The 438226-nt window shown below is 68.9% G+C and carries 438 protein-coding genes, 1 tRNA gene, 4 pseudogenes and 1 riboswitch (2 of these 444 cut by a window edge); of the genes and pseudogenes, 163 read left to right on the plus strand and 280 right to left on the minus strand.

The features are described from left to right. The 3 genes from fghA to G9Q37_RS15185 all read right to left on the minus strand — a co-directional run. Window positions 1–600, minus strand: partial view of an S-formylglutathione hydrolase gene (fghA, locus tag G9Q37_RS15175; RefSeq protein ID WP_166228432.1) — the 5' portion only. The gene continues 246 nt to the left of window position 1, outside the view; the window shows 600 of its 846 coding nt (coding positions 1–600); the start codon lies at window positions 598–600; its stop codon lies beyond the left edge, outside the window. 1 nt (window position 601) lies between these two features. Continuing rightward, entirely contained in the window at window positions 602–1708 is a 1107-nt protein-coding gene (locus G9Q37_RS15180) for an S-(hydroxymethyl)glutathione dehydrogenase/class III alcohol dehydrogenase (protein WP_166228434.1), read from the minus strand. Window positions 1709–1825: 117 nt separating this feature from the next. After that, the gene (locus G9Q37_RS15185) at window positions 1826–2818 is read right to left on the minus strand and encodes a Bug family tripartite tricarboxylate transporter substrate binding protein (RefSeq protein WP_166228436.1); all 993 of its coding nucleotides are present in this window, start codon (window positions 2816–2818) and stop codon (window positions 1826–1828) included. Window positions 2819–3039: 221 nt separating this feature from the next. Here G9Q37_RS15185 and G9Q37_RS15190 point away from each other — a divergent pair, with 221 nt between their 5' ends. From G9Q37_RS15190 to G9Q37_RS15210, 5 genes are read left to right on the plus strand one after another with little or no spacing between them, the layout of a single operon-like run. Then, a complete protein-coding gene (locus G9Q37_RS15190) occupies window positions 3040–3861 on the plus strand; it encodes an alpha/beta fold hydrolase (RefSeq protein WP_166228438.1) in 822 nt (273 codons plus the stop codon). Then, a complete protein-coding gene (locus tag G9Q37_RS15195; RefSeq protein WP_166228440.1) occupies window positions 3858–4727 on the plus strand; it encodes an FAD binding domain-containing protein in 870 nt (289 codons plus the stop codon). Before G9Q37_RS15190 ends, G9Q37_RS15195 begins: the two co-directional genes overlap by 4 nt. Next, window positions 4724–7012, plus strand: a complete 2289-nt coding sequence (locus G9Q37_RS15200) for a xanthine dehydrogenase family protein molybdopterin-binding subunit (protein ID WP_166228442.1) — start codon at window positions 4724–4726, stop codon at window positions 7010–7012. The genes G9Q37_RS15195 and G9Q37_RS15200 overlap by 4 nt, the downstream gene beginning before the upstream one ends. 11 nt (window positions 7013–7023) lie before the next feature. Beyond that, window positions 7024–7518 carry a (2Fe-2S)-binding protein gene (locus G9Q37_RS15205; protein WP_166228444.1) on the plus strand — a complete coding sequence of 165 codons (495 nt, stop codon included), beginning with the start codon at window positions 7024–7026 and terminating at the stop codon, window positions 7516–7518. A 20-nt stretch (window positions 7519–7538) separates the two neighbouring features. Beyond that, window positions 7539–8195, plus strand: coding sequence for an SRPBCC family protein (locus G9Q37_RS15210; RefSeq protein ID WP_166228446.1), 657 nt, complete (start codon window positions 7539–7541; stop codon window positions 8193–8195). A gap of 75 nt (window positions 8196–8270) precedes the next feature. Here the strand turns inward: G9Q37_RS15210 and G9Q37_RS15215 are convergent, their stop codons facing one another. The 4 genes from G9Q37_RS15215 to G9Q37_RS15230 all read right to left on the minus strand — a co-directional run bounded on the left by G9Q37_RS15215 (window position 8271) and on the right by G9Q37_RS15230 (window position 13153). After that, the gene (locus G9Q37_RS15215) at window positions 8271–9878 is read right to left on the minus strand and encodes a GMC family oxidoreductase (protein WP_166228448.1); all 1608 of its coding nucleotides are present in this window, start codon (window positions 9876–9878) and stop codon (window positions 8271–8273) included. 13 nt (window positions 9879–9891) lie between these two features. Continuing rightward, window positions 9892–11388, minus strand: a complete 1497-nt coding sequence (locus tag G9Q37_RS15220) for an aldehyde dehydrogenase (protein WP_166228450.1) — start codon at window positions 11386–11388, stop codon at window positions 9892–9894. Window positions 11389–11489: 101 nt separating this feature from the next. Then, the gene (locus G9Q37_RS15225) at window positions 11490–11855 is read right to left on the minus strand and encodes a RidA family protein (RefSeq protein ID WP_166228452.1); all 366 of its coding nucleotides are present in this window, start codon (window positions 11853–11855) and stop codon (window positions 11490–11492) included. An 80-nt stretch (window positions 11856–11935) separates the two neighbouring features. After that, window positions 11936–13153, minus strand: a complete 1218-nt coding sequence (locus G9Q37_RS15230; RefSeq protein WP_166228454.1) for an ABC transporter substrate-binding protein — start codon at window positions 13151–13153, stop codon at window positions 11936–11938. A 224-nt stretch (window positions 13154–13377) separates the two neighbouring features. On the opposite strand from G9Q37_RS15230, the gene G9Q37_RS15235 reads away from it, so the two are divergent. From G9Q37_RS15235 to G9Q37_RS15245, 3 genes are all read left to right on the plus strand, one after another. Then, entirely contained in the window at window positions 13378–13821 is a 444-nt protein-coding gene (locus G9Q37_RS15235) for a PaaI family thioesterase (RefSeq protein ID WP_166228456.1), read from the plus strand. A gap of 154 nt (window positions 13822–13975) precedes the next feature. Further along, on the plus strand, window positions 13976–14899 hold the full coding sequence (locus G9Q37_RS15240) for a LysR substrate-binding domain-containing protein (RefSeq protein WP_166228458.1): 924 nt from the start codon (window positions 13976–13978) through the stop codon (window positions 14897–14899). Window positions 14900–14910: 11 nt separating this feature from the next. Next, entirely contained in the window at window positions 14911–16488 is a 1578-nt protein-coding gene (locus tag G9Q37_RS15245) for a class I adenylate-forming enzyme family protein (protein ID WP_166228460.1), read from the plus strand. 5 nt (window positions 16489–16493) lie between these two features. Here G9Q37_RS15245 and G9Q37_RS15250 read toward each other — a convergent pair whose 3' ends face one another. The 5 genes from G9Q37_RS15250 to G9Q37_RS15270 are packed head-to-tail and all read right to left on the minus strand — an operon-like array spanning window position 16494 to window position 20675. After that, window positions 16494–17315, minus strand: a complete 822-nt coding sequence (locus G9Q37_RS15250; protein WP_166228462.1) for an alpha/beta fold hydrolase — start codon at window positions 17313–17315, stop codon at window positions 16494–16496. Further along, on the minus strand, window positions 17312–18301 hold the full coding sequence (locus tag G9Q37_RS15255) for a branched-chain amino acid ABC transporter permease (protein ID WP_166228464.1): 990 nt from the start codon (window positions 18299–18301) through the stop codon (window positions 17312–17314). Before G9Q37_RS15255 ends, G9Q37_RS15250 begins: the two co-directional genes overlap by 4 nt. 1 nt (window position 18302) lies before the next feature. Beyond that, complete coding sequence (locus tag G9Q37_RS15260; protein ID WP_166228466.1) at window positions 18303–19187, minus strand: branched-chain amino acid ABC transporter permease; 885 nt, start codon at window positions 19185–19187, stop codon at window positions 18303–18305. Between the two features lie 8 nt (window positions 19188–19195). After that, the gene (locus G9Q37_RS15265; protein ID WP_166228468.1) at window positions 19196–19903 is read right to left on the minus strand and encodes an ABC transporter ATP-binding protein; all 708 of its coding nucleotides are present in this window, start codon (window positions 19901–19903) and stop codon (window positions 19196–19198) included. 1 nt (window position 19904) lies between these two features. Beyond that, a complete protein-coding gene (locus G9Q37_RS15270; RefSeq protein ID WP_166228470.1) occupies window positions 19905–20675 on the minus strand; it encodes an ABC transporter ATP-binding protein in 771 nt (256 codons plus the stop codon). A gap of 245 nt (window positions 20676–20920) precedes the next feature. Here G9Q37_RS15270 and G9Q37_RS15275 point away from each other — a divergent pair, with 245 nt between their 5' ends. Continuing rightward, the gene (locus G9Q37_RS15275; RefSeq protein WP_166228472.1) at window positions 20921–22039 is read left to right on the plus strand and encodes an aromatic ring-hydroxylating dioxygenase subunit alpha; all 1119 of its coding nucleotides are present in this window, start codon (window positions 20921–20923) and stop codon (window positions 22037–22039) included. Then, window positions 22036–23001: a PDR/VanB family oxidoreductase gene (locus G9Q37_RS15280; protein WP_240936405.1), complete on the plus strand. Its 966-nt coding sequence runs from the start codon at window positions 22036–22038 to the stop codon at window positions 22999–23001. Before G9Q37_RS15275 ends, G9Q37_RS15280 begins: the two co-directional genes overlap by 4 nt. Before the next feature lie 16 nt (window positions 23002–23017). On the opposite strand, the gene G9Q37_RS15285 is transcribed toward G9Q37_RS15280, so the two are convergent. Then, entirely contained in the window at window positions 23018–23614 is a 597-nt protein-coding gene (locus G9Q37_RS15285; RefSeq protein ID WP_166228474.1) for a MarR family winged helix-turn-helix transcriptional regulator, read from the minus strand. A gap of 68 nt (window positions 23615–23682) precedes the next feature. Further along, a complete protein-coding gene (locus G9Q37_RS15290; protein ID WP_166228476.1) occupies window positions 23683–24825 on the minus strand; it encodes an epoxide hydrolase family protein in 1143 nt (380 codons plus the stop codon). A gap of 134 nt (window positions 24826–24959) precedes the next feature. Here G9Q37_RS15290 and gloA point away from each other — a divergent pair, with 134 nt between their 5' ends. After that, window positions 24960–25397, plus strand: a complete 438-nt coding sequence (gene gloA, locus G9Q37_RS15295; RefSeq protein WP_166228478.1) for a lactoylglutathione lyase — start codon at window positions 24960–24962, stop codon at window positions 25395–25397. Window positions 25398–25406: 9 nt separating this feature from the next. Continuing rightward, the gene (locus G9Q37_RS15300; RefSeq protein WP_166228480.1) at window positions 25407–26018 is read left to right on the plus strand and encodes a glutathione S-transferase family protein; all 612 of its coding nucleotides are present in this window, start codon (window positions 25407–25409) and stop codon (window positions 26016–26018) included. 32 nt (window positions 26019–26050) lie between these two features. Here G9Q37_RS15300 and G9Q37_RS15305 read toward each other — a convergent pair whose 3' ends face one another. From G9Q37_RS15305 to G9Q37_RS15325, 5 genes are all read right to left on the minus strand, one after another. Further along, window positions 26051–26776 carry a dienelactone hydrolase family protein gene (locus tag G9Q37_RS15305; RefSeq protein WP_166228482.1) on the minus strand — a complete coding sequence of 242 codons (726 nt, stop codon included), beginning with the start codon at window positions 26774–26776 and terminating at the stop codon, window positions 26051–26053. A gap of 11 nt (window positions 26777–26787) precedes the next feature. Beyond that, window positions 26788–27747: a PDR/VanB family oxidoreductase gene (locus G9Q37_RS15310; protein ID WP_166228484.1), complete on the minus strand. Its 960-nt coding sequence runs from the start codon at window positions 27745–27747 to the stop codon at window positions 26788–26790. Between the two features lie 13 nt (window positions 27748–27760). After that, window positions 27761–28870, minus strand: coding sequence for an aromatic ring-hydroxylating dioxygenase subunit alpha (locus G9Q37_RS15315; RefSeq protein WP_166228486.1), 1110 nt, complete (start codon window positions 28868–28870; stop codon window positions 27761–27763). Window positions 28871–28890: 20 nt separating this feature from the next. Continuing rightward, a complete protein-coding gene (dctP, locus tag G9Q37_RS15320) occupies window positions 28891–29931 on the minus strand; it encodes a TRAP transporter substrate-binding protein DctP (RefSeq protein ID WP_166228488.1) in 1041 nt (346 codons plus the stop codon). Window positions 29932–30052: 121 nt separating this feature from the next. Beyond that, window positions 30053–31273, minus strand: a complete 1221-nt coding sequence (locus tag G9Q37_RS15325) for an FAD-dependent monooxygenase (protein WP_205710659.1) — start codon at window positions 31271–31273, stop codon at window positions 30053–30055. An 86-nt stretch (window positions 31274–31359) separates the two neighbouring features. Here G9Q37_RS15325 and G9Q37_RS15330 point away from each other — a divergent pair, with 86 nt between their 5' ends. Next, window positions 31360–32262, plus strand: a complete 903-nt coding sequence (locus G9Q37_RS15330; protein ID WP_166228490.1) for a LysR family transcriptional regulator — start codon at window positions 31360–31362, stop codon at window positions 32260–32262. Between the two features lie 12 nt (window positions 32263–32274). On the opposite strand, the gene G9Q37_RS15335 is transcribed toward G9Q37_RS15330, so the two are convergent. The 4 genes from G9Q37_RS15335 to dctP (G9Q37_RS15350) all read right to left on the minus strand — a co-directional run bounded on the left by G9Q37_RS15335 (window position 32275) and on the right by dctP (G9Q37_RS15350) (window position 36525). Next, the gene (locus G9Q37_RS15335) at window positions 32275–33552 is read right to left on the minus strand and encodes a hydroxymethylglutaryl-CoA reductase, degradative (protein ID WP_166228491.1); all 1278 of its coding nucleotides are present in this window, start codon (window positions 33550–33552) and stop codon (window positions 32275–32277) included. A 35-nt stretch (window positions 33553–33587) separates the two neighbouring features. Further along, window positions 33588–34904 (minus strand): TRAP transporter large permease, encoded by a 1317-nt coding sequence (locus G9Q37_RS15340; RefSeq protein WP_166228493.1) that lies wholly within the window; start codon window positions 34902–34904, stop codon window positions 33588–33590. Beyond that, on the minus strand, window positions 34901–35413 hold the full coding sequence (locus tag G9Q37_RS15345) for a TRAP transporter small permease subunit (RefSeq protein WP_166228495.1): 513 nt from the start codon (window positions 35411–35413) through the stop codon (window positions 34901–34903). Before G9Q37_RS15345 ends, G9Q37_RS15340 begins: the two co-directional genes overlap by 4 nt. Before the next feature lie 74 nt (window positions 35414–35487). After that, entirely contained in the window at window positions 35488–36525 is a 1038-nt protein-coding gene (gene dctP, locus G9Q37_RS15350; RefSeq protein ID WP_166228497.1) for a TRAP transporter substrate-binding protein DctP, read from the minus strand. A 171-nt stretch (window positions 36526–36696) separates the two neighbouring features. Here dctP (G9Q37_RS15350) and G9Q37_RS15355 point away from each other — a divergent pair, with 171 nt between their 5' ends. Further along, on the plus strand, window positions 36697–38091 hold the full coding sequence (locus tag G9Q37_RS15355) for an aminotransferase-like domain-containing protein (protein WP_166228499.1): 1395 nt from the start codon (window positions 36697–36699) through the stop codon (window positions 38089–38091). A 22-nt stretch (window positions 38092–38113) separates the two neighbouring features. Here the strand turns inward: G9Q37_RS15355 and G9Q37_RS15360 are convergent, their stop codons facing one another. After that, on the minus strand, window positions 38114–38728 hold the full coding sequence (locus G9Q37_RS15360) for an FMN-dependent NADH-azoreductase (protein ID WP_166228501.1): 615 nt from the start codon (window positions 38726–38728) through the stop codon (window positions 38114–38116). Between the two features lie 121 nt (window positions 38729–38849). On the opposite strand from G9Q37_RS15360, the gene G9Q37_RS15365 reads away from it, so the two are divergent. Continuing rightward, window positions 38850–39800 carry a LysR family transcriptional regulator gene (locus tag G9Q37_RS15365; RefSeq protein WP_166228503.1) on the plus strand — a complete coding sequence of 317 codons (951 nt, stop codon included), beginning with the start codon at window positions 38850–38852 and terminating at the stop codon, window positions 39798–39800. Here G9Q37_RS15365 and G9Q37_RS15370 read toward each other — a convergent pair. Then, window positions 39775–40668, minus strand: a complete 894-nt coding sequence (locus tag G9Q37_RS15370; protein WP_166228505.1) for an RNA polymerase sigma-70 factor — start codon at window positions 40666–40668, stop codon at window positions 39775–39777. The two genes, G9Q37_RS15365 and G9Q37_RS15370, sit on opposite strands and share 26 nt — an antisense overlap. 176 nt (window positions 40669–40844) lie before the next feature. Here G9Q37_RS15370 and G9Q37_RS15375 point away from each other — a divergent pair, with 176 nt between their 5' ends. Continuing rightward, window positions 40845–41771 (plus strand): AraC family transcriptional regulator, encoded by a 927-nt coding sequence (locus G9Q37_RS15375; RefSeq protein WP_166228507.1) that lies wholly within the window; start codon window positions 40845–40847, stop codon window positions 41769–41771. Window positions 41772–41862: 91 nt separating this feature from the next. Here G9Q37_RS15375 and G9Q37_RS15380 read toward each other — a convergent pair whose 3' ends face one another. The 3 genes from G9Q37_RS15380 to G9Q37_RS15390 all read right to left on the minus strand — a co-directional run bounded on the left by G9Q37_RS15380 (window position 41863) and on the right by G9Q37_RS15390 (window position 45271). Beyond that, the gene (locus tag G9Q37_RS15380; RefSeq protein WP_166228509.1) at window positions 41863–44109 is read right to left on the minus strand and encodes a xanthine dehydrogenase family protein molybdopterin-binding subunit; all 2247 of its coding nucleotides are present in this window, start codon (window positions 44107–44109) and stop codon (window positions 41863–41865) included. A 14-nt stretch (window positions 44110–44123) separates the two neighbouring features. Further along, on the minus strand, window positions 44124–44597 hold the full coding sequence (locus G9Q37_RS15385; protein ID WP_166228511.1) for a (2Fe-2S)-binding protein: 474 nt from the start codon (window positions 44595–44597) through the stop codon (window positions 44124–44126). Between the two features lie 146 nt (window positions 44598–44743). Next, on the minus strand, window positions 44744–45271 hold the full coding sequence (locus G9Q37_RS15390) for a hypothetical protein (protein WP_166228513.1): 528 nt from the start codon (window positions 45269–45271) through the stop codon (window positions 44744–44746). 167 nt (window positions 45272–45438) lie between these two features. Between G9Q37_RS15390 and G9Q37_RS15395 the strand changes: the two genes are divergently transcribed. Both G9Q37_RS15395 and G9Q37_RS15400 read left to right on the plus strand, forming a co-directional pair. Then, window positions 45439–47298, plus strand: coding sequence for a hypothetical protein (locus tag G9Q37_RS15395; protein WP_166228515.1), 1860 nt, complete (start codon window positions 45439–45441; stop codon window positions 47296–47298). 158 nt (window positions 47299–47456) lie between these two features. Continuing rightward, window positions 47457–48539: a TRAP transporter substrate-binding protein gene (locus tag G9Q37_RS15400; RefSeq protein WP_166228517.1), complete on the plus strand. Its 1083-nt coding sequence runs from the start codon at window positions 47457–47459 to the stop codon at window positions 48537–48539. 45 nt (window positions 48540–48584) lie between these two features. Here G9Q37_RS15400 and G9Q37_RS15405 read toward each other — a convergent pair whose 3' ends face one another. The 17 genes from G9Q37_RS15405 to G9Q37_RS15485 form a co-directional block, all read right to left on the minus strand. After that, a complete protein-coding gene (locus G9Q37_RS15405) occupies window positions 48585–49703 on the minus strand; it encodes an FAD-binding domain-containing protein (RefSeq protein ID WP_166228519.1) in 1119 nt (372 codons plus the stop codon). Further along, on the minus strand, window positions 49700–51226 hold the full coding sequence (locus G9Q37_RS15410) for a cryptochrome/photolyase family protein (protein ID WP_166228521.1): 1527 nt from the start codon (window positions 51224–51226) through the stop codon (window positions 49700–49702). The genes G9Q37_RS15405 and G9Q37_RS15410 overlap by 4 nt, the downstream gene beginning before the upstream one ends. Window positions 51227–51242: 16 nt before the next feature. Continuing rightward, window positions 51243–51413 carry a DUF2256 domain-containing protein gene (locus tag G9Q37_RS15415; RefSeq protein ID WP_166228523.1) on the minus strand — a complete coding sequence of 57 codons (171 nt, stop codon included), beginning with the start codon at window positions 51411–51413 and terminating at the stop codon, window positions 51243–51245. After that, the gene (locus tag G9Q37_RS15420; RefSeq protein WP_166228525.1) at window positions 51410–52870 is read right to left on the minus strand and encodes an FAD-binding domain-containing protein; all 1461 of its coding nucleotides are present in this window, start codon (window positions 52868–52870) and stop codon (window positions 51410–51412) included. Before G9Q37_RS15420 ends, G9Q37_RS15415 begins: the two co-directional genes overlap by 4 nt. A gap of 12 nt (window positions 52871–52882) precedes the next feature. Continuing rightward, on the minus strand, window positions 52883–53374 hold the full coding sequence (locus G9Q37_RS15425) for a TspO/MBR family protein (protein ID WP_166228527.1): 492 nt from the start codon (window positions 53372–53374) through the stop codon (window positions 52883–52885). Window positions 53375–53890: 516 nt separating this feature from the next. Next, window positions 53891–55150 (minus strand): type II toxin-antitoxin system HipA family toxin, encoded by a 1260-nt coding sequence (locus G9Q37_RS15430; protein WP_166228529.1) that lies wholly within the window; start codon window positions 55148–55150, stop codon window positions 53891–53893. A gap of 7 nt (window positions 55151–55157) precedes the next feature. Further along, window positions 55158–55445, minus strand: a complete 288-nt coding sequence (locus G9Q37_RS15435; RefSeq protein ID WP_166228531.1) for a helix-turn-helix domain-containing protein — start codon at window positions 55443–55445, stop codon at window positions 55158–55160. Window positions 55446–55953: 508 nt separating this feature from the next. Continuing rightward, the gene (locus G9Q37_RS15440) at window positions 55954–56913 is read right to left on the minus strand and encodes a PdxA family dehydrogenase (protein WP_166228532.1); all 960 of its coding nucleotides are present in this window, start codon (window positions 56911–56913) and stop codon (window positions 55954–55956) included. Then, complete coding sequence (locus tag G9Q37_RS15445; RefSeq protein ID WP_166228534.1) at window positions 56910–57953, minus strand: TRAP transporter substrate-binding protein; 1044 nt, start codon at window positions 57951–57953, stop codon at window positions 56910–56912. The genes G9Q37_RS15440 and G9Q37_RS15445 overlap by 4 nt, the downstream gene beginning before the upstream one ends. 113 nt (window positions 57954–58066) lie before the next feature. Then, entirely contained in the window at window positions 58067–59515 is a 1449-nt protein-coding gene (locus G9Q37_RS15450; protein ID WP_166228535.1) for an NAD-dependent succinate-semialdehyde dehydrogenase, read from the minus strand. A 20-nt stretch (window positions 59516–59535) separates the two neighbouring features. After that, a complete protein-coding gene (locus G9Q37_RS15455; protein WP_166228537.1) occupies window positions 59536–60291 on the minus strand; it encodes an SDR family NAD(P)-dependent oxidoreductase in 756 nt (251 codons plus the stop codon). 42 nt (window positions 60292–60333) lie between these two features. Continuing rightward, a complete protein-coding gene (locus G9Q37_RS15460) occupies window positions 60334–61524 on the minus strand; it encodes an NAD(P)/FAD-dependent oxidoreductase (protein ID WP_166228539.1) in 1191 nt (396 codons plus the stop codon). Then, window positions 61524–61847 (minus strand): 2Fe-2S iron-sulfur cluster-binding protein, encoded by a 324-nt coding sequence (locus G9Q37_RS15465; protein ID WP_166228541.1) that lies wholly within the window; start codon window positions 61845–61847, stop codon window positions 61524–61526. The genes G9Q37_RS15460 and G9Q37_RS15465 overlap by 1 nt, the downstream gene beginning before the upstream one ends. A 32-nt stretch (window positions 61848–61879) precedes the next feature. Further along, on the minus strand, window positions 61880–63097 hold the full coding sequence (locus G9Q37_RS15470) for a cytochrome P450 (RefSeq protein ID WP_166228543.1): 1218 nt from the start codon (window positions 63095–63097) through the stop codon (window positions 61880–61882). An 18-nt stretch (window positions 63098–63115) separates the two neighbouring features. After that, a complete protein-coding gene (locus tag G9Q37_RS15475; RefSeq protein WP_166228545.1) occupies window positions 63116–64150 on the minus strand; it encodes a 2Fe-2S iron-sulfur cluster-binding protein in 1035 nt (344 codons plus the stop codon). A 2-nt stretch (window positions 64151–64152) separates the two neighbouring features. Beyond that, window positions 64153–64629: an aromatic-ring-hydroxylating dioxygenase subunit beta gene (locus tag G9Q37_RS15480; RefSeq protein WP_166228547.1), complete on the minus strand. Its 477-nt coding sequence runs from the start codon at window positions 64627–64629 to the stop codon at window positions 64153–64155. Between the two features lie 8 nt (window positions 64630–64637). Next, window positions 64638–65909 carry an aromatic ring-hydroxylating dioxygenase subunit alpha gene (locus tag G9Q37_RS15485; RefSeq protein WP_166228549.1) on the minus strand — a complete coding sequence of 424 codons (1272 nt, stop codon included), beginning with the start codon at window positions 65907–65909 and terminating at the stop codon, window positions 64638–64640. A 133-nt stretch (window positions 65910–66042) separates the two neighbouring features. Here G9Q37_RS15485 and G9Q37_RS15490 point away from each other — a divergent pair, with 133 nt between their 5' ends. Further along, a complete protein-coding gene (locus G9Q37_RS15490) occupies window positions 66043–66819 on the plus strand; it encodes an IclR family transcriptional regulator domain-containing protein (protein ID WP_240936406.1) in 777 nt (258 codons plus the stop codon). 531 nt (window positions 66820–67350) lie between these two features. On the opposite strand, the gene G9Q37_RS15495 is transcribed toward G9Q37_RS15490, so the two are convergent. Both G9Q37_RS15495 and G9Q37_RS15500 read right to left on the minus strand, forming a co-directional pair. Next, entirely contained in the window at window positions 67351–68301 is a 951-nt protein-coding gene (locus tag G9Q37_RS15495; protein WP_166228551.1) for a hydroxymethylglutaryl-CoA lyase, read from the minus strand. Beyond that, window positions 68298–68597: pseudogene (locus G9Q37_RS15500) on the minus strand (CoA transferase); the annotation flags it as partial. The gene G9Q37_RS15495 and the pseudogene G9Q37_RS15500, both read right to left, overlap by 4 nt. A gap of 59 nt (window positions 68598–68656) precedes the next feature. Between G9Q37_RS15500 and tnpA the strand changes: the two are divergent. The 3 genes from tnpA (at window position 68657) to tnpC (G9Q37_RS15515) (ending at window position 71008) form a co-directional block, all read left to right on the plus strand. Next, window positions 68657–69052: an IS66-like element accessory protein TnpA gene (gene tnpA / locus G9Q37_RS15505; protein ID WP_006217728.1), complete on the plus strand. Its 396-nt coding sequence runs from the start codon at window positions 68657–68659 to the stop codon at window positions 69050–69052. Beyond that, window positions 69049–69381, plus strand: coding sequence for an IS66 family insertion sequence element accessory protein TnpB (gene tnpB, locus G9Q37_RS15510; RefSeq protein WP_003121550.1), 333 nt, complete (start codon window positions 69049–69051; stop codon window positions 69379–69381). Before tnpA ends, tnpB (G9Q37_RS15510) begins: the two co-directional genes overlap by 4 nt. 76 nt (window positions 69382–69457) lie before the next feature. Next, window positions 69458–71008: an IS66 family transposase gene (gene tnpC / locus G9Q37_RS15515; protein WP_166228553.1), complete on the plus strand. Its 1551-nt coding sequence runs from the start codon at window positions 69458–69460 to the stop codon at window positions 71006–71008. Between the two features lie 22 nt (window positions 71009–71030). On the opposite strand, the gene cadR (G9Q37_RS15520) is transcribed toward tnpC (G9Q37_RS15515), so the two are convergent. Continuing rightward, window positions 71031–71450, minus strand: a complete 420-nt coding sequence (cadR, locus tag G9Q37_RS15520) for a Cd(II)/Pb(II)-responsive transcriptional regulator (RefSeq protein ID WP_010791743.1) — start codon at window positions 71448–71450, stop codon at window positions 71031–71033. A 46-nt stretch (window positions 71451–71496) separates the two neighbouring features. Between cadR (G9Q37_RS15520) and G9Q37_RS15525 the strand changes: the two genes are divergently transcribed. After that, entirely contained in the window at window positions 71497–72606 is a 1110-nt protein-coding gene (locus G9Q37_RS15525) for a cation efflux transmembrane domain-containing protein (RefSeq protein WP_072632770.1), read from the plus strand. A gap of 208 nt (window positions 72607–72814) precedes the next feature. Here G9Q37_RS15525 and arsH read toward each other — a convergent pair whose 3' ends face one another. The 10 genes from arsH to G9Q37_RS15575 all read right to left on the minus strand — a co-directional run bounded on the left by arsH (window position 72815) and on the right by G9Q37_RS15575 (window position 81419). Beyond that, the gene (gene arsH, locus G9Q37_RS15530; RefSeq protein ID WP_166228555.1) at window positions 72815–73552 is read right to left on the minus strand and encodes an arsenical resistance protein ArsH; all 738 of its coding nucleotides are present in this window, start codon (window positions 73550–73552) and stop codon (window positions 72815–72817) included. A 19-nt stretch (window positions 73553–73571) separates the two neighbouring features. Continuing rightward, window positions 73572–74708, minus strand: a complete 1137-nt coding sequence (locus G9Q37_RS15535; RefSeq protein ID WP_240936407.1) for an MFS transporter — start codon at window positions 74706–74708, stop codon at window positions 73572–73574. 73 nt (window positions 74709–74781) lie between these two features. Further along, complete coding sequence (locus G9Q37_RS15540; protein ID WP_166228557.1) at window positions 74782–76248, minus strand: NAD(P)-binding domain-containing protein; 1467 nt, start codon at window positions 76246–76248, stop codon at window positions 74782–74784. A 76-nt stretch (window positions 76249–76324) separates the two neighbouring features. Beyond that, window positions 76325–76714, minus strand: coding sequence for an ArsR/SmtB family transcription factor (locus tag G9Q37_RS15545; protein ID WP_240936408.1), 390 nt, complete (start codon window positions 76712–76714; stop codon window positions 76325–76327). A 33-nt stretch (window positions 76715–76747) separates the two neighbouring features. Continuing rightward, window positions 76748–77173: an arsenate reductase (glutaredoxin) gene (arsC, locus tag G9Q37_RS15550; protein ID WP_166228559.1), complete on the minus strand. Its 426-nt coding sequence runs from the start codon at window positions 77171–77173 to the stop codon at window positions 76748–76750. Next, window positions 77170–78207 (minus strand): ACR3 family arsenite efflux transporter, encoded by a 1038-nt coding sequence (gene arsB / locus G9Q37_RS15555; protein ID WP_166231377.1) that lies wholly within the window; start codon window positions 78205–78207, stop codon window positions 77170–77172. Before arsB ends, arsC begins: the two co-directional genes overlap by 4 nt. Then, entirely contained in the window at window positions 78207–78725 is a 519-nt protein-coding gene (locus G9Q37_RS15560; RefSeq protein WP_166228561.1) for an arsenate reductase ArsC, read from the minus strand. The genes arsB and G9Q37_RS15560 overlap by 1 nt, the downstream gene beginning before the upstream one ends. Window positions 78726–78735: 10 nt before the next feature. Then, on the minus strand, window positions 78736–79068 hold the full coding sequence (locus tag G9Q37_RS15565) for an ArsR/SmtB family transcription factor (protein WP_166228563.1): 333 nt from the start codon (window positions 79066–79068) through the stop codon (window positions 78736–78738). Between the two features lie 10 nt (window positions 79069–79078). Next, window positions 79079–80347: an organoarsenical effux MFS transporter ArsJ gene (gene arsJ / locus G9Q37_RS15570; RefSeq protein ID WP_166228565.1), complete on the minus strand. Its 1269-nt coding sequence runs from the start codon at window positions 80345–80347 to the stop codon at window positions 79079–79081. A gap of 13 nt (window positions 80348–80360) precedes the next feature. Beyond that, window positions 80361–81419, minus strand: coding sequence for an ArsJ-associated glyceraldehyde-3-phosphate dehydrogenase (locus G9Q37_RS15575; RefSeq protein WP_166228567.1), 1059 nt, complete (start codon window positions 81417–81419; stop codon window positions 80361–80363). 441 nt (window positions 81420–81860) lie between these two features. On the opposite strand from G9Q37_RS15575, the gene G9Q37_RS15580 reads away from it, so the two are divergent. Together G9Q37_RS15580 and G9Q37_RS15585 are read left to right on the plus strand one after the other, a co-directional pair. After that, window positions 81861–82394, plus strand: coding sequence for a c-type cytochrome (locus tag G9Q37_RS15580; RefSeq protein WP_240936409.1), 534 nt, complete (start codon window positions 81861–81863; stop codon window positions 82392–82394). An 8-nt stretch (window positions 82395–82402) separates the two neighbouring features. Further along, on the plus strand, window positions 82403–83029 hold the full coding sequence (locus tag G9Q37_RS15585; protein WP_166228569.1) for a DAPG hydrolase family protein: 627 nt from the start codon (window positions 82403–82405) through the stop codon (window positions 83027–83029). Here G9Q37_RS15585 and G9Q37_RS15590 read toward each other — a convergent pair. The 5 genes from G9Q37_RS15590 to G9Q37_RS15610 all read right to left on the minus strand — a co-directional run bounded on the left by G9Q37_RS15590 (window position 83017) and on the right by G9Q37_RS15610 (window position 91620). Next, window positions 83017–84087, minus strand: coding sequence for an ArsO family NAD(P)H-dependent flavin-containing monooxygenase (locus tag G9Q37_RS15590; protein WP_205710661.1), 1071 nt, complete (start codon window positions 84085–84087; stop codon window positions 83017–83019). The two genes, G9Q37_RS15585 and G9Q37_RS15590, sit on opposite strands and share 13 nt — an antisense overlap. Window positions 84088–85028: 941 nt before the next feature. After that, a complete protein-coding gene (locus G9Q37_RS15595; protein WP_166228571.1) occupies window positions 85029–88145 on the minus strand; it encodes an efflux RND transporter permease subunit in 3117 nt (1038 codons plus the stop codon). After that, complete coding sequence (locus G9Q37_RS15600) at window positions 88142–89803, minus strand: efflux RND transporter periplasmic adaptor subunit (RefSeq protein WP_070400930.1); 1662 nt, start codon at window positions 89801–89803, stop codon at window positions 88142–88144. The genes G9Q37_RS15595 and G9Q37_RS15600 overlap by 4 nt, the downstream gene beginning before the upstream one ends. Window positions 89804–89807: 4 nt before the next feature. Next, a complete protein-coding gene (locus G9Q37_RS15605) occupies window positions 89808–91136 on the minus strand; it encodes a TolC family protein (protein ID WP_166228573.1) in 1329 nt (442 codons plus the stop codon). A gap of 88 nt (window positions 91137–91224) precedes the next feature. Next, window positions 91225–91620, minus strand: coding sequence for a hypothetical protein (locus G9Q37_RS15610; protein WP_166228575.1), 396 nt, complete (start codon window positions 91618–91620; stop codon window positions 91225–91227). Window positions 91621–92161: 541 nt separating this feature from the next. Between G9Q37_RS15610 and G9Q37_RS15615 the strand changes: the two genes are divergently transcribed. Beyond that, entirely contained in the window at window positions 92162–92446 is a 285-nt protein-coding gene (locus G9Q37_RS15615) for a CopK family periplasmic copper-binding protein (RefSeq protein WP_070400929.1), read from the plus strand. 20 nt (window positions 92447–92466) lie between these two features. On the opposite strand, the gene G9Q37_RS15620 is transcribed toward G9Q37_RS15615, so the two are convergent. Beyond that, window positions 92467–93825, minus strand: coding sequence for a heavy metal sensor histidine kinase (locus G9Q37_RS15620; RefSeq protein WP_166228577.1), 1359 nt, complete (start codon window positions 93823–93825; stop codon window positions 92467–92469). 12 nt (window positions 93826–93837) lie between these two features. After that, the gene (locus tag G9Q37_RS15625) at window positions 93838–94518 is read right to left on the minus strand and encodes a heavy metal response regulator transcription factor (RefSeq protein WP_070400928.1); all 681 of its coding nucleotides are present in this window, start codon (window positions 94516–94518) and stop codon (window positions 93838–93840) included. Between the two features lie 166 nt (window positions 94519–94684). On the opposite strand from G9Q37_RS15625, the gene G9Q37_RS15630 reads away from it, so the two are divergent. From G9Q37_RS15630 to G9Q37_RS15645, 4 genes are read left to right on the plus strand one after another with little or no spacing between them, the layout of a single operon-like run. Continuing rightward, the gene (locus G9Q37_RS15630) at window positions 94685–95758 is read left to right on the plus strand and encodes a TolC family protein (protein ID WP_070400927.1); all 1074 of its coding nucleotides are present in this window, start codon (window positions 94685–94687) and stop codon (window positions 95756–95758) included. A 21-nt stretch (window positions 95759–95779) separates the two neighbouring features. Further along, window positions 95780–97159 (plus strand): multicopper oxidase family protein, encoded by a 1380-nt coding sequence (locus G9Q37_RS15635; protein ID WP_070400926.1) that lies wholly within the window; start codon window positions 95780–95782, stop codon window positions 97157–97159. 52 nt (window positions 97160–97211) lie between these two features. Continuing rightward, window positions 97212–97700 (plus strand): cupredoxin domain-containing protein, encoded by a 489-nt coding sequence (locus G9Q37_RS15640; protein ID WP_070400925.1) that lies wholly within the window; start codon window positions 97212–97214, stop codon window positions 97698–97700. A 36-nt stretch (window positions 97701–97736) separates the two neighbouring features. After that, window positions 97737–98072 carry a copper-binding protein gene (locus G9Q37_RS15645; protein ID WP_070400924.1) on the plus strand — a complete coding sequence of 112 codons (336 nt, stop codon included), beginning with the start codon at window positions 97737–97739 and terminating at the stop codon, window positions 98070–98072. Between the two features lie 707 nt (window positions 98073–98779). On the opposite strand, the gene G9Q37_RS15650 is transcribed toward G9Q37_RS15645, so the two are convergent. The 10 genes from G9Q37_RS15650 to G9Q37_RS15695 form a co-directional block, all read right to left on the minus strand. After that, window positions 98780–101128 (minus strand): copper-transporting P-type ATPase, encoded by a 2349-nt coding sequence (locus G9Q37_RS15650; RefSeq protein ID WP_205710784.1) that lies wholly within the window; start codon window positions 101126–101128, stop codon window positions 98780–98782. A gap of 94 nt (window positions 101129–101222) precedes the next feature. Next, window positions 101223–101462 carry a DUF2933 domain-containing protein gene (locus tag G9Q37_RS15655; RefSeq protein WP_070400922.1) on the minus strand — a complete coding sequence of 80 codons (240 nt, stop codon included), beginning with the start codon at window positions 101460–101462 and terminating at the stop codon, window positions 101223–101225. Between the two features lie 137 nt (window positions 101463–101599). Next, window positions 101600–101857: an SHOCT domain-containing protein gene (locus G9Q37_RS15660; protein ID WP_070400921.1), complete on the minus strand. Its 258-nt coding sequence runs from the start codon at window positions 101855–101857 to the stop codon at window positions 101600–101602. Window positions 101858–101868: 11 nt separating this feature from the next. Then, window positions 101869–102276 (minus strand): DUF302 domain-containing protein, encoded by a 408-nt coding sequence (locus G9Q37_RS15665; protein ID WP_070400920.1) that lies wholly within the window; start codon window positions 102274–102276, stop codon window positions 101869–101871. Window positions 102277–102286: 10 nt separating this feature from the next. Further along, window positions 102287–102805, minus strand: coding sequence for a hypothetical protein (locus G9Q37_RS15670; RefSeq protein ID WP_166228579.1), 519 nt, complete (start codon window positions 102803–102805; stop codon window positions 102287–102289). 187 nt (window positions 102806–102992) lie between these two features. After that, window positions 102993–103433 (minus strand): hypothetical protein, encoded by a 441-nt coding sequence (locus tag G9Q37_RS15675; RefSeq protein ID WP_166228581.1) that lies wholly within the window; start codon window positions 103431–103433, stop codon window positions 102993–102995. Between the two features lie 149 nt (window positions 103434–103582). Next, window positions 103583–105214, minus strand: coding sequence for an AAA family ATPase (locus G9Q37_RS15680; RefSeq protein WP_166228584.1), 1632 nt, complete (start codon window positions 105212–105214; stop codon window positions 103583–103585). 17 nt (window positions 105215–105231) lie between these two features. Then, complete coding sequence (locus G9Q37_RS15685; protein ID WP_166228586.1) at window positions 105232–107310, minus strand: hypothetical protein; 2079 nt, start codon at window positions 107308–107310, stop codon at window positions 105232–105234. 215 nt (window positions 107311–107525) lie between these two features. Further along, window positions 107526–109025, minus strand: a complete 1500-nt coding sequence (locus G9Q37_RS15690; protein ID WP_240936411.1) for a site-specific integrase — start codon at window positions 109023–109025, stop codon at window positions 107526–107528. Window positions 109026–109059: 34 nt separating this feature from the next. Beyond that, entirely contained in the window at window positions 109060–109320 is a 261-nt protein-coding gene (locus tag G9Q37_RS15695; RefSeq protein WP_166228590.1) for a hypothetical protein, read from the minus strand. A 151-nt stretch (window positions 109321–109471) separates the two neighbouring features. Here G9Q37_RS15695 and G9Q37_RS15700 point away from each other — a divergent pair, with 151 nt between their 5' ends. Then, a complete protein-coding gene (locus tag G9Q37_RS15700; RefSeq protein ID WP_166228592.1) occupies window positions 109472–109690 on the plus strand; it encodes a helix-turn-helix domain-containing protein in 219 nt (72 codons plus the stop codon). Window positions 109691–110019: 329 nt separating this feature from the next. Here G9Q37_RS15700 and cadR (G9Q37_RS15705) read toward each other — a convergent pair whose 3' ends face one another. Further along, window positions 110020–110442 carry a Cd(II)/Pb(II)-responsive transcriptional regulator gene (cadR, locus tag G9Q37_RS15705; RefSeq protein ID WP_166228594.1) on the minus strand — a complete coding sequence of 141 codons (423 nt, stop codon included), beginning with the start codon at window positions 110440–110442 and terminating at the stop codon, window positions 110020–110022. An 80-nt stretch (window positions 110443–110522) separates the two neighbouring features. Between cadR (G9Q37_RS15705) and G9Q37_RS15710 the strand changes: the two genes are divergently transcribed. The 10 genes and pseudogenes from G9Q37_RS15710 to G9Q37_RS15755 all read left to right on the plus strand — a co-directional run bounded on the left by G9Q37_RS15710 (window position 110523) and on the right by G9Q37_RS15755 (window position 117339). After that, on the plus strand, window positions 110523–111179 hold the full coding sequence (locus G9Q37_RS15710; protein ID WP_166228596.1) for a cation efflux transmembrane domain-containing protein: 657 nt from the start codon (window positions 110523–110525) through the stop codon (window positions 111177–111179). Further along, window positions 111163–111534, plus strand: coding sequence for a DUF3703 domain-containing protein (locus tag G9Q37_RS15715; RefSeq protein WP_166228598.1), 372 nt, complete (start codon window positions 111163–111165; stop codon window positions 111532–111534). Before G9Q37_RS15710 ends, G9Q37_RS15715 begins: the two co-directional genes overlap by 17 nt. A gap of 26 nt (window positions 111535–111560) precedes the next feature. Continuing rightward, the gene (locus tag G9Q37_RS15720) at window positions 111561–111935 is read left to right on the plus strand and encodes a hypothetical protein (RefSeq protein WP_166228600.1); all 375 of its coding nucleotides are present in this window, start codon (window positions 111561–111563) and stop codon (window positions 111933–111935) included. 95 nt (window positions 111936–112030) lie between these two features. Further along, window positions 112031–112555, plus strand: a pseudogene (lspA, locus tag G9Q37_RS15725) (signal peptidase II). Next, window positions 112552–112968 carry a disulfide bond formation protein B gene (locus tag G9Q37_RS15730; protein WP_166228602.1) on the plus strand — a complete coding sequence of 139 codons (417 nt, stop codon included), beginning with the start codon at window positions 112552–112554 and terminating at the stop codon, window positions 112966–112968. Before lspA ends, G9Q37_RS15730 begins: the two are co-directional and overlap by 4 nt. Next, window positions 112965–113621, plus strand: coding sequence for a DsbA family protein (locus G9Q37_RS15735; protein WP_166228604.1), 657 nt, complete (start codon window positions 112965–112967; stop codon window positions 113619–113621). The genes G9Q37_RS15730 and G9Q37_RS15735 overlap by 4 nt, the downstream gene beginning before the upstream one ends. Further along, the gene (locus G9Q37_RS15740) at window positions 113618–114250 is read left to right on the plus strand and encodes an SCO family protein (RefSeq protein WP_166228606.1); all 633 of its coding nucleotides are present in this window, start codon (window positions 113618–113620) and stop codon (window positions 114248–114250) included. The genes G9Q37_RS15735 and G9Q37_RS15740 overlap by 4 nt, the downstream gene beginning before the upstream one ends. A gap of 15 nt (window positions 114251–114265) precedes the next feature. Beyond that, window positions 114266–114588: pseudogene (locus G9Q37_RS15745) on the plus strand (YnfA family protein). A 230-nt stretch (window positions 114589–114818) separates the two neighbouring features. Next, the gene (locus G9Q37_RS15750; protein ID WP_166228607.1) at window positions 114819–115442 is read left to right on the plus strand and encodes a tyrosine-type recombinase/integrase; all 624 of its coding nucleotides are present in this window, start codon (window positions 114819–114821) and stop codon (window positions 115440–115442) included. Between the two features lie 379 nt (window positions 115443–115821). Beyond that, window positions 115822–117339 (plus strand): recombinase family protein, encoded by a 1518-nt coding sequence (locus G9Q37_RS15755; protein ID WP_166228609.1) that lies wholly within the window; start codon window positions 115822–115824, stop codon window positions 117337–117339. Between the two features lie 56 nt (window positions 117340–117395). On the opposite strand, the gene G9Q37_RS15760 is transcribed toward G9Q37_RS15755, so the two are convergent. After that, on the minus strand, window positions 117396–117683 hold the full coding sequence (locus G9Q37_RS15760) for a hypothetical protein (RefSeq protein ID WP_240936412.1): 288 nt from the start codon (window positions 117681–117683) through the stop codon (window positions 117396–117398). 231 nt (window positions 117684–117914) lie between these two features. Here G9Q37_RS15760 and G9Q37_RS22045 point away from each other — a divergent pair, with 231 nt between their 5' ends. After that, window positions 117915–118358, plus strand: a complete 444-nt coding sequence (locus G9Q37_RS22045; RefSeq protein ID WP_166228611.1) for a helix-turn-helix domain-containing protein — start codon at window positions 117915–117917, stop codon at window positions 118356–118358. Between the two features lie 288 nt (window positions 118359–118646). On the opposite strand, the gene G9Q37_RS15770 is transcribed toward G9Q37_RS22045, so the two are convergent. Then, the gene (locus G9Q37_RS15770; RefSeq protein WP_166228613.1) at window positions 118647–119636 is read right to left on the minus strand and encodes an SIR2 family protein; all 990 of its coding nucleotides are present in this window, start codon (window positions 119634–119636) and stop codon (window positions 118647–118649) included. Window positions 119637–119898: 262 nt separating this feature from the next. Here G9Q37_RS15770 and G9Q37_RS15775 point away from each other — a divergent pair, with 262 nt between their 5' ends. The 3 genes from G9Q37_RS15775 (at window position 119899) to tnpC (G9Q37_RS15785) (ending at window position 122269) form a co-directional block, all read left to right on the plus strand. Beyond that, the gene (locus G9Q37_RS15775) at window positions 119899–120315 is read left to right on the plus strand and encodes a transposase (RefSeq protein ID WP_143434174.1); all 417 of its coding nucleotides are present in this window, start codon (window positions 119899–119901) and stop codon (window positions 120313–120315) included. Further along, complete coding sequence (tnpB, locus tag G9Q37_RS15780; protein WP_166228615.1) at window positions 120312–120644, plus strand: IS66 family insertion sequence element accessory protein TnpB; 333 nt, start codon at window positions 120312–120314, stop codon at window positions 120642–120644. Before G9Q37_RS15775 ends, tnpB (G9Q37_RS15780) begins: the two co-directional genes overlap by 4 nt. Before the next feature lie 80 nt (window positions 120645–120724). Beyond that, complete coding sequence (tnpC, locus tag G9Q37_RS15785; protein ID WP_166228617.1) at window positions 120725–122269, plus strand: IS66 family transposase; 1545 nt, start codon at window positions 120725–120727, stop codon at window positions 122267–122269. Between the two features lie 6 nt (window positions 122270–122275). Here the strand turns inward: tnpC (G9Q37_RS15785) and G9Q37_RS15790 are convergent, their stop codons facing one another. Beyond that, window positions 122276–122695: a MerR family DNA-binding protein gene (locus G9Q37_RS15790; RefSeq protein ID WP_070401207.1), complete on the minus strand. Its 420-nt coding sequence runs from the start codon at window positions 122693–122695 to the stop codon at window positions 122276–122278. Window positions 122696–122737: 42 nt separating this feature from the next. Here G9Q37_RS15790 and merT point away from each other — a divergent pair, with 42 nt between their 5' ends. From merT to G9Q37_RS21875, 3 genes are read left to right on the plus strand one after another with little or no spacing between them, the layout of a single operon-like run. Continuing rightward, complete coding sequence (gene merT / locus G9Q37_RS15795; RefSeq protein WP_070401208.1) at window positions 122738–123112, plus strand: mercuric ion transporter MerT; 375 nt, start codon at window positions 122738–122740, stop codon at window positions 123110–123112. Between the two features lie 15 nt (window positions 123113–123127). Next, window positions 123128–123412 carry a mercury resistance system periplasmic binding protein MerP gene (gene merP / locus G9Q37_RS15800; protein ID WP_079364967.1) on the plus strand — a complete coding sequence of 95 codons (285 nt, stop codon included), beginning with the start codon at window positions 123128–123130 and terminating at the stop codon, window positions 123410–123412. Then, window positions 123409–123636, plus strand: a complete 228-nt coding sequence (locus G9Q37_RS21875) for a GDCCVxC domain-containing (seleno)protein (RefSeq protein ID WP_079364968.1) — start codon at window positions 123409–123411, stop codon at window positions 123634–123636. The genes merP and G9Q37_RS21875 overlap by 4 nt, the downstream gene beginning before the upstream one ends. 751 nt (window positions 123637–124387) lie before the next feature. Here the strand turns inward: G9Q37_RS21875 and G9Q37_RS15810 are convergent. From G9Q37_RS15810 to G9Q37_RS15830, 5 genes are all read right to left on the minus strand, one after another. Then, window positions 124388–125833, minus strand: a complete 1446-nt coding sequence (locus G9Q37_RS15810; RefSeq protein WP_166228619.1) for an IS1182 family transposase — start codon at window positions 125831–125833, stop codon at window positions 124388–124390. 384 nt (window positions 125834–126217) lie between these two features. Further along, on the minus strand, window positions 126218–126694 hold the full coding sequence (locus tag G9Q37_RS15815) for a CopD family protein (protein WP_011829311.1): 477 nt from the start codon (window positions 126692–126694) through the stop codon (window positions 126218–126220). A 19-nt stretch (window positions 126695–126713) separates the two neighbouring features. Beyond that, window positions 126714–127313: an exopolysaccharide biosynthesis protein gene (locus tag G9Q37_RS15820; protein ID WP_041929606.1), complete on the minus strand. Its 600-nt coding sequence runs from the start codon at window positions 127311–127313 to the stop codon at window positions 126714–126716. A gap of 70 nt (window positions 127314–127383) precedes the next feature. After that, window positions 127384–128469 (minus strand): calcium/sodium antiporter, encoded by a 1086-nt coding sequence (locus G9Q37_RS15825; protein ID WP_011829313.1) that lies wholly within the window; start codon window positions 128467–128469, stop codon window positions 127384–127386. A 217-nt stretch (window positions 128470–128686) separates the two neighbouring features. Next, window positions 128687–129100 carry a hypothetical protein gene (locus tag G9Q37_RS15830; RefSeq protein ID WP_011829314.1) on the minus strand — a complete coding sequence of 138 codons (414 nt, stop codon included), beginning with the start codon at window positions 129098–129100 and terminating at the stop codon, window positions 128687–128689. A 110-nt stretch (window positions 129101–129210) separates the two neighbouring features. On the opposite strand from G9Q37_RS15830, the gene G9Q37_RS15835 reads away from it, so the two are divergent. Continuing rightward, the gene (locus G9Q37_RS15835; protein ID WP_011829315.1) at window positions 129211–130092 is read left to right on the plus strand and encodes a LysR family transcriptional regulator; all 882 of its coding nucleotides are present in this window, start codon (window positions 129211–129213) and stop codon (window positions 130090–130092) included. A gap of 21 nt (window positions 130093–130113) precedes the next feature. Here G9Q37_RS15835 and G9Q37_RS15840 read toward each other — a convergent pair whose 3' ends face one another. From G9Q37_RS15840 to G9Q37_RS15865, 6 genes are all read right to left on the minus strand, one after another. Next, a complete protein-coding gene (locus G9Q37_RS15840) occupies window positions 130114–130548 on the minus strand; it encodes a TerB family tellurite resistance protein (RefSeq protein ID WP_166228621.1) in 435 nt (144 codons plus the stop codon). Between the two features lie 53 nt (window positions 130549–130601). After that, the gene (locus G9Q37_RS15845) at window positions 130602–130784 is read right to left on the minus strand and encodes a hypothetical protein (RefSeq protein ID WP_041929607.1); all 183 of its coding nucleotides are present in this window, start codon (window positions 130782–130784) and stop codon (window positions 130602–130604) included. A gap of 135 nt (window positions 130785–130919) precedes the next feature. Beyond that, window positions 130920–131717, minus strand: coding sequence for a metallophosphoesterase family protein (locus tag G9Q37_RS15850; protein WP_011829318.1), 798 nt, complete (start codon window positions 131715–131717; stop codon window positions 130920–130922). After that, window positions 131714–132712, minus strand: a complete 999-nt coding sequence (locus tag G9Q37_RS15855; protein WP_166228623.1) for a diacylglycerol/lipid kinase family protein — start codon at window positions 132710–132712, stop codon at window positions 131714–131716. Before G9Q37_RS15855 ends, G9Q37_RS15850 begins: the two co-directional genes overlap by 4 nt. Before the next feature lie 14 nt (window positions 132713–132726). Continuing rightward, the gene (locus tag G9Q37_RS15860) at window positions 132727–133365 is read right to left on the minus strand and encodes a YqhA family protein (RefSeq protein ID WP_237706384.1); all 639 of its coding nucleotides are present in this window, start codon (window positions 133363–133365) and stop codon (window positions 132727–132729) included. Further along, the gene (locus G9Q37_RS15865) at window positions 133362–134465 is read right to left on the minus strand and encodes a DUF3616 domain-containing protein (RefSeq protein ID WP_205710662.1); all 1104 of its coding nucleotides are present in this window, start codon (window positions 134463–134465) and stop codon (window positions 133362–133364) included. Before G9Q37_RS15865 ends, G9Q37_RS15860 begins: the two co-directional genes overlap by 4 nt. A gap of 188 nt (window positions 134466–134653) precedes the next feature. Here G9Q37_RS15865 and G9Q37_RS15870 point away from each other — a divergent pair, with 188 nt between their 5' ends. The 4 genes from G9Q37_RS15870 to G9Q37_RS15885 are packed head-to-tail and all read left to right on the plus strand — an operon-like array spanning window position 134654 to window position 136479. Further along, a complete protein-coding gene (locus G9Q37_RS15870; protein ID WP_041929608.1) occupies window positions 134654–134995 on the plus strand; it encodes a hypothetical protein in 342 nt (113 codons plus the stop codon). Between the two features lie 27 nt (window positions 134996–135022). Further along, a complete protein-coding gene (locus G9Q37_RS15875) occupies window positions 135023–135739 on the plus strand; it encodes a Bax inhibitor-1/YccA family protein (protein ID WP_011829323.1) in 717 nt (238 codons plus the stop codon). Between the two features lie 20 nt (window positions 135740–135759). Further along, the gene (locus tag G9Q37_RS15880) at window positions 135760–136029 is read left to right on the plus strand and encodes a TFIIB-type zinc ribbon-containing protein (protein WP_011829324.1); all 270 of its coding nucleotides are present in this window, start codon (window positions 135760–135762) and stop codon (window positions 136027–136029) included. Window positions 136030–136077: 48 nt separating this feature from the next. Beyond that, window positions 136078–136479 carry a tellurite resistance TerB family protein gene (locus G9Q37_RS15885; protein ID WP_166228625.1) on the plus strand — a complete coding sequence of 134 codons (402 nt, stop codon included), beginning with the start codon at window positions 136078–136080 and terminating at the stop codon, window positions 136477–136479. 548 nt (window positions 136480–137027) lie between these two features. On the opposite strand, the gene G9Q37_RS15890 is transcribed toward G9Q37_RS15885, so the two are convergent. Then, window positions 137028–137103, minus strand: a tRNA-Arg gene (locus tag G9Q37_RS15890). Window positions 137104–137340: 237 nt separating this feature from the next. On the opposite strand from G9Q37_RS15890, the gene G9Q37_RS15895 reads away from it, so the two are divergent. After that, window positions 137341–138189 carry a c-type cytochrome gene (locus tag G9Q37_RS15895; RefSeq protein WP_166228627.1) on the plus strand — a complete coding sequence of 283 codons (849 nt, stop codon included), beginning with the start codon at window positions 137341–137343 and terminating at the stop codon, window positions 138187–138189. A 27-nt stretch (window positions 138190–138216) separates the two neighbouring features. Here the strand turns inward: G9Q37_RS15895 and G9Q37_RS15900 are convergent, their stop codons facing one another. From G9Q37_RS15900 to G9Q37_RS15910, 3 genes are read right to left on the minus strand one after another with little or no spacing between them, the layout of a single operon-like run. Beyond that, window positions 138217–138750: a DUF2946 family protein gene (locus tag G9Q37_RS15900; RefSeq protein WP_166228629.1), complete on the minus strand. Its 534-nt coding sequence runs from the start codon at window positions 138748–138750 to the stop codon at window positions 138217–138219. Window positions 138751–138758: 8 nt separating this feature from the next. Beyond that, window positions 138759–139769 (minus strand): YheT family hydrolase, encoded by a 1011-nt coding sequence (locus G9Q37_RS15905; protein ID WP_166228631.1) that lies wholly within the window; start codon window positions 139767–139769, stop codon window positions 138759–138761. A gap of 6 nt (window positions 139770–139775) precedes the next feature. Further along, a complete protein-coding gene (locus tag G9Q37_RS15910; RefSeq protein ID WP_166228633.1) occupies window positions 139776–140213 on the minus strand; it encodes a YybH family protein in 438 nt (145 codons plus the stop codon). Window positions 140214–140288: 75 nt separating this feature from the next. Here G9Q37_RS15910 and G9Q37_RS15915 point away from each other — a divergent pair, with 75 nt between their 5' ends. The 3 genes from G9Q37_RS15915 to G9Q37_RS15925 are packed head-to-tail and all read left to right on the plus strand — an operon-like array spanning window position 140289 to window position 142337. Further along, a complete protein-coding gene (locus tag G9Q37_RS15915) occupies window positions 140289–140906 on the plus strand; it encodes a LemA family protein (protein WP_166228635.1) in 618 nt (205 codons plus the stop codon). Then, a complete protein-coding gene (locus G9Q37_RS15920) occupies window positions 140903–141799 on the plus strand; it encodes a TPM domain-containing protein (RefSeq protein WP_166228637.1) in 897 nt (298 codons plus the stop codon). The genes G9Q37_RS15915 and G9Q37_RS15920 overlap by 4 nt, the downstream gene beginning before the upstream one ends. A 10-nt stretch (window positions 141800–141809) precedes the next feature. Beyond that, window positions 141810–142337: a TPM domain-containing protein gene (locus G9Q37_RS15925; RefSeq protein ID WP_166228639.1), complete on the plus strand. Its 528-nt coding sequence runs from the start codon at window positions 141810–141812 to the stop codon at window positions 142335–142337. 10 nt (window positions 142338–142347) lie between these two features. Here the strand turns inward: G9Q37_RS15925 and G9Q37_RS15930 are convergent, their stop codons facing one another. The 10 genes from G9Q37_RS15930 to G9Q37_RS15975 form a co-directional block, all read right to left on the minus strand. Continuing rightward, window positions 142348–142917: a cyclic nucleotide-binding domain-containing protein gene (locus G9Q37_RS15930; RefSeq protein ID WP_166228641.1), complete on the minus strand. Its 570-nt coding sequence runs from the start codon at window positions 142915–142917 to the stop codon at window positions 142348–142350. A gap of 113 nt (window positions 142918–143030) precedes the next feature. Continuing rightward, a complete protein-coding gene (locus G9Q37_RS15935) occupies window positions 143031–143447 on the minus strand; it encodes a F0F1 ATP synthase subunit epsilon (RefSeq protein WP_166228643.1) in 417 nt (138 codons plus the stop codon). Window positions 143448–143471: 24 nt separating this feature from the next. Further along, window positions 143472–144881, minus strand: coding sequence for a F0F1 ATP synthase subunit beta (gene atpD, locus G9Q37_RS15940; RefSeq protein WP_166228644.1), 1410 nt, complete (start codon window positions 144879–144881; stop codon window positions 143472–143474). Window positions 144882–144925: 44 nt separating this feature from the next. Continuing rightward, complete coding sequence (gene atpG / locus G9Q37_RS15945; protein ID WP_166228646.1) at window positions 144926–145792, minus strand: F0F1 ATP synthase subunit gamma; 867 nt, start codon at window positions 145790–145792, stop codon at window positions 144926–144928. Window positions 145793–145820: 28 nt separating this feature from the next. Then, on the minus strand, window positions 145821–147377 hold the full coding sequence (gene atpA, locus G9Q37_RS15950; RefSeq protein WP_166228648.1) for a F0F1 ATP synthase subunit alpha: 1557 nt from the start codon (window positions 147375–147377) through the stop codon (window positions 145821–145823). Between the two features lie 53 nt (window positions 147378–147430). Next, window positions 147431–147961, minus strand: a complete 531-nt coding sequence (locus G9Q37_RS15955; RefSeq protein WP_166228650.1) for a F0F1 ATP synthase subunit delta — start codon at window positions 147959–147961, stop codon at window positions 147431–147433. Window positions 147962–147987: 26 nt separating this feature from the next. Then, a complete protein-coding gene (locus G9Q37_RS15960) occupies window positions 147988–148458 on the minus strand; it encodes a F0F1 ATP synthase subunit B (RefSeq protein ID WP_166228652.1) in 471 nt (156 codons plus the stop codon). 124 nt (window positions 148459–148582) lie between these two features. Further along, window positions 148583–148828, minus strand: coding sequence for a F0F1 ATP synthase subunit C (gene atpE, locus G9Q37_RS15965; RefSeq protein ID WP_009519254.1), 246 nt, complete (start codon window positions 148826–148828; stop codon window positions 148583–148585). Between the two features lie 82 nt (window positions 148829–148910). Beyond that, window positions 148911–149777 carry a F0F1 ATP synthase subunit A gene (gene atpB / locus G9Q37_RS15970; RefSeq protein ID WP_166228654.1) on the minus strand — a complete coding sequence of 289 codons (867 nt, stop codon included), beginning with the start codon at window positions 149775–149777 and terminating at the stop codon, window positions 148911–148913. Between the two features lie 24 nt (window positions 149778–149801). Beyond that, window positions 149802–150308 (minus strand): ATP synthase subunit I, encoded by a 507-nt coding sequence (locus G9Q37_RS15975; RefSeq protein ID WP_166228656.1) that lies wholly within the window; start codon window positions 150306–150308, stop codon window positions 149802–149804. A 140-nt stretch (window positions 150309–150448) separates the two neighbouring features. Here G9Q37_RS15975 and G9Q37_RS15980 point away from each other — a divergent pair, with 140 nt between their 5' ends. From G9Q37_RS15980 to G9Q37_RS16005, 6 genes are all read left to right on the plus strand, one after another. Beyond that, window positions 150449–151327, plus strand: coding sequence for a D-amino acid aminotransferase (locus tag G9Q37_RS15980; RefSeq protein ID WP_166228658.1), 879 nt, complete (start codon window positions 150449–150451; stop codon window positions 151325–151327). A gap of 8 nt (window positions 151328–151335) precedes the next feature. Beyond that, window positions 151336–151620, plus strand: coding sequence for an HP0495 family protein (locus G9Q37_RS15985; RefSeq protein WP_166228660.1), 285 nt, complete (start codon window positions 151336–151338; stop codon window positions 151618–151620). Window positions 151621–151627: 7 nt separating this feature from the next. Next, a complete protein-coding gene (gene lipB, locus G9Q37_RS15990; protein ID WP_166228662.1) occupies window positions 151628–152320 on the plus strand; it encodes a lipoyl(octanoyl) transferase LipB in 693 nt (230 codons plus the stop codon). 15 nt (window positions 152321–152335) lie between these two features. Beyond that, complete coding sequence (gene lipA, locus G9Q37_RS15995; protein WP_166228664.1) at window positions 152336–153295, plus strand: lipoyl synthase; 960 nt, start codon at window positions 152336–152338, stop codon at window positions 153293–153295. Further along, a complete protein-coding gene (locus tag G9Q37_RS16000; RefSeq protein ID WP_240936414.1) occupies window positions 153267–153998 on the plus strand; it encodes an AraC family transcriptional regulator in 732 nt (243 codons plus the stop codon). The genes lipA and G9Q37_RS16000 overlap by 29 nt, the downstream gene beginning before the upstream one ends. A 103-nt stretch (window positions 153999–154101) precedes the next feature. Continuing rightward, window positions 154102–155046, plus strand: a complete 945-nt coding sequence (locus tag G9Q37_RS16005) for a DMT family transporter (protein WP_166228666.1) — start codon at window positions 154102–154104, stop codon at window positions 155044–155046. A gap of 25 nt (window positions 155047–155071) precedes the next feature. Here the strand turns inward: G9Q37_RS16005 and ptsP are convergent, their stop codons facing one another. The 5 genes from ptsP to G9Q37_RS16030 form a co-directional block, all read right to left on the minus strand. Next, window positions 155072–156820, minus strand: a complete 1749-nt coding sequence (gene ptsP, locus G9Q37_RS16010; protein WP_166228668.1) for a phosphoenolpyruvate--protein phosphotransferase — start codon at window positions 156818–156820, stop codon at window positions 155072–155074. 82 nt (window positions 156821–156902) lie between these two features. After that, entirely contained in the window at window positions 156903–157172 is a 270-nt protein-coding gene (locus tag G9Q37_RS16015) for an HPr family phosphocarrier protein (RefSeq protein ID WP_166228670.1), read from the minus strand. Then, window positions 157141–157587, minus strand: a complete 447-nt coding sequence (locus tag G9Q37_RS16020) for a PTS sugar transporter subunit IIA (protein ID WP_166228672.1) — start codon at window positions 157585–157587, stop codon at window positions 157141–157143. Before G9Q37_RS16020 ends, G9Q37_RS16015 begins: the two co-directional genes overlap by 32 nt. Beyond that, window positions 157584–158861 (minus strand): MFS transporter, encoded by a 1278-nt coding sequence (locus tag G9Q37_RS16025; RefSeq protein ID WP_240936415.1) that lies wholly within the window; start codon window positions 158859–158861, stop codon window positions 157584–157586. The genes G9Q37_RS16020 and G9Q37_RS16025 overlap by 4 nt, the downstream gene beginning before the upstream one ends. Further along, window positions 158858–159397, minus strand: a complete 540-nt coding sequence (locus tag G9Q37_RS16030) for a hypothetical protein (protein WP_166228674.1) — start codon at window positions 159395–159397, stop codon at window positions 158858–158860. The genes G9Q37_RS16025 and G9Q37_RS16030 overlap by 4 nt, the downstream gene beginning before the upstream one ends. A gap of 70 nt (window positions 159398–159467) precedes the next feature. Here G9Q37_RS16030 and G9Q37_RS16035 point away from each other — a divergent pair, with 70 nt between their 5' ends. Together G9Q37_RS16035 and G9Q37_RS16040 are read left to right on the plus strand one after the other, a co-directional pair. Next, window positions 159468–160751, plus strand: coding sequence for a CaiB/BaiF CoA transferase family protein (locus G9Q37_RS16035; RefSeq protein WP_166228676.1), 1284 nt, complete (start codon window positions 159468–159470; stop codon window positions 160749–160751). Between the two features lie 5 nt (window positions 160752–160756). Next, window positions 160757–161161, plus strand: a complete 405-nt coding sequence (locus tag G9Q37_RS16040) for a thioredoxin fold domain-containing protein (RefSeq protein WP_166228678.1) — start codon at window positions 160757–160759, stop codon at window positions 161159–161161. Between the two features lie 7 nt (window positions 161162–161168). Here the strand turns inward: G9Q37_RS16040 and G9Q37_RS16045 are convergent, their stop codons facing one another. Then, window positions 161169–161873, minus strand: coding sequence for a DUF4197 domain-containing protein (locus G9Q37_RS16045; protein WP_166228680.1), 705 nt, complete (start codon window positions 161871–161873; stop codon window positions 161169–161171). Window positions 161874–161936: 63 nt separating this feature from the next. Between G9Q37_RS16045 and G9Q37_RS16050 the strand changes: the two genes are divergently transcribed. After that, entirely contained in the window at window positions 161937–162440 is a 504-nt protein-coding gene (locus G9Q37_RS16050; protein WP_240936416.1) for a TlpA family protein disulfide reductase, read from the plus strand. Between the two features lie 76 nt (window positions 162441–162516). On the opposite strand, the gene G9Q37_RS16055 is transcribed toward G9Q37_RS16050, so the two are convergent. Further along, the gene (locus G9Q37_RS16055) at window positions 162517–162969 is read right to left on the minus strand and encodes a c-type cytochrome (protein WP_166228682.1); all 453 of its coding nucleotides are present in this window, start codon (window positions 162967–162969) and stop codon (window positions 162517–162519) included. 135 nt (window positions 162970–163104) lie between these two features. Between G9Q37_RS16055 and G9Q37_RS16060 the strand changes: the two genes are divergently transcribed. Next, complete coding sequence (locus tag G9Q37_RS16060) at window positions 163105–163776, plus strand: cytochrome b/b6 domain-containing protein (RefSeq protein WP_166228683.1); 672 nt, start codon at window positions 163105–163107, stop codon at window positions 163774–163776. A 58-nt stretch (window positions 163777–163834) separates the two neighbouring features. Further along, window positions 163835–164335: a GNAT family N-acetyltransferase gene (locus G9Q37_RS16065; RefSeq protein WP_166228685.1), complete on the plus strand. Its 501-nt coding sequence runs from the start codon at window positions 163835–163837 to the stop codon at window positions 164333–164335. 9 nt (window positions 164336–164344) lie between these two features. Here the strand turns inward: G9Q37_RS16065 and G9Q37_RS16070 are convergent, their stop codons facing one another. The 24 genes from G9Q37_RS16070 to G9Q37_RS16185 all read right to left on the minus strand — a co-directional run bounded on the left by G9Q37_RS16070 (window position 164345) and on the right by G9Q37_RS16185 (window position 181628). Continuing rightward, window positions 164345–164854 (minus strand): peroxiredoxin, encoded by a 510-nt coding sequence (locus G9Q37_RS16070; protein ID WP_166228687.1) that lies wholly within the window; start codon window positions 164852–164854, stop codon window positions 164345–164347. Window positions 164855–164946: 92 nt separating this feature from the next. Further along, window positions 164947–165216 carry a 30S ribosomal protein S17 gene (gene rpsQ / locus G9Q37_RS16075; RefSeq protein WP_166228689.1) on the minus strand — a complete coding sequence of 90 codons (270 nt, stop codon included), beginning with the start codon at window positions 165214–165216 and terminating at the stop codon, window positions 164947–164949. 11 nt (window positions 165217–165227) lie between these two features. Next, a complete protein-coding gene (rpmC, locus tag G9Q37_RS16080) occupies window positions 165228–165428 on the minus strand; it encodes a 50S ribosomal protein L29 (protein WP_166228691.1) in 201 nt (66 codons plus the stop codon). A 16-nt stretch (window positions 165429–165444) separates the two neighbouring features. Further along, window positions 165445–165861: a 50S ribosomal protein L16 gene (gene rplP / locus G9Q37_RS16085; protein ID WP_166228693.1), complete on the minus strand. Its 417-nt coding sequence runs from the start codon at window positions 165859–165861 to the stop codon at window positions 165445–165447. A 2-nt stretch (window positions 165862–165863) separates the two neighbouring features. Then, window positions 165864–166739, minus strand: a complete 876-nt coding sequence (gene rpsC / locus G9Q37_RS16090) for a 30S ribosomal protein S3 (protein ID WP_166228695.1) — start codon at window positions 166737–166739, stop codon at window positions 165864–165866. Between the two features lie 13 nt (window positions 166740–166752). After that, window positions 166753–167088 carry a 50S ribosomal protein L22 gene (gene rplV / locus G9Q37_RS16095; protein ID WP_166228697.1) on the minus strand — a complete coding sequence of 112 codons (336 nt, stop codon included), beginning with the start codon at window positions 167086–167088 and terminating at the stop codon, window positions 166753–166755. Between the two features lie 9 nt (window positions 167089–167097). Continuing rightward, a complete protein-coding gene (gene rpsS / locus G9Q37_RS16100) occupies window positions 167098–167373 on the minus strand; it encodes a 30S ribosomal protein S19 (protein ID WP_166228699.1) in 276 nt (91 codons plus the stop codon). A gap of 12 nt (window positions 167374–167385) precedes the next feature. Continuing rightward, window positions 167386–168210 (minus strand): 50S ribosomal protein L2, encoded by an 825-nt coding sequence (rplB, locus tag G9Q37_RS16105; protein ID WP_166228701.1) that lies wholly within the window; start codon window positions 168208–168210, stop codon window positions 167386–167388. A gap of 2 nt (window positions 168211–168212) precedes the next feature. Then, a complete protein-coding gene (rplW, locus tag G9Q37_RS16110; RefSeq protein WP_166228703.1) occupies window positions 168213–168527 on the minus strand; it encodes a 50S ribosomal protein L23 in 315 nt (104 codons plus the stop codon). Next, a complete protein-coding gene (gene rplD / locus G9Q37_RS16115; protein WP_166228705.1) occupies window positions 168524–169147 on the minus strand; it encodes a 50S ribosomal protein L4 in 624 nt (207 codons plus the stop codon). Before rplD ends, rplW begins: the two co-directional genes overlap by 4 nt. After that, window positions 169147–169821 carry a 50S ribosomal protein L3 gene (rplC, locus tag G9Q37_RS16120; RefSeq protein WP_166228707.1) on the minus strand — a complete coding sequence of 225 codons (675 nt, stop codon included), beginning with the start codon at window positions 169819–169821 and terminating at the stop codon, window positions 169147–169149. The genes rplD and rplC overlap by 1 nt, the downstream gene beginning before the upstream one ends. 198 nt (window positions 169822–170019) lie before the next feature. Then, window positions 170020–170334 carry a 30S ribosomal protein S10 gene (gene rpsJ / locus G9Q37_RS16125; protein ID WP_166228709.1) on the minus strand — a complete coding sequence of 105 codons (315 nt, stop codon included), beginning with the start codon at window positions 170332–170334 and terminating at the stop codon, window positions 170020–170022. 11 nt (window positions 170335–170345) lie between these two features. Beyond that, window positions 170346–171536, minus strand: a complete 1191-nt coding sequence (gene tuf / locus G9Q37_RS16130; protein ID WP_166228711.1) for an elongation factor Tu — start codon at window positions 171534–171536, stop codon at window positions 170346–170348. Between the two features lie 148 nt (window positions 171537–171684). Next, a complete protein-coding gene (gene fusA / locus G9Q37_RS16135; protein ID WP_166228713.1) occupies window positions 171685–173787 on the minus strand; it encodes an elongation factor G in 2103 nt (700 codons plus the stop codon). A 94-nt stretch (window positions 173788–173881) separates the two neighbouring features. Next, a complete protein-coding gene (gene rpsG / locus G9Q37_RS16140; protein ID WP_166228715.1) occupies window positions 173882–174352 on the minus strand; it encodes a 30S ribosomal protein S7 in 471 nt (156 codons plus the stop codon). 152 nt (window positions 174353–174504) lie between these two features. Continuing rightward, window positions 174505–174882: a 30S ribosomal protein S12 gene (gene rpsL / locus G9Q37_RS16145; RefSeq protein WP_166228717.1), complete on the minus strand. Its 378-nt coding sequence runs from the start codon at window positions 174880–174882 to the stop codon at window positions 174505–174507. Window positions 174883–174997: 115 nt separating this feature from the next. Then, window positions 174998–176122, minus strand: a complete 1125-nt coding sequence (locus G9Q37_RS16150; RefSeq protein ID WP_240936673.1) for a D-alanyl-D-alanine carboxypeptidase family protein — start codon at window positions 176120–176122, stop codon at window positions 174998–175000. Between the two features lie 101 nt (window positions 176123–176223). Next, window positions 176224–176850, minus strand: coding sequence for an alpha/beta hydrolase (locus G9Q37_RS16155; protein WP_166228719.1), 627 nt, complete (start codon window positions 176848–176850; stop codon window positions 176224–176226). Window position 176851: 1 nt separating this feature from the next. Continuing rightward, window positions 176852–177202, minus strand: coding sequence for a (2Fe-2S) ferredoxin domain-containing protein (locus tag G9Q37_RS16160; protein ID WP_166228721.1), 351 nt, complete (start codon window positions 177200–177202; stop codon window positions 176852–176854). A gap of 9 nt (window positions 177203–177211) precedes the next feature. Next, complete coding sequence (locus tag G9Q37_RS16165) at window positions 177212–178345, minus strand: VanZ family protein (RefSeq protein WP_338074437.1); 1134 nt, start codon at window positions 178343–178345, stop codon at window positions 177212–177214. After that, on the minus strand, window positions 178342–178770 hold the full coding sequence (locus tag G9Q37_RS16170) for a CopD family protein (protein ID WP_166228723.1): 429 nt from the start codon (window positions 178768–178770) through the stop codon (window positions 178342–178344). Before G9Q37_RS16170 ends, G9Q37_RS16165 begins: the two co-directional genes overlap by 4 nt. 378 nt (window positions 178771–179148) lie before the next feature. Beyond that, entirely contained in the window at window positions 179149–179514 is a 366-nt protein-coding gene (locus G9Q37_RS16175) for an ATP synthase (protein WP_166228725.1), read from the minus strand. Between the two features lie 87 nt (window positions 179515–179601). Continuing rightward, on the minus strand, window positions 179602–180879 hold the full coding sequence (locus G9Q37_RS16180; protein WP_166228727.1) for a c-type cytochrome: 1278 nt from the start codon (window positions 180877–180879) through the stop codon (window positions 179602–179604). Then, a complete protein-coding gene (locus G9Q37_RS16185) occupies window positions 180876–181628 on the minus strand; it encodes a c-type cytochrome (RefSeq protein WP_240936417.1) in 753 nt (250 codons plus the stop codon). The genes G9Q37_RS16180 and G9Q37_RS16185 overlap by 4 nt, the downstream gene beginning before the upstream one ends. Before the next feature lie 70 nt (window positions 181629–181698). Between G9Q37_RS16185 and G9Q37_RS16190 the strand changes: the two genes are divergently transcribed. From G9Q37_RS16190 to G9Q37_RS16215, 6 genes are all read left to right on the plus strand, one after another. Beyond that, window positions 181699–181857, plus strand: coding sequence for a cysteine-rich CWC family protein (locus tag G9Q37_RS16190; RefSeq protein ID WP_420810292.1), 159 nt, complete (start codon window positions 181699–181701; stop codon window positions 181855–181857). After that, window positions 181854–183359, plus strand: a complete 1506-nt coding sequence (locus G9Q37_RS16195) for an MFS transporter (protein WP_166228731.1) — start codon at window positions 181854–181856, stop codon at window positions 183357–183359. The genes G9Q37_RS16190 and G9Q37_RS16195 overlap by 4 nt, the downstream gene beginning before the upstream one ends. A 23-nt stretch (window positions 183360–183382) precedes the next feature. Continuing rightward, complete coding sequence (locus tag G9Q37_RS16200) at window positions 183383–184147, plus strand: class II glutamine amidotransferase (RefSeq protein WP_166228733.1); 765 nt, start codon at window positions 183383–183385, stop codon at window positions 184145–184147. Between the two features lie 120 nt (window positions 184148–184267). Continuing rightward, the gene (locus G9Q37_RS16205; protein WP_166228735.1) at window positions 184268–185293 is read left to right on the plus strand and encodes an ABC transporter substrate-binding protein; all 1026 of its coding nucleotides are present in this window, start codon (window positions 184268–184270) and stop codon (window positions 185291–185293) included. Between the two features lies 1 nt (window position 185294). Then, on the plus strand, window positions 185295–186107 hold the full coding sequence (locus tag G9Q37_RS16210) for an ABC transporter ATP-binding protein (protein WP_166228737.1): 813 nt from the start codon (window positions 185295–185297) through the stop codon (window positions 186105–186107). Between the two features lie 15 nt (window positions 186108–186122). Next, a complete protein-coding gene (locus tag G9Q37_RS16215; protein WP_166228739.1) occupies window positions 186123–186950 on the plus strand; it encodes an ABC transporter permease in 828 nt (275 codons plus the stop codon). Between the two features lie 10 nt (window positions 186951–186960). Here the strand turns inward: G9Q37_RS16215 and G9Q37_RS16220 are convergent, their stop codons facing one another. Continuing rightward, a complete protein-coding gene (locus G9Q37_RS16220; RefSeq protein WP_166228741.1) occupies window positions 186961–187386 on the minus strand; it encodes a VOC family protein in 426 nt (141 codons plus the stop codon). 43 nt (window positions 187387–187429) lie between these two features. Between G9Q37_RS16220 and G9Q37_RS16225 the strand changes: the two genes are divergently transcribed. Continuing rightward, complete coding sequence (locus tag G9Q37_RS16225) at window positions 187430–189529, plus strand: TonB family protein (RefSeq protein WP_166228743.1); 2100 nt, start codon at window positions 187430–187432, stop codon at window positions 189527–189529. Window positions 189530–189802: 273 nt separating this feature from the next. Beyond that, window positions 189803–190462 carry a peroxiredoxin gene (locus G9Q37_RS16230; RefSeq protein ID WP_166228745.1) on the plus strand — a complete coding sequence of 220 codons (660 nt, stop codon included), beginning with the start codon at window positions 189803–189805 and terminating at the stop codon, window positions 190460–190462. Here the strand turns inward: G9Q37_RS16230 and G9Q37_RS16235 are convergent, their stop codons facing one another. From G9Q37_RS16235 to G9Q37_RS16290, 12 genes are all read right to left on the minus strand, one after another. Further along, complete coding sequence (locus G9Q37_RS16235; RefSeq protein ID WP_166228747.1) at window positions 190463–190918, minus strand: hypothetical protein; 456 nt, start codon at window positions 190916–190918, stop codon at window positions 190463–190465. A gap of 82 nt (window positions 190919–191000) precedes the next feature. After that, window positions 191001–191783: a trypsin-like peptidase domain-containing protein gene (locus G9Q37_RS16240; protein ID WP_166228749.1), complete on the minus strand. Its 783-nt coding sequence runs from the start codon at window positions 191781–191783 to the stop codon at window positions 191001–191003. Beyond that, window positions 191780–192730, minus strand: coding sequence for a glutathione synthase (gene gshB / locus G9Q37_RS16245; protein ID WP_166228751.1), 951 nt, complete (start codon window positions 192728–192730; stop codon window positions 191780–191782). The genes G9Q37_RS16240 and gshB overlap by 4 nt, the downstream gene beginning before the upstream one ends. Continuing rightward, complete coding sequence (locus G9Q37_RS16250; RefSeq protein ID WP_166228753.1) at window positions 192727–193917, minus strand: benzoate/H(+) symporter BenE family transporter; 1191 nt, start codon at window positions 193915–193917, stop codon at window positions 192727–192729. The genes gshB and G9Q37_RS16250 overlap by 4 nt, the downstream gene beginning before the upstream one ends. 31 nt (window positions 193918–193948) lie before the next feature. Continuing rightward, window positions 193949–195820, minus strand: coding sequence for a potassium transporter Kup (locus tag G9Q37_RS16255; protein WP_166228755.1), 1872 nt, complete (start codon window positions 195818–195820; stop codon window positions 193949–193951). A gap of 138 nt (window positions 195821–195958) precedes the next feature. Continuing rightward, window positions 195959–197251 (minus strand): glutamate--cysteine ligase, encoded by a 1293-nt coding sequence (gene gshA, locus G9Q37_RS16260; RefSeq protein WP_166228757.1) that lies wholly within the window; start codon window positions 197249–197251, stop codon window positions 195959–195961. Window positions 197252–197309: 58 nt separating this feature from the next. Then, window positions 197310–198464: an acyltransferase family protein gene (locus tag G9Q37_RS16265; protein ID WP_166228759.1), complete on the minus strand. Its 1155-nt coding sequence runs from the start codon at window positions 198462–198464 to the stop codon at window positions 197310–197312. A gap of 2 nt (window positions 198465–198466) precedes the next feature. Further along, window positions 198467–198856: a RidA family protein gene (locus tag G9Q37_RS16270; RefSeq protein ID WP_166228761.1), complete on the minus strand. Its 390-nt coding sequence runs from the start codon at window positions 198854–198856 to the stop codon at window positions 198467–198469. 2 nt (window positions 198857–198858) lie between these two features. After that, window positions 198859–199218 (minus strand): DUF1304 domain-containing protein, encoded by a 360-nt coding sequence (locus G9Q37_RS16275; RefSeq protein WP_205710665.1) that lies wholly within the window; start codon window positions 199216–199218, stop codon window positions 198859–198861. Window positions 199219–199287: 69 nt separating this feature from the next. Further along, a complete protein-coding gene (locus G9Q37_RS16280) occupies window positions 199288–199779 on the minus strand; it encodes a GNAT family N-acetyltransferase (protein WP_166228763.1) in 492 nt (163 codons plus the stop codon). Window positions 199780–199790: 11 nt separating this feature from the next. Then, entirely contained in the window at window positions 199791–200405 is a 615-nt protein-coding gene (locus G9Q37_RS16285; RefSeq protein ID WP_166228765.1) for a DUF6151 family protein, read from the minus strand. A 7-nt stretch (window positions 200406–200412) separates the two neighbouring features. Beyond that, complete coding sequence (locus G9Q37_RS16290) at window positions 200413–201693, minus strand: glutamate-5-semialdehyde dehydrogenase (RefSeq protein WP_166228767.1); 1281 nt, start codon at window positions 201691–201693, stop codon at window positions 200413–200415. Window positions 201694–201873: 180 nt separating this feature from the next. On the opposite strand from G9Q37_RS16290, the gene G9Q37_RS16295 reads away from it, so the two are divergent. The 5 genes from G9Q37_RS16295 to G9Q37_RS16315 all read left to right on the plus strand — a co-directional run bounded on the left by G9Q37_RS16295 (window position 201874) and on the right by G9Q37_RS16315 (window position 210461). Continuing rightward, entirely contained in the window at window positions 201874–205548 is a 3675-nt protein-coding gene (locus G9Q37_RS16295; protein WP_166228769.1) for an Ig-like domain-containing protein, read from the plus strand. A gap of 133 nt (window positions 205549–205681) precedes the next feature. After that, entirely contained in the window at window positions 205682–206167 is a 486-nt protein-coding gene (locus G9Q37_RS16300; RefSeq protein ID WP_166228771.1) for a MarR family winged helix-turn-helix transcriptional regulator, read from the plus strand. Beyond that, window positions 206164–207606: an efflux transporter outer membrane subunit gene (locus tag G9Q37_RS16305; protein WP_166228773.1), complete on the plus strand. Its 1443-nt coding sequence runs from the start codon at window positions 206164–206166 to the stop codon at window positions 207604–207606. Before G9Q37_RS16300 ends, G9Q37_RS16305 begins: the two co-directional genes overlap by 4 nt. 42 nt (window positions 207607–207648) lie before the next feature. After that, window positions 207649–208878 (plus strand): HlyD/EmrA/EmrK family protein, encoded by a 1230-nt coding sequence (locus G9Q37_RS16310; protein WP_166228775.1) that lies wholly within the window; start codon window positions 207649–207651, stop codon window positions 208876–208878. A gap of 2 nt (window positions 208879–208880) precedes the next feature. After that, window positions 208881–210461 (plus strand): DHA2 family efflux MFS transporter permease subunit, encoded by a 1581-nt coding sequence (locus tag G9Q37_RS16315; protein WP_166228777.1) that lies wholly within the window; start codon window positions 208881–208883, stop codon window positions 210459–210461. A 21-nt stretch (window positions 210462–210482) separates the two neighbouring features. Here G9Q37_RS16315 and G9Q37_RS16320 read toward each other — a convergent pair whose 3' ends face one another. The 7 genes from G9Q37_RS16320 to G9Q37_RS16350 all read right to left on the minus strand — a co-directional run bounded on the left by G9Q37_RS16320 (window position 210483) and on the right by G9Q37_RS16350 (window position 216637). Continuing rightward, a complete protein-coding gene (locus tag G9Q37_RS16320) occupies window positions 210483–210947 on the minus strand; it encodes a CreA family protein (RefSeq protein WP_166228779.1) in 465 nt (154 codons plus the stop codon). 59 nt (window positions 210948–211006) lie between these two features. Next, the gene (locus G9Q37_RS16325; RefSeq protein WP_166228781.1) at window positions 211007–212608 is read right to left on the minus strand and encodes a gamma-glutamyltransferase family protein; all 1602 of its coding nucleotides are present in this window, start codon (window positions 212606–212608) and stop codon (window positions 211007–211009) included. A 28-nt stretch (window positions 212609–212636) separates the two neighbouring features. After that, window positions 212637–213953, minus strand: a complete 1317-nt coding sequence (locus tag G9Q37_RS16330) for a TRAP transporter large permease (RefSeq protein ID WP_166231415.1) — start codon at window positions 213951–213953, stop codon at window positions 212637–212639. Between the two features lies 1 nt (window position 213954). Next, window positions 213955–214476, minus strand: a complete 522-nt coding sequence (locus G9Q37_RS16335; protein ID WP_205710667.1) for a TRAP transporter small permease subunit — start codon at window positions 214474–214476, stop codon at window positions 213955–213957. A 19-nt stretch (window positions 214477–214495) separates the two neighbouring features. Beyond that, a complete protein-coding gene (locus G9Q37_RS16340) occupies window positions 214496–215581 on the minus strand; it encodes a TRAP transporter substrate-binding protein (protein WP_166228783.1) in 1086 nt (361 codons plus the stop codon). A gap of 339 nt (window positions 215582–215920) precedes the next feature. Next, window positions 215921–216403 (minus strand): Lrp/AsnC family transcriptional regulator, encoded by a 483-nt coding sequence (locus G9Q37_RS16345; protein WP_166228785.1) that lies wholly within the window; start codon window positions 216401–216403, stop codon window positions 215921–215923. A gap of 45 nt (window positions 216404–216448) precedes the next feature. Further along, window positions 216449–216637 carry a DUF6496 domain-containing protein gene (locus tag G9Q37_RS16350; protein ID WP_166228787.1) on the minus strand — a complete coding sequence of 63 codons (189 nt, stop codon included), beginning with the start codon at window positions 216635–216637 and terminating at the stop codon, window positions 216449–216451. 159 nt (window positions 216638–216796) lie between these two features. Here G9Q37_RS16350 and G9Q37_RS16355 point away from each other — a divergent pair, with 159 nt between their 5' ends. Together G9Q37_RS16355 and G9Q37_RS16360 are read left to right on the plus strand one after the other, a co-directional pair. Next, window positions 216797–217276 (plus strand): type III secretion system chaperone, encoded by a 480-nt coding sequence (locus tag G9Q37_RS16355; protein WP_166228789.1) that lies wholly within the window; start codon window positions 216797–216799, stop codon window positions 217274–217276. A 170-nt stretch (window positions 217277–217446) separates the two neighbouring features. After that, the gene (locus G9Q37_RS16360; RefSeq protein ID WP_166228791.1) at window positions 217447–218952 is read left to right on the plus strand and encodes a hypothetical protein; all 1506 of its coding nucleotides are present in this window, start codon (window positions 217447–217449) and stop codon (window positions 218950–218952) included. A gap of 14 nt (window positions 218953–218966) precedes the next feature. Here G9Q37_RS16360 and G9Q37_RS16365 read toward each other — a convergent pair whose 3' ends face one another. The 6 genes from G9Q37_RS16365 to G9Q37_RS16390 are packed head-to-tail and all read right to left on the minus strand — an operon-like array spanning window position 218967 to window position 225185. Continuing rightward, the gene (locus tag G9Q37_RS16365; RefSeq protein WP_166228793.1) at window positions 218967–220421 is read right to left on the minus strand and encodes an aldehyde dehydrogenase; all 1455 of its coding nucleotides are present in this window, start codon (window positions 220419–220421) and stop codon (window positions 218967–218969) included. Window positions 220422–220446: 25 nt separating this feature from the next. Further along, complete coding sequence (locus tag G9Q37_RS16370; protein WP_166228795.1) at window positions 220447–221265, minus strand: ABC transporter ATP-binding protein; 819 nt, start codon at window positions 221263–221265, stop codon at window positions 220447–220449. Next, a complete protein-coding gene (locus tag G9Q37_RS16375) occupies window positions 221262–222062 on the minus strand; it encodes an ABC transporter ATP-binding protein (RefSeq protein WP_166228797.1) in 801 nt (266 codons plus the stop codon). Before G9Q37_RS16375 ends, G9Q37_RS16370 begins: the two co-directional genes overlap by 4 nt. After that, entirely contained in the window at window positions 222052–223080 is a 1029-nt protein-coding gene (locus G9Q37_RS16380) for a branched-chain amino acid ABC transporter permease (RefSeq protein ID WP_166228799.1), read from the minus strand. The genes G9Q37_RS16375 and G9Q37_RS16380 overlap by 11 nt, the downstream gene beginning before the upstream one ends. Window positions 223081–223086: 6 nt before the next feature. Further along, window positions 223087–223989: a branched-chain amino acid ABC transporter permease gene (locus tag G9Q37_RS16385; protein ID WP_166228801.1), complete on the minus strand. Its 903-nt coding sequence runs from the start codon at window positions 223987–223989 to the stop codon at window positions 223087–223089. Beyond that, on the minus strand, window positions 223989–225185 hold the full coding sequence (locus tag G9Q37_RS16390) for an amino acid ABC transporter substrate-binding protein (protein ID WP_166228803.1): 1197 nt from the start codon (window positions 225183–225185) through the stop codon (window positions 223989–223991). Before G9Q37_RS16390 ends, G9Q37_RS16385 begins: the two co-directional genes overlap by 1 nt. A gap of 205 nt (window positions 225186–225390) precedes the next feature. On the opposite strand from G9Q37_RS16390, the gene G9Q37_RS16395 reads away from it, so the two are divergent. Continuing rightward, window positions 225391–226359, plus strand: coding sequence for an AraC-like ligand-binding domain-containing protein (locus G9Q37_RS16395; RefSeq protein ID WP_166228805.1), 969 nt, complete (start codon window positions 225391–225393; stop codon window positions 226357–226359). Here G9Q37_RS16395 and G9Q37_RS16400 read toward each other — a convergent pair. Further along, the gene (locus G9Q37_RS16400) at window positions 226350–226895 is read right to left on the minus strand and encodes a glycine zipper 2TM domain-containing protein (RefSeq protein ID WP_166228807.1); all 546 of its coding nucleotides are present in this window, start codon (window positions 226893–226895) and stop codon (window positions 226350–226352) included. The genes G9Q37_RS16395 and G9Q37_RS16400 overlap by 10 nt on opposite strands. Before the next feature lie 208 nt (window positions 226896–227103). Between G9Q37_RS16400 and G9Q37_RS16405 the strand changes: the two genes are divergently transcribed. Further along, window positions 227104–228018, plus strand: coding sequence for a sensor histidine kinase (locus G9Q37_RS16405; RefSeq protein ID WP_166228809.1), 915 nt, complete (start codon window positions 227104–227106; stop codon window positions 228016–228018). Here G9Q37_RS16405 and holA read toward each other — a convergent pair. The 5 genes from holA to G9Q37_RS16430 are packed head-to-tail and all read right to left on the minus strand — an operon-like array spanning window position 228010 to window position 233604. Next, window positions 228010–229068 (minus strand): DNA polymerase III subunit delta, encoded by a 1059-nt coding sequence (gene holA, locus G9Q37_RS16410; RefSeq protein WP_166228811.1) that lies wholly within the window; start codon window positions 229066–229068, stop codon window positions 228010–228012. The genes G9Q37_RS16405 and holA overlap by 9 nt on opposite strands. Before the next feature lie 7 nt (window positions 229069–229075). After that, window positions 229076–229570, minus strand: a complete 495-nt coding sequence (locus G9Q37_RS16415) for an LPS-assembly lipoprotein LptE (protein ID WP_166228813.1) — start codon at window positions 229568–229570, stop codon at window positions 229076–229078. Between the two features lie 2 nt (window positions 229571–229572). Continuing rightward, complete coding sequence (gene leuS / locus G9Q37_RS16420; protein ID WP_166228815.1) at window positions 229573–232248, minus strand: leucine--tRNA ligase; 2676 nt, start codon at window positions 232246–232248, stop codon at window positions 229573–229575. Window positions 232249–232261: 13 nt separating this feature from the next. Beyond that, window positions 232262–233077 carry a 4-hydroxy-tetrahydrodipicolinate reductase gene (gene dapB, locus G9Q37_RS16425; protein ID WP_166228817.1) on the minus strand — a complete coding sequence of 272 codons (816 nt, stop codon included), beginning with the start codon at window positions 233075–233077 and terminating at the stop codon, window positions 232262–232264. Then, a complete protein-coding gene (locus tag G9Q37_RS16430; protein WP_166228819.1) occupies window positions 233074–233604 on the minus strand; it encodes an outer membrane protein assembly factor BamE in 531 nt (176 codons plus the stop codon). Before G9Q37_RS16430 ends, dapB begins: the two co-directional genes overlap by 4 nt. A gap of 100 nt (window positions 233605–233704) precedes the next feature. On the opposite strand from G9Q37_RS16430, the gene fur reads away from it, so the two are divergent. After that, entirely contained in the window at window positions 233705–234142 is a 438-nt protein-coding gene (fur, locus tag G9Q37_RS16435; protein WP_166228821.1) for a ferric iron uptake transcriptional regulator, read from the plus strand. A gap of 49 nt (window positions 234143–234191) precedes the next feature. On the opposite strand, the gene hprK is transcribed toward fur, so the two are convergent. The 3 genes from hprK to hpf form a co-directional block, all read right to left on the minus strand. After that, complete coding sequence (gene hprK, locus G9Q37_RS16440) at window positions 234192–235142, minus strand: HPr(Ser) kinase/phosphatase (protein WP_166228823.1); 951 nt, start codon at window positions 235140–235142, stop codon at window positions 234192–234194. Between the two features lie 13 nt (window positions 235143–235155). Beyond that, window positions 235156–235626, minus strand: coding sequence for a PTS sugar transporter subunit IIA (locus G9Q37_RS16445; protein WP_166228825.1), 471 nt, complete (start codon window positions 235624–235626; stop codon window positions 235156–235158). Between the two features lie 144 nt (window positions 235627–235770). After that, complete coding sequence (gene hpf, locus G9Q37_RS16450) at window positions 235771–236100, minus strand: ribosome hibernation-promoting factor, HPF/YfiA family (RefSeq protein WP_166228827.1); 330 nt, start codon at window positions 236098–236100, stop codon at window positions 235771–235773. A 264-nt stretch (window positions 236101–236364) separates the two neighbouring features. On the opposite strand from hpf, the gene G9Q37_RS16455 reads away from it, so the two are divergent. The 3 genes from G9Q37_RS16455 (at window position 236365) to corA (ending at window position 240560) form a co-directional block, all read left to right on the plus strand. Next, a complete protein-coding gene (locus tag G9Q37_RS16455; protein WP_166228829.1) occupies window positions 236365–238128 on the plus strand; it encodes a hybrid sensor histidine kinase/response regulator in 1764 nt (587 codons plus the stop codon). Window positions 238129–238132: 4 nt separating this feature from the next. Beyond that, complete coding sequence (locus G9Q37_RS16460) at window positions 238133–239380, plus strand: patatin-like phospholipase family protein (protein WP_166228831.1); 1248 nt, start codon at window positions 238133–238135, stop codon at window positions 239378–239380. Between the two features lie 193 nt (window positions 239381–239573). Then, the gene (gene corA / locus G9Q37_RS16465) at window positions 239574–240560 is read left to right on the plus strand and encodes a magnesium/cobalt transporter CorA (RefSeq protein WP_166228833.1); all 987 of its coding nucleotides are present in this window, start codon (window positions 239574–239576) and stop codon (window positions 240558–240560) included. A 29-nt stretch (window positions 240561–240589) separates the two neighbouring features. On the opposite strand, the gene G9Q37_RS16470 is transcribed toward corA, so the two are convergent. Genes G9Q37_RS16470 through G9Q37_RS16495 form a run of 6 tightly spaced genes read right to left on the minus strand, consistent with a single transcriptional unit; the run spans window position 240590 to window position 246816 of the window. Further along, window positions 240590–241408 carry a 5'-methylthioadenosine/adenosylhomocysteine nucleosidase gene (locus tag G9Q37_RS16470; RefSeq protein WP_166228835.1) on the minus strand — a complete coding sequence of 273 codons (819 nt, stop codon included), beginning with the start codon at window positions 241406–241408 and terminating at the stop codon, window positions 240590–240592. Window positions 241409–241424: 16 nt separating this feature from the next. Further along, a complete protein-coding gene (locus G9Q37_RS16475; protein WP_166228837.1) occupies window positions 241425–243110 on the minus strand; it encodes a long-chain-fatty-acid--CoA ligase in 1686 nt (561 codons plus the stop codon). Further along, on the minus strand, window positions 243104–243937 hold the full coding sequence (locus tag G9Q37_RS16480; RefSeq protein ID WP_166228839.1) for an FkbM family methyltransferase: 834 nt from the start codon (window positions 243935–243937) through the stop codon (window positions 243104–243106). Before G9Q37_RS16480 ends, G9Q37_RS16475 begins: the two co-directional genes overlap by 7 nt. Continuing rightward, a complete protein-coding gene (locus tag G9Q37_RS16485; RefSeq protein ID WP_166228841.1) occupies window positions 243934–245358 on the minus strand; it encodes an NAD(P)(+) transhydrogenase (Re/Si-specific) subunit beta in 1425 nt (474 codons plus the stop codon). The genes G9Q37_RS16480 and G9Q37_RS16485 overlap by 4 nt, the downstream gene beginning before the upstream one ends. After that, window positions 245355–245681: an NAD(P) transhydrogenase subunit alpha part 2 gene (locus G9Q37_RS16490; RefSeq protein WP_166228843.1), complete on the minus strand. Its 327-nt coding sequence runs from the start codon at window positions 245679–245681 to the stop codon at window positions 245355–245357. The genes G9Q37_RS16485 and G9Q37_RS16490 overlap by 4 nt, the downstream gene beginning before the upstream one ends. 1 nt (window position 245682) lies before the next feature. Next, on the minus strand, window positions 245683–246816 hold the full coding sequence (locus G9Q37_RS16495; RefSeq protein WP_166228845.1) for a Re/Si-specific NAD(P)(+) transhydrogenase subunit alpha: 1134 nt from the start codon (window positions 246814–246816) through the stop codon (window positions 245683–245685). Window positions 246817–246914: 98 nt separating this feature from the next. Here G9Q37_RS16495 and G9Q37_RS16500 point away from each other — a divergent pair, with 98 nt between their 5' ends. After that, complete coding sequence (locus G9Q37_RS16500; RefSeq protein WP_166228847.1) at window positions 246915–247394, plus strand: NUDIX hydrolase; 480 nt, start codon at window positions 246915–246917, stop codon at window positions 247392–247394. Here the strand turns inward: G9Q37_RS16500 and G9Q37_RS16505 are convergent. After that, window positions 247384–248301 carry a sensor histidine kinase gene (locus tag G9Q37_RS16505; protein WP_166228849.1) on the minus strand — a complete coding sequence of 306 codons (918 nt, stop codon included), beginning with the start codon at window positions 248299–248301 and terminating at the stop codon, window positions 247384–247386. The genes G9Q37_RS16500 and G9Q37_RS16505 overlap by 11 nt on opposite strands. A 167-nt stretch (window positions 248302–248468) precedes the next feature. Here G9Q37_RS16505 and G9Q37_RS16510 point away from each other — a divergent pair, with 167 nt between their 5' ends. Beyond that, the gene (locus tag G9Q37_RS16510; RefSeq protein ID WP_166228851.1) at window positions 248469–249845 is read left to right on the plus strand and encodes a DUF3422 family protein; all 1377 of its coding nucleotides are present in this window, start codon (window positions 248469–248471) and stop codon (window positions 249843–249845) included. Here the strand turns inward: G9Q37_RS16510 and mnmA are convergent. After that, window positions 249817–250968, minus strand: a complete 1152-nt coding sequence (gene mnmA, locus G9Q37_RS16515) for a tRNA 2-thiouridine(34) synthase MnmA (RefSeq protein WP_166228853.1) — start codon at window positions 250966–250968, stop codon at window positions 249817–249819. The genes G9Q37_RS16510 and mnmA overlap by 29 nt on opposite strands. A 126-nt stretch (window positions 250969–251094) precedes the next feature. Between mnmA and G9Q37_RS16520 the strand changes: the two genes are divergently transcribed. The 4 genes from G9Q37_RS16520 (at window position 251095) to G9Q37_RS16535 (ending at window position 253212) form a co-directional block, all read left to right on the plus strand. Further along, window positions 251095–251352 carry a PepSY domain-containing protein gene (locus tag G9Q37_RS16520; protein ID WP_166228855.1) on the plus strand — a complete coding sequence of 86 codons (258 nt, stop codon included), beginning with the start codon at window positions 251095–251097 and terminating at the stop codon, window positions 251350–251352. Next, window positions 251349–251879 carry a cytochrome b/b6 domain-containing protein gene (locus tag G9Q37_RS16525; protein WP_166228857.1) on the plus strand — a complete coding sequence of 177 codons (531 nt, stop codon included), beginning with the start codon at window positions 251349–251351 and terminating at the stop codon, window positions 251877–251879. Before G9Q37_RS16520 ends, G9Q37_RS16525 begins: the two co-directional genes overlap by 4 nt. A gap of 9 nt (window positions 251880–251888) precedes the next feature. Beyond that, window positions 251889–252299, plus strand: a complete 411-nt coding sequence (gene arfB, locus G9Q37_RS16530) for an alternative ribosome rescue aminoacyl-tRNA hydrolase ArfB (protein ID WP_166228859.1) — start codon at window positions 251889–251891, stop codon at window positions 252297–252299. Window positions 252300–252471: 172 nt separating this feature from the next. After that, window positions 252472–253212, plus strand: a complete 741-nt coding sequence (locus G9Q37_RS16535) for a hemerythrin domain-containing protein (protein ID WP_166228861.1) — start codon at window positions 252472–252474, stop codon at window positions 253210–253212. A gap of 3 nt (window positions 253213–253215) precedes the next feature. On the opposite strand, the gene G9Q37_RS16540 is transcribed toward G9Q37_RS16535, so the two are convergent. Then, window positions 253216–254583, minus strand: coding sequence for a GAF domain-containing protein (locus tag G9Q37_RS16540; protein WP_166228863.1), 1368 nt, complete (start codon window positions 254581–254583; stop codon window positions 253216–253218). A gap of 19 nt (window positions 254584–254602) precedes the next feature. Next, window positions 254603–255094, minus strand: coding sequence for a hypothetical protein (locus G9Q37_RS16545; RefSeq protein ID WP_240936418.1), 492 nt, complete (start codon window positions 255092–255094; stop codon window positions 254603–254605). A 102-nt stretch (window positions 255095–255196) separates the two neighbouring features. Between G9Q37_RS16545 and G9Q37_RS16550 the strand changes: the two genes are divergently transcribed. Both G9Q37_RS16550 and G9Q37_RS16555 read left to right on the plus strand, forming a co-directional pair. Continuing rightward, window positions 255197–255799 carry a TetR/AcrR family transcriptional regulator gene (locus tag G9Q37_RS16550; RefSeq protein WP_166228865.1) on the plus strand — a complete coding sequence of 201 codons (603 nt, stop codon included), beginning with the start codon at window positions 255197–255199 and terminating at the stop codon, window positions 255797–255799. A 61-nt stretch (window positions 255800–255860) separates the two neighbouring features. Beyond that, window positions 255861–256748, plus strand: a complete 888-nt coding sequence (locus G9Q37_RS16555; protein WP_166228867.1) for an alpha/beta hydrolase — start codon at window positions 255861–255863, stop codon at window positions 256746–256748. Between the two features lie 12 nt (window positions 256749–256760). On the opposite strand, the gene G9Q37_RS16560 is transcribed toward G9Q37_RS16555, so the two are convergent. Further along, on the minus strand, window positions 256761–257237 hold the full coding sequence (locus G9Q37_RS16560; protein ID WP_166228869.1) for a MarR family winged helix-turn-helix transcriptional regulator: 477 nt from the start codon (window positions 257235–257237) through the stop codon (window positions 256761–256763). A 94-nt stretch (window positions 257238–257331) separates the two neighbouring features. Between G9Q37_RS16560 and G9Q37_RS16565 the strand changes: the two genes are divergently transcribed. Genes G9Q37_RS16565 through G9Q37_RS16580 form a run of 4 tightly spaced genes read left to right on the plus strand, consistent with a single transcriptional unit; the run spans window position 257332 to window position 260761 of the window. Next, window positions 257332–258537, plus strand: coding sequence for a 3-hydroxybenzoate 6-monooxygenase (locus G9Q37_RS16565; RefSeq protein WP_166228871.1), 1206 nt, complete (start codon window positions 257332–257334; stop codon window positions 258535–258537). Between the two features lie 14 nt (window positions 258538–258551). Next, window positions 258552–259610 (plus strand): cupin domain-containing protein, encoded by a 1059-nt coding sequence (locus G9Q37_RS16570; protein WP_166228873.1) that lies wholly within the window; start codon window positions 258552–258554, stop codon window positions 259608–259610. A gap of 14 nt (window positions 259611–259624) precedes the next feature. Beyond that, window positions 259625–260326, plus strand: coding sequence for a fumarylacetoacetate hydrolase family protein (locus G9Q37_RS16575; RefSeq protein WP_166228875.1), 702 nt, complete (start codon window positions 259625–259627; stop codon window positions 260324–260326). 39 nt (window positions 260327–260365) lie between these two features. Further along, window positions 260366–260761 carry a YbaN family protein gene (locus tag G9Q37_RS16580; RefSeq protein WP_166228877.1) on the plus strand — a complete coding sequence of 132 codons (396 nt, stop codon included), beginning with the start codon at window positions 260366–260368 and terminating at the stop codon, window positions 260759–260761. On the opposite strand, the gene G9Q37_RS16585 is transcribed toward G9Q37_RS16580, so the two are convergent. The 4 genes from G9Q37_RS16585 to G9Q37_RS16600 form a co-directional block, all read right to left on the minus strand. Next, the gene (locus G9Q37_RS16585; RefSeq protein WP_166228879.1) at window positions 260758–261957 is read right to left on the minus strand and encodes a phosphoglycerate kinase; all 1200 of its coding nucleotides are present in this window, start codon (window positions 261955–261957) and stop codon (window positions 260758–260760) included. The two genes, G9Q37_RS16580 and G9Q37_RS16585, sit on opposite strands and share 4 nt — an antisense overlap. Window positions 261958–262027: 70 nt before the next feature. Next, complete coding sequence (locus tag G9Q37_RS16590) at window positions 262028–263737, minus strand: phosphoethanolamine transferase (RefSeq protein WP_166228881.1); 1710 nt, start codon at window positions 263735–263737, stop codon at window positions 262028–262030. A 51-nt stretch (window positions 263738–263788) separates the two neighbouring features. Next, the gene (locus G9Q37_RS16595) at window positions 263789–265144 is read right to left on the minus strand and encodes a histidine kinase dimerization/phospho-acceptor domain-containing protein (protein WP_166228883.1); all 1356 of its coding nucleotides are present in this window, start codon (window positions 265142–265144) and stop codon (window positions 263789–263791) included. After that, a complete protein-coding gene (locus G9Q37_RS16600; protein WP_166228885.1) occupies window positions 265141–265866 on the minus strand; it encodes a response regulator in 726 nt (241 codons plus the stop codon). The genes G9Q37_RS16595 and G9Q37_RS16600 overlap by 4 nt, the downstream gene beginning before the upstream one ends. Window positions 265867–265975: 109 nt before the next feature. Here G9Q37_RS16600 and G9Q37_RS16610 point away from each other — a divergent pair, with 109 nt between their 5' ends. After that, window positions 265976–268630: a sulfatase-like hydrolase/transferase gene (locus G9Q37_RS16610; RefSeq protein WP_240936419.1), complete on the plus strand. Its 2655-nt coding sequence runs from the start codon at window positions 265976–265978 to the stop codon at window positions 268628–268630. A 16-nt stretch (window positions 268631–268646) separates the two neighbouring features. On the opposite strand, the gene G9Q37_RS16615 is transcribed toward G9Q37_RS16610, so the two are convergent. The 5 genes from G9Q37_RS16615 to def are packed head-to-tail and all read right to left on the minus strand — an operon-like array spanning window position 268647 to window position 271736. Continuing rightward, window positions 268647–268982 (minus strand): AzlD domain-containing protein, encoded by a 336-nt coding sequence (locus G9Q37_RS16615; RefSeq protein WP_166228887.1) that lies wholly within the window; start codon window positions 268980–268982, stop codon window positions 268647–268649. Next, complete coding sequence (locus G9Q37_RS16620; protein WP_166228889.1) at window positions 268975–269718, minus strand: AzlC family ABC transporter permease; 744 nt, start codon at window positions 269716–269718, stop codon at window positions 268975–268977. Before G9Q37_RS16620 ends, G9Q37_RS16615 begins: the two co-directional genes overlap by 8 nt. After that, window positions 269715–270671, minus strand: coding sequence for a methionyl-tRNA formyltransferase (gene fmt, locus G9Q37_RS16625; protein ID WP_166228891.1), 957 nt, complete (start codon window positions 270669–270671; stop codon window positions 269715–269717). Before fmt ends, G9Q37_RS16620 begins: the two co-directional genes overlap by 4 nt. A 40-nt stretch (window positions 270672–270711) precedes the next feature. Continuing rightward, window positions 270712–271218: a hypothetical protein gene (locus tag G9Q37_RS16630; protein ID WP_166228893.1), complete on the minus strand. Its 507-nt coding sequence runs from the start codon at window positions 271216–271218 to the stop codon at window positions 270712–270714. Next, entirely contained in the window at window positions 271215–271736 is a 522-nt protein-coding gene (gene def, locus G9Q37_RS16635) for a peptide deformylase (RefSeq protein WP_166228895.1), read from the minus strand. Before def ends, G9Q37_RS16630 begins: the two co-directional genes overlap by 4 nt. A 258-nt stretch (window positions 271737–271994) precedes the next feature. On the opposite strand from def, the gene G9Q37_RS16640 reads away from it, so the two are divergent. Beyond that, window positions 271995–273230 carry a LysM peptidoglycan-binding domain-containing protein gene (locus G9Q37_RS16640; protein ID WP_166228897.1) on the plus strand — a complete coding sequence of 412 codons (1236 nt, stop codon included), beginning with the start codon at window positions 271995–271997 and terminating at the stop codon, window positions 273228–273230. A gap of 12 nt (window positions 273231–273242) precedes the next feature. Next, the gene (gene dprA / locus G9Q37_RS16645) at window positions 273243–274343 is read left to right on the plus strand and encodes a DNA-processing protein DprA (protein WP_166228898.1); all 1101 of its coding nucleotides are present in this window, start codon (window positions 273243–273245) and stop codon (window positions 274341–274343) included. Window positions 274344–274361: 18 nt separating this feature from the next. Here the strand turns inward: dprA and G9Q37_RS16650 are convergent, their stop codons facing one another. The 5 genes from G9Q37_RS16650 to G9Q37_RS16670 form a co-directional block, all read right to left on the minus strand. Next, on the minus strand, window positions 274362–276815 hold the full coding sequence (locus G9Q37_RS16650; RefSeq protein WP_166228899.1) for a DUF1631 family protein: 2454 nt from the start codon (window positions 276813–276815) through the stop codon (window positions 274362–274364). 82 nt (window positions 276816–276897) lie between these two features. Then, the gene (gene secF / locus G9Q37_RS16655) at window positions 276898–277848 is read right to left on the minus strand and encodes a protein translocase subunit SecF (protein WP_166228900.1); all 951 of its coding nucleotides are present in this window, start codon (window positions 277846–277848) and stop codon (window positions 276898–276900) included. Window positions 277849–277872: 24 nt separating this feature from the next. Continuing rightward, window positions 277873–279756 carry a protein translocase subunit SecD gene (gene secD, locus G9Q37_RS16660; protein WP_166228901.1) on the minus strand — a complete coding sequence of 628 codons (1884 nt, stop codon included), beginning with the start codon at window positions 279754–279756 and terminating at the stop codon, window positions 277873–277875. Window positions 279757–279871: 115 nt separating this feature from the next. Continuing rightward, window positions 279872–280189 carry a preprotein translocase subunit YajC gene (yajC, locus tag G9Q37_RS16665; RefSeq protein ID WP_166228902.1) on the minus strand — a complete coding sequence of 106 codons (318 nt, stop codon included), beginning with the start codon at window positions 280187–280189 and terminating at the stop codon, window positions 279872–279874. Window positions 280190–280253: 64 nt separating this feature from the next. Further along, window positions 280254–283847 carry an indolepyruvate ferredoxin oxidoreductase family protein gene (locus tag G9Q37_RS16670; protein WP_166228903.1) on the minus strand — a complete coding sequence of 1198 codons (3594 nt, stop codon included), beginning with the start codon at window positions 283845–283847 and terminating at the stop codon, window positions 280254–280256. A 173-nt stretch (window positions 283848–284020) separates the two neighbouring features. Between G9Q37_RS16670 and G9Q37_RS16675 the strand changes: the two genes are divergently transcribed. The 8 genes from G9Q37_RS16675 to G9Q37_RS16710 all read left to right on the plus strand — a co-directional run bounded on the left by G9Q37_RS16675 (window position 284021) and on the right by G9Q37_RS16710 (window position 290874). Beyond that, window positions 284021–284530, plus strand: coding sequence for an Lrp/AsnC family transcriptional regulator (locus tag G9Q37_RS16675; protein WP_166228904.1), 510 nt, complete (start codon window positions 284021–284023; stop codon window positions 284528–284530). A 263-nt stretch (window positions 284531–284793) separates the two neighbouring features. Next, window positions 284794–286914: an SdrD B-like domain-containing protein gene (locus tag G9Q37_RS16680; RefSeq protein WP_166228906.1), complete on the plus strand. Its 2121-nt coding sequence runs from the start codon at window positions 284794–284796 to the stop codon at window positions 286912–286914. Between the two features lie 121 nt (window positions 286915–287035). After that, on the plus strand, window positions 287036–287638 hold the full coding sequence (locus G9Q37_RS16685; RefSeq protein ID WP_166228908.1) for a hypothetical protein: 603 nt from the start codon (window positions 287036–287038) through the stop codon (window positions 287636–287638). Between the two features lie 48 nt (window positions 287639–287686). Next, window positions 287687–288340 (plus strand): hypothetical protein, encoded by a 654-nt coding sequence (locus G9Q37_RS16690; protein ID WP_166228910.1) that lies wholly within the window; start codon window positions 287687–287689, stop codon window positions 288338–288340. Between the two features lies 1 nt (window position 288341). Then, window positions 288342–288857, plus strand: coding sequence for a hypothetical protein (locus G9Q37_RS16695; RefSeq protein WP_166228912.1), 516 nt, complete (start codon window positions 288342–288344; stop codon window positions 288855–288857). Then, window positions 288854–289516 carry a hypothetical protein gene (locus G9Q37_RS16700; protein ID WP_166228914.1) on the plus strand — a complete coding sequence of 221 codons (663 nt, stop codon included), beginning with the start codon at window positions 288854–288856 and terminating at the stop codon, window positions 289514–289516. Before G9Q37_RS16695 ends, G9Q37_RS16700 begins: the two co-directional genes overlap by 4 nt. 11 nt (window positions 289517–289527) lie before the next feature. Beyond that, a complete protein-coding gene (locus tag G9Q37_RS16705; protein ID WP_166228916.1) occupies window positions 289528–290364 on the plus strand; it encodes a COG1470 family protein in 837 nt (278 codons plus the stop codon). 48 nt (window positions 290365–290412) lie between these two features. Beyond that, the gene (locus G9Q37_RS16710) at window positions 290413–290874 is read left to right on the plus strand and encodes a hypothetical protein (protein ID WP_166228918.1); all 462 of its coding nucleotides are present in this window, start codon (window positions 290413–290415) and stop codon (window positions 290872–290874) included. Here the strand turns inward: G9Q37_RS16710 and mltA are convergent, their stop codons facing one another. Further along, entirely contained in the window at window positions 290875–292113 is a 1239-nt protein-coding gene (mltA, locus tag G9Q37_RS16715) for a murein transglycosylase A (RefSeq protein ID WP_166228920.1), read from the minus strand. It abuts the gene before it with no gap. Between mltA and G9Q37_RS16720 the strand changes: the two genes are divergently transcribed. Continuing rightward, window positions 292046–292210 carry a hypothetical protein gene (locus G9Q37_RS16720; protein ID WP_166228922.1) on the plus strand — a complete coding sequence of 55 codons (165 nt, stop codon included), beginning with the start codon at window positions 292046–292048 and terminating at the stop codon, window positions 292208–292210. The two genes, mltA and G9Q37_RS16720, sit on opposite strands and share 68 nt — an antisense overlap. An 18-nt stretch (window positions 292211–292228) precedes the next feature. Here the strand turns inward: G9Q37_RS16720 and G9Q37_RS16725 are convergent, their stop codons facing one another. The 4 genes from G9Q37_RS16725 to G9Q37_RS16740 all read right to left on the minus strand — a co-directional run bounded on the left by G9Q37_RS16725 (window position 292229) and on the right by G9Q37_RS16740 (window position 299989). Next, window positions 292229–292861 (minus strand): response regulator transcription factor, encoded by a 633-nt coding sequence (locus tag G9Q37_RS16725; RefSeq protein WP_166228924.1) that lies wholly within the window; start codon window positions 292859–292861, stop codon window positions 292229–292231. 7 nt (window positions 292862–292868) lie between these two features. Next, complete coding sequence (locus G9Q37_RS16730) at window positions 292869–294869, minus strand: two-component system sensor histidine kinase NtrB (RefSeq protein WP_166228926.1); 2001 nt, start codon at window positions 294867–294869, stop codon at window positions 292869–292871. A gap of 109 nt (window positions 294870–294978) precedes the next feature. Further along, entirely contained in the window at window positions 294979–295788 is an 810-nt protein-coding gene (locus tag G9Q37_RS16735) for a carbon-nitrogen hydrolase family protein (protein WP_166228928.1), read from the minus strand. Between the two features lie 46 nt (window positions 295789–295834). After that, a complete protein-coding gene (locus G9Q37_RS16740; protein WP_166228930.1) occupies window positions 295835–299989 on the minus strand; it encodes a YhdP family protein in 4155 nt (1384 codons plus the stop codon). A 14-nt stretch (window positions 299990–300003) separates the two neighbouring features. On the opposite strand from G9Q37_RS16740, the gene glnE reads away from it, so the two are divergent. Continuing rightward, window positions 300004–302802 carry a bifunctional [glutamate--ammonia ligase]-adenylyl-L-tyrosine phosphorylase/[glutamate--ammonia-ligase] adenylyltransferase gene (gene glnE, locus G9Q37_RS16745; protein ID WP_166228932.1) on the plus strand — a complete coding sequence of 933 codons (2799 nt, stop codon included), beginning with the start codon at window positions 300004–300006 and terminating at the stop codon, window positions 302800–302802. 16 nt (window positions 302803–302818) lie between these two features. On the opposite strand, the gene G9Q37_RS16750 is transcribed toward glnE, so the two are convergent. Both G9Q37_RS16750 and G9Q37_RS16755 read right to left on the minus strand, forming a co-directional pair. Further along, window positions 302819–303670 (minus strand): ferritin family protein, encoded by an 852-nt coding sequence (locus G9Q37_RS16750; RefSeq protein WP_166228934.1) that lies wholly within the window; start codon window positions 303668–303670, stop codon window positions 302819–302821. Between the two features lie 112 nt (window positions 303671–303782). Then, the gene (locus G9Q37_RS16755) at window positions 303783–304754 is read right to left on the minus strand and encodes a MerR family transcriptional regulator (RefSeq protein ID WP_166228935.1); all 972 of its coding nucleotides are present in this window, start codon (window positions 304752–304754) and stop codon (window positions 303783–303785) included. A gap of 412 nt (window positions 304755–305166) precedes the next feature. On the opposite strand from G9Q37_RS16755, the gene G9Q37_RS16760 reads away from it, so the two are divergent. From G9Q37_RS16760 to G9Q37_RS16795, 8 genes are all read left to right on the plus strand, one after another. Beyond that, on the plus strand, window positions 305167–306570 hold the full coding sequence (locus G9Q37_RS16760; protein WP_166228937.1) for an NAD(P)/FAD-dependent oxidoreductase: 1404 nt from the start codon (window positions 305167–305169) through the stop codon (window positions 306568–306570). Next, a complete protein-coding gene (locus G9Q37_RS16765) occupies window positions 306567–307379 on the plus strand; it encodes a DUF1365 domain-containing protein (RefSeq protein WP_166228939.1) in 813 nt (270 codons plus the stop codon). Before G9Q37_RS16760 ends, G9Q37_RS16765 begins: the two co-directional genes overlap by 4 nt. Beyond that, a complete protein-coding gene (locus tag G9Q37_RS16770; RefSeq protein ID WP_166228941.1) occupies window positions 307376–308605 on the plus strand; it encodes an SAM-dependent methyltransferase in 1230 nt (409 codons plus the stop codon). Before G9Q37_RS16765 ends, G9Q37_RS16770 begins: the two co-directional genes overlap by 4 nt. A 16-nt stretch (window positions 308606–308621) precedes the next feature. Continuing rightward, window positions 308622–309167, plus strand: coding sequence for a chalcone isomerase family protein (locus G9Q37_RS16775; protein WP_166228943.1), 546 nt, complete (start codon window positions 308622–308624; stop codon window positions 309165–309167). Further along, window positions 309164–310489, plus strand: a complete 1326-nt coding sequence (locus G9Q37_RS16780; protein ID WP_166228945.1) for an MFS transporter — start codon at window positions 309164–309166, stop codon at window positions 310487–310489. The genes G9Q37_RS16775 and G9Q37_RS16780 overlap by 4 nt, the downstream gene beginning before the upstream one ends. Window positions 310490–310498: 9 nt before the next feature. Then, complete coding sequence (locus tag G9Q37_RS16785; protein WP_166228947.1) at window positions 310499–311041, plus strand: DUF3833 domain-containing protein; 543 nt, start codon at window positions 310499–310501, stop codon at window positions 311039–311041. Window positions 311042–311115: 74 nt separating this feature from the next. Beyond that, window positions 311116–311880, plus strand: a complete 765-nt coding sequence (locus G9Q37_RS16790) for an SDR family NAD(P)-dependent oxidoreductase (RefSeq protein ID WP_240936674.1) — start codon at window positions 311116–311118, stop codon at window positions 311878–311880. Continuing rightward, window positions 311877–312323 (plus strand): nuclear transport factor 2 family protein, encoded by a 447-nt coding sequence (locus G9Q37_RS16795; RefSeq protein ID WP_166228951.1) that lies wholly within the window; start codon window positions 311877–311879, stop codon window positions 312321–312323. Before G9Q37_RS16790 ends, G9Q37_RS16795 begins: the two co-directional genes overlap by 4 nt. A gap of 21 nt (window positions 312324–312344) precedes the next feature. Here the strand turns inward: G9Q37_RS16795 and G9Q37_RS16800 are convergent, their stop codons facing one another. Next, window positions 312345–312959, minus strand: coding sequence for a glutathione S-transferase N-terminal domain-containing protein (locus G9Q37_RS16800; protein WP_166228953.1), 615 nt, complete (start codon window positions 312957–312959; stop codon window positions 312345–312347). 111 nt (window positions 312960–313070) lie between these two features. On the opposite strand from G9Q37_RS16800, the gene purB reads away from it, so the two are divergent. Beyond that, window positions 313071–314486 (plus strand): adenylosuccinate lyase, encoded by a 1416-nt coding sequence (gene purB, locus G9Q37_RS16805; RefSeq protein WP_166228955.1) that lies wholly within the window; start codon window positions 313071–313073, stop codon window positions 314484–314486. 18 nt (window positions 314487–314504) lie between these two features. Here purB and G9Q37_RS16810 read toward each other — a convergent pair whose 3' ends face one another. Both G9Q37_RS16810 and G9Q37_RS16815 read right to left on the minus strand, forming a co-directional pair. Continuing rightward, window positions 314505–314906: a DUF3717 domain-containing protein gene (locus tag G9Q37_RS16810; protein ID WP_166228957.1), complete on the minus strand. Its 402-nt coding sequence runs from the start codon at window positions 314904–314906 to the stop codon at window positions 314505–314507. A gap of 77 nt (window positions 314907–314983) precedes the next feature. Beyond that, complete coding sequence (locus G9Q37_RS16815) at window positions 314984–315673, minus strand: TerC family protein (RefSeq protein ID WP_166228959.1); 690 nt, start codon at window positions 315671–315673, stop codon at window positions 314984–314986. 351 nt (window positions 315674–316024) lie between these two features. Here G9Q37_RS16815 and G9Q37_RS16820 point away from each other — a divergent pair, with 351 nt between their 5' ends. Then, complete coding sequence (locus G9Q37_RS16820) at window positions 316025–316735, plus strand: TerC family protein (RefSeq protein WP_166228961.1); 711 nt, start codon at window positions 316025–316027, stop codon at window positions 316733–316735. A 10-nt stretch (window positions 316736–316745) separates the two neighbouring features. Next, complete coding sequence (locus G9Q37_RS16825; protein WP_166228963.1) at window positions 316746–317090, plus strand: phage holin family protein; 345 nt, start codon at window positions 316746–316748, stop codon at window positions 317088–317090. A gap of 13 nt (window positions 317091–317103) precedes the next feature. On the opposite strand, the gene G9Q37_RS16830 is transcribed toward G9Q37_RS16825, so the two are convergent. Then, on the minus strand, window positions 317104–318696 hold the full coding sequence (locus G9Q37_RS16830; RefSeq protein ID WP_166228965.1) for a M48 family metalloprotease: 1593 nt from the start codon (window positions 318694–318696) through the stop codon (window positions 317104–317106). A 74-nt stretch (window positions 318697–318770) separates the two neighbouring features. On the opposite strand from G9Q37_RS16830, the gene moaC reads away from it, so the two are divergent. After that, window positions 318771–319277, plus strand: a complete 507-nt coding sequence (moaC, locus tag G9Q37_RS16835) for a cyclic pyranopterin monophosphate synthase MoaC (protein WP_166228967.1) — start codon at window positions 318771–318773, stop codon at window positions 319275–319277. Window positions 319278–319294: 17 nt separating this feature from the next. On the opposite strand, the gene G9Q37_RS16840 is transcribed toward moaC, so the two are convergent. The 8 genes from G9Q37_RS16840 to sucC form a co-directional block, all read right to left on the minus strand. Next, window positions 319295–321013 (minus strand): PglL family O-oligosaccharyltransferase, encoded by a 1719-nt coding sequence (locus G9Q37_RS16840; RefSeq protein ID WP_166228969.1) that lies wholly within the window; start codon window positions 321011–321013, stop codon window positions 319295–319297. 30 nt (window positions 321014–321043) lie between these two features. Next, window positions 321044–321484, minus strand: a complete 441-nt coding sequence (locus tag G9Q37_RS21950; protein ID WP_420810293.1) for a pilin — start codon at window positions 321482–321484, stop codon at window positions 321044–321046. A gap of 182 nt (window positions 321485–321666) precedes the next feature. Continuing rightward, complete coding sequence (locus G9Q37_RS16850; protein WP_166231425.1) at window positions 321667–322458, minus strand: 3',5'-cyclic-nucleotide phosphodiesterase; 792 nt, start codon at window positions 322456–322458, stop codon at window positions 321667–321669. Between the two features lie 118 nt (window positions 322459–322576). Continuing rightward, window positions 322577–323215 (minus strand): FHA domain-containing protein, encoded by a 639-nt coding sequence (locus G9Q37_RS16855; RefSeq protein WP_166228971.1) that lies wholly within the window; start codon window positions 323213–323215, stop codon window positions 322577–322579. Between the two features lie 56 nt (window positions 323216–323271). Then, window positions 323272–324057 carry a Stp1/IreP family PP2C-type Ser/Thr phosphatase gene (locus tag G9Q37_RS16860; RefSeq protein ID WP_166228973.1) on the minus strand — a complete coding sequence of 262 codons (786 nt, stop codon included), beginning with the start codon at window positions 324055–324057 and terminating at the stop codon, window positions 323272–323274. Window positions 324058–324067: 10 nt separating this feature from the next. Continuing rightward, the gene (locus tag G9Q37_RS16865) at window positions 324068–326689 is read right to left on the minus strand and encodes a CHASE2 domain-containing serine/threonine-protein kinase (RefSeq protein WP_205710668.1); all 2622 of its coding nucleotides are present in this window, start codon (window positions 326687–326689) and stop codon (window positions 324068–324070) included. Between the two features lie 230 nt (window positions 326690–326919). Further along, window positions 326920–327813 (minus strand): succinate--CoA ligase subunit alpha, encoded by an 894-nt coding sequence (sucD, locus tag G9Q37_RS16870; protein ID WP_166228977.1) that lies wholly within the window; start codon window positions 327811–327813, stop codon window positions 326920–326922. Window positions 327814–327829: 16 nt separating this feature from the next. Further along, entirely contained in the window at window positions 327830–328993 is a 1164-nt protein-coding gene (gene sucC, locus G9Q37_RS16875) for an ADP-forming succinate--CoA ligase subunit beta (RefSeq protein ID WP_166228980.1), read from the minus strand. Between the two features lie 174 nt (window positions 328994–329167). On the opposite strand from sucC, the gene argC reads away from it, so the two are divergent. Then, entirely contained in the window at window positions 329168–330094 is a 927-nt protein-coding gene (gene argC / locus G9Q37_RS16880) for an N-acetyl-gamma-glutamyl-phosphate reductase (protein ID WP_166228983.1), read from the plus strand. Here the strand turns inward: argC and recX are convergent. Together recX and recA are read right to left on the minus strand one after the other, a co-directional pair. After that, complete coding sequence (gene recX, locus G9Q37_RS16885) at window positions 330091–330552, minus strand: recombination regulator RecX (protein ID WP_166228986.1); 462 nt, start codon at window positions 330550–330552, stop codon at window positions 330091–330093. The genes argC and recX overlap by 4 nt on opposite strands. Before the next feature lie 5 nt (window positions 330553–330557). Continuing rightward, the gene (gene recA, locus G9Q37_RS16890) at window positions 330558–331679 is read right to left on the minus strand and encodes a recombinase RecA (RefSeq protein ID WP_166228988.1); all 1122 of its coding nucleotides are present in this window, start codon (window positions 331677–331679) and stop codon (window positions 330558–330560) included. 153 nt (window positions 331680–331832) lie between these two features. Between recA and G9Q37_RS16895 the strand changes: the two genes are divergently transcribed. The 3 genes from G9Q37_RS16895 to G9Q37_RS16905 all read left to right on the plus strand — a co-directional run bounded on the left by G9Q37_RS16895 (window position 331833) and on the right by G9Q37_RS16905 (window position 334566). After that, window positions 331833–332306, plus strand: coding sequence for a MarR family winged helix-turn-helix transcriptional regulator (locus G9Q37_RS16895; protein WP_166228990.1), 474 nt, complete (start codon window positions 331833–331835; stop codon window positions 332304–332306). Between the two features lie 74 nt (window positions 332307–332380). Beyond that, window positions 332381–333049, plus strand: coding sequence for a response regulator (locus G9Q37_RS16900; protein WP_166228992.1), 669 nt, complete (start codon window positions 332381–332383; stop codon window positions 333047–333049). A 152-nt stretch (window positions 333050–333201) separates the two neighbouring features. Beyond that, complete coding sequence (locus tag G9Q37_RS16905; RefSeq protein ID WP_166231427.1) at window positions 333202–334566, plus strand: sensor histidine kinase; 1365 nt, start codon at window positions 333202–333204, stop codon at window positions 334564–334566. 101 nt (window positions 334567–334667) lie between these two features. On the opposite strand, the gene G9Q37_RS16910 is transcribed toward G9Q37_RS16905, so the two are convergent. Together G9Q37_RS16910 and G9Q37_RS16915 are read right to left on the minus strand one after the other, a co-directional pair. Beyond that, on the minus strand, window positions 334668–335312 hold the full coding sequence (locus G9Q37_RS16910) for a glutathione S-transferase family protein (protein ID WP_166228994.1): 645 nt from the start codon (window positions 335310–335312) through the stop codon (window positions 334668–334670). Window positions 335313–335345: 33 nt separating this feature from the next. Continuing rightward, a complete protein-coding gene (locus tag G9Q37_RS16915; protein WP_166228996.1) occupies window positions 335346–338303 on the minus strand; it encodes a DNA topoisomerase III in 2958 nt (985 codons plus the stop codon). Between the two features lie 156 nt (window positions 338304–338459). Between G9Q37_RS16915 and G9Q37_RS16920 the strand changes: the two genes are divergently transcribed. From G9Q37_RS16920 to G9Q37_RS16930, 3 genes are read left to right on the plus strand one after another with little or no spacing between them, the layout of a single operon-like run. Next, window positions 338460–338951 (plus strand): SET domain-containing protein, encoded by a 492-nt coding sequence (locus tag G9Q37_RS16920; RefSeq protein ID WP_240936420.1) that lies wholly within the window; start codon window positions 338460–338462, stop codon window positions 338949–338951. Window positions 338952–338953: 2 nt separating this feature from the next. Beyond that, window positions 338954–339784 (plus strand): biotin--[acetyl-CoA-carboxylase] ligase, encoded by an 831-nt coding sequence (locus tag G9Q37_RS16925; RefSeq protein ID WP_166229000.1) that lies wholly within the window; start codon window positions 338954–338956, stop codon window positions 339782–339784. Continuing rightward, window positions 339778–340542 carry an SPOR domain-containing protein gene (locus tag G9Q37_RS16930; protein WP_166229002.1) on the plus strand — a complete coding sequence of 255 codons (765 nt, stop codon included), beginning with the start codon at window positions 339778–339780 and terminating at the stop codon, window positions 340540–340542. Before G9Q37_RS16925 ends, G9Q37_RS16930 begins: the two co-directional genes overlap by 7 nt. 12 nt (window positions 340543–340554) lie before the next feature. Here G9Q37_RS16930 and G9Q37_RS16935 read toward each other — a convergent pair whose 3' ends face one another. From G9Q37_RS16935 to G9Q37_RS16945, 3 genes are all read right to left on the minus strand, one after another. Then, entirely contained in the window at window positions 340555–342474 is a 1920-nt protein-coding gene (locus tag G9Q37_RS16935; RefSeq protein ID WP_166229004.1) for a S8 family peptidase, read from the minus strand. Window positions 342475–342571: 97 nt separating this feature from the next. After that, window positions 342572–343462: an alpha/beta hydrolase family protein gene (locus G9Q37_RS16940; protein ID WP_166229005.1), complete on the minus strand. Its 891-nt coding sequence runs from the start codon at window positions 343460–343462 to the stop codon at window positions 342572–342574. Beyond that, window positions 343459–344073 carry a TetR/AcrR family transcriptional regulator gene (locus G9Q37_RS16945; RefSeq protein WP_240936421.1) on the minus strand — a complete coding sequence of 205 codons (615 nt, stop codon included), beginning with the start codon at window positions 344071–344073 and terminating at the stop codon, window positions 343459–343461. The genes G9Q37_RS16940 and G9Q37_RS16945 overlap by 4 nt, the downstream gene beginning before the upstream one ends. Window positions 344074–344207: 134 nt before the next feature. Between G9Q37_RS16945 and G9Q37_RS16950 the strand changes: the two genes are divergently transcribed. Further along, window positions 344208–344546, plus strand: a complete 339-nt coding sequence (locus G9Q37_RS16950; protein WP_166229009.1) for an SMR family transporter — start codon at window positions 344208–344210, stop codon at window positions 344544–344546. A 57-nt stretch (window positions 344547–344603) separates the two neighbouring features. Here G9Q37_RS16950 and gap read toward each other — a convergent pair whose 3' ends face one another. Continuing rightward, entirely contained in the window at window positions 344604–345602 is a 999-nt protein-coding gene (gene gap, locus G9Q37_RS16955; RefSeq protein ID WP_166229011.1) for a type I glyceraldehyde-3-phosphate dehydrogenase, read from the minus strand. 33 nt (window positions 345603–345635) lie between these two features. Continuing rightward, on the minus strand, window positions 345636–347693 hold the full coding sequence (gene tkt / locus G9Q37_RS16960) for a transketolase (protein WP_166229013.1): 2058 nt from the start codon (window positions 347691–347693) through the stop codon (window positions 345636–345638). A gap of 176 nt (window positions 347694–347869) precedes the next feature. Between tkt and G9Q37_RS16965 the strand changes: the two genes are divergently transcribed. Both G9Q37_RS16965 and G9Q37_RS16970 read left to right on the plus strand, forming a co-directional pair. Next, window positions 347870–348595: a nucleotidyltransferase family protein gene (locus tag G9Q37_RS16965; protein WP_166229015.1), complete on the plus strand. Its 726-nt coding sequence runs from the start codon at window positions 347870–347872 to the stop codon at window positions 348593–348595. A gap of 16 nt (window positions 348596–348611) precedes the next feature. Next, a complete protein-coding gene (locus tag G9Q37_RS16970; protein WP_166229017.1) occupies window positions 348612–350009 on the plus strand; it encodes an aminopeptidase P N-terminal domain-containing protein in 1398 nt (465 codons plus the stop codon). Window positions 350010–350012: 3 nt separating this feature from the next. On the opposite strand, the gene G9Q37_RS16975 is transcribed toward G9Q37_RS16970, so the two are convergent. Then, window positions 350013–350318 carry a hypothetical protein gene (locus G9Q37_RS16975; RefSeq protein ID WP_166229019.1) on the minus strand — a complete coding sequence of 102 codons (306 nt, stop codon included), beginning with the start codon at window positions 350316–350318 and terminating at the stop codon, window positions 350013–350015. Between the two features lie 125 nt (window positions 350319–350443). Here G9Q37_RS16975 and bfr point away from each other — a divergent pair, with 125 nt between their 5' ends. The 5 genes and pseudogenes from bfr to G9Q37_RS17000 form a co-directional block, all read left to right on the plus strand. Beyond that, window positions 350444–350920 carry a bacterioferritin gene (bfr, locus tag G9Q37_RS16980; protein WP_166229020.1) on the plus strand — a complete coding sequence of 159 codons (477 nt, stop codon included), beginning with the start codon at window positions 350444–350446 and terminating at the stop codon, window positions 350918–350920. A gap of 102 nt (window positions 350921–351022) precedes the next feature. Then, window positions 351023–351247 (plus strand): (2Fe-2S)-binding protein, encoded by a 225-nt coding sequence (locus tag G9Q37_RS16985; RefSeq protein ID WP_166229022.1) that lies wholly within the window; start codon window positions 351023–351025, stop codon window positions 351245–351247. Window positions 351248–351404: 157 nt separating this feature from the next. Then, window positions 351405–353732, plus strand: a complete 2328-nt coding sequence (locus tag G9Q37_RS16990) for an NADP-dependent malic enzyme (RefSeq protein ID WP_166229024.1) — start codon at window positions 351405–351407, stop codon at window positions 353730–353732. 180 nt (window positions 353733–353912) lie between these two features. Next, window positions 353913–354344 (plus strand): guanyl-specific ribonuclease, encoded by a 432-nt coding sequence (locus G9Q37_RS16995; protein WP_166229026.1) that lies wholly within the window; start codon window positions 353913–353915, stop codon window positions 354342–354344. Window positions 354345–354397: 53 nt separating this feature from the next. Next, window positions 354398–354793, plus strand: a pseudogene (locus G9Q37_RS17000) (barstar family protein); the annotation flags it as partial. Between the two features lie 198 nt (window positions 354794–354991). Here G9Q37_RS17000 and rsmA read toward each other — a convergent pair. From rsmA to G9Q37_RS17015, 3 genes are read right to left on the minus strand one after another with little or no spacing between them, the layout of a single operon-like run. Beyond that, window positions 354992–355753: a 16S rRNA (adenine(1518)-N(6)/adenine(1519)-N(6))-dimethyltransferase RsmA gene (rsmA, locus tag G9Q37_RS17005; RefSeq protein WP_166229030.1), complete on the minus strand. Its 762-nt coding sequence runs from the start codon at window positions 355751–355753 to the stop codon at window positions 354992–354994. Continuing rightward, window positions 355750–357126: a peptidylprolyl isomerase gene (locus tag G9Q37_RS17010; protein ID WP_166229032.1), complete on the minus strand. Its 1377-nt coding sequence runs from the start codon at window positions 357124–357126 to the stop codon at window positions 355750–355752. Before G9Q37_RS17010 ends, rsmA begins: the two co-directional genes overlap by 4 nt. After that, window positions 357119–359521, minus strand: coding sequence for an LPS-assembly protein LptD (locus G9Q37_RS17015; RefSeq protein ID WP_166229034.1), 2403 nt, complete (start codon window positions 359519–359521; stop codon window positions 357119–357121). The genes G9Q37_RS17010 and G9Q37_RS17015 overlap by 8 nt, the downstream gene beginning before the upstream one ends. A gap of 131 nt (window positions 359522–359652) precedes the next feature. Here G9Q37_RS17015 and G9Q37_RS17020 point away from each other — a divergent pair, with 131 nt between their 5' ends. Further along, entirely contained in the window at window positions 359653–360744 is a 1092-nt protein-coding gene (locus G9Q37_RS17020) for an aminoglycoside phosphotransferase family protein (protein WP_166231429.1), read from the plus strand. Further along, window positions 360744–361448 carry a 16S rRNA (uracil(1498)-N(3))-methyltransferase gene (locus G9Q37_RS17025; RefSeq protein ID WP_166229036.1) on the plus strand — a complete coding sequence of 235 codons (705 nt, stop codon included), beginning with the start codon at window positions 360744–360746 and terminating at the stop codon, window positions 361446–361448. Before G9Q37_RS17020 ends, G9Q37_RS17025 begins: the two co-directional genes overlap by 1 nt. Before the next feature lie 10 nt (window positions 361449–361458). On the opposite strand, the gene G9Q37_RS21955 is transcribed toward G9Q37_RS17025, so the two are convergent. Beyond that, the gene (locus G9Q37_RS21955; RefSeq protein ID WP_166229038.1) at window positions 361459–363024 is read right to left on the minus strand and encodes a methyl-accepting chemotaxis protein; all 1566 of its coding nucleotides are present in this window, start codon (window positions 363022–363024) and stop codon (window positions 361459–361461) included. Between the two features lie 101 nt (window positions 363025–363125). Between G9Q37_RS21955 and G9Q37_RS17035 the strand changes: the two genes are divergently transcribed. After that, a complete protein-coding gene (locus G9Q37_RS17035; protein ID WP_166229040.1) occupies window positions 363126–364298 on the plus strand; it encodes an MFS transporter in 1173 nt (390 codons plus the stop codon). Here G9Q37_RS17035 and G9Q37_RS17040 read toward each other — a convergent pair. The 6 genes from G9Q37_RS17040 to G9Q37_RS17065 form a co-directional block, all read right to left on the minus strand. Further along, on the minus strand, window positions 364210–365109 hold the full coding sequence (locus G9Q37_RS17040; protein WP_166229042.1) for an alpha/beta hydrolase: 900 nt from the start codon (window positions 365107–365109) through the stop codon (window positions 364210–364212). The genes G9Q37_RS17035 and G9Q37_RS17040 overlap by 89 nt on opposite strands. A gap of 12 nt (window positions 365110–365121) precedes the next feature. Next, window positions 365122–366621, minus strand: a complete 1500-nt coding sequence (locus G9Q37_RS17045; protein WP_166229044.1) for a M20 family metallopeptidase — start codon at window positions 366619–366621, stop codon at window positions 365122–365124. Between the two features lie 127 nt (window positions 366622–366748). After that, window positions 366749–368305, minus strand: a complete 1557-nt coding sequence (locus G9Q37_RS17050) for a methyl-accepting chemotaxis protein (RefSeq protein ID WP_166229046.1) — start codon at window positions 368303–368305, stop codon at window positions 366749–366751. Between the two features lie 39 nt (window positions 368306–368344). After that, a complete protein-coding gene (locus G9Q37_RS17055) occupies window positions 368345–370126 on the minus strand; it encodes a methyl-accepting chemotaxis protein (protein WP_166229048.1) in 1782 nt (593 codons plus the stop codon). Between the two features lie 48 nt (window positions 370127–370174). Continuing rightward, window positions 370175–372325 (minus strand): methyl-accepting chemotaxis protein, encoded by a 2151-nt coding sequence (locus G9Q37_RS17060; RefSeq protein WP_166229049.1) that lies wholly within the window; start codon window positions 372323–372325, stop codon window positions 370175–370177. A gap of 37 nt (window positions 372326–372362) precedes the next feature. Next, a complete protein-coding gene (locus G9Q37_RS17065) occupies window positions 372363–372890 on the minus strand; it encodes a chemotaxis protein CheW (protein ID WP_166229050.1) in 528 nt (175 codons plus the stop codon). Between the two features lie 183 nt (window positions 372891–373073). On the opposite strand from G9Q37_RS17065, the gene G9Q37_RS17070 reads away from it, so the two are divergent. Continuing rightward, the gene (locus tag G9Q37_RS17070; protein WP_166229052.1) at window positions 373074–373736 is read left to right on the plus strand and encodes a transglutaminase domain-containing protein; all 663 of its coding nucleotides are present in this window, start codon (window positions 373074–373076) and stop codon (window positions 373734–373736) included. A gap of 23 nt (window positions 373737–373759) precedes the next feature. Here G9Q37_RS17070 and metW read toward each other — a convergent pair whose 3' ends face one another. Continuing rightward, the gene (gene metW, locus G9Q37_RS17075; RefSeq protein WP_166229054.1) at window positions 373760–374341 is read right to left on the minus strand and encodes a methionine biosynthesis protein MetW; all 582 of its coding nucleotides are present in this window, start codon (window positions 374339–374341) and stop codon (window positions 373760–373762) included. Then, window positions 374341–375507, minus strand: coding sequence for a homoserine O-succinyltransferase MetX (gene metX, locus G9Q37_RS17080; RefSeq protein WP_166229056.1), 1167 nt, complete (start codon window positions 375505–375507; stop codon window positions 374341–374343). The genes metW and metX overlap by 1 nt, the downstream gene beginning before the upstream one ends. A gap of 61 nt (window positions 375508–375568) precedes the next feature. Continuing rightward, a riboswitch (SAM riboswitch) is annotated at window positions 375569–375645 on the minus strand. 218 nt (window positions 375646–375863) lie between these two features. Between metX and G9Q37_RS17085 the strand changes: the two genes are divergently transcribed. Further along, window positions 375864–376265, plus strand: a complete 402-nt coding sequence (locus tag G9Q37_RS17085) for an RNA recognition motif domain-containing protein (RefSeq protein ID WP_166229058.1) — start codon at window positions 375864–375866, stop codon at window positions 376263–376265. Window positions 376266–376361: 96 nt separating this feature from the next. Here G9Q37_RS17085 and G9Q37_RS17090 read toward each other — a convergent pair whose 3' ends face one another. The 4 genes from G9Q37_RS17090 to G9Q37_RS17105 are packed head-to-tail and all read right to left on the minus strand — an operon-like array spanning window position 376362 to window position 379404. After that, complete coding sequence (locus G9Q37_RS17090) at window positions 376362–377165, minus strand: SDR family oxidoreductase (protein ID WP_166229060.1); 804 nt, start codon at window positions 377163–377165, stop codon at window positions 376362–376364. Continuing rightward, entirely contained in the window at window positions 377162–377842 is a 681-nt protein-coding gene (gene lptC / locus G9Q37_RS17095) for an LPS export ABC transporter periplasmic protein LptC (protein WP_166229062.1), read from the minus strand. Before lptC ends, G9Q37_RS17090 begins: the two co-directional genes overlap by 4 nt. A gap of 9 nt (window positions 377843–377851) precedes the next feature. Next, window positions 377852–378406: a KdsC family phosphatase gene (locus tag G9Q37_RS17100; RefSeq protein ID WP_166229064.1), complete on the minus strand. Its 555-nt coding sequence runs from the start codon at window positions 378404–378406 to the stop codon at window positions 377852–377854. A gap of 2 nt (window positions 378407–378408) precedes the next feature. Next, window positions 378409–379404 (minus strand): KpsF/GutQ family sugar-phosphate isomerase, encoded by a 996-nt coding sequence (locus tag G9Q37_RS17105; RefSeq protein ID WP_166229066.1) that lies wholly within the window; start codon window positions 379402–379404, stop codon window positions 378409–378411. A gap of 69 nt (window positions 379405–379473) precedes the next feature. Here G9Q37_RS17105 and G9Q37_RS17110 point away from each other — a divergent pair, with 69 nt between their 5' ends. The 3 genes from G9Q37_RS17110 (at window position 379474) to G9Q37_RS17120 (ending at window position 383115) form a co-directional block, all read left to right on the plus strand. Continuing rightward, window positions 379474–381459: a monovalent cation:proton antiporter family protein gene (locus tag G9Q37_RS17110; protein WP_166229068.1), complete on the plus strand. Its 1986-nt coding sequence runs from the start codon at window positions 379474–379476 to the stop codon at window positions 381457–381459. A 117-nt stretch (window positions 381460–381576) separates the two neighbouring features. Then, window positions 381577–382533 carry an MBL fold metallo-hydrolase gene (locus tag G9Q37_RS17115; RefSeq protein WP_166229070.1) on the plus strand — a complete coding sequence of 319 codons (957 nt, stop codon included), beginning with the start codon at window positions 381577–381579 and terminating at the stop codon, window positions 382531–382533. 36 nt (window positions 382534–382569) lie between these two features. Beyond that, window positions 382570–383115 (plus strand): adenine phosphoribosyltransferase, encoded by a 546-nt coding sequence (locus tag G9Q37_RS17120; RefSeq protein WP_166229072.1) that lies wholly within the window; start codon window positions 382570–382572, stop codon window positions 383113–383115. Between the two features lie 15 nt (window positions 383116–383130). Here the strand turns inward: G9Q37_RS17120 and G9Q37_RS17125 are convergent, their stop codons facing one another. The 7 genes from G9Q37_RS17125 to rpmH all read right to left on the minus strand — a co-directional run bounded on the left by G9Q37_RS17125 (window position 383131) and on the right by rpmH (window position 388388). Further along, window positions 383131–383802, minus strand: coding sequence for a hypothetical protein (locus G9Q37_RS17125; protein WP_166229074.1), 672 nt, complete (start codon window positions 383800–383802; stop codon window positions 383131–383133). 45 nt (window positions 383803–383847) lie between these two features. Then, window positions 383848–384336, minus strand: a complete 489-nt coding sequence (locus G9Q37_RS17130; protein ID WP_166229076.1) for a Crp/Fnr family transcriptional regulator — start codon at window positions 384334–384336, stop codon at window positions 383848–383850. A gap of 106 nt (window positions 384337–384442) precedes the next feature. Next, window positions 384443–385825, minus strand: a complete 1383-nt coding sequence (gene mnmE, locus G9Q37_RS17135) for a tRNA uridine-5-carboxymethylaminomethyl(34) synthesis GTPase MnmE (protein WP_166229078.1) — start codon at window positions 385823–385825, stop codon at window positions 384443–384445. A gap of 12 nt (window positions 385826–385837) precedes the next feature. Beyond that, complete coding sequence (gene yidC, locus G9Q37_RS17140; RefSeq protein ID WP_166229080.1) at window positions 385838–387544, minus strand: membrane protein insertase YidC; 1707 nt, start codon at window positions 387542–387544, stop codon at window positions 385838–385840. After that, the gene (gene yidD / locus G9Q37_RS17145) at window positions 387541–387831 is read right to left on the minus strand and encodes a membrane protein insertion efficiency factor YidD (protein ID WP_166229082.1); all 291 of its coding nucleotides are present in this window, start codon (window positions 387829–387831) and stop codon (window positions 387541–387543) included. The genes yidC and yidD overlap by 4 nt, the downstream gene beginning before the upstream one ends. Next, on the minus strand, window positions 387821–388228 hold the full coding sequence (locus G9Q37_RS17150; RefSeq protein WP_166231431.1) for a ribonuclease P protein component: 408 nt from the start codon (window positions 388226–388228) through the stop codon (window positions 387821–387823). The genes yidD and G9Q37_RS17150 overlap by 11 nt, the downstream gene beginning before the upstream one ends. Before the next feature lie 25 nt (window positions 388229–388253). After that, on the minus strand, window positions 388254–388388 hold the full coding sequence (gene rpmH, locus G9Q37_RS17155; RefSeq protein WP_006299042.1) for a 50S ribosomal protein L34: 135 nt from the start codon (window positions 388386–388388) through the stop codon (window positions 388254–388256). 227 nt (window positions 388389–388615) lie between these two features. Here rpmH and dnaA point away from each other — a divergent pair, with 227 nt between their 5' ends. From dnaA to gyrB, 3 genes are all read left to right on the plus strand, one after another. Further along, window positions 388616–390043 carry a chromosomal replication initiator protein DnaA gene (gene dnaA, locus G9Q37_RS17160; protein WP_240936422.1) on the plus strand — a complete coding sequence of 476 codons (1428 nt, stop codon included), beginning with the start codon at window positions 388616–388618 and terminating at the stop codon, window positions 390041–390043. A gap of 109 nt (window positions 390044–390152) precedes the next feature. Continuing rightward, window positions 390153–391259 carry a DNA polymerase III subunit beta gene (gene dnaN / locus G9Q37_RS17165; RefSeq protein WP_166229084.1) on the plus strand — a complete coding sequence of 369 codons (1107 nt, stop codon included), beginning with the start codon at window positions 390153–390155 and terminating at the stop codon, window positions 391257–391259. A gap of 77 nt (window positions 391260–391336) precedes the next feature. Continuing rightward, on the plus strand, window positions 391337–393925 hold the full coding sequence (gyrB, locus tag G9Q37_RS17170) for a DNA topoisomerase (ATP-hydrolyzing) subunit B (RefSeq protein ID WP_166229086.1): 2589 nt from the start codon (window positions 391337–391339) through the stop codon (window positions 393923–393925). 39 nt (window positions 393926–393964) lie between these two features. On the opposite strand, the gene G9Q37_RS17175 is transcribed toward gyrB, so the two are convergent. The 10 genes from G9Q37_RS17175 to G9Q37_RS17220 all read right to left on the minus strand — a co-directional run bounded on the left by G9Q37_RS17175 (window position 393965) and on the right by G9Q37_RS17220 (window position 403057). Further along, a complete protein-coding gene (locus tag G9Q37_RS17175) occupies window positions 393965–394747 on the minus strand; it encodes a CPBP family glutamic-type intramembrane protease (RefSeq protein WP_166229088.1) in 783 nt (260 codons plus the stop codon). Next, window positions 394744–394920, minus strand: coding sequence for a hypothetical protein (locus tag G9Q37_RS17180; RefSeq protein WP_166229090.1), 177 nt, complete (start codon window positions 394918–394920; stop codon window positions 394744–394746). Before G9Q37_RS17180 ends, G9Q37_RS17175 begins: the two co-directional genes overlap by 4 nt. After that, window positions 394917–395375: a GNAT family N-acetyltransferase gene (locus G9Q37_RS17185; protein WP_205710669.1), complete on the minus strand. Its 459-nt coding sequence runs from the start codon at window positions 395373–395375 to the stop codon at window positions 394917–394919. The genes G9Q37_RS17180 and G9Q37_RS17185 overlap by 4 nt, the downstream gene beginning before the upstream one ends. Before the next feature lie 162 nt (window positions 395376–395537). Then, window positions 395538–395903 carry a hypothetical protein gene (locus G9Q37_RS17190; protein WP_166229092.1) on the minus strand — a complete coding sequence of 122 codons (366 nt, stop codon included), beginning with the start codon at window positions 395901–395903 and terminating at the stop codon, window positions 395538–395540. Between the two features lie 58 nt (window positions 395904–395961). Then, on the minus strand, window positions 395962–396960 hold the full coding sequence (locus G9Q37_RS17195; RefSeq protein ID WP_166229094.1) for an alpha/beta hydrolase family protein: 999 nt from the start codon (window positions 396958–396960) through the stop codon (window positions 395962–395964). Between the two features lie 204 nt (window positions 396961–397164). Then, entirely contained in the window at window positions 397165–398580 is a 1416-nt protein-coding gene (gene pdxR, locus G9Q37_RS17200) for a MocR-like pyridoxine biosynthesis transcription factor PdxR (protein ID WP_166229096.1), read from the minus strand. A gap of 284 nt (window positions 398581–398864) precedes the next feature. Further along, complete coding sequence (locus G9Q37_RS17205) at window positions 398865–400157, minus strand: TRAP transporter large permease (RefSeq protein ID WP_166229098.1); 1293 nt, start codon at window positions 400155–400157, stop codon at window positions 398865–398867. Beyond that, on the minus strand, window positions 400154–400663 hold the full coding sequence (locus G9Q37_RS17210; protein ID WP_166229100.1) for a TRAP transporter small permease: 510 nt from the start codon (window positions 400661–400663) through the stop codon (window positions 400154–400156). Before G9Q37_RS17210 ends, G9Q37_RS17205 begins: the two co-directional genes overlap by 4 nt. Window positions 400664–400750: 87 nt before the next feature. After that, a complete protein-coding gene (locus G9Q37_RS17215; RefSeq protein WP_166229102.1) occupies window positions 400751–401755 on the minus strand; it encodes a TRAP transporter substrate-binding protein in 1005 nt (334 codons plus the stop codon). Between the two features lie 120 nt (window positions 401756–401875). Beyond that, window positions 401876–403057: a CaiB/BaiF CoA transferase family protein gene (locus G9Q37_RS17220; RefSeq protein ID WP_166229104.1), complete on the minus strand. Its 1182-nt coding sequence runs from the start codon at window positions 403055–403057 to the stop codon at window positions 401876–401878. 167 nt (window positions 403058–403224) lie between these two features. Between G9Q37_RS17220 and G9Q37_RS17225 the strand changes: the two genes are divergently transcribed. After that, window positions 403225–403827, plus strand: a complete 603-nt coding sequence (locus G9Q37_RS17225; RefSeq protein WP_166229106.1) for a TetR/AcrR family transcriptional regulator — start codon at window positions 403225–403227, stop codon at window positions 403825–403827. A 37-nt stretch (window positions 403828–403864) separates the two neighbouring features. Here the strand turns inward: G9Q37_RS17225 and G9Q37_RS17230 are convergent, their stop codons facing one another. The 9 genes from G9Q37_RS17230 to G9Q37_RS17270 form a co-directional block, all read right to left on the minus strand. After that, entirely contained in the window at window positions 403865–404350 is a 486-nt protein-coding gene (locus G9Q37_RS17230; protein WP_166229108.1) for an aromatic-ring-hydroxylating dioxygenase subunit beta, read from the minus strand. Then, window positions 404347–405609: an aromatic ring-hydroxylating oxygenase subunit alpha gene (locus G9Q37_RS17235; RefSeq protein ID WP_166229110.1), complete on the minus strand. Its 1263-nt coding sequence runs from the start codon at window positions 405607–405609 to the stop codon at window positions 404347–404349. The genes G9Q37_RS17230 and G9Q37_RS17235 overlap by 4 nt, the downstream gene beginning before the upstream one ends. A gap of 104 nt (window positions 405610–405713) precedes the next feature. Next, complete coding sequence (locus tag G9Q37_RS17240; RefSeq protein WP_205710670.1) at window positions 405714–407306, minus strand: class I adenylate-forming enzyme family protein; 1593 nt, start codon at window positions 407304–407306, stop codon at window positions 405714–405716. Window positions 407307–407447: 141 nt separating this feature from the next. Next, window positions 407448–408701, minus strand: a complete 1254-nt coding sequence (locus G9Q37_RS17245; protein WP_166229112.1) for an NAD(P)/FAD-dependent oxidoreductase — start codon at window positions 408699–408701, stop codon at window positions 407448–407450. A 30-nt stretch (window positions 408702–408731) separates the two neighbouring features. Continuing rightward, window positions 408732–409934, minus strand: coding sequence for an acetyl-CoA acetyltransferase (locus G9Q37_RS17250; protein WP_166229114.1), 1203 nt, complete (start codon window positions 409932–409934; stop codon window positions 408732–408734). An 11-nt stretch (window positions 409935–409945) separates the two neighbouring features. Then, the gene (locus tag G9Q37_RS17255) at window positions 409946–411409 is read right to left on the minus strand and encodes a hydroxymethylglutaryl-CoA synthase family protein (RefSeq protein ID WP_166229116.1); all 1464 of its coding nucleotides are present in this window, start codon (window positions 411407–411409) and stop codon (window positions 409946–409948) included. Beyond that, window positions 411406–412377, minus strand: coding sequence for an alpha/beta hydrolase (locus tag G9Q37_RS17260; RefSeq protein ID WP_166229118.1), 972 nt, complete (start codon window positions 412375–412377; stop codon window positions 411406–411408). The genes G9Q37_RS17255 and G9Q37_RS17260 overlap by 4 nt, the downstream gene beginning before the upstream one ends. Then, on the minus strand, window positions 412374–413123 hold the full coding sequence (locus G9Q37_RS17265) for an SDR family NAD(P)-dependent oxidoreductase (RefSeq protein WP_166229120.1): 750 nt from the start codon (window positions 413121–413123) through the stop codon (window positions 412374–412376). Before G9Q37_RS17265 ends, G9Q37_RS17260 begins: the two co-directional genes overlap by 4 nt. Beyond that, window positions 413124–413954: an enoyl-CoA hydratase/isomerase family protein gene (locus G9Q37_RS17270; RefSeq protein WP_205710671.1), complete on the minus strand. Its 831-nt coding sequence runs from the start codon at window positions 413952–413954 to the stop codon at window positions 413124–413126. A 149-nt stretch (window positions 413955–414103) separates the two neighbouring features. On the opposite strand from G9Q37_RS17270, the gene G9Q37_RS17275 reads away from it, so the two are divergent. Continuing rightward, on the plus strand, window positions 414104–414424 hold the full coding sequence (locus G9Q37_RS17275; RefSeq protein WP_166229122.1) for a 2Fe-2S iron-sulfur cluster-binding protein: 321 nt from the start codon (window positions 414104–414106) through the stop codon (window positions 414422–414424). Window positions 414425–414445: 21 nt separating this feature from the next. Here G9Q37_RS17275 and G9Q37_RS17280 read toward each other — a convergent pair whose 3' ends face one another. Further along, entirely contained in the window at window positions 414446–415228 is a 783-nt protein-coding gene (locus tag G9Q37_RS17280; protein WP_166229124.1) for an enoyl-CoA hydratase/isomerase family protein, read from the minus strand. Window positions 415229–415531: 303 nt separating this feature from the next. On the opposite strand from G9Q37_RS17280, the gene G9Q37_RS21960 reads away from it, so the two are divergent. Beyond that, window positions 415532–417124, plus strand: coding sequence for a methyl-accepting chemotaxis protein (locus G9Q37_RS21960; RefSeq protein WP_277345022.1), 1593 nt, complete (start codon window positions 415532–415534; stop codon window positions 417122–417124). Here the strand turns inward: G9Q37_RS21960 and G9Q37_RS17290 are convergent. Then, entirely contained in the window at window positions 417096–417494 is a 399-nt protein-coding gene (locus G9Q37_RS17290; protein WP_166229126.1) for a DoxX family protein, read from the minus strand. The two genes, G9Q37_RS21960 and G9Q37_RS17290, sit on opposite strands and share 29 nt — an antisense overlap. 11 nt (window positions 417495–417505) lie before the next feature. Then, window positions 417506–418003 (minus strand): hemerythrin domain-containing protein, encoded by a 498-nt coding sequence (locus G9Q37_RS17295; RefSeq protein WP_166229128.1) that lies wholly within the window; start codon window positions 418001–418003, stop codon window positions 417506–417508. Between the two features lie 175 nt (window positions 418004–418178). Between G9Q37_RS17295 and G9Q37_RS17300 the strand changes: the two genes are divergently transcribed. Beyond that, window positions 418179–418544: an ATPase with chaperone activity gene (locus tag G9Q37_RS17300; protein ID WP_166229130.1), complete on the plus strand. Its 366-nt coding sequence runs from the start codon at window positions 418179–418181 to the stop codon at window positions 418542–418544. Between the two features lie 17 nt (window positions 418545–418561). On the opposite strand, the gene G9Q37_RS17305 is transcribed toward G9Q37_RS17300, so the two are convergent. Then, complete coding sequence (locus tag G9Q37_RS17305) at window positions 418562–418864, minus strand: DUF3892 domain-containing protein (protein WP_166229132.1); 303 nt, start codon at window positions 418862–418864, stop codon at window positions 418562–418564. A gap of 116 nt (window positions 418865–418980) precedes the next feature. Here G9Q37_RS17305 and G9Q37_RS17310 point away from each other — a divergent pair, with 116 nt between their 5' ends. From G9Q37_RS17310 to G9Q37_RS17325, 4 genes are read left to right on the plus strand one after another with little or no spacing between them, the layout of a single operon-like run. After that, the gene (locus tag G9Q37_RS17310) at window positions 418981–419580 is read left to right on the plus strand and encodes a restriction endonuclease subunit S (protein WP_166229134.1); all 600 of its coding nucleotides are present in this window, start codon (window positions 418981–418983) and stop codon (window positions 419578–419580) included. After that, on the plus strand, window positions 419577–421088 hold the full coding sequence (locus G9Q37_RS17315) for a type I restriction-modification system subunit M (protein ID WP_166229136.1): 1512 nt from the start codon (window positions 419577–419579) through the stop codon (window positions 421086–421088). The genes G9Q37_RS17310 and G9Q37_RS17315 overlap by 4 nt, the downstream gene beginning before the upstream one ends. An 8-nt stretch (window positions 421089–421096) precedes the next feature. After that, window positions 421097–422347, plus strand: coding sequence for a restriction endonuclease subunit S (locus tag G9Q37_RS17320; protein ID WP_166229138.1), 1251 nt, complete (start codon window positions 421097–421099; stop codon window positions 422345–422347). Window positions 422348–422354: 7 nt separating this feature from the next. Next, window positions 422355–424847 carry a type I restriction endonuclease subunit R gene (locus G9Q37_RS17325; RefSeq protein WP_240936423.1) on the plus strand — a complete coding sequence of 831 codons (2493 nt, stop codon included), beginning with the start codon at window positions 422355–422357 and terminating at the stop codon, window positions 424845–424847. A gap of 6 nt (window positions 424848–424853) precedes the next feature. On the opposite strand, the gene G9Q37_RS17330 is transcribed toward G9Q37_RS17325, so the two are convergent. Next, window positions 424854–425429, minus strand: coding sequence for a flavin reductase family protein (locus G9Q37_RS17330; RefSeq protein WP_166229140.1), 576 nt, complete (start codon window positions 425427–425429; stop codon window positions 424854–424856). Further along, complete coding sequence (locus tag G9Q37_RS17335; RefSeq protein WP_420810294.1) at window positions 425426–425899, minus strand: VOC family protein; 474 nt, start codon at window positions 425897–425899, stop codon at window positions 425426–425428. Before G9Q37_RS17335 ends, G9Q37_RS17330 begins: the two co-directional genes overlap by 4 nt. Before the next feature lie 100 nt (window positions 425900–425999). Between G9Q37_RS17335 and G9Q37_RS17340 the strand changes: the two genes are divergently transcribed. After that, window positions 426000–426863 carry a LysR family transcriptional regulator gene (locus tag G9Q37_RS17340; protein ID WP_166229142.1) on the plus strand — a complete coding sequence of 288 codons (864 nt, stop codon included), beginning with the start codon at window positions 426000–426002 and terminating at the stop codon, window positions 426861–426863. Here G9Q37_RS17340 and pncB read toward each other — a convergent pair whose 3' ends face one another. Beyond that, entirely contained in the window at window positions 426864–428057 is a 1194-nt protein-coding gene (gene pncB, locus G9Q37_RS17345) for a nicotinate phosphoribosyltransferase (protein ID WP_166229144.1), read from the minus strand. 104 nt (window positions 428058–428161) lie between these two features. On the opposite strand from pncB, the gene G9Q37_RS17350 reads away from it, so the two are divergent. Together G9Q37_RS17350 and G9Q37_RS17355 are read left to right on the plus strand one after the other, a co-directional pair. After that, window positions 428162–428722 (plus strand): hypothetical protein, encoded by a 561-nt coding sequence (locus G9Q37_RS17350; protein ID WP_166229146.1) that lies wholly within the window; start codon window positions 428162–428164, stop codon window positions 428720–428722. Window positions 428723–428750: 28 nt separating this feature from the next. Continuing rightward, window positions 428751–430061, plus strand: a complete 1311-nt coding sequence (locus G9Q37_RS17355; protein WP_166229148.1) for an NAD(P)/FAD-dependent oxidoreductase — start codon at window positions 428751–428753, stop codon at window positions 430059–430061. Window positions 430062–430094: 33 nt separating this feature from the next. Here the strand turns inward: G9Q37_RS17355 and G9Q37_RS17360 are convergent, their stop codons facing one another. From G9Q37_RS17360 to G9Q37_RS17390, 7 genes are all read right to left on the minus strand, one after another. After that, the gene (locus G9Q37_RS17360; RefSeq protein WP_166229150.1) at window positions 430095–431729 is read right to left on the minus strand and encodes an acyl-CoA dehydrogenase family protein; all 1635 of its coding nucleotides are present in this window, start codon (window positions 431727–431729) and stop codon (window positions 430095–430097) included. Further along, entirely contained in the window at window positions 431726–432454 is a 729-nt protein-coding gene (locus tag G9Q37_RS17365) for an ABC transporter ATP-binding protein (protein ID WP_166229152.1), read from the minus strand. The genes G9Q37_RS17360 and G9Q37_RS17365 overlap by 4 nt, the downstream gene beginning before the upstream one ends. 1 nt (window position 432455) lies before the next feature. Continuing rightward, window positions 432456–434231, minus strand: a complete 1776-nt coding sequence (locus tag G9Q37_RS17370; RefSeq protein ID WP_166229154.1) for a branched-chain amino acid ABC transporter ATP-binding protein/permease — start codon at window positions 434229–434231, stop codon at window positions 432456–432458. 1 nt (window position 434232) lies between these two features. Next, on the minus strand, window positions 434233–435270 hold the full coding sequence (locus G9Q37_RS17375; RefSeq protein WP_166229156.1) for a branched-chain amino acid ABC transporter permease: 1038 nt from the start codon (window positions 435268–435270) through the stop codon (window positions 434233–434235). 35 nt (window positions 435271–435305) lie between these two features. Beyond that, window positions 435306–436445, minus strand: a complete 1140-nt coding sequence (locus G9Q37_RS17380) for an ABC transporter substrate-binding protein (protein ID WP_166229158.1) — start codon at window positions 436443–436445, stop codon at window positions 435306–435308. 62 nt (window positions 436446–436507) lie between these two features. Further along, entirely contained in the window at window positions 436508–437755 is a 1248-nt protein-coding gene (locus G9Q37_RS17385; RefSeq protein WP_166229160.1) for a thiolase family protein, read from the minus strand. After that, a protein-coding gene (locus G9Q37_RS17390) for a feruloyl-CoA synthase (protein ID WP_166229162.1) crosses the window boundary here: on the minus strand, window positions 437752–438226 show its final stretch. Its footprint extends 1364 nt past the window's final position; 475 of the gene's 1839 nt are visible here — the last part of the coding sequence; the start codon falls outside the window, past its right edge — the gene reads right to left on this strand; it ends in the stop codon at window positions 437752–437754. Before G9Q37_RS17390 ends, G9Q37_RS17385 begins: the two co-directional genes overlap by 4 nt.

The raw sequence follows: 438226 nt of genomic DNA on the forward strand, positions 1-438226 counted from the left end.
CCAGGTGGCGCGGTCGTCGCCCAGGTAGCCGCCGAAGGCCTTGTGGCCCCAGGGCACTTCGGTGGGCGCACAGATCGGCGCGAAAGCCGACACGCTCTGAAAGCGCCCCGGGTGGCGCAGCGCCAGCGTGAGCGCCCCGTGGCCGCCCATGGAATGTCCGAGCACACCGACACGGTCGTTGCGCACCGGAAAGTGTTCGGCGAGCACGCCGGGCAGCTCGCCCATGAGCCAGCTCTCCATGCGCCAGTGCTTCGCGTAGGGCGGCTGCGTGGCGTCGAGGTAGAAGCCCGCGCCGTGGCCGAAGTCCCAGTGCGCGTCGGCCTCGGCCACACCGGTGGCGCGCGGGCTCGTGTCGGGCGTGACCAGGATCAGGCCGTGCGCGGCCGCGTGCTGCTGCGCGCCGGCCTTGATGGCGAAGGTCTGCTCGTTGCAGGTGAGCCCGGCCAGGCAGAAGAGCACGGGCCGCGGGCCCTGTTCGGCCTGCGGCGGCACGAACACGCCGAAGCGCATGGGCAGGCCGATCTGCGCCGAGTCGTGTTCGTGGAAGCCCTGCACGCCGCCGAAGCAGCGGTGCGTCTCCAGCGTCTTGATCCCGGCCATCTCAGAACACGACCACCGAACGGATGGACTCGCCGGCCTTCATCAGGTCAAAGCCCTTGTTGATGTCTTCGAGCTTGAGCGTGTGCGTGATCAGGTCGTCGATGTTGAGCTTGCCTTCCATGTACCAGTCGACGATCTTGGGCACGTCGGTGCGGCCGCGCGCGCCGCCGAAGGCGGAACCTTCCCACTTGCGGCCGGTGACGAGCTGGAACGGGCGCGTGCTGATCTCGGCGCCCGCCTCGGCCACGCCGATGATGATGCTGCGGCCCCAGCCCTTGTGCGTGCACTCGAGCGCCTGGCGCATCACCTGCGTGTTGCCGATGCACTCGAACGAGTAGTCGGCGCCGCCGTCGGTGAGCTGCACGATGGCATCGACCACGTTCGGCACCTCCTTGGGGTTGATGAAGTGCGTCATGCCGAACTTGCGCGCCATGGCCTCGCGCGCGGGGTTCAGGTCGATGCCGATGATCTTGTCGGCGCCCACCATCTTCGCGCCCTGGATCACGTTCAGGCCGATGCCGCCGAGGCCGAACACCACCACGTTGGCGCCCGCCTCCACCTTGGCGGTGTAGATCACCGCGCCCACGCCGGTGGTGACGCCGCAGCCGATGTAGCAGACCTTGTCGAAGGGTGCGTCGGGCCGGATCTTGGCCAGCGCGATCTCGGGCGCGACGATGTGGTTGCTGAAGGTGCTCGTGCCCATGTAGTGCAGGATGGGCTTGCCGTTGAGCGAGAAGCGCGAGGTGCCGTCGGGCATCAGGCCCTTGCCCTGCGTGCCGCGGATGAGCTGGCACAGGTTGGTCTTGCGGCTCAGGCAGAACTTGCACTGGCGGCACTCGGGCGTGTAGAGCGGGATCACGTGATCGCCGGGCTTGAGCGAGGTCACGCCCGCGCCCACCTCGAGCACCACGCCCGCGCCCTCGTGGCCCAGCACCGCGGGGAACAGGCCCTCGGGGTCGGCGCCCGAGAGCGTGTAGTAGTCGGTGTGGCAGATGCCCGTGGCCTTGATCTCCACCAGCACCTCGCCCGCGCGCGGGCCTTCGAGGTCGAGTTCTTCAATGGTGAGGGGAGCGCCTGCTTTCCAGGCGACGGCGGCACGCGTTTTCATGGGAATGTTCCTCGGGCAATGGATCGAAAAGAGCCGCCGATCCTAAGGGAACCCCCTGGCGCATTCAGGGCGCGGGACATTCGCCGCCTTGGGCGCCGCGCCCACCGCCTGCCCCAATCACTCGGGCCGGATGCCGGCCTTCTGGACGATGTCCTTGTAGCGCGCCGCGTCGCTGCGGATGCGCTGCGCGAAGTCGGCCGATGACATGCCTCCCAGTTCGGCGCCGGCTTCGGCAAAGCGCTTCTTCACGTCGGGCTGCTCCAGCGTCTTCACCACCTCGGCGTGCAGCCGCGCCAGGACGTCGGCCGGCACGCCCTTGGGCGCGAACAGGCCCACCCAGTTGGAGGCGTCCACGTTCTTCACGCCCGCTTCGGCCGCGGGCACCCAGTCCTTGTTGAAGCCTGAGCGGCGCGCGGTCGTCAGGCCCAGCACCTTCACGCGGCCGGCCTGCAGGTGTGGCAGCACCGCGGGGATCGCGACCACACCGAGCGCCACCTCGCCCGAGGCCACGGCCGCCATGGCAGGCGCGCCGCCGCGATAGGGCACATGCAGCAGCTTGGCGCCCGCTTCCACCGCGAACCATTCACCCGCCAGGTGGTTGATGCTGCCGTTGCCCGGCGAAGAAAAGGTGATGCTGCCCGGCGCCTTGCGCGCCGCGGCCACCAGTTCCGCCACCGTGTTGAACGGCTGCTGCGCGTTGGCCACCAGCAGCATCGGGGTGTCGCTGATCATGGTGATGGGCGCGAAGTCGCGGTCGAGTTCGTAGGGCACGTTGGGGAAGAGGCCCGGGTTCACCGCGAACTCGCCGGTGTGCGCGGCCAGCAGGGTGTAGCCATCCGGTGCGGCCTTGGCCGCGGCCGAAACGGCGATGAAGCCGTTGCCGCCCGGCCGGTTGTCGACCACGAAGTTCCAGCCCAGGCGTTCGGTCAGCTTCTGGGTGAGCAGGCGTGCCGTGATGTCGACCACTCCACCCGGTGCGAAGGGCACGATCACACGGATCGGTCGGCTCGGGTAGTCCTGCGCCAGCAGAGTGCCGGGCATGAAGGCGGGCGCAGCCAGCAGCGTTGCCATCCGCAGGGCGCGGCGTCGGTCGGGTTGGAAGGGGTGCATCCTTGTCTCCTCGTTGTTGGTTTCAGGGGCGCGATGCTTTGGGAGACGCGCGCGACGCGCAAACGATTTATCTCGGGCATCACCATGAAGAAGATTCATGCGCCCTCGGACCGGGGCCGCAGGCCTGTGACGCTCGCGGCTCAGGCATGAAAGACTTTCATTCGCTCCACCGATATTTCTCGTTTGTCAGCCCAGGGGGCGCTGGCCAGAATCCGCGCCCTATGAAGAACGAAGTTCCCGGCGCACTGCTGAACGCCAGCGATGGTGTCCCCATCGCCTACCAAGCCCGCATGGCTCCGGCCGGTGCGCCCGTGATGGCACTGGTGCACTCGCTGGGCATGGACCACAGCTTCTGGAACGCGGTGGCGCAGCGCCTGGGCGATCGCGCCTCGCTGGTGGCGATCGACGCCCGCGGCCACGGCCGATCGGGCACGGCCCGCACACCGGCGAGCACCGCGCGCATGTCGCAAGACCTGCGCGAGGTGCTCGCGCAACTCGGCCTGAACCGCGTGGTGGTCGGCGGCGCGTCCATGGGCGGCTGCGTGGCGCTGCAGTTCGCCATCGACCACCCGCAACACACCGCCGGCCTGGCCCTGATCGACACCACCGCATGGTACGGCCCCACGGCACCGGCCGATTGGGAGGCCCGTGCGCAAAAGGCGCTCGCGCAGGGCCTGGCGTCGCTCACCGACTTCCAGGTCACGCGCTGGTTCAGCGACGGTTTTCGCGAACGCGAACCGGCCCAGGTGCAGCACTGGGTCGACGTGTTCCTGCGCAACGATCTCGAAGGCTACGTGCAGGCCTGCCGCATGCTCGGCGGCTTCGATGCCAGGGCCTCGCTCGCGGGGATCCGCGTGCCCACGCTGATCCAGGTCGGCGAAGAAGACTACGCCGCGCCGGTCGCCATGTCGCGCGCGATGCACGAGGCGATCCCCGGGGCGACGCTCGACGTGATCGAAGGCGCGCGCCACCTCACACCGCTTGAGGTGCCCGACCGGGTCGCCCAGGCACTCCTCGACCTCTGCGCCCAGGTGTCGCCATGACCCCGTTCGAATTCCTGCTCCCGTACTCGCTCGACGAAGCGCTGTCCCTGCTCGACCCCGAAGACCCCAACGTGCGCCCGGTGGGCGGCGGCACGGCGGTGATGCTGATGATGAAAGCGGGCGTGCTGCGGCCCACGCGGCTGGTCAGCCTGCAGCGCATCGGCGACCAGCACGCCCGCATCGCGCGCCAGGCCGATGGCAGCCTGCGCATCGGCGGCATGGCGCGACTGGCGGACATCGAAGCCCACCCCGCCGTGCGCGAGGGCTGGCCGATGCTGGCGCACGCCTTGCGTGGCGTGGCCAATCCCCGGGTGCGCGCCGTGGCCACCATCGGCGGCAATCTCAGCCACGCCGATCCGCACATGGACATGCCGCCCGTGATGGCGGCGCTCGACGCCACGGTCGTCATCAGCGGGCCGCAAGGGGTGCGCGAGGTTCCTGCCGCGACCCTGTGCACCGGCTACTACGAGACCGTGGTGCGGCGCGACGAACTGATCACCGAATTGCGCGTGCCGCCGCAGGCCGGACCCGGGGCCTACCTCAAGCTCACGACGCGCGCGGCCCACGACTGGCCTGCGCTGGGTCTGGCCGTGGTGCTGGGCCTGCAAGGCGAGCGCGTCACGCACGCACGCATCTTCACCGGGGCCGCCACCGACTGCCCGACGCCGCTGCGCAACGCACAGACCATCCTGGAGCAGCGCGGCCTGAGCGCGCCGGTGCTGCGCGAGGCGGCCGAGGCCGCGGTGGCCGAGGCGCCGCTGGTGGCCGACTCGCACGGCAGCGCGGCCTACAAGCGCCAGCTGTTGCGCGTGGCCTTGCCCCGCGCCGTGCAGATCGCCCTGAACCGCAACCGGAGCCACGCATGAGCGACATTCGCACGCCAGACCCCCAGGTGGGCCGGCGCATGGACCGCCTCGAATCGGTGGCCAAAGTCACCGGCACCGCCGACTACACGCACAACGTCGAGCTGCCACGCATGCTGCACGCCAAGGTGGTGCGCAGTCCGCACGCGCACGCGCGCATCCTCGGTATCGACACCCGGGCCGCCCAGGACATGCCTGGCGTAACGCATGTGATCACGGCGCAGGACGTGATCCGACGGATCCCCGATCCGCACTACGGCCCGGCGTTCCATGACCAACCCATCCTCGCCATCGAGAAGGTGCGTCACGTGGGTGAACCCGTCGCCGTGGTGCTGGCGGGTGATCCGCACGCCGCCGAAGCCGCGGCCGGGCTGGTGGTGGTGGACTACGAGGTGCTGCCCGCGGTATTCGACGAGGTCGAGGCGGCCACGTCGACGGTGCTGGTGCACGACGCGCTCAAGCCCGCCGGCACCTTTCCCGATCTCAAGCACCTGGCCGGCCGCAAGGGCACCAACGTCGCCCTCGACTACCGGCTGCGTCACGGCGACGTGGCCAAGGCCTTTGCCGAAGCGGCGCAGGTGTTCGACCACACCTTCAAGACCCAGCAGGTCATGCACGTGCCCATGGAGCCCATGGTGACGGTGGCTGAGCCCCAGGGCGAAGGCATCGTGATCCACACCGCTTCGCAGAGCCCGTCGTTCGTTCGCATCGAGATCGCGCGCCTGCTGGGCTGGCGCGAGAACCAGGTGCAGGTGAAGACGCGCCTGCTCGGCGGCGGCTTCGGCGCCAAGCTCTACATCAAGCTCGAGGCGCTGACCGTGGCGCTGGCGCTCATCGCGCGGCGCCCGGTGCGTCTGGCGCTGACGATGGAAGAGCAGTTCTACACCATCACCAAGCACGCCACCACCTTCCGCATCCGCAGCGCGGTGGATGCCGAGGGCCGCATCACAGGTCGCCACTGCGAGGTGTACTGGAACGGTGGGGCCTACGCCGACATCGGCCCGCGCGTGACGCAGAAGTCGGGCTTCACCGCCGGCGGTCCGTACGACATTGCCAACCTCGACATCGACTCCTACCAGGTCTATACGCACCTGCCGCCCGCCGGTGCGTTCCGCGGCTTCGGCATCACGCAGGTGGTGTGGGGCTACGAATGCCAGGCCGACCTGATCGCGCGGGCGCTGGGCATGGACCCCCTGGCATTCCGGCGCTTGAACCTGTTGGAAAACGGACGACCGCACGCCACGGGCACGGTCATGAAAGACGCCGCACTGCGCCAGGTGCTCGACGCGGTGGCGCGCCGCATGCAATGGGAGCAGCCGATCGACCGGGGCACGGGCACCGTGCGGCGCGGCCGCGGCATCGGCCTGGGCTTCAAGGCCCTGGTGGCCCCCACCACATCGGTGGCCACCATCACCCTGGGGGGCGACGGCAGCTGTGTGCTCCTGATCAGCACCGTGGACATGGGACAGGGCTCGGACACCGCCATGGCGCTGGTGGCCGCCGACGCCCTGGGCCTCAAGGCCGAGCAGATCCGTGTGGTGCACCCGGACACCGACGTGACGCCTTACGACATGGCCACCCTGGGCTCGCGCTCGACCTTCCACATGGGTCACGCCGTGCGCCTGGCCGCGCAGGACCTGCTGGACCAGCTGGCGGCGCTCGCGCAGCAGCTCGGCCTTCCGTTCCAGGGCATCGCCGATGCGGGCCTGCTGCTGCGCAAGAAGTACGGCATGCCCGCGGGCACGCTGGTGGGCACGGGCACCTTCATGCCGCCATACCAGTCGCCCGATGCGCAAGGCCGATCGCCCGACATCACGCCCAACTGGATGATCGGAGGCACGGGCGTCGAGGTCGAGGTGGACACCGAGACGGGCCACTTCCGCCTGCTGCGCATCGAGAACGTGGTCGATTGCGGCACGCCACTCAATCCCAAGGTGGTCGAGTCGCAGATCTCCGGCGCGGCGATCATGCAGCTCGGCATGACCCACCTGGAGAAGATGGAGTTCGATGCCGAGGGCCGGCTGCGCAACGCCTCGTTCTCCGAGTACAAGATCCCGGGCATCCACGACATCCCCGAGGCCTTCGGCTGCGAGGCGGTGGACGCACAACAGGCATCGGGCCCCTATGGCGCCAAAGGCCTGGGCGAAAGCGGCTGCTTCGGCGTCGCTTCGGCCGTGGCGGAGGCCATCCACGACGCCGTGGGCGTTCGCATCTTTTCGCTGCCCATCACGCCCGAATCGGTGATGCGCGCGCTGGCCGCGCAGCGCGGCGAAACCCTGGCCGATTGAGGCACGACCCCATGAGCACCACCAGCACCCTGATCCAGTTCCATCTCAACGGTGAGCCTGTGGCACGCCAGGTCGAGGCTTACCACTCGCTGGTCGAGGTGGTGCGCGACTGCGGCCTGCACGGCGCGCGCGAAAGCTGCGGCCAGGGCCTTTGCGGCTGCTGCACCGTGGTCGTCAACGGCCAGGCCGTCACCGGCTGCATCTACCCCGCCATGCACGCCGACGGCGCCGAGGTGGCTACCATCGAAGGCCTGGCGCGCGACGGTCAGCTCGACCCGGTGCAGCAGGCCTTCATCGACGCTGGCGCGTTCCAGTGCGGCTTCTGCACGCCCGGCTTCATCCTGATGGCGAAGCAATTGCTCGCGCACAACCCCGAACCCCAGGACCACGAGATCCGCAACCACCTGGCCGGCAACCTCTGTCGCTGTGGCGCGTATCCCGAGATCGTGAAAGCCGTGAAGCTCGCGGCCGAGCGCTTGCGCGCGCCCACCCACGCGGCGCCGTGACCCGCACAACGAAGAACACCATGGACATCCAAGGCGAAAAAATCCTCCAGGCCGACCGCGACACCGTGTGGCGGGCCCTCAACGACCCGCGCGTGTTGCAACGCTGTCTGGCGGGTTGCGACACCTTCGAAGCCGACGGCGACAACCGCTACCGCGTGGCCATGGCGGCCACGGTGGGGCCGGTGCGCGCGCGCTTCGCGGGCAAGCTCGAGCTGCGCGACGTGCAGCCCCCCACCTCCTACGCCCTGAACTTCGAGGGCTCGGGCGGCGTCGCGGGCTTCGGCAAGGGGAGTGCCTCGGTGGCGCTGGATGACGTGGCCGAGGGCACCCGCCTGCGCTATCGCGCCAACGCCCAGGTGGGCGGACGGCTGGCCCAGGTCGGCGCGCGCCTGATCGACGGCGTGACCCGGCGCATGGCGGACGATTTCTTCACCCGCTTCGTGCGCGAGCTGTCGGCGCCTGCGGACGGCGCCGGCGACACCGCGGCGCAGCCGATGCGCCCGGCGGCAGCGCCCGCCACCGCACCCCAGGCGGCACCGGCCCTGGTCCCGACGGCCCAGGTACCGGCCACCGCCGGCACCAGCGCAAACACCATCGCGGTGATCGCGGCCGCCGTTTCGGCCACGGCCGCCTCGGTGGCCGTGCTGGCCGCGGTGCTCGCCCTGCGGGCGGGCTGAGCACCCCCAAAGACAACCGGCCCTCGAGGGGCCGGTGTCAGGAAGTGGGCCGGGGCCACGCCCCGGCGGCGCCCCTCAGCGGCGCGCGTCCTCGCGAATCATGTCCGCCCCCTTCTCCCCGATCATGATCGCCGTGGCATTGGTGTTGCCCGAAATGATGCGCGGCATGATGGACGCGTCGACGACGCGAAGCCCCTGCACCCCGTGCACCCGCAGCCGCTCGTCCACCACGGCCTGATCGTCCTGCCCCATGCGGCAGGTGCCCACAGGATGAAAGATGGTACCCGCCATCTTGCGGATGCCATCGAGCAGTTCGTCGTCGCCCTGCACCTGGTGGCCGGGCAGAAACTCCTCGGGGGCGAAGCGTTGCATGGCCGGCGCCTGGCACACCTCGCGCAGCATCCGCAGCCCCTTCACCACCGTTCGGCAATCGCGCTCGGTGTCGAGGAAGTTCAGCTGGATGGCCGGCGCGGCCAGCGGGTCCGGGCTCTTGAGGCGCACGCTGCCCCGGCTCTCCGGGTGCAGCATGCAGACACCCGCGGTGAACCCCGGGAACGCGTGCGGCGGGTCGCCGAGCTTGTCGTAGGTGATGGGGTAACAGACGAACTGCAGGTCGGGCGTGGGCTGCGACGGATCACTGCGCACGAAGGCATTCACCAGGGCGGGCGGGATCGTCAACGGGCCACGGCGGCGCAGCGCATAGTCCAGGCCCATCAGCGCCTTGCCCCACAGGCTCGAGGCCTGCTGGTTGAGGGTGACGGTGTCCTTCACGCGCAGCATGGTGCGCGCGGCGATGTGGTCCTGCAGGTTGGCGCCGACGCCGGGCAGGTGTTGCACGCTCGGGATGCCCAGGCGCTGCAGGGCCTGGGCATCGCCCACGCCCGACAACTGCAGCACCTGGGCCGAGCCGATGGTGCCGCCCGAGAGGATGACCTCGCGCGCCGCCTCGATCCGCAGGTCCTGCCCGCCGCGCCGCACCACCAGACCGGTGGCACGGCGGCCCTCGAACGCCACGCGCAGCACCTGGGTGCGGGTGAACACCGTGAGGTTCGGACGCTGGCGCGCGGGCTTGAGGAAGGCGCGCGCGGTGCTCATGCGAACCCCGCGCTTTTGCGTCACCTCGAAGTAGCCCACGCCCTCGTTGTCGCCGGTGTTGAAGTCGTCGCTGCGGGGAATGCCGCACTGCACGGCCGCGTCGCAGAAGGCGTCGAGCACCTCCCACCCGGCGCGCAACCCCTCCACGCGCAGCTCGCCCCCGCTGCCGTGCGCGGCGCTGGCGCCGCGGTGGTGGTCCTCGGAGCGCTTGAAGTAGGGCAGCACCTCGGACCACGACCACCCGCGGTTGCCCATCGCGGCCCAGCCGTCGAAATCGGCGGCCTGGCCGCGGATGTAGACCATGGCGTTGATGGACGATGAGCCCCCCAGCACGCGGCCGCGGGGGTACTTGATGCCGCGGCCCGCGAGGTTGGCGTCGGGCTCGGCCGTGTAGCACCAGTCGGTGCGCGGGTTGTTGATGGTGTAGAAGTAGCCGATCGGGATGTGGATCCACGGGTACCAATCGGTCTCGCCCGCTTCGATCAGCGCCACGCGCACAGCGGGATCGGCGGACAGCCGGTTGGCCAGCACGCAGCCGGCCGAACCGGCGCCCACGATCACATGGTCGAAACGACCCAGCGATTCCATGCTCATCGCGGCGTCAACCCAGCTTGAACGGATCGCGCAGGTTGCCGCTCAGCTCCACCCACACGGTCTTGGTTTCGAGGAAGGCGTCGAGCCCGTCCTGCCCGTTCTCGCGGCCGATGCCGCTGTGCTTGAAGCCGCCAAAGGGCGCGAACGGTGCGGTGACGCGGTAGGCATTGACCCAGACGCTGCCGGCGCGCAGCTGCGTGGCCACGCGGTGCGCGCGCTGCACGTTCTGCGTCCATATGCCGGCGGCCAGGCCGTAGCGCGTGTCGTTGGCGATGCGGATCGCTTCCTCTTCGGTGTCGAAGGTGATCACCGACAGCACCGGCCCGAACACCTCCTCGCGCGCGATGTCCATGCCGTTGTGCACCTGGGTGAGGATCGTGGGCTGCACGAAGTAGCCGCCCAGCGCATCCTGGCGGCCGCCGTAGGCCAGGCAGGCCCCTTCGGCCTCGGCCGCCTTCACCATCGACAGGATCTTGTTGAACTGCTGGCCGGTGGCGGCCGGTCCCATTTCGCTGGCCAGGTCCAGCGGGTCGCCGAGCTTGATGCTGCGCGCGCGGGCCACCAGCCGCTCGACCACCTGGTCGTGGATGGATCGGTGCACCACGAGACGCGAGCCCGCCATGCAGGTCTGGCCAGTGGCCGCGTACACGCCGGAGATGACGCCGTTGACCGCCGCCTCGATGTCACAGTCCTCGAACACCACCTGCGGCGACTTGCCGCCGAGCTCGAGCGACACGCGCGTGAGGTTCTCGGCGCCGGCCCGTGCGATGGCCTTGCCCACGCCGTCCGAGCCAGTGAAGCTGATCTTGTCGATGTCGGGGCTGGACACCAGCCAGCGCCCCGCGTCGGCCCCACCCGTGACGACGTTGAAGACGCCTGGCGGAAACCCCGCCTCCTCCACCAGCTCGGCGAAGCGCAGCGTGGACACCGGGGTGTGCTCCGAGGGCTTCACCACGAAGGTGCAGCCGGCAGCGAGCGCCGGTGCGAGCTTGAACATCATGAGCAGGCAGGGCGAGTTCCACGGCGTGATGGCCGCGACGACCCCGATGGGTTCCTTGCGCGTGAAGGCGATGAAGTTGGGTCGGTCGCTGGGCAACACGTCGCCCTGGCTCTGCGTGGCCATGCCGGCGTAGTGGTACATCCACTGGGGCAGGTAATTCCACTGGCCGAGCATCTCGCGCAGCAACTTGCCGTTGTCCATCGACTCGATGCGCGCCATGCGCTCGGCGTCGCGCGCGATCAGGTCACCGAGCTTGCGCATCAGCGCGGCCCGCTGTTGCGGCGTGGTGCGGCGCCACGGCCCGTTGTCGAAGGCGTCACGGGCAGCCGCGATGGCGGCTTTCACGTCGGCTTCGCCGGCATCGGGAACGGTGGCCCAGACCTGCTGGGTGTAGGGGTTGAGGCTGTCGAGCGTGCGGCCGCTGCTGCCATCGACCCATTGCCCACCGATGTACATCTGCAGGCGTTCGGTGCGGGCGTCGGAAGGGGAGGTTCGGGTGTCCATCGTGGTTCGCAAATTGAATGGCCAGGAAGTGGCTGCGTGCAGTCTAGGAGGGCGGCCTCGACGCGGCGAGCGATTGTTTTTCATCGCCGCATGAGGGGGTCTCATTCGGCGGTGGTCACGGCAACCAGCTGCAGCTCGATCAGGCAGCCATGGTGCAGCTCGGGCACCGGCACCACGGCCCGCGCCGGGCGATGCGGGCCCAGCACCTGCGCATAGACCGCATTGAATGCTGGCCAGTGGCCAACGCCCGCGAGGTAGGCGGTGCACTGCACCACCTGGGGCCAGTCGCATCCCGCGGCCTGCAACACCTGATGGCAGCGCTGCAACACGTCGCGCACCTGCGAATCGAAGTCCGGCAGGGCGGGGTCGGGCAGCATGCCCGACACGAACACGAAACCGTTGGCCCGCACGGCCTGCGCGTAGTGGCCTGCGGGCGCGGGCAGGCCGGGCGCCTGGATGAATTGCATGGGATGCTCCTGAACGAAAACGCCGACCCCACCCGCGGCGGAGGTCGGCGTGCAAGGGACCGGGGATCAGTGCGCCGCGATCACTTCCACAGCGCGCACTTCGATTCGGCCTTGGTGTTGAAGGCGTCTTCGCCCTTCACCGTGGCCACCAGGTTGTAGTAATCCCAGGGGTACTTGGATTCGGATGGCTTCTTCACCTGCATCAGGTAGTAGTCGTGCACCATGCGGCCGTCGGGGCGGATGTAGCCGTTCTTGGCGAAGAAGTCGTTGATCTTCGCGGTCTTGAGCTGCGCCATGACCTTGTCGGCGTTGTCGGTGCCCACCGCCTTCACCGCGTTGAGGTAGGTGGTGGTGGCCGAGTAGGCCCCGGCCTGCAGCACCGAGGGCATGCGCTTGGTCTTCTCGAAGAAGCGGCGCGACCAGGCGCGGGTTTCCTCGTTCAGGTCCCAGTACCAGGCCTCGGACAGGTACATGCCCTGGGTGGCCTGCAGGCCCATGGTGTGGGTGTCCGAGATGAACTGCATCATGGCGGTCATGCGCATGTTGCGGTTGACGCCGAACTCGGCGGCGGCCTTGACCGAGTTGTGCAGATCGCTGCCCGCATTGGCCAGGCCCAGCACCTGCGCCCGCGACGCCTGCGCCTGCATCAGGAACGAGGAAAAGTCCGACGCCGACACCGGGTGGCGCACCGAGCCCTGCACCTGCCCCCCGGCGGACTTCACCACCTCGGAGGTGTCCTTCTCCAGCGAATGGCCGAAGGCGTAGTCGGCCACCAGGAAGTACCAGGACTTGCCGCCCGCATCCGTCACCGCCCGGCCGGCCACACGCGCCTGCGCGATGGTGTCGAGCGCGTAGTTCACGGTGTAGGGCGTGCACTCCTCGTTGGTGAGGCGGGCGGTACCGGCGCCCACCGAGATGTAGACCGTCTTCTTCTCGGCCGACACCTTGGACATGGCCAGGCCGACGGCGGAGTTCACCCCGCCCAGCAACAGATCGACCTGGTTCACGTCGATCCACTCCCGCGCTTTGGTGGACGCGATGTCGGGCTTGTTCTGGTGGTCCACGAACATCAGCTCGATCTTCTTGCCATTCACCTGACCGCCGAAGTCGGCAATCGCCATGCGCACGGCCTCCACGCCACCCGCGCCGTCGATGTCGGAGAACAGGCCGGACATGTCGGTGGCGAAACCGATCTTGACCACGTCTTGCGTGTACTGCGCATGCACCGGTGCGGCCAGGCACAGGGCGGCGCCCAGGAAGAGCGCGGACTTGGCGCCGGGGAAGGATTTCATGTTCATCTCCTGCTGCGTGTTCGTGAATGGAGCCCGGGGGGCGCACGCAGGCCTGCGTGGGCTTGGTCGGGTGCGGCGGAGAGTACTGGTGGGGTCCGGGGCGTGCGAGCGATAGTTTTTCATCCGGCCATGAGAGCCCCTCATTCGCGCACACGGCGGGTGAGAACGCCTCATGACGCCATGAATGGGTTTCAGTGGTGAAGCGCCGGCGCTGTGCCTAAGCTTTTCTCATGCAAGCACCGCGATCCCCCCACGCCGGCTCAGCCCACCACGACGCGCCCGAGTCGGTGGTCGACAACCCGTTCCTCGAACTGATCGGCGTGCGGCAGACGCAATGGTGCGAAGGCTATGCCGAGTTCGAGTTGCCGGTTCAGCCCTGCCTGCTCAACCGGCAGGGCGTGCTGCAGGGCGGCGTGCTGTCCACCCTGCTGGATGTGGCCTGCGGCTACGCGGGTCTCTACAGCCCGCCGGGGCACGAACCCCTGCACGGCCACACCGTCTCGCTCACGGTGAACTTCATCAACAAGGGCGCCAGCGGCGTGGTGGTGGCCAAGGGCTTTCTGGTGCAGCGCGCGCGCACGCTGTTCTTTGCGCGCGGCGAGGCCTGGCTCGACGGCACCCTGCTGCTGGCGAGCGCACAAGGCAGCTTCAAACTCACGGGACGCGCGCGATGACCGCTCACCGCGCCGCGCCGGGCCCAGCCTGCCGCTACCATTGCGCCGCTGGGTCAATAGGGAATGCAGGGTTGGAAGAGCGCAGGGATCATCCCGCGCCGACACATCGACGCCGGACGGAAGAAGCCGGGCCGCAGCACTTGAGAGCCCCCGCATGAGACCCTTCATTCCTTCCTTGCAGAGCCTGCTGGCATTCGAGTCCGCAGCGCGTCACCTGAGCTTCACGCGCGCCGCGCAAGAGCTGTCGGTCACGCAGACCGCCATCAGCCACCAGATCAAGGCTCTCGAGGACCGGCTGGAGATCAAGCTGTTCACCCGCAAGCGCAACACCCTGGCGCTCACCCCCGCGGCCACGGAGTACCTGCGCTCGGTGAGTGAAGCCATCAGCATGCTGGCCATCGCCAGCGACAACACGCGCAAGAAGGTGGTGAACACGGTGCTGGTCATCGCCTGCCTGCCGGCCTATGCGGTGCACTGCCTGATCCCGCGCCTGCCCGATTTCCAGCGCCGCCACCCGGACATCACGGTGCACCTGTCCACCAGCGCCAACTTCGACGAGTTCGACAACAACACGCACGACGTGTCGATCCGCTACGGCTCGGGCCGCTGGAGCGGCATGCGTGCGGACCTGCTGCACGGCGAGACCTTCTTCCCGGTCTGCTCCCCGCAGTTGCTGGAAAGCCTGGGCAGCGAGGGCAGCGAGGCGGAGCGGCTGGCCCGCTTCGTGCGGATCCGCACCTACTTCTACTCGCTTTACCAGGACGACTGGCCCGCCTGGCTCGATGCCGCGGGGCACAGCCACGTGCGTTTCGCGGGCGAGTCCGTGTTCCAGTTGCAGCTCACCTCGCAAGCTGCGGCCGTGGAAGGTATGGGCCTGGCCATCGGACGCACGCCGCTGATCGACCGCGACCTGGCCCGGGGCACCCTGGTGGCCCCCTTCGGCACACGCGTGGCGTCCAGTTCCAGCTACTTCCTCGCCTCGACCGCGGCCAAGTCCAAGCTGCGGCGCGTGGAGCTGTTCCGTGAGTGGGCCCTGGCCAATCTGAGCCTGCCGAAGGCAGACGGCGCCAGCGCCTGATGCCGCCGTCCATGGAGCGCTGCGACGCCCTGGTCGACTGGCAGCCGGTGGAGTGCCTGCTGGCCGCCCACGCGGCCAGCAGCCCACGGCGCCCGGCCCTGGTCGACGTGGATCGGGACCAGTCGCTGGACTTCGGCGAGCTGGCGCGCCTGGTGGACGGCGTGGCGCTGCAGCTGCGGGACCTCGGCGTGCACCGCGGCACGCGCGTGGTCCTGATCGCCGACGGCCCGATCGAGACGCTGGTTGTCTGGCTCGCGCTGTGGCGCCTGGCCGCCGTGGTCTGCCCGTTCGACATTTCGCAGATCGGCGCGGCCAGCACGCAAGCCGCATTCAACACGCTGCAGCCGGCGCTGGTGCTGCACGGCCAGCGCATCGGGGTGGTCGACATCCCGTCCAGCGCCGTGCCCTGCGCGCGCTTCAGCCAATGGCCACCGGTGCCGGGCCAGGCCACGGCGATCACGCTCACCGCGGCCGACACTGGAGCCGCCGCCCGGCTGCGGGGTCTGGGCCCGGCACCCGGGGATGTCGCCGCAGCCTGCTGCACCTCGGGCAGCAGCGGTCGTATGAAGATCGTGATGCATGACCACGCCTCGTACTGGCTCAACGGCCTGGTCAGCAGCGCACTGCTCGACCTGCGTGGCGACGACCGTCTGCTGGACTACCGCTCGCTGAGCTGGTATTCGCCGCAGATCCTCACGCTCATGCCGTTTCTCCAGACCGGGCTCTCGTTGTGCCTGGCGCGGCAGTTCTCGGCGTCGCGCTTCGCCGACTGGATTGCGCAGCACCGCATCACCGTGGCGGCCGGGGTACCCACCGTGCTGAATATCCTGCTGAGCCAGCCGCTCGAGCGCCTGCGGGCCAGCGCGCAAGGCCTGCGCGTGATGTCGTCGAGTTCGGCGCCGCTGGCCCAACGCACCTGGGAACGCTTCGAGCGCGAGACCGGCATCACCGTGCTCAACCTGTACGGTTCGTCCGAAGGCGGCTGGATCTGCGGCAATCGGCTGGGTGACCGGCGGGTGGGCACTGCCGGCAAACCGGTGCCCGGCATCGCCTTGCGCGTCGTGGACGCGACCGGTCGCACGTGTGCGGCGGGCGAGCCGGGCGAGGTGGTGATCGAAGGTGCCAAGCTGGCCCTGGGCACGCTGCAGGCCGATGGTGCGCTGCAGCCGATTCGCGGTGGTCGCTTCGCCACCCGCGATCTGGCGCTGCGCGACCGCGATGGCTTCGTGCGCCTGCTGGGTCGCATGGACGATCTCGTGATCCGCGGCGGCGTCAAGCTCTCGCCCGGCGAGATCGAGGACGCCTTGCTGCAACACCCGGCGGTGGCCGAGGCCGCGGCCGTGGGCGTGAGCGATCCTATCTACGGCCAAGAGGCGGTGTGCTTCGTGGTGCTGCGAGAGGGCAGCCACACCGACACCGCCGCACTGCTCGCGCACGCGGCGGCGCTGCTGCCGCGCGAGAAGCGGCCCAAGGCGGTTTGCGCGATCGACACCCTGCCGCGCAACGCGCGCGGCAAGTTGCGGCGCGACGCGCTGCGCGCGCGCTGGCACGACATGGAAGGCGGCGCGCCCGAGGCGCCGGGCGCCTGATCGGCTCAGGCGGTCTCGACCAGCGTCAGCAGGCGCATCACCATGTTCGCTACGGCGTCGGGGCGCTCGATCTGCACCAGGTGACGGGCCGAGGGGACCACGGTGAGCCGTGCGTCGAGGATGCCGCGCTGCAGCGCCTGCGACATTGCCACCGGCGTGGCGTAGTCCTCCTCACCCACGAGGATGGCCGTGGGCACGCCGATGCGCGGCAGCAGGTTGCGTCCGTCGAAGCGGCCCAGCATTTCCGACATCGCTGCGAAAGCGGGCACATCGTTGCCCAGAAAAGTGTGCACGCAGCGCTCCACCGCATCGGGTCGCGCGACGCGGAAGGCGTCGGTGAACCACCGCGTTTCCTGGAACGGGATCATGGCCGCCAGCCCCTCTTCCCGGGCCCGGCGCGCGCGCGCGTTCCACGTCATCGGAGCATCCGGGCCGTACCAGGCCGTGGTGTCCACCAGGCCCAGCGCACACAGCCGGTCGGCGTGGTCGGCGGCGAACTGCAGCGACACACAGCCCCCGAGCGACGCCCCGACGAGCACGGTGCGCTCCCACCCCAGGTGATCCAGCACGCCACGCAGGTCGCGGGCCAGGCGCTCGGTGCCATACGGCGGCGGCGGCTTGTCGGAGCGGCCGTGCCCACGCAGGTCCAGGCAGAGCAGGCTGGCGCTGTCGCCCAGGCGTTCGGCCACCGGTGTCCACAGCGCGTGGTCCATGCCCAGCGAATGCAGGAAGGCCACGCGGGGCCGCGCGGCCGAGACCTCGCGCAGCCGGAAGGCGATGCGCGTGCCGTCGTCGGCACGGGCAAACTGCAGGGCAGCTTCGCTCATGCGCCGTCCTGTCCGGCCGCCGGCCGGCGCTTGCCGGCACGCAGGCCCATGATGCCGCGGCGGAAGGCCAGCACGCAGAAAATGAACATCACGCCCATGGCCGTGGTGACCGACTGGCCCAGGGCCGTGAACCCCTCCCACCCGCTGAGCTGGGTGAGCAGGCTGCCGAACTGCCCGAGCTTGCCTTCGAGCAGCAGCACCAGCGTGGAGCCGACCACAGGACCGAACAGCGTGCCCACGCCGCCGATCATGGTCATGAGGATCACCTGCCCCGAGGTGAGCCAGTGCACATCGGTCAGCGTGGCAAAACCGAGCACCAGCGTCTTCAAAGAACCGGCCAGCCCCGACAAGGCCGCCGACAGCACGAACGCGGTGAGCTTGACGCGGTTGGCGTCGTAGCCGAGCGAGGTGGCGCGCGCCTCGTTCTCGCGCACCCCCTTGAGCACCTGGCCGAAGGGCGAGGTCGTGGTGCGCATGATCAGCAGGTAGGCAGCCACCACGATCGCCACGGTCACGTAGTACATGTTGAGGTCGTTGCGCAGGTCGATGAGTCCGAACAGCGTGCCGCGCGGCACGCCCTGCAGGCCGTCCTCACCACCGGTGGCGGGTGTCTGTACCGCGATGAAGTACACCAACTGGGCCAGCGCGAGCGTGATCATCGAGAAGTAGATGCCCTGACGCCGGATGGCGATGGCACCGAACACCCATCCCAGCAGCGCGCCGGCTGCGGTGCCGGCGATCAGGCCGACCTCGGGCGGCCAGCCCCAGGCCTTCATGGCGTGGCCGGCGAGGTAGGCCGATCCCCCCAGGAAGGCCGCGTGTCCGAACGACAGCAGCCCCGCGTACCCGAGCAGCAGGTTGAAGGCCGAGGCAAACAGCGCGAAGCACAGCACCTTCATGACGAAGACCGGGTACGCGCCGAGCAGCGGGGCCACCAGCAGCCCGACGAGGACGAGGCCGTAGCCCCAGCGATGCAGGCGCTTCATCTCAGCGCTCCTTTCCGAACAGGCCGGCAGGCCGCAGCAGCAGCACCACCACCATGACCACGAAGACCACGGTGGCGGACGCTTCGGGATAAACCACCTTGGTCAGACCTTCGAGCACACCCAGCCCCAGGCCGGTGAGGATGGAGCCCATGATCGAGCCCATGCCGCCGATCACCACCACCGCGAAGACCACGATGATCAGGTTCTGCCCCATGAGCGGCGACACCTGCATCACCGGTGCGGCGAGCACCCCCGCAAAGCCCGCCAGGGCCACGCCGAAGGCGTAGGTGAGCATCACCATCAGCGGCACGTTGACGCCGAAGGCCTCGACCAGGCGCGGGTTCTCGGTGCCGGCGCGCAGGTAGGCGCCGAGGCGCGTCCGCTCGATGAGGAACCAGGTGCCGAAGCACACGGCCAGCGAAGCGACCACCACCCAGATGCGGTAGTTGGGCAGGAACATGAAGCCCAGTTGCGTGGCCCCCTGCAAGGCGGGCGGCGGGCTGTAGGGCAAGCCCGAAGCGCCGTAGATGGCGCGCAGTACACCTTCGAGCACGAGCGTGACGCCCAGGGTGAGCAGCATGCCGTAGAGGTGGTCGAGCTTGTAGATCCAGCGCAGCAGCAGCCGCTCGATCGCGACACCAAACACGCCCACGAGCAAGGGTGCGATCACCAGCATGGCCCAGTAATTGATGCCGAACTGGTTGAGGCCGACCCAGGTGAGCACCGCGCCGAGCATGAACAAGGCGCCGTGCGCGAAGTTGATGACGTGCAGCAGGCCGAAGATGACGGCGAGGCCCAGGCTGAGGATGGCGTAGAACGAGCCATTGACCAGGCCAAGCAACAGTTGGCTGAGCAGAACGGAGGCGGGGATATCGAACAATTGCATGGCTTTGCTCACACGCCCAGCAGCTCTTGCAGCTGAGGCATCCTGGCATTCAGTTCTGGCGCGGCAAAGGCTTCCACCACGCGGCCGTGCTCCATCACGTAGAAGCGATCGGCCAGCGGCGCGGCAAAGCGGAAGTTCTGCTCCACCATGAGCACGGTGTAGCCCTTGGCACGCAGCGTGCGGATCATGGCGGCCAGTGCCTGCACGATCACCGGCGCCAACCCTTCGGAGATTTCGTCGAGCAGCAGCAAGCGCGCACCGGTGCGCAGGATGCGACCGACAGCCAGCATCTGCTGCTCACCGCCCGACAGGCGTGTGCCCGGGCTCTGGCGCCGCTCGGCGAGGTTGGGGAACAGCTCGTGGATTTCCTCCACGCTCATGCCCCCGGCGGCATTGCGCAGCCGCGGCGGCAGCAGCAGGTTCTCCTCCACCGACAGGCTGGCGAAAATGCCGCGCTCCTCGGGGCAGTAGCCGATGCCCAGCGGGGCGATCCGGTGGGTCGGCAGGCCAATGGTCTCGCGGCCAAACACCTCGATGCTCCCGCGGCGCGAACCCGTGAGTCCGAGAATGGCGCGCAAGGTGCTGGTGCGCCCCGCGCCGTTGCGCCCCAGCAGGGTGACCACCTCGCCCTCGCGAACCTCAAGGTCCACGCCGTGCAGCACATGGGATTCGCCGTACCAGGCGTGCAGCCCGGTGATGCGCAATGCGGTGCCCATCTCAGTGCACCCCCTGCAGGCTGGTGGCTTCGGACCCCATGTAGGCCTCGAGCACGGCCGGATTGGTCGACACGTCGGCGTAATTGCCTTCGGCCAGCACGGCGCCGCGCTGCAACACCGTGATGGTGTCGGCGATCGTCGAGACGACGTTCATGTTGTGCTCCACCATGAGCACCGTCCGGCCCACGGCCACGCGCCGGATCAGTTCGGTGACGCGGTGCACGTCCTCGTGGCCCATGCCCTGGGTGGGCTCGTCCAGCAGCATGAGCACCGGGTCCATCGCCAACGTGGTGGCGATCTCGAGCGCCCGCTTGCGGCCGTAGGACAGGTTGACACAGGTTTCATTCGCGAACGGCGCCAGCCCCACCTCGTCCAGCAGCTCGAGGGCCCGCGCGTGCAGCGGACGCAGCGACGCCTCGCTGCGCCAGAAGTGGTACGTGGTTCCGAGCTGGCGCTGAAGGCCCAGGCGCACGTTTTCGAGCACTGTGAGGTGCGGAAACACCGCCGAGATCTGGAACGAGCGGATCACGCCGCGGCGGGCGATGTCGGCGGGTGCTTCTCGGGTGATGTCATGGCCATCGAACAGGATGCGGCCATCGCTGGGCTCGAGGAACTTGGTCAGCAGGTTGAAGCAGGTGGTCTTGCCCGCGCCGTTGGGTCCGATCAGGGCATGGATCGTCCCCCGGCGCACGGTGAGGTTCACGCCGTTCACGGCGGTGAAGCCCTTGAACGCTTTCGTGAGGTGTTGGGTTTGCAGCAGGATCGGGCTCATCGGCGGTGTCTCGAATGGGCGCGGATACTAGCCACGGGGTTCGGGAGGCGCCAACGAGAGTTCTTCATGCGTGCATGAGCGAACCTGTGGCGCTGCCGCCGAGCCAACAGTCCACCTCATGACCGCATGAAGAACTCTCGCTTGCGACGCGTTCGGGCGCTGGGCTAGCCTATCGGCATCCCGGTTTTCCGCCGGGCGGGCCCGCCCCCGCTCCGCCCTCCCCCCAGAAGAGACAAGGACCTTCCATGAACCAGGCCACCACCGCTCCCGCCACCGAACAACCCCTGGTCCGTGCCGCCATGCCGGCCAAGGCCGCCGACCGCTTCATCCGCAACACGTGGTACGTGGCCATGTGGTCGGCCGACCTCGAGCCCGGCAAGATGGTGGCGCGCACCCTGCTCAACGAGCCCATCGTGTTCTTCCGCAAGGAGGACGGCGGCATCGCGGCCATGACCGACCGCTGTTCGCACCGATTCGCGCCGCTGTCCATGGGCAAGCTGATGGCGGGCGACCGGGTGCAATGCATCTACCACGGCCTGGAGTTCGGCGCCGATGGCAAGTGCGTGAAGAATCCGCACGGCAACTGCACCATCCCGGCCGCGGCCCACCTCAAGGCCTACACGGTGGTGGAACGCCACACGCTGTTGTGGATCTGGATGGGCGACAAGACACCCGACCCGTCGAAGATTCCGGACTACAGCTGCCTGGACGACCGGCCGGACCTGCACATTACCCGCCCCGGCTACCTGTCGGTGAAAGCCAACTACGAGCTGGTGGTGGACAACCTGCTCGACCTCAGCCACACGTCGTACGTGCACGCGGGCATCCTGGGCAATGCCGATACCGTCGAAGCCGACATCAAGGTGGAGCAAACGGGCGATGTGGTGGCGGTGAGCCGCCCCTCGAAGAACGCCGACACCCCGGGCATTCTCAAGATGATGAGCCCGCCCGGCTTCGAGCGCGGCGACCAGTGGAGCACGATCAGCTGGTATGCGCCCTGCTACATGATCCTGGAGTTCGGCGTGAGCAAGCCGGGCGAGCCCAAGGAAAAAGGCACGGGCTACTTCGCCCTGCACCTGCTCACGCCGGAGACCGAGCGCACCACGCACTACCACTACTCCGCCGCGCGCTGGAACGTGCTCACCGAGGGCGACGAAAAGAACAGCGCGATCCGCGACAAGATCTTCGAGATGCGCACCTTCGCCTTTGCCGAACAGGACGTGCCCGTGATCGAGGCCCAGCAGCGCCTGATGGACCAGTCGCGCACGCCGCTCTCGCCCGTGCTGCTCGCCATCGACGCAGGCCCGACGCGCTACCGCCGCGTGCTCGACCGCCTGCTCAGCGAAGACGCACGGCCGCAATGAGCGCCCCCCGTGACGGCGAACGCATGAGCGTTCGCATCGCGCGGCGCGAAGCCGCCGCCACCGACATCGTCGCGCTCGAGCTGGTGCCTGCCGACGGTGGCGAGCTGCCGCCTTTTGATGCGGGCGCACACCTGGACGTGGAGGTGGCCCCGGGACTGGTGCGCCAGTACTCGCTTTGCAACCCGCCGGGCGAGCGCCACCGCTACCGGCTCGGGGTATTGCGCGATCCGGCCTCGCGGGGCGGCTCGCTCGCGGTGCACCGCGACCTGATCGAGGGCCGGCTGCTGCAGGTCGGCCGCCCCCGCAACCAGTTTGCACTCGCCAGCGACGACCGCCCGGTGGTGCTGGCGGCCGGGGGCATCGGGATCACGCCGCTGCTGGCCATGGCGCACGCACTGCACGCGCGGGGCACGCCGTTCACGCTGCACTACTGTGCGCGCAGCCGCGACCGTGCGGCCTTCGTGGCCGAGATCGAGGGCAGCGGCTTCGGCGCTGCGCTGCGGCTGCACCTCGACGACGGCCCCGACGCCCAGCGCCTGTCGCTGGACGCCCTGTTCGCCGACCGCCAGGCGCACGTGTACTGCTGCGGACCGGAAGGCTTCATCACCCACGTCAGCGCTGGCGCGGCCGCCCGCGACTGGCCGGCGGACCAGATGCATGTCGAACATTTCAAGGCCGAGGTGGAACAGTCAGGCGGCGCCTTCACCCTGGAGGCCCGCCGCAGCGGCGTGACCGTGCTCGTGCCCGAAGGACGCAGCGCCGCGCAGGTGCTGATGGACGCGGGGGTGGCGGTGCCGCTGTCGTGCGAGCAGGGCATTTGCGGTACCTGCCTGGTGGCGGTGATCGAGGGCGTGCCGGAGCATCGCGACGAATACCAAACCGACGAAGAGAAAGCGGCCAACACGCACATGACGCCATGCTGTTCACGGGCGCGCTCGGCGCGCCTGGTGCTCGACCTCTGAAACCGGGGGCCAGCGCTCAGCGCGTGTGCGTGTTCTTGCGGTTCGCCGGCTTGGTCACCGCGGCGGCGGTCGACTCGGGGTCGTACTCGTTGACGTAAGGAATGCGGGCCGTGGTCCGCTGCAGCAGGTCGACGAGCACGTCGATCTCCTCGGGGCTCAGGTCGGACAGCAGGCGGCGCTCGCGCTCGAGCGCCACCTGGATGATGCGGTCGTGCAACTCGTAGCCCGCGGGCGTGAGCTCGAGCACGTTGCGGCGCGCATTGGTCGGGTCGACGGTGACGCTGAGGTAGCCCTTTTCTTCCAGGCGGCGCGACTCGCGGCTCACCGAGGCCTTGTCGATGCCGATCACCGTGGTCACGCGCGCGGACGCGATGCCGGGCTCGATCGCCACCATCGCGAGCACGCGCCATTCGATGATGCCGATGTCGAAGCGCTTGAGATAGAGGCGCGATGCACCGCTGGACAGCTTGTTGGCCAGGACGGTGAAGTAATACGTGACGTAGTACGAGAGGTTGAGCACCTCCCGCTTGGGGCGGTTACGGGGTGCCGCCTTCTCTTTCGCCTTCTCTTTCGCCTTGCCCGCTGCCGAAGGCTTGCCCGCCGTCTTGCTCATTCCGATGGTCCCTGGTCACGTGCTGTGACAACGGATGTACTGTACAAGCTCCCCGGGCAGCCCCGCCTTCACAGGCCGTTGGCGAACGCCGCGATGTCGTCGGCGAGCAGCTCGGGCACCTCCAGGCCGGGGAAGTGGCCGCCGCGCGGCAGCGCGGTCCAGCGCACCACGTTGTAGGCCTTCTCCACCAGGCCGCGCGGCGGGGGCACGAACATCGGGTCGCGCGTGGCGGCGAAGGCCACCGGCACGTTCACGCGCTGGCCACCGGGATAGCCGGGCGGGCCTTCCGCGGTGAGCGCGCGGTAGATCCAGATCGACGACGCGGCGGTGCCGGTGACCAGGTAGAGCATCACGTTGCGCAGCAGCCGGTCGGCCAGCTCGGGCGTGCGGAACAACGCCGACGGATCGCCCTGCGCCGGGTCGCTCCAGGCGGCGAACTTTTCGAGCATCCACGCGAGCAGCCCCACCGGGTTGTCGGCCAGCAGGAAGCCCGCGGTCGCCGGTCGCGTGGTCTGCAGGCGGAAGTAGGCGCCGTCGTCCTCGAAGCGCTCGCGAAAGCCCGCGAGCCAGGCCTGCTCCTCGGGCTCCTTGACCAGGCCGGCCACGAAGCGCGGGCTGACCATGGTCATGTGCACCCCCGCGCAGTGCGCGGGCTGGTCGAAGCCCAGCCAGGCGGACACGATGGAGCCCCAGTCGGCGCCGTGTGCCACGTAGCGCGCATGGCCGAGCACCTCGGTCATGAGCGCATGCACCGAGCGGGCCACCGCGCGCGGTCCCATGGGCTGTTCGGGCGTGTCCGAATAACCGGTCCCGGGCAGCGAGACCACCACCACGTCGCGGCCGCCGTCGTCCGCGCCGGCCACGCGGTCCGCCACCTCGAGGTATTCGAGAAAGCTGCCCGGCCAGCCGTGCACCAGCACCAGCGGTGCGCGGTCGCTGGCGCGGGCAGCACGCACGTGCACGCCATGCAGCACCGTGCCTGCGGCCTCGGCTTTGAAGTGCGCGCGCTGGTTCAGCCGCGCTTCCTCGGCGCGCCAATCGAAGTGGTTCAGCCAGCGGTCCGCCAGGTGGCGCACCGTGTCCGCCTCGGCCCCGCAAGACCAGCCCAGGCCGGGCGGCACATGCGGCCAGCGGTATTCGGCGAGCTGGCGGCGGATGCGGCTGAGAACGGCCTCATCGGCGTGCGGCGTGAAAGGGATGGCGGTGGCCATGGCGGTCTCCTGAATGGGGGCTTGTTGAATGCGGAAGGCCTGAGCATAATGTTGCAACCTCAACGTTGCAATACCAACTGCAAACCGATCGAGGCCACGAACCGGACAACCCCGCCACGAAGGAGACAACCGTCATGAGCAGCCCCGAGCAACAACCCGCCCAGCAGCCCCGGCACCGCGTGATGCACACCATGGTGCGCGTGCGCGACCTGGAGCAGTCGCTGGACTTCTACACCCGCCTGCTGGGCATGAAGCTGCTGCGCCGCAAGGACTACCCCGAAGGCCGCTTTTCGCTGGCCTTCGTGGGCTACGGCGCCGAGATCGACCACGCCGTGATCGAGCTGACGCACAACTGGGACCAGGACAAGCCCTATGAGCTCGGTGGCGGCTACGGCCACATCGCCATCGCGGTGGACGACCTCTATGCCGTCTGCGCGGATCTCAAGGCCAAGGGCGCGAACATCGTGCGTGAGGCCGGCCCGATGAAGAACGACACGCTCCACCTGGCCTTCGTGCAGGACCCGGACGGCTACAAGATCGAGCTGATCGACGCCAAGACCGTGGCGGCCTGAGGGAACGGCATGATCACCTTCTACACCTACCCCGGCCCCAACGCGCGCAAGGCGCAGATCATGCTCGAGGAGTCGGGCGAGGCCTACCAGGCCGTCACCGTCGACATCAAAAAGGGCGAGCAGTTCGACCCGAAGTTCCTCGCCATCTCGCCGAACAACAAGATCCCCGCCATCGTCGACCACACGGCGGACGGCCCGGTGCCGGTGTTCGAGACCGCGGCCATCCTCACCTACCTGGCGGAGAAGAGCGGCCGGCTGCTGCCCGCCGCGGGCGCGAAGCGCTACGACGTGCTGGCCTGGCTGGTCTGGGGCACGGGCTCGGTGGGCGGCACGCTGCCGCAGTTGCATCACTACAGCGATCTGCCCGATCGCGTGCCCGGCACGGTCGAGCGCTTCAACACCGAGGCGGTGCGGCTCTTCAAGGTGCTCGAGCGGCGGCTGCAGCAGCACGAATACATCTGCGGCGATTACTCGATCGCCGACATCCCCACCTTCTGCTCCACCGCGGGCTGGCTGCAGCGCGTCAAGGGCTGGTCGGATGGCGCGCTGGGCGACACGCCCGCGATCGATCGCTGGCTCAAGGCCGTGGCCGCGCGCCCGGCGGTGCAGCGCGTGGGCTGACACGCCGCGGGGGCGGCGCCCGCCCCCGCCCTTCAGAGGCAGCGCGCGAACAGCGCTTCGAGGCGTTGCCAATGGCGCTCCGCGCTGACGGCGTCGTAGGCGTGCGCGCGCTGCGGAAACACGAAGCCGTGCTGGGCGCCCGGGTACCACTCGAGCATGTGCGGCGCACCGCTGGCGCGCAGCTGCCGTTCGAGCTCGGCCATCTCGGCCGGCGGCGCCCATTTGTCGATCTCGGCGCAGGCCACGTAGGTCTCGCAGCGCAGGCGCACCGCAAGGCGGTGCGGCGAATCGGGCGCCTCGGTGACCATGTTGGCACCGTGGATGGACGCGATGGCGGCGATGCGATCGGGGTAGCGATCGGCCGCACCGATGACGAAGGGGCCGCTCATGCAATAGCCCACGGCGCCGATGCGCTCGCGCCGCGCCGCGCGGTCGCTGTCCACGAAGTCGAGCATCGCGCCGGTGTCTCGCTGCACCATCGCGATGCTCAGGCGGCCCATCATGGCGCGCAGGATGTCCATGCCGGCCTCGCCGGGCTGCAGCACGAAGCGGCGCGTCTCGCGGTAGTAGAGGTTGGGCATGAGCACCAGGTAGCCCAGGCCGGCCAGGCGGCGCGCCATCTCGCGCAGTTCGTCGCGCACGCCGAAAGCGTCCATGTAGAACAGCACCACCGGGTACGGCCCGGGTCCGTCGGGCACGAACCGCTCGGTGTTCATCACGCCGTCGGGCGTGTTCAGGTCGATGACGCTTTCCTGCACTGTCGAAGTCCTCAAAGATCGAGCACGAGCTCGGGGGTTTTGGCGCGCGAGCAGCACAGCGCCATGCACTGGCCGCTGGCGCGCTCGCGTTCGTCAAGGTAGCTGTCGCGGTGGTCGGGCACGCCCGCCAGCACGCGCGTGACGCAGGTGCCGCAGACGCCTTGCTCGCACGACACCGGCACCTCCACGCCGGCCTCGGCCAGCGCTTCGTGCACCGCGCGGCCCGGCGCCACGCGCACGCGCAGGCCGCTGCTGGCCACGACCACGTCGAAGGCGGCATCGCCGGCCTGCACCGCGGGCGATTCGGCGCTGAAGCGCTCCACGCACACCTGTTCATCGCGCCAGCCCTGCGCGCCGGCCGCGGCCAGCACGTCGGCGATGTAGCCCGCCGGGCCGCACACGCACAGGCGCGCGCGCGCATCGGGCCGGGCCAGCACGCGCTCGAGCGGGATGCGCGCGCCGCCCGGGTCGCCGCTGGCGTGCACATGCACGCGGTCGGCATAGCCCGCGGTGGCGAGCCGCTCGCGAAAGGCGGCCGTGGCCGCATGGCGCACGCTGTAGTGCAGCGCGAAGGAAGCGCCATCGGCGTACAGCTGCTCGGCCATGGCCAGCAGCGGCGTGATGCCGATGCCCGCGCCCAGCAGCAGCGTGTGCGAAGCCGGCGCGAGCGCGAACAGGTTGCGCGGCGTGCCGATCTGCAGCACCGCGCCTTCGTGCACCGCTTCGTGCAGCGCCACCGATCCGCCGCGCGAGGGCGCGGCACGCTGCACGCCAAGCAGGTAGCGGTCGCGCTCCCAGGGCGCGTTGCACAGCGAGTACTGGCGCACCGCACCACCGGGCAGGTGCACGTCCACGTGCGCACCGGCGGTGAAAGGCGGCAGCTCACTGCCATCGATCGCACGCAGCTCGAACACCGCCACGGCCGCGCCGTCGAGCGTCTTGCGCGCGACCCTCACGTCGAGGCCGCTCATGACCGGGTCGCCCTCAACCCGGCGTCGCGGTCGCGGGCTGAATCGGCACCACCGGGCGGACCGCGGCGTCCTGCTGCGCCTTCTGGGCCACCTGCCGCGCCTCGGCCTCGGCCATGCGGCGCACGATGCGGCGCAACTGCACGCGGGTGGCGTCGGACACGATGTCGACCAAGCCGTCTTCGCCGAGCTCGTTCAGGCGCGCCTGCTGCCCTTCGCAGATCAGCTTGTCTTCCATGAAGGCTTCGGAGATGTGGTCCATCAGCGCCGCGGTGGCCGCCTCGTCTTCGGGCCGATAGCCGTTGGCCGGTGCAAAGAAATAAAAGCACGTGTTCTCGGTCTCGGGCGTGAGGCCGTGGAAGATGCGCAGCGAGAAGCCGCCGCTGCGGTGCCCGTGCTCACGCGCGCCGGTGCCGGCGTCGACCGCGCCGCTCCACTGCAGCACGTTGCTCGGCGGCGAGAACTCGAACTCCTGCCAGCGGTCGACGCGGCCCTGGAACGGCACGGCGGCGAGGTAGGTCGGCGGCGGCACCGAGTTGAGCATCCAGCGCACGTACTTGATGCTGTCGTCGGTCTTGGTGACGTCCATCAGCGCCTCGACGTGCGTGAGCGGGTTGCCGCCGATGGTGGAGCCGTGCACGTAACCCAGGTGGGTCAGGTCCATGAGGTTGTCCACCATGAGCATGTAGCCGGCCTTGATGTGATAGAAGCCGCGGTGGTGGGGCCAGTTGGCGTGGTCGTCGTTGTAGGGGTAGTCGACGATCTTCGACGGGTCGGCGAGCTCGGGGTCGCCCATCCAGATCCAGATGAACTCGTTCTTCTCGACCACCGGGTAGGCGCGGACCTTGGCGCGCGCGGGGATCTTGTCCTGCCCGGGAATGTGCACACAGCGGCCCGCGCAGTCGTGCACCACGCCGTGGTAGCCGCACTGCAGGCCGGCGTCCACCACCACGCCCATGGACAGCGGCGCGGCGCGGTGGCAGCACTTGTCCTCGAGCGCCGCGATCTGCTGCGTCTGTTTGTCCCGGAACAGCACCACCGGCTGGTCGCAGATGCGGCGCGCGAAGGGTTTGTCGGCGACCTCGTGGCCCCAGGCGGCGATGTACCAGGTGTTCAGGATGAACATGGCGCTTCCTTTCTCTTGTCTCAGCTCTTCGAGTACTTGGCGATCAGCGACTTGGCCGTCTGCAGCAGCTTCTCGCCGTCGTAGCCGCGCTTGTTCATGTCGGCCACCCACTCTTCTTTCACCGGACCCGCGAGGCGGATGAACTCCTGCGCATCGGCCTTGGAGATGGTGTGGATGGTGTTGCCGCGGTCGGCCACGGCCTTGCGGCCGATCGCGTCGCTGGACTGGGTGATGGTGCCGAACTGCGCCGAGGTCTCGATGCCCGAGTTCGCGTCGATCACCTTCTTCAGATCCGGCGGCAGCGACTCGTACTTGCTGCGGTTCATCGCCATCACGAAAGTGCCGGTGTAGAAGCCGGGCACGTCGTCGGCGAAGTCGGTCGAAAACTTGGTGAGCTCGTGCACCTTGACCGACGGCACCACGTCCCAGGCCGTGGCCACGCCCTGGATGGTGCCCTTGGACAAAGCGTCGGGGATGCCCGGCAAGGGCATGCCCACCGGCACCGCGCCGTAGGTGGAGAGCTGGCGCGTGATCAGGCGCGAGGGCGCTCGCAGCTTCATGCCCTTGAGATCGGACACCGTCCTGATCGGCTGCGTGGTGTGGAACGAGCCGCGGCCGTGCACGTGCAGCGCGAGCACCTTGGTGTCCTTGAACTCGTCGGGCGCCTGCGTCTGGATGTACTCCCAGTAGGCGCGCGAGGTGGCGCCGGCCTCGGACATCATGAAGGGCAGCTCGAACACCTCGCCGCGCACGAAGCGACCGGGCATGTAGCCGGGCAGCGTCCAGACGATGTCGACCACGCCGTCGCGGGCCTGGTCGTAGAGCTGTGGCGGCGTGCCGCCCATCTGCATCGCCGGGTAGGCCTCGAAGCGGATGCGGCCGCCCGCGTCTTTTTCGACCTTCTCCATCCACGGCTTGAGCATGAGCGTCCACACGTTGGACGTGGGCGCCATGAAGGTGTGGAAGCGCAGGGTGACCGGTGCCTGGGCATGGACGCCGGACAGCGCACTGCCCAGCGCCACGGCGGCCGACGATTGCAGGAACTGACGTCGTTGGATCATGTTGTCTCCTTCGGGGGTGGATGAGCGCCCGGATCTTTTTGTCCGCTGCGGCAAATGTTCCTACTGCAACGTTGCAACCGCAACATATGGAATGCCCTCTTGACAGATCGCCCGCGCCGGATCAAGCGGGCTGCGGCGCCGTCTCCACGTCGACGCTGGTGGCGTCGTAGGAGAACAGCCAGTCGTAGCGCTGCTGCACGCGCTCGGGCGACCATTCGCGGTTCACGTAATCGGCCGCGCCCTCGGCACTGGCCAGGCGCGGGTCGTGAAAGCGGCGCGCGTTGTCGGCCGAGCCGCGCACGATGCGCGCGGTGCGCTCGTGGCGCAACGCCTCGAAGCGGCGGAAGGCCTCGGCCGGGTCGTCGGGCCGGGCGGCCAGGCAGCGCGCCACCACCACGCCGTCTTCGATGGCCATCATCGCGCCCTGCGCGAGGAAGGGCAGCGTGGGGTGGCAGGCGTCGCCAACCAGCGTGGCGCGGCCCTCGCTCCAGCGCGGCATGGGATCGCGCCCCAACAGCGCCCAGCGGTACGGCTGTTCGATGGCGCGCACGATGGCGTGCACGTCCTCGTGCCAGTGCGCGAAGTCGCGCAGGCATTCGTCGACCGTGCCGCGGGTGTTCCACGACTCGTCGGTCCAGCCGGGCTTCTCGACCACACCGACGAAGTTGAGCAACTCGCCGCGGCGCACCGGGTAGGTGACCACGTGCGCCCCCGGCCCCACCCAGTTGGTGCCCACGGGCGCAGCCAGGTGCGCGGGCAGGCGCGACATCGGCACCAGGCCGCGCCAGGCCATGCAGCCGGTGAACCAGGGCACGCCAGCGCCGAACAGGCGCTCGCGGCAGGCCGAGTGGATGCCGTCGGCGCCGATCAGGGCGTCAAAGTGCTGCGCCCCGTGGCCATCGACCTCGAGCCACACGCCGTCGCCCTGTTCCTCGTGGCGAAGGTAGCGCGCGCCCGCATGGATGCAGCCCGGCTGCGCCGCGAGCACCGCCTCGGCGAGCACCCGGTGCAGGTCGGCGCGGTGCAGCATGAGGTAGGGATAGCCGTAACGCGCCACCGAGCTCTCGCCGAGGTCGAACAGCGTCCAGCGCTGCCCGGTGCTCCAAAGGCGGATCTGCTTGCCCGCAGGCGCGCTCGCCACCTCGCGCACCGCGGCCTCCAGGCCCAGCGCGAACAGGCAGCGCGTGCCATTCGCGCTCACCTGGATACCGGCCCCCACCTCGCCAAAGGCCGGGGCCTGCTCGAACACCTGCACCTCGGCGCCTTCGCGCAGCAGCGCCAGCGCCGCCGTCAACCCGCCAATGCCCGCACCGATCACCGCCACCCGCAACCGCTTCGCCATGTCACCGCCTTTCATGGAGCGGCATTGGAGCGCGCCGGGGCCCGCCGGTGAAGTTTGGTTATCTGATCGACTGATATGCTGCACTTATGAATCTCAGCCTGCGCCAACTCGAGGCCTTCGTGGCGATCGCGCGCTGGCGCAACCTCACGCGCGCGGCCGACCAGATCCACATCACCCAGGCCGGCCTGAGCCTGATGCTGCGCGACATGGAAACGCAGCTCGACTGCCGGCTGTTCGAGCGCACCACGCGCTCGGTGTCGCTCACCGAGGGCGGCGCGCGCCTGCTGCCGCTGGCCGAACGCACGCTGCGCGACTTCCGCGAGGTCAGCGGCCAGCTGGGCAAGCTCACGGCCGAAGCCGCGCGCACCGTGAGCGTGGCGGCCACACCGCTGGTGGCCGCCGACGTGCTGCCCCAGGTCTGCGGCGAACTGGCGAACAGCCACCCGCAGCTGCGTGTGGTGGTGAAAGACGTGGACCGGCGCCAGATCCAGCCCCTGGTGGACAGCGGCGAGGTCGACCTGGGCCTGGGCATCCTGTTCCGGCCCTCGCCCACCACGGTGCGCGAGCGGCTGCTGCGCCTGCCCCTGGTGTGCGTGGGCGCGCGCGGCAGCCTGCAGCCGCTGCTGGGGGCGCGTGGCACCCTGAGCTGGGCCGCCTTGCGCAAGGTGCGCCTGCTGGCGCTGCCGCCCGGCAACGCCATCCAGCAGATCGTGGACGCCCAGCTCGCGCCCGCTGCCCCGGCCGAAGACCGCCCCACTTTCGCCAACCTGCACACGGTGATCGCCATGGCCGAGGCCGGCCTGGGCGTGGCCGTGCTGCCCGCGTTCGTGCGCGGCACCTGCGAGCGCCACGCGGTCGACGTGCACCGCATCGGGCCGCCCGCGGTGTCGATCGAGTTCTTCTCCATCGCGCGCCGCGGCAGCGTGCTCACGCCGGCGGCGGCGCCGCTGCTGGCCGCACTCAAGGCGCGGCTGGCGCGCTTCGCCTAGCGGCGGCGCGCCTCAGCCCGCGCGCAGGGCCTTCAGTTCTGCCTCGGCCACATCGATGCGCACCGTGCCCTTGGCCACCAGCACGCGCGCCACGCGCTCGATTTCCTCGCCGAGGGCGCCGGCCATCATGGCGATGTTCTGTGCGTGCAGCGCCATGTGCCCTTTCTGGATGCCGGTGGTGGCCAGCGCCTTCATGGCGGAGAAGTTCTGCGCCAGGCCCACGGCCGCGATGGTGCGCGCCAGCGCTTCGGCGCTGCGCACGCCCAGCACCTTGAGCGCGATCTTGGCCGTGGGGTGCAGCTTGGTGGCGCCGCCCACCAGGCCCACGGCCATGGGCAGTTCGATGCTGCCCGCCAGATCGCCTTCGGCCGTGACCTCCCAGTGCGTGAGGCTGGCGTAGCGGCCGTTGCGCGCGGCGTAGGCGTGGGCGCCGGCCTCCACCGCGCGGGTGTCGTTGCCGGTGGCCAGCACCACCGCGCTGATGCCGTTCATGATGCCCTTGTTGTGCGTGGCCGCGCGGTAGGGGTCGGCATCGGCGAAGTGGTAGGCCGAGAGCATGCCGTCGCGCACCGCTTCGCCGCCGATGGCGGCCAGCGGCCACACGCAGCGCGCGCGCGCCAGGCGCCGGTCGGCGAGGTTGGAGAGGATGCGCAGGTTGGTGCGCCCCCCGGTCCAGCCCGCGATCTGGGGGGCGAGTTTCTCGGCCATGGTGTTCACCGCGTTCGCGCCCATGGCGTCGCGCGTGTCGACCACGATGTGCGTGATCACCATGGTGCCGCCGCGCGTCTCGAGCACGCGCACCTCGAGGTCGCGGAAGCCGCCGCCGAGCTGCAGCAGCACGGGGTCGCAGGCATCGCAGCTGGCCTGCACCTCGGCCTTGCGCTCGAGGATGCGCAGCCGCGCGAGCTGCGGGTCGCTCACGCCGGTGAGCTGGATCTGCGCAATCATCAGCGTGCCCGACATCGAGGTGACGAAGCCCCCGGCGTCGTAACACTGGCGCGCGGCGTTGCACACCGCGGCCACCACCGAGGATTCTTCGGTGGCCATGGGAATGAGCCGGTCTTCGCCATCGATGCGCATGTTGGTCGCGATGCCCACCGGGATGTTCATGGTGCCCACCACGTTCTCGATCAGGTGGTCGGCGAGTTCGGCCGGCAGGTTGCCGGTGTCGAGCAGGTGCGCGCACTCGCCCGGCTCGAGGCCGGCGAAGCGCGCCACGGCCTCGACACGCTCGGCGATGGGCAGCTTGTGAAAGCCGGCGATGCGGCTGCTGGATGCGGGAGTGCTCATGGGCGGTCTCGTGCGGAAGAAGAAAGAGAAAGGGATCAGCGCGCGGCCATCAGGCGCGGCAACCAGGTGATGAGGTCGGGGAAGGCGGCGCAGACCAGCAGGCCCACGAACTGCAAGCCGAAGAAGGGCAGGATGCCGCGGTACACGTGGCCCATGTCCAGGTGCTTGGGCAGCGTGCCCTTGATGTAGAACAGCGTGTAGCCGAAGGGCGGACTGATGTAGCCCATCTGGATCGTGATCGCGTAGAGCACGCCGAACCAGATCTCGTCGAAGCCGAGCAGGCGCACGATGGGCAGGAACACCGGCACGGTGAGCAGGATGATGCCCAGCTCGTCGAGCACCGTGCCCAGGAAGATCAGCAGCAGCATCATGGCCGCGAGCACCACCCAGCGGTTCACCTCCAGGCCCTTGATGAATTCGAGCAGGGTGTCGGCGCCGCCGAGGCCGGTGAAGATCGCCACGTAGGCCTTGGCCCCGATGGTGATCCACAGGATCATCGAGGTGGCCTTGAGCGCGTCCACGCCCGCCTCGCGCAGCATGGGCAGGCGCAGCCGGCCCTTGAGCAGCGCGGGCACCATGGCGCCGGCCACGCCCACGGCGGCCGATTCGGTGGGCGTGGCCACGCCGAAGAAGATCGAGCCCAGGATCAGCACGATCAGCATCGAAGGGAACACCAGGGCCTTGAGCGCGAGCAGCTTGTCGCGCAGCGGCGCGCGCTGCGCGCCCGCCTCCAGCGGCACCCACTCGGGCCGGAGCCAGCCCACCACCACGATGTAGGCGATGTAGAGCACCGCCAGGATCAGCCCGGGCACGATGCCGGCGATCAGCATCTGGCCGATCGAGACCTGCGCCGTGACCGCGTAGACGATGGTCAGCACCGAGGGCGGGATGAGGATGCCCAGCGTGCCGGCGGCGCAGATGGTGCCCAGCGCGAGCTGGGGCTGGTAGCCGCGGCGCAGCATCTCGGGCAGGGCCAGGATGCCCATGGCCGTGACAGCCGCGCCCACCACGCCGGTCATGGCCGCCATCACCACGCAGATGATCACGGTGCCGATGGCCAGGCCGCCGCGCAGGCCGCCGAACCACAGCGCCATGGCGCGGTAGAGGTCTTCGATCACGCCCGAACGTTGCAGCACGCAGGCCATCAGGATGAACAACGGGATCGCCAGCAGCGCCTCCGACTTCATCGTGTCGAAGATCTGCAGCACCAGCACGATGACCGCGCTGGGCTCCCACAGCGTCACGGTGAACAGCAGCGACAGGCCGCCCAGCACGAAGGCGATGGGCAGGCCGCTGAGCATGAACAGCGTGAGGCTGCCGAACATCAGCAAGAGCACCAGGTTGCCGCTCATGCCGCCCCCTGCGCCGGTTCGCCACAGAGGGCGTGCACGAACTCCACCAGCGCCTGCAGCAGCATCAGCAGCAGCGCGACCGGCACCGCGGCCTTCACCGGCCACACGGGCGGGTTCCAGGCCGAGAAGCTGGTCTCGCGGTACTCGAAGGCGCTGAGCGCCGCGGGCACGCTGAAGTACAGCAGGATGGCGCAGAACACCATGATCACCGGGTAGTTCACCAGGTCGAGCCGGCGCGTCCAGGCGGGGCTCAGGCGCTGGCGCAGCAGGTCGAGCGCCACGTGGCCCTTGAGGTGCAGCAGGTACGGCCCGCCGAACAGGAAGTAGGGGCCGAACAGCAGCACGGCCAGTTCCATGCCCCACACCGTGGGGGCGTTGAAGCAGTAGCGCATCACCACCTCATAGAGCATCACCGGCACCACGATGGCCATGCCCCAGACGGTGATCTGGAACAGCCAGCGGTTGGCGGTGGTGATGGCGCGGGTGGTGGCAGACAGCCAGACGGGCATGCCGGGTCTCCTGGGTCGGGGCGCGCGGCGCCACGCCGCCGCTGGGGCGGCGGCGCGGTCCGCGGCGGCGGGGTTCAGCCCAGCAGGCCGAGCTCTTTCATGAACGCGACCTGGCTGTCCAGGATGCGCGTGGCCAGGGCGTCGCCCTTGGTGGCGGTGCGCCAGGCCTCCATGGCCTTGGGCCGTGCGGCGGCCACGTCGGCCGGGTTGAAGCGGATGATTTCGCAGCCCTTGGCCGCGTACTTCGCGAGCACCGTGGCGTCGCTCACCAGGATGTGCTGGCGCAGCGAGGCCGAGACCTCGCGCGCGGCCACCGCGAGCGCCACCTTGAACTCGGCGGGCAGGCGGTCGTGCGCACCGCGGTTGGCCACGTAGGCGGTGGCGGTGGTGGGCTGGTGAAAGCCCGGCACCACCACGAACTTGGCCACCTCGGCCAGGCCGGCCTCGAAGTTGGCGGTGAGGTCGCCGCGGTCGGCCATGTCGATCACGCCCTTGTCGAGCGCGGAATACACCTCGCCCGTGGGCAGCGGCGTCACCGCCACACCCATCGCGCCCATCACGGTGGAGGCCAGGCCCACGAAGCGGCCCTTCTTGCCCGCGAGGTCGGCGATCTTGCGGATCGGCACCTTGGAGTGCAGCGGCTCCTGGCCGTACACCGTGGGCGCGATGTAGTGCAGGCCCGCGGGCGCGTAGGCCTGGCGCACCAACTCGAGACCGCCGCGCTCATAGAACCAGGCCTCGTACTCGTCGCTCTCGGCAAAGCCGAAGGGGATGGTGCTGGTGAAGGCGAAGGCAGGAATCTTGCCGGCCTCGTAGCCGTCGAAGGTCTTCATCATTTCGAAGGCACCGCCGCGCACGGCGTCGAAGGCCTGGGCAGCGGGCACGATCTGCCCGGCCGCGAACAGGTTGATCTTGAAGCGCCCGCCCGTGAGTTCGGCCACGCGCGCCACGAAGCGCTCTTCGTACTTCTGCGGCGTGGTGCCGCCGTCCCACAGGGCCTGCATGCGCCAGGTGACGGCGGGCGACTGCGCGTGCAGCGCCAGGGGGGCGGCCGCGCTGGCGGCCAGGGCGGTCTTGAGCAGACCGCGGCGTGGGATCGCTGGGGGTTTCATGGCTTGTCTCCAGAGGCTTGTGGTTGTTCGCCCGCCCATCGGCCGGGTCGTGCGCAAGGCCTGCGCTGCGCAAAAGTCTATGGACGCGCGCCCATGAGCATGGGTACAGTTTGGACACAGATCCACAAACTGTGTCCATCGGTCGATGGACACAATCCCCGAGGCCCGCGCATGGAAACGCCCACCCCGCACACCAAGGCCGAGGCCCTCACCGCACGGCTGGCGCAGGCCATCGAACAGGGGGGCCTGCCCGCGGGCAGCCGCCTGCGATCGGTGCGCGACGCCGCGGCCAAGGAAGGCCTGGGCGTGAACACCGTGGTCGAGGCCTACAACCGGCTGGTGGCGCGCGGCTACGCCGAGGCGCGCCCAGGCTCGGGCTTCTACGTGCGCCGCCTCGCGCGCTCGCGCACCGCGGCGGCGCCTTCGCACGTGAGCGAAGCGGTGGACGTGGTGTCGCTGCTGCGCGAGCAGCTCGAACAGCACTACGAGGTGCGTGTGGGCGACGGGCGCCCGCCGGCCTCGTGGATGGAAGGCTCGGACATCGCGCGCCAGCTCAAGCTCGCGCGCGGCAGCGACGCGCCCGACCCGGGTCACGGCTACGGCTCGCCCTGGGGCTATGCGCCCTTGCGCGACACGGTGGCGCGGCTGCTCAACGAACGCGCGATCCACGTGCACGCGCGCCAGGTGCTGCTGACCCAGGGCGCCAACCACGCGCTCGACCTGATCGTGCGCCACCTGCTCGAGCCCGGCGACACGGTGCTGGTCGACTCGCCGGGCTACTACCCGCTGTTCGGCAAGCTCAAGCTGGCCAAGGTGAAGCTGCTGGGCGTGCCGCGCCTGCCCGACGGGCCCGACCTCGGCGTGCTGGAGGCGCTGCTGCGGGCCCACCGGCCGCGGGTGTTCTTCACCCAGTCGCTCGCGCACAACCCCACGGGCGGCTCGCTGAGCCTGCCCAAGGCGCACAAGCTGCTGCAGCTCGCGGCCGAGCACGACTGCCTGGTGGTGGAGGACGACCCCTTCGCCGATCTGCAGCCCGCGGGCGCGCCGCGGCTGGCCGCGCTCGACCAGCTCGAGCGCGTGATCTACGTGAGCAGTTTTTCCAAGACGCTGTCGGCCGGCCTGCGCGTGGGCTACATCGCGGGGCCGGCGCAGCACATCGGCGCGCTGTGCGATCTCAAGATGGTGACCATCGTCTCGACCTCGGATTTCGTCGAGCGCGTGGTGCACCAGCTGGTCACCACCGGCCAGTACCGGCGCCACCTCAACCGGCTGAAGGCGCGCCTGTCCGAGGCCTTCCTGCCGGCCACGCGGGCGCTCACGCGCGCCGGGGTGCAGGTGCAGCCCGCCGACCCGGCGGGCTACTACCTGTGGGCCACGCTGCCGCGCGGCCTGTCCGAGCTGGCGCTGGCGCGGCAGGCCGCGAAGGCGGGCATCTTCCTGGCCCCGGGCTCGGTGTTCTTCCCCGAGCGCCGGGCCGATGTGGCGGCCGTGCGCGTGAACGTGGCCTACGCCAGCGACCCGCGCTTCCTGCGTTTTCTGGCGGCTGCGGTGAAGGTGGCGCGCTGAGCGGGCCGCCGCGCGGCCGGCCTCAGGCCGCGACGGGCTCGAGCAGGGCGTCCACCTCGGCCTCGGCCGCGGCCAGCGCGCGGCCGCGCGGTTCGTCGCCCATGGCCAGGCCTTCGGCGTGCACGAAGCGCACGTCGCTCATGCCCAGGAAGCCCAGGAAGTTGCGCACGAAAGGCGTCTGCGTGTCGTGCGGCTGGCCCTTGTAGAGACCGCCGCGCGCGGCGAACACGTAGACCTGCTTGCCCTTGACCAGGCCCTCGGGGCCGTTGGCGGTGTAGCGGAAGGTGATGCCGGCGCGCGCGATCTGGTCGAAGTAGGCCTTGAGCGTGGAGGGGATGCCGAAGTTGTAGAGCGGCAGGCCCAGGGCGATCACGTCGGCGCCTTGCAGCTCGGCGATCAGCGCATCGGACGCGGCCACCAGCGCCTGCTGCTCGGGCGTGCGCTGCTCGGCGGGCGTGCCGAACGCGCCCACGTGCGCCAGGCTCAGGTGGGGCAGCGGCTGCGCGGCGAGGTCGCGCACCACGACGCGGCCTTGCGGGTTCGCGGCCTGCCATTGCGCCACGAAGCGGTCGGCAAGGCGGTTGGACTGGCTGTTGTCTTGCAACAGGCTGGAGCGGATCAGGAGCAGGGTGGACATGGCGGTGTTTCCTTGAAGGGGTGGGTGGCCGGGGGCCATGCAGGCATTGAAACATCGGCTGAGCCCATGGAAAAGCGCAAAATCTCGCTCTGATCCATCGAACCAGCCGATACATCACGCCATGAACCACCCCCGCGTCACGCTCGACCAATGGAACGCCCTGGTGGCCGTGGTGGAGGCGGGCAGCCATGCGCGCGCGGCCGAACGGCTGCACCGCAGCCAGTCGTCGGTGACCTACGCGGTGCAGCAGATCCAGTCGCAGCTGGGCGTTCAGGTGTTCGAACTCGACGGCCGCAAGGCGCGGCTCACGCCCACGGGCGAGCAGCTGTACCAGCGCGCGCGCTACCTGGTGGCCGAGGCGCAGGCACTGGAGTCGGCCTCGGGCTGCCTGTCGCTGGGCTGGGAGGCCGAGCTGCGGCTCGCGGTGGAGGTGATCTACCCCAACCAGCGCCTGTTCGATTGCCTGGAGCGCTTCGGCCAGAGCGCCTCGCACACGCGCGTGGAGGTGGTGGAGGCCGTGCTCGGGCACCGCACCACGCTGCTCGACGAAGGCAAGACCGACCTGGCCATCTACGGCAGCGTGCCGCAGGGCTACGAGGGCGAGCACCTGATGCGCGTGCGCTTCCTGCTCGTGGCGCACCCCGACCACGCGCTGCACCGGCTGGGCCGCGCGGTCACGCTGCGCGACCTGCGCCAGCACCGCCACCTCGTGGTGCGCGAGACCAGCCCCGAGCGCACCACCGCCACCAGCCTGCAGGCGCCGCAGCGCTGGACCGTGGGGCACCTGTCGACCTCGATCGAGGCCGCGCGCCGCGGCCACGGTTTCGCCTGGTTGCCCGAGGAACGCATCGGCGACGAGCTGCGCTCGGGCCAGCTCAAGCCGCTGCCCATGCGCCACGGCGGCGAGCGCTTCGCCGACCTGTACCTGATCTTCGGCGACCGCAGCGCCGCCGGCCCGGCCGCGCTGCGGCTGGCCGAGATCCTGCGCGCGGACGCGCTGGGCGCTGTGGCGGGCGCGGCGCCCGCTGCTGCGGTGCCGGCGCCGCTCAGGCCGAAGCGGTCCCGCCGCTGAGCCCCTGCGCCAACCGCGCGAGCTTGTCGGGGTTGCGCTGCACGTGGATGCCCACGACCCGGCCATCCGCGATCTGCAGGCTCTGCGCCGATTCGAGCGCGCCATCGATCCAGCGCAGCAGGCCCCATTCGCCGTTGAGTCGCACCAGCGCATAACGCACGCGCTGCGGAAAACGCAGCGCCGCAGCCAGGTACAGCTGGGCGATGCGCTGGCCGCCGAGCAGCGGCACACCGAAGCTGGCGACCTTGCCACCGCCGTCGCTCACGAGCTGCGCGTCTTCGGCCAGCACCGCCTTCAGGCCCGCGATGTCGCCATTCGCGGCCGCATCGGCGAAGGCCTGCAGCAAGCGCCGCTGTTCATCGGCCGGCACCGGCCGGCGCGCGCGGCCGTCTTTCACCTGCACGCGCGCGCGGTGCACGAGCTGGCGCACCGCGGCCTCGCTCTTGCCGAGCGCGGTCGCGATCTCGCCGTAGTCGGCCTCGAAGACCTCGCGCAGCAGGAAGGCCGCGCGCGATTCGGGCGTGAGGCGCTCGAGCACCATCAGGAAGGCCACCGAAATGTCGTCGGCGCGTTCGAGCATCTGCTCGGGCGAGTGCGGCGCGTCGGTGAGGATGGGCTCGGGCAGCCAGAAGCCCACGTAGTCCTCGCGCCGTGACTGCGCGGCGCGCAGGCGGTCGATGGCCAGCCGCGTGGTGACCGAGACCAGCCAGGCCTCGGCGTTGTCCACGCCCGCGCGCTCGGTCTGGTGCCAGCGCAGCCAGGCGTCCTGCACCACCTCCTCGGCGTCGGCGGCGCTGCCGAGCATGCGGTAGGCGATGCCACGCAGCCGGGGGCGCAGGCGCACGAAGGGGTCGGGTTCGGGGGTCATGACGCACCAGACGGATGGACCGCGGCGATTGTGACGCCGCCCCGACGGGCGGCTGTCACGATGCTCCGCGAAGCTTGCCCATTCCTGCAAACCACGGCCAGACAAAACCCCAGCGGCGCACGCCCGCGCGGCGCATGCCCGATCATCGCGGCTCCGCCCTGCCCCAGAGCCTCACCATGCTGCCACCCCAGGACGCCCTGCGCGAGATCAACGACGCGATTGCCCGATCCACCGAGGCCGACGGCCTCACGCCGACCGCGGTCGACCACCTGTTCTTCGCGCGCCAGAGCTCGCCTTCGCTGCCGCTGCACATTGCGCAGTGGCCGTGTTTTGCGCTCGTCACCCAGGGCAGCAAGCGGCTCACGCTGGGCGACGAGGTCTACCACTACGGCGCGGGCGACTGCCTGCTGGTGACGCTGGACCTGCCCGTGGTCTCGTGCATCGTCGAGGCCACGCCCGAGCGGCCCAAGCTCGCGCTGGGCATGGCGATCGACCCCGGGCGGCTGCAGGAGGTGCTCTCGCGCGTGAGCCTGCCGCCCGAGGCGCTGCGCGCCGAGGGCGGGCGCGGCGTGGCCGTGCACAAGGCGCCGGCCGAGCTGCTCGACGCCACGCTGCGCCTGGTGCGCCTGCTCGAGCGCCCGCAGGACATCGCCTCGCTCGCGCCCCTGATCGAGCAGGAGATCCTCTACCGCCTGCTCACCGGGCCGCACGGCCCGACGCTGCTGCGCATCGCCTCGGCCAACAGCCCGGCCAACCGCATCGCCAAGGCCATCGCCTGGCTGCGCCAGCACTACGCGCAGCCGCTGCGCATCGAGGCCCTGGCGCAGCACGTGGGCATGAGCGCCTCGTCGCTGCACCACCACTTCCAGCAGGCCACGGCGATGTCGCCGCTGCAGTACCAGAAGCGGCTGCGCCTGCAGGAGGCGCGACGCCTGATGCTGGTGGACGACCTCGACGTGGGCAGCGCGGGCTACCGCGTGGGCTACCAGAGTCCCTCGCAGTTCAGCCGCGAGTACAGCCGCCAGTTCGGCCTGCCCCCGCTGCGCGACGTGGAACGCGCGCGCGGCCGCAGCGAGGGCTACATCCCCGTCACCGCCGCCTGACGCCCCGCAACCCAGGGGCGCCGCGGAACCGGCTTTGCCGGGCCGCTGGCGCCGCCCCCTCGAGGGGGTCGCGCGCAGCGCGGCGGGGGTGTCACCCCAGCTTGAAGGGCAGCTCGCGCAGCGGCTTGCCGGTGAGCCGGGCGATCGCGTTCGCGAAGGCCGGCGCCAGCGGCGGCAGGCCGGGCTCGCCCATGCCCGTGGGCGGGTCGGCGCTGGGCACGGTGTGCACCGCCACCTCGGGCATCTCGGTGATGCGCGCCACGCGGTAGTCGCCGAAGTTGCTCTGCTCGACCACGCCGTCCTTGAGGGTGATGGCCGCGCCGGGCAGGCACATGCCCAGGCCCATGAGCGCCGCGCCCTGCACCTGGGCTTCCACGGTGCGCGGGTTGACCACCAGGTTGCAGTGCACGCCGGCGGTGATCTTGTGCAGCACGGGCTCGCCGTCTTTCACCGAAGCCTCGACCACATAGGCCACCACCGAGTCGAAGCTCTCGTGCACCGCCACGCCCCAGGCGCGGCCCGCGGGCAGCGTGCGCTGGCGGTAGCCGCTCTTGTCCACCGCGAGCTGCAGCGCCGCGCGGTGGCGCGGGTGCGCGTCGCCGAACAGGGCCATGCGGTAGGCCACCGGGTCCTGCTGCGTCTCGCGCGCGATCTGGTCGATCAGCGTTTCCATGACGAAGGCCGTGTGGGTCGAGCCCACGCTGCGCCACCACAGCACCGGCACGTTCACCTTGGGGTGGTGCACCGTGAGCCGCATGGGCAGCGGGTACGGCGCGCGCATGCCTTCGACCGCGGTCTGGTCGACGCCGTTCTTGACCATCATCTGTTCGAAGAAGGTGCCGCCGATGATGGACTGGCCCACGATGGTGTGGTCCCAGGCGAGCACGCGGCCGCGCTCGTCGAAGCCGATCTGCGCGCGGTGCACGTGCATGGGGCGGTAGTAGCCGCCCCTGATGTCGTCCTCGCGGCTCCACACGGTGCGCACCGGCGCCTTCAGGCCCGCGGCCTGCGCGGCCTTGGCGATGGCACAGGCCTCGACCACGTATTCGCTGCTCGGGATGGCGCGGCGGCCGAAGCCACCGCCGGCCGATTGCACGTTCACGCGCACCTGCTCGGGCTTCAGGCCCAGCACGCGCGCGGCCGCCATGCCGTCCAGGCCCGGCATCTGCGAGCCCACCCACAGCGTGGCGCCCTGCTCGCCGATCTCCACCGTGCAGTTGAGCGGCTCCATGGGCGCGTGCGCGAGGTAGGGGAAGACGAACTCGGCCTCGATGCGGCGCGGCGCGCTGGCCAGCGGCGCCATGTCGGCGTCGAAGTGCTTGGCGCCGGGCTGGCGCGCGAGCTCGCGGTACTGGGCGAGCTGGCGTTCGCTGTCGACCTTCTCCACCGCGTCGGTGGCCCAGTCGAGCTGCAGCGCGTCGCGCGCGGTCTTGGCGGGCCAGTAGCCGTCGGCGACCACGGCCACGCCTTCACCGCCGCGGTCCAGCGGCACGCGCAGCACGGCCTTCACGCCCTTGACGGCGCGCGCGGCGCTGTCGTTGACGCTGCGCAGCTTGGCACCGAACACGGGCGGGCGGGCGATCACCGCGGTGAGCTGGCCGGGGCGGCGCACGTCGATGCCGAAGTCCTGCCGGCCGCTGCTCTTGGCGCGCGCGTCCAGGCGCGTGGTGGGCTGGCCGATCAGTTTGAACTGTTTGGGGTCCTTGAGCGCGACCTTCTCGGGCACGGGCTGCTTCATCGCCTCGTCGGCGAGCGCGCCGTACGCGAGCTTGCGCCCGCCCGGGCCGATCACGTGGCCGGCCTCGGTGCGCAGGCGCGCCGCGTCGGTGTTCCAGCGCGCGGCCGCGGCCGACACCAGCATGGCGCGGGCGCGCGCGCCGAGCTCGCGGTACTGCGTGTAGCTGTGCTTGAGCGCGGTGGAGCCACCCGTGAGGTGCATGCCGAACAGCGGATCGGCATAGGCCATGTCGTTGGTGCCGAGCTGGCTGCGCACCTTGGACCAGTCGGCATCGAGTTCTTCGGCGAGCACCAGCGGCAGCGCGGTCTGCACGCCCTGGCCGAACTCGAGCCGGTTCACGGTGACGGTCACGGTGCCGTCGCGCGCGATCTGCACGAAGGCCGCGGGCTGCTGCGTGGGCTTGAGGCCTGCGGGCTCGGCGGGCTTGTCGGCCTGTGCGAACACGGTCTGCGGCGCGACGCCGAGCGCAAAGCCGCTGCCCAGCGCGAGCTTGAGGAAGCCGCGGCGCGGCAGTTCGGCCGCGCCGTCGGCGGCGGGGTGCTGGCGCGACACCAGGTGTTGCAGCGCGCGCGGCATCTCGGCGGAGAGGTGGGACAACATGCGGTGCTCCTTGCTCAGGCGATGGCGCGCGCGGCGTCGGCCACGGCGGCGCGGATGCGCGCGTAGGTGCCGCAGCGGCACACGTTGCCGGCCATGGCGGCGTCGATCTCTGGCGCGCTGGGCTGCTTGCCCTTGGGCAGCGACTTGAGGAAGGCGGTGGCGCTCATGATCTGGCCGCTCTGGCAGTAGCCGCACTGGGCCACGTCGTGCTTGACCCAGGCCGCGTGCACCGCCTTGCCGATCCGGTCGCTGCCGTCGGTGACGGCTTCGATGGTGGTGATGGGCTTGCCTTCGGCGGCCGAGACGGGGGTGATGCACGAACGCACGGCCTGGCCGTCGATGTGCACGGTGCAGGCGCCGCAGAGCGCCGCGCCGCAGCCGAACTTGGTGCCGGTCATGCCCAGCGTGTCGCGCAGGGCCCAGAGCACGGGGGTGCCGGGGTCCACGTCGAGCGCGTGGTCGCGGCCATTGACTTGCAATCGGGTCATGGGGGTCTCCCGGGAAAGGGGGGTGAACGAACATGCACGATCCGGCGGCGCACGCGCCACCGGGACCGCGAGAGTGTTCACCGCCGCTCCGGGCGGCCGTTAGCCCGATCCTGCGAATGCCTTGCCTGATCCTCCAGCGGGCGGGCTCAGACGTAGCGCCAATCCAGCACCGCGTCGCGCGTGACCGCGAACGCCAGGCGCGCACCTTCGGGGGCCGCCAGCTGGGCATCGATGAAGGCCTGGCCGATGGCGGCACGGCACATCACGGCCTCGTCGGGCCAGCGGGGCAACGCCTCGGGCCAATCCTCACGCCAGCTGTCCACGTAACGCGGGTCGGCATGGGCGAACGCGCGCAGGGCATCGCCGTCGATGGCGTCGCGCTCGGCGAGCAGGCGCATCGCATCCAGGGCCAGGGCCTGCAGGGCGTCGGGGTCGGCCTCGCCGGTGCCGATCGCGGCGAGCGCCGCATCGTGCGCCGCCAGCGCCGCGCCGATGCACAGCGCGTTGGCAAGCCGCGCCGCATCGGCCTGCTGGTCGGCAGCCACCTTGTCGGCGTATCGCAGCGGCTGCTGGTGCGCGGCGCGGTCGGCCACGCGCCGGGCATGGCGGTCGATGCCCGCCAGGTGGTGGGCGGCGTCGAGCAGGTGGCGGGCCAGGCGTTGGTCCCAGGGCATGGATCGGGTGTAGCGGTGCATGGCAAATGGCGTGGGTGTCGCTGAACGGGGTAAGCCGTCTGGCCGGTCAGCGGGCATGAAATCTTCATCACACTGTGCTGGGTATGCGCCCAAGCACCGGGCGCCTCTGGGCCAGCAGGGGGACCATCCACAACGAGGGCTTCACCATGCACAGCAGCGGCCGTGTCCGATCCCTGTCTTCACCCACCCGGCTCACGCACGACAGCCATGTCGACGCATCGCCGCTGCGCGCAGACACGGCAGCGCAGACCTGGCGCGAAGCCCTGAACACGGCACGGGGCCGGCTCAACGAGGACCTGTTGCAGGCGCTGGACCGTTGTGCACACGGCGACCGGGGCGACCTGGACCTGAGCGAACACCGAGAGCCCATCGCGCGCGCCGGCGCGGACGGCACGCTGGAGCGCGTCCTGGCGGCCTGCACGGGGTTGCGCGCGGCCCGGGGGTACCCGCTGCAGACCCTGGTGCTGCCGGCGGGCCTGCGCCAGCTGCCCGGCTGGCTGCGGCATGTCGACACGGTCACCACGCTGCGGGTGCCGCACTACCGAGGCCGGCAGTTGGACGCCCGCGGCCTGCCGGGCCTGCGGTCGCTGGACCTGGGGGCGATGGTGCCGCGCGAGCTGGAACTGCTGCTGCCCAAGGAATGCGCATGGAGCGTGCAGCACCCCGACGGGCGAAAGCCCGCATCGACCGAGACCAGCGGTGCACAGCACCGGGCGGTTGGCTTGCGGTTTCGACCGCTGAACTTCAATGGGCTGGTGGCGCGGCAGGACAAAGCGGACGACCCCTATGTGTGCCGCCACCTGTCGATGGAGAAGGTGCGGCTCTGGGGCCGCCCCCGGTTCCTCGACGACGCGCCCGAAGACCCCATGGCCAGCATCACCGGCATCCAGCGCACGGTGACGCCCGACACGGAACAGCTCTGCGCCGACCTGGACGATCGGGCGCGACAAACGCACCTGGTGGACAGGACGCTGTGGCGGCCCTTCGTCGAAGAGCAGTTCCGGCAGATGGCCCTCGAAGGCAGGACCACGGTGGTGGCAATGTTCCAAACCGAGACCCATTCGATGGCCCTGCGCTTCGACGCCAGCGACCCGAACAATCCCGGCGTGGAGTGCTGGGACCCCAACTTCACCAACGTGAGCACCTTCAGCCGCGCGCCGTTCGATTTCAACGCCCTGTTCTGGGACTTTGAACGGGTGCAGCCGCTGTACTTCCGCGAACAGAAGGGCTTTGGCGTGCCCCCGCTGGTCCGGGTCACGCCCATCGACGACCCTTTGTTTCCCGAGCACAGCGTGGTGCGCCGCGCAGCCGACCGCTCGGTATCGATGGCATTTGCGAACCTGCCCCACAGCTGGCATCCACACGTGGTGCAGACCCTGGTCAAGCACGGGCTCGAGCCTCCCGGCCTGCAAGGACTGATCGGCTTCATCGAACACACCAAGCCCACCCCGGCGCAATGCCGCCATTTGCTGACCGCGGCCGACAGCCACCACTTTCCGGCGCTGAACATGGCGGCCGCCCTGGGCCATGGTCAGGCCTTCGCGATGATGGAGCCCGTGCTGGAGCGGGCCTTCCAGCTCAAGCTGCTGACGGAGAAGGACGTGCTGGCCATCCTCGAAGCGCGCTCGACCCTCGGCACCGCGATGAACGAGGCCTTCCGCAAAGGTCACGCGGATGTGGTTGCCTCACTGGGTGGCACGGCCAAGCGCCTGTGGCACAAGGGCGCGTTGTCGCAGCGTTCGGTGTACCACCTCATGCGCGCGGCCAACCACGAGCGGGCGTCCACCATCGACCAGATCAAGGACCCGCGCGTTGCCAAGCGGCTTGAGCGCACGCTGAACAAGTTGCTTCGCGCCGGCGCGCTGACCCGGGAGGACCACAAGGATCTGGTCGAGGAGGTCCGCGGCGTCCGAAACGACATCCGCGACGAGGCCAAGGCCGCGCGCCGGGCCGCAAAGGCCAGGGCCCTGGGGCCGCACCCGGCTGCCCCACTCATCCGGGGGTGACCCGGCTCTCTGGCTCGCGCAGGGCGAAGCGGGCGGTGCCGTTCGCGATCCGCGGGGCCGTTGCCCGCGGCACGGGCCTGGGCGCATGCTGGCATACTGCCCGGTTCCCGCCAACAGGGGTCACAAGCCCCGCTGATCCGTTCCCGAGGAGTCAATACATGGATCGTCGTTCCGTCATCAAGAACGCTGGCTTGGCCGGCGTGCTCGCCACCGGCATCGCCCCCGCGGTGCATGCCCAGGCCGCCGTGCGCTGGCGCCTGGCCTCGAGCTTCCCCAAGTCGCTGCCGACCATCTTCGGCTCGGCCGAGAAGTTCTCCGAAACCGTCAAGGCCCTGTCGGGCGGCAAGTTCGAAGTCTCGGTGCACGCCGCCGGCGAAATCGTGCCGGCCTTCGGCGTGGTCGACGCGATCCAGGACAACACCATCGAGATGGCGCAGACCGCGCCCTACTACTTCACCGGCAAGGACTCGATCTTCGCCTTCGGCTGCGCCGTGCCCTTCGGCCTGACCGCGCGCCACATGGACGCCTGGATGGAGCACGGCAACGGCCGCAAGCTCATGGACGAGTTCTACGCCAAGTACAACATCGTCTCGATGAGCTCGGGCAACACCGGCACCCAGATGGGCGGCTGGTACCGCAAAGAGATCAAGACCGTGGCCGACCTCAAGGGCCTGAAGATGCGCATGGGCGGCGGCCTGTTCGGCGAGTCCATGGCCAAGCTGGGCGTGGTGGCGCAGAACATGCCCGCCGGCGAGGTGTACCAGGCGCTGGAAAAAGGCACGCTGGACGCCACCGAGTTCGTCGGCCCCTTCGACGACGAGCGCCTGGGCTTCAACAAGGTCGCGCCCTTCTACCACTACCCCGGCTGGTGGGAAGGCGGCGCCGAGCTCGAGTTCTTCATCAACAAGAAGGCCTTCGACGCGCTGTCGCCCGAGAACAAGGCCATCGTGCGTGCCGCGGGTGCCGTGGCCGCGCGCGACATGACCGCCAAGTACGACGCCCAGAACCCGCTGGCGCTCAAGCGCCTGGTGGCCTCGGGCACCAAGCTCATCGCCTTCCCCAAGGCCGTGATGGACGCCGGCTTCAAGACCGCGATGGAAGTGTTCGCCGAGCACGAGGCCAAGTCGCCCGAGTTCAAGAAGATCCACCAGGACATGCGCGCCTTCCAGCGCGACCAGATCCTGTGGAGCCGCTTCTCGGAATGGCGCTACGACAGCTACATCACGTCGGCCAAGATCTGAGCGATCACCGACCTGCCCCGAAAGGCCCGCCACGCGGGCCTTTTTTCATGCCCGCGCGCCGCTGCCGGCGCGGGCCATGCGGGTGCCGCGCCAGTACTGCGTGAACGAGGCGCAGGCGCGCGCCGGCTCGTCGAAGGCCGCGGCCACGGGCATGGCGCGCGCGCCGGCCAGCCAGGGCGCGGCGTGCGGATCGGCCCAGGCCGTGGCGCCCGCGGGCACCGGGCCTTCGCACCAGTGCGGCACGCCGGCGATCTGCTGCAGCCGATCGGCCGCGAAGCGCCAGCGCCGCTCGCTCCAGGGCCAGCGCGCGTGAAAGTCCGCGAAGAACACGCCCGCCGCGGGGCCACCCGGTGGCGCGCCGGCCAGCGACCAGGGGTGCACCAGCGCGGCCGCGGGCGGCAGCGGCCCGGCCTCGGTGGCCAGGCCCGGGGGCGGGGCGCGGTGCAGCGCGGGCTCGTCCACCGGCTCGCCGCGGCCGCCGCCCACCTCGCGCGGGCGGCGCGCGAGCGCGTCGAGCGCTTCGTAGCTCAGGTCGATCGCGCTGCCCGCGCTGTGCCACTCGCGCGGCGCAAAACGCGCCACGTTGTCGGCGTTGAACAGGTAGGGCTTGTGGCTGCCGGTGCCGGCCACCCACTGCCAGCTCAGGTGGTTGCTCGCGAGGTCGCCGTCGAGCAGGTGGCCGTAGAGCCAGTCGGCGCCCGCGCGCCAGTGCACCTTGCGCAGGTGCACCACGTAGCTCGCGAGCCACAGGCGCGCGTGGTTGTGCAGGTAGCCGGTGGCGTAGAGCGTGCGCACCGCGCGGTCGATCGCGGGCACGCCGGTGGCGCCGCGGCGGATGTCCTCGGGCAGCGTGGGCGCGTAGGCGTCGTCGGGCAAGGGGCCGGCGTGCAGCGAGGCGAAGATGGCCTCGCCGCGGTGGCGCCACACGTGGTGGAAATAGGCGCGCCAGCCCAGCTCCTGCACCAGCTTGTGGGACTCGTCGAGGCCGTGGCGCTCGCGCAGCGCCTGCAGCACCTCGGCCAGCCCCAGCAGGCCGTGCGTGAGGTAGGGCGACAGGTGCGTGACCGCGCCTTCGAGGTGGTTGCGGCTGCGCGCATAGGCCTCGGGTTGCAGGGCCGCAAGGCGCGCGTGCGCGGCCTCGCGCGTGGGCTCGAACCCGCTCATGCCACGCTCCCGGCGCGGACCGCGTCGGCGCGCGCCACGATGGCCTCGCGCTCGGCGGGGCCGATGCGCGCAAGGTTCTTCACCTGCAGCGCGAGCCGCGGGTGCGAGGCAAAGCGCGCCTCGTGGCGCAGCAGGAAGTCCCAGTAGAGCGTGGTGAACGGGCAGGCGCGCTCGCCCGTGCGCTGGCCCGGATCGAAGCGGCAGCCGCGGCAGTGGTCGCTCATGCGCTCGATGTAGCGGCCGGTGGCGATGTAGGGCTTGCTCGCGAGCAGGCCACCATCGGCGTACTGGCTCATGCCCAGGGTGTTGGGCAGCTCCACCCACTCCACCGCGTCCACGTAGACGCTCAGGTACCAGGCGTGCACCTGCTGCGGCTGCACGCCGTAGAGCAGCGCGAACAGGCCCGTGACCATCAGGCGCTGGATGTGGTGCGCGTAGCCGTGGCGCAGGGTCTGGCCGATGGCGTCGGCCAGGCAGCGCATGGGTGTGTCGCCGGTCCAGAACCAGGCGGGCAGGTCGTGCGGCGCGGCCAGCGCGTTCTGCTCGGCGTAGTCGGGCATACGCAGCCAGTAGATGCCGCGCACGTACTCGCGCCAGCCCAGGATCTGGCGAATGAAGCCCTCGGCCGATTCGAGCGGCACGCGGCCCCCGCGCCACGCGGCCTCGGCGGCGGCGATCACCTCGCGCGGGTTCAGCAGCTTGAGGTTGAGCGCGGCGGCCAGGTGGGCGTGGTAGAGCCAGGGCTCGCCGGTCCACATGGCGTCCTGCCAGCGGCCGAAGTGCGGCAGGCGCTCGTCGATGAACACCTGCAAGGCCTGCAGCGCCTGCGCGCGGTTGACGGGCCAGCCGAAAGGGTCGGCCTGGCCCGGGTGGTCGGCGAAGCGCTGCTGCACCAGCGCGATCACCTCACGCGTGATCGCATCGGGCTCGAAGCGTGTGGGCGGCGGCAGAAAGCCCGGGCCATTGGGGCCGAAGGCCTCGCGGTTGTCGGCGTCGTAGTTCCAGGCGCCGCCGCAGGGCTGGTCGCCGTCCATGAGCACGCCGTGCTCGCGCCGCATCTCGCGGTAGAAGAACTCCATGCGCAGCTGGCGCCGGCCGCGCGCGTGCGCGGCGAAGCGCGCGCTGCTGCACAGGAAATGGCGGTCTTCGGTGATGTCCAGCGGCGTGTCGCCCGCGGCGGCCCGCAGCGCCTGCAGCACGCGCCAGTCGCCGGGCTGGGTGAGGCGCAGGCGCGCGGGCCGCCAATGCGCGATGGCTTCGCGCAGTGCGTCGGCCAGGCCGCCTTCGCGCAGGGTTTCGTAATGCAGCGGCAGGCCTTCGCCGCGCAGCGCCTGCGCGAAGTGGCGCATGGCGGCCAGGAACTGCACGGTGCGCTGCTGGCTGCTCCAGACGTGCGTGCTTTCTTCGGCGGCTTCGCACATCCACACGCGGTCGAGCGCGGGGTCGAAGCCGTCGAAGGCGCTGGCGTCGCGGTTGAGCTGGTCGCCGAGCACGACCACCAGGTGTCGACAGGGTTGGGTCATGGTGAAGGGAGAGGTTTCAGGACGCGTTCTTGCGCGCGCGGCAGGCGTCGGAGCAATAGCGCACCGAGTCCCAGTTCTTGGCCCAGGCGCGGCGCCAGACCATGGGCCGGCCGCACACCGCGCAGGGCTTGCTCGGCAGGTCGCGCTTGTTGCCCTTGAAGCCTTTGCCGTCGTCGCGTGCGCTCACCGGAACAGCTCCTGCTGCAGGGGCGAGGCCTCGGCTTCGGCGCGGCGGCGTGTCCGCGGTGCGCGCGCGCCCGAGGGCGGCAGGCCGGCCTTGCGCGAGCCGTGGCGCTGCTGCACCGCGTCGGCCTCGGCGCGCGCTTCGGGCGTGGCGCGCAGCGCGTACAGGCGCTCGCGCGCCAGGCGCAGCGCGGCGCGTTCGTCCACGATGGGCCGCGGGTAGGCGGGCGTGCCGAACTCGGGCACCCAGCGGCGGATGAACACGCCCTCGGGGTCGTGGTCCATGGCCTGCTTGGTGGGCGAGTAGATGCGCAGCGTGTTGATGCCCGTGGTGCCGCTCTGCATCTGCATCTGGCTCCAGTGGATGCCGGGCTCGTAATCCAGGAACTGGCGCGCGAGGAACAGACCCGGCTCGCGCCAGTGCAGCCACAGGTGGTAGGCCGCGAAGCTCACCAGCATGGCGCGCATGCGGAAGTTGAGCCAGCCGGTGGCGCGCAGGCTGCGCATGCAGGCGTCGACCATGGGAAAGCCGGTGCGGCCCTCGCACCAGGCCTCGAAGCGCTCGCGGTCGAAGGCGTCTTCGCGCAGGCCGTCGCACACGCGCGCGAAATTGCGGTGTTCGATCGCGGGCTCGTCTTCGAGCTTCTGCATGAAGTGGCAGTGCCAGCGCAGGCGGCCCGCGAAGCCGCGCAGCGCGTGGGCCAGCGTGCGGTCGGGCGTGTTCGCGATGGTGGCCTCGGTGGCCTGGTGCACATGGCGCATCGAGACGGTGCCGAAGGCCAGGTGCGGACTCAGGCGGCTGCAACCCTCGGCCGCGCTCAGCGGGCTCGAGAGCGCGCGCCGGTAAACGCGGCCGCGGCCGGCCAGGAAGCCGTCGAGCAGGTCCAGGGCCGCGCGTTCACCGGCCGCGGGCAAGGGTCGCGCGGGTGGCAGGCCGAGCGAGGCCAGGGTGGGCCCGTCGGGGGTGTCGACGCGCGCGCCCGCGAAGCCCTCGGGCATGGCCACCTCGGGCGCGTCCATGCGCGCGTGCCAGCGCGCGGCCCAGCCCTTGCGGTCGCGCAGGCGGCGCACCACGCCGGTCTGCGGCGACTCGGTCCACAGCACGCCCTGCGCGCGGCACCACGCGGCCACGGCGCGGTCGCGCGCGTAGCTCCAGCCCTCGCCGGTTTCTTCGTGGCTCAGCAGATGGCGGTACGGGTACTCGCGCCGCAGCTGCGCCAGCACGTCCACGGCCGGACCCACGCGCACCAGCAGCGGCAGCCCGCGCGCGGCGAGCGTGGCGCGCAGCTCGGCCAGGCAGGCGAGCGCAAAGGCCAGGTGCTGCGGGTCGAAGCCCGGGCTGGCGAGCCACTCGGGCTCGACGATGTAGAGCGCGAGCGCCTGCTCGTGCAGGGCCGCGGTGGCCAGCGGCGCGTGGTCGCGCCAACGCAGGTCGCGCTTGAGCCAGACCAGGGCGCTCATGAGGACGCGGGTTCAGGTGCCCAGCAGCGCGGGGTTGGCGCGCCACACCGTCCAGGTGAGCGCGGTGGCGAAGCTCACCCAGGCCCAATAGGGCAGCAGCAACAGCGCGGCGCCGCGGTGGCGGGTGAAGAACGCGGCCACGGTGGCGGCGATGAGCAGCCACAGCAGCACGACATCGGCAAAGGCCCAGTAGCCCAGGCGCCAGCCGAAGAACAGCCAGCTCCAGAGCGCGTTGGCCACGAGCTGCACCCCATAGAGCGAGAGGGCCCAGCGCGCGCCCTGCCAGCCGTGGCGGCGCCACACCAGCCAGGCGGCCACGGCCATCGACAGGTAGAGCACCGTCCAGACCGGCCCGAACACGCTGCCGGGCGGCGCCCACGGGGGCAGCGTGAGCGCGGCGTAGAAGGTTCGGGCGTCGGCAGACGCCCAGGCGCCGAGGGCGGCGGCGATGGCGGTGAACGCGATGAAGGCCATCAGGCCGGTGGTCGGGGATCGGCTGGGCATGGGGGCATGCTAGCCCGAAACGATCAAAACGTGACCGGTCAGTCACAAAGTTGAGCAAAAGCCCGGGCGCGGTTGCAGATGTGCGCGAAGAGAAACGTGTGCGGGGGGAGCAGACGCCGGCGTGAAGGACACCGGGTGGCGCGGCTGGCGGGGATCGAACCCACGACCCTTGGCTTCGGAGGGCCAAAAACCGATGCGTAGATACATCGGTTCCGCGATGTGCCAATCAGCATTTGTCAGCGTCGTTCATACGGATCAACGACTTAGCGCATCTGACTTGTGACATCCAACAGCGCCTGACTGCGACCACAACACTTCGGCTGTCACAAGTCCGCCACCAAAAGCGCGGCAGAGCACTGGTCCGTCGCCTCGGTCAACATGAGCATAGCCCACCACCTTCGATGCACTCGGAGCCCCCAGATGCTCAGCGCTACTCGGCTCGCCCGCGACTATATGCTGCCCGCCCTTTGAATGGAGCTCTGGTACCTCAAGCCCAGGAAGGTGGCGAGATTGCGCTCACGTTCTCGCGCCCGACTTGGTCAGTGAGGCAACTTCTCTGGCCAGTGCGAAGCCGTGTTCCCACGCTTCCTCAATCTTGGGCACCAAATCCTGTGGAACTCGCTCTTGATGCCGGATAGTAGACAGGGTACCTGCCATGGCGTCTGCTGCCTTCAGGATGAACTCGTGGGGCCGCTCGACGCCGCATGCACGACGGCCAAAGTCGAGAAGTTCCTTGGCCAAGGGGTACGTCCGGGTCTTGTCGCCCTTTCGCAGCTTCAGCGCCATGGTCCGATCCTCGATTTCCTCACCCGTGCCGAAGCGGGTGTACTTGTAGATCGAGGTGGTCAGCACGTCGAACATCGGCGCCAGGCGGATATCGGTCGGGCTGGAGTACAAGACACCGAAGTTCTTCAAGTGGGCGTCGCCGTTCCTCACCAGGATGGAAAACGCGACCTGCTGGAAAAACTTCTCCAGTTCAGGCTGAGGCATGCCAAGCTGGTTACGCAGCAGATCGGCGATCAACTCGTAGCTGCCGTGGTACTTGCGCTCGTCCAGCTTGTTGCGCACCTGCATGCCCAGCAGGGACGGGATGTCCTCGAAACCAAGACGTGAACCGTCGGCGGCGATGTCAAAGCGATCAAGCACCAGCAGGCCGCCATCGGCGCTTAGATCAAAGCCCGAGACTTCGATGCCCGCACGCTTCGCGGCGCTCATCGCAATGAACTCGTTGGCCGAGAGCCCGGGGTAGTAGTCCGGGCCACTCTTCACGATGAGGGTGGGCACCGGGATCGAGGCACGATCGGGCAGCATGATCTTGGGCTGAACGCCGGATACACCTGCGCCACTGGCCAGGTAGGCATCCACCAGCTCGGGAAACAACGCCTGGCTGTTGGTGCTGTTGAGCAGCGTTGCGCGATCGATCGTTGGTCCACCCACCCGCGCGGGCGCCCCGGGCAATCGAGCGCTGTTACGGCCAATGCTGTTGGTGCCGACGGCCAGCAGCAGATGCATCTCGGTGATGTTCTGCTTCGGAAACCGCGCGCGGATCTGCTCGTACAGGTAGCCCTCAGGCAGGTTCATGTCGAGCACCGGGAGCATGGCGTTGTTCTGGTAGACCGACGCCTGATCCGGGTTCATGAGCAGACTGAGCCAGGGGCCTCGATAGGCGCCGCTTTCATCGGGCTTGTAAGTGAACACATACTGTGACTCACGTCCCAGCAACCCGGCGGGCTTGGCCCCGATGTCAATCTCGAGCGCCTTGATGCGTTCGGGCATTTCCAGCTCAGCGCTCACCGTCCTCCCCCAGCTCGCGTGCGGTGTAGTCCTGCATCTCTGCCAGGCTCGGCAAGCCCCTCTTCTCCAGCCTGATCGAGTAGCCCATGGCCCGCAGGGCATCGAACAAGGAAGAAACGTAGACCTCATCCCCGCGCTCCAGGCGGTTGAGCACGTCGCGGCTTCGACCGCTGTCCTTCGAGAGCTGCACGGACTTGATCCCCAAGCGCTTTCGCAGGGCGCGAAGTTCGCGACCTAGATCGACAGGGTTGTTTATTTTGTCCACGATGCGAGTCATTTTATGAACAACAACAAACAACGTCCACCATATAGGACAAAAAAGTGGTTTGGTCGTGTTGCGTGGGACTGCGTGCCACGCGAGGAGCTCGTAAGCCTCACACCCGGTCAGCCCGGCAGGCGGAGTCCATGCTTGTCACCGCCCCAGACCAAGTCGATCGTTCCGCGGCGAGCCACTTTGGGGCCTTGGCGAACCCGCCAAACCGCGCCGAAACAACCGGGGCGGTTCATCTTGCCCATCTCTCGTTTGCGAAGGATTGGTCGTCCAGACATCTACCTCACGGTACTTGACCCCTCACGAGTTCAAGCAACACCAACTGCACAATCCACCCATTCCCAACCGGGCCGTCTTACAGGAATGAATGGTCCGAATACGCCGAGCAGGCCACCATCGCAACCGGCAGCAACCCAAACACTATGCCCAGCAGCATCCGTGGTCTTTGTCAGCCCATCAAACGCCGATACTCGCTGGCACTTCAACGGTGAGTCCCAATGTGTGAATCTTTCTGTTACAGAGGCTGATGCGTACCGGTTGCGCTAAGCAGGTCGATAGTTCGCAATAGAGCTGTGGGATCTGCAACACCAGCGCCCGCAATGTCCATTGCACTGCCATGCCCAACAGTTGACAGCACAACGTCAGCACCAATACTCAGGGCGCTTGCACCTTTAGGGGCAAGAAGTTTGACTGGAATATGACCCTGGTCATGGAAGATCGCAACGTATAGACCGTGCTGGCGGCGACTCAGTAGCTCATCGGCGCCGATTGGATCGCTTACCAAGTAACCTTCCTGACGGAGCCTATTCACCGCAGGAACAGTCAAGGCCTTGTCCTCGGGACCAAATAGACCACCCTCTGATGCGTGCGGATTGATTCCGAACATTCCAACGGTGAGCAGTTCGCTGCCGATTCTCTCACTAGCCGCAACACCGCATCTTGTGGCCGCGCAGATAAGGTCAACCGTCAACCGATCGAGCGCATCGCGAACGCTTTCATGCAGAGTGACATGGACGATACGTAGCCCACCGCCCACGAGCATCAGAAACACTTCGCTCGATGCTAGGCCGCACACACGCGCAAGCAGCGAGGGATAGCCACTAAATGGAATGCCCGCCAATGAAACCGCCGTCTCATGATGAGGGCAGGCAATGACTGCATCGCATTCACCGGCCTGCGTCGCGAGAATGGCTGCTGTTGCACTTGCCACTGCAGAGGCTCCAGCCGCTGCATTCACCTCGCCTGGGCGTGCCGATTCAGAGTCCAAAGAGCCAGCCTCTTTATGGCGGACTGATGCCAGCAATGTGGTCATGCCTAGGCGTTCCGCTGTGGCATGCAACACATCCCCAGGACCGAACACCGTGAAGCGGAACAGGCTGGCCGCAGGCTGGGCGGCCAGCGCTTTTAGGGCAATCTCCGGCCCGATCCCGTTGGGATCACCCAAGGCCAGAGCAATGCGGTTGGGGACGCTCATGCGGGCTTGTACTTTGCGATTAGTGCCCTCGCACCTGCCAACAGCCTCTCACCGTCGGCCCCACGCCGGTTCATATCCTGCACCCATTCGGCAGCGATATCGCCGGTGAGTTTGATGAACTCCTGCGTTTCTGCATCTGTGAACACATGCACCTTATTGCCTCGATCGGTTGCCGCCTTGCGACTAACAGGATCGACGTCCTGCTGCACTTTTCCGAACCATACCGATGTCTCGACGCCAGAGTTGTCGTCGATGACCTTGCGCAGGTCAGCGGGTAGCGAGGCGTAGCGTGCCTTGTTCATCACCATTACGAAAGCGGTGTTGTATAGAGCAGGCTTTCCCGGCGCGAACTCGCTGTGATGCTGCGCAAGCTCATGCATCTTCACTGAGGTAATCACTTCCCATGGCAGTGCCGCACCGTCGATCACCCCCTTGGAGATGGCGTCAGGAATCTGGGGCAGCGGCATGCCCACCGCAGTGGCACCGGCGGCATTGAGTAGTTTGGTGGCCTGGCGAGTCGGGCCGCGCATCTTGAGACCGCGAAGGTCAGCCGCGCGCAGGATGGGCTTGCTGCGCGAGTGCAGAACGCCCGGTCCGTGCGTGTGAAAGGCCAACGGTTGCACATCCTTGAATTCGTCAGCGGCGTAGGTCTGCAAATACTCCCAGGCAGCACGCGAGGCTCCAACGGCGTCGTGAGTCATGAAGGGCAACTCGAACACCTCAGTGCGGGGAAAGCGTCCTGGGGTGTTGCCAGCCAGTGTCCAGACGATGTCAACTACGCCGTCGCGAGCTTGGTCGAACAGCTGCAGGGGCGTACCGCCGAGCTGCATGGCTGGATAACCTTCAAACTTGATCCGCCCTCCCGATGATTGCTCGACCTTGGCCATCCATGCTTTGTGTGCGTTGAGATACACATTGGACGTTGGCGCCATGAAGGTATGAAACTTGAGCGTCACGGCCTGCTGTGCGAAGGCGCCCAGTCCGGGCGCGCCAACGGTAGCCGCAATGGCGGCTGACTTCAGAACGGTTCTACGGTACATTTAGATTGTCTCCATGAAGTTGAGGGCAAAACCATCCCTCTCCCTTGCGCACGGGATGCCGTGGCCGGTCCGCAGGATGAGGTCGGACCAGAGCGTTGTGTTTGGGGGTTCAGTCAGGCCGGGCTGGCTTGTGATACGAATTTGGTAATCAGGTAGCCATCGAAGGTTTCGCTGCCTCCCTCGCTTCCAATACCGCTGTCCTTGACGCCGCCAAAGGGCGTTTCGGCGAGCGTGATGCCGAAGTGGTTGACGTTGACCATACCCACCTCGAGGTCGTTGACCACGCGGGTGGAGGTCTTGATGGAGTTGGTGAACACGAAGCCCGTCAGGCCGAAGGGCAGCGCATTAGCGCGGCGCAGCACCTCGTCGATGTCCCGAAAGCGAGTGAAAGGCGCCAGCGGGCCGAAGGACTCTTCAACCATCACCCGCGCGTCGTCGGGCACATCGGTAAGCACAGTGGGCGGGAAGAAGTGGCCGGTACCCGGAAGGCGCTGGCCGCCGCATGCCACTCGGGCACCCCGCTCCAGGGCATCGTTCACAAAGTCGTCCATTGCATCGACACGGCGCGCATGCGCGAGCGGGCCCATCTGCGTGTTCTCGGCCAGACCGTCGCCCACCTTGAGGCTGCCGTATATGGCCGTGAAGAGCTCCAGGAACTGTTCGTAGACGCCTTCCTGAATGTAGAAACGACTGGGCGCAATGCAGAGTTGCCCGGCGTTGCGCGCCTTGAAGCGCGCGAGCAACTGGGCCGCGGCCTCCACGTCGGCGTCCTCGAAGACGATCACTGGCGCGTGGCCGCCAAGCTCCATGGTGATGCGCTTCATGTGCGCGCCTGCTAGCGCGGCGAGCTGTTTTCCTACCGCCACGGAACCGGTGAACGACACCTTGCGCGAGATCGGCGAGGTGATGAGGTGATGCGACACCTGCGCAGGATCGCCCCAGACCACGTTCAGCACACCCGGCGGTAGGCCGGCGTCGTGGAACAGGCGGGCCAGTGCCACCACGGCGCTGGGCGAGTCTTCCGGTCCCTTGAGCACCAGCGTGCAGCCCGCGCCGATGGCCGCGCACATCTTGCGGATGGCCTGGTTGAAGGGAAAGTTCCAGGGTGTGAAGGCCACGCACACGCCCACCGGCTCGCGCAGCACCATCTGGCGCACGTGCGGCTGGCGCGGCGGAATCACGCGGCCGTAGATGCGACGGCATTCCTCCGCGTGCCACTCCGCGTGTTCGGCGCAGGTGTTGACCTCGAGCAGGGCCTCGGCCAGGGGCTTGCCCTGGTCGAGCGTGAGCTCTCGTGCGATCTGCGGCGCGCGTTCGCGCGTGAGCTCGGCCACACGGCGCAGGATCTTCGATCGCTCAAGCGGCGACGACTGCCGCCACGTGGCGAAGGCGCGCTGAGCTGCCTGCAGCGCACGGTCCAGGTCATCGATGCGCGCGTGCGGCAGCGAGCCGATCCGCTGACCAGTAGCGGGGTTGACGATGTCCTGGTGGCGGCGGTCGCCACCGGTGATGAACTCGCCGTCGATGTAGAGGTAGGAGGGCCCGTAGGCGGTGTCGGTCATGTGAGGACTGGCTCGCTGGCTCAGATGAAGACCGATCCGCCATCGACGGCGATGGTCTGGCCGGTGATGAAGCCCGCGCCATCGCTGGCGAGAAACAGCAGGGCACCCACCAGGTCTTCGGGCACTTGGTCGCGCTGCAGCGACCGGCTGGTCTTGCGCACCACGTCGCCCATCTGGCTGTGCAGGTCGTTCTGCAGCACGCCGTCGCTCAGCGTGAAGCCGGGCGAGATGGCGTTGACGGTGATGTTGTCCTTGCCCAGCTCACGCGCCAGCGAGCGCGTGAAGGCAACGACCGCGCCCTTGCTGGCCACGTAGTGCAGCAGGTTGGGCGTGCCCTTGTTGATCGTGGTCGATGCGATGTTGACGATGCGGCCGAAGCCGTTGCGGCGCATCGCGGGCACCGCGGCCTTGGCGCACACAAAGGGCCCCAGGGTGTTGACCTCCATCACCCGCATCCATTCCTCGTTCGGGATCTGCTCGAACGGCCGCATCGCCAGCGTGGTGAACAGGCCCGCGTTGTTCACCAGCACATCGAGCCGGCCGAAGGTGTTGACCGCCTTGTCGACCATGGCCTGCACGGCGGCCGGGTTGACCACATCGGTGTCGGCGCCGATCGCCTGATGGCCTTCGGCAACCAGGCGTTGTGCGGCGTCTTCAGCGCCGCGCAGGTCGGCGATGACCACGCGGTGGCCGGCTTGCGCCAGGGCCTTCGAGAAGGCGAAACCGATGCCGCTGGCGCCGCCAGTGATCGCAATGACGCGGGAGGGGTTGCTCATGTCTTGTCTTTCCTGAAGTGCGGGAGGTGGGAAGGGGAGGGCTCAGGCGAGGGCGAGCGTCGCCTCTGTCAGTGCCTTGCGCGCGCGCATGTGGGCACTGGGGTCGTTGAGGGATTCGACCGCGACGAGCTGGCCATCGCGCCAACGTTGCACGGAGAAACGGTCGCTGTCCGGATCGCCGTCGATGCGGGCCTCGTCGTCAGGGCGCGCCAGGCCGGCGATCTGCAGGCGGCAGGCGCCTTGCTCGCTCCAGAACCACGGCAGCTTGTCGTACGGTGCGCCGGCCGCGCCGGTGCAGCTGCGCAACCGGGTGGCGATGTGGCGCGCCTGATCGACCGCGGCCTGGACCGATTCGATGCGCACGCGCTCACCGCGCCAGGGAAAGTTTGCGCAGTCGCCTAGCGCGGAGATTGCGGGGTCAGCGGTGAGCAGTTGTTCGTCGACCGCGATGCCGTTGTCGGTGGCGAGGCCGGCGTCGCGTGCCAGCTGGTCGTTCGGCGTGACGCCGATCGCGATCACCACGAGATCGGCGGCAATGCGTTCGCCATGGACCAGTTGCACGGCCTGCACCTGGCCATCGTCGCCGTGACCGCCTTCAAAACCCGCGAGCCGCGCACCGAAATGCAGCCGCGCGCCTTGCGACACATGCCAATCGATCAAGTACTGTGCCATGCGCGTCGACAGCGCGCGCTGCAAGGGCCGCTCGGCCGCTTCGATGACATCTATCTCGCGCCCGAGAGCGCGTGCCACGGCCGCCAGTTCGAGACCGATAAAGCCCGCACCCACCACGGCGATGCGCTGCGCCTGCCCGATTCGTTCGCGCAGGGCTTGCGCGTCGGCCAGGGTTCGCAGCCCGAACAAGCCCTTGAGCGAGGCGCCGGGCACATCGGGCCAGCGCACGCGCGCCCCGGTGGCCAGCACCAGATGGTCGTAGGGGAGTGTCTGGCCATTGCTCAGGCGCGCGCAATGTGCGGCGCGATCGATGGCCTCGACGCGCACGGGCGACAGCACCTCCAGGCGCAGGCGCTCATAGAGGGCCGCGGGCCGCAGAAGCAGCCCTTCGGCGGTGACGGTGCCCTTGAGGAATGCCTTGGACAGCGGCGGGCGCTGGTAGGGCAGGCCGGGCTCATCGCCCACCATCGTGATGGGTCCTTCATGCCCGGCTTCGCGCAGCGAGGCCGCGAGCTGGAAGCCGCCCTGACCGGTGCCGACGATGACGATGCGCGAGGCCATCACACCTGGCGTTCGGGGATGTTGACCACGAGCGTTTCCATGCCCGGGGCAAGCACCAGCTGGCAACTGAGGCGGCTGTTGTCGCGCCGTTCACTCGCGGCACTGGCGAGCATGGCGTCCTCCACCTCGCTGACCGGCGGCAAACCGGCGAGCGAACCTTCGTCGACATAGACGTGGCAGGTGGCACACATGGCCGATCCGCCGCACTCGGCCACGATGCCGGGAACGCCATGTGCCATGGCGGTGGCCATGACGGTGCTGCCGACGTCGGCAGTGATGGTCTGTCGCGAGCCGTCGGGCTGAACGTAAACGATGCTGGGCATGAGGGTTTCCTTGGGTTCTGCGGATGGGCGGTTCAGTGAACGGCGGCGAGCGAAGGCTCCACCGACACGGGCAGGGACTTGAGGCCGCGCACGGTGTTGTTGAAGTGCAGCACGGGTTCGCCTTCGCGGTGAATGCGGGCCACACGGCGCGCCAGCGCGGTGAGCAGCACCTCGCCCTCCAGGCGCGCCATCATCTGGCCGGCGCAGCCGTGGATGCCGGCGCCGAAGCCGGTGTGGCCGGTGGCCCGGCGGGTGATGTCGAAGGTGTCGGCGCCGGGCCAGCGGCGCGGGTCGCGGTTGGCCGATGCGATGAACACGGCCACCTTCTGTTCCGGCTGCAGCGTGATGCCGTCCACCTCCACCGCTTGCGTGGTGGTGCGGTAGAAGGAATGGAAGGTCGGGTCGTAGCGCAACACTTCCTCCAGTGCCTGGCGCGCCAGCGAGGGGTTCTCGTGCAACAGCGCCCATTGCTCCGGATGCGCGGTGAAGCTGACAATGGCATTGCAAAGGGTGAAGATCGTGGTGTCCAACCCGGCCGAGAGCAGCGTGCGCACCAGCATGCTTGCCTCTTCGTGCGTGATCTCGCCATCGTCGGCGGCAGCGTAGAGCTGCGCGCCCAGGCCGTCCGTGGTGAGCGCTTCGCGGCGGCACACCTGGGCGATCCAGTTCACCGCTTCGCCCGAGGTCTTCATGCGCTCGTGGAAGCGTTCGTTGATCGGACCGAAGCCGTTGAACACCATGTCGCCGTAGGGCAGCAGGTGCTCGCGTCCCTCGGCGGGCAGGCCCACCGCATCGCCGAAGGCCTTGGTCGGGAAGGCCTCGCACAGCTCGCGGGCGATGTCGAAGGAGCCGCGCTCCACCAGTTCATCGACCATGCGCGCGGCCACGGCTTCGAAGGTGGAACGCAGCCGGCCGATGGAGGCAGGCGAGAGCACGCGAGCCACCACCTTGCGGATGCGGCCGTGGTTCGGCGGATCGGCCTCCAGGATGATGCTGGGCTTGCGCCAGGGCGTTTCGGTGTGGAAGTTGGCCAGACCGACGCCGGCGCTGGAGCAGAACAGGTCGGGCTTGGACAGCACCGCATGCACCTGCTCGTGGCGCGCGACAGCCAGTGCTCCATAGCGCTCCAGCCACACCCACGGGCCCGCCTCGCGCAGTCGCTCGTAGTGCGGGTAGGGGTTGGCCAGCACGGCGCTGTCGTAAGGGTCGAAGTCGCTGACGGGAACTCCGCTGTAGGGGTTGGCGTGCATCGTGGGTCTCCTGTGGGTTCAGTCGGCGAGGGCGGCCGCGGGGCGCGTGGCCACGGCAAAGGCGTCGCAGAAAAAGGCGTCGGGTGAAAGGCCGCGCAAGGCGGTGAAATCGTGGCGCGCGGCGGCCACCATGGGCGGTGCGCCACAGGCGTACACCACATGCGCCGCCAGGCTGGCGTGGTCGGCCAGCACCGCCTCGTGCACGAGACCGGTGCGCCCCTGCCAACTGTCGCCCGCGGTGGGTTCGGAGATCACCGGCTCGAACCGGATGCCGCGGGTTGCCGCCCAACCTCGCGCGAGATCCAGCAGGTACAGGTCGCGCGGCGTGCGCGCGCCCCAGTAGAGGCTGATGTCGCGCTGCAGGCCGCGGCGGAACGCGTCTTCCAGCATCGACTTGAGGGGGGCGAAGCCGGTGCCGCTGGCCAGCATCACCACCGGTCCTTCGTGCTGCTCGCGCCAGTGGAAGTCGCCGTGCGGGAGTTCCACCTCGACCGTGTCGCCCGCGGCGAGCCCGCCGGAGAGGCATTGCGAGAACGCGCCATCGGGCAGCACGCGGATGTGCAGTTCGGCACCGTCGTTCTGGTGCGGTGGGTTGGCCATCGAGTAGCTGCGGCGCTGGCCATCGGGCAGCAGTACCTGCAGGTACTGGCCGGCCTGAAAGCGCACCTTCTCGCCCGCCGGGAACCGCAGCTTCATGCGCACCACGTCGCTGGCCAGCCAGTCCAGCCGCATCACGCGGGCGGCCACGCGGCGGCGCGCCAGCGGATCGATGCGCGTGAGCGTGCGCGGCTCGATGACCAGGTCGCTCAAGGGCCGGGCCTGGCAGAACAGGGCCATCCCTTGTGCGCGCTCGGCATCGCTGAGCGCGTGGTCGCCAGCGCGGCCCGGGGCCACGCGGCCCGACAGCACACGGCCTTTGCAGCTGGCGCACACACCGGCGTTGCACGAATAGGGCAGCTCCCAGCCGGCCTGGCGCACCGCCTCCAGCACCGACTGGTCTTCTGCGCAGGCAATGGGTTCGTCGAGCCCGACCACCTGAATGCGGTAGGACATGCTCACAGCGGAATCGCCAGCAGGGTGTCGATGGCGTGGCTGTCGCACACCACGTCGCGCTGCGCGATGCGCAACTCGCCGTCGGCGTCGATGACGAGTCGGTCGATGTAGCGTCCGCTGGCGAACACGCTGGTTTCGCCGGTGCGCATGATGCGAATCACGAGGAACGGTGTTTCGCAATGGCGGCCCTGGAGCGTTTCGTCGAGCAGGGCCGGCATGCCGAGCAGGTGCCGGTAGCGCTGGCGTTCGTACACGTTGGCCCGGCGCAGCGAGAGGATTCGATCGCCGAGCATGGCGCGCGAGTCGGCGTAGATCAGCGCAGCCGACAGGCCCTGGCGGTGGTTGTCCTCGGTGGTGACTCGGTAGAGGCAGTCCTCGGTGAAGAAGCCGGGCCAGTCTTCCAGGTGGTCATTGTCGATGCAGCGCGCGTAGTGCGAGTTCAGTTGCATCACGGCTTGCGTGTCGATGGTGTTGTTCATGACCGCGTTCATGCCGAAGGACCTTCCATGTGGGCGCGGTAAGCCTTCCAGAAGCCACGCACCGAGGCTTCGGTGGTGCGGCTGGTCTGCGTGTGCACGCTCTCGCCACCCATTTCCACCACGGCGTTGTCGTCTTGCGCGGTGGCAATGCCTCGTTGCACGAAGCCGCCCACCGCGCCGTCTTCCATCGAGACGAAGCCCGCCGGCCCGATCAGGTTGCTCTGCTTGTGGCGCATGGTGCGCAGCTCGGGGGTGTCATCGGCGAAGCCGAGGTAGGTCCAGTTGAGGGCGGTGCTGTCCACACCTTCGGGCAGCACCTGGCGCACGGCGATGGTGTTCTGGATCTGCGCGAGCACGAAGCCCGGGAACACCGAGAGGATCTGCAGCGTCACGCCGTCGCCGAACTCGTCCACGCCCTTGAGCAGGCTGGTGTCGGCCAGACGGAAGTCGTCCTTCTCGGATCGCAGCTCTTCCTTGTCGTAGTCCTGGCCCTTGTCGCTGCCCGGGTCGATGGCGGAGAAGCTGATGTGGTTGCCGCCGCACTCGCTGACCACCACGCCGCCTTTCTGCGACAGCCGGTTGAGGCGGAAAGTCGTGAAGAACACGTGCAGCAGGCTGGCGTGGTAGGTGTCGCGCACGTTCTCCACGTAGAGCTTCCAGTTGTTGGGCAGGGTCTGCTTGAAGCGGCCCAGCACCTCCACCGGCTTGTGCAGCACCCGGGCGATGCCGCGCGCGATCTCGGGACCGAGGTAGTCCTCGAGGTCGGGCACGTCCTCGCTGGCGCTGCCGAACACCAGGCCGCAGTAGACGGCCGTGCGCAGCTTGCGCGGGCTGTGACTCTTCATGCAGAAGGACGGGTCCATGCCGCCCTGGCCGTTGACGCCGTTCTGGAAGGCGATGCCCTTGAGGTTGCCCTGGCAGTCGTAGCGCCACGCGTGGTAGACGCACTGGAAGTCCGTGGCGTGGCCACTGTCTTCCAGCACGATGAGTGCGCCGCGGTGCGAGCAACGGTTCTCGAAGGCGTAGATCTCGCCGTCGGTGTCGCGCGCCACGACCACCGGCATGCGCCCGAGGAAGGTGGTGCGGAAGTCACCGGGCTGGGGCAGCTCGGCTTCCAGGCAGAGGTAGTTCCAGGTCACGCCTTCGAAGATGCGTTGCTGCTCGGCGGTGGCCAGGTCTTGGTCCTGGTACACGCGGTAGGGGATGCGCGTGAGCGAGGGAGAGGGCCAGAACCGCAGCGGGGCTGGGTCTGGGGTGCTGGCGGGATGGGGGGCATTCATGGCGTGAGTGGTTCGGTTACCGAACCATTTGTCGTTCAGTGAACACAACTGTATTTTCCCGTTTTCACGAGGTCAACGAAATCCGGTAAAGTTTTCGCATATCGAACAAGAACAAACGGAAAGGCAGAACCGCATGGACAGTGAAGTGCGCGACGGCGTCGACAAGGAATACGTGATGGGCCTGGAGAAAGGTCTGTTGCTGATCGAGGCCTTCGGGGTGAGCAACGCGCCCATGACGCTGAGCCAGGCGGCAGAAATCACCGGCCACTCGAAGGCGTCCACACGCCGCCTTTTGCTGACCCTGGTGAAGCTGGGTTACGCGCGCTGCGATGGACGAATGTTCTCTCTAGAGCCGCGAACATTGCGGCTCGTGCACGCCTACGTGCACTCCACTCCGCTCACCAAGGTCGCCCAGCCTATTCTCGAGTTCACGAGTGAGCGGGCCCGCGAGTCAGCATCGCTGGCCGTGCTGGATTCGCAGTTCGTCGTTTTTGTAGCTCGTTCAACGCGACGGAGAAGTCTTTCATTTGGGCTAGGGATTGGCGCGCGCCTGCCAGCCTACTGCTCGGCCACAGGACGGGTACTAATGTCCTCTCTCAGTGATGTGGAGATCACCTACCGGCTTGGGCGTATGGCAAGACCAGCACTCACACCCCACACCAAGACCGAGCCGGAAGCGATCCTTGAAGACATACGCTGGATTCGAAAGTACGGCTTCTCTGTCAATGATCAAGAGTTAGAGTTGGGTTTGCGATCGATCGCGGTACCTATACGCAATGGGAGTGGTGAATTGGTCGCTGCAATCAGCCTATCGGTTACGACATCGCGCATGTCACTGGACGACATGGTGAACAAGTTGCTTCCTGAGCTTGAGGTCGCACGGCGTACATTCGAATCTCAACTGTCATGATCTTCTAGAGCAAGACTCGTTACTCAGTTCACCGCAAGACGCTCCACAACATATACCCCTTCTCGCTCCCGAGCAGAGGTGGCTAGTTCAATGAACTGAGGCTTTGCCGCTGATGTTGTCTCCAACCGGTCGCAAAATCGGAACGTCCGAAGATGACGGACCGGCACCCCACACTGAACCCCTTACCGTCAGCAGCGGTCTTTCCGCGCAGAGAGCACGATGCCTGCAGCAACGGCACTTATTCGACCTGAGGTCGCTCAGCTAACCGCGTCCGGAGTACGAGGCGGGCTCCGAATTTCCCAGGTGCGGGGATCGAAGAGGCGCGGCTCGCTGATTGCGCGACTGCTCGTAGCCGCGGATTGGCGCACCGCGGGCGCCACATGGCGCCGGGGGGTCACCGCAGCCGCACTGCTAGATCCTCGATGCGCCTCGTTGGTGCGAGTCCGATGAACCCCTCACCGGCATCAGCTCGCTAGTGCCGCTGGGCCACTACGCCTTCGCGGCGCGTGATGCGTACACGGCCAATAGTGACTATCCGCTAGGCTTCCGAAGGCCTTCCGGCACCGGATAGCGACGCGTGGACAGGCCTGCCTTCATGACCTGGCCGGGGACGTCGTGCTCCACGATCTGCGCGATGCGGCGCGAGCAGGCGATCAACGCTTCCAGATAGACGCCGGTGTCGAAGCCCATCGCTTCGAACATGTGCACCATGTCCTCGGTGCAAACGTTGCCACTGGCGCCCGGAGCGAACGGACACCCGCCGAGCCCGGCGATCGAGGAGTCGAAGCGAATGATCCCTGCCTGCAACGCCGCCAGGGCATTGGCGAGTCCCATTCCGCGCGTGTTGTGGAAATGCGCGGCGAGCTCGACCTCGGGCCAGCGCTCCACCACACGCGCGCAAAGCTCATACACTTGGCGCGGGTGGGCCATGCCAGTGGTATCACACAGCGTCAGTCGCCTGATGCCGAGGTGAACGATCTGCTCCACCAGGCCGAGCACGCGCTCTGGCGGCACCTCGCCATCGAAGGGACAACCGAAGGCGGTGGAAAGGGAGGCGCAAAGGGCGACCCTACTGTCCACGACAGCGGCGATTTCGCGGAACTGCTCCAGCGACTGCTCCGGTGTCATCCGCAGGTTGGCCAGACCGTGCGTCTCGCTGGACGACATCACCAGGTTGAATTCATCCAGCCGGGTCATCAGCGCGCGGCGGGCGCCGCGAACATTGGGCACCAGCGCCGTGAATTCGACACCGGGAACGCGCTCGATGCGCGCGAGCACCTCCTCGGCATCAGCCAGGGACGGGATCGCCTTTGGCGAGGTGAAGGAGGTCACCTCGAGCTTGGCCAGGCCGGTGCGACCAAGCGCATTGATCAGATCGACCTTGGTGTCGGTGGGCACGAAGATGGGTTCGTTCTGGAAGCCGTCACGAACCGAGACCTCCTGGATGTAGAGCCGCCGGGGGCTGGGCAGCAGCGCCGTCATCGAGCGCTCCCGGCCACGACCCCGCGACGCTTCAGCTCGCTGATCTGCTGCGCACTCAGGCCTATTTCCGCCAGTACTGCATCGGTGTCCTGTCCCAGTGCCGGCGCACTACATCGATGCTCACCCGGTGTGCGGGACAGTTTGGGAACGATGCCCGGAACGGAAAGCTGGGTTCCATCCTCCATCCGAACCGTGTCCAGCATGCCGCGTGCACGGTAGTGCGGATCCGCCGCAATGTCGGCGATCGTGTAGATCCGTCCCGCCGGCACGCCGGCGCGATCCAGCGCCGCGAGAACTGTAAGCGTCCGGCAATCCCATCTTGAGATAGACCCAGTGTCGAGGCATCGTGTGCACGATGAACATCACGCACACTATGGCGAACGACACGATCGCCCAGCGCCCCAAGCGGCACTACTACTCCCCGGAACTTAAAGGCCAGATCGTGGCCGAATGCCAGGTCTCCGGCGCGTCAGTGGCCGGCGTAGCGCTTGCACACGGAATCAACGCCAACATCGTTCATCGCTGGATGCGCGAGCAAGCAGACTCCCTGTTGCCAGCGCCCCGGAATGAGTTCGTTGCGCTGAATCTGCCTCCACCAGTTGAACAGCTCCCAGCAACCGAGACCAGCTCGCCGCCCGTGTCGCGTGCGATTCGCGTTGATGTTCGGCGCAGCGCCAGCGTAGTCACCGTGAACTGGCCCCTGGAAGATGCAGCGTCATGTGCAGCGTGGCTGCGCGACTGGCTCCGATGATCCGCATTGATGCGCTGTGGCTCTCCACCGAGCCGCTGGACATGCGAGCAGGCACCGAGACGGCGCTCGCCCGGGTAGTGGCTGTCTTTGGCGCAGCGCGCCCACACCACGCCTATCTGTTCGCCAATCGACGAGCCAACCGCATGAAGGTGCTGGTGCACGACGGCATCGGTGTCTGGCTGGCGGCCCGGCGCCTGAATAGCGGCAAGTTCGTCTGGCCGCGCGATGCCGCCACCACCGCCACACTCAGCCGAACGCAGTTCGATGCGCTCGTGCTGGGCCTGCCCTGGAAGAACGTCGGCGAGGCTGGAGTCATCACTGTACTTTGAGTGCTCCGGTCGTTGGCCAGGCAATCAGCGCTTGCACCGATGCGCGAATGTGATGTTAGCCGCATCATCTTCTCCCGTGATCACCGCAGACCACCTTGACACCCTGGAGCCGCAGCAGATGCGAGCGGCCCTGCTGTCGTTGATGGGTGAGCTGGCCGAGCGAGACGGCGTGATCGCACGCCAGGGCCAAGAGGCGGTCTTCAAGCAGGCGCAGATCGACAAGCTCACGCACGAGAACGCACTGCTCAAGCGCATGAAGTTCGCCGCACAGTCGGAGCGCTTCAGCGCCGAGCAGAAGAGCCTGCTCGATGAATCGCTGGATGAGGACCTGCAGGCGGTGGCCGATGAGATCGAGCAGGCCACGCCGCCAGTGGCAGGCCGCCAAGACAAGCAAGTCACCAAACGCGCACCCCTGCCGGCCAACCTGTCGCGGCGCGAGATCCGCCACGAGCCCGAGTCCACCACCTGCGCCTGCGGTTGCCAGATGAAGCGCATCGGCGAGGACGTGGCCGAGAAGCTGGACTACGCGCCCGGCGTGTTCACGGTGGAGCGCCACATCCGGGGCAAGTGGGCCTGTGCCCAGTGCGAGACGATTCACCAGGTGCCTGTCGATCCTCACATCATCGACAAAGGCATCCCTACCACTGGGCTACTGGCGCAAGTGCTGGTGGCCAAGTACGCCGACCACCTGCCGCTGTACCGCCAGGAAGCGATCTTCGGCCGCGCCGGCCTAGCCATCCCCCGCTCCACGCTGGCGCAATGGGTGGGCTCGTGTGGCGTGCAGTTGCAGCCACTGGTTGACGCCATGAGGACAGAGCTGCTGCAGCGCCGCGTGCTGCATGCCGACGAGACGCCGGTGTCCATGCTCAAGCCGGGCAACGGCAAGGCGCACCGGGCGTACCTATGGGCCTATGCCACGGGCGCCTTCGAGAACATCAAGGCGGTCGTCTACGACTTCTGCGAATCGCGCTCGGGCGAACACGCCCGGCGCTTCCTGGGCGACTGGAGAGGCAGCCTCACCTGTGACGACTTCAGCGGCTACAAGGCCTTGATCGCAAGTGGTGTGACCGAGGTCGGCTGCCTGGCGCACGCGCGGCGCAAGTTCTTCGATTTGCACGCGGCGAACCAAAGCCAGATCGCCGAGGTCGCGCTGCAGCAGTTCGCGCGGGTCTACGAGATCGAGCGTGAGGTCAAGGAGATTGCGACCGATCAGCGCCAAACCATCCGGCAACAACAAACGAAGCCGCTGCTTGATGCCTTGCACCAGTGGATGGTGCTGCAACGCCAGAAGGTGCCGGAAGGCTCGGCAAGCGCCAAAGCGCTGGACTACAGCTTGCGGCGCTGGGAGGCTTTGACCCGGTTCGTCGATGACGGACAGCTGCCCGTGGACAACAACTGGATCGAGAACCAGATTCGGCCGATTGCCATTGGCCGCAACAACTGGCTCTTTGCGGGCAGCCTACGAGCTGGTCAGAGGGCAGCAGCCGTCATGACGCTCATCCAGTCAGCACGACTCAATGGGCATGATCCCTATGCGTATCTCAAGGACGTTTTGGCTCGCTTGCCGACGCAACGGGTTAGCCTGGTTCACGAGTTGCTACCGCATCGTTGGTTCGCACCGAGCTGAATGTCGTTATTTGAGGCTCCGCTCAGCGAACGGTTGGCCAGCTTGCCCCAGTGGCGCTGCGCAGCGATTCAAGTGCACCGCAATCGCCAACGCATACCCCTCCCGCACAGGTACTGCGGATGGCACGCAGTTGCTTGCGCAGCGCCTGCAACTCGGCGATTCGCTGCTCTACCAAGCGCATTTGATCGTCAAGCAAGGCATTGACCTCGTCGCAGGACATGGCGGGGTCGTCCTGCAACTGCAGCAGAGCCCGGATATCGTCGTGCGACATGTCCAGCGAGCGGCACCGAACGATGAAGGCCAACCTGTCGACATGCTGTTGGCCATATTGCCGATAGTTGTTGGCGGCCCGCAGGGGCGCCTGCAGAAGGCCCTCTGCTTCATAAAAGCGCACCGCGGGAACGGAGCACCCTGCCAATGACGATAGTTCACCGATTTTCATATTTGCCTACCTACCGCTTGACTCTACAGCTACTTGAGGGTTTCTAATACGGGACATGAGTACATGTCAAAGCAGTAGCTGCTCGAGCAGTTGCAATTCGCAGACGGTCGACGAGGCCCCAAGCGCCATTGCTTCCGTGGAGAGCACATTTTCAGTTCCGGGAATGGACTGCCCCTCCGAGGAGAACCTCATTCGCATGGCGCTGGGTGGTCTGACCGGGGTTGGGCCGATGACCTTCGATCTGGCCCATCGGCAGCTCCGGGTGGTGCACTCGGGCGAGCCCGCCAGGATCGCCCAGAAGCTGACGCCCCTGAACTTGGGTGCGGTTCTGCTGACAAGCGAGAGGCGCACCGAAGGCGGGCAGTGGAAGACGCGTTTCTCCGTGCCGAAGATGGATTGCCCGTCGGAGGAGAATCTCATTCGGATGGCGCTGGCCGATGCGTCGGCTGTTGCGGCACTGGACTTCGATCTGAAGGACCGTGTACTCACCGTGCAGCATGGGGGAAGTACGCAAGAGCTGCTGGGCCGTCTCATCCCTCTCAACCTCGGCGCGCAAGTGTTGGACAGCGTGCAAAGCGACGAGTCTACGGCCCCAGACGCAGAGGGGAATGCCTCTGAGGCTCGGACCTTAAAGCTGCTGCTCGCTATCAACGGTGCGATGTTTGTCTTTGAGTTGATCGTTGGCCTGATCGCCCAGTCCACAGGTCTCATAGCGGACTCGCTTGACATGTTCGCCGATGCGGCGGTCTACGGACTGGCGCTCTATGCGGTGGGCCGCGCCGCCGCCTTGAAGATGAAGGCAGCGCACATCGCTGGTTGGTTGCAAGTCGTGCTTGCGCTTGGCGCGCTTTTGGAGGTCGTTCGGCGGGCAGTTGTGGGAAGTGAGCCGGCGTCCATGCTCATGATGAGTATCGGGCTGGTCGCATTGATCGCCAACGTCACCTGCCTGGTGCTGATCGCCAAGAAGCGGGATCGGGGCGCCCACATGACGGCAAGCTACATTTTTTCTGCGAATGATGTGATCGCAAACGCGGGGGTGATAGTCGCTGGTGTTTTGGTCGCTTGGACGGGCTCCTCGTACCCTGACCTCGTGATTGGCGCAGTCATTGCGCTGATAGTGCTCAGCGGTGCCCGGCGCATCCTGAACCTCCGATAGCCAATCTAGCGGCATCCCACACCGATGCCTAGCCAAGGTGGGATGGCCGGCCGCTTACATCTCAGGGCGGTGTGACCGAGCAGAAATAGCCGCGGGGCAAGCCCGCGCCGCGGTAGGCCAGCGGCTTCAGGATGAGGCTCTTCAGTTTCTGCTGCACCGCAGCATTCTAACAGTAGCGGAGTATGGGGCTACCCAGCACGCCCGTCCACTACACGCTGGCCGTGAGATTGGTGCGCCTGGCGAGATCCTCGGCCGACTCCTTGCGTTCGCTGTAGCGATCCACGAGGTACGGCGACACATCTCGTGTAAGCCACGTGAACTTGAGCAGTTCCTCCATCACGTCCACCACCCTGTCGTGATAGGGCGAAGGCCTCATTCGGTCATCGTCCCCGAACTCCTGCCAGGCCTTGGCAACGGACGATTGGTTCGGGATGGTGATCATCCGCATCCAGCGTCCGAGGACACGCATCTGGTTCACAGCATTGAACGACTGGGAACCTCCGCTGACCTGCATGACCGCCAGCGTCTTGCCCTGCGTCGGGCGGATGGCCCCCATGGCAAGCGGAATCCAGTCGATCTGGGCTTTCATGATGGCGGTCATCGCGCCGTGGCGCTCGGGCGAGCACCACACCATCCCCTCGGCCCACTGCACCGCCTCGCGAAGTTCCTGAACCTTGGGGTGGGACTCCGGTGCATCGTCGGGCAGCGGCAGCCCATGCGGATGAAAGACGCGCGTCTGCGCACCCAGTGCGATGAGGATGCGTTCGGCCTCCAGGGTGACCAGTCGGCTGAACGATCGCGGACGTGCCGACCCGTACATCAGAAGGATTCGCGGGGCGTGTGTCGAGCGTTCTGCCGGGAACAGCCGCTCGGGATCCAGCGGCCGGAAGCTGGCGCCGTGCAGTTGGGGCATGTCTTCGAGGGAAGGCGAGTGATCAGGGGACATGGCGTGACGATAGGTGGCTTCAGGTGTTCTGTTGAGTCTGGGCAACGAGGCGAGATTCCCGCGAACGGCCCACGGCGATGCTGCTGAACAAGGCAAACGTCAGGAGCCCACCCACGGCGGTGACCACCAGGGCGTGAACCCCCAAGGGCGCCAGCAGCCCCGCAAACGCCCAGGGCGCCAGGGCCTGAGCCATGCGCGCCGGCGCCATGAGCCAACCCTGACGTTCACCATAGCCCCTGGATCCGAAGACGGCCAGCGGCAGTGCGCCAGTGACGATGGTCATGAGGCCGTTGCCAGCTCCGTGCAAGATCGCGAAGGGGATGGCCGCCATCGGACCCAGCACCATCAGCGCCAGGGCGGCCAGCGGGTGCAAGGCAGCCGCCACGCAGGCCACCACAAGCACCGAACCATGACGCTGCAACAAGGATTCCATCAGTCGCGCCGCCACCTGTGCCGGGCCCAGCAGGGCGGCGGCCGTCACGGCCAGTGCGGCAATGGCGCCCGCTGTCTTGAGCATCGATGGCAGGTGCGCTGCCATGGCCGTACCGATGAACGCCGAGATCGCAAACCCCATGGCCACGGCGAGCGCCAGGCGTATGGGTACTTGTGAACCATGAGACGGTGCAATCGTGGTGTGCACAGCGCCCGTGACGGAACGCTCGGGCGCAACAGAATGCCTTCGCAGGCCGGCATTGAGGGGAAGTCCCAGCAGCAAGTGAAGTGCGGCCCAGGCCAGTACCGCCGTGCGCCAATCCCATTGGCTGGCGAGCCAGGTCGTGAGCGGCCAACCGACGGTGCTGGCAAAACCGGCGATCAGCGTCACCTGGGTGATCGCCGATCGCGCCTGCGCGCCGCGTGCGCGCACCAGGCTTGCAAAGGCCGCCTCGTACAAGCCCATGCCCATGGCGACACCGATGAGCGCCCAGGCAAGAAACAGCCCAATAGCCCCCTGCGCCGCGGCCAGGCTCGACAGGCCAAGGGCGAACACCCCGTTTGACCACATGAGCACCGATCGCCCGCCACGCCGGTCGATCGCCCTGCCCGCCACCGGGCCGATCAGCGCGGCAACGAGCAAGGCGCCTGAAAATGCAGCGAACACCGTCGGTACACCCATGCCGAGCGAGCGCGCCATCGGTTCCGCCAGCGTTGCGGGCAAGTAGTAGCTCGATGCCCAGGCCAGCGTCTGGCTGGCTCCCAGGCGCAGTGTTTCCCGGCGAAGACCCCCTGCCTCAGACACCTTGATCGGCGCCTTGCGTCACACGCACGGACTTGTCGGTGGCAGTGCCGCAACCGCAGCCCCGACCCGTGCTCACCTTGGCAAGCTCATCCCGCACACAGCAGGCCGTTGTGTCGACTTGAGGTGGCCCGCCGCAGCAGCCCGGCGATGCTGCGGCGCTTGCAGCGCCCGAGCTCTGGGGCCTCAGATCGGTGGAGCACACCCCTGTTTGAGGCAGTTCGAGTCGAACATCATCTGCGGCCGCGAGGTCGCCAGCCAATGCCGCTGCGACCGAGCGTGCCTGCTCGTACCCGGTGGCCAGCAGGAAGTTGGGTGCTCGTCCGTAGCTCTTGGCACCGATCGCGTAGTAACCCGGCTCATGCTGGTGTGCCAGTTCCCGATGACCGTGGGGACGCACCGTGCCGCAACTGTGTTCGTTGGGGTCAATGAGCGGCGCCAGCGCATCGGTGCTTTCCAGCCAGGGATCAAGCCGCACGCGCAACTCGCGGGTGAGCGAAAGGTCCGGCCGCGAACCCGTGGCGGCGATCAACTGGTCGATCGCCTCGATCGGCGCGCGCGCATCGTCCACGGCCTTCACCAGCAGGCCCTGTTCGCTGAGCGTGATGTCGGCGATGCCGAAGCCCAGGTGCAACTCGATGGCGCCTTGCTCCACTTCCTCGCGCAGGCGTTGCCCCAAGGTCCCTCTTGCACTCAAACCATCGAGCCGCGCCCCGCCGTAGAGTCGCCGAAGGTCCGTGCCACGCACCGCCCACACCGCCTGCGTGCCAGGCGCCTGCCGGGCCAGCGCCGTCAGTGCCAACAGGTTGCCGGCCGCCGAGTGACCGGCGCCGACCACTAGGGTGCGTTTGCCTGCGTAGCGGCGTCGTTCAGCGCCGAGGATGTCCGGCATGCCGTGGGCAATGCGAGCTTGTGCCGCGTGCTCGCCCCGAGCGGGCAAGCCATGCACACCCAACGGATTGGGCTGCCCCCAGGTGCCCGTCGCATCGACGATGGCCCGGGCTTGCCATTCGTGCTCGCCCGCGGGCGTGGCCACGCGCAAGAGGAACGGGGCCTCCTGCCGTCCCTGGCTCCTCACCTTGTCGTGCCCCCGCCGGGTGATGTCGAGCACGCGATGCGACAGGTGCAGCTGGCTGGCGATGGCGGGCAACTCGCTCAGCGGGCGAAGGTACTGCTCGATGAGTTCTCCCGCCGTGGGGAGTTGTTCATCCGAGGGCACTTCGATGCCCGCCTGAGCAAGCAACTCGCGCGCGCTCGCATCGACGTTGAACCGCCAGGGCGAGAACAAACGGACGTGCGCGACGCTTGCCAAGTGATCGGCGATGCGATCAGCGCCCTCGAACAGCACGAACGGCAGACCCCGTTTGTGTAGGTGGGCTGCCGCCGCCAGACCGACGGGACCCGCACCGATCACGGCTACGGGCAATGGCGAAACGGCTGTCGTGACTTGGGCATTCGTCATGGTGATTCCTTTCGTGTTGACTATTTCGTCGTTCGTAGATGTACGAAAATGAGAGCAAAAAAGAGAGACGCCCTCTTCAGAGCGCCATAACCAGTCGTTTGAGGATCGCCAGGCGATCCGGATTGACGCAATAACAGGTGCGCTGCTCTTCGGCCGAACCCAGCAAGAGCCCGGACTCCTTCAACACCTTGACATGCTGGGACGTGGTGGAAGGGGCGAGCCCCACGACGTCGGCGAGGCTGCCAAAGTAGCAAGTGCCCTGCTGCGCCAGGTACTGCATCAGCTTCACACGCGCCGGATGCGCCAGCGCCTTGCACAGCACGGCCAACTCCTCGGCTTCGAGTTCGTCGGGCGGGCTCGCCTCGACGCAGGGGCCACAGGAGATATCAGGGAGTCTAGACATCGAAAAGGCGGACAGGTAGAAAATTCGTTGTTCGTAGTTTAACGAATAAATATCGGCTGTCAACCGGCATGGGTTGCACCAAGGGTGGAGGGACCTTCAGGTGACCCGCTTGCCGCTTGCGTCCAGCACCGGCTCGCCATCTTCCTTGCGGAAAGCCTGCGCTGGGGGCGGCGGCAGCAGGTCGAGCACATATTCGGAAGGCCGGCACAAGCGTGTGCCCAGCGGCGAGACCACGACGGGTCGGTTCATCAGGATCGGGTGCTGGCCGACGAAATCCAGCAGTTGGTCATCGCTCCAGTGGGCCTCGCCCAGGCGCAGCTCGTCATACGGAGTGCCGCGCTGGCGCAGGATCTCGCGCACCGACATGCCCATGCTTTGCAACAGGGCCACGAGCTCTTCGCGCGAGGGCGGTGTTTTCAGGTACTCGATGACCTCGGGCTCGATGCCGCAGTGCCGCATGAGCGCGAGCACATTGCGCGACGTGCCACAGCCCGGGTTGTGATAAATGCGGTAGTCACTCATGACACGCCCTTCGCAGCTTCACCCCCTAGGCCCGGCCGCCAACGGTTCACCAGCGCCACCAGCGACAACATCACCGGCACCTCCACCAGCACCCCCACCACGGTCGCCAGGGCCGCGCCCGAGTGCAGCCCGAACAGCGAGATGGCCACCGCCACAGCGAGCTCGAAGAAGTTGGAGGTGCCGATCAGGCAGGCCGGGCCGGCCACCTCGTGCGGCAGCCTGAGCCAGCGCGCGCCCCACCAGCCGAGAAAGAAGATGCCGTAGGTCTGGATCAGCAGCGGCACCGCGATCAGGGCGATGACGCCAGGTTGCGCGAGGATGGTGTCGGCCTGGAATCCGAACAGCAGCACCACCGTGCCCAGCAAGCCGGCGATGGACCAGGGCTTGAGGCGTGCCGTGAGGCGCGGCAAGGCTTCGGGCCCTTGGGCGAGGAGTCGCGCCCGCGTGAAGACGCCGGCCACCAGCGGCAGCACCACATAGAGCACGGTCGACAGCAGCAGCGTGGACCAGGGCACGGTCACGTCCGTCACACCAAGCAGGAAGGCGGCGATGGGCGCGAAGGCCACCACCATCACAAGATCGTTCACCGACACCTGCACCAGGGTGTAGTTCGGGTCGCCACGCACCAGCTGGCTCCACACGAACACCATGGCCGTGCACGGCGCCACGCCGAGCAGGATCATGCCGGCGATGTACTCGCTGGCCGATTGCGGGTCGACCCAGGGCGCGAACAGGTACTTGAAGAACAGCACACCGAGCGCCGCCATCGTGAAGGGCTTGATGAGCCAGTTGATGACCAGCGTGAGCACGAGGCCCTGCGGGCGACGACCGACGTCGCGCACAGCGCTCCAGTCGATCTGCACCATCATCGGATAGATCATCACCCAGATGAGCACGGCAACCACGAGGTTCACATGCGCGTACTCCACCGACGCCAGCACCGCAAACCAGCCTGGCGTCGCCGTACCGAGCGCCACCCCGGCGACGATGGCCAGCGCCACCCAGAGGCTCAGCCAGCGCTCGAACAAGCCCATCATGCAGCCGCTCCGGCGGGTTTTCCGCTGAGGCCGATGCGGCCGAGCTCCCTTTGCAGCGCCAGACGATCGAGCTTGTCCAGTGGCAACGCCAGGAAGATCGCGATGCGCCGGCTCAACACCAGCAATGCGTCGTTGAAGGCTTGGCGGCGCTTGTCCTCGGGGCCGGTGGCGGCGGCCGGGTCTTCCACGCCCCAATGGGCCGAGATCGGCTGCCCGGGCCAGACCGGGCAGACCTCGCCCGCGGCCTTGTCGCACACGGTCAGCACGAAGTCCATCTCGGGCGCGTCGGGTTGCGCGAACTCGTCCCAGCTCTTGCTGCGCAACGTGGACGTGTCGTACCGGTTGCGCTCCAGGAGCTCCAGCGCCATGGGGTGCGGCCTGCCCGCAGGCTGGCTGCCCGCACTGAATGCGCGAAAGCGCCCCCCACCGAGCTGGTTGAGCACCGCCTCGGCCATGAGGCTGCGCGCCGAGTTGCCGGTGCAGATGAACAGGACGTTGTAGGGCCGGTTTTCCATGGTGCTCCTTTCAGCACGTGGTGCAGGTGGCGTTGATGCCGGCGCTGACCTCACACGGCTGCCCTTCGCAGCAATGCTCGGTGAGGTAGCCCAGCAGGGCGTTCATGTGGGCGAAGCCGGCGCGGTAGATCAGGTGGCGGCCGTCGCGCTCCTGCGTGATCAGGCCGGCGCGGTGCAGCTCCTTGAGGTGGAACGACAACGTGGTCGCCGTCGCCTCAAGCTTCTCGGCGAGTGCCGTCGGTGTGAGCCCTTCGGGCCCGGCCTGCACCAGCGCGCGGAAGGTGCGCAATCGCGTGACCTGGGCCAGCGCAGCAAGTGCTTGAACGGCATCGTTCTCGTCCATCGGGGTCTCCTCAGTTGCCCGCACGGGACGCGGCGGGCGAAGCGACGCTGGCGGTGCCGGCGTGCAGCGGCAGGCGCAACGTGATGAGCCAGCACGCGGTCAGCATCAACGCCGAGCCAGCCAGCGTCCATGCGAGGCCGCCCCACTGGTACAGCAGGCCCGACATCAGCGTGCCGAAGAAGCGGCCCAGGGCATTGGCCGCGTAGTAGAAGCCCACGTCCTCGGCCGCCTTCTCGCTGCCCGCATAGGCCAGCACCAGATAGGAATGCACCGAGGAATTGACCGCGAAGGCAAAGCCGAACACGGCGAGCCCGCCGACCACCACCCATCGCAGGTGCGGCGCGCCCGCGAACACCGCGACCGCCAACGCCGCCGGCACCAGCGCCAGCGCAGCCGACCACGCACGCGCCGCGGGCACCTCGCGGCTCAGGCCATCGGCGCTGCGACGCACGATCTGCGGCGCCAGCGCCTGCACCGCGCCGTATCCGATGGTCCAGGCCGCGAGGAAGCCGCCCACCATGGTGAAGGTCCAGCCCTGGGCGTACAGGAACACCGGCACGCCGACCACGAACCACACGTCCCGCGCGCCGAACAAGGCCACGCGTGCGGCGGCCAGCGCGTTGATGCCGGGGTTCTTGGCGAACAGCTCCTTCGCGGACTTCGATGCCTTGCTCTTGCCCATCATCGTGGGCAGCGAAGCGATCACGCCGATCAGCACCAGCGCCAACGCCGCGGCCATGAGCCACAGCGCGTGGCGAAATCCCAGCGTTTCGAGCAGCAGGCCGCCGAGGAAGAAGCCCACGCCCTTCATGGCGTTCTTGCTGCCGGTGAACCAGGCCACCCACTTGAAAAGCTGGCTGTTGCTGCCCCCGCCTTCTTTCGCCTGCGCGCTCGTGACCTTGATGGCCGACTTGCTGGCGGTCTTGGTCAGGTCCTTGGCGACGCCGCACACGCCCTGCGCGAGCACCACCCAGGCCACCGACGCGGCCGCCGTCCATGCGGGGTTCAGGAACGACAGCAGCGTGAAGCCGACGATCTGCGTGGACAGGCCCACGGTGAGCATGCGCGTGATGCCGTAGCGCGTGGCCAGCCAGCCACCGATGAGGTTGGCCAGCACGCCCGCCGCTTCGTACAGCAGGAACAGGAAGGCCAGCGTGAACGGCGAATAGCCGAGCCGATAGAAGTGCAGCAGCACCAGCATGCGCAGCGCGCCGTCGGTGAGCGTGAAGCCCCAGTAGGCGGCGGTGACGATGGCGTAGTGGCGGACGGCGGCGTGCATGTCGGGCAGCGCGTCAGAGGCCGATGGCGTCGAGGTGACAGGCCAGGTCCACCATGCGGCAGGCGTAACCCATCTCGTTGTCGTACCAGGCGTACACCTTCAGCAACGTGCCGTCGGTGACCATGGTGGACGGCGCATCGACGATGCTCGAGCGCGTGTCGCGCGCGTAATCGGCGCTCACCAGCGGACGCGTCTCGTAACCCAGGATGCCCTGCAGCGGGCCGCTGCTGGCCGCGGCCTCGAACAGCGCGTTCACCTCGTCGGCCGTGGTGGCGCGCTGCAGTTCGAACACGCAGTCGGTGAGCGAGGCGTTGAGCACCGGCGCGCGCACCGCGTGGCCGTTGAGCTTGCCCTTGAGCTCGGGGTAGATGAGCGCGATGGCGGTGGCGCTGCCGGTGGTGGTGGGCGCCAGGCTGGCCATGGCGCTGCGCGCGCGGCGCAGGTCCTTGTGCGGCGCGTCGACCACCACGTTGGTGTTGGTCGGGTCGTGGATGGTGGTGATCTGGCCGTGGCGGATGCCGATCGCTTCGTGCACCACCTTCACCACCGGGGCCAGGCAGTTGGTGGTGCAGCTCGCGGCGGTGACGATGCGGTGTCTCGCGGGGTCGTACAGATCGTGGTTCACGCCGACCACGATGTTGAGCACCGAAGCCGGATCATGGGCCACCTTCACCGGCGCGGCCACGATCACGCGCTTCGCACCGCGGTCCAGGTGGCCCTGGATCGTCTCGGGCGTGAGGAACTTGCCGGTGCATTCGAGCACCAGGTCCACGCCGAGATCGCCCCAGGGGATGTCGGCCGCGGTGGCGTGGCTGGTGAAGCGCAGTCGATGGTCGTCGATGCGGACCGTGTCATCGCCCTCGGCCGCGATGTCGGCGCGCCAGCGGCCTTGCACCGTGTCAAAGGCCAGCAGGTGGGCGGTGGCCGCGGCGCCGCCCTTGGTCTCGTTAAGGTGCACCACCTCCAGGCGGTTGCCGGCGCGCGGATCGTCCGCTGGCCGTTCGGCCGCGCCCATGGCCGCGCGCAGCGCCAGCCGCCCGATGCGGCCCATGCCGTTGATGCCCACTCTCATTAGCTCTGACTCCGCAATCTGGCAATTAATTCAATATTCGTAGAATTATAGTTTCTTTCATGACGGCCTCATGACAAGAAGTCCACAGCGCTTACTCACTGATCCATGGCGGATCACCGTGCGAGAACTGCCGCGGCGCATTCCTGACGTGGCCGCCGACGAGTTGGTCTGCGCCGGCGTGATGCTCGCCGGGGCCTTGACGCTGTGGGTGGGCTGGGCTTGGCTGAACCGGGGGGGGGGAGCCTGCTGATCGCGTGCGTGATTCCCCAAGGCATAGGGAGCCCTTTTCGGCAATCACTGCATTTGCTGTTCTAGGACGTACCGCAAACGCACGAACGGATCGTCGCCAGTGACCCTGGCCGAAAAACGTTGCCACCTTTGCGCCCGCGAAGCGTCTCACCCCAAGCGGCGCCCTTCGGGTTCAAAGGATTCTGGGGCGCCATGCGCGGCCTCTACGAAACTTCGCGGAAGAATCCCATGACACCAACTCGACGCTTTGCCATTGCGTTGGTTTTCACGACAGTGCTGCTGGCAAGTACCGTCTCTGCGCAGTCGTTTGATTCACGCCCCTCCCCTGAACGCCCCCGCGACATAGTGGCCCTGGGGCGCTACCTTGTGCAGACGACCGGCTGCAACGACTGCCACACGGCAGGCTACAACGCGGCGGAAGGCAAGCTGGCCGAAGCACAGTGGCTGACAGGCGACCGGTTGGGCTGGAAGGGCCCCTGGGGCACCACCTACGCAACCAACCTTCGCCTCTACTTTGCCGGCATGACAGAAGAGCGCTGGATCACCCATGCACGGGTCATGAAGCCCAGACCGCCCATGCCGTGGTTCAACCTGCGCGCCATGTCCGACAGCGATCTGCGCGCCATCTACCGATACATCAAGGCCGCAGGACCGGCCGGTGAGCCAGCCCCCGCCTATGTGCCGCCGGGCAGAACGCCAGCAGGACCGCTGGTGCAGTTTCCTTGAGCCCGCACATGACCATCTCCTGGAACCCGAAACCCGTCGACAGCGCGAGCAGCGGCATTGAAGTTTTGCCGGATGGCCGGTTGCGATGCTGGATCGAGCACGAGACCCTGCACGGTGTCACACCGACCATGCTTGCCTGGTGGTTTCGCCACCTTGAAGGACACATGGAGTTCGAGGAGCAGCACGTGTCACGCTACCACGTGTGGCATCCGCGTGACCACATCGCCGTCTCCTACACGCGCCGCCTCGCTGACGGCAGCGTCGGGGTCGGCGCGCAGCTACACATCGTCGAGATGTTTGGCGGCAATCCCCGCTACAAGGGCAACGCACGCAGCGACATCGTGCGGCTCGATGAACGGGGCTTCGGACACCGGCCGCGGTGGTTCGGGCTGCAGGTGGCGGCCATGGACTATTGCTTCGCGCCAGTCCCCGAAGGCACGCGCTACGCCAACAGTCTCACGATCGGCTTCCCCTCGAAGCTGGCCAAGCCACTCAATGTCCTGTTGCGCCGATTCGTTTTCAACACTGCGCGCGCCAACGCATGGATACGCCATAACATTGAAGAAGTGGGACAGTTCGAGCGGTTTCTGCCGGCGCTCTTCACCAGCGAGACCAACGAGTCTCAGCCAGACTGAGGCGATAGCCCTGCAAGCATCGCGTTGATCTCGTCAACCGTGCTGCGCGCACTTCGCATGACACCGACCAGCGTGGCTGACGCCATGCCGGTCCATTCACCGTAGCCCACCAGCCACAGCCGTGGCTCAAGCAGGCTACGAGTGCCGTTCACAGCGACCTTGCCCTGAGCATCAATCAGGCCCAGCGACCGCAGGTGATCCAGCGCAGGCCGAAAACCAGTGCACCAGATAACCGCATCAAAGTCCGACTCCGATCCGTCACGCCAGCGCACGCCTCGCTCAGTGAAGCAATCGAATGGCTCACGCGCGCTGAGCACCCCTCGCGAACGGGCCTCCACAACGGAAGCCACCATCACGATATCGCCAAAACCCCCCGGGAGGTCGTCCACTGGACGCCCGGCCTGTTGGGCCCTCCAGCGTTCAGTGGCGCGCTGAAACAGCACACCGCCATCCACGTTGTCGGGCAAAAATACAGGAGGTCTCTCGGTAACCCATGTCGTCTGAGCATGCTGCGAAACCTCAGCCAGAATCTGTGCGCCTGAATTGCCGCCGCCGACGATCAAAACGCGCAGGTCAGCGAAAGCATCAGGTTCCAAATATTGTGCGGAATGGATCTGGGCGCCCCGAAACCCGTCAATCCCCTTGTAGTCTGGAACGTGCGGGTGTCGCCAGTTGCCGGTAGCGCTGATCAGGGCCGCAGCCTGCCAGTCGCCCTGGTCAGCGTGCACAAGCCATCCGCTGTCTGTGCGTTCGACAGATTGGACAGTGACCGGTCGCCGCACAGGCAGCTCGTACCGCTCTTCGTAACGACGCAGATAGTCGAGTACTTCGTCTCGCGTCGGGTAGCGATCGCTGCCCGCCGGCATCGGCCAACCAGCCAGGGAGCTCCACGTGGCCGGCGAGAACAGGCGAAGGGATCGCCAGGTATGACGCCAGGCACCGCCGGCCCCCTCTTCAGCATCGAGGATCACGAAGCTGCGGCCACTGCGGCGAAGAAAATAACCGGCCGACAAGGCGGCCTGACCCCCACCGATGACGATCACATCGAATTGCTGCATGGACCCCATCATCGCAGCCCGGCACAGTGACGTTTCAGAACGGATGCCGGGGCTTACCCGGACGGTACCGACCCTCATGCAGGCGGCAACGCCATGCCACCAGCTGGTCCAGCAGTTCATTGAAGCGGCGGGCGATTCGCGCCGAGAAGTTGTGTCCCTGTGTACGGATCACAGTGGTACAGCAGGGCATGCTGCTGTGCGCGACGGGTCGGGATGGGCTCATGGTGTTTGCTCGCAGAAGTATGGAGAAGTGGTGCAGCAGCGCAGGGCACGCCGCTGCCGGGAGTTGGAGGATCGCCAGCAACCCGCTAATGCGAGTCGCTGCGCGCACATCAGAAGGGGAAACTGCTTCGGCCTTGGCGATCCGAGACCATTCGTTCAACACCAAGATCTCGCAACATGGCGCTGCTGAGCCTCATGTCGTTCAACGCGGCTGAGTCGAGGTAGGCAAGATGCTGAGCCTCGTGCCGCGCCTGGTTCTTTTCAAGTCGCCATGTCGCCAGTGCCTTAATCAATCGACTGGACACACCTGACAAGCGGGGCCAGAAGGAAAAGCGAGCGCGCCGTGCCTCTGTCGCCGAGGAATCGAGGTTCACACAGCAGGCGATACCCGCGTGAAGACGAGGTTCACAGCATTCCATGTTGTCCTCCAGGGTTGGGAGCTGCGCAGCCGATACAACAGCTGCAACGGTATAGACGCCGTCAGAGGCCAAAGGTGCCCAAGCTTGAGGATGCGTGGGAATACGGCTTCGCGCTGGCCCGAGAGGTTGTCGGGCTGTCGCAGCCTGGTTCCTGAGTGCAATCCTGCGACGTACGACAAATCAGAGACATCGCCTGTCATGGCGTCCGCGTCCCCAGGCGCAAGAGTAACGAGAGTTGGGCGGCCTCTGATTTCATCTTCAACCTCAACAAGGTGTCTATGAAACCGGCAGCAGCCCACTCTACCTCCCACGTAGCAGTCGGTAGACCACCGGCACCACGAACAGCGACAACAGCGGCGCGCTGATCATGCCGCCGACCATCGGAGCGGCGATGCGCTGCATCACCTCGCTGCCGGTGCCGCTGCTCCACAGGATCGGCAGCAGGCCGGCCACGATGGTCGCCACGGTCATGGCCTTGGGCCGCACGCGCAGCACGGCCCCCTCGCGGATGGCCTCCAGCAGGGCTTCGCCATCGCCGCGGCCCTGCGACAGCCGATCGCTCCAGGCTTGCTTCAGATACACCAGCATGATCACGCCGAACTCGGCGGCCACGCCGGCCAGCGCGATGAAGCCCACCGCACTGGCCACCGACAGGTTGTGGCCGAGCATCCACAGCAGCCAGACGCCGCCGACGAGTGCGAACGGCAGCGTGGCCATGATGAGCAGGGCCTCGTCCATGCGGCCGAAGGTGAGGTACAGCAGCACGAAGATGATGAGCAGCGTGAACGGCACCACCACCTTGAGCTGCGCGCTGGCGCGCTCCAGGAACTCGAACTGGCCCGACCACGACACCGAATAGCCGGGCGGCAGCGACACCTGCGCCGCCACCGCCTGCTGCATGTCGAGCACCGCGCCGCGCAGGTCGCGGCCGCGCACATCCACGTACACGAAACCGGCCAGGCGCGCGTTCTCGCTGCGCAGCATGGGCGGGCCGTCGTTGACGCGCAGGTCGGCCACGTCGCCCAGCACCAGGCGCTGCCCCACGGGCGTGACCATGGGCAGGGCGCGCAGCCTGGGCAGCGAGTCGCGCAGTTCGGCGGGGTAGCGCAGGTTGATGCTGTAGCGCTGCAGGCCTTCGACCACCTCGCCGATCACCATGCCGCCCACAGCGCTTTCCACCACGGCTTGAACGTCGGCGATGTTGAGACCGTAACGCGCGGCGGCCTCGCGGTCGATGTCGATGTCGATGTAGCGCCCGCCCGTGAGCCGTTCGGCCAGCGCGCTGCTCACGCCGGGCACGGGTTTCACCGCGCGCTCGATCTGCCCGGTGAGCCGGTCGATGGTGGCCAGGTCGGGGCCCGCCACCTTCACGCCCACGGGGCTCTTGATGCCGGTGGCCAGCATGTCGATGCGGTTGCGGATGGGCGGCACCCAGATGTTCGAGAGCCCCGGCACGCGCACCGTGCGGTCGAGCTCTTCCACCAGCCGGTCGGGGGTCATGCCGGCGCGCCACTGCGCGCGCGGCTTGAACTGGATGGTGGTCTCGAACATCTCCAGCGGCGCGGGGTCGGTGGCGGTGTCGGCGCGCCCGGCCTTGCCGTACACGCTCTGCACCTCGGGCAGGGTCTTGATGAGCCGGTCGGTCTGCTGCAGAAGCTCGGCCGCCTTGGCCGCCGAGAGGCCGGGCAGCGCGGTGGGCATGTACAGCAGGTCGCCCTCGTCCAGCGGCGGCATGAACTCGCTGCCGATGCGCTGCAGCGGCCACAGGCTCGCGACCAGCAGCAGCGCCGTCACCCCCAGCGTGAGCCGGGGCCAGGCCAGCACCGCGTCCAGCATGGGCCGATACACGGCGATGAGCGCGCGGTTGATCGGGTTGCGGTGTTCGGCCGGTATGCGCCCTCGGATGAGGTAGCCCATGAGCACCGGGATGAGCGTGACCGCCAGAGCGGCCGAGGCCGCCATGGCGTAGGTCTTGGTGTAGGCCAGCGGCGAGAACAGGCGCCCCTCCTGCGCCTGCAGCGTGAACACCGGCACAAAGCTCAGCGTGATGATGAGCAGCGAGAAGAACAGCGCGGGCCCGACCTCGGCAGCGGCCTTGCCCATCAGCCGCCAGCGCGCCTCGCCCTGCAGCGTCTGCCCCGGGTGGGCCTGGCCCCAGCGTTCCAGGTGCTTGTGCGCGTTCTCGATCATCACGATGGCCGCGTCCACCATGGCGCCGATGGCGATCGCGATGCCGCCCAGCGACATCACGTTGGCATTGATGCCTTGCTGCTGCATCACGATGAAAGCGACCAGCACGCCCAGCGGCAGCGTCACGATGGCCACCAGCGCGCTGCGCACGTGGAAAAGGAAGGCCAGGCAGACCAGCCCGACCACGATGAATTCCTCGATCAGTTTGGTGGTGAGGTTGTCCACCGCGCGCTCGATCAGACCGGAGCGGTCGTACACCGGCACAATCTCCACGCCCGCCGGAAGACCGCGCTGAAGTTCTGCCAGCCGGGCCTTTACGGCGGCGATGGTGCTCAGCGCGTTCTTGCCCGAACGCATCACCACGATGCCGCCCACTGCTTCGCCCTCGCCGTCGAGCTCGCCGATGCCGCGCCGCATCTCGGGGCCGGTCTGCACGCGCGCCACGTCGCCCAGCCGCACCGACACGCCAGCCGGTGTGGTCAACAGCGGTATCGCGCGGAAGTCGTCGAGCGTGCGCAGGTAGCCGCTGGCGCGTACCGCGTACTCGGCCTCGCCCAGCTCGAGCACCGAACCGCCGGCTTCCTGGTTGGCTCGGCCTACGGCATCGCTCACCATGGCCGGCGTGATGCGGTAGGCCTGCAGTCGGTCGGGGTCGAGCACAATCTGGTACTGGCGCACCATGCCCCCGATGCTGGCGACCTCGGCCACGTCAGCCACGGTCTTAAGCTCGAAGCGCAGGAACCAGTCCTGTAGCGCACGCAGCTGTGCCACGTCCTGCTGGCCGGTGCGGTCGATCAGCGCGTACTGGTAGATCCAGCCCACGCCGGTGGCGTCGGGCCCGATGCTGGAGCGGGCGTTGGCGGGCAGGCGCGCCTGGGCCTGGTTCAGGTACTCCAGGACGCGCGAGCGTGCCCAGTAAGGATCCACACCGTCGTCGAACAGCACGTACACGAAGCTGTCGCCGAACATCGAGTAGCCGCGCACCGCCTTGGCGCCCAGCACCGACAGCATGGTGGTGGTCAGCGGGTAGGTCACCTGGTTCTCCACCAGCTGCGGCGCCTGCCCGGGCCAGGTGGTGCGCACGATGACCTGGGTATCGGACAGGTCGGGCAATGCGTCCAGCGGCGTGCGCTGCAAGGCGAGCACGCCCCATGCCGTGACGATCACCGTGGCGACCAGCACGAGCACGCGATTGGCGATGCTCCAGCGGATGAGCCGGGCAATCATCGCGTTGCCCCGGGCGCGACGCGCTGCAGGTCGGTGATTTGCGGAACGTCGCCGTCCTGCATCTGGAATTCGATCTGCACGCGCTCGCCCAAGCCCAGATCGCGTGGCTGGCGCTCGCGCGGCGGCAGCTTGAAGTCCATCGTCATCTCGGGCCAGTTCAGCGACGGCACGGGCGGGTGAGTCAGCGTGACCGTGTCGCCTTCCAGCGCATTGATGACTGCGTCGGTGCGGTGGCTTTGCGGTGCCGGCGGGGCGGGTTCCGTGCCCTGGTTCAGTCTGGCCTCCAGACCGCGCAAGCTGGCCTCCGAGTCGATCAGGAACTGCCCCGAGCGGACCACGCGCTGTCCGGCCTGCAGGCCGGCGATGACCTCGACCTGATCGCCAGCCTCGCGCCCGGTCTGCACCTGCACCGGACGGAATCGCCCGTCGGCCTCCGCCAGCATCACCACGCTGCGCTGCCCGGTGCGGATGACCGCATCGGCCGGCACGAGCAGGCGCATGTCGCCAGCCGGCCGCGCAAAGCGCATCTGCACCAGCATGCCGGGCACCAGCCGCGCGCCGGGGTTGGGCAACTCCAGCCGCGCCTTGAGCGTGCGGGTGGTCGGCTCCACCTGCGGCAGCAGGACCTGCAATCGCCCCTCAAAGGTCTGGCGCGGCACGGCCGGGCTGGTGGCGCTGACCGCCATCCCGGGCATCAGCTCGGCGCTCTGGCTCTCGGGCACCTCGGCCTCGGCCCACACCGTGGCCGTGCCCTGCACGGTCATCAGAGGTGTGCCGGGCATCACCGTCGCGCCCTCGCGCACCATCAGCGCGGTCACCACGCCGGCTTGCGGCGCGCGCAGCGTGAAGCGCGCCTGCAGCACACCGGTGCGTTGCACGAGGTCGATCTGGGCAGGTGACATGCCGGCCTGGCGCATGCGCTGCAGCGCGGCCTCGCGCAGCGTGTCCAGCCCACTGCCCTGCATGCGCGAGATGGCCAGCAGGTCCTCCTGCGCGGCCACCCAGTCGGGCACGTACACATCCAACAGGGGCGCGCCGGCGGCCACGCGATCGAAGGTGGCGCGCACGTGCAGCTTCTCCACAAAGCCGTTGGCGCGGCTCGTCACCGTGGTCTGGTCGCGCTCGTTCCACGCGATGCTGCCCACCGCTGTCACCTCGGCGGACAAGGCCCCGGCCTCCACCACGGCGGTGCGCAAGCCCAGGTTCTGCTGGATGCGCGGGCTCACCGTCACGGTACCGGTGTCCGATCCCTCGGCACCGGCGTAGCGTGGCACCAGCATCATGTCCATGAAGGGCGACTTGGCGGGCGCATCGAAGTTCCTGCCCGGCACCATGGGGTCGTGGTAGTTCAGGATCCGGCGCCCCGTGGCTGGGTCCAGGTCGCCGGCCTTGAGGCCATCGCGCATGTGGCGCCGCGTGGCGTCCTCGCCCTGCGAAATCGTCCACGTGGACGGGTCCGACATCGCCTCAACGGCGGTCGAAGCCCCCGGTTTGGACAGCGCGTCGTCGGCTGTGCTCCGAGGTTCAGCCGAGACGCCCATGCGCACACCACTGCGCACGCCCGATTGCCAGGCGGCAATGCCCACCCCGACCAGCAAGGCAAAGGTGGCAGCGCAGGCTATCCAGCGCGCACGCGTCGATGAAAAGAACGGCTTCATGGGTTCACCTCGCTTGGGTATTGGACGCGGCCGGGGTCGTCGATCGCAGGGCGTCCAGCGCCGACCATGGGCGCGCCGCATCCAGTTCCACGTCGATGCGTTCGATCGACAGGACCACGGCAGCCTCCTGGGCGGCCAGCAGCTCACGCAGCGACAAGGTGCCGGCGCGGTAAGCGGCCATTGAGGCCACGACGCGCTGTCGCGCCAGCGGAAGGCGTTCGCGATCAATCAGCTCGAGCTGCGCCAACGCCGCGGCAAGGGCTTGCTGCCACTCGGCGATCTCCAGTTCACTGACACGGCGCGCTTCATCGACCTCGGCGTCGCGCGCGTCGGCCTCGGCCAGGCGTGCCGACAGTTCACGATCCTGACGCCGCGCACGGTTACTCGCAAGCGGAATCGACACACCCACCGACAGCATGTCGCTGTAGGCGCTGCCGCGCTGGCTGAGCATCAGTTCCACACTCCAGTCGGGATCGCGCTCCAGGTGGGCCAGGTCGGCGGCCGCACGCGCCACCTCGGCACGCGCCTGCAAGGCCTGCACAGCGGGATGCTCATCGAGCCAGCGGCGCGAGGGCTCTTCGACCCACGCCGCTTCGTCCAGCCGAGGCGGCTCGCCGAGCGTGATCTGCCCCTGCACCCCCGTCCATCGCTCCAGTGCCTGGCGCGCGACGCGCTCGCGGGCATCGGCTTCGATGCGAAGTTGCTCGAGCCGCCAGAGCGCATCGCGCGCAGCGAGCAAGTCACTCGGCGTGCCGCGGCCCGAGCGCGCTGCGGCTTCGGCGGCCAGCACTTGCCGCTGCAAGGACTCGCGCTGCGCGGCCAGCAAGCCCAGGCGCTGCTGCGCGGCCCGCAATGCGAACCAGGCCACCGACGTCAGGCGCAGCACCTCGGTGGCCTGCTCGCGATGTCGGGCGTGAGCCGCTTGGGCCTCGCGCTCATACCAGCGAGCGCGCGCCTCGCGCTTGTCACGTCCCGGCAGCGCCTGGGCGATGCCGATGGAGCGCATGGTCATGAAGTCGCGCGTTGTGCGCCAGCGATCGGCGCCGTTGACCGGCAGGTTGTCCAGCGACAGGCGCAACACCGGGTCAGGCCGCTGCGCGGCCGCCACCGCCATCTCGCGCGCAGCACGGGTCTCGGCCTGTAACGCCTTGAGCAGGCCCGAGCGCTGCAACGCCGCGGCCATCGCCGCACTGCGGTCGATGCCCGATGGCGCCTGCGCGCGCAGACCCATCGGCACGGACAAGCCAAGCACAAACACGAACACGAGTGCCAGCGCACCGGGGCCGCGCGAACGCCAGGACGGCCCGCACGGACCGCACAAGAAACGAGACATGGGTCACCTCCTGAACCAGCTGGACCGGATCGGGCCCGGTCGATCACCGCACCGACCCTTGCGCAGCGGCAAGACGGTGCTGAGGGGTTCAGCCGAGGGAGGGGGGCCGCCAGATGGCGGAACGCGCGGATGAGGGTGGTCCGGCGACGTTGAGGGCGAGATGGCGGGTTGTCTGCAGAGCGGGTGCAGCCGACAAACCGCCTGACGGCACGCTGGCCATGGGCGCACCACAGTCCACGCCGGTCTTGCAAGGCTGACCGGTTTTCAGGAAGGTGGCCTCGTCGTTGCAGCAATCGGGCACAGCGCCAGGGCCCGCGTCGTCGGCCATCGCGCCGGATGCCATCACCATGCCCTCCGTCGGGCACGGTTCGACGGGCGCCGCCCAAGACCATGCGCCCTGCAGAGGCAGGGACAGGCAAATCAGCAGCGTGACAAGCCAACGCATGGGCTGCATTCTAGGATTTTCTTCGGAAATCTCAGGCATGTCTCATCAAGCCCCGAGGCGGGGTGCAAGCGCCGCGAAGTCGTTCGCCGCCAGGGTGTATCCGGAAAAGGATAGGTGGATGGAGGCCAGCGGGTCGCTGACTCCCATTTCGGGAGATCAGACACCATCCTCAGCCATCTCGACGTTGGATCTGGAGATGGAAGCACTTCTGTATTCGACAACGCACGTCACTGGTTGTCCCGCGGTACGTTCAGCGAACCGTCAGCTGGCGTATTCAACAGGAACCATCTGCACAAAACGTAGGGCGTTGCGGTGGCGGCAGGTGTTCTGTACCCGTTGACGGGCGGGTTGCTTTCTCCTTGAGCGCGGCCCAGACGATGATCCTGAGTTTGGCGTCGTTGATTGGTAACGCCTTTTGACTGCGCTCCGGCTGCTGAGCCGGATATGGCGTCCAGCGGAGCACCTGACGAAGATGTAATGGGCTTGCAGGGATGGCGTCATGGCCGGCGCCCTATCGTGGCGGCGTACTCACGTACCCCGGGGCGTGCAGCAGCACCCCGGGCATCAGCAAGGAAACGCCATGAAATCCCAGTTTGTCATTGCCGCGCTGCTGTTTGCCAGCGCCTCTGTTTTTGCAGGCGACGCCGCGCGCCAGGCCGCTGCCGAGGTCACGCCACTCAAGGATGGCGGCGCCCTCTACCTGTTCAAGGACGGCAAGATGGCCAAGGAAGATCGCTTCGGCCGAGCCGAGTATCTGCGCGCGGGCGCGACACTTCTGACGGCGAGTGACAAGCAGGTCCCCGTCACGAGCAACGAGGTCGCACGCCTGTCGTATCTGCTAAGCAAGGGGCACAGCAACCACTGACCCCATTCCTGGCGATCGCGCTAGCGGGTCGTGAACTCGAGCGCGAACGTGTTGACCCCGTCTGCGGAGCGCACCGTCACCTCGCCGTGGTGAGCGTGCATGATGGCCTTGGTGATGGGAAGCCCCAAGCCCACCCCCTCGGAAGCGTCCCGGCTTCGGCCGGGGCTCAGGCGCACGAAGCGATCAAAAAGCTGCTGGTGGGATGCAACCGGAATATGCGGACCGAGGTTGCTGACCGCCAGCACTACACCGGTATCGGATGGTCTCACCACAATCGACACGGTAGAGCCAGCATCGGCGTGCCGCACGGCGTTGGAGAGCAGATTACTGATGGCACGGCGAATCATCAATCGGTCGCCCGCCACTTCGCCGACGCCATCGACACCGATGGTCAGATACTTTTCGCTGGCCACAGCCTCGTAGAACTCCACGATTGACCGGGCCTCTGCCACCAGGTCCACAGGTTCGCGCAAAGGCAATTCATGCAAGTTTTCGGTCTTGGCCAACAGCAACATGTCGGAAATCGTGCGCGCCAGACGCTGAAGTTCTTCCGATATGGTGGCCAGGCTGCTGCGATAGTCCTGCGGCGTTCGCTGCTGTGCGAGCGTGACCTGCGCAGCGGTCAGCAAATTGCTCACGGGCGTGCGCATCTCATGAGCCAGGTCCGATGAAAACGCGCTGAGGCGCTCGAAGTCGGCTTGCAGGCGATCCAGCATGTTGTTGAGCGACAGGGCCAGTTCGCGCATTTCCCGAGGGACACTCTCGGCGGGCATGCGCTCGGCCAGGTGCTGGGCGCTCAGGCGCTCAGCTCGCGCCTTCATGGCTGTCAATGGCTTGAGGCCGCCTCGGCTTGCCATCCACCCTAGCAAGGTGCCGGCCAACACGGCGACCAACGCGTAGCCCGCGATCTTGAGCGTCAAGTCATCGAGAAAGTGCCGGTGATGGCTCGTATCGACGGCCGCGGTCACCGATATCTGCCCGGGCGCGTTGGCGCCCAAATCCAGCACGAAGCGCTGGGCGTACAGGCTGCCATTGGTGTCACGCCAGGCCAGGCCTTGGAGACTTGTCTCCAAACCTTCCCGCACGGCATCGGGCATGCTGAGGTCGCCCTGCTCCAGCAGCACGCCTGAATGGCCGCTGACCCGAAGGTACAGGCCGTCATGACCATGTGTGCTCGTGGCCAGTCGACGGCGCAAATCGTCCTCGGTTTGGCTCGCCTGAACCGCTTCTTCCACAAGGTGCACCTTGCTCATCAACAGCGAGCGATCCAGTTCGATGAAATGCGCGCTTGTTTCCCGAAACACGAGCGTCGAGAAACCGGCCAAAACGAGCGCAACAACACCCGCGAACAGAATGGTCAGACGCGCGGTGAGTGACATGCTTGCCTGCAATCAGTGATCGGGTTCGTCGAGAACGTAGCCCATGCCTCGCACCGTCTGCAGGAGCTTGGTGTCGAAGCCATCGTCGATCTTGGCGCGCAGTCGCCGCACCGCCACGTCGATCACATTGCTGTCGCTGTCGAAATTGATGTCCCACACCAGCGACGCAATCAGCGTCCGAGGAAGGACCTCACCGCGGCGTCGCATGAAGAGCTCCAGTAGCCCGAACTCCTTGGCGGTCAGGTCTACGCGCCGACCTGACCGCGTGACGCGGCGACGGACAAGGTCCAGCTGCAAGTCTGCGATCTGCAAGGACGTCGTATCTTGAATTTGGCCGCCACGCCTTAGCAGCGTCTTGATGCGGGCAAGCAACTCGGAGAAAGAAAACGGTTTGATCAGGTAGTCGTCGGCGCCCAGCTCCAGGCCTTTGACGCGATCCTCCACGCTGTCTCGGGCGGTCAGGTACAGCACCGGCAACTGGCTCTTCTTGCGCCGCAAAGAGCTCAGCACAGACCAACCGTCGATGCCTGGCAACATGACATCCAGGATCACGAGGCCGTAGTCGCCCTCGGTGGCCTCGTGCAATCCGTCGACACCGTTGCGGGCCAACTCACAGAAGTATCCAGCCTCCCTCAGCCCTTGCTTGAGGTATTCGCCCGTGTGGGCTTCGTCTTCGATGATGAGGATCTTCACGCTACTCGACTCCGATCATTGGCAGTTTGCCACGCCGTTTGTGCAGACCCAACATGACAAATCTGTAATGAAACGGACAGACGCCTGTGTGCGGGCAGTCAGAACAATGCCCTCATCGATCAGCAAAGGAGTCCACGTGAAGAGAGTTCGATGGAAAACGCGGGGGTTGGTCCTCCTCGCGGCGATGGCGTCCGCGGGCTTGGTTGCCGCGCAAAGCACCGCAGCCGAACAGGCGTCGGACTGGCGCTCTGCGAACGACGCGGTCGGCCAGTTCAAACGAGGGCACGCCGACATCCTCAAGTGGGAGGCGCAAAACGCCCCTGCGCCAGTTGCCGAGCCGAAGCTCGAACCCGGCTTCCCGCTGCCGACGATGGAGAGCGTTGTTCGCGCGGCCTGGAAGCCACACCTTGAACTTCGCAGCGTGATGTCCCGATTGGGTCAGGAGAACGCTGACCGCATTGCAACTGGGCAATGGCTGGACGTCGATGCGCGTCACCAGCGCCGTGTGGGCGGGTTCGACGAATTGCTGGACGTCGCGGTGGATGCCCGCAAGGCATGGCTGAGCGCCGTGGCGGCGAAACAGGCGCTGCGCCTGCAACAGGAATCGCTCGACGCCGCGCAGGCGGCCACCGAACTGGGGCGTCGCATGGTCAAAGTGGGCAACTGGAGTGCGTACCAGCAAAGCCGCGTCGAATTGGGGCTCTCCGCGGAGAAGACGGCGCTTCTTCAGGCCCGTGTCGCAGCGGCGCAATCGGAACAAGCGTTGTTGAAACTGCTGCGCCTCAACGGCGTGTATCAGCGGTTGGATCTGCCCGACACGCTGCCCGATCTGCCCAAAGATCTGCCGAGCGGCGAGCGTCTGAATGCCGAGCTGAGAGAGATCTCCGCTCAGCTGCCTGTCGTGAATCAAACCAAAGCAAAAACCAACTTCGATCTCGCCGTTGGTGCGTGGGAGGCCACGTTGGGCGTCGCTCGCGCGTACCGCAACGAGGTGATGACCCAACGCAACCTGATCGTCGACGAAAGCGTGCTTCAGTACAACGGCATGCTCAAGAGCGTGTGGGAACTGCTCAGCGAAGTTCAGGCCCGCGCCCAGGCGCAGCGCAACACCGTGAACGCGGTACGCGACTACTGGTTTGCCGAAACCGACCTGCTGTGGGTACTTCAAGGCGGAGAACCCACGTCCTTCGTCACACCGGGCGCACCTGCCGGTGAGGGCGCTGCTGCCGCCGGACATTGAACCCAACAAACCATCCAAAAAATGAGCAATCGACGTCAATTCTTCGCGGGCGCCGCCGCCACCATGGCCGGTCTCACCGTTGCACGATCGGCGCTGGCCGCCCTCCCCGAGCCCGTCATCCAGACCTCTGTTGACACAGCGGCACCTCTTGTTCCCAATACCGGGCGCCCATACAACCCGGTGGTCACGCTCAATGGCTGGAGCCTCCCCTGGCGCATGAACAATGGCGTGAAGGAGTTCCACCTGGTGGCCGAGCCCGTGGTGCGCGAGATGGCGCCCGGCTTCAAAGTCAATATGTGGGGCTACAACGGACAAAGCCCTGGACCGACCATTGAGGTCGTTGAGGGCGACCGCGTGCGCATCTTCGTAACCAACAAGCTCCCCGAGCACACCACCATCCATTGGCACGGCCAGCGCCTGCCCAGCGGCATGGATGGCGTCGGCGGCTTGAACCAGCCCGCCATTCCAGTGGGCAAGACCTTCGTCTACGAGTTTGAGGCACGTCGCCCCGGCACCTTCATGTATCACCCGCACGCCGACGAGATGGTGCAGATGGCCATGGGCATGATGGGCTTCTGGGTCACGCACCCCAAAGGCAAGCATCCCCACATCAGCGACGTCGACCGCGACTTCTGCTTCCTGCTCAACGCCTTCGACGTCGAGCCCGGCAGCAAGACGCCCAAGGTCAACACCATGACCGACTTCAACATCTGGGCTTGGAACAGTCGTATCTTCCCAGGCATCGACACGCTCAACGTGCGCCTGAACGATCGCGTGCGCATCCGCGTGGGCAACCTGACGATGACCAACCACCCCATTCACTTGCACGGCCATGAATTCCTGGTGACCGGCACAGATGGTGGACCCACGCCGCCCTCCACGCGCTGGTACGAGGTGACCACAGATGTAGCAGTCGGTCAGATGCGCCAGATCGAGCTGATTGCCGACGAAGAAGGCGACTGGGCCGTCCATTGCCACAAGAGCCACCACACCATGAACGCCATGGGTCACGATGTACCCACGATGATTGGAGTGGACCACCGTGGTCTGGTAAACAAGATCCAGCGCGTGGCGCCGGACTACATGGTGATGGGCGAGCGAGGTATGGCCGACATGGGCGAGATGCAGATGCCCATCCCCGACAACACCGCACCCATGATGACCGGCACCGGCCAGTTCGGTCCCATCGAAATGGGTGGCATGTTCAGCGTGTTCAAGGTCCGCAAAGACCAGAAGCCGGGAGACTACAAAGATCCCGGTCCCTACAAGTTTCCGCAAGGCACCGTTGCCTATGAATGGTCAGGTGCCACCCCGACCGCGCCACGTTCAGCCGCCGTCAGTAGCAGCGGCAAGGCCGAAGCAACGGCTGTGAAGCCCTCGCACAGCGCGAAGCACCACTGACGCCTCGCATTCAGTTCCGTTCGTACGACATCTCACCATTTTGGAGTCATTCATGAAACTTCGCACTGCGGCCCTGCTCCTGTCACTGGCCTCGATCACCACCCTCGCGAGCGCCCATGGCAACGAGGAGCACAAGAAGGCCGGACCGGTCAAGATGGAGCAAAAGCCCTGGGGCATTGCCGGCAACGCCAAGGCGGTGAGTCGCACCATTGAGATCGGTATGACCGACGCCATGCGTTTCACGCCGGACAAGCTGGAAGTGCGGGAAGGTGAAACGGTGCGTTTCGTCCACACCAACTCGGGCAAGGTGATGCACGAGTTTGTGCTGGGCACCAAGAAGGAACTCGATGAGCACGCGGCGCTGATGAAGAAATTCCCCGGCATGGAGCACGAGGAGCCCTACATGTCGCATGTGGCGCCCGGCAAGCGGGGCGAGATCGTCTGGCAATTCAACCGCGCTGGCGAATTCGACTTCGCCTGCCTGCTGCCCGGCCACTACGAAGCCGGCATGGTCGGCAAGATCAAGGTCGTGGCCAAGTAAGTCACCCCGCTCATCTCAATAACTGGGACAAAGAACATGAAACTCACTTCCATTCTCGCGGTGGCCAGCCTTTCCCTGGCAGCACTCACCCAACCTGCGATGGCTCAGACCATGGACCACGGCAAGATGGGCATGACCCAGGATCTGCCCATGGTCGACGCCGAGGTGCGGCGAGTCGACAAAGAGAACGGCAAGGTCACCCTCAAGCACGGCGCCATCAAGAACATGGACATGCCGCCGATGACCATGGTCTTCACCGCGCGCGACAAGGCCATGCTCGAAGGCATCGCTGTGGGCGACAAGGTGCAATTCACCGCCGTCAACGAGAAGGGGCAAATGCTGGTCGAGTCGATCAAGGCCATCAAGCCTTGACCTCTTGTTGACGCCCCGGATGCCCATGGAGCTCTGATGCGTCGCTGGATCGCGCCCCTGCTCTTAATGGACTTGCCTTGGCAGTCCCCGGCCATCATGGGCTCGTGAACCATGCCCTGAGCCTTAAGCTTGGAAGCTATCGTTTTTCGATGCGATGACCGACGTCCGCGATAACGGCATGGTCGACGGCAGCGTCAACTCCTGCAACGACTTTGCCGCCCGGCGCGCACCGGTCAGGTGTGCTAGGTCGATGCCGCACGTGTATCAGCCCGCGACTGGCCGGCGCTAGCCGCCTTCGTCGTGACCTTTGCCGCACTACCAAGCGTCCCACACGTCCGTGACCGGCGTGGCAGGCACCCTGGCTCAAACCTTCCGGCGTCTGGCGATCACTTGCGCGGTTTGCGGCATTCGCACTCAGCGAGTGCGTATTCGCGAGCTGCCAGTACTGTCCCAACTCTGGCAAGTTCTTATGGTGTCCTCGCCCAGCGCTGCCATTGGCTGCACTGGGCGTTGCGCGCATCAGTGCGCCCCACAGGCGGGGCTTATCTTCCGGTCCGTCTCCCCAGCCCTCCGTACCCTTGTCTGGAACCAAGCACTCATCCTCGCGCAGGCGCGCTCGGCAGAGCGTAGAAGCGCTCAACCTAGCTGGGCCAAGCTGCTCCGAGGCCGACCAAGGGAGTGAGCGCGTGGATGCCCAGCCATATGTCTCAGACGCGCGCCGAGCGAAGCCTCAGTGCGTTCAGCACCACCGACAGCGACGAGGCGCTCATGGCGAAGGCGGCGAAGATCGGCCCGATGAGCAGGCCGATGAAGGGGTAGAGAATACCCGCGGCTACCGGTACGCCGGCGGCGTTGTAGACCAGCGCGAAGAACAGGTTCTGGCGGATGTTCCTCATCGTCGCGGTAGCCAGCCGCCGTGCGCGCACGATGCCGGTCAGGTCGCCCTTGACGAGGGTGAAGCCGGCGCTCTCGATAGCCACATCGGCGCCGGTGCCCATCGCGATGCCCACATCGGCCTGCGCCAGCGCCGGCGCGTCGTTGACGCCGTCGCCGGCCATCGCCACCTTGCGCCCCTGGGCCTGCAACTCCTGGACGATGCGGGCCTTGTCTTGGGGAAGGACGTCGGCGCGGATTTCGTCGATGCCCAGACGCGCGGCGACCGCCTTGGCCGTGCGCTCGTTGTCGCCGGTGGCCATAATGAGGCGCAGGCCCAGCGCGTGAAGTGCCTTGATCGCCTCCGGCGTACTGGCCTTGACCGGGTCGGCCACCGACACCAGACCGGCAACGGCTCCGTCCAGCACAACAAACATGACCGTCTGGCCTTCGTCGCGTGCGGCGTCGGCCTTGGCGGACAGCTCCGTGCCGTCGAGACCCAGATCCTTGACCAACTTGAGGTTGCCCAATGCCACCGATTTACCGTCGACGCGGCCTTTGACGCCCTTGCCGGTGACCGCCTCGAAGTCCTGCGCCTCGACCAACTTGACGCCACGCTCCTCCGCACCCTTCACGATGGCCTCGGCCAGTGGGTGCTCCGAGCCCTTCTCCAGGGTCGCAGCCAGACGCAACACCTCGGCTTCGTCGTGCCCCGGCTCGGGCATCACGGCCACCAGCTTCGGCTTGCCCTCGGTGAGAGTGCCGGTCTTGTCGACGATCAGCGTATCGACCTTCTCGAAGCGCTCCAGCGCCTCGGCGTTCTTGATGAGCACACCCATCTGCGCGCCGCGGCCGGTGGCGGTCATGATCGACATCGGCGTGGCCAGCCCCAGCGCACAGGGGCAGGCGATGATAAGCACCGCCACCGCCGACACCAGCGCGTAGGCCAGTGCCGGCGCCGGACCCCAGATCGCCCAGGCGATGAACGAGGCCACCGCAATGCCGATCACCGCCGGCACGAAGCGGCCGGCCACCATGTCGGCCCACTTCTGGATCGGCGCACGGCTCTTCTGCGCGCTGGCCACCATGTCCACGATCTGCGCCAGCAGGGTGTCGGCACCGACACGCGTGGCTTCCATCACCAAGCTGCCGGTACCGTTGATCGTGGCGCCGGTGAGCCTGTCGCCGGCCACCTTCTCGACCGGCACCGGCTCGCCGGTGATCATGCTCTCGTCGATTGAAGAGCGGCCGTCAACGACGGTGCCGTCCACCGGCACCTTGTCACCCGGGCGCACGCGCAGGCGGTCGCCAACCTGCACCTGCTCGAGCGGGATCTCAGCTTCTGTGCCGTCGGGGCGGATCACGCGCGCGGTCTTTGCCGCGAGGTCGAGCAGCGCGCGAATCGCTTTGCCGGTGCCTTCGCGAGCTCGAAGCTCCATCACCTGGCCAAGCAGCACCAGAGTGACGATGACCGCAGCGGCCTCGAAGTAGACGCCGACCGTACCGGTCGCTGGGTCGCGAAATCCGGCCGGGAAGATTCCTGGCGCGGCCAGCGCTACCACCGAGTAGATGAACGCCGCCGCCACGCCCATGCCGATGAGGCTGAACATGTTCAGACTCCAGGTGCGGAACGAGGTCCAGCCACGCTCGAAGAAGGGCCAGCCGGACCACAGGATCACCGGTGTGGACAGCGCGAGCTCGATCCACATTGCATTGTGCTCGCCGAAAAATTCGCGCACGGCGGTGATACCAAGGAATGGCGACATCGTCAGCACGAGCAAAGGCACCGTCAGCACAGTGGCAACCCATAGGCGACGCGTGAAGTCCACGAGCTCAGGGTTCGGGCCGTCGTCGGCCGCGGCCGAGGCGCCCTCTAGCTGCAGGCCCATGCCGCATAGCGGGCAGGCGCCGGGCCTGGTCTGGCGCACCTCGGGGTGCATCGGGCAGGTGTAGACGCTACCGCGCCAGTCGGCTGGCACCTTGTCATAGGCGCTGGCCGCTGTTGCCTTGGCAGGTGTCGACGCGCCATGCGCGGCTTGACCGTGACCTGCGTGATCGTGGTGCGCATGGCCAGCATGGCCATGAACAGCATGGGCGTCGGCCGAGACCTGATCCATTGGCACCAGAAACATGCCGCACTTCGGGCACTTGCCGGGGGAATCCTGCTGGACCTCCGTGTGCATCGGGCACGTATAGGTCGTCACGGCATCGATTGCGACCTGTCCGGTCGATCGCTCGTCGTGGTCACGGGGGCGTTGTTGGGGCATATCCATGGTCTCAACCCTTGTCGCTGTCGTTGCGTGGACCGGCGCTCTGGCCACCATACCCGCCGTGCCCGCCATGGCCCCCATGACCGAGGAACAGGTGCATCAGCGGACAGGCCAGCAGCAGCAAGTAGATCCAGTTGCCAGCGACATGATTCCAGTGCTCGCGCAGCAGGTAGAAGCCGCCCACCAGCGCCACCATCAGCAGGGCCGTCTTCAGCGGCCTGCCCAGGCTCGAGGAGGACCGCTTCATATCTGGGGCAGGCCGCGAATCCGGGCCTTGCAGGGAACCGTGCGAGTGGTCATGCGTATTCATCGTGTCGTCCTTTCGTGATGCGTCGCGGAGCTCGAGTGCTCGTACTCAGCGTAGACCCTGACAACGTGTCAATGTCAAGGGCCTGCCGCGCGATCGCGTTGCAGAAGCGCCCTGCGTTTCTCGTACTCCTCGGGCGTGCATTCGCCGCTGGCCAATCGCCGCTGCAGCAGTTCGAGCGGCGTCTCACGCCGCCCAGTCATGCGACGCGCATCGTTCGTTCGCTCTCCCGCCCGACCCCACAGTGCCCAGACAAATGCCGCAACGATGCCGACCCAGAAGATCCACCACAGGAAGTGCATGCCGCCCATGAACCATCCGCCGTCGAAATACATATGCATCTCCTTCAACTTTGGTTTGGCGCCATGAGGGCGCTGCGGACGCGCTGCAACCGTGCGCGAACTTCGATAGCCACCTTGGCGACCTCGGGGTCGTCGGTGAGCTGCAGCACGGCCACCGGATCCATGAAGCCGGCGACGAGGCGGCCGTCGGCCTCCTCTCGCACGACCACGTTGCACGGCAGGAGCAGACCTATGTCGGGCTCTGCGCTCAGCACGCGGTGCGCCAAGGGCGGGTTGCAGGCGCCGAGGATGCGGTAGGCACGGCCGTCGACACCGAGCTTGGCCTTCATCGTGGCCTGCACATCGATCTCAGTCAGCACCCCGAAGCCCTCGACCTTGAGCGCCTCGACAACGCGCTGGACGGCCGCATCAAAGTCGCTGTCGGGTAGGTCGCAGTGGAAACCGTAGCTCATCTGTCGCCCCTCACTTGTTGGCAGGTGCCGGCGCCATACGGTCCATCATCATCTGCATCATGGACTGCATCATGTCCATTCGCTGCTCCATCATCTGCTGGCGCGACGCCATGTCGCCAGGTTGAGCGGGGTCGGCTCCAGGACGATTGCCGCCCGCCATTGCGCCGCCGCCCATGCCCATGCCCATGCCCATGCCCATGCCCATGCCACCCATCATGGCCATGCCGTCCTGCATCAGCTTCATCTGCTCTGCCATCAGCGCATTTCGCTCCTCCGGCGTCTTGGCCGCAAGCATCTTGTCGTGCATCGCCTGCATGGCCTTCATCTGCTCGGCGTAGCCAGACGGCCCTGTAGTCGTACCGGACATGCCCATGCCTTGCGGAGCCTGCTGTGCCTGGGCCACGCGCTGCGCAGCCGATGCCGCAGGGTGATGGGCGTCATGATCGTCATTGCCAGCTGCAAAAGCCGAGGCGGCCAGCAGGGACAGCGTCGCGCCAGCAATGATCGTGATCTTGTGAACGGGTGTCATGGAAAGCTCCTGTCGAACGAAAGTGATTCGGAAAGTTCTGGTCGGATCTCAGTGTCGTGGTCGCACCTGAATACGGTGCCATGCGGACAACAGGCAGATGGCGCCTGCTGGCATGCGAGGGACGACGGGATGCACAAGTGCGTGCTCAAGCCGCCCCATGCTCCGGGACGGACGCGAGGACGAGGCGCTATAGCGCCAGACGTGAGAGTCGAGTGCGCGGCGGGATCGCGTCGGGGACCGGCAACGGGGCGGCGACGGAATCACCCGCCAAACGTGCGACGCTCGAAGTCCACGCTACCGAAAGCAGGAGCAGCGGCGCGTGGCCAAGGTCGACTGCAGCAGGCGTGGCGTCGGGTTGCACGCGGGTCTGCGACGTGGCGTCGCAGAGATCGAGACAAAGCAGATCGTCTGCCCCAGCGTCATTGCCATGCAAGGGCACGGCACCCCCGTGCCCCGCCATCACGATGGCTGCCGCCAGGGCACCGCCGCTTGCGTCGGCGTGAGCATGCGTCTTCCTGTCCTGCAGGACGCAGGCGTTTGCCCAAGACACGCTGATGGCAAACAGCCAGAACACCAGCATCGCCGCGGCAATGCGGCGCAAGGTTCTGGGTCGGCGGATCGGTACCATGGTGCTCACGAAGGAATGACACAGATTCTAGGTACGGGTTTCGCTAGCCATTTGACGCAGGTCAACGCCGCGGCCGATATGAATACAGTCTGTCGGGTCTCGATACGGGCCCACTCCCAGTCGAGTCAACCGAATGTGTATCCAGGAGATTAGTGGAGCCAGGGTGCTTCACGATCGCCGCCCGCATCGACCGGAACGATCTCACTAGAAAGGTGCGATACCGCCACCCGATGTGCTCCGCAGCGGGTAGCAGCGGCTGCCGCACTCAAAGTTGCCTGAAAGATCTCCCGCGCACTTAAGTGCGCCAACGCCACCACGATTCGTCGGTCAGGCTCCGCTGCCCCGAACCCCGCCGCCTTCAGCGCGTGCTTAACCACGCTCCGAGATAACTGAATCGCCTGCTCCGCATCCGGCGGCGTGATCAGGAACTCCTTGAAGCGCGAACGCAGCGTGGCCGGGACCCACCAGGGGTAGTTAGCCGTGGCGATCCAAGTGAGCTGGCTCGCATCGAGTTCCAGGTCCAGACTGATGTCCCGCACCTGTGCGGCTGAGACTGGCTCCAGCAGCGAGTGCAGCACCCCGGTTGGCGATGAGAACCCGCCTGAGGTCTTGCCCATCGTCTGTGCCTTGTCCAACTCATCCAGGATCACGAGTGGGTTGGCGTACTCACCCAGGCCAAGCAGATCGAAGACCAGCCCATAGCGCGAGTTGCCCCAGACAGCGTCCGAGCCAAGCAGCGCCCCGGAGGTTTCGGCCTGATCCATTGGGTGGCGGCGCACCGGCACCCCGAGCACCTTGGCCAGGGATTCGCAGAAGTGGGTCTTGCCGACACCCGGTGGGCCGTAGAGCAGCACGGGAGGTAAGCGCACCGGTGGCACCGGCGCCTTCACCTGGTCTGCCGCCTCAAGGCTCGAGCTTGAACCTTTGCCCGCGCCCTTCCCTGCCCTGGCCTTCTTTCTCTTCACTGGCGCTTGGCCGGTCTCGGCCACGCCCGCCGCGAAGCACATCTTCTGCAGCGCCACGTGGTTCGCAATGAACTGGATGACTTCACCGAAGTGCGGGTGATCCTCCTGCAGCGCCAGGATCGCCTCCACCGACGCCGGACTTCCGATCCGCCGCCAGGGCCCCCGCACCTTGAGCAGGTAGCCCAGCGGCTCGTTCCTTTTCTTCGCGTCCGAATCCACGCTCTGCGCCGAAGCCGCCATGCGCTGAACGTCCTCCTCCCTGTACACCCGCAGGCGCTGAGTCAGGGGCAGTTTCTCGATCTGGGCCCGAAGCTTGCCCTGATCCGGGTTGAAGCCCATGCGACGCAGTTCGGCCTCCATCTTCTCCCGGGTTTGCTGCGACTGTCGCTCGGCTTCCCTGGCAACAAGCTCCTGTCGCTCTCGCTCACGCTCTTGTTCTCGCGCTCGCTCTCGCTGCACCGGATCATCCTCCCGACGCACGTGCTTGCCGTGTTCGTCGGTCTCGGCCGATTCAGCGGCCTCCTTCTCAAGGCGCTGCTTGAGCTTCTTGAACTGCTCGGCCACGCCAGGGGGCAGCAGGAGCTCGTGCTCGTAGCTGTCGGCGAAGTGGGGTAGGCCCACGAAGTTGCCGTCCTGCAGCAGCCGCGAGCGGCCTTGCGCAGGAGGTGCGGTGAAGCTGGGCGGTCGGCGCCTGGCCTGCGGGGCCAGCTCCCAACCCGGCTTGGGGCGCAAGTACGGGCTCACCGCGTCAACCATGGACACGCCTGGTCCGATCGGGTCGGGGGTCTCGGGATCGGTCCTCTTGGGGTCGGTCATGTCTGCTCTCCCCGGCCTCACTTCAACGCGCGCAGCTTGTTGAAGTGGCTGATGCGGATCTGCTCGATCGCAGGCGGAACACCCCGCGCTCCGAAGCGCCGGCCCACCTGCCCTTTCTCGATGAAGGACAGGGCCACCTCGGCCTCTGGCCGCTTGCGCACCAGGTGAGCAGCCAGGCGCTGCAGCACCAGCACGGCTTTGGGCCCTGAGTACATCAAGGCGTAGACCTGCCGGTTGTGGCCGATGCGGCGTTTGACCTCATGGATCGGGGCGGGCACGCCCACGCACACCCGGAAGTGCTTCAAGGTCTGCAGGCAGTTCTGCGTCACCTGCACCACCAGGCGGTAGGTGCTGGCGCGGTTCGGGTACGTCTGCCGAACAATGGTCACGCACCCATCGCCATCGAGCATGCCGGCCGCCCAGGACAGGCTCGGGCGGGGCCAGGGGATGGAACGGTTTTCGTAGGCACGGCGCTCGTGGTCCGGAATGCGAACGGGTGTCGGCTTCGAGCCCAAGCCTGAGAACATGGCCAGCGACGACAGCCGCGCGGAATCATCGACATCGCTGTCGTCGATCTCGGGCATCTCGGTGAGTGGGCCTTCGTCCAGGTCGAGAGCGAGCTGGTCCTCGTCGATATCGGCACCGGCTAGGTCGGCGGAGTCTTCGGCATAGGCCTGGCCACCAGGTTCAACCGGTTCAGCTGGGACCCGCGACAGCGCCGCCGTCACCAGCGTGGGCACGGGATCCAGCGGCAGTGGCTGCTGGGCTTCGCCATCCGCATCGCGCAGCCGGGCATACGCTTCGCGGCGCGCCAGTCGCATGGCATCGCCGAAGGTCTGCGCCATGAGCGCAAACCGTGGGTTCACCGGATTCTTGCCCAGCGGGCCGTGCTTGCTGCCGATGCGGTACTGCTGGTGCACTGCGTCGGAGAGCAGCCGCTGCAGCCAGACCCCATCGTTGACCCCGTCTTCAACAGTTCCCTTCATGCCACCCTGGTCATCCCCTTCAGCACTCATCGGCTCCATGTTGATGAAGCGCGTGAGCAGGCTCCGCAGCGTGAGCTGGGTCAGCGGGTGCGCGGCGCGCTCGCCTTCGCGTTCACGCGCCATGGCCTCGCTTGAGGAATAGTCGCCACCCGACATCAGATCCGGCGCTGCATGCAGCGCCCCCAACTCAGCAATCAGGCAGGCCAGACGAACGAGCGAGGTTTCGTCGCGGGTCAGCTCATGAGAGTTGACCTGCTCGGCTGCGACCACACCCAGGGCCAGCGGGTGCACCACGCTGCGCGCACGCACCTCAGGCAGCAGCGCCACCAGCGCCTGCTCGATGTCGGCCCGTGCGATCGCGGCCATGAAGAACGCCTGGTGAGCGGGCTTCAGGCTCAGGATGGCGTGGCTCAGGTCGGCGGTGACGCCTTCCGACAAGCCCAGGTGATCGAGCAGCCAGGGGCCGGAGCCGCGGCCCGATCGCGGCTGATCGATGCCCGTGACCAGCAGAGCATCACTAGGCACGCCGGGCACTCGTGTCTTAGCGGCGCGGATCCAGCGCACGCGGGGAGAAGCCGACTGGGCGATTTCGGTCTGCTCCGTGGGCGTGGGCAGCACCAGCGTCTGGTCACCGCTGCCCAGCAGGGCGATCGACGCACTGCCCTCGCGGCGCGGGCAGATCTGGCCGTGCTGGTTCATGTACGGGCCCACGGGGCCGAACGGGAAAGTGGCACTCAGCAGCGTATTCATGCGAAACACCGAGCCGGGCTCGGCGAGTTCACCCAACACGTTGGGCATCTCCTCGCCGGGGGAGACGGCATAAGGCGTAAAGCCACCGGTGCCCGTGCCAGTGCCGGCGTCGGAACGAGGCGAGTTTTCCGGTTTGGCCTTGTCGTTGGCCGCCTGCTTGTTCAGGCGCGCCGAGAGCTGGCTGCGCACCTCCTTCTCGAACTCGCCCATGTTCTTGGAGAGCTCCTGCAGGATGGTCGGCATGGCCAGGGCGTGGGCCACCGGGTCGCCGTGCGGCTGGATGTGGCCGGCGAGGCCATGGGCTGCCTGGTCAACGGCCGGGTTGTTGATCGGGGCGGTGGTCTTCAGTTTCGAATTCATAGTCTTGGTCCTTGGTGATGAATGGACAAGTCGGGTTTCGGGTTTGGAGATCGGGCTGTTCTGGGCGGTGGTTTCGACGTGTTCTCGTTGTCTTGGGGCTGCTTCAGGCAAGGCTTCGCCTCACCGGTGCAGCGGACACATCGGTCCGGCCGGTCAATCAGTCAGTTGGTAAGGGTTCGTGGGTCGAGAAAAGCGCCTGGGCGCTCAGCGCTGCGCTATGAGCCGTGCCTCAGGAACGGCGGCAGCGGGGGTGGCCTGAGCAAGGCGGCAAGTTCTGCCTCACCCGGATCGGTGACGGTTCGATTCCGGCTTTCGGCACCCGATGCAGCTTTGCGGCATCGCGGCGCAGGCAGCACCTCGAAGGCTTGCGCCTCGTTGGCCGCCGGTGCCGAGCTGGCTTGCCCGCCCTGAAGCGGCGCGCCAGGCTGCGACACGAGAGCCGACGGATCGAGCGCATCGTTGGCCGCGGTCTCGGCCGATGCAGCATGCGCCCCAGCCCGATGGGCCGCTGGCAACATGGCCGCCTCTTCCGGCAGGCGCACCACCAGACCCTGCACCGGGGCGACCGAAATGTGCTGCTTCAAGAGCCGCTCCATCGCCGAGCCGTCCCGACGGGTCAGGTTGGGCACATAGCGGCTGTACACCCGAAACAGCATCTCGGTGCTGGTGTGGCCGAGCTGGCGCGCGATCCACTCCGGTGCTTCGCCCGCGGCGAGCCACAGGGTGGCAGCCGTGTGCCGCATCTGGTACGCCCTGCGGTGAGGGATGTTGAGATGGCGCAGGAGCGGCGACCAGACCCGATTCAGAAAGTTCTGGTTGTCGATCGGCTCGCCCTTGCGGTTGCAGAAGACGAACTCGGAGAGTTTTCCGGTGACCTTGAATTGCGCCTGCAGGGCGTCGAACACCAGGTCGGTCATCTGGATGTCGCGCACGCTGCCATCGGTCTTGAGCTCATCCTCCTCCTTCATCACGATGGCCTCGCGAACCAGGATCAGGCGACGCTCGAAGTCGATGTACTTCCACTTCAGGCCGTGCACCTCCCCCGTTCGCATGCCGGTGAAGAAGCGCACGGTGAAGTAGTTGCGGAAGTCGGCCCGCACGGTCGTGAGGATCTGCTGGACCTCCTCGAGCGTGAAGGGCATGACGTCGGTCCTCTTCATCTTCAGCGGCTTGATGTTGCGAAACGCGGACGTAAACTCCAGCCGGTCGGCCGCCTCGTTGAGGATCTGGCGCAGCGGCTTCATCACGGAGTTGATGCGACGGTTGGACAGCGTGGAGAGGCTTTTTCGGGCGGGTACTTTGGCGAGTGATGCCCGAAAAGCCAGAACGTCTGCCTTGGTGATGTGGCCGACCTCTTTGTCCCCGAAGTACGGGATCAGGTACTGGTCCAGCGATCCCCGTTGCGTGACACGGTAGCTGCGGCGCCAGGACACTTCACACTCGGCGAACCACATGTCGGCGAAGTCCTTGAACAAGGGCGTGCCGCTGCGCGTGGTGGGCTGAGCAGCTTCAGCGTCGTTGCTCGAAGCTTCGGAGTCCGTCTGGCCAGACTTGGCTGGAAGCGGCTTTCCGAAGGTCTTCTCGTAGTCAAACGTGCCGAGGGCGATTTCGCCTTCGATGCGCTCGAGGGCCTTTTGTAGGCGCTTGCGGTTGGGCTCCGTATCCGGCAGCGCGGTCTGCTCGCGCAGGCGTTGGCCGAGGTACTTGAAGTCCAAGAACAGGAGCCCAGACTCGGGGCGGCGGCGAATACTACCCACGGAGCGCACCTCCGTTGGTCATCGGGATGCCGGAACTCATCACCTGCGAGTGGCGGGCCATGTCCTCTTGGATGTGCTCCCAGATGTAGAGGGTCTTGCGGCCGCCAAAGGGACGGATGTAGTGCCGGCCTTCGATGAGCACGCTGTCCTTCAGCCGATCGCGGATCGTTCGGCTGTCGTACTTGATCAGCGCTGACAACTCATCGGTCGTCAGGTAGGTCTGGTGCGGCCCAGCCAGGATAGGGACTTGCATGGTTGGCTCTCCTTTCTTGAGCAGTTACACTGGGAGACCAGTTTGCAAAGCAACAGGTGTTTTTGATCTCCTGTAGGTCACTATATCTCACGCTTTGACCCGCAACAACCCTTTTTGATCTTCTGCAGATCATTTTCTGACGAACGGCATCATGATCCGCTGTCACTTCGCCCGCTTGATGGGGGAGCGCAAGCTCAAGATCGCGGACGTCGCACGCGATACAGGGATCAATCGGGGGACGCTGACCAGGCTGTACTACGAGACCGCGGAGCGGATCGAACTGGAGGTACTCGATCAGCTTTGCGAGTACTTTCAGATCGACATCAGTGATCTGCTTGAACGGGTCAACTCAGACCAGGCGTCAGGGTAGGTCAGGCCCGTTTGATGCGGCGAAGTAGCTTGCGACTCTTGTCCAGCTCGAAGGACAGTTGAGCAGCGGTTGCTGCCGGCCGATAGCCAGTTCTGTGTGAGCGCTGTATGCCAATTTGCGGTCGTTTGTCCACGAAACGGCTAGGCCGACATCTTGCCTGGAGCGGAGTGGCCGCTAGACTGCCGCAATCGGCCAGGAGCGGGCGGTCATCCTGCAGGACGCCCCTCTGTAACGGTCGATGCCGAGAGGCCCGCTTTGGGCCCGTTGATGCCGTTCACGCTTCGGATGGCTATGTCCGGTACCAACATATAACGAGCGTTGACGTGGCTTTATCCTGAATGGCATGCACATGCTTCCCCGTGCGCCGCAGACACCAGTTCGTCGAGGATGCCGCAGCGCCCTTCGTGAGTGCCGTTGCAGCGCGCCCGCAGCTGCAGCAACTGCTTCTCCAGCGCCCGCATGCTCTTGAGGCGTGCCCGCACGCGGGTCAGTTGCTCGTCCACCAGCAGATCCACTTCGCCAAAGTGATCTTCGGGCGCATCCAGATAGCTCAGAAGCTGATGAACATCGGCCAGTGGCATGTCCAGCGCCCGGCAGTGGCGAATGAAGGCCAGGCGCTCCAGATGGGTCGCTTCGTAGTCGCGGTACCCGTTGTCGCGCCGCGCCGGCTCGGGCAGAAGACCCTGCTTTTCGTAGTAGCGGATGGTTTCAACATCCACGCCCGTGGCGCGGGCAAGGTCCTTGATCTGCATGTTGAAGCCCTCAGTTCAAACAAGTGATTGACACTGTAGCGGCTCCAGGGTTTCCAATGCAGGCATCGAAAGGAAAAACCATGCCAGCCCATTGCTGTGACCACGAAACTCCCAAGGTTGATGCCATCCTCAACCTGCGCCGCTACCGCAGGATCCTATGGATAGCCCTGATCGTCAACGCCGCCATGTTTCTCGTCGAGATCGGCGCGGGCGTGCAGGCGGGTTCGCTTTCGCTGCTGGCCGACGCGGTCGACTTTGCGGGCGACGCGCTCAACTACGCCGTGTCGCTGGCGGTGCTGGCCTCGGCGCTGGCCTGGCGCGCCCGCGCGGCCATGCTCAAGGCTGTGAGCATGATGGGCTTTGGCCTGTATGTGCTGGGCGCTGCGGTGTGGTCCGTGTGGCACGGCGGTGTGCCGCAGGCCATGACCATGGGCGCGGTGGCGCTGCTCGCGTTGGTGACCAACGTGGCCGTGGCGTGGATGCTCTACGCATTTCGAGAAGGCGACGCCAATATGCGCAGCGTGTGGCTGTGCTCGCGCAACGACGCCATCGGCAACGTGGCCGTGTTCATGGCCGCGCTCGGCGTGTTCGGCACCGGCTCGGCTTGGCCCGACCTGGCGGTGGCCAGCCTGATGGCGGCGCTGGCATTGCACGGCGGCTGGACGGTGTTGCGCCAGGCGCGCGGTGAGCTGGGCGAAGACAGCGCAAAGGAAGACCACCATGGCCACGTCCACTAAGGCATCGGGCGGTCGCCGATTTGATGGCGCCGCCCACGCCCAACTGATCCAAAGCGCAAAAACCGCAGCCTCCGCAGAGCAGTCTTGGCTGTACCTGGAGGCGGCCCATGTCGTGGGGCAGCTGCACGTCAAGCCGCACCTGCAGACCCACGCACAGATGTTGAACTTGGCCTTGCGCACCCGCGACTGGTCCGAGGCAGTAGGACAGGTGATGCGGCTGGCGCTGGTACCGCTGGGCCACCTGAGCGGGCGCCTACCGCTGGGCAACCCGGGCCGGTCCGCCGTGAGTGCCTTTGATCCCTTGCCTGTGCGTCCCGAGCTGGCTGAGCTGATAGCCCGTGCACGCGGCCATTGAGATGGCTGCCGCTTAAAATTCGTCGCATGCGCGCTTTTCTGATCTTGTTGATGCTCACGCTGCTGCCGCTGCAATTTTCTGCTGCAGCGGCTGCGGCGTGCTGCGGCCACGTTTCGGCCACGCAGGGGCCGCAAGCCACGCACCATCAGTCCAGCCATGGGCAGGCGGTGGAGGGCGTTGAAGACGGCGTCGTTGGCGACAGCGGCTTTGATCTAGATTGCGGAACCTGCCACGCTAACTGCGCCGCCACTGTCACTGCGACCACCGCGTCCATGGCCATCACTGCGGGCGCTGAACAGGTCGAACACCTCGCCGAACGCCGCTTGCTTTCCTGGCATGAGCAACCGTATCGTCCCCAATGGTCCACCCCGACAGGTTCGGGGTGGAACGATGTCGCCTGATGCGCTGACAGACACAACTTCCCCGATCCCCAGGCTTCAAGCGGCCGCCGTCTCAGACGGAGGCTGACCTCGGATCGTTTTGGAAGGACTCTCTCATGACCGCTCGCTGGACCCAGCGAAATCCCAGGTGGACATGGCTCGCCGCCGTGGCCATCCTTCTCTTGCTGGATCAATCCACCAAGTCGTATTTCTCCACCATCCTCGAACTGGGTGAAGCGGTTCGGGTCACCGACTGGTTCAACTTCGTGCATGTGCTCAACGCAGGTGCGGCATTCTCGTTTTTGGCGGATGCCGGTGGCTGGTAACGCTGGTTTTTCATCGGCGTTTCGGTGCTGGTGGTGGGCTTCGTTTCAGTGGTATGCCTCGCGCGGCAAGCCGAACCGATGGACCGCTGGCTGGGCGCCTTTGTGGCTGGCGGTGGTGGCGGCAACCTCGTGGACCGCGTCCAGATCGGCGCTGTGGTGGATTTCCTCGACTTTCACTGGCGCAACATCCATTGGCCGGCCTTCAATCTCGCCGATGTCTTCATCGTCTGCGCCGCGCTGACCTGGTGCCTTGCTTCATTGAAAGCGCCACCGCGCCAACCGACCCGCAAAACCCCTGAGGAGCTTCCTTCATGAAGCGTGGATGGTTCTGGATCCTGGGCGCCTGGGCCTTCGCTCTGGCGTCCACTCTCGGGGCGCTTTTCATCGGTGAAGTCATGGGCATGACGCCCTGTCTGCTCTGCTGGTATCAGCGCATCTTCATGTTCCCGTTGGCCATCATCCTGGGCATGGCCGCGTTCGCCGAAGACCGCCGCGGTGCGGTGTACGCGTTGCCGCTGGCCTTGGGTGGTGCCGCCATCGCGGGCTACCACACCGCGCTGATCGCTGGGTGGGTGCCCCAGTGGTGGGTGCCCTGCGGCGCCGGGCCTTCGTGCAGCGAACAGAGCCTAGAGATCCTGAACGGCATCCAGATTCCCTGGTTGTCTCTCCTAGCCTTCATCGCCATCGCCTTCCTGCTTTTTGTTTATTTGAGAAAGTCCCGTTCATGAACGCCAAAAAATTCACCGTCATCGGTCTGGTGGCTATCGTTGCCTTGTTCTTCTACCTGGGCATGAACGCCTACCAATCGCGGGTGCAGACCGCGCAAGACGTTCAGGTCAAGGCCGAGCAGACGCGCCTGGTACGCATGCACTCGCCGGTGTTCGGCCCGCAGAACGCGCCGGTCACCATCGTCGAGTTTTTTGACCCCGCCTGCGAGACCTGCCGCGCGTTCTATCCCATCGTCAAGAACCTGATGGCCCAGTACCCCGACGACGTACGGCTCGTGATCCGATACGCGCCGTTTCACCAAGGTTCAGACGTAGTGGTCAAGCTGCTGGAGTCGGCCAAGAGCCAGGCCAAGTACCAGCCGGTGCTGGAATCGTTGTTAGCCGCGCAGCCCGCCTGGGCCGACCACGGTCAACCCAGCATCGAGACCGCATTCAAGGTAGCCGAGCAGGCCGGGCTGGATCTCGTCAAGGCGCGGCAGGACATGGAAAAACCCGGTATGCAGGCCGTCCTGCAGCAGGACATAGAAGACCTTACCGCGCTGCAAGTCACCAAGACGCCCACCTTCTTCGTCAACGGCCGCAGCCTGTCCAGTTTCGGGCCCGATCAGCTTGCCGCACTGGTAGCAGAAGAAGTGGCCAAGGTGAAGAAATGAGAGAGATGGCTCCCGTACGTCCTTTCAACCGACGCAAGGTGTTGGTGTTGAGCGCTTCGTGGTTTGCGTCAGGTGGTCTCCTGGCGGGCTGTTCGCCCCGGGCGCCCATCTTCAAGAGCACCGACATCACAGGGGCTGCTTTTGCACAGGACCTAAAGCTCACCGACCACACCGGGCAGGTCCGCACCATGGCCGATTTCCGCGGTAAGGCTGTGGTGGTGTTTTTCGGCTTCACGCAGTGCCCCGATGTGTGCCCCACCTCCATGACCACCCTGGCCGAGGTAAAACGCCTCATGGGCGATCAAGGCAAGCAGTTGCAGGTGCTCTTCATCACAGTGGACCCGGAGCGCGATACGTTGCCCTTGCTCAAGGAGTACATGACCAACTTCGACCCGAGCTTTCTGGCGCTGCGCCCCGAACCGACCGAGCTCAAGGCCGTCGCTGACAGCTTCAAGATCTACTACCGAAAAGCCGAGGGCTCGACACCCACCTCGTACACGATGGACCATTCGGCGGGTAAGTACGTGTTCGACACCAGCGGAGCCGTGCGCCTGTTTTCGAGTTACGGGACCGAGCCGGGTGTGATCGCCGAAGACATCCTGACCTTGCTGAAATCCATGGACGTCTGACCACCCGTTGCCGGTATGAAAACTCTGCTGCTCTACCTGGTCACCGCCATCGCCGAGATCGTGGGCTGCTACTTGCCGCTGCTGTGGCTGCGTGGGCAGGGGTCGGGCTGGTTGTTGTTGCCCGCAGCGGCCGTGAGCCTAGGAACATTTGCATGGCTGCTCACCCTGCACGCTGCGCCTTCGGGCCGCGTGTATGCGGCGTATGGCGGGGCTATGTAGCCGTGGCGCTGGGGTGGCTTTGGACGGTGGACGGCGTCCGCCCGAGTAACTGGGATATGGCCGGTGTCGCTGTGGTGTTGCTGGGCATGGCGATCATCGCGTACCAACCCAGGGCATGAAATACCCCTGGTCACTGCCCAAGTGACCACGGGAGTCGCGCTCGCTCAGGTGGAGTTCCTAACGGCCGCTTTATGTTTCAACCAGCCGATCGTCGAGCTTCGGAGAGTGTCCGCGATTGGCCGATAGCGGGCATGCTAGCTCAGCAGGGACCTGTAACAAAGCAACTTTTGGGGATCCACGTGCCAAGGTGGTTCATGCTGCTTGCCCCTCAACTCGATGGGAGACCATCATGCAAGCAGCTTCATCGGTTATTCACGGCGAGCCGTGGAACAAGGGCAAGATCATCGGGCAGAAGGCTCCGTTCAAGCTGAAGGACATCTGGGCGCTGCGCGTGCGCCTGCAAATGGAATGCAGGGTCCGAGAGCTAGCCCTTTTCAATCTGGGCATAGACAGCAAGTTGCGAGGATGCGATCTGGTTGCCCTCAAGGTGCGAGACGTGTGCCATGGAGATCAGGTGGCGTCGCGTGCAACCGTCTTGCAGCATAAGACCCAGCGACCAGTTCAATTCGAGATCACATCAGCGACTCGGGAGGCCTTGCAGACGTGGATCAAGAAGGCAGCGCTGCGCCAGGAGGACTACCTTTTCCCCAGTCGTATTCACGATTCACCTCACCTTGGGACACGTCAGTACGCTCGGATTCTGGGGAGATGGGTCGATGAACTTGGCTTGGACCGAGCCGACTATGGAACTCATTCGATGCGCAGGACCAAGGCGACCTTGATCTACAAGCGGACCAAGAATCTGCGCGCAGTGCAGTTGCTCCTCGGCCACTCGAAGCTGGAATCTACCGTCAGATATCTAGGCATTGAGGTCGATGATGCTCTGGAAATCTCGGAGCAGACAGAAATCTGACCCCAGACCTGTGGCGAACATGCCCGCCAGCACCCAATGGGCTGGATGGCGGGCAGTAGCAAGTTGCGCGGACCGACCATGGGGTCGATGGCCAGCTGGGACGACTGATATCGGAGGCAGCGGACATTCGCCGCTCGATTGCCGATCGACCGAGATCAGTCTAAAGCGGGTCCTCGTGCGATGGGCTGGAGCCCCTGGCGGCGAAGAGTTTCCTGCGGTCAAATGCACCGACTACTAACACTCGTGCGCCCTGCGCGCGCAAAGTGCTGAGCCGGACGCATGCCGGGGCAAATGCAGTCTCAGCGGCCGAGTGCAGGGGCGGACGTCCAAGAGGCAGCCTAACCCGCGGGCCGGCCCTGACTTTCCCGTGGAGGGCACCATGGCGATCAGTGATCCGGGCAGTCACCCCCATAGCCGTAGGCGCGCCGCGGCCTACGTCCGCATGTCGACCGATCATCAGGAGCTCTCCATCGGCTTTCAGATGACTGCGATTCAGGCCTACGCGGTCGCCCAGGACATTGAGCTGGTCGCCGTGTACGAGGACGCTGCCAAGAGCGGGCTAGAGATCAAGAACCGGGCCGGCATGAAACGGCTGCTCAGAGACGTGATGGACGAGCCCAGGCCATTCGATGTCGTACTGGTATACGACGTCAGCCGTTGGGGCCGCTTCCAGGACATCGATGCTGCCGCGTACTACGAGTACACCTGCCGCATGCACGGAGCCGACGTGATCTACGTGAAGGAGTTGTTCGGTACCGCCCAGGACCCTATGACTGCCCTGCTCAAGACGCTCAAGCGGGCGATGGCCGCGGAGTACGCCCGCGAACTGGGGGTGAAGTGCCGCGATGGTCAAGACCGAGCAATTCAGCTGGGCTACCAGGTCGGCCCTTTGCCCCCCATCGGTCTCACGCGCGTGGCGGTCGATCGGCTGGGGAACCGACGACTCCTTGGCCGGCATCAGCACAAGGGCGCCCAGAGCGATCGCGTCGCCTGGATCCATGGGCCGCAGTGGGAGGTCGAGCTGGTGCGCCGTATCTTCACCATGTACGCCGATGAACGCGGCTCCATCAAGAGCATCGCGCGCCAACTGCAGTTCGAGGATCACCGAACGGCAGAGGGTAAGCGATTCACCCAGGGTGCGGTCTCCAACGTGCTGCGCAACGAAGCGTTTGCGGGTAACTTCGTTTGGGGGAAGACATCCGCGCCAGCCCGCAAGAAGCCCCACCGGGAAACCCGCGCCAACGCGGTCATCGAACCGATCGTGAGCCAGGAGCTTTGGGAGACGGTTCACCGAAAGCTCTGCAGACGCCGCTTTCAACGACGCGACAAGACCGAGTTGCTTGCTGAGCTGCAGCAGCGGTTGCGGGAGAACCCGACACTCAGTCAGATTGACCTGGAGGCCACGGGCCTGGCATCTAAGGAGACTTACGCAAGGGCGTTCGGGTCATTCCGGGTTGCCCTCGAGCTCGCCGGGCGAGATCTACAACTCGCCCGTAGCCATCACCTGGCTCGCATTGAGTCCGGTCGGGCCGTGGGTGACTTGATGCAGGACGACCTGATCGAGCTCTTTCGCTCAAATGGCATCGAGTGCAGCAGCCACCCCCGCAGCCGCGTTCTGTTGTTCACGGATGGGACCCGACTGCGCTTGCAGCTCTGCTGGCCGCACCGAGCGCCGGAAGGATTGCGCTGGCACGTGCTTAAGAAGGCCGAGCCCCGCGCAGCCTTCGTTCTATTTGCCCTCATGAACCAAGAGCGGCGGGCGCTCTGGTTCAGCCTCAAGCCCATGGAGGAGTTTCGACGTCTTCCTCCTTGGGTCGAGGAGCTTCCTCCGGACGCGTTCGGTCCTGTCTACACCGCTGATGAACTTGTCACCCTGGCTAGGCGGCTCCTAGTCTGAGTCACCCCCCCTTCATCCGCGGTACCGTCTGATTGTGGGCAGGTACCAGCAAGGATTCAGTCCGTTGGGACTGGAGGTTCGTTCTTCTGTTCCCGCACGATGGCCAGCCCAACTTGCAACGCGATCTTTTCGGCGGCCTCTTGCCACGACCAACCCTCGGGCATCTGGGCGGCGTCCGTTTCCTCCAGCGCGAGGATCACACGGCTCTCGACGACATCGCGAAGACGGGTGATACGGTCCCTGTCCAGCGAAAGGCCGCGAACTATCCGGTGTGCCATCACCATGTCCATCGCAAGGCGCATTCGCTTGCGAAGCTCGACGGGATCGATGTCTTCAGTGCGCATGAAGCAAGGATAGCGCTGCTACGGGGAAAGTCGGCATGCCGGATCAAGCCTCGGAGCCGAGTCGTAACGCCCGCTTGAGGCCTCCCCGTCGATCGGTGGCAAGGCGAATCGACCAACAGGGCCAGATTGATTTCGAAAACTGCACCACGCTCCCCTGAACTGGGGTAGGTACATATATATGTGCCGGACGCCAGGTTTTGCAAACTGGTTGCATGGACGTACGATGTGGCGATGCCCAACCTTGCACAGACTCTCAAACAAGAAATCGCCCGCATCGCCCGAAAGGAGGTACGGGAGGACGTCACGGCGCTTCGAAAGGCAGCCTCCACGTACAGGTCGGAGATTGCAGCGCTCAAGCGATCGGTGAAGGACTTGCAGGTGCAACTGCGCGCCACCCAAAGAGCGTTCTCTCGTGGCGCACCTGCTCAAGCGCAGGAAGGCTCGTCATCGCGTCCAGGTCGAAGGCCAACCTTTAACGCCGAGCGCCTGAAGGCCAAGCGACAGGCACTTGGACTGAGTCAGGCGCAGATGGCCTCGCTCCTCGGGATCTCCGCCCTCAGTCAATGGAAGTGGGAGTCAGGCCAGGTAACGCCGCGCGCTTCAAAGCTAGCGCGCTACTTCGCGGTCATGGCCATGGGTAAGCGAGAGGCTACCAAGCAACTCGGGACGCCCTAGCCGAGTCCGTATTCAGGGTGCGGTGCAGCCATGTACCGATGCCACCGCGAATAGACATACGTGACGTGCAGTCGCGTCGGACGCCGACGGGCCGCTCAGGCTGGAAGGTACAGGGCCTGATCAATGTGCGAGTGACCCCATTAGACTGGGTGCAGTCGGTCGTGGTTGCGGTCTTGACGGACTGCTTTTGAGTCAGAGGCGACTTCCAGATAGATGCAGCTCACAATTTGCTAGGTCACGCCTACTGGCTGACAGATTCCGCGAGCGGCACCGTTAGGGCAGACAGTCTCATGTTGCGAAGAACCGCATCACCTTGGCGAACTCGGCATCGTCATGGCCGAATATCTCGCGCAATCCTCGTCGCGACGCTCCGATCAAGGACTCCTCGACCATGCCCTCCAGGGGGGTCGGGGCTTTAATTTGTGCAGCTGCGCGTGTTGGATTGAGCCGGCGCGCCAGCTCTGCGCCCTCGGGAGCGATGATGAACAGCTTCAAGCCGCGCTCGACACCGCGGGCGATGGCGGCGTTGATGTGCTCGTCGCGGAAGCCGTAGCCGATGGCCATAAGCCGGACGTTTCCGGCCGCCAGGCTTTCCTCGAACACCTTGGCATACCAATTGAGGATGGACGTTTGCCCGATCTCGCGCGCCTTGGCCCCTCCCATGATCAGCAAGGGTTGACCATCCGCTCGCGTCCAGTTTGACGAGCCGTGCAGCTTGTAGATTGGTTGGCATCGGCCATCTGCCTTGAAGTCAGCTTCAGGTGCCGGGGTCCATGTCGCACGCGACCAAAATTTCGAGTGGAGCGGTTCCTGCGACCAAGCCGGCCTCATGCCTGGCATCTCGGGCCCGACCCACTTCTTCTTGCCGATCAAGGCGACGTTGTCGTTGGCATAGTGGTGCTCCAAGAGAACGTCCTGATTGAGCGTGAAGATTGCATCAAAGTGGGTGAGGAACGTGCCGATCTGGCGCTCGATGCGCTGCTCGCCAAACTGCCAGTCCGTGACCGCCATGAATGCCGAGTTCATGTCGTCGAACATCCGCCTGACCGCGTCCTGCAACGCCATGAGCGGTGCTCGCACGGCCTCGGGGTCTCGGGCGAACTGGCCTTGAAGCTCTGCCAGAGCGCCCTCGAATCCGCCGCGGTCCTGGTGCTGCCAAAGCAGCCGGCGCAGCCCCGGGTCTCGGGCGACTTCGGGGCTCCCGAGCAGATGTTCGAACGCCTCGGTCGCGAGCCAGCCGCCCCAATTGCGGCTGAACCCTGCGCCAATCAACAACAAGTCGGCGATGTCGCCCTCCCAAGCGCGTCAATCCTGCCGATAGGCTACTTCGTTTCGTCGGCAGGTTGGCCAAGCGGCGGCCCCAAAAGGATCGGGCTTCCGAAGAGGCCCGTTTGGGTCAGGTCGCGGACCTGTCAAATTTCAACAGATCAAGCGAACGGCTTGCATGTAGGACCGCTTTTCGGTATCCGTCCGGTCAACCCATCTTGAATGTGAGTTGAGAAGCGGGCATCGTCCCCACGATTGGAGGATCGTGGAGACGATGGAACAGATTTCAAACGAAGGGCGACCGCGCCGCCGTGAGTACAGCAAAGACTTCAAGGCCGAGGTGCTGGCCAAGTGCCGCCAACCCGGAGCGAGCGTGGGCGGTGTTGCTCTGGCCCATGGGCTGCACTCCAACATGGTCCACCGCTGGATCAGGGAGGCCGGCGCTGCATACCGAGCGCCTCTTGGGATGCCGGGTAGCCAGATCGCGCAAGCGATGCAGCCCAGGTTCACTCCCGTGCCCCTGGACCTGCTCAGTCCTGCCGTGCCCCAAGCGCCCGCAGGCAGCGCGGATCAGACTGCTCCCACCGCCCCGAGACCGGTTGAGCTGCAACTGCGCCGCGGTGACCTGATCGTGAGCGTACAGTGCCCACTCGAGCACTGCGGGACCCTGCTGCGCGAGGTGCTGCGGTGATCCGCATCGATGCGGTGTGGATGTCCTGTGAACCCCTGGATATGCGAGCGGGTACAGAGACCGCTCTGGCCCGTGTCGTACAAGTCTTCGGCGCAGCCCACCCCCATCACGCCTACCTGCTCGCCAACGCCAGAGCCAACCGCATGAAGGTGCTGGTCCACGACGGCTTTGGCGTCTGGCTGGTTGCACGCCGGCTCCATCAGGGCCGGTTTGTCTGGGGCAACTCCAGCACTCCCCGCCTGCCACTGAGCCAGGAGCAGCTACAAGCCCTGGTCACGGGCCTACCCTGGCAGCGCCTTGGGCAGGCAGGTGTCATCACGGTGCTGTGATCTTGAACGGGGCGTGTGCGCTCTTCAATTCGTGAATGTGCCAATGGGCACAGCCACTGGCACCGGTCATGATCACTGCCATGAACGAAGCGGTGGATCTGCAGAGCATGGACGAGGGCACGCGCCAACTGGTGCTGGGCCTGATGGGCCAGCTGCAGCAGCAGTCTGCAGAGCTGCGCCACAAGCAGGCGCTGCTCGACAAGCTCACCTTCGAGAACGCCATGCTCAAGCGCATGAAGTTCGCTGCCCGCAGCGAGGCGCTCAGCGCTGAGCAGCGCAGCCTCCTTGAGGACGCCCTCGATGAGGATCTGCAGGCGGTGGCGCTCGAGATCGAACAGATGGGCGACGCAGGCCAGCCCGCAGCCGAGCAGGTAACCCGCCAGCAGCCCAGGCGCCAACCCCTGCCCCCGGAGCTTCCCCGCCAGGAACTGCGCCATGAGCCTACCTCCACCGAGTGTTGCGGCCAGCCGATGAAGCGCATCGGTGAGGACGTGGCCGAGAAGCTCGACTACACCCCAGGCGTCTTCACGGTCCACCGCTTCGTGCGGGGCAAGTGGGCCTGCGCCTGCTGCCAGACGCTCAGACAGGCCCCGGTGGATGCGCACATCATCGACAAGGGGCTGGCCACCACGGGCTTACTCTCCCATGTGCTGGTGGCCAAGTACGCCGATCACTTACCCCTGCACCGCCAGGAGGCTATCTACGCCCGCGCTGGTGTGCCGATCCCACGCTCCACCCTGGCGCAGTGGGTGGGCAGCTGTGGCGTACAACTCCAACCGCTGGCCAGCGCCCTGCGCGCAGAGGTGCTTGCCCACGCCGTCCTGCACGCCGACGAGACGCCGGTGCAGATGCTCAAGCCGGCCGCTCAGAGAGATGGCAAGACCCAGCGGGCTTACCTGTGGGCCTACACACCAGGGCGGCACGAGCAGACCAGGGCGGTGGTCTATGACTTCAGCGAGACCCGGGCCGGGCGCCATCCCGCCTCCTTCCTGGAGGGCTGGGCGGGCACGCTGCTGGTCGATGACTTTGCCGGGTACAAGCAGCTCATGGGTGAACAGATCCAGGAGGCAGGCTGCTGGGCCCATGCAAGGCGCAAGTTCTTTGAGCTCCACACGGCCAACAAGAGTCAGCTCGCTGAGCAGGCGCTGGCCCTGATCGGACAGATCTATGAGGCCGAGCGACAGGCTCAGGGGGTAGAGGCAGATGAGCGGCTGCGCATACGGCAGCAGCAGAGCCGCTCGGCGGTGGATCGCCTACACCTCTGGCTCACAGAACACCGAGGGAAGGTGCCCAGTGGGTCGGCCACGGCCAAGGCCATGGATTACAGCCTGCGCCGCTGGCCTGCGCTCACCCGGTTCCTGGAGGATGGGCGGATACCGATCGACAACAACTGGGTCGAGAACCAGATGCGCCCGATTGCGCTGGGCCGCAAGAACTGGCGGTTTGCGGGCAGCCTGCGGGCTGGGCAACGAGCCGCTGCCATCATGAGCCTGATCCAGTCGGCCAAGCTCAACGGCCTTGATCCGTATGCCTATCTCAAGGATGTGATGGACAGGCTGCCGACCTGGCCCAACAGCCGTATCGGTGAGCTGCTGCCGCATCGCTGGAATCCCTCAACCGATTGATCGAATCTAGTGCCCCTCCATGGCTGCGATCAGCGGACAGCGCACATTCCCCTTGCCAGAGCCGCAAAGCAGAATCAGGCCAGAGAGTGCAGCCTCCATGCGTTGGAGGTCGGCCAGCTTGAGCCTGACTTCTGCCAGCTTAGACTCCGCTTGCCGCCGAGCTTGGGTACAACTCCCCCCGTCCTCCAGTTGAAGCAGTTGCGCGGTCTCGTCGAGGCTGAATCCCAGCCGCTTCGCTGACTTGATGAAGCTGAGCCGCGACTGGTCGGTTCGGCCATAGCGCCGGATGCTGCCCACAGGACGGTCCGGCTCTGGCATCAGCCCTTTGCGCTGATAGAACCTGATGGTCTCGACGTTCACACCGGCCGCTTTCGCGAGATCTCCGATCGTCATGCTGCCGTCGGACTGTGAAGGGGTATGGGTCATGGCGCTTGACTCTGTACTTTGGTACGGAAGTAAGCTTATCGCATGTCTACAACATCTACCGACCACCCGGGCCAGACCACTGGCGGCGGCAAGGCCCTGATTGCTGGTGGTATTTCGGCGCTGCTCGCCTCCGCCTGCTGCCTGGGCCCCCTGGTGCTGATCATGCTGGGCATCTCCGGGGCCTGGATCGGCTCTCTGACGCTGCTGGAGCCTTATCAACCGTGGTTCATGGGGGCGGCGGCGATTGCCTTGGTGGTTGCAGGACGCCGGATATGGCGCCCTGCGGTAGCGTGCGATGTGGGCCAGGTCTGTGAGCGCCCCATGGTCAACCGGTCCTACAAGGTGCTGTTCCTGCTGGTAGTCCTACTACTGGGAATTTCATTGGCGTTCCCCTGGATCGCCCACTGGTTCTACTGAATGAAGGGTTCTGCAATGAAACGATGGATCATCCCTGCGGCGGCAATGCTACTCATCGGGCCGAGCTGGGCGGCCCAGCAGAGTGCGGTCCTCTCGGTGCCAGGGATGAACTGCCCGACCTGCCCAATCACCGTCAAATTGGCGTTGACCCGGATCGATGGGGTCATCGACGTCAAGTCCAACCTGCCCAAGCGGGAAACCACAGTGGTGTTTGACAGTGCCAAGGTGAAGGTTGAGGCCCTGACCAGTGCGACCAAGAACGCCGGATTCCCGTCCACTGTTGTGTCTGTAAACCCATGAGCGATGTCATCCTGACCTCTGTCTTCACCTGCCCCGAGTGCGGTCATATGAAGACCGAAGAGATGCCCACCGATGCCTGCCAATGGTTCTATGAGTGCGAAGGGTGCCACGCCGTCTTGCGCCCGAAGGCCGGTGACTGCTGTGTGTTCTGCTCGTACGGATCCGTTCCCTGCCCACCAATCCAGATCGGTGGTGAAGCTGGTTGCTGTAAACCCGCGGCTTGATCTCTTGCTAAGCTATCTGTGAGCGGCCCATGTCAAGATGGGATAACCGGACGCATACGCTTTTCGGATGAAAGCGTGCCGTGAAAACTCGGTCGCAACCAGCAGCTATCGCTGCGAAGCTGAAGCCTGGGAGCTCAAGGTCGGCTCAAGACTGGGGGCGGCCATCCGAGTCAGCGCTGTGAACGTCCGATCTGCGCCACGTCGCAGTCATTCGGATGCCGGTCTTCGACTTGGGCCACTTGCAGCCAACGATGCCGTGGCTAGACTGCCGCAATCGGCCAAGAGCGGACATCCCACAGTCAAAACGATGAGCAGACCCTTGGAAGTTGAGCGGGCCATCAGCGCTGCACTAGCTGACGGCAATTCAGTTGCTGAATCGTCGATTGGCTGGACAAAGGTCAAGGAGGTCGTGCACTTCCGGCGCCCCATGAATGAACGCGTACGTGTAGAGCTAGCTGCCTGCGGATTGCGGCATTGGTTTGCTCCGGGCACTCCGCATGATTCGCCTTCAGAAGGTTTCACGCACGATGCGAGCGGTATCGCGCTCTCGTTTCCGGCCCCTTCAGTTTGACCCTGGAGCGTGAGGTCCGCTGTGGGCCGAGGCTGTGTGGAAACGCGCTGATCGCATCCAAGCAATTGCGCCTGATGGCGGTTCTTCCGGTTTTGACCCGTCGTGCCGCGTATGGGCGTTTCTGTGAGGCTTCAGAGCCTTTGCAGGTGTCCCTGAGTGCACGAATGGAGGCAACAGGGCTTACGCCCTCACCAGTCGCATCGCTTTCATCATGTTCTCGAACCCGAGGATGGCGAGCAAGCGCTTGAGGTTATAGGCCAGCACAGTCAGGCTCACCTCCGTACCCACGCCGCTCAGTCGCCTTGTCAGGAAGTGGGTGTGACCCATCCAGTGTTTGAAGGTCCCGAATACATGTTCCACCGTGCGCCTGCGCACCCGCATGGCCTGCGGCATTCGGTCCAGGCGCCGCTGCGCCGCCTCCAGAACCGTCTCGTGCTCCCAACGGCTGATGCGCCTGTGAGCGCTGGGCGTGCATTGCGTCTTCATCGGGCATTGCGGGCACGCACTGCTCCAGTAGCGCCTGAGTTGCAGACCATTCTCCTCACGGGTAAAGCGGTAGATGGCCCGCTGACCTGCAGGGCACAGGTACTCGTCGTCCTTGGCGATGTAGATGAAGTCTGATCGGTCGAAGCGCCCAGCGGCTCTGGCGCCGGAGGTCGTGGGTTTGGGCAGGATCGCCGCTACACCCGCCTCGACACAAGCCTTGATCTGAGGCGCGCTGTAGTAACCGCGATCGGCAATGGCACGCAATCTCTTACGGTCCATTGCTTCGCGTGCGGCCTTGGCCATGGGCGCAAGTGCGTCGCGGTCGTGCCCGCGATTGGTCACCTCGTGCGCCACCACGAGGTGATGCTCGCTGTCGACGGCGACCTGTACGTTGTAGCCCACGATGCCCGAAGCGCGCGCGGTGGTGGCCATGGAGCGGGCATCGGGGTCGGTCATGGACAACTGGCCGTCGGGCTGCTCGCGCAGTTGATCACGCACCCCATCGAGCACGCGCATTTGCTGGCGCAGCAGTTCGATCTTTCCCTTGAGGCGCTGGGTCTTGGCTTCGAACTCGACCGGCTGTGTGCGATCGGCCGTGTCCAGTGCCACCAGGTAGCGGTGAATGCTGTCCTCGATCTGCTGCTGGCGCTTGTCGATCTTGCCGGCGGTGAAGTTTCTGTCGCGCGAGTTCACCGCTTTGAACTTGCTGCCGTCGATGGCGACCAGGGATTGGCCAAAGAGCTTGAGGTCACGGCAGAGTTCGACGAAGCGCCGGCAAACGTTGCGAATGCCTTGGCCGTTGTCGCGGCGGAAGTCGGCAATCGTCTTGAAGTCGGGCGCCAGCCGCTGCGTGAGCCACATCAGCTCCACGTTGCGCTGGCATTCACGCTCCAGGCGACGGCTGGACTGCACTCGATTGAGGTAGCCGTAGAGATAGACCTTGAGCAGCACCGCCGGGTGGTAGGCGGGGCGCCCTGTGGCTGCTGGCTCAGCGCCATCGAACCCCAGCGCTGCCAAGTCCAGCTCGCTCACGAATGCCTCGACCACGCGCACCGGATTGTCTTCGGCAATGAAGTCGTCCAGACACTCGGGCAGCAACGTCACCTGCTGGCGGTCCTGGCCTTCGATGAATCGGGGCATTGCGACTCCCGAAATTGCGATGCAGACACTCTAAGAGGATCTCAGCGAATGGCGCAGAGGGTTTTCACACAGCCTCGGCCCACAGCAGCCGGCGGTTAAACAGAAGACCGGTCATTCCCGCGGCGAAGGGCGACCCCAACGGCTGCAGCTTCCTTGAGACCAGGGCGCATGCGCGCTCGTTGACGTGAAACCCGTCGGCAGCGGCGAACCACGGCCTCTCGGTGGTAACGCTCGGAGTGGCACTGACCTGGCGCGTACGCGCCGCCGTCTTCAGAGGCGTCACCTTGGATGCCTTCGCCGAGTTTGTGCTTGGTCGGGCAGCTTGGTCGGCTGACCGTATCGGTGCCGTCCACGACGCCGGAAAGTGGTCTGCAGGGTCAGGACTCAGGTCGTCCAGCGCATCAGCGTCACGAGCAGCACCAAGACGCCCAGGCCGAGGTTGATCGAGACCCATGTGCGAATCTGCGCCAAGACCGCACCACCGGCGGCCCACTCGGACGCTGCCACGGCCCGGCCGAGCCGCTTGAAGAGCACGAAGCGGATGTGCATGAAGATCGCCACCATCGCGACGCCCACCGCCGCCATGACGGTCCAGGCCAGCGGCATCTCGAAGTTGCCCCCCGACTGCACCACCTGCTTGGCCACACGGCCCAGCATCCACACGCCGCTGGCCAGCGTCAGCAGCGCGGCCACAAGTACCGCTTGGAAGAAGCGGCCGAGCACATCGTGCATCAGCCGCAAGCGGACTGGCGCTTCGAGCTGGGCGACGGCCGGGCGCAGGAAGAAGTGCGCAAATGCCATGCCACCGATCCACAGGATGATGGCCAGCACATGAACCGTCTTGAGGGCAGCGTAGATCATTTCGAACTTCCGTTCAGATTCAAAACAAACCCAGGAGCCAGTCACTGCCCCAGGCCCATGCCATCAGCATGACGCCCGCAGTGACGCACATCGCCAGGGCCGCCATCGCCAGCCCCAGGACAACCGCAACACCATCGCGAAACACCAGCCCCAGTCCGATGAGCATCAGCGCCAGCGCCGGGAGCACGTTGCCGAAGGGGATGGGCATGACGACGATGAAAGCCATCAACCCAATCGCTGCGGCGGTCCATGACCGTCTCTCCGGGGATGCAAGATGGCTCAGCCGGGCCCTGGCAAGACGCCCAGCCACGCAATAGGCAGACGCAAGCATGCCCAGCACCCGCTGCGCCCAGGTGCGTGAGAGTTCGAGTTCAGCCACCCGCCGAGGAAGGCATGCAGAGGACTGACCCCGCCACATCGCCGCCGCCAGCGCGGCCATTCCCAGGCCAAGCACAGTGCCGACGCCAGGCACGGGAAGGAGACACGGGACTGCCATCAGCAGCAGCCAGGTGCCGTGCGCGGCAGGCCCGTGGGCTTGCGCCAGGGTTTGCATCGACACCCTCTCGGCAGGCAGGTTCGCGGCTGTTTCACGCAGCCGCTGCACGATGGATTCCGTCATGGGGCCTCGACGTCGTCCCGCAAGGCACGGCGGGGACTGAGCAGATTGTCCTGAATGCTCATCAACTCACTCACGGCACGCTGCTTGCCGCCGGACGGCGGATCACCACCACCACCAGCGTCACCACCGTCAGAGGAACGACGAAGCCAAGCATGACACCCGAGAACGCCTGCAGCGCGTCGTGCTGCTGCGCGGCCAGGATCAGGTAAGCCACGTAGGCGACGTAGTAACCGAGGAAGACGCCGCCTTCCCAGCGCGCAATCTCACGGCCTGTGATGAAGACCGGCAGGCACGCGAGCGCCACGGCCAGCATGACCCAAATGTCGAAGGCCAGCAGCGACGGCGCCATGGCCAGGCCGAGGTCACCCGACACCAGGCCCGACAGGCCCAGGCAGCCCAGAATGTTGAAGGTGTTGCTGCCGACGACGTTACCTACTGCGATGTCGCGCTCGCCCTTGATGGCAGCGGTGATGCTGGTGGCCACCTCGGGCATGCTGGTGCCCGCGGCGACGATGGTCAGGCCGATGATCAAGTCGCTCACGCCCATCGCCTTGGCGAAGTTCACCGAGGCCTGCACGAGGTATTCGGATCCGAACACCAGCGCCGCCAGGCCGGCACCGATCAGCAGCAGTTGGGCGGGCAGCCGGTCGTCCCAAGCACCCGCTTCGGCGGGTTTGATCTCGTGGGCGTACTCATCCTTGGCGGCCTGTGTCTCGCGCCGCGATTGCACGACGAGGAACGCCGTGTACGACACGAGCAGCACGAAGAGAATTCCACCGTCGAAGAACGACAGTCGGCCGTCCAACCCCAGCGCCAGCAACAGCAGGCTCGCGCCGATCATGATCGGCACTTCCTGGCGGATCAGTTGGATGTTGACCACCAGCGGCGCGATCAGCGCACTGATGCCCAGGATGAACAGCACATTGAAGATGTTGCTGCCCACCACGTTGCCGATGGCAATGTCGGTCTTGCCGTCGAGCACGGCACCGACACTCACCGCGACCTCGGGCGCGCTGGTGCCGAAGGCCACGATGGTGAGTCCTACGACGAGCGGGCTGATGCCGAACGACAGCGCCAGCTTGGACGCACCGCGGACGAGCACGTTGGCACCGATGACCAGCAGGATCAGGCCACCGAGAAAAATGAGTATGTTCATGATCTGGCACTGTAGCTGCAAGCGTTCGCCCACCGCAGGCTGCAACGCCACCTGGGCCACTCAGCGGTCGGCCTGAGAGCCAGTTCCGCAATCAGACCCGGGAGCGGCTGCGGCTGCGCTCGGCTCAGCATCGCGGGCTGGGCCTGCTCCGCCCCACGGGCCCTCACAAGACCCGACCCGCGTGCTGCAGTGGTGCCACGCCCAAGAAGCCTACCAGTCAAGCTGCCACTGGCTGGCGCGGCTGAGGACCTGAGCCGCCACCGCGGCGGCGCAACAGCGCGATGAGCAGGTGCAGCCCGGCGCCTAGCAGCACGAGCAGCACGCTGCCGATGCCCCAGATCACCCATGTCGCCACGGTCAAGCCACCCGCCAGCGCGGGTGCGGCCTGCAGCAGGCCGTCGACAAACGGCGCAAAGCCCGCCATCAGTTGGCTTGCCCACTGCGCGACTTCGGGCGGCACCCAGGGGGCCAGCCAATCCGGCACAGCGATGGTGCCGGCGCCTGATGCAGCCCCTGTGAGCGCGCCCGCGTTCGAAACCGTCCAGACGGCAACGGCATGCAGCGCCCAGGCAGCCAGCGACCACAGCGCCAGAAGTGCGACGACGGAGAACCAACTGAGGACGTAGAACATGACTGGACTTCCTATGGTATTCGAATGGCACAGAGTATCGGGACCAATGCGCTTCGCACAAACCAGATTCGCACGCACTTAAACTTCGGTTTTCCCGCACCGGAGGACACATGCTGAACTACCGACATCTCCACTACTTCTGGGTTGTCAGCAAGGAAGGCGGCTTCGCCCGTGCCGCCGAACGGCTGGACATGGCGGTGCAGACCATCAGCGCGCAGGTGCGCGAGCTGGAGAAGGCGCTGGGCCACCAGCTCCTCAAGCCCTCGGGCCGTGGCGTGGCCCTCACCGAAGCAGGTCAGGCTGCTTTTGCACGCGCCGAGGAGATTTTTCAGCTGGGCCAGGGCATCCCTGACGAGGTGCGCGAAGCGGCCAGCGGCAAGGTGGCCCGCCTGGCGGTTGGGTTCTCCGATGGCATCTCGAAGCTTGCAGCCCATGCGCTGCTGGAGCCCGTGTTGAGCACACCCAACCTTCGGTTGGTCTGCCACGAAGGAGAGTTCGAGCAGCTGCTGGGCGAACTGGCGCTGCATCACCTGGACCTGGTGCTGGCCGGTCAGGCCGCACCGCGCAACCCGAACCTGCGCCTCACCAGCGAGCGCCTCGTTGAGTCACCGGTCGAGTGGTATGGCCCGGCCCGGCTGGTCGGGAAGCCCGAGCGCGACCGGTTTCCGCAAAGCCTGAACGACTTGCCTGTTCTGCTGCCCACTGGGCACTCGGCCCTGCGCCCGACGCTGGACCACTGGTTCGAAACGCAGGGCCTGCGCCCTCGCATCGTAGGGGAGTTCGAGGACAGCGCCCTGCTGGCGGTGTTTGCGGCTCGCGGCCTGGGCGTGTTCCCGGTCAGCCGACTCGGAGCAGACGACGTCGGCCTGATGCGCGGCCTTCGGCTGCTGGGCAGTAGTGATGGCGTGAAGGAAGAGATCCACGCCATCCGGTCGCGGCGCGGCCAGCACCACCCCCTGGTGACGCAGGTGGTGGCCGCGGCGCGACTTTAGAGGTGTCCTGATCGACCTCGATCAGGCGGCGTGGCGATGGGCCACCTTCGTGGCGCTCGGCTCCTCGCCATCGTAGAGCTTCCAGTGGCGTCGAGCGGCCTCCACCACCAAGGTTTCGCCGTCGGCCAGATGGCCATCGGCGCGCGCCGCGGCCAGGGACAGGCGCATCACCTTCCTTTGCCGCGCCGGATCGGAGATCTCGGCCATCAATGACGCCAAGGCGCTGTCATCGACGTTGCCCATGAGCGATCCGGTCTCGTACCCACCCGCCAGGAGCTCTTCGCACAAGGTGTGAACGATGTGCGGCAGGAGCTGGGGCTCCAGCCCGAGTTCGCGCTCCGCGCCCAACTGCTTGAGGATGTTGAATTCGGAACTGCACACGTGACCGTCGGAGATGAGCACCAGCGCGACGATGCGCGCGGCGGCTTCTGGGCTGTTGTGGGGGTAGCTGCGCACGATGGGTCTCCGTTGAGATAGGTCAGTCTGAGGTGACAAGCTGAGTTTCAGAGTCAGTCGCCCCGGGCGGGATGCCGGCGTTCAGACTGGCGTGTACGACGCTCGGCCGGGATCGGGATGGGCACGAGCACTGGCGCTTGCTGTGGCACCCACTGCCTGAGGTCCTCCTTCAGCAAGCGCAGGCTCTGCTTGATCCGGGCAAGTACGAGGGACGCAAAGCGGAAGGAAGGCTTCATGGCGGGTGAGCTCGGAAGTGAGGACAGGCGGGAATATGCATCCTGTCCTGCTTCTGAAGAAGCGATACTTCCGAGCATCTAACTCAGGAAAATACGAACTCGCCGGAAGATGGAGCGCCCGTTGCAGAGCGGAACTCACGTCCGGTCCGGCCGGACCTCACTGACCTTGGCGAGCCGGAAAGCCCGGTCGTCGCCCTTGTAGTCCCACTGCTCGATCCGACAGCATCCCGGCGCCGCATCCGCGCCCCAGCGCAGCAGATTGACCGAGTTGGGCATGCCATCACGCACCCGGGACGACACGGCCGTGCCCGCCTGCACGACCCACAGCGAACGCGCCAGGCCTTGCAGCGGCATGACGTAGGGGAGGTGGATGTGACCGCCCATGACGAGGTCGGCACCGGCTTCAGCCCAAGGCTGCAGAGCGGCCGCATGCCCGCGCAGTCGGTTTGGCTCTTCCTCGGCACGCGTGACGGCTATGGGCTGGTGCACCACGACCACGCGCAGCTGCGCGGGGTCGGCATGCTCCACAAGTCGCGCGACACGGTCGATCTGCAGCGCGGATACCTCACCATCTTTGTGTCGCCAGGGTCGCGTGGTGTTGACGCACACCACCAGGAGTTCCGGGGAGCGGTGCACCGGCTCGAGGTCTATGCCGAACGCGGCGCTGTACCGCCCATACGGGCTGCGCAGGCGCGCCCACAGATCGAAGAGCGGGATGTCGTGGTTGCCTGGGACGGCCAGCACGGGAGCTCCCAGACGGTCCACGAACGAGCGTGCAGCCCGGAACTGGGCCGGACGCGCGCGCTGCGTGATGTCGCCCGACAGCACAACCACATCAGGACGCTGCTGGTGGGCCAGCGTGCCCAGGGCTTCGACGACCGCGCCCTGCTCGGTGCCGAAGTGCGTGTCGGAAATCTGCAGCAGGACGCTCAAGGCGCTGCCCCTTCGGCGCTGGATCGGGCGTCGACAACGGCAGCGTCGCGCTGTGGCATCAGCAGGTACAGTGGTTTGGCCAGCACCCGGAAGTCCAGCGGTGCGCGCATCATCGTCACTTCGCCATCGAAGGCCACCTTCACCCCGCTGCGGCCCTGCGGCAGCGTAGGCCGCACCACCAGGTGCTCGAACTCGAAGCGCTCGACGCCTGCGGCTTCACCCAGCCTGCCCATGGCGCCATGCAGCATCAGGCCGATCATCGACAGCGTTCCGATAGGCCGCAGCACGAGCGCGGCCATGCTGCCGTCGCCTGGCGTGCCGGCCAGGGTGTCATCGGGCTCGGCGCCGAACTGCTGCAGCTGCAGGCGGTTGTTGCCCACGAAGAGCGTCAAGGTCTGCATGTCGCGCACCTTGCCACCCATCTCGATGTGCAATCGCAAGCGGCGCTGCGCACGAAGCAAAGTCGCACAGGCTGCCACGAACGCCACCCAGCGGCTGCGACCGAAGCGGGCCTTGTAGGCTTCACGGTCTTCCAGCAGTTCAGGATAGAGCCCGAGACTGGCGTTGACCAGGAACACGCGGTCGTTGATGCCGGCCACTTGAACCGGCGCAGGCACCGAAAGCAGCAATTGGCGGACGGCATCGGCCGGGTCTGCGGGTATGCCGTGCGTGCGGGCAAAGTAGTTGAAGGCGCCCTGTGGCACCACGCCCATGGCGCAGCCCGCAGCGTGTGCAGCCTGTGCCACGGTGTTGAGCGTGCCGTCGCCACCGACGGCGACCACGGCCGTGCGGGTGGCGATCGCCCTCGTCGCCGCCTGGTGCGACACGCCAATCAACTCGGCGGGGCTGCAGAAGAGCAAGTCACCCCGCCGTCCACCCGCGCGCAGCGCGGCTTCGACGATTTCGCGCTTCGCCTCCGCGTCGCTGCTGCCCGCCGCCGCATTGACGATGAACTGCAGCGAAGACGTGGGGTCGATTTCCGGGAGAGCGGCCATGGCCCAAGGCGCGTTCAGGTCTTTTCCCGCGTCAAACGTTCTGCAAAAGAGATGCCGATGGCAGAGAGCACGAAGGTGAAGTGAATGACAGCCACCATCGTCACGATCTGGATATTCTCCAAAGTCAAATCGCCGCTCAGGTACGTCTTCAAGGCATGCACGCCTGAGATCGAGATGATGGCGAATGCAAGCTTCAACTTGAGGTTGTAGGTGTTGACGTGGTCCAGCCAGTCGGGCTTCTTCATGTCCTTCTTGTCGAAGTGCCCCGTGGTCACGAAGAGCGACACACCGGCGAGCGCGACCACCCACACCAACTGCGCCACCATCGTCATGTCCACCAGTTCGAGCACCTTGATGATCAGGTCGATCTTCTCGAGATCGCCGAACAGCAAGGTGCTCATCAGCTTGTAGGTTTCCAGCAGGAACTTTCCCAGAATGCCGAAGATGATCGCCACAAGACCCACATAGAAAAACAACATCGTGAATCTCATGCCGTAAAGCAGCGACCCGACCCGTGAAAGCAGCATTTCCATTCTTGTTTTCCTTGAAACAGAGCCGACAATTACGTCGAACAGCGAACCAGCCGAAGCTTCCTGCGCCACGCAGGCCAGCTCGCCCAGGCGACTGAAGCTGACCGAGGCGGACGATTTCAATCGTGGCGCAGCAGGTCACCGAAGACGGTGTGCTCGCCCTCCTTGCGATCGGCGCCAGGCGCGTCGTACAGCACGAGCCAGCGCGCCTTGCCGCCCGACAGCGCCGGCGGCAGGTCACAGATGGCTTCGGCACGGTTGGTGCCGCGACCATGTGGCAGGGGCACCGACTCGGTCAGCGCCGACTCGAAGCGCACCGGCTCGCGGTTCGCGGCCAGCAAGGGCCGGGCGGCGGGCCACTTGAAGACGCGGATGTCGCCGTTCAGCACCATCGTCGGGCCGGCCAGGATGTAGAGGTCGTCGCCGGAGAAGTGCAGGTCCCGCACGCCCAGGCCGTCGAGCTGCAGGAAGTGCTTGCGGATCAGCGTGCCGCTGTCGTCGAGGGGCGCCAGGCGCAGCTGGTCACCGCGGGTCTCGACCGCGACCTCGAGCAGCGCCGACCAACCGCGCAGCACCGGGCCGCGCAGGCCGAGCAGCAGCCGGCGGCCGTCCACGGCCAGGCCTTCGATGTCGAAGCCGTTGTCCTTTCCCGGGATGGCCAAATACGGTCCGAAGTGGGGGTCATCGGCGAGCGCACGGGTGAGCAGGTTCGTTTGCGCATCACCCTTCAGGCGCAGCGCCCGTCGGCCGTCCTTGGCCTGCCGTACCAGGCAGGGCTCGCCCTTGGCGTCAGGCTCGATGGGCAGGCAGGCCAGCAGGCGCCGATTGCCGTCGAGCGCCACCTTCGACAAGCGCTTGGCGTTGTCGGCGTGGTCCCGGTCCGGTTTGGCGTTCTTGCGCTTCAGGCCATGCGAGCCCACCAGCCACAGGTAACCGTCGGCCACGGCCATGCCTTCCAGATCGGCCTCTTCCCCGGCCGTGCCGGGCAGGTCCAGCAGATCGGCGAGCGGGAAGTCGCGCACCTCGCCGAAGCGCAAAGCCTCGCGCCCCACCGGGGCGAGCAGGCGCAGGCGGTCCAGGCCGCAGGCTTCGTCGCCCGCCACCCAGAGCCAGTCGCCGGTGAAGGCCGCGCCGGACAGATTCGATTGAACCAGGGAGTCAGGAGCGAACTCCAGACGGACGGCATTGGCGGTTCGAGCGTTGGGCATCTGGTGCTTCTCCAAAGGGTGACGGGCCAGCAGGCACGCGTGCTGCAATGCGTGCCGGCCTGAGCCGCCAAACCCCGAAGTCTGCGGCCGAAGCTCCTTCCTATGTTCAGGTTTATCCGATGTTCACGTTCTCGAAAGACTGCTTTTCCAGAACCGCCAGGCACCCCACATTCCGTCTGTCCCTCAACCGATGGAGATCCGTGATGCAAGTGCTCTTCAAGTCCCGCCATCCGCAAGCCACTGACTTGCGCGACCTGACCGAGCGCCGCGTGCGCTTCGTGCTGCGACGCCTGGGCTGGCTCGTGCCGCGCGCCGAGGTGCAGATGTCGGACGTGAACGGGCCGCGCGGCGGCATCGACAAGCGCTGCCAGGTGGAACTCCGGACCGATGGCGCCGGGTCGGTGGTCGTCGCCTCCGTGGCGAGCGACTGGCGCACGGCGCTGGACAACGCGCTGGCGCGTGCCGCGCGGTTCCTGATGCGCTTGTGGCGCCGGGGCAGTGACTCCCGTCGCATGCGCCAGCGCTTCATCGGTCACGAACGCTGAACTCGAACGACCTCAGGACTCGACTCCATGAACTCCATGACGCCCATCCCCTCGACCACTCGCCCGGAGACCGCGCATTCGGCGTCTATCGCCGCAGGCAACGCGACACCCACGGATGTCGTAGGTACGAGCCGTGTGCTGCGCAACACATACGCCTTGCTGTCGATGACGTTGCTGTTCAGCGCGGCCATCGCTGCTGCCAGCGTGACGTTCCAGCTGCCGGCGCCGGGCATCCTGCTGACCCTGGGCGGCTACTTCGGCCTGCTCTTTGCTGTCTACAAGTTCAAGAACAGCGGCTGGGCCTTGCCGGCTGTGTTTGCGCTGACGGGCTTCATGGGCTACTCCCTGGGGCCGGTGTTGGCCAAGTCGCTGGCACTGCCCGGCGGTGCACAGGTCGTGACGATGGCCCTGGCGGCCACGGGCGCCACCTTCCTGGCCTTGTCGGCCTGGGTCTTGACGACCCGTCGCGACTTCAGCTTCATGGGCGGCTTCCTGTTCGCCGGCATGGTCATCGCGCTGATTGCCGGCCTGGGCGCGGTGTTCCTGCAGGTTCCGGCGCTGGGCCTGGCCGTCGCCGCGATGGTGGCGCTGCTGTCGGCCGGCCTGATCCTGTACGAGACCAGTCGCATCGTCACCGGTGGCGAAACCAACTACGTGCTGGCCACCGTCGGGCTGTACGTCTCGATCTTCAACCTGTTCACGAGTCTGCTCAGCCTGTTCGGCTTCGGCAACTCGGATGAATGAACCCTCATCAGGAGCACCCCATGAAATGCCCCACCTGCACCGACACCGCACTCGTGATGAGCGACCGCCAGGGCGTCGAGATCGACTACTGCCCGCAATGCCGCGGCGTGTGGCTGGACCGCGGCGAACTCGACAAGCTGATCGAGCGCTCGGCGAGCCTGGCACCACCGGTCCCAGCCGGCAACGCGGCCGCCCGATCACAGCCCCAGTTCGCGGACTCCGATTACGAGCATGGTCGAGGCCAGCAGGGCGGCCGCAGGAAGTCCTGGCTAAGCAACATCTTCGACTGACCCGCGACCCACTGCACCCAAGGGAGACCCATGATGCGCAGTTATCCCGTGAACAGCCCGCAGGCCGCAGCCCGCATCGTCGCACTGACGGTGGTCGCCGATGGCGACATCGGCGACGCTGAGATCAAGTGGCTCGACCGCCTTGCCGTGCATGAGCAGTTGGGTCTGGCGCGGCATGAGTTGCACGCGCTGCTGGACACCTTCTGCGAGGATCTGCTGTCCAGCGACCAGTTGAAGTGGGCCGACGCCTGCCCGGTGGACGAGCGCACGCTGGCGGACCTGATGGGTGAAGTCCAGGACCCCGCGCTACGGCTGAAGTTGCTGCGCTTGTGTGTCGAGCTTGCAGAAGTCGACGCGCATGTTGACGACGGTGAATCGAGCGTTCTAATCGCCGCGGTCGAGCATTGGGGCTTGCACCGTGAGATGTTTCGGCCGTCGTCTCGGAACTGACCGGCTCGCCCTGCCTGATCAATCCGAGGTGTGGGTCTGTGGGCTTTCGGCGGGGCGTGTCGGAAGTGCCCCATGGCGTGCCCATGATCGGGTCGAGATCGATGTTGGCTGTCCGCTATGGAGACACAACGGCTATGTCTGCTGATGGCCGATTGCGGCAGTCTAGCTACGACCTCGCCTTCTGCAAGCGGTCCATCGTTGTCGCGGAGTTCTGAACGTCTGCAACGTGGCGCAGAACGAACGTTCGGCGCCCGCTCCCGGCAGACCGCAACCGCTGCAAAGTGGACCAACGCATCAGCGTTGCTGTCCAACCCGCAGGGCGCAGGATTCGGAGGATCTTCCTGGCACGGGACCGAGGGTCGCAACTGGACCTTGCGTGTGTTAGGCATGGCACAGCCAAGGCACAGCCAGGGCACAGGAAGACCTGCGGCATTCCTTCAGACCATTGGTCCAAAGTCCTGCTGTGCCCTAGAACGCTTGCTCAAGAAGTCGACGTCGAAGCCAATCAACTGCCCTTGTGATTGGCTACTCACCGAGGAGGTGAGGTATGGCGCGGCTGGCGGGGATCGAACCCACGACCCTCGGCTTCGGAGGCCGATACTCTATCCACTGAGCTACAGCCGCGTGGCTGGAAAAGACCAATACTCGTTCTACTGCGCGCTTCCCGAATGACGACAGCCTTCGGAGGCCAATACTCTATCCACTGAGCTACAGCCGCGCAGAGCCGGTCATTCTAGCCGCACGCTCGGGATCCCGAGAGGGCCCAGGCCCGCTGGCTATAATCGCGGGCTGTCCGCCACCGCCCGGCGGGCCTTGCCAGAAGGCCTTGATGGCCCGCCTGCCACTCCCCCTGAGGACCCCATGAGCGACCACGCGCACGATTCCCACACCGGCCCCATCAAGACGCCCGCCCAACTGCTGTGGACGTCGTTCTTCGCGTTCGTGGTGCCCGTCTTCATCATCATCGGCCTGGTCTTCTACGTGACCTCGGGCAACAAGCCCGCCGCTGGTGCCGTCAACATGGAGCAGGCCACGGCGCAGCGCATCCAGAAGGTCGGCTCGATCGAGATCCGCGACGCCAACCGCCCGCTCGAAGCCGGCGCCAACGTGTACAAGGCCCAGTGCGCGGCCTGCCACGAAGCCGGCCTGGCCGGTGCCCCCAAGTTCGGTGACGCCGGCGCCTGGGCGGCCCGCATCGCCACCGGCTACGACGCGCTGCTGAACTCGGCGCTCAAGGGCAAAGGCGCCATGGGCGCCCAGGGTGGCGGCGCCTTCCGCGACGCCGAGATCGGCCGCGCCGTGGTGCACATGGCCAACGCCGCTGGCGCCAAGTTCGCCGAGCCGCAACAAGCCGCACCGGCCGCTGCCGCCCCTGCCGCTGCAGCGCCCGCCGCGCCCGTGATGGCCGCTGCCCCTGCCGCCGCGCCGGCGCCCGCGGCCGCGCCCGCCCCCACCGCCGCGCCCGTGGCCAACGCCGGTGAGGCGCTCTACAAGCAGTCGTGCACCGTGTGCCATGGCGCTGGCGTGGCCGGCGCCCCCAAGACCGGTGACAAGGCCGCCTGGGCCCCGCGCATCGCGCAGGGCGTGGACGCACTGACCGCGAGCGCCATCAAGGGCAAGGGCGCGATGCCGCCCAAGGGTGGCGCCATGGCCGCCTCCGACGCCGAGATCCGCGCTGCGGTCGAGTACCTGGTCAACGCCGCCAGGTAAGCGGCCCGCAGCCCAGACGAAAGCCGGTCACCGACCGGCTTTTTTCATGGCCTCGGGGCTCATCACATAGCCGTACCGCGCGGGCAGCTCGGCCGCCCGCACGTCCTGGGGCAACCAGTCACCCGCCTCCACCCGATCGGCCGCCAGGGCCATGTCGGCGCTGTGCACCAGGCCGAAGCCGATGTCGGTGTCGAGGTACAGGCGGCCTGCCTCGTCGACCCAGCTCGAGCGCACCTGCGCGGGCGCGCCGGTGTGCGCGAGCACGCGGCCATCGGGCTGCAGGCGCCACACCTGGGGCGTGGCCTCGAGCTCGACGTACACGCGCTGCGGGCCGTTCTGGAAGTACCACTGCCCCTCTTCGTCGGCGAGGTAGTTGCGGTGGATGAAGGCCACCAACTTGTCGTGCCGCAGCAGCGAGCCTTTGCTCTGCGGAAACGGGCCCGCGGCCTGGGTGCGGTCGTCGCGCATGTACCACTGGCCGCGCGCGTCCAGGCCCAGCCAGCCGTGGCAGTGTGGCACGTTGGGCCATTTGGCCAGGGCGGCTTTGACGATGTCGTCCATGGCGGGCCTCAGGTGTGCGAGAGCAGCCAGTGGCCGACCGCCTCGGGCATGGTGCGCACATGGCCCGGCAGGCCCCAGGCACCCAGCGAACTCGGAAAGCCCACGTGACCGCCGTGCGCCGGCTGCCAGAGCGTGACGTGCGGCCCGACCTCGCCTGCGCGCGGCAGCGACGCGGCCGGCACGAAGGGATCGTTGAGCGCATTGAGCGCGAGCGCGGGCACGCGGATGCGCGCGAGGTGCGGCTTGGCCGAGGCGCGGCGCCAGTAGTCGTCGGTGCCCTTGAATCCGTGCAGGGGCGCGGTGAAGAGGTTGTCGAACGCGTAGAGGTCGCGCACGGCGCGCAGCGCCTCGCCATCGAACAGGCCCGGGTGCTGGGCCAGCTTGCGCAGCGCCTTGGGCTTCATGGTGTTGAGGAACATGCGCGTGTAGACCTGCCGGTTGAAGCCGCGGCCGATGGCGTGGCCGCCCGCGGCCAGGTCGAGTGGCGAGCAGATGGCGGCCACGGCGCGCACGGTCTGCGCGGCCTGCTCGCCCATCTCGCCGGCCCAGCGCAGCAGCGCATTGCCGCCGAGCGAGACGCCCGCAGCGATCAGGGGCCGCTGCGGGTCGGCCGCGGCAAAGCGGCGCAGGATCCAGTGGATCTCTTCGAAGTCGCCCGAGTGGTAAGCGCGGGGCGCGCGGTTGAGCTCGCCCGAGCAGCCGCGAAAGTGCGGCACCGCATAGGCCAGGCCGCGCTCGGCGGCGAAGTCGGCGAAGGCCATGGCGTACTGGCTGCCCGAGCCGCCTTCGAGCCCGTGGAACAGCACCAGCAGCGGCGCCTGCGGGTGGCTGGCGTGCTCTGCGCGGTCGACGTCGATGAAGTCGCCATCGGGCGTGTCCCAGCGCTCGCGCCGCCAGCGCGGGGGCGGGCCGAAGTGGCGGCGCGCCCACAGCGCGGGCCAGATGGTCTGGGCATGGCCGCCCGGCAGCCACCACGGGGCCCGGAAGGCGTTGAGGTCGGCCGCGGGTTCGGCTTTCATCGGGCCTCAGTGCAGCACGGGGCGCGTGGCGGTGATCTCGGGCGGCTCCACGCGCGAGCCGGGGCTGGCGTGGTGCAGCACCATGCGCCAGCCGCGCGCGGTCTTCACATACACGTTGGTGGCGAGCACGAAGGCGTGCTGCGGGCCATCGTCGGTGAGGATGGACACGCGCTCGACCACGCTGTGCACGCTGCAGTGGCCGTCGTCGTGGCGTTGCATTTTTTCGGGCACGGCCATCACGCCGCCGTTGGCGAACATGGCCTCGAAGGCGGCACGGATCGCTTCATGGCCGATCAGGCGCGGACCGCCCGGGTGCACGCAGACGATGTCGTCTTCGTCGGTCCAGCAGGCCATCAGGCGCTCGATATCGGCCTGCTGCAGGGCTTCGTAGAACGCGGCCTCGGTGTCGTCGGACGAGCCCGGTGGCATTTTGGGTTTGCGCATGCCGGGATTGTGCCGCCGCCGCCAAGGCCGGGCGGTATAGTGGCCGGCAACCTGTGCCACCCCTGGGGAGAAGCCATGCGCCGCCTGTTCCATCTCCTGCTCGTGTGCACCGCCCTGCTGCTGGGCGGTTGCGGCTACAACGATTTCCAGCGGCTCGACGAAGAGAGCCGCTCGGCCTGGGCCGAGGTGCTCAACCAGTACCAGCGCCGGGCCGACCTGATCCCCAACATCGTCGCCACCGTTCAGGGCGAGGCCAACTTCGAGCGCGGCACGCTGGAAGCCGTGGTGAACGCGCGCGCACGGGCCACCGCGATCCAGGCCACACCCGAACTGCTCAACGACCCGGCCGCGCTGCAGAAATTCCAGGCCGCGCAGGGCGAGCTCGGCAGCGCGCTGAGCCGGCTCATGGTGGTGGTCGAGCAGTACCCGAACCTCAAGGCCAACCAGGGCTTCGCCGACCTGCGCGTGCAGCTCGAAGGCACCGAGAACCGCATCACCGTCGCGCGCAACCGCTACATCCAGTCGGTGCAGGCCTACAACGTGCTCGCGCGCAGCTTCCCGAGCAACCTCACGGCCATGGTGTTCGGCTACCAGCCCAAGGCCAACTTCAGCGTGGCCAACGAAGCGGCCATCAGCGCGCCGCCCAAGGTCGACTTCGGCAGCCCCGCGCCGCAGGCCCCGCAGAAGCCATGAAGGCCGGGCGCGCGGCGCTGTTGCTGGCCTGGCTGTGGCTGGCCGCCGCCGCGCTGGCGGGGGCGCAGGGCCTGCAGCCCGTGCCCGAGCTGCGCGCGCGCGCCATGGACTTCACGGGCACGCTCGACGCGCGGGCCCTGCAGGCGCTCGAGGTGCGCCTGGCGGCCTTCGAACAGGCACAGGGCACGCAGATCGTGGTGGTGCTCGTGGCCAGCACCGCGCCCGAGGACATCGCCGACTACACGCAGCGCCTGGGCGACGCCTGGAAGATCGGGCGAGCGCAGGTGGGCGACGGTCTGCTGTTCGTGATCGCCAAGGACGACCGGCGCATGCGCATCGCGCCGGCCAAGGCGCTGGAAGGCGCGATACCCGACCTGCTCGCGCGCCGCATCCTTGACCAGGCGGTGGCGCCCGCGTTCCGCCAGGGCGACTGGGCCGGTGGCATCAACGCGGGCCTCACGCGCATCGAGGCCGCGGTGCGCGGCGAGGCCCTGCCCGAGCCCGCGGCGCCGGCCGCGCGCGAGGGCACCGGCGATCTGGAGGTGCCCTGGCTGTTTCTGGTGTTCGCCGTGCCCATGCTCGCGGGTTTCATGCGCCGCGCCTTCGGACGCGCGCTGGGCATTCCGCTCACGGGCGCGGCGGCCGGCCTGCTGGCCTGGGTCATCACCTCGGTGCTCTGGATCGCGATCGGTGCGGCCCTGATCGGCATGGTGCTGGCGGTGCTGGGGCGCTTCACCCCCGTGCAACTGCCAATGCCGGGCGGCCCGCGCGAGCGCGGCTGGGGTGGCGGGGGCGGCTGGGGGGGTGGCTGGGGCGGCGGTGGCCGCGGCGGCGGCTTTCGCTCCGGCGGGGGTGGCAACTTCGGCGGAGGCGGCGCCTCCGGCGGCTGGTGAGGGCCCGCGCATGAACCGCTGGTGGCGCTTGTTCCGGCACCGCTGGATGGACCCCGGCGACAGCCGCCGGGCCGTGCCCGACGACATGGCCGAGCGCCTGGCCGCGCGCGTGCGCGCGAGCGAAGCGCGGCACACGGGCGAGGTGCGCCTGCTGGTCGAGGCCGGCCTGCCCACGAGCTACGTGCTGCGCGTGCACAACGACGCGGCGCTGGCCGCGGTGGTGCGCGAGCGTGCGCTGGCCTGGTTCGGCCGCCTGCGGCTCTGGGACACCGAGCACAACAACGGCGTGCTGATCTACCTGCTGCTGGCCGAGAACGCCATCGAGTTCGTGGCCGATCGCGGGCTCGCGCGCCACGTGCCGCCCTCAGCCTGGCAGGCCATCGTGGACCGGTTGGGCACCCGGCTGCGCGCGGGCGAGGTCGAGGACGGGCTCACGCAGGCACTCGAAGAGGTATCGGCCCTGCTGGTGATGCACTGCCCCGCCGGGCCCGGGGTGCCCGCGCACAACGAGCTGCCCGACGAAGTGTTGCGGGTGTGAGTCCGCGGCCTCAGCCGCGGCCGCGCGGGAGGTTGGTGCGGTTGTTCATGACCACCTGCAACTCCTGCTGCAGCGCCTTGTTCATCTGGGCGAAGGTCTTGAGCTTGCGCGTGGTTTCGCGCAGGCGATCGGCCAGGCGCTTGGAGATCGCGAGCAGCAGCCGCGCGCCCAGGCGCGGGTCTTCGCGCATCAGGCGCATGAGCGCCGTGCGCGAGAGCACCGCGGCGGCGATGTCGGTGTTGGCGGTGCAGGTGGCCGAGCGCGGCGCGCCGTCGAGCACGCCCATTTCACCGATCAGGTGGCCCGGCCCCATGATGTTGACCACCATGTTCTCGTGCAGGCCCGGCAGTTCGCTCTCGACGGCGATGTCGCCCTCGAGCACGAGCAGCATGTAGTCGTTGCCTTTGACCTCACCTTCGTGGATCACGACCGTGCCGGCCTTGATCAGCTTGGGCCTCATGTAGCCCACGATCCGGGCGGCGTCCGCGATCGTGAGATCGGCCAGGGCCGTGGGCGTGACCAGCAGCCGGGCCGCCACTTCTTCGGGCGCGAGTTCGGGGCTGTCGAAAAGAGAAGACATGGAAGCGCGGGGTCTGTCGGGCCATCATAGTGGCGGGCTATTGCCCTGACCAGACGGCACTCAAAAAAAAGACCGGCCTGCGGCCGGTCTCTGGCGAAGGAATCCCGAGGGAATCACTTCTTCTGGCGGTACTTGCGCAGCGCAGCGATCTGGGCCGCCATGACCGCGAGTTCGGACGTGGCCTTGGCCAGGTCCACATCGCTCTTGGCGTTCTTCACGGCTTCCTCGGCCTGCTTGCGCGCTTCGGTGGCCTTGGCCTCGTCGAGGTCCTTGCCGCGGATGGCGGTGTCGGACAGCACGGTGATGGCGTCGGGCTGCACCTCGAGGATGCCGCCGGCCACGAAGACGAACTCCTCGCCGCCGTCGGCTTTTTCGATGCGCACCGCACCCGGCTTGATGCGGGTGATCAGCGGGATGTGGCCGGGCAGGATGCCGAGCTCACCCGCCTCGCCCGGCAGGGCGACGAATTTGGCCTCGCCCGAGAAGATGGACTCCTCGGCGCTGACCACGTCGACGTGGATGGTGCTCATGGTGGTTCCTCAGGCTGTGGGCGATCAGCCCGCGAGCTTCTTGGCCTTCTCGAAGGCTTCGTCGATGGTGCCGACCATGTAGAAGGCCTGCTCGGGCAGGTGGTCGCACTCGCCGGCGGTGATCATCTTGAAGCCGCGGATGGTCTCGGCCAGCGGCACGTACTTGCCGGGCGAGCCCGTGAACACTTCGGCCACGTGGAAGGGCTGCGACAGGAAACGCTGGATCTTGCGCGCGCGGGCCACGGCCAGCTTGTCTTCGGGCGCCAGTTCGTCCATGCCCAGGATGGCGATGATGTCGCGCAGTTCCTTGTAGCGCTGCAGCGTGCCCTGCACGGCGCGGGCCACCGAGTAGTGCTCTTCACCCACGACCAGCGGGTCGAGCTGGCGGCTGGTGGAGTCGAGCGGGTCCACGGCGGGGTAGATACCCAGGGCGGCGATGTCACGCGACAGCACCACGGTGGAGTCCAGGTGGGCGAAGGTGGTGGCGGGCGAGGGGTCGGTCAGGTCGTCCGCGGGCACGTACACGGCCTGGATCGAGGTGATCGAGCCGACCTTGGTCGAGGTGATGCGCTCTTGCAGACGGCCCATTTCTTCGGCCAGCGTCGGCTGGTAGCCCACGGCGGAAGGCATGCGGCCCAGCAGGGCGGACACTTCGGTACCGGCCAGCGTGTAGCGGTAGATGTTGTCCACGAAGAACAGCACGTCACGGCCTTCGTCGCGGAACGACTCGGCGATGGTCAGGCCGGTCAGGGCCACGCGCAGGCGGTTGCCCGGGGGCTCGTTCATCTGGCCGTACACCATGGCCACTTTCGACTCGGCCAGGTTGTCGAGCTTCACGACGCCGGAGTCGGCCATCTCGTGATAGAAGTCGTTGCCCTCGCGGGTGCGCTCACCCACGCCGGCGAACACGGACAGACCCGAGTGCGCCTTGGCGATGTTGTTGATGAGCTCCATCATGTTCACGGTCTTGCCCACGCCGGCGCCACCGAACAGGCCCACCTTGCCGCCTTTGGCGAACGGGCACACCAGGTCGATCACCTTGATGCCGGTTTCGAGCAGCTCTTGCGAGGGCGAGAGCTCGTCATAGGCCGGGGCCTTGCGGTGGATGGACGCGGTCAGGGTCTGGTCGACCGGGCCGCGCTCGTCGATGGGGCTGCCCAGCACGTCCATGATGCGGCCCAGCGTGGCCTTGCCCACGGGCACGGTGATGGGGGCGTTGGTGTTGCTCACCAGCATGCCGCGGCGCAGGCCGTCGGACGAGCCCAGGGCGATGGTGCGCACCACGCCGTCACCGAGCTGCTGCTGGACTTCCAGCGTGAGGGCCGAGCCCTCCATCTTCAGCGCGTCGTACACGCGGGGCATCTGGTCGCGCGGGAATTCCACGTCCACGACGGCGCCGATGCACTGGACGATCTTGCCTTGCACTTGAGACATGATGTTTACCTTCTGTTTTCTCTGGATTCGGGAGGGCGCGGGCCTTACACGGCGGCGGCGCCGGCGACGATCTCGGACAGCTCTTTGGTGATGCCGGCCTGGCGGGTCTTGTTGTAGACGAGCTTGAGCTCGCTGATCACATTGCCCGCGTTGTCGGTCGCGGCCTTCATGGCCACCATGCGCGCCGACTGCTCGGACGCCATGTTCTCGGCAACGGCCTGGTACACCTGCGCCTCGATGTAGCGCAGCAGCAGTTCGTCGATGACGGCGGGTGCGTCGGGTTCGTAGATGTAGTCCCAGTCGCGGCCACCGGCGCCGTCCTGCAGGGACTCGGCGTTCAGGGGCAGCAGTTGCTGGACCACGGCCTCCTGCTTCATCGTGTTGATGAAGCGGGTGTAGGCCACGTGCACGCTTTTGATGCGGCCCTCGGTGTACGCATCGAGCAGCACCTTGACGGGGCCGATGAGTTTTTCGAGGTGCGGCGTGTCGCCCAGGCCCGTGACGCTCGACACCACCTTGGCGCCGATGCGGTTCATGAAGCCCAGACCCTTGTTGCCAATGGCGACGACCTCGGCGGTCTCACCCTTGGCCTGCAGGGCCTTGAGCTCGTTGGTGACCGCGCGCAACACGTTGGTGTTGAGGCCGCCACAAAGGCCCTTGTCGGTGGTGACGACGACGAAGCCGGCGGTCTTGGCGTCGTTCGTCTCCATGAAGGGGTGCGTGTACTCGGGGTTGGCCTTGCTCAGGTTGCCCGTGATCTGACGCACCTTCTCGGCGTAAGGCCGGGCCGCACGCATGCGGTCCTGCGCCTTGCGCATCTTGGAGGCGGCGACCATCTCCATGGCCTTGGTGATCTTCTTGGTGTTCTCCACCGATTTGATCTTGCCGCGGATTTCCTTGCCTGCTGCCATCGCTGCTCCTGGTTGGGTCCTGGGGCGCTCAGTACGTGCCGGTCTTCTTGAACTCGGCGATGGCGGCCGACAGCTGGGCTTCGGCGTCCTTGTCCATGGCCTTGTCGTTCTGCAGCTTGGTCAGCAGCGCGGCGTGCTTGTCCTTCAGGTGGGCGTGCAGGGCCGACTCGAAAGCCAGCACCTTCTTGACGTCCACGTCGTCGAGGAAGCCCTTGTTCACCGCGAACAGCGTGGCCGCCATCAGGCTGATGGGCAGCGGGCTGTACTGGGCCTGCTTGAGCAGTTCGGTCACGCGGGCACCGCGGTCGAGCTGCTTGCGGGTGGCTTCGTCGAGGTCGGAGGCGAACTGCGCGAAGGCCGCGAGTTCGCGGTACTGCGCGAGGTCGGTACGGATACCGCCCGACAGGCCCTTGATCAGCTTGGTCTGGGCCGCACCACCCACGCGCGACACCGAGATACCGGCGTTGATGGCGGGACGGATACCGGCGTTGAACAGGCTGGTTTCCAGGAAGATCTGGCCGTCGGTGATCGAGATCACGTTGGTCGGCACGAAGGCGGACACGTCACCGGCCTGCGTTTCGATGATGGGCAGCGCGGTCAGCGAACCGGTCTTGCCCTTGACTTCACCCTTGGTGAAGGCTTCGACGTAGTCGGCGTTCACGCGGGCCGCGCGCTCGAGCAGGCGGCTGTGCAGGTAGAACACGTCGCCGGGGTAGGCTTCGCGGCCCGGCGGGCGGCGCAGCAGCAGCGAAACCTGGCGGTAGGCCACGGCCTGCTTGGACAGGTCGTCGTACACGATCAGGGCGTCCTGGCCGCGGTCGCGGAAGTACTCACCCATGGTGCAGCCCGAGTAGGCCGACAGGTACTGCATGGCGGCCGACTCGGAGGCCGAGGCGGCGACCACGATGGTGTATTCCATCGCGCCGGCCTGCTCCAGGGCACGCACCACGTTCTTGATCGACGACGCCTTCTGGCCGATGGCGACGTAGATGCAGGTCATGTTCTGACCCTTCTGGTTGATGATCGCGTCGATCGCCACCGCGGTCTTGCCGGTCTGGCGGTCACCGATGATCAGCTCGCGCTGACCACGGCCCACGGGCACCATCGAGTCGATCGACTTCAGGCCGGTCTGCACCGGCTGGTCCACCGACTGGCGCGCGATCACGCCCGGGGCGACCTTCTCGATCACGTCGGTGAGCTTGGCGTTCACCGGGCCCTTGCCGTCGATGGGCTGGCCCAGGGCGTTGACCACGCGGCCCACGAGTTCGGGGCCCACCGGCACTTCCAGGATGCGGCCCGTGCACTTGACGGTGTCGCCTTCGGAGATGTGCTCGTACTCACCCAGCACCACGGCGCCGACGGAGTCGCGCTCGAGGTTGAGCGCGAGGCCGAACGAGGGCACGCCGTCCTTGTTGGCGGGGAACTCGAGCATTTCGCCCTGCATCACGTCCGACAGGCCGTGCACGCGGACGATACCGTCGGTGACCGACACCACGGTGCCCTGGTTGCGCACGTCGGCATTGGCGGCCAGACCCTCGATGCGCGACTTGATCAGTTCGGAGATTTCGGCGGGATTGAGTTGCATGACTCTTTCCTTCTTTCGTTAATGGGTATGCGGCGCGGGGCGGGTCAGGGCCATCAGGCCGTGAGGGCCACTTTCATCTGTTCCAGGCGGGCCTTGACGGAGGTGTCGAGCACCTCGTCGCCGACCACCACGCGAATGCCGCCAATCAGCTCAGGCTGCAGTTCGACCTGCAGGTTGAGCTGGCGGCCAAAGCGCTTTTCGAGCGCGGTCGAGAGCTCGGCCAGGGCCGCAGGCTCGATCGCGAAGGCGCTGTAGACGGTGGCGTCGGACGTGCCCTGGCGGGCGTTCTTGAGCGCGCGGAACTGGGCGGCGATCTCGGGCAGCGCGGCGAGGCGGCCATTGTCGATGACGGTGCGCAGGAAGTTCTGGCCGGCGGTCGGCAGCGGGCTCTTGAGCACACCGGCGATCAGGTCGAACACCTGCTGCGGGGTCACCTTGGGGCTGTCGGCAAACTGCTGGAGCTGGGCGTCAGCGGCCACGGCGGCCACGGCGTCCAGCCAGGCCGCCGCACCGGCGGCATCCTGGCCACACGCCTTGAACAAGGCTTCCGCGTACGGGCGGGCGATGGTGGCGATTTCGGCCATGTCGTCGTTCCTGTGCGTGCGCTCGATCAGAGCTCGGTCTTGAGGCGGTTGAGCAGGTCGGCGTGAACGCCGGCGTTGACTTCCTTGCGCAGGATCTGCTCGGCGCCCTTGACGGCCAGCACGGCGACCTGCTCACGCAGGGCTTCGCGGGCCTTGATCACCTGCTGCTCGGCTTCCTGGCGCGCGGCGGCCACGATCTTGGCGGCTTCGTCGTTGGCGCGGGCTTTCGCCTCTTCGATCAGGGCCTGGGCGCGGCGCTCGGCGTCGGCCAGGCGGGTGGCGGACTCGTTGCGCGACTGGCTCAGCTCGGCCTCGACGCGCTGGTTGGCGGCGGCGAGTTCGGTCTTGGCTTTCTCGGAAGCGGCCAGACCTTCGGAAATCTTCAATGCGCGCTCGTCAAGCGCTTTTGCGATCGGCGGCCAGATGAACTTCATCGTGAACCAGATCAGGATCGCGAAGACGAGGGCCTGCGCAAAGAGGGTTGCATTGATGTTCATCGCAACGCCTTTCTGTGTGGACTAAGGTGAAAACACACCGGCGGCCCGGCGGAGCGGCAGAACGGCGCAAGGGGACGACCCGGGCCTCGAACTGCCGCGCCCGCACGGGCGCCGACCAACCGAATTACAGGGTGAACGGGTTGGCGAAGGCGAACAGCAGGGCGATGGCCACGCCGATCAGGAAGGCTGCGTCGATCAGGCCGGCCAGAATGAACATCTTGGTCTGCAGGTCGTTCATCAGCTCGGGCTGACGGGCCGACGATTCGAGGAACTTGCCGCCCATCAGCGCGATGCCGATGGAAGCGCCGATGGCGCCCAGACCAACGATGAGGCCGCAAGCCAGAGCGACGAGACCCAGAACGTTTTCCATGATGACTCCTGTTGAGATGGAAGTTTGTTGAGAAAGAAAAGAAACGAAGCGAAATTACCCGAGCGCGTCCAGGACGGTCGCGTCAGTGAGCGTCATGCGCCTGCCCCAGATAAATGAGGGCCAGCATCATGAAGATGAACGCCTGCAGGACGATGACCAGAATGTGGAACAGCGTCCAGATCGTGCCGGCGATCAGGTGTCCGACGAAGAAGAGTCCACCGCCGAGCGAGAGGGATGCATAAGCCCCCAGCAGCGCGATCAGCATGAACACCAGCTCACCCGCGAACATGTTGCCAAACAACCGCATGCCGTGCGAAACCGTCTTCGCCACGAACTCGATCATTTGCATCAGGAAGTTGACCACGCCCAGCAGCAGCGCCCACACGGGGTTCTTGCTGGTGCCGAAGGGGGCGGTCACCAATTCGTGCGTCCAGCCGCCCAGGCCTTTGATCTTGATGTTGTAGACCAGGCAGAGCACGAGGACGGAGAAAGACAGGCCGAGGGTGGTGGACAGGTCAGCGGTGGGCACCACGCGCAGGTAGTCCTTGAAGCCCAGGGCGGGACCAGCGCTGTGCCAGATGCTGGGCAGCAGGTCCACGGGAATCATGTCCATGAAGTTCATCAGGAAGATCCAGACGAACACGGCCAGGGCCATGGGCGCGATGAGCTTGCGGCTGGTGGCGTTGTGGATCACGGCCTTGGCCTGGTTGTCCACCATTTCCACGAGGATCTCGACCGCGGCCTGGAAGCGGCCCGGCACGCCCGAAGTGGCCTTGCGCGCGCACAGCCAGAACACGAAGCACATCAGCAGACCCAGCAGGCTGCTGACCACAACCGAGTCCACGTTGAGCACGGAGAAGTCGACGATCGACTCCTGCTTCTTGTTCGTCAGGTGAACGAGGTGGTGGCGGATGTATTCGCCGGGGGTCAGAGTGCCTTCAGCAGCCATTTGTGTGCACCAATGCGCGGAGCGTCAACCGTTTTTGACCGGCCTGCGGGTCTGGAGCAGAAACCCAAACCAGAAGACCTTGAGAACCAACACCATCCCGATCAGCAAGCCCATCCAGTTCGGCTCGGGCAGGATCCACACCGCGGCGGCCAGCATGGCCACCGACAGCAGAACCTTGACACCTTCCCAGAACAGGAAGCCGGCGAAAGCAGCCTGCGCAAAGCCCGACAACAGCCGGGACAAGGCGCTGGAGGTCAACCCGTAGGCCATCAAGGCCGAGGGAAGCGCCACCGCTGCCGCACCGTAGAGGACCGAGACCGCCAGCGGCACCGACCGCGACAGCAGCCAGGCAAGCACAGCGGCCAGCAGCCCCACGAGCCACTGCACCCCAACCAGCCGCCAGGGCGAGAGCACCGGCTGACTGGCCCGCCACTGCCGCGCCTCTTCGCGCGTCAGCGGCTTGAATTCGGGTTCTTGCGCCCCATCTCCGTGGTCATCGGTCCAGCGCGGTGTCGGCTTGGCTTGCAGCATGGTCGACATCGCGGTTGACAGACAAATGACAGGTGGGTCCGAGTCGCAAAGCCATTGATTATACGTAGAAACCCCATGACACCGTCAAGGTGCCGGGCCTCGTCACGCCCTCGGTATACCCCGCGGCCGATAATCCCGCCATGACCTCCCCGTTCCTGCCCGATGCGCTGTGTTTCCTCGATGGAAGCTACGGCCCGGTCAAGGACGCGCGCATCAGCCCGCTCGACCGCGGCTTCATCTTCGGCGACGGCGTCTACGAAGTGCTGCCGGCCTACGGAGGCCGCATCTTCCGCTTCGACGAACACATGGCGCGGCTTGAGCGGTCGCTGCAGGAGCTGCGCATTCCCAACCCGCACACGCGCGAGCAATGGCTGGCGATCGCGCGCCGCCTCATTGCCGACCGGCAGGCCGCGGGCGCGGCGAACCAGCTCGTGTACCTGCAGGTCACGCGCGGCGTCGCGGTGCGTGACCACGTGATGCCCGATGGCCTGGTGCCCACCGTGTTCGCCCTGGCCAGCGAGATGAAACAACCGGGCGCCGGACAGCGCGCCGAAGGCGTGGTCTGCGTGACGGCCGACGACTTCCGCTGGCGCAAGGCCCACATCAAGAGCACGAGCCTGCTCGGCTCGGTGCTGGCGCGCCAGATCAGCGCCGACGTGGGCGCCACCGAAACGGTGATGTTCCGCGACGGCTTCCTGAGCGAGGCCGCGTCGAGCAACGTGTGGGTCGTGAAGAACGGCGCCGTGCTGGGCACGCCCAGGGACGAGCTCGTGCTCGAAGGCATCCGCTACGGACTGATCGAATCGATCTGCCGCGACGAAGGCATTCCGTTCGAGCTGCGCCGCGTGGCGCGCGAGGAGGTCTTCGCCGCCGACGAGCTGCTGCTGTCCTCGGCCACCAAGGAGGTGCTGCCGGTCACGCGCCTCGATGGCCGTCCCGTGGGCAGCGGCCGCCCCGGGCCCGTGGGCGCGAGGCTGCACGCGGCCTACCAACGCGCCATCGCCGCGCAATCCATCTGAGCACCGCCATGAACACGCCGCCCGACATCCCACCCGAGCAGTCGCTCATCACCTATCCCACGCACTTCCCCATCAAAGTCATGGGCGAGAACGTGGAGGGCTTCGCCGAGGCCATCGTCGAGGTGGTGCGCAACTTCGATCCTTCGTTCGACGCCAGCACGCTCGAGCGCCGCCCGAGCAAGGCCGGCAACTACATGGGCCTCACGGTGGCCGTGTTCGTCACCAGCCGCGACCAGCTCGATGAGGTCTACCGCACGCTGACCACGCACCCGCTGGTCAAGGTCGTGCTCTGAGCCGGCCATGCAGCTGCGCTGGCTCGGCCGGGTCGACTACCGGCCCACCTACGAGGCGATGCAGGCCTTCACCGCCGCGCGCGGCCCCGACACCCCCGACGAGCTCTGGGTTTGCGAGCACCCGCCGGTCTTCACGCAAGGCCTCGCGGGCCGCGAAGACCACCTGCTCGCGCCGGGCGACATCGAGGTGGTGGCCACCAACCGCGGCGGCCAGGTCACCTACCACGGCCCCGGGCAGGTGGTGGCCTATCCGCTGATCGATCTGCAGCGCGCGGGCTACTACGTGAAGGAGTACGTCTACCGCATCGAAGACGCGGTGATCCGCACGCTCGACCGCTTCGGCGTCACGGGCCACCGGGTGGCGGGCGCGCCGGGCATCTATGTGCGCCTCGAGGACCCGGGCAGCCATGCCCGTCTGCCCCAGGCCCCCGCGCGGCGCGAGCCCGGCAGCCCCGCGCCCGAGCCCGATTTCAAGGGCCTGGGCAAGATCGCCGCGCTCGGCATCAAGGTGAGCCGCCACTGCACCTACCACGGCGTGGCGCTCAACGTGGCCATGGACCTGCAACCCTTCCGCCGCATCAACCCCTGCGGCTACGTGGGCCTCGAAACGGTCGACCTTTCTACAATCGGCGTCCCTGTTGCCTGGGACGAAGCGGCCCGCGTGCTGAGCGAACAGCTCATCGCCCGCCTCACGCCCTGACCTCCCCCGCCCGCCATGAGCACCACCTACGACCCCACCGCCAAGCAGAAGAGCCAGGCCAAGACCGCGCGCATCCCGATCAAGATCGTGCCGGCCGAAACGCTCAAGAAGCCCGAGTGGATCCGCGTCAAGGCGGGCAGCCCCACGACGCGTTTCTACGAGATCAAGGACATCCTGCGCGCGAACAAGCTCGTGACGGTGTGCGAAGAGGCGAGCTGCCCCAACATCGGCGAGTGCTTCGGCAAGGGCACGGCCACCTTCATGATCATGGGCGACAAGTGCACGCGCCGCTGCCCGTTCTGCGACGTGGGCCACGGCCGCCCCGATCCGCTCGACGCCGACGAGCCCATGAACCTCGCGAAGACCATCGCGCAGCTCAAGCTCAAGTACGTGGTGATCACCAGCGTGGACCGCGACGACCTGCGCGACGGCGGCGCGGGCCATTTCGTCGAGTGCATCCGCCAGACGCGCGCGCTCTCGCCCGAGACCACCATCGAGGTTCTGGTGCCCGACTTCCGCGGCCGCGACGACCGCGCGCTCGAGATCCTCAAGGCCGCGCCGCCCGACGTGATGAACCACAACCTCGAGACCGTGCCGCGCCTGTACAAGGAAGCGCGCCCGGGCTCGGACTACGCGTTCAGCCTGAACCTGCTCAAGAAGTTCAAGGCGCTGTTCCCGCACGTGCCCACCAAGAGCGGGATCATGGTCGGCCTGGGCGAAACCGACGAAGAGATCCTGCAGGTCATGCAGGACATGCGCGCGCATGGCATCGACATGCTCACCATCGGCCAGTACCTCTCGCCCAGCGGCCACCACCTGCCGGTGCGCCGCTACGTGCACCCCGACACCTTCAAGATGTTCGAAGCCAAGGCCTACGAAATGGGCTTCACCCACGCCGCCGTGGGCGCCATGGTGCGCAGCAGCTACCACGCCGACCAGCAGGCGCATGGCGTGCTGGAAGCGCTGGCCAAGTGACATGGGCGGCGGTGCGCACGACCACCTGAGCGTGCGCGCCTACGGCGCCTCGCCCGGCAGCCACGAGCACGACCACTTCCAGGTCCTCGTCGGGCTCGAAGGCGTGCTCGAGCTCGAGGTGGAAGGCCGTGGCCGGCGGCTCGCGCAAGGCCAGGGCTGCGTGATCGCCCCGGGCGATCGACACGACTTCGAAGGCCGCGGCGCAACGCGCTGCCTCGTGCTCGACTCGCACAACCCCGACTGGGCGCGCGCCACCCCCACGCCGGCGCCGGGCGTGTCGGCGCTGGCGCGCTACCTCGCCGAAGCCATCGCCACGCCCCTGCCGCGCGCGCGCCGGCTCGGCGCCGACCTGCTGCTCGAGGCCTGGTCGCGGCCCGACGCCAGGACCACCGCCCCCGCGCCGCGCGTGCGGCGCACGATCGATTGGACCGCTTTGAGCGCCTGGCTCGCCCACCGCCTGGACGCTCCGCTCAGCGTGGCCGACCTCGCACAGCGGGTCCACCTGAGCCCCTCGCAATTCACCGCGCGCTGCCAGGCCGAGCAGGGACACAGCCCCATGCAATGGCTGCGCCGCCAGCGCCTGGCCCAGGCGCGCGCCTGGCGGGCCGACGGCCTCAGCGTGGCCGACGCAGCCCGGCGCGCGGGCTACCGCTCGCCCTCGGCGCTCACGGCCGCGCTGCGCCGCGCGACGTCCGGCCGCTGACACCCGCGGCGCGACACCGGCGGATCGCGACGACACACGCGCGGATCGCGACGGTCCGTGGCCCTAGGATCGCGCCCATGTGCCCGTGCCCTGCCCCTCTCCCATGACCCGCCCCGGCCACGCCATCGGACTGGGCATTGCCTTCGGCGCCGCGGCCGGCGCGGCCTGGGGCTTCGTGTTCCTCGCGCCCGAGCTCGCGCGCGCGTTCACGCCGCTGCAGCTGTCGGCGGCGCGTTACCTGGCCTACGGCCTGGTGGCGCTGGCGCTGATCGCACCGCGCTGGCGCGCGCTGGCGCCCCGCATCGGCCGCACCGAATGGGGGGCGCTGCTGCGCCTGAGCCTGCAGGGCAACATCGTCTACTACGTGCTGCTCGCCAGCGCGGTGCAGCTCGGCGGCATGGCCATGACCTCGCTGGTGATCGGCTTCCTGCCGGTGGCGGTCACGGTCATCGGCAGCCGCGGCGAAGGCGCGGTGCCGCTGCGCCGTCTCGCGCTGCCGCTGGCGTTGGGCATCGCGGGCATCGCCTGCGTGGCGTGGCAGGCGATCGGCATGGCGTCCGACGCGCCCCTGGCCACGCGCGTGACCGGCTTTCTCTGCGCCGTGGGCGCGCTCGCCGCGTGGACGTCCTACGCCGTGAGCAACAGCCGCTGGCTGGCGCGGCTGGACCACATCTCTTCGCACGACTGGAGCCTGCTCACCGGCCTGGTCACGGGCGGCCTCGCGGTGCTGCTCGCGGTGCCGGCCTTCGCGGGCACGTCCGCCGCCGACCACACGGGCGCGCAATGGCTGGGCTTTGCGGGTGTGGCGGCGGGCATGGCGGTGGTGGCCTCGGTGCTGGGCAATGCGTTCTGGAACCGCGCCAGCCGCCTGCTGCCGCTGACCATGATCGGGCAGATGATCCTGTTCGAAACCCTGTTCGCGCTGCTCTACGGCTTTCTGTGGGAAGCGCGCTGGCCCACCGCGCTCGAGGCCCTGGCCATGGTGCTGGTGAGCGCGAGCGTGCTGGCCGGCATCTCGGCGCACCGGCCGGCGCCGGCCGCGCACTGAATCGGCTCGCGGGCGCCGCGCGCGATCAGTCGGCCAGCAGCGCCGCGGGGTCGTCGGCGCGCAGCACCTCTTGCGCCCAGCCCGCGAGCTTGACCGTGTCGCTGCGCAGGATCTGCTGCTTGACCGCGAGGATCTGCGAGGGGTGCATGGAAAAGCTGCGCAGGCCCATGCCCAGCAGCAGCCGCGTGAGCGTCACGTCGCCCGCCATCTCGCCGCACACGCTCACGCCCTTGCCCTGCTCGCGCGCCTGCGCGATGGTGCTGGCCACGAGCTGCAGCACCGCGGGGTGCAGCGGGTCGTAGAGGTGCGACACGGCCTCGTCGGCGCGGTCGATCGCCAGTGTGTACTGGATCAGGTCGTTGGTGCCGATCGAGAGGAAATCGAAATGGCGCAGGAACAGCGGGATGGTGAGCGCGGCCGCGGGCACCTCGATCATGGCGCCGAGCTTCACGGGGCCGTGCGGCACGCCGGCGGCGTCGAGCTGCTCGCGCGCGCGCTGCACCAGCGCCAGGGTCTGGCGGATCTCGCTGCCGTGCGCCAGCATGGGAATGAGCAGGTTCACCGGCCCGTGCGCGGCGGCGCGCAGGATGGCGCGCAGCTGCGCGAGGAACATCGCGGGATCGGCCAGGCTCCAGCGGATCGCGCGCAGGCCCAGCGCGGGGTTGAGGTGGTCGTCGCTGCGCGGGGCGCCGCGGTCGAGCGGCTTGTCGGCGCCGACGTCGACCGTGCGGATGGTCACCGGCAGCCCCTGCATGCCCTCGATGGCGCGGCGGTAGGCCTGGTACTGCTCTTCCTCGTCGGGCAGCTGGCCGCTGCGCCCCATGAACAGGAACTCGCTGCGGAACAGCCCCACGCCCATGGCGCCGGCCTTGAGGGCGGCCACGGTGTCGTTGGGCTGCTCGATGTTCGCGAGCAGTTCGATCTTCTGCCCGTCGAGCGTGACCGCGGGCGTGTGCTTGAGGCGCGAGAGCTTCTCGCGCTCCATCTCGACCTGGCGCTGCTTGAAGCCGTACTCGGCCAGCACGATGGGTGAGGGATCGACCACCACCACGCCGGCATCGCCATCGATCACGACCCAGTCGTCCTGGCGGATCAGGTGGCTCGCCGAGCGCGCGCCCACCACGGCCGGGATGTCCATGCTGCGCGCCACGATCGCGGTGTGGCTGGTCTTGCCGCCGACGTCGGTGACGAAGCCCGCGAACACGCTCTGCTTGAACTGCAGCATGTCGGCCGGCGACAGGTCGTGCGCGATCAGCACCAGCGGGTCTTCCTTGCCGCGGTTCGCGGCATTGGCCGCGGCCTCCACCGACACCGCGGGCGCCTCGCCGCGCATCACGCGCAGCATGCGGTCCACCACCTGTTCGAGGTCGGCCTTGCGCTCGCGCAGGTAGGGGTCTTCCATCTCGTCGAACTGGCGCGAGATGACCTCGAGCTGCGTGGTCAGCGCCCACTCGGCGTTGTAGTGGCGCTCCACCAGCCAGTGCTTCACGCCGCTCGTGAGCTGCTCGTCCTGCAGCAGCATCAGGTGCACGTCGAGCAGCGCGGTGAGCTCGGGGTGGGCGTCGTTGGGGCCGAGCTCTGCAAGCGAGCGCTGCACGCGCAGGATGTCTTCCACCACCACCGCACGCGCGCGGCGCAGGCGCTCGATCTCGGCCTCGACCTCGTCGGGCGAGATCAGGTAGTGCGCCACGTCGACGCGGCTTGCGGCCACGATCACGGCCCGCCCGATGGCCACGCCCCGGGACACCGCGAGACCGTGGACGCTGAATGTCATGTTGCGCCGCCGGGCCGCCCCAAGGCGGAACAGCCCCCGCGGGGGGCAGCGAGCCGCGAAGCGGCGGAGCGTGGGGGCCTCGTCATTCGCCCTCGCCGAACTTGTCGTCGATCAGGGCGAGGATCGCGTCCATCGCGGCCTGCTCGTCGGGCCCGTTGGTCTCGATCTCCACCGCGGTGCCGATGCCGGCGGCCAGCATCATCACGCCCATGATGCTCTTGGCGTTCACGCGGCGCTCGCCGCGCGCCATGAACACGTCGCACTTGAAAGAGCCCGCCAGCTTGGTGAGCTTGGCCGAGGCGCGGGCGTGCAGGCCCAGCTTATTGCTGATGGTCGCGGTGGTCTTGATCATTCGTGCTTCGTCGGGCCTGGTTCTGGGGAGCGGTCACGGCCACCTGCATCACGCCCTGGGTGGCGCCGATCAGCGCGCGCGAGATGAGCGCGTCGAGCGATTCGTGGCGGTAGCTCACGGTGCGCAACAGCATGGGCAGGTTCACGCCGGTGATGAGCTTGGTGCGCACGCCGTCCACCAGGCGCTGGGCCACGTTGCAGGGCGTGGCGCCGAACACGTCGGTGACCACCAGCGTCTGCGGGCGTGCCGTCTGCGCGAGCAGCATGCGCGCCTGCGCCAGCGTTTCTTCGGGCGGCACGTTGGGCTGCACGTCGAGCGCGACCACCGCGTCCTGCGCGTCGGGAAACACGTGCAGCACGCATTGCCGCAGGGCCGAGGCCAGCGGCGCGTGCGCGATCAGCAGGATGCCGTTCATGCGTCCAGTGTAGCGGCGCGGTCCCGCTCGATGCGGCGCCAGCCGCGCCAGAAGGCCGCGTAGGCCGCCAGGCAGCACAGCCCGAACAGCGCGACCGCGCCGCGGTAGCGCGTGGCCTCGTCCCAGCCGAACACCGACAGCGCGTCGATCGCCAGACCGATCCCCCACTGCAGCAGGAACACGCCCGCGAAGATCACCAGGTTGTAGGCCGACAGCGCCCGCCCGGCGGCTTGTGGCGGCAGGGCGAGCGCCACCGCGGGCTGCGACAGCGCAACGAACGTGGAGCTCACGCAGAACAGCGCCCACACCGGCCAGCCCGCGCGATCGCCCAGCAGCACGATGGCCGCGATCACCAGCAGGCTCGAGGGCAGGCCCCAGCCGATCAGCACCTCGGGCCGCAGGCCGCGGTGCGACAGGCGCGGCGTCACCACGCCCCAGAGCCAGAAGGCGGTGAGCATGCTCAGGTTGATCGCGAACAGGCCGCCGGCCGCCTCGCCCGGCGTGTAGCCCGCGACCTTGACCATCCAGGGGCCGGCCCACAGCGTCTGCACCGCCACCATGCCGCCGTAGTTGACGAAGCCCACGGGCACCATGGTGCGGAAATAGGCGTTGCGCCAGACCAGGCCGTAGCCGCGTTCGACCGGCTCGTTGTCGGTGTGCGGGTGCGGCTCGGTGCGCCAGCGCGGCACCGCGCCGAAGATCACGGCCATGGACAGCAGCAGCAGCACGGCCAGCGACCAGAACAGGCCACGCCAGCCCATCACCGGCATCAGCCACTGGACCGGCAGCGTGGCGGCCACCATGCCGAGCGAGCCGGTCATGAGCATCCACGAGTTCGCCCGCAGCTGCGTGGTGGGAGCGAACCAGCGCCGAAAGCCCGTGAGCGGGGCCATGAGGCAGGCGCTCAGGCCCATGCCGGTGAGCACGCGCGCGGCGAGCAGACCCGCGAAACTGTCGGCCAGCGCGAAGGCCACGCAGCCCAGCACCGCCAGGCCCAGGAACGCGAGCACCACGCGCTTGGGGCCGTGGCGGTCGAGCCAGTTGCCCAGCGGCAGCTGCGTGAGCGCGAAGCCGAAGAAGTAGCCGCCCGCGAGCAGGCCCAGGTGGCCCGGCGTGAGCGCGAACTCCTGGCTCAGCGTGGGCGAGAGCGTGGCCGTGATCGCACGCACGAGCGCCGACAGGAAATAGGTGAACGCGAAGACCAGGAACACCAGCACCGCGCCACGGGCGCTGAGCAGGTCGGGCATGCGCGGGGCCGCGGGCGTGCCGCTCATGGCAGTTCGAGCCCTTCGAAGAAGGTCGCGGCCGCGCGCTCGTCGATGGCCGCGCCGTACACCGCGGCCTGCACGATCAGCGTGCCGCGCGTGGCGTGCACCGCCTGCATGCGCATGGGGGCGCCGCGGTGGTCGCGGCCCTCGGCCTGCAGGCCGACCGCTTCGCTCGCGCCCTTCACGGACCGGGGTGCCCCGGCCGGCGGCGTGTCGGCCAGGGCCGGGTCGGCCTGCAAGGCCAGCAGACTGGCGCGGCGCCAGCCGGCCAGGGCCGGGGCCACGCGGGCCGCATCGCCGACGTCGGCCCAGGCCACGGCGAAGGTCAGGCCACCGGCCTCGCACGAGCGCATCTGCAGGGACGTGGCCACGCCCGCCAGCGGCACCTGGCGTTCGGCCTTCTCGGGCTTGCAGGGCATGAGCGCCTGCAAGGGTGCGCCGTCGGTGGGCAGGGCGCGCCAGTTGAAGGTGGGGGAGCAGGCCGCGAGCAGCAGCGGCGCGGCCAGCAGCGGCAACAGGCCGTTAGGGCGGAACAAGGGCATGAGGGCAGGACAGGCGTGCGCCGAGCGGCGGCGACACCCGGCGCGCAATCCGCTCGCGCACAATGCGTGCATGAACGAATCTGGACGCCGGAACGCACTGGATGGTATCCGCATCCTCGATTGCTCGCGCGTGCTGGCCGGGCCCTGGTGCACGCAGACCCTCGCCGACCTCGGCGCCGACGTGATCAAGGTCGAGCGGCCACGCAGCGGATCGCACCCCGGGGGCGACGACACGCGCGGCTGGGGCCCCCCCTTCCTGCGCGGACGCGACGGGCAGGACACCGCCGAGGCCGCCTACTACCTGGGCGCCAACCGCAACAAGCGCTCGATCACCTGCGACCTCTCGACCCCCGCGGGCCAGGCCCTGATCCGCGAGCTCGCCGCGCAGGCCGATGTGTTCGTGGAGAACTACAAGGTCGGCGACATGGCACGCTACGGCCTCGACTTCGCCTCCCTGCACGCGATCAACCCGCGGTTGGTCTACTGCTCCATCACCGGCTTCGGCCAGACGGGCCCCTACAAGGACCGCGCAGGCTACGACTACGCGGTGCAGGGCATGGGCGGGCTCATGAGCATCACGGGCGAACGCGACGACCTGCCCGGCGGTGGTCCGCAAAAAGTGGGCGTGGCCGTGGCCGACCTGTTCACCGGCCTGTACGCCACGGTGGCGATCCAGGCCGCGCTGCGCCATGCCGAGCGCACCGGCGAGGGCCAGCACGTGGACATGGCCCTGCTCGACACCCAGGTGGCCATGCTCGCCAACCTCGGCGCCAACTACCTCGTGCGTGGCCGCGAAGACGGGCAGGTGCCCGGGCGCGCGGGCAACGCCCACGCGAACATCGTGCCCTACCAGGTGTTCGAGGTCGCCCCCGACGCGAACGGCCAGGCGCAACACATCATCCTCGCCGTGGGCAACGACGGGCAGTTCGCGAAGTTCTGCGAGGTGGCCGGCCGCCCCGAGCTCGCCAGCGACGAACGCTTCGCGCGCAACCAGAACCGCGTGCGCCACCGCGCGGTGCTCGTGCCCGAGCTCGAGCGAATCCTCAAGACCCGCGGCAAGGCCGACTGGCTCGCCGCGCTCGAAGCCGCCAAGGTGCCCTGCGGCGCCATCAACAACCTGGCCGAGGTGTTCGCCGACCCCCACGTGCAGCACCGCGGCATGGTGCAGCGTTGGCAGCACCCGTTGGCCGACGCGGTGGACCTGGTGGCGAGTCCGATCAAGATGAGCGCGACGCCGGTCCGCAGCGACCTGCCGCCGCCGCTGCTGGGCGAGCACACCGAGCAGGTGCTGCACGAATGGCTCGGCGCCGATGCCGCGCGGGTGGCGCAACTGCGCGCCGCCGGGGCCATCTGAGCGCCATGGCCTACCAAGCCCTGCCCACCCCCGCTTCGCTGCGCGCCGCCGCGCAGGCCGTGGCCGGCCGCGGCGAGCCCCTGGTCGTCATGACCACGCTGCGCGGCTGCGTCTATTGCGAGCTCGTGCGCAACAGTTACCTGCACCCCCTCATGCGCGAGGGCAAGGCCTTTGCGGTGCAGCTCGACGTGCAGGACCGCGCCACCACGATCCAGGACTTCGACGGCCACACCACCACCCCCGCGGCGCTGGCCGAGGCGTGGAAGGCCGGCTTCACGCCGACGGTGATGTTTTTCGGCCCGGACGGCCGGGAGCGGGCCGAACGGCTGGTGGGCGTGTCGTCTCGCGACTTCTACGGCGAGTACCTGAACCAGCGGCTCGAGACAGCGCGGCAGGGGCTCAGGAAGTAGCGTCCGCTCACTTCAGGGCGCCGAATACCTTCTTCAGAAGGGCGCTGCCCGTGCCCACCGGGTCCTGTCGGATCTTGCGCTCTTCCTCGCCGATGATGGTGTACAGCCCGTCGAGCGACTTGCCGGTCACGTAGCGCTCGATGTTCGCGTCTTCCTTCTTCACGAGGCCCAGGCCCGCGGCGCGTTCGGCCACGCGGTTGTAGCTGCGCGCCAGCCCGACCTTCTCCGTGGTGCGCGTGACCACGGGCAGGAACTTCTCGCCCAGCGGCACGCGGGTCTTGTCGGCAAAGAACTGGGTCACGGCGTTGTCGCCGCCGCCCAGGATGTTCTTGGCGTCGGTCACGCTCATCGACTTGACCGCGCCGACCAGCAAGTCCTTGCCCAGCGGCACCGCCTGCTCGGCGGCGCGGTTCATGCCGGTGATCAGCTCGTCCACGCGCGGGCCCTGGCCGGTCATCTTGAGCAGCTTGGCCGCGTCTTCCAGATAGCCGGGCAGCGGAATCCGAACTTTCGGGTTGCCCAGGAATCCATCGGTCTTGCCCAGCAAGCCGACGGCCGCCAGCGCGCCCTTTTCGAGCGCCGCCCGGATGCCCGCGGTGGCATCCTTGTCGGACAGGTCGGACAAGGACAGCGCCCAGGCTTGCCGGTGAGCGGCGACAATCAGCAGCCCCAGGCTGCTGACGGATGCGACTTGGAACTGGCGGCGCTGCATGGAAAACCCCCGGTGGTGACAGGCCAGGCACTGTAGATGGCGAGACCCGAAATGACAAACCCGATGATGCCCCAGCGACGCGCCCTGCTTGGCGCCGGCGCGGTGCTGGGCGCAGGCGCCCTGCTCGGCCTGAGCGGCTGCAGCGGCCGCGAAGACGCCCCCGATTCGAACTTCGTGCTGCTCGACGGCAGCGCGATGCGCACCGCCGACCTGCGCGGCAAGGTGACCCTGGTGAACTTCTGGGCCACCACCTGCGTGACCTGCGTGAAGGAAATGCCTTCGCTGGTCGCCACCCACCACAAGTACGCGCCCAAGGGCTACGAGACCGTGGCTGTGGCCATGAGCTACGACCCGCCCGCCTGGGTGGTGAACTTCGCGCAGTCGCGCCAGTTGCCCTTCAAGGTGGCCCTGGACAACACGGGCGACATCGCCAAGGCCTGGGGTGACGTGAAGCTCACGCCCACCACCTACCTGCTCGACAAGCAGGGCCAGATCGTCAAACGCTACGTGGGCGAGCCCGAGATGCAGGCCCTGCACACGCTGATCGAGAAGCTGCTGGCGGCCTGAGCGAGCGGATCTGTGCGCCAGCAAAAAGGCCGGGTGGAAACACCCGGCCTTTTTGCTGCGCGAGGCGCTGCGCGGATCAGTTCTTGCGGAAGTCGTCGTGGCAGGCCTTGCAGCTCGCGCCCGCGGCGCCGAACGAGGCCTTGATGGCGTCGAGGTTGCCCGTCTTCGCCGCGGCGGCGAGCTTGGTGACCTCGGTCTGCGCCTTGTCGGCAGCGGCCTTGAACTTGGCCTGTTCGGTCCAGATCGCGGGCTCGGCGCGGGTGTCGCCCTTGTCGGTGCCCGGGCCGAAGGCCTCCCACGGCAGCTTCACCGCCATTTCGATCACGGCGCCGCTTTCGGCAGCGGCCTTGGCGTCGAAAGGCGCGCGGCCGTTGGCCATCGCGCCCAGGCGGCCGAAGTGGGTGGCGAGCACGGTGAAGCTGGCCTTGCGGTACTTGATGGCGTCTTCGGGCTTCTGGAACTGGGCCATGGCGGGCGCGGCCAGGGTGCCGGCGGCGACAGCCAGCGCAAGTGAGGCGATCAACTTCATGCAGAGACTCCGTTAGGGGATGGGGTTGGCCGGTTAGGGTCCGGCGCTCGTGGGGGGATTCGCAACCGCTAAAGTTCCAATGGAACCCGCAGGGTTTTACCCGATCCTTTCGTCACCCGCTTTTCGGAGCCACACATGCACCCTGTCCGCATTTGGGATCTGCCCACCCGTGTCTTTCACTGGCTGCTCGCGCTGAGCGTGTTCGGCCTGATCGTGACCGGCACGCTGGGCGGCAGCTGGATGAACTGGCACATGCGCCTGGGCTACGCGGTGCTCGCGCTGCTGCTGTTTCGCCTGGTGTGGGGCCTGATCGGCGGGCACTGGTCGCGTTTCGCCAGTTTCCTGTACGGGCCGGGCGCGCTGATGCGGTACCTGCGCGGGCAGTCGCCCGCGGACCATTCTGCCGGTCACAGCCCCCTGGGCGCGCTCTCGGTGTTCGCGCTCTTGTTCATCCTGCTGGCCCAGGTGGGCACCGGCCTGATCAGCGACGACGAGATCGCCACCTTCGGGCCGCTGGTGCGCTTCGTGTCGGGCGAGACGGTGGCGGCCGCCACGGGCTATCACAAGGAGGTCGGCAAGCTGCTGATCCTGGGCCTGGTGGTGCTGCACATCGCGGCCATCGTGGTCTACCGGCTGGTCAAGCGACAGGCCCTCACGCGGGCCATGCTCACCGGCGACAAGCAACTGCCGGCACCCGTGCCCGCTTCGCGCGACACCCTGGGCACACGCCTGCTGGCCCTGTCGGTCCTGTTGGCGTCCGGCGCCGTGGTGTGGTGGCTGGTGCGCCTGGGCCAGGTCACCTACTGAGGCCGCTCGCGTATAGTGCCCCTTCGCCGCCATTGAAGCCCACGGCTCCTGCACGACGATGCCCGATCCCTCCGCCACCGCCGCCATCGAGCTGCGACTGGCCGAATCCGCCGAAGACCTTCAAGCCATTCGAGCGCTGTTCCTGGACTACCAGGCCTCACTCGACGTGGACCTGTGCTTCCAGGGTTTCGCCCACGAGGTCGACCACCTGCCCGGCGAATACGCCGCACCCGCCGGCGCCTTGCTGCTGGCGCTGGTCGATGGTGAGCCCGCGGGCTGCTGCGCGCTGCGGCCGCTGCACAGCAGCGACCACCTGAACGCCTGCGAAATGAAGCGCCTGTTCGTGCGCACCGCATTCCGCGGCTTCGGCCTGGGGCGCCAGCTGGTGGACCGCATCCTCACGCAGGCGCAGATAGCGGGTTATGACACCATGCTGCTCGACACGCTGTCCGACATGGAAGCGGCCCGCGCCCTGTACCAGGAGGCGGGCTTCGTCGAGATCGCGCCCTACTACCACAACCCGATTGCGGGGGCGCATTACCTCAAGGTCGACCTCTGAGGCCGGCGCTCACAGCGCCTTGGCCTGGGCCAGCAGCGTGCCGGCATCGCTCACCTCGAACTTGCCCGGGGCTTCGATGTTGAGCGACTTCACCACACCGTCCTTCACGAGCATCGAGTAGCGGTTGCTGCGCAAGCCCATGCCGCGCGCGGTCAGGTCCAGCGTGAGGCCCGTGGCCTTGGTGTATTCGGCGCTGCCATCGCCCAGCATGCGCACAGCGCCCGCGGTCTTCTGGTCGCGTGCCCAGGCGCCCATCACGAAGGCATCGTTGACACTGATGCACCAGATCTCGTCAACCCCGGCGGCCTTGAAATCGGCGGCCTGCTGCACGAAGCCCGGCACGTGCTTGGCCGAGCAGGTGGGCGTGAAAGCGCCGGGCAGCGCAAAGATCGCGATCGTCTTGCCCGCGCTGGCCTTGTGAACGTCGACGGGGTTGGGGCCGATGCTGCAACCCTCGCCTTCGACCTCGCTGTACTCCATCAGCGTGCCAGCGGGCAGCTTGTCTCCGACCTTGATCATGGTGACTCCTCGTGTAGGGGGCTGGAAAAGAAAAAAGCGACCGGATTGTCGGTCGCTTTTTCGAGGCGTGTCGCCCGGGGCCCGAATGGGACTCAGACGATGGCGGCCTTTTGCACCAGGCGGCTGGCCACCCAGTTCTTGGTCTTGGAGATCGGGCGGCTCTCGGTGATCTCGATCAGATCGCCCAGCTTGTATTCGCCCTTTTCGTCGTGCGCGTGGTACTTGCTCGACTTGATCACGATCTTGTCGTAGATCGGGTGCTTCACGCGACGCTCGACCAGGACCGTCACGGTCTTGGCACGCTTGTCACTGACCACCTTGCCGATGAGGGTGCGCTGGAGGGAGGTTTTGGCTTCCGTCATGGTTCGCTCCTTCACTTGGCGGCAGCGCGCTGCTTCTCGGCCAGGATGGTCTTGGCGCGAGCGATGGCACGGCGGGTGTCGCCCAGCGTGGCGGTGTTGTTGAGTTGTTGCGTGGCCTTCTGCATGCGAAGACCGAAATGGGCCTTCTGCAGCGATTTGACTTCGGCTTCGAGGCCGGCCACGTCCTTCTGGCGCAGTTCAGCAGATTTCATTGTGAGTTCTCCTGAATCACTGACCCAGCATGCGCGTCACGAAGGTGGTGCGCAGGGGAAGTTTGGCGGCGGCCAGGGCGAAGGCTTCGCGAGCGAGTTGCTCGGGCACGCCAACGATTTCGTACAGCACCTTGCCGGGCTGGATTTCGGCCACGTAGTACTCGACCGAGCCCTTGCCGTTGCCCATACGGACTTCAGCAGGCTTCTGCGAGATCGGCTTGTCCGGGAACACGCGGATCCAGATGCGGCCGCCACGTTTGACGTGACGGGAGATCGCGCGGCGCGCGGCCTCGATCTGACGGGCCGTCAGGCGGCCGCGGTCGGTGGACTTGAGACCGAAGTCGCCGAAGGCCACGGTGGCGCCGCTGGTGGCGACGCCGGTGTTACGGCCTTTGTGCTCCTTGCGGTACTTGCGACGAGCGGGTTGCAACATGTTTATTCTCCTTTGCCGTCCGCAGCTGCAGGTGCGGGCGCGTCTTTGCGAACACGCTTAACGGCGGGTTTGGAATCACCACCCGTGGCTTCGGCGGGCTTGTCGCTGCCGTCGGCGGGAGCGGTGTTGGTGCCACGGCGAACAGCGGCGCGGGCAGCCGGGCCGGCCGGACGCTCACGCTCACGGCGCGGACCACGCGGGCGGCGCTCTTCTTCGGGGCGCGGCTCGGCCACCACAGGCGCGTCGTTGCGGCCCAGGGTGTCGCCCTTGTAGACCCACACCTTGACGCCGATGACGCCGTAGGTGGTCTTGGCTTCGGAGGTGCCGTAGTCGATGTCGGCGCGCAGGGTGTGCAGGGGCACACGGCCTTCGCGGTACCACTCGGTGCGGGCGATCTCGATGCCGTTCAGACGACCGGCGCTCATGATCTTGATGCCCTGGGCACCGAGGCGCATGGCGTTCTGCATCGCGCGCTTCATGGCGCGGCGGAACATGATGCGCTTCTCGAGCTGCTGGGTGATCGAGTCGGCGATCAGCTTGGCATCGATCTCGGGCTTGCGCACTTCTTCGATGTTCACGGCCACCGGCACGCCGAGCTTGGCGGCCAGGTCCTTCTTGAGCTTCTCGATGTCCTCGCCCTTCTTGCCGATCACCACGCCCGGACGTGCCGAGTAGATGGTGATGCGGGCGTTCTTGGCGGGGCGCTCGATGACCACGCGCGAGACGGCGGCGTTCTTGAGCTTGCCCTTGAGGTACTCACGCACCTTGATGTCTTCGGCCAGCATGCCGGCGAAGTCGCGGTTGCTGGCGTACCAACGGCTGGCCCAGTTGCGCGAGACGGCCAGGCGGAAGCCGGTCGGGTTGATTTTCTGTCCCATGTTCCTGTGCCTCTCAGTTGCCGACCGTCACGTAGATGTGACACGTGGGTTTGCTGATGCGGTTGCCACGGCCTTTGGCGCGGGCCTCGAAACGCTTGAGCGTCGTGCCTTGCTCGACGTAGATCGTTTTCACGCGCAGCTCGTCGATGTCGGCACCGTCGTTGTGCTCGGCATTGGCGATGGCGGATTCGAGGGCCTTCTTGACGATGCCGGCGGCCTTCTTCTGGGTGAAGGACAGGATGTTGAGGGCCTGGTCCACCTTCTTGCCACGGATCAGGTCGGCCACGAGGCGGCCTTTGTCCACCGACAGGCGCACGCCACGGACGACAGAGCGGGTTTCCGTACTCATGGTCTTTCCTTACTTCTTGGCTTTCTTGTCACCCGGATGGCCCTTGAAGGTGCGCGTCAGGGAGAACTCGCCGAGCTTGTGACCGACCATCTGGTCGGTGATGTACACCGGCACGTGCTGCTTGCCGTTGTGCACGGCGATCGTCAGGCCGATGAACTCGGGCAGGACCATCGAACGGCGCGACCAGGTCTTGACCGGCTTCTTGTCCTTGGTGGCCTGGGCTTTCTCAACCTTGGCCAGCAGGTGGTGATCCACGAAGGGACCCTTTTTGAGCGAACGAGTCATGTGGTCAACCCCTTACTTCTTGCGACGCGAGACGATCATCGACTGCGTGCGGCGGTTGTTGCGGGTACGGTAGCCCTTCGTGAGGTTGCCCCACGGATCCACCGGAGCGCGACCTTCGCCGGTCTTGCCTTCACCGCCACCGTGCGGGTGGTCGATCGGGTTCATGGCGGTACCGCGAACGGTCGGGCGAATGCCCATGTGGCGCTTCACACCGGCCTTGCCGATCTGGCGCAGGCTGTGCTCGGTGTTGGACACCTCGCCGATGGTGGCGCGGCAGTCCACGTGGATCTTGCGCACTTCACCCGAGCGCATGCGCACCTGGGCATAGATGCCTTCGCGGGCCAGCAGCACGGCGGAGGCACCGGCCGAACGCGCGATCTGCGCGCCCTTGCCGACCTGCAGCTCGATGCAGTGGATCGTCGAACCGACGGGGATGTTGCGGATCGGCAGCGTGTTGCCCACGCGGATGGGCGACTCCGAACCCGACAGCAGCGTGGCGCCCACCTCGACGCCACGGGGCGCGATGATGTAGCGGCGCTCGCCATCGGCGTAGCACAGCAGCGCGATGTGCGCGGTGCGGTTCGGGTCGTACTCGATGCGCTCGACCTTGGCCGGAATGTTGTCCTTGTTGCGACGGAAGTCGACCACGCGGTAGTGGTGCTTGGCACCGCCGCCTTTGTGGCGCGTGGTGATGTGGCCGTTGTTGTTGCGGCCCGACTTCTGGTGCTGGGGTTCCAGCAGGGGCGCAAAACCGGAGCCTTTGTGCAGGGTTTCGCGCGTGACCTTCACCATGCCGCGACGGCCTGGCGAGGTCGGTTTCATCTTGATCACAGCCATGATTACGCGGCCTCCCCACCGAAGTTGAGTTCCTGGCCCGGCATCAGGGTCACGTAGGCCTTGCGAACGTGGTCGCGGCGGCCAACGGTCTTGCCGAAGCGCTTGGTCTTGCCCTTCTGGTTCACGACCGACACGCCCTTGACCTGCACCTTGAACATGAGCTCAACGGCGGCCTTGATTTCGGGCTTGGTGGCGTCGCGCAGCACCTTGAAGAGCACGGCGTTGGATTTCTCGGCAGCCATGGTGGCCTTCTCGGACACGATCGGTGCCACGAGGACCTGCATCAGGCGACCTTCGTCGAATTGGATGGCGCTCATGCGAACATCTCCTTGAGCTGGTCGATCGCCGCCTTGGTGACGATGACTTTCTTGTAGTGCACCAGCGACAGCGGATCGGCGTAACGCGGCTCGACCACGAGCACGTTGGCCAGGTTGCGCGAGGCCAGGTACAGGTTCTCGTCCACCTCTTCGGCGATCACGAGGACCGAGGTCTTGAGGTTCAGGGCCTTGAACTTGTCGGCGAGCTGCTTGGTCTTGGGCGAATCGACCTTGATCGACTCGACGACCGAGAGGCGGCCTTCACGCAGCAGCTGCGAGAAGATGGACGCCATGCCGGCGCGGTACATCTTCTTGTTGAGCTTCTGGGTGAAGTTTTCGTCGGGGCTGTTCGGGAAGATGCGACCGCCCCCGCGCCACAGCGGCGACGAGGTCATGCCGGCGCGAGCGCGGCCGGTGCCCTTCTGCTTGAACGGCTTCTTGGTCGAGTGCTTGACCATCTGGCGGTCTTTTTGCGCACGCGTACCTTGACGGGCGTTGGCCTGATAGGCCACCACGAGCTGGTGGATCAGGGCTTCGTTGTAATCGCGACCGAAGACGGTCTCGGGCACGTCCACTTTGGACGCGGCCTGACCCTGGTCATTGAGGAGTTCGACTTGCATCACTTCGCTCCTTTGGCGGCCTGGGCCTTGATGGCCGGACGCACGGTGACGAAGCCACCCTTGGAGCCGGGAACGGCGCCTTTGACGAGCAGCAGTTGGCGCGCCTCGTCCACACGAATGATGTCGAGGTTCTGGGTGGTCACGGTCTCATCGCCCATGTGACCCGTCATGCGCTTGCCCGGGAACACGCGACCCGGGTCCTGGGCCATCGAGATCGAGCCCGGGACGTTGTGCGAACGGCTGTTACCGTGCGAAGCGCGCTGCGAACCGAAGTTGTGGCGCTTGATCGTGCCGGCGAAGCCCTTACCGATCGAGGTGCCCTGCACGTCGACCTTCTGGCCGGCGGCGAACAGCGCATTGGCGGCCACGACGGCGCCCGGCTGGTACTGGGCAGCCACGTCGGCGGCAACGCGGAATTCCTGGATGATTTCACCGGCTTCGGCGCCGGCTTTGGCCAGATGACCGGCCACCGGCTTGGTGACGCGGGAGGCACGGCGCTTGCCAAAGGTGACTTGCAGCGCGTCGTAGCCGTCGTTGGCCTGGGTCTTGACTTGGGTGACGCGGTTGTTCGACACGTCGATCACCGTGACAGGCACTGCGTCCCCGTCGTCGGTGAAAAGGCGCATCATGCCCACCTTGCGGCCCAACAACCCGAGGGAGTTGCTCAGACTCATTGTTTTCTCCGTTCCCGACTGCAATTGGCCGGGGCTGATGGTGCGAAACCGGGGTTTCGCGCGAAGGGCCGGATCCTTGCGGGATGTGCCGGCGCCACGAAATCTCCAGCCAGAAGCTGGAAAGCCCGCCAGTATAGCCAGCGGGCTTTCTTTCTGCAAGTGCCGCCGGGCGTTTCCGCCTGGCGGAGGCTCAGGGCCTTATTGCAGCTTGATCTCGACGTCCACGCCCGCGGGCAGGTCGAGCTTCATGAGCGCGTCGACCGTCTTGTCGGTCGGGTCGACGATGTCCATAAGGCGCTGGTGCGTGCGGATCTCGAACTGGTCGCGGCTGGTCTTGTTGACGTGCGGCGAGCGCAGGATGTCGAAACGCTTCATGCGCGTGGGCAGGGGCACGGGGCCCTTGACGATGGCACCGGTGCGCTTGGCGGTCTCGACGATCTCGGCGGCCGAGGTGTCGATCAGCTTGTAGTCGAAGGCCTTGAGGCGGATGCGGATCTTTTGCTTGGTGGACATGCGATCGCTCCTTACTCGATGATCTTGGCCACGACGCCGGCGCCGACGGTGCGGCCGCCTTCGCGGATGGCAAAGCGCAGGCCTTCTTCCATGGCGATGGGCGCGATCAGCTTGACGGTGATCGACACGTTGTCGCCAGGCATGACCATCTCTTTGTCCTTGGGCAGCTCGATCGAGCCCGTGACGTCGGTCGTGCGGAAGTAGAACTGCGGACGGTAGTTGTTGAAGAACGGCGTGTGACGGCCACCCTCGTCCTTGCTCAGCACGTACACCTCACCCGTGAAGTGCGTGTGCGGCTTGATCGAGCCCGGCTTGCACAGCACCTGGCCGCGCTGCACTTCTTCGCGCTTGGTGCCGCGCAGCAGGATGCCCACGTTGTCGCCGGCCTGACCCTGGTCGAGCAGCTTGCGGAACATCTCCACGCCCGTGCAGGTGGTCTTTTGCGTCGCCGCGATACCCACGATCTCGATTTCTTCGCCGACCTTGATCACGCCACGCTCGATACGGCCGGTCACCACGGTGCCGCGGCCCGAGATCGAGAACACGTCTTCCACCGGCATCAGGAAGGCGCCGTCCACGGCACGCTCCGGGGTGGGGATGTAGCTGTCCAGCGCGTCGGCCAGGCGCATGATGGCCTGCTCGCCGAGGTCGCCCTTGTCGCCCTCGAGCGCCAGCTTGGCCGAGCCCTTCACGATCGGGGTGTCGTCGCCAGGGAAGTCGTACTTGCTCAGCAGTTCGCGCACTTCCATCTCGACGAGCTCGAGCAGCTCGGCGTCGTCGACCATGTCGCACTTGTTCAGGAACACGATGATGTAAGGCACGCCCACCTGACGCGCCAGCAGGATGTGCTCGCGGGTCTGGGGCATCGGGCCGTCAGCGGCCGAGCACACCAGGATCGCGCCGTCCATCTGGGCGGCGCCGGTGATCATGTTCTTCACGTAGTCGGCGTGGCCCGGGCAGTCCACGTGCGCGTAGTGGCGGTTGGCCGTCTCGTATTCCACGTGCGCGGTGTTGATCGTGATGCCGCGCGCTTTTTCTTCCGGAGCCGCGTCGATCTGGTCGTACGCCTTGGCAGCACCACCGAACTTGGCCGCCAGCACCGTCGTGATCGCCGCCGTCAGCGTCGTCTTGCCGTGGTCCACGTGACCAATCGTGCCCACGTTCACGTGCGGCTTGGTCCGCTCGAATTTCTCTTTTGCCATGTCGATTCCTCAGGTAAAGAACATCGCCCGTATTGCGGTTTAAGGTCTGCACGCCACTGCTGGTTCGCCCCGCACGGGCACAGGGCGGCGCAGCGTCGCAGACCGACTGAAATGAAAGGGTCGGCCCCGAGGGACCGACCCGTTGTGCTTACTTGGCGCGCGCAGCGACGATGGCTTCGGACACGTTACGCGGGGCTTCCGAGTAGTGCTTGAATTCCATCGTGTAGGTCGCACGACCCTGCGACATCGAGCGCAGCGTGGTGGAGTAGCCGAACATTTCCGACAGCGGCACTTCGGCCTTGATGGCCTTGCCGCCGCCGGGCATGTCTTCCATGCCCTGCACCATGCCACGACGCGACGACAGGTCGCCCATCACGTTGCCGGCGTAGTCTTCAGGCGTCTCGACTTCCACGGCCATCATGGGCTCGAGGATGACGGGGTTGGCCTTCTTGCAGCCTTCCTTGAAGCCGAAGATGGCGGCCATCTTGAAGGCCTGTTCGGACGAGTCCACATCGTGGTACGAACCGAAGTGCAGCGTGACCTTGACGTCCACCACCGGGAACCCGGCCAGCACGCCGGTGTTCAGGGCTTCGATCACACCCTTTTCCACCGCGGGGATGTACTCGCGAGGCACCACACCGCCCTTGATGGCGTCGACGAACTCGAAGCCCTTGCCGGCCTCGTTGGGTTCGATCTTGAACACCACGTGGCCGTACTGGCCCTTGCCGCCCGACTGGCGCACGAACTTGCCTTCGGCTTCGTCCACGCTCTTGCGGATCGTTTCGCGGTAGGCCACCTGGGGCTTGCCCACGTTGGCTTCCACGCCGAATTCGCGCTTCATGCGGTCGACGATGATCTCGAGGTGGAGCTCGCCCATGCCGGAGATGATGGTCTGGCCCGATTCTTCGTCGGTCTTCACGCGGAAGGACGGGTCTTCGGAGGCCAGGCGCTGCAGCGCGATGCCCATCTTTTCCTGGTCGGCCTTGGTCTTGGGTTCCACGGCCTGTGCGATCACGGGCTCGGGGAAGACCATGCGCTCCAGGGTGATGACGGCATCGGGATCGCACAGCGTCTCACCGGTGGTCACTTCCTTCAGGCCCACGCAGGCGGCGATGTCGCCGGCGCGGATCTCTTCCACTTCCTGGCGGTTGTTCGCGTGCATCTGCACGATACGGCCGATGCGCTCTTTCTTGCCCTTGACCGGGTTGAACACGGTGTCGCCCTTCTTGAGCACGCCGGAATAGACGCGCACGAAGGTGAGCTGGCCGACGTACGGGTCGGTCATGAGCTTGAATGCCAGCGCCGAAAGCTTTTCGCCGTCGTCGGCCTTGCGCGTCGCGGGCTCTTCCTTCTCGTCGGTGCCGGCCACGGGGGGAATGTCCACCGGCGAGGGCAGGAAGTCGATCACGGCGTCGAGCATGCGCTGCACGCCCTTGTTCTTGAAGGCGGTGCCGCACAGCATGGGCTGGATCTCGGTCGAGATCGTGCGCGTACGCAGGCCGTTCTTGATTTCTTCCTCGGAGAGGTCGCCCTCTTCGAGGTACTTGTTCATGAGCTCTTCGCTGGCTTCGGCCGCGGCCTCAACCATCTTCTCGCGCCACTCCTTGGCCGACTCGACGAGTTCGGCCGGGATGTCGTGGTACTCGAACTTCATGCCTTGCGAGGCCTCGTCCCAGATGATCGCCTTCATCTTGAGCAGGTCGACCACGCCCTTGAAGTTGTCTTCAGCGCCGATGGGGATCACCACGGGCACGGGGTTGGCCTTCAGGCGCACGCGCATCTGCTCGTAGACCTTGAAGAAGTTCGCGCCGGTGCGGTCCATCTTGTTGACGAACGCAAGGCGGGGCACCTTGTACTTGTTGGCCTGGCGCCAGACGGTTTCCGACTGGGGCTGCACGCCGCCCACGGCGCAGTACACCATGCAGGCGCCGTCGAGCACGCGCATGGAACGCTCCACCTCGATGGTGAAGTCCACGTGGCCCGGGGTGTCGATGATGTTGAAGCGGTGCTCGGGGTAGGACAGGTCCATGCCCTTCCAGAAGCAGGTGGTCGCAGCGGACGTGATCGTGATGCCACGCTCCTGTTCCTGTTCCATCCAGTCCATGGTGGCGGCGCCGTCGTGCACTTCGCCGATCTTGTGGTTCACACCGGTGTAGAACAGGATGCGCTCGGTCGTCGTGGTCTTGCCAGCGTCGATGTGCGCGGAAATGCCGATGTTGCGGTAACGCTCAAGGGGCGTGCTGCGGGCCATGGAAATACTCCGGAAAGGGTTCGAGCCCGCCACCCCGGGATGTGGGGCTTGCGGGCTCTCGGGTCAGGTGGATCGGAAGAGGGTAACGTCCGGATCAGAAGCGGAAATGACTGAAGGCCTTGTTGGCTTCGGCCATGCGGTGCACTTCGTCGCGGCGCTTCATCGCGCCGCCACGGCCTTCGGTGGCTTCGATCAGCTCGTTGGCCAGGCGCATGGCCATGGACTTTTCGCTGCGCTTCTTCGCGGCTTCCTTGATCCAGCGCATCGACAGCGCCAGACGACGGACCGGACGCACTTCCACGGGCACCTGGTAGTTGGCGCCACCCACACGGCGGCTCTTCACTTCCACCATGGGTTTGACGTTGTTGATGGCCGTCGAGAAGATTTCGAGCGGGTCCTTGCCCGACTTCTTCTCGATCTGCTCGAACGCACCGTAGATGATGCGCTCGGCCACGGCCTTCTTGCCGCCTTGCATGATCACGTTCATGAACTTGGCGACTTCGACGTTGCCGAACTTGGGATCCGGCAGGATTTCACGTTTAGGGACTTCGCGACGACGGGGCATGATTCACCTCTTGCTTCAGTTGATGCTCGGACGTCCTGTTGATCCGAACACCCCGCAGACCCATCTGGAGCCTGCACTTACTCGGCCTTTGTTCAAGGCCACTACGCCGATCCGGCTCGTCTGGCCGGCGGCACCGAATTTCAGAAAACCGATCAGGCCTTCTTGGGACGCTTGGCGCCGTACTTGGAGCGCGCCTGCTTGCGGTCTTTCACGCCTTGCAGGTCGAGCGAGCCACGCACGATGTGGTAGCGCACACCGGGAAGGTCTTTCACACGACCGCCGCGAACCAGCACCACGCTGTGCTCCTGGAGGTTGTGGCCTTCACCGCCGATGTAGGAAATGACTTCGAAGCCGTTGGTCAGGCGGACCTTGGCGACTTTACGAAGCGCCGAGTTCGGCTTCTTGGGCGTCGTGGTGTACACACGGGTGCACACACCGCGGCGCTGCGGCGAGTTTTCCATGGCCGGGCTCTTGGATTTGGTCTTTTCGACCTCCCGGCCTTGGCGCACGAGTTGGTTGATGGTTGGCATTGAAAACGTCCCTAAACGTTTGAAAATAGCGAAGCCTTCCGGAAAATTCCGAAAAGCCCGCGAGTGTAGCACTGGACCGCCGCCGGCGCCAAGCCTGGGCCCGGCCCGGCCAGCTTTACTGGATCCAGAGGCGGATCGCGTCCCAGGCGCGGCCCAGGATGCCGGCCTCTTCCACGGTCTCGAGCACGGTCAGGGGCACCTCGACCACGGGCTGGCCGGCCGCCGTGGTCACCCGCAGGGCGCCCAGCGATTGGCCCTTCTGCAGCGGGGCCACCAGCGGCTCCGGGCGCACCACCTCGGACTTCAGGCGCGCGCCTTCGCCGGCCGGCACCGACACCACCACCCCCTCGGCGCGACCGAGCTTGGCGGTGTCGGCCTTGCCCTTCCAGACGCGCGGCTGCGCCGCGGGCTGGTTGGCCGCCAGCAGGCGAACGGTGTCGAAGGCGGTGTAGCCCCAGTTCAACAGCTTTTGGGTTTCCGCGGCACGCGCGTTTTCGCTCGACGCGCCCAGCATCACCGACAGCAGCCGGCGCTGGCCGGCCGGGCCATCTCCCAGGCCGGGCACCGGGCGGCGCGCCGTGGCGACCAGGCAGTAGCCGGCCGCGCTGGTGTGACCGGTTTTCAGACCGTCGACCGTGGGGTCGCGGAACAGCAGCAGGTTGCGGTTCGTGTCGTTGGTGGCGGGGGTGCCCGGGTAGCGGTAGCGCTGAATGGCGTAGTAGCCGACGTACTGGGGAAAGTCGTTCATCAGGCGGGTCGCCAGCGTGGCCAGATCGCGCGCCGTGGTCGTGTGCCCCGCCTCGGTCAGGCCCTCGGGATTGCGGTAACCCGTGGCCTTCATGCCCAGCGCCTTGGCCTGCTGGTTCATGAGTTCCACGAAACGCTCGACCGAGCCGGCCACGCCTTCGGCAAGCGCCACGGTGGCGTCGTTGCCCGACTGCACGATCATGCCCTTGATCAGGTCTTCAACGGGCACCTGCATCTTGGGGTCGATGAACATGCGCGACCCTGGCATCTTCCAGGCGCGCTCGCTGACGCCAAAGGTCTGCGTGAGGGAGATCTTGCCCGCACGCAGCGCGTCGAAGACCAGGTACGCGGTCATGAGCTTGGTCAGCGAAGCGGGCTCGACCGGCGCGTCCGGGTCCTTGCTGGCCAGCACCTGGCCGGTGGTGACATCGAGCAGCAGGTAGGCCCGGGCCGCGATCTCGGGGGGCTGCGGCATCTGGGCAGCGGCGCCCATGTGCAGGCCCAGGCTCAGGGCCAGGCCCACCAACAGGGAACGGAAAGACAGTCGCAAAACAGGAATCCTCAAGGGTCGGGAAACAAGAAACGGGAAAGAACTCAGGCGCGCAAGTGCCGCCCCACCAATTCGCGCAGCAGGGGCAACTGCCCATGGAAGAAATGCCCTCCGCCAGGCACCACCGTCACCGGCAGCACCTGGGGGCGGGCCCAGTCCATCACGGACGCCAGCGGCACGGTGTCGTCGAGTTCGCCGTGAACGACCAGCGTGCGCGCGTGGAGTTCCTGGGCCACCGGGGCCACATTGAAACGACTTGCTGCCGTGCCCACCAGCACCATCTGTCGAAGGGCGCGGCCTTCGGCATGCAGCCGCTGCACCGCGTGGCTGGTCACAAAGGCGCCGAACGAGAAGCCCGCCAGCACCAGGGGGCCCTCGGCCGCCTCGGCCCGAACCACCGCCAACAGGTCCTCGAGCTCGCCTTGACCCTCGTCGTACACACCCTCGCTGCGCCCCACCCCGCGGAAGTTGAAGCGCACCGCCAGCAAGCCTTCGAGCACGGCCGCGCGGGCCAGGGTCTGCACCACCTTGTTGGTCATCGCGCCGCCGTGCAGGGGATGCGGGTGAGCGATCACCGCACACCCCAGAGGCACCGCCTCGGGCCGGTCGATCGCCACCTCGAGCGCGCCGGCCGGACCGGCCATCAGGCGAATCTCGGTCTGCGCGTTCACGTCAGCGCCCCACCTCCGGCGGCGTGCGCAGCCGTTCGACCACCACGCCGTCGCGCAGGTGGGACCGCACGATTTCATCGATGTCGTCCTGGTCCACGTAGCTGTACCAGACGGCTTCGGGGTACACGACAGCAATGGGCCCGCCCGCGCAGCGGTCCAGACAGCCCGCACGGTTCACGCGCACCCCGCCCGGCCCGGCCAGCCCGAGGGCCTTGGCCTGCGCCTTGCAACGCGCAAACGCCGCCTCGGCGTTGTGGTTCGCGCAGGACGCTTCCCCCCCTTCGCGCTGGTTGAGACAGAAGAAGATGTGCCGCTGGTAATAGGACGGCGTGGGCGCAGTGGGCTCGGACATGCCGGAATTCTAGGCCCGGGCCCCGGCGTGCCCGGGCGAGCGCGCGACCGCGCCCAGGCCGAACGCGATGGCGGCGTAGGGCCACAACCAGCCCAGCCACTGGGACACGCCGTGAAAGCGGATGAAACGCCCCTGCTCCCAGACCTCGATGGACTGCGCAAAATAGGGCACTTCGGGCGCGCGGTTGAGCAGCGCGAGCGACACGCCCAGGCACATCAGCATCAAGGCATGGCACAAGCGCCGGGACAGGGGCGCACAGGCCAGCGCCGCCGCTCCGGCGCCCGCCAGCCCCGCGATCGCCGGCTCGGTGGCCCAGGCCCAGGCATGGGCGGGGCCGTAGGTAAGCGCCCCCGACAAGCCGGCAACCGCCCAGGCGCCAGCCAGAAAAACCCCAGCGAACACCAACCTTCGCCACCAGAAGCGCATGTCGCCATAGGCCATGAGCAGCGGCGCGAGCAGACCCAGGGCCACGCAGAACGCCTCCGTCAGCGGACTCAGGGGATCGGCTGGCAACCCCGGTTCGGGCAACCAGTGCACGAAGGGTGTGTCGCCCATCCACTCCGCGAGCGCATCGGTCAGGCGGTCCCAGGCCTGCCCCAGGCCAAAGGGTATGGACAGCGGATACAGCAGGGCCAGGGGCCACACCGCCAACAGCACCAGGCTGCCATGGGCGCGCTGATCAAACCAGCTCTCGCGCCAGCGGCCCCAGTGCTGCAAGAGGCCCCCACGGTTCGCCAGCCAGGCCAGCACGCAGCCCAGGGCGCCACCGGCCGTGTTGAGACCGAAATCCACGTTGGACGCCACGCGCATCAGAAGATAGGTTTGCGCGCTTTCAATCCCGGCCGACAGCAGCATCGGAAGACCACCCCCGAGCACCCACCACGCGCCGCGCCGCCCGCCCAGGCGCAAGACGGCCACTGCGATCAGAAAGCCCAGCGGCACGTAGCCGAGAAAGTTGGCGTACAGATCGAACGCCGTCCAATACTGGGGCCAGGGGGCCGTCATCCAGGACCAGGGCTCCACCCCCTGCACGCGCCAACCCGAAAACGGATAAAGGCTGGCATACAGGATGAGCCCCGCATACAACAAGGCCAGCGGCCAGGCGGACGTGCGCATCAACGGTACGCCGGGCGCGGCGATCAAAAGGGCTTGACGACCACCAGCACCACCGCCGCCAGCAGCAGCAGCACGGGCGCTTCGTTGAACCAGCGGTACCAGACGTGCCCGCGCCGGCTTTCGCCGCGCTCGAAGCGGCGCAGCAGCGCGCCGCAGGCGTGGTGGTAGCCCACCACCAGCAGCACCACGAACAGCTTGGCGTGCATCCAGCCATTGCCCAGACCGCGGCCGATGCCGTAACCGAGCCAGAGCCACAACCCGAACGCGATGGCCGGCACCGCCAGGATGCCGGTGAACCGATACAGCTTGCGCGACATCAGCAACAGGCGCTCGCGCTCGGCCACGCTGGCGGGCGGCACCATGGCCAGATTGACAAAGATGCGCGGCAGGTAGAACAGCCCCGCGAACCAGCTCGCGACGAAGACGATGTGAAAGGCTTTGATCCAGAGCATGGACGCAGTGTAGGGCGCGGCGCGGGTGCCGCCGCCCAAGGCCCTTCCAGGCAAAAAAAACCCGGCCATGGGCCGGGCTGGGAAGCCTTTTTGCTGTCACACACTAAGGCACCCGCTCAGGGAGGAAAAGCGGGAGGAGCCTTTCGGCTCCCGCCATCAGTTTATCGCAGTTTCAACTTCAAACAACGGCAGACCTGTCAGAGTTGACAGTGTCTGCACATGCAAACGGTCTACCCCTGAAGGCCTAGGCCGGGCGAAAACGCCCAGGATCGGCACGTCTGGCCGCCCGAAGCGTGAACAAGCGCACAGATGGCAAACAGGAAGGCCCGCCAGCGCCGCCAGACGCCGGAAGGCCGGAATTGCCGTGGGAGTCGGAAATCAGCGCCCGGCCAGTTGGCGCAGGCGCGCCAAGGCTTCGTCGAAGCCGCAGCGTTCGTACATGTCCTGGCGCAGGTAGGCGAGGATGGCCTCGCGCTTTTCTATGGCCAGGTCGGCCACGCGATCGGCGCCCTTCTTGTACTCGCCCACCTTGATCAGCAGTTCGATCTCTTCGTACTTGGCGAGCCACTCGCGCACGCGCCCGGCCGCGGCCCGGTGCTCGGCGCCGACCAAGGCGCTCATGACGCGCGACGACGACGCCAGCACGTCGATCGCCGGGTAGTGGTTCATCGCGCCCAGCTTGCGGGAGAGCACGATGTGTCCGTCGAGGATCGAGCGCGTCTCGTCGGCCACGGGTTCGGTCATGTCGTCGCCCTCCACCAGCACCGTGTAGTCCCGATGGACGATGAACGGTCACAGTAAGGTGTTTTGTCCGCGCGGGCGCACAGCGCCTCAGCGCAGGCGCTGCACTTGCAGCGTGTCCACGCCGCCCGCGCGGTTGCCCCAGGCCTGCCGCACGTGGCTGGCGACAGCGGCAATCTCTTCGTCCGTGAGCAGGCCGCGGAACGGCGGCATGCCCCAGGGCCGGGGATGGTCCGCGGTGCTGGGGCCGTAGCCGCCATCGAGCACCCAGCGCAGCAGGTTCACGGGTGAGGCCTGCGTGACGGCTCGGCTGCCCGCCAGCGGGGGAAACGCCCAGGGGCCATCCGCCGGTGCGCCCTCGGCCCACGCGCCTTCGCCCTGGTCGCCATGGCACTGCGCGCAGCGCTGCTCGTACACGCGCGCGCCCAGCGTCAGCAGGCGGGCGGGTGCCGCTTCGTCGTGGCGCGCCACCGGCTCTCTCGGCACCTGCTGGAGGTAGACGGCGATCGCGCGCAGATCCGCCTCGGGCAGGTGCTGCGTGCCATGGCGCACCACCTCGGCCATGGGCCCGGCGACACTGGCGTGGGCATTGCGGCCGCCGCGCAGCAGTTCGACGATCGCCTCCACGCTCCAGTCCTGCACACCCGCTTCGGCCGGATCGCGCAGCGAGGGCGCGGTCCACGCGCCATCGGGCATGAGCCCGCCCGCCAGCGCCAGGCCCGGACTTTCGAGCACGCCGCTCTCGCGGTGGCAGGCCGCGCAATGGGCCACGCCTTCCACCCACCACGCGCCGCGGTTCCATTCGGCGCTGCGCGCCGGGTCGTCGCGGTGTTCGGCAGGCGTGAAGAACAGGGCGCGCCACACCGCCAGCGCGATCGGCTGGTTGTAGGGAAAGCCCAGCCGGTGCGGCTCGCGCGGCCGATCGACCGGCGACAGCGTGCGCAGGTAGACGAACAGCGCGTCGGTGTCGGCGCGCGACAGGCGCGTGGTGTGGTTGTAAGGGAAGGCCGGGTACAGCAGGCGGCCGTCGCGCGATTGGCCGTGGTGCAGGGCGCGGTGGAATTCGGCCGCGGTCCATGCGCCCAGGCCGCTGGGGTGTGGCGTGAGGTTGCTGCTGATGAGCGCGCCGAAAGGCGTGTGCACCGGGTGTCCGCCCGCCCAGGGCGGGCCGCCGCGCGCGGTGTGGCAGGCCATGCAGTTGCCGCCGCGCGCGAGCAGTTGGCCGCGCTCGATCAGCGCGGGGGTGGCCACGGGCTCCGGGCCGTCGACCAGCGGAGCCGGGCGCAGCTCGCGCAGCACGACCCACGCAAAGGCCGCGGCCACCAGCAACAGCGCGGTCGCGGCGATCACCAGCAGTCGGCGCGTCATCGCACGCCCCCGAGGTCGCTGCCGCAGCGCAGGGGCAGCGGCGCCGGCAGGCGGTCCAGGGGCCGGGCGTCGGCACCCAGGGGTTGCGCGGCCAGCCAGCTCGCCACGGCGCTCACGTCGTCGCCGCTCAGGCGCTGGGCGATCACGGCCATGCAGTCCGGCGCCGTGGCGCGGCGCATGCCGGTCTGCCACGCACCCAGCTGGCCGATCAGGTAGTCGCGTGGCAAACCGAGCAGTCCGGGGATCGCGGGCTGCACGCCGGTCATGCGCTCGCCGTGGCAGCTGTTGCACGAGGGCAGGTTCCTGGACGGGTCGCCCACGCGCACCAGTCGCTCCCCGCGCGCGCGCTGCTCGGGCGTGCCCTGCGCCGGCGCGGGGGGCGGGTAGGGCAGGTGCAGATCCGCGAAGTGCGCGGCGATGTCGCCCAGGTAGGCGTCGTCGAGGTGGTCGAGCAGCGAGGTCATGCCCACGGCCTGGCGCCGGCCGGCCTGGAAATGGCGCAGCTGGTTGTGCAGGTAGGCCGCGGGCTTGCCCGCGATGCGCGGGAAGTAGCCGTCGGGCGTGGCCCGGCCCTGCTCGCCGTGGCAGGCGGTGCAGGCCTGCACGCGCGCGGCGAGTGTGTCGGGCACACGGACGGGGGTGGAGCGGGGAATCTGCGCCTGGGCGGCGGTGGCCGCCAGCGCTGCGGCGACAATGGCAAAGCGGATCACGCGCCGACCGTAACACAGCACGCGCCCCTCACCCGCCATGCCCACGCACCCGCCTCCACCGATAGACCCCGAGCGCTGCCCGCTGTGCGGGGGCGACAACCGCTGCGCGATGGAAATCGAACGGGCCACCGGCGTGCCCCAGCCGCCCTGCTGGTGCGTGAGCGAGACCTTCACGCCCGCGCTGCTCGCGCGGCTGCCCGAGGCCGCGCGAGCAGCGGCCTGCATTTGTCCCGCCTGCGTGAAAGCCGCGCTGGACGCCGCCCGATGACCGCGCCCGAACAAGCCCCGGACCCCAGCAGCCTGCCCGCCCTGCGCGAGCGCTACGGCCCGCGCTACCGCTGGCTGCTGCTGCTCGCGGTGATGGTGGGCACCATGGCCTCGATCATGTCGTCCACGGTGGTGAACGTGGCCATTCCCGACATGAGCCACCACTTCACCCTCGGACAGGAACGCGCGCAGTGGGTCACCTCGGGCTTCATGGCGGCCATGACGGTGTCCATGCTCACCACGCCCTGGCTGCTCGCGCGCTACGGCTACCGCCGCACCTACGAGGGCTGCATGTGGCTGTTGCTGGTGGGCGGCGTGGCCGGCGGCCTGGCGAACAACTACCCGCTGGTGCTGGCCGCGCGCGTGGCCGAGGGCCTCGCCGCCGGCGTGGTGCAGCCCATTCCGGCGATCATCATCCTGCGCGCCTTCGAGTCGAACGAGCAGGGCCGCGCCAGCGGCATCTTCGGCATGGGCGTGGTGCTGGCGCCGGCGCTGGGGCCCAGCATCGGCGGCGTGCTGGTCGATCTGTTCGGCTGGCGGTCCATCTTCTTCATGGTGGTGCCCTTCTGCATCGTGTCGCTCTGGCTCGCGAAGAAGCTCATCCCCACCACGGCGCCGGGCGGCGGCGCGGCCAACCGCGCGGGCGCCGGGCTCGACTGGCGCGGCCTGCTGCTGGCCGCGGTGGGCACGCTGTGCCTGCTCAACGGCCTGGTGGAGCTGCAGGGCGGCACGCCAGCCGCCGCCTCGGCGCTGCTCGCCGCGTCGCTGGGCCTGCTGTTCGCCTTCGTGTGGCTGGAGCGGCGCACGCTGCGGCTGCGCCAGCAGCACCCGCACCGCGGCCAGGACCCGCTCATGAACCTCTCGCTGTTCCGCGACCGGCGCTTCGCCATGGGCAGCATCGTGGCCTTCATCTACGGCATCGCGCTGTTCGGCTCCACCTACCTGCTGCCGGTCTACATGCAGATGGGCCTGCAGCTGTCGCCGTCGGTGGTGGGCACGGTGCTGCTGCCCTCGGGGCTGGTGCTGGCCCTGACCATCGCGGGCGTGGGCCGGCTGGCCGACCACCAGCCCACGCACCGGCTGGTGAGCATCGGGGTGCTGCTGCTCGCGGCTTCGTTCGCACTCATGACCACCATCCGCCTCGACCGCGCCGGCGCCATCATCCCGCTGCTGATCGTGTGGGCCATCGTGGGCCGCATCGGGCTGGGCTTCATCCTGCCCTCGCTCAACATCGGCGCCATGCGAGGCCTTGAGCACACGCACATCCCGCAGGGCTCGAGCGTGATCAACTTCCTGCGCATGCTCGGCGGCGCGGCGGGCGTGAGCCTGTGCGGCATCTTCCTCGAGTGGCGGCTGGCGGCGCACGGCCAGGTGCTCTCCGCCCAGCAGGCCAGCCCCGACCGGCTGCGCGCCTTCGACGAAACCTTCCTGCTGCTGGCCGTCATCTGCGGCTTCGCGCTCATCGCCGCACTCAAGCTCAGGGCCGGGCCGAACGCAAAATAGGGCGCCACCGTTACCCACATCCCATGTGCCAACTGCTCGGTCTCAACTGCGCCACGCCCACCGACGCCACCTTCAGCTTCACCGGCTTCCGTGAACGCGGCGGCAACACCGACCACCACGCCGACGGCTGGGGCATCGCCTTCTTCGAGGGCAAGGGCCTGCGGCTCTTCCTCGACCACGAAAGCGCCGCGCAGTCGCCCATGGCGCAGTTCCTGCAGGCCTACCCGCTCAAGAGCCGCAACATCGTGGCCCACGTGCGCAAGGCCACCGTCGGCGAGGTGGCGCTCGAGAACGCGCACCCCTTCGTGCGCGAGCTCTGGGGCCGGCAATGGGTGTTCGCGCACAACGGCGACCTCAAGGACTACGAACCCAAGCTGCACAGCCACTTCCGCCCCGTGGGCACCACCGACAGCGAGCGCGCGTTCTGCTGGCTCATGCAGGAGCTGCACAAGTCGCACGCGGGCCTGCCCAGCGTGCGCGAGCTCACGGCCACGCTGCGCGAGCTGATCCCCCAGGTCACGCGCTTCGGCAACTTCAACTTCCTGCTGTCCAACGGCGAGGCGCTCTGGGCCCACTGCAGCACGAACCTGCACTGGCTGGTGCGCCAGCACCCGTTCGCGCTGGCCACCCTCAAGGACTGCGACTGGACGGTGGACTTCGCCACCATGAACCAGCCGGGCGACCGCGCCGCCGTGATCGTGACCACACCGCTCACCAGCAACGAGCAGTGGACCGCGTTCCAGCCCAACGAGCTCAAGGTCTTCGTCGACGGCCTGCCGCTCGAGTGAGCCCCGGCCCCTAGGGCCATCCCTGATGCCCGGGCGGACCGCGGGCATACCCCTCGGGTCTATGATCCCCGCGTGCCCCCGCACGGGGTCGCCGACCTCATCCGACACCAGGAGACACGCATGCAACGACGCCATTTCATCGCCGGCGGGATCGCCGCCGCCAGCCTGCCCTCGCTCTCGTTCGCGCAGGCGCTGGAGAAGCCCAAGTGCACCATCGCCGTGGGCGGCAAGAACCTCTTCTACTACCTGCCCCTGACCATCGCCGAGCAGCTCGGCTACTTCAAGCAGGAAGGCCTGGACCTCACCATCGTCGATTTCGCGGGCGGCGCGCGTGCGCTGCAGGCCGTGGTCGGCGGCAGCGCCGACGTGGTCTCGGGCGCCTTCGAGCACACGGTGAACATGCAGTTCAAGGGCCAGCCCATGCGCGCCTTCGTGCTGCAAGGCCTGGCGCCGCAGATCGTGCTCGGCGTCAACCCCAAGACCATGGCCAACTACAAGAGCGTGGCCGACCTCAAGGGCAAGAAGATCGGCGTGACCGCGCCGGGCAGCTCCACCAACGTGCTGGTGAACTTCGTGCTCGCCAAGGCCGGCCTCAAGCCTTCCGATGTGAGCATCGTGGGCGTGGGCGCGAGCAATGGCGCCGTGGCCGCCATGCGCGCGGGCCAGATCGACGCCATCAGCAACCTCGACCCGGTGATCACGCTGCTGCAGCGCTCGGGCGACCTCAAGGTCGTGACCGACACGCGCATCGTGAGCGAGGCCGAGAAGGTCTTCGGCGGTCCCATGCCCGCGGGCTGTCTGTACGCCCCGCAGGCCTTCGTGGACAGGAACCCCAACACGGTGCAGGCCATGACCAACGCCATGGTGCGCGCCAACAAGTGGATCCAGCAGGCCGGCCCGGGTGACATCATCAAGGTGGTCCCCGAGAGCTACCTGCTCGGCGACCGCGCGGTCTACATCGACGGCTTCCTGGCCGCGCAGAAGGCGCTCTCGCCCGACGGCAGCATCCCGGCCAAGGGCGCCGACACCGCGTTCCGCGCGCTGGGCAGCGTGGACGCCGAGATCGCGAAGGCCAAGCTCGACCTCAACGCCGTCTACACCAACAGCTTCGTGCAGAAGGCCGTGGCCAAGTACCCCAAGGGCTGAGATGACGGCAGCGATCGAACTGCAGGGCGTGGCCTGCACCTTCATCAGCAAGGACGCGCCCGGCCAGCGCTACACCGCGGTCGACAACGTCGACCTGCGCGTGGGCGAAGGCGAATTCGTGAGCGTGGTGGGCCCCACCGGCTGTGGCAAGAGCACGCTGCTCAACGTCGCGGCCGGGCTGCTCGAACCCAGCAAGGGCAGCGCGCGCATCTTCGGCGAGCCGCTCCAGGGCATCAATGCGCGCGCGGGCTACATGTTCCAGGCCGAGAGCCTCATGCCCTGGCGCACCGCGCTCGACAACGTCATGGCCGGCCTGCAGTTCCGCGGCGTGCCCGACGCCGAGGCGCGCGCGCAGGCCGACGACTGGCTGCGCCGCGTGGGCCTGGGCGGCTTCGGCGACCGCTACCCGCACCAGATGAGCGGCGGCATGCGCAAGCGCACCTCGCTCGCGCAGACCCTGGTGCTCGACCCCGACATCATCCTCATGGACGAGCCCTTCTCGGCGCTCGACATCCAGACGCGCCAGCTGATGGAAAACGAGGTGCTGGAGCTCTGGGCGCGCAAGAAAAAGGCGGTGCTGTTCATCACGCACGACCTCGACGAGGCCATTGCCATGAGCGACCGCGTGGTGGTGATGTCGGCCGGCCCGGCCAGCCGCCCCATCGGCGAGTTCGCCATCGACATCCCGCGCCCGCGCGATGTCGCCGAGGTCAAGACCACGCCGCGCTTCCTCGAGCTGCACGCCGCCATCTGGGCCGTGCTGCGCGACGAGGTGCTCAAGGGTTACCAGCAACAACTGCAGAAGGCCGCCTGAGGCCGCGCACCCGCCATGTGGAAGTTTCTCAAGCCCCGACCGGGCAACCTGCGGCTCTGGCAGCTCGGCCTGCTGGTGCTGATCTTCGTGTTCTGGCACGTGATGACCAAGCCCGGTCTGGTGCCCACCTTCATGTTCGACAACGACCGCCAGGCCGCGTTCTTCTTCGGCGAACCGCTGAAGATCTTCGCGCGCATCTGGGCCTGGTTCGTGACCGATGCCGACATCTACGTGCACCTGTGGGTCACGCTCGCCGAAACGCTCATGGCCTTCGGCATCGGCGCGGTCACCGGCCTGGCGGGCGGGCTGTGGCTGGCGCTCTCGCCCATGGCCTCGGCCATCCTCGAGCCCTACATCAAGGCGCTCAACTCCATGCCGCGCATCATCCTCGCGCCCATCTTCGCGGTGTGGTTCGGGCTGGGCATGGGCTCCAAGGTGGCACTGGGTGTCACGCTGGTGTTCTTCATCGTGTTCTTCAACGTCTACCAGGGCGTGAAAGAGGTGAGCCCGGTGGTGCTGGCCAACGCGCGCATGCTGGGCGCGAGCCAGAAGCAGCTGCTGCGCCACGTGTACCTGCCCAGCGCCACGAGCTGGGTGTTCAGCTCGCTGCACACCAGCGTGGGCCTGGCCTTCGTGGGCGCGGTGGTGGGCGAGTACCTGGGCTCGTCGCAGGGCGTGGGCTACCTCATCCTGCAGGCCGAAGGGCAGTTCGACATCAACACCGTGATGGCCGGCATCCTGGTACTCACCACCTTCGCGCTCGTGCTCGACGGGCTGGTGGGGCGGATCGAAAAGGGCCTGATGAAGTGGCAGCCCAAGGCCGGCGAAACCGAGAAGCTCTGAGCCCCCGGGCTCAGGCCGGCACGGGCCAGGCCGGGTTCCAGGCCACCTCCCACAGGTGGCCGTCCGGGTCCTGGAAGTAGCCCGCGTAGCCGCCCCAGAACGTGGCCTGCGCGGGCTTGACCAGCGCGCCCCCCGCGGCCGCGGCCTGCGCCATCACGGCATCCACCTCGGCCTTCGAGGCCACGTTGTGCGCCAGGCTCAGGCGCGGGCCCCCGGCGCGGGCCGCCAGCGGCAGACCGGCATCGCGCGCCAGGCTCGCGTGCGGGAACAGCGCGAGCCGCAGACCGCCTTCGAGCTCGAAGAAGACCACGGCGCCGTGCTCGATGTCGGCGCCCACGATGCCTTCGGTGGCCAGGCCCAGGCCGTCGCGGTAGAAGCGCAGCGCGCGCTCGAGGTCATCGACGGCCAGGGTGAGCAGGGAGATGCGGGGTTTCACGGGTCGGCTCCTCAAAGCGGATTTGGATTGGACAATGCGCGCCATGCGTTCGGCAAACACCACTGACACCTCGGGGCCTGCGCCGCTGGAACGCCCGCCGGTGCAGACCCTGCCCCAGGAACTGGCCGAACGCTGGCGCCCCCGCGGCATGGTGTCCGAACGGCGGCGCGAGGCGCTGGCCTGGGGCGTGTCGCTCGGCGTGCACCTGCTGCTGCTGGGCCTGACCTTCGGTGGTCAGGGTCTGGGCCTGCCGGGCTTCGGCCTGCCCTGGCAGGAGCGGCGCGCCGAAGTGCCCGAGCTGCGCGTGCGGCTCACGCCCGGCCCAAGCGCCGCGGCCACCGCCCCGGCAACGCCCGTGCCCGCGACGCCGACGCCCCTGCCATCTGCAGCGGCCTCGGCAGGTCCCGCCGCGGTGCCGGCCCCGCCCGCGCCCCAGGCGCCTCCCGCGCCGGCCGCGACCGCGCTGGCCATGGTCGCGCCCGCGACGGCCGATGTGCCGGTCGAACCGCCCGCCCCGGCGGAGGCCGCGCCATCGGCGAACGAGTGGCGCGAGACCGAGCGGCGCGAAGCGGCGCGCGAGCAGGCCGCGCAGGAGCAGGCGCAGCGCCTGGCGGAAGCCACGCGCCAGGCCGAGGCGCAGGCCGAAGCGGAGCGCCTGACGTCGGCCCGCGCTGAAGCCGCGCGCGCCGAAGCCGCCCGCCTGGCGGCCGAGCGCGAGGCGGCCGCGCGGCTGGACATCGAGCGCGCCGAGGCAGCGGCGCAGGCGGCCGCTGCGCAGGAAGCGGCCCGCCGCGAAAGCGCCGCGCAGGCCGAGCGCGAGCGCCTGGAGGTCGAGCGGCAGGACGCGCTGCGGCAGGCCGCGGCGCAGGCCGAGGCCACGCGCCAGGAGCGCGAGCGGCGCGAGAGCGCGCGCCAGGTTGCCGAACAGCAGGAAGCCGCCCGGGCTGAGGCGGCGCGGATCGAGATCGAGCGCCGCAACGCCGAACGCCAGGCCGCCGCGCGCGAAGAGGCGGCGCGCCAGGAGGCCGCTCGGGCCGACGCCGAACGGGCCGAAGCGCAACGGGTCGCCGCCGAAGCGGCGCGTGCGGCGACGGCCGAGCGCGCCGCGGCTGAGCAGCAGGCACGCCGTGAGGCCGAGGCACGCGAGGCCGCCCGCCAGGCCGCGGAACGGGCCGCCGCCGCGCAGCAGGCGGCGGCCCGTCAAGAAGCGGCCCGTCAAGAAGCGGCCCGTCAAGAAGCGGCCCGTCAAGAAGCGGCCCGTCAAGAAGCGGCCCGTCAAGAAGCGGCCCGTCAAGAAGCGGCCCGTCAAGAAGCGGCCCGTCAAGAAGCGGCCCGTCAAGAAGCGGCCCGTCAAGAAGCGGCCCGTCAAGAAGCGGCCCGTCAAGAAGCGGCCCGTCAAGAAGCGGCCCGTCAAGAAGCGGCCCGTCAAGAAGCGGCCCGTCAAGAAGCGGCCCGTCAAGAAGCGGCCCGTCAAGAAGCGGCCCGTCAAGAAGCGGCCCGTCAAGAAGCGGCCCGTCAAGAAGCGGCCCGTCAGCAGGCCGCCCAGGCAGCCGCAGCGCAAGCCGCGCGGGCGGAGGCCGCACGCCAGCAAGCGGCGCAGGCCGCTGCCGCCCAGGCCGAGGCAGCCCGCGCAGAGGCTGCTCGCGCCGAGGCCGCCGCCCGGGCCCAGGCCGAGCGCGACGAGCACGAGGCCCGGCGCGAGGCCCGGCTGCGCGAGATCGGGCGCCAGCTCAACGAAGAGGCCGCGCGGCGCGAGGCCGAGTCGCGGCGCGATCCCTCGGCCAGCCCGCTGCGCCGCGCGCGCCTGCTCGGGCGCGTCGACGCCAACGAGGACCTCGTGCGCTATGGCGAGGCCTTCGCCCAACGCATCCAGATGAACCCCTCGGCCCTGGACCCGGTGCGCGAGGCCATCCGGCAGCGCCACACCGACCCGGTGGTCACGGTCGCGGTGCGCAGCGACGGCTCGGTGGAATCGGTGACCCTGGTGCGCTCGAGCGGCGTGCCCGCGATCGACGAAGCCATTGCGCGCATCGTGCAGAGCCTTGCCAACTACCCGCCCTTCCCGCCCAACCTCGCGCGCCAGTACGACGTGGTCGAAATCCGCCGCAGCTGGCACTTCGACGTCGCGGTCCGTCTGTACTGACGCCCCCACGCTCCGCCGCTGCGCGGGTCGCGAGGCCTTGCAGGCCGCGGCGCTGCCGGAGTCAGCGCCTCTTCGCCCCGTCCGAGCCTGCGCAGGCAGGCTCGGAGCCGCGGGGCTCAGCCCCGAGGGGGCTGATCTGCCTTGGGGCGGCCCGGCGGCAGATCCCGGCGCCAAGCACCTGTCGCGCGCAGGGTTGCCCGGCCCGCGGCGTCGACAGCGGCGGGTGATCTGCGCACACTGGTGGGCTCCATCCACCGCCGCCAGGAGCCCGCCATGTCGCTTCGCATCAACGACACCGCCCCGAATTTCACCGCGCTCACCACGCACGGCCCGATCGACTTCCACGAGTGGATCGGCGACCAGTGGGCCATCCTGTTCTCGCACCCCAAGGACTTCACGCCGGTGTGCACCACCGAGCTCGGCTACATGGCGCGCATCGAGCCCGAGTTCACCAAGCGCAACGCCAAGCTCATCGGCCTGTCGGTCGACCCGGTGGACAGCCACGGCAAGTGGGTCGCCGACATCGAGGAAACGCAGGGCGCGGCGGTGAAGTACCCGATGATCGGCGACGTCGACCTCCAGGTGGCCAAGCTCTACAACATGCTGCCTGCCGAAGAGCCCGGCACGGCCGACGGCCGCACCGCGGCCACCAACGCCACGGTGCGCTCGGTCTTCGTCATCGGCCCCGACAAGAAGATCAAGTTGATGCTCACCTACCCCATGACCACGGGCCGCAACTTCGACGAGATCCTGCGTGTGCTCGACTCGATGCAGCTCACGGCGAAACACAAGGTGGCCACCCCGGCCAACTGGACCCAGGGGCAGGACGTGATCATCGCGGGCTCGGTGAGCGACGAGGACGCCAAGAAGCTCTTCCCCGACGGCTGGAAAGCGCCCAAACCCTACCTGCGCATCGTCAAGCAGCCGCGCTGATCAGGGCTGGTAGCAAGCGCCGCTAGCGTCGTGGTGGATGCCGATCAGGTCACCACCCGCGCTGCCCCAGACGTTGCCGCCCGTGAAGATCAGGCAGCCTTCGCCCCGGTAGAGCACCTGCATGCGGCGCGCGTCGTTGCCGAAGTAGAACGGGATCCAGCGCTTGCCCGATTCGTAGGTATGCAGCCGGTCGGGCGCACGCCCCAGCAGCGCTTGCGTCTCCTGCATGTCCATGCCGATGCGCAGTTGCGCGAAGCGGCTGCCCGGGCGCGCGGTGCCCGTGATCTCGCCCTGGTAGGAACCGTCGCGCGAGGTGGCGGTCTGGGTGTCGGGCCCGCTTCGGGCTGCGGAGGCCGCGGGGGCCTCGCTGGCCACCGGGGCCTGGCGGGTGCCGCACGCGCTCAGCACGAGGGACGAAAACAGCGCGGTGAAGACAAGGCGAGTGTGAAGGCGCATGGGCAGACCCGGAAGTGGAAAGGGCCTGCAGTGTGTGCGACGGCCCGCGCCGCCCCATACCCCGGTATGGGCGCGCCTGCGCTCAGGCGCCAGGGGCCGGCGCGTCGGCGGCGGCCGGCGCGGGCGGGTCTTCGGTGAGCGTGAGCAGGATGTCGGCGTACCAGGCGCAGTTCAGGCCCAGCGATTCGTCGAGCTCGCGGTCGCGGTTGCCCATGTCCATGCGCGAGGAATGCACGCCGAGCAGGCGCCAGGGCAGCGGCACGGTGGCCGCGCGCGGCGCGGGGTCGCGCATGACCACGGGCGCGCCGCTGATGCCGCGGTGCGCGCGCCCGTCGGTGAGGAACATGCCCTGGCCCTGGAAGCGGATGCCGAAGGGCGACGCCATGGCCGCGCGGCGCAGCACGGGCAACTGGTGCACCGTGTCCTGGAAGCCCAGCGGGAAGCCCACGATGAACAGGTTGGCGTCCACCGGCACGGTGTCGAAGTCGCGCACCAGGTGTTCGGGCGTGAATGCATGGACGATCGCGTCCGCCGGCAGGGCCGACTGGTCGAGTTCGAGCACCGCCACGTCGATGTCGCCGCCGCCGTCCTGGCCCTGGCGCCACGTGGCCACGCCATCCTTGAACAGCGGAATGGAGAACGCGGTGCAGCGCGTGAGGTCCTGCGTGTCGAGGTGCAGCACGATCTCGATGCGGTCCGGGTGGTGAGCGCTGTCTTCGTCCACCAACACGTGGCGGCTGGTGGCCAGGAACAGCTGCTCGCCGCGGCGGAAGAAGAAGCCGCTGGCGTTGGTGAGCGCCTGGGCGCCCGCAAAGGTGTCCACCTTGGGCGCGGCGAAGAACAGCGGATCGACCGGCGGGTTCATGCCAGGGCGCGCTCCAGCGCGTCGACGAACATCGCGGGCACGTCGAAGCCGGTCTGCTGCTGGATTTCCTGGAAGCAGGTCGGGCTGGTGACGTTGATCTCGGTCACGCGGTTGCCGATCATGTCCAGCCCCACGAGCAGCAGGCCGCGCGCGGCCAGCACGGGCGCCATGGCCTCGGCCACGGCACGGTTGTCGTCGGACAGCGGCTGCGCCACGCCCTTGCCGCCCGCGGCGAGGTTGCCGCGCACCTCGCTGCCCTGCGGGATGCGCGCGAGCACGAAGGGCGCCACCTGGCCGCCGATGAGCAGCAGGCGCTTGTCGCCCTGCGCGATCTCGGGCAGGTAGCGCTGCACCATCACGCTCGTGGCGCCGCCCTGGTTGAGCGTTTCCACGATGGCGCCGAGGTTCAGGCCGTCGTCGCGCACGCGGAAAATGCCCATGCCACCCATGCCGTCGAGCGGCTTGAGGATCACGTCACGGTGCTCGGCGTGGAAAGCGCGCACGTCGTCGGCCGAGCGCGTGACCAGCGTGGGCGGCGCGAACTGCGGCCATTCCATCAGCGCGAGCTTTTCGGGGTGGTCGCGCAGCGCCGAGGGCTTGTTGAACACGCGCGTGCCTTCGCGCTCGGCCTGCTCGAGCAGGTGGGTGGCGTAGAAGAACTCGCTGTCGAAGGGCGGGTCCTTGCGCATGAGCACGGCGTCGAAGCCCGCGAGCGCCTCGCGGCCTTCACCGGTCACGGCGAACCAGTCGTCGAGCGCGCCCGTGAGGCGAAGGTGGCGCACCTGCGCCGTCACGCGGCCGCCGCTGACCCATTGCAGGTGGCGCGGCTCGCAGGCGGCGAGCGCATGGCCGCGCCGCTGCAGCTCGCGCATCATGGCGAAGGTGCTGTCTTTGTAGGTCTTGAAGGCTTCGAGCGGGTCGGCAACGACCAGGATCTTCTTCGTCATGGGCGGGTGGGTTTTTGGGGGACGCCGTACTGTTGCACAAAGAGCGCGAGGGCACCGGCCACCACCCCCCAAAAGGCCGATCCGATGCCGGCGATCACCACGCCGCTGAGCGTGACGAGAAACGTGATGAGCGCGGCCTCGCGGTGCCGCTCGTCCTGCAGCGCGGTGTGCAAGCCACCGCCGATGCTGCCCAGCAGGGCAATGCCCGCGATCGCCATCACGAGCTCGCGGGGAAAGGCAATCAGCATGCCCGTGACCAGCGCGCCCACCAGCCCCACGGCCAGGTACAGCACGCCGCACAACACGGCCGCGGTGTAGCGCTTGTCGCGGTCGGGGTGCGCCTCGGGCCCCATGCAGATGGCCGCGGTGATGGCCGAGAGGTTGAGCGCGAAGGCGCCGAAGGGCGCAAGCACCAGCGTGGCAATGCCCGTGACCGTGAGGATGCGCGAGATCGGCATGTCGTAGCCCGCGGCGCGGATCGCCGCCACGCCTGGCAGGTTCTGCGAGGCCATGGTGACGATGAACAGCGGCAGCGCCAGGCTGGTGAAGGCCGCGACGCTGAACTGCGGCGCGGTGAACACCGGCACGGCCCATTCGAGCGTGAGCGCGCCCGCGTTGAAACGGCCCGTGGCCAGCACCTGCGCCACACCCGCCACCAGCGTGAACACCACCGCGTAGCGCGGCGCGAGGCGGCGCGCCAGCAGGTACACCAGCAGCATCAGCACCACCAGCGCCAGTGCGGTCTGTGCCGCGCCGAAGGCCTGCAGGCCAAAGCGCGCAAGCACCCCCGCGAGCAGCGCCGCCGCGACCGCCATGGGGATGCGGTTCATCACGCGTTCGAACCAGCCGGTGGCGCCCGCGAGTGTGATGAGCGCGCCGCAGATCAGGAAGGCCCCGATGGCCTCGGCCATGCTGAAGCCGCCCGCCAGCCCCGCGCTCGCGAGCACGGCCGCGCCGGGCGTGCTCCAGGCCACCATCACGGGTTGGCGCAGGATCAGCGAGGGAATGGCCGAGCACAGGCCCATGCCCAGGCCCAGGGCCCACATCCACGAGGTGATCTGCGCGGGTGTGGCGCCGAAGGCCTGGGCGGCCTGGAAGACGATGGCCACCGAGCTCGTGAAGCCCACGAGCACGGCCACGAAGCCCGCGGTGGCGGCGGACAGACTGAGGTCGCGGAAGAAGCGCATGCCCGCATTCTGCCGGGGGTGCGCGGGGGGCTCAGATCTCGACCTTGGAGCCGAGCTCGATCACCGCGTTGGTGGGCAGGTTCAGGAAGGCCGCGGCACCGGCCGCGTTGTGGTGCATGGACGCGAACAGTTTTTCGCGCCAGGGCGCCATGCCGCTGCCCAGCGTGGGCGTGACCACGTCGCGCGAGAGGAAGTAGCTCGTGGTCATGGGCTCGAGCTCGCAGCCGCGCAGGCGCAGGGGCTCGAGCGCCGCGGGCACGTCGGGGTCGTTCTTGAAGCCGTAGTGGATGGTCACGGCCCAGCAGTCGTGCCCCAGCGGCTGCACCTCGAGCCGCTCGCTCAGGCCGATCCAGGGCACCGGGTGCGGCCGCACGGTGACAAACAGGTTCTGCTCGTGCAGCACCTTGTTGTGCTTGAGGTTGTGCAGCAGCGCGTTGGGCACGATGCCCGGTTCGGCCGTGAGGAACACCGCCACGCCGGGCACGCGCAGTGGCGGATCGACGAACACCGCGTCGAGGAAGCCGCCGAGCTCCAGCGCCTCGGCGTGCTGGGCCTTGGACACCAGTTCGCGGCCCTGCTTCCAGGTCATCATGAGCGTGAACACCGCGCCCCCGATCAGCAGCGGGAACCAGCCGCCCTGGAACAGCTTGAGCATGTTCGAGCTGAAGAAGGCCAGGTCGATCATGAAAAACACGCCGGTGGCGGCCACGCACAGCCACAGCGGGTACTTCCAGCCGTAGCGGATGACGAAGAAGGTCAGCACCGTGGTGATGAGCATGTCGAGCGTGACCGCGATGCCGTAGGCCGACGCGAGGTTGCTCGAGGATTTGAACATCACCACCGCGAGCACGATGGCGGTGAACAGCGCCCAGTTCACGAACGGGATGTAGATCTGCCCGGTGTCGCGCACGCTGGTGTGGCGCAGGTTCAGGCGCGGCAGGTAGCCGAGCTGGATGGCCTGCTTGGTCACGCTGAAGGCGCCCGAGATCAGCGCCTGCGACGCGATCACCGTGGCCAGCGTGGCCAGGCCCACGAGCGGCAGCAGCGCCCAGGCCGGTGCCATGCGGAAGAAGGGGTTGCTCACCGCGCTGGGGTCGGCCAGCAGCAGCGCGCCCTGGCCGAAGTAGTTGAGCGTGAGCGAGGGCATCACCACCGAGAACCAGGCCAGACGGATCGGCTTCTTGCCGAAGTGGCCGAGGTCGGCATACAGCGCTTCGGCGCCGGTCACGCACAGCACCACCGCGCCCAGGATGATGAAGGTGGTGCCCGGTTGCAGCACCATGAAGCGCAACGCGTGGTGCGGGCTGAGCGCGCCCAGGATCTCGGGGTGGTCGACGATGTGCGACACGCCGAGCACCGCGATCGCGCCGAACCACAGCAGCGTGATCGGCCCGAAGTAGCGGCCGATGCCGCCGGTGCCGCGCTTTTGCACCGCGAACAGCACGAACAGCACGATCAGCGTGAGCGGCACCACGTAATGGTGCAGCGCGGGCGAGATCACGGTCAGGCCTTCGACGGCCGAGAGCACCGAGATCGCGGGCGTGATCACGCCGTCGCCATAGAACAGCGAGGTGCCGAAGATGCCGATGGCCATGAGGGTGCGGCGCAGCGCGGGCTTGTCGTGCACCGCGTTCGCGGCCAGCGCGAGCATGGCGATCAGTCCGCCCTCGCCCGCGTTGTCGGCGCGCAGCACGAGCAGCACGTACTTGAGCGACACGATGGTGGTGAGCGTCCAGAACAGGATGGACAGCACGCCATACACGTTGTCGTGCGTGAAGGGCACGTGGCCGGATCCGAAGACCTCCTTGACGGCGTACAGCACGCTGGTGCCGATGTCGCCGTAGACCACACCGATGGCGCCGAGCGTGAGGGCGGCCAGCGAAGACGGAGCGCGGGAATTCAAGCGGAGAACCCCACCGCGGGGTCGTGGGGCGTGTGCTCAGAGGATGCGGATTCTGCCCTTGCGCCCTGGGCGGCGCCATGGGCAGTCGGCCCTAAACCGCCCGCGGCGTGCGGTTTGTTGCGCCGCAGCAACCGCCGCTCAATCGAGGTTCTCGGCCTCGGGGTCGGTGGCTTCGAGCTCATAGCTGGCCGCGAGCATGGCCAGGCGGCCGATCACGCCGTACATGTAGAAGCGGTTGGGCACGCTGGCGCCGGGTTTGACGCCGGGCTGCGGCAGTTGCGCGCTCTGCTCGAAGGCCAGCGGCACGAAGCTCGAGCCCGGCGCGTTGAGGTTCTCGTCTTCGCCGCGCTCGGCATGGATGCGGTAGAAGCCGCCCACCACGTAGCGGTCCATCATGTAGACGACCGGCTCGGCCACGGCGCTGTTGATGCGCTCGTGCGTGAGCACGCCTTCCTGGATGATGACCTCGGTGACGGTCTGGCCGGCCTGCCCCGTGCCCATGCGCGCGCGCGCCTTGGGCGTGAGGTTGTCGATGTCCTTGACGTCGCGCACGGTCATGATGCCCATGCCGCCCGTGCCGTTGTCGGCCTTGACCACCACGAACGGCTTTTCGTTGATGCCGTATTCCTTGTACTTGCGGCGCACCTTGGTGAGCAGCGCGTCGGTGTTGCTGCGCAGGCATTCCAGGCCGGCGTCGGACGAAAAATCGACCTCGCCGCACTGGTTGAACAGCGGGTTGATGAGCCACGGGTCCATGCCCAGCAGCTTGCCGAAGCGCTTGGACACCTCTTCATAGGCCTTGAAGTGCGTGCTCTTGCGGCGCGTGGGCCAGCCCGCGTGCAGCGGCGGCAGCAGGTACTGCTCGTGCAGGTCCTCGAGGATGCCGGGCACACCGGCCGAGAGGTCGGTGTTGAGCACGATGGTGCAGGGGTCGAAGTTCTTGAGCCCGAGGCGGCGCTTGCCGCGCTGCAGCGGCTCGAGCGTGACCTGGCTGCCGTCGGGCAGGTCGATCTTCGTGGGCGCGGTGATCTCGTTGGACAGCGAACCCAGCCGCACGTTGAGGCCGGCCATGTAGAAGATCTTCTGCAGCGTGGCCAGGTTGCTCAGGTAGAAGGTGTCGCGCACGTTCTCGGGCACCAGCAGCAGGCTCTTGGCCTCGGGGCAGATCTTCTCGATCGCCGCCATGGCCGCCTGCACCGCGAGCGGAATCATCTCGGGCGTGAGGTGGTTCCAGCCGCCGGGGAACAGGTTGGTGTCCACCGGCGCAAGCTTGAAGCCCGCGTTGCGCACGTCCACCGAGGTGTAGAAGGGCGGCGTGTGCTCCATCCATTCGAGCCGGAACCAGCGCTCGATCACCGGGGTGGATTCGAGGATGCGCTGCTCGAGCTCGTTGATCGGACCCGTGAGGGCGGTGACGAGGTGGGGAACCATGGTGGGCGTGGGGGACCGGGCGGGAGGGCCAGTGTAAATGGGGTCGGTGAACGGCCGTTCAAGCCGCCGGCCGCGGCGGCCGGCGCGCCAGCCAGGGCGCCAGCAGCCCGGCGAACGCGCGCCGGTACAGGTGGCGCCGGCTTTCGCCCACCGCGGCCAGCAGGCCGGTGACCAGCAGCACCGCGGCCAGCACCCCGGCGTTGCCCCACCAGCCGGCCTGGTGCACGCCGAGCGCGCGCGCCAGCACCAGCAGCGAGAAGTGGATCAGGTAGAAGCTGAAGCTGCGCTCGGCCAGCCAGCGCACGGCCCGCGCCGCGCGCGCGGGCCAGCGCCAGCGCAGGTGGGCGAAGGCCACCACCAGGGCGGCGAACAGCAGCGCCACGACCGCATCGGGCAGCACGTGCACCGTGGAGCCGCCGCTGAAAGGCCGGCCCAGCGCGCCACCGATGGCGGCGTACAGCGCGCGCGACGCCGCATCGAGCGCGTCGCGCGCACCCGACAGCACAAAGGCGGCGTACGCCCCGGCGCACGCGAGCGCCAGGGCCAGCGCGGCGCGCGGCGACAGCCGCGTGGCCGCCAGCCACCGGCTCAGCGCCACGCCCAGCCACCACATCGGCAACAGCATCAGCACCCAGGGCCCCATGAGCAGCAGCACCAGCGCCGCCGCGGCCCAGCGGGCGGGGCCGCGCACGAAGGTCCAGACGCCGAACAGCAGGTAGTACCAGACCTCGTAGGCCAGCGACCAGTAAGGCTCGGCGGTGAAGGGCTGGGCCACGCCCAGCCAGCCCTCGCCCAGGAACAGCCAGTGCATCAGCAGCCGGCGCCAGATGGCCTCGTACTGCCACGCGTAGCCGGCGTAGGTCTCGGGCGACAGCGAGCGGCCCGCGAGGTCGAGCAGCAGCACCAGCAGCAGCGCGGGGACCGCCACCGAGTACACGCGCGAGAGCCGGGCCAGGGCGTAACCCGCGGCGTCGCCCGGACGCTCGCGCGTGGTGGACGCGATCACGAAGCCCGAAAGCACGAAGAAGGCGATCACGGCGTCGTCGGCCGAACGCCACCAGGTGAGCGAGAGCGCGGCCGGGGCGACCTCGAGGATCACGGCGTGCCCCAGGTAGACGAAAAACGCCGCGACCACGCGCGACAGGTCGAGCCAGACCGACAGCTCGGGGTCGATCGACCGCGAGCGCTCGCCGACCGCCAGCCCGGCGTGCATGCTCAGTCTCCGCCGCCCTTGAGCGCCGTCACCTCGATCTCGATGCGCATGCGCGGATCGGCCAGGCCGGCGGAGATCATCATGGCCGCGGGGCGGATCTCGCCGAAGAAGCGGCGCAGCACGGGCCAGGTCTTCGGGAATTCGCTGCCGTCGGGCAGCACGTAGGTCACGCGCACCACGTCGCGCAGGCCGGCGCCGGCCTGTTGCAGCGCGGCCTCGATGTTGCGCAGGCACTGCTCGGTCTGCGCCTCGATGCCGTCGGCGATGGTCATGGTGCTGTAGTCGAAACCCGTGGTGCCCGAGACGAACACCCAGTTGCCCTGCACCACGGCGCGCGAGTAGCCGATCTCTTGTTCGAAGGTCGAGCCCGAGGAAATGAGCGTGCGCGCCATGGTCAGACCCCCAGGTAGACGCAGAGCAGGCCCAGCGTGGCGGGCAGCGCCTGCACGAACAGGATGCGCCGGCTCGCCGTGGCCGCGCCGTACAGCCCCGCCACCAGCACGCACAGCAGGAAAAACACCTTCACCCCGCCGTCGGCCGGGCCCAGCCAGAGCCCCCAGAACAGGCCCGCGGCCAGGAAACCGTTGTACAGGCCCTGGTTGGCCGCGAGCGTGCGCGTCTGCTCGGCGAATTCGGGCGTGAGGCCGAAGGCCTTGCGGCCCCGGGGCGTGTTCCACAGGAACATCTCGAGCACCAGGATGTAGACGTGCAGCAGCGCGATGAGCAGCACGACGGCGTTGGCCAGGGTGAACATGGTGAAAAGCCTCCTCCAGTGGTGCGCGCGATGCTAGCGCCAACGGCCGCCGGGGCCGGTCGCGTCCGTTCAGGGGCGCTCGCGCACGAACAGCTGCTCGTTCACCGGCGTGCCCCACTGCGCGCCGCGCTCGGTGCGGGCCAGCGCGAAGCCGTGCGCTTCGTAGAGGTGGCGCGCCGCCAGCAGTTGATCGAAGGTCCACAGCCGCGTGCGGGGGTAGCCGCGCGCGTCGCACAGCGCCAAGGCCTCGCCGAGCAGTTGCCGCCCCACGCCCCGGCCCCGCAGCGCGTCGGATGCGATGAACCAGCGCAGCTGCGCGCCCTCGCGCTCGGCGTGGCGGCCGTCGATGGCGATCGAGGCCTCGACGCGCCCGTCCAGCAGCGCGAGCCACAGGCCGTCGCGGCCGTCTTCGTAGCGGGTGCAGAAGGCCGCGAGCTCGCTCGCCACCTGGGCCTCGAAGGCCAGGCCGAAGCCGCTGGCGCCGGCGTAGTAACGGGCGTGCAGTTCGGCGATGCGGCCGATGCAGCCCGGCAGGTAACCGCGGTGGATCGCGAACGCCATGCTGCGCGCGCTCAGCCCTCGCCGCGCAGGGTGCGGCGCTGCTCGGCCGACAGCACCAGCGGCGCCACGATGGGCGCGCCGGTGTCGGCGCGGCGGAACGGGTTCTGGCGGTAGCGGCCGCTCAGCCGCTCGGGAATGGCCGCGCGCAGGATCTTGAGCACCGCGAACAGCGTGGCCACGGGCGTGGCGCGCACGGGCGCCGATGCCCCCTGGGTGTTCACCGCCACCTCGCAGGGGCCGAACATGGCGTCGAGTTCGGCCTTGCTGCCCGGCAGGCAGGTGCGCACCAGACCCACATAGGGCACCCGGGGGTCGGCCGGCAGGTTGCCGATGGGCGTGTGGCAGCACGCGGTGTACCAGCGCAGCAGGCCGCCGGGCTTGAGCGACATGCAGCGCAGCTGCTCGACACCCTGGGTGAAGTGCACGTGGCGCGGCCGCGTGGCCACCACCTCGGTGCCGCCGCGCGCGTCGAGCACGGTGTCGGCGCGCTCGAGGAATCGCGCGAAGGCCTGGCAGTCGCGGCAGTAGCAGACCGCGCGGCCCGCGACCTGCGGCGATTCGATGTGGCCCTGCACCGCGCCACACGCGCAACGCAGGGGGTGAACCAGATCGACCCGGCGCAGCATGGACGCCTCAGCCGCGCACCTCGCCTTCGCCCAGCACCACGTACTTGAGCGAGGTCAGGCCCTCCACGCCCACCGGGCCGCGGGCGTGGAACTTGTCGGTGCTGATGCCGATTTCGGCGCCCAGGCCGTACTCGAAGCCGTCGGCGAAGCGCGTGCTGGCGTTGACCATCACGCTCGCGGAATCGACCTCGCGCAGGAAGCGCTGCGCGTGCACGTGGTCGGTGGTGAGGATGGCGTCGGTGTGGTGGCTGCTGTAGCGGTTGATGTGCGCGATGGCCTCGTCCACGCCCTCGACCAGCTTGATGCTGATGACCGGCGCGAGGTATTCCTCGAACCAGTCCTGCTCGGTGGCGTCGACCAGTTTCGCACCGGCCACGCCCGCGAGCAGGGCCCGGCTCCCGGCGCACACGCGCATCTCCACGCCCTTGGCCGCAAAGATCGCGCCGATCTGCGGCAGGAAATCGGCGGCCACGCCGCGCGCCACGAGCAGGCTCTCGGTGGCGTTGCAAGGGCTGTACTTCTGGGTCTTGGCGTTGTCGGTCACCTTGACCGCCAGGGCCAGGTCGCAGGGGTCGTCGACGTAGGTGTGGCAGTTGCCGTCGAGGTGCTTGATCACGGGCACCTTGGCCTCGGCGCTGATGCGCTCGATCAGGCCCTTGCCGCCACGGGGAATGATCACGTCCACGTACTGCGGCATGGCGATGAGCTGGCCCACGGCGGCGCGGTCGGTGGTGGGCACGAGCTGCACCGCGTCGGCCGGCAGGCCGGCCTCGAGCAGCGCCTGCTGCACCAGGGCCGCGAGCGCGCGGTTCGAGTCGATGGCCTCGGAGCCGCCGCGCAGGATGGCCGCGTTGCCGCTCTTGATGGCGAGCGAGGCGGCCTCGATGGTCACGTTGGGTCGGCTCTCGTAGATCATGCCGAACACGCCGATGGGCACGCGCATCTGGCCCACGCGGATGCCGCTGGGCATCTGCTTCAGGCCCGAGACCTCGCCGATGATGTCGGGCATGGCCGCGAGCTGCTCGCAACCCTGGGCGCAGGTCTCGAGCACCTTGGGCGTGAGCTTGAGCCGGTCGACCATGGGCTCGGCCAGGCCGTTGGCGCGCGCGCGTTCGAGGTCTTTGGCGTTCTCCGCCGCCAGTGGCGCACCGCTCTCGCGCAGCAGGGCGGCCAGGCGGCGCAGGGCGCGGCCCTTGGTGGCCGCACTGGCCCGCGCCATCAGGCGCGAAGCCGCCAGGGCCTGCTGGCCCAGGGTGTGCATGAGTTCGGTGGTGTTGGTGGCGTTCATGGGCGCGATTTTCGCACCGGGGCGCCAAAGCCCCCAAGCGTGACCAGGGCGTGGTCCCGGGGCGCACCGGATCCTCCTCCAACCGGTGGACGCCACCATGACTTTCGGCACTGGTGGCGCCGCCCCATCGCTGCGCCAATGGCCTCTTCGGCGCCCATGCGCCTGACAGGAGCCATCGCCATGAAACTCAGGGTCTTCGTCTTGTCGGCGCAGGGCAACCGCGCCGTGGCGGGCGCGCCGGTGAGCCTGGTGCTCACCGTGGCCAAAGCACAGCGCTTCGAACTCGCCACGGCCTTCACCGATCGCCAGGGCTACGCCCGGCTGGAGCTGCGCCAGAACGACAAAGGGCAGCGCCTGCTGGCCGCGCTCGCGGCGGCGGGCGAGCAGGCGGCGAACCAGCCTGTCGCGCTCACGCTGGAGGTGCCCGGCAACCCCGAATGCTCGCGCCTGCTGTTCGAACGCGAGGCCCGCGACCCGCAGCTCGCGCCCAACGCGCCGGTGGCGAGCGCGCCCTGGAACGCGCTGGGCCTGGTGCTCGATGCCGACACGCCCGTGGTGCTGCGCGCCGACAAGCCCGTGGCACGCGGGCCCGAGGGCCGCGTGAGCGAGCCCGACGCCACCGACTACGCGCTGTCGCCGCAGTCCTTCCTGATGCAGCCGCTGGTGCGCACCGGCGACGGCAGCTGCGAACACCTGATGCCGGCAAGCCTGCCCCTGCGCGAGTACACGCTGCACGAGGTGGCGGTGCTCACGCCTGCGCGGGGGCGCGAGCCCGTGAGCGCGCTGCCCAGCGTGGGCGCCGAGCCGGCACAGGACACCCACATCCTCTGGGGCCAGTTGCTCAAGTTCCGCCAGACCTGGCGCTCGCTCGGCCATTCCCTGGGCGAGATCAAGTACAGCCTCACCCTCGCGCCCGGCGAAGCGGTGAAGGTGGCGGTGATCGACTGGAAACGCAGCGACCAGGCCCGGCGCGAGGGCAGCAACAGCAGCAGCGAAGGCCTCACCCACGAGCAGACCGCCGAGCGCGACATCGACGACATCGTGAGCGGCCGCGTGGAGGAGATGCAGCGCGGCGCCTCCATCATGGGCGGGCTCGCAGGCGCCATGGACTTCACCATCCCGCAGTACGGCATCTCGGCGGCCGGACGCCATTCCATCGGTGCGGGCATGGCCTACACGGAGGGCACGCGCGAGGTCGCGGCCTCGGCGCACGAGAACATCCACCAGCAGGTCATGCAGCGCTCCAACCTCGCGCGCACGCAGAACAGCACGGTGGTGGTGCAGGCCACCCAGGCCGAGAGCGACCAACTGGCCACGCGCATCGTGGCCAACATGAACCGCGGCCATGCCCTGTCCATCCTCTACTACGAGATCCTGCGCCATCTGGCCGTGCGCACCGAGTACGTCCGGGCCGACCCCTGCGTGCTGGTGCCGGTCTCGCCCATCGGCTTCGACCGCGGCCTGGCGCGCCGCTACCGCGCGCAGCTCGAGCCCGCGCTGCTCGACCGCCGCCACGCCGCGGGCTTCGACGCGATCGAGCGCATCGCCGCGGGCGCGGGCCAGACCGGCGCGGCGCCGTCCGCCACCCCAGCCGCGCCCGCCGCGCCCGACGCGCCTTCGCCGGTGGCCACGCGCTTCGTGGTCACCTTCAGCACCGAATGGCGGCGCAACTACCTGCTCAACGAGTTCGTCGCCCCGGCCGACACCGCAGGCGCCATCCGCGTGCTCGCCGAGCTGGCCGACGGCACGCAAGTGCCCCTGGTGTCGCTCGACAGCCGCCCGCCGGTGCTCGAGCAATTCACCAACATCTCGCAGTTCCCCGCGCAGTGGCCGGGCTGGAACGTGGGTCTGGAAGCACGCAGCGGCGCCAACGGCCCCGCGGGCCGCATCGTCGCCAGCTTCGTGAACACCGCCGCCACGCTGGACCTGCGCCAGTTGCGCCGCATCGTGCTGCGCTGGCGCCGCGTGGGGCCCAACATCCCGGGCGCCGAGCTCGACGGCTGGAACCTGCGCGCGCTCAAGGTCACCGCCCGCACGGTCGACCGCGAGCACGTGCTCGTGGACCACACCTACGCGCTGGCCAGCGGGCAGCACGAGCTGTTTCCGCCAACCGCCTCCGACCAGTTCATCGAGAACACCAGCGCGCCGCTGCGCACGCCCGATCTCGGCGCGCCGGCGCCCGCGCCCGGGCCGTCGCCGGCGCCCGCGCCTGCGACGGCCGCTGTGCCCGACGAGGTGCTCGCGACCGCGCTCGTCAACCACCTCAATGACAACCGCTTCCACTACGGCGCCCAGGTGTGGCTCAACATGGATCCGCGCGAGCGGCGCATGCGCCTGATGCCCTACGCCGGCCACGTGATGGCGCGCGCCGGCGACCAGCCGCTGGCCATGTCGGGCAACCACCTGGCCTTCCGCTACCACGGCGAACTTCCCGAGGAGCTGCGCGCGGCCGCCGAGGTGGGCACGCCGCCCGCGCCGCGGGAAAGCATCGCCTCGCTGCCCACGCGCGGCGTGTTCGCCGAAGCCCACCTGGGCCAGTGCAACGCGGCCGAGGAGCGCGACATCACGCGCTACTGGGCGTTCGACGAACTGCCCGTCTCGCTGCTGCCCAACATCGACGCGCTCAAGGGCGGTGCACGCGGCAGCATGCCCACCATCACGCCCGACAGCCTGGGCCAGGGCGTGCTCGGCGTGCAGAACTGGCCGGGCTTCCCGGGCGTGGGCGAGGCCGTGGCCAAGGCCCTGGAGCTCATGGGCAAGAGCGACATCTTCCGCGACATGTCGGCCAGGCAGGAGGTGGCGCAGGTGATGGCCAAGCTGATCGAGGCGGCCAAACCACCGGCCCTCAGCGGCGCGGGCGTGGGGGCGGCCTGGGGCGGCGCCAGCCCTGCGCCATCGGCCGCGCCGGCCGCACCGGCCGCACCGGCCGCAGGCAAGCCCGATGCCCCCGCCTCGGGCGTGTCGCTGGACCCGGGCCGCTACGCCGGCAGCCTCGCGCCCACGCAGGCCTTCGACCAGGGCGTGGTGACCGACCGGCTGCTCGACAAGCTCGATCTGCCCCAGCCCGAGAAAGACGAGATCAAGGCCGACCACCTGCGGCAGAACCTCGCGGCGCCGGCCGCGCCGCCCGCCCCGCGCACGGTGGACGTGTTGCTGAGCGCGCGCGTGGCCGACAGCGTGGGCGCCACGCGCGCGCTCAATGGCACCGTCACGCTGTACTTCTTCGGCCCCGGCCATGCGAACCAGACCGCCGGCCCGGTGGCCTCGGCCGTGCTGCAGGTGGAGCGCGGCGTGGCCGTCGGGCGTTCGGTTCAACTGCCGCCGGCGAGCTACAGCGTGCGCGCGCACTACGAGCCGATGTACGCCGAGAGCGACCTCGCCTTCCTCAACGAACCGCAATTCGCGAGCACCGGCGTGAACCTGCGCGGTCTGGTGAGTCTGGTGCACGACCTGATGCAGCGCGACCTGGGCAGCGAGTTCGCCGAGCTCATCCGCGGCGACAACGTGGTGGTGCAGGGCAAGACCCGCCGCTTGCAGGTGGAACTGAGCGTGGACCTCGCGCCCGATGGCCAGCACAAGTTCAGCGCCACGCTGGGCAGCAACGCCGGGGTGACGGTGGACGCCAACCGCAAGATCGGCTTCGACAGCGACGGCCTGGCCAAGACCGCGGCGGGCATCGCGGGGGCGCTCAAGGGCGCGGGGGCGGCCGCCACGGCGCTGCTGTCGCTGGTGCGGCTGCAGTCCAACCTCGACATGGGCGGCAAGCTCAGCAGCAGTGCAGACACCGAGCTCCGGCTCGAATTCACGCCGCGCTACGTGCGCGACGCCTTCATCAAGGTCACCCCTTCGACCTGAGAACCGCCAGCGCATCGCCCGGGGCAATGCCCCTGGCCGCAGCCCCGTCTTTGCCCCGCCGCCGACCCGCGGGTCGCTTCGGCCGTGATTTAATGCCGCGACAATATCTGCCTAGGCAAGTAAATTCACGGCCATGAAATCCCGTCCTCCCGCCACCGCCTTCTACCGGCCCGACTCCCTGCAACCCGACGAAGCCGTGGGCCGGCTCATGCGCCAGATCCTGCTCGCCACCACCGCCGAGGTGGAACGCGAGATGGCCCCGCTGGGCCTGACCGAGGCGCAGTGGATGCCGCTGTTCAAGCTGCACCAGGGCCACGCCTCCACCACCACCGAGCTGGCGCGCGAATGCCGCATCGACACCGGCGCCACCACGCGCATGGTCGACCGGCTCGAAGAAAAGGGCTTCATCGAGCGCGAGCGCTCGGCCGAAGACCGCCGCGTGGTCAAGCTCGCGCTCACCGAGCAGGGCCGCGCCACCGCCGAGCACATCCCGGCCAGCCTGTGCCGGGTGCAGAACGAGCTGCTGCGCGGCTTCACACGCGAGGAGTTCAACACCCTCAAGGCGCTGCTGCGGCGCATGCTCGACAACGCCACCTCGCTGCAGGAGGCCGGCCAATGAACACCGCTGCTTCCTTCACGCGCTGGCTGCTCGCGCCGATCGCGGCCGCCGCGCTGCTCGCGGGTTGCGCGAGCCAGCAGGGCATCGTGCCTTCGAGCGCGCAGCTGCGCGACGCGGCCTCGCTGGGCCTGAGCGCCGAGCAGGCCGCGGCCGAGGTGGCGCCGGTGGCGCCCCAGTGGTGGCACGCGCTCGGCGACGCGCAGCTCGACCGCCTGGTGGACCAGGCGCTGCAGGGCAACCCCAACCTGCGGATGGCGCAGGCCCGCGTGGCGCGCGCGCTGGCGGCCGCCGACGGGGCCGACGCCGCGCGCGGCCCGCAGCTCAATGGCGCCTTCGACGCCACCCACCAGCGCTTCACCGCCAAGGGCATGATCCCGGCGCCGCTGGCCGGCCGCATCGAAGACACCGCCACGCTGCAGCTCAGCGGCAGCTGGGAAATCGACTTCTTCGGCAAGCACCGCGCCGCGCTCGACGCCGCGCTCGGCAACGCCCAGGCCGCGCAGGCCGACGCCGCCGCCGCGCGCACCCTGCTCTCGACCAACGTGGTGCGCAGCTACGTGCAGATCGCCCGCCTGCAGGAACAGCGCGCGCTGGCCGAGCGCGCGCTCGCGCAGCGCGAGGCCATGCTGGGCCTGGTGCGCGAGCGCGCCGCGGCCGGCCTCGACGGCGTGCTCGAACTGCGCCAGAGCGAAGGCACCGTGCCCGAGGCGCGCCAGCAGCTCGAGGCCGTGAACGAACAACTGGCGCTGGCGCAGAACGCGCTCGCGGCGCTGATCGGCCAACCCGCGCAGAACCCGCTGCGCTCGCCCGTGCAGCTGGCCGCGCTGCAGCCGCTGCCGGAGCCGCAGGCCCTGCCGGCCGACCTGCTGGGCCGCCGCGCCGACATCGCGGCCGCGCGCTGGCGCGTGCAGGCCGCGGGCAGCGAGGTCGACGCCGCGCGCGCCCAGTTCTATCCCAACATCAACCTGGTGGCCTATGTGGGCCTCTCGAGCATCGGCCTCAACCAGCTGCTGAGCAGCGGCGCGCAGCAATGGGGCATCGGCCCCGCGGTGCGGCTGCCGATCTTCGACGCCGGCCGCCTGCGCGCCAACCTGCGCGGCAGGAACGCCGACCTCGACGCCGCGGTGGAGAGCTACAACGCCGCCGTGATCGAGGCCGTGCACGAGGTGGCCGACCAGCTCGCCTCGGCGCGTTCGGTGGCGCTGCAGCGCGCGCAACAGCAGCAGGCGCTGCAGGCCGCCGAGTCGGCCTACGACATCGCGGGCCAGCGCTACCGCGCGGGCCTCTCGAGCCACCTGCAGCTGCTGTCGGCCGAATCGGCCGTGCTCGCGCAGCGCCGGCTCGACGCCGATCTGCGCGCGCGCACCCTGCAGGCCCAGGTGAACCTGGCCCAGGCCCTGGGCGGCGGCTGGCAGGCCGACGCGCCCCAAGCCCGCTGACCCACGCCCCACCGCACACCCCCTTTCTTCCGGACGCTCCCCATGGACCAGAACACCGCCCCCACCCCCGCTCCCGGCAACCCGAACCGCAAGAAGGCGCTGCTCGCCATCGCCGCGGTGGTCGTCTTCGGCGGCCTCGCCGCCGGCGGCTACGAATGGCTGGTCGCCAGCCAGTACGAAACCACCGACAACGCCTACGTGCAGGGCGACCTGGTGCAGATCACGCCGCAGATCGGCGGCACGGTGCAGGCCATCCTGGCCGACGAGACCGACTTCGTGAAGGCCGGCCAGCCGCTGGTCAAGCTCGACCCGGCCGACGCGCAGCTCGCGCTCGAACAGGCCGAGGCCCAGCTCGCGCAGACCGTGCGCCAGGTGCGCAAGCTCTACGCCGACAACGGCGCCTTCGACGCCCAGGCCGCCGCGCGCCAGGCCGACGTGGCGCGCGCGCGCAACGAGGTCGCGCGCGCCAGCGACGACCTGCAGCGGCGCCAGTCGCTCGCGGGCAACGGCGCGGTGTCCAAGGAAGAACTGCAGCACGCCGAGGCCCAGCTGGCCGCCGCGCGCAGCGCGCAGGCCGCGGCCGAGGCCGCGCTCAACGCCGCGCGCGAGCAGCTCGCGAGCAACCGCGCCATGACCGACGGCACCTCGGTCGAGCAGCACCCCCTGGTGCAGACCGCCGCCGCCAAGGTGCGCGAGGCCTGGCTGGCCACGCAGCGCCTCACCCTGCCCGCGCCGGTCGACGGCTACGTGGCCAAGCGCACCGTTCAGCTGGGCCAGCGCGTGGCCGCGGGCGCGCCGCTGCTGTCGGTGGTGCCGCTGCAGCAGGTCTGGGTCGACGCCAACTTCAAGGAGGTGCAGCTGCGCCACATCCGCATGGGCCAGCCGGTGGAGCTCACCGCCGACGCCTACGGCAAGCAGGTGCGCTACACCGGCCACGTGGCCGGCCTGGGCGCGGGCACGGGCGCGAGCTTTGCGCTGCTGCCGGCGCAGAACGCCAGCGGCAACTGGATCAAGGTGGTGCAGCGCGTGCCGGTGCGCATCGCGCTCGACCCCGGCCAGCTCGAGGCGCACCCGCTGCGCGTGGGCCTCTCCATGGACGTGAAGGTGGACGTGCACCAGCAGAACGGCCGCACGCTGGCCACTGCGCCCGCGAGCAACCGCAGCAGCACGCAGGCCTTCGACCACGCCGCCGGCGACGCCGAGGCGCGCGTGCAGCGCATCATCGACGCCAACCTGGGCCACGCCCGCCTGGCCGCGAACAAAGCGGGCTGACCATGGCCAGCGCCCAACCCGCCGCCGCGGCGGCGCACACGCCCATCGAAGGCCGCACGCGGCTGTGGGCCACGCTCGCGATCTCGGCCGCCACGTTCATGAACGTGCTCGACACGTCCATCGCCAACGTGTCGCTGCCCGCCATCGCGGGCGACCTGGGCGTGAGCCCCAACCAGGGCACCTGGGTCATCACCAGCTTCGCGGTGGCCAACGCCATCGCGGTGCCGCTCACGGGCTGGCTCACGCAGCGCCTGGGCCAGGTGCGGCTGATGGTGGCCAGCGTGCTGCTGTTCGTGATCGCCTCGCTGCTGTGCGGCCTGGCGCCCAACATGCCCATGCTGATCGCCTTCCGCGTGCTGCAGGGCTTCGTGGCCGGGCCCATGATCCCGCTGTCGCAGGCGCTGCTGCTGCAGAGCTACCCGCGCGAGCAGGCCGGCCGCGCCATGGCGGCCTGGGCCATGACCACGCTGGTGGCGCCCGTGATGGGCCCGCTGCTGGGCGGCTGGATCACCGACAACATCGACTGGCCCTGGATCTTCTACATCAACGTGCCTGTGGGCCTGCTCGCGGCCTTCTTCATCTGGCGCATCTACCACCGCCGCGAAAGCCCGGTGCGCAAGCTGCCGATCGACCGCGTGGGCCTGGCGCTGCTGGTGCTGTGGATCGCCGCGCTGCAGATGGTGCTCGACCTCGGCAAGGAGCACGACTGGTTCGCCTCGCCGCTGATCACGGGCCTGGCCGTGGTGGCCGCGGTGGGCTTTGCCTTCTTCATCGCCTGGGAGCTCACCGACGAGCACCCGGTGGTCGACCTCAAGCTCTTCCAGCGGCGCAACTTCTGGGCCGGCACGCTGGCCACCTCGGTGGCCTACGGCCTGTTCTTCGGCAACGTGGTGCTGCTGCCGCTGTGGCTGCAGCAGTACATGGGCTACACCGCCACCGACGCCGGCATGGTGACCGCGCCCGTGGGCCTGCTGGCCATCGTGCTCTCGCCCTTCGTGGGCGCCACCGTGGCCAGGGTCGATCCGCGGCGCTACGTGACCTTTGCCTTCGGCGTGTTCGCGCTGGTGATGCTGCTGCGCTCGCACTTCTCCACCCAGGCCGATTTCGCGACCATCCTGGTGCCCACCATCGTGCAGGGCGTGGCCATGGCCTTCTTCTTCGTGCCGCTGAACACGCTCACGCTCTCGGGCCTCGCGCCCGATCGCATTCCCGCGGCCGCGGGGCTGTCGAACTTCGTGCGCATCACCTTCGGCGCCGTGGGCACCTCGGTGGCCACCACGGTGTGGGAGAGCCGCGCCACGCTGCACCATACGCAGCTGGCCGAGGCCGTGAACCTGGGCAGCCCGGCCACGCAGGCCACGCTGGCCCAGCTCATGGGCGGCGGCATGACGCAGCAGCAGGCGCTCGCCGCGATCGACCGGCTGGTGCAGCAGCAGGCCTTCACGCTCGCGGCCACCGACATCTTCTGGCTCTCGTCCATGCTGTTCCTGGCGCTGATCCCGCTGGTGTGGCTCACGCGCGCGCCGCAGCGTCAGGGGCCGGCATCGGCCGCCGCGGCGGAAGCCGCCGCCGGCGCGCACTGAGCGGGGCCGCGACAGCGTGCTTCAGCGCAGGGGGATCGGCGTGGCCCGGTCCACCGGCACCACGGTCACCGAGTTCTGCGGCGAACCTTCGATCAGGCGGTCGGAGTAGGTGAGGTAGACCAGCGCGTTGCGCTTGGGATCGACCATGCGCACGATGCGCTGGCGCTTGAAGACCAGGCTGGTGCGCTCGCTGAAGATCTCTTCCTGCGGCTTGAGCGGCTTGGCGATGGCGATGGCGCCGACCTGGCGGCAGGCGATCGAGGCCTCGGCCTTGTCCTCGGCCAGGCCCAGCGCGCCCTTGATGCCGCCGGTCTTGGCGCGCGAGAGGTAGCACGTGACACCGCTCACGCCCGGGTCGTCGTAGGCCTCGACCACGATCTTGTGGTCCGGGCCGATGAACTTGAACACGGTGTCCACCGAACCGATGTCTTCGGCGTGCGCGGCAGTGGCCCACACCAGGGGCAAGGCGGTCAAAAGGCTTCGCATACGGCTCCTTGCGCGGTGGCGAAGCCCCGACAGTAGCAGGTGGCCGGCGGCCACCGGCCTCAGGCGGCGGCCACCGCGCCGTCGCTGCGCGGGTCGGCCGCGCCTTCGATCAGGCCGTCGGCGTGGCGCACCAGCGCACCCGCGTGGCCCATGGTGTCGCTGAAGGCCTCGCCCAGCACCTCCACCACGTGGCCGGCGTCGGCCAGCGCGCGCACCAGGCCGGCGTCGAAGCGGCTTTCGAGCTTGAGCGAGGTGCTGCTCGCGCCCCAGGTGCGGCCGAGCAGCCAGCGCGGCGCGCTCACCGCCTGCTGCAGGCCCTGGCCGAAGCGCGCGTAGCGCGTGAACAGCGCGGCCTGCGTCTGCGGCTGGCCTTCGCCGCCCATGGTGCCGAAGGGCATCACGCGGCCGTCGTCGAACAACGCGAGCGAGGGGTTGAGCGTGTGGAAGGGCTTGCGGCCGGGCTCGAGCGCGTTGAGCGCGGCCGGCTCGAGCGAAAAGCTGGTGCCGCGGTTCTGCCAGCAGATGCCCAGGCCATCGAGCACCGTGCCCGAGCCGAACTCCCAGTACACGCTCTGGATGAAGCTCACCGCGCGGCCTTCGCGGTCGACCACGCCCATCCAGATGGTGTCGCCGGGTCGGCTCGGTTCGGGCCAGGGCAGCGCGCGGTGGGGGTCGATGTCGGCGGCCAGTGCGTCGAGCGCGGCGGGCGTGAGGTGGGCGCGCGGGTCGCCGGGCAGGCGCTCGGGGTCGGTCACGAGGCGGTCGCGCACGCGGAAGGCGCGCTTGGTGGCCTCGACCAGGCCATGCACGTGGGCGAAGGATTCGCCCTGGTCCACCGCCACGCCCAGGCGCTCGAACAGGCCCAGGATCATCAGCGTGGACAGGCCCTGGGTGGGCGGCGGCAGGTTGTAGACCGTGCTGTCGCCCAGCCGCACCGCGAGCGGCTCGACGAAGCGCGCGCGGTAGGCCGCCAGATCGGCCGCCGTCACCGGGCTGCCCACGCGCTGCAGCGCAGCGCCCATGCGCGCGCCCAGTTCGCCGCGGTAGAAGTCGTCGAGGCCGTGCGTGGCCAGGTGCTGCAGGGTGTCGGCCAGCGCGGGCTGGCGCAGGCGCTCGCCGGGCCGCGGCGGCTCGCCGTTGACCAGGTAGGTGGCGGCGAAGCCGGGCGCATCGCCCAGGCCGTCGCCGAGCTTGGCGCGCGTGAGGCCGGCCTGGCTCGCGGTGACGGCCACGCCCTCGCGCGCGTGGGCGATGGCGGGCGCGAGCAGGCGCGGCAGCCCGAGCGCACCGCCCCAGCGCGACGAGACCTCGAGCGCGCGCGCCCAGCCGCCCACGGTGCCGGCCACGGTGAGCGCGGCCAGCGGGCCGCGCGCGGGGATCGCGCCCAGGCCCTGGTCGCGGTAGAAGCCCGGGGTGGCGGCCTGCGCCGCGGGCCCGCAGGCCTCGATGGCGAGCGGGGCCTGGCCGGGTTCGTGGATCAGCCAGAAGCCGTCGCCGCCGATGGCGTTCATGTGGGGGTAGACCACGGCGATGGCCGCGGCCGCGGCCACCATGGCCTCGACCGCGTTGCCGCCGTCGCGCAGCACGTCGCGTGCGGCCTGCGCGGCCAGGTGGTGCGGCGCCACGGCCATGCCGCCGTAGGCCCTGAGGGTGTGGATCATGGTGAAAAAGTCTCCGGGGTGTTCGGGCTCACCAGCCGATCGCCTTGGGCAGCCAGAGCGCGATCTGCGGGAACAGGAACACGAGTATCAGCGTGAGCGCCTGCAAGCCGATGAAGGGCACCACGCCTTTGTAGATGTCCTTGATGTTCACCTCGGGTGGCGCCACGCCCTTGAGGTAGAACAGCGCCCAGCCGAAGGGCGGCGTGAGGAAGCTCGACTGCAGGTTGACCGTGATGAGCATGGCCAGCCACACCGGGTCCACGCCCATGCTCGTGAGGATGGGCAGGAACAGCGGCACCGCGATGTAGCTGATCTCGATCCATTCGACGAAGAAGCCCAGCACGAAGATGATGGCCATGAGGAACCAGATGGCGGTGTTCACGCCGCCGGGCAGCTGGTCGAACATGGCGGCGATCAGGTCCTCGCCGTGCAGGCCGCGAAAGGCCAGCGCGAACACCTGCGCGGTCATCAGGATCAGCATCATCACCGCGGTGATCTTGCTGGTCTCGAGCGCCGTGTCCTTGAGCACCTTCATGTTGAAGCGGCCCGAGAACAGCGTGACCAGCACCGCGCCCACGGCGCCCATGCTCGCGGCCTCGGTGGGCGCGGCCACGCCACCCACGATGGAGCCCAGCACCGCCACCACCAGCATCACCGGCGGCACCAGCACCTTGAAAAAGCGCGTCCAAAGCTCGCGGCGCGACACCGCATCGCGCTCGGCCTGGGGTATGGCGGGCATGGTGGCCGGGCGCAGCCAGCCCATCACCACCAGGTAGGCGATGTAGACCAGCGCGAGCAGCAGGCCCGGGCCCACGGCGGCCGCGAACAGCGTGCCGACCGAGAGCTGCATGATGTCCGAGAGCAGGATCAGGATCAGGCTGGGCGGGATGATCTGGCCCAGCGTGCCCGAGGCGCAGATGACGCCGCAGGCCACGCTCTTGTCGTAGCCGCGCCGGATCAGCGTGGGCAGGGTGAGCAGGCCCAGCGTGATGATGGTGGCGCCCACGATGCCGGTGGTGGCGCCCATGAGCACGCCGAACAGCACGATGCCGATGGCCATGCCGCCCTTGAGCCCGCCCGCGAGGTGGCCCATCACGTCGAGCAGGTCGTCGGCCAGGCGCGATTTCTCGAGCATCACGCCCATGAACACGAACAGCGGAATGGCCATCCACTGGTACCCGCCGACGATGCCGTAGAAGCGCGCGGGCAGCAGGCTGAACAGCGTCTCGCCAAAGCCCAGCCAGCCGAACACGAAGCCCGAGACCGCCAGGCTCACGGCCACCGGAATGCCCAGCATGAGCAGCACGAAGAAGCCGCCCAGCATCATCAGGGCGTAGGTGGACATCTCAAACACGGCTGTCCTCCGCGCTGTCGTGGCCGGCCAGCAGGCGCACCAGGTGCGCGAGCTGCTGCAGCACCAGCAGGCCGTAGCCGACCGGGATCAGCGCCTTGATGGCCCAGCGGTAGGGCAGGCCGCCCGGGTCGGCCGAGCGCTCGTCGATGGCGTAGGACTGGCCCACGTAGGCGATGGACAGCTTGATGAAGGCCAGGCTCACCGCGATCAGCAAGAGCGCGGCGGCGACATCGACCGCGCGCTGCAGCGGCTTGGGAAAGCGCGCGTAGAACAGGTCCACGCGCACCTCGCCGCCGCGCTGCACCGCGTGGCTCATGCCCAGCAGGATCAGCGCCGCGAGCAGGTGCCATTCGAGCTCCTGCGCCCACACCGAGCCGACGCTGAACGCGTAGCGCAGCAGCACGTTGACGGCCACCAGGCCGATCATGACCAGCGCGATCCACGCGGTGAGCGAACCCACGCGGTCGATCGCGCCCTCGACGAACCCGGCCAGCGGGCGCAAGGGCTTGAACATGGAAACCGCCTTTCTGCGCTCAGCCGCGGACCTTGATGTGGTACGCCTCTTCGCTGATCTCGCTCCAGCGGTCGTACTTGGCCTTGAAGGCGAAGTAGGAGTCGTGCACCTTCTTCACCAGCGGGTCTTTCACCGCATCGGCCAGCACCTTGTCGGTCTCGGTGCGCAGGGCCTTGATCACGTCGTCGGGCAGCGGGCGCGCGATCACGCCCTGGTTCTTCACCAGGTCCTCCATGGCGTCGGAGTTGGCCTTCTGGCACCAGCCTTCGCTGATCACGTTGCAGGCCGCGGCGGCGTTGCTCACGATGGCCTGCAGGTCCTTGGGCAGCTTGTCCCAGGCGGCCTTGTTGATCAGCAGCTCGGACACGGTGGACGACTCGTGCCAGCCGGTGGTGTAGTAGAACTTGGCCGCCTTCTGCAGGCCCAGGCGGCGGTCCTGGAACGGGCCCACGAATTCGGCCGCGTCGATCACGCCGCGCTCGAGCGCCGGGAAGATCTCGCCGCCCGGCAGCACCTTCACGTCCACGCCCAGGTTGGCGTACACCTTGCCGGCCAGGCCGGGGATGCGCATCTTCAGGCCCTTGAAGTCGGCCACCGACTTGATCTCTTTCTTGAACCAGCCGGTCATCTGCACGCCGGTGTTGCCGCAGGGCATGGCCACCATGCCGAAGGGCGCATACACCTCGTTCCACAGGTCGATGCCGCCGCCGTCGTAGAGCCAGCCGTTCATGCCCTGGAAGTTCATGCCGAAGGGCACGGCGGTGAAGTACTGCGCGGCGAAGGTCTTGCCGGTCCAGAAGTAGCTGTTGGCGTGGTTCATCTCCACCGTGCCGGCGCGCACGGCGTCGAAGCCCTCGAAGGCCGGAATCAGCTCGCCCGCGCCGAACACCTGGATGTTCAGGCGCCCGTCGGACATCTCGCGGATGCGCTTGGCGAGGTCGGTGGCGCTGCCCGGGCCGTCCATGTAGAAGGGCGAGCCCTTGCCGTAGGCGCTGGTCATCTTCCAGTTGAAGCGCGCGCTCTGCGCGTTGGCCACGGCGGGCGTACCGACCACGCTGGTGGCAAGGGCGGCGCGGGTGAGGAATTGGCGGCGGATCAGGCTCATGGTCAGGCTCCAGTCGGTTCGGATGGAAGGGACGGCGTGCCGTTTGTTCGGCGACGGAAGCGCCTGTTCGCAAACCCTGTGCCACGCGGTTTTCCCCGCCCGCGCGGCCGTCGATGGCGCCTCGGTGGGGCAAATCGGTACGCATGCTTCCGGTTTTGGTGCACACCGGCGGGCGGCGGCGGCCGGCCTGGCTGCCGAATGTTCAGCGCAATCGCCTGCTGCCGCCGTTTGTCATGCAACAAGCGGCATCCCGCGCCGCGATGGCCGACGTTTGTGCGCCCCGGGCCCCGCGCGCGAACGATTGGCAAGCGGGCACAGCGCCGGTGCACCCGCGGCGCGTCACAAACGGGCGCCGCCGCGGCGGTTCTTCACGCGCGTGAGCAGGGTCTTGCAGTCCACCGCGGTGATCTCGGGCCGGTTGAACACGTGGCGGTGCACGAAGGCCTCGAAGCTCGCGGGGCTCTCGGTGAGCACGTGCACGTGCAGGCTGCGCAGGTCGCTCATGATGTAGAGGCTCACCACCTCGGGGCAGTCGGCCAGCTCCTGCGCCACGCGCTCGATGGCCGAGGGCAGCACCACGATGTCGAGGAAAGTGGAGTTCACCTGTCCGAGCTTCTCGGGGTTGATGACGGCCGCGAACAGCTCGATCACCCCGCTGGCCTGCAGGGCCTGCACGCGGGCGCGCGCATGGGCGCGCGAGATGCCGACCTGGCGCGCCAGGTCGGCGAACGAGGCGCGGCCGTCCTTGATGAGGATGTTGAGCAGCGCGCTGTCGAGCTTGCTCAGGCCGAGGTCGGGGGCGGGGGCAGCGGGGTGGCTCATGGCCAGCGCCCAAGCAACCCCCAGGCCAGGCCGCGGCGCGGCCGCTCAGCGCTTGGCGGCCGGGCGCTTGGGCACCTTGGCGCCCGCGCGCCGCGCTTGCGACAGGCCGATGGCCACCGCCTGCTTCGGGTCGGTGACCTTCTCGCCCGAGCCGCCGGAGCGCAGCTTGCCGCGCTTCATCTCGTGCATGGCCTGCTCGACTTTCTCGGCGGCCTTGGGACCGTACTTCGCCATGGTCTTCTCCACGGATCAACAGACCCGCCCCAGGCAATCGGCGTACCGGCGCGCCGCGCCGGCCGGCCGGGGGAGGCCGCCCGCCGTGCTGCCTAGACACGGAACGGCCCGGGCGGCCCCGACGACCCACGGCATCCGGCCTCTCCAGGAGCTCGTCGCATGCACCCCCTTCAAGACGCCCAGGATGTCCAGCGCCTGCTCGAACAGGCCCGGGACCGGCTCGGCCAGATCGCCGAGGTCGACGGCACCGACGAAGCCAGCTGGTGGGTCGGGTTCCACCACGGCGGCGGCTTCGCCGTCGAGTGGTCCGGCCCCTGGGCCTGCGTGGTGTTCACGGCCGGCCTCGGCCTGCCGCCCCCGGGCGGTGAGCTGGCCGCGCTCAACCTCGCGCTGTCCTACAACGCACTGTGGCGCGAGGTGGGCCACCTGCGCATCGCGCGCGACGGCGACCAGGGCGAGCTGATGCTGATCGGCGAGCTCGGGCCCGACGACGGCGACCCCGACACCTTCAACGCCGCCCTGCTGCACTTCGAATCGCTGCAGCGCTGGTGGAGCGATGCGATGGCGCGCGCGGCGCAGCCCGCGGGCCCGGGCGCCGCCACGGGCATCGACCAGGCCTTGCTGCTCGGCCGCATCTGAGCCGAACGGTTTAGGGCGGGAACAAGGGTATTCGGGCCACCACACAAACCCGTCGTTGATCGATCCGTCAACAGGCGGTCGAGGGAGGCAACGGCGTTGGGTCGGGGCCTTGGCCCGATCGTCTCGACTTCATCTGTCTGCGTTCCTGCAACCCATCACGTTCTTGCACCATGGCCAATCCTCCCAGCCTGTCGCTTCCTCCTCAACGCGCCCTGCCCCCGCTGCCCGACGCCAAGAGTCCTCTGCGCCCGCAAGTCTCTGCCGCCCGCCTCCCGGGCAAAACGGCCACCCTCATCCAGCAGCGCCAGCAGGTCAGCAGGTCTTACCTGCCCCGCGAGCTGCGAGCGAGGCTGGCTGCCGAGCCAGGCGCTTCGGACCATCAGCCCGTTGGCGCGCAACAGACCGTGGCCCTTGCCGTGAAGAACAGTGCGGCAACCGCGACGCTACCGCTGGGCCCCATGCCCAGCGGTCCTGCTGCCGTACCGGGTTCGGACGCGCCCACGGCCCAGCGCCCATCCCTGGCCCAACCGCAATCCCAATCCCGGCCCAGTTCGGCACAGGTTCGCGCACACCTGACCCAAGTCGCGCCGGTGCAGGGTGCGTTCAAGTCCTACGTTCGGACCTTCAACAATGAACTGCGTGACCAGCGAACCCTGAGCACGATGAACTACCTGCACGGCATGAACCACGGCGGGGTTGCCGAATTTGCGGAGCGCGCCGCCATGGGAGAAGAAGGACGGCTCAGAACCAATTTCAAAGCCGAGTTCAAAGCGCAAGTCGCGAAAGAAGCCCAGAAACTTGAACGCCAACCCAATCTGAGCGCCGCCGCCAAAAGGTCGGCACTGAAGAACTTCAAGGCGGGGCTGAAAGAGCGACTCACCGAAAAGCTCCGCAACATGGAACGGGTCGACATTGCCCCCCTCCAGCGGGCATCCGAAACGATCGGCCCATTCAATGGCGTCAACCGGCAAGAAGAGGATGCGGTCAAAGAGGCCATGGAGCGCATGTTCAGCAGCCACCTCCAACTCTTGTCGGTGTTGTCGGTGGGTCACCGGAACGACAGCAAGGCCAAAGCCATTGCGGCCCTGGAAAAGACCCTCGACGAAAAGCTGGAACTGGTCAGCAGAAAGCGCTCGAACGGCGAGGGCGCGTTGCCCATCGTCGTCAAGGTCAAGGCCAAGGACATCGGAGGCCGATTGGCCGTGGAGATCTTCACCCGCCTGGAGATCTTGCTGCAGACCTATGAGAAGCACTGCGCCGATCTCGATTCCCCCGATTTCGAGGCAGCCAGCCGCATGAGAGGTCGTACGGTGACGGAGATCAGGGAGCAGATCGAAAGCTTCCCGATCAAACTGGAGATGACCATTGAGCTGCTGTTGCAGGCCGCCCAGTCGGATGCCATCAAGAACGTGCCGGATGCTCGAAGCGCATTGAGTGAGCTCGCCTACGCCCTCCAGAACTTGAAAGTCGCGCTGGAAAAGCCGCTCCAACGGGTGCTCGACGTTGTGGACGCGCCCGTGCAGGACGTCGTTGCGCACAGGGCACTGACGCGCCGGACCCACTCGCCAGATCGCGCAGCGGCCAAAGCGGCCTGGGAAGCCGTTCAACGCACCGCGGCCCCTGCCGAGAAGGCGCTTCAGCCGTTGACGGCCAGCCAGCACGCCAAGGCCGCCTGACGGCGGCGTGCTGCTCAGAACGGATAGTGCCGCGGCGTCGTCTGCACCGTGATCCAGCGCAGCTCGGTGAACTCGGCGATGCCGGCCTTGCCACCGAAGCGGCCCAGGCCCGAGCCCTTCACGCCGCCGAAGGGCATTTGCGCTTCGTCGTGCACCGTGGGGCCGTTCACGTGGCAGATGCCGCTGTCGATCTTGCGCGCCACGTTGAAGGCGCGCGCGATGTCCTTGCCGAACACGGCCGCGCTCAGGCCGTACTCGTTGTCGTTGGCGCAGGCGATGGCCTCTTCGACGCCCTTCACGCGCACGATGCACTTGAGCGGGCCGAAGGTTTCTTCGCGGTAGACGCGCATCTCGGGCGTCACGTGGTCGAGCACGGTGGCGGGCATCAGGGTGTCGGTGCTCTTGCCGCCGCACACCAGCTTCGCGCCCTTGGCCAGCGCGTCGTCGATCAGCTCGTTGCAGAAGTTCACCGTGGCCATGCCGATCACCGAGCCGAGCACCACGGGCTCGGGCTTGCGCGGGTCGCCCACGGGCAGGTTCTTCGCCTTGTCGCCGAACTTCTTCACGAACTCGTCGGCGACCTTCTGGTCCACGATGATGCGCTCGGTGCTCATGCAGATCTGGCCGCTGTTGGCGAACGCACCGAAGGCCGCGCCGTTCACCGCGTCGTCGATGTCGGCGTCGTCGAGGATCACCAGCGGCGCCTTGCCGCCGAGCTCCAGCACCACGGGCTTGAGGTATTTGGCGCAGGTCATCGCGATGATCTTGCCCACCTTGGTGGAGCCGGTGAAGTTCACGCGCCGCACCGCAGGATGGGCCACCACGGCCTCGACCACCGCGCCCGCGTCGGCCGGGGCGTTGGTGATGTAGTTCACCACGCCCGCAGGAAAGCCCGCGTCCTGGAACGATTCGACGATGAGCTGGTGGGTGCGCGGGCAGTTCTCGCTGCCCTTGAACACCACGGTGTTGCCGCAGGCCAGCGGCACGCAGATGGCGCGCACGCCGAGGATGATGGGCGCGTTCCAGGGCGCGATGCCCAGCACCACCCCCGCGGGCTGGCGCACGCCCATGGCGAGCGAGCCCGGCACGTCCGAGGGGATCACCTCGCCCGAGATCTGCGTGGTGAGCGCGGCGGCCTCGCGGATCATGCCCGCGGCCAGGAAGCAGTTGAAGCCGGCCCACATGGCGGTGCCGCCGGTCTCGGCGGCCACGGCCTCGATGAACTTGGGCGTCTTGGCCTCGAGCGCGTCGGCGGCTTTCAGCAGCAGCGCGCGGCGCTCGCCGGGACCGGTCTCGCTCCAGGTCTTGAAGGCCTCGGCGGCGGCCTCCACCGCCATCACCGCGTCGGCCGGGCTGGCCGCGGGCGCGCGCGTGGCCACGCTGCCGTCGAGCGGGTTGCGGCGCTCGAAGGTGGCGCCTTTTTCGGCCGTGACCTTGAGGCCGTTGATGAGCATGGACAGATCGGACATGGGTTCTCCTTGCGTTCGTGTGGTTTCAGGCGGGGGTGGCCGTGGCCTTGCGGCGGTTCACGGCGTCGGCGGCATTGGTGGTGCCGCTCGCGGGGTCCTTGTCGGCGCCGAGGTAGGCCTCGCGGATGACGGTGGAGCGCGCGAGCAGCGCCGCGGGGCCGCTGGCCACGATGGCGCCGCGCTCGAGCACGTAGCCGCGGTCGGCCACGGCGAGCGCCTTCTTCACGTTCTGCTCCACCATGAGCACGGTGGTGCCGGCGTCGGCGATGCGGCGCGCGATGCCCAGCAGTTCGTCGACCATCTTGGGCGCCAGGCCCAGCGAGGGCTCGTCGAGCATGAGCAGGCGCGGCGCGCTCATCATGGCGCGCGCCACCGCCACCATCTGCTGCTCGCCGCCGCTCATGGTGCCGGCGAGCTGCGAGGCGCGTTCGCGCAGCTTGGGAAAATCGTTGAAGGCCTGCTCGATGCGGCGCGCGCGCTCGGCCTTGGGCACCAGCCAGCCACCAAGTTCGAGGTTCTCGGTGACCGTCATCTGCGGGAACAGCTGCCGGCCCTCGGCCACGAGCGCCACGCCGCTCTGCACCGTCTCGTGGGTTTTCTCGGGCAGTTCCTCGCCGTTGAGCAGCACCGCGCCCTGGCGCGGGATCAGGCCGTTGAGCGCCTTGAGCAGCGTGGTCTTGCCCGCGCCGTTGGGGCCCAGCACCACGGTCAGGCCAGGGCGCGCCTCGAGCGTGAGGTTGCGCAGCACCAGGAAGGCGCCATAGCCTGCGCTCAGGCCGTCGATCTTCAGGTGCGCGCGTGGCGCGCCGCCGAGGCGGAAGGGTTCGGGGCGGTGCCACATCATGCGGTGGCCTCCGTGTCGGTCTCGCTCATCTCGTCGCCCAGGTAGGCCTCGATCACCTCGGGGTTGCGGATCACGGCGCGCGGCACGTCGTCGGCGATCTTGCGGCCCTGGTGCAGCACGATCACGCGCTCCACGTGGCGCAGCAGCGTGCTCACCGCGTGCTCGATCCACACCACGGTGAGGTCGAGCTCGTCGCGCAGGCGGCGGATCAGGCGCGCCATCTCCTCCACTTCGTTCTCGGTGAGGCCCGCGGCCACCTCGTCGAGCAGCAGCAGCCTGGGCCGCGTGGCCAGCGCCATGCCGATCTCGAGCAGGCGCTGCTGCGAGGGCGTGATGGCGGCGGCGGGCAGCTCGGCCTGCGCCGACAGGCCGATCAGGCCCAGGATGCTCTCGGGCGTGCGCAGCACCCAGGGCACGCCGACCTCGTCGCCCCAGAACAGGTACTCGCGCCGGCGCTTGCCCGCGAACTTCAGGCCGAAGGCGATGTTGTCGCGCACGGCCATGTCGCCGAAGGTGCGCGGGGTCTGGAAGGTGCGCGCCAGGCCCTGGGCCGCGAAGCGGTGCGGCGCCTGGCCCGCGAGGCCGCGGCCGCGCAACTCGAGCCGGCCGCTGGTGGGCTTGGTGACGCCCGAGATGGCGTTGAAGAAGGTGGTCTTGCCCGCGCCGTTGGGGCCGATGATGCCCACCAGCTCGCCGGGCATGAAGACCGCGCTCACCCGGTCGACGGCGGTGAGGCCGCCGAAGCGCACGGTGATGTCCCGGGCTTCGAGCAGGGGCTGCCGGGTTTCAGTAGACATGGCGGGCCTCGCGTTGTTGCTTCTCGCGCTGCTTGCGCCGCTCGGTCTCGCCGCTCAGGTCGTCTCTGGTTTCGCGCCACCAGGCCTTGCTGTCGCGCCACCAGCCCTTGAAGGTCTCGGCGCGCACCGAGGCGAGGCCGCCCGGCAGGTACAGCACCGACAGGATCAGCAGCAGGCCCAGCGACATCATGTAGACCTGCGGCACCTGCAGGCGCAGGGTTTCGGCGAGCACGCTGAACACGATGGCCGCGATCAGCGGGCCCCACAGCGTCATGGCGCCGCCGATGAGCGCGATCAGCACGGTCTGGAAGCCGATGAAGGGGTTGAACACGGTGTGCGGGTCGATGTAGGTCCAGCGCACGCTCATGGCCGCGCCCACGGCGCCCGCGATGGCCGCGGTGAGCGCGAAGCCCGCGGTCTTCACGAGCCGGGTGTTCACGCCCAGGGTCTGGGCGCGCTGCTCGTCGGCGCCGATGCCCTGCATGGCCAGGCCGAAGCGGGTGCGGCGGATGCCGATGGACAGCGCCACCGCCAGCACCGCGAGCAGCAGCACGGTGAAGTACACGGTGTCGCGCTCGGGCACCACCATGAGCACGCGGCCCACGGTGCCGGTCACGCTCTTCTCGAAATAGCTGATGGCATGGCGGATCAGCTCGGTCATGCCGAAGGTGAGCACCGCGAAGTAGGTGCCGCGCAGGTGCAGCACCGCCGCACCCATGAGCACCGCGATGCCCGCGGCGATGGTCGCGCCGAGCGCGATCGCCACCGGCCAGCTCAGCGATTCGAGGCCGATGGCGCTGGTGTAGGCGCCGATGCCGAAGAAGGCCGAGGTGGCGAGCGAGAGGTAGCGCGTGGTGCCGCAGAACAGCGCCCAGCTCGAGGAGAGCGCCACGTACATCAGGCAGGTGAGCGCCATGGAAACCACGAACTCGCTCGCGAAGCCGGGCAGGGCCACGGCCCAGCCGGTCAGGCCGAAGAGCACCAGCAGGTCGCGAATGAGGAACTGTCGGGAGGTCATGCGGGATCAGGCCTTGCGGGTCTTGCGCGCGAACAGGCCTTCGGGTCGCAGCAGCAGCACGCCGATGAACACGATGTAGCTCAGCAAGGCCTTGAGCGAGGGGTTGGTGAAGTGCATGCCGATGGCCTCGATGACGCCCAGCAGCAGGCCGCCCGCGAGCGCGCCGCCCATGCTGCCGAAGCCGCCCAGCGTGATGACGATGAGCGCGGTGACGGTGTAGGGCTCGCCCATCGAGGGGCTGATGGTGTAGGCCATGGACAGCAGGCAGCCCGCCACGCCCGACAGGCCCAGGCCGATGCCGAACATCAGCGGGTGCAGGCGCTTGGTGTCGATGCCCACGAGCTGCGCGCCGGTGGGCGACTGCATGAGCGCGCGCACGCCCTTGCCCAGCAGCGTGGTGCGCAGCAGCACGATGAGCGCGCCCGCGAACAGCAGGGCGAGGCCGAACACCAGCAGCTTGTTCACCGCGAACTGCGCCTGGCCGCCGGGCAGCGGGATGGCGAAGGGCTGGGTGAGGAAGTCGTAGCCGCGCAGGTCGCCGCCCCAGATCCAGCTGATCGCGTTCTGCACCAGGAACATCAGGCCGAAGGCCACCATGAGGCCGCGCGCCTCGAACACGTCGAGGTTGGGCGAGGTGGCGGTGAGGCGGCGAAAGCACAGCCAGTGCACCGCCACGCCGATGCCGAACAGCAGCGCGAACGAGACCGGGATCATCCACAGCGGCGAAAGCCCGAACGTGGCCGCCACCATCCAGGTGACGAAGGCGCCCACCATCAGGAACTCGCCATGCGCGATGTTGAGGATGCGCATCAGCCCGTACTGCAGGTTCAGGCCGAGCGCGACGAGCGCATAGATGCCCCCGGTGATGAGACCGGAGGCGATGAGCTCGATCCAGGCGGAAAACGACATCACTTCCAGGTGGGCTTGTTCGGGTTGAGCTTGGCGGTGGCGAGCTTTTGCGGCCACACCACCTCGAACTCGCCGTTCTGCCACTGGCCCACGGTGCCCGGCGTGCCCACGTTCTCGCTGCCCTGGAATTTGATGTCGCCCAGGATGGTCTTGTGCGTGGTGTTGGCCACGTAGTCGCGGATGGCCTTGCGGTCCAGGCCGTGCGCCTTCACCGCGTTGGTGAGGATCTCCAGGCCGGCCCAGCAGGCGCCGCTGGCCCAGCGGTCGGGTTCCTTCTTCTGGCTCGCCACGTGGGCGTCGAAGTAGGCCTTGGCGCCCGGGCTGGTCTTGCTGTTCCACGAGCCCATGCCCAGCACGCCCTCGGCGCCGGCCGCGGTGATCACGTTCTTGTAGAGCGGGAAGGCCGTGCCCACCGAGGCGTAGAAGAACTTCGGGTTGAAGCCGATCTCCTTGGCCTGGCGGCTCGCGAGGATGGTGTCGGGCGGGTAGGTGAAGCCCACGAACGCGTCGGGGTTCTTGTCCTTCATCGAGCGCAGCACGGGCGAGAGGTCTTTCACGCCGCCGGGGTAGCTCTTGTCTTCGACCATGTTGATGCCGCTGCCCTGCAGCGCCACCTTGAGGGCCGCGTAGTTCTCCAGGCCGAACAGGTCGTCCACGTAGATCACGGCCACGCTCTTCACGCCGTTGGCCTTGAACATGTCGACCAGCGCGTCGCACATGGGCTTGGGCTGCTGCAGCAGCAGGAAGAAATACGGCAGCTTGAGCTCCACCAGGCGGCGCGAGAGCGCGGTGGGCGCGAGGAAGGGGTACTGGAAGCGGTTGGCCAGCGGTGCGACCGCGAAGTTGGCGTTCGAGCCCCAGGGCGGCAGCACCAGGTCCACCTTGTCGCTGCCCATCAGCTTTTCGTAGGTGCGCACCACGGTTTCCACGTCGCTGCGGTCGTCGCTGCTGATCAGCTCGATCTTGCGGCGCACGCCCTTCACGTCGAGACCGCCCGTGGCGTTCTGCTGCTCGGCCCAGAGCAGGAAGTTGGGCTCCTGGCTGGTCTGCGCGCCGCCCGTCCAGGGGCCGGTGCGCGACATGCTGTAGCCGATGCGCACGGGCGCGTTCTGGGCCATCAACTGCGGGGCCACCGCCATCGCGCCCACGGCGGCGGCGGTCTTCTGCATCATCACTCGGCGGTTGCTCAAGGCCATGGCTTGTCTCCTGTGTGTGGGGGGTCCTCGGACGCGGCCATGGTAGGAAAAGCCGTCATGGGCCGCTATGCCGAAGGCGCACTGTCGGCTTGACCAATCGCGCATGGCGATGCGGGTTTTCCCGCAATGCCGGGGCCGCGCAGGGGCTTGGGCGGCACGGGACAATGTTTCCCCCTGCCCGCCCGCCCCGCCCACGGAGACCTGCATGAGCGCCACCCCCCCGATGAGCACCGACGCCGTGGCGCCCAAGGAGCGCGCCGCGATCTGGCGCGAATGGGTGTGGACGCACTTCGGCGGGCTCGACTCCGACCTCTACGGCGACACCGACTTCGAGGGCCACATGAGCGCCTCGCGCGCGGGCGAGGTGATGCTCACGCGGCTCGAGGCCAACCGCCACCGCGTGATCAAGAGCGACCGCCAGGCGCGCGCGGGCGAGCGGCCCTACCTCAAGATCGTGGCACCCTGGCGCGGCAGCGCGGGCGTGCAGCAGTCGGGCCGCGAGGCCTGGGTGCGGCCCGGCGGCTGGGCCATCTACGACACCACCGGCACCTACGCGGTGGCCAACCCCGAGCAGGTCGAGCACCTGATCGTGATGCTGCCGCGCGAACAGCTCAGCGAGCGCGGCCTCGCGCTCGAGCCGCTCATGGCGCGGCAGATCGGCGGCGTGAGCGGCATTGCGCGCGTGGCGCTGGAGACCATGCGCACCACCTACCAGGAGCTGCCCGGCATGAGCGAGGCCGCGGCGCGCGGCGCGGGCGAGGCCATCGTCGAGCTGGTGCGGCTGTCACTGCTCGAGCTCGCGGGCCGCGCCGACGGCCGCACCCAGCTCGAGGCCTTCCGCGACCGCATCCGCGTGCACATCGGCCACCACCTGCGCGACCCCGCGCTCTCGCTCGACCACATCGCCAGCGCGATGAACTGCAGCAAGCGCCACCTGCACAAGGCCTTCAGCGCCGAGGACGACACCCTGGCCCACTACATCCAGCGCCAGCGCGTGGAGGCCTGCATGCGCGAGCTGGCCGACCCGCAGCGCGCGGGCCGCACCATCACCGAGATCGCGTTTTCCTGGGGCTTCAACAACACGGCGCACTTCAGCCGCGTGTTCCGCGAGCACACGGGGCTCACGCCCTCGGCGTTCCGCGCCCGTGCCTCGCTCGCACCCGCTCAGGACTGAGCGGGCGGGGTCGTGTCGACCTTGCCGTCTTTCACGGGCAGCGTGGCGCCCGGCTTGAAGTCGGTGCGCACCACGGCCTCCTGGCCGTTGAGGCGGTAGGTCACGTCGTAGCCCAGCAGCTTCTGGCTCTTGTCCTGCACCGTGCGGCAGCGCTGCTCGGTGGTGGTCACGGTGTCGCTCTGCTGCATGTTCTTCTGCACCTGATTGCCGGCGTAGCCGCCCGCCACCGCACCGGCCACCGTGGCCACGGTGTTGCCGCTGCCCTTGCCGATGGTGCTGCCCAGCAACCCGCCGGCCACACCGCCGATCAGGGTGCCGGCCACGCGGTGCTCGTCCTTCACCGGCGCCTGGCGGCGCACGGCCACGTTCTCGCACACCTCGCGCGGCGTGGAGACGGTGGTCGTCACTTCCTTCACGGCCACCACCTCGGCGTGCCGGGGCTGGGTGAGGGTCTGGTAGCCGCCCACCGCGCCCGCGCCGAGCACCACCATCGCCAGCCCGCCCAGGGCCATGCCTTTGATCATTGACTTGTCCATGTGCTCACTCCTTTCGCCGCGAATCTAGGCGCGGCCGCGGCAGTGCCTGTTACCGGACGTGTCGAGTGTCCGAAGCCTGAAACAGATGGCTGCGGGGCTTTACCGATGCGCCACACGCCGGGCCCGGGCGGACATGCGCACCGGCGCACGCGGCGCCGATACCGGGGGGGAGATCCGGGCCTTCGACTTGCCTAGCATGCGCCGCTCCATGCCCCGCCCAAGCGCCCCCCGCCCCCTCGCCACCGGCTTCCTGCTCGGCTGGGCCGGCCTCGCGGTCGTGGGCGCGGCGCGGCTGCTGCTGGACACGGGCCCGCTGCCGGCCAGCGAATGCCTGCTGATCGGCGCGCTGCTGGTGGAGCGGGTCCACGCGGAGCGGCGCGCGGGCCGGCAGGCCGACGCGCAACAGGCGCGCGCGCGGGCCGCGCGCGAATCGGCACAGCGCGCACTGGACGAGAAGTCGCGCTTCATGGCGGCCGTCACGCACGACCTGCAGCAGCCGCTCTACGCGCTGCGCATGGCCACCGATGTACTGGGCCGACAGGCGCTGCGCGCGGCCGACGCCCAGGCGCTGTTGCAGATGCGCTCGGCGCTGCACGCGGCCGACGAGCTCGTGACCTCGATGCTCATGGCGGTGCGGCTCGAACACAGCGAGCTCGACCCGCGGCCCGAGACGTTCTCGGTGCAGGAGATGCTCGAGCGCATCGAGGCGTTGTTCGCGGCGCAGGCACGCCACAAGGGCCTGAGCTGGCGCGTGCGGCCCAGCCTGGCGCTCGTGCACACCGACCCGCTGCTGCTGGAGCGCATGTTGAGCAACCTGGTCTCCAACGCCATGCGCTACACCGACCGCGGCGGCGTGCTGCTGGCCTGCCGCGAGCGCGGCGACACGCTGCTGGTCCAGGTGTGGGACACGGGCCGCGGCCTCACGCCCGACGAGCGGGACACGGTGTTTCAGCCGCACGTGCGGGGCAGCGCCGCGCGGCGCCACGATCAGGGCCTGGGCCTGGGCTTGTCGATCGTGGCGCGCTGCGCGCAGTTGCTGGGCATCGGCGTGGCGCTGCGCACCGCACCGGGCCGCGGATCGTGCTTCGAGCTGCGCGTGCCGCGCGCGCGGCCCTCAGCGTGAGGGCTGCGCACAGGCGCGCGCCACCTTCATCGCGAGCTGGTGCAGGGCCTGCCAGGGGTCGGCCGGCCAGTCGGGGAATTTCAGGCCCTTGACGATGCCATCCACCGTGTGGGCGTCGTCGAGCCAGCGCGCGAGCTGCGCGTTGCCCAGCAGCGGCAGCACGCGCTCCACGAGCTTTTCTTTCAGGCCCCAGACGCGGCTCTCGCGCAGCGCGATCGGCAGCGGGCGGCCCCCGTCCATGGCGGCGCGCACGCGGTTCAGGGTGCGGATGTCCTCGGCCAGGGCCCAGTGCACCAGCACCGGCGCTTCGCCCTCGGCCTGCAGGCCGTCGAGCATGCGCTGCACGCGCGCGATCTGGCCGGCGAGCACCGCCTCGGCGAGCTTGAAGGCGTCGAAGCGCGCCACGTTGAGCACGGCCGACTCGACCTGCTCGAAACCGAGCTCGCCCGGCGGGTGCAACAGGCCGAGCTTCTGGATTTCCTGGTGCGCGGCGAGCAGGTTGCCCTCCACGCGGTCGGCGAAGAACGCCAGCGTGCGCTGCCCCTCTTCACCCGCGGCCACGCGCTGGCCCTGGGCCTGCAGGCGCTGCGCAATCCACTGCGGCAGGGCCTTGCGGTCGACCGGGTCGATGCGCACCGTGACGCCGTGGGCGTCGAGCGCGGCGAACCAGGCGCTCTTTTGCGTGGCCATGTCCAGCCGGGGCAACACCACCAGCGTGAGCGTGCTGTCGTTGCCGTCGGCGGCCTCGGCGAGCTGCTGCAGGGCGACAGAGCCGTCCTTGCCGGGCTTGCCCGTGGGGACGCGCACCTCGATGAGCTGGCGGTCGGCGAACAGGCTCAGCGAGGCGCCGCTGGCCAGCACCGAGGACCAGTCGGCGTGCGCGCCGGTCATGAGGTGCACGGTGCGCTCGGTGTACCCCTGGGCGCGCGCCGCGGCGCGGATCGCGTCGCCGGCCTCCTGGATCAGCAGCGGCTCGTCGCCGTGCAGGGTGTAGAGGCTGCGCAGGCCGCGCTGCAGTTGGGCGGCCAGTTGGTTCGAGGCGACCTGCATGGGCCCTTCACACCTTGTCGAGCGCCGCGATGCGGCGCACCACCTGCTGCACGATGTCGGCGGTCATGTCGCGGTAGAGCAGCAGCTCCTCGGCGTCCTTGGCGAGCACCTGGGTTTCGTTGAAGCTCAGGTCGCGCTCGAGCAGCAGCTCGGTGTCGTCGATGAGGATGCGCTCGTCGTGCGTCTGCAGGTTGAAGCGGAAGCGCTGGCGCAGCTGCAGTTCGCGCACCTGGCCCGAGGCGGTCTGGCCCACCACCGCGCGCTCGCGCTGGTCGAGCAGCACGCGCAGCACCACGGCATCGGGCGCGTCCTTGGGGTCGGCGGTGGTGATCACGCGCAGACCGTAGATCTGCAGTTCGCGGCGCAGCGCCGGCATCACGTAGGCACCGGCGCCGGCCAGGCGCAGCGCCGAGAAGCCGAACCGGGGCGCCTGGCGCAGCTGGAAGCCGCAGGCCGACAGGCCCAGCGCGGCGAAAGAGGCGAGCGCAAGACGCCGTTGCATGGTCAGACCACCAGGTTCACGAGCCGGCCCGGCACCACCACCACCTTCTTGGGAGCGGCGCCCGCGGCCTGTTTCACGAAGGCCTCGCTCGCGAGCGCGGCGGCCTCGATGGCGGCCTTGTCGGCGCTCGCGGGCACGGTGATGCTGCCGCGCAGCTTGCCGTTGATCTGCAGCATGAGCTCGATCTCGTCGCGCTGCAGCGCGGCCTCGTCGGCCTGCGGCCAGGGCGCGTCGAGCAGCTCGCCCAGCGGCGTGGTGTAACCGAGTTCGTTCCACAGCACCTGCGCAATGTGCGGCGTGGCCGGGTACAGGCAGCGCAGCAGGATGCCGAAACCCTCGGCCGCAGCGGCCTCGTCGGCCGTGCCCTCGGGCTTGAAGCCTTCGAGCGCGTTGAGCATCTTCATCGCGCCCGAGACCACGGTGTTGTACTGCATGCGCTGGTAGTCGTAGTCCACCTGCTTGAGCACGGTGTGGATCTCCAGGCGCAGCGCCTTGGCGGCCTTGGACAGCGCGGCCGTGCCCACGCCGGCCGCGAGCGCGCCCTGCGCGCCCGCGGCCGAGCGCTGCTGGCCGTGGGCCCACACGCGGCGCAGGAAGCGGTAGCTGCCTTCCACCGCCGAGTCGTTCCATTCGAGCGTGGCCTCGGGCGGCGCGGTGAACATGGTGTACAGGCGCGCGGTGTCGGCGCCGTACTTCTCGATCAGGTCCTGCGGGTCGACGCCGTTGTTCTTGGACTTGGACATGGTGCCCACGCCCTCGTAGTCGATCGGCGTGCCCGCGGGCAGATCGCCCACGGGGTTCTTGAGCTTCGCGCCCACGATCTTGCCGCCCTCGTCGAACACGTTCTCGACGTCGTGCGGCCAGAAGTACTCCTTGCCGCCCTTGTCGGTGCGCCGGCTGTAGATGTGGTTGAGCACCATGCCCTGCGTGAGCAGCTGGGTGAAGGGCTCGTCGACCTTGACCAGGCCGAGGTCGCGCATGACCTTGGTCCAGAAGCGGGCGTACAGCAGGTGCAAGATCGCGTGCTCGATGCCGCCGATGTACTGGTCCATGGGCATCCAGTAGTCGGTGCCGCCGGCCACCATGGCGTCCGGGTTCTTCGGATCGCAGTAGCGCATGAAGTACCAGGACGAGTCCACGAAGGTGTCCATGGTGTCGGTCTCGCGCCGCGCCTTGGCGCCGCACACCGGGCACACCACGTTGGCGTGGAAGCCCGCGTGGTGCTGCAGCGGGTTGCCGCTGCCGTCGGGCACGCAGTCTTCGGGCAGCACCACGGGCAGGTCGCGCTCGGGCACGGGCACCGCACCGTGCTCGGGGCAGTGGATGATGGGGATCGGCGTGCCCCAGTAGCGCTGGCGGCTCACGCCCCAGTCGCGCAGGCGCCAGGTGGTTTTCTTCTCGCCCAGGCCTTTGGCACCCAGCGCCTCGGCCACGCGGTCGACCGCGGCCTGGTAGCCAAGGCCGTCGAGGAAGCCGCTGTTCACGCACACACCGCGCTGCTTGTCGCCGTACCAGTCGGCCCAGGCCTCGGTGCTGAAGGTTTCGCCGTCGACGGCGACCACCTGCTGGATGGCCAGGCCGTACTTCTTCGCGAAGGCGAAGTCGCGCTCGTCGTGCGCGGGCACTCCCATGACAGCGCCGTCACCGTAGCCCATGAGCACGTAGTTGCCGACCCACACGGGCACCTCGGCGCCGGTGATGGGGTGGGTCACGGACAGGCCCGTGGGCAGGCCTTCTTTTTCCTTGAGCGCGAGTTCGGCCTCGGTGGTGCCGCCCTTCTTGCACTCTTCGATGAAGGCCGCGAGCTGCGGGTTGCCGGCCGCCGCGTGCGTGGCCAGCGGGTGCTCGGGCGCCACGGCGCAGAAGGTCACGCCCATGATGGTGTCGGCGCGCGTGGTGAACACGAAGAGCTTGCCGTCGCCGATCAGGGCGCCGCTGGCGTCGCGGATCTGGTGCGGGAAGGCGAAGCGCAGGCCCTCGCTCTTGCCGATCCAGTTCTCCTGCATCAGCCGCACCTTGTCGGGCCAGCCGTTGAGCGTGGCCTTGGGGTTGCCGATCTGCACGTGGTCGAGCAGCTCACCCGCGTAGGCGGTGATGTTGAGGTAGTAGCCCGGGATCTCGCGCTTTTCGACCAGCGCACCGGTGCGCCAGCCGCGGCCGTCGATCACCTGCTCGTTGGCGAGCACGGTCTGGTCGACCGGGTCCCAGTTGACGACCTGGGTCTTGCGGTAGGCGATGCCCTTCTCGAGCATCTTGAGGAACAGCCACTGGTTCCACTTGTAGTAGTCGGGCGAGCAGGTGGCAACCTCGCGGCTCCAGTCGATGGCCAGGCCCATGGCCTGCATCTGCCGCTTCATGTACGCGATGTTGTCGTAGGTCCACTTCGCGGGCGGCACCTTGTTCTTGATCGCTGCGTTCTCGGCCGGCAGGCCGAAGGCGTCCCAGCCCATGGGCATGAGGACGTTGTAGCCCTTCATGCGCAGCTGGCGCGTGAGCATGTCGTTGATCGTGTAGTTGCGCACGTGGCCCATGTGCAGCTTGCCGCTGGGGTAGGGCAGCATGGAGCAGGCGTAGAACTTCTTCTTGCCGGCGTCTTCGGTGACGCGGTAGGCGTCGGCGGCGGTCCATTGCGCCTGGGCCTGGCGCTCGACGTCTTGGGGGGCGTACTTCTCTTGCATGGGGTGGGATTGCTCAGCGCAGGCCGAGCACGTCGAACATGTCGTAGAGGCCGCTCTTGCGGCCCGCCAGGAATCGCACCGCGCGCAGGCTGCCCTGCGCGTAGGTGGCGCGGCTGCTGGACTTGTGCGTGATCTCGATGCGCTCACCCGTGCCCGCGAACAGCACCGTGTGGTCGCCCACGATGTCGCCGCCGCGGATGGTGGCGAAGCCGATGCTGGAGGGATCGCGCTCGCCGGTGACACCTTCGCGCGCGTAGACCGCGCAGTCCTTGAGGTCGCGGCCGAGCGCGTCGGCGATCACCTCGCCCATCTTGAGCGCGGTGCCGCTGGGCGCGTCGACCTTGTGGCGGTGGTGCGCCTCGATGATCTCGATGTCGTAGCCGGTGGCCATGGCCTTGGCCGCCATCTCGAGCAGCTTGAGCGTGACGTTCACGCCCACACTCATGTTGGGCGCCATCACGATGGCGATCTTCTTTCCGGCTTCGGCGATGCGCGCCTTCTCCTCGTCGGAAAAGCCGGTGGTGCCGATGACCAGGTTCACCCCGTGCGCCACGCAGGCGTCGAGGTGGGCCATGGTGCCCTCGGGGCGCGTGAAGTCGATCAGGCAGTGGCTGCCGCGCAGCGCGGTGGCGAAGTCGGCGGTGATGGTCACGCCCGTGGCCTGGCCCGCGTAGGCGCCGGCGTCCTGGCCGATCGCGGGGCTGGCGGCCACGTCGAGCGCACCGGTGAGGGCACAGTCGCCGCTGGCGCGCACGGCTTCGATCAGCATGCGGCCCATGCGGCCGCTGGCGCCAGCCACGCTGACGCGGTGTTGTGCGGCGGCGTTCATCGGCTGCTCCCGGTGCCGCTGTCGATGGGCGGGAAGCTCGTGGTGGCCGGCCGGGGCGCTGCGCTCGCCGGCGTGGGCGGGTTCTGCGGCTTGTTGCGCTCGGCAAAGGTCTTGAGCTGCTCGTCGGTGGCCTGCAGCACCGGCGGCTTGGCGCCGCGCTGGCCGCGCCGCGCGTCGAGCGAGGACACGAATTCGAGCTCGCTGGGCAGATCGTCGGCCTCGTGGCGCTCGAGCACGCCGTCCTTGAAGAACACCGCGACCCGGCGGCGCACCGGCGCCTCGCCGCGGCGCTGCAGCGTGAACACGTAGTCCCAGCGGTCGGCGTGGAAGACGCTGGTGAGCAGCGGCGAACCGAGGATGTCGCGCACCTGCTCGCGCGCCATGCCCGGCTTGAGGGCCTCGACCTGCTCGCGGGTGACGACGTTGCCCTGCAGGATGTCGATCTTGTAGGGCGTGATGAAGGAGCACCCCGACACGGCCAGCACAAGGGCCAGCGCGGGAAGCAGTCGATGACGGACGAGGGACATGTGGGACACCCTGGACAGCGCATGGGCAATGGCCCTGGCGCGGGCGGCGTGCAGCCGGCGATAATCGGTCGGCCATTGTAGTGAGCCTGCCCCCACCGCCATGTCTACCAACCTCGAAGAACTCAAGAGCACCGGCCTCAAGGCCACCCTGCCGCGGCTGAAGATCCTCGAGGTCTTCCACAACGCGCAGCAGCGCCACATGACGGCCGAAGACGTCTTCCGGGTGCTGCTCGAAGACCGCAGCGACATCGGCCTGGCCACCGTCTACCGCGTGCTCATGCAGTTCGAGCAGGCCGGCCTGCTCACGCGCAGCAATTTCGAATCGGGCAAGGCCGTCTACGAGCTCAACGAGGGCCAGCACCACGACCACCTGGTCTGCCTCGACTGCGGCCGGGTCGAGGAATTCTTCGACGCCGAGATCGAGCGGCGCCAGCAGATGGTGGCCAAGGCGCGCGGCTTTGCGCTGCAGGAACACGCGCTGTCGCTCTACGCGAATTGCACCAAGAGCGAGTGCCCGCACCGCGGCGCGAAGAAGTAACGGATACGGGAACCGCCGCCGGGCCGCCCCAAGGCGGAGCGTGGGGGCGTCATTCGTCGCGCGACATGGCCGCGCGGTGGCGCAGCACGAATTCCTGGTAGGTGTCGATGCCGCGCAGCTGCAGGATGGTGTTGCGCACCGCGGCCTCCACCAGCACCGCGATGTTGCGGCCGGCCACCACCTGGATCACCGCCTTGCGCACCGGCACGCCGAGCACGTCCTGGTACAGCGGCTCGTAGGGCATGCGCTCGTAGTCGCGCTCCATGGTCTCGCGGCGCACCAGGTGCACGATGAGCTGCAACCGCATCTTGCGGCGCACCGCGGTCTCGCCAAAGATCGCCTTGATGTCGAGCAGGCCGATGCCGCGCACCTCGAGCAGGTTCTGCAGCAGCTCGGGGCAGCGGCCCTCCACGCTGGTCTGGTTGATGCGGTAGAGGTCCACCGCGTCGTCGGCCACCAGGCCATGGCCGCGCGAGATCAGCTCCAGGCCCAGCTCGCTCTTGCCCAGGCCAGACTCACCCGTGATCAGCACCCCCATGCCCAGGATGTCCATGAACACGCCGTGCATGGTGGCGCGGTCGGCGAAGTGGCGCGACAGGTAGGCGCGCAGCACGTCGATGACGAACGCGGCCGACTCCTTGGTCGCGAACATCGGGATCTGCGCGCGCTCGCACATGGCGAGCAACTCGTCGGGGGCGGGCTGGCCATCGGCCACCACGAGCACGGGCGGCTCGAGCGTGACGATGCGCGCGACGCGGCGGCGGTTGTCTTCGGTGCTCGGGCTCGTGAGGTAGGCGACCTCGCGCTCGCCGATGACCTGCAGCCGGTAGGGATGGATGTAGTTGAGGTAGCCGACCAGGTCGGCGCCCGAGCGCGCGGCACGGATCGCGACCTCGTCGAAGCGCCGCTCGGACGCGCCGAGCCCGGCGATCCACTGCCACTTCAGCGAATCCCGATGGTCCTCGAACAGGACGTCGGCGCTGACGACGGTGGGTTTCAAGGGCTGGCGGGCGTCAGGCGGCCGCGTGGGCCGATTGCCAGTGGGCGATCAGGCCGTGCAGCGCGGCGGCGTCGGCCGAGCCCTTCATCTGCTCGCGCAGCACGCTGTCGCTGAGCAGTTCCGCGATCTCGGAGAGGATCTCGAGGTGCTTCTGCGTGGCCGCCTCGGGCACCAGCAGGAAGATCATGAGCTGCACCGGCTGCTCGTCGGGCGCGTCGAAGCCGATGGGGTTGGCGAGCTGGAACACCGCGGCCAGCGGCTGCTTGAGGCCCTTGATGCGACCGTGCGGGATGGCCACGCCGTGGCCCAGGCCGGTGGAGCCGAGCCGCTCGCGCGCGAACAGGCTGTCGGTGATCAAGGCGCGGTTGAGGCCATGCAGCGTTTCGAACAGCAGGCCCGCTTCCTCGAAGGCGCGCTTCTTGCTCGTGGCATCGACGCTCACGAGCACTTGTGCGGCAGGCAGGATGGCAGAAAGACGGTTCATGGCGGCCCTTTCGGACCGCGGATTATGCGCCTCTCACTTCCCACGGCCAGATGAAAGGGACAAAAAAGCCGCTTGACAATTCAAGCGGCTTGTTGCATTGCAGCAAGGTCACAAACCCACGCGCGGCGCGGGTTGTGACGGTTTTCACGCCAGGCGTTTGAGCGCGTCGTGGTGGTGTTCCTTGGTCTTGGTCTTGTAGCGCAGCACCTGCCGGTCGAGCTTGTCGGCGAGGTCGTCGACCGCTGCGTACAGGTCGGCGTCGGCGCTCTCAGCGAACAGGTCGCGGCCTTTGACGTGGATGTTGCACTCCGCGCGCTGGCGCAGGTCTTTCTCCTTGAGGTTGTCCACGGTGAGCAGGACCTTGATGTCCACCACCTGGTCGAAGTGCCGGGAGATGCGTTCGAGCTTGCTCGTGACGTAACCGCGCAGGGCGTCCGTGACCTCGAGGTGGTGACCGCTGATCGTCAGATTCATGGATGAGCCTCCTATGCTCCGGGTTGACACAGGCCGCCGGTGGCAGGGCCACCCGGCGACCACGGGATGGCTTGCGACCCACTATGCCCACGAACCCCGGCCGGCGCAAGGCGCAAACGTCAGAAAACGTGACTTCCTGACCAGCGTCAAACCGGCGGGCCGCCCGCCACATGGCCGACACCAGCAAGCCGAGCGGCGCATCGCGCCTGCCGCCCCTGCCATCGATGCTTCCCGCCGCACACGCCGGTGACCTATGCTCCACGCATGGACGGCCCCGGTGACCTGCAGGTGCGGCAGCGGCGCGAACAGATCCGCCTGCTGGCGCGCAACGTGCCGGCACTGGTGTTCGGTTCGCTGATGCTGGGGACGGGCGCGACCGTGCTGCTCTGGGCCAACCAGCAACCCCACGCTCAGGTGGCGGGGTGGGCCATCGCCCTGCTCGCGCTCAGCGCGTGGCGCCTCTGGATGGCCCGGCGCTTCTGGCGCCGCACCGCGGCCGGCGATCCGCCCGAGCGCTGGGGCCCGTCCTTCGCCCTGACCTCGGCCGTGGCCGGCCTGTGCTGGGGTTTGCTGGCCTGGCTGTTCTTCACGCCCGACAACCCGCTGAACATCGCGGTGATCTCGATCATGATCACCGCCATCCTCTCCAGCGCCACCCAATCGCTGGGGCCGTACTTCCCGGCCTACGTGGCCTTCGCGGTGCCCTGCGCCGTGCCGTTCGCCACACGCTGCCTGAGCTCGGGCAACACGGCGCTGGTCACCCTGGGGCTGCTGGCGACCGGTTTCCTGGGCATGTCGCTGGTGTTCTCGCGCCGCATCGCCCGCGCCATCGCCGAGGCCTTGCAGCTGCGCTTCGAGAACGAATCGCTGATCGGCCAGCTCACCGCCGAGAAGGAACGCGCCGAAAGCGCCAGCGTGGCCAAGACGCGCTTCCTCGCGACCGCCAGCCACGACCTGCGCCAGCCCATCCACGCCATGAGCCTGTTCGTGCCGGCGCTGCAGGCGCTCTCGGAACGCGCCGAGATCAGCCCGCGCACCGTGGGCAGCATCGCCGAGCGCATGCAGGGCGCGCTCGACACCATGGCCCAGTTGCTCAGCCGGCTGCTCGACATCTCGCGACTGGACGCGGGCGCGCTGCAGCCGCGGCCGCAGGCCGTGTCGCTGGGGCCCGTGCTGCGCCGCGTGAGCGACGAAGTGGCCCAGCAGGCGCGCACCAAGGGCCTGCGCCTGCGGGTGCGCGGCGGCCACCTCGCGGTGCGCGCCGATCCCGCGGTGCTGCACACCATCCTCAGCAACCTCGCGGGCAATGCGGTGCGATACACCGAGCGCGGCGGCGTGCTGCTGGCCGCGCGCCGCCGCGGCGACCGCGTGAGCATCGAGATCTGGGACAGCGGCGTGGGCATCGAGGCGCACGACCTGCCGCGCGTGACGGAAGAGTTCTTCCAGGCCGGCAACGTCAAGCGCGACGCCAGCCAGTCGCGCGGCTTCGGGCTGGGGCTGGCCATCGTCAAGCGCTCGGCCGACCTGCTCGGCGGGCAACTGGTGCTGCGCTCGCGCCCGGGGCGCGGTTCGGTGTTCTCCATCGCGCTGCCGCGCGCCGACAACCCCGAAGCCGGCCCCGAAGGCAGTTCCCCGCCCTTGCCGCCCTGCACCACGCGCACGGTGCTCGTGGTCGACGACGACGAGCACATCCTCATGGCCATGGCCCTGCTGCTGCGCGGCTGGGGGCACGAAGCGCTCACCGCCACCAGCCGCGAGGACGCGCTGACCGTGCTCGGCGCCGCGCCGCGGCGGCCGGACATCGCGCTCATCGACATGCACCTGCGCGGCGGCCAGAACGGCGTCGACGTGATCGCCGCGCTGCACGAGCGCCTGGGTGCCCCGGGTCTGCACACCGCGATCGTCACGGGCGACACCAGCCCCGAGGTGCTGGCCACCATCCGCGCGGTCGGCGTCACCGGGCTGCACAAGCCGGTCGATCCCGACACCCTGCGCCGCTTCATCGACAACGCCCCAACGCCCCCCTGAACCCATGTCGCTCGACACCGTGCTCACCCACAACACCGTGCTGGCGCCGCAGGCCGCGGTGCGGCCCGACGGCTGCGCGCTGGTGCTCATGGGTGGCGGCGCGCGCACCGCGTACCAGGCTGGCGTGCTCAAGGCGCTGGCGGCCATGCTGCCAGCCGGCCACACGGCTTTCCCCTTCCATTGGCTGTTCGGCACCTCGGCGGGCGCGCTCAACGCCAGCTACCTGGCCAGCCAGGCCGGCAACGGCGCGGCCGCGCTGCCGCGGCTGGCCGAGTTCTGGCACCGGCTGCGCTCGCACCAGGTCTATCGCCTCGAAGCGCCGAGCTGGGTGCGCGCCAGCCGCGTGCTCGCGGGCTGGACACTGTCGCGCCAGGTGCGGCGCCACCGCGCGCTGCTCGACACGCTGCCGCTGGTGGACACGCTGCACCGCGCGATCGACCTGCGCGGGCTCGAGACCGCACTGGAGCTCGGCGCGCTCGATGCCCTGGGCGTGACCGCTTCGAGCTACACCACGGGCGAGCACTGGACCTTCTGCCAGACCCGCGCCGACTGCGAGCTGCGGCCCTGGCACCGGCCGGGCCGGCGTGCCGACTTCCAGCCCATCACCATCGAGCACCTGATGGCGTCGAGCGCCATTCCCTTTCTGTTCCCCGCGGTGCCGCTGTGGGTCAACGGCCGCCGCGAGCACTTCGGCGACGGCTCCATGCGCCAGCTCTCGCCGCTGTCGCCGGCGATCCATTTCGGCGCCCGCCGCGTGCTGGTGCTGGGCGTGGGCCAGCCGCAGCGCGCGGGCCTGGCGCCGGGCAACGCTGACGAGCCCACGGCCGGCACCATCGCGGGCCACGCCATGGCCAGCGTGTTCCACGACACCCTGCAGGCCGACGTGGAGCAGACCCAGCGCGTGAGCCAGACGCTCGCGCGGCTGCCGCCCGCGCTCGCAGGCATGCTGCCCTACCGCCCGGTGGACGTGCTGGCCCTGCAGCCCAGCGTCTCGCTCGACGAACTCGCCATGAAGCACGTGCACGAACTGCCCACCCCGACGCGCCACACGCTCAGCGGCCTGGGAGCGCTCGACACCCGCCGTGGCGCCAGTGCGAGCGCCGCGGCCCTGGCGAGCTACCTGCTGTTCGAGCCTGGTTTCGTGCAGGCGCTGATCGCCCTGGGCGAGCACGACGCCTGGCGCAAAGAGGCCGAATTGCGGGCCTTTCTCGCGCCGGCTGTCACAGACGCTGCACGGGGTGCGATGCCATAATCGCGCCCACCCACCGGAGCCCCCCATGGAAAGCACACCCCCCAGTCGTGTGCTTTCAGCCCCCTCCGTCACCGTCTGAGCCCGCGCTCGCCGCAGCGCACCGCCCGGCGGTCGGCCGGCTGAAAGCGCCACCGAAACCGCCGGCCGGCCCACCGGCCTCCCCGTCCAACGCATCGTCTGCCGGGAGCGCGCCATGCTCAACGTCTTCACCCTGGCCAACGGCCGCCTGTTCCAGGAAGAAATCGAGTCCCTGGAAGAACTCGCGAAATTCAAGCCCATCTGGGTCGACCTCGAATCGCCCACGCCCGAAGAGCGGCGCTGGGTCAAGCAGCACTTCGGGCTGTCCATCCCCGAAGACGCGATGGACGAGGACATCGAGGAATCGGCGCGCTTCTTCGAGGAAGACAACGGCGAGCTGCACGTGCGCAGCGACTTCCTCATCGACGACGACGAAGACCCGCGCGCCATCCGCGTGGCCTTCATCCTCAACGAGCACAACGACTCGCTCAAGAGCCGCGGCGTGCTGTTCTCGATCCACGACGAAGACGTGCCCGTGTTCCGGCTGCTGCGCATGCGCGCGCGCCGCATGCCCGGCCTGATCGACGACGCCAAGGACGTGCTGCTGATGCTGTTCGACGCCGACGCCGAGTACTGCGCCGACACGCTCGAAGACATCTACGACGACCTCGAGGCCGTGAGCGCCAAGGTGCTGTCGGCCGAGGCCAGCGACTCGGCGCTCGGCGAAGCGCTGTCGGCGATCGCGCGCCACGAGGACATGTCGGGCCGCATCCGCCGCAACGTGATGGACACGCGCCGCGCGGTGAGCTTCATGATGCGCAGCCGCCTGCTCAGCGCCGAGCAGTTCGAAGACGCGCGCCAGATCCTGCGCGACCTCGACTCGCTCGACGGCCACACCGCGTTCTTGTTCGACAAGATCAACTTCCTGATGGACGCGACCGTCGGCTTCATCAACATCAACCAGAACAAGATCATCAAGATCTTCTCGGTGGCCAGCGTCTCGCTGCTGCCGCCCACGCTGGTGGCGAGCAGCTACGGCATGAACTTCCAGTTCATGCCCGAATTGGGCTGGACCTTCGGCTATCCGTTCGCGATCGTGCTGATGATCGTGTCGGCGGTGGTGCCGATGGTCTACTTCTGGAAGCGCGGCTGGTTGAGGTAAGAACACCCCCGCGCCGCACCTGCGGTGCGTCACCCCCTCAAAGGGGGCAACACCGGCGGCCCGGCAAAGCCGGTTCCGCGGTGTTTCTCGCCAGCTCCCCCTCCACCCCCCAACAAAGCCGCGACGATGGCCGCGCTGTAGCGGCTCGCGACCTGCGTGAGAAAGCGCGGAAAGTCCACGTGGGCCGCGTCGTCGGCGCGGTCGGAGATGGTGCGCACCACCGCCACCGGCACGCCGAAATCGGCGCACACCTGGGCCACGGCCGCGCTTTCCATGTCGACCGCGAGCGCGTCAGGCAGCTCGGCCTGCAAGGCCTGGCTTTCGCTCGTGCGCGAAACGAAGCGGTCGCCGCTCACGATCAGGCCCTGGTGCACACGGGGCGCGGTCAGGCCGAAGGCGGCCACGGCCTCGGCGCCGGGCATGGCACGCGGATCGCGCAGGCTGGCCTCGCAGGCGCGCACCAGCGCATCGCCGAGCACCGCGTCGGTGGCGAAGCGCGAGCGGCCGTAACCGGGCACCTCGTGGCGCGGAAAGATCGGCGAGGCGTCCATGTCGTGCTGCAGCAGCGCGCGCGCCACCACCACGTCGCCCACCTTCACGCCCGCGCCCAGGCCACCGGCCACGCCCGTCATCACGACGCGGCTGGCCTGAAAGCGCTCGATCAGCAAGGCCGTGGTGGTGGCCGCCGCCACCTTGCCGATGCCCGAGAGCACCGCGACCACGGCCTGGCCGTGCAGGTGACCCTGCCAGAAGGCTCGGCCCGCGAGGGTGGTGCGCTGCTCGTCGGGCAGCAGGTCGAGCACGGCCTGCAGCTCCTCGGGCAGGGCGCTGATCAGGGCGAGCGTCATGCGCCGCGCGATGCCTTCACTTGTCGCGGAGTTCGCGGCGCAGGATCTTGCCCACGGGCGTCTTGGGCAGCTCGGTGCGGAACTCGATCACGCGCGGCTGCTTGTAGCCCGTCAGGTTGGCGCGGCAGAAATCGCGCACCTGGGCCTCGCTGAGGGCCGGGTCCTTCTTGACAATGACCAGCTTCACCGCTTCGCCGGTCTTGTCGTCGGGCACGCCGACCACGGCGCATTCGAGCACCCCGGGCAGTTGCGCCACCACGTCCTCGACCTCGTTCGGGTACACGTTGAAGCCGCTCACGAGCACCATGTCCTTCTTGCGGTCGACGACCTTGAAGTAGCCACGCTCGTCCATCACGCCGATGTCGCCGGTCTTGAAGTAGCCGTCGGCCGTCATGACCTTGGCGGTTTCGTCGGGGCGCTGCCAGTAGCCCGCCATCACCTGCGGGCCGTGGATCGCGATCTCGCCGCGCTCGCCCACCGGCACTTCCCGTCCCTCTTCGTCGAGGCACTTCATGCGGGTGCCCGGCAGCGGCACGCCGATGGTGCCACTGAAGCTCTTGCTGGTGGTGGGGTTGCAGCTCGCCGAGGGGCTGGTCTCCGACAGGCCGTAGCCCTCGCAGATCGGGCAGCCGGTCTTGTCGAGCCAGAGCTTGGCCACCGCGCCCTGCACCGCCATGCCACCGCCCACGGACACCCGCAGGTGGCTCCAGTCCACGGTGTTGAAGTCGGGGTGGTTGGCCAGGCCGTTGAACAGCGTGTTGACCGCGGGGAAGCTGTGGAAGCGGTGCTTGCTCAGCTCCTTGAGCACCGCGGGCAGGTCGCGCGGGTTGGGGATCAGGATGGTCTTGCCGCCCACGCGCAGGCTCAACATCATGTTCACCGTGAAGGCGAAGATGTGGTACAGCGGCAGGGCGCACACGGCCGTGGGCTGTTCGCCCGGCGGCAGGGTCTTCATCACCGGGTCGTTCCAGGCCTCGGACTGGAGCACGTTGGCGATGATGTTGCTGTGCAGGAGCACCGCGCCCTTGCTCACACCCGTCGTGCCGCCGGTGTACTGCAGCACCGCCATGTCGTCGGGCCGCAACTCGGGCTTGCGCAGCGTGGCGCGTGCGCCGCGCGACAGTGCGTCGTTGAAGCGCACGGCCTGCGGCAGGCTGAAGGCCGGCACCATCTTCTTCACGTTGCGCACCACGTGGTTCACCAGCATGCCCTTGAGCAGGCCGAGCTGGTCGCCCATGGCCGCCAGCACCACGTGCTTGACCGGCGTCTGCGCGATGCACTGCTGCAGCGTGTGCGCGAAGTTCTCGATGATGACGATGGCCTTGGCGCCCGAGTCCTTGAGCTGGTGCTCGAGCTCGCGCGCGGTGTAGAGCGGGTTGACGTTGACCACCACCAGGCCCGCGCGCAGGATGCCCGCCACCGCGACCGGGTACTGCGGCACGTTGGGCATCATGATCGCGACGCGATCGCCCTTGACCAGGCCCAGCGACTGCAGGTACGCGGCGAAGGCCTGCGACTGGCTGTCGGTCTGCGCGTAGCTGATCTCCTTGCCCATGAAGCTGTACGCGGTGCGGCTGGCGTGGCGGCGAAAGCTCTCCTCCATCAGGTGCACCAGCGACGGGTACGGGCTGGTGTCGATGTCGGCGGGCACGCCTTCGGGGTAGGCGGACAGCCACGGGCGTTGGTCGGTCGCGGTCAGCATTGCTTGCTCCTCTGGTCGAAACGGGTCAGCGCCTGCAGTGCGGCCGTGTCGTCGTTGCGCACCGCCACGTAGTTCGGGCCCGACCGGAAATCGTTCATCTTGTAGTGCCACGGCCCGAAAGCGACGCCGCGGCGCTCGAGCCGGCCCACCGCGTAACCATGGCGCGCGAACAGCTCGTGGAAGTCGCGCATCAGGAACTTGGCATCGCCGTGCGTGTAGCCGTACTCGAACTGCACCACGCGCACCGCGCGGGCACCGAGCATGCGCTCGAAGCCCGCGAGCACCAGGTGGTCCGCCCCTTCCACATCGATCTTGAGCAGGTCGATGGACGCGATGCCGTGCTGCTCGCAATAGCGGTCACCGGTGACGATCTGCGCCTCGGAAACCACGGCGGTCTGCTGCGCGTCGTGGTAGGTGGCGTTGGACAGAATGGTGTTGACGGTGGAGTTCTCGCCGTAGTCCTTGAAGGCGATGCTGCCGTCGCGGTCGCCCATGCCGCAGTTGTTGACGGTGAAGCGCGGGCCGCTCACGCGCTGGCTCAGCGTGCGCCAGGTGCGTGGCGAAAGCTCGAAGCTGTGGATGTGCGCCTCGGGCATGAGCTGCGCGGCCGCGAGCGTCCAGTCGCCGACGTTGGCCCCCACGTCGAACACGGTGCGCGCGCCCAGCGTGCCCATGCGTTCAAGCAGGCGCCGTTCGCCGTTGCGGTCGAAGTCGTAGGAGTAGCCGCGCAGGTGGTCGATCGCCCCCTGCAGCAGCTTCACACCCAGGGCACGCGGATCTTCCCAGACCTTCTCGAGACGCTGCCCGAAGGTCTTGCGCGGCTTCACTCCACCGCCTTGGTCATGTCCTCGACCACCTTCTTCGCATCGCCGAAGACCATCATGGTCTTGTCCATGTAGAACAGCTCGTTGTCCAGGCCCGCATATCCCGCGGCCATGGAGCGCTTGTTCACGATCACGGTCTTGGCCTTGTAGGCCTCGAGGATGGGCATGCCGTAGATGGGCGAGCCCTTCTGCAGCGCGGCCGGGTTCACCACGTCGTTGGCGCCGAGGATGATGGCCACGTCGGCCTGGCCGAACTCGCCGTTGATGTCCTCCATCTCGAACACCTGGTCGTAGGGCACCTCGGCCTCGGCCAGCAGCACGTTCATGTGGCCCGGCATGCGCCCGGCCACCGGGTGGATCGCGTACTTCACGGTGATGCCTTTTTCGGTGAGCTTGTGCGCGAGCTCCTTCACCGCGTGCTGCGCGCGCGCCACCGCAAGGCCGTAGCCGGGCACGATCACCACGGTTTCGGCGTTGCCCAGGATGAAGGCCGCGTCGTCGGCGCTGCCGCTCTTGGCGGTGCGCTGCACGCCCCCGCCGGCCGCCGCGGCACCGGCGTCACCGCCGAAGCCGCCCAGGATCACGCTGATGAACGAGCGGTTCATGGCCTTGCACATGATGTAGCTCAGGATCGCGCCCGAGCTGCCCACCAGCGAGCCGGCGATGATCAGCATGCTGTTGTTGAGGCTGAAGCCGATGCCCGCGGCCGCCCAGCCCGAGTAGCTGTTGAGCATGGACACCACCACCGGCATGTCGGCGCCGCCAATGGGGATGATGATGAGCACGCCCAGGACGAAGCCCAGCGCGATCACCAGCACGATGTCCATCCAGCTCTGCGAATGCCAGAAGCCGAAGACGAAGAAGGCCGTGGCCAGACCGAGCGCGAGGTTGAGCTTGTGCTGCCCCGGGAAGGTGACGGGCGCCCCCTGGAACAGGCGGAACTTGTACTTGCCCGAGAGCTTGCCGAAGGCGATCACCGAGCCGCTGAAGGTGACCGCGCCGATGAAGGCGCCCAGCGCGAGTTCGATGCGGTTGCCGCCCGGAATGGGCAGGTCGCGCCCGGCGATGCCGAAGGCCCAGGGCTCGGCCACCACGGCCACGGCAATGCAGACCGCGGCCAGGCCGATCATGCTGTGCATGAAGGCCACGAGCTCGGGCATCTTGGTCATCTCGACCTTCTTGGCCATGACCGCGCCGATGCCGCCGCCCACCACCAGGCCGCCGAGCACGTAGACCATGCCCTGCGCCTTGCCGCCCGACAGCTCGACGATGAGCGCCGCGGTGGTGAGCACGGCGATGGCCATGCCCGTCATGCCGAAGACGTTGCCGCGGATCGAGGTGGTGGGGTGACTCAGGCCCTTCAGGGCCTGGATGAAGCAAACCGAGGCGATCAGGTAGAGCAGGACGACGAGGTTCATGCTCATGCTTGCTCTCCCGCGCCGGCCTTGGGCGCCTTCTTCTCTTTCTTCTTGAACATCTCGAGCATGCGCCGCGTGACCAGGAAGCCACCGAACACGTTCACCGCGGCAAGCGCCACGGCCAGCACGCCCATGGTCTTGCCCAGCGGGGTCTCGGTGAGCGCGGCCGCGAGCATGGCACCCACGATCACGATGGCCGAGATCGCATTGGTCACGGCCATCAGCGGCGTGTGCAGGGCGGGCGTGACGTTCCAGACCACGTGGTAGCCCACGTAGATGGCGAGCACGAAGATGATGAGGTTGATGAGGGTGGGGGAGACGGCGTCCATGTCACTTCCTTTTGACTTCACCGGCCTGGGTCATGAGACAGGCGACCACGATGTCGTCGTCCATCGGCACCTGCACCGCGGCCGCGTCTTTGGGCAGCACGAGCTTGAGGAAGTCGAGCACGTTGCGCGCATAGAGCGCGGAGGCGTCGGCCGCCACGCGCGCGGGCAGGTTGGTCTCGCCGATCAGGGTCACGCCGTGCTTGACGACCGTCTTGTCGGCCTCGGTGAGCGGGCAGTTGCCCCCCACGCCGTTGGGGCCCTTGCCGGCCGCGATGTCCACGATCACCGAACCCGGCTTCATGCTTTTCACCATGTCTTCGGTGATCAGCGTGGGCGCGGCGCGCCCCGGAATGAGCGCGGTGGAGATGACCACATCGGCCAGCGCCACGCGCTTGGCCACCTCGGCGGCCTGGCGCTGCAGCCAGCTCGGCGGCATGGGGCGCGCATAGCCGCCCACGCCTTCGGCCGCCTCCTTCTCTTCGGCGGTTTCGTAGGGCACATCGATGAACTTGCCGCCCAGCGACTCGACCTGCTCCTTCACGCTCGGGCGCACGTCGGAGGCTTCGATGACCGCGCCCAGCCGCTTGGCGGTGGCAATGGCCTGCAGGCCGGCCACGCCCACGCCGAGGATCACCACGCGCGCGGCCTTCACCGTTCCGGCGGCCGTCATGAGCATGGGGAAGAACTTGGGGTAGGCGTTGGCCGCGGCGATCACGGCCATGTAGCCCGCGATGTTGGCCTGCGAGGACAGCACGTCCATGCTCTGGGCGCGCGTGGTGCGCGGCGCGGCTTCGAGCGCGAAGGCCGTGAGGCCGGCCGAGGCCAGCGCCCGCAGGCCATCGGCATCGAAGGGGTTGAGCATGCCCACCAGGGTCGCGCCCGGCTTCATCTGCGCCAGCTCGGCCGGCTGCGGGCTACGCACCTTGAGCACCAGGTCGGCGCCCAGGGCGCCGGCGGCGTCGGTGATCTGGGCGCCCACGGCCTCGTAGGCCGCATCGGTGGCACTGGCCGCGAGACCGGCGCCGGCCTGCACGCGCACGGTGTGGCCCTGGGCCACGAGTTTCTTGGCCGTCTCGGGCGTGACGGCCACACGGGTCTCGCCCGCCAGGGTCTCAGCGGGTACGCCGATGAGCATGGGTGTCTCCTCGCTCGGGGAAGTGAATTTTGCGGGCAAGCTTAACTGAAAGCTTTTTGAAAGCCTGTGGCGGCAGGCACGCCACCGATAATTCTGCGATGAGCGAACGATGGAAACCCAGCGTCACCGTGGCCGCGGTGATCGAACGCGATGGCCGCTACCTGCTGATCGAGGAGCACACGCCCGAAGGCCTGCGGCTCAACAACCCCGCCGGCCACCTCGACCCCGGCGAAAGCCCCGCACAGGGGGTGGCGCGGGAGACGCTCGAAGAAACCACCCACCGCTTCACGCCCACCGCGCTGGTGGGCGTTTACCTCTCGCGCTTCCAGCGCGGCGACGACGACATCACCTACCTGCGCTTCGCCTACTGCGGCGAGCTCGGCGATGCGGTGCCGGGGCGCACGCTGGACCATGGCATCGTGCGCACGCTGTGGCTCACGCCCGACGAGATCCGTGCCCAGCAGGGCCGCTTGCGCAGCCCGCTGGTGCTGCAATGCATGGAAGACCACCTCGCGGGCCGGCGCTTTGCGCTCGACGCCGTGTACACCGACGCCTCGGTGTGGGCGCTCAGGCGCTGAACTGGGGCTGTCGCGTGCCGAGCCGCGCCACGCGGCGGCGGCTCGCCACCGGATACAGCGGCAACAGCAGGCTGAAGCAGGTGCCGTGGCCGACGCGCGAGCGCACGCTCAGCCGGATGCCCAGCAGACGTGCGGCGTGTTTCACCACCGCCAGCCCGAAGCCCACGCCGCCATCGGCAGCGACGCCGCCATCGTCGCGGTAGTGCGGGCCGCCCGCCGTGGCCAGCCCGACCGGGTCCAGGCCGGGGCCCGTGTCCCAGACCTGGAGCAGCAGTTGCTGGCCACGCCGGCGGCATGACACGAGCACGCCGCCGCGCTCGGTGCAGTGCACTGCATTGGCCACGAGGCTGTCGAGCATGCGTTCGAGCAGCAGGGCGTCGGTGTGCACGCACTCCAGGCTCGGGGTCACGGTCCAGTGCAGGCCGCGCGCCTGGGCCTGCGGGCCGTACTGGCGGTCGATGCGCTCGAGCATGGCCTGCATGGAGAACACCGCCAGGCGCGGCCGCAGCGCGCCGGTTTCCAGGCGCGCGACCGTGTCGAGGGTGTCGAGCAGGGCGTCGGCCGAAGCGAGCGCATGGCGCATCTGTGAAAGCAGCACCGCCGGGCTGCGCACCGCACGCTGCTGCTCGAGGCTTTGTGTGGTGAGGCTCATGGCGTACAGCGGCTGCCGCAGGTCGTGCGCCACCGCGCTCAGCAGGCGCGAGCGCTCGTTGCGCAGGCGCTCGGCCAGGGCATGTTCCATCTGCTCGCGCGCCGCGGCGGCCTGCCCCGCCGAGCGCGCGCGGCGGTGGCGGATGGCCCGCTGGCACAGCAGCGCCAGACCCACCCCCAGGAGGATCAGCAGCGCGACGACCCAGGCCAACGTGGCCTCGCCGCCCGCGTCCAGACCTTCGAACCGAATGTCCATGCCTCCCTTCCAGTCCGCCCGCGCAGTGGCGGCGCCACGGCACAGGAAAACAACAGTATTCGAGCCGGGCAGGGCACACTCAATACCTCGTCCGCAGTAGCGGATCGGCCGGCCTTCGCCAGCGCGACCAGCGGCGTACAGTGCGGCCTGTCCGCCGACCGACCGCCATGAACAACCACCGCGACCTGCCGCCCGACGATCCGCTGCGCCAAGCCCTGCACGACGAGGTGCATGCGCGGCCATCCGCGCTGATTCCGCTGCCGGCCCTGATCGCTTTCGTGGCGGTGCTCAACGACGGTGTGGACCGCGCCCAGGAGCTCGAGCACCTGCGCCGCCTGCCCGGCCAGGCCGACCTGCAGGCCAGCGACCTGAACAACCACTTCCTGCGGCTGCAACTGCCCGACGGGCGCACGCTCAAGTGGGAGCGCCACACCGAATTCACGCGCTATTCGCTGGTACAGCCGCTGCCCGAGGGCATGGGCCTGGGCGCGAGCGAGCCCGCGCTGCACGGCACGCTGGCGCTGCCGCCCGGCTGGCTCAACGGCATCCCCGGCCGCACCGTGGCCGCCATCCTGCTGGCCATGGTGGTCGCCGATCTGCCCGAGCAGACGGCCGACGCCCAGGCGCGGCTGATGCGCCCGGCCCAGCACTGGTTCGGCGACCGCACGGTGGTGGCCTCGCAACTCGGCGGAGGGCACTCGTGGGCGGTGACCGACTTCCGGCTGCGGGCCTCGGGCTTCGAGCACATGCTGGTCGTGGCCCCGCCCGACACCAGCGCCTCGCGCGCGGGCCGCATCTCGCAGCGATTGCTGGAGCTCGAGACCTACCGCCTCATGGCCCTGCGCGGCCTGCCCGTGGCCAAGGCGCTGTCGCCCATGCTGGCCGAGGCCGAAGCGCGCCTGGCCGCCATCACCGCGCAGCTCGAACACAAGAGCCTGAACGAACAGGACCTGCTCGACCAGCTGGTGGCGCTCGCCGCGCGCGTGGAGCGCGCCACGGCCGAGCACACCTACCGCTTCGCGGCCACGCGCGCCTACGACGCGCTGGTGGCACAGCGCATCGGCGAGCTGCGCGAGCGCCCCATCCCGGGCACCCAGACCGTGGGCGAGTTCATGCGGCGCCGGCTCTCACCGGCCATGGCCACCGTCGCCGCGAGCGAAGGAAGGCTGGGATCGCTGTCGGAGCGCATCACGCGCACCAGCGCGCTGCTGCGCACGCGCGTGGACATCGCCACCGAGGCGCAGAACCAGGAGCTGCTGGCCAAGCTCACACGCGGCCAGGAACTGCAGCTGCAGCTGCAGACCACGGTGGAAGGCCTGTCGATCGCGGCGATTTCGTACTACGTGATCAGCCTGCTGCTTTACGTGGGCAAGGGCGCCAAGGCCGCAGGCCTGCCTGTCCACCCCGAGATGGCCGCGGCCGCGCTCGTGCCGCTGGTGCTGTGGGCCACCTGGCGCACCACGCGCAAGATCCACGAAAAGCTCGGGGGCTCGTTGCACCCCGGGCAGGGCGGGGTCAAGCCGCCTGCGCCACCGGCGGGCTGAAGGCCTCGTCGCCCGAGGCGGCCTCGGTCACGATCACGCCGCCGCCCAGACAGACCTCGCCGTCGTAGAGCACGGCGCTCTGGCCCGGTGTCACGGCCCACTGGGGCTGCTCGAAACGCAGTTCGAAACCCCCGGTGCCCAGCGGCTCGACGGTGCAGGCCGCATCGGCCTGGCGGTAGCGCGTCTTGGCCCCCAGCGCGCCGGCGGCGGGCGGTTCGCCCGCGGTCCAGCTCGCGTCGTGCGCGCGCAGGCGCGACGTGAGCAGCCAGGGGTGGTCGTGGCCCTGCACGGCCCACAGGGTGTTGTGCGCGATGTCCTTGCGCGCCACGAACCAGGGCTCGTGCTCGCTGCCGCCCTTTTGCGCGCCCTTGGCCTTCACGCCGCCGATGCCCAGGCCCTGGCGCTGACCCAGGGTGTAGAAGCTCAGGCCCACGTGTTCGCCGATGGTGCGGCCGCGCGGGTCCTTGATGGGCCCCGGAGCGCTCGCGATGTAGCGGTTGAGGAATTCGCGGAACGGTCGCTCGCCGATGAAGCAGATGCCGGTGCTGTCCTTCTTCTTCGCATTGGGCAGACCGATCTCGGCCGCGATGCGGCGCACCTCGGTCTTGGGCAGTTCGCCCACGGGGAACATCGTCTTCGACAGCTGCGCCTGGTTGAGGCGGTGCAGGAAGTAGCTCTGGTCCTTGAGCGGATCGAGGCCCTTGAGCAGCTCGAAGCGGCCGGCACGCTCGCGCACCCGGGCGTAGTGGCCGGTGGCGATCTTCTCGGCCCCCAGGCGCATCGCGTGATCGAGGAAGGCCTTGAACTTGATCTCGGCGTTGCACAGGATGTCGGGGTTGGGCGTGCGCCCCGCCTGGTACTCGCGCAGGAACTCGGCGAACACGCGGTCCTTGTACTCGGTGGCGAAGTTCACGTGCTCGATGTCGATGCCCAGCACGTCGGCCACGCTCGCGGCATCGAGCCAGTCCTGGCGGCTGCTGCAGTACTCGCTGTCGTCGTCGTCTTCCCAGTTCTTCATGAAGATGCCGACGACCTCGTGCCCCTGTTGCTTGAGCAGGTACGCGCTCACCGCGGAGTCCACGCCCCCGCTCAAGCCCACCACGACGCGCTGTTTCGATGCCATGGGGCGGGATTATCCCCGCCGGGCCTCGACCCCGGGGCCGGCAGGGGCGAGTACTTAAGGCCCCATTCAGGCGCTTCGCCTGGAATCCCGGCACCCGCATGTGCGGGGGACACCGAAACCAACACCATGAAATCGATTGCCGTCGCCGCCCTCAGCCTCGCCCTTGCCGGTGCCGCCGTGGCCGGCCCCACCTGCACCACCAGCAAGGAAGGCTGGAAGCCCGAAGCCGCCTTCAAGCAGGACCTGCAGGCCCAGGGCTACCAGATCAAGGTCTTCAAGGTCACCAAGGGCAACTGCTACGAGATCTACGGCACCGACAAGACCGGCAAGAAGGTCGAGATCTATTTCGACCCCGTTTCGGGCAAAGCGGTGAAATCCGAATGAGCGAAGCGCCACGGGCCGAACGGGTCTGGGACCCGTTCGTGCGGGTGTTCCACTGGTCGCTGGTCACCTGCGTGGTGCTCAACCAGTGGGTGCTCGAAGAAGGCGACCCGCCGCACGAGTGGGCGGGCTACACCGCCGCGGGGCTCGTGGGTCTGCGCGTGCTGTGGGGCTTCATCGGACCGCGCCACGCGCGCTTCGCCGATTTCTGGCCCACGCCGCAGCGCCTGCGCGAGCACCTGGCTGCGCTCGGCCGCGGCGAGCACCCGCACACGCCGGGCCACAACCCGCTGGGGGCGCTCATGATGCTCGCGCTCATGGGCCTGGTGCTGCTGCTGGGCTTCACGGGCTGGCTGCAGGGCACCGACATGTTCTGGGGCAACGAAGCCGTGCAGGAACTGCACGAAGGGCTGGCCGAGGCGCTGCTCTGGCTCGCGGGCCTGCACGCGGCCGCGGCCCTGGTCATGGGGCGCCTCGAACGCACGCGGCTGGTCAAGGCCATGGTCACCGGCGTGAAGGAGCGCTACTAGACTCGGCGCATGCCCGTGCCGCCAACCATCGACCCCGCCGAGGTGGACTTCACCGCCATCCGCGCGCAGGGCGCGGGCGGGCAGAACGTGAACAAGGTGAGCAACGCGGTGCACCTGCGCTTCGTGGTGCGCACCTCGTCGCTGCCCGAGGCGGTGAAGGCGCGGCTGCTCGCGCTGCACGACACCCGCCTCACGCAGGAGGGCGTGATCGTCATCAAGGCCCAGGGCAGCCGCAGCCTCGAGCAGAACAAGGCCGAGGCGCTTGCGCGGCTGCAGGCCCTGGTCGACGCCGCGGCCGTGGTGCCCAAGCAGCGACGCGCCACGCGGCCCACGCGCGCCTCGCGCGAACGCCGGCTCGAAGGCAAGGCCCAGCGCGCCTCGGTCAAGCGCAACCGCGGCCGTTTGAGCGGCCTCGACTGAGCCCGCCTTCCCCCAGGCGGGGGAGGCTTAAGGACTTTTTAGCAAGCGCTTAAGCCCAATTTAGCGGCGCGCCCAGGACCGTCTGCGGAGACTTCCCGGCATGGCGCGGCGGTGCATGGGGCACCCCCGGCCAACCCCCATGCCGGCCGGGGCCGGCGCTTCAGGAACCACCATGCAATCGAACGCCATCGAATTCAACGCCATCGCCGCGACCGCCCGCACGGGCGAGGGCCGCTTCAACCTGTACGCGGGCATCCACAAGGCGCTGCGCCATACCATGACGGACACGCTGATCGCGCTGGGCCGCACCGACGCGGCCGACGAAGCCGCGCTGCGCAATGCCTGCGACCGCACGGTGGAGCTCATGGAGATGTGCGAGCGCCACCTGGAACACGAGAACCGCTTCATCCACGCCGCGCTGCAGCTGCGCTGCCCCGGTGTGTGCGATGCGGTGGCCCGCGAGCACGAGGACCACCTGCGCGCCACGCAACAGCTGAGCGCGGCCGCCCGCGGCATGGCCGCCGTGCCCGCAGACCAACGCGCCAGCGCGATGCACGCGCTGTACCTCGCGCTGGCCCTGTTCGTGGCAGACAACCTGCAGCACATGCACGCCGAGGAAACGCGGCACAACGCCGCGCTCTGGGCGGCCTACGACGACCTCGAACTCATCGCCCTGCACGACGCGCTGGTGGCCGGCATTCCGCCCCAGGAAATGATGCAGACCCTGCACTGGATGCTGCCGGCCATGAACGCGACCGAGCGCCTCGATCTGCTCAACGACGTGCAGGCCAAGGCACCCGCCCCGGTGTTCGACGCGGTGCTGGACCTCGCGCGCCTGCGCCTGAATCAGGCCGACTTCGCCCGGCTCGCGCGTGGCGTCAACCTGCCGCCGGTGCCGGGGCTGGTGGTCTGAGCCTCAGTCGCTCTCGACCAGTTCGACCGGCGCGAGCGCGTCGAAGCGGAAGCAGCCGCGGCCGGTCTTTTGCAGGCGCAGCGCCGGGCACTGCTCGGTCAGGCGGCGGTGCAGCAGCAGCAGCCGCGCCTCGAGGTTGTCGCTCACGTCGGGCAGGCCCAGCGAGGCGTCGAGCCGCAGTTCGCGGTTGGTGAACTCGTGGCGGCCCTCGCGGTGATGGGTCAGCAGCTTCCACAGGATCGCGCCCGCCACGCCCTTGATGAGGTAGGCGTTGTTGACGAACACGCTGTCGTCGCGCCGGTAGCGGCGCACGCGCAGCGGTGCGGCCGCGGGCGCCACGGCCTGTGGCGCGCCGGCGTCGGACTCGGTGCCGCAGGGTTCCTCGCTCTCGTGCATGAGGTCGATGCCCGCGGCCAGTTGGCCACCGAGCGCCACCAGCAGGTCCTCGTCTTCGTGGTTGAAGCGCATTTCCTGCCCGCACTCGACGAACAGCACGCCCACCACGCGCCCCGCCGACGCCAGGGGCACCGCGAGCTGGCTGCCCGGGCGGGCCAGGCCGGGGTAGGCGATCTCGGCCTGGGTGTCGCGGCCGTAGCCGCCGAGAACGGCCTGGTTGTAGAGCGCGGCGCTCGTCATGTGGTTGATGCGCAGCGGCGTGGCGGCGCGCGCGGCCACGCCGATCACGCCCTGCCCGAACGGAATTTCGGAGCCCACGCCCGAGGGCGTGTAGCCGCGGCTGGCCACGGTGTAGAGCCGGCCCGCGGCGCTGTCGGCGATCAGCACCATGGCCTGCGGCATGTCGAGCTCGTGCTGCAGCACGTCGAGCGCCGCTTCGATCAGCGCGTCGAGCGTGCGCGCGGCCCCGAGCCGCTGGCTGGCGCGGCTCAGCACCGGCAGGGCCGCGGGCCGGGCCTGCGGCGCCGGCAGCCCCGGGGGTCGGGGCGCCACCGGCACGCGCTCGATGGCCAGCACCTCGTGGATGTCGGCGCCGCGCAGCACGAACACGTCGTCGAGTCCGCTTTGCGAGGCAATGCCCGCGAGCTGCGCCTTCATGCGCTCGAACACCGCGCCGCCGGTTTCCGTGCGCAGGTAGCGCAGGTGCAGGCGGTAGAAGGTCATGCCGATCGGATGCACCAGCAGCACCGTGGAGCGGGGGTGCGCGAGCAGGTTCTGCCGCGTGCGGTTGAAGAACTGGAAGGACAGCGCCACGTGGCGCTCGTCCACGTGGTGCACCTGGGACAGGTAGGCCACGTTCGGCGTGCCGTCGGCGGCCACGGTGGCCATCACCGCAGGCACCGCGCCCTCGAGGGCGGGCCGCAGCTCGTCCATGCTGCCGCGTTCGAGGCGCGCGAGGTCAAGCGGGGCGTTCATGGCGGGCGCGTCGCGGCGGTCAGTGGGCCGACACCTGGCGCCCGGCCTGCGGGCCCGGGGTCTGGTCGTAGGCCTCGTCGGGCTCGAACTCCACGGCCACCAGGTCGCCCGGGGCGTGGGCCAGCAGCGCGTGCGCGCACACCGGTGCGAAGCCCACGGCCGCCACCTCCTGCTCCATCGAGCGCAGGTAGGCCTCGAGATGGGGGCCGTCGTCTTCCCGGGTTTCGCGGATGCGCACACGCCGGCTCTTGAACTGCACCGTGAGGTGGGTGCTGGGCTGGCTGAAGACCGCGGCGAGCCGGCCGCTGCTGGCGATGTCGGCCAGCAGCTGGGCGGCCTGGGCGCGCCCCAGGTAGGCGGTGATGCGGCGGCCCTCGTCCTCGATGCGGCTGCCCACGGCGCGCATCACGCTGGGCGTGAGCGCGGGGTCGCAGCTGCAGAGCATGAGCGACACCCCCTTGGCCATCATGGCCAGGAACTCGGGCTTGAGGGGAGGAAGGGGCTTGTCCAAGGGGGCCACCGGCGGTTGGCGCGGATCATAGTCAGGCTTTGGTCACCATCCAAGCACCGCGGCGCTTGCTTTTTCGCACGATCGTGCGCAGAATGCGCCGCCATGGACGCCCGGACCCAGAAAAGCGAAATGACGCGCGCCGCCATCGTCGGCGCCGCGCTCGACCTGGCGTCGGCCGAGGGCCTGGAGGCCATCACGCTGCAGGCGGTGGCCGATCGCATCGGGCTCTCCAAGAGCGGCGTGTTCTCGCGCGTGGGCTCGCGCGAAGCGCTGCAGAAGGCCGTCATCGAGGAGTTCGGGCGCCGCTTCCTGGCCGACGTGTTCGTGCCGGCCATGCAGGCGCCCAAGGGCCTGCCGCGCCTGGGCGAGATCGTGCGCCGCTGGCTGATCCGGCTGCGCGACGTCGAGGCCCACACCGGCTGCCTCTACACCTCGGGCGCGTTCGAACTCGACGACCGCGAGGGCGAACTGCGCGATCTGCTGCTCAACGAGGTCACGCGCTGGCGCGCGGCCCTGCGGCGCACGGTGCTGCAGGCCATCGAAGCCGGCCACCTCAAGGCCGACACCGACCCCGAGCAACTCGTGGGCGAGATCTGCAGCCTGGCCATCGGCCTGGTGCACGACGTGCGCTTCCTGCGCGACCCGCGCGCCGCCGAGCGCGCCCAGGCCACCTGGGACCGGCTGTTGCGGACCTACCAGCGCTGATCCCGGCCTGGCGTTTTTTTTGACCATCTTTCGCACGATTGTGCGATTTCAGGAGAACCGCATGAACGACACCCCGCTGCAAGCCGCCTCGGCCTTCTACGCCACGGCCCCCGGGACGCGCTGGATGCGCTGGGCCCTGGGCCTGTCCGAGCGCCTGTGGCCCTCGCTCGCCCTGCGCGGCGCCTACCGCCTGTTCGGCACGCCGCTGCCGCCGCGCTGGCTGCACCGGCAGCGGCCCGAACTGGCCGCCTGGCAGGCCAGCGAATGGGCCTTCGAGCAGGCCAGCCTCACGCTCTACCAGCCGCCGCCCGGCCCGCACGGTCCGCTGGTGCTGCTGGTGCACGGCTGGGGCGGTCACGCGGCACAGATGCTGCCGCTGGCCCAGGCGGTGGCGGCGCAGGGGCTCAGACCGGTGCTGATCGATCTGCCCGCGCACGGCCGCAGCCGTGGCAGCACCAGCAACCTGCCGCAATTCGCGCGCGCCATCGAGTACGCCACCGCGCGCCTGCTGCAGCAGGGGCACGCGGTGCACGGCGTGGTCGCACATTCGCTGGCGGCCAACGCACTGGCCCATGCCGCCGCGCGCGGCCTGCCGGTGGCGCGGCTGGCGCTGCTGGCGCCACCCGCGTCGCCGCTGGCCTACACCCGCCTGTTCGCCGCGGTGTTCGGGCTGACGGAACCCACGCGGCTGCGCCTGCAGCAGCGCGTGGAGGCGCGCGAGGGCATCCTGATGCGCCAGTTCGAACCGGCCGCGGTCGGGCCGCGCGTGGCCCAGCCCACGCTGATCGTGCACGACCGCGAAGACCGCATCAACCGCTTCGCCGACGCCGAGGCCTTTCGTGACGCGATCACCGGGGCGCGCCTGATCGCCACGCAGGGCCTGGGCCACACGCGCCTGCTGCGCGACGCCCAGGTGCTGCAGGCGGTGGTGGAGCACCTGCGGCCCTGAGGCCGGCGCTGCTCAGCGACCGGTTTCGCTGGGCGCGCGGCTCAACGCGTTGTTCTGGTCGACCACAATGCGCACCAGCCGCATGAATTCCGCACGCTGACGCTCGGTCAGCGGCGCGAGGATGAGTTGCTGCGCCGACAGCATGGCCGGCACCGCCTCGGCCAGCAGGCGCTCGCCCTCGGCGGTGAGCCAGAGCTGGCGCGCGCGGCGGTCGGTGGGCGCGGTGCGCCGCTCCATGGCGCCGCGCTGCTCCAGGCGGTCGATCACGCCGCCGGTGGTCGAGGTGTCGAGCGCGATGCTGCGCGCGAGCGTGCGCTGGTCGATGCCGGGCTGGTTGGAGACCGTCTGCAGCGCCGCGTATTGCACCGGCGTCATGCCCAGGCCCGAGAGCTCCTGCAGAAAGATGCCCACCGAGATCTGGTGCAGCCGGCGGATGTAGTGGCCCGGCTGGTCGTCGATGTTGACGCTGGTCGGCTCGGGAGTGGTCATGTCGGCACGCGGTGAAAAGGTGGACACGATGCTATCAGAGCACTTATGATGAGTGTACTGACTATCAGTGTGCAATCTTTCAGAGGAGACACGCATGGCAACTCATGCCAGCGACCTGCCGGTGCTCGTGGCCGGCGGCGGCATCGGCGGCCTCGCCGCCGCCCTGGCCCTGGTGCGGCAGGGCTTTCGGGTGCAGGTGTTCGAGCAGGCGCCCGAGATCGGCGAGATCGGCGCCGGCATGCAGCTCGGCCCCAACGCCTTCTGGGCCTTCGACGCGCTCGGCGTGGGTGAGGCGGCACGCTCGCGCGCGGTCTACATCGACGAGATGGTGATGACCGACGCGATCGACGAAACCACCATCGGCCGCGTGCCCACGGGCGAGGCCTTCCGCCAGCGCTTCGGCAACCCCTATGCGGTGATCCACCGCGCCGACGCGCACGGCTCGCTGCTCGAAGGCGTGCAGAAAGCCGGCGACCGCGTGGGCTTTCACACCGCCACGCGCATCGAACGCATCGAGCAGGACGCCGGGGGCGTGACCGTGTACGACCAGCGCGGCCAGGCCTACCGCGGCCAGGCGCTGATCGGCGCCGACGGCGTGAAGTCGGTGGTGCGCCAGCAGTTCGTGGGGGACCCCGCGCGCGTCACGGGCCACGTGGTCTACCGCGCCGTGGTCGACAAGGACGACTTCCCCGAAGACCTGCGCTGGAACGCGGCCAGCCTGTGGGCCGGCCCCCACTGCCACCTGGTGCACTACCCGCTGCGCGGCGGCGAGCAGTACAACGTGGTGGTCACCTTCCACAGCCGCGAGGCCGAGGAATGGGGCGTGCGCGACGGCAGCAAGGAAGAGGTGCTGAGCTACTTCCAGGGCATCTGCCCGAAGGCGCGCCAGCTCATCGAACTGCCCAAGAGCTGGAAGCGCTGGGCCACGGCCGACCGCGATCCCGTCGACCGCTGGAGCTACGGCCGCGTGACCCTGCTGGGCGACGCCGCCCACCCCACCACGCAGTACATGGCGCAGGGCGCCTGCATGGCGATCGAAGACGCGGTGACGCTGGGCGAGGCCTTGCGCGTGCACGGCGGCGACTTCGAGAAGGCGCTCGACCTGTACCAGCGCTCGCGCATCGCGCGCACCGCGCGCATCGTACTGAGCTCGCGCGAGATGGGCCGCATCTACCACGCCAAGGGCGTCGAACGTCTGGTGCGCAACGACCTCTGGCGCGGCCGTTCGCCCGAACGCTTCTACGATGCGATCGAATGGCTGTACGGCTGGCGTGTCGAGACCTGCCTGGCCCCGCACTGAAACGGAGACACCGCATGAACGACCTCGGACGCCTCGAAGACCTGCCCGCCGACTACGTGGCCGCGCTGCGCGAGCGCAACCTCGTGCCGCTGTGGCCCAGCCTGCGCGGCGTGCTGCCGCCGCAGATCCCCACGCGCCAGACCCAGCCCACGCACTGGGCCTACCGCGACATCAAGCCGCTGCTGCTCAAGGCCGGCGAACTGACCCCGATCGAGAAGGCCGAGCGCCGCGTGCTGGTGCTCGCCAACCCCGGCCACACGCTCGAGAAGATGCAGGCCAGTGCCGCGCTGTACCTGGGCATGCAACTGCTGCTGCCCGGCGAATGGGCCCCGAGCCACCGCCACACGCCCAACGCGGTGCGCATGGTGGTCGAGGGCGAAGGCGCGTGGACCACGGTGGACGGCGAGAAGTGCCCCATGAGCCGCGGCGACCTGATCCTCACGCCCACGGGCCGCTGGCACGAGCACGGCCACGACGGCACCGAGCCCGTGATCTGGCTCGACGTGCTCGACCTGCCGCTCATGTACTACCTCGAGGTGAGCTACCACCTCAACGGCGGCCGCCAGCAAACCCTGCCCGGCCGCGGCGACCAGGCCTATGCGCGCGCGGGCCTGGTGCCCACGCCGGTCTTCGGCCGCAGCGGCCAGCGTTACCCCATGCTGCGCTACCCCTGGGCCGACGCCCGGGCCGCGCTGCTGGCGCTGGCGGCCGACCGGCCCGACGCCGAGCACGTGCAGCTCACCTACACCAACCCCGAGTCGGGCGAGGACGCCGAGAACGTGCTGGGCTTTCACGCGCTCATGCTGCGCCCGGGCCAGACGCTCACGCTGCCCGCGCGCTCGCCGGCCTGCGTGTACCACGCGATCGAAGGCCGCGCGCGCGTGAGCGCCGCGAGCCAGGCCTTCGACCTCGCCGAGGCCGACACCTGCTGCATCCCCGGCTACACCGCCACCACGCTGGCCAACGCATCGGCCAGCGAACCCGCCTTCCTCTTCGTGGCCGACGAATCGCCGCTGCACCGCAAGCTCGGCGTGTACGAAGTGCGTCCCGACAACCAACCGAACATGCCCTGAAGCCCGAGCGCGACATGCCCCAGTACCTCTTCAACCCGCCCCCCGTGGCCGCCCTGCCGATCCGCGGCGAATCCACGCTGTTCCCGGTCAACCGCCTGTTCTTCGTGGGTCGCAATTACCACGCGCACGCGGTCGAGATGGGCAAGCCCGTCGACAAGTCGGTCGAGCGCCCGTTCTATTTCACCAAGTCGATCTCCACGCTCACGCCCTCGGGCGCGACCGTGGCCTACCCGCCGGAAACCGGCAACTACCACTACGAGATGGAGCTCGTGGTGGCCATCGGCCGCGCGGGCTTTCGCGTGAAGGCCGAAGACGCGCACGAGCTGGTCTATGGCTATGCCGCCGGCCTCGACATGACGCGCCGCGACCTGCAACTGGTGGCGCGCGACAAAGGCCGCCCCTGGGACCTGGGCAAAGACATCGAGCAGGGATCGGTGTGCAGCGAGATCGTGCCCATGCCCGGGCGCGTGATCGACAGCGGTGCGCTGGAGCTGCGTGTGAACGGCGCCGAGAAGCAGCGTTCGGACGTGAACAAGCTGATCTGGGACATCCGCGAGATCATCCAGGACCTCTCGCTCTTCTACCACCTGCAAGCGGGCGACCTGATCTACACCGGTACGCCCGAGGGCGTGGGCCCGGTGGTGGCGGGCGACGTGCTCGAAGGCAGCGTCGAGGGCGTGGGCGGCGTGTCGCTCACGATCGCACCCGCGGCCTGAACGGCCGCGGCGCACAGGCGCTGGCTATCATGCCGGCGCATGGCGTCCCCCGATGAAACCCCGCGCGCGCTGCGCTGGCTGCTCTGGCTGGCCGGCAGCGTGTCGCTGGGCCTGGGCCTCGTGGGCGTGGTGGTGCCGGGCCTGCCCACCACCCCCTTCGTGCTGCTGGCCGCGGCCTGTTACGCCAAGGCCTCGCCGCGCCTGCACCGCTGGCTGCGCGAACACCGCTTCTTCGGCCCCATGGTGCGCGACTGGGAGGCCCACCGCAGCCTGAGCCGACGCACCAAGCGCATCGCCCAGGGCAGCATGCTCGTGATGGTGTCGGTCTCGGCCTGGGGTCTGCGCGAGCGGCCCGTGCTGCTCGCCGTGGTGCTGATCGGCGCGGCGATCGGCGCGTGGGTGGTGGCGCGCATTCCCACGCGCCCTGACGCTTAGGCCTGCGCGCGGCGCGCGAGCACCTCGAACGCCGGCAGGGTCTTGCCCTCGAGCACCTCGAGGAAGGCGCCGCCGCCGGTGGAGATGTAGCCCACGTCTTTCTCGATGCCGTACTTGGCGATCGCCGCCAGCGTGTCGCCGCCGCCCGCGATGCTGAAGGCGCTGCTCTGCGCGATGGCCTGCGCGATGGCCTTGGTGCCGCCTTCGAAGGCCGCAAACTCGAACACGCCCACCGGACCGTTCCACACGATGGTGCCGGCGGCCTTGAGCTGCGCGGCCAGCTTCGCCGCCGTTTCGGGGCCGATGTCCAGGATCAGGTCGTCGTCGGCCACCTCGCCGGCCTTCTTCACCGTGGCCGGTGCGTCGGCCGCGAAACGCTGCGCCACCACCACGTCGGTGGGGATCGGCACCTCGGCGCCGCGCGCCTTCATGGCCTCGATCACGGCCTTCGCGTCGCCCACCAGGTCGGCCTCGGCCAGGCTCTTGCCGATCTTGTGGCCCGCCGCGAGCATGAAGGTGTTGGCGATGCCGCCGCCCACGATGAGCTGGTCGACCTTGCCAGCCAGGCTTTGCAAGATGGTGAGCTTGGTGCTGACCTTGGAGCCCGCCACGATCGCCACCAGCGGGCGCTTCGGGTTGGCCAGGGCCTTGGCGATCGCGTCCATCTCGGCCGCGAGCAGCGGGCCCGCACAGGCCACCGGCGCGGTCTCGGCGATGCCGTAGGTGGTGCCTTCGGCGCGGTGCGCGGTGCCGAAGGCGTCGTGCACGAACACGTCGCACAGCGCGCCGAGCTTCTTCGCGAGCTCGGGGCTGTTCTTTTTCTCGCCCACGTTCAGGCGGCAGTTCTCGAGCAGCACCACCTCGCCCGGGGCCACGGTGAAGCCGCCGTCGACCCAGTCGGCCACCAGGCGCACGGGCTGGCCCAGCAGCTCGGCCAGGCGTTCGGCCACGGGGGCCAGGCTGTCTTCGGGCTTGAACTGGCCTTCGGTGGGGCGGCCCAGGTGCGAGGTGACCATCACGGCCGCGCCGGCGTCGAGCGCCATGCGGATGGCGGGCACGCTCGCGCGGATGCGCGTGTCTTCGGTGATGCGGCCGGCATCGTCCTGCGGCACGTTGAGGTCGGCGCGGATGAACACGCGTTGGCCTTTGACTCGGCCACTGGAACACAGGTCGGAGAAGCGGATGAATGCGGACATGGTGGGCGGGCGTGGTGCTGCGTCAGACGAAACCCGCATTGTAGGAAGGGCGCCTGGGGCGCCCTGGCGGTCAGCCGGCGCTGCGCGCGCAGGGCGACAGCGCGTCGAGCGCGGGCAGGCGCGCACGGGTGCGCACGTCCATGAGACCGAGCACCGAGTGGAAGTAGTTGTCGTGCGACACCGGTTCGGCCGCGCGCTGGCGCAGGCAGTCCAGCGAGAGGCCGGCGCGTTCGCGCAAGCCGTTCGAGAACCAGGCCACCATGGGCACGTGGGTCTGCTGGTCGGGCGCGAAGGCGTAAGGCACGCCGTGCAGGTACAGACCGTTCTCGCCCAGCGACTCGCCGTGGTCGGACACGTAGATCAGGCCGGTGTCGAAGCTGCCACGGTCGGCCTGCCCCTTGAGCCACTGCAGCGTGAGGTCGAGGAAGTGGTCGGTGTAGGCGATGGAGTTGTCGTAGGCATTGAGCAACTGCTCACGCGGGCAGTCGGACAGCGTGGCGCTGCGGCACTCGGGCATGAAGGGCTTGCGCTCGGCGGGTGCGCGCAGCGAGTAGGCCGGGCCGTGGCTGCCCATCTGGTGCATCACCACCACCACGCCGCGCGCGCTGCGCTGCGGGTCGAGCGCGGCGATGCGCTGGTCGAGTCCGTCGAGCAGGGCGGCGTCGAGGCACTCGCTGCCTTCGCACAGCCCCGGCACCGGGTGGTCACCGGCGAAGGCGTGCGGCACGCGGTCGCACACGCCCTTGCAGCCGGCCTGGTTGTCCAGCCAGAGCACCGCGAGGCCGGCGCGCTGCAGCACGTCGAGCAGGTTCTGGTGCTCGGGCGGCTGGTCACCGCCCTCGGCCCGCGTGAGCGGCGAGAACAGGCAGGGCACCGACACCAGGGTGTTGGTGCCGCAGGAACGCACCTGGCTGAAGTTCACGAGCGCGCCCGTGGCCTGCCAGCGCGCGAGCGCGGGCGTGGTGTCGCGCGCATAGCCGTTGAGGCCGAAGTTCTGTGCCCGCGCGGTTTCGCCGACCACCAGCACCAGCAAGGGCGGGCGCGCCTGGTGGGTGTAGCTGGCGCCGAGCACGGCGTCTTCGCCCACCGGCAGCAGCGGCTTCACCTGGCGCGGCAGGCGGTTGGCGGCCACGCGCGTCACCGAATACACGGTGTTGAGCGGGTTCGCCATGTAGCGCAGCTCTTTGTGGTTGCGCATCAGCGAGGCCAGGCCCTGGTAGCTGAGCAGGGCCACGACCACGGTCAGCGCCAGGCCACCGAGCACGCCCAGCGCATTGCGCCGCACGCGCGGCCACGCCCGGCCCCAGAGAGGCGCGCGGCGCCACAGGGCCCACAGCGGCAGGCCGGCCACCGCCAGCAGCGCGGCCGGCAGCTGCCAGGTGAGCAGGTCCCGCACCTCGCGCGCGTCGGTGTTGAGCGCGTTGGCAAGCATGGTGGGGTCCATCACCACGCCGTACTGCCACATGAAATAGCTGTTCGCACCCGCCACCAGCAGCAGCACGCTGGCGGCCACACGGAACACCCGCGGCCAGGCCAGCAACCACAGCAAGGCGGCGCTGCCGCCCGCCACCACCAGCCCCAGGCCCACGATCAGCGCCGCACGTTGTGCCAGCGTGCCGCCCAGGCCGTTGATGTGTTGCCACAGCGGCAGGTTGCCGACGGTGGCCAGCCAGAGCGCGATGCCCCAGACAAACAACGCGGGGCCCGCGGCGGCGCCGGGCGCGCGGGTGCGATCGGCGTCGGCGAAGCGCCACCAGGTCAACGGAGACCGGATCTGCATGGAAGGCTTTCGGGAGAGGATGAACAACCCCCGGAGCGTCGACGCGCCGCGTTAAGCCTGCCTTAGACCGGCCTCCCAGCGCAGCGTGAAGCGGGTGGTCATGGGCGCCTCCCCCGCATCGATGACCAGGCGCGCCCCGATCTGCTCGGCGATGCGCTCCACCAGGCGCAGGCCCAGACCCAGGCCGCCCGATTCGGCGGGAAGCGGTTCGACGGCGTTGGCGCGCCGGCCGTCGTCGCTCACCGATACGCCCTCGGCGTCGGCGTTGCGCCAGACCTGCACCACCACCTGCGTGTCGCGCGGCGTGTGGCGCAGCGCGTTCTCGATGAGGTTGCGCAAGGCCAGTTCGAGCAGCAGCGGCTGCGCGCGCACCACCACCGAAGCCTCGGGCTGCACGAGTGAAAGTTCATGCCCGCTCTCGTGCGCGCCCTGCGCGTGCGAGGCAATCAGGCGCGCCGCGAGCTCGCCCAGCGCCACGTCGTCGCCCGCGGCCCCGGCCGTCTGCCCGCTCTGGCGCTGGGCGCGCGCGAGGTCGAGCAACTGGTTGAGGATGCGGCCCGCGCGCAGGGATTCCTGTTCGAGCTGGGCCAGGCGCTCGGGCGAAGGATCGTGCTGCACCGCGCGCGCCTGCAGGGCCAGCGCCGCCAGCGGCGTGCGCAACTCGTGCGCCACGTCGGACGCGAACGCGCGCTCGCGCTGGGCGCGCTCCTGCAGCGTGTCGACCAGGCCGTTGATGGCGCTCACCGTGCTGCCGAACTCGCGGAAGCGGTGCCGGGTGTCGAGCCGCTGGCCGGCAAAGCCGTCGAGCGTTTCCACCTCCTGCGACAGCCGATCGAGGGGGCGCAAGCCGCGCCGCACCGTCCACCAGAGCAGCAGCAGCATCAAAGGCAGCACCAGCAGCGCCGGCTCGGCCACGTGGGTGGCGATGTCGGCGCCCAGTTCGTAGCGCTGCCGCATGTCGGTGAGCACCAGCACACGGCGATGACCCGTCCCTTCACCGGTCTGCACCGAAAAGGCCCGCCAGTGGGTGGGCAGTTGGGGCGCGTGCAGCTCGAGCGTGGTGAAGCCGGGCGTGGGCAGGCGGGACGGGTCGATGCCGCCCGCCAGGCCGTGGGTGTCGGTGACCAGCCGGCCCGCGTCCCACACCACCACCGCCACGTCCTGCAGGAATTCGTGCTCCAGGCCGCTCACGCCCTCGAGCGCGCGCGGCGACGCGGGCACCGGTTCGGCCATGAGCCAGAGCTTGGCCACGGCCACCATCTGGCCGTCGGAAAACTTGCGGGCCTCGCGCGACGCGGTGGACCAGGCCTGCGCCACCACCGCGAGCCAGATGACCAGCACCACGCCCAGCGTCCAGCGCAGCAGGTAGTGCCGGAGCAGGCGTTGCGGCGCGGGGGCGTCGCTCATCGGCCTGTGTGGGACGCGGCCGGCTCTGCCGCTTCGCGAGGGATGAAGTAGCCCACGCCGCGCACCGTCTTGATCAGCGACTCGCCGAGCTTGCGGCGCAGGTGGTGGATGTAGACCTCGATCGCGTTGCTTTCCAGGGCCTCGCCGAAGCCGTAGAGCGCCGATTCGAGGCGCGCCTTGGACAGCACCTGCGGACGCGCCTGCATGAGCGTGAGCAGCAGCGCGAACTCCTTGCCGCCGAGCGACACGGGCTGGCCCGCGCGCAGCACGGTGTGGGCGGCGGGATCGATCACGAGCTCGCCGTGCTCGATCAGCGGGTTGCTGCGCCCCCCGGCGCGGCGCAGCATGGCGCGCAGCCGGGCCAGCAGCTCGTTGGCGTCGAAGGGCTTGGTGATGTAGTCGTCGGCGCCGCCGTCGAGGCCGCTGATGCGGTCGCTCACGCCGTCACGCGCGGTCATGATGAGCACCGGCATGTCGCGGCGCGGCAAGGCGTTGCGCCCGGGCGCCGGGGCGGGCTGGCGGCGCAGGCGGGCCAGCAGGTCCAGGCCTTCGCCGTCGGGCAGGCCAAGGTCGAGCAGCAGGACATCGAAGGGCTCCACCGCCAGCGCGTGCCAGGCGGCGTCGCGCGTGGTGCACAGGTCGACCGCATAACCCGCCTGTTTCAGGGCCACTTCCAGACCGCTGGCGATGCCAGCGTCGTCTTCCACCACGAGTGCGCGCATATCGAGTTGCCTGATATCGAAGAACAAGCCACCGAATTATGGGCGGGCATCTTAGGCGAGCCTTAACTTTTTAAGTTTCGATTAACCGCAGCGCCCGACAGTGCGCGCCATGCCTTTCCTGTCCTTGCCCGCGGCCGACAGCCGCCCGCTGTCGCGCGCCGCGCTCTGGCTGTGCGTCCTGCTCCTGATCACCCTGTTGTGGGATGTCTCCGGCCTCGACCTGCCCGTGATGCAGGCGATCGGCGACCCCCAGGGCTTCGCCCTGCGCCACCAGTGGCTGCTCGAACGCGTGCTTCACGACGGTGTGCGCCAGGCCATGACCCTGGCCTTCCTGCTGCTCGTGGTGTGGGTGCTGTGGCCGCGCCTGGACCTGCCGCGCCGCGATCGGCTGGCGGTGGTGGCGGTGGTGCTGCTGTCGCTGCTGGCGGTGAACCTGATCAAGAACAAGAGCCTCACCAGCTGCCCCTGGGAGTTGCGGGATTTCGGCGGCGCGGCGCAGTACGTGTCGCACTGGGCCCGGGGCCTGGCCGACGGCGGCGGCGGGCGCTGCTTCCCGGGTGGCCATGCCTCCAGCGGCTTCGCCTTCCTGGCGCTGAGCCTGCCCTGGCTGGCGCCCCCGGCTGGGGCCAAGCGGCGGCGCGACATCGGCCGGCGCTGGCTGGCCACGACGCTGGTCATCGGCCTGGTCGCGGGCGTGGTGCAGACCGTGCGCGGCGCGCACTACCCCAGCCACACGCTGTGGACCCTGCTGATCTGCGGCAGCGTGAGCGTCGCGGCCTGGGGCGCCTTCCGGGCCTTCGAGCCGGGCCGTCGCGGAGCCGGGCGCGCGCACCGCCCGCATTCCTTGCGCAACCTGCTGCGCGTGCTGCGCCCCGTGCTGCTGCCCATGCTCGCCATGCTCGCGGTGCTGTGGCTCTCGCGCATCGGTCTGGCGCTGTGGCAGTCGCCCCGCATCGCGGAGGTGCAGGCCTGGGGCCTGGTGTTGCGCCAGGGCCTGCGCTTCGACGGCGTGCTGCTCGGCCTGCTGTGGACCCTGCCCGCGGCGATCACGCCCTGGATGGCCCTGCATCCGGACAGCGCGCGCGCCTGGGGCCGTTTCCTCTGGGCCTACGGACTGCTCGCGCTCCTGCTGCTGGCGTTCATGGAGTTGTCCACGCCGGCGTTCATTGCGCAGTACGACAGCCGCCCGAACTACCTGTTCGTGGAGTACCTGGGTTACGCGAAGGAAGTCGGCGGCACCCTGGTCAAGGATTACTGGGCGCACCTGCTGGCCGCCCTGGTGCTGCTGCCTGCGCTGGCGTTGGGCTACGGCCGCCTGAGCCGGCCCGACCCGACGCCGGCGCTGCTGCCGCTGTGGCAGGCGGTGCCGCTGTCGGTGCTGCTGCTGTCGCTGGCCATCGCCGGGCGCGGGTCGCTGGGCCACCGGCCGGCCAACCCGGCGAGCGCGGCGCTCACGGCCGATCACCTGGTCAACGAGCTGCCGTTGAACTCGCTCTACACGCTGATGTACGCGATTTACCAGGCACGCAAGAGCGAGGCGGGCATCACCTACGCCGAGATGCCGCGCGCGCAGGTGCTCGACACCGTGCGCCGCGAAACCGGTCTGCCGGCCGACGTGTTCGCCGACGACGGCCGTCCCACGCGCCACCACCGGGCCAGCCTGCACCCGCGCACGCGCCCGCTCAACCTGGTGATCGTGCTCGAGGAAAGCCTGGGTGCCGAGTTCGTGGGCCGCATGGGCGGCCTCCCGCTCACGCCCAACCTCGACCGCCTGGCCGACGAGGGCATCTGGTTCGAGCGGCTCTACGCCACCGGCACGCGCTCGGTGCGCGGCATCGAGGCCGTGGTCGCGGGCTTTCCGCCCACCTCGGCCGTGAGCACCGTGAAGCTCGCGAAGTCGCAGCGCGATTTCTTCACCCTCGCGAGCTTCCTGAAGCCGCACGGTTACGAGTCGACCTTCTACTACGGGGGCGAGTCGCACTTCGACAACATGCGCAGCTACTTCATGGGCAACGGCTTCGACCGCGTGGTGGAGCAAAAGGACATGCCGCGCGACGCCTTCATCGGCACCTGGGGCGCGTCCGACGGCGACCTGTTCGACGTGGCCCACCGCGCCTTCGAGGCCCAACCCGCCGACAAGCCCTTCTTCGCGCTGGTCTTCACCTCGTCCAACCACGCGCCCTTCGAGTTTCCCGAAGCGCCCTTCACCCTGCACGAGCAGCCGCGCGCCACGGTGAACAACGCGGTGAAGTACGCCGACCACGCGCTCGGCCACTTCTTCGAGCAGGCGCGCCGCTCACGCTACTGGGACAACACGCTGTTCCTGGTGGTGGCCGACCACAACTCGCGCGTGTACGGCCCGTCGCTGGTGCCCATCGAACGCTTCCACATCCCGGGCCTGATCCTCGGCGGCCCCGTGAAGCAGCCGCAGCGCATCACCACGGTGGCGAGCCAGATCGACCTCGCGCCCACGCTGGTCTCGCTCATGGGCCTGAGCGGCGAGCGGCCCTGGATCGGCCGCGATCTCAGCGATCCCGCGCAACAGCAGCGGCCGGGCCGGGCCATCATGCAGTTCGACAAGACGCAGGCCTACATGGAAGGCAACGACGTGGCGGTGCTGCAGCCCGACACCTCCGCGCGCACCATGCGCTACGAGCAGGGCCAATTGCGCGACAACCCCGTGGGCAACCCGGCGCTCATCGAAAAAGCCCAGGCCCACGCGCGCTTTGCGCAATGGGCCTACCAGGAAGGCTGGCACCGCTGAGGCGCGGCGCCGGGTCTCACCAGCCCAGGCCCAGGCGCAGCGGCAGGTACACCGCCATGCCGCACACGATGGTGCCGAGCACGCCGCGCCGCCAGAAGAACCAGGCCATGCCGGCCAGGGCCGCGAAGAGGCGGGCGTCGCGCCAGGTGGTGATGAAGTGACCCTGGCTCATCACGACCTCGGGCACCACCACCGCGGCCAGCGCCGCGATCGGTGCGTACTGCAGGCCGCGCTGCGCCCAGTGCGGCAACGACCAGGGCTTGCTCGAGATCAGGAAGAAGCCGCGCGTGAGCACCGTGATGCCGCCCAGCAGCACGATGGTCAGAAAGGTCCAGGGATCGACGTCAAACATGGGCGCTCCCGGGGGCAGCGGGCCGCTGCTGTTCGATCAACAGGCACAAGGCCACCGCGCAGGCAATGGCCACCACGATGTTGAGCTTGAGCGGCAGGGCCCAGGCGGCCACCGCCGCCGCCCCGGCCACGCCCGCGGAAACCATGCGCAGCTTGGAGGTGGCCAGCGAGCAGGTGACGCCGAGCAGCGCGAGGATGCCCGCAAAACCCAGGCCCCAGTGCGTGGGAATCGCGTTGGCCAGCGCGATGCCGAGCAGGCTGGTGCCCATCCACGCGCCGTAGTTCACGGCGCAGTTGCCCATGAGGAACGCCTCCTGCTGCGCGAGCTCCTCGCGCGTGCGCCCCGGGTGCGGGTAGCGGCGCGCGAAGAACACATAACTCAGGTCGCCCGTGACGTAGCCCGTGGTCAGGCGCTCCCAGCGCGGCAGGTGCATGAGGTAGGGCCGCAGGTGGGCCGAGAACACCACGAAGCGCAGGTTGACGCAAAAGGCCGCCACCAGGATCACCCACAGCGGCGCGCCGGCCGCGATCATGGGCACGGCCGCGAGCTGCGCGCTGCCCGCGTAGACGATGAAGGCCATGAGCACGGCTTCCATCACCGACATGCCCGACTTCACCATGGCCACGCCGGTCATGAGGCCCCAGGCCGAGATGCCCAGCGCCACCGAGGCCTGGTCGCGCACGCCTTCCATGAACTCGGGGCGCGCGCGGTGTTCGCGCTTGAGGAAGACGATCATGTGGCAGCCCCGAGCCGCTGGCCGCGCGCGATGGGAAAGCCGCGCAGGAAATCGGCCGCGGGCAGGCGCTTGCCGCCGGCGCGCTGCAGGCTGGTGAGCCGCAAGGCCCGCTCGCCGCAGGCCACCACGATGCCGGCCTCGCCGGCCTCGAGCACCGTGCCCGGTGCGCCGGCGCCATCGGCCAGTTGCGCGGCCCAGAGCTTGATGGTTTCGCCGCCAAGCGTGGTGCTCGCGCCCGGGAAGGGATCGAAGGCCCGCACGCGCCGCTCGATCGTGGCCGCGGGCAGCGACCAGTCGATCGCGGCCTCGGCCTTGTCGATCTTGTGCGCATAGGTCACGCCCGCCTCGGGCTGGCGCTCGGCGCGCAGGCCGCCGCAGGCGGCGAGCTCCAGCGCCTCGACGATGAGCCGCCCGCCGAGCGCGGCCAGGCGGTCGTGCAGGCGCGCGGTGGTGTCGTCGGGGCGGATCGGCAGCGCCTCGCGCAAGAGCATGTCGCCGGTGTCCAGGCCTTCGTCCATCTGCATGATGGTCACGCCGGTCTGCGCATCGCCCGCCTCGATCGCGCGGTGGATGGGCGCGGCCCCGCGCCAGCGCGGCAACAGCGAGGCGTGGATGTTCAGGCAGCCCAGGCGCGGCGCATCGAGCACCCAGCGCGGCAGGATCAGGCCGTAGGCCGCGACCACCATCGCGTCGGCCTGCGCCGCTTCGATCGCCTGCCGCGCGGCCGCGGCATCGTCGGGGTACTTGCCGTCGAGGCGCAGGCCGCGCGGCTGGGCCACCGCAATGCCGCGTTCGAGCGCGAGCTGCTTGACCGGCGAGGCCTGCAGCTTCATGCCGCGGCCCGCGGGCCGGTCGGGCTGGGACAGCACCAGGGGCACGCGAAAGCCGGCGGCCAGCAGCTGCTCAAGCGCGGTCCGCGCAAACTCCGGCGTGCCGGCGAAGATGATGTTCATGAAAGAAGGGAGCGCGCACCGCGCTCGACGCGCGGCGGGCTCACGAGCGGTCGGGGAAGTCGTTGCTGCGGCGCTCGTCGGTGAACACGAGTTTGCGCACCACACCCTGGGGATCGATGTGCACATGCGCCTGGCGCGGGTTGTTGAATTCGAGGAAGCGGTAGGTCCAGATGTCGCCCTTGAAGCTCCACACCTGTTCGACCAGTGCGGGGCGGCCCATGTGGCGCAGCACGTCATCGCGCGTCCAGCGGTCGATCGCGATGTTCTGCTGCATCCAGCCGATGTCGAGCACCTGCTCGACGCGCCGCACCGCGCCGCGGGCGTCGAGGTCGACGTTGTAGACCTGCTGGCCCGCGGGCTGGCGCGAGTACTGCAGCCGCGTGCCCTCGGGCAGTGCGTATTCGGCCGTGGGCGGGCCGAGGCGTTCGATCACCTGAGCCCGGGGCGTGCCCGCGGCCAGGCGCTCGGGCATCAACGCACAACCCGTCACCGTGAGCACGGCGGCGAGCGCGGCGGCCATGAGGATGGTGCGGGTCGGGGTGTTCATGCGCGTTCGGCCTCGCGCTGGGCTTTCACCAGCTTGGACTTGATGCGGTTGCGTTTGAGCGGCGACAGGTACTCGACGAACACCTTGCCGACCAGGTGGTCCATTTCGTGCTGGATGCACACGGCGAGCAGGCCTTCGGCCTCGATGCTGCGCTCCACGCCTTCGCCATCGAGCGCGCGCACGCGCACCGCGGTCGAGCGCTCCACGCCGTCGTAGATGCCGGGCACCGACAGGCAGCCCTCCTCGCCCTTGCGTTTCTCGTCGCTGGCCCACTCGATCACCGGGTTGATCAGCACCATGGGCTGGTCGCGCGACTCGCTCACGTCGATGACGATGAGGCGTTCGTGGATGTCGACCTGCGTGGCCGCGAGACCGATGCCGTTGGCCTCGTACATGGTGGCCAGCATGCGCGGGATCAGCGCACGGATGCGCTCGTCGACCGCCGCCACCGGCTCGGCCACGGTGTGCAGGCGGGGGTCGGGATAGCGCAGGATGGGCAGGGTGTCGGCGGGGTTCATGAGCGAAGACCAGGGCCGTCGACCGTGCTCAAACGACAACAGGCGGTGGCACGGAGACAGGCGGAAAGTGATGTGGCTATTTTCGCCACTTTTGCGACGGCGCGAAAAACCCTCTCCCCATAAACATTGCGCTGTCAATGGCTTGCGCGCAGAATCAAAGGCAACTTGTCAAGACGCGCGTGAGCGTGGCTGCGTGCAAGGCGGCCACCGCGAGGCCGCCCGACGCCGCCGGAACGCCGCGCCCAGGGGCCCCAGAACATGCCATCGACCACCCGCCTGATCTCCTCCATCGCCAGCGCCGTCGCCTGCCTCTGCACCGCCCAGGCGGTGCTGGCCCAAGGGGGTCCCGTTCCGGCCGAGCAGCGTTACCCCGTCACCCCCGAACAGCGCGAACGCGCCGGCCAGGTGGCCCAGGCGGGCGTGCCGCTTGCCGAGCTCGCACCCAACGCCCCCGACTCGCACACGGTGAAGGCCGGCGACACGCTCTGGGGCATTTCGGGCATCTTCCTGCGCAGCCCCTGGCGCTGGCCCGAGCTGTGGGGCATGAACCTCGACGAGATCAAGAACCCGCACCGCATCTACCCCGGCCAGGTGCTGTACCTCGTGAAGGCCAATGGCCGCGCCATGTTGAGCACGCGCCCGGGCGGCGCGGGCGGTGAGCCGGGCACCATCAAGGTGTCGCCGCGCACGCGCTACGAATCCTTGTCCGACGCCGCCATCCCGCCGATCTCGCTGCAATCGATCGAGTCGTTCCTGAACGAGGCGCTGATCATCGATGAAGACACGCTGTCGAGCGCGCCGCGCATCGTGGCCGCCCAGGAAGGCCGTGTGCTGCTGAGTCGCGGCGACCGCGCCTATGCGCGTGCGATCTCTGCCGATGCCCCCAACGCCGCGCCGCTGGCCGTGGTCAATGGCCGTTCGGCGTCCTACCGCGTGTTCCGCAACGCCACGCCGCTGCGCGACCCATCGACCGACGAAATCCTGGGCTACGAGGCGCAATACCTGGGCAAGGCCAACGTGATGCGCAGCGAAACGCGCCGCGACAGCGTCAACGGCAAGGGCGAGAAGATCAGCGAGATCGTGCCGGCCAGCCTCGACATCACGGCCGCCAAGGAAGAAATCCGCGTCGGCGACCGCCTGCTGCCCGAGCCCGCGCGCGAGTTCAGCAACTACGTGCCGCGCGCGCCGCAGGGCCGCCAGTCGGGGCAGGTCGTGTCGGTGTATGGCAATGCGGTCACCTACGCGGCCCAGAACACCGTGGTCACGATCAACCGCGGCAAGCGCCACGGCCTCGAGCCGGGCCATGTGCTCGCGGTGCTCCGCGAGAGCAACACCGTCACCGACACCACCGACAGCGCACGGCCCGTGCTGCGCCTGCCCGGTGAGCGCAACGGGCTCATGATGGTGTTCCGCACTTTCGATCGTGTCTCCTACGCCATCGTGCTCGACATCGCCGAAGGCGTGAAGGTCGGCGACCTGTTCGTCAATCCCTGAGCCGCATTGCGCATGCCGCGTGACGAGCTGGCCGCCTGGCTGCGGCTGCTCCTGACGCCCCAACTGGGGCGCGACGCCGCCCGGCAGTTGTTGGCCCGCTTCGGTCCACCCGAGGCCATCTGGCAGCACGGTCCGTCCGACTGGCAGACCGTGCTCGGCCAGCGCCTGGCCGACGCCCTGGAACACCCGCCCGAGGGCTTCGAAGCCACGGTGGAGGCGCACGCGCAATGGCTCGATGCCGCGCCCACGCGTCAGGTGCTCACGCTGGGCGATCCCCTGTACCCCGCACGCCTGCTCGACACCGCCGATCCGCCACTGCTGCTGTTCGTGCAAGGCCGGCCCGACGCCCTCGCGCAGGCCGCGCGGCTCGCGGTGGTGGGCAGCCGCAACCCCACGCCCCAGGGCGAGCAGAACGCGCGCGCCTTCGCACAGGCGCTGGCCGAGGCCGGGCTGTGCATCGTGTCGGGCCTGGCGCTGGGCGTGGATGGCGCCGCGCACGCAGGGGCCTTGGCCGGCGGCGGCTTCACGCTCGCGGTCGTGGGCACCGGCCTCGACCGCGTTTACCCCAGTCGCCACCGCGCGCTCGCCCACCGCATCGCCGAGCAGGGCGCGCTCATCAGCGAGTACCCGTTGGGCACGCCGCCGCTGGCCCACCACTTTCCGCAGCGCAACCGCATCATCGCGGGGCTGGGCCTGGGCACGCTGGTCGTCGAGGCCGCGCTGCAATCGGGCTCGCTGATCACGGCCCGGCTCGCGGCCGAACAGGGCAGCGAGGTGTTCGCCATTCCCGGCTCCATCCACTCGCCGCTGTCGCGCGGCTGCCATGCGCTGATCCGCCAGGGCGCCAAGCTGGTCGAGTCAGCGCAGGACGTGCTCGAGGACCTTCGCCTGGACGGGCCGCGCAGCGCCGAGCCGGCCCGGCCGCCCACCGCCGTTGAAGACGACGATCCCGTGCTGCAGGCCCTGGGTCACGACCCGCTGGGCCTCGACGAACTGCAGGCCCGCACCGGGCTGGACACCGCGCGGCTGCAGGCCCGGCTGCTGGACCTGGAGCTCGACGGCCGGGTGGCGCGCCTGCCGGGCGGCCTGCTGCAGCGGCAGGCGGCGGGCTGAGCCCGCGCCACGCGCCGCTCAGGCGGCCAGCAGGCGGTCGGGGTTGGCGTCGAGCTTGGCGAGCGCCTCGCGCGTGGCGCGCACGGTGAGCGCTTCTTCCTCGCTCGGCACGAGCAGGCCGGCCTGCAGGTAAGAGGCCACGCGCGCCGACTGCATGAGGAAGCAGCGGCCCGCGTTGCTCACGAACAGGTAGAGCTGGCCGTGCTGGCTGCGCCACGCGAGTTGCACGCTGCCCAGCTTGCCGTTGTGGTCGAGCCCGAACCAGGCGCCGATCTGCAGCTCGGCGGCCCAGCTGCGCATGGCCTCGTTGGGCTGGCTGCCGCCCTGGTTGATGACCTCGATGTTGCTCGCATCGACCCCGGTGATCAGCTCGATGCTGTCGGCGTTGAGATCGAAGTCGCCCACGCCGCCCTCGGGCAGATAGTCTTCGAGGTTGGCCAGGCGCTTGGCCAGGGTGTCGAGCTGGCTCTGTTCGATCGCTTCGGTGCGCGACATGAAGGCGTCGGCCAGGGTGTCGCTGACCGACTTGATGTGCTGGTCCTGCAGCGCTTGCGGGAAGCCCAGCAGGCCCATGCCCTTGCGCAACTGCTGCAGGATGCCCGGCAGTTGCTGGATCACGCGCGCGCGGTCGTCGCGGTTGGGCTTGGCGCTCGCGGCCCACAGCAGGTCGGACGCCGCCTGCTTGAGCGCCTGCGTCTCGGGGCTCTTGATGCCGTTCTTGACGCTGGCCACGGCCAGCACGTCGACCCACACCTTGAACAGGAACTCGCGCACCTCGGGCCGCACCGGCACGTCGTCGAGCAGCTTGCGCAGCTCGATGGTGTACTGCACCGACAGCGTTTCCTTCTGCTCGACCTGCTGCGCCACGCTCACGAAGCGGCTCGCGCCGCTTTGCTCGCTGAGGTAGGTGTTGAGGAATTTCTGGAATTCGTCGTAGACCAGCTGGAACACGCGGCGGCCGGTCTCGGGGTATTGCTCGATCACCTGCACCACACGCTTGATCTCGGCCTCGAGCGCGGCCGAGCCGACGTTCGATTCGAAACCCATCACGCAGGAGCCCATGCGGTCGATCAGGCGCCGCGCCGGGTGCTGCAGGGCGCTGAAGAATTCGGGCTCGGCCAGCGCCACGCGCAACACCGGGATCTGCAGCCGCGCGAACCACACACGGATGCTGGGCGGAATGCGCTCTTCGGCCAGGATGGCCTGGAACATCAGCGCCACCACCTCGATGGTGGCCTTTTCGGTGGGCGTGGAAGCGGCCTGCTTGAGCTCCTGGGTGCGCTCGCGCAAGGCGCGCGCGGTGCGCTCCACGGTGCCGGCATCGGCATAGGCCCCGCCAGCGCCCGTGGCGGCCCCGGCCGCGCCCAGCGAAGCGCCCGTGCTGGGCGGATAACCGACCGGCCGCATCATGGCCTGCTGCAGCGCCGGCGACGGCGGCATGACCTCGGTGGCCTCGAACTCGGGACCCACGCGGTCGATCAGCAGGCGGCGCAAGCGCCCCACCACGCCCTGGGCACGCATGCGTGCGCGCGCCAGCGGCGACGCCCCCGTGAGCATGCGCGTTTCTTCGTGCACGCCACTGCCCGAGGCGGGGCCGCCACGGCCGCTGTGGACCGAACCCGCGTAGTGGCTGCTGCCGTAACCACTGCTGCGCTGGCCAGCGCCGCCCGGGCCGGTGGCACCGGCACCGAAGCCGGAGGTGTTGCGCGCGCCCGGCGCGCCCGGGCCGGCGCGTCCAGGCTCCTGCACGCGGCGGAACGGGGCCTGCACCGGCGGCGTCGCGGCGTCGGCGCGCTGGGGCATGGGCGCGGGCGCCGTGGCGCCGCTGGGGTTGCGCTTGACCAGCGCCTGCAGGTCGATCTTCTCCATCACGCCGTGCGCCACCAGGTGCGCGTTGGCCGCCTTGTAGCCGTCGAGCAGCATGGCGCCCAGCAGCGGGGCGATCGCGTCCTGCACCATGGCCAGGCCGTCGCGGTCGAGGCCGGCGGCCTTCCACTGGTCCACGAGCAGGCGCGCCAGCACGTCGGGCAGCAGGATGTCGCTCTTGGACATCTCGGTGCGGCGCTCGAGGAACTGCACGCGCAGGCGCAGTTCGTTGAGCTCGGAGGAGGTTTTGTCGAGCACGCGCATGGCGATGCGCGAGGCGAGGATCTGGTCGTCGATGGCGCCTTCGGCCACCAGCTCGAGCTGGCCCGAGGTGCTCGCGCCGTCGCTCAGGCCGGCGCGCGCGGCCAAGTGCTTCTTGAGCGCGGTGCGGGCGTCTTCCACCCACAGCGCGTGGCGCTTCTTGAACGTGCCCCAGGTGTCGCGCCGCAGCTGGATCTCGGCCATGGTGCCGGCCTGATCGAGCAGGCCGGTGAGTCGCTGGTCGACGAGCTTGGCCAGTTCCGGCAGGGTTCGCCCGATGTGAAGCACGAAGCGCTCACGCGCTTGCTGAGCCAGGGCAAAGCCGTTTGCAGGGGGGGACGACATCCGGGCAGTATGACACGAAGACCCCCCTTTTCTGCCCGGAAGGCCCCGGGCTTCCCCACGGTGGAGGGCCCGGGTATGGCAACTACACCACGGCGCCCGCGTTCGGGTCGTCCGGATCGCCTTCGGTCTTGGCGGGCTTGATCAGGTCTTCGCGTTTGATGCCCAGCCACATGGCAATGGCCGCGGCCACGAACACCGAGGAATAGATGCCGAACAGGATGCCGATGGTCAGCGCCAGCGCGAAGTAGTGCAGCGTGGGGCCGCCGAAGATCAGCATGGCCAGCACCATGGCCTCGGTCGAGCCGTGGGTGATGATGGTGCGGCTGATGGTGGTGGTGATCGCGTGGTCGATCACCTGCTGCGGCGTCATCTTGCGCTGGCGGCGGAAGCTCTCGCGGATGCGGTCGAAGATGATCACCGACTCGTTGACCGAGTAGCCCAGCACGGCCAGCACCGCGGCCAGCACCGCGAGCGAGAACTCCCACTGGAAGAACGCGAAGAAGCCCAGGATGATGACCACGTCGTGCAGGTTGGCGATGATGGCCGAGACCGCGTACTTCCACTCGAAGCGGAATGCCAGGTAGACCATGATCCCGAAGATCACCAGGCCGAGCGCGATCAAGCCGTTGTGCACCAGCTCTTCGCCCACCTGCGGGCCGACGAATTCGGTGCGGCTGAGGCTGACGGCCGGGTTCTGCGCCTTGAGCGCGGCGAACAGCGCCTCGGCCTGCTGGCCCGAGGTCTGGCCGGCCACCGCCGGCAGGCGCAGCATCACGTCGCGCGAGCTGCCGAAGTTCTGCACCGGCACGTCGATGTAGCCCAGGTCCTGGACCACGCGGCGCACGGCGTCGAGATCGGCCGGCTGTTCGTAGGCCACCTCCATGACCGTGCCGCCGGTGAACTCCACCGACAGGTGCAGGCCGCGCGTGACCAGGAAGAACACGGCCAGCGCGAAGGTGATGAACGACACCGCATTGAGCACGAGCGCGTGCTTCATGAACGGGATGTCGCGGCGGATGCGGAAGAACTCCATCGTGGGCTCCGGTGCGGCGGGGGATCAGTCGGCCTTGGCGGGCGCGCCGGCATCGCCGGGCCGCCACACGGTGCCGATGGACAGGGTCTTGAGCTTCTTCTGGCGGCCGTACCAGAGATTGACGAGGCCGCGCGAGAAGAACACCGCCGAGAAGATGCTGGTGAGGATGCCCAGGCAGTGCACCACGGCGAAGCCGCGCACCGGGCCCGAGCCGAACAGCAGCAGCGCCACGCCCGCGATCAGCGAGGTGATGTTGGAGTCGAGGATGGTGGCCCAGGCGCTGTCATAGCCCGCGTTGATGGCCGTCTGCGGCGAGGCGCCGCGCCGCAGCTCCTCGCGCACCCGTTCGTTGATCAGCACGTTGGCGTCGATGGCCATGCCCAGCGCCAGCGCCATGGCGGCCATGCCGGGCAGCGTGAGCGTGGCCTGCAGCATGGACAGCACCGCGATCAGCATCAGCACGTTGAAGCCCAGCGCGATGGCCGAGAACACGCCGAACAGCATGTAGTAGACGCACATGAACACGGCCACCACCACGAAGCCCCAGGTCACGCTGTTGAAGCCCTTGGCGATGTTCTCGGCGCCCAGGCTGGGGCCGATGGTGCGTTCTTCGATGATTTCCATGGGCGCGGCGAGCGAGCCGGCGCGCAGCAGCAGCGCGGTGTCGTTGGCCTCCATGGTGGTCATGGCGCCCGAGATCTGCACCCGGCCGCCACCGATCTCGGTGCGGATCACGGGCGCTGTCACGACCTCGCCCTTGCCCTTCTCGAACAGGATGATGGCCATGCGCTTGCCCACGTTCTCGCGCGTGACGTCGCGGAAGATGCGCGAGCCCTTGCCGTCGAGGGTGAGGTGGACCGCGGCCTCGTGCGTCTGGCCGTCGAAGCCGGCCTGCGCGTCGGTGAGGTTCTCGCCGGTGAGCAGCACCTCGCGCTTGACGATCACGGCGCGGCCGCTGCGTTCGAGGTAGCGCTCGGAGCCGAAGGGCACGGGGCCGGTGCCGCGCTCGGCCGCCTGGCCGTCGGCGCTTTCGTCCACCAGGCGCACCTCGAGCGTGGCCGTGCGGCCCAGGATGTCCTTGGCCTTGGCGGTGTCCTGCACGCCGGGCAGCTGCACCACGATGCGGTCGGCGCCCTGCTGCTGAATCACCGGCTCGGCCACGCCGAGTTCGTTGATGCGGTTGTGCAGCGTGGTGATGTTCTGCTTGAGCGCCTGCTCCTGCACCGCCCGCGCGGCCTCGGGCCGCAGGGTGGCGGTGATGCGGATGTCGCCGCCGTCGGGCGCTTCGGCCAGCACGAGATCGGCGAACTGGGCGCGCACCAGATCGACCACCGCGTTGCGGGTGGCCTCGTCGCGCACCCGCAGCTCCACGGTCTGGCCGTTGCGCACGACGCCGCCGTGGCGGATGTTCTTTTCACGCAGCGCCGTGCGCAGGTCGCCGGCGTAGACGTCGGCGCGGCGCTCGAGCGCGGCGCGCATGTCGACCTGCAGCATGAAGTGCACGCCGCCGCGCAGGTCCAGGCCCAGGTACATGGGGCGCGCGCCCAGCGCGGCCAGCCAGGCGGGCGTGCGCGGCACCAGGTTCAGCGCCACCACGTGGCTGGGGTCGTTGCGGTCGGGGTTGAGCGCGCGGTCGATCGCGTCGCGCGCCTTGAGCTGGGTGTCGGTGTCTTCGAAGCGGGCCCGCACCGAGGTGCCTTCGAGCGTCAGGGCGCTGGGCTTGATGGCGGCGCTGCTGAGCGCCTGCTCCACACGCGTCACGGTGGAGGCATCGACCCGGACGGTGGCCTTGCCGGCCGACACCTGGACCGCGGGGGCCTCGCCGAAGAGGTTGGGCAGCGCGTAGATCGCGCCGATCAACAGGGCGACCACGATGATCGCGTACTTCCACAGCGGGTATCGGTTCATGTCGGCTTCTCGGCGCGCGAGGGTCTTCTGGGATCGGGAACGCGGCGGATCCGGCCGCATTGCCCCCTGAATGGGGGAACGGGCCGGCGTGAGCCGGCCCGAGCAAGGGTGAGCCTTACTTCACCGTGCCCTTGGGCAGCACCTGGATCACGGCGGAGCGCTGCATCTGGACTTCAACGCCGCTGGCAAGTTCCACGCCGATGTAGGTGTCGCCGATCTTGGCGACCTTGCCGAGCAGGCCGCCGGCGGTGACGATCTCGTCGCCCTTGGCCAGGGCTTCGACCATGGCCTTGTGCTCTTTCTGGCGCTTGAGCTGCGGGCGGATCATCACGAAATACAGCACCACGAACATCAGCACCAGCGGCAGCAGGCCGAGCAGGGTGGACTCGGTGCCACCGGCAGCGGCTTGGGCGTAGGCGGGGGAAATCAACACGGGCAGTCTCCAGCAGAGTCAAAAACAGCCCGGGATTGTATGCCGCGAGGGTGTCAGAGCCGCATCAGGCCGCCTGCCGCTGCGGGGCGGTCGCGCCGTCGCGCCAGCGCGCCCAGAGGGTGTCGCGCCGCGCCGCGGCGGTCTTGGCGTGGCGCTCCTTCACATGGCCATAGCCCTTGATGAGCTCCGGCACGCGCGCGATCTCCGTGGCCAGCGCGTGCCGATCGGCATCGAGTCCGGCCAGCAGGGTGTCGACATCGCTGCGGTACTGGGCGATCAGCGCGCGCTCCATGCGGCGTTCCTCGGTGCGGCCAAAGGGGTCGAGCGCGGTGCCGCGCAGGCCCTTGAACTTCGCGAGCCAGCGGAAGGCCGTGAACATGAACGGACCGTAGGGGCGCTTGACCAGTTCGCCGCGCTCGTTCTTCTTCGCGAGCATGGGCGGCGCCAGGTGCACCTTGAGCGAATAGTCGCCCTCGAAGCGGGCGGCGATCTGCTCGTGGAAGGCCGGATCGGTGTGCAGGCGCGCCACCTCGTACTCGTCCTTGTAGGCCATGAGCTTGAACAGGTTGCGCGCCACGGCCTCGGCCAGCGCGGTCTTGCCCAGCGGGGCCTCGGCCTCGCGCACGCGGGCCACGAAGGCGGTGTACTGCTGCGCGTAGGCCGCGTTCTGGTAGCCGGTGAGGAATTCGGCGCGGCGCGCCACGATCTCGTCCAGCGTCTCGCGCTTCTTGAACTGGATCACCTGGGCCGCGGGCTGGCCCAGGCCGCAGGCGGCGAGCACGGCGGGCAGGTCGTGCGCGGCGCGGCGGCCCCATTCGAAGGCGGCCTTGTTCTGTTCCACGGCCACGGCATTGAGCTCGATCGCGCGGACCAGCGCCGCATGGCCCAGCGGGATCCAGCCCTTCTGCCAGGCAAAGCCCAGCATCAGCGGGTTGGTGTACAGGCTGTCGCCGAGCAGCCGGGTCGCGATGGACTCGGCATCGATCACGCCAATGCCGCCCTGGCCCAGGTGGTTGGTCAGCGTGTCCACGCAGGCCTGCGCGGGGCTGAGCCAGTCGGGGTTCTTCACGAAAGCCGCGGTGGGCGTGGCGTTGCTGTTGAGCGCCACGTGCGAGCGGCCCGTGCGCAGACGCTGCCAGACCTCCTTGTGGGCTGCGACGATCGGGTCGCAGCCGATCACGAGATCGGCCGAGGCGGCGGCAACGCGCGTGGTGCGGATATGTTCCTGCGAGGCGCCGATGAGCACGTGGCTCCAGGTGGCGCCGCCTTTTTGCGCCAGGCCCGCCGCGTCCTGCGTGACGATGCCCTTGCCTTCGAGGTGCGCGGCCACGCCCAGCAACTGGCCGATGGTGATCACGCCCGTGCCGCCCACGCCCGCGACGATGATGCCCCAGGCCTCGGCGTTCAGCGCTGGCAGTGCGGGCTGGGGCACGGGCGAGCCGGTCCACGCAGCCTGGGCCGCGCCCTTCTTCTTGCGCAGCTGGCCACCCTCGACGGTGACGAAGCTCGGGCAGAAACCCTTCACGCAGGAGAAGTCCTTGTTGCAGGTGCTCTGGTTGATCTGGCGCTTGCGGCCGAACTCGGTTTCGAGCGGCTCGACCGACAGGCAGTTGGACTGCTCGCCGCAATCGCCGCAGCCTTCGCACACCAGCTCGTTGATGACCACGCGCTGGTTGGGTTCGGCCAGGGTGCCGCGCTTGCGGCGGCGGCGCTTTTCGGTGGCGCAGGTCTGGTCGTAAATGATGACCGTCGTGCCTTCGATCTCGCGGAATTCGCGCTGCACCGCGTCGAGCGTGTCGCGGTGCTGGATCGCAATGCCCTCGGGGATGCCCGTGACGCCCTGGTACTTCTCGGGCTCGTCGGTCACGATGGTGATCTTCTTCACCCCCTCGGCGCGCATGCTCTGCGCAATCTGCACCACGCTGTGGCCCTCGGGGCGCTCGCCCACCTGCTGGCCCCCGGTCATGGCGACCGCGTCGTTGTAGAGGATCTTGTAGGTGATGTTCACGCCCGCGGCGATGCTCTGGCGGATCGCCAGGATGCCGGAGTGGAAGTACGTGCCGTCGCCGAGGTTGGCGAACATGTGGCGGTCGTTGCTGAAGGGCTGCTGGCCCATCCAGGGCACGCCCTCGCCACCCATCTGGGTGAAGCCCACGGTGGCGCGGTCCATCCAGATGCTCATGAAGTGGCAGCCGATGCCGGCCATGGCGCGCGAGCCCTCGGGCACCTTGGTGCTGGTGTTGTGCGGACAGCCCGAGCAGAACCAGGGCTGGCGCTCGGCGCCGGGCACGCCCTGCGTGATCAGCGTCTGCAGGGAACGCTCCTGTGCGTCGAGGATGGCGAGCTGCGCGTCCATGCGCGCCATCACGTCCTCGGGGATCTGACCCAGCCTTTTCAGGCGGCGCGCGATCGCGCGCGCGATCAGCGCGGGGTTGAGGTCGGCCTTGGCGCGCAGCAGGGTGTTGGCGCTCGGGTTGGGACGCGACCATTCGCCGCCGCTGTAGTCGCCTTCGTCCTCCTCGAACTTGCCGAGCACGTTGGGGCGCACGTCGGGCCGCCAGTTGTAGAGCTCTTCCTTGATCTGGTATTCGATGACCTGGCGCTTTTCCTCCACCACGAGGATCTCGCGCAGGCCGGTCGCGAATTCGCGCGTGGTCTGCGCCTCCAGCGGCCACACCACCGACACCTTGTGCAGGCGCAGGCCGATGCGGCGGCAGGTGGCGTCGTCCAGCCCCAGATCGATCAGGGCCTGGCGGGTGTCGTTGTAGGCCTTGCCGCTGGCGATCACGCCGAAGCGGTCGTTGGGCCCCTCGATCACGTTGTGGTTGAGCCTGTTCGCGCGCACATAGGCGAGCGCCGCATACCACTTGTGGTCGAACAGGCGCGCCTCCTGGTCGAGGGCGTGATCGGGCCATCGGATGTGCACGCCGCCGGGCGGCATCTCGAATTCGGGCACCACGATCTGCACCCGCTCGGGGTCGATCAGCGCGGTGGCGCTCGACTCGACGATCTCCTGGATCGTCTTCATGCCGGTCCACACGCCCGAGAAACGGCTCATGGCGAAGGCGTGCAGGCCGAGGTCGAGGATCTCCTGCACGCTGGCCGGGAAGAACACCGGCAGACCGCAGGCCTTGAAGATGTGGTCGCTCTGGTGCACCGCGGTGGAGCTCTTGGCCACGTGGTCGTCACCGGCCACCGCGATCACGCCGCCCCAGGGGCTGGTGCCGGCCATGTTGGCGTGCTTGAACACGTCGGAGCAGCGGTCCACGCCCGGCCCCTTGCCGTACCAGATGCCGAACACACCGTCGAAGCGGTTGCTGCCCGCGGGCGCAAAACCGAGCTGCTGCGTGCCCCAGATCGCGGTGGCCGCAAGCTCTTCGTTCACGCCGGGCTGGAAAACGATGTTCTGCTGCCGCAGGTACGGCGCCGCCTTCTGCAGCGACTGGTCGTAGTTGCCCAGCGGCGAGCCGCGGTAGCCGCTGACGAAACCGGCCGTGTTCTTGCCCGCCAGGGCATCGCGCTGGCGCTGCAGCATGGGCAGCTTCACCAGGGCCTGTACACCGCTCATGAAGGCGCGGCCGTGTTCCAGGGCGTATTTGTCGTCGAGCGTGACGGTTTCGAGGGCCTGGCGGATGTGCTCGGGCAGCGGCGCATTCATCTTGTGTGTCTCCTGTGGGGTTGAGCACCGGGTGGGCGCCCGCGGCGGACCGGCCGGGTAGAGGTCCGGCCCCAGTCTGCCGCGCAGTGTATGCCCGGGCATCTGATAGGTGTTTGCGTTTCATGCCCGATTTCCCGATCATCGAGAAAGCTTCTTTCCTCTTCGGGGCATTCATGGAAACACTGGACAAATTCGACCTGGCGATCCTGCAAGAACTGCAGAGTGATGGCCGCCTCACGAACGCCGAACTCGCCCAGCGCGTGGGCCTGTCGGCGGCCCCGTGCTGGCGCCGCGTGCGCGCCCTCGAGGAGGCGGGCTACATCAAGGGCTACCGCGCGGTGCTCGACCGCGACAAGCTCGGTCTGGGGGTGCTGGCCTTCGTGCGCCTCGACGCCGACCGCAACAGCGGCGCGTTGACGCGCCAGATGGAGCAGGCCATCCGCGCCATCCCCGAGGTCGTGTCCTGCCACTACATCAGCGGTTCGGGCACGTTCGAGCTGCAGGTGGTCAGCCGCGACCTGCACCACTTCAGCGCCTTCGCGCGCGAGGTGCTGCTCAATCTGCCGAACGTGAAAGACCTGCACACCAGTTTTTCGCTGGGTGAGGTCAAGGACGCGGGGGCACTGCCCTTGCCCCACATGTTGGAAAAAAGCATTCGTTCGCCAGAGCCGGCCCGGCACTGAATCGGCGCCGTCAGGCCCCGAACGATTCCGCCCGTCTGTCCAAACGGACGACCCAAGCTACTGTTTTTGAAGGATTTTCCAGGCGGCGAGACCTCTTTACATTTCGGCGGGCCCGCGCTGGTACGGGCCCGAAGCCGTAATTCCAAAGTGTTCTTTTCGAGTCGCCCCCCTTCATGCCCGGTATCGCCCATGCGCCCACCCGCCGCAGCAGGCGCGGCCGTTCAGCCGCGCGCTCGGCACTGGGGGGCACCTTGGGAGCGCTCATGGGCCTGAGCGCCTGGGGCCAGGCGCCCCCCAACCCGGCCCCGGGCGGCGTGGTCGCGCAGATCCAGTCGCTCGACCGTTTCCAGGCCGAACAGGAACGCCTGCGCGACCAGATGCGCAACCGCCCCGCGGCCTACGACGACCAGTTCCTGCAAGCCGATGACGGGCCGGCGCCGAACGCGGACGGCCAGAACCCCGCCACCGAGCCACCGGGGCTGCGCTACTGGCTGGTGGAGACGCGGGCCGACTGGACCGCCCGCAAGCTGTCGGGGCAAGACGCGCAGCACCTCGCCGACGCGGGCCTTCGGCTGCAATACCAGCAGGAAACCCTGAACCACGGCGAATGGCACCTGTCCGCCGACCTGCGCCGCCAGAGCGGGGACGCCGCGCTGAGCGGCTATGGCCCCTACAGCTTCGCCGCCCGCTCACCGAGCGGTGAGCGCCTGACCGCGCGTGTGTTGGGCTTCCCCGTGTCCCCCCAGGCGTTCGCCGACCTCGGGCTCGGCGACATCGGCAGCGACGTGACCGATGGCCTGAGCCGCGGCCAACGCCTGAGCCTGGGCAGCAGCACGCTGCGCGGCGCCAGCCTGCGCCTGTTCACCGAAGACACCGATCTTCGCGCCGGCTGGGGCGAGCGCGGCCAGCTCGAAGGCGGTCCCTATGCGGGCTTCGAGCCCACCACCGGCCAGCTCGCCTGGCTGGGGCTGACGCAGCGCTTCGAGCGGCAGCGGTACGCCAGCGCGCAAGTCAACCGCCTGTCCGGCGCGCAGGGCTGGTCGGGCAGCGGCGTTCGCACGCCCCTGGACAGCACGGGCATCGCCGCCGCGATCGGGCAGGGCTACCTGGTGAGCGAAGAAGGGCAGCGGCGCGTGCGGCTCAGCTGGGTCGCCAGCAGCACGCAGATGGCCGACACGCCGCACAACGCGTCGGGCCTGTACCTAGAGGGCGCCACCCAATGGGGCAACTACCGCCACGAAGGCGGCGGGTACCGCCTGCAGCCGGGCCTGCGCTTTGGCGACCAGCTCCTGAGCCAGGGCGCCCAGGGCGCCTATTGGCGCATGGACGCCTACAGCACGCGGCTGTACTGGGGCATGGGCCTCGACCTCGAGCGCAGCGACGACGCGGCGCTCTTCGGGCTCCAAGGCCGCAGCAGCGCCGGCCTGTCGGCCAACTGGAACCAGCGCATCGACCGCCGCAGCAGTTGGGGCGGCTATCTGCAGGCGCTGCGCGTGCGCACGCCCTCGGGCGCGAGCGACCAGAACAGCAGCCATGCCAGCGCCTACTACCAGAACCGCTGGGTCGCCTGGGGCGACAGCCGCCTGCGCGCCACGCTGCAGCGCAACCAGCAACTGGTGGTCAATGCGCCCGCGGCCACCGGCCAGCAACTCGAGTGGGAGCAAGACTGGCTGCCGGCCGACGCGTCCGCGAGCACCACGGTGCGCACCACGCTGGGCTGGGCCCGCGACCAGAGCGCCGGCCAGACGGACACCTACCCCACCGCCGGTCTCGACCTGCGCACCAGCACCGACAGCGGTTGGGACCTGTCGGTGCTGGTGCGCTACACCTCGCGCAGCAGCAACCTGAGCACCTCGCGCGGCCTGGCCGGCACCGTGCAGGGCGAGAAGCAACTCACCCCGCACTGGCGGCTCGGCGCCTCGCTGCTGCTCAACCAGGCCAGCATCACGCTCGACCCGCAGGCGGCCTTGCCGGGCGCGGTCACGGTCAGCCGCAGCAACGAGCGCACGGCCATGGTCTACCTGCGCTATGAGGGCCAGAGCGGCCGCTCGTTCGACGACACACCCGGCGCCCGCCTGGGGGCCGGCGCGGGGCGCGTGCAGGGCGTGGTGTTCTTCGACGACAACCGCGACGGCATCCAGCAGGCCGAAGAAGAGGGCGTGCCCGGCGTCGAGGTGCAGCTCAACGGCCGGCAGTCGGTGATCACCGACAGCCGCGGCCACTTCGAATTTCCGCAGGTGCGCACCGGCGCCCAGCGCCTGGGCCTGCGGCCCGAATCCATTCCTCTGCCCTGGGGCGAAGCGCCCCAAAGCCGCGCCGTCGTCGAGGTGCCGCTGCGCGGCACGGCCATCGCCCCGCTGGGGGTGGTGCGCACCCGTCCCTGAATGCCCACGGAGACAGGTCTTCCCACCCCGAAGTTCACCTGAACCCCGCCAGCCCCGGGTTACCCACCCGGATCCCCGCCAGCACAACTGGCACTTTTTTTCACCACCCTCAAGGAACCCCATGAAAGCCTCTCGCCAACTCCTCGCCCTCGCCGCCGCAGCGGCCGCCGTCTTCGGCACCTCGATCGCCAACGCCGAAAGCACCTACGGCTACAACACCACCGGCGCCGCCGTGAGCGCCACCGCCCGGGTCGCCGTCAACGTCACCGTGCCCAAGGTGATCATGCTGCGCGTGGGGTCGGACAACACCGCGGTCGACACCGTCGCGATCACGCTCACGCCCAACGGCGTGGGCGCCGAAGGCAATGCCCTGCCCTTCAGCTGGGACGGCTCGGCCCCGACCTTCACGGCATCGACCGCCCCCGGCCTGGCCGCCTACGCCTGGACCAACGTGACCGGCGCCACGCTCAACGGCGCCGTGACCACGCCCGACGCCGGCACCACCGGCCTGACCGCGGCGGCCATCGACGTCACGGCCTCCACCACCGGCACCAACCCGCTGCCCCACCCCGGCACCAACACCGGCACCTTCACGCCCGTGGCGCTGGCGCCCAACGTGGCGTACAGCGGCACCTGGACCTTCGGCCTGAACCCGACCGCTGCCGCTGCGGCCGCGGCCGGCACGTTCTCGCAAACCGTGACCTACACGGCCTCGGCGCTCTGATCGAGCACCGCCGGCGCGGCCCGTTCACCGCCGCGCCGGCATGCCGCCATGATCCCGCTGCCCGTTCGCCATCGCATGCGCGCGCTCTGCGGGCGCCACGGCCCCGCGCTGCTCGCCTGCGCCTGCGCTTGTGCCTGCGGTCCGGCCCAGGCGGTGTTCACCTTCTTTCCCCTGGACGTGCCCCGCACCATCCTGCTGCAGGTGGGCGCCAGCGGCGCCACGGTCAACACCGTGGGCTTCAACGTCACCGGGGCCCAAATCAGCCCCTCACCCACGCCCGTGCCCGGCGTGCCCGACGCCCTGACCCCGGGCACCTCTCCCGCAGGCGGGGTTCGTGTGCGCATGCGGGGCCAATGGGGCAGCGGCAACCAGAACCTCGTGCTGACCGTCAATTCGGCCGCCGGCCTGGCATGTGTGCCCGGGAGCGGTTGCGGCAGCACCGTGATTCCCTTCACCACCGTGGGCTGGATCGCCCACGACAAAGACAGCAACGCCGCGTCCGACATCCAGAGCGGCAGCTTCAGCGGCAGCGCGAGCCAGACATTGGTCAGCGTGCTCTGTTGCGGGCCGGGCAGTGCCTTCGGCAGCAGCTACCGGTCGGTCGAGATCGCCAACACCCTGGTGTTCACCTACAGCAACGCCACGCTCTACCCCGCGGGGCGCTACCGCGGCACGGTGACCTTCACCGCCACCCTGCAGTAAGGTGCGCGCCCTTCCCTGCGTTCTGCTCGCCTGCGCTTTGGCGGGCATCAGCGGCCTCGGTGCACCGGCCCGGGCCCAGGCCTGGCACCGGCTCGACAGCGCGGCCTCGGCCCGCCCTCAGGTGGCGGCCCTTCAGGTCACCGACGAGACCGGCCAGCCGTTCGGGCAGAACCCATTCGCGCAGCAGGCCCGCGCGCGCTTTGGCCGGGTGGAGTACCGCGTGGTCACGGCCCCCTACCTGCGACGGCGCGCGCGCATCGACCTCGTGCTGCCCCCGACCGTTGCCGGCCTGCTGCGGCCCCAGGGCCTGGTGTTCGAGTGGCGCGGCCTCGATGGCGCGCAAGACGGCCGGCTGACACCGGGCCAGCGCCAGCCCCTGTGGACGGGCGTCATCACCCAAGCGGTCACCCCGCTGGCCATCGAGCTCGAGATGCGGCTCGACCTCGGCGCCATGGGGCCCTGGAACGGCGGTCACTTCGGTGTCGAACCCGGGTTCGAACTGGTGCTGCTGCCATGAGGCTGCGCACCGCCTGCATCGTGGGATCGCTGGGGCTGGCGCTCGCGGGTGTGCAGGCCGAACAGACGCAGAGCCAGGGCAACGGCAGCCGCAGCACCACGGCCCGGCTGGATTTCGAGCTCCGGATCGAGCGCATGCTGTACCTGCGCATCGGCAGCGGGGGGGCGCACGCGGGCACGCCTGCGGGCACCGGGCCGGCGGCGAGCGCGGCAGTGAGCAGCGCCGACTTCACCCTCAGCCCGGCCGGTCTCCCCGACAACCCCGGTGGCAATGGGCCAACGAACGCCTGGGGCGGCGCGGCACCCGGCTTCGTCGCCAGCGCGGCGGTGGTGGTGCCCGTGGAGGTGCGCAGCAACGCCGGCCAGGTGAGCCTGGTGGCGCAAACGGCGGGCGGGCTGACCAGCCCGGGCGGCGGCTTCATTTCGCTGAACCAGCTCACCGTGAGCAGCGACAACAGCAGCCTGCCCGCGCCGCCACACCTGGCCAGGGGCACCGGCCCCTCGGTGAACGTGGCCACCGGCGGCAGCGGCACGGGCGCCGCGGGCACGCTGCTCACCTACCGCACCGCCCACTGGACCCTGCAGTTCACGCCGCCCGCCACGCCGCCGGCGGCCGGCACGTACAGCAGCCTCATCGTTTACACCGCTTCGTCGCCCTGATCGGACCCGCCATGCACACGCACCGCCGCCTCCTGGCCAGCCGCCCCCTCGCCCTGGGCCTCGTGGGCGCCCTGATCGGCGCCGCCGCGCCGGCCCAGACCGCCCCGGCCCCGTTCGAGGTGGCCGTGTCGCCCTCGCGCCTGGAGCTGCAGGCCAGACCGGGCCAGCGCGTGGGCCAGTCGCTGCGCATCTACAACGTGGGCACACAGGTCAACACACTGGCCTTCCGCACCCTGGACTGGTCGCTGTCCGAGGCCGGCGAGCTCGCGTTCCACGACGAGCTGCTGCCTGGCAGCTGCCGGCCCTGGGTGGCGCTCGAACGCCGCACGCGCCAGATCGGCGCGCGGGGCAACGAACCCTACCGCTTCCAGGTATCGGTGCCCGCCGATGCCCCGCGCGGCGAATGCCGCTTCATGATCGCCATCGAGGGCGTGGACCCGGCGCAGGTGGCGGCGATCAACAGCGGCGGCGCGAGCCTGAACATGCCGGTGAGCGGGCGCATCGCGGTCACGGTCTACCTCGCGGTGGCCGGCGCCAGGCCGCAATTGGAGCTGGTGCGCGTGGCCACCGACAGCGTGAAGAGCCAGCGCCGTCCGGTGCTCGTGGTGCGCAACAGCGGCGACGCCCACGGCCGCCTCGAAGGCAGCCTCAAGGCCACCGACGCCGATGGCCAGGTGTTCGAGCTGCAGGCCGAGAGCGCGCCGGTGCTGCCGGGCCACACGCGCACGCTGGGGCTGACGCTGGACGGCGGCAAGAAGGCTGAGGGACCGATCCGGTACCCGCTGCGGCTGTCCGGCACGCTGGACTGGGACGAGGGCGCTTTCAAGGTCGAGGCCACGCTGCCCTGATCCGACGGCCGTGCTCAAGTCGTTGGCCGATGGGCCGACAACCTGGGCATGGACACCGCCCACCTTTGCCGCCGTTGCCAGGGCCTGCTGGCGCTGGTCCTGCTGCTGCCCGGCCTTGGCCTGGCCGATGCCGCGATCGGGCACCACGGTGCCAGCGCCTCGGCCCACGTGAACATCCGCGTGGTGGTGGCGCCCGTGGTGCGCGTGCTCGAGAACACCCACCCCACGCAATTGCGCGAAGGCGATCGGCCCGGCGAGGCGACGCAGCGCATCGTGTTCCAGACCAATGTGCGCGCAGGGGCCTGCGTGGCATTGCGTGCCGGCACCGATGGCTTGCCGCACTGGGCCGTGCGCAGCGTCGGCGGCGACCCGGTGAGCATCGAGCCGCAGGGCGATGGCTACCGCCTGTGCAGCCGCGGCCCGGGTGTGCACACCTGGCGGCTCGAACACCGCTTCGACCCCGCCGCCGCAGGGCCCTGGCCGCTGCGCACCGAGCTCACGCTGCTCTGATCAGCGCGGCCACAGCACCCACAGCTGCAGCGGCTGCTTGAGCGTGGCCGCGAGGCGGTAGGTCTCGTCGTTCCAGCCGCCCCAGCCGGTGAACAGGTCGGCGCGCACCGCGCCCACGATGGCGCCGCCCGTGTCCTGCGCGAGCACCAGGCGCTGGGTGGTGAGCGCCGGCCCCTGCGTGGCCAGCCACACCGGCGTGCCATAGGGAATGCTCAGCGGGTCGACCGCGATCGAACGCCCCGGCGTGAGCGGCACGTTCTGCGCGCCGCGCGGGCCGAAGCGGGCGTCGAATTCGTTGAGCGGGTCTTCGCGGAAGAACACGGTGCGCGGGTTGGACCACAGCATCTCGTTGAGGCGCTGCGGGTTCTGGCGCGCCCAGGCGCGGATGCCGTCCCACGAGCCTTCGCGGATCGCGCCCTGGTCGAGCAGCCAGCGGCCCACGCTCTGGTAGGGGTGGCCGTTGTGGCCCGCGAAGGCCAGGCGCACGGGCACCACGCGGCCGTCGGGTTCGGTGATGTTCACGCGGCCCGAGCCCTGGATCTGCAACACCAGCGCATCGATCGGGTCGGCCAGCCAGGCGATGGCGCGGCCGCGCAGCGCGGCCTGGGCCTCGGGCAGGGTGTCGATCTCCTGGCGCGAGTACCAGCGCTGGCCGCTCGTGGCGGCGGGCAGGCCCGCGGGCGGCGCGTACAGCGGCACGCGCTGCGTGGCCGTGGGCAGACGCGAGGCGTCGAGGATGGGCTCGTAGTAGCCGGTGAGCAGGCCCTCGGGCGCGCGGCCGTCGGCCTCGGTCACGCGGTAGGGCTGCAGCCGGCGCTGCAGCCACGCCTGCTGCTCGGCGCTGCCCGCGATGGACAGCGGGCGCGCCTCCGCGCACACGGCCTCGAAGCCCGGCGCGGGTTTTTCGCAGCCGCGCAGCAGCGCGTTCCAGGCCTCGTGCAGGGCGTCCTGCCCCCAGCCGGGCAGATCGCGCCAGTCGACCGCGACCCAGCGGCTGCGCGCGCGCTGCTGCACCGCGGGCGCGGGGCCGGGCGCGGGGGCCGACACGCCCTCGTTCACCCGAGGCGCGGGCGGGGGCGCTGGCAGGGGCCGGCTCGCGCAGGCGAACAGGCTGCCTACAATGCCCGCGACCGCGAACCACCGCAGCGCGCGGCCCATTGCATCGCTACCCATGACATTGCTCTTGCTCGAAGCGCTCGGCGCGCTGGTACTCCTGGTGTTCATCGTGTGGTGGACCATGTTCTCCGGCCGCAAGAAGGGCGAACTGCCCGACGCGGTGGAACGCGAGAAGCAGGCCCCGGCCGAAGGCCCGGGGAAAGAGCCGCCGGCGCGCTGAGGGTTCCCGGCTCGGGGCTCACGCGAGCCCCCGCAGCAGATTGGCCAGCTCCACCGCCGACTTCACGCCCATCTTGTCGAACACGCGCGAGCGGTGCACCTCCACCGTGCGCACGCTGATCTGCAGCTGGTCGGCCACCAGCTTGTTGGGCAGGCCGGCCACCACCAGGTTCATCACCGCGCGCTCGCGCTCGGTGAGGCTGTCGCGGCGCTGCTGCAGTTCGCGCTGCACCGCGCGCTGCGCGAGTTCGCGCGCCGACTGGTGCAAGGCCTGTTCGACGCGGTCGACCAGGGCGTTGTCGGAAAAGGGCTTCTCGCAGAAGTCGAAGGCGCCACGCTTGACCGCGTCGACCGCGGTCGACACGTCGGCGTGGCCCGAGAGGAAGATGACCGGCATCGCCGCCTGCCAGGGCAGCAGGCGCAGCCGCTCGAACAGCGCCAGCCCGCTCATGCCGGGCATGCGCACGTCGAGCAGCACGCAGCAGGGGCCGTCGGGCTCGCGCCGCGCCACCGCGGCGTCTTCGAGGAAGGCCTCGGCGCTGTCGAAGCCGTCGCTGACCAGGCGGCGCGTGCGCAAGAGCCAGCCCAGCGCTTCGCGCACGCCGGCATCGTCATCGACGAGGTAGATCTTGGCGTCGGGAAACTCGGTCATGCGCGGATCATAGGAGGCCCGCGGCCGCGGGCAGGGTGAACGCGAAGCGCATGCCGCGCGGGGCCACGGGCTCGAACGACAGCGCGCCGCCGTGCTGTTCGACCACCGTGCGGCACAGGCTCAGGCCCAGGCCCATGCCCTCGGCCTTGGTGGTGAAGAAGGGCGTGAACACGCGCTCGGCGGCTTCGGGCGACAGGCCCTGGCCGTGGTCGATGACGTCGAAGCGCACCCAGCGCAGGCCGGCGGCGTCGCGGTCGGGCAGCGCCGGCGCGATGGCGATGCGCAGCACACGCAGGCCGCTGGCTGTGGGCGGATCGCCCAGGGGCATGGCCTGCATGCCGTTGCGCGCGAGGTTGAGCAGCACCTGCTCGACCATGGTGCGGTCGCAGTGCACGTCGGGCGTGCCGGGCGCGATCTCGACCGCCAGCCGGATGCTCTGCTTCTTGGCCTGCAGCGACAGCAGCGTGGCGATGCCATCGATCAGGCGCTGCGGCGCCACGTCCTCGCGCACCTGGTCGCGCCGGCGCACGAAATCGGCCACGCTGCGGATCACGCGGCCCGCGCGCTCGGCCTGCTCGGCGATGCGGCGGATCGCGCCGTGGAGGTCGGTGCGCTCGAGCGCGCCCTCGCCCTGTTCGAGCAGGTTGAGCGTGCCGCTGGCGTAACTCGCGATGGCCGCGAGCGGCTGGTTGAGCTCGTGGCTGATGAGCGAGGCCATCTCGCCCACCGTGGCCAGGCGCGCGGTGGCCTGCAGCTTGTCCTGCGAGGCGCGGTTGAGCTCTTCGACGCGGCGCTGTTCGGTGAGGTCGATGATCGCGCTCATGAAGCCGGTCTGAACGCCGCGTGCGTCGATCAGCGGGGCTTCGATGATGAGCACCGGAAAGCGCGTGCCGTCGCTGCGCTGGAACACCGATTCGTAGCCCTCGCGCGGCAGCGTCTGGCCGGCCAGGCGCACGTTCTGGCGCTGCTGGTATTCGTCGACCAGCTCGGGCGGCCACCAGGGCGCGGGCAGGCCGGTGCCCACCAACTGCTCGGCGCTCAGGCCCACCATCTGGCAGAAGGCCGGGTTCACGTAGGTGATGCGCCCGGCCATGTCGCGCGCGCGCAGGCCGGTCACGAGCGAGTCCTCCATGGCCTTGCGAAAGGCCAGCGCCTCGGCCGCGCGCTCTTCGGCGTGCTGGCGCCGGCGCGTGTCGCGCGCGAGCATGAACAGCACGCCCAGCAGCGCCAGCGACAAGGCGCCCACCACGCCGGTGAGCACGTTGGGGAACAGGCCGAGCGCGCGGCGCGGGCTCTCGAGCTGCAGCAGCAGGGTGTGGCCCGGCAGGTCGATCAGGGCCTGCGCGCGCAGGGTGCGCCGCTCGCCCGCGATCACGCTGTGCACGGCCAGGCGCGTGCCGTCGGCGTCGGCAAAGCTCAGGCCGCGCCCGCGCACCGCGGAGGCGTCGGCGAGCTCGGCCAGGATGCCCTTGAGCGTGTAGGTGGCCACGAGAAAGCCGCGCGGGTTGCCGGCCTCGGTGAGCGGCAGGCACAGCTCCATGAGCTCCATGCCGCGGCCGTCGCGCACCGGCCAGAAATAGCTGGGCGAATAGGCCGGACCCGAGAGGCGCCGGCCGGCCTCGCAGGCCTGACGCACCTCGGGCAGCGCCTGCTCGCGGCCGAGCGCGCCGAACACGTCGGCGGAGTAGGGCGACAGGCGCTGCGCGAGCGGACGCAGCGCGTTGTCGCGCCACTCCAGGCGCACCATCTCGCGCCGGCCCGAGAGCAGATCGGCCGCGGGTGTGTCCCAGCTCTGCGGCGTGGGCGCGAAGGCATTGAGCGCCTGCAGGCTCTGCACGTTGCGCAGCAGGTCGCTGCGGATGTCGCTCGCCACATCGAGCGCTTCCTGGTCGAGCGAGGCCTGGTCGCGGCCGACCTCGTACTCGGCGGCCAGGAACACCAGCACCGTGAGTAGCGCGCCCACCAGCAGCAGCAGCGCGCCCCACAGCGGCCAGCGCGGCGATTTCATGGGGATGTTCCGAAGCGCGTGCCTTGCCCAGAGATACCGCGGAACCGGCTTTGCCGGGCCGCTGGTATCGCCCCCTTGAGGGGGTCGCGCGCAGCGCGGCAGGGGTGGGTCATGCCAACACCCGGTGCTGCAGCGAGGGCAGCTGCTCGCGCACCTGACGCAGGCGCGCGGCGTCGAGCTCGGCGATCACCACGCCCGGGCCCTCGGCGTGCATCGCGAGCACCTGGCCCCAGGGGTCGATCACCATGCTGTGGCCCCAGGTGCGGCGGCCGTTTTCGTGCAGGCCGCCCTGCGCGCTGGCGATCACGTAGGCCTGGTTCTCGATCGCGCGGGCGCGCAGCAGCACCTCCCAGTGCGCCGAGCCCGTGGTGTGCGTGAACGCCGCGGGCACCAGCAGCACGTCGGCCGCGAGCGCGCGGTAGAGCTCGGCGAAGCGCAGGTCGTAGCACACGCTCTGGCCGATGCGCCAGGCCTGGCCGGCCTGGTCGAGCAGCTCGAAATGGGTCGGGGCCGTGCCCGCGGTGAGCACGGCGGATTCGTCGTAGCGCTCGCGGCCGTTGTCGTAGCGGAACAGGTGGATCTTGTCGTAGCGGCTCAGGCGCTGGCCGCGGGCGTCGTAGACCAGCGAGGCATTGGCCGCGTGCGCGGGGTCGTCGGTGGCCAGCGGCAGGGTGCCGCCCACCAGGGTCATGCGCAGGTCGCGCGCGGTGTCGCTGAGGAAGTCCTGCACCCGGCCCAGGCCCAGGGTCTCGGCGATCACGAGCTTGTCCTCGTCGCGCGCGCCCATGAAGCAGAAGTACTCGGGCAGCACCGCGAGCTCGGCGCCGGCCGCCGCGGCCAGGCGCAGCAGGCGCAGGGCCTCGCTGAGGTTGGCGTCCAGGCTGATGCCCGAGACCATTTGAATGGCGGCGACTTTCATGCGGGCTCCTGTGGCGGCGGGTGGGGCGGGCGTGACGCGGGCGAGCTTACTGCAGCGGCTGCGGCGGCGCGGCAGGCGCGGCGCTGCGCGCCACCTTCTGCACCTGCGGGTCGGCCCAGCTGCCGCTGACGCGGAATTCCTGCGTGGCCGCGCTCTGCATGGGCTGGCGCAGCAGGAACTGCGCGAGGAAGGTGCCCAGGCCCACCGCCGGGTTGATCGCGGTGGCGATCAGCGAGGCCGTGCCGGCGTTGATCTCGGGCACCACCACCACCTTGAGGTCCTGCGTTTCGCGCGCCACGTCGGCCGAACCTTCGAGCAGCGCGGCGGCGTTCACGCCCTTCATCTGCAGGTTGTTGGTGTGCACCACGCCGCGCTCGATGCGCGCGTCGCCGCGCACGAAATCGAAGGCGAAGCCGTCGGAGAAGACGTCGCGGAAATCGAGCACCAGGCGGCGCGGCAGCGCCTGCAGGCTCAGCACGCCGAGCAGGCGCGCCGCGCCCGGCTCGGCCTTGAGGAACTGGCCACGCTCCACGTCGAGGTGCAGCTGGCCCGACAGCGAGGGGTAGTCGGGCGCGAAGGGCGCGCCCTGCCAGCCCAGCGTGCCTTCGAGGCGGCCGCGGCCGCCGCGCACCAGGCCCTCGCGGCCGAAGCGCTCGAGCAGCGCGCCGCTGTCCTGCACGTCGAGGCGGAACTGCAGCGCCGTGCGGCGCGGGCCGCTGCCCTCGGCGCCCGCGCCCGACGCGGCCCAGTTGCCGCTGGCCGTGAGCCGCGCCTCGGGCACGCTCACGCGCAGCGCGTTGAGGCGCCACTCGGCCACGCGCAGCGGCCCGCCGCGGTTGACCGCCTCGACCTCGACGCGCCCGAGCGAGCGGCCGTCCCACTGCAGGTCTTCCACCGCGATGTCGAGCGCGGGCACGCTGTTGCCGGGCTGCTCGAGCAAGCGCTCGACCTCGCTCGGCGCCTGCCGCGGCAGGGTCAGGCGCGCCAGGCGGGCGTACACGCTGCCGGCCTGGGGCCCGCTCGCGGGCCGGAACTCCACGTAGCCGTTGAGCCCGTCGGCATCGACGTTGGCGCGCCACAGCGGGCCTTCGCGCGTGGCGCCCACCACCACGCGCTGGAAGCGCCGGCCATCCACCGCCACCGCATCGGCCTGCAGCGAGACGTGGCTGGGCAACCAGGCCATGGCGTCGCCGCCCGCGCCAGCGGCCGGCGCGCCGGCCGCCGCGGGCAGCAGCTTGCGCCACTGGTCGACGTCGAGTTCGGCCACGCGCGCCTGCACCGCGATGCCCTGCTCGGGCAGCGGCGCGCGCTCGCCCGCGGGCAGGCCCAGGGCGACGCTGGCGCGCGGCGCGCGCGGCGTGGGGCCGAGCTCGCGTTCGAGCTGCAGGTCGAGCACCGGCGCGGCCGCGGGCCCGAGCGCCACCGCCACGCGCTCGCGCGTGGCCTGGCCATCCTGCACCGCGCTCACGCTGCTGTCGTAGCGCAGCGGCCAGCTCGCTTCGGCGGGTTTGGCCAACGGCGCCGGCAGCTGGATCGCCATGCCCTGCAGGCTGCTGCTGATGCGCAGCTCGGGCTCGCCGGCGCGAAAGCCCAGTTGCACGGTGTAGGGCGCGCTGCCGCTGGCGTGCGCAAAGAGCGCGCCGACCGGGCCCAGCCCGCCCTCGCGCAGGCCGGCGGCGCTGGCCACGCCCTGGCCACGGAACTGCAGCTGCACCGGCGCACCGGGCTCGGCGCGCAGGCTGCCGTCGAACACGAGTTCACCACCCAGCACCTGGGCGCGCGCACCGTTGAAGGCGAAGCCGCGTTCGCTGAAGCTGAGCGTGCCGCGGGCGCGCGCCAGCAGGGGGGAAGCGGGCGTGATGCGCAGGTCGGTGCCGTCCAGGCGCACGCTGCCGCGCACGCGCGTGGCCTTGAGGTCTTCGAGCGGCAGTTCGAGCCGCAGCTCGGCCCCCGCCGGGCCGCTGGCCGTGGCGCGCGCCAGCGCCTGCTGCGTGTAGCGGTTGAGCGGCGTGCGCTGCACGTGGCCCAGCAGCGCCTCGCCCGGGCCGTTGGCGCGCAGCCGCACCTGCACCACCGGGCGGTGCGCGAGGTCGTCGACCACCACCGAGGCCTGGTCGATGCGCACCCCGGGCGCGCCGTCGAGGCCGCCTTCGATGCCGGTGATGCGCATGGCCATGCGGTCGAGCGCGAACTGCGCGCGCGCGCCACGCACGCCGGGCCAGGGCGGATCGCCCGCCGCCTGCAGCGCGGGCGGCAGGTGGTCGAAATCCACGCCCTCGAGCGCGGCCGTGATCTGGAAGGTGCCGGGCGTGTGCTGGGGCTCGTTGAAGGGCATGTCCCAGACCTCGCCCTGGAGGCGGAAATTCACCTGGCGCGACACGCCGGCCCTGACCGCGTCGCGCACGTAGTGCCGCGCGTTCTCGTTCACGCTCAGCGGCAGGTAGCGGTGCACCGCGGTGCCGTCGGCGCGCGTGAGCCGCGCCGTGAGGTCGAGCACACCGGGAAAGCGCGCGCGCGCCGGGCTGGTGGCCGGGTCGCCGGTGTGCCAGCGCACCCGCACCGTGCCCTCGGCGTGGGCGTTGGCGAAGCTGCCGTCGTCGAGGTCGACCTCGATGCGCTCGCCCTTGACGCGCCAGGCCAGCCGGGCGTCGAGGCGGTCGAAGGCGATGCGCGGCTCTTCGAACACGTCGGGGAAGTCGAGCGCGCCCTGGCGCAGCGCGAGCTGGGCGCGGCCGCCGTTCTGGTCGAGTTCGAAGCTCAGGTCGGCGTTGTCCACGCCCGGGCGGCCCGGCAGGGGAAAGCGCCCGCTGCGCGAGAGGCGGCCGCTGGGTTCGCCGGCCAGCGCGAGCCCGCTGAGCCGGCCCTTGGCGCGCAGCACCGCCTGGCCCGCGAGCGGCCCGCTGCCGCGCGCCTGCCAGGCGAGGTCGAGGTCGTCGAGGCGGCCGCGCGGCTGCAGGCGGCCGAGCCAGCCCCGCGCCTCGCCGGGCAGGGGCAGCCGCTCGGCCAGCGCGGTCAGCGTGGCCAGGTCGACCGCACGCGCCTGCACCTCGGTGCGCGCGCCCTGGCGCTCACGCGCGCGCTGGTGGGCCACGCGCACCGTGCCGCCACGCCATTCCTGGCCTTCGGCGGTGCGGAAGGCGAGCCGCTCGGTGCCCGCGGTCCACTGGGCCTCGGTCCAGGTGGCCTCGAGGCGGCCGTCGAGGCGTTCAAGCGCCAGCGCCGGCAGATCGGGCCCGAGCTGCAGGTCCACGCCGGTGAGCGCGGTGTCGAGCGTGAGCGCTTCGATGTCGCCGCGCTGCAGCCGGGCCCAGGCGCGCAGCGCGCCCTGGCCGCTGCGCACCTCGACGCCCCAGTCGCTGAGGTCGGCGTGGCGGCGCAGCAGTGCCACGTCGGCGCGGCTGAAGTCGGCATAGAGCTGGCCGCTCCAGTCGTCCCAGGGCTGGCGCGGCGCGCCGCCCAGGCCGGGCAGTCGCCACAGCGGCTCGCGCAGCCGCGCGCGCAGGCTGAAGCGATCGCCCCAGGCGGGCTCGGGGGTGGCGTCGAGCCGCAGGTCGTGCGAGCGGTGGCCGTTGCGGGCCACGAAATCGAGCTCGCGCAGCAGCACCGGCGGCTGGCCGCGACGCTCATCCGTCCAGCGCACCGTGCCGCCGCGGACCGCGAACTCGGTCTGGTCGAAGAACCACTCGGCGCCGCGGCCGTCGCCCGAGCCGCTGTCGGTGAAGGCCATGCCCGCGACCTCGATGCGGCCATCGGCAAGGCGACGCACGTCGAGCACCGGCCGCTCGATGAGGATCTGCTCGAAGCCGCCGCGCCACAGCGAGGCCACCGACACCGCGCCGCGCACCACGGGCAGCTCCAGCGCGCTGCGGCCGCTGCTGTCGAGCAGGCGCACGTCGCGCAATTCGAACGAAGGCACCAGGGGCGGCAGGCCGCCATCGGGGTTGCCGACGGAGCGGATGGCGCCGATGCGGACCTCGACCCCGACCGCGTGGCTCGCCCACCTTTCCAGGTCGGGGCGCCAGTTTTCGATCCGCGGCACAATCCACGCCTGCAAAACGATCCAGGTCAGCAGGAAGATGCCCCAGGCGCCCGCCACGAGCCACAACAACAGGCGCGTGGCCATGGCCCAAAGCCGCAGCAGACGGCCGGCCGTGACGGCGCCGTCGTCGCGCGCGGTGTTGGCCTGTTGGGATCGCATCATGTCCATCGCGAATTATGACGGGGCACTCCTGCCCGGGTTCCGACATCGGTGAGCGCTTCTTGTCAACGAATGTGAACTCCGCTTCCCCGTTCGGCGCCGCCGAACGCCGTGCCGACCATTCCCGCTTCGTGCAGCGTGTGCGGCGGCGCTACGCCGACGAACTCGCCTGCCTCGCACCCGGCGCACCCGACAAGGCGGCCATGCGCGCCTGCCTCGAACGCCTGGCCGGCGAGCGCGGCCTGGCCCGGCCCGCGGCGCTGCGCGTGCTGCGCCAGCTGGTGCTCGAACGCCTGGCCGTGATCGACGCCGAGCAGGGCGCGCCGCTGCAGGCCGTCACGCGCGCGGTCACCGAGCTCGCCGAGCTCGCGCTCGACGAGGCCTGCCGCCTGGCCTTCGCCGAACTCGACGCCGTGCATGGCGCGCCCCTGACCGCCAGCGGCGCGCGCGCCGAGCTCTGGGTGATCGGCATGGGCAAGCTCGGGGCGCGCGAGCTCAACGTTTCGAGCGACATCGACCTGATCTACGTCTACGACCACGACGGCGAGACCGCGGGCAACGCCGAGGGGCGCAACCGCCTGAGCAACCACGAGTACTTCGCCAAGGCGGTCAAGCACATCTACCAGACGGTGGGCGAAACCACCGAACACGGCTGCGTGTTCCGCGTCGATCTCGCGCTGCGGCCCAACGGCAACTCGGGGCCCAGCGTGGTGTCGCTCGGCGCGCTCGAGGAGTACTTCCTCGTGCAGGGCCGCGAATGGGAACGCTTCGCCTGGCTCAAGAGCCGCGTGATCGCGCCCGACGCGGTGCTGCGGACCGCGGGCATGCAGGCGCTGCGCGCCACCGTGCTGCCCTTCGTGTTCCGCCGCTACCTCGACTACGGCGTGTTCGAGTCGCTGCGCGTGCTGCACCGCCAGATCCGCGACCACGCGGCCAAGCGCGCCGCGGGCAACCCGGGCCGCGCCAACGACGTGAAGCTCTCGCGCGGCGGCATCCGCGAGATCGAGTTCACCGTGCAGCTGCTGCAGGTGGTGCGCGGCGGCCAGTTTCCCGAGCTGCGCACCCGGCCCACGCTGGACGCGCTGCAGCGCGTGGCCAAGGCCGGCCTCATGCCGGCCGACAAGGCCGAGGCGCTGGCGCGCGCCTACGAATTCCTGCGCCAGGTCGAGCACCGCATCCAGTACCTCGACGACCAGCAGACCCACGTCATGCCCGAGCGCGACGAGGACCTGAACTGGCTCGCCGCGAGCATGGGCTTCGCCAACACCTGCGCTTTCCTGCACGCACTCGATGCGCACCGCGAGGTGGTGGCCGAGGAGTTCGACATCCTGCTCGGCGGAGGCACGCAAGGCAGCTGCAAGGGCAAGGGCTGCAACGGCGCCGCACGCAGCGCCGACGAAGAGCTGGCCAGCGCGCTCGCCAGCCTGCCCCAGGCCTTCGCCGCGCGCGTGCAGCAGTGGCGCGAGCACCCGCGCGTGCAGGCCCTGCGCGAAGACACGCGCCAGCGCCTGGTGCGGCTGGTGCAGCGCACCGGCGCCTGGATCGACGAGGGCCGCGTGAGCGAACTCGCCGCGCTGCGCATGACCGACTGGATCGAGCCGCTGCTGCGCCGCGAGAGCTACCTCGCGCTGCTGCAGGAGCGGCCCTCGGTGCACGAGCGGCTGCTGCGCCTGCTGGGCGCGGCCAAGTGGCCCGCGCGCTACCTCATGCAGCACCCGGGCGTGATCGACGAGCTCGCGAGCCAGCAACTGCTGGCCGAACGCTTCGACGCCGAGGCCTTCGAGGCCGATTGCGAATCGCGCCGCGCCTCGCTGCGCACCACGGGCGAAGACGACGAAGAGGCCCTGCTCAACCTGCTGCGCCGCGCGCACCACGCCGAAACCTTCCGCACGCTGGCGCGCGACGTCGAGGGCACGCTCACCGTGGAGCAGGTGGCCGACGACCTCTCGGCGCTGGCCGACGCCGTGCTGCGCCTGACCGCGCGCTGGTGCTGGTCGCGGCTGAAGAACCGCCACCGCGAGACGCCGGCCTTCGGCATCGTGGGCTACGGCAAGCTCGGCGGCAAGGAGCTCGGTTACGGCAGCGACCTCGACATCGTGTTCGTCTACGAGGACGAGCACGAGAACGCGGGCGAGATCTACGCCGCCTTCGTGCGCAAGATGATCAACTGGCTCACGGTGAAGACCGGCGAGGGCGACCTGTTCGAGATCGACACCGCGCTGCGGCCCAACGGCAACTCGGGCCTGCTGGTGACGCGCTTCGAGGCCTACGAGAAGTACCAGACCCAGCGCGGCAGCAACACCGCCTGGACCTGGGAACACCAGGCCATGACGCGCGCGCGCTTCGTGCTCGGCAGCGCCAGCCTCACCGGCCGTTTCGACGCCGTGCGCGAGGCCGTGATCACCGCGCCGCGCGACCCCGCGGCGCTGGCGCAGGAGATCGTGGCCATGCGCGCCAAGGTGCGCGCGGCGCACCCGGTGCGCGGCGAGCGCTTCGACGTCAAGCACAGCGCGGGCGGCATGGTCGACGTGGAGTTCGTGGTGCAGTACCTGGTGCTGCTGCACTCGCAGGCGCACCCCGAGCTGCGCGCCAACAGCGGCAACATCACCCTGCTGCGGCGCGCGGAGGCGGCGGGCCTGCTGAGCCCGGGCCTGGGCGAGGCCAGCGGCCGCGCCTACCGCCGGCTGCGCCAGGTGCAGCACCGCGCGCGCCTGGACGAGGCACCGACGCAGGTGGACCCCGCCGAGCTGCAGGAAGAGGCCGCCACCGTGCGGCGGCTGTGGCAGGAGGTGCTGGGCCACGCGAGCGCCGCGTGACCCGGGGCGCCCGAGCTCAGGCCGCGGCGGGGGCCGGGCCGGCGCCGGTCGCCAGCGATTTGCGGAAGCGGTTGAGCTCCTGCACCGACTTGAAACTGCTGTCCATCAGCAGGCTCATGTTGTGCAGGATGCGTTCGACCACCTTGTTCTCCCACACCGCGTCGAACGCGATCTGCTTGTCCAGCCAGTGCTCGAGCCACTCGGGATTGGGCAGGCGGCTCTGGATGGTGTCGTTGGGAAACAGCGCCTTGTTCACGTGCAGGTTGGTCGGGTGCAGCGCCTGCGCGGTGCGGCGCGCGCTGGCCATGAGCACGCCGACCTTGGCGAAGGCCGAACGCGCCTCGTCGCCGAACTTGGCGATGGCGCGCTTCATGTAGCGCAGGTAGGCGCCGCCGTGGCGGGCCTCGTCCTGGCTCAGCGTGGTGTAGATGTGTTTGATGACCGGCTCGGTATGCCACTCGGCGGCGCGGCGGTACCAGTGGTTCAGGCGGATCTCGCCGCAGAAGTGCAGCATCAGCGTTTCGAGCGCGGGCGCGGGGTCGAACTCGAAGCGGATGTCGTGCAGCTCCTGCTCGGTCGGCGCGAGGTCGGGGCGGAAACGCTTGAGGTATTCCATGAGCACCAGCGAGTGCTTCTGCTCCTCGAAGAACCAGATCGACATGAAGGCCGAGAAATCGGAGTCGTCGCGGTTGTCGCGCAGGAACATCTCCGTGGCAGGCAGCGCCGCCCACTCGGTGATGGCGTTCATCTTGATGGTCTGCGCCTGCTCGTCACTGAGTTGCGTGCCATCGAATTGCGCCCAGGGGATGTCCTTCTCCATGTCCCAGCGGACGGACTCGAGTTGCTTGAAGAGTTCGGGATAGAGCATGGCGGTCTCGCGGTACGGGCGCCGGGGGGCGCAAAAGGGACGCAAAAAACGGGCGACATTGTAGGCGTGGGGGTATCCCGCCGCGCGAGAAGCCCGACGGCCGCGTGGCCGATTACGCGGTGCGGGCCGCAGCGGATGCGCGCTGCGCGGCCTCGGCGCGCCAGCGCGCGACCGCCACCGCGATGTCCTGCAGCCGCGGCAAGGGCCAGTGCGCGCGCGGAGCCAGGCGCGGCCGGCGGCCCGCCACGCCCCGCCCGCCGGCCCACAGCGCCACCTCGGGCGGCAACGCTTCGCGCAGGCGCGCGAGCTGGGTCTGCACCTCGCGCGCCGACTGCATGGCCGAAAAGCCCAGGGCCACCACGTCGGCGCGCGCGGCCACCGCCGCACGCGAGATGTCGACCAGCGGCGTCTGCACCCCCAGCGGCACCGTCTCGCAGCCTTCGAGCACCAGCAGGCATTCGGCCATCAGCAAGCCCAGGCTGTGCGGCTCGCCCGGCACGGTGGTGAGCAGCACACGCGGCGGCTGCGACGGGCGCGCCGCCATGGCCTGCGCCAGCGCCGGCCGCAGCACCTGCTGCACGGCCTCGGAAAACAGGTGCTCCTCGGGCACGGCGAGGCGGCCGTCGAGCCAGGCCAGGCCCACCTGCACGGACAGCGGGGCCACGGTGTCGGTCACGGTGCGCGCCAGGCCGCGCTCGGCCAGGGAACGCTGCAGCGCGTCGCGCAGGCCGGCGGCGTCCATGCGCTGCATGAGCGCGAGCCAGTCGGCGCCCTCGGGCCAGCCATTTTCCGCCGGCGCCTGCATCCGGCCGGCAGACGGCTGCGTATCCAGGGCCAGCAGCTGTGCCAGGGGCAAAGCCACCACACGACCGGGCCGATGCCCAGCGTCGAGCAGGCGGCGCACGTGGCGCAGCCGGGCCAGGTCGTCGTCGCTGTAGCGCCGTTCGCCCTGGGGGTCGCGCGCCGGGCTCGGAAAGCCGTAGCGGCGCTCCCAGACGCGCAAGGTGTCTTTGGCCAGGCCGGTGTCGCGCTCGACGTCGGCAATGCTGTGCCCGTGTGAGCCCGGCAGGGATGGATCGGTCATGTACTCGTGTTTCAGGAGCCTGGATTCTGCGCAAGACCGTGGCCAACGGCATACCCGAGCCGCCTGTCAGGGCAAAAATGACTTGACGGTTGTCGATTTATACCGAATAGTCACGTTTCAACCGATGAGTTCAAATCAAAGCCAATCGCTCCCATGCGCCCACCGTTTTCACCGCAATCTCCAGGGAACTTCCCCATGAAAGCCCTGCTCTCATCCTGCGGTTGCGCGAGGGAGTCGATCTGCAACCACCGTTTTTCGCTGCGAAGCCTTCCGGCCCGACAAGGTCCGGATGCAATCCCGGGGCGCTTCTCCTCCTCCTCCCTCCCTCCCTTGTTCGTTTCGGGGCGCTTCGCAGCATCTTGTCCAGCCCGCCGCCGGCCCGCCCCGGCCGGCCGCGGTTGAGGGGACCGGCATGTACCTGTCCCCCAACCCTTCCGCCTCCACCCTCCAGCGCCGCATCGCCGTGGTCGGCTCCGGCATTGCCGGCCTGGCCGCCGCCCACACGCTGCAGGGCCTGGCCGAGGTGACCCTGTTCGAAGCCGGCGAGTGGTTCGGCGGCCACACCCACACGGTGGACGTGACGCTGCCCGATGCGCGCGGCGAGCCCACCACCTTCGGCGTGGACACCGGCTTCCTCGTGCTCAACGAGCGCACCTACCCCAACCTGCTCGCGCTGTTCGCGCAGCTCGGCGTGCCGCTGGCCAAGTCCGACATGTCGTTCTCGGTGCAGGTGCCCGGCCAGGGCCCGCGCGGACAGTCGCTCGAATGGAGCGGCTCGGACCTGTCGACCGTGTTCGCGCAGCGCAGCAACCTCGTGAACCCGCGCTTCTGGCGCATGCTGCGCGACATCGTGCGCTTCAACGGCGTGTGCACCGCGCTCGCCGAACGCGGCGACGACCTGCGCCCCGACAGCCCGCTGCTGCAGCCCCTGGGCGACTTCCTGCGCGAGCAGGGGTTCAGCGACGAATTCCGCGACTGGTACTTCCTGCCCATGCTGGGCTGCATCTGGAGTTGCCCGACCGACCAGATGCTGCAGTTCCCGGTGGCCACCATGGTGCGCTTCTGCCACAACCACGGCCTGCTGCAGGTGGCCAACCGGCCCCAGTGGTTCACCGTGGCCGGCGGTGCGCGCCAGTACGTGCAGAAGATCGTGGCCGGCGTGCACGACGCGCGCCTGTCCACGCCGGTGCGCCACCTGGTGCGCGAGCCCGACGGCGTGCGCATCGCCACCGACCGCAGCGTGGAGCGCTTCGATGCGGTGGTGCTGGCCTGCCACTCCGACCAGGCGCTGCGCCTGCTCGGCGACGGCGCCAGCGCGCTCGAGCGCGAGCTGCTCGGCGCGATCCGCTACCAGGCCAACCGCGCGGTGCTGCACACCGACACCTCGGTGCTGCCCACGGCCACGCGCGCCTGGGCGGCCTGGAACTACGAGCGCGCGCCGCAGCGCGAGCAGGAGTCGGCGCGCGTGTGCCTGCACTACCTGCTCAACCGCCTGCAGCCGCTGCCGGTGCGCCAGCCGGTGGTGGTGTCGCTCAACCCGCAGCGCGAGATCGCGCCGCAGCACGTGCTGGGCGCCTGGGACTACGACCACCCGGTGTTCGACCTTGGCGCGATCCGGGCCCAGGCCCGCGTGCCGCTGATGCAGGGCCAGCAGCGCACCTGGTTCGCGGGCGCGTGGTGCGGCTACGGCTTCCACGAAGACGGCCTCAAGGCCGGTCTGCACGCGGCGCGCGGCCTCATGGACCACTTCGGCCTGGTGCCCAAGGCCGGCGCCGGCGAAGCGCGCCGCGCGGCGCTGCCCGGGGTGCTGGCGTGAACGAGCAGGCCCAGCTCGGCTTCGGCCAGGTGCGGCACACGCGCACCCGCCCGCGCCGCAACGCCTTCGCCTACCCCACGGCGTTTCTCATGCTGCCGCTGCGCAGCCTGCAGCGCAGCGGCCCGGGCGCACTGGCCCGCAACCGCGCGGCGCTGCTGAGCTTTCACGACCGCGACCACGGCGACGGCCGCGCCGACTGCCTGGCCTGGTTCGACGAGCTGCTGCGCGAGCAGGGCATCGGCGACGCCGACGGCGAGGTCTGGCTGCACACCTACCCGCGCGTCTGGGGCCATGCCTTCAAGCCCGTGAGCTTCTGGTACGGCCACCGCCGCGACGGCAGCCTGCGCGTGGTGCTGGCCGAGGTCAACAACACCTTCGGCGAGCGCCACGTGTACCTGCTCGATGCCCCGCGCTACGGCGTGCCCTGCGAGGCCGACAAGGTGTTTCACGTCTCGCCCTTCTGCCCGGTGCGCGGGCGCTACCGCTTCACCTTCATGCGCACCGCCGGCCAACGCGCGCGCACCGTGGTGCGCATCGACTACTTCGACGAGGCGCAGGCCGGCGCGCTGCTGCAGACCAGCGTGAGCGGCGAGCTGCAGGCGCTGACCGGCGCGAGCGTGCGCCGCGCGCTCTGGTCGCACCCGCTGCTGGGCCTGGCCATCGTCGCGCGCATCCACTGGCAGGCGCTGCGGCTGTGGCTGTTCAAGCGCGCGCCCTTTTTCCGGCAGCCCCCGGCGCCGGCCCGATTCGTCACCCCCGCGGTCCAGCGGACCACCCCCGATGCCCACCTGATGCCCATCGAGCGATGAACAGCACCACCGCCTCCCACCCCGCCACCGGTTTCGTGTTGCCGCGCAACGCCCCCGCCGCCGCGCGCACCGTGCTGCAACTGCTGCAGCGCCTGGCGCACGGCAGCCTCACCGTGACCCTGCCCGACGGCAGCGTGCAGCGCTTCGGCCGCGTCGACGGCCCGCACGCGAGCATCCGCCTGAACAACTGGAACGTGTGCGGCGCGGTACTCAAGTCGGGCGACATCGGCTTCGCCGAAACCTACATGGCCGGCGACTGGCACACGCCGCACCTGGTCGCGCTCATGGAGCTCATGCTGCTCAACCGCCGCGCGCTGGAAGACGTGATCCACGGCAGCTGGCTGGGCCGGCTGGCCTACCGCGTGCAGCACTTGCTCAACCACAACAGCAAGGCCAACAGCCGCAAGAACATCCACGCCCACTACGACCTGGGCAACGCCTTCTACGAGCGCTGGCTCGACCGCACGATGAACTACTCGTCGGCCTGGTTCCAGACGCCCGAGCTGTCGGAAGAAGAAGCCCAGCACGCCAAGGTGCGCCGCGCGCTGCAGCTGGCCGGTGTGCGCCCGGGCGACCGCGTGCTCGAGATCGGCTGCGGCTGGGGCGCGCTGGCCGAGAAGGCGACCACCGAATTCGGCGCTTCGGTGGTGGGCGTGACGCTCTCGACCGAGCAGCTCGATTTCGCGCGCGAGCGCATGCAGCGCATCGGCAGCGCCGAGCGCGCCGACCTGCGCCTGCAGGACTACCGCGACATCGCCGATGCGCCCTTCGACGCGATCTGCTCGATCGAGATGGTCGAGGCCGTGGGCCGCGCCTACTGGCCGACCTACTTCCGCACCGTCTCGCGCCTGCTCAAGCCGGGCGGCAAGGCCTGCATCCAGAGCATCGTGATCGCCGACCAGCACTTCGAGCGTTACATCCGCGGCACCGATTTCATCCAGCAGTACATCTTCCCGGGCGGCTGCCTGCCCTGCCCGAGCGCCTTCCGCGAGCAGGCCGCGCAGGCCGGCCTCGAGGTGGTCGACGAGTTCGCCTTCGGCCAGGACTACGCGCGCACGCTGCGCGGCTGGCGCGAGCGCTTCATGCACGAGCAGGAGGCGGTGCTGCAGCTCGGCTTCGACGAGCGTTTCATCCGCACCTGGGAGTTCTACCTCGCCTACTGCGAGGCCGCCTTCGCCGAGGGCAGCACCGACGTCGTGCAGTACACGCTGCGCAAACCCGGCTGACACCGCCGCGCCCGCCATGCACCGCGCCACCCTGTTGCTCGCCCTCGCGCTGTGCGCCGCCCCGGCGGTGCAGGCCCAGCCCGCGCCCGCGCTCGCCGACGCGCTGCAGGGCAAGAGCGTGCTGGGCCAGACGCGGCTGCGCGTGTGGGGCTTCAGCGTCTACGACGCCACGCTCTACGCGCGGCCCGGCTTCGACGCCCAGCGTTTCGGCGAGCAGCGATTCGCGCTCGAGCTCGCCTACCTGCGCGACTTCGACGGCGCCGACATCGCGCAGCGCTCGCTCGACGAGATGCGCGGCCTGGGCCCGGTCGACGAGGCCAGCGCCCAGCGCTGGCTCGCGGCCATGAAGGCCCTGTTCCCCAACGTGAAGGCGGGCGACCGCATCACCGGCGTGCACGTGCCCGAGGCCGGCGCGCGCTTTTACCTCAACGGCCGATGGCTCGGCGCGGTGGACGACCCCGCGTTCTCGCGCCAGTTCTTCGGCATCTGGCTGTCGCCGCGCACCTCGCAGCCCGCCATGCGCGCGGCGCTGCTGCAGGCCGCAGCGGCCCGCACCCCATGAGCCAGGCCGCCGCCCCGAGCGACCCCGCGGCCGCCTTCACCGCACCGGGCGGCTGGCGCCACGGCCTGGGCTATGGCCTGCTGGGCCTGCCGCTGGCCTTCGTGGCGCTGCCGCTCTACGTGCTGCTGCCCAACCACTACGCGCGCGAGTTCGCCGCGCCGCTGGCCGCGCTCGGCGGCGTGCTGCTCGCGGCGCGCGCCGTCGACGCGGTGCTCGACCCCCTGATCGGCCGCTGGTGCGACCGCCTCGCCGCGCGCTCGCAGCGCCGCCTGCTGCTGGCGGCGGCGCTGGCGGCCGTGCTGCTGGCGCTGGGCCTGTGGGCGCTGCTGTTTCCGCCCGCGGCCGTGCGCGCGCAGGGCGCCACGGCGCTGCTGGCCTGGGCCGGCGTGGGCATGGCGCTCACCTGCACCGCGTTCAGCGTGGTGTCGGTGGCGCACCAGGCCTGGGGCGCGCGGCTGGGCGGCAACGAGGCACAGCGCGGGCGCGTGGTGGCCTGGCGCGAAGCGCTCTCGCTGGTGGGCGTGCTGCTGGCCTCGGTGCTGCCCACGGTGGCCGGGTTGGGCGCCACGGTGGCGGCCTTCGCCCTGCTGCTGGCCCTGGGCTGGTGGGCCTGGGCGCGCAGCCTCGCGCCGCTGAACCCGGGCATCGCCATGCCGCACGCGGGCCGCTCGCCGCTGCGCCAGGGCGCGTTCCTGCGCCTGCTCGTGGTGTTCGTGGTGAACGGCACGGCCAGCGCGGTGCCCGCCACGCTGGTGCTGTTCTTCGTGCAGGACCGGCTGCAGGCGCCTGCGGCCTGGGAACCGCTCTTCCTGCTCACCTACTTCCTGAGCGCAGCGCTGGCGATCCCGCTGTGGCTGCGGCTGGTGCCGCGCCTGGGCCTGGCGCGCACCTGGCTCGTGGGCATGCTGCTCGCGGTGCTGGGCTTCGTCTGGGCCGCCACGCTGGGCGCGGGCGACACCCTGCCCTTCCTGCTCGTGTGCGCGATCACCGGCATCGCGGTGGGCACCGACCTCACGCTGCCCGGCGCGCTGCTTGCGGGACTGATCGGCCAGCTCGGCGAACGCGGCCACCGCGAAGGCGCGTACTTCGGCTGGTGGAACTTCGCCACCAAGTTCAACCTGGCGCTCGCCGCGGGCCTGGCGCTGCCGCTGCTCGGCTGGTTCGGCTACCAGCCCGGCGCACGCGACGCACAGGCCCTGCAGACCCTGAGCGCCGCGTATTGCCTGCTGCCCTGCGCGCTCAAGCTGATCGCGGCCGCCGCGCTGCACGGCCTGGTCATCCGCGGTCCGCAGCCCGCTGCGCTGCGCACCGCATCCCTCTGAGGTAACCCCATGCAAAGACGACTGCTGCTCACCGCCACCGTGGCCACCGGCGCCACCGCCCTCGCGGGCTGCGCCGGCCCGCAGGTCAAGGACTACGCCGGCCAGCAACCGGTGCTCGACCTGCGCGAATACTTCAACGGCGTGCTCGACGCCTACGGCGTGTTCACCGACCGCTCGGGCAAGGTGGTGCGCCGCTTCACCGTGGTGATGCGCTGCAGCTGGAACGGCGAGCAGGGCGTGCTCGACGAGGACTTCGTCTACTCCGACGGCGAGAAGCAAAAGCGCGTGTGGCGCCTGCGGCACCTGGGCGACGGCGCCTACGTGGGCACGGCCGACGACGTGAAAGGCGAGGCGCGCGGCCAGACCTCGGGCAACGCCTTCCGCTGGAACTACACGCTGCTGCTGCCCGTGGACGGCAAGACCTACGAGGTGCAGTTCGACGACTGGATGTACCTGATGGACCGCCACGTGATGCTCAACAAGGCCACCATGAGCAAGTTCGGCATCCGGCTCGGCGAGGTCACGCTGAGCTTCGTGAAGCGCGCGGCATGAGCACACCGCGCCTCACCCTTCGCGACGGCGGCGCCGCGCTCGAACCGGTGCACCGCCCGGGGCTGTTCGGCCCCATGAACCCGCCCATGACCGACTGGCGCGGCCGGCGCGTGTGGCTGGTGGGCGCGTCCAGCGGGATCGGCGCGGCCGTGGCGCACGCCTTGCACGCGCAGGGCGCGCAGGTGCTGGTGTCGGCGCGCAGCGCCGAGGCGCTGGAGCGCTTCGTGCACGACCACCCGGGCGCCCAGGCCTGGCCGCTCGACGTGACCGACGAGGCCGCCGTGGCGCGCACCGCGCGCGCCCTGCTGGGCCAGGGGCCGATCGACCTGGTGGTGTACTGCGCGGGCCACTACCACGGCATGCGCGCCACCGCGCTCGACCTGCCCGACCTCAAGCGCCACCTCGACATCAACTACCTGGGCGCTTTACACGTGGTGCATGCGCTCATGCCCGCGCTGCTCGCGCGCGGCAGCGGCCACATCAGCCTGATCAGCAGCGTGGCGGGTTTTCGCGGCCTGCCCAAGAGCCTGGCCTACGGCCCGACCAAGGCCGCGCTCACGCACCTGGCCGAAACGCTCTACCTCGACCTCGCGCCGCGCGGCCTGGGCGTGAGCGTGGTACACCCGGGCTTCGTGCAAACCCCGCTGACCGCGCAGAACGACTTCACCATGCCCGCGCTCATCACCCCCGACCAGGCCGCCGCGGCCATGCTCGACGGCTGGGCGCGGGGCCGCTTCGACATCCACTTCCCCAAGCGCTTCACGCGCGCCATGAAGCTGCTGCGCCTGCTGCCCTACCGGCCCTTCTTCGCGCTGGTCCGCCGCGCCACCGGCCTGTGAGCGCGCCGGCCGATCCGCGCGCGGCGGTGCAGCGCATCGCCGATTTCTACGAAACGCTCTCGCCCGCGGCGCTGGCGGACCTGGGCGCGTTCTACACCGACGACGCGCGCTTCAAGGACCCGTTCAACGAGGTGCAGGGCGTGCCCGCGATCCGCGGCATCTTCGAGCACATGTACGCGAACCTGCAAGCGCCGCGCTTCGTGGTCACGCAGCGCATGGTCGATGGCGACCAGTGCTTCCTGGTGTGGGAGTTCCGTTTCCGCTTCCGCCGTTTCGACACCGCCACCGAGCAGGTGGTGCGCGGCGGCTCGCACCTGCGGCTGGCGGCCGACGGCCGCATCAGCGAGCACCGCGACTACTGGGACGCGGCGGAGGAGCTGTACGAAAAGCTGCCGCTGGTGGGCGCCCTGATGCGCTGGCTCAAGCGCCGCGCGAACGGCTGAGACCCGGGCGCGGCGCGCCGGTCAGGCCGGCTTCGAATCGATGAAGCTCTGGCGCTGCGAAAGCTTGTCGCTCAGGCGGGCCAGGTTGGGGTAGTCGTCGCGCCAGTTGATCACCGGGAAGCGGAAATCGAGGTAACCGAGCGCGCAGCCCACGGCCACGTCGGACAGGCTGAAGTGGATGCCCGAGCAGAAGGCCTTGTCGCCCAGGCCCTGGCTCATGGACTTGAGCGCGCCGTGGATCTTGCCCATCTGGCGGTCGATCCAGGCCTGGCTGCGCTGCTCGGCGCTGCGGTGCGGCCAGGTGGCTTCGAGGCGCGCGAGGATGGCGGCGTCGAGCAGGCCGTCGGCCAGCGCTTCCCACGTCTTCACCTCGGCGCGTTCGCGCCCGCTCGGGGGAATGAGCTTGCCCACGGGCGACAGGCCGTCGAGGTATTCGACGATCACGCGCGAGTCGAACACCGCCTCGCCGCCTTCCATCACCAGGCAGGGCACCTTGCCCAGCGGGTTGGACGAGCCGATGGTGGTGTCGGCCGACCAGACGTCTTCCAGGATGAACTGGTAATCCAGTTTCTTCTCGGCCATGACGATGCGCACTTTGCGAACGTAGGGGCTGGTGATGGCACCGATGAGTTTCATGGTCTGTGGGCTTGGCGGGTCGGCCGGCGATTTTAGCCAGCGGCCCCGGGTCTTCGCCGGGCGCGCCCACGATGGGGCGGGCCCGGCGCGGGCCACTCCTACAATCGCGGGATGCGCCCGACCCCTGCCTCCCCCGCGCCCGCCGGCGCCGACCTCTCCCCCATCTCCGCCCTGTCGCCGCTCGACGGCCGCTATGCGGGCCGCCTCGCGCCGCTGCGCCCCTACATGAGCGAGCTGGGCTACATGCACCGCCGCGTGCAGGTCGAGATCGCCTGGTTCATCGCGCTGTCCGACGCCGGCTTCGACGAGTTCAAGCCGCTGTCGCCCGGCGCGCGCACCTACCTGCTGGGCCTGGTGAAGAACTTCAGCGAGGCCGATGGCGAGGCCATCAAGGCGATCGAGAAGACCACCAACCACGACGTGAAGGCGGTCGAGTACTGGATCAAGTCGAAGTTCGAGGCCCGCCCCGAGCTCGAGCGCGCGGCCGAGTTCGTGCACTTCGCCTGCACCAGCGAAGACATCAACAACACCAGCCACGCGCTGCAGCTCAAGGGCGCGCGCGAGCAGGTGCTGCTGCCCGCGCTCGACGCCGTGATCACCAAGCTGCGCGACATGGCGCACGCCATGGCCGAAGTGCCCATGCTCAGCCGCACCCATGGCCAGACCGCCAGCCCCACCACCGTGGGCAAGGAGATCGCCAACGTGGTGGTGCGCCTGGTGGCCGCGCGCGAACGCATCGCGGCCGTGAAGCTCATGGGCAAGATGAACGGCGCCGTGGGCAACTACAACGCGCACCTCGCGGCCTGGCCCGACTTCGACTGGGAAGGCTTCAGCCGCAAGGTGGTGGAAACCGCCGAACCGCTGGGCCTGGGCCTGAGCTTCCAGCCCTACAGCATCCAGATCGAGCCGCACGACTACATGGCCGAGCTGTTCGACGCGGTGGCGCGCACCAACACCATCCTGATCGACCTCGCGCGCGACATCTGGGGCTACGTGAGCCTGGGCTACTTCAAGCAAAAGCTCAAGGCCGGCGAGATCGGCTCGTCGACCATGCCGCACAAGGTCAACCCGATCGACTTCGAGAACGCCGAAGGCAACCTGGGCCTGGCCAACGCGCTGCTGCGCCACCTGAGCGAGAAGCTGCCCGTGAGCCGCTGGCAGCGCGACCTCACCGACTCCACCGTGCTGCGCAACATGGGCGTGGCCCTGGGCTACGCGGTGCTGGCCTACCACGCGCTGGGCGTGGGCCTGAACAAGCTCGAGCTCAACGAGGAAGCCACCGCGGCCGACCTCGACGCCTCGTGGGAAGTGCTGGCCGAGCCGATCCAGACCGTGATGCGCCGCTACGGCGTGCAGGGCGCCTACGAGAAGCTCAAGGAGGTCACGCGCGGCAAGACGGTGCGCGCCGAAGACCTGCACGGCCTGGTGCGCTCGCTCGACATTCCCGAGGCGGAGAAGCAGCGCCTGCTGGCCATGACGCCGGCCAGTTACACCGGCAAGGCCGCCGAACTCGCGCGCCGGTCCTGAGGCAGACCGGCCCGGGCGCTAGAGGGCGCGTTCCTTGTAGCGGTTGAAGCGCCAGGCGTCGCCTTCGAGCGTGATGCGGCGCCAGCTGGCGCGCTTTTCGCCGGGCGACATCTCGGTCCAGCGCTGCACTTCGTCGAAGGTGCGGCCGCAGCCCTTGCACAGGGGGTCGCCCTGGCTGGTGGAGCAGATCGCGATGCAGGGCGTGTCGGGCGTGGTCGCGTACCAGGCCAGCCAGGCCTCGCGCGCCTGGTCGGGCAGGCTGTTCTCGTCGGCCTCGGTCTCGTGGAAATAGACCATCAGCGCGTACACCTCGGCCAGCGCACGCGTGGCCGCGGGCAGCGAAACGCCGTCGGGCGAGGGCGATCGTTCGCGCCACCAGTTGATGGCCGCCTCGATGTCGGTGATGTGGATGCCAGCCATGGGGAGGGCGATGATAAGCGCCCCCTCCAGGCCCCGCGGGCGGGGCCGGCCCATGCCCCGCCGGGGCGCCGGGTCGCTCAGTCGGCGCTGGCCGGCGCGTTGCGGCGCTGCAGGTATTTGCCGGTGAGCACCACCAGCACGGCGCCCAGGGCGGCCGCGGCGTAGAAGCCCACCGAGTGGTGCGGCACCAGGGGCTCGATCATCTTGTCGGACACGATGGTTTCCGCGCCCACCCAGCCAATCAGGGCCGCGCCGAGCGTGACGATGGCCGGGAAGCGGCCCATGAGCTTGATCATCAGCGTGCTGCCGAAGACCACGATGGGGATGGCGATCAGCAGGCCGATCACCAGCAGCGTGAGGTTGCCGTTGGCCGCGGCGGCCACGCCGATCACGTTGTCCAGGCTCATCACCAGGTCGGCCACGAGGATGGTGCGGATCGCGGCGAGCAGGCCGCCCTTGGCCTCGCCCTTGTCGCTCTCGTCGTCGTCGCCGCCGTTGAGCAGTTGCACGCCGATCCACAACAGCAGCAGGCCGCCGATGAGCTGCAGCCAGGGCAGCTGCATGAGCTTGACCGCCACCACGGTGAGCACCACGCGCAGAACCACGGCAGCCGCCGTGCCCCAGAAGATCGCCTGCTTCTGGCGCTTGGGATCGAGGCCGCGCGCGGCCAGCGCGATCACGACCGCGTTGTCGCCCGAGAGGATGATGTTGATCCAGATGATCTGGCCCAGGCCCAGCCAGAACTGGGGACTCGAGAGCATTTCCATGGTGGTGCGCTGTGGGTGGGAGGGGGGGCGGATGGCCGAGCCGCGCAGTGTAGGCAGGGGCCGTCGCCGGGTCGTGCGTGGTAGTGCGTAGAAGGCCCGGCCGCGCGTCGCCTCGGCGACTTGCGGGAACCACGCATGTGGAACTTTTGTCCGCGCGCATACAATCCCGGCCTTCGCGGAAGGGGAGTAGCTCCCAGGCGCGGCGGCTGCTCCTTCCCCCCGGAGGGCCTGCTGCGCCCGTCAATGTGTCGTCAGGACGGCGTCGCCCAGCGGCGCCCGGCATGTTGGACCACGGCAACGTGGGGCCGGGCAAGACCTTCGGAGAACCATTCCCTTCTTTGGAGCCATTTCATGGAATTCATGTCCGCGGCGTGGTGGTCGGCCCTGCTCGCCATCATCCTCATCGACCTCGTGCTTGCCGGCGACAACGCGATCGTGATCGCGCTGGCCGCGCGCAACCTGCCCAAGGAGCACCAGAAAAAGGCGATCGTCTGGGGCACGGTCGGCGCAATCATCGTGCGCTCGGCCATGACGCTGGTCGTGGTGTGGCTGCTGAAGATCCCCGGCCTCATGGCCATCGGCGGCATTGCGCTGATGTGGATCGCCTACAAGCTGATCGCCGAAGACGAGGGTGACGGCGACGAGCACGGCCCGGCCGCCACCACCTTCTGGGGCGCGATGAAGACCATCATCATCGCGGATGCGGTGATGGGCATCGACAACGTGCTCGGCGTGGCCGGCGCGGCCCAGGGCTCGTTCGACCTCGTGGTCATCGGCCTGCTGATCAGCATCCCCATCGTGGTGTTCGGCAGCACGCTGATCCTCAAGCTGGTCGAGAAGTACCCCGCGATCATGTACATCGGCGCGGGCGTGCTGGCCTTCACCGCCGGCAAGATGGTCGTCAACGAGAAGCTGCTCGCGCCCTGGTTCAAGGGCCCCGAGTTCGCCCAGCAGGCCGCCTACTGGGGCTTCGTGGGCCTGACCATCGTCGCCATCCTGACGCTGGGCTACCTGCACAACCGCCGCGTGGCCCAGCGCACGGGCGGCGCCGGCAAGGCCTGAGGACCGCCCCATGAAGCTGCTCCTGCGCTGGTTGCTCGCGGCCTGTGCGCTGCTGCTGGTGGCCTACCTGTACGACGGGGTGCAGGTGCGCAGCTTCCCGTCCGCGCTCATCGCCGCCGCGGTGATCGGCCTGTTCTACCTGATCCTGCGGCCGGTGCTGGTGCTGCTCACGCTGCCGGTCACGCTGGTCACGCTCGGGCTGTTCCTGTTCGTGATCAACGCGCTGCTGTTCTGGGCCGCGGCCTCGGTGCTCGACGGCTTTCACGTGCGCGGCTTCGGGGCGGCCCTGCTGGGCTCGCTCATCTACTCGGCCCTCATGATCGTGGTCGATGCGGCACTGAGCCGCGTGCGCTGAACGACCGCGGCGTTCAGCGCTCCTTCTCTTCGCGCATCAGGTCCTTCAGGCGCTGCTCCACGTCGCGCCGGCGGCTGTCCACGATGGCCAGCTCGATCGGATCGGCGTTGCGCTGCGCCGGCGGCAGGGCCTGCGCGGCCTTGAAGCGCTCGAGCGCGCCGTCCCAGTCGTACTGCGCGGCACGCGCCTCGGCATCGGCGCGCACCGCGCGCAGCGTCTGGCCCTGGGCCTGCTGCACCCGCGACAGCAGCTGCCAGGCCAGGGCGTCGCGCGGGTGATCCACGACCCAGGTCTGCAGCCGGGAAGCCGCGCGCGGCGCCTGACCGGTGGCCAGGGCCGCCTGCGCGCCGAGCAGCACCATGGCACGCGCGTCCGCGGCCAGCGCGGCGTCGCGCAGCTCGGCGAGCAGCGCGGGATTGGGTGTGGCGCCGGGTGACAGCAGGATCTCCAGCGCCAGCGCGTCGGCAAAGCCGCGCGCATCGCTGCCCGCCGTGGCCTGGCGCAGCCGACCCACGAGTTCGGCGGCGCGCGCCGACTGGCCCAGGCGCTGCGCCGCCAGGGCCCCGGCGTACAGCGCGGGGGCGCTGGCGATGGCGGGCTGGGCCTGCTCGACCCAGGCGTTCCAGCGCGTGCTGTTGCGCTCGGCGAGCACGCGTGCGCGCGCGGCGGCCAGGGCGTGCAGGGCCGCCGACGGCAGCCCCGCGGCGGCGCGCTGCGGGGCGTCGGCACGCGGGCCCATGGCCCCCGGCCCGGCACTGGGCAGCCGGGCCTGCATGTCCGCGATGCGCTCGCTCGTGAGCGGGTGGCTGCGCAGGTAGGGAAACGCGCCGTCGTCGTTGAGGCGCGAGGCCTGCTGGAGCTTGTCGAACATGCCGACGAAACCCTGCCCGTCGAAGCCCGCGCCCGTGAGCACGCCGAAGCCGATGCGGTCGGCCTCGCGCTCCATGTCGCGCGAGAAATTGAGCGACTGCTGGGCGGCCGCGGCCGTGCTGCCCGCGATCGCGGCGCCGGCCGCATTGGGGTTGGAGCCCATGGCCAGCGCGCCCAGGATCATGCCGGCGATCATCCACGGCGCCATGCGCTGCTCGTTGGACATCATGCGGGCGATGTGGCGCTGCGAGACGTGGCTCAGTTCGTGGGCGAGCACCGACGCGAGCTCTTCGGGCCGCTCGGTCACGGCCAGCAGGCCCAGGTTCACGCCCAGGTAGCCGCCGGGCAGGGCAAAGGCGTTCACGCGCCGGTCGCGCGAGATCATCAGCTCCCAGGCCAGGCGCTCGAACAGCTCGGCGGGCACCTCGCCGCGCTGGCGCGCCGCGCCCAGCAGCGGCTGCCAGATCTGCTGCAGGTAGTCGCCCAGGGCCGGATCGTCGAGGTAGTCGGGGTCGCGGTAGATGCTGCGCGCGATGCGGTCGCCGAGCCGGCGCTCGGCCGAGACCGTGAGGCTCTCGCCATCGCCGAGGCTGGGCAGGTTGTGCGCATGGCCTGCGGCGTGTGGTGTGTTGTTCTGCGCCCGGGCCGCATCGGGCGCGGGCGCCCAGAGCGCCAGGGCGAGCGCCCCGACGGCCAGCCAGACCGCCCGCGGCGGCGAGAGAGGGAGGAAATCCATGCCCGTATGATGCCGCCAACCCCCACCAGTTCAGCCCATCGGCGCGTCAACCGCCGGTGAACCGCGGTTACACCATGTCAACTCCCGCCGCCCCCACGGGCTCCCCACTCACCCATTTCGACGCCCAGGGCCAGGCCCACATGGTCGATGTCGGCGCCAAGGCCAGCACGGACCGCGTCGCGGTGGCCGAAGGCCGCATCACCATGCAACCCGCCACCCTGGCGCTGATCGAGTCGGGCACGGCCAAGAAGGGCGACGTGCTCGGTGTGGCGCGCCTGGCCGGCATCATGGCCGCCAAGAAGACCAGCGACCTGATCCCCCTGTGCCACCCGATCGCGCTCACGCGCGTGGCGGTGGATTTCGAGGTCGACCGCGGCACGAACAGCGTGCTGTGCCGGGCCACCACGGCCTGCACCGGTCAGACCGGCGTGGAAATGGAAGCCCTGACCGCCGCTTCGGTGGCCTTGCTCACGGTCTACGACATGTGCAAGGCGGTGGATCGGGGGATGGTGGTGGAGGGGGTGCGGCTGGTGGAAAAACGGGGCGGCAAGAGTGGGGATTTCGTTATCACGGCGTGTTGAAATCTGAAACCGAGCAATCACCGCTTAAGAATATTTTCACTCCATCGTATTGGTTTAAGTCGTTGATCGGCCGCTGCCATTTCCTGCCATCGAATTCGCATAGGATCGCCAAACGGCGCAGGGTAAATGGTATTCGCGACATCCGCAGTTTCTTGCGCCTCTTTCAACATACCGCTTCTTGCTTGTATCGCAGCCAAATGGACCAGTGCGACAGGTGACGGCTGCAACATTACAGCAAATTTGAAGTCATCAAGTTCTTTTGAGTTGAGCGATCCAGCATCGCCACGCAAACCCACAAGCAATGCGCGAAACTGATTCAGCACAATTGTTTCTGGAACATCGTAAGGATGGTTGATGCCAATACGCGCCTGCTTAAACCGCCACGCGTAATATGAGGACTCAACCTTGAAATAATCAACAAACACTAGCCCCAGGCAAACTGACGCAGCAAGCAAGCCCAGTAAGAACGACTTCACCGGAAGATCAATGATTGGAAAACTCATCTGCGCTGTTACGTAACCAGCAAGCAGACAAGCCGGCAAGAGGAAGTAGGCGTAAGCCAAAGGTAGTTCGACCAAGCCGTGTAAACCTAACACCACCAGCCCAGCCAGGCAACAAGCCAGGTCCACAGACCATTGTGATCGGGCGACACGGTAAACCCACCAACCTAACAAAACCGCAGTCAACGCTCCGACCACAGGACCATACCATACCGCTAAATCCAATAAAGCGTTGTGTGTCCACTTGAAGTACATTGGCACATCATGACCGAGTTGCTGAGCAACCTTTTGGGCATAGATGGCCTGATCGAAGCCATATCCCCATAGCGGACCTTCTAGCGCCGCATCCAGGAAAGCCAAATACGTCACAAGGCGAATGTTTGCTAGATCACGCCCTAGCGCATGCGCCCTCACGTCGCCAATCGACGTGACCGAATCGGAAAAACTGTTCAACAGCAACACCGTCAGCCAAAAACCGACGAGTATCGCCCCGGCAGTCCTAGCCTCCAATCGCAGTTCTGACCTGCGAACGGCCGATCCAATCACGACGAGCAATAGCAGTGTCAGTGACAAAAACCCAATACGCGACCCACTGATCGCCACGCCAAACAGCAGATAGGCTGTTGCAAACATGGCAGGCCAGAAAGAAATATTACCCTTCTGCCTTAACCACCAAACAGCCACAAACCCAAGCAACAAGAGGCTCGCTGCGTTATTAGGTTGAATCAGATTGCCATACGGTCGACCGCCCACGGCCTCAGCAATCCAAACCGTTTCGAGATTGAGACCGAGCCATTGCACCAACATCAGACCCGCAGTAGCGACAGCCCCTACCAAGAATGCTGAAAACAAGAATATCAAGAACCTGTCTGGAGCCCAGCGAGCCCACATGCTCCCCAGCATCAAAGCAAGCGCACCGCCGATCCAATATAGTGCGCCAACAGAAGCGTGACCAAAGAACTCGATTTGACCCCCAACCCACTGCAACAACGTAAGCAGCGCCAAACCGAGCATGCACAACGACAGCGGGTCAAGCCGAGGATTCACGCGCGCATGGAATGCCTTCCAAGCTACAGGGATTGCGCATGCGAGCAACACGGACGCAGCCAGAGCATCCTTCTGAAATGCGACCCAGGGTGGATGCGCGTTGGGCAATAGCCAAGCCAAGGACAGAAGAGCCGTGGCAAGTGGGGTCCAAAGAGGTGTTCTTAGGTTACGCATGAAAAAAGGGCCCAAAGGGGCCCCTCTCTCTTTCTTGGCTAACGATTAGCGGCAAGAAGCCGGGCGGTATTTAGGCAGAATACCACCACCGCACGTCCAGATCACTTGGCCGGTGGCTGACTGGTAAACCCCAGTGAGCGTGATAGTATTGTTGGGTGCCGTCGAAATACGCGGATCACCCTGCGCCACTGCAGTGATGATGCCATTGCCGCCAGTGAGTTCGTAACGAACGCTAGCAACATAGGTAGACGCTTGGGTGTCAAAGGTAATACTCGCTTGTGCAGGCATTTCACCGAGCGTTTGCGCGGATTCACTAACTGCGGTCCGCGCCGCCGAAGCAGCCAGGATCACCTCCGATACCTTCGCACGCGTCGTGTAGTCCTGGTACGCCGGCAGCGCCACGGCGGCCAGGATACCGATGATGGCCACCACGATCATCAGTTCGATCAGGGTGAAACCTTTTTGGATTGCGCGCTTCATCTTCATGGAAACTCCTCAGCAGGGGTTGGGTTGGTACGCGATGCGTAGTGCAGGCGGCGTGCCAACCTGAGCGGGAGGATGAATGCGCGGTTTGCCGGGACAGCCGGTCGAACTGCGACGAAATGTGGCCTTTCGGTCCCGCGTCGAGCGACAAAAAACGTCGCCCCCCGCTCAAAAGACAAAATTTGTCACAGCTGAAAGACCTGCCCGGCGCTCAGCCAGCGGATGTCGCGGCGCGGCTGGGTGTCCATGCGGTGGAGCTCTTCGATGATCAGCGCCGTTTCCGCGGGCTTGGTGTGCGTGATGTGGATCAGGGGGCGCCGGCTGGGCGCGAGCTGCGCCAACTCCCCGGCCAGCAGCGAGGGCGCCAGGTGCAGGCTGCGCAGCGCAAGGTCGGTCTCCCGGTCGCTGAAAGCCGTTTCGATCACGAGGTGGGCCACGTCGAGCTGGTTCACGCGGGCCCAGAAGGCCGGATTGCGCCCGGTGTCGCCGCTGAAGACCCAGTGCGGGGCCGCCTCGCCCGCGGCCACCGCGAAGCCGACGGCGGGCACGGTGTGCACCGCGGGCAGCACCTCGATGCGCCGGTGGCCGATCGCCAGAACGTCGCCGATCTCGAAGGGCACGAAGCGCATCAGCGGCGAACCCGCGCTGGGTATCGCGGTGAAATCGGGCCAGATCGTGTCGTTGAACAGGTGGGCGCGCAGGGCCTCGATGGTGCCCGGCAGGGCGTGCACCTGCAGCGGCGGCACCCCGGCGGCGAGCCGGCCCGAGGCCACCGCGTCGATCATGAGCGGCAGGGCCGCGACGTGATCGAGGTGGGCGTGTGTGAGCAGCACATGGTCGATGCACAGCATCTCTTCCAGGCTGAGGTCGCCCACGCCGGTGCCGGCGTCGATCAGGGCGTTGTCGTCGAGCAGGAAGGCGGTGGTGCGGCAGCCCTGGGCGATGGCGCCAGAGCAGCCGAGAACACGGACGCGCAGGTGATGGGAAGGCGGCATGGACACAGGCCGCAGGGTACCCGGGGGCCGCGCCCCGGGCTGTGACATATTTCGCGCGCCGGCCCGCCGTATCGGGCCGTTACCGGCGGGCCGCGAAGAATCAGTCCTGAACGAACTGCATCTGGGTGCCGGCGAGCTCGAGCACGTCGCCGTGGCGCAGGTCCTTGCCGTCGGTGCCCAGCGGCGCCCCGTTGATGGTGGGCTTGACCGTGCCCTCGACCATGGCGACCACGTAACCGTGCGGGCGGCGCGTGATGGCGGCCACGGCCACGCCGGGTTTGCCGATGGTGGTCACGACCTTGGTCAGGGCGACCTCGCGGCCGGCGGCCGAGCCGCTGATGACCTTGATGGCCGCGGGCGCCAGCGGCGCCGCGTCGGCCGCGCCGACGACTGCGCCGGCGTTGATGACCATGGTCTTTTCGTAGGGATCGCTGCCGCCGGCGGCACCGCCGCCTTCGTGCACGAACTTGATCTTGTACTTGCCGATCTCGATCGAATCGCCACCCTGCAGCTGCTGCTTCTTGATCGCCTTGCCGTTGACGTAGGTGCCGTTGGTGCTGTTGAGGTCTTCCAGGAACACGTCGGAGCCCGACATCTGCAAGACGGCGTGCTCACCGCTGACGGCCAGGTTGTCGATCACGACATCGTTATAAGGACGGCGGCCCAGCGTGGTGCGGTCCTTGGTGAGCTGGACTTCCTTGATGACGACGCCATCGATGGAAACGATCATTTTCGGCATGGCCGACTCCTCTTGGGGTTCCTTGTGCGCGGATACGGGTGCTGGGCGGAACGGGATTATTGACCGAGCATTCGCGATAACAAGCCACGCCGCGTGGCTTTGGCGCGAGCAAATGCCAGTATCACCGAAATATTGTCACGGCCGCCGGCCGCGTTGGCGGCTTCCACCAGGGCCATGGCCTTTTCCTCGAGCGTGCCGGCGGTGACGAGCAGCGCTGCGATGCGCTCGTCGCTGAGCATGTCGTTGAGGCCGTCGGAGCAGAACAGGTAGAGGTCGCCGTCCTCGACGCGGTACTCGTTGACTTCCAGCAACACCGCGTCTTCCACGCCCAGCGCCCGCGTCACGAGGTTGCGGTGCGTGGCGTACTGGGCCTGCTCGAGCGAGATCAGTCCGGCGTCGATCTGCTCCTGCAGCAGCGAGTGGTCGCGCGTCATCTGCACGAACTCGCCCCGGCGCAGCCGGTAGCAGCGCGAATCGCCCACGTGACCGATCATCACGCGCCCGTCCAGGAACACCCCCATCACCAGGGTGGTGCCCATGCCCGCGTACTGCGGGTTGGCGTTGGCCGCGTTGAAGATCGATCGGTTGGCGTTGTCGATGCAGATCTCCATCGCCCGCTTGAGCTCGCGCGAGCTCGACTCGTGGCCGCCTTCGGCCAGCCAGCGTCCCAGCTCCGTCTTGATGAAGGTGGTGGCCATCGCGCTGGCCACCTCGCCCGCGTTGTAGCCACCCATGCCGTCGGCCAGCACGGCGATGCCGTTGTCGGTGTCCAGCGACACCGAGTCCTCGTTGTTGTCCCTGACCAGACCCGGATCGGTCAGGGCATGCAGCTCGAAATTCATGGGAGTGGATTTAAACCGGGATGGAGGGGTTGGTTCGCGCGTCCGCGGACGATTGAAGCACTTGCGTGGCCTCGAAGGCGACATCGGTCACGCTTCGGCCGAGCCGCTGCAGAACCGCGGCCACCTCGGCGCCGCTGGCGGGCCGGTCTTCGGCGCGTTTGGCCAGCAGCGCCCGCAACAGATCGGCCAGGTCGTCGGGGACATCCGGGCGCAGCGTGCGCACGTCGGGCGGCGCCACGTTGGCGATCTGGTACATCAGGGCCGAGAGCGATTCGCCCTTGAGCGGCAGCGCGCCCGTGAGCATCTGGAACAGCATCGCGCCGAGCGCGTACAGATCGGCCCGGCCGTCCACACGCTGGCCGGCGAGCTGCTCGGGCGCCATGAAACTGGGCGTGCCCAGCACCACCCCGGTCTTGGTGCGGCTGCTGTCGGTGATGCGGGCGATGCCGAAATCGGTCACTTTCACCTGGCCGGAGCCAGGGTCGAACATGACGTTGGCGGGCTTGATGTCCCGGTGCACCACGTTCTGGCGGTGCGCATGGTCCAGCGCCAGCGCCACCTGCTCACCCACGCTCAGCACCTGCGCCAGCGTCAGCAGGCTGCCCGGGCGGGTGTGTGCCTGCAGGTCGTGGCCCGGCAGGAATTCCATCGCGATGTAGGCCAGGTCGTGTTCCTCGCCGGCGTCGAAGATGGTGACGATGCCCGGATGCTGCAGGCGGCCGGCGGTTTCGGCCTCGCGGAAGAAGCGCTGGCGCACTTCCTCGAGCTCGTCGCCCTCGAACTCGGCGGCCAGCGCCAGGGTCTTGATGGCGACCGTGCGGCCGATCTTCGGATCGCGGCCCTGGTAGACCACGCCCATGGCGCCCTTGCCCAGTTCCTTTTCCACCCGGTAGCGGCCCAGCATGGGCTGCTCCACCCCGGCCTGGCCGAGCACCAGGGTGCCGCCCGGGTGGGCGGCCGCGCCGCCCCCGAGCACCACGGTCTTTGCCATCGACTGGGCGCGCAGGCGCTGGGTCTGCAGAGCGGGGTCGGTGCGATCGAGCTGCATCATGTGCTCGTAGACCGCCTCGGCCTTGTTGAACTGCCGCTTGCGCTCGAAGTCGAGCGCCAGGTGCTTGAGGTTGTCCATCAGGGCCATGCTGTACGGGACGCGGCGGTAGCGGTCGAACGCCATGTCGAGCTGCCCCTGGCCCTGCAGCGCCAGGCCCATCATGCGGTTGGTCTCGGCCGACTCCTGATCCGACGCGCGCTTGCGCGCCTCGGTGATGAGGAAGCGCCGCGTCGTGAGTGCGAGGTGCCCCGCGAGCAGCAGCACCGCGGGCAGCACCAGCGGCACCCAGAGGGCGGCACGCGAGAGCAGCAGGTATTCGGTGCTCAGCATGGCGAGCAGCACCACGCCGGTGACCCCCGCGCCCCAGGCCGCCGACAGCCGACCGAGCCCGAACGCCAGATACAGGCCGATCAGCAGGGCCATGCCCACCACCGCCAGGCCAGCCCAGGCCGGCTGCACGATGAAATGCCCGTTGAGCAGGCTCGCGGTGTTGTTTGCCACCAGATCGGCGGGCGACATCGCGGGCGACACCGGCGTGGTGAACAGCGTGCCCACGCCGGCGGCGGTGGCCCCGATGACCACGATGCGGTCGCGGAAGGTGTCGGGCGAAACCCGGCCGGCCAGCACGTCGTGAAAGGACACGGTCGCAAACGCGCTCTGGCCGTTGTGCGCGCGGTAGAACTGCGGCAGCAGCCGCGCCGCCGCGTCCGTGGGCACGAAGGCCGGACCGAGCCGCAGGCCGGCGCCCGGCAGCAGTTCGATGTCGCCGGGGCCGAGGTTCAGGCTGTGGGCGGCAATGGCCAGCGAGAGCGAGGGCACGGCCCAGCCATCAAAGCGCACCAGCAGGGGTTCGCGGCGCACCGAGCCGTCGGGATCGAGCCACTGGTTGAGGTGGCCCACGGCCGCGGCCGCCTCACCCAGTTCGGCCAAGGGCTGCAGCGAGCGCTGGGCCGGCAGGCCGAAGCCCGCTTCGTCGGGCACCGCGAGCCGGCGCGCAAAGGCCGGCAGCGGCGCATCCGGCCGCCCGCGGGCTTCACCGAGCTCGAACACCGAGGGCAGCACCACCCGCCGCGAGGCCATGACGCTGTTGGTGAGCTGGGCATCGCCATCGTGCTTGGCCTGCAGTTCCTGCAGGGCATCGATCAGCCGGTCGCGGGTGTCGGGGCTGAGGCCGATCGTGGCCAGATCGCCCCCTTCGAGGCGGCTGCGGAGTTCGCGCAGCGGGTGCAGCGCATGGTCGGACTCGGGCTCGAAGAAGAAGGCGGTGTGCGCGATGGTGCGCGCGCCGGCCGCTCGCAGGCGGTCGATCAGTTGGGCGTGCACCTCGCGATCCCAGGGCCAGCGGCCGATCGCGCTGACGCTCGCATCGTCGATCGCGACGATGGCGATGCGGTCGCCCGGCTGGCGTTCCGAGGCCGTGCTGGCGTGGTCGTAGAAGTGCCGCTCGAGCGAGGCCACGATGTCGGTGCCCGCGTGCAGCAATCCCACCACCACGAAGACGCCGGCGGCGGTCAGCGCGTCGGCAAGGAAGCGCCAACGCGATCGGCGCCGCGCGGGAAGGGAGGGGACGTCAGGGGTCACAGGGGCTTTCCAGGGCTCGCAAGACGGCGCGGGCCGACCCTTGGTCATCGGCTTCGCGGGAGCGCGATTGAGGACAACGGCGGTTGCCCAGCCGGAGTTGCATTTTGTTTCAACATCCGCGCGGCCCGCAAGCACCGCGGGTGACGGGCGTCACGGCGGACGCGACGGGCGCAATCGGCCATAAAAAAAGGCAACGCATGCGTTGCCTTTTTCACACCCGAGCCCGAGGCTCAGAGCAGCGACTTGAGCAGCTTGCCCATCTCGGACGGGTTGCGCGTGACCTTGAAGCCGCACTCCTCCATGATGGCGAGCTTGGCATCGGCGGTGTCGGCGCCGCCCGAGATCAGCGCGCCGGCATGGCCCATGCGCTTGCCGGGAGGCGCGGTGACGCCGGCGATGAAGCCGACCACGGGCTTCTTCATGTTCGCCTTGCACCACATCGCGGCCTCGGCCTCGTCGGGGCCGCCGATCTCGCCGATCATGATGACGGCGTCGGTGTCGGGATCGTCGTTGAAGGCCTTCATCACGTCGATGTGCTTGAGGCCGTTGATGGGGTCGCCGCCGATGCCCACGGCGCTGGACTGGCCCAGGCCGATTTCGGTCAGTTGCGCCACGGCTTCATAGGTCAGCGTGCCCGAGCGCGACACCACGCCGATGCGGCCCTTGCGGTGGATGTGGCCGGGCATGATGCCGATCTTGATCTCGTCGGGCGTGATCAGGCCGGGGCAGTTGGGGCCGAGCAGCAGGGTCTTCTTGCCGCCGGCGGCTTCCTTGGCCTTCATCTTGTTGCGCACCTCGAGCATGTCGCGCACGGGAATGCCTTCGGTGATGCAGATCGCCAGGTCGAGGTCGGCCTCGACGGCTTCCCAGATCGCGGCGGCAGCGCCCGCGGGCGGCACATAGATCACCGACACGGTGGCGCCGGTCTGCTGGGCGGCTTCCTTCACCGACGCGTAGATCGGGATGTTGAAGATCGACTCACCGGCCTTCTTGGGGTTCACGCCGGCGGCGAAGCAGTGCTTGCCGTTGGCGTATTCCTGGCACTTTTCGGTGTGGAACTGACCGGTCTTGCCCGTGATGCCCTGGGTGATGACCTTGGTGTCCTTGTTGATGTAGATCGACATGTGGTTTCTCCGGGGCTCAGGCTTTGACGGCGGCGACGACCTTCTGGGCCGCTTCGGCCATGGAGTCGGCGCTGATGATGGGCAGGCCCGATTCGGCCAGCATCTTCTTGCCCAGTTCCTCGTTGGTGCCCTTCATGCGCACCACGAGCGGCACGCTCAGGTTCACGGCGCGGCAGGCGGTGATCACGCCGGTGGCGATGGTGTCGCACTTCATGATGCCGCCGAAGATGTTGACCAGGATGGCCTTGACCTTGTCGTTCTTGAGCATGATCTTGAACGCTTCGGTGACCTTCTCGGGGGTGGCACCGCCGCCCACGTCGAGGAAGTTGGCGGGCTCGGCGCCGAACAGCTTGATGGTGTCCATGGTGGCCATGGCCAGGCCGGCACCGTTCACCAGGCAGCCGATGTTGCCGTCGAGGCTGATGTAGGCGAGGTCGAACTTGGAGGCCTCGATCTCGGCCGGGTCTTCTTCATCGAGGTCGCGCAGGGCCACGATCTCGGGATGGCGGAACAGCGCGTTCGAGTCGAAGTTGAACTTGGCGTCCAGGGCGATGATGTTGCCCTTGCTGTCGCGGTTGAGCGGGTTGATCTCGACCAGCGAAGCGTCGGTGTCCATGTAGCACTTGTAGAGCTTCTTGCACACGTCGGTGAACTGGGCTTCGGAATCGGCCGGCAGGTTGATGCCTTTGGCGAGTTCCTTGGCCTGCGCGTCGGTCAGGCCGGTGAGCGGATCGACGAACACCTTGATGATCTTCTCGGGCGTGGCGTGCGCCACTTCTTCGATGTCCATGCCGCCTTCGCTCGAGGCGATGAAGGCCACCTTCTGCGTGCCGCGGTCGGTCACGACGGACAGGTAGTACTCCTTCTGGATGTCGGCGCCGTCTTCGATGTAGAGGCGGCGGACCTTCTGGCCCTCGGGACCGGTCTGGTGCGTCTTGAGCTGCATGCCCAGGATCTGGCCGGCGAGTTCCTTGACCTGATCGATGCTCTTGGCAACCTTCACGCCACCGCCCTTGCCACGGCCACCGGCATGGATCTGCGCCTTGACGACCCACACGGGTCCGCCCAGCTTCTGCGCGGCTTCCACCGCTTCTTGCACCGTGAACGCGGGAATGCCGCGCGGCACGGGCACACCAAACTGGCGCAGGATTTCCTTGCCTTGGTATTCGTGAATCTTCATGAGGTCTCTCTCAGGGATGGGTCGTGTGTCCGGCGCGGCTGCGGTCGGTCGCCGGGAGACGTGCGTGCTCTGGGAACGAGCAACCGGGGACTGTATCATGGTGCAACGCACCAATTTGAAACGCGGCGGCGCACGCCCCTGGCGCCCCCGCACCACGAGCCCCGAGGACCGCGCATGGCCCACCAGATCTTCATCGACGGCGAAGCCGGCACCACCGGCCTTCAGATCCGCGAGCGGCTGCTGCAGGAGCCCGGCGTGCAACTGCTCAGCATCGCCCCAGAGCGCCGCAAGGATCCCGAAGCCAAACGCGAGCTCATGGCGCAGGCCGATCTCGTGGTGCTGTGCATGCACGACGATGCCGCGCGCGAATCGGTCGCCATGGTCGACGCCCTGCCCGGCCGCAAGCCGCGCATCATCGACGCCTCCACCGCGCACCGCATCGCCGCGGGCTGGGTCTACGGTTTCCCCGAACTCACGGCCACGCAGGCCCAGGCCGTGAAACAGGCCGACCGGGTGGCCAACCCGGGCTGTTACGCCACCGGTGCCATCGCGCTGCTGCGCCCCCTGGTCGACGCCGGCCTGATCCCCGCCGACTTCCCGCTCGCGCTGCCCTCGGTGAGCGGCTACTCGGGCGGCGGCCGCTCGATGATCGAGGCCTACGAGGCTGGCACCGCGCCGCTGTTCGAGGCCTACGCGCTGGGCCTGTCACACAAGCACCTGCCCGAGATCATGGCGCTCACGGGCCTCAAGCGCCGGCCCATTTTCATTCCCGCCGTGGGCAATTTCCGCCAGGGCATGCTGGTGCAGCTGCCGCTGCACCTCGACAGCCTGCCCGGCCAGCCCAAGGCCGCCGACCTGCACGACGCGCTCGTGAAGCACTACGCCGCGAGCGCGGCCGCGGGCGGTTTCGTGAAGGTGCTGCCGCCCACCGAGGACGGCAAGCTCGACGCCACCGCGCTCAACGACACCAACCTGATCGAGCTGCGCGTGTTCGCCAACGAGGCGCACCGCCACGCGGTGCTGATCGCGCGCCTGGACAACCTGGGCAAGGGCGCCAGCGGCGCCGCGGTGCAGAACCTCAAGCTGATGCTGGGGCTTTAAAGCCCGTCGGCCTCGTCGTCGGCCCCGGCCACCACGCGCCGGATGGCCTCGCCCCCGAAACCGCGCGCGGCCAGGAAACGCATCTGTTTCGCGCGTTCGGCGGCGTCGGCCGGGGCCCGTCCGAACTTCTTGCGCCACACCGAGCGCGCGCGCTCGGTCTCGCTGCCGCGCAAGGCCTCCACCGCCTGCGCGACCGCCTCGGCCGGCAAGCCCTTGGCCTGCAGTTCCTGGCGCACGCGCGAGGCGCCCAGGCGGGCCGCGCGGCGGTACACCACCGACTCGATCACGCGCTGCTCGTCGATGAAACCCTTGGCCTGGAGCTCGTCGAGCGCCTGCTTCAGTTCACCGGGGTTTTCCTCGTGCGGCGCGAGCTTGCGCTGCAGCTCGGCGCGCGAATGTTCGCGCTGCGCCAGCAGGCGCAGCGCGCGGCCCTTGAGGGAGGGCTTCTCGAAGCCCACGGCGCTCAGGCGTCCGTGGCGTCTTCGGCGTCGGCCTTGGCCTTGGTCTTGCGACCCTTGGCGGGCGCGGCCGCGGCCTCTTCGCCGTCGGCGAAGTCCGAGGGCAGCAGCGGCACACCCAGGGCTTCGCGCACCTTGTTCTCGATCTCGAAGCGCAGTTCGATGTTCTCCTTGAGGAACTCGCGCGCGTTGTCGCGGCCCTGGCCGATCTTCTCGCCGTTGTAGGCGTACCAGGCGCCCGACTTCTCGACCACGCGGTGCAGCACGCCGAGGTCGAGGATCTCGCCCTCGCGGCTGATGCCTTCGCCGAACAGGATGTCGAACTCGGCCGTCTTGAACGGGGGCGAGACCTTGTTCTTGACCACCTTGACCTTGGTTTCGTTGCCGATCGCGTCGTCGCCCTTCTTGATGGTGCCGGTGCGGCGGATGTCCAGGCGCACCGAGGCGTAGAACTTGAGCGCGTTGCCGCCGGTGGTGGTCTCGGGGCTGCCGAACATCACACCGATCTTCATGCGGATCTGGTTGATGAAGATCACCGTGCAGTTGGTCTTCTTGATGGTGGCGGTGAGCTTGCGCAGCGCCTGGCTCATCAGGCGCGCCTGCAGGCCGGGCAGCTGGTCGCCCATTTCGCCTTCGATCTCGGCCTTGGGCGTGAGCGCCGCCACCGAGTCGACCACCACCAGATCGACCGCGCCCGAGCGCACCAGCGAATCGACGATTTCGAGCGCCTGTTCACCGGTGTCGGGCTGGCTGATGAGCAGCTCGGGCAGGTTCACGCCGAGCTTCTGCGCGTACTGCACGTCGAGCGCGTGTTCGGCGTCGACGAAGGCGCAGGTGCCGTTGAGGCGCTGCATCTCGGCGATGACCTGCAGCGTGAGCGTGGTCTTGCCCGACGATTCCGGGCCGTAGATCTCGATCACCCGGCCTCGCGGCAGGCCGCCGACGCCCAGCGCGATGTCCAGGCCTAGCGAACCGGTGGACACCACCTGGATGTCCTCGATCTGCTCGCCTTCGCCGAGCTTCATGATCGTGCCCTTGCCGAACTGCTTTTCGATCTGGGCAAGCGCGGCCTGCAGGGCCTTGGCCTTTTCGCTGTTGAGGGCGGCGTTTTTGACGGGTGCGTCCATGGGGTGGCTCCTGAGCGGTGAGTGGGTGTTGACTTCACGACAGGTCTTTCGACCTGTTTCGGCATCCAGCACTGGATGCATGCCCAGGAGTGTAGCGGCGCATTGCCACGCCACAAGCCGATTTTTGGTCAGTTTGCCTTACGATCTGGCGCCATGGACACCACCCCCGACGACCGCTGGCGCGGTGGCCACCTGGGCCGCTGGCTGGGCGAATCGCTGCGCCGATTCGACGCGCGTGTGCTGCACCTGATGGCCCACGACCCCGAGGTCCCGCTGGCGCTGTCCAACCTCGCCGCGCGCCAGCAGGTGGGCGCGGCGCACGTGCACATCACGCGCCACCTCTCGCTGCGCGGCTCGCGGCTGACCGAGCTCGCGCACAACGCGGGCATGAGCAAGCAGGCCATGGGCGATCTCGTGGCGCAGTGCGAGGCCTGGGGCCTGGTGCGGCGCGAGCCCGACCCGCGCGACGCGCGGGCCCGGCGCATCGCGTTCACGCCCGACGGCCTGCTCTGGCTCGACGCCTTCCGGCGCGCCGTGGCGCAGGCCGAGGCCGAGTTCGCGGCCCAGGTGGGCCCCGAGGTGGCCACCGTCGTCGTGCTCGGTCTGGAGGCGTATGCACAGACCTGAGCAGGCGGCCCGTTCTGTCAGCCTGGTCGAAGGGGGCAAACCTACAATGAACCCACACTTCGAGGAGACCTGCCATGCGCATCCTGATCGCCGAAGATGACCAGGTCCTGGCCGACGGCCTGCTGCGCAGCCTGCGATCGGCCGGCGCCGCCGTGGACCACGTGGCCAGCGGCACCGAAGCCGACGCGGCCCTGCTCACGAACAACGAGTTCGACCTGCTGATCCTGGACCTGGGCCTGCCCAAGCTGCACGGCCTGGAAGTGCTCAAACGGCTGCGATCGCGCGGCTCGGCGATGCCGGTGCTCATCCTCACGGCCGCCGACGGCGTGGAAGAGCGCGTCAAGGGCCTGGACCTCGGCGCCGACGACTACATGGCCAAGCCCTTCTCGCTGCAGGAGCTCGAGGCCCGGGTGCGCGCCCTCACGCGCCGCGGCATGGGCGGCAGCACCAACGTCATCCGCCACGGCCCGCTCGAATACGACCAGGCCGGCCGCGTGGCCACCATCGACGGCAAGATGGTCGAGCTCTCGGCGCGCGAACTCGGCCTGCTCGAGGTGCTGTTGCAGCGCGCGGGCCGCCTGGTGAGCAAGGACCAGCTCGTCGAGCGCCTGTGCGAGTGGGGCGAAGAGGTGAGCAACAACGCCATCGAGGTCTACATCCACCGCCTGCGCAAGAAGATCGAAAAGGGCCCGGTGCGCATTGCCACCGTGCGCGGCCTGGGCTACTGCCTGGAGAAGGTGTGACCCTTCCGGCGGCGCAGCCACGCAGCGGCGAGAGCGGCTCCGTGGCGCCGGCCGAGGCCGCACCACCCGCCGAACGCCGCGGCGGCGGGCCGGGCGGCTTCGGGCTGTTCCAGCGCGAGCAGCGCAGTCTGTTCGGCGAGATCCTCGACTGGATGCTCACGCCGCTGCTGTTGTTGTGGCCGCTGTCGCTCGCGCTCACCTGGATCGTGGCGCAGGGCATCGCCAACAAGCCCTTCGACCGCGCGCTCGAGTTCAACCTGCAGGCCTTGTCGCAGCTCGTGAACGTGCACGAGGGCCGGCCGCGCTTCGAGCTCAACCGCCAGGCGCGCGAGCTGCTGCGCGCCGACGACAGCGATTTCGTGTTCTACCAGGTGGTCGATGCGCGGGGCACGGTGCTCAGCGGCGAGGCCGACCTGCCCCGCCCGCCCACCGACGAAACCCCGGAGGTCGGCCGCGTGCGCCAGCGCGACGACGTGATGCGCGGCGACGCGGTGCGCGTGGCCTACACCTGGCTCGCGCGGCCCGACCCGGCACGCCCGGTGCTGCTGCAGGTGGCCGAAACCACGGGCCGGCGCTCGACGCTGGCCAACGAGATCATCAAGGGCGTGATGGTCCCGCAGTTCGTGATCCTGCCGCTCGCGGTGCTGCTGGTGTGGATGGCGCTGGTGCGTGGCATCCGGCCGCTGTCCGATCTGGAGCAGCGCATCCGTGCCCGCCGACCCGACGACCTGAGCCCGATCGAGGAGATGGACGTGCCGCAGGAGGTGGCGCCGCTGGTGTCCTCGATCAACGACCTGCTCGCGCGCCTGAAGACCTCGCTCAACACGCAGCGGCGCTTCCTGGCCGACGCGGCCCACCAGCTCAAGACGCCGCTCGCGGGCCTGCGCATGCAGGCCGAGCTCGCGCAGCGCGAGGCCGACCCCGCGGGCCTGCGCGCCTCGCTGCAGCAGATCGCACGCTCGACCGTGCGCGCCAACCACACGGTGAGCCAGCTGCTCGCGCTCGCGCGCGCCGAGACCACGGGCCGCGCGCTGCCCAACGCCCAGGTCGACCTCGCGCGCTTGCTCGCGGGCGTGGTGCAGGACTCGGTGCCGCGCGCGCTGGAGCACGGCGTGGACATCGGTCTCGAAGGCGTGAGCGAGGTCCCGCCCGAGATGCTGATCACCGGCAATCCCACGCTGCTGCAGGAGATGGTGCGCAACCTGCTCGACAACGCGATCGCCTACAGCGGCCAGGGCGGCGTGGTGACGGCGCGCGTGCTGGTCGACCGCTTCAGCGGCGTGCAGCTGGTTCAGGTGGAAGACAACGGGCCAGGCATTCCGGTGAACGAACGCGCACTGGTGCTGCAGCCGTTCTACCGCGCGCTCGGCACCAACGTCGACGGCTCGGGCCTAGGGCTGGCCATCGTGCAGGAGATCGCGCAGCAGCATGGCGCGAGCCTGTTGATGGAAGACGCGCACCCCGAGCGCTCACGGCCCGGGCTGCGGATCTCGGTGCGATTCACGCGCCCCGAGTGAGGCGCAGCGCGTGGGGGCTCAGGCCCCGCCGCCGGGCCGCCCCAAGGCGAGGCCGCGCCCCCTCGGGGGGCAGCGACCCGCGCAGCGGGGAGCGTGGGGGCTCAAGGCTTGTAGACGTTGAGCTCGAGGCGCTCGCGCTCGATCACCTTGGCCACCGCGGGCAGCGCCGCAAAGCGCTGCACCAGGGCCCAGGTCTGCGGCAGGGTCTGCGGATCGATGCCCGCGAAACCGCCCCAGCGCAGCAGCGTGAGCGCATAGGCATCGAGCACGCCCGGGTGCTCGCCGCCGAGCCAGGGCGAGGCCTTGGCGGCCAGGGCTTCGATCTCCTGCAGCAAGCCGCGGTAGCTCTCCACAGCGTGCGCCTTCACGGCCTTTTGCGCCGCTTCGTCGCTGGTGAACTTGTTGGGCATGAACACGTGCGTGAAGGTCGGGTGCAGGGTGTTGTTCATCCACGCCAGCACCTGCAGCGCGCGCGTGCGCGCCACGCCGCTGGCGGGCAGCAGGTGGGCCTGGGGAAACTTCGCGTCCAGGTGCAGCGCGATGGCGGTGATCTGCGTGATCACCTCGTCGCCATCGACCAGCACGGGCACCTGGCCGCGCGGGTTGATCGCCAGGTACTCGGGCGAGCGCTGCTCACCGCGGTGCAGCTTGATCGGGGCGGGTTCGAACGCGGCGCCCGCGAGTTCCAGGGCCGCGTGCGGCACGAAGGAACAGGCGCCCGAGGCGTAGTACAGCTTGAGGCTCATCGAACAGTCTCCTTGAGGGTTCTGGAAGGGTAATCAGCTCAGGTGGTCGCCCACCAGGCCTGCGATCTCGAACATGGTCACCGAGTCCTTGCCGAACACGGGGCGCAGCTTGGCATCGGCGTTGATGCGGCGCTTGTCCTTGGCGTCCTGCAGGCCGTTGGCCTTGATGTAGTCCCACAGCTTCTTGACCACCTCGGGGCGCGACACCACGCCCTCGCCGATCACCGCGGCCAGCGCCGCGCTGGGCTGCTTGCCGGTGGCGGCGGTGGTCTTGCGCGGGGCCTTCTTCTCGGCCGGCGCTTTCTTGGCGGCCGGGGCCTTCTTGGCCGCCGCTGCCTTCTTCGCGGGCGCCGCCTTGGCCGCGGGCCGCGCCGCGGTCTTGCGCGGCGGGTATTTGCTGTCGCGCGGCTCGAACTCGAAGTTCACCTTGCCGGCGGCGGCATCCCAGGCCAGGAAGGCCTTGAACGCGCGGCGCGTGCGCATGGACACGAACTTGTCGAGCAGGTCGGTCTTGCCGGTGGCGAGCAGCTTGGCCATCTGCTCGCGCGCCACCGGCTGCTGCAGGATGATCTTGCCGCTCTTGAAATCGCAACTCGGCGTCGGCTGCTGCGCCGTGGGCACCGAGCGCTCGCACACGTAGTTGGCGCCGTGCTCGTGCACCGCGCCGCCGCACTTGGGGCAGGCGCCCAGGCTCTCGCTGCCCGTGAAGTCCACGAGCTCGCCGGTCTCTTCGTCTTTGCGGTCGTCGCCGAAGTCGAATTCGAGCTTCCAGTTGCGGTCTTCTTCGCTGTGCTTGAGCACCAGCTCGGCCACGAAGGGCCAGCCGGCCTTGGAGCGGAAGCCCTCGAGCGGGCCGATGTGCTTGTCGCGCAGGAAGACCTCGGCCTCTGCGGTTTCGAAGGTGCGGCCGCCGGGCGATTTGGTGAACGAGAAGCCGCAGCCTTCGCTGTTGCCGTCGACACCGGTGCAGGCAAAGCGGCGGTAGTTCTCTTTCACCACGCCGCCGCAGTTGGGGCAGGGCGAAGACAGCGTGGCGTAGTCGCCGGGCACGGTGTCGCGGTCGTATTCCTTGGCCTTCTTCACGAGGCGCTCGGTCATGGCCGCGATCTCGGCCATGAAGGCATCGCGCGAGAGCTTGCCGTGCTCCATCTGCGAGAGCTTGTATTCCCACTCACCGGTGAGCTCGGGCTTGGAGAGTTCCTCCACCTCGAGGCCGCGCAGCAGCGTCATGAGCTGGAAGGCCTTGGCCGTGGGAATGAGCTCGCGGCCTTCGCGCAGCATGTACTTCTCGGCCAGCAGGCCTTCGATGATGGCCGCGCGTGTGGCCGGCGTGCCCAGGCCCTTCTCGCTCATGGCCTCGCGCAGCTCGTCGTCTTCCACCAGCTTGCCCGCGCCTTCCATGGCCGCGAGCAGCGTGGCTTCGCTGTAGCGCGCGGGCGGGCGGGTCTTCAGGCCTTTGTGCTCGACCGACTCGGTGCGCACGGTTTCGCCCTCGCGCACCGGCACCAGGTTCTGGCCCTTGTCGCCCGGCTGCGCGCCCTCGACCTCTTCGGCGGCCTCCTTGCCGTACACAGCCATCCAGCCCGGCTTCACCAGCACCTTGCCTTCGGTCTTGAAGTGGTGGTTGAGCACGGTGCTGATGCGCGTGGTGACCATGAACTCGGCGCTCGGGAAGAACACCGCGAGGAAGCGGCGCACCACCAGGTCGTAGAGCTTCTGCTCGGCCTCGCTCAGGCCGCTGGGCGCCTGCAGCGTGGGGATGATGGCGAAGTGGTCCGAGACCTTGCTGTTGTCGAAGACGCGCTTGGTGGGCTTGATGTAGCCGTTGTTGAGCGCGGTGAGCGCATGCGGCGCGAGGTGCTTCATGCCGCTGTCGGCGAGCATCTCGAAGGTCTGCTTCACGGTGCCCAGGTAGTCCTCGGGCAGCGCGCGCGAATCGGTTCGCGGGTAGGTGAGCGCCTTGTGGCGTTCGTACAGGCTTTGCGCGAGCTGCAGCGTGGTCTTGGCCGAGAAGCCGAAGCGGCCGTTGGCCTCGCGCTGCAGGCTGGTCAGGTCGTAGAGCAGTCCGCTGGCCTGGGTGGTGGGCTTGCTTTCTTCGGTGACGCTGGCCGCCTTGCCGCGCACGGCCTCGACGATGGCCTGCGCCTGCTTCAGATCCCACACGCGGTCGGCGCGCAGGTCGGCGTCGGCGTCTTCGCCCGTGGGTTTCTTGAAATTGGGGTCGAACCACTTGCCCGGGTACTCGCCGGCCTCGGCGAGGAAGCTCGCGTGGATCTCCCAGTAGTCGCGCGGGCGGTGGGCGCGGATCTTCTCTTCGCGCTCGACCACGATGGACAGCGTGGGCGTCTGCACGCGGCCCACGGTGGTGAGGAAGAAACCGCCGTCGCGCGAGTTGAACGCGGTCATGGCTCGCGTGCCGTTGATGCCCACGAGCCAGTCGGCCTCGGAGCGGCTGCGCGCCGCGTCGGCCAGGCCGCGCATCTGCGCGTCGCTGCGCAGGCGCTCGAAGCCTTCACGGATCGCGGCCGGCGTCATGGACTGCAGCCACAGCCGCTGCACCGGCTTGCCCAGGCCCTGGTACTGGCCGTTCTTGAGGCCGCCCGCGTACTGCTCGATCAGCCGGAAGATCAGCTCGCCCTCGCGGCCCGCGTCGCAGGCGTTGATGAGCTGGCCCACGTCCTTGCGCTTGGCCAGCTTCACCACCGCGTTCAGGCGCGACTTGGCCTTGTCGATGGGCTTGAGCTCGAAGTACGGCGGCAGCACCGGCAGGTGCGCGAAGCTCCATTTGCCGCGCTTGACGTCGAACTGCTCGGGCGCCGCGATCTCCACCAGGTGGCCCACGGCGGACGTGACCACGTAGCGCTCGTTCTCGAAGTGGTCTTCGTGCTTGTCGAACTTGCCCGCCACGGGCGTGAGCGCGCGCACGATGTCCTGCGCCACGGAAGGCTTCTCGGCAATGACCAGTGTTTTGGAAGAACCGTCGGTTTTCATCTCTACAATCCGCTCCCACGCGGGGGCGCGCCTGTGCACACGTGCGCGCGCTTGTCGTGCGCGCACCCACGCGCGCACCCGCACAAAACAACCTTACCAAAGAAATCCGACGTGACGAAAACCGCCCGGACGACGTCCACGCGCCCCGCCAAAGCCGTGAAAGCCCCCAAGGCCGGCGACGCACGCCGCATCCAGACCCGCCGCTCCGGCGTGCACGGCAAGGGCGTCTACGCGCTGGTGGACATCCCCGCGGGCGAAACGCTCATCGAGTACACGGGCGAGATCATCACCTGGGCCGAGGCGCTCGATCGCCACCCGCACGACCCGAACGACCCCAACCACACCTTCTACTTCCACATCGACGAAGACCACGTCATCGATGCCAAGTACGGGGGCAACTCGTCGCGCTGGATCAACCACAGTTGCAAGCCCAACTGCGAGGCCGACGTGGAAGACGGCCGCGTGTTCATCCGCAGCAAGCGCGACATCCAGGCCGGCGAAGAGCTGTTCTACGACTACGGCCTGGTCATCGACGAACCCCTGACGCCCAAACTCAAGGCCCAGTACCCGTGCTGGTGCGGCGCCAAGAAGTGCCGCGGCACGCTGCTGGCGCCGGCCAAGGGCGGGCGCGCCACCAAGCTGGGCTGAACATGCAGTCCGGCGGCAGGCCCGAGGGGGTGGCGGCCGCGGCCACGCTGGCCGCCAGCGCCGAAACCATCTGGCTCGCGGTCGCCCCCACGCTGCCGGGCTTCACGGTCGAGGTCGTGCCCGAGATCGACTCGACCAACTCCGAACTCATGCGGCGCGCGCGCGCCGCGCCGCTCGACCCCGTGCTGCTGGTGGCCGAGCAGCAGACCGCGGGCCGGGGCCGCCTGGGCCGCGGCTGGCACAGCCAGCCGGGCCACTCGCTCACCTTCTCGCTCGGCTTCACACTGCGCCCGCGCAGCTGGTCGGGCCTGTCGCTGGTGGTGGGCGTGAGCCTGGCCGAACGGCTGCATGCCGATGTGCGCCTGAAGTGGCCGAACGACCTCTGGCTGATGGAGCGCAAGCTCGGCGGCATCCTGGTGGAAACCGCGGGCCTGGCCGACGGGCCCGACGCCGCGCGCGCGGTGGTCATCGGCGTGGGCCTGAACGTGGCCCGGCCTGCCGAGGCCGCGGTGCAGCAGGTGCCGGGCGGGGCACTGCCGCCCATGCCCCCGGCGGGCCTGGCCGAGGTGGAAATGGGCGTGACCGCGCCCGAGTGGCTGGCGCGCCTGGTGCCAGCGCTGGTGGCCGACGTGAAGCACTTCGAAGCCGAGGGCTTCGCCCCCTTCGTGTCGCGCTTCGCGGCGCGCGACGCGCTGCGCGAGCGCGCCGTCACGCTCAGCGACGGCACCCGCGGCCAGGCCGCCGGCGTGGCCGACGACGGCGCCCTGATGGTGCGCGTGGACGGGCGGCTGCGGCGCGTGGACAGCGCCGAAGTGAGCGTGCGCCCATGCTGAGGTGGCTGGTGGTCGCCCTGCTCGCGGCCAACGCGGTGTATTACGCGGGTGTGCACGGCCACCTCGCCCCGCTGGGCTGGGTGCCCGCGCACGATCAGCGCGAGCCCCAGCGGCTCGAGCGCCAGGTCGAGCCGCAGCGCCTGCGGCTGCTCAACGGCGCGCGCGGCGCCGATCCCCTGACGCCCGCCACGGGCCAGAACCCGCCAGCGCCGGTCGCCGCTGCACCGGCCGTTGCGGCGGCTGTGCCCGCCGCCGTGCCTGCCCCGGCAGCGGCGCCGGCGCCCGAGCCCGCCGCGACCGCCACCACCGCGTGCTGGCAGGCCGCGGGTTTCAGCACCGAGCAGGCCGAGCTGCTGCGCGCCGAGCTGCGCCTGCTGGGCCTGGCCGACAACGCCTGGCAGCTCGGCGAGGTGCGCAGCGCGGGCCGCTGGATCGTCTACATGGGCCGCTACGACAACGCGGAGCAGGCGGCGCGCAAGAAGGCCGAACTGCGCGGCATGGGCCTGGACACGCGCGACGTGAATACGCCGGGCCTGGCGCCCGGCATCGCGCTCGGCACTTTTTCGAGCGCATCGGCGGCGCAGGAGGCGCTTCAGCAGGCCGAACGCCGCGGCGTGCGGACCGCGCGCGTGGTGCAGGAACGCGCCGAGAGCCTGAGCTACACCCTGCGGCTGCCGGCCATCACCGACGCGCTGCGCCAGCGCATCGACGGCCTCGGCCCGGCCACCGCCGGCCGCCCGCTGCAGCGCTGCGGTTGAGGCGCGATCGGTTCAGGCGCGCCTGCGCGCGCGGCGCAGGCCCAGACCGGTGGCGAGCAGCACCAGCCCGGTCATCCAGCCCACGGGGCCGCCGCCACCGCCGGTGGGTGCGGGCGCGGGCGGCGAGACGCCGCGCACGATGATGGCGTCGCTGCCGCTCACGCCGTTGTTGTCGGTCACGGTGAGGCGGAACACCCAGCGGCCCTCCACGGCAGGCAGCGTCAGGCTGGTGAGCGACGCGGTGTCGGCCGGAATCGCCACCGTGGGGCCGCTGTCCTGCGTCCAGCGGTAGGCCACCAGGTTGGAGCCGGGCAGCGCCACGCTGCCGCGGCCGTCCAGCGTGATGCTGGCGCCCGGCACGACCGTTCCCACGGGACGGATGACCGCCGCGGGGCGCGTGGCCAGCTGCAGCGACACCTGCGCGTCGAGCAGGCCCGCCCCGCAGGTGGTGGTGGTGCAGTTGCACACGCCGGCGCTGGTGCCGGCGCAGGTGGTGCCCACGGGGCTGAGGTGCGGGCGCGCACCGGCCTGCATGCGTTCGATGAGCGCACGGGGGGTGAGCGAGGGGTTGAGCGCGAGCATGAGGCTGGCCACCCCCGCCGCCTGCGGCGCCGCGAAGCTGGTGCCCTCTTCGTAGCCGTAGTTGTCGGCCGCCGGGGTGGTGGTCCCGCTGTTGGAGGTGCTGAGCAGCAGCCGGTCACCGCCGTTGAGGCCGGTGTACATGTAGCGCCGATCGCAGGTGGGCGCATCGCACGAGCCGCCGGGCGCCGAGAGGGCCACGTTGGGGCCGAAGCTCGAGTAGTCGGTCTTGGCGCCGTCGCGGCGCACCGAGGCCACGGCCATCACGCCATCGCAATCCGCCGGACGCGTGAGGCTGCGCGCGCGGTTGCCCGCGGCGACCACGAGCAGGGCGCCCGCGGCGTTCACGTCGTCGACCATGCTCTGGTAGGCCGGGCTGCAGGCGGCGCTGCCGCCGAAGCTCAGGTTGATGACCCGCGCGGGGTTGAGGTTGACCGGCGCGCCCGCCACGGGCAGGCCCGCGGCCCAGCGCACGCCGTCGATCAGATCGGACACCAGCGCGCCGCACTTGCCCGAGACCCGCACCGGCACGATCTGCGCGCGCCAGTTCAGGCCGGCCACGCCCTGGCCGTTGTCGGTTTCCGCCGCGATCTGGCCAGCAATGAAGGTGCCGTGCCAGGAGCTGTCGTCGATAAAACAGGACGCGAACAGCGGCTGGTTCGCCACATCGCTGGGCGAGACCCAGTCGCCGGGGTCGCTCGGGTCGGCATCGCGGCCGTCGCCGTCGTTGGCGACCAGCAGTTCGCTCACGAAGTCGTATCCCGGCAGGACCCGGCCCGCGAGGTCGGGGTGCGGGCGGATGCCGCTGTCGACCACGGCCACCACGGTGCTGGGCGAGCCCACGCTCAGGTCCCAGGCGTTCTCCATGTTCAGGCCCGCGGGCTCACCGAAGGCGCCCGGACCCTTGAGGTGCCACTGGCTGGCATAGAGAGCGTCGTTGGGAACGGCCTGCCGCTGCACCAGCACATTGGGCTCGACCCAGGCCACGTCGGGGTGCAGGCGCAGGCGGCGCATGGCGTCTTCGAGCGCACGGCCCTGGAGCGGCCGCTGGAAGCGCAGCAGTGCGGCGCGGCCGGCTTCGCCCGCGGCCTCGCCGCGGACCCCGGCCTCGCGCGCGACGCGCGCCGTGAGTTCGCGCGAGCGCAGCGCGGCGCGCATCCAGGCGGCCTGGGCGCGGGCGCGCCCGTCGGCCCAGGGACCGCGGTCGGTTTCCTCGCGCGACAGCGGGTTCACCGCGTCGCGGTAGCCCACGATCACGCCAAAGGCGGGCGCGTCGGGCGCGGCCGCAAAAAGGGGAAGGGCGACGATCAGGCTGAAGGCCAGCAGGCACAGCCGCAGCAGGGCTCGATACATGGGGGGGGGTTTTAGCACGCACCCCTTAACGGCGATCCCCGCAACAGCACCAACGCGTGGGATTTGCCCGCGGACGGAACGCCGTCCGACGCGCGCATCAGGCCGGCGACCGGACGGGCAGGGTGTCGAACCAGGCCAGGGCCTCGTTCCACAGCGGCTGGGCGCGCGGCCGGAAGTAGCCCATGTGCCCGATCGGCCCGAGACCGCTGCGCCGCGAATCGAGCGTGACGGCGCGCACCGGGGCGTTGCGGTAGCCGGCCATGAAGGCGTCGCGCGAGGCCGGCGGGGCCCAGGCGTCGTCGATCGCGTTCACCGCGACGATGGGAAAGCGCACGGCGTCGAAGCGCGAGGTCACCTCGCGCATCTGCGGGTCGTCGAAGAAGTAGCGCGGGAAGCGGCACCAGTGGCGCCACTGGCGGTACACGTCGATCGGCAGGTCTTCGCCCATGCCGAGCCGGCTCCAGGGCAGGTAACCGGCCACGCGCGTCATCACCGGGCCGAGCACGTTCCACATGAACTGCACGCGCAGGCGCTCGAGCGGCGGCATCCAGCCGTGCCAGCCTGCGCCGGTGGCGAAGGTGTAGGCGGCGTCCACCTGCTCGGGGTGGGGCAGCAGGCCCAGCGCATGGCCGCCATACGAATGGCCCACCAGCCACAGCGGCACGCCCGGCGCGCGCATGGCCGCCACGCCCGCGGCCAGGTCGAGCCGGCCCCAGTCGAGGTAGTTCATGCGAAAGCCCTTGAGCGTCTTGGGCGCCGAGCGGCCGATGCCGCGGTAGTCGAGCGTGAGCACGTCCACGCCCTGGGCCGCCACGTGCTGGGCGAAGCGCTTGTAGAAGCCCTGCGGCACGGCCGTGGCGCCGCCCACCACCAGGTGGGCGCGCGGCGGCGTGGGGCTGCGGTAGCGCAGCGCGGCCAGCGGGTAGCCGTCGGCGGCGTGCAGGGTGAGGGGTTCGGCGCGAATGGCGTCGGCGGCGGAGGCGGTCATGGCAGGGGCTCCTTCGGAGGGGCGGGGGACTCGGGCGCGGCCAGCAGGGCCAGCAGGGTGTCGGCGATGCGGTCGAGCGGTTCGGTGCTGTGCGCCACGCGCGCCTGCAGCAGGCCGCCCTCGTAGGCCGCGACCACCAGGGCCGCGATGCCTTCTGCACGGGGCGCCGGCATGCCCGCGCCGCGCAGGCCCTGGGCGATGCGCTCGCGGATGCGCGCGAAAGCCCGGGCGAGCGCGTCGCGCAGGGCCTGGTCGGCCGGGGTGGATTCGAGCGCCACGGTGGCCAGCGGGCAGCCGACCTCGAAGCCGCTCTCGCTGAGCCGGCCGGTGGCGCGCGACATCCACAGACGCAGGGCGTCGAGCGGGTCGGGCGTGGCCTGGAGCAGCCGGTCGAGGCCGTCGCTCATGCGCTCGACCACGGTGTCGATCGCGGCCACCGCGAGGGCGGTCTTGCCGCCCGGGAAGTGGTGGTACAGCACGCCCTTGGGCGCTTGCGCGGCCTGCAACAGCTCGGTCAGGCCGATGCCGTGCAGGCCGCGCCGGCGCAGGGCGTCGGTCATGGCGGCGATCAGGCGCTCGCGCGCGGGCTCGAAGGGCGGGGGAGCGGGCATGCGCGGCATTCTCTAGACCGATCGGTCTAGCGTCAAGCCGCGGCCCGGGGTGCGCTGTCGTGCCCGCGACGCGGGACGGCGGAGAATCGGCGGCCCGGGGGCACACGCCTTGCCCGCCACCCCAACACCTGCCCATGTCCGCCACCACCTACCTCTACCTGGGCATCGCCATCGTTGCCGAGGTGGCCGCCACCACCGCCCTCAAGGCCTCCGACGGCTTCACCCGCCTGCTGCCCAGCATCGGCGTGGTGATCGGCTACGCGATCGCCTTCTATTGCTTGGCGCTCACGCTGCGCACCTTGCCCGTGGGCGTGGCGTACGCGATCTGGTCGGGCGTGGGCATCGTGCTGGTGTCGCTGCTGGGCTGGCTGGTGTACCGGCAGACGCTGGACGCGGCCGCGCTGCTGGGCATGGGTCTGATCATCGCGGGCGTGCTGGTGATCAACCTGTTCTCGAAAACCGCCGGCCACTGAGGCGCGCCCACGAAAAAGGCGCCCGAAGGCGCCTTCCGTGCGGACCGGTGATGCGGCTTACTTCGCCACCACGCGCGCCATTTCCAGGCATTTGTTGGAGTAGCCCCACTCGTTGTCGTACCAGCTCACCACCTTGATGAAGGTGCCGTCGAGCGCGATGCCGGCGTCGGCGTCGAAGATCGAGGTGCGGGCGTCGCCGCGGAAGTCGGTCGCCACCACCTTGTCCTCGGTGTAGCCCAGCACGCCCTTGAGCGCGCCTTCGCTCTGGGCCTTCATCTCGGCGCAGATCTCGGCGTAGGTCGCGGGGTTGTTGAGCTCCACGGTCAGGTCGACCACCGACACGTCGCTGGTGGGCACGCGGAAGCTCATGCCCGTGAGCTTCTTGTTGAGCTGGGGAATCACCACGCCCACCGCCTTGGCCGCGCCGGTGCTGCTGGGGATGATGTTCTCGAGGATGCCGCGGCCGCCGCGCCAGTCCTTGTTGCTCGGGCCGTCCACGGTCTTTTGCGTGGCGGTGGCGGCGTGCACCGTGGTCATGAGGCCGCGCTTGATGCCCCACTTGTCGTTGAGCACCTTGGCCACCGGGGCCAGGCAGTTGGTGGTGCAGCTGGCGTTGCTGATGATGGCCTGGCCGGCGTAGGTGTCGTGGTTGACGCCGTAGACGAACATGGGCGTGTCGTCCTTGCTGGGCGCGGACATGATGACCTTCTTGGCGCCCGCGGCCAGGTGCTTCTCGGCGCCGGCCTTGTCCAGGAAGATGCCCGTGGCCTCGATCACCACGTCGGCGCCGACCTCGCCCCACTTGAGCTCGGCGGGGTCCTTCACCGCGGTCAGGCGGATCTTGTTGCCGTTGACGATCAGGTGGTTGCCCTCGACCTTCACGTCGCCGTCGAAGCGGCCGTGCACGCTGTCGTACTTGAGCATGTAGGCGAGGTAGTCGGGCTCGAGCAGGTCGTTGATCGCCACGACCTGGATGTCCTTGAAGTTGGCCACCGCGGCGCGGAAGACCATGCGCCCGATGCGCCCGAAACCGTTGATACCGACCTTGATCGTCATGCTGTCATCTCCAGGGTTTGAATCGAAAGGGAATCACTGCTGCGCGAGCACGGCGCGCACCGTGTCCGCCACGTTCTCGGGGGTGAAGCCGAAGTGCTTGAACAGCACCGGCGCCGGGGCCGACTCGCCGTAGGTGTCGATGCCCACGACGGCGGACACGCCGTACTTCCACCAGAAATCGCTCACGCCCATTTCCACCGCCACGCGCGGCAGGCCGGCGGGCAGCACGGCCTTCTTGTAGGCCGCGCTCTGGCGGTCGAAGCGGTTGGTGCCGGGCATGGAGACCACGCGCACCGCAATGCCGTGCGCCTTGGCGAGCAGTTCCTGCGCCTTGAGCGCGAGCTGCACCTCGGAGCCGGTGGCGATGATCACCGCCTGGGCCTTCTTCTTCAGGCCCACCTCGGCGGGCTCGGCCAGCACGTAGGCGCCCTTGGCGATGTCGCTCAGGTCTTTCTTGGGTGCGTAGGGCAGGTTCTGGCGCGACAGCAGCAGCGCGGTGGGCTTGTCGCGGTTCTCCAGCGCCACGGCCCAGGCCACCGCGGTCTCGGCGGTGTCGGCAGGGCGCCAGACGTCGAGGTTGGGGATCAGGCGCAGGCTCGCGGCGTGCTCGATCGACTGGTGCGTGGGGCCGTCTTCGCCCAGGCCGATGGAGTCGTGCGTGAACACGTGGATCACGCGCTGCTTCATCAGCGCGGCCATGCGGATGGCATTGCGCGAGTAGTCGCTGAAGGTCAGGAAGGTGCCGCCGTAGGGGATGTAGCCGCCGTGCAGCGCCACGCCGTTCATGATGGCGGCCATGCCGAACTCGCGCACGCCGTAGTTGATGTGGCGGCCCAGGCGGCCCTGCTCGTCGCGCACCACCTCGCCCGCGAGGTCCACGCGCAGCGCGGGCGTGGCCTTGGTGTTGGTGAGGTTGGAGCCGGTGAGGTCGGCGCTGCCGCCCAGCAGCTCGGGCAGCGCGGCGGTGAAGAGTTCGAGCGCGAGCTGGCTGGCCTTGCGGCTGGCCACGGTCTCGGCCTTGGTGTGGGCCTGCACCGCCGCGTCCACCGCCACCTGGGCGAAGTTCTTGGGCAGCTCGCCCTTCATGCGGCGCAGGAACTCGGCGGCGAGTTCGGGGTGCGCGGCGCGGTAGGCATCGAAGCGCGTGTTCCAGTCGGCCTCGGCGCTCAGGCCGGCGGCCTTGGCGTCCCAGCCGGCGTACACCTCGTCGGGGATCACGAAGGGCTCGTGCGACCAGCCCAGCGCTTCGCGCGTGAGCTTGATCTCGTCGGGGCCCAGCGGCTCGCCGTGCGCCTTGGCGGTGTTGGCGCGGTTCGGGCTGCCCTTGCCGATGTGGGTCTTGCAGATCACCAGGCTGGGCGCGTCGGCGTGGCGCTTGGCGTCGGCGATGGCGCGGTCCACCGCGTCCACGTCGTGGCCGTCGATGGGGCCGATGACGTTCCAGCCGCAGGCCGCGAAGCGCAGCGCGGTGTTGTCGATGAACCAGGGCGTGACCTTGCCATCGATCGAGATGCCGTTGTCGTCGTACAGCGCCACGAGCTTGTTGAGCTTCCAGGCGCCGGCCAGGGCCACGGCTTCGTGGCTGATGCCTTCCATGAGGCAGCCGTCACCCAGGAACACGTAGGTGTGGTGATCGACCACGGTGTGGCCGGGGCGGTTGAATTCGGCGGCCAGCAGCTTCTCGGCCAGCGCCATGCCCACCGCGTTGGTGATGCCCTGGCCCAGCGGACCGGTGGTGGTTTCCACGCCGGGGGTGATCCCGACCTCGGGGTGGCCCGCGGTCTTGCTGTGCAGCTGGCGGAAGTTCTTGAGCTCCTCGATCGGCAGCGCATAGCCCGTGAGGTGCAGCAGCGCGTAGATCAGCATCGAGCCGTGACCGTTGGACAGCACGAAGCGGTCGCGGTCGGCCCAGTGCGGGTTCACCGGGTTGTGCTTGAGGTGGCGGCCCCACAGCGCGACGGCCATGTCGGCCATGCCCATGGGCGCACCCGGGTGGCCGGAGTTGGCGGCCTGAACGGCGTCCATCGCGAGGGCGCGGATGGCGTTGGCCAGAACCAGGGGGGAAGCGGTGACGACGGCAGAGTCGCTCATGGAGACCTCGGGTGGGGACGCGGGCGCGGCGCAGACCGTCGTGCACGGCCCGGCCTGGGTAGAAACCCGGAATTTTAGCGGCTGGGCTCCGGTCCCCCGGTCTCGCGATACCCAACGGGGTGGGGGCCACCGCGTACAGCCGAGGCGCAACGCCGGCTACAGTGGGGGCTTCAACCATGGTCTCCACCGCCCAAGCCATCGTCCTTGCCGCCGGCCGCGGCAACCGCATGCGCCCGCTCACCGACCGCGTGCCCAAGCCCTTGCTCGCGGTGAAGGGCCGCTCCTTGCTGCGCTGGCACGTGGACGCGCTGGCCGATGCGGGCGTGGACCGGCTGGTGATCAACACCGCCTGGCTCGGCGAGCAGATTCCCGCGCATTTCGGGCCCCGCCCGCACAGCAGCGCCGGCCGGCCCGTGACCATCGCCTACTCGGCCGAGGGCGAGGACTTCGGCTACGCGCTCGAAACGGCGGGCGGCATCGCGCGCGCGCTGCCGCTGCTCGACACGCGGTTCTGGGTGGTGGCGGGCGACGTGTACGCGCCGGGCTTTCCCTTCGATCCCGCAGCGCTCGAGCGCTTCGCGCGCAGCGACCGCCTCGCGCATCTGTGGCTGGTCCCCAACCCGGCGCACAACCCGCGGGGCGATTTCGGACTCGGCGCCGACGGGCTGGCCGTCAACGGCGGGGCCGAGCGCTTCACGTACAGCACCATCGGGCTGTACCGGCGCGAGTTGTTCGAGCCGCCCTGGTGCGAGATCCACCCGGGCAACCCGCAGGGCACGGCCGAGCCGCTCGCGCCGCTGCTGCGCCGGGCCATGGACGCGGGCCGCGTGAGCGCCGAGCTCTACACCGGCCCCTGGACCGACGTGGGCACGCCCGAACGCCTGGCCGAACTGAATGCATAAACGGGAGAATGCCGCGATGGACGCCTCGACCCATTTCCGCCTTTATGCCGAGCGCCGCGCGCGCCTGGCCTCGCAACTCGGCCCCGGGGGCATTGCCATCGTGCCGACCGCGCTGGAACGCCCGCGCAACCGCGACACCGACTTCCTTTACCGCCACGACAGCTATTTCTATTACCTGAGCGGCTTCACCGAACCCCAGGCCTGGCTGCTGATCACGGCCGAAGGGCGCACGACGCTGTTCTGCCAGCCCAAGGACCTCGAGCGCGAGATCTGGGACGGCATCCGCCTCGGACCCGAGGCCGCGCCCGCCGCGCTCGGCGTGGACGAAGCGTTCGCGGTCACCGAGCTCGACCAGCGCCTGCCGCGCCTGCTCGAGAACCGCGCGGTGGTCTGGTTCCCGTTCGCCACCCACGCGGGCCTCGAAGGCCGCATCGACGGCTGGCTGCAGAAGGTGCGTGCGCGTGTGCGCTACGGCGCGCTGTGCCCCGAGACCCAGCGCGACCTGTGCACGCTGCTCGATGAAATGCGGCTCGTGAAGGACGCGCACGAACTCGACATCATGCGGCGCGCCTCGAAGATCAGCGCGCGCGCCCACATCCGCGCCATGCAGCGCAGCGCGGCCATGCTGCGCGCGGGCCAGGACGTGCGCGAGTACCACCTCGACGCCGAGCTGCTGCACGAGTTCCGCCAGGGCGGCTCGCAGTACCCGGCCTACGGCAGCATCGTCGCCGCAGGGGCGAACGCCTGCATCCTCCATTACCGCGCCGACGCCGCGCCGATCCGCGACGGCGAGCTGGTGCTGATCGACGCCGGCTGTGAGCTCGACGGCTACGCGAGCGACATCACGCGCACGTTTCCGGCCAACGGCCGCTTCACGGGGCCGCAGCGCGCCGTGTACGAGCTGGTGCTCGCGAGCCAGGACGCGGCAGTGGCGGCCACGCGGGCCGGCGCGCGCTTTGTCGACCCGCACGAAGCCACGGTCAGGGTGCTGTCGCAGGGCCTGCTCGACCTGGGTCTGCTCGACAAGACCAAGGTGGGCACGGTCGACGACGTGATCGCCAACCGCCATTACTTCCAGTTCTACATGCACCGCACCGGCCACTGGCTGGGCATGGACGTGCACGACTGCGGCAGTTACGTGGAGCCTTCGGAAGTGGGCAAGGTGAGCGAGCGCAAGGACCCGCTGTCGGGCGAGACCATCAAGGACCGGCCGAGCCGCGTGCTGCGGCCGGGCATGGTGCTCACGATCGAGCCCGGGCTCTACATCCGTCCCGCCGAAGGCGTGCCCGAGCGCTTCTGGAACATCGGCATCCGCATCGAGGACGATGCGGTGGTCACGGAAAGCGGCTGCGAACTGATCACGCGCGACGTGCCGGTGGACCCCGACGCGATCGAAGCGCTCATGCGCGGCTGAGGCTCATTGCAGCGTGCGGTGCTCGGGCATGGGCGTGAGGCCCGGCGACGGCGCCGCCGCGCTGCCGAGTTCGAGCAGCCAGCGCGCGCTCAGGCGGCCGAGCAGCAGCCGCATCGGTGCCGACAAGGCCGGGTGCTGCGACAGCTCGGTGAGGTTGCTCACGACCTTGCCCACCATCAGTTCGCGCTGCCGCACCGGCCCGGTGTGCTGCGCGCAACCCGTCATGAGCGCGAGCGTGCCGGCGAGCAGGGCCTCGGTCGGCGGCAGCGTGTACTCCTCATCGGACGGGCGCATCGGATCGGTTTTCATGGGTGCTCCAGCAGTGACTGGGGACCATCATATGAGAACAATTCTTATTTGCAAGCAAGCCACCCCGCGGCGGCCGTGGGCTTCGGCCCACAATGCCGCCTCCCCTCACCGCGAAAGGAGCAGCCATGAAAGGCGATGAAAAAGTCATTGCACACCTGCAAGCCCAGCTCAAGAACGAGCTGACGGCCATCAACCAGTACTTCCTGCACTACCGCATGCTCAAGCATTGGGGCCTGGACAAGCTGGCCAAGAAGGAATACGAGGAATCGATCGGCGAGATGAAGCACGCCGACCAGCTCATGGACCGCATCTTCATGCTCGACGGCCTGCCCAACCTGCAGGACCTGGGCAAGCTGCACATCGGCGAAGACGTGCCCGAACTGCTCAATTGCGACCTGCAGCTCGAGCGCGGTGCCCAGGCCACCATCAAGGACGGCATCGCCCACTGCGAATCCGTGCGCGACTACGTCTCGCGCGACATCCTGCAAGGCATCCTCGACGACACCGAGGAGCACATCGACTTCCTCGAAACCCAGATCGATCTGATCGGCAAGGTCGGCCTGCAGAACTACCTGCAGAGCCAGATGGGCTCCGTGAGCTGATCGCGATCGGACGCGGCACCGCCCGTCGGGCGGTGCCCTGGGGGCATTGCGCAATGAATACGAGCCATTATCATTTGCAGGCGTTTCATTCCGCTCAAGCCCATGATCGTCTGCGTCTGCCGCCGCGTCAGTGACAAAACCATCGCCCAATGCGCGCGCTCGGGCATGGCGTTCGACGACATCCAGCTCGAGCTGGGTGTGGCCACGCAATGCGGTCGCTGCGAGGGCTGCGCGCGCCAGGTGTTCACCGAGTGCGCCCCGGGCCACGCCGTCGCCCACCTGCAGTTGCAAACGCCCGAGCAGGCGCGCCTGGCCGCCACGGCCTGAGCCCCGGCCGCCGCGCGCGGCCCCCGATTCCCCCTGTTTTTCTCACAAGGCCTACACCCATCGGCCCGCTGGGCCATGGGCCGTCCGGGCGCAGGGCCACATTTAGAATGCGAATTCGCCTTTCGCATGGCAGAAAGCAACACGGCCGGAGACACGCATGACCGCATCCCACAGCCCCGAGAACAAGCGCGCCGAACTGCGCCAGGCCGCCCTGGACTACCACGAGCGCCCGGTGCCCGGCAAAGTGGCCATTGCCGCCACCAAGCCCTTGTCGAACCAGCGCGACCTGGCGCTGGCCTATTCGCCCGGCGTGGCCGCGCCCTGTGAAGAGATCGTGGCCGATCCGGCCAACGCCTTCCGCTACACCGCGCGCGGCAACCTCGTCGCCGTGATCACCAATGGCACCGCCGTGCTCGGACTGGGCGACATCGGCCCGCTGGCCGCCAAGCCGGTGATGGAAGGCAAGGGCGTGCTGTTCAAGAAGTTCTCCGGCATCGACGTCTTCGACATCGAGATCGCCGAGAAAGACCCGGACAAGCTGGTCGACATCATCGCCGCGCTCGAACCCACGTTCGGCGGCATCAACCTTGAAGACATCAAGGCCCCCGACTGCTTCTATGTCGAGCGCAAGCTGCGCGAGCGCATGAAGATCCCCGTCTTCCACGACGACCAGCACGGCACCGCGATCGTGGTCGGCGCGGCCATCCTCAACGGCCTGAAGGTGGTCGGCAAGGACATCAAGCAGGTCAAGCTCGTCACGTCGGGCGCGGGCGCCGCGGCGCTGGCCTGCCTGGGCCTGCTCGTGAAGCTGGGTTTGCCGCGCGAGAACATCTGGGTGACCGACCTCGCGGGCGTGGTCTACCAGGGCCGCACCGAACTCATGGACGAGGACAAGGTGCAGTTCGCCCAGAAGACCGACGCGCGCAAGCTCGCCGATGTCATTGCAGGCGCCGACATCTTCCTGGGCCTGTCGGCCGGCGGCGTGCTCAAGCCCGAGATGGTCAAGTCCATGGCCAGGCAGCCGCTGATCATGGCGCTGGCCAACCCCACGCCCGAGATCCTGCCCGAAGAGGTCAGGGCCGTGCGCGACGACGCCATCATGGCCACCGGCCGCACCGACTACCCGAACCAGGTCAACAACGTCCTGTGCTTCCCCTACATCTTCCGCGGCGCGCTCGACTCGGGCGCCACCACCATCACCGACGAGATGGAGATCGCCGCGGTGCACGCCATCGCCGAGCTCGCGCAGGCCGAGCAGAGCGAGGTGGTGGCCGCCGCCTACGCGGGTGAGAAGCTCGCCTTCGGCCCCGAGTACCTGATCCCCAAGCCCTTCGACCCGCGGCTGATGATGAAGATCGCGCCCGCGGTGGCCCAGGCCGCGGCCGACAGCGGCGTGGCCCTGCGTCCGATCGCCGACATGGCCGCCTACCGCGAAAAGCTGCAAGGCTTCGTATTCGCCTCGGGCACCGTGATGAAGCCCATCTTCACGGCCGCCAAGCTGGCCACGCGCAAGCGCGTGGCCTATTCGGAAGGCGAAGAGGAACGCGTGCTGCGCGCCTGCCAGATCGTGGTCGACGAGGGCCTGGCGCGCCCCACCCTGATCGGCCGCCCGGCCATCATCGCCCAGCGCATCGAGAAGTTCGGTCTGCGCCTCAAGCAGGACCTCGACTACGACGTGGTCAACGTCGAACAGGACGACCGCTACCGCGACTTCTGGCAGACCTACCACCGCATGACCGAGCGCAAAGGCGTCACGCAGCAGCTCGCCAAGATCGAGATGCGCCGCCGCCTGACCCTCATCGGCGCCATGCTGCTACACAAGAACGAGGTCGACGGCCTCATCTGCGGCACCTGGGGCAGCACCCAGGGCCACCTGCAGTACATCGACCAGGTCATCGGCAAGCGCGCCGGCGGCAGCCCCAGCACCGCCCAGGACGTGCGCATCTACGCGTGCATGAATGGCCTGATGCTGCCCAACCGCCAGGTCTTCCTGGTCGACACGCACGTCAACGTCGACCCGACGGCAGAGGAGCTGTGTGAGATCACCGTGATGGCCGCCGAGGAAATGCTGCGCTTCGGCATCCAGCCCAAGGCCGCGCTGCTGTCGCACTCCAACTTCGGCTCCTCCAACGAGGGCTCGGCCGTCAAGATGCGCCGCACCCTGGAGCTGCTGCGCGAGCAGGCGCCCTGGCTGGAGGTCGACGGCGAGATGCACGGCGACGTGGCGCTGGACGCCGAGGCCCGCCACCGCCTCATGCCCAATTCCACCCTCAAGGGCGCGGCCAACCTGCTGGTGCTGCCCAACATCGACGCCGCCAACATCGCCTACAACCTGCTCAAGACGGCGGCGGGCGGCAACATCGCCATCGGCCCCGTGCTCCTGGGCGCCGCCCAGCCGGTGCACATCCTCACGCCCAGCGCCACGGTGCGCCGCATCGTCAACATGACGGCCCTCACCGTCGCCGACGCAAACGTCGGTCGCTGAAGCCTTGCACCATAGCGGGCGCTAACTTATCAGCTTCTGCAGCACCCCTTGCCAGTGCCCATTTTTTGGGCATTGGCTTGCTTTTTGACCCGGGTTAGGGCACACTCCCGCGCTTGTATTTGAGGGTTAACCCCAGCGTCACGGACATGGGTTAACCCGCATCAGGAGCCATCCAAGCTCATGGATTTGCGGCGGATTCGCCAGCGTTGGGGCAAAGGGAAAGCCGGGTTGCTGGCGGCAGTGGTTGCCGCCGCGGTCAGCGCAACAGGCACCATTCTGGTGCAGGCGCGCGGGCCCGACCCATCGGCCCTTCCTGCCACCACGGCGGCCGTGTCGGTCACGGCCCTGCCTGTTCAGGGTCAGCAAGTCATGGGCCAGATCTCGGCAGGAGGCCCCTTCCGCTACGAAAAGGACGGCACCGTCTTTTTCAACCGCGAAGGCCTGCTGCCCCGTCAAAAGCGTGGCTACTACCGTGAATACACCGTGCCCACCCCAGGCCTAGGCCACCGGGGGGCCAGGCGGATCGTGTGCGGTGGTGAGCAACCCAGGGTGCCTGATGCCTGTTACTACACCGAGGACCACTACGCGAGCTTTCGCCGCATCGTGCAGTGAGCCTCACAAGAGCGTTCGGTTATTCAACTTTGACTGTGGAAAGAGACGCGGAGATGGACACGCCACTTCGTAATGTGCGACCCAACATCGTTCAGTCGATTCGCGCCTTCGGCGTGAAAGACCTGCAAGCGGCCGCGGAGCAACTGGGTCACCACTTCCTCTACGCCAACCTGGCCAAGGCCCAGAGCAAGCAGGACGTGCTCGAGCTGATCGCCGCCCAGTACACGTTGCCGCCGCACTTCGGCAAGAACTTCGACGCGCTCTACGACTGCATGACCGACATGGTCCACAAGTCGGGCCCGCAAACCGGCTTCATCGTCGTGCTCGAGCACATCCCGGCGCACAGCAAGTTCGACAAGGAAGCGCGCGAGCAACTGCTCGACATCTTCCGCGACACCGCCGAGTACTGGAGCGACCGCAAGGTGCCGTTCCGCTGCTTCTATTCGTTCTCGGTGGCCCGCACGCCCAAGGGCGAAGAGCCGATCGAGGTGCAGAGCGAAGAGCCCATGCCCACCGACAAGATCCTCGACGTGAGCCCGCAGGCGCTGCGCATGAGCAGCCCCTTCAACGCCGGCTACTGGCTCGCGGCAGCCTGAGCGGCCCCGCGCCCCGCCACCGGATGAGCCCCGACACCCGTCGGGGCTTTTTCATGCCTGCGTTCGCAGCGCCAGGCTGACGTACTCGCTCACAGCGACCTCTTCCGCACGGCGCTGCAGATCGAAGTCGCCCGAAGCATTGCGCGCCTCCAGCCACTGGCCCAGCGTGTGGCGCAGGATCTTGCGGCGCTGACTGAACGCGGTCTGCACCAGCGCGCTGAAGTGGGCCACGTCGATCCGCGGCGGATCGGCCAGCGGGGCCATACGCACCACCGCGCTGTCGACGCGGGGCGGCGGGTCGAAGGACCCGGGCGGCACGAACAGCACGTTCTCCATCGCGTAGCGCCACTGCAGCATCACCGACAGGCGCCCGTAGTCGGCCGTGGCGGGCGCGGCCACCATGCGGTCGATCACCTCTTTCTGCAGCATGAAGTGCTGGTCCTGCACCACGGCCACGTGGGCGAGCAGGTGAAAAAGAATGGGCGTGGAGATGTTGTAGGGCAGGTTGCCCACCACGCGCAGCGCGCCCGGCGCCGCGCCCGGCAGGGCCGAGAAATCCACCGTGAGCACGTCGGCCTCGGTGACGTCGAGCTGGCCGTGGCCGCGCAGGCGCGCGGCCAGGTCGCGGTCGAGTTCGATCACGCGCAGGCGGCCCAAGCGCTCCACCAGCGGCTGCGTGAGCGCGGCCAGGCCCGGGCCGATTTCGACCATGACCTGGCCGGGCCGCGGATCGATGGCGCGCACGATGGCGTCGATGACGCCGGTGTCGGTCAGGAAGTGCTGTCCGAAGCGCTTGCGCGCGATGTGCTTCACAGCTGCGGTTCTTCGCGGATCTCGACGTAGGCGCGCGCGCGCACGTCGCGGGCCCACAGGGCCAGGGCTTCTTCGAGCTTTTGCTCGCGCACCACGCCACGCACCCGCTCGCGACGCTCGCGCTCGTCGAGCGGCACGGTGCGGCGCTCGTCCACGCGGATCAGGTGCACGCCGAAGCGCGACACCACCGGCTCAGACACCTGGCCCGGCTGCAGGCCGTTCATGGCCTGCTCGAATTCGGGCACGAACATGCCCGGGGAGGCCCAGCCGAGCGCGCCACCGCCCGCGGCCGAGCCGTCCTGGCTGTTCTCGCGCGCCAACGCCTCGAAGCTGGCCTGCCCCGACGCGATGCGCTGGCGGAATTCGTTCAGGCGCGCCTGGGCGGCCTGCTGCGTGAGCTGCGGCCCGGGCCGCAGCAGGATGTGGCTCACGCGGGTCTGTGTGACCGTCATGTCGGGCAGGCCGCCGCCGCGTTTGTCGTTGAGCTTGAGCACGTGAAAGCCCGCGAGGCTGCGCACCGGCCCGGCGATCGCGCCGGGCGCGAGCGCGCGCGTGGAATTCACGAACAGATCGGGCAAGCGCGTGGCCTGGCGCCAGCCGAACTGGCCGCCGTTGACGCGCTCCGGCGCGTCGGAGAACTCGCGCGCCAGGGTGGCGAAGTCCTCGCCCGCGCGCGCGCGGTCGGCCACGCGCTGGGCCCGTGCCTGGCGCTCGGCCACCTGGGCTTCGCTGGCGTTCTCGGGCACGCTCACGAGCACATGGCTGAGGTTGAGCTCGAGGCTGGTGATGTCGTTGCCGTTCTGCTGCTCGCGGAGGTAGTCGTCGACGTCGGCGTCGCTCACGCGCAGCCGCGAATCGACCTCGCGCTCGCGCACGCGTTGCAGCAGCATCTGCTGGCGCAGCTCGGCGCGGAAGCGGTTGAGCTCGATGCCTTCGCTGGCCAGGCGGCGGCGGAACTCTTCGCGGCCGAGCTGGTTTTGCGCCGCGATGTTCTGCTCGGTCTGGTCGATGTCGCTCTCGCTCACGCGCACGCCGGATTCGGTGGCGAACTGGATCTGCGCGCGTTCGTTGATGAGCTGCTCGAGCACTTGCCGCGCGAGCTCGGCGCGCGGCGGCGCGTTGGCGATGTTGCGCTGCGCGATGTTCTGCTCGACCTGGCGCAGGCGCTGGCGCACGTCGTGGTTGGTGATCGGTTCGGAATTGACCAGCGCAACGATGAAGTCGGCCGTGCGGTTGCTGCTGGCGCTGCCCGTGCCCGCGGGCAGGCTCAGGCTGGGCGTTCGCGGCGTGGGGAAGGCGGTTTGCGCCGAGGCGGGCAGGGCCGACAGCGCGACCGCCAGGGCCAGGGAGGAGAGCAGGAAGCGGTCAGTCATGGCGTTCGAAGCGGCTCGGCGGGGTGATTTCTTCGCGCAGGTACTGGTAGCGCGGCACGTTGTCCCTGAGGGTCTGCAACGGGTTGGAGCCGATGCGCGAGAAGCCCGTGAATTCGAGCTGGAACAGGATGCGCTGGTTCGCGGAAGCCGCGCTGCGCTGCAGCCGCTCGAGCACGATGCGCCCGATCCAGCAGCCGGCATCGTACTCAAAGCCGGCGACCAGATCGACGATCTTGCGGTCGGGCACGCTGTAGTTGATGCGGCCCACGCTGTACCACTGGCCTTCGCCCAGCGCACGGCCGGGCACGGCAGCGGGCGCGGCGCCGAACAGGCCGCTGAGCGGCCATTGCCAGCCGAGGTCGAGCTGCTCGGAGTTGCCACGCTGGAAACGCCACGCAGCGCTCAGCGTGCGGAAGGGGCCGGGCATGTAGCGCGCGCTCAGCGTGGTGCGCACCGACTCCTGGCTCGTGGGGTTGTACTGGAAGTTCGTGTCGAACAGCCAGCGCGGGCTCCACTGCACGCGCGCGCCGATCAGCACGTCGCTGAACCGCTCGGTGACCGGGTCGCCGCCGGGCAGGCCGGCTGCGTTGGGCAGGGTCACGTCCTGGTCGCGCAGCAGGTAGCGCTGTGCGATGCCCAGGCGCACGATCTCGGCGCCGGTGCGCGGGTCGAGCAGGCGCGAACTCACGCCCAGCGTGAGCGCACGCGTGTCGGAGATGCGGTCGTTGCCCGTGAAGACGTTGTCCGAGTAGATGGTCGCGAAGTTGAAGTCGGTCGCGGCCGAGTCGTAGTTGGGCAGCAGGCTCTGGTCGCGGTAGGGCGTCCAGGTGAAGTAGGCACGCGGCTCCAGCGTCTGCGTGAAGGCGCGGCCGAAGTAGCTCGCGTCGCGCTCGAACACCAGGCCGCTGTCCAGGCTCAGGGTCGGCAGGGCACGAGACGCGCTGGTCTGGCCATTGGCCAGTGCGCTGTCGTAGCGGTACTGCGTGGCGTGCAGGCGCGCACGCGGCTCCACGAACCAGCCCGGCGCCTGCCAGCGGTGGCTGAACTGGGCGATGGCAAGCGCGCGTTCGCCATTGGGCTGGCCCGTGAGCAAGGGGTTCGACTCGAAGCGCGTGTAGCCGCCCGACAGCAGCAGCTGCGTGTCGCCCGGAATGCCCCAGCCCAGGTCGCCCCGCTGGTAGGACAGCGACAGCGCGGGCACGCGGTCGTAGGGCGGGATGATGGGCGCGTCGATGTCCTGCAGGGTCTGCCAGGTGTAGGCCCCGGCGACCAGCGACCAGGGCCCCTGCGTCCAGCTCACCTGCGCGTCGGCGGGCAGCAGGCGCTGCGTGAGCGTGGCGCCCGAGCGCGGGAAGTCGCGCCAGTAGTTGTCGTCGCTGACGCGGTTGATGTTGAGGTTGAGCGCCGTGCTGCCGCCGCCGCCGAGGCGGTTGATCGCGTCGGTGAGGGTCTGGTTGTGCTGGAAGGTGTAGCCCCAGCGGTCGTCGTTGCGCAGCCGGTCCGAGGGCATGAAGGAGCCGCGCAGCCGGCCGCTGTAGTCGGGCCGCAGGTAGCGGAACTCGCCCCCGAGGTCGATGCCGCGCTTGGTCATCACCGTGGGGTACAGGGTGAGGTCGTAGTTCGGCGCGAGGTTGAGGTAGTAGGGCTGCGTGTACTCGAAGCCGCTCAGGCTGTCGAGGTTGATGGATGGCGGCAGCAGGCCCGACTTGCGTTCGTCCGTGAGCGGAAAGGTGAAGTAGGGCGCGCCCAGGATGGGCACGCCCTTGAACTCGAGCACGCCGTTGGTGGCGGCGCCGGTCTGCTCCACGTTGTCGAAGTCGATGCGTTTGGCGCGCACCAGCCAGTCGGGCATCCAGTCGGCGCCGGGCACGCGCGGGCAGGTGCTGTAACGGGCCTGGTGGGCGCTGGCCTTGTCTTCGCCCAGGAAGTCCAGCCGCGCCGCGTCGCCGCGGCCGCCCGAGCGCAGGATCTCGAACTGGGGCTGCTCGAAGCTGCCGATGAAGGTGTCGGCGTTGAGCCGCAGCGAGGGGCCGCTGTAGCGGTCGCCGTTGCGGTTGATGAGCACGTTGCCCTGGGCCGTGGCCTCGCCCGTGTTCTCGTCGTAGGTCAGGCGATCGGCACGGATCACCATGTCGTGGCGGCGCACCTCGGCCTCGCCTTCGATGGTGGTGACGCCGCCGGTCTTGCCCTCGATGCGCTGGCCCGACACGAAGGCCGATGCGCCCTTCTGTGCCTCGGCGGGCAGGTTCTCCTGCAGCCGCAGGCTGGGCCGCAGTGCCAGGCCTTCGGACTGGGCCTGCGCCGCCAGTGCCGTGAGGCCGCCCACCACGGCCGCGGCCAGGGGGGCGAGCGCAAGGCGGGGCGCGGGGCGGGAAGGGGTCGGTCGGCGTTTCAAGGTCGGGCCCGGCGGCGGGCGGGCCGCGCACTGCGTCGAAGGGGCGTTTGTAGAATGCGCCGGATTATTCCATGGCCCCCCTGCGCCAAGGCCCCGGCGGCCCGCACGCGCACCCCCAGCCCACCCCCACCATGACCCCGTCACCGACGACCGTCGCGTGGGCCGACCCGCAGCGCGAGGCGGCTTTCCACGCCTGGCTGGCTCCGCTGGCCACGCAGCACCGCCTGCGCCCCGACAGCCTGCGCCCGGCCTCGGCCGATGCGAGCTTTCGCCGCTACCTGCGCCTGGACACGCACGACGGCGGCAGCGCGATCGTGATGGACGCGCCGCCCGACAAGGAAAACAGCGAGCCCTTCGTGCGCATCGCCGGCCTCATGCGCGACGCCGGCCTGCGCGTGCCGCAGGTGCTGGCCTGGGACGCGCCGCTGGGCTTCATGCTGCTCGACGACCTCGGCACGCAGACCCTGCTCGACGTGATCGACCCCGAGCGCCCGCAGGCCAACGCCGACCTGTACCGCGACGCGCTCGCCGCGCTGCTGCCCTGGCAGCAGGCCAGCCGCCCGGGCGTGCTGCCGCCCTACGACGAGGCGGTGCTGCGCCGCGAGCTGCAGCTCTTTCCCGACTGGTACCTCACGCAGCACAAGGGCCTGGCGCTGAGCAACAGCCAGCAACAGACCTTGCAGAAAACCTTCGACCTGATCGTGCAGCGCGTGCTCGCCATGCCCACGGTCTACGTGCACCGCGACTTCATGCCGCGCAACCTCATGGTGCTGCGCGAGCGCGGCGATACGCCAGCCACCCAGGTCGGCGTGCTCGACTTCCAGGACGCGCTCATGGGCCCGGTCACCTACGACATCGCCAGCCTCATGCGCGACGCCTTCCTGAGCTGGGAGGAAGACTTCGTGATCGACGTGACGGTGCGCTACTGGGAGCAGGCGCGCAAGCTCGGCCTGATGGACTTCGAAGACTGGCACGCCGACTTCGGCGCCTTCTACCGCGCGGTCGAGTGGATGGGCCTGCAGCGCCACCTCAAGGTCGCGGGCATCTTCGCCCGGCTCACGCTGCGCGACGGCAAGCCCAAATACCTGGCCGACGCGCCGCGCTTCATCGCCTACATCCGCGCCACCGCGCACCGATACCGCGAGCTCGCGCCGCTGCTGCGCCTGGTCGACGAGGTCGAGGGCCTGCAGGCGGCCAGCGGCTGGTCCTTCGGACGCGCCTGATGCCGCGCTTCTTCTGCGACGCCGCCCTCGGCCCCGGGGCCGAGCTCGCGCTGCCGCCCGGCGCGGCGCGCCACGTGCAGGTGCTGCGCGCGCAGCCGGGCGACACCATCACGCTGTTCAACGGCCGGGGCGGCCAGTGGCAGGCCACGGTGCGGCGCATGGGCCGCAGCGAGGTGGTGGTGCAGGTGCAGTCGCACGAGGCCGTCGAGCGCGAGGCCGCGCGCGCGGTCACGCTGGCCATCGGCATGCCGGCCAACGAGCGCATGGACTGGCTGGTGGAGAAGGCCACCGAGCTCGGCGTGGCCCGCCTGGTGCCGCTGCACACCCAGCACGGCGTGCTGCGCCTGAGCGGCGAGCGCGCCCAGAAGAAGCAGGCGCACTGGCAGGCCATTGCCCAGGCCGCGTGCGAGCAGTGCGGCCGCAACCGCGTGCCGGTGGTGGACGCGGTGCGCGACCTGGGCACGTTCCTGCGCGAGGCCACGGGCCGGCGCACCGTGCTCTCGCTGGCCGAGGGCGCCGTCCCCGCGCGCGAGGCCCTGGCCGGCGACGAGGCCCTGACGGTGCTGATCGGCCCCGAAGGCGGGCTGTCGGCGGCCGAAGACGCGCAGGCGCGCGCGGCGGGTTTCGCGCCCGTGGCCCTGGGCGCGCGCGTGCTGCGCGCCGAGACCGCGGCGATCGCGGCCCTCACGCTCGCGCTGGGCTGAGCGGGCCCGCTCAGGCGGGCTGCGCTGCGAGCTGGAACACCGCCACGGTCTCGCGCAGCCGGCCCGCCTGGTCCTTGAGGCTTTGCGCGGCGGCCGCGCTCTCTTCCACCAGCGCCGCGTTCTGCTGCGTCATCTGGTCGAGCTGGCTCACCGCCACGTTGACCTGGCCGATGCCGTCGCTCTGCTCGCCGGCCGCGGCCGTGATCTCGCCGATGATGTCCGTCACCCGCTGCACCGAGGCCACGATCTCGCCCATGGTCTGGCCCGCGTCGGCCACCAGCTGGCTGCCGGTCTCCACCTTCTCCACGCTCGCCCCGATCAGGCCCTTGATCTCCTTGGCCGCCTCGGCGCTGCGCTGCGCGAGGTTGCGCACCTCGCCGGCCACCACCGCGAAGCCACGGCCCTGTTCACCGGCACGCGCCGCTTCCACCGCCGCGTTGAGCGCGAGGATGTTGGTCTGGAACGCGATGCCATCGATCACGCCGATGATGTCGTTGATCTTCTTGGACGCGCTGTTGATCTCGTCCATGGTCGTGACCACCTGCGAGACCACCGAGCCGCCGCGCTGGGCGATCTCCGCGGCCGAGGCCGCCAGCTGGTTCGCCTGGCGCGCCGCGTCGGCGCTGTTGCGCACCGTGCTCGTGAGCTGCTCCATGCTGGCCGCCGTCTCCTGCAGGTTCGACGCCGTCTGCTCGGTGCGCGCGCTCAGGTCCTGGTTGCCGCTGGCGATCTCGCTGCTCGCGGTGCCGATGCTGTCCACCCCGAGGCGGATGTCGCCCACGATGCGCGCCAGGCCGTCCTGCATGCGCTGGATGCCCGCGAGCACACGCGCGGTCTCGTCGCGCCCCACGCTGTGCACGCGCGCGCTCAGGTCGCCCGAGGCCACGCGCTCGATCGCCCGTGCGGCCTCGTCCAGCGGCCGCGTGATGCGCCCGCTCACCACCACGCCCAGGCCCAGGGCCAGCACCAGCACGGCCAGCGCGGCCACGCCCGTGACCCACATGGCGCGGCGCTGCAGCGCCCCGAGCCCGTCCACCATGGCGTCCACGCGCGCGCCCACGGCGTCGCTGATCTCGTTGAAGGCCGCGTCGGCGGCGCGCACGTCCGCCTTGGCCGGCTCCATGGCCTGGTTGGCGCGCCAGGGGTCGTTGATCTCGCCGCGGCCAATCGCCTGGTGGATGGCGTTGACCGCGTCGCGGTACTTCGCGAGCCCGGCGGCCATGCGGTCGAGCGCGGCCTGCTCCGGCGCCTGCAGGGCGGGGCGCAGGGCCTGCAGGCGCTCGAGGCCCGTGGCCACCTGTTTCGACCAGGTGCCGTGGTAGCGCTGCAGGTCGTCTTCGTTGGCCATGTTGAGGAAGAGGTCCTTCTCGAAGCGGCGCATGTTGCCGACGTCGGCGCGCACCTCGCCGAGCGCGCGCAGGGCGGCCACCTCGACCCGTACCAGCCGCTGGCTCGCGTCCACGGCGCGGTCCAGGCTGATCTGGGCCGACACGGCCACGGTGACGATACCCAGCGCGCACAGCGCCAGCAGCAGCGCGAGCTTGGCGCGCACGGAAATGCGGGAAAGCCAGTTCATCGAATCTCCAGAGCGGTGGGCAGCGGCGTGCTGCGATGCGTCAATTTCGGATGATCCCCGGCCGTCTTGAGGGCGGACTTGTTCTGTATAAACGCCCACTTATGAATAAAAACCTCTGGCTGCTTGCCGCCGCGCAAGGCCTGTTCCTGACCAACAACGTGGTCTTCATCACCATCAACGGCCTGGTCGGGCTGTCGCTGGCGCCGCTGGGCTGGATGGCCACGCTGCCGGTGATGGGCTACGTGGTGGGCGGGGCGCTGAGCACGCCGCTGGTGGCGCGTGCGCAGCAGCGGCTGGGGCGCCAGGGCTCGTTCCAGCTCGGCCTGCTGGTGGCCCTGCTGTCCTCGCTGGTCTGCGCCGCAGCGGTGTTCGTCGGCAGCTTCTGGCTGCTGGTGGCGGGCACGCTGGTGGCGGGCTTCTACAGCGCCAACGGCCAGCTCTACCGCTTCGCGGCGGCCGAGCTCGCCGCGCCGCCCGACCGCGAAAAGGCGGTGTCGCTGGTGCTCGCGGGGGGCCTGGTCGGCGCGGTGCTGGGGCCCAACCTCGCGGTGCACACGCGCGCGCTCACCGCGGCGCCGTTCGCGGGCGCCTACCTCGCGCTCGCGGTGCTGGCCGTGCTGTCCATGGGCGTGATGGCCTTGCTGCGCTTTCCACCGCCGCCGCCGCGCGGCAGCGCCGGCGACAGCGGCCGGCCCCTGTCGGTGATCGCGCGGCAGCCGGTGTTCATCGTGGCCGCGCTGGGTGCCGCGCTGGGCTACGGCGTGATGAACCTGCTCATGGCCGCCACGCCGCTGGCCATGCAGGTCTGCGGCCTGCCCTTCGAAGACGTGGCCCTGGTGCTCGAATGGCACGTGATCGGCATGTTCGCGCCGGGCTTCTTCACCGGCCACCTGATCCGCCGCTTCGGCGCGCTCCCGGTGATGGGCGTGGGCGTGGCGCTCAACCTGGCCTGCGTGGGCATCGCGCTTTCGGGCGTGAACCTGCACCAGTTCCTGGCGGCGCTGTTCCTGCTCGGCGTGGGCTGGAATTTCCTGTTCACCGGCAGCACCACGCTGGCGCTGAAGGCCTGGCGGCCCGAGGAGAAAGACCGCGCGCAGGCGGCGATCAACTTCGGCGTGTTCGCAACCATGGCCTTCACGTCCTTCGCCTCGGGGGCGCTCGTGACCACCCGGGGCTGGACCTGGCTCAACCTGGGGTCGCTGCTGCCCCTGGCGCTGCTGGGCGCGGCGCTGTGGTGGCTGGCGCGTGCACCTGAAGCCAGGCGCGCAGGGTAGACAGCACCGGGGCCTTGCCCACCTCGTTGAAGATCTCGTGGTACAGGCCGTCGAAGCGGCGCGCGTGCACCACCTGGGCGGGGGCGGCCGCCGCGAAGGCCTCGCTGCCCGCGGGGCTCACCAGGCGGTCGTCGCCCGCGTACATGAGCAGCGTGGGCACGGTCCAGCGCGGTGCGGCGCGCACCACGAGCGGCCCGTTCTCGTCGATGAAGCGCGCCAGCCGCGCGCTGATGCGGTCGTGCACGCGGCGGTCGCGGCGGTAGGCCTCGACCACCTTGGGGTCGTGCGAGATCTTGTCCGGGTCCAGGCCATTGCCCAGCGGCTTGTCGGGCGCGATGCGCATCATCAGCCCGATCAGGCCGCGCTTGAGGCCCGAGAGCCCGGTGTCGAGCGCGGGTGAGGACAGCACCAGCAGGTCGACCGGGGCCAGGGCGCGCTGCACGAAGGCCGAGGCCACCAGCCCGCCCATGCTGTGGCCGAGCAGGATCAGCGGGCAGTTCCAGCGCTCGGCCAGGCGCCGCCGCGTGTCGTCCACCACCTCGAACAGGTCGTCGAGCAGCGTGTCGTCCTCGGGCAGCACGCCAGGCTCGCCGCCCGAGTCGCCGTGGCCGCGCTGGTCGTAGGCGCGCACGAAGAAGCCCCAGTCGTTGAGCTGCTGCGCGAGCTCGTTGTAGCGCCAGGCGTGTTCACCCAGGCCGTGCACGATCAGCACCACGCCGCGCGGCTGCGCGCGCGAAGACAGGGGCCAGTCGTAGAGCGCGAGGTTGTAGCCGTCGCGCGCGGTGAAGGGGGCCTGGGTGGTGTCGGTCATGGAGGCCCGGGTTCAGGGCATGCGCGCGATCACCTGCGCCACGCTCGCGGTGAGGCGGCGCGCGTAGTCGAGGTGCAGGAACTCGTTGGGGCCGTGCGCGTTGCTCTTGGGGCCGAGCACGCCGCAGACCATCATCTGCGCGCTCGGGAAGCCCTGGCTCAGCATGTTCATGAGCGGAATGGTGCCGCCCTGGCCGATGGTGCCGCAGGCCGCGCCGAAGTGCGCCTGCGAGGCGTCCTGCAGCGCCTGCTCGAACCAGGGCGTTGTGGGGGGCGCGTTCCAGCCGCTGGCCGCGCCTTCGCCCGCGAACGTGACCTTGGCCTGGTAGGGCGCGTTGTCTTCGAGCAGGGCCTTGAGCTGCTGCACAGCGGCCGCCGCATCCACCAGCGGCGGCAGCCGCAGGCTGAGCTTGAAGGCGGTGTAGGGGCGCAGCACGTTGCCCGCGTCCTTGAGCGCCGGAAAGCCCTCGGCGCCGGTCACGCTCAGCGTGGGGCGCCAGGTGCGGTTGAGCAGGGCCTCGACCGGGTCGGTGGTGGTGGGCAGCGCGAACAGCGTGCTGCCGCCGCAATCGTGATGGGCCCAGGGGAAGCGCTTGTAGATCTCTTCACCCAGGATGGCCGCCGTGGCGCGCGCCTGCTCGATGCGCTCGGCCGGCACCTCGCAGTGGAAGCTCGCGGGCAGCAGGCGGCCGGTGGCGCTGTCTTCGAGCCGGTCGAGCACCTGGCGCATGATGCGAAAGCTCGAGGGCACCAGGCCCGAGGCGTCGCCCGAGTGGATGCCCTCGGTGAGGATCTCGACCTTGAGCACGCCACTGGCCATGCCGCGCAGGCTGGTGGTGAGCCAGAGCTGGTCGTAGTTGCCGGCGCCGCTGTCGAGGCAGATCACCAGGCCCACGTCGCCCAGCCGCGGGCGCAGCGCGTCCACGTAAGGCAGCAGATCGCCCGAGCCGCTTTCTTCGCAGGTCTCGATCAGGCCCACGATGCGCGGGTGCGCCACGCCCTGGGCCTGCAGCGCCTGGATGGCCGCGATGCTCGCGTACACCGCGTAGCCGTCGTCGGCGCCGCCGCGGCCGTAGAGCTTGCCGTCGTCGATCTTGGGCGTCCAGGGACCCAGGTCGCTGCGCCAGCCGGTGAACTCCGGTTGTTTGTCGAGGTGGCCGTACATCAGCACGGTCTGGCCCGAGGCCGGGGCCGGCGTGCCGTCACGGCCGGCGCTGGCGGGCAACTCGAAGAACAGCACCGGCGTGCGCGGCCTGCCCCGCGCGTCGTTCAGGCGGATCACCTCGAGCGACAGGCCCGGCACCTTCTGCGCCGCCACCCAGTCGGCGGCCGATTGCAGCACGCGCTCGAGCAGGCCATGGGCGGCCCAGTCGGCATCGAACGCGGGGGATTTGGCCGGCACGGCGATGTAGTCGACCAGGGCCGGCACGATGCGCTCGCGCCAGGCGGTGTCCACGTGCGCCTGCAGCGCGCCGGGCTCGAGGGGAAGGGGCTGGGGGAGGCGAGCGTTCATGGCGATCTCCTGAGCGGGAGGCCGGCAAGCGCTGGTTGCACTCCCCCGGGTACCCGACCGGGGAAGTATAGGCAGACCGTGACAGGGCCGTGATGGCCGCGCCGTGGCGGCGCAGGGTGGCGCGCCCTCAGGCCACGCGGAACACCCGCACCACCTCGGCCAGCCGGTCCGCCTGCTCGCGCAGGCTCTCGGCCGCGGCCGCGCTCTGCTCCACCAGCGCCGCGTTCTGCTGCGTCATCTGGTCGAGCTGGCCCACGGCCGCGTTCACCTGCCCGATGCCCTGCGACTGTTCCTGGGCCGCGGTGGTGATGTCGGCGATGAAGCTCGAGATCTTCTGGGCGTTGTCCACGATCTCGGTGATGGTGCTGCCGGCCTGCGCCACGAGCTCCGTGCCCGCGTGCACCTTCTCCACGCTCGCGCCGATCAGGCCCTTGATCTCCTTGGCCGCCTCGGCGCTGCGCTGCGCGAGGCTGCGCACCTCGCCGGCCACCACCGCGAAGCCGCGGCCCTGCTCGCCGGCGCGCGCCGCTTCCACCGCCGCGTTGAGCGCGAGGATGTTGGTCTGGAACGCGATGCCATCGATCACGCCGATGATGTCGCCGATCTTCTGGCTGCTGTGCTGGATGTCCTGCATGGTCTGCACCACCTGGCCCACCACCTGGCCGCCGCGCGTGGCCACGTCGGCGTTGGCCGCGGCCATCTGGCTCGCCTGGCGCGCCGAGTCGGCGCTGTGGCGCACGGTGCTGCTGAGCTGGTCCATGCTGGCCGCCGTCTGCTGCAGGCTGCTCGCGGCCTGCTCGGTGCGGCCCGAGAGGTCCTGGTTGCCGCTGGCGATCTCGCTGCTCGCGGTGCCGATGCTGTCGGTGCTGCTGCGCACCTCGTGCACGATGCGGCTCAGCGAACCCTGCATGGCGCCGAGCGCGCGCATGAGCTGCGCCACCTCGTCGCGGCCCTGGTCGTCCACGCGCTGCGTGAGGTCGCTTGCGGCAATGGCGTCGGCCAGGCGGCGCGCGCGGTCGAGCGGGCCGCAGATGCTGCTCATGTTGGCCAGCGTGGTGGGCACCACGATCACCATGGCCAGCACCAGCGCCACGCCGAACACCCAGGCGGTCATGCGGTTGGCCGACGCGCTTTCGTCTTCGAGCGCCTTCACCTCTTCGGCGAGCGCGCTCTCGAGGCGTTCGAGCGTGAGCAGCGCGGTGTTGTAGCGCTCGTGCGCGCGGCCGAGCATGCGGTTGGCGATGGTGGCGGTTTCGTAGCCGCCGTCGGCAAGCTGGCGCGACACCGGCTCCACCGCGGCCATGTAGGCCTCGAGTTCCTTCTGCAGTTCGCGCACCAGCGGGTTGTCGGCGTCTTCTTCGCCCGCAAGCATGCCCTGGGCCTGCACCACGGCGTCGTCGTAGGCGGCCTGCCACTTGGCCTTGGCCGCGGCCACCTGCTCGGGCTTTTCATAGGCGATGACCATGTCCTTCTCGTGCCGGACGATCTCGCCCATGGCGGCCTTGAGGTGCGACAGCGTGGTGGTCTCGCGGAAGGCGTGTTGCGAGAACTCGTCGGCCACGGCCGACAGGCGCGACATGCCCCACAGGCCCGCGCCGCCCACCGAGGCGAGCAGGGCCAGCACCACGGCGATGGCGCCGATCATGCGAAAGCGGATGGTGAACTGGCGCATGAAGTTCTGCATGCGAATCTCCCCTGATCGTTGTGTAGGACGCGCGCGCGGTCAGAAGCTTTCCCATTCGCCGTCATCGGCGGCGCGGGCGGGGCTGCTGACGGGCTCGGCGCGGGGGGCCGAGGCAAGGGCGGGTTTGCGCAGCGGTGCCGCTGCCGGCGCCGCCGCAGCCACCGGCTTGGCCGCCGGCGCCTTGGCCGGGCCTGCGGGCGCCTTCTTCGGCGCGCTCGCCACGGGTGCCGCACGCACCACCGGAGCCGGGCTCGCGGCCGACGCGAAGGCATGGCCATCGAGCTTGAAGACCTGCACCACCTGGGCCAGGCGGTTCGCCTGTTCCTTGAGGCTCTGCGCGGCGGCCGCGCTCTCTTCCACCAGCGCCGCGTTCTGCTGCGTCATCTGGTCGAGCTGGCTCACCGCCACGTTGACCTGGCCGATGCCGTCGCTCTGTTCGCCGGCCGCGGCCGTGATCTCGCCGATGATGTCCGTCACCCGCTGCACCGAGGCCACGATCTCGCCCATGGTCTGGCCCGCGTCGGCCACCAGCTGGCTGCCGGTCTCCACCTTCTCCACGCTCGCCCCGATCAGGCCCTTGATCTCCTTGGCCGCCTCGGCGCTGCGCTGCGCGAGGTTGCGCACCTCGCCGGCCACCACCGCGAAGCCACGGCCCTGTTCACCGGCACGCGCCGCTTCCACCGCCGCGTTGAGCGCGAGGATGTTGGTCTGGAACGCGATGCCATCGATCACGCCGATGATGTCGTTGATCTTCTTGGACGCGCTGTTGATCTCGTCCATGGTCGTGACCACCTGCGAGACCACCGAGCCGCCGCGCTGGGCGATCTCCGCGGCCGAGGCCGCCAGCTGGTTCGCCTGGCGCGCCGCGTCGGCGCTGTTGCGCACCGTGCTCGTGAGCTGCTCCATGCTGGCCGCCGTCTCCTGCAGGTTCGACGCCGTCTGCTCGGTGCGCGCGCTCAGGTCCTGGTTGCCGCTGGCGATCTCGCCGCTGGCGGTGTTGATGCCGTCGGTGGCCTGGCGCACCTGGCCCACGGTGTTCACCAGCGAGCCCTTCATCTCGGCGAGCGCGCGCAGCAGGTCGCCCAGCTCGTCGCTGCGCTGCACGCGCACCTCGCGCGTCAGGTCGCCTTGCGCCACGTCGCGCGCCACGGAAACGGCTTCGGTCAGCGGTGCCGTGACCGAGCGCGTGATGCGCCAGGCCAGCAGCACGGCGCCCGCGATCGCGAGGGCGGCCATGCCCAGCAGCAGGCCGATCTGGCGGTTCACGGTCGATTCGGAGGCGGCCACGGCCTCGCCCACCAGCTGGAGCTGGAAATCGAGCAGCTCGCGCTGCTTGCCGCCATAGGCCTTGGCCGCGGGCAGCAGCGCGGTTTCCAGAATGCGGTCGGCGCTCGCCGTGTCGCCGGCCTTGAGCGCGTCGAAATAGCCCTTGCGCACGTCGATGTACTTGGCGCGCAGCTGCGTGATCTCGGCCAGGTAGGCCTTGCCGCGCTCGCTGCTCACCTCGGCTTCGAGCATCTTCTGCACCGCGTTGATGCGCTCGGTGGTCTCGGCCATCAGCGGCTTGAAGTAGGCGTCGACCGCCGGGTCGTTGCGCGACTTGGCCACCGCGAGCACGCGGTTGATGTTGAGCTCGGTGTTCGCCATCCACTCCTGCGTGTGGGCGGCGCGCTTTTCCATTTCAGCGATGCGCTCGGTGCCGGCCTGGGAAACCTTCAGGCCGTACCACGCCAGGGCCGTGATGCCGACCAGCAGCACCAGCACAGCCACGAAGCCGGCGTACAAGCGCTGGCCGATCTTGAGGCTTTGAAACACGTTCATCGATCTCTCCGGGAGAAGACCGCCACGGGGGCGGTCGGAATCAGCTCGTCAGAAGCTCTCCCACTCGCCGTCGGCCACGGAGGCCGCCGCGGGGGCAGGTTTGGGTTGGGGGGTGGCGGCCTGGGACGGCTGGCGCGCCGGGGCCACGGCCTTCACGGGGGCAGCGGCTTTCGCCGGGGCCGCGGGCTTGGGCGTGGCCACCGGGGCGGCCGCCACCGGCGCGCGGACCGGGGTCGCGGCGGGCGTGTGAATGGCCGAGGGCGTGTGGTCGTCGTGGCCGATGCGGAACTGCTGCACCACCTCGGTGAGCCGGCCCGCCTGGTCCTTGAGGCTCTGCGCGGCGGCCGCGCTCTCTTCCACCAGCGCCGCGTTCTGCTGCGTCATCTGGTCGAGCTGGCTCACCGCCACGTTGACCTGGCCGATGCCGTCGCTCTGTTCGCCGGCCGCGGCCGTGATCTCGCCGATGATGTCCGTCACCCGCTGCACCGAGGCCACGATCTCGCCCATGGTCTGGCCCGCGTCGGCCACCAGCTGGCTGCCGGTCTCCACCTTCTCCACGCTCGCCCCGATCAGGCCCTTGATCTCCTTGGCCGCCTCGGCGCTGCGCTGCGCGAGGTTGCGCACCTCGCCGGCCACCACCGCGAAGCCACGGCCCTGTTCACCGGCGCGCGCCGCTTCCACCGCCGCGTTGAGCGCGAGGATGTTGGTCTGGAACGCGATGCCATCGATCACGCCGATGATGTCGTTGATCTTCTTGGACGCGCTGTTGATCTCGTCCATGGTCGTGACCACCTGCGAGACCACCGAGCCGCCGCGCTGGGCGATCTCCGCGGCCGAGGCCGCCAGCTGGTTCGCCTGGCGCGCCGCGTCGGCGCTGTTGCGCACCGTGCTCGTGAGCTGCTCCATGCTGGCCGCCGTCTCCTGCAGGTTCGATGCCGTCTGCTCGGTGCGCGCGCTCAGGTCCTGGTTGCCGCTGGCGATCTCGCTGCTCGCGGTGCCGATGCTGTCGGCGGCGCTGCGCAGGTTGCGCATCATGTCGAGGAAGCGCTGGCGCATGGCCTCGACCTCGCGCACCAGGGTGCCCACCTCGTCGCGGCGATCGCTGTGGAAGGCGCGCGTGAGGTCGCCCTGCGACACGCTGGTGACCGCGCTGGTGAGCTCGCGCAGCGGCAGGCTCACGTTGCGGCGGATCAGCACGAACAGACCCAGGCCCAGCAGGCCCGCGGCCGCGGCCAGCAAGCCCCAGAACACGTACATGGTGCGCCAGTGGCGGGCCATGGCCTCGCCCTCGGACACCTCGGCCAGCACCCACCAGCCGCCCGCGCGGGTGGTGCGCTTGACGTGCCAGGGGTCGCTCATGCCGTCGTTGAACAGGGGCACGGCGTCGTGCACGGACATGCTGTCGTCGCCGCGCAGCGCGTCCAGCGTGGGGCCGGCCTGCGGGTAGACCTCGAGCACCTTCTTGCCCGCGGCGCGCGGGTGCGAAATGAACACGGCCTCGTCGTTGGACTTGCGCGGGTCGATGATGACCGTGCCGCCGCTCTCGAAGTAGGTCGACTCGGCCACCAGCTTGTCGAGCGAGGCCTGGAAGTCGGTGATGTCGAAACCGATGAAGAGGATGCCGACCACCTTGCCGGCGGCGTCTTTCACCGGCTCGTAGTGCGTCATGTAGGCCTTGCCGAACAGCACGGCACGGCCGGTGTACGACTCGCCTTTGACCATCAGCGGGTAGGCCGGGCTGGTGCGCGCGAGCAGGGTGCCCACGGCGCGCGAGCCGTCTTCCTTCTTGAGCGAGGTGGCGATGCGCTCGAAGTCGTCGCCCTTGCGCATGAAGATGGTGGCCACGCCGCCATTGCTCTTGTTGAAGCTGTCGACCTCGCTGTGGTCGCCGTTGAGCAGCATGCCCCAGTGCTTGAGCATGTTGTTGGCCGAGTCGAGTTCGAAGACGTCGGCGAACTTCTGGCGGAACGGGCGGTAGGCACGCTCGGCCATCAGGCGCGCGGTGGCGTCGAAGGCGTCGACCGAATTGGCCACGGCCGCAGCCTTGTCGCCGGCGGCCTGCATCGCGGCCTCGCGCGAGCGGCCTTCGGCCACCAGCGCCATGCCGACGCTGATCACGCCCAGCGTGACGGCCAGCAGGGCCACGGCCTGAAGGGACAGTCGCCGTGCGATCGACACGGTGTTCTTGGCAAGGGTCATGGGGAAAGCCTCCTCCGCAGGGCCGCCGGGAATGGGTTTATTGCAGGACCTGGGCGCTGTCCATCAGGCCCATGTCGGCGCTGGACATCAGCGCTTCGATGTCCATGAGGATCAGCATGCGTTCACCCACGCTGCCGATGCCGGTGATGAAGCTGGTGTCGACCGAAGTGTTCATCTCGGGCGCGGGCTTGATGTGTTCGCCCGACAGCTCGAGCACGTCGGACACCGAGTCGACCACGGCGCCGACCACGCGGCCGCGCACGTTGAGCACGATCACGACCGTGAAGCCGTTGTATTCCACCTTCTCGCAGCCCAGCTTGACGCGCAGGTCCACGACCGGAACGATGACGCCGCGCAGGTTGACCACGCCTTTGATGAAGCTCGGCGCATTGGCGATGCGGGTGGGCTCTTCGTACGAACGGATTTCCTGCACCCGCAGGATGTCGATGCCGTACTCCTCGGCGCCCAGGCGGAAGGTCAGGAATTCGGCACTGCCCTGTTGGGCGCTGGCGGCGCGGGCGCCGTCCTGGCGGGCGATGTGGGTGGCTTCGTTGCGCATGTCCATGGTCGGTCCTCGAAATGGGGGTGGTCTCAGCACTATCGGCGCGCAGCGCCTGGCCTGAAGTCCGGAAAAGGCCGGCATTTCGACCGTTGACGCGGTCCGAACACTGTTCAAGCGGCCCTTCGCGGGCGGCTGGAATACCAAAGCATGCACAGCGCGGGGCAGCGGCTCTGCTACCGTGCGCCCATGACCGAGCACCTGAACCCCACCCCGGCGATCGACAGCGACCACCCCGCGGTGCGCGATTTCGCGCGTGCCCACGATCCGGGCGGCAGCGTGCGCGAGCGCGCCGTGGCCCTGAACCTGGCCGTGCGCGACCGGATCCGCTACGACCCCTACCGCATCGACCTCTCACCCCAGGGCATGCGCGCGAGCACCGCCCTGCTGCAGGGCCACGGCTGGTGCGTGCCCAAGGCGGTGCTGCTGGCCGCGGTGGCACGCGCCGCGGGCATTCCCGCACGGCTGGGCTTCGCCGACGTGAAGAACCACATGTCCACCGAAAAGCTGCGCCAGGCCATGGGCGGCAGCGACCTGTTCGTCTGGCACGGCTACACCGAGCTCTGGATCGACGGCGCCTGGCGCAAGGCGACGCCGGCCTTCAACCTTTCGCTGTGCGAGAAGTTCGGCCTGCTGCCGCTGGACTTCGACGGCGTGCACGATTCGCTCTACCACCCCTACGACCGCGCGGGGCAGCGCCACATGGAGTACGTGAACCAGCGCGGCAGCTTCGACGACCTGCCGCTGGAAGCGATCGTTCGCAGCTTCGCCGAGGTGTACAGCGACTTCGGCCGCCACACGCCCGACGGCGATTTCGCGGCCGACGCGGCGCGCGAGAACACCGCGGGCTGAGGCGCGCGCCGCGCCCGCGGCGCTCAGTTGGAGAAGCGGAACACCGCTGTGCTGGCCAGCAGGTTGGGCAGGAAACGCACCTCGCGCCCGGCCTGCAGGCCGAAGCTGTCCTCGATGGTGAGCCCGTTGCGGCGCGCCAGCACCTCGAAGTCGGCGTGTGTGCCGACGCGGATGTTGGGCGTGTCGTACCACTGGTAGGGCAGGCGCCGCGTCACCGGCATGCGGCCCTGCAGCACCGCGAGCCGGTTGGGCCAGTGGGCGAAGTTGGGGAAGGCCACGATGCCGATGCGGCCCACGCGCGCGGTCTCGCGCAGCATGGTCTCGGCGTTGCGCAGGTGCTGCAGGGTGTCGATCTGCAGCACCACGTCGAAGGCGTTGTCGCCGAACATGGTCAGGCCGTCTTCGAGGTTGAGCTGCAGCACGTTCACGCCGCGGCGCAGGCAGGCCTGCACTTCGGCGTCGTCGATCTCGACGCCGTAGCCGGTGCAGCCGCGCGTGGCCTGCAGGTGGGCCAGCAGCGCGCCGTCGCCGCAGCCGAGGTCGAGCACGCGCGAGCCCGGGGGCACCAGGCGCGCGATGGATTCGAGCACGTCGCGTTCGCTCATCACAGCCCCTTGCCGATGGTGTGGTCGAAGTAGCTGCGCACGGCCGCGTGGTAGCGCGCGTCGTCGAGCAGGAAGGCGTCGTGCCCGTGGGGCGCGTCGATCTCGCAATAGCTCACTTCGCGCCGGTTCTCCAGCAGCGCCTTCACGATTTCGCGGCTGCGCGCGGGCGAGAAGCGCCAGTCGGTGCTGAAGCTCACGAGCAGGAACTTCGCCTGCGCGCGCGCGAGCGCCGCGCTGAGGTTGCCGTCGAAGTCGCGCGCGGGGTCGAAGTAGTCGAGCGCGCGCGTGATCAGCAGGTAGGTGTTGGCGTCGAAGTACTCGCTGAACTTGTCGCCCTGGTAGCGCAGATAGCTCTCGATCTGGAACTCGACATCGGTGGTGGAGTAGCGGTAGGCGAGCTCGGCCACGGCCGCGGGGTCGGCGCCGTCGGCCGCGCGCAGGGTGCGGCCGAACTTCTCGTTCATCACGTCGTCGCTGAGGTAGGTGATGTGGCCGATCATGCGCGCGATGCGCAGGCCGCGCCGCGGCAGCGTGCCTTCGCGCAGGTAATGGCCGCCGTGGAAGTCGGGGTCGGTCACGATGGCGCGGCGCGCCACCTCGTTGAAGGCGATGTTCTCGGCGGTGAGGTTGGGTGCGCTGGCCACCACCACGGCGTGGCGCACGCGCTCGGGGTACTGCAGGGTCCACGACAGCGTCTGCATGCCGCCCAGGCTGCCGCCCATGACCGCAGCCAGCGTCTCGATGCCCAGGGCGTCGAGCAGCCGGGCCTGGGCATCGACCCAGTCCTCCACCGTCACCACGGGGAAGTCGGCGCCCCAGGCCTGGCCCGTGGCCGGGTTGGTGTGCGTGGGCCCGGTCGAGCCGAAGCACGAACCCAGGTTGTTGACACCGATCACGAAGAAGCGGTTGGTGTCCACCGGCTTGCCCGGGCCGATCATGTTGTGCCACCAGCCTTCGCTGCGCGCCAGCGGCTGGCCGTTGGCGTCGGCGTGGAAGCCGGCCACGTGGTGCGAGGCGTTGAGCGCGTGGCACACCAGCACGGCGTTGGATTTGTCGGCGTTGAGGCTGCCGTAGGTTTCGACCACCAGTTCGTAGGCCGGCAGCACAGCCCCGCTGCGCAGGCGCAGCGGCTGGTCGAAGCGGTGGGTGACGGGAGTGACGATCAAGCGCGTTTGCCTGCCAGGCAGGCCCAGAAAACAAAAAACCCGGTGCCGCCAAAAGGCAGACCGGGCATCTCCGAGCTCCCCTTTAGCGGCATTTGTTGAGCGCCCGCAATCCGGAATCAAATCGGCGCTGAGGCGGCAGTATAGCGGCGGTGCTTGTTGTAACGGCGCATCGCGGCCGGCGGCGCGGGGCGCCGCCGGGAAATTTGTCACCCCCTTTTAGACAAACGGCGCATAATGCCCCGGCTGCCGTGGGAGCGGCGGCATGTCAAGTGATCGGTTGGTTTCGCGCGCTGCATTCGTGTGCCGGACGACGGGGCTCCATCGCTTCTTATCAGTGTTTTGAGGAGTCCCTTTTCATGGGCAACAAGCTTTACGTCGGCAATCTGCCTTATCAAGTGCGCGACGAAGACCTGCAACAAGCCTTCGAGGCCTTCGGTTCGGTGAACAGCGCCAAAGTCATGATGGAGCGCGAGACCGGCCGCTCCAAAGGCTTCGGCTTCGTCGAGATGGGCAGCGATGCCGAGGCGCAGGCCGCCATCCAGGGCATGAACGGCCAGTCGCTCGGCGGCCGCAGCCTGGTGGTCAACGAAGCCCGTCCGATGGAAGCCCGTCCCCCGCGCAGCGGTGGCGGCGGCTTCGGTGGCGGCCGTCGCGAAGGCGGCGGTGGCGGCTACGGCGGCGGCCAGGACGGCGGCTTCCGCAGCCCCTACGGCAACGGCGGCCGTCGCGATGGCGGCGGTGGCCGCGGCGGTTACTGATCGCCCCACCCCCCGGGTTCGAAAGCCCCGAGGCAGTCCGCCCCGGGGCTTTTTCGTGGGCGCTTCACAACGCCACGGGTAAACCCCTAGGCCGCGTCAGGCGCGGCCTTCGCCCTGGCGGTGCTTGCGCGGCCGTCCGGCCAGCACGCGGTCGAACCAGGCGTTTGGCAGCGCGCGCAGCAGCTTGGCCACCACACCCATCTGCCACGGGATGACGCGGTAGCTCGCGCGCGCCTCGATGGCCGAAAACGCCTGGTCCGCAAAGGCCGCAGGCGTCATGAGAAAGGGCATGCGGTAGCGGTTCTCGCGCGTGAGCGGCGTGTCCACGTAACCGGGCAGCAGCGTCACCACGGCCACACCGCTGGCGCGCAGCTCGCCACGCAGGCTTTCGCAGTAGCTCACCACCGCGGCCTTGCTCGCGCAGTACGCGCCATGGCCCGGCAGACCGCGGATCGCGGCGACGCTCGCAATGCCCACGAGGGCCCCGCTACCCCGCTCGCGCATGGGCGCCACGAAGGGGTGGAAGGTGGCGGCCATGCCAAGGTTGTTGGTGGCGAAGGTGCGCGCCATCACGTCGAGGTCGTCGCGCTCGGCCGTGTCCATGCCGACGCTGATGCCCGCGTTGGCGATCACGACATCGGGCACACCCTGGCGAGCCAGGCAGGCCCGGCCCGCGGCGACGATGCTGTCGGTGTCGGCCACGTCGGCGCGGTAGACGCAGCAGCGGTCCTCGTCCCAGCCCTGGGCCTGCGCCCAGGCCTGCAGCTCTTCGCTGCGGCGCGCCACCAGCGCGAGGCGGTGGCCGGCACGGGCGAAGCGGGCGGCCAGCGCCTGGCCGATGCCGCTGGACGCACCGGTGATGAAGGCCAGCGGGGCGGCGGTGTCGGTGGGCGGGTTCATGGGGCAGGCCTGGGCAGGAGTTGCACGCGCACGCGGCCTTTGAAATCGGCCTGGCCGGTTTCGCCGTTGTAGACCATGTTCTGCGCGTTGAGGCGGTCGCCGTCGCGGATCAGCTCGACCGGCTGGTCGGAGCTCACGCGCTCCTGCGGCTCGGTTTCGATCAGCAGGTACTCGCCTCGGAACTCCAGGCGCGGCAGCGGCTGGCCCTGGGCGTCGCGCCCGCCTTCGCGGATCACCACGGCATTGCCTTCGAGCACGAAGCGCGTGTTGTCGGCGTTGGTGGTGAGGCGCTGGGCCGTGGCCACGGTGGTGGAGCCGTTGTCGCCGAAGTTGCGCACGCGCGCGCGGTCGATCTCGACGCGGTCGTCGTCGGGGTGGTGGCGCGCCTCGTCGCCCTGCACCTCGGCCCTGAGCTGGCCGTTGGCGTCGAAGTTGCGTACCGAGAAACGGCGCATGAAGTAGTCGGGCTCGCCGCTTGCGGGCTTGGCGGGCTCGGGCTCCGGGGCCTTGGGCGTGGCGCGCAGCAGCCAGTACGAGCCCAGCGCGAGCACGCCCATGAGGATCAGCGGCAGGTAGATCGAAAGCCGGTCCCACCAGGGCGCGCGGCGGCGGCGCGCGGGGGGCGCCGGGGTGCGGTCCAGCCCCGGGATCAGGTCGAAGTCGTCTTCGGCGTTCACCGTGCGCCTTCAGCCGACCCGGCCCAGCTCGGCCGCGTAGGCGCCGCACGCCATCAGCAGCAGATCGCAGAACTCGCGCGCGGCGCCCTCGCCGCCGGCGCGCGCGGTGACGTGATGGGCGATGGCCCGCACCTCGTCGTGCGCGGCGGGCGGGGCGCAGGCAATGGCGGCGCGCCGCATCACCGGCAGGTCGGGCCAGTCGTCGCCCATGGCCGCGACCTGGCTCCAGTCCAGGCCCAGCGCTTCGAGCATGGCCTGGGCCGCGGGCAGCTTGTCTTCGGTGCCCAGGCGCCGCTGGGTGATGCCCAGCGCGTCCAGGCGCAGCCGCAGCGGCTGGCTGTCGCGGCCGCTGATCACCGCGGGCACGATGCCGTGGCGCTGCAGCAGCTTGAGGCCGTGGCCGTCGAGCGTGTGAAAACGCTTGAGGGTCTCGCCGGTGTCGGAGAAGAAGAGGCTGCCATCGGTGAGCACGCCGTCGACATCGAAGATGGCCAGGCGCACCGGTTGGGCGCGCAGCAGCAGTTCGGGCGCGAAACGCAGCGCGGGCGGCAGGGCGGCGCTCATGCTCAGATCACCTTGGCCCGCATGAGGTCGTTGCTGTTGAGCGCCCCCACCAGCCGCCCCTGGGCGTCCACCACCAGCACGCTGGTGATGCGGCGGGCCTCCATGAGCTCGGCCGCTTCCACGGCCAGCGCGTCGGCGGTCACGGTGCTGGGCCGGGCGTGCATCACCTCGCGCGCGGTGAGCGTGCGCAGGTCAACGCCGCTGCCGTGGCGCTCGATCAGGCGGCGCAGGTCGCCGTCGGTGAAGATGCCGATGGCGCGTTCGCCCTCGACCACCGCGGCCATGCCCAGGCCCTTGGCGCTGATCTCGCGCATGAGGTCCATGAGGCCGGTGTCGGGCGCCACGCGCGGCACGTCGGCACCGCTGCGCATCACGTCGCTCACGTGCGTGAGCAGCTTGCGGCCGAGTGCGCCGCCCGGGTGCGAGCGCGCAAAGTCGTCGGCCTTGAAGCCGCGCGCGTCGAGCACGGCCACCGCGAGCGCATCGCCCATGGCGAGCTGCGCCGTGGTGCTGGTGGTGGGCGCGAGGTTGTGCGGGCAGGCTTCGCGCACCACCGAGGTGTCGAGCACGACGTCGGCGTGGCGGCCCAGGGTGGAGTCGGCCCGGCCCGTGAAGGCGATCAGGGGCACGCCCAGGCGCTTGATGAAGGGCAGGATGGCCGTGAGCTCCTGGCTTTCGCCCGAGTTGCTGAGGGCGAGCACGGCGTCGGCCGCGGTGATCATGCCCAGGTCGCCATGGCTGGCTTCGGCCGGGTGCACGAACATGGCGGGGGTGCCGGTGGACGCCAGCGTGGCAGCGAGCTTGCGGCCGATGTGGCCGCTCTTGCCCATGCCCATCACCACCGCGCGGCCGCGGCAGGCCAGCAGCAGGCGCACGGCCTCGACGAAGCCGCCGTCCACGCGCTGCGCCAGCGCCGCGACGGCCTCGGCCTCGATCTGCAGGGTGTCGACGGCGAGTTGCCGCACGCGCGCGGCATCGATCGGGGGCGTGACAGACATGCGCGGGATTATCGCCGCGGGCCTGCAAACCCCGAGGCCGCACGGGCCGTGCGCCCTTACCATCGCCGCATGACCTCGCTCGACCTGGCACTGCTGTACCTGTTGGCCGCCGTGCTGGCGGTGGTGGCCTGCCGCAGCGTCAAGCTGCCGCCGATGCTGGGTTACCTGGCGGTGGGCGTGCTGATCGGGCCGAACGCGCTGGCGCTGGCCCAGAACTCCAGCGGCCTGCGCTACCTCGCCGAGTTTGGCGTGGTGTTCCTGATGTTCGTGATCGGGCTGGAGTTCAGCCTGCCCAAGCTGCGCGCCATGCGGCGCCACGTGTTCGGGCTCGGGCTGTCGCAGGTGGCGGCCACCATGCTGCTCACGCTGGGGGCCACGCTGGCCCTGGGCTGGCTGCTGCCGCGCTGGTGGAACCTGTCGTGGCAGGCCGGCGTGGCGCTCGGTGGCGTGATGGCCATGAGCAGCACGGCGATCGTGATCAAGCTCATGGCCGAGCGGCTCGAGCTCGAGTCCGAACACGGCAAGCGCGTGATGGGCGTGCTGCTGTTCCAGGACCTCGCCGTGGTGCCGCTGCTGGTGCTGATCCCGGCGCTGTCGGCGCCGCCCGAGGTGCTCATGACCGCGCTCGGCCTGGCCCTGCTCAAGGCCGCGGTGCTGCTGGGCCTGCTGCTCACGGGCGGGCGCAGGCTCATGCGCTGGTGGCTCACGCTGGTGGCGCGGCGCAAGAGCGACGAGCTCTTCATGCTCAACCTGCTGCTGATCACGCTCGGCCTGGCCTGGCTCACCGAGCACGCCGGGCTGTCGCTCGCGCTGGGGGCCTTCGTGGCGGGCATGCTGATCGCCGAGACCGAATACAAGCACCAGGTGGAGACCGACATCCGGCCCTTCCACGACGTGCTGCTGGGCCTGTTCTTCATCACAATCGGCATGCTGCTCGACTGGGAGCCGGTGATCGAGCGCTGGGCGCTGGTGCTGTTCCTGCTGGTGGTCTCGCTGGGCATCAAGCTGGTGCTGATCACCGCGCTCACGCGCCTGTTCGGCGCGCCCATGGGCACCGCGCTGCGCACCGGCCTGTACCTGGCGCAGGCGGGCGAGTTCGGGCTGGTGCTGCTGTCACTGGCGGCGCAGAACCGCCTGGTGCCGCCCGAGCTGTTCAACCCCATCCTGGCGAGCATGGTGATCTCCATGCTGCTCACACCCTTCGTCATCCTCTACAGCAACCGCATCGTCACGCGGCTGGTGGGCAGCGACTGGCTGATGCAGTCGGTGCAGATGACCGCGATCGCACGCAAGGCGATCAACGCCGACAAGCACGTGATCATCTGCGGCTACGGCCGCTGCGGGCAGAACCTGGCGCGCCTGCTCGAGGCCGAGAACATTCCCTACATGGCGCTCGACCTCGATCCCGACCGCGTGCGCCAGGCCGCGGCGGCCGGCCATTCGGTGGTGTTCGGCGACGCGGCGCGGCTGCAGGCCCTGATCGCCGCCGGCCTGCACCGCGCGAGCGCGGTGGTGGTCACCTACCTCGACACCCCCAGCGCGCTCAAGGTGCTGCACCACGCGCGCGAGCACGCGGCCCGGGTGCCGGTCGTGGTGCGCACGCTCGACGACGTGGACATCGAGCGCCTGCGCGCGGGCGGCGCCACCGAGGTGGTGCCCGAGGCCATCGAGGCCAGCCTGATGCTCGCCAGCCATGCGCTGGCCCTGGTGGGCGTGCCCATGCGGCGCGTGATCCGCGTGGTGCAGGAGCAGCGCGACGCGCGCTACGAACTGCTGCGCGGCTACTTCCACGGCGCCGACGACGAAACCGCCGACGACCTGCAGCACGAGCGCCTGAACAGCCTGACCCTGCCCGGCGCGGGCCGCTGGGTGGGCAAGCCCCTGGGCAGCCTCGCGCTGCCGGCCATGGGCGTGCGCGTGGTGAGCCTGCGCCGCGCCTCGGGCCACACCGCCCCGGCCGACGACGCCACCGTGCTCGCCGGCGGCGACACCCTGGTGCTCAGCGGCCAGGCACCGGCGCTGGCCCTGGCCGAGGACAAGCTGCTGGGCGGCTGAGGCCGGGCCCGACCGGCATTTCCGAGAACGATCAGGGGGGATTGCGACCACTCGGTCGCGTCTTCAACGCATTCGTTCGTATGCTGCGGGCCCCTACCGACCCAGGAGACCCTGCCCATGGACCGCCGACATTTCCTCGGCGCCGGCATTGCCGGCGCCAGCGTGCTGACCTTCTCCTCCGTGCTCTCGCAGAGCGCGCCCAACGTGGGCACCCCCACGCCGCCCGCGCCCGGCTTTCGCCGCATGAAGGTGGGCGCGATGGAGGTCATCGCGGTCAACGACGGCGTGCTGCGCCGCCCGCTGGGCGACGAGTTCGTGCGCAATGCGCCGCTGGAACAGGTGAAGTCGCTGCTGGCCTCGCAGAACCTGCCCACCGACTACGTGGACATTCCGTTCACGCCCTACCTCGTGGTGGCTGGCAACACCAAGTTCCTGATCGACACCGGCTTCGCCGACAACGGCCCGCCCACGGCCGGTCGCCTCAAGGCCAACCTTGCGGCCGCGGGCCACGACATCGCGAGCATCGACCACGTCATCATCAGCCACTTCCACGGCGACCACATCAACGGCCTGCTCAACAAGGACGGCTCGCAGGTGTTCCCCAAGGCGCGCATCCACGTGCCCGCGCCCGAGATGGCCTTCTGGAGCGACGACGCGCGCATCGCCACCCTGCCGCAGGGCGTGCAGGGCGCGGCCGCCAATGCCAAGCGCATCTTCGGCGCCTACGGTGACCGCGTGGTGCGCTTCGAGCCCGGCGCCGAGCTCGCGCCCGGCATCCGCTCGGCCGCGGCCTTCGGCCACACCCCGGGCATGAGCGTGTTCACCGTGAGCTCCGAAGGCCAGTCGTTCATGTACGTGGCCGACGTCACCAACGTGCCCTCGCTGTTCGCGCGCAGCCCCGACTGGGCCGTGACCTTCGACATGGACGCCGAGATGGCGCGCCAGACGCGCCGCCGCATCTTCGACCAGCTGGTGAAGGACAAGATGGCCATGGGCGGCTTCCATTTCCCGTTCCCTGCCATCGGCACGCTCGAGGCCGCGGGCAGCGGCTACCAGTTCAAGCCCATGGCCTGAGCCTGAGCGGACGGCGGTGTCCCCATAATCCCGGGGATGGACACCGCCGCTTACCTCCGCTCGCACATCCGCACCGTTCCCGACTGGCCCGCACCGGGCGTGATGTTCCGCGACATCACGCCGCTGCTGCAGGACCCCAAGGTGTTCCGCGTGCTGATCGACACCTTCGTGCACCGCTACATGACGCCCGAGCTGCGGCCCAGCGTCATCGCGGGCCTGGACGCGCGCGGCTTCATCATCGGCTCGGTGCTGGCCTACGAGCTCGGCGTTGGCTTCGTGCCGATCCGCAAGAAAGGCAAGCTGCCTTTCACCACGGTCGAAGAAACCTACGAGCTCGAATACGGCAGCGCCACGGTGGAGCTGCACACCGACGCCGTGAAACCGGGCGACCGCGTGGTGCTGATCGACGACCTGATCGCCACCGGCGGCACCATGATGGCCGGCCGGCGCCTGCTCGAAAAGCTCGGCGCCACCGTGACCGAGGGCGCCGCCATCGTCGACCTGCCTGAACTCGGCGGTTCATCGAAACTGCGCGAGAGCGGGCTCGAGCTGTTCACGCTGCTGGACTTCGCGGGCCACTGAACCCGCCCCCCCCGCTCAGAGCTTGCCGTGCTGCGTCTCGCTGAGCGCGGCGAAGTCGCTCATGGCCTCGGGCATGGGCAACTGCGGCTCGTGCGGATGGCGGTAGGCCGGCTCGGGCGGCGCCGTCATGGCCGCGCGGAAGGCGCGCACCTCGTCTTCGCTGACGCGCTGTGCCGGGCCTGCGCTGCGCGAGACCGGCGGCCGCGGGATCGAGGTGTCCATGGGCTCGGGCCGCAGCGCCGACTCGCGCCGCGTCTGCGCCGCCACCGAAGCGCGCAAGGCCTGCCCGACCTGCTCGGGTGAGGGCTTGCGGCGCCAGTAGATCGCGCGCACGTCCATGGTGTGGCGCGCCTTGGCACTTTGCTGGATCCAGCGCTCGATCTCGAGCAGGAACTCGTCGGGCAGCGACTGCGCGGGCAGCGCGAGGTCGACCAGCACGATGAAGCTGTCGCCGTTGCTGTCGAGGTTGAGCACCTTGAAGCTGTAGCTGGTGGACAGCACCCCGCCGCGGATCAGCGATTCGCGCACCACACCGAACAACTGTTCGCGCCGCAGCAGCCGGCGCCCGCGGCGCGGCGAGATCAGCGGCATGGTGGTGGTGCGAAACGCGTTGCGCGCGCGGTCGAACGCGTTCTTGCTCTTGGCGTTGCCGGGTTTCCTGGCCTGCAGCCAGCTCATGAAGGACATGGTCGGTGTGTGCACGTGACGGCGGCGGTGCTCAGCGCACGGCGCTCAGGTGACCGCCACCCGCTTGGGCTTGTTGTACATGCGGCGCGCGAGCACCGCGGACATGGCGATGGCGACCTCGAGCGCGATGGGAGGGTGGCGCACACCGAGCTCGCGAAAGCGCAGCGGGGTCATGCACCAGATGCGGCAGTCGCTGCCCGCGTTGACGGTGGCGCTGCGCGGCAGGTGGCTGAAGAAGGCGCCTTCGCCGAGCAGCGAGCCCGCGCCGACGACGGCGATGCGCACGCGTTCCTTGGAGTCTTCGTAGTGCACCGTGAGCGTGCCGCTCTCGACGAAGTACACGGTGCGGTCCTTCACACCCTGCTCGATCAGCACCTGGCCCTGCTGCAGGGCCACGGGCTGCATGTAATTGGCCAGCGTGACCCAGTGCGCCTCGCTGAGGTTCAGGGGCACGGCGTCCAGCGCACTGCTGTGGCGCATCGCCTGCGCCAGGTGCTGGATGTCGAACTTGGTGGACGTGGCCGCGGCACTCATGCGGCAAGTGAACCGCACTCACCCGCCGGGCGCAAGGCGTGCGTAACTGCTGATTACAGTTGCACTCCCAGCGGCGAGCCACAGCCCCTGGGCGGTGGAACCGGGCTCATTTGCCGATGCAAAAACGCGAAAAGATGACCCCGAGCAGGTCGTCGGCGGTGAACTCGCCGGTGATTTCGCCGAGCGCGTGCTGCGCGAGGCGCAGTTCCTCGGCGAGCAGGTCGAGCTGGTCGGCCGCGCGCGTGAGCAGGCCCTGGGCCTGCTCGAGGTGTTCGCCCACGCGCGCCAGCGCGCGCAGGTGGCGCTCGCGCGCCATGAACAGGCCCTCGCTGCCGCTCTGCCAGCCCGCGAGCTGCAGCAGGCGCTGGCGCAGTGCGTCGAGGCCGGTGCCGTGCTTGGCCGAGAGCACGATGTCGCTGTCGCCGCGCGGCAGCTCGTCGCCGGCCTGATCGACCTTGTTCCACACGTGCAGCACCGGCACGCCCTCGGGCAGACCGCGCAGGATGTTGGCATCGCCCACGCGGTAGCGCGGCTCGCGCCAGCGCGTGAGGTCGTGCAGGAACAGCACCGCATCGGCGCCGTGGATGCGCTGCCACGCGCGCTCGATGCCGATGCGCTCGACCTCGTCGACCTCGGGGCTGTCGCGCAGGCCCGCGGTGTCGGTCACGTGCAGCGGCACGCCTTCGATCTGGATGGTCTGCTGCACCACGTCGCGCGTGGTGCCCGCGATGGGCGTGACGATGGCGAGCTCGGCGCCTGCGAGCGCATTGAGCAGCGAGCTCTTGCCCGCGTTGGGCTGGCCCGCGATAACCACCTGCAGCCCGTCGCGCAGCAGCGCGCCCTGGCGCGCCTCGGCCTGCAGCTGCGCGAGCGCGCTGCGCAGGCGCTGCAGCTGGCCCTCGGCGTCGGCCTTCTGGAGGAAATCGATCTCTTCTTCGGGAAAGTCGAGCGTGGCCTCGACCAGCATGCGCAGGTGGATGAGCGCGTCGCGCAGCGCGTGCACACGCTGCGAGAACGCCCCCGCGAGCGAGCGCGCGGCGCTGCGCGCCGCGGCCTCCGTGCTGGCGTCGATCAGGTCGGCCACGGCCTCGGCCTGCGCGAGGTCGAGCTTGTCGTTGAGGAAGGCGCGCTCGGTGAACTCGCCCGCGCGCGCCAGGCGCAGGCCCGGCAGCGCGGTCTGCGCCACTTCGAGGCAGCGTGCCAGCAGCAACTGCAGCACCACCGGACCGCCGTGGCCTTGCAGCTCCAGCACGTCTTCACCGGTGTACGAATGCGGCGCCGGAAACCACAGCGACAGACCGTGGTCGATGGCCTGGCCGTCGGCCGCGCGCCAGGGGCCGTAGGTGGCCTCGCGGGGCCGGGGCTCGCGCCCGATCAGCGCGCGCACGAAAGGCGCCAAGCCCTTGCCCGAGACCCGCACGATGCCCACCGCGCCCCGGCCCGGGGCGGTGGCAATCGCGACGATGGGATCAGCGTGTTGCGGGAGCAAGTGGCGCGCGGCTTACTTGAACTTCGGCAGGTTGAACTTGAGCGGCACACCCATGCGGTGGTTGATGTGCGCCTGCTGCAGGATGGTCAGCACGTTGTTCGTGATCCAGTAGAGCACCAGGCCCGACGGGAAGAAGAAGAACATGACCGAGAAGATCAGCGGCATGAACCACATCAGCTTGGCCTGCAACGGATCGGGCGGCAGCGGGTTCAGCGCGGTCTGGATCATGGTCGTGACGGCCATCACCAGCGGCAGGATGTAGAACGGGTCGGGCGTGGAGAGGTCGGTGATCCAGCCCAGCCAGGGCGCGTTGCGCATTTCCACGCTGGACAGCAGCACCCAGTAGAGCGCGATGAACACGGGGATCTGGATCAGGATCGGGAAGCAGCCACCGAGCGGGTTGACCTTCTCTTCCCGGTAGATCTTCATCATCTCCTGCTGCATCTGCTGCGGGTTGTCCTTGAGGCGCTCGCGCATTTCCATGATGCGCGGGTTGATCGCCTTCATCTTGGCCATGCTGCGGTACGCGCTGGCGTTGAGCCAGTAGAACGCGGCCTTGATCAGCACCACCAGCAACACGATGGCCCAGCCCCAGTTGCCCACGAAGCCGTGGATCTTCTCGAGCAGCCAGTACAGGGGTTTGGCCAGGATGGTGAGCCAGCCGTAGTCTTTCACGAGCTCCAGGCCCGGGGCCACGCGCTCGAGCATCTTCTCGTCCTGCGGGCCCACGAACAGGCGCGCCTGCGCGGTGTGGGTCTGGCCCGGCGCGATCTCGGGCAGGGTGGTGAGCGTACCCACCGAGTACAGGTCGTCGGCCACCTTGCGCACGAAGTTCTCGCGCGCCTCGCCGTTTTCGCCCAGCCAGGCGCTCGCGAAGTAGTGCTGCACCATGGCCACGTAGCCGTCGCTGGTGTTGCGCACGTAGCTGGCCTTGTCGCCGCCGATGTTCTTGAACTCGATCTTCTGGTACTTCTGCTCGGACGTGTAGACCGCGGGGCCCGTGAAGGTCGAATAGAACGGCGTCTGGCTTTCGGTGGTGTTGCCGTCGCGCACGAGCTGGCGGTAGAGCTGCGGCTTGACCGGCGCGCTGCCGCGGTTGATCACCTCGTGCGTCACCGCGATGTCATAGGCGCCGCGGCGCAGCGTGTAGGTGGTGACCAGCTGCACGCCGCCCACCTCGGCCGACTCGTAGCGCACCTTGAGCTCGTCCTGGCCGTCGGCGAGCTGGCCCGGGTTGCCCACCAGGGTCATGGGGGTCTTGTGGGTGGGAAAGCTGCCGCCCACCAGGCCGCTCTGGGCCACGTAAGTGCGGTTGCCCTCCTGCGTGAGCAGCGTGAAGGGCGTCTGCACGTCGCGGTCCTTGCCGCCCGTGGCCTGCGCGTGGCGCAACAGCTGCGCGCCCACCAGGGCACCGCCTTCGCTCTGGAAGCTCAGACGCAGCACGTCGGTGCGCACCTCGTGGCGGACATTGGCCGCGCCCGGGGCCACGGCATCAGCGCCGGGCACGGCGGTCGAGCCGGCCGCGCCCGCGGCCTGCGGCAGGCTGGCGGCTGGCGGGGTGCCGGCACCGTTCGCGGCGGCCGGGGCCGTGGCGGCCGGCGGCGTGGCGCTGGGGAAGAAGGTGGCGGGTTTGCCGTTGTGGATCTGCCATTTGTCCCAGATCAGGACCATGGAGAAACCGAACACCACCCACAGGATGGAGCGACGGATGTCATTCATGAAGCGTTCTTCTTGGCAGGGTGGCGGGGAATCAGGCGGGTGAACAGCCCGGCGGGGCGCTCGGTGGGCACGGGATCGTGGCCACCTTCACACCAGGGATGGCAGCGCGCCAGGCGCTGCAGCATGAGGCGCCCGCCCGTGGCCGCGCCATGGCGCCGCAAGGCGTCGAGCGCGTAGGCCGAGCAGGTGGGTTCAAAACGGCAACCGTTGCCCAGCCAGGGGCTGAGCAGCAGGCGATAACCCTGCACCAGGGCGATCAGGGCACGCTGCGGCCATTCACGCCACATGGCCGGGGGCCGCGGGAGCAGGGCGCGGCAATGCACGGGCCCAGAGCTGCAGCAGCTCTTCGCGCACCGCGCGCTTGAGCGCGGGAGAGCTGGCGCTCACGAAACGGGCCTTGTCGAAACCCAGGCGCAGCCGCACCACGTGCGCGGCCGCGGGCAGGGCGCTGGCCGCCGGGGCGGTGGCGTAGATCTGGCGGCGGATGGCGTTGCGCGTGACGGCGCGGCGCGCCCAGCGTTTGGGCACGAGCACGCCCAGCCAGGGGCCGGGTTCGGGGAACAGCGGGCTGCCTCCCTCGGCATTGCCGAGGGCCAGACGGTGCAAGGCGAAGTGGGGCGTCTTGGCCACGGGGGCGTTGGCCAGCACGGCCTGAAACTGCTGCCGGGACCGCAGGCGTTGGATCACCGGCGGGCTGTGGCGAGCGGGCTCAGACGGCCAGGCGCTTGCGGCCCTTGGCGCGGCGGGCGTTGATCACCGCGCGGCCGCCGCGCGTCTTCATGCGCACGAGGAAACCGTGGGTGCGGGCGCGGCGGATCTTGGAGGGCTGGTAGGTGCGTTTCATGTTGGACCTGTCCGGAATCGGGGAAACCCGCGATTATCGTCAGAAACCCCTTGTGCCGGCAAGCTTTGTCCCCGAAAGGCCTGCGCGGCCGCCGCGGCGCGGGCGCGGACCCGGCGGTGGGACGAACGGCGGGCGCTCCGCTTGTGGATAACTCGTCTGCATGCCTACAATGCGCGCCCGGGGTGCCGCCCCTTGTCCACAACGATAAAACGCCTCCCTCCCGCTTCATGTCAGAAGGCACCCTCATGTCCGCCGCGCCGCGCGACGACCGCACCGACCGCTCCCTGTGGGCGGCGTGCGTCGACCGCCTGGCGCAGGAAATCCCCGAACAGCAGATCAACACCTGGATCCGCCCCCTGAGCGCCACGGTGTCGCCCGACGGCTCCAAGGTGGTGCTCGCGGTCGGCAACCGCTTCAAACTCGACTGGATCCGGGCCCAGTACGCGGCCCGCATCAGCGCCTTGCTCGAGGCCGAACAAGGCCATCCCGTCACGCTTGAGTTAGCGCTCGCTCCCCGTGAAGCGCCCGTGCGTACGACGCCCGTGAGCCGCCCGATCTTCGACGCCGAGGCCGAGCAGGCGCTGGGCGAGCTGCCCGAAGTGGCGCCCGCCGAACCCGCCGCCGGCAGCGCACCCAAGACCCGTCTGAACCCCGCGCTCACCTTCGCCACCCTGGTCGAAGGCTCGGCCAACCGCATGGGGCGTGCCGCCGCCATGCACGTGGCCGGCAGCCTGGGCCAGCTCTACAACCCGCTGTTCATCTACGGCGGCGTGGGCCTGGGCAAGACGCACCTGGTGCACGCGATCGGCAACCACCTGCTCAGCGAACGCCCGTCCGCCAAAGTTCTCTACATCCACGCCGAGCAGTTCGTCTCGGATGTGGTCAAGTCCTACCAGCGCAAAACCTTCGACGAGTTCAAGGCGCGCTACCACTCGCTCGATCTGCTGCTGATCGACGATGTGCAGTTCTTCGCCAACAAGGACCGGACCCAGGAAGAGTTCTTCAACGCCTTCGAGGCGCTGCTGGCCAAGAAGAGCCACATCGTGCTCACCAGCGACACCTACCCCAAGGGCCTGGCCGACATCCACGAGCGCCTGGTCTCGCGCTTCGACTCCGGCCTCACGGTGGCGATCGAGCCGCCCGAGCTGGAGATGCGCGTGGCCATCCTGATCAACAAGGCCGCCGCCGAGGGCGCGGTGATGCCCGAAGAAGTGGCGTTCTTCGTGGCCAAGAACGTGCGCTCGAACGTGCGCGAGCTCGAAGGCGCGCTGCGCAAGATCCTGGCTTACAGCCGCTTCAACCAGAAGGACATCTCGATCCAGCTCGCGCGCGAGGCCCTCAAAGACCTGCTGTCGATCCAGAACCGCCAGATCGGGGTCGAGAACATCCAGAAGACGGTGGCCGACTTCTACAAGATCAAGGTCGCCGACATGTATTCCAAGAAGCGCCCCGCCAGCATCGCGCGGCCGCGGCAGATCGCCATGTTCCTGGCCAAGGAGCTGACCCAGAAGAGCCTGCCCGAGATCGGCGAACTCTTTGGCGGCCGCGACCACACCACGGTGCTGCACGCGGTGCGCAAGATCGCGGGCGAGCGCCAGCAGAACACCGAACTGAACCAGCAGCTGCACGTGCTGGAACAAACCCTCAAGGGCTGACACGGTCGGCCCCGAAACACCAAGAAAACACCGTTCAAAAAGGTGAAAATACGGCGGTTTACGCCGCCCGGGGAGCCCAGGGGCCCCCTTCACCAGGAAAGAGCCGCCGATGATCGTTTTCAAATCCACCCAGGACAAGGTGCTGGCTGCGCTGCAGTCGGTCTCGGGCATCGTGGAGCGGCGCCACACGCTGCCGATCCTGGCCAACGTGCTGTTCCGCAAGACGGGCGGCGCGTTGCAGCTCACCACGAGCGACCTCGAGATCCAGATCCGCACCACCGCGGACCTGGGCGGTGACAGCGGCGCCTTCGCCACCACGCTGGGCGCGCGCAAGCTCATTGACATCCTGCGCACCATGCCCGGCGACCAGACCGTGAGCCTGGAGCACACCGGCGGCAAGCTGGTGCTCAAGGGCGGCAAGAGCCGCTTCACGCTGCAGAGCCTGCCGGCCGAAGACTTCCCGCTGGTGCAGGAAGCCGCGAGCTTCGGCCCGGTGTTCAGCGTGCCCCAGAAAACGCTCAAGAGCCTGCTCGGCCAGGTCTCGTTCGCGATGGCGGTGCACGACATCCGCTACTACCTCAACGGCATCCTGTTCGTGGCCGAGGGCAAGCAGCTCAGCCTGGTAGCCACCGACGGCCACCGCCTCGCGTTCGCGTCGGCCACGCTCGACGTGGAAGTGCCCAAACAGGAAGTGATCCTGCCGCGCAAGACCGTGCTCGAACTGCAGCGCCTGCTGTCCGACAAGGAGGGCGCGATCGAGATGCAGTTCGCGGCCAACCAGGCCAAGTTCAGCTTCGACGGCATGGAGTTCGTCACCAAGCTGGTCGAGGGCAAGTTCCCCGACTACAACCGCGTCATCCCCAAGAACCACAAGAACATCGTCACGCTGGGACGCGCGCCGCTGCTGGCCTGCCTGCAGCGCACCGCCATCATGACGAGCGAGAAGTTCAAGGGCGTGCGCCTGAACCTCGAGCCTGGCACCCTGCGCGTGGCCTCGAGCAACGCCGAGCAGGAAGAGGCCGTGGACGAACTCGACATCGACTACGGCGGCGACGCCATCGAGATCGGCTTCAACGTGACCTACCTGATCGACGCCCTGCAGAACATGGGCCAGGACATGGTGCGTGTGGAGCTGGCCGACGGCAACAGCTCGGCGCTGGTCACCAACCCCGACGACAACGCCTTCAAGTACGTCGTGATGCCCATGCGCATCTGAACGCGACGCCCCAGCTTGCAGCAAGCCCGACCCGCTCCACAGCGGGTTTGGCGTTTTTAGCGATAGAGAAAGTTCCTATGTCCGACGCCGCACAGAGCCCCGAAAGCTCCAATTTCCAGCCCAAGATCGACCCCAACCAGGCCGGTGCGAGCGAGGGCTACGGCGAGGGTTCGATCCAGATCCTCGAAGGCCTGGAGGCCGTGCGCAAGCGCCCGGGCATGTACATCGGCGACACCTCCGACGGCACCGGCCTGCACCACCTGGTGTTCGAGGTGGTCGACAACTCCATCGACGAAGCGCTGGCCGGCCACTGCGACGACATCGTCGTCACCATCCACACCGACAACTCCATCAGCGTGGTCGACAACGGCCGCGGCATCCCCACCGGGATCAAGATGGACGACAAGCACGAGCCCAAGCGCAGCGCGGCCGAGATCGCGCTGACCGAACTGCACGCCGGCGGCAAGTTCAACCAGAACAGCTACAAGGTCTCGGGCGGCCTGCACGGCGTGGGCGTGAGCTGCGTGAACGCGCTCAGCAAGTGGCTGCGCCTGACGGTGCGCCGCGAAGGCAAGGTGCACCAGATCGAGTTCGCGCGCGGCTTCGTGCAGAACCGCATCGTCGAGGCCACGGCCGACGGCATCGAGGTTTCGCCCATGAAGGTCACGGGCGCGACCGAGAAGCGCGGCACCGAGGTGCACTTCCTGCCCGACACCGAGATCTTCAAAGAGAACAACGACTTCCACTACGAGATCCTGAGCAAGCGCCTGCGCGAGCTCAGCTTCCTCAACAACGGCGTGCGCATCCGCCTGCACGACGAGCGCAGCGGCAAGGAAGACGACTTCTCGGGCGCCGGCGGTGTCAAGGGCTTCGTCGAGTTCATCAACAAGGGCAAGACCGTCCTGCACCCCAACATCTTCCACGCGCTCGGCGACCGCCAGAGCGACCAGGGCACCAACATCGGTGTCGAAGTGGCCATGCAGTGGAACAGCGGCTACAACGAACAGGTCCTCTGCTTCACCAACAACATCCCGCAGCGCGACGGCGGCACCCACCTCACCGGCCTGCGCGCGGCGATGACGCGGGTGATCAACAAGTACATCGAAGAAAACGAGCTGGCCAAGAAGGCCAAGGTCGAGGTCACCGGCGACGACATGCGCGAGGGCCTGTGCTGCGTGCTCAGCGTGAAGGTGCCCGAGCCCAAGTTCTCGAGCCAGACCAAGGACAAGCTGGTGTCGAGCGAGGTGCGCGGCCCCGTGGAAGACGTGGTGGCGCGCCTGCTCACCGACTACCTGCAGGAGCGCCCCAACGACGCCAAGATCATCTGCGGCAAGATCGTGGAAGCCGCCAAGGCGCGCGAGGCCGCGCGCAAGGCGCGCGAGATGACGCGCCGCAAGGGCGTGCTCGACGGCATGGGCCTGCCCGGCAAGCTCGCCGACTGCCAGGAGAAAGACCCGGCGCTGTGCGAGATCTACATCGTCGAGGGCGACTCCGCCGGCGGCTCGGCCAAGCAGGGCCGCGACCGCAAGTTCCAGGCGATCCTGCCGCTGCGCGGCAAGATCCTCAACGTGGAGAAGGCGCGCTACGAGAAGCTGCTCACCTCCAACGAGATCCTCACGCTCATCACCGCGCTGGGCACGGGCATCGGCAAGGCCGGCAGCGCGGGCGACGGCAAGAGCGGCGCCGATGATTTCGACGTGTCCAAGCTGCGCTACCACCGCATCATCATCATGACCGACGCCGACGTGGACGGCGCCCACATCCGCACGCTGCTGCTCACCTTCTTCTACCGCCAGATGCCCGAGCTCGTGGAGCGCGGCCACATCTACATCGCGCAGCCGCCGCTCTACAAGGTCAAGAGCGGCAAGGAAGAGCTCTACCTGAAAGACGCCGCCGCGCTCGACGGCTTCCTGCTGCGCATCGCGCTCAAAGACGCCAGGGTGCTCACGGGCGGCGCAACCAACAGCGTCCTCGAGGGCGAGACGCTCGAAGAGCTCGCGCGCAAGCACCAGGTGGCCGAGCAGGTCATCGCGCGCCTGTCGGCCTTCATGGACGCCGAGGCGCTGCGCGCCGTGGCCGACGGTGTGGCCCTGGGCCTGGACGACATGGAAGCCGCGTCGGCCAGCGCGCAAGAGCTGCAGACCAAGCTGCGCGAGCTCAGCACCACCGGCGTGCCCGCCACGGTCACGGCCGAATTCGACCAACGCACCGACAAGCCGGTGCTGCGCATCAGCCGCCGCCACCACGGCAACATCAAGAGCAGCGTGATCACGCAGGACTTCGTGCACGGCGCCGACTACGCCGCGCTCGCCGAAGCCGCCAACACCTTCCGTGGCCTGCTCGGCGAAGGCGCCAAGGTGCAGCGCGGTGAAGGCGACAAGCAGAAAGAAGAGCGCGTGAGCGACTTCCGCCAGGCCATGCAGTGGCTGATCAGCGAAGCCGAGCGCACCACCGCGCGCCAGCGCTACAAGGGCCTGGGCGAGATGAACCCCGAGCAGCTCTGGGAAACCACCATGGACCCGGCCGTGCGCCGCCTGCTGCGCGTGCAGATCGACGATGCGATCGAGGCCGACCGCGTGTTCACCATGCTGATGGGCGACGAGGTGGAGCCGCGGCGCGACTTCATCGAGACGAACGCGCTGCGGGCGGGGAACATCGACGTTTGAGGACGGGGGCAGCCGGGCGCATGAGGGGGACAACGCCCCCTAAGTCCACAGCATGCGGGCTGCAGCCAAACCAACGTGGGTGAACGCGTGAGCCAACATGGCGCACTCGAGGCCCTTGCGCCAGAACAGCCATCCATAGGCCATCCCCGCCATCGCATTCAAGAACACCGTCCTGACGACCAGCGGACCGGTGAGCGTGACACTTTGCGCCAAGGCCGGCAGATGACCCGCGGCGAAGACCAGTGCAGCCAGGGCCATCGCGGCCCACATGGTGGCTGCCGATGGTTGCGCCGCCGCGGCTGAGCGTCGCCCCTGAATGGCCAGGAGCAGCCATGCAACGAGCGCCATCAAACCCCAGCGCATCATCACCTCTTCAGCAAGGCCTCCGTACAGGATGCCAATGGCCAGTGCGTGCAGTGGTGGTGTGGCCTTGGCCTCGGCAAGCACTTTTCGCCATTCATCGCCCAGGGCGTTGGCCAATGCGGCATCGGTCATCGCGAGAGCCGCTGCAAGACACAACCCAACGACCAGCGCCAGGCCAGGTGCCACCCGAGCACCGACATCCCCAGCCAGCCGGCTGTGCAGCCGCAGCCGAGGCGTGACGGCCGCTCCCACCAGGGCCGCCACGGTCACCAGCAGCAACGGGTTCACAAGAAGCAGCGCCCTGAGCGCCGCTTGAGGCAATTCCCGCAATGGGGGGGCTTGCTCAAACAAAGTGGCTGGTGGGGTCTGGACCAGCAGCCCAAGGACGCCGACCAGCCCGAGCGCCCAAACAGGCAGAAAGCGCCGGGCAAAGCCTGCAGGCGCAGCGGGCGGTTTCATGACCGTCCTTTCTGCCAGCCGTCGTGGTCGGGGTCGTTCCAAACGCGAGAGCGCACGCAGCGCTGCGTATCCGCCTCCACCTTGCGTTCGGGCGTCGTGGGCGTGTCAACGTGGGCACAGCCGGCCAATGCCAGGGTGAGTGGGCCGTGGCTGCGCGAGAAGGCAAGGCTCATGGCAGGTTCATGGAGTAAGTGCAGAACCGCGTGTCCCGAACGAAGCCAAAGGACGTGTAGAGCGATTGTGCGTTGCTGTTGTCGAGTGCGGTTTCAAGGGTGAGATGGGCCGCGCCACAAGCGGCCGCGTGGTCGCGCGCTGCCGTCAGCAGGGCACGCCCCACGCCCTTGCCGCGAGCGACCTCGACCGTGTAAAGGTCGTTGAGGGTGAACGCTCTCCGACAGGCTATCGAGGAAAACGTGGGATACAGCTGTGTGAAGCCAACCGCCTGCCCCAGGTCGTCGCGAGCGATAAAGACCGTCGAATCGGCCCGCGTCAGTCGGTCCTGAAGGAAGCGCCTGGCCAGCTGAGGGTTGGAGGTCTGGCCGTAGAAGACACGGTACGCGTCAAAGAGACCGGCGAGGTCTTCGATGTCGGCCGCCTCAGCCTGACGAACGTTGATGGTCGAGTTCATGCGATGTTGGGTTCTGGCGCATCCCGTGGGTGCCATGCGCCCGTGGTCGCTCGGGGCGCGCGGCAAGAGCGGGGCGAAAGAGATGATTGACCGTCCTGGCCGCGGCCCGGCACCGAGCCGCAGAAGCAAAAGTGGGCGGGTTCGTGGCCTGCGGGGTCATGCTCACTTCTTCAAGGGCGAGCAGGCGCTGGGCGTCGCCGGCGCGCAACCCCCGGTGCAGACCGCCTTGGCGTAGCGGTCCAGCGCCGCGCTGCCCCTGGACTGGGTGGAGCACCACACCTCTCCATGGATATCTGCCACGCAGCGGCCCGCGCCGCACACCGGATTCCCGTATCGGTCCAATGCGGCGTCCCCGCCTTCCGACGAACACAGCCAGTTCCCGTACCGGTCAGCGACACAGCGGCTGTCTGGTGCAGGGCAGAGGGTGTTGCCGTAGCGGTCCTGAACGCAGCGCGCCTCGGCGGACCCCAGGAACAGCAACGTGAACGCCAGGGAAAGGACAGGGAGAGGTCGGAACGGCATGGTCATGAACGTGTTGAGGAACGGGATTCGAGCTGCTGCCTGGTCGCAGGGTTTCGTGCGGGGCCTATTCGGGGCGATTCGCACCGCCTGTGGTCAGTCGTTTGGTGAAGAACTGGATGACTTCGGCATTGAAATGGCGGTGGAACGACTCGCGGTCGAAAGAGGGCGCGTCTGCACAGATGGCGGGCAGGGCCTTGGCCAGGTGCTCGGGACATGGCGCGAGAAACGCGTAGTGGCCTGCAGCGTTCACCCGTCGAACGTCGGCTGCTGCGCCAAGGCCATCGCCGACCGCCTGGGCATGGAAGCGGTGAAGAAGCACTTCGTCCCGCTCGGCCTGCCACAGCTGTATGTCAGGAGCACGCTTGTGCAGTGACGCCGCATCGAAGAGGAAGCCCAGGCCAGGTGCGGCCACCACGGCGGCCTTGATGCGCCTATCGGGCATGGGCGCCTGCACCTGCAGCATGGAGTCCCAGCGCTTCATCATGGGTTCACACACAGCATCCAGCGCATGGTCGCGACAGTGGGTGGGCAATCGCGCGTAATCCGGGCGGCCCCCCATGGCGGTCAGCACGGTGTAACCACCGGCGGAGAAGCCGAACGCGCCGATGCGTTCCTGGTCGACTTGACCTGCGCCCCTCCACGATGACGTCATGTGGTCGATGAGACGCGACAGGTCGTGTACGCGGTCGACGAGCTGCGCCGGCGTGCCGAAACCCGAGGTGTCGTCGGCGTTGTCCGCAGGGTGCGAGATGGCCGCCACGACATAGCCCGCGTCGGCCAACGCCACGGCGGTGTCGATGTGCGCTGCGAAGGTGCCCCCCGTTCCATGGGACAAGACGATGAGCGGCAGGCGGCCCGAGGCCAGCTCACCGCGCAGCGCCAGCGGCACCGAAAACGGCCCCAGTCTTGCTGGTGAAGGGGTCGAGGGCGATGGATACCAAACGCCCCCGGTGGCTTCGCGACCTCGGTCCAGTTCGACCCGCAGCGGCTCGAATCCGGCGGCGTGCGCGGCCCCGAGCCAAAGAGAGAGCGTGGTCAGCAGCAGGCTTGCAAAGATTTGCATGGGTTTGTCGACCTGGATGGCATTCGTTTGGACGCGCGTATGGTTGCTGGTGCAACCACCCAGTGGAAGAACCAGTGGCCATGACATTGGCAAACCAGTTCGGGCTCCTGGCGTTTGGGTGGTGTTGCCTCGATGGCACTGGGGGGCGCGCTGGCGGGTGCCTCGATGGCGGTCTCGCTTGGGGGGTGGGCTGGCGAGTCGGCCTCAGCCAAGGCCTGCCAGCAGGCGACCGCAGGCGGATTCGATTTCTGTCTTGGGCACCAAGCCCACACCCAGCACAAACCCCTGCCGCTGAACGCCGTGGCACAGCGATGACAGTGGCAGCGCCATCACCTCCGCCTCGAGCAAGCGTTGAGCGATGTCGGTATCGGGTGTCTCGCCCTTCCAGCCCACACACAGTTGCAAGCCGCCTTGGGGTGTCGGGATATCCAGACGGGGGTCTTGGGCTCGTTGAAGTGTCTGTGCCAACAGCTGAATGCGCTCGCCTGCTTCCGAGGTGATGCGCCGCAAGTGGCGCTGGAATCCACCCCCTGCGATGAAGTCGCCCATGGCAAGCTGAAGGTGCACCGGCACGGCATAGCCCGAGACCGTGGCGATGGTTTCCACCAGGGCACGCCACCGCTGCGGCACCACCAGGTACGCCATGCGCAGCCCTGGAGCCAGGGTCTTGGAGAAAGTGCCCACGTAGGCCACACAGCCTTGTGTGTCCAGCCCCTGAAGGCTTGGGACGGGGTGCCCGTGGTACTGGTATTCGCTGTCGTAGTCGTCCTCAACCACCAAGGCGCCCACACGGGCAGCGTGCTCCAGAAGGTCCAAGCGCCGAGGCAGAGGCATGGTGACACCGGTAGGGAACTGGTGCGACGGCGTGGTGTAGATGAGCTTCGGGGCAGCAGAGTGCTCCTGGGGCAGCGTGATGCCCGCATGGTCGACCGGCCTGGCGACCACCGCCGCGCCGCGGCTGCGCAGCACCGAGCGAATGCCGGGGTAGCACGGGTCTTCCACCCAGGCGGTGTCGCCCGGGCCGACGCAGGCTTGCGCCAGGACAGAAAACGCCGCTTGAGCGCTGGGCAGTATGAGCACCTGCTCTGGCTCGGCCAACACACCACGCGCCTGTCGCAGGTGCACCAACAGCGCCTCGCGCAGGGCCGGCAGCCCGCACTGGTGGGCGTAGCTCAGGTCGTGGCTGATGGGGCGTCGGGAACGCCTGGCCACCAAAGTCGCCCATTCCTGCGAGGGAAAGCTGCGCAGGTCGGGCAGACCGGTGCGGAAGGCGCGGATGTCCACCGGCGTGGGCGGATCGTCCAGCACCCACAGGTCCGAGCGCACAGGCACCACGGACGACGGCCGGGCGCGGGCGCCTGCATGGGTGTCTATCGACGCCACACGGGTGTGCGCGCCTTGCCGTGTCTCGAGGTAACCCTCCATCGCCAACTGCTCGATGACCTCCACCAGGGTGCTGCGGCCCAGGCCGGTGGCCTTGGCCAGCACACGGGTGCCGGGCAGGCGCGTGCCGCCGGGGAGACGGCCATTCAGGATGGCCGCGCGCATGGCCTGCGTGAGCTGCAACACCACGGATGCGCCGCCCCGGGATTCGGCGGCCAGTTCAAGCAGTGTGCTCAAGGCGAGGGCGGTGGTGGGCTCCATGGGCAAAAGCCAAGACCGTGGGATGTTGCATGGGCTGCGCCCGTCCGCACAACACCAGCCCGGTGTCCAGCAGAGGAAGAATTGCGCTCACAGCCCGCAGTGCCGAAGCGGTCGAACGGCTCGCCTGGCTGGCCGATTATCTGGCGAGAGGCTCTTCAAGAGAGCCCGGCTATTCGGGCCATCGTGGCGCGCCGCTCAGGCGTCCTGGCACGTCCACAGTCCAGCTTGTCGAGATCGATGCCGCCGGCGCTGGCGCCGCACTAGCCCATGAACCCCGGGAGCCAGAGCGAGATCACCGGGAAGGCCACCAGGATGCCCAGGCGCACGATGTCGGCGAACACGAAGGGCCAGACGCCGCGGAAGATCTGATTGAGCGGCACCTTGGGCAGCAGCGCGTTGATCACGAACAGGTTCATGCCCACGGGCGGCGAGATCATGCCGATCTCGATCACGGTGACGATGAGGATGCCGAACCACACCGGGTCGTAGCCCAGGCCGGTGATGACGGGGAAGAACACGGGGATGGTGAGCAGCACCATCGAGAGCTCCTCCATGACCAGGCCGAGCAGGATGTAGATCACCATCATCATCACCACGACCATGATGGGCTCGGGGCTGAACTGCACGATGAAGTCGCGCAGGTCGTTGGGCATGCTGGTGAAGTTCACGAAGCTGGTGAACACCATGGCCGCGATCAGGATGGTGAACAGCATGGCCGTGGTGCGCGCGCTCTCCTGCAGGATCTCCAGCAGCGCGCGCGGCGTGAGCGAGCCGCGCAGCAGCGCGAACACGAAGGCGCCGCCCGCGCCCACGCCCGCGCCCTCGGTGGCGGTGAACACGCCGCCGTAGATGCCGCCGATGACGAGCGCGAACAGCAGCGCCACGCCCCAGACGTTGCGCAGCGCGCGCAGCCGCTCGGGCCAGCTGTGGCGCTCGGCGGCGGGGCCGGCCGCGGGGTCGCGCCAGGTCACGACCACCACGGCCAGGCACAGGCAGACGATGGCCACGATGCCGGGCAGGATGCCGGCCACGAAGAGCTTGCCGATGTCGGTCTCGGTGATGATCCCGTAGATCACCATGATGGTCGAGGGCGGGATGAGGATGCCCAGCGTGCCGCCGGCGCCGATGGAGCCGGCCGCGAGCGCGTCGCGGTAGCCGTGGCGCTTCATCTCGGGGTAGGCCACGCGCGTCATCGTGGCGGCGGTGGCGATGGAGGAGCCGCAGATGGCGCCGAAGCCGCCCGAGGCGATGATGCTGGCCATGGCCAGGCCGCCGCGGCGGTGGCCGACGAAGGCGTTGGCGGCCTGGAAGAGCTCGCGCGCCATGCCCGCGCGCGCGACGAAGTTGCCCATGAGCACGAACAGCGGGATGACCGAGAGCACGTAGGCGAAGCCGGTCTCGAAGATCACCTGGCTGGTGCTGGCGAGCGCGGGCTGCCAGCCGCGCAGCAGGGCCAGGCCGCCCATGCCCACGGTGACCATGCACACCGCCAGCGGGATGCGCAGCGCGGCCATGATGAAGACGGCAGCGAAGCCGATGGATGCTTCGATCATGATGCGCTCCCTTCGCCGGTGGGCTCGTCGGCTTGCGTGGCGGTCAGCGGCATGACCAGGAACAGCAGGTGCACCAGGGCGGTGACCAGAAGAAAGGCTGCCATCAGCCACGCCACGGGCGACAGCGGCAGCTGCAGGTGAAGGGTGACGTCGCCGTATTCGCTGAAGCGATCGGCGCGTTGCACCATGAGCTTGGCCATGAAGGCGAACATGCCGGCACAGATGAGATGCACGAGGCGCGCTTGCAGGCCCTTGAACCACGCGGGCACAAACGCATCGAGCGTGTCGAACACCACATGCTCGCTGCGCAACGAGACCAGCGGCAGCGCGCCGAAGATCACCACGACCATCAGCACTTCGGTGAGCTCCAGCCCGCCGGGCACTGAGTGGCTGAGGAACTTGCGGCCGGTCACATCGGCGAGCGTGAGCCACATGATGGCGAAGAGCGCGATCGCGGCCATGAGGCCGCTCGACCAGCGCAGCGCGCGGTCCAGGAAAGTGAGCATGTTGTGATCGGGTTGAAGACGGCGATGGCGGGCGGCCCGGTATCGGGCCGCCCGCCGTGCGTCAGACAGTGAAAGGCGTGCGCGGGATCAGTTGACCTTCTTGATCTCGGCGCGGAACTCGTCCAGGACCGCCTTGGGATCTTTCAGGCCCTTGGCCGAAGCGGCCGCGGCCCACTTGTCTTCGAGTCCGCTCTGCTTGGCGCGCACCTCGGCGACGAAGGCCTCGCTGGCGCGCACGGGCTGCACGCCCAGCTCTTTCTGCAGGCCTTCGCGCGAGGTCTTGTCGAGCGCGTCCCAGCCCTGACCGAAGAGGCGCGCCACGTACTCGCCCGACAGCTTGTCGACAACGGCCTTGTGTTCCGCGCTCAGGCCCTTGTATTTCTCGGGGTTCATGATGAAGACGAACGAGCTGTTGTAGAGGCCGCCCGGAAAGCGCGTGACGTGCTTGACCATGCTGAGCTTGAACGACGCAAAGGACTCATCGGGCAGGAAGGTGCCGTCCATGACGCCGGTGGACAGCAGTTCGAACGAGTCGGTGGCCGGCTTGAGCGTGACGTTCCAGCCCATGGCCTTGGACAGCTCGCTGATGTTGCCGCCACCGATGCGGAACTTGAGCGAGGCCACGTCGGCGGCCGAGGTGATGGGCTTTCGGGTGTTGAAGATCACCCCCGGCCCGTGCGTGAACACGCCCAGGACCTTCACGCCGCGGTGCTCGCCCAGCGGAACGAAGTGCTTCTGGTAGATCCGCTGGTAGGCCACCGACGTGGCTTCCGAACTGTCACCGAGGAACGGGAATTCGGCGATCTGCGCGAACACGAAGCGGCCCGGCGTGTAGCCGTCGACCGTGAACGACACGTCGGCCAGGCCGTCGCGCACCGCGTCGAACGTGCCGGGCGGCGCGGCCACGGCCTTGGGCAGGATGTTGCACTTGAGGCCGCCTTTGGATTCCTGTTCGAGCGCCGCGCACCACTTCTGCTGGCTCACGCTCGCGGTGTGGGTGGGGGGCAGCCAGGAAGACACCGTGAGCACGGTTTGTCCGAAGGCAGAAGCGGTGCCCAGCAGGGCGGTGACGGCCAGGAGGCGGGCTTTCATGGGATGTCTTTCGAGGGTGGTGGGGGTGGGTGGGTGGGTCAAAATAAGTCCGACCAGTCAGACTGTTTATGAGGAGCGGAATCTAAGGTCATCGGCGCGGCCCAGCTACTGCTGCAAACCCTAGTCGGCCGCCTGCGGCATGGCATCGCGGGCGCACGCAGCGCCCTCGCGCAGCAGGGCGTCGATCTCTTCGGCGCACAGGCCTGCGCGCGCGAGCCAGGTGCGCGTGCCCGAGCCCACGAGCGGCGCCGCGGTGGGCAGGCGGGCGGGCGTGGCGCCAAAGCGGGGCGCGGGCGCGGGTTGCAGCACACCCGCCGCATTCACCAGCGTCTGGCGCGCGCGCAGGTGCGGATGGTCTGCGGCTTCGCCGAGCGACAGCACCGGCGCGACACAGGCGTCCGTGCCCTCGAGCAGTTCGCACCATTGCGCACGCGTGCGCTGCGCGAAGAGCCGTTCGAGCTTTTCACGCAGCTGCGGCCACTGGGCACGCTCCCACTGCTGCTCGAACTGCGGATCGTCGATGCCGCAGCGCGCGAGCAGTTCGCGGTAGAAGGCGGGCTCGATGGCGCCGACCGCGATGTGCTTGCCGTCGGCGCAGGCGTAGGTGCCGTAGAAGTGGGCGCCGCCATCGAGGAAGTTGCTCTCGCGCTGGTCTTTCCAGTGGCCCTTGGCGAGGAAGCCGAACTGCGCGGCCATCAGCAGCGCGGCGCCGTCGACCATGGCCGCGTCCACCACTTGCCCGGTGCCGCTGGTGCGCGCGTGCAGCACAGCGGCGAGCAGACCGAAGGCCATCAGCATGCCGCCCCCGCCGTAGTCGCCCACGAGGTTGAGCGGTGGCATCGGTCGGTCGGCGCTGCCGATGGCATGCAGGGCGCCGCTGAGGGCGATGTAGTTGATGTCGTGGCCGGCGGTCTGCGCCAGGGGGCCGTGCTGGCCCCAGCCGGTCATGCGGCCGTAGACGAGGCGCGGATGGCGGGCGTGGCAGACCTCGGGGCCGAGGCCGAGCTTTTCCATCACGCCCGGGCGGAAGCCTTCAAGGACGATGTCGGCCCGGTCCACGAGCCGCAGCGCGGCCTGCACGGCGCGCGGGTCCTTGAGATTGAGCGCCACCGAATGGCGGCCGCGGTCGACGATGCTGTCGTTGCGCAGCAGCGAACCCAAGGGATCGCCGCCGGGTTCAACGGGTGGCCGGTCGATGCGCACCACGGTGGCCCCCAGGTCGGCCAGCAGCATGCCGGCGAAGGGTGCGGGGCCGATACCGGCGAACTCGATGACGGTGAGGGATGAAAGCGGTCCTGACATGGGTCGAGGTGATTCGGGGAATGACGGCTTGTACGGCGCAGCCGCGGGGCGCCCTGCGCGCGATGGCGCCGCTTGGGAAAGAGGGTTCTCGACCTTCCAGTCGGACTATCATGGCGGCCCGTCCCGTTGTGCTCTGCACGGCATCGACCCGCTTCCACCCTGATCCCATGACGCGCGAACGCTCCGACAACTACGACGAGAAGAAGGAACTGATCCTGCGAAAGGCAGCGGCCTTGTTCGCCCAGAAGGGCTACGAAGTCACCACCATGATGGACGTGGCCAAGGCGTGCAACGCGTCGAAGTCGCACCTGTATCACTACTTCCCGGCCAAGGAGGACCTGCTCTACGCCATCGTCAAGGAGCACACCCTCGTGCTGCTGAACAAGCTCTCGCAGGTTCAGGCGATGAAGGCGCCGGCCCGCGAGCGCTTCGAGCACTTCGTCGTCGGCTTCGTCGAGGTGGCGGCCGATTCGCGCAACGAGCAGCTGGTGCTGACCAAGGAGCTTTCGTTCCTGCCGCCCGCCAAGCACAAGGAGATGCTGGCCATGGAGGTGCAACTGGTGGAGATCCTCACGGGCCTGCTCAAGGAAATCAACCCGAAGCGCATGGCGCGGGCAGAGATCCAGGGGCCGTACGCCTTGCTGCTGTTCGGCATGATCATCTGGACCTTCACCTGGTACAAGAAGTCGGGCAAGGTCAAACCCGCCGAGTTGGCCAGTCATATCGCCGATATCTTCCTCAACGGCTTTTGCGCGCCGCGTGCGCAATGAGTGGCGGCGGGCGGGGCCCCAGCGGGCCGCCGCGCCGTCAGACCAGGAAGGACATGGTGTAGAGCGCGCTGTGGTTGTTGGCCAGCACCACCTTCTTGCGCGCCATGCGCCACTGGCCATCGAGGCGGCGCAGGTGGTAGGTGTTGGTGCAGGCCCATAGCACTTCGCCGCGGGTGTGCGATTCGAAGACGATGGCGTTGGCGCGCACGCGCAGGTCTTCATCCTCCTGGCCCAGCACCTCGATGTTGGAGACCACGCGGCACAGGCGCGACTGCGGCATCTGCGTGTGCCGCTTGCCGGTGTAGAACTGCTTGACGCGCAGACCCAGGCGCGAGCGGTTGTCGTAGATGATGGACATGCACGCTTCAGGGTCGAGGTCGTCGCCGTTGGCAGGCACCCAGTAGATGGCGTCGTCGGTCCACAACCGTTCCCACTCGTCGTAGCGGTGTTCGTCCTGCAGGCGCGCTTCCTGGTAGATGAACTGGCTGACCTCCATGAGCTGGAGCATCTGGTCCTGGGTCATGCGGCCTCCATGAGCGATTTGTAGTGTTTCCAGAGGTGGCGCGACGGCATGTCGTCGGTCACGTTGCCGATCACGCAGCCGTCGTCTTCGACGCGTTCGCGATGGCTGCCACGTCCGAGATAGAGCCATTCGGGGTTGCGCTGGGCCACACCGGCCTGCGTGCGCTCGTACATCTCGGCGTCGTCGGCGAGCAGAAAGCCCGCGGGCCCGACCGAGCCCATGGTCTGCTGGCGCATGCGGCGGTTGAGATCGGGCGCACCCTTGAACTGCAGCGCGGTGACGTGCTGCACCGTCTCGCTCACCGACAGCGGCTGCAGCACGAAGAGCTGGATCTCGGCGATGAAGAGATTGGGGAAGATCATCACGTGGCGCACGCCGTCGACCATGATCTCGTGCGCCTTCTGCTCGCCGTAACGCGCGTTCATCTTGGAGACGTAGTCGGGCAGTCGGCTCGCGCTGGTGCCGAACCAGCGCATGGGTTCATTGAACTTGCGGAACTCCGGCCGCAGGTCGAGTTCGGAATGGCCGTTGCCGAAGTAGCGCGTCACCGAGTCGGCGGCTTCGTTGTACAGCGGGCCGATGCCGCTTTGCGCCACCTCGAAGATCGAGGCGTGCGTGACCTGCGGGTGGTAGCCGTCGGTTTCGTTCTCCACCAGCAGCTTCCAGTTGGCCTTGACCTTGTGCTGCAGGAAGCCGGTGTTGAGCTCGATCTCGCCCTCGGGCGAGTTGGCGCAGACGTTGTCGAGTGCAGCCCGTGCCGGGCCCAGGTGTTCCTCGAGCGTGGGCCCATCGGCGGCCAACGAGCCGAAGACGAAGCCTTTGTAGATGCTCATGCGCGCCACCTTGCCCAGGCCGAGCTCCTTGCGCTTGTCGTCGGGGTAGCCGGAGGGATAAGGGTAGCCCTTGAGCGCGCCGTCGTTGCCGAAGTTCCAGCCGTGGTAGGCGCAGGTGAACGAGCGCGCATTGCCTTCGCGCTTGACGCACACACGGTTGCCGCGGTGCGGGCAGCGGTTGTGCAGCAGGTTGATCTGGCCCTCGCGGTCGCGCGTCATGATCACCTCCTCGAGGCCGATCGTCTTGAGCACGTAGTCGTTGGGGTTGGGAATCTCGCTGACGTGGCCCACGTAGACCCAGGTGCGGTACCAGATCTTTTCGAGCTCCTCGCGGAAGATCGCTTCATCGGTGTACAGCGAGCCGTGTACGTATTCCGGCCGGATCAGGCGATCCCATTTGCTGTCGGTGGTGGTGGTGGTGTCCATGGGGAAAGCTCCAGTGCATGCCATTGGATGGTTTTTCAGTCCGGCCGGTCGGTCTAAGTGTTGACGCCGGAGGCCGGTGTGCGCGCGTGCCGCGCGCAACGCGATCAGCCCTGGTTCATGTCCCAGGGAATCGCGCGGTTCTCGGGGTTGACGAGCCAGGCACGGATGTCGTTCTTGCGCAGCTTGCCGTTCACGGTCTTCATGAGCTCCGGCACGAAGACCACATGCTTGGGCGTTTCGGGGCGGCTGAGTTTGCCGTCGCAGAACCGGATGACGTCTTCGGCGCCGAGATCCGCGAACTGCGCGCGGCGCACCGCGACCGCCACCACCGCCTCGCCCCATTCGGGGTGGGGCACACCCACCACGGCCACGTCTTCCAGGCCCGGGTGTTCGCTGACCACGGCTTCCACCGTGCTCGGGAACACGTTCACCGCGCCCGTGATGATCATGAACTTCTGGCGGTCGAGCAGGAAGAGGTAGCCGCGCTCGTCCATCATGCCGATGTCGTTGGTGCGCAACCAGCCGTCGCCCGGCAGGGCTTCTGCGGTGGCCTCGGGCAGGTTGAGGTAGCCCTTCATCACGCTCTCGCCGCGCAGCCAGATCTCGCCCTTGGTGTTGGGGGGCAGCGGCTTGCCCTCGTCGTCGCGGATCGAGCATTCGTAGTGCAGGCCCACGCGGCCCACCGAGCGCAGCAGGCCGGGCTGTGAGGACAAGGCCAGCTGGTGGTCGGTTTCGGTCAGCACCGTGAGCCAGCCGCCGCTGGTCTCGGTCTGTCCGTAGGTCTGCATCATGGCCACGCCGAGCTTCTCGCGCGTTTCGCGGATGAGCTTGGGTGTGGCCGGCGACGAGCCGTACATGAGGCAGCGCAGCGAGCTCAGGTCGTAGCGGTTGTTCTGGATCTCGACCAGCACGCGCTGGATCATGGTGGGCACGATCAGGCTCGTGGTCACGCGAAAGCGCTCGATGTCGCGCAGGTAGGACACGATGTGAAAGCCGCCGTCGGGCACCACCGTGGTCATGCCGTTGCCCAGGCCGAACAGGTTCATGATCACCACGGCCCAGGCCGAAGCCGCGGGCATGTACCAGACGTCGTCGGGACTGAAGCCGAACGAGGCCAGGCAGTGCAGCACCACGTTGGACACGCCGACCTGCTTGATCATGACGCCCTTGGGAAAGCCCGTGGTGCCCGAGGTGTAGCTGTACAGCAGCAGATCGTCGTCGGCGAGCGGCGGCCACTCGGCCTCGCCCTGCGCCTCGCGGATCAGCGTCTCGTAGTCGTGCGGATAGTCGTGCGGACCGTTGAAGCCGATGAGGCGGATGCCCAGCGCACGCACCTCGTCGAGGTGGTCGTTCACCAGGTTCTTGCAGCGTGCGTCCACCAGCAGCACGCGCGTGCTGCTGTCCTTGAGCACGTGGTGCATTTCGGGCCATGCGTAGAGCGTGTTCACGCCCACGCGCACCGCACCGATCTTGGCGCAGGCGAACAGGTGCTCGTAGACCTCGATGGTTTCCTGGCTCAGCACCGCCACGGTCTCACCCTTGCGAACGCCCATGTCCTGCAGAGCCCGGGCGAAGCGTTCCGAGCGCTGATGCATGTCGTGCCAGGTGGCGCTGCGCGGGCCGCACACGTAGGCGGCCTTGTTGGGGTAGTTGCGGGCGCAGCGCTGAAGCAGGTCACGGGGAAACAGGGTCTTCATATCGGGCTCGTGGATTCGTTGCGGCGGCAGCGGCGTTGCGCTGTCTTTTTCCGTCCGACGGGTCGGACTAAATCATAGTGGGTTTGGACCGGTCCCAGAACTTTGCCAGAGCAGATCTCAGGGTAAGTACCGAGGTCGGGCTCAGACACCGGCGGCCAGCGTGGCCTTGAGCGGGATGCGCTCATCGGCCAGGGCCACCGGGTCGACGCGGGGCAGCGCACCCGCACCGAGCGCGCGGCGCACCAGCATGAAATCGGCCGGCCGGTTCACGGTGTCGGCCGCGATCAGGCGGTCGGCCTTCAGGTAGAAGACGCAGAACTGGCGCTGACCGGGGTCTCCGCGCAGCACGCAGCGGTCGTGGCCCTGCGACAGGCCGGCCTGCTGCAGCTTGAGCCCGTGCTGATCGGACCAGAACCAGGGCACGGCATGGTTGGGCTTGCGCTGGCCGCACACCCAGGCCGCGGCCGCGCGCGCTTGTTCCAGCGCGTTGGGCACCGATTCCAGCCGCACCGCGCGGTCATAGAGCGCACTGTGCTGCACGGTGCAGTCACCGGCCGCAACGATGTCGGGGTCGGCGGTCACCGAGCATTCGTCCACCACGACACCGTGTTCGTTGGCCAGACCGGCCGCGAGCGCCGCCTCGGTGTTGGGCAGCATGCCCACGCCCGCCACCACCAGATCGACCGTGAGCGCACTGCCATCGGCGAGCTCGAGCCGCTCGATGCGGCCGCCCGACACCACCACGCGCTGCACCGCGGCGCCGGTGCGGATGTCCACACCCGCGGCGCGGTGCACGCCGGCGATGAAGTCCGACATGGCCTCGCCGGCCACGCGCGCCAGCAGGCGCGGCTGCACCTCGAGCAGGCAGACCTCGGCACCGAGGTCGCGCGCCGACGCGGCCACCTCCAGGCCCACATAGCCCCCGCCGACCACGGCCAGCCGGCTGCCCGGGCGAAGGGCGGCGCGCAGCGCGTCCGCGTCGGCGCGCGTGCGCAGCGCAAAGAGGTTGGCGGGCGGGTGCTGCGGGTCCAGGCCTTCGCAGGCCCAGGGCCGCGCGCGGCCGCCGGTGCACAGCGCGAGCTTGGCGTAGGGCAGCGCCTCGCCGCCGTACAAGTGGGCGGTGCGGCGCTCCCGGTCGATCGCCTGCAGGCGCGTGCCGGGCCGCCAGGTGATGCGCGCGGCCTCGTAGGCCGATGCCTGGCGCAGCGCCAGCGCTTCAAGGTCGGCCTTGCCGCAGAGGTAGGCCTTGGACAGCGGCGGGCGCTGGTAGGGCAGGTCGGCTTCGTCGCCGAGCAGCACGATGGGGCCGCTCCAGCCCGCCTGGCGCGCGGCCAGGGCCAGTTCGCTGCCGGCGTGTCCGGCGCCGGCGATCACGAGATCGGTTGCGGAAGTCATGGCAATGTCCGTCCAGGAGCAGGCGCGGGATCAGGCGTCCCAGAGGCCGACGATGGAGACCGAGCAGACGTTCTGCGACGGCTGGCCGCCGAGGTTGTGCGTGAGGCCCAGCGAGGGCTGGGCGAGCTGGCGCTGTCCGGCGCGCCCGAGCAGTTGCAGGTAGATCTCGTAGAGCATGCGGATGCCGCTGGCGCCGATGGGGTGGCCGAAGCACTTGAGCCCGCCGTCGATCTGGCAAGGCACGCGGCCATCGGCGTCGAAGGCGCCATCGAGCACGTCGCGCACGCCCTGCCCGGGCTCGGACAGGCCGAGGTCCTCCAGGGTCACGAGTTCGGTGATGGAGAAGCAGTCGTGCACCTCGGTCAGGCTCAGCGCCTCGCGCGGGCGCTCGATGCCGGCTTCGGCGTACGCGCGCCGTGCGGCCACGCGCGTGGTGTGCAGGTAGCTGCCGTCCCAGTCGTTGCCTTGCATTTCCCACCCGTTGGAGGTCACGACCTGCAGCGCCTTGAACGCCACCAGGTCGCGTTTGCCGAGGCCGCGTGCGATGTCGGGCGTGGTCACGATCACCGCGGCCGCGCCGTCGGACACGCCGCAGCAATCGAACAGGCCCAGTGGCGCCGCGATGATGGGCGCGTTCAGGCACTGCGCTTCGGTGATCGGCTTGCGCAGGTGGGCCTTGGGGTTGAGCGCGCCGTTGGCGTGGCTCTTCACCGACACATGGGCCAGCGCGCGCTTGAGCAGCGCGGGCTCGATGCGGTGGCGATGGGCATAGGCGGTGGCCAGCTGCGCGAAGTTCGCCGGCGCCACCGCATTCGGATACCACTGCGGGATGTAGGTGCCCACCGTGGCCATGGGAAGGCCGGCGTAGCCGGTGTCCTTGAGCTTTTCGACGCCGAGCGCGATCGCGATGTCGCAGGCGCCCGACGCGACGGCGTACACGGCGCCGCGCACGGCCTCCGAGCCGCCGGCGCAGAAATTCTCGACCCGCGTCACGCCGATGTCGGGCAGGCGCAGCGCGATGCCCATGGGCGTGCCGCCGCGGCCGGTGCCGACGTCGTCCATGTGGGTGGAGAACCAGGCCGCGTCGAGCTGCCCGGCCTCGATGCCGGCGTCGGCAAGCGCCTCGGCGCAGGCCTCCACCATGAGGTCTTCGGGGCTGGCGTCCCAGCGTTCACCGAACTCGCTGCAGCCCATGCCGAGGATGACGACCTTGTTCTTGATGCCTGTGGCCATGTGGGTGCTCCTCAAGTGGCGGACGCGGGGCCCCGCAGCGGGGTGGCTTTCCAGAAATAGCGCGTGAAGCCGCGGCGGTCGTCGCGGTCCTTGATGCGGAACACCAGCTCCATGGCCGTGCCCACCTCGACATCGCCGACCTCGAGATCGGTGAAGTCCATCAGCAGTCGGCCGCCGCCATCGAAGTCGATCTGGCCGTAGTGGTGCGGCGGCGCGGGGTGCCACGAGAGGTATTCGGCCGACCAGCTCGCGATGCGCGCACCACGGTCGGCGAGCGGGTACGGCTCCTGCGTGTCTTGCAGCCACTGCCCCGGCGCCAGCGAGAGCCGCCCCGGCGGGAACTGCACCTGGCCCGTGACGCGGCAGCGCCCGCCCACCAGCCCGAGCAGGGCCTGCCGGTGCCGCCAGGCCGTGCTGAGCGCGGTCTTGCGGTCCTGCTCGCCGCGCATGCCGCGCTCGAGCGCCAGCGTGCCTTTGAAGGCCAGGAACTTGGTGTACTGGCGCTCTTCGACGCCGCGCGCGAGCCAGCCTGAAACGCCGCGCGCGGGCCGTGCGTGGCGCACGTGGTCGGTGACACGGAACACCAGCGCCTGCGCGCCGCTGCCGAACTGGGCGAGCAGGATCAGCTGGCCCGGCTGCGCGCGCTCCAGCGTGTGCGCGAGCATCAGCAGCGCATGCGGTGTGCCGGTGTCGCCCACGGTGTCGGCGAGGTTGTCGGCCAGCGCCGCCGCGCGCACGCCGCACCGTTGCGCGATCTGGCCGTCGAGCCGCGCGAAGGGCGTGGGAAAGATGAAGTGGTCCACGGCCGCGGCATCGACGCCTGCTTCGGCGAGCGCCTGCGCGACGGCCTGGGGCACGAGCCGGGCGATGCCTTCTTCACGCACCCAGCGCTCCTCCCAGTGGTAATCCACGGTTTCACCGGTGGCGCGGAAGTGGTCGACGAAGTCGACCGAGACCACGCCGCTGCCCAGCCATTGCGCCAGCACCGCGCCGCTGCCGACCACCAGCGCGGCCGCGCCGTCGCCCACCTCGAGCTCCTGTGCGCTGGCGGGGCGCGTGTGGCGCTGATCGGCGGCCAGCACCAGGGTGTCGCCCAGGCCGGCACGGGCGCGCGCCAGACCCTGGCACAGCGCGGAGAGGCCTGCGCGCGGCGTGCCGCCCAGGTCCAGGGCCTCGATGCCGTCGTCGAGCCGCAGCGCGCCGGCGGCAATGCCCGCGTTCAGGCGCTCGGCGAAAGGCAGGGTGTTCGAGGCCAGCAGCAGCGCGCGCAGGGCCTGCCGATCGGGCGCGGCGCCCAGGCAGTCGCGGGCGGCGGCCACGGCCATGGTCACGCTGTCTTCGTCCCAGTTGGCCAGCGAACGGGTGCCCGGGCGGCCGCGCAGTTGCGGCGCGTACCAGGCGTTGGCCTCGCCAACGGCCTGGCGCGACAGGCGCAGGCGCGGGATGTAGCCGCCATAGGCGGTGATGCCGATCATGCAGGGGTCCTTTGGGTAACCGGCGTGCAGCCGAGGTGGCCGGCCAGGAAGGCGCCCGCCTCGCGCAGGGCGCGCGAGGCCTCGGGCAGCTCGGCCGGGAATTGTTGGAACACATGGACCATGCCGGGCCACACCTGGCATTCGGCCTGGCCGCCGGCCTCGCGCACGCGGCGCGCGAAGTCCACCGAGTCGCTGAGCAGGGTTTCGCGGTCGCCCACCTGCAGCAGCAGGGGCGGCAGGGTGCGCAAGGCCACCGGTGCCGCGCACAGCGGTGAGGCGCGCGGGTCGTCGGGGTCGCCCGCTTCGCCCAGGTAGTTGCGGGCCAGGGCACGCATCATGGGCCGCTGGTGCAAGGGGTCTTGTGCGGCGCGCGTGTCGTAGCTCTCGCCGCGCGCGCCCATGTCGGTCCAGGCGGACAGCGTCAGACCGGCCGCGGGCCGCGGCAGGCCCTGCGCGGGCAGGCTCAGGAGCAGGGCGAGCGCGAGGCCGCCGCCGGCCGAGTCACCGGCCACGGCCACCCGATCGCCCGCGAGGCCTTGGGCCTGCAGCCAGCGCATGGCGGTGCAGCCGTCGTCCAGCGGCACGGGCCAGCGGTGTTCGGGCGTCATGCGGTAGCCAATGCCCAGCACGCACGCGCCGCTGGCGGCCGACAGCGCGGCCATCAGTTCGCGGTGCGAGCGCGGGGAGCCGAGCTGGAAGCCGCCGCCGTGCAGGTAGGCAATGGCGCGGTCGGGGCGCGCGCCGGGCGCCGCGACCCATTCGCAAGGCACGCCGTCGGCATCCACCGCGTGCACCGCGGCCGGCACGTCGGCCGGGAACAGGGCGTCCCAGTCGGCCCGCATCTGGGCGATCGGCGTCTGCCGGTTCCAGCGACCGTAGGTGGCGCGGATGCGCGCCACCACCCGGTCCACCGCGTCGACCGCGTCGACCGCGCTTGCCGGGTCGCGGGCTTCGTGGGCTTCGCTCATGCGCCGCACCCCATGCCACCCGACACGCCCAAGGCTTCGCCGGTGATGAAGGCCGCGGCATCCGAGGCCAGGAACACCACCGCGGCCGCCACTTCGTCGGGCGTGCCCAGGCGACCAAGCAGCGTGGCGCCGGTCATGGCGTGCAAGAGCTTCTCGCCCTTGCTCGCCACCCCCCGCTGCACCATGGGCGTGTCGATCGGCCCGGGTGCGACGACGTTGGCGGTGATGCCGTGGTGGCCGTTTTCGCGCGCGATCGAGCGCGTGAACGCGATGACACCGCCCTTGGCCGCCGCGTACACCGCGCCGCCCCGCGAACCAAGGCGACCGGCCTCGGACGCGATGTTGACGATGCGCCCATGGCGGGCGCTCTGCATGCCGGGCAGCACCGCGTGGGTGGTGTTGAGCACGCCCTCCAGATTCACCGCGAGCAGGTCGCGCCATTGCGGCGGCGCGGTCTGGGTGAAGAAGGCGTGCTGATCGGCGCCCGCCGCGTTCACGAGGATGTCGAACGGGCCGTGTGCCCGGACAACCTCTTGCACGCGATCGAATTGCGTCACGTCGAGGGCCACCGCTGTGGCGCCGCAGGTGGCGGCGCGTTCGCTGGCGCGCCCGCCATCGAGATCGGCCAGCACCACCTGCACGCCGGCGCGGGCGAACTGGCGCACGCAGGCCCAGCCGATGCCGCTCGCGCCGCCGGTGATCAGCGCACGGCGCACCGTGCCCGGTGTGTCGCAACGGCGGTCCATTCAGCGGCCCTTGAACACCGGGGCGCGCTTGTCGATCACGGCAGACAGGCCTTCGCGTGCGTCGGCCGTGCCGGACAGCATGGCCTGGGTCTGGTTTTCGTCGGGCATCGCGGCTTCCACGCCGCGGCCCACGCCGCTCCACAGCAGCCGCTTGGTGTGCGCGAGCGCCGCGGGCGCGCCCTGCGCGAGCTGACGGGCCAGCGCCAGCGCCTCGGTCGCCAGTCGATCGTCGGGCACGACCCGTGTGACCAGCCCCATGGCCAGCGCTTCGGCGGCACCGATGACCGGGTTGAGCATGAGGATCTCCATGGCCTTGCGCAGGCCCACCAGCTGGGTGAGCGTGACCGACACGCCGGCGTCGGGCACCATGGCCACGCGCGTGGCGCCGGCCAGGAATTTCGCGCTGTCCGCGGCCACCACGAAGTCGGACGAGCACACCAGGCCCATGCCGCCACCGCCGGCCGCAAAGCCCTGCACAGCGCACACCACGGGCGGGTTCAGGCGCAGCAGCAGCGAGGCCACCGCCTGCAGCGTCGCGGTCACGACGCGGATGTAGTCGGGCAGCGACTCGCCCTTGGACAGAAAGGTGTGCACGTCGCCACCGGCGCAGAAGTTCTTGCCTTCGCCGGTGAGCAGCACCGCACGCACCCGGCCGTCGCCGTGCACCCGCATCAGCACGTCGTGCAGGGCCTGCAGCAGCGCGAGGTCCATGCCGTTGGCCGATTCGGGGCGGTTGAGGTGCACGTGCGCGACGGCGTCGCTGTCCAGGCTCAACAGGACGGGGCCCTGGGCGACCAGGGCTTCGCGGGAGGCGGGAATCGGAGTGCTCATGGCAGGGCTGGTAGGGCGGGGCGGTTCGCGGCGCGCTGACCGCGGATTCGTTCGGACACCCTGGATGTTCCCGGGCTCTGCGTGCAATAATAGTCCGACTGGTCGGTATATGTCAAACCCGGTCGAGAACCTCTTTTTCTGGAACGCCGATGCCCAAAATCGTCTTCATCGATCACCTCGGAACCCGCTACGAGACGGAGGCGCCGGTCGGGCGCAACCTGATGCAGGTGGCCTTGGACCATGGGGTGCCCGGCATCCTGGGCGACTGCGGCGGCGCCTGCAGCTGCGCCACCTGCCACGGCTACATCGGCGAGCCCTGGGCCGCACAGTTGCCCGAGCGCTCGGCAACCGAGGTGTTCATGCTCGAAGCGGTGGTGGACGAGCGCCCCGACAGCCGCCTGTGCTGTCAGATCAAGGTGCGGCCCGAGCTCGAAGGCCTGGTGGTGCGGCTGCCCGCCGAGCAGGCCTGAACGCCGACGCGGCCAGCGCGTTCAGCGGCCGGTAAAGCGCGGCTCGCGCTTTTCGATGAAGGCGGCGAGGCCTTCACGCAGGTCCTCGCTGTCCTGGTGTTCGAGCATTGCGGCCTGCTCCAGCGCCAGGGCGGCGGGCAGGTCGAGGTGCTGGCCGGCGTGCAGCAGGGCCTTGAGGCGTTGCTGCGCGAGCGGGCTGCGCGCGCACAGGGCATCGACAAGCGCCTGGGTGGCGGGCAGCAGCGCCTCGTCGTCGGCCACCTCGTGCACCAGACCGGCATCGCGCATGGCTTCTGCGCTCCAGGTGTCGCCCGTGTGCAGCAGGTAGCGGGCGCGGCTGGCGCCGATGGCGCGCGGCAGCCGCGCCGACGCGCCGCCACCGGGCAGCAGGCCGTAGCGCGCGTGGCCGTCGCCCAGGCGCGCGCTGCGGGCGGCCACCACCAGGTCGCAGCACAGCACCAGCTCCAGGCCACCGGCCAGCGTGGTGCCGTTGACCATGGCAACCACCGGTTTGGCACAGGCCTCGAGCCGGTTCAGTGTGTCGTTGAGCCGGCGCAAAAAAGGTTCGGCAGCCCCCGCGGCGCGAATGGCCTTGAGGTCGGCACCCACGCAGAACGCGCGCCCCGCGCCGGTGACGACCAGCACGCGCACCGCGGGATCGTGCGCCGCCAGCGCGAGGCCCTCGTCCAGGCGGTCCAGCACATCGGCCGTGATCGCGTTGAATGCCGCCGGGCGGTTGAGCCGCATCCACAAGGCATTGCGCTGGATGTCGAGCACCACACTGGGTTCGTTCGCGGTCGTCATGCCTGTGGATGGCCAAGCCGGTTGCGCGCACGGCGCGGGACGGCGAGTGTGCACCATGTCCCGCGCTGGCAAGCACCGGCCCGGGTTCACGACCAACACAGCCGACCGGTGCCCGCGCCGAAGTCCATCGGTGTAAGGAGTCCTGGAGTGCTCGCGAGGGGCGATCCCATCAGCGCGCTTTCCGGCCTTTCCCGGGCTCGACCTTGGCCGATCATGTCCGAAGGCGCGAGCACGGAAATCGAGCGCCGCCATCCAGGACCCGCCAGCGGGCCTCTGCCGATCCCCGACACCAAGGACAACACCATGGGCCTCCTCCAACGCCTTTCCATCTCGCAGCGCCTCACGGCGGGCTTTGCCGTGCAGGTGCTGCTCATGGCGGCCATGGGCGGCATGGCCATCTGGCAGACGCGCGCGATCGACGCCGAGGTGCAGACCGTCACCGACGACCTGATGCCCAAGCAGCGGCACCTTCAATCGGTGAAGGACGAGGTCAACCAGATCGCGCGCGCCATGCGCAACATGATGATCATGGACGCGCCCGACGACATCCAGAAGCAGCGCGCCCTCATCAACGACAGCCGCAAGCGCATCGCGGACGACATCCGCTGGCTGCAGGAGCGCATCGCCACGGCCGAAGGCAAGGCCTTGCTGGCGCGGCTGATGTCGGCGCGCGAGGCCTTCATCGCGAGCCAGAACCGCTTCTTCGACATCCTGGGGCGCGGCCAGCGCGAGGACGCGCGGCGCGTGCTGCTCGACGAAACGCGGGCCCTGCAGATGACCTACATGGAACAGATCGACGCACTGATCGGCTTCCAGGAACAGCTCACCGACCAGGGCTCCCAGCGCATCGACCACACGGTGGCACAGGTGCAGCAGGCCATGCTGGGCCTGCTCGCTGCCGGGGCGCTGGTGGGCGCGGGCCTGGCCCTGTCCATCGTGCGCAGCGTCACGCGGCCGATCGCGCACGCGGTCACGATCGCTGACCACATCGCGGCCGGCGACCTGACGCAGCCCATCGTGATCGACAGCCGCGACGAGACCGGCCGCCTGCTCGGGGCGATGCAGAAGATGCAGGCCGCGCTCAGCGCCCTGGTGCATTCGGTGCGCCTGAACGCCGAGGGTGTGGCCAGCGCCAGCGCGCAGATCGCCCAGGGCAACCTCGATCTCTCGTCGCGCACCGAACAGCAGGCGAGTGCGCTCGAGCAGACCTCGGCCTCGATGGAAGAAATGGGGTCGACCGCGCAGCAGAACGCCGACAACGCGCGCGCCGCCAGCCAGCTCGCCGCCAAGGCCAGCGGCGTCGCGGTGCAGGGCGGCGAGGTGGTCGATCAGGTCGTGCAGACCATGCGCGACATCAACGACAGCAGCCACCGCATCAATCACATCATCGGCGTGATCGACGGCATCGCCTTCCAGACCAACATCCTCGCGCTCAACGCCGCCGTGGAAGCCGCGCGCGCCGGTGAACAAGGCCGCGGCTTCGCGGTGGTGGCCGGCGAGGTGCGCAGCCTCGCGCAGCGCAGCGCCGAAGCGGCCAAGGAGATCAAGGGCCTGATCAACGCCAGCGTGGCCCGGGTGGCGCAGGGCACGGCCCTGGTGGACCGTGCGGGCGCCACCATGCAGGACGTGGTGCGGTCCATCCAGCGCGTGACCGATCTCGTGGGCGAGATCAGCAGCGCCAGCCAGGAACAGAACGCCGGGGTCAACCAGGTCGCCGAGGCGGTCAGCAGCATGGACCAGACCACGCAGCAGAACGCCGCGCTGGTCGAAGAAAGCGCCTCGGCCGCGGCCAGCCTGCGCCAGCAGGCCGATCAGCTGGTGAGCACGGTCAGCCAGTTCCGCACCCAGGCCGAGGGCATGGACGGCCTCAGCGCGTGCCGCCCAGCCGGTGCGTGAACGCCACCACCAGCGCCGAGACCAGGAAGAAGGCCTGAAGCTCCAGACGCCAGCCACCGGTGTTGGTGATCTGCAGGAAGTGGCCCATGTGGGCGAGGAACAGCGCGAAGCCCATGTTGATGGCGATGACCAGCGCGGCCGGCACCACCCAGAAGCCCGCGAGCAGCATCAGCGGTGCGATGAGTTCGCCCAGGTAGGCGCCGTAGGCGAACCAGCCGGGCAGGCCGCGGGCCACGAGCATGGCTTCGATGCCGCCCACGCCGCCCGTGACCTTGGCCCAGCCGTGGAAGAGCATCAGCAGGGCCAGGGTCCAGCGCAGCAGCAGGGCACCCGCGCGCGGGTGGTCGAACAAGGCATTGAGTGCATTCATGGCGCGCGAGTCTATGCGCTGGCCATGACCACTTCTCCCTCGCGCGAGATCGCCAGGCTCTTGTACGCGCCGGCGTAGTGGCGGCGCATCTCGAGCAGGTCCTTGAGGTAGCGCTTGCCGAGCTGGGTCTTGTCGGAGTCGCTCAGGATCTTGCCGGCCACCTGGAAGAACTTGTGCTCTTCTTCGCGCAGGTGGTGGTGCACCTTCTCGCTGAGCGTGCGCGCCGTCTCGAGCCATTCGGCCGTGCTCTTGTCGGGCACGCTCAGGTCTTCGCAGAGCTCCTCGATCCGGTGGTGCTCGGCGAGCGCGTGGCGCGACGAACTCAGGCCCGGGTTGGTCATGAGCATGGGCACGTAGAGGAAGCGCTCCTCGGCGGCCGCGTGGGCCTCGAGTTCGACCTTCAGGCGCAGGAAGAGCGCGTCGCGCTCGCCCGGCTTGACGCGGGTGAGCGAGCGGCACAGCTTTCGTTGCAGTTCATGGCTTTCGCGCAAGGCTTCGAAGATGTTCATGGGGTTCGGAGGCGATGCTTGATGGAATCGTCATGCTGCACGGACCCACCGCTGGCGACTATCGGCGCGGACCGCCCGCGGCCGTGCGCGTTGTCCTACAAGGCGGACGACCCTGGGGCCGCGGCGGCCCGCCGCGGTGGGATGATGCGGGGCCCGCCCGGCCCCTCCCGACACCATGGACGATTCGCAGATTCACATCCCCGACAGCTTCGTGCGGCTGTTCGTGCGGCCCGACCGCCCCGTGCCGCGGCACCGCGCCGCAGAGATCGCGCAGCGCTTCGAGATCTGCGACGACATGGCCGCCGCGCTGGTGCCGCGCGCACAGGAACTGCAGTTCGGGCTCGGCATCACCGAGGCGGACGTGCTCGACAAGCTGCTCGAGAGCCTGCTGGCCCTTGCAGCGCCGGGCGCAGACGGCGCGCCCGGCACGCTCAGCGCACCCGAGGCGCGCTGGGTGGTCTGCCACCTGGCCGAGCAGCTCGGCTGGCTCGATCACCTGAGCCCCGCGCTGCGCGCAGCGGTGGCGGAACCGCCCCCATGAGCGTGTGGCGCACGGCTTCACCCCACCAGGTTGCAGCGGGCCGTGCAGCGGCGCAGCGAGAGCAGGTCGTCGTTCCATTCGCCACCCGCGTGCGCGCGCAGGTAGGGGCGCTGCCCCGGCTCTTGCACCACGGCGATGTTCGAACGCCGGCCCGTGACCCGGTTGAGCAGGTAGTAGGTCTCGGTGTTGAGCTCGATGCGCCGGATGATCAGGGCGCTGGGCAGACGCCAGCGGTGGTTCAGATTGCCCACATGGGTGATCTGGTGGTGCCACAGACCGTTGCGGGGTTTGGAAATGCAGCTGATCTCGAACTCGTGCACGCCGGGACTCCCTGGGTTTTGGTGCATCATTTGCATTGATGCGTGTAAGTCAAAAGCATACTTGTGGTCGCTTGGTCCGAGCAACCAGAATCCGCCCTCATTTCCCTCGATACAACATGCTTTACGCCGTGAAGGATCTCGCCGAGGTGCGGGCTGGTCATGCCTTCCGCGGCGGCGTGCCGGTGGCCGAGACCGGCAACGCCCGGGTGGTGCAAATGCGCGACATCTGCCTCGACAGCGGCGTGAACTGGGCCGGTGTCGCCGCCACCCGCCTGCCGGCCACCGCGCGCGCGCCCGAGTGGCTGCAGAACGGCGACGTGCTGTTCGCTGCCCGGGGCGGCCGCAACTACGCGCTGTGCCTGTCCGACGTGCCCGAGCGCACGCTGTGCGCGCAGTATTTCTTCGTACTCCGGCGCAAATCGCCGGCCGTGGTGCCCGAGTACCTGGCCTGGCACATCAACCGGGCCCCGGGCCAGCGCTACCTCATGGGCAAAGCCGAGGGCACGGACCAGCTCAGCATCCGCCGCGCCGTGCTCGAAGACATGCCGGTGGCGCTGCCCGACACCGAGCGGCAATGGCTGCTGGTGAACCTGGCCCGCGCCGCCGCCTGCGAGCGGCGCCGGCTCGAATCCCTGATCCGCCTGCGCGAGCAGGAACTCGATGCGCTCGCGCACCAACTGCAGGCCGTGGCCCAATGCCCTGAACCCCATCCATGAACGACACCGCCATCAGCCAGAACGCGATCAATGCCGCGGTCTGGTCCGCCTGCGACACCTTCCGCGGTACGGTCGATCCCAGCATCTACAAGGACTACGTCCTCACGATGCTGTTCCTCAAGTACATCTCCGACGTCTGGCACGACCACTACACGCGCTACCAGGCCGAGCACGGCGACCACCCGGAACTGATCGAGGAACTGCTCAAGAACGAGCGCTTCGTGCTGCCGCCCCAGGCCAGCTTCCCCGCGCTGCACGCCGCGCGCCACCTGCCCGGCAACGGCGAGCGCATCGACAAGGCGCTGCATGCGATCGAAGAGGCCAACCTCGGCAAGCTGCGTGACGTGTTCCAGGACATCAGCTTCAACTCCAACAAGCTCGGCGACGAGGCCCAGAAGAACGACATTCTTCGCCACCTGCTCGAGGACTTCGCCGGCCCCGAGCTGAACCTGCGCGAGAGCCGGGTGGGCTCGCTCGACGTGATCGGCAACGCCTACGAATTCCTCATCAAGAACTTCGCCACCACCGCGGGCAAGAAGGCCGGCGAGTTCTACACGCCGCCCGAGGTGTCCATGCTGATGGCCCGGCTCATGGACCCGCAGCCCGGCGAGGAAATCTGCGACCCCACCTGCGGCTCGGGCTCGCTGCTCATGAAGTGCAGCCAGCTCATCCGCGCGCGCAGCGGCGGCCGGCGCTACGCGCTGTACGGCCAGGAGGCCATCGGCAGCACCTGGGCGCTGGCCAAGATGAACATGTTCCTGCACGCCGAAGACAACCACCGCATCGAATGGGGCGACACGCTGCGCAACCCGCGGCTGCTCGACAGCGAAGGTCGGCTCAAGCGCTTCGACATCGTGGTCGCCAACCCGCCGTTCTCGCTCGAGAAATGGGGCCACGAAGGCGCGGCCCACGACCCGCACCAGCGCTTTCGCCGCGGCATCCCGCCGCGCACCAAGGCCGACTACGCCTTCATCCTGCACATGGTCGAAACCATGAAACCCGATCGCGGCCGCATGGCGGTGGTGGTGCCGCACGGTGTGCTGTTCCGCGGCGCGGCCGAAGGCAAGATCCGCCGCCGGCTGATCGAGGAGAACCTGCTCGACGCCGTCATCGGCCTGCCCGAGAAGCTGTTCTACGGCACCGGCATTCCCGCGGCCATCCTGGTGCTGCGCCAGCGCAAGCCCGACGACACCGTGCTGTTCATCGACGCCAGCCGCAGCTACCAGGACGGCAAGAACCAGAACCTGCTGCGCCCCCAGGACCTCGACACCATCATGGACACGGTGCAGGCGCGCCGCAGCGTCGACAAGTACGCCCACCTGGCCACCGCGGCCGAGATCGCGGGCCACGACTTCAACCTGAACATCCCGCGCTACGTGAACACCTTCGAAGCGGCCGAGCGCATCGACCTCTCGGCCGTGCGCGCCGAGCGACTGAAGCTGCAGGCCGAGCTCGCGGTGCTCGAACAGAAGATGGCCGGCTTCCTCAAGGAGCTCGGCTACGAATGAGGCGAAACATGCTGCCTGAAGGCTGGAGCCGTTGCCGGCTCGGCGACCTGATGGCGTTCCGCAACGGCTTGAACTACACGCGCAACGAGAGCGGCGAGTGCATCAAGGTGGTGGGCGTGAGCGACTTCCGCGCGCGCACCGTGCTCGACGGCGCCGCCGGGCTCGACACCGTGGCCCTGCGCGATCGCGTGGGCCCCCAAGACCTGCTGCAGGCCGGCGACCTGCTGTTCGTGCGCTCCAACGGCAACAAGGCGCTGGTGGGCCGCTGCCTGTTCGTCGCGCGGCTCGACGAGCCCGTGACCTTCTCGGGCTTCACCATCCGCGGCCGCGTCACCTCGCCGCGGCTGGACCCGGCCTTCGCGTCGGAGCTCATGCGCACGGCACGCACCGTGGCACAAATGCACCTGGGCGGCAGCGGCACCAACATCAGCAACCTGAGCCAGGACATCCTGCAGAACGTCGAGGTCTGCCTGCCCGGGGTGGGCGAGCAGCGCCGCATCGTGCGCGTGCTGGCCACCTGGCGCGAGGCCATCGACGCCACCGACAACCTGCTCGAGAACGCGCGGCGCGAAAAGCACGACCTGATGCAGGCCTTGCTGTCGGGCCGCGTCGCCGCGCTGCAGCAGCGCGGCGCCTGGGAGCAGGTGGAGTTCGACGACGTCTTCGAGCGCGTGGCGCGCAAGAACGACGAAGGCAGCAGCAACGTGCTCACCATCTCGGCCCAGCACGGCCTGGTGAGCCAGCGCGACTTCTTCCACAAGAACGTGGCGAGCGAAGACCTGAGCCACTACACCTACCTGAGCACGGGCGACTTCGCCTACAACAAGAGCGCCTCCGCGGGCTACCCGGTGGGCGCCATCAAGCCGCTCGTGGCGCACGACTCGGGCGTGGTCTCGAGCCTGTACATCTGCTTCCGTCAGCGGTCCGACGCGCAGGTCGACGCCGACTTCTACCGCCACTACTTCGAGGCCGGCATGCTCAACGAGCCCATCGGCTTCATCGCCCAGGAGGGGGCGCGCAACCACGGCCTGCTCAACGTGAGCGTGAAAGACTTCTTCAAGCTGCCGCTGCACCTGCCCCCGCTGCCGGTGCAGCGGCGCATCGCCGAGGTGCTGGGCGTGGCCGAGGATTACGAGCATTCGGTCGCTGCGCAGGCGCGGGCGCTGCGCGACGAACTCGGCGCGTTGCGCGAAGACCTGCTGAGCGGCCAGCGGCGGCTGCGTCCGGTCGAGGAACCCGGCGAGCCATGCCCCCGCTGAGACCGGCGTGAGCGCGACCCCCGTCCCCGGGCGGCGCGGCCCCGTGGCCGCCTCGCTGGCCCTGCTCACGGCAATGGGCTGGCGCCCGCTGAGCACGGCCGACGCGCGCCGGCTGCGTGGTGGCGTGCGCGACGCGGTGCTCAAGCCGCGCCTGATCGAAGCGCTTCAGGCGCACCGCTTCGAGTACAAGGGCGAATACCACCCGCTGTCGCCCGGCGGCATCGACCAGGTGGTGCGCCAGGTGATGTCGCTGAACCTGCACGAGGGCCTGCTCGCGGCCAATGAGCGCTTCTACCGGCTGCTCACGCTGGGCGTGACCGTCACCGAGTTCATGCCCGACAGCAAGAAGCACCAGCCCACGGTGCCCTTGCTCGACTGGCAGCGCCCCGAGGCCAATCTCTGGGACGTCTGCGAAGGCTTCGAGCTGCTGCCCGCGCGCGGCACCGAGCCGCTGCGCTGCGACCTGGTGGCCTGCGTGAACGGCCTGCCGCTGGCGGTGATCGAGTGCGCCGACACGGTAGAGGCCGCGGTGCAACGCCAGCGGCGCCGCCAGCGGCTCGACGCACTGCCCCAGCTGCATGCCTGCGCCCAGCTGCTGCTGGCGCTCGGATCGTCCGCCGCGGCGGGCGCGGGCGACGCGCGCTACGGCACCACGGGCACGCCGCCGCGCTGCTGGGCGCGCTGGCACGAAGGCCCGCCCGATCCGCTGGGGCCGGTGCACGCGCTGCTGTCGCCCGACCGCCTGCTCGAGCTGCTGCGCCACTTCGTGCTGTTCGACCGCCGCCTCGGCAAGGTCGTGGCGCGACCGCACCAGGTGTTCGGCGTGCGCGCGGTGCTGGCTCGCATCGCCCAGCGCCGGCCCGACGGCGCGCGCGAAGGCGGTGTGCTCTGGCACACCACGGGCTCGGGCAAGAGCTTCACCATGGTCTTCCTGACCAAGGCGCTGCTGCTGCACCCGGGCACCCAGGCCTGCCGCGTGATCGTGGTGACCGACCGGCTCGACCTCGAGAGCCAGCTCGCGCGCAACTTCCTCGAAAGCGGCGCCTTCGGCTCGGCGCTGGCCGACCGCGAGGGCGAGCGCGCGCGCGTGGCCTCGGGGCGCGAGCTGGCGCGGCGCATCGGCCAGGGCCGCGAGCGCATCATCTTCACGCTGGTGCAGAAGTTCGCCACGGCCTCGCGCCTGCCCGAATGCCGCAACCCCTCGGCCGACCTGATCGTGCTGGTGGACGAAGGCCACCGCAGCCAGGGCGGCGAGTGGCACGACCGCATGCGCAGGGCGCTGCCGCGGGCGGCCTACCTCGCCTTCACCGGCACACCGCTGCTCAAGCGCGAGAAAACCGCCAACCGCTTCGGCCCCATCCTGCACGCCTATACGCAGCAGCGCGCGGTGCGCGACGGCACCGTGGCGCCGCTGCTCTACGAAGAGCGCAAGCCGCGGCTGGCCAGCGGCGACGAGGCCGCGCGCCGCGTCGAGCGCATCGCGCGCGACATCGCGCAGCACTTCCACGACACCATCAAGACGCGCAGCCAGGGCCTCAAGGGCCAGGTCGCCACCGGCAGCAAGCTCGACGCCATCCGCTACCAGCGCTGCCTCGACGACACCGGCCTGGTGAGCAGCGCGGTGCTGATCTCGCCGCCCGAGCGCCGCGAAGGCGTCAGCGAGGTCGACGAAAGCCAGCTGCTCGAGGTGCGGCACTGGTGGAACACCCACGTGGGCCGCGACGCCGAACGCTACGAGCAGAACCTGCTGCGCGACTTCGGCAGCGACGGCGCGCCCGACCTGCTCATCGTGGTCGACCGCCTGCTCACCGGTTTCGACGAGCCGCGCAACACGGTGCTCTACATCGACAAGCCGCTCAAGGAGCACCGCCTGATCCAGGCCGTGGCGCGCGTGAACCGGCTGCACGAGGCCAAGCGCCACGGCCTGCTGGTGGACTACCGCGACATCCTGCGCGCGCTGGACACCGCCGTGCGCGACTACCAGGACCTCGCCACGCGCACCCAGGGCGGCTACGACATCGACGACATCGCCGGCCTGTACCGCGCGGTCGACCCGCGGTCGCCCGAGGACACGCCGGTGCGCGAGCCCAAGCGCATCTACGCCGTGCTGCCCGCCGACACGGTGCCCGACGACAGCGCCCGCGCGCGGCTGAAGCAGGCGATCGAGACCGCGCTCGCGCTCGATCCCGATGCCGAGAGCGGCTTCGAGGGCCGGCCGCTGGCGCGCGCCTGTTACGGCATCGTGCGCCTGGCCGCGGCGCGGCCCGGCGGCCCGCCGCTGCCCGCCACGGCCACGCTGATCGAACAGGCCCGCGCCATGGACACCGAAGTGCGCAACATCGTGGCCGAGCATTCGCTCAACCCGCAGGATCTCGACGCCGCGGTGCGCCAGGCCTTGCTGCCGCGGCTGTTCGCGCTGCTGGGGCTCGAGCGGGCCCGGCTCGCGGTCGCGCAGGTGATCGAGCTCGCGCGCGAAGGCCTGGCGCGCGAGAGCGACTGAGCGCGCCTACAGCGCCCGCGCCTGCACCGTGCCCCCGGCGCGCACGAACACGCCTGCGCCCAGGTGGTGAATGGTCTGCAGATCGGCGTTGTGCGCGTCGAAGACCCAGCGGCCGTTGGCGAACACGCGCGGATCGGCCGCGGCGGCCACCACCTCGGCAAAGCAGGTGTCGTAGGCGTCTTCGGTGTGGCGCTCGGGGATCAGGCGGCATTCGAGCCAGGCCGCGCAGCCGGCCTCGATCAGCGGCACGCCCAGCACCGGCCCGGCCGTGGCGCTCAGGCCATAGCGCGCGAACTTGTCGCCGTCGCGGCCGCTGTGCTGGCCCACGCTCCAGGTGAGGTCGGCGAGCGCCAGGCCCGGCAGGCACAGGCCGAAGGCGCCGCTGGCGCCCACGAGTTCGCGCGTGAAGGTGTGCTTGTCGATCACCACCGCGATGCGCGGCGGCGTGAACTCCACCGGCATGGACCAGGCCGCGGCCATCAGGTTGCGCCGGCCACCGTGCGCGCTCGTCACGAGCACGGTGGGGCCGTGGTTGATGAGGCGGCTCGCGTGCTCCAGGCGCACCGGCGCGAAGCCGCTCACTTCGCGAACAGCCGGTTGATGTCGCCGAAGGCCTTGACCTCGATCGCGTTGCCCGAGGGGTCGAGGAAGAACATGGTCGCCTGCTCGCCGGGCTGGCCCTGGAAGCGGATGTAGGGCTCGATCACGAAGGCCGTGCCCAGCGCCTTCAGGCGCTCGGCCATGGCCTCCCAGTCGGCCATGGGCAGCACGATGCCGAAGTGGCGCACCGGCACGCCGTGCCCATCGACCGCGTTGGTGCCGGCATTCCCGCAGGCCTCGGGCGCGAGGTGGGCCACGATCTGGTGGCCGTAGAAGTTGAAGTCGATCCACTCGGGCGAGCTGCGGCCTTCGGGGCAGCCGAGCAGTTCACCGTAGAAGCGGCGCGCGGCCTCGAGGTCGTGCACCGGGAACGCGAGGTGGAAGGGCGACAGCGGCGCCGGGTTGGTGGTGGGCGCGGTCATGGTGGGTCGGGTGGCGGTGGCGGTGCTCATCGGGGCCTCGTCGGAAAGGGGGGAGAACGGCGATGCTAGTCGCGCTCCAGCCAAAAGAAAATCAATGGTTTTTTGAGCCGAGCATCACTATGCTTTGTGTATGATCGCCGAGCTCAAGACCTTCATCGCCGTGGCGCGCGCGGGCACCTTCGCGGCCGCGGGCCAGCAGATCGGCCTCACGCAGGCGGCCGTGAGCGCGCAGATCAAGCGGCTCGAAGCCGGGCTTGGCTTCACCCTGTTCGACCGCACCGGCCGTGCGGCGCGGCTGAACCCCCGCGGCCGGCAGACGCTGGCGCAGGCGCAGGAGCTGATCGCGCTTTACGCGCAGCTGGGCTCGCACCAGCGCAGCAAGGCAACCACGGTGTTCGTGGCCCTGGGCGCCATCGCTTCGGTGCAGCAGGCCTTTCTGCCGGCGGCGCTCGCGAGGTTCCACCGCGCGCTGCCGGGCAGCCGCACGCGCGTGGTGCCGGGCGTGTCCACCGCGCTGCTCAACGCGGTCGACGCGGGCGAGATCGACGCGGCGGTGATCATCCGGCCGCCATTCGCGCTGCCCAGCGATCTGCGCTGGGTGCCGCTGGCGCGCGAACCCTTTCGCCTGCTGGTGCCGCGCGCCGTGCGCGGCGACGACTGGCGGGCGCTGCTCGCCAACCAGCCCTTCGTGCGCTACGACCGCGGCTCCTTCGGCGGCCGCCAGGTCGACCGCTTCCTGCGCGCGCGCCAGGTGGCGGTGAACGAGGTGTGCGAGCTCGACGAGCTCGACGCCATCGTGCAACTGGTGGCCAACGGCCTCGGCGTGGCGCTGCTGCCGCAAACCGCGGACCGGCGCCGCTGGCCCGCGGGCGTGCGCGCGATCGACCTGGGCGCACACACCTTCCACCGCGACATCGGCATCGTGCACCGCAGCGAGCTGACCGAGGCCGCGCAGCGCCTGGTGCAAGGCGTGGTCGAGGCCTACGCGGCCTGATCAGCCCGCGTCGCGCACACCGAACACCTGGCGCAGGTAGGCCAGGAAGGTCGCGTCGTCGCACAGCGCCTTGCCCGGCGTGTCCGAGATCTTGGCCACGGGCTGGCCATTGGCCTCGCGCAGCTTCATCACGATGTTGAGCGGCTGCAGGCCCATGTCGTTGGTGAGGTGGGTGCCGATGCCGAAGCCGAGCTGCGCGCGATCGCCGAAGTGGCGGTGGATGCGCAGCGCGGTGGCGATGTCCAGGCCGTCGGAGAACACCAGCCGCTTGGTATGGGAGTCGATGCGCAGCCGCGCGTAGTGCGCCAGCGCCTTCTCGCCCCAGGCGATCGGGTCGCCCGAGTCGTGGCGCAGGCCGTCGAAGAGCTTGGCGAAGTAGAGGTCGAAGTCGGCCAGGAAGGCGTCCATGCCGATCACGTCGGTGAGGGCGATGCCGAGGTCGCCGCGGTACTCCTGCACCCAGTCCTCGAGCGCGGCCTTCTGGAAATCGCGCAGGCGCACGCCCAGGGTCTGGTAGGTCTGCAGGTACTCGTGCGCCATGGTGCCGATGGGCACCAGCCCGAGCTCGCGCGCCAGCATCACGTTGGACGTGCCCTTGAACACCTGCGGCGCCTCGGCCGCGAGCGTGGCCACCACCTCGCGCTGCCAGTCGCCGCTGAAGCGGCGGCGCACGCCGAAGTCGGTGATCTCGAAGGGGTGGCGCAGCGGCGGCTCGCGGCCCACCGCCTGCAGCCGCGCCACCTTGTCGCGCAGGCGGCGGCGGCCTTCGGCGAGCGCCGCAGCGGTGTCGAAACGGCGGAAGTAGAGCTCGTTGACGATCGCGAGCACGAAGATCTCGAAGGCCATCACGTGCACCTGCGGGCCGCGCGCCTCGATCGTGAGCTGCCCGTGCGCCACGCTGGCGCGGATGAACTCGCGCTGGAACTGGAAGATGCGCAGGAAGTCGACGAAGTCCGACTTGATGTAGCGCAGCCCGCCCAGCCAGGCCAGTTCGTCGGCGCGAAAGCGCAGCGTGCACAGGTGGTCGAGCTCGCGGTTCAGTTCGTCGAGCAGCGCGGCCAGCGGGTAGGCGCTGCGGTTGCGGCAGACGAAGGTGTAGCGCGCCTGCGTCGTGGGGTGCCGGTGCAGCATGGCCTGCCACATCGAGAACTTGTAGAGGTCGGTGTCGAGCAGGCTGTGGATGACGGGCTTCATGCGGCGATCTTCGCTCAGGCCGCCGGGCACCGTCCGGGGGATGCCGCCGCCCCGGCAGTCGTGCTAACGTCACGCCTTGCCCACCGCCCGGCCCGCTTCGCGCCATGACCACCAGCCCGCCCCTCACCCCGCCGCCGCGCGTCGCGCTGGGCACCGGCCTGGCCGCCTTGCCGGCCGGGGCGATGAACGTGGTGTTCACGCTGGAGCCCGGCGACGCCGAGCCGGCCCGCCTGAAGCTGTGCGCGCGCGACCTGCAGCAGCTCTCCGACAGCGCGCTGCGCACCACGCAGCTCACGGGCCACGTGTTCTTCGCCTTCAACGGCCTCGAACGCGACCCGCGGCAGGTGCACACCATCCCCGAATGCCGCGACCTGCTGCGCGCGCTGCACGAGCGCTGGCCCTACTGGATGCACTTCCTGGCGCCCGAGCCCGACCTGTGGACCGTGCTGCTGCTGTGCCTGTTGCCGCTGGGCCCGGGCGTGCGGCTGCCCAACGGCCGCATCGGCCACGAGCTCGACCGCAAGGCGCTCAAGAACCTCGTGCTCGACCTCACCATCGCCATGCACGAGCTGCACGACCACCACAAGCTCGCGCTGGCCGAGCGCCAGCGCATCTTCAAGGCCTCCATGCAGGCCATGGAACGCGCCACCGGCGCCCGGCTCTGAGGGGGCACGCGGCTTGCCAGCGCAGCGCGTGAGCCAGACCCCCTCTCTCCCCATCGTCATCGTCGGCGGCGGCGCCGGCGGCCTCGAACTGGCCTGCAAGCTGGGCCGCCGGCTCGGTCCGCAGCGCGTGACCCTGGTCGACCGCCAGCTCTTCCACGTCTGGAAACCCTCGCTGCACGAGGTGGCCGCGGGCACGCTCGACATCCACCAGGAAGGCCTGTCGTACGAGATGCTCGCGCACGACAACGGCTTCGCGTTCTGCTATGGCGCGCTCACCGGGCTGGACACCGCGCAGCGCCGCCTCACCGTGGCGGCGGTGCCCGACGGGCACGGCGACGAACTGATCCCCGAGCGCTCGCTGGCGTATGGCGAACTGGTGCTCGCGCTGGGCAGCACGGCCAACCACTTCAACGTGCCGGGCGCGGCCGAGCACACGGTGGCGCTGAACCAGCCCGCCGACGCCGAGCGCTTCCGCCTGCGCCTGCTGCGCCTGCTCACCATGGCCGAGCGGCGCAAGATCGACGGCGGCGAAGGGCGGGTGCAGGTGGTGATCATCGGCGGGGGCGCCACGGGCGTGGAGCTCGCGGCCGAGCTGCGCGAGGCGGGCCAGGTGCTCACGCGCTACGGCTTCCAGCACCTCGATGCGCGCCACGACCTGCGGCTCACGCTGCTCGAGGGCGCGGACCGCATCCTCGCGCCGCTGCCCGAGAAGGTGTCGGCCTCGGCCACCGCGCTGCTGCGCGAGCGCGGCGTCGAGGTGGTCACGCAATGCCGCGTCGCGCGCATCGGCCCCAGCGCGGTCGAAGACAGCGCGGGCCGTGTGTTCCCGGCCGACGTGGTGGTGTGGGCCGCGGGCATCCAGGCGCCGCCGCTGCTGGCCGCGCTGGGCCTGCCGGTGGCGCGTGGCGGCCAGGTCGAGGTGGACGGCACCCTGGCCGTCAAGGGCGTGCCGCACCTGCACGCGCTGGGCGACAACGCGGCCTGCGCCCAGGCCGACGGCCGTCCGGTGCCGCCGCGCGCGCAGGCCGCGCACCAGCAGGCCAGCTACCTCGCCGGGCGCCTGCTGCGCCTGGCGCGCGGGCAGGCGCCGCGTGCCCGGCCCTTCGTGTACCGCGACCACGGCTCGCTGGTCTCGCTGGGCACGCGCAGCTCGGTGGGCAACCTCATGGGCAACCTGTTCGGCGCGAACTGGTTCGTGCAGGGCCTGCTCGCGCGGCTGATGTACACGAGCCTGCACCTCATGCACCACCAGGCGGTGCTGGGCACGTTGCGCACCGCCGTGCTGGCGTTCGCGCGTTTCCTCGTGAAGCGCGCGACGCCGCTCGTGAAGCTGCACTGAGGCCCGGCGACCGCCGGGCCTGCAGCGCGCGGGTCAGAGGGCCGCGCGCACGCGCGACCAGTGCATCAGCCCCTCGGGCACGCCCTCGCGCTCGAACACCGGCGTGTGGGCCCCGCCCGCGGCGTCGAGCCGCGCCACGGCCCAGGCCAGCAGCGTGAGCGCGAGCGCGTGCAGCAGGTCGTCGGCGGTGTCGAGCAGGGTGGCGCCGCCTTGCGCGCAGCGCGCCAGCCACGCGGGCAGCACGGCGCGCGCCTCGTCGAACAGGCGACGCAGGCCGGCGGCTTCGCCGAGTTCGGCCTGCAGGCCGTCGAGCAGTTCGGTGAGCGCGGCGCCGCCGTCGGCGAGCAGCTTGCGCTGCGCGAGGTCGATCGCCTGGATCTGGTTGGTGCCCTCGTAGATCATCGCGATGCGCGCGTCGCGCACCGTCTGCTCGATGCCGTATTCGTGCACGTAGCCGTAGCCGCCCCACAGGCCCAGCGCCTCGGCCGGGCCGTGAAAGCCGTGGTGGGTGCAGAAGGCCTTGATCACCGGCGTGAGCAGCGCCGCGAAGCGGCGCTCGCGCGCGCGCACCGCCTCGTCGCGGTGGTGGTCGGCGAGGTCGAGCGCGAGCGCGGCGCGGTAGGCGAGCACGCGCTGGGCTTCGGTGTAGGTGCGCAGGCGCTGCAGCGTGCGCCGCACCGCGGGGTGCTGCGCGATGGGCTTGCCCATCTGCACGCGCTCCTCGGCGTAGCGCTGCGCGTTCTGCGCCGCCATTTCCTGGTGGCCCAGGCCCTGCAGGCCCACGTGCAGCCGGGCCGAGTTCATCATGAGGAACATCGCCGCCAGGCCGCGGTTGGCCTCGCCCACCAGCCAGCCCGTGGCGCCTTCGTAGCGCATGGCGCAGGTGGCGCTGGCCTTGATGCCCATCTTCTTCTCGATGCCGTCGCAGACCATGGCGTTGCGGCTGCCGTCGGGCAGCCACTTGGGCACGAGCGCGAGCGACAGGCCCTTGGTGCCCGCGGGCGCATCGGGCAGGCGGCACAGCACCAGATGCACGATGTTGTCGGTGAGGTCGTGCTCACCGCCGCTGATGAAGATCTTGCTGCCGCTGATGCGCAGGCTGCCGTCGGCCTGCGGCTCGGCACGCGTGCGCAGCTGGCCCAGGTCGCTGCCGGCCTGTGGCTCGGTGAGCGCCATGGCGGCCAGCCATTCGCCGCTGGCGATCTTGGCCAGGTAGCGCGCCTTGAGCGCGTCGCTGCCGTGGTGCTTGAGCGTTTCGTAGGCCCCGTGCAGCAGGTCGGGGTACATGTTCCAGCCGTGGTTGCAGGCGTCGAGCATCTCGCGCAGGGCGGCGTCGAGCAGCAACGGCAGGCCTTGCCCGCCCCAGGCGGGGTCGCAGGGCAGGGCGGGCCAGCCGCCTTGCACGAAGGCCTGGTAGGCGGCGCGAAAACCCGGCGGCGTCTTCACCGAGCCGTCGGCCTCGCGCACGCAGCCGGCCAGGTCGCCCGGGCCGTTGAGCGGTTGCAGCACCTCGCTCGCGAAGCGCGCGGCTTCCTGCAGCACGGCGTCGGCGGTGTCGATGTCGAGTTCGGCGAAGGCCGGGCACTCGGCCCACAGCGCGGGCGCGCCCAGCACCTCGTCGATCACGCGCCGCATCGATGCGAGCGGCGCTTCGTATCCCCAGCTCATCCTTTTTTCGCCCCCAGGTAGGTCTCGATCACGCGCGGGTCGGTCGCCAGTTGCGCGGCTGGGCCCGAGAGCACCATGTCGCCGGTTTCGAGCACGTGGCCTTCGTCGGCCACGTTGAGCGCGGCGCGCGCGTTCTGCTCCACCAGCAGGATGCTCACGCCGCGTTCGCGCAGCGTCTCGACGATGCGGAAGATGTCGCGCACGATCAGCGGCGCCAGACCCAGGCTGGGCTCGTCGAGCATGAGCAGCCTGGGCTGGCCCATGAGCGCGCGGCCGATGGCGAGCATCTGGCGCTCACCGCCCGAGAGCGTGCCGGCGGCCTGCGCGCGGCGCTCCTTCAGGCGCGGGAACAGCTCGAAGACCTGCTCGAGCCCTTCGCGCCAGCGCGGCGCGCGCTGCTTCATGGGGCGCCAGCCGCCCAGCACCAGGTTGTCTTCCACGCTCATGGTGCCGAACAGCTCGCGCTTCTCTGGCACCAGCGCCAGGCCGGCCATCACGCGCTCTTCGAGCGTGAGGCGCGAGACGTCTTCGCCGTTGAAGCGCAGGCCGCCGCGCTGCGGCAGCAGGCCCATGAGCGCGTTGAGCAGCGTGGACTTGCCCGCGCCGTTGGGGCCGATCACGGTCACCACCTGGCCCGCGCGCACGCTCAGCGTGATGCCGCGCAGCACCTCGGCCTTGCCGTAGCCGGCGTGCAGGTCGTTCACTTCCAGCAGGAGGTCGCTCATGTCAGTGCTCCGTGCCGAGGTAGGCCGCGCGCACTTTTTCGCTGGCCTGGATTTCTTCCGGCGTGCCTTCGAGCAGCGGGGTGCCGAACTCCATCACCAGGATGCGGTCGGTCAGGTTCATCACGAAGTCCATGTCGTGTTCCACGAGCAGCAGGCTCAGGCCTTCGCCCTTGAGCTGGCGCAGCACCTCGGCCAGCGCCTGTTTCTCGCGGTGGCGCAGGCCGGCCGCGGGTTCGTCGAGCAGCAGCAGGGCCGGGTCGCTCGCGAGGGCGCGCGCGATCTCGACCAGGCGCTGCGGGCCCAGGGCCAGGTTGCCCGCGAGCTCGTGCATCTGCTCGCCCAGGCCCACGCGCTGGAGCTGGCGCGCGGCCTCGGCGAAGGCGCGGGCCTCTTCGGCGCGGTCCAGGCGCAGCATGGCCGCGGCGGTGCCGCTGCGCGTGCGCAGGTAGGTGCCCAGGGCCACGTTCTCGAGCACGGTCATGTCGGGCACCAGCTTCACGTGCTGGAAGGTGCGCGAGAGGCCGCGGCGCGCGATCTCGCGCGAGGGCAGGCCGTCGACCCGTTCGCCGCGCAGCCAGACCTCGCCGCCCGACAGCGGCAGCACGCCAGAGATCAGGTTGAAGGTGGTGGACTTGCCGGCGCCGTTGGGGCCGATGAGGCCGAAGATCTGGCCGGCCTGGATGTTGAAGGCCACACCGTTCACGGCCACCAGGCCGCCGAAGGTGCGGCGCACCGACTTCACCTCGAGCAGCGTGCTGCCCGCGGCGGGCTTGTCGCGCGCCGGCAGCGTGGCCGTGGTGTCCACGGCGCGCGCGCGGCGGCGTGGCAGCAGGCGCTCGATCGAGGGCCACAGGCCCTCGGGCGCGAACTTGAGCACCAGCACCAGCACCACGCCGAAGACGATGATCTCGTAGCTGCCCGAGGTGCCGAGCAGCGCGGGCAGCCAGGTCTGCAGCTGGTCTTCGGCGAGCTTGACCAGCGCCGCGCCGGTGAACGCGCCCCACACGTGGCCCGCGCCGCCGAGCACCGCCATGAACAGGTACTCGATGCCGAACTTGATGCCGAAGGGCGAGGGGTTCACGCTGCGCTGCATGTGCGCGAACAGCCAGCCCGAGACGGCCGCGAGCAGCGCGGCGATCACGAAAATCAGCATCTTGTGGCGGAAGGCCGAAGCGCCCATGGCCTCGGGCATGGTGGAGCCGCCGCCGCGGTTGGCGTTGAGCGCGCGCATGATGCGGCCGGGCCGCGAATCGAGCAGGCGCGTGACGGCGATCGCCGCCGCGATGGCCACGGCCCAGATCAGCAGGTAGATGCGCCGCTCTTCCTGCAAGCTGATGCCGAACAGTTCGATGGCGGGCACGCCCAGCAGGCCGTCGTATTTGCCCAGGGCTTCGAGGTTGCCCATGGTGTAGAAGAGCGAGAGGCTCCAGGCGATGGTGGCCAGCGGCAGGTAGTGGCCCGACATGCGCAGCGTGACCCAGCCCAGCACCACGGCCACGGCCAGCGTGATGGCCAGCCCCGCGAGCAGGCCGATCCAGGGCGACAGGCCCACCTTCACCGCCAGGTAGGCGCTGGCGTAGGCGCCCAGGCCCGCGAACGCGGCCTGGCCGAACGAGGTGAGGCCACCAATGCCGGTGAGGAGCACCAGGCCCAGGGCCACCAGGCCGAACAGGCCCACGTAGTTGAGCTTGGTGATCCAGTAGTCGGGCACCGGCAGGAAGGGCACGGCGGCCATGACCACCACGAAGGCCAGCAGGCCGTAACGACGCAGGTCCATGTCAGTGTTCTTCATCGTGGGGATCAACGAACGAGCGCCACAGCAGCACCGGCAGGATGGCGGTGAACACGATGACTTCCTTGAAGGCACTGGCCCAGAACGAGCCGAATGCCTCGATCAGCCCCACGCCGAGCGCGCCGACGAGCGCGAGCGGGAAGCTGGTGAGGCCGGCGAACACCGCGGCCACGAAGCCCTTGAGGCCGATCAGGAAGCCGCTGTCGAAAAAGATGGTGGTGGTCGGACCGATGAGCAGGCCCGAGAGCGCACCGATGAAGGCCGCGAGCGTGAAGCTCAGCGAGCCGGCGGCGTCGGTGGAGATGCCCATGAGCCGCGCGCCGGTCTGGTTGACCGAGGTGGCGCGCAGCGCCTTGCCGGTGAGCGTGCGGTCGAACAGCACGAACAGCGCGGCGATCAGCGCCACCGAGGCGATGAGGATGATGAGCGCCTGGCCGCTGAGCGCGATCGGGCCGAGGCTGAAGCGCTCGTCCCAGAAGCTCGGGTTGCGGAAGCCCTCGGCGCCGAAGAAGGCCAGGCCCAGGCCGGTCAGCGCGAAGTGCACGCCCACCGAGACGATCAGCAGCACCAGCACGCTTGCGCTCGCGAGCGAGCGGTAGGCCAGCCGGTACACCAGCGGGCCCATGGGCGTGACCAGGGCCAGCGTGAGCGCGGCCTGCACCAGCATGGGCGGCTTCTGCGGCGCGAGCCACACGGTGAGGCCGCAGGCCACCAGCGGCAGGGCCGCGGTGCGCACGGCCAGCTTCGCCCAGCGCGCGAGCGGCCAGCTTTCGCGCCAGGCGCGCACGGTGTCGAGCACCAGCGCCAGCGCCACCATGAGCAGCAGCAGCCACACGGTGCCGGGCACGGCGCCGCTCTGGAACAGCGCCATGGTCAGGGCCGCGAAGGCGACGTACTCGCCCTGCGGGATGAAAACGATGCGGGTGACCGCGAACACCAGGACGAGGGCGATCGCCACCAGCGCGTAGATCGCGCCGTTGATGACGCCATCGACCCCGAGGATCGCGGCAATGTTCAGGTCCATGGGTCGCGGTCTCCCGTCAATCCTTCAAATGCCGATCAGTGCTCGAGCTTCCAGTCGCCGTTGACGACCTTCATCACCACGCCCGAACCGGTCTTGAAACCCCAGTGGTCGGTGGCGGTGAAGTCCAGGATGCCGTGCGTGACGGGCATGGCGGCCTCGGCCTCGATCGCGTCCTTGAGGGCGGCGCGGAACTCGGGCGTGCCGGGCTTGGCCTTCTTGAGCGCCACCGGCACGACCTTGTCGAGCAGCAGGTAGGCGTCGTAGGAGTGCGCGGCGAACTGGTTGCGCATGCCGGCGCCGTGGATCTTTTCGTACTCGGCGTTGAACTTCACGCCCACGGCCTTGCTGGGGTGGCTGTCGGGCAGCTGCTCGGCCACCACCACGGGGCCCGAGGTCACGAAGGTGCCCTCGACGGCCTTGCCGCCCACACGCATCAGGTCGCGCGTGGCCGCGGCGTGCGTCTGGTAGTACTTGCCCTTGTAGCCGCGCTCGACCAGACCCAGCTGCGGCATGGCCGCGCCGCTCCCCGAGGCCACGATCACCATGGCGTCGGGGTTGAGCGAGGCGAGCTTGAGGGCCTGCGCGGTCACGCTGGTGTCCGAACGCGCGAAGCGCTCAACGCCCACCATCTTGATGCCGGCCTTCTCGAGCAGCGGGTTCAGGGCCTGCAGCCACTGCTCGCCGTAGGCGTCGGTGTAGCCCAGGAAGCCCACGCTCTTGACGCCCTGCTTCTTCATGTGCTCGACCATGGCCTCGGCCATGACGTTGTTGCTCTGCGGCATGCGGAAGCTCCAGGCGTCCTTGCCCGGGGGCAGGCCGATGGGCGAGAGCGCGAGCTGCACGGTGTTCGATTCGATCGCCACCTCGGCCATGGGAATGGCCACCGGCGTGGCGACCGCGCCCACGATCACGTCGACCTTGTCCTGGTTGACGAAGCGGCGCGCGTTCTGCACGCCCTTGGTGGGGTCGGTGGCGTCGTCGAGCACGATCACGTTGACCTTCTCGCCGCCGATGGTGGACGGCCACATCTTCACGCCGTTGGCCACCGGAATGCCCAGGCCCGAGGCCGGGCCGGTGAGCGACGCGCTCACGCCGATGGTGATGTCGGCCCAGGCGGCGCCGGTGAGCGTGGCCGCGACAGCGACGGCCAGGGTGTGCTTCAGCAGTTTCTTCATGCGTTGTCTCCGGTGGTGTTGCGTGTGCTCGTGGCCCGCACACGCGAGGGCGTGAAATCGGCTCAGGCGGCCGCGGGATTCTCGACCAGCAGGGCAATGCCCTGGCCGCCGCCCACGCAGGCCGAGGCGATGCCCCAGCGCGCGCCGATGTCGCGCAACTGGCGCGCGACGGTGATGGTGAGGCGAACGCCGGTGGCCGCCAAGGGGTGGCCGAGCGCGATCGCGCCACCGTGCACGTTGAGCCTGTCTTGATCGAGCTGCAGCTCGCGCGCCACGGCCAGCGCCTGCGCGCCCTGCGCCTCGTTGATCTCGAAACGCGCGATGTCGCCCAGCGCCAGGCCAGCGCGTTCGAGCAGCAGGCGGATGGCCGGCGCGGGGCCGATGCCCATGATCTCGGGCGGCACGCCCACCACGGCGGCGGCGGCCAGGCGCGCCAACGGGGCCTTGCCTGCGGCCTTCACACCCGCGGCGTTGGTCACGACCGCGGCCGCGGCCGCGTCGGTGAGGGCCGAGCTGTTGCCGCCGGTCTGCACGCCGTCCTTGAACACGGTGCGCAGCTTGGCCAGCACCTCGGGCGGGGTGGGGCGCGGGTGGGTGTCGCGGTCGGCCACGGCGGCCTTGCCGCTCAGGCGCAGGCGGCGCGGCTGGTAGCCGTCGCGCTGGAATTCCTCGTTCGCCACGGGCACGATCTCGCCGTCGAACCAGCCCGCGGCCTGCGCCGCCACGGCGCGCTCGAAGCTGCGCGCGGCGAAGGCGTCCACGTCTTCGCGCGTGAGGCCATAGCGCTGCGCCAGGTTCTCGGCGGTGCGGATCATGCTGATGTCGGCGGCCGGATCGGTGAGGGCCTCCCACATGTAGTCCTTGAAGCCGATGGGCGCGCCCAGGCGGAAGCCGCCGCGGTGGTCGAAGGCCGCGATGGGGTTGCGCGTCATGGACTCGGTGCCGACCACCAGCACGTGGCTGGCCACGCCCGCGCCGATCTGCTCGCCGGCCTGGCGGAACAGTTCGAAGCCGGTGCCGCAAATGCGCTGCGCCATGAGCGCGGGCACCTCGACCGGCACGCCCGCGTACAGGCCGATGTGGCGCGGCACGTAGAACTGGTCGAAGCCGCCCGGGGCCATGTTGCCCGCGATCACCGAGTCGATGCGCTCGGCGGGCACGCCGGTGCGCGCGAGGATCTCGCGCGCCACCTTGATGCCGAGGTCGATCGGGTTGGCGTCGGCGAACGCACCCATGTAATCGACCATGGGGGTGCGAACCCCGTCAAGGATGAAAACGTCGTCGAAGGTCTGGCTCTGGCCGCGGCTCATGGGAGGGCTTTCTCGGGGGTGGCGGGGCGCACCACGCGCGCCGTGTCGTTGTCGTCGTAAAGGGCTTCGACCAGGGCCGCGCGGCGCTGCAGCACGGCACGCTGGTTGAGGTAGCCCTTGTCGGTGATTTCGCCGGCGTCCACGCTCGGGGCTTCGTCGAGCACCAGCGCGCGCGTGGGCGATTGCGAAGAGCCGCCGCCTTCGGCGCGCAGCGCGGCCAGGCCGCGCGCGATGTGCGCGTGCAGCTCGTCGCGCGGCAGCCGGGCCGCGGCCGGGGTGGGGAACACGAGCACGCCGATCTGGTCGCGGTCGTGGCCGGTGATGACCACGTCCTGTGCGTGCGGCGCGAGGGCCGACACCACGCGCAGGCGCAGCGTGCCCACCGACACCCAGGTGCCGGTGGTGAGCTTGAAGTCTTCGGCCACGCGGCCGTTGAACACCACGCCGCGCTCGGGCGCTTTCGGGTCGGCC

The organism is Hydrogenophaga crocea, from assembly GCF_011388215.1.
GTDB lineage: Bacteria > Pseudomonadota > Gammaproteobacteria > Burkholderiales > Burkholderiaceae_C > Hydrogenophaga > Hydrogenophaga crocea.

What these genes read in the sequence shown, in the direction of transcription:
- G9Q37_RS15180 (WP_166228434.1), bottom strand. Translation starts at nt 1,708, where the DNA reads ATGAAAACGCGTGCCGCCGTCGCCTGGAAAGCAGGCGCTCCCCTCACC.
- G9Q37_RS15185 (WP_166228436.1), bottom strand. Translation starts at nt 2,818, where the DNA reads ATGCACCCCTTCCAACCCGACCGACGCCGCGCCCTGCGGATGGCAACG.
- G9Q37_RS15190 (WP_166228438.1), top strand. Translation starts at nt 3,040, where the DNA reads ATGAAGAACGAAGTTCCCGGCGCACTGCTGAACGCCAGCGATGGTGTC.
- G9Q37_RS15195 (WP_166228440.1), top strand. Translation starts at nt 3,858, where the DNA reads ATGACCCCGTTCGAATTCCTGCTCCCGTACTCGCTCGACGAAGCGCTG.
- G9Q37_RS15200 (WP_166228442.1), top strand. Translation starts at nt 4,724, where the DNA reads ATGAGCGACATTCGCACGCCAGACCCCCAGGTGGGCCGGCGCATGGAC.
- G9Q37_RS15205 (WP_166228444.1), top strand. Translation starts at nt 7,024, where the DNA reads ATGAGCACCACCAGCACCCTGATCCAGTTCCATCTCAACGGTGAGCCT.
- G9Q37_RS15210 (WP_166228446.1), top strand. Translation starts at nt 7,539, where the DNA reads ATGGACATCCAAGGCGAAAAAATCCTCCAGGCCGACCGCGACACCGTG.
- G9Q37_RS15215 (WP_166228448.1), bottom strand. Translation starts at nt 9,878, where the DNA reads ATGGAATCGCTGGGTCGTTTCGACCATGTGATCGTGGGCGCCGGTTCG.
- G9Q37_RS15220 (WP_166228450.1), bottom strand. Translation starts at nt 11,388, where the DNA reads ATGGACACCCGAACCTCCCCTTCCGACGCCCGCACCGAACGCCTGCAG.
- G9Q37_RS15225 (WP_166228452.1), bottom strand. Translation starts at nt 11,855, where the DNA reads ATGCAATTCATCCAGGCGCCCGGCCTGCCCGCGCCCGCAGGCCACTAC.
- G9Q37_RS15230 (WP_166228454.1), bottom strand. Translation starts at nt 13,153, where the DNA reads ATGAACATGAAATCCTTCCCCGGCGCCAAGTCCGCGCTCTTCCTGGGC.
- G9Q37_RS15235 (WP_166228456.1), top strand. Translation starts at nt 13,378, where the DNA reads ATGCAAGCACCGCGATCCCCCCACGCCGGCTCAGCCCACCACGACGCG.
- G9Q37_RS15240 (WP_166228458.1), top strand. Translation starts at nt 13,976, where the DNA reads ATGAGACCCTTCATTCCTTCCTTGCAGAGCCTGCTGGCATTCGAGTCC.
- G9Q37_RS15245 (WP_166228460.1), top strand. Translation starts at nt 14,911, where the DNA reads ATGGAGCGCTGCGACGCCCTGGTCGACTGGCAGCCGGTGGAGTGCCTG.
- G9Q37_RS15250 (WP_166228462.1), bottom strand. Translation starts at nt 17,315, where the DNA reads ATGAGCGAAGCTGCCCTGCAGTTTGCCCGTGCCGACGACGGCACGCGC.
- G9Q37_RS15255 (WP_166228464.1), bottom strand. Translation starts at nt 18,301, where the DNA reads ATGAAGCGCCTGCATCGCTGGGGCTACGGCCTCGTCCTCGTCGGGCTG.
- G9Q37_RS15260 (WP_166228466.1), bottom strand. Translation starts at nt 19,187, where the DNA reads ATGCAATTGTTCGATATCCCCGCCTCCGTTCTGCTCAGCCAACTGTTG.
- G9Q37_RS15265 (WP_166228468.1), bottom strand. Translation starts at nt 19,903, where the DNA reads ATGGGCACCGCATTGCGCATCACCGGGCTGCACGCCTGGTACGGCGAA.
- G9Q37_RS15270 (WP_166228470.1), bottom strand. Translation starts at nt 20,675, where the DNA reads ATGAGCCCGATCCTGCTGCAAACCCAACACCTCACGAAAGCGTTCAAG.
- G9Q37_RS15275 (WP_166228472.1), top strand. Translation starts at nt 20,921, where the DNA reads ATGAACCAGGCCACCACCGCTCCCGCCACCGAACAACCCCTGGTCCGT.
- G9Q37_RS15280 (WP_240936405.1), top strand. Translation starts at nt 22,036, where the DNA reads ATGAGCGCCCCCCGTGACGGCGAACGCATGAGCGTTCGCATCGCGCGG.
- G9Q37_RS15285 (WP_166228474.1), bottom strand. Translation starts at nt 23,614, where the DNA reads ATGAGCAAGACGGCGGGCAAGCCTTCGGCAGCGGGCAAGGCGAAAGAG.
- G9Q37_RS15290 (WP_166228476.1), bottom strand. Translation starts at nt 24,825, where the DNA reads ATGGCCACCGCCATCCCTTTCACGCCGCACGCCGATGAGGCCGTTCTC.
- gloA (WP_166228478.1), top strand. Translation starts at nt 24,960, where the DNA reads ATGAGCAGCCCCGAGCAACAACCCGCCCAGCAGCCCCGGCACCGCGTG.
- G9Q37_RS15300 (WP_166228480.1), top strand. Translation starts at nt 25,407, where the DNA reads ATGATCACCTTCTACACCTACCCCGGCCCCAACGCGCGCAAGGCGCAG.
- G9Q37_RS15310 (WP_166228484.1), bottom strand. Translation starts at nt 27,747, where the DNA reads ATGAGCGGCCTCGACGTGAGGGTCGCGCGCAAGACGCTCGACGGCGCG.
- G9Q37_RS15315 (WP_166228486.1), bottom strand. Translation starts at nt 28,870, where the DNA reads ATGTTCATCCTGAACACCTGGTACATCGCCGCCTGGGGCCACGAGGTC.
- dctP (WP_166228488.1), bottom strand. Translation starts at nt 29,931, where the DNA reads ATGATCCAACGACGTCAGTTCCTGCAATCGTCGGCCGCCGTGGCGCTG.
- G9Q37_RS15325 (WP_205710659.1), bottom strand. Translation starts at nt 31,273, where the DNA reads ATGGCGAAGCGGTTGCGGGTGGCGGTGATCGGTGCGGGCATTGGCGGG.
- G9Q37_RS15330 (WP_166228490.1), top strand. Translation starts at nt 31,360, where the DNA reads ATGAATCTCAGCCTGCGCCAACTCGAGGCCTTCGTGGCGATCGCGCGC.
- G9Q37_RS15335 (WP_166228491.1), bottom strand. Translation starts at nt 33,552, where the DNA reads ATGAGCACTCCCGCATCCAGCAGCCGCATCGCCGGCTTTCACAAGCTG.
- G9Q37_RS15340 (WP_166228493.1), bottom strand. Translation starts at nt 34,904, where the DNA reads ATGAGCGGCAACCTGGTGCTCTTGCTGATGTTCGGCAGCCTCACGCTG.
- G9Q37_RS15345 (WP_166228495.1), bottom strand. Translation starts at nt 35,413, where the DNA reads ATGCCCGTCTGGCTGTCTGCCACCACCCGCGCCATCACCACCGCCAAC.
- dctP (WP_166228497.1), bottom strand. Translation starts at nt 36,525, where the DNA reads ATGAAACCCCCAGCGATCCCACGCCGCGGTCTGCTCAAGACCGCCCTG.
- G9Q37_RS15355 (WP_166228499.1), top strand. Translation starts at nt 36,697, where the DNA reads ATGGAAACGCCCACCCCGCACACCAAGGCCGAGGCCCTCACCGCACGG.
- G9Q37_RS15360 (WP_166228501.1), bottom strand. Translation starts at nt 38,728, where the DNA reads ATGTCCACCCTGCTCCTGATCCGCTCCAGCCTGTTGCAAGACAACAGC.
- G9Q37_RS15365 (WP_166228503.1), top strand. Translation starts at nt 38,850, where the DNA reads ATGAACCACCCCCGCGTCACGCTCGACCAATGGAACGCCCTGGTGGCC.
- G9Q37_RS15370 (WP_166228505.1), bottom strand. Translation starts at nt 40,668, where the DNA reads ATGACCCCCGAACCCGACCCCTTCGTGCGCCTGCGCCCCCGGCTGCGT.
- G9Q37_RS15375 (WP_166228507.1), top strand. Translation starts at nt 40,845, where the DNA reads ATGCTGCCACCCCAGGACGCCCTGCGCGAGATCAACGACGCGATTGCC.
- G9Q37_RS15380 (WP_166228509.1), bottom strand. Translation starts at nt 44,109, where the DNA reads ATGTTGTCCCACCTCTCCGCCGAGATGCCGCGCGCGCTGCAACACCTG.
- G9Q37_RS15385 (WP_166228511.1), bottom strand. Translation starts at nt 44,597, where the DNA reads ATGACCCGATTGCAAGTCAATGGCCGCGACCACGCGCTCGACGTGGAC.
- G9Q37_RS15390 (WP_166228513.1), bottom strand. Translation starts at nt 45,271, where the DNA reads ATGCCCTGGGACCAACGCCTGGCCCGCCACCTGCTCGACGCCGCCCAC.
- G9Q37_RS15395 (WP_166228515.1), top strand. Translation starts at nt 45,439, where the DNA reads ATGCACAGCAGCGGCCGTGTCCGATCCCTGTCTTCACCCACCCGGCTC.
- G9Q37_RS15400 (WP_166228517.1), top strand. Translation starts at nt 47,457, where the DNA reads ATGGATCGTCGTTCCGTCATCAAGAACGCTGGCTTGGCCGGCGTGCTC.
- G9Q37_RS15405 (WP_166228519.1), bottom strand. Translation starts at nt 49,703, where the DNA reads ATGAGCGGGTTCGAGCCCACGCGCGAGGCCGCGCACGCGCGCCTTGCG.
- G9Q37_RS15410 (WP_166228521.1), bottom strand. Translation starts at nt 51,226, where the DNA reads ATGACCCAACCCTGTCGACACCTGGTGGTCGTGCTCGGCGACCAGCTC.
- G9Q37_RS15420 (WP_166228525.1), bottom strand. Translation starts at nt 52,870, where the DNA reads ATGAGCGCCCTGGTCTGGCTCAAGCGCGACCTGCGTTGGCGCGACCAC.
- G9Q37_RS15425 (WP_166228527.1), bottom strand. Translation starts at nt 53,374, where the DNA reads ATGCCCAGCCGATCCCCGACCACCGGCCTGATGGCCTTCATCGCGTTC.
- G9Q37_RS15430 (WP_166228529.1), bottom strand. Translation starts at nt 55,150, where the DNA reads ATGCCCGAACGCATCAAGGCGCTCGAGATTGACATCGGGGCCAAGCCC.
- G9Q37_RS15435 (WP_166228531.1), bottom strand. Translation starts at nt 55,445, where the DNA reads ATGACTCGCATCGTGGACAAAATAAACAACCCTGTCGATCTAGGTCGC.
- G9Q37_RS15440 (WP_166228532.1), bottom strand. Translation starts at nt 56,913, where the DNA reads ATGAGCGTCCCCAACCGCATTGCTCTGGCCTTGGGTGATCCCAACGGG.
- G9Q37_RS15445 (WP_166228534.1), bottom strand. Translation starts at nt 57,953, where the DNA reads ATGTACCGTAGAACCGTTCTGAAGTCAGCCGCCATTGCGGCTACCGTT.
- G9Q37_RS15450 (WP_166228535.1), bottom strand. Translation starts at nt 59,515, where the DNA reads ATGACCGACACCGCCTACGGGCCCTCCTACCTCTACATCGACGGCGAG.
- G9Q37_RS15455 (WP_166228537.1), bottom strand. Translation starts at nt 60,291, where the DNA reads ATGAGCAACCCCTCCCGCGTCATTGCGATCACTGGCGGCGCCAGCGGC.
- G9Q37_RS15460 (WP_166228539.1), bottom strand. Translation starts at nt 61,524, where the DNA reads ATGGCCTCGCGCATCGTCATCGTCGGCACCGGTCAGGGCGGCTTCCAG.
- G9Q37_RS15465 (WP_166228541.1), bottom strand. Translation starts at nt 61,847, where the DNA reads ATGCCCAGCATCGTTTACGTTCAGCCCGACGGCTCGCGACAGACCATC.
- G9Q37_RS15470 (WP_166228543.1), bottom strand. Translation starts at nt 63,097, where the DNA reads ATGCACGCCAACCCCTACAGCGGAGTTCCCGTCAGCGACTTCGACCCT.
- G9Q37_RS15475 (WP_166228545.1), bottom strand. Translation starts at nt 64,150, where the DNA reads ATGTCCTACCGCATTCAGGTGGTCGGGCTCGACGAACCCATTGCCTGC.
- G9Q37_RS15480 (WP_166228547.1), bottom strand. Translation starts at nt 64,629, where the DNA reads ATGAACAACACCATCGACACGCAAGCCGTGATGCAACTGAACTCGCAC.
- G9Q37_RS15485 (WP_166228549.1), bottom strand. Translation starts at nt 65,909, where the DNA reads ATGAATGCCCCCCATCCCGCCAGCACCCCAGACCCAGCCCCGCTGCGG.
- G9Q37_RS15490 (WP_240936406.1), top strand. Translation starts at nt 66,043, where the DNA reads ATGGACAGTGAAGTGCGCGACGGCGTCGACAAGGAATACGTGATGGGC.
- G9Q37_RS15495 (WP_166228551.1), bottom strand. Translation starts at nt 68,301, where the DNA reads ATGACGGCGCTGCTGCCCAGCCCCCGGCGGCTCTACATCCAGGAGGTC.
- tnpA (WP_006217728.1), top strand. Translation starts at nt 68,657, where the DNA reads ATGAACATCACGCACACTATGGCGAACGACACGATCGCCCAGCGCCCC.
- tnpB (WP_003121550.1), top strand. Translation starts at nt 69,049, where the DNA reads ATGATCCGCATTGATGCGCTGTGGCTCTCCACCGAGCCGCTGGACATG.
- cadR (WP_010791743.1), bottom strand. Translation starts at nt 71,450, where the DNA reads ATGAAAATCGGTGAACTATCGTCATTGGCAGGGTGCTCCGTTCCCGCG.
- arsH (WP_166228555.1), bottom strand. Translation starts at nt 73,552, where the DNA reads ATGTCCCCTGATCACTCGCCTTCCCTCGAAGACATGCCCCAACTGCAC.
- G9Q37_RS15540 (WP_166228557.1), bottom strand. Translation starts at nt 76,248, where the DNA reads ATGACGAATGCCCAAGTCACGACAGCCGTTTCGCCATTGCCCGTAGCC.
- arsC (WP_166228559.1), bottom strand. Translation starts at nt 77,173, where the DNA reads ATGAGTGACTACCGCATTTATCACAACCCGGGCTGTGGCACGTCGCGC.
- arsB (WP_166231377.1), bottom strand. Translation starts at nt 78,207, where the DNA reads ATGGGCTTGTTCGAGCGCTGGCTGAGCCTCTGGGTGGCGCTGGCCATC.
- G9Q37_RS15560 (WP_166228561.1), bottom strand. Translation starts at nt 78,725, where the DNA reads ATGGAAAACCGGCCCTACAACGTCCTGTTCATCTGCACCGGCAACTCG.
- G9Q37_RS15565 (WP_166228563.1), bottom strand. Translation starts at nt 79,068, where the DNA reads ATGGACGAGAACGATGCCGTTCAAGCACTTGCTGCGCTGGCCCAGGTC.
- arsJ (WP_166228565.1), bottom strand. Translation starts at nt 80,347, where the DNA reads ATGCACGCCGCCGTCCGCCACTACGCCATCGTCACCGCCGCCTACTGG.
- G9Q37_RS15575 (WP_166228567.1), bottom strand. Translation starts at nt 81,419, where the DNA reads ATGAGAGTGGGCATCAACGGCATGGGCCGCATCGGGCGGCTGGCGCTG.
- G9Q37_RS15580 (WP_240936409.1), top strand. Translation starts at nt 81,861, where the DNA reads ATGCGCGGCCTCTACGAAACTTCGCGGAAGAATCCCATGACACCAACT.
- G9Q37_RS15585 (WP_166228569.1), top strand. Translation starts at nt 82,403, where the DNA reads ATGACCATCTCCTGGAACCCGAAACCCGTCGACAGCGCGAGCAGCGGC.
- G9Q37_RS15590 (WP_205710661.1), bottom strand. Translation starts at nt 84,087, where the DNA reads ATGCAGCAATTCGATGTGATCGTCATCGGTGGGGGTCAGGCCGCCTTG.
- G9Q37_RS15595 (WP_166228571.1), bottom strand. Translation starts at nt 88,145, where the DNA reads ATGATTGCCCGGCTCATCCGCTGGAGCATCGCCAATCGCGTGCTCGTG.
- G9Q37_RS15600 (WP_070400930.1), bottom strand. Translation starts at nt 89,803, where the DNA reads ATGAAGCCGTTCTTTTCATCGACGCGTGCGCGCTGGATAGCCTGCGCT.
- G9Q37_RS15605 (WP_166228573.1), bottom strand. Translation starts at nt 91,136, where the DNA reads ATGTCTCGTTTCTTGTGCGGTCCGTGCGGGCCGTCCTGGCGTTCGCGC.
- G9Q37_RS15610 (WP_166228575.1), bottom strand. Translation starts at nt 91,620, where the DNA reads ATGCCTGAGATTTCCGAAGAAAATCCTAGAATGCAGCCCATGCGTTGG.
- G9Q37_RS15615 (WP_070400929.1), top strand. Translation starts at nt 92,162, where the DNA reads ATGAAATCCCAGTTTGTCATTGCCGCGCTGCTGTTTGCCAGCGCCTCT.
- G9Q37_RS15620 (WP_166228577.1), bottom strand. Translation starts at nt 93,825, where the DNA reads ATGTCACTCACCGCGCGTCTGACCATTCTGTTCGCGGGTGTTGTTGCG.
- G9Q37_RS15635 (WP_070400926.1), top strand. Translation starts at nt 95,780, where the DNA reads ATGAGCAATCGACGTCAATTCTTCGCGGGCGCCGCCGCCACCATGGCC.
- G9Q37_RS15640 (WP_070400925.1), top strand. Translation starts at nt 97,212, where the DNA reads ATGAAACTTCGCACTGCGGCCCTGCTCCTGTCACTGGCCTCGATCACC.
- G9Q37_RS15645 (WP_070400924.1), top strand. Translation starts at nt 97,737, where the DNA reads ATGAAACTCACTTCCATTCTCGCGGTGGCCAGCCTTTCCCTGGCAGCA.
- G9Q37_RS15650 (WP_205710784.1), bottom strand. Translation starts at nt 101,128, where the DNA reads ATGCACACGGAGGTCCAGCAGGATTCCCCCGGCAAGTGCCCGAAGTGC.
- G9Q37_RS15655 (WP_070400922.1), bottom strand. Translation starts at nt 101,462, where the DNA reads ATGAAGCGGTCCTCCTCGAGCCTGGGCAGGCCGCTGAAGACGGCCCTG.
- G9Q37_RS15660 (WP_070400921.1), bottom strand. Translation starts at nt 101,857, where the DNA reads ATGTATTTCGACGGCGGATGGTTCATGGGCGGCATGCACTTCCTGTGG.
- G9Q37_RS15665 (WP_070400920.1), bottom strand. Translation starts at nt 102,276, where the DNA reads ATGAGCTACGGTTTCCACTGCGACCTACCCGACAGCGACTTTGATGCG.
- G9Q37_RS15670 (WP_166228579.1), bottom strand. Translation starts at nt 102,805, where the DNA reads ATGACACCCGTTCACAAGATCACGATCATTGCTGGCGCGACGCTGTCC.
- G9Q37_RS15675 (WP_166228581.1), bottom strand. Translation starts at nt 103,433, where the DNA reads ATGGTACCGATCCGCCGACCCAGAACCTTGCGCCGCATTGCCGCGGCG.
- G9Q37_RS15680 (WP_166228584.1), bottom strand. Translation starts at nt 105,214, where the DNA reads ATGACCGACCCCAAGAGGACCGATCCCGAGACCCCCGACCCGATCGGA.
- G9Q37_RS15685 (WP_166228586.1), bottom strand. Translation starts at nt 107,310, where the DNA reads ATGAATTCGAAACTGAAGACCACCGCCCCGATCAACAACCCGGCCGTT.
- G9Q37_RS15695 (WP_166228590.1), bottom strand. Translation starts at nt 109,320, where the DNA reads ATGCAAGTCCCTATCCTGGCTGGGCCGCACCAGACCTACCTGACGACC.
- G9Q37_RS15700 (WP_166228592.1), top strand. Translation starts at nt 109,472, where the DNA reads ATGATCCGCTGTCACTTCGCCCGCTTGATGGGGGAGCGCAAGCTCAAG.
- cadR (WP_166228594.1), bottom strand. Translation starts at nt 110,442, where the DNA reads ATGCAGATCAAGGACCTTGCCCGCGCCACGGGCGTGGATGTTGAAACC.
- G9Q37_RS15710 (WP_166228596.1), top strand. Translation starts at nt 110,523, where the DNA reads ATGCCAGCCCATTGCTGTGACCACGAAACTCCCAAGGTTGATGCCATC.
- G9Q37_RS15715 (WP_166228598.1), top strand. Translation starts at nt 111,163, where the DNA reads ATGGCCACGTCCACTAAGGCATCGGGCGGTCGCCGATTTGATGGCGCC.
- G9Q37_RS15720 (WP_166228600.1), top strand. Translation starts at nt 111,561, where the DNA reads ATGCGCGCTTTTCTGATCTTGTTGATGCTCACGCTGCTGCCGCTGCAA.
- G9Q37_RS15730 (WP_166228602.1), top strand. Translation starts at nt 112,552, where the DNA reads ATGAAGCGTGGATGGTTCTGGATCCTGGGCGCCTGGGCCTTCGCTCTG.
- G9Q37_RS15735 (WP_166228604.1), top strand. Translation starts at nt 112,965, where the DNA reads ATGAACGCCAAAAAATTCACCGTCATCGGTCTGGTGGCTATCGTTGCC.
- G9Q37_RS15740 (WP_166228606.1), top strand. Translation starts at nt 113,618, where the DNA reads ATGAGAGAGATGGCTCCCGTACGTCCTTTCAACCGACGCAAGGTGTTG.
- G9Q37_RS15750 (WP_166228607.1), top strand. Translation starts at nt 114,819, where the DNA reads ATGCAAGCAGCTTCATCGGTTATTCACGGCGAGCCGTGGAACAAGGGC.
- G9Q37_RS15755 (WP_166228609.1), top strand. Translation starts at nt 115,822, where the DNA reads ATGGCGATCAGTGATCCGGGCAGTCACCCCCATAGCCGTAGGCGCGCC.
- G9Q37_RS15760 (WP_240936412.1), bottom strand. Translation starts at nt 117,683, where the DNA reads ATGCGCACTGAAGACATCGATCCCGTCGAGCTTCGCAAGCGAATGCGC.
- G9Q37_RS22045 (WP_166228611.1), top strand. Translation starts at nt 117,915, where the DNA reads ATGCCCAACCTTGCACAGACTCTCAAACAAGAAATCGCCCGCATCGCC.
- G9Q37_RS15775 (WP_143434174.1), top strand. Translation starts at nt 119,899, where the DNA reads ATGGAACAGATTTCAAACGAAGGGCGACCGCGCCGCCGTGAGTACAGC.
- tnpC (WP_166228617.1), top strand. Translation starts at nt 120,725, where the DNA reads ATGAACGAAGCGGTGGATCTGCAGAGCATGGACGAGGGCACGCGCCAA.
- G9Q37_RS15790 (WP_070401207.1), bottom strand. Translation starts at nt 122,695, where the DNA reads ATGACCCATACCCCTTCACAGTCCGACGGCAGCATGACGATCGGAGAT.
- merT (WP_070401208.1), top strand. Translation starts at nt 122,738, where the DNA reads ATGTCTACAACATCTACCGACCACCCGGGCCAGACCACTGGCGGCGGC.
- merP (WP_079364967.1), top strand. Translation starts at nt 123,128, where the DNA reads ATGAAACGATGGATCATCCCTGCGGCGGCAATGCTACTCATCGGGCCG.
- G9Q37_RS21875 (WP_079364968.1), top strand. Translation starts at nt 123,409, where the DNA reads ATGAGCGATGTCATCCTGACCTCTGTCTTCACCTGCCCCGAGTGCGGT.
- G9Q37_RS15810 (WP_166228619.1), bottom strand. Translation starts at nt 125,833, where the DNA reads ATGCCCCGATTCATCGAAGGCCAGGACCGCCAGCAGGTGACGTTGCTG.
- G9Q37_RS15815 (WP_011829311.1), bottom strand. Translation starts at nt 126,694, where the DNA reads ATGATCTACGCTGCCCTCAAGACGGTTCATGTGCTGGCCATCATCCTG.
- G9Q37_RS15820 (WP_041929606.1), bottom strand. Translation starts at nt 127,313, where the DNA reads ATGACGGAATCCATCGTGCAGCGGCTGCGTGAAACAGCCGCGAACCTG.
- G9Q37_RS15825 (WP_011829313.1), bottom strand. Translation starts at nt 128,469, where the DNA reads ATGAACATACTCATTTTTCTCGGTGGCCTGATCCTGCTGGTCATCGGT.
- G9Q37_RS15830 (WP_011829314.1), bottom strand. Translation starts at nt 129,100, where the DNA reads ATGTTCTACGTCCTCAGTTGGTTCTCCGTCGTCGCACTTCTGGCGCTG.
- G9Q37_RS15835 (WP_011829315.1), top strand. Translation starts at nt 129,211, where the DNA reads ATGCTGAACTACCGACATCTCCACTACTTCTGGGTTGTCAGCAAGGAA.
- G9Q37_RS15845 (WP_041929607.1), bottom strand. Translation starts at nt 130,784, where the DNA reads ATGAAGCCTTCCTTCCGCTTTGCGTCCCTCGTACTTGCCCGGATCAAG.
- G9Q37_RS15855 (WP_166228623.1), bottom strand. Translation starts at nt 132,712, where the DNA reads ATGGCCGCTCTCCCGGAAATCGACCCCACGTCTTCGCTGCAGTTCATC.
- G9Q37_RS15870 (WP_041929608.1), top strand. Translation starts at nt 134,654, where the DNA reads ATGCAAGTGCTCTTCAAGTCCCGCCATCCGCAAGCCACTGACTTGCGC.
- G9Q37_RS15875 (WP_011829323.1), top strand. Translation starts at nt 135,023, where the DNA reads ATGAACTCCATGACGCCCATCCCCTCGACCACTCGCCCGGAGACCGCG.
- G9Q37_RS15880 (WP_011829324.1), top strand. Translation starts at nt 135,760, where the DNA reads ATGAAATGCCCCACCTGCACCGACACCGCACTCGTGATGAGCGACCGC.
- G9Q37_RS15895 (WP_166228627.1), top strand. Translation starts at nt 137,341, where the DNA reads ATGAGCGACCACGCGCACGATTCCCACACCGGCCCCATCAAGACGCCC.
- G9Q37_RS15900 (WP_166228629.1), bottom strand. Translation starts at nt 138,750, where the DNA reads ATGGACGACATCGTCAAAGCCGCCCTGGCCAAATGGCCCAACGTGCCA.
- G9Q37_RS15905 (WP_166228631.1), bottom strand. Translation starts at nt 139,769, where the DNA reads ATGAAAGCCGAACCCGCGGCCGACCTCAACGCCTTCCGGGCCCCGTGG.
- G9Q37_RS15910 (WP_166228633.1), bottom strand. Translation starts at nt 140,213, where the DNA reads ATGCGCAAACCCAAAATGCCACCGGGCTCGTCCGACGACACCGAGGCC.
- G9Q37_RS15915 (WP_166228635.1), top strand. Translation starts at nt 140,289, where the DNA reads ATGCGCCGCCTGTTCCATCTCCTGCTCGTGTGCACCGCCCTGCTGCTG.
- G9Q37_RS15920 (WP_166228637.1), top strand. Translation starts at nt 140,903, where the DNA reads ATGAAGGCCGGGCGCGCGGCGCTGTTGCTGGCCTGGCTGTGGCTGGCC.
- G9Q37_RS15925 (WP_166228639.1), top strand. Translation starts at nt 141,810, where the DNA reads ATGAACCGCTGGTGGCGCTTGTTCCGGCACCGCTGGATGGACCCCGGC.
- G9Q37_RS15930 (WP_166228641.1), bottom strand. Translation starts at nt 142,917, where the DNA reads ATGTCTTCTCTTTTCGACAGCCCCGAACTCGCGCCCGAAGAAGTGGCG.
- G9Q37_RS15935 (WP_166228643.1), bottom strand. Translation starts at nt 143,447, where the DNA reads ATGAGCACCATCCACGTCGACGTGGTCAGCGCCGAGGAGTCCATCTTC.
- atpD (WP_166228644.1), bottom strand. Translation starts at nt 144,881, where the DNA reads ATGTCTCAAGTGCAAGGCAAGATCGTCCAGTGCATCGGCGCCGTCGTG.
- atpG (WP_166228646.1), bottom strand. Translation starts at nt 145,792, where the DNA reads ATGGCAGCAGGCAAGGAAATCCGCGGCAAGATCAAATCGGTGGAGAAC.
- atpA (WP_166228648.1), bottom strand. Translation starts at nt 147,377, where the DNA reads ATGCAACTCAATCCCGCCGAAATCTCCGAACTGATCAAGTCGCGCATC.
- G9Q37_RS15955 (WP_166228650.1), bottom strand. Translation starts at nt 147,961, where the DNA reads ATGGCCGAAATCGCCACCATCGCCCGCCCGTACGCGGAAGCCTTGTTC.
- G9Q37_RS15960 (WP_166228652.1), bottom strand. Translation starts at nt 148,458, where the DNA reads ATGAACATCAATGCAACCCTCTTTGCGCAGGCCCTCGTCTTCGCGATC.
- atpE (WP_009519254.1), bottom strand. Translation starts at nt 148,828, where the DNA reads ATGGAAAACGTTCTGGGTCTCGTCGCTCTGGCTTGCGGCCTCATCGTT.
- atpB (WP_166228654.1), bottom strand. Translation starts at nt 149,777, where the DNA reads ATGGCTGCTGAAGGCACTCTGACCCCCGGCGAATACATCCGCCACCAC.
- G9Q37_RS15975 (WP_166228656.1), bottom strand. Translation starts at nt 150,308, where the DNA reads ATGCTGCAAGCCAAGCCGACACCGCGCTGGACCGATGACCACGGAGAT.
- G9Q37_RS15980 (WP_166228658.1), top strand. Translation starts at nt 150,449, where the DNA reads ATGACCTCCCCGTTCCTGCCCGATGCGCTGTGTTTCCTCGATGGAAGC.
- G9Q37_RS15985 (WP_166228660.1), top strand. Translation starts at nt 151,336, where the DNA reads ATGAACACGCCGCCCGACATCCCACCCGAGCAGTCGCTCATCACCTAT.
- lipB (WP_166228662.1), top strand. Translation starts at nt 151,628, where the DNA reads ATGCAGCTGCGCTGGCTCGGCCGGGTCGACTACCGGCCCACCTACGAG.
- lipA (WP_166228664.1), top strand. Translation starts at nt 152,336, where the DNA reads ATGAGCACCACCTACGACCCCACCGCCAAGCAGAAGAGCCAGGCCAAG.
- G9Q37_RS16000 (WP_240936414.1), top strand. Translation starts at nt 153,267, where the DNA reads ATGGCGTGCTGGAAGCGCTGGCCAAGTGACATGGGCGGCGGTGCGCAC.
- G9Q37_RS16005 (WP_166228666.1), top strand. Translation starts at nt 154,102, where the DNA reads ATGACCCGCCCCGGCCACGCCATCGGACTGGGCATTGCCTTCGGCGCC.
- ptsP (WP_166228668.1), bottom strand. Translation starts at nt 156,820, where the DNA reads ATGACATTCAGCGTCCACGGTCTCGCGGTGTCCCGGGGCGTGGCCATC.
- G9Q37_RS16015 (WP_166228670.1), bottom strand. Translation starts at nt 157,172, where the DNA reads ATGATCAAGACCACCGCGACCATCAGCAATAAGCTGGGCCTGCACGCC.
- G9Q37_RS16020 (WP_166228672.1), bottom strand. Translation starts at nt 157,587, where the DNA reads ATGAACGGCATCCTGCTGATCGCGCACGCGCCGCTGGCCTCGGCCCTG.
- G9Q37_RS16025 (WP_240936415.1), bottom strand. Translation starts at nt 158,861, where the DNA reads ATGAGCGGCACGCCCGCGGCCCCGCGCATGCCCGACCTGCTCAGCGCC.
- G9Q37_RS16030 (WP_166228674.1), bottom strand. Translation starts at nt 159,397, where the DNA reads ATGCCCTTGTTCCGCCCTAACGGCCTGTTGCCGCTGCTGGCCGCGCCG.
- G9Q37_RS16035 (WP_166228676.1), top strand. Translation starts at nt 159,468, where the DNA reads ATGAACGAATCTGGACGCCGGAACGCACTGGATGGTATCCGCATCCTC.
- G9Q37_RS16040 (WP_166228678.1), top strand. Translation starts at nt 160,757, where the DNA reads ATGGCCTACCAAGCCCTGCCCACCCCCGCTTCGCTGCGCGCCGCCGCG.
- G9Q37_RS16045 (WP_166228680.1), bottom strand. Translation starts at nt 161,873, where the DNA reads ATGCAGCGCCGCCAGTTCCAAGTCGCATCCGTCAGCAGCCTGGGGCTG.
- G9Q37_RS16050 (WP_240936416.1), top strand. Translation starts at nt 161,937, where the DNA reads ATGATGCCCCAGCGACGCGCCCTGCTTGGCGCCGGCGCGGTGCTGGGC.
- G9Q37_RS16055 (WP_166228682.1), bottom strand. Translation starts at nt 162,969, where the DNA reads ATGAAGTTGATCGCCTCACTTGCGCTGGCTGTCGCCGCCGGCACCCTG.
- G9Q37_RS16060 (WP_166228683.1), top strand. Translation starts at nt 163,105, where the DNA reads ATGCACCCTGTCCGCATTTGGGATCTGCCCACCCGTGTCTTTCACTGG.
- G9Q37_RS16065 (WP_166228685.1), top strand. Translation starts at nt 163,835, where the DNA reads ATGCCCGATCCCTCCGCCACCGCCGCCATCGAGCTGCGACTGGCCGAA.
- G9Q37_RS16070 (WP_166228687.1), bottom strand. Translation starts at nt 164,854, where the DNA reads ATGATCAAGGTCGGAGACAAGCTGCCCGCTGGCACGCTGATGGAGTAC.
- rpsQ (WP_166228689.1), bottom strand. Translation starts at nt 165,216, where the DNA reads ATGACGGAAGCCAAAACCTCCCTCCAGCGCACCCTCATCGGCAAGGTG.
- rpmC (WP_166228691.1), bottom strand. Translation starts at nt 165,428, where the DNA reads ATGAAATCTGCTGAACTGCGCCAGAAGGACGTGGCCGGCCTCGAAGCC.
- rplP (WP_166228693.1), bottom strand. Translation starts at nt 165,861, where the DNA reads ATGTTGCAACCCGCTCGTCGCAAGTACCGCAAGGAGCACAAAGGCCGT.
- rpsC (WP_166228695.1), bottom strand. Translation starts at nt 166,739, where the DNA reads ATGGGACAGAAAATCAACCCGACCGGCTTCCGCCTGGCCGTCTCGCGC.
- rplV (WP_166228697.1), bottom strand. Translation starts at nt 167,088, where the DNA reads ATGAGTACGGAAACCCGCTCTGTCGTCCGTGGCGTGCGCCTGTCGGTG.
- rpsS (WP_166228699.1), bottom strand. Translation starts at nt 167,373, where the DNA reads ATGACTCGTTCGCTCAAAAAGGGTCCCTTCGTGGATCACCACCTGCTG.
- rplB (WP_166228701.1), bottom strand. Translation starts at nt 168,210, where the DNA reads ATGGCTGTGATCAAGATGAAACCGACCTCGCCAGGCCGTCGCGGCATG.
- rplW (WP_166228703.1), bottom strand. Translation starts at nt 168,527, where the DNA reads ATGAGCGCCATCCAATTCGACGAAGGTCGCCTGATGCAGGTCCTCGTG.
- rplD (WP_166228705.1), bottom strand. Translation starts at nt 169,147, where the DNA reads ATGCAAGTCGAACTCCTCAATGACCAGGGTCAGGCCGCGTCCAAAGTG.
- rplC (WP_166228707.1), bottom strand. Translation starts at nt 169,821, where the DNA reads ATGAGTCTGAGCAACTCCCTCGGGTTGTTGGGCCGCAAGGTGGGCATG.
- rpsJ (WP_166228709.1), bottom strand. Translation starts at nt 170,334, where the DNA reads ATGTCCACCAAGCAAAAGATCCGCATCCGCCTCAAGGCCTTCGACTAC.
- tuf (WP_166228711.1), bottom strand. Translation starts at nt 171,536, where the DNA reads ATGGCAAAAGAGAAATTCGAGCGGACCAAGCCGCACGTGAACGTGGGC.
- fusA (WP_166228713.1), bottom strand. Translation starts at nt 173,787, where the DNA reads ATGGCCCGCAGCACGCCCCTTGAGCGTTACCGCAACATCGGCATTTCC.
- rpsG (WP_166228715.1), bottom strand. Translation starts at nt 174,352, where the DNA reads ATGCCCCGTCGTCGCGAAGTCCCTAAACGTGAAATCCTGCCGGATCCC.
- rpsL (WP_166228717.1), bottom strand. Translation starts at nt 174,882, where the DNA reads ATGCCAACCATCAACCAACTCGTGCGCCAAGGCCGGGAGGTCGAAAAG.
- G9Q37_RS16150 (WP_240936673.1), bottom strand. Translation starts at nt 176,122, where the DNA reads ATGGGCGCCGCTGCCCAGATGCCGCAGCCCCCCGAGATCGCGGCCCGG.
- G9Q37_RS16160 (WP_166228721.1), bottom strand. Translation starts at nt 177,202, where the DNA reads ATGTCCGAGCCCACTGCGCCCACGCCGTCCTATTACCAGCGGCACATC.
- G9Q37_RS16170 (WP_166228723.1), bottom strand. Translation starts at nt 178,770, where the DNA reads ATGCTCTGGATCAAAGCCTTTCACATCGTCTTCGTCGCGAGCTGGTTC.
- G9Q37_RS16175 (WP_166228725.1), bottom strand. Translation starts at nt 179,514, where the DNA reads ATGACCGAACCCGTGGCCGACGAGACGCGCTCGATCCTCGACGGACAC.
- G9Q37_RS16180 (WP_166228727.1), bottom strand. Translation starts at nt 180,879, where the DNA reads ATGACGCGCCGACTGCTGGTGATCGCCGCGACCGCGCTGTTGCTGGTG.
- G9Q37_RS16185 (WP_240936417.1), bottom strand. Translation starts at nt 181,628, where the DNA reads ATGGCGGGTGAGGGGCGCGTGCTGTGTTACGGTCGGCGCGTGATCCGC.
- G9Q37_RS16190 (WP_420810292.1), top strand. Translation starts at nt 181,699, where the DNA reads ATGGAAATCGAACGGGCCACCGGCGTGCCCCAGCCGCCCTGCTGGTGC.
- G9Q37_RS16195 (WP_166228731.1), top strand. Translation starts at nt 181,854, where the DNA reads ATGACCGCGCCCGAACAAGCCCCGGACCCCAGCAGCCTGCCCGCCCTG.
- G9Q37_RS16200 (WP_166228733.1), top strand. Translation starts at nt 183,383, where the DNA reads ATGTGCCAACTGCTCGGTCTCAACTGCGCCACGCCCACCGACGCCACC.
- G9Q37_RS16205 (WP_166228735.1), top strand. Translation starts at nt 184,268, where the DNA reads ATGCAACGACGCCATTTCATCGCCGGCGGGATCGCCGCCGCCAGCCTG.
- G9Q37_RS16210 (WP_166228737.1), top strand. Translation starts at nt 185,295, where the DNA reads ATGACGGCAGCGATCGAACTGCAGGGCGTGGCCTGCACCTTCATCAGC.
- G9Q37_RS16215 (WP_166228739.1), top strand. Translation starts at nt 186,123, where the DNA reads ATGTGGAAGTTTCTCAAGCCCCGACCGGGCAACCTGCGGCTCTGGCAG.
- G9Q37_RS16225 (WP_166228743.1), top strand. Translation starts at nt 187,430, where the DNA reads ATGCGTTCGGCAAACACCACTGACACCTCGGGGCCTGCGCCGCTGGAA.
- G9Q37_RS16230 (WP_166228745.1), top strand. Translation starts at nt 189,803, where the DNA reads ATGTCGCTTCGCATCAACGACACCGCCCCGAATTTCACCGCGCTCACC.
- G9Q37_RS16235 (WP_166228747.1), bottom strand. Translation starts at nt 190,918, where the DNA reads ATGCGCCTTCACACTCGCCTTGTCTTCACCGCGCTGTTTTCGTCCCTC.
- G9Q37_RS16240 (WP_166228749.1), bottom strand. Translation starts at nt 191,783, where the DNA reads ATGAACCCGCCGGTCGATCCGCTGTTCTTCGCCGCGCCCAAGGTGGAC.
- gshB (WP_166228751.1), bottom strand. Translation starts at nt 192,730, where the DNA reads ATGACGAAGAAGATCCTGGTCGTTGCCGACCCGCTCGAAGCCTTCAAG.
- G9Q37_RS16250 (WP_166228753.1), bottom strand. Translation starts at nt 193,917, where the DNA reads ATGCGCTTCTTCCGCGACCTCAGTCTGTCCGCCGCCACCGCGGGCTTC.
- gshA (WP_166228757.1), bottom strand. Translation starts at nt 197,251, where the DNA reads ATGGTTCCCCACCTCGTCACCGCCCTCACGGGTCCGATCAACGAGCTC.
- G9Q37_RS16265 (WP_166228759.1), bottom strand. Translation starts at nt 198,464, where the DNA reads ATGCACGCCGGGCTGGCGGTCGGCGAGCGCTCGCGGTCGATCGACCCC.
- G9Q37_RS16270 (WP_166228761.1), bottom strand. Translation starts at nt 198,856, where the DNA reads ATGGCGCGCACGCTCATTTCCTCGGGCTCGACCTTCGAACAAGAGATC.
- G9Q37_RS16275 (WP_205710665.1), bottom strand. Translation starts at nt 199,218, where the DNA reads ATGTTCACCCTGGCCAACGCCGTCGTGCTGCTCATCGCGCTGCTGCAC.
- G9Q37_RS16280 (WP_166228763.1), bottom strand. Translation starts at nt 199,779, where the DNA reads ATGGCGTTCGCGATCCACCGCGGTTACCTGCCGGGCTGCATCGGCCGC.
- G9Q37_RS16285 (WP_166228765.1), bottom strand. Translation starts at nt 200,405, where the DNA reads ATGCTGCGCCGGGTCGATCTGGTTCACCCCCTGCGTTGCGCGTGTGGC.
- G9Q37_RS16290 (WP_166228767.1), bottom strand. Translation starts at nt 201,693, where the DNA reads ATGAACGCCACCAACACCACCGAACTCATGCACACCCTGGGCCAGCAG.
- G9Q37_RS16295 (WP_166228769.1), top strand. Translation starts at nt 201,874, where the DNA reads ATGAAACTCAGGGTCTTCGTCTTGTCGGCGCAGGGCAACCGCGCCGTG.
- G9Q37_RS16300 (WP_166228771.1), top strand. Translation starts at nt 205,682, where the DNA reads ATGAAATCCCGTCCTCCCGCCACCGCCTTCTACCGGCCCGACTCCCTG.
- G9Q37_RS16305 (WP_166228773.1), top strand. Translation starts at nt 206,164, where the DNA reads ATGAACACCGCTGCTTCCTTCACGCGCTGGCTGCTCGCGCCGATCGCG.
- G9Q37_RS16310 (WP_166228775.1), top strand. Translation starts at nt 207,649, where the DNA reads ATGGACCAGAACACCGCCCCCACCCCCGCTCCCGGCAACCCGAACCGC.
- G9Q37_RS16315 (WP_166228777.1), top strand. Translation starts at nt 208,881, where the DNA reads ATGGCCAGCGCCCAACCCGCCGCCGCGGCGGCGCACACGCCCATCGAA.
- G9Q37_RS16320 (WP_166228779.1), bottom strand. Translation starts at nt 210,947, where the DNA reads ATGCGAAGCCTTTTGACCGCCTTGCCCCTGGTGTGGGCCACTGCCGCG.
- G9Q37_RS16325 (WP_166228781.1), bottom strand. Translation starts at nt 212,608, where the DNA reads ATGATCCACACCCTCAGGGCCTACGGCGGCATGGCCGTGGCGCCGCAC.
- G9Q37_RS16330 (WP_166231415.1), bottom strand. Translation starts at nt 213,953, where the DNA reads ATGTCCACCTACGCCCTGATGATGCTGGGCGGCTTCTTCGTGCTGCTC.
- G9Q37_RS16335 (WP_205710667.1), bottom strand. Translation starts at nt 214,476, where the DNA reads ATGTTCAAGCCCTTGCGCCCGCTGGCCGGGTTCGTCGAGGGCGCGATC.
- G9Q37_RS16340 (WP_166228783.1), bottom strand. Translation starts at nt 215,581, where the DNA reads ATGAGCCTGATCCGCCGCCAATTCCTCACCCGCGCCGCCCTTGCCACC.
- G9Q37_RS16345 (WP_166228785.1), bottom strand. Translation starts at nt 216,403, where the DNA reads ATGAGCCACCCCGCTGCCCCCGCCCCCGACCTCGGCCTGAGCAAGCTC.
- G9Q37_RS16350 (WP_166228787.1), bottom strand. Translation starts at nt 216,637, where the DNA reads ATGGCGAAGTACGGTCCCAAGGCCGCCGAGAAAGTCGAGCAGGCCATG.
- G9Q37_RS16355 (WP_166228789.1), top strand. Translation starts at nt 216,797, where the DNA reads ATGCACCCCCTTCAAGACGCCCAGGATGTCCAGCGCCTGCTCGAACAG.
- G9Q37_RS16360 (WP_166228791.1), top strand. Translation starts at nt 217,447, where the DNA reads ATGGCCAATCCTCCCAGCCTGTCGCTTCCTCCTCAACGCGCCCTGCCC.
- G9Q37_RS16365 (WP_166228793.1), bottom strand. Translation starts at nt 220,421, where the DNA reads ATGTCCGATCTGTCCATGCTCATCAACGGCCTCAAGGTCACGGCCGAA.
- G9Q37_RS16370 (WP_166228795.1), bottom strand. Translation starts at nt 221,265, where the DNA reads ATGATGTGGCACCGCCCCGAACCCTTCCGCCTCGGCGGCGCGCCACGC.
- G9Q37_RS16375 (WP_166228797.1), bottom strand. Translation starts at nt 222,062, where the DNA reads ATGTCTACTGAAACCCGGCAGCCCCTGCTCGAAGCCCGGGACATCACC.
- G9Q37_RS16380 (WP_166228799.1), bottom strand. Translation starts at nt 223,080, where the DNA reads ATGACCTCCCGACAGTTCCTCATTCGCGACCTGCTGGTGCTCTTCGGC.
- G9Q37_RS16385 (WP_166228801.1), bottom strand. Translation starts at nt 223,989, where the DNA reads ATGTCGTTTTCCGCCTGGATCGAGCTCATCGCCTCCGGTCTCATCACC.
- G9Q37_RS16390 (WP_166228803.1), bottom strand. Translation starts at nt 225,185, where the DNA reads ATGGCCTTGAGCAACCGCCGAGTGATGATGCAGAAGACCGCCGCCGCC.
- G9Q37_RS16395 (WP_166228805.1), top strand. Translation starts at nt 225,391, where the DNA reads ATGAGCGCCACCCCCCCGATGAGCACCGACGCCGTGGCGCCCAAGGAG.
- G9Q37_RS16400 (WP_166228807.1), bottom strand. Translation starts at nt 226,895, where the DNA reads ATGGACAAGTCAATGATCAAAGGCATGGCCCTGGGCGGGCTGGCGATG.
- G9Q37_RS16405 (WP_166228809.1), top strand. Translation starts at nt 227,104, where the DNA reads ATGCCCCGCCCAAGCGCCCCCCGCCCCCTCGCCACCGGCTTCCTGCTC.
- holA (WP_166228811.1), bottom strand. Translation starts at nt 229,068, where the DNA reads ATGCAGGTCGCCTCGAACCAACTGGCCGCCCAACTGCAGCGCGGCCTG.
- G9Q37_RS16415 (WP_166228813.1), bottom strand. Translation starts at nt 229,570, where the DNA reads ATGCAACGGCGTCTTGCGCTCGCCTCTTTCGCCGCGCTGGGCCTGTCG.
- leuS (WP_166228815.1), bottom strand. Translation starts at nt 232,248, where the DNA reads ATGCAAGAGAAGTACGCCCCCCAAGACGTCGAGCGCCAGGCCCAGGCG.
- dapB (WP_166228817.1), bottom strand. Translation starts at nt 233,077, where the DNA reads ATGAACGCCGCCGCACAACACCGCGTCAGCGTGGCTGGCGCCAGCGGC.
- G9Q37_RS16430 (WP_166228819.1), bottom strand. Translation starts at nt 233,604, where the DNA reads ATGTCCCTCGTCCGTCATCGACTGCTTCCCGCGCTGGCCCTTGTGCTG.
- fur (WP_166228821.1), top strand. Translation starts at nt 233,705, where the DNA reads ATGTCTACCAACCTCGAAGAACTCAAGAGCACCGGCCTCAAGGCCACC.
- G9Q37_RS16445 (WP_166228825.1), bottom strand. Translation starts at nt 235,626, where the DNA reads ATGAACCGTCTTTCTGCCATCCTGCCTGCCGCACAAGTGCTCGTGAGC.
- hpf (WP_166228827.1), bottom strand. Translation starts at nt 236,100, where the DNA reads ATGAATCTGACGATCAGCGGTCACCACCTCGAGGTCACGGACGCCCTG.
- G9Q37_RS16455 (WP_166228829.1), top strand. Translation starts at nt 236,365, where the DNA reads ATGGACGGCCCCGGTGACCTGCAGGTGCGGCAGCGGCGCGAACAGATC.
- G9Q37_RS16460 (WP_166228831.1), top strand. Translation starts at nt 238,133, where the DNA reads ATGTCGCTCGACACCGTGCTCACCCACAACACCGTGCTGGCGCCGCAG.
- corA (WP_166228833.1), top strand. Translation starts at nt 239,574, where the DNA reads ATGCTCAACGTCTTCACCCTGGCCAACGGCCGCCTGTTCCAGGAAGAA.
- G9Q37_RS16470 (WP_166228835.1), bottom strand. Translation starts at nt 241,408, where the DNA reads ATGACGCTCGCCCTGATCAGCGCCCTGCCCGAGGAGCTGCAGGCCGTG.
- G9Q37_RS16475 (WP_166228837.1), bottom strand. Translation starts at nt 243,110, where the DNA reads ATGCTGACCGCGACCGACCAACGCCCGTGGCTGTCCGCCTACCCCGAA.
- G9Q37_RS16485 (WP_166228841.1), bottom strand. Translation starts at nt 245,358, where the DNA reads ATGAGCATGAACCTCGTCGTCCTGCTCTACCTGATCGCCTCGGTTTGC.
- G9Q37_RS16490 (WP_166228843.1), bottom strand. Translation starts at nt 245,681, where the DNA reads ATGGACGCCGTCTCCCCCACCCTCATCAACCTCATCATCTTCGTGCTC.
- G9Q37_RS16495 (WP_166228845.1), bottom strand. Translation starts at nt 246,816, where the DNA reads ATGCTCATCGGCGTACCCGCTGAGACCCTGGCGGGCGAGACCCGTGTG.
- G9Q37_RS16500 (WP_166228847.1), top strand. Translation starts at nt 246,915, where the DNA reads ATGAGCGAACGATGGAAACCCAGCGTCACCGTGGCCGCGGTGATCGAA.
- G9Q37_RS16505 (WP_166228849.1), bottom strand. Translation starts at nt 248,301, where the DNA reads ATGGACATTCGGTTCGAAGGTCTGGACGCGGGCGGCGAGGCCACGTTG.
- G9Q37_RS16510 (WP_166228851.1), top strand. Translation starts at nt 248,469, where the DNA reads ATGAACAACCACCGCGACCTGCCGCCCGACGATCCGCTGCGCCAAGCC.
- mnmA (WP_166228853.1), bottom strand. Translation starts at nt 250,968, where the DNA reads ATGGCATCGAAACAGCGCGTCGTGGTGGGCTTGAGCGGGGGCGTGGAC.
- G9Q37_RS16520 (WP_166228855.1), top strand. Translation starts at nt 251,095, where the DNA reads ATGAAATCGATTGCCGTCGCCGCCCTCAGCCTCGCCCTTGCCGGTGCC.
- G9Q37_RS16525 (WP_166228857.1), top strand. Translation starts at nt 251,349, where the DNA reads ATGAGCGAAGCGCCACGGGCCGAACGGGTCTGGGACCCGTTCGTGCGG.
- arfB (WP_166228859.1), top strand. Translation starts at nt 251,889, where the DNA reads ATGCCCGTGCCGCCAACCATCGACCCCGCCGAGGTGGACTTCACCGCC.
- G9Q37_RS16535 (WP_166228861.1), top strand. Translation starts at nt 252,472, where the DNA reads ATGCAATCGAACGCCATCGAATTCAACGCCATCGCCGCGACCGCCCGC.
- G9Q37_RS16540 (WP_166228863.1), bottom strand. Translation starts at nt 254,583, where the DNA reads ATGAACGCCCCGCTTGACCTCGCGCGCCTCGAACGCGGCAGCATGGAC.
- G9Q37_RS16550 (WP_166228865.1), top strand. Translation starts at nt 255,197, where the DNA reads ATGGACGCCCGGACCCAGAAAAGCGAAATGACGCGCGCCGCCATCGTC.
- G9Q37_RS16555 (WP_166228867.1), top strand. Translation starts at nt 255,861, where the DNA reads ATGAACGACACCCCGCTGCAAGCCGCCTCGGCCTTCTACGCCACGGCC.
- G9Q37_RS16560 (WP_166228869.1), bottom strand. Translation starts at nt 257,237, where the DNA reads ATGACCACTCCCGAGCCGACCAGCGTCAACATCGACGACCAGCCGGGC.
- G9Q37_RS16565 (WP_166228871.1), top strand. Translation starts at nt 257,332, where the DNA reads ATGGCAACTCATGCCAGCGACCTGCCGGTGCTCGTGGCCGGCGGCGGC.
- G9Q37_RS16570 (WP_166228873.1), top strand. Translation starts at nt 258,552, where the DNA reads ATGAACGACCTCGGACGCCTCGAAGACCTGCCCGCCGACTACGTGGCC.
- G9Q37_RS16575 (WP_166228875.1), top strand. Translation starts at nt 259,625, where the DNA reads ATGCCCCAGTACCTCTTCAACCCGCCCCCCGTGGCCGCCCTGCCGATC.
- G9Q37_RS16580 (WP_166228877.1), top strand. Translation starts at nt 260,366, where the DNA reads ATGGCGTCCCCCGATGAAACCCCGCGCGCGCTGCGCTGGCTGCTCTGG.
- G9Q37_RS16585 (WP_166228879.1), bottom strand. Translation starts at nt 261,957, where the DNA reads ATGTCCGCATTCATCCGCTTCTCCGACCTGTGTTCCAGTGGCCGAGTC.
- G9Q37_RS16590 (WP_166228881.1), bottom strand. Translation starts at nt 263,737, where the DNA reads ATGCAGATCCGGTCTCCGTTGACCTGGTGGCGCTTCGCCGACGCCGAT.
- G9Q37_RS16595 (WP_166228883.1), bottom strand. Translation starts at nt 265,144, where the DNA reads ATGAGCGACGCCCCCGCGCCGCAACGCCTGCTCCGGCACTACCTGCTG.
- G9Q37_RS16600 (WP_166228885.1), bottom strand. Translation starts at nt 265,866, where the DNA reads ATGCGCGCACTCGTGGTGGAAGACGACGCTGGCATCGCCAGCGGTCTG.
- G9Q37_RS16610 (WP_240936419.1), top strand. Translation starts at nt 265,976, where the DNA reads ATGCCTTTCCTGTCCTTGCCCGCGGCCGACAGCCGCCCGCTGTCGCGC.
- G9Q37_RS16615 (WP_166228887.1), bottom strand. Translation starts at nt 268,982, where the DNA reads ATGTTTGACGTCGATCCCTGGACCTTTCTGACCATCGTGCTGCTGGGC.
- G9Q37_RS16620 (WP_166228889.1), bottom strand. Translation starts at nt 269,718, where the DNA reads ATGATCGTCTTCCTCAAGCGCGAACACCGCGCGCGCCCCGAGTTCATG.
- fmt (WP_166228891.1), bottom strand. Translation starts at nt 270,671, where the DNA reads ATGAACATCATCTTCGCCGGCACGCCGGAGTTTGCGCGGACCGCGCTT.
- G9Q37_RS16630 (WP_166228893.1), bottom strand. Translation starts at nt 271,218, where the DNA reads ATGAACACCCCGACCCGCACCATCCTCATGGCCGCCGCGCTCGCCGCC.
- def (WP_166228895.1), bottom strand. Translation starts at nt 271,736, where the DNA reads ATGAACCCCGCCGACACCCTGCCCATCCTGCGCTATCCCGACCCCCGC.
- G9Q37_RS16640 (WP_166228897.1), top strand. Translation starts at nt 271,995, where the DNA reads ATGCCATCGACCACCCGCCTGATCTCCTCCATCGCCAGCGCCGTCGCC.
- dprA (WP_166228898.1), top strand. Translation starts at nt 273,243, where the DNA reads ATGCCGCGTGACGAGCTGGCCGCCTGGCTGCGGCTGCTCCTGACGCCC.
- G9Q37_RS16650 (WP_166228899.1), bottom strand. Translation starts at nt 276,815, where the DNA reads ATGTCGTCCCCCCCTGCAAACGGCTTTGCCCTGGCTCAGCAAGCGCGT.
- secF (WP_166228900.1), bottom strand. Translation starts at nt 277,848, where the DNA reads ATGGAGTTCTTCCGCATCCGCCGCGACATCCCGTTCATGAAGCACGCG.
- secD (WP_166228901.1), bottom strand. Translation starts at nt 279,756, where the DNA reads ATGAACCGATACCCGCTGTGGAAGTACGCGATCATCGTGGTCGCCCTG.
- G9Q37_RS16670 (WP_166228903.1), bottom strand. Translation starts at nt 283,847, where the DNA reads ATGAATGCGCCGCTGCCCGAGCACATCCGCCAGGCCCTCGAAACCGTC.
- G9Q37_RS16675 (WP_166228904.1), top strand. Translation starts at nt 284,021, where the DNA reads ATGGAAACACTGGACAAATTCGACCTGGCGATCCTGCAAGAACTGCAG.
- G9Q37_RS16680 (WP_166228906.1), top strand. Translation starts at nt 284,794, where the DNA reads ATGGGCCTGAGCGCCTGGGGCCAGGCGCCCCCCAACCCGGCCCCGGGC.
- G9Q37_RS16685 (WP_166228908.1), top strand. Translation starts at nt 287,036, where the DNA reads ATGAAAGCCTCTCGCCAACTCCTCGCCCTCGCCGCCGCAGCGGCCGCC.
- G9Q37_RS16690 (WP_166228910.1), top strand. Translation starts at nt 287,687, where the DNA reads ATGATCCCGCTGCCCGTTCGCCATCGCATGCGCGCGCTCTGCGGGCGC.
- G9Q37_RS16700 (WP_166228914.1), top strand. Translation starts at nt 288,854, where the DNA reads ATGAGGCTGCGCACCGCCTGCATCGTGGGATCGCTGGGGCTGGCGCTC.
- G9Q37_RS16705 (WP_166228916.1), top strand. Translation starts at nt 289,528, where the DNA reads ATGCACACGCACCGCCGCCTCCTGGCCAGCCGCCCCCTCGCCCTGGGC.
- G9Q37_RS16710 (WP_166228918.1), top strand. Translation starts at nt 290,413, where the DNA reads ATGGACACCGCCCACCTTTGCCGCCGTTGCCAGGGCCTGCTGGCGCTG.
- G9Q37_RS16720 (WP_166228922.1), top strand. Translation starts at nt 292,046, where the DNA reads ATGACATTGCTCTTGCTCGAAGCGCTCGGCGCGCTGGTACTCCTGGTG.
- mltA (WP_166228920.1), bottom strand. Translation starts at nt 292,113, where the DNA reads ATGGTCCACCACACGATGAACACCAGGAGTACCAGCGCGCCGAGCGCT.
- G9Q37_RS16725 (WP_166228924.1), bottom strand. Translation starts at nt 292,861, where the DNA reads ATGACCGAGTTTCCCGACGCCAAGATCTACCTCGTCGATGACGATGCC.
- G9Q37_RS16730 (WP_166228926.1), bottom strand. Translation starts at nt 294,869, where the DNA reads ATGAAATCGCCGCGCTGGCCGCTGTGGGGCGCGCTGCTGCTGCTGGTG.
- G9Q37_RS16735 (WP_166228928.1), bottom strand. Translation starts at nt 295,788, where the DNA reads ATGAAAGTCGCCGCCATTCAAATGGTCTCGGGCATCAGCCTGGACGCC.
- G9Q37_RS16740 (WP_166228930.1), bottom strand. Translation starts at nt 299,989, where the DNA reads ATGATGCGATCCCAACAGGCCAACACCGCGCGCGACGACGGCGCCGTC.
- glnE (WP_166228932.1), top strand. Translation starts at nt 300,004, where the DNA reads ATGACGGGGCACTCCTGCCCGGGTTCCGACATCGGTGAGCGCTTCTTG.
- G9Q37_RS16750 (WP_166228934.1), bottom strand. Translation starts at nt 303,670, where the DNA reads ATGCTCTATCCCGAACTCTTCAAGCAACTCGAGTCCGTCCGCTGGGAC.
- G9Q37_RS16755 (WP_166228935.1), bottom strand. Translation starts at nt 304,754, where the DNA reads ATGACCGATCCATCCCTGCCGGGCTCACACGGGCACAGCATTGCCGAC.
- G9Q37_RS16760 (WP_166228937.1), top strand. Translation starts at nt 305,167, where the DNA reads ATGTACCTGTCCCCCAACCCTTCCGCCTCCACCCTCCAGCGCCGCATC.
- G9Q37_RS16770 (WP_166228941.1), top strand. Translation starts at nt 307,376, where the DNA reads ATGAACAGCACCACCGCCTCCCACCCCGCCACCGGTTTCGTGTTGCCG.
- G9Q37_RS16775 (WP_166228943.1), top strand. Translation starts at nt 308,622, where the DNA reads ATGCACCGCGCCACCCTGTTGCTCGCCCTCGCGCTGTGCGCCGCCCCG.
- G9Q37_RS16780 (WP_166228945.1), top strand. Translation starts at nt 309,164, where the DNA reads ATGAGCCAGGCCGCCGCCCCGAGCGACCCCGCGGCCGCCTTCACCGCA.
- G9Q37_RS16785 (WP_166228947.1), top strand. Translation starts at nt 310,499, where the DNA reads ATGCAAAGACGACTGCTGCTCACCGCCACCGTGGCCACCGGCGCCACC.
- G9Q37_RS16790 (WP_240936674.1), top strand. Translation starts at nt 311,116, where the DNA reads ATGAACCCGCCCATGACCGACTGGCGCGGCCGGCGCGTGTGGCTGGTG.
- G9Q37_RS16800 (WP_166228953.1), bottom strand. Translation starts at nt 312,959, where the DNA reads ATGAAACTCATCGGTGCCATCACCAGCCCCTACGTTCGCAAAGTGCGC.
- purB (WP_166228955.1), top strand. Translation starts at nt 313,071, where the DNA reads ATGCGCCCGACCCCTGCCTCCCCCGCGCCCGCCGGCGCCGACCTCTCC.
- G9Q37_RS16810 (WP_166228957.1), bottom strand. Translation starts at nt 314,906, where the DNA reads ATGGCTGGCATCCACATCACCGACATCGAGGCGGCCATCAACTGGTGG.
- G9Q37_RS16815 (WP_166228959.1), bottom strand. Translation starts at nt 315,673, where the DNA reads ATGGAAATGCTCTCGAGTCCCCAGTTCTGGCTGGGCCTGGGCCAGATC.
- G9Q37_RS16820 (WP_166228961.1), top strand. Translation starts at nt 316,025, where the DNA reads ATGGAATTCATGTCCGCGGCGTGGTGGTCGGCCCTGCTCGCCATCATC.
- G9Q37_RS16825 (WP_166228963.1), top strand. Translation starts at nt 316,746, where the DNA reads ATGAAGCTGCTCCTGCGCTGGTTGCTCGCGGCCTGTGCGCTGCTGCTG.
- G9Q37_RS16830 (WP_166228965.1), bottom strand. Translation starts at nt 318,696, where the DNA reads ATGGATTTCCTCCCTCTCTCGCCGCCGCGGGCGGTCTGGCTGGCCGTC.
- moaC (WP_166228967.1), top strand. Translation starts at nt 318,771, where the DNA reads ATGTCAACTCCCGCCGCCCCCACGGGCTCCCCACTCACCCATTTCGAC.
- G9Q37_RS21950 (WP_420810293.1), bottom strand. Translation starts at nt 321,484, where the DNA reads ATGAAGATGAAGCGCGCAATCCAAAAAGGTTTCACCCTGATCGAACTG.
- G9Q37_RS16855 (WP_166228971.1), bottom strand. Translation starts at nt 323,215, where the DNA reads ATGCCGAAAATGATCGTTTCCATCGATGGCGTCGTCATCAAGGAAGTC.
- G9Q37_RS16860 (WP_166228973.1), bottom strand. Translation starts at nt 324,057, where the DNA reads ATGAATTTCGAGCTGCATGCCCTGACCGATCCGGGTCTGGTCAGGGAC.
- sucD (WP_166228977.1), bottom strand. Translation starts at nt 327,813, where the DNA reads ATGTCGATCTACATCAACAAGGACACCAAGGTCATCACCCAGGGCATC.
- sucC (WP_166228980.1), bottom strand. Translation starts at nt 328,993, where the DNA reads ATGAAGATTCACGAATACCAAGGCAAGGAAATCCTGCGCCAGTTTGGT.
- argC (WP_166228983.1), top strand. Translation starts at nt 329,168, where the DNA reads ATGGCCCACCAGATCTTCATCGACGGCGAAGCCGGCACCACCGGCCTT.
- recA (WP_166228988.1), bottom strand. Translation starts at nt 331,679, where the DNA reads ATGGACGCACCCGTCAAAAACGCCGCCCTCAACAGCGAAAAGGCCAAG.
- G9Q37_RS16895 (WP_166228990.1), top strand. Translation starts at nt 331,833, where the DNA reads ATGGACACCACCCCCGACGACCGCTGGCGCGGTGGCCACCTGGGCCGC.
- G9Q37_RS16900 (WP_166228992.1), top strand. Translation starts at nt 332,381, where the DNA reads ATGCGCATCCTGATCGCCGAAGATGACCAGGTCCTGGCCGACGGCCTG.
- G9Q37_RS16905 (WP_166231427.1), top strand. Translation starts at nt 333,202, where the DNA reads ATGCTCACGCCGCTGCTGTTGTTGTGGCCGCTGTCGCTCGCGCTCACC.
- G9Q37_RS16910 (WP_166228994.1), bottom strand. Translation starts at nt 335,312, where the DNA reads ATGAGCCTCAAGCTGTACTACGCCTCGGGCGCCTGTTCCTTCGTGCCG.
- G9Q37_RS16915 (WP_166228996.1), bottom strand. Translation starts at nt 338,303, where the DNA reads ATGAAAACCGACGGTTCTTCCAAAACACTGGTCATTGCCGAGAAGCCT.
- G9Q37_RS16925 (WP_166229000.1), top strand. Translation starts at nt 338,954, where the DNA reads ATGCAGTCCGGCGGCAGGCCCGAGGGGGTGGCGGCCGCGGCCACGCTG.
- G9Q37_RS16930 (WP_166229002.1), top strand. Translation starts at nt 339,778, where the DNA reads ATGCTGAGGTGGCTGGTGGTCGCCCTGCTCGCGGCCAACGCGGTGTAT.
- G9Q37_RS16935 (WP_166229004.1), bottom strand. Translation starts at nt 342,474, where the DNA reads ATGTATCGAGCCCTGCTGCGGCTGTGCCTGCTGGCCTTCAGCCTGATC.
- G9Q37_RS16940 (WP_166229005.1), bottom strand. Translation starts at nt 343,462, where the DNA reads ATGACCGCCTCCGCCGCCGACGCCATTCGCGCCGAACCCCTCACCCTG.
- G9Q37_RS16945 (WP_240936421.1), bottom strand. Translation starts at nt 344,073, where the DNA reads ATGCCCGCTCCCCCGCCCTTCGAGCCCGCGCGCGAGCGCCTGATCGCC.
- G9Q37_RS16950 (WP_166229009.1), top strand. Translation starts at nt 344,208, where the DNA reads ATGTCCGCCACCACCTACCTCTACCTGGGCATCGCCATCGTTGCCGAG.
- gap (WP_166229011.1), bottom strand. Translation starts at nt 345,602, where the DNA reads ATGACGATCAAGGTCGGTATCAACGGTTTCGGGCGCATCGGGCGCATG.
- tkt (WP_166229013.1), bottom strand. Translation starts at nt 347,693, where the DNA reads ATGAGCGACTCTGCCGTCGTCACCGCTTCCCCCCTGGTTCTGGCCAAC.
- G9Q37_RS16965 (WP_166229015.1), top strand. Translation starts at nt 347,870, where the DNA reads ATGGTCTCCACCGCCCAAGCCATCGTCCTTGCCGCCGGCCGCGGCAAC.
- G9Q37_RS16970 (WP_166229017.1), top strand. Translation starts at nt 348,612, where the DNA reads ATGGACGCCTCGACCCATTTCCGCCTTTATGCCGAGCGCCGCGCGCGC.
- G9Q37_RS16975 (WP_166229019.1), bottom strand. Translation starts at nt 350,318, where the DNA reads ATGAAAACCGATCCGATGCGCCCGTCCGATGAGGAGTACACGCTGCCG.
- bfr (WP_166229020.1), top strand. Translation starts at nt 350,444, where the DNA reads ATGAAAGGCGATGAAAAAGTCATTGCACACCTGCAAGCCCAGCTCAAG.
- G9Q37_RS16985 (WP_166229022.1), top strand. Translation starts at nt 351,023, where the DNA reads ATGATCGTCTGCGTCTGCCGCCGCGTCAGTGACAAAACCATCGCCCAA.
- G9Q37_RS16990 (WP_166229024.1), top strand. Translation starts at nt 351,405, where the DNA reads ATGACCGCATCCCACAGCCCCGAGAACAAGCGCGCCGAACTGCGCCAG.
- G9Q37_RS16995 (WP_166229026.1), top strand. Translation starts at nt 353,913, where the DNA reads ATGGATTTGCGGCGGATTCGCCAGCGTTGGGGCAAAGGGAAAGCCGGG.
- G9Q37_RS17010 (WP_166229032.1), bottom strand. Translation starts at nt 357,126, where the DNA reads ATGACTGACCGCTTCCTGCTCTCCTCCCTGGCCCTGGCGGTCGCGCTG.
- G9Q37_RS17020 (WP_166231429.1), top strand. Translation starts at nt 359,653, where the DNA reads ATGACCCCGTCACCGACGACCGTCGCGTGGGCCGACCCGCAGCGCGAG.
- G9Q37_RS17025 (WP_166229036.1), top strand. Translation starts at nt 360,744, where the DNA reads ATGCCGCGCTTCTTCTGCGACGCCGCCCTCGGCCCCGGGGCCGAGCTC.
- G9Q37_RS21955 (WP_166229038.1), bottom strand. Translation starts at nt 363,024, where the DNA reads ATGAACTGGCTTTCCCGCATTTCCGTGCGCGCCAAGCTCGCGCTGCTG.
- G9Q37_RS17035 (WP_166229040.1), top strand. Translation starts at nt 363,126, where the DNA reads ATGAATAAAAACCTCTGGCTGCTTGCCGCCGCGCAAGGCCTGTTCCTG.
- G9Q37_RS17040 (WP_166229042.1), bottom strand. Translation starts at nt 365,109, where the DNA reads ATGACCGACACCACCCAGGCCCCCTTCACCGCGCGCGACGGCTACAAC.
- G9Q37_RS17045 (WP_166229044.1), bottom strand. Translation starts at nt 366,621, where the DNA reads ATGAACGCTCGCCTCCCCCAGCCCCTTCCCCTCGAGCCCGGCGCGCTG.
- G9Q37_RS17050 (WP_166229046.1), bottom strand. Translation starts at nt 368,305, where the DNA reads ATGCAGAACTTCATGCGCCAGTTCACCATCCGCTTTCGCATGATCGGC.
- G9Q37_RS17055 (WP_166229048.1), bottom strand. Translation starts at nt 370,126, where the DNA reads ATGAACGTGTTTCAAAGCCTCAAGATCGGCCAGCGCTTGTACGCCGGC.
- G9Q37_RS17060 (WP_166229049.1), bottom strand. Translation starts at nt 372,325, where the DNA reads ATGACCCTTGCCAAGAACACCGTGTCGATCGCACGGCGACTGTCCCTT.
- G9Q37_RS17065 (WP_166229050.1), bottom strand. Translation starts at nt 372,890, where the DNA reads ATGGACATGCGCAACGAAGCCACCCACATCGCCCGCCAGGACGGCGCC.
- G9Q37_RS17070 (WP_166229052.1), top strand. Translation starts at nt 373,074, where the DNA reads ATGACCGAGCACCTGAACCCCACCCCGGCGATCGACAGCGACCACCCC.
- metW (WP_166229054.1), bottom strand. Translation starts at nt 374,341, where the DNA reads ATGAGCGAACGCGACGTGCTCGAATCCATCGCGCGCCTGGTGCCCCCG.
- G9Q37_RS17085 (WP_166229058.1), top strand. Translation starts at nt 375,864, where the DNA reads ATGGGCAACAAGCTTTACGTCGGCAATCTGCCTTATCAAGTGCGCGAC.
- G9Q37_RS17090 (WP_166229060.1), bottom strand. Translation starts at nt 377,165, where the DNA reads ATGAACCCGCCCACCGACACCGCCGCCCCGCTGGCCTTCATCACCGGT.
- G9Q37_RS17100 (WP_166229064.1), bottom strand. Translation starts at nt 378,406, where the DNA reads ATGAGCGCCGCCCTGCCGCCCGCGCTGCGTTTCGCGCCCGAACTGCTG.
- G9Q37_RS17105 (WP_166229066.1), bottom strand. Translation starts at nt 379,404, where the DNA reads ATGTCTGTCACGCCCCCGATCGATGCCGCGCGCGTGCGGCAACTCGCC.
- G9Q37_RS17110 (WP_166229068.1), top strand. Translation starts at nt 379,474, where the DNA reads ATGACCTCGCTCGACCTGGCACTGCTGTACCTGTTGGCCGCCGTGCTG.
- G9Q37_RS17115 (WP_166229070.1), top strand. Translation starts at nt 381,577, where the DNA reads ATGGACCGCCGACATTTCCTCGGCGCCGGCATTGCCGGCGCCAGCGTG.
- G9Q37_RS17120 (WP_166229072.1), top strand. Translation starts at nt 382,570, where the DNA reads ATGGACACCGCCGCTTACCTCCGCTCGCACATCCGCACCGTTCCCGAC.
- G9Q37_RS17125 (WP_166229074.1), bottom strand. Translation starts at nt 383,802, where the DNA reads ATGTCCTTCATGAGCTGGCTGCAGGCCAGGAAACCCGGCAACGCCAAG.
- G9Q37_RS17130 (WP_166229076.1), bottom strand. Translation starts at nt 384,336, where the DNA reads ATGAGTGCCGCGGCCACGTCCACCAAGTTCGACATCCAGCACCTGGCG.
- yidC (WP_166229080.1), bottom strand. Translation starts at nt 387,544, where the DNA reads ATGAATGACATCCGTCGCTCCATCCTGTGGGTGGTGTTCGGTTTCTCC.
- yidD (WP_166229082.1), bottom strand. Translation starts at nt 387,831, where the DNA reads ATGTGGCGTGAATGGCCGCAGCGTGCCCTGATCGCCCTGGTGCAGGGT.
- rpmH (WP_006299042.1), bottom strand. Translation starts at nt 388,388, where the DNA reads ATGAAACGCACCTACCAGCCCTCCAAGATCCGCCGCGCCCGCACCCAC.
- dnaA (WP_240936422.1), top strand. Translation starts at nt 388,616, where the DNA reads ATGTCAGAAGGCACCCTCATGTCCGCCGCGCCGCGCGACGACCGCACC.
- dnaN (WP_166229084.1), top strand. Translation starts at nt 390,153, where the DNA reads ATGATCGTTTTCAAATCCACCCAGGACAAGGTGCTGGCTGCGCTGCAG.
- gyrB (WP_166229086.1), top strand. Translation starts at nt 391,337, where the DNA reads ATGTCCGACGCCGCACAGAGCCCCGAAAGCTCCAATTTCCAGCCCAAG.
- G9Q37_RS17175 (WP_166229088.1), bottom strand. Translation starts at nt 394,747, where the DNA reads ATGAAACCGCCCGCTGCGCCTGCAGGCTTTGCCCGGCGCTTTCTGCCT.
- G9Q37_RS17180 (WP_166229090.1), bottom strand. Translation starts at nt 394,920, where the DNA reads ATGAGCCTTGCCTTCTCGCGCAGCCACGGCCCACTCACCCTGGCATTG.
- G9Q37_RS17185 (WP_205710669.1), bottom strand. Translation starts at nt 395,375, where the DNA reads ATGAACTCGACCATCAACGTTCGTCAGGCTGAGGCGGCCGACATCGAA.
- G9Q37_RS17190 (WP_166229092.1), bottom strand. Translation starts at nt 395,903, where the DNA reads ATGACCATGCCGTTCCGACCTCTCCCTGTCCTTTCCCTGGCGTTCACG.
- G9Q37_RS17195 (WP_166229094.1), bottom strand. Translation starts at nt 396,960, where the DNA reads ATGCAAATCTTTGCAAGCCTGCTGCTGACCACGCTCTCTCTTTGGCTC.
- G9Q37_RS17205 (WP_166229098.1), bottom strand. Translation starts at nt 400,157, where the DNA reads ATGATCGAAGCATCCATCGGCTTCGCTGCCGTCTTCATCATGGCCGCG.
- G9Q37_RS17210 (WP_166229100.1), bottom strand. Translation starts at nt 400,663, where the DNA reads ATGCTCACTTTCCTGGACCGCGCGCTGCGCTGGTCGAGCGGCCTCATG.
- G9Q37_RS17215 (WP_166229102.1), bottom strand. Translation starts at nt 401,755, where the DNA reads ATGAAAGCCCGCCTCCTGGCCGTCACCGCCCTGCTGGGCACCGCTTCT.
- G9Q37_RS17220 (WP_166229104.1), bottom strand. Translation starts at nt 403,057, where the DNA reads ATGTCAGGACCGCTTTCATCCCTCACCGTCATCGAGTTCGCCGGTATC.
- G9Q37_RS17225 (WP_166229106.1), top strand. Translation starts at nt 403,225, where the DNA reads ATGACGCGCGAACGCTCCGACAACTACGACGAGAAGAAGGAACTGATC.
- G9Q37_RS17230 (WP_166229108.1), bottom strand. Translation starts at nt 404,350, where the DNA reads ATGACCCAGGACCAGATGCTCCAGCTCATGGAGGTCAGCCAGTTCATC.
- G9Q37_RS17235 (WP_166229110.1), bottom strand. Translation starts at nt 405,609, where the DNA reads ATGGACACCACCACCACCACCGACAGCAAATGGGATCGCCTGATCCGG.
- G9Q37_RS17240 (WP_205710670.1), bottom strand. Translation starts at nt 407,306, where the DNA reads ATGAAGACCCTGTTTCCCCGTGACCTGCTTCAGCGCTGCGCCCGCAAC.
- G9Q37_RS17245 (WP_166229112.1), bottom strand. Translation starts at nt 408,701, where the DNA reads ATGACTTCCGCAACCGATCTCGTGATCGCCGGCGCCGGACACGCCGGC.
- G9Q37_RS17250 (WP_166229114.1), bottom strand. Translation starts at nt 409,934, where the DNA reads ATGGCCACAGGCATCAAGAACAAGGTCGTCATCCTCGGCATGGGCTGC.
- G9Q37_RS17255 (WP_166229116.1), bottom strand. Translation starts at nt 411,409, where the DNA reads ATGATCGGCATCACCGCCTATGGCGGCTACATCCCGCGCCTGCGCCTG.
- G9Q37_RS17260 (WP_166229118.1), bottom strand. Translation starts at nt 412,377, where the DNA reads ATGAGCGAAGCCCACGAAGCCCGCGACCCGGCAAGCGCGGTCGACGCG.
- G9Q37_RS17265 (WP_166229120.1), bottom strand. Translation starts at nt 413,123, where the DNA reads ATGGACCGCCGTTGCGACACACCGGGCACGGTGCGCCGTGCGCTGATC.
- G9Q37_RS17270 (WP_205710671.1), bottom strand. Translation starts at nt 413,954, where the DNA reads ATGAGCACTCCGATTCCCGCCTCCCGCGAAGCCCTGGTCGCCCAGGGC.
- G9Q37_RS17275 (WP_166229122.1), top strand. Translation starts at nt 414,104, where the DNA reads ATGCCCAAAATCGTCTTCATCGATCACCTCGGAACCCGCTACGAGACG.
- G9Q37_RS17280 (WP_166229124.1), bottom strand. Translation starts at nt 415,228, where the DNA reads ATGACGACCGCGAACGAACCCAGTGTGGTGCTCGACATCCAGCGCAAT.
- G9Q37_RS21960 (WP_277345022.1), top strand. Translation starts at nt 415,532, where the DNA reads ATGGGCCTCCTCCAACGCCTTTCCATCTCGCAGCGCCTCACGGCGGGC.
- G9Q37_RS17290 (WP_166229126.1), bottom strand. Translation starts at nt 417,494, where the DNA reads ATGAATGCACTCAATGCCTTGTTCGACCACCCGCGCGCGGGTGCCCTG.
- G9Q37_RS17295 (WP_166229128.1), bottom strand. Translation starts at nt 418,003, where the DNA reads ATGAACATCTTCGAAGCCTTGCGCGAAAGCCATGAACTGCAACGAAAG.
- G9Q37_RS17300 (WP_166229130.1), top strand. Translation starts at nt 418,179, where the DNA reads ATGGACGATTCGCAGATTCACATCCCCGACAGCTTCGTGCGGCTGTTC.
- G9Q37_RS17310 (WP_166229134.1), top strand. Translation starts at nt 418,981, where the DNA reads ATGCTTTACGCCGTGAAGGATCTCGCCGAGGTGCGGGCTGGTCATGCC.
- G9Q37_RS17315 (WP_166229136.1), top strand. Translation starts at nt 419,577, where the DNA reads ATGAACGACACCGCCATCAGCCAGAACGCGATCAATGCCGCGGTCTGG.
- G9Q37_RS17320 (WP_166229138.1), top strand. Translation starts at nt 421,097, where the DNA reads ATGCTGCCTGAAGGCTGGAGCCGTTGCCGGCTCGGCGACCTGATGGCG.
- G9Q37_RS17335 (WP_420810294.1), bottom strand. Translation starts at nt 425,899, where the DNA reads ATGAGCACCGCCACCGCCACCCGACCCACCATGACCGCGCCCACCACC.
- G9Q37_RS17340 (WP_166229142.1), top strand. Translation starts at nt 426,000, where the DNA reads ATGATCGCCGAGCTCAAGACCTTCATCGCCGTGGCGCGCGCGGGCACC.
- pncB (WP_166229144.1), bottom strand. Translation starts at nt 428,057, where the DNA reads ATGAAGCCCGTCATCCACAGCCTGCTCGACACCGACCTCTACAAGTTC.
- G9Q37_RS17350 (WP_166229146.1), top strand. Translation starts at nt 428,162, where the DNA reads ATGACCACCAGCCCGCCCCTCACCCCGCCGCCGCGCGTCGCGCTGGGC.
- G9Q37_RS17360 (WP_166229150.1), bottom strand. Translation starts at nt 431,729, where the DNA reads ATGAGCTGGGGATACGAAGCGCCGCTCGCATCGATGCGGCGCGTGATC.
- G9Q37_RS17365 (WP_166229152.1), bottom strand. Translation starts at nt 432,454, where the DNA reads ATGAGCGACCTCCTGCTGGAAGTGAACGACCTGCACGCCGGCTACGGC.
- G9Q37_RS17370 (WP_166229154.1), bottom strand. Translation starts at nt 434,231, where the DNA reads ATGGACCTGCGTCGTTACGGCCTGCTGGCCTTCGTGGTGGTCATGGCC.
- G9Q37_RS17375 (WP_166229156.1), bottom strand. Translation starts at nt 435,270, where the DNA reads ATGGACCTGAACATTGCCGCGATCCTCGGGGTCGATGGCGTCATCAAC.
- G9Q37_RS17380 (WP_166229158.1), bottom strand. Translation starts at nt 436,445, where the DNA reads ATGAAGAAACTGCTGAAGCACACCCTGGCCGTCGCTGTCGCGGCCACG.
- G9Q37_RS17385 (WP_166229160.1), bottom strand. Translation starts at nt 437,755, where the DNA reads ATGAGCCGCGGCCAGAGCCAGACCTTCGACGACGTTTTCATCCTTGAC.